Annotated in this window: 393 protein-coding genes, 4 tRNA genes, 4 pseudogenes, 2 CRISPR repeat arrays and 1 riboswitch (2 of these 404 only partly in view); of the genes and pseudogenes, 199 read left to right on the forward strand and 202 right to left on the reverse strand. The window is 57.5% G+C overall.

Translation table 11 applies throughout. From position 1 onward, the window contains the following. From QEN43_RS07880 to QEN43_RS07915, 8 genes are all read left to right on the forward strand, one after another. A protein-coding gene (locus QEN43_RS07880; RefSeq protein WP_051331634.1) for a tetratricopeptide repeat protein crosses the window boundary here: on the forward strand, positions 1 to 1109 show its 3' portion. It extends 70 nt beyond the left edge of the window; the window shows 1109 of its 1179 coding nt (coding positions 71-1179); its start codon lies off the left edge, out of view; it ends in the stop codon at positions 1107 to 1109. Beyond that, on the forward strand, positions 1106 to 3229 hold the full coding sequence (locus tag QEN43_RS07885; protein ID WP_317963913.1) for an ATP-binding cassette domain-containing protein: 2124 nt from the start codon (positions 1106 to 1108) through the stop codon (positions 3227 to 3229). The genes QEN43_RS07880 and QEN43_RS07885 overlap by 4 nt, the downstream gene beginning before the upstream one ends. A gap of 1283 nt (positions 3230 to 4512) precedes the next feature. Continuing rightward, positions 4513 to 5034 (forward strand): RNA polymerase sigma factor, encoded by a 522-nt coding sequence (locus QEN43_RS07890; protein WP_026610341.1) that lies wholly within the window; start codon positions 4513 to 4515, stop codon positions 5032 to 5034. Positions 5035 to 5108: 74 nt separating this feature from the next. After that, the gene (locus QEN43_RS07895) at positions 5109 to 6071 is read left to right on the forward strand and encodes a FecR family protein (protein WP_026610340.1); all 963 of its coding nucleotides are present in this window, start codon (positions 5109 to 5111) and stop codon (positions 6069 to 6071) included. A gap of 204 nt (positions 6072 to 6275) precedes the next feature. Next, positions 6276 to 8750: a TonB-dependent siderophore receptor gene (locus QEN43_RS07900; RefSeq protein ID WP_051331633.1), complete on the forward strand. Its 2475-nt coding sequence runs from the start codon at positions 6276 to 6278 to the stop codon at positions 8748 to 8750. Positions 8751 to 8988: 238 nt separating this feature from the next. Beyond that, positions 8989 to 10182 carry a PepSY-associated TM helix domain-containing protein gene (locus QEN43_RS07905; RefSeq protein WP_026610338.1) on the forward strand — a complete coding sequence of 398 codons (1194 nt, stop codon included), beginning with the start codon at positions 8989 to 8991 and terminating at the stop codon, positions 10180 to 10182. A gap of 220 nt (positions 10183 to 10402) precedes the next feature. Continuing rightward, positions 10403 to 10990, forward strand: coding sequence for a sigma-70 family RNA polymerase sigma factor (locus tag QEN43_RS07910; RefSeq protein WP_317963914.1), 588 nt, complete (start codon positions 10403 to 10405; stop codon positions 10988 to 10990). 53 nt (positions 10991 to 11043) lie between these two features. Beyond that, the gene (locus QEN43_RS07915) at positions 11044 to 12066 is read left to right on the forward strand and encodes a FecR family protein (RefSeq protein WP_026610336.1); all 1023 of its coding nucleotides are present in this window, start codon (positions 11044 to 11046) and stop codon (positions 12064 to 12066) included. Between the two features lie 402 nt (positions 12067 to 12468). Here the strand turns inward: QEN43_RS07915 and QEN43_RS07920 are convergent, their stop codons facing one another. Next, positions 12469 to 13434, reverse strand: a complete 966-nt coding sequence (locus tag QEN43_RS07920) for an IS110 family RNA-guided transposase (RefSeq protein ID WP_084161956.1) — start codon at positions 13432 to 13434, stop codon at positions 12469 to 12471. A 539-nt stretch (positions 13435 to 13973) separates the two neighbouring features. On the opposite strand from QEN43_RS07920, the gene QEN43_RS07925 reads away from it, so the two are divergent. From QEN43_RS07925 to QEN43_RS07940, 4 genes are all read left to right on the forward strand, one after another. Beyond that, positions 13974 to 14708, forward strand: a complete 735-nt coding sequence (locus tag QEN43_RS07925) for an STN domain-containing protein (protein ID WP_162144292.1) — start codon at positions 13974 to 13976, stop codon at positions 14706 to 14708. A gap of 104 nt (positions 14709 to 14812) precedes the next feature. Next, positions 14813 to 15130, forward strand: coding sequence for a hypothetical protein (locus QEN43_RS07930; protein WP_156912729.1), 318 nt, complete (start codon positions 14813 to 14815; stop codon positions 15128 to 15130). A gap of 3 nt (positions 15131 to 15133) precedes the next feature. After that, positions 15134 to 16411, forward strand: a complete 1278-nt coding sequence (locus tag QEN43_RS07935; protein ID WP_156912728.1) for a TonB-dependent siderophore receptor — start codon at positions 15134 to 15136, stop codon at positions 16409 to 16411. Between the two features lie 101 nt (positions 16412 to 16512). Beyond that, complete coding sequence (locus tag QEN43_RS07940) at positions 16513 to 16722, forward strand: PepSY domain-containing protein (protein WP_396662774.1); 210 nt, start codon at positions 16513 to 16515, stop codon at positions 16720 to 16722. Here the strand turns inward: QEN43_RS07940 and QEN43_RS07945 are convergent. Further along, on the reverse strand, positions 16703 to 17698 hold the full coding sequence (locus QEN43_RS07945) for an amidohydrolase family protein (RefSeq protein ID WP_317963915.1): 996 nt from the start codon (positions 17696 to 17698) through the stop codon (positions 16703 to 16705). The two genes, QEN43_RS07940 and QEN43_RS07945, sit on opposite strands and share 20 nt — an antisense overlap. A 542-nt stretch (positions 17699 to 18240) precedes the next feature. Then, a complete protein-coding gene (locus tag QEN43_RS07950; RefSeq protein WP_317963916.1) occupies positions 18241 to 19476 on the reverse strand; it encodes an anion transporter in 1236 nt (411 codons plus the stop codon). Between the two features lie 763 nt (positions 19477 to 20239). Here QEN43_RS07950 and QEN43_RS07955 point away from each other — a divergent pair. Next, on the forward strand, positions 20240 to 21277 hold the full coding sequence (locus QEN43_RS07955; protein WP_026610332.1) for a polysaccharide deacetylase family protein: 1038 nt from the start codon (positions 20240 to 20242) through the stop codon (positions 21275 to 21277). Positions 21278 to 21469: 192 nt separating this feature from the next. Here QEN43_RS07955 and QEN43_RS07960 read toward each other — a convergent pair whose 3' ends face one another. The 3 genes from QEN43_RS07960 to QEN43_RS07970 are packed head-to-tail and all read right to left on the reverse strand — an operon-like array spanning position 21470 to position 25060. After that, the gene (locus QEN43_RS07960) at positions 21470 to 22630 is read right to left on the reverse strand and encodes a glycosyltransferase (protein WP_051331631.1); all 1161 of its coding nucleotides are present in this window, start codon (positions 22628 to 22630) and stop codon (positions 21470 to 21472) included. After that, entirely contained in the window at positions 22611 to 23762 is a 1152-nt protein-coding gene (locus QEN43_RS07965) for a GNAT family N-acetyltransferase (protein WP_026610331.1), read from the reverse strand. Before QEN43_RS07965 ends, QEN43_RS07960 begins: the two co-directional genes overlap by 20 nt. Beyond that, the gene (locus QEN43_RS07970) at positions 23759 to 25060 is read right to left on the reverse strand and encodes a glycosyltransferase family 4 protein (protein ID WP_051331630.1); all 1302 of its coding nucleotides are present in this window, start codon (positions 25058 to 25060) and stop codon (positions 23759 to 23761) included. The genes QEN43_RS07965 and QEN43_RS07970 overlap by 4 nt, the downstream gene beginning before the upstream one ends. 935 nt (positions 25061 to 25995) lie before the next feature. Between QEN43_RS07970 and QEN43_RS07975 the strand changes: the two genes are divergently transcribed. Next, entirely contained in the window at positions 25996 to 27045 is a 1050-nt protein-coding gene (locus tag QEN43_RS07975; RefSeq protein ID WP_026610330.1) for a hypothetical protein, read from the forward strand. 219 nt (positions 27046 to 27264) lie between these two features. Here QEN43_RS07975 and QEN43_RS07980 read toward each other — a convergent pair whose 3' ends face one another. Both QEN43_RS07980 and QEN43_RS07985 read right to left on the reverse strand, forming a co-directional pair. Further along, entirely contained in the window at positions 27265 to 28002 is a 738-nt protein-coding gene (locus QEN43_RS07980; protein WP_051331629.1) for a polysaccharide biosynthesis/export family protein, read from the reverse strand. Positions 28003 to 28486: 484 nt separating this feature from the next. Next, positions 28487 to 29932, reverse strand: a complete 1446-nt coding sequence (locus QEN43_RS07985) for a lipopolysaccharide biosynthesis protein (RefSeq protein WP_317963917.1) — start codon at positions 29930 to 29932, stop codon at positions 28487 to 28489. A gap of 982 nt (positions 29933 to 30914) precedes the next feature. Here QEN43_RS07985 and QEN43_RS07990 point away from each other — a divergent pair. From QEN43_RS07990 to QEN43_RS08005, 4 genes are all read left to right on the forward strand, one after another. Further along, positions 30915 to 31787 (forward strand): GGDEF domain-containing protein, encoded by an 873-nt coding sequence (locus QEN43_RS07990; protein WP_026610327.1) that lies wholly within the window; start codon positions 30915 to 30917, stop codon positions 31785 to 31787. Then, entirely contained in the window at positions 31784 to 32476 is a 693-nt protein-coding gene (locus tag QEN43_RS07995; protein WP_051331628.1) for a sugar transferase, read from the forward strand. The genes QEN43_RS07990 and QEN43_RS07995 overlap by 4 nt, the downstream gene beginning before the upstream one ends. Before the next feature lie 70 nt (positions 32477 to 32546). Continuing rightward, a complete protein-coding gene (locus QEN43_RS08000) occupies positions 32547 to 34061 on the forward strand; it encodes an O-antigen ligase family protein (protein WP_156912727.1) in 1515 nt (504 codons plus the stop codon). 23 nt (positions 34062 to 34084) lie between these two features. Continuing rightward, on the forward strand, positions 34085 to 35497 hold the full coding sequence (locus QEN43_RS08005; RefSeq protein WP_317963918.1) for a GumC family protein: 1413 nt from the start codon (positions 34085 to 34087) through the stop codon (positions 35495 to 35497). A gap of 713 nt (positions 35498 to 36210) precedes the next feature. On the opposite strand, the gene QEN43_RS08010 is transcribed toward QEN43_RS08005, so the two are convergent. From QEN43_RS08010 to QEN43_RS08030, 5 genes are all read right to left on the reverse strand, one after another. Next, entirely contained in the window at positions 36211 to 37368 is a 1158-nt protein-coding gene (locus QEN43_RS08010) for a glycosyltransferase family 2 protein (protein WP_317963919.1), read from the reverse strand. A 178-nt stretch (positions 37369 to 37546) separates the two neighbouring features. Continuing rightward, positions 37547 to 38695, reverse strand: a complete 1149-nt coding sequence (locus QEN43_RS08015) for a GNAT family N-acetyltransferase (RefSeq protein WP_317963920.1) — start codon at positions 38693 to 38695, stop codon at positions 37547 to 37549. A 138-nt stretch (positions 38696 to 38833) separates the two neighbouring features. Continuing rightward, a complete protein-coding gene (locus tag QEN43_RS08020) occupies positions 38834 to 39955 on the reverse strand; it encodes a glycosyltransferase (protein ID WP_026611907.1) in 1122 nt (373 codons plus the stop codon). A gap of 156 nt (positions 39956 to 40111) precedes the next feature. Continuing rightward, the gene (locus QEN43_RS08025) at positions 40112 to 40705 is read right to left on the reverse strand and encodes a hypothetical protein (protein WP_317963921.1); all 594 of its coding nucleotides are present in this window, start codon (positions 40703 to 40705) and stop codon (positions 40112 to 40114) included. 728 nt (positions 40706 to 41433) lie between these two features. Further along, a complete protein-coding gene (locus QEN43_RS08030) occupies positions 41434 to 42489 on the reverse strand; it encodes a hypothetical protein (RefSeq protein ID WP_026611905.1) in 1056 nt (351 codons plus the stop codon). Between the two features lie 283 nt (positions 42490 to 42772). On the opposite strand from QEN43_RS08030, the gene QEN43_RS08035 reads away from it, so the two are divergent. The 6 genes from QEN43_RS08035 to QEN43_RS08060 all read left to right on the forward strand — a co-directional run bounded on the left by QEN43_RS08035 (position 42773) and on the right by QEN43_RS08060 (position 50418). Then, the gene (locus QEN43_RS08035) at positions 42773 to 43822 is read left to right on the forward strand and encodes an efflux RND transporter periplasmic adaptor subunit (protein WP_317963922.1); all 1050 of its coding nucleotides are present in this window, start codon (positions 42773 to 42775) and stop codon (positions 43820 to 43822) included. Next, positions 43822 to 46932 (forward strand): efflux RND transporter permease subunit, encoded by a 3111-nt coding sequence (locus QEN43_RS08040; RefSeq protein ID WP_317963923.1) that lies wholly within the window; start codon positions 43822 to 43824, stop codon positions 46930 to 46932. Before QEN43_RS08035 ends, QEN43_RS08040 begins: the two co-directional genes overlap by 1 nt. 605 nt (positions 46933 to 47537) lie before the next feature. Continuing rightward, entirely contained in the window at positions 47538 to 48308 is a 771-nt protein-coding gene (locus tag QEN43_RS08045; protein ID WP_162144356.1) for a CPBP family intramembrane glutamic endopeptidase, read from the forward strand. Between the two features lie 4 nt (positions 48309 to 48312). Further along, positions 48313 to 49038: a carboxy-S-adenosyl-L-methionine synthase CmoA gene (cmoA, locus tag QEN43_RS08050; protein WP_051332035.1), complete on the forward strand. Its 726-nt coding sequence runs from the start codon at positions 48313 to 48315 to the stop codon at positions 49036 to 49038. Between the two features lie 14 nt (positions 49039 to 49052). Continuing rightward, positions 49053 to 49358, forward strand: coding sequence for a hypothetical protein (locus tag QEN43_RS08055; protein ID WP_026611902.1), 306 nt, complete (start codon positions 49053 to 49055; stop codon positions 49356 to 49358). 31 nt (positions 49359 to 49389) lie between these two features. Then, complete coding sequence (locus QEN43_RS08060) at positions 49390 to 50418, forward strand: zinc-dependent alcohol dehydrogenase family protein (RefSeq protein ID WP_026611901.1); 1029 nt, start codon at positions 49390 to 49392, stop codon at positions 50416 to 50418. A gap of 38 nt (positions 50419 to 50456) precedes the next feature. On the opposite strand, the gene QEN43_RS08065 is transcribed toward QEN43_RS08060, so the two are convergent. The 4 genes from QEN43_RS08065 to QEN43_RS08080 all read right to left on the reverse strand — a co-directional run bounded on the left by QEN43_RS08065 (position 50457) and on the right by QEN43_RS08080 (position 52402). Further along, positions 50457 to 51026, reverse strand: a complete 570-nt coding sequence (locus tag QEN43_RS08065) for a hypothetical protein (protein WP_026611900.1) — start codon at positions 51024 to 51026, stop codon at positions 50457 to 50459. Positions 51027 to 51314: 288 nt separating this feature from the next. Beyond that, on the reverse strand, positions 51315 to 51815 hold the full coding sequence (locus QEN43_RS08070) for a c-type heme family protein (protein WP_026611899.1): 501 nt from the start codon (positions 51813 to 51815) through the stop codon (positions 51315 to 51317). 24 nt (positions 51816 to 51839) lie between these two features. Continuing rightward, on the reverse strand, positions 51840 to 52154 hold the full coding sequence (locus QEN43_RS08075) for a hypothetical protein (RefSeq protein ID WP_026611898.1): 315 nt from the start codon (positions 52152 to 52154) through the stop codon (positions 51840 to 51842). A gap of 89 nt (positions 52155 to 52243) precedes the next feature. Beyond that, positions 52244 to 52402, reverse strand: coding sequence for a hypothetical protein (locus tag QEN43_RS08080; RefSeq protein WP_156912898.1), 159 nt, complete (start codon positions 52400 to 52402; stop codon positions 52244 to 52246). A 403-nt stretch (positions 52403 to 52805) separates the two neighbouring features. On the opposite strand from QEN43_RS08080, the gene QEN43_RS08085 reads away from it, so the two are divergent. Next, complete coding sequence (locus QEN43_RS08085) at positions 52806 to 56882, forward strand: hypothetical protein (protein ID WP_317963924.1); 4077 nt, start codon at positions 52806 to 52808, stop codon at positions 56880 to 56882. A 568-nt stretch (positions 56883 to 57450) separates the two neighbouring features. Then, a complete protein-coding gene (locus tag QEN43_RS08090) occupies positions 57451 to 58815 on the forward strand; it encodes an NAD-dependent succinate-semialdehyde dehydrogenase (RefSeq protein ID WP_026611895.1) in 1365 nt (454 codons plus the stop codon). A 167-nt stretch (positions 58816 to 58982) separates the two neighbouring features. Here QEN43_RS08090 and smbP read toward each other — a convergent pair whose 3' ends face one another. Then, complete coding sequence (smbP, locus tag QEN43_RS08095) at positions 58983 to 59321, reverse strand: small metal-binding protein SmbP (RefSeq protein ID WP_026611894.1); 339 nt, start codon at positions 59319 to 59321, stop codon at positions 58983 to 58985. A 1079-nt stretch (positions 59322 to 60400) separates the two neighbouring features. On the opposite strand from smbP, the gene QEN43_RS08100 reads away from it, so the two are divergent. From QEN43_RS08100 to QEN43_RS08125, 6 genes are all read left to right on the forward strand, one after another. Continuing rightward, on the forward strand, positions 60401 to 61801 hold the full coding sequence (locus QEN43_RS08100) for an efflux transporter outer membrane subunit (protein ID WP_317963925.1): 1401 nt from the start codon (positions 60401 to 60403) through the stop codon (positions 61799 to 61801). A 133-nt stretch (positions 61802 to 61934) separates the two neighbouring features. Then, entirely contained in the window at positions 61935 to 63134 is a 1200-nt protein-coding gene (locus QEN43_RS08105) for an efflux RND transporter periplasmic adaptor subunit (RefSeq protein WP_317963926.1), read from the forward strand. After that, positions 63131 to 66250: an efflux RND transporter permease subunit gene (locus QEN43_RS08110; RefSeq protein ID WP_317963927.1), complete on the forward strand. Its 3120-nt coding sequence runs from the start codon at positions 63131 to 63133 to the stop codon at positions 66248 to 66250. The genes QEN43_RS08105 and QEN43_RS08110 overlap by 4 nt, the downstream gene beginning before the upstream one ends. A gap of 448 nt (positions 66251 to 66698) precedes the next feature. Then, complete coding sequence (locus tag QEN43_RS08115; RefSeq protein ID WP_317963928.1) at positions 66699 to 67280, forward strand: YqiA/YcfP family alpha/beta fold hydrolase; 582 nt, start codon at positions 66699 to 66701, stop codon at positions 67278 to 67280. Between the two features lie 286 nt (positions 67281 to 67566). Then, positions 67567 to 68553: an AAA family ATPase gene (locus QEN43_RS08120; RefSeq protein WP_026611888.1), complete on the forward strand. Its 987-nt coding sequence runs from the start codon at positions 67567 to 67569 to the stop codon at positions 68551 to 68553. 812 nt (positions 68554 to 69365) lie between these two features. After that, positions 69366 to 70886, forward strand: a complete 1521-nt coding sequence (locus QEN43_RS08125; protein WP_449815041.1) for a S8 family peptidase — start codon at positions 69366 to 69368, stop codon at positions 70884 to 70886. Here QEN43_RS08125 and QEN43_RS08130 read toward each other — a convergent pair. After that, a pseudogene (locus tag QEN43_RS08130) lies at positions 70819 to 71778 on the reverse strand (IS481 family transposase); the annotation flags it as partial. The gene QEN43_RS08125 and the pseudogene QEN43_RS08130 sit on opposite strands and share 68 nt — an antisense overlap. Before the next feature lie 136 nt (positions 71779 to 71914). Between QEN43_RS08130 and QEN43_RS08135 the strand changes: the two are divergent. After that, positions 71915 to 72094, forward strand: coding sequence for a hypothetical protein (locus QEN43_RS08135; RefSeq protein WP_317963929.1), 180 nt, complete (start codon positions 71915 to 71917; stop codon positions 72092 to 72094). A 748-nt stretch (positions 72095 to 72842) separates the two neighbouring features. On the opposite strand, the gene QEN43_RS08140 is transcribed toward QEN43_RS08135, so the two are convergent. The 5 genes from QEN43_RS08140 to QEN43_RS08160 all read right to left on the reverse strand — a co-directional run bounded on the left by QEN43_RS08140 (position 72843) and on the right by QEN43_RS08160 (position 83916). Further along, positions 72843 to 75587: a phospholipase D-like domain-containing anti-phage protein gene (locus QEN43_RS08140; protein WP_317963930.1), complete on the reverse strand. Its 2745-nt coding sequence runs from the start codon at positions 75585 to 75587 to the stop codon at positions 72843 to 72845. A gap of 25 nt (positions 75588 to 75612) precedes the next feature. Beyond that, positions 75613 to 78648, reverse strand: coding sequence for an anti-phage-associated DUF1156 domain-containing protein (locus QEN43_RS08145; RefSeq protein WP_317963931.1), 3036 nt, complete (start codon positions 78646 to 78648; stop codon positions 75613 to 75615). Positions 78649 to 78665: 17 nt separating this feature from the next. Beyond that, entirely contained in the window at positions 78666 to 79295 is a 630-nt protein-coding gene (locus tag QEN43_RS08150; RefSeq protein ID WP_317963932.1) for an anti-phage-associated DUF3780 domain-containing protein, read from the reverse strand. A gap of 7 nt (positions 79296 to 79302) precedes the next feature. Further along, positions 79303 to 82422, reverse strand: a complete 3120-nt coding sequence (locus QEN43_RS08155) for an anti-phage-associated DUF499 domain-containing protein (protein ID WP_317963933.1) — start codon at positions 82420 to 82422, stop codon at positions 79303 to 79305. Positions 82423 to 83058: 636 nt separating this feature from the next. Then, positions 83059 to 83916: a hypothetical protein gene (locus tag QEN43_RS08160; RefSeq protein ID WP_317963934.1), complete on the reverse strand. Its 858-nt coding sequence runs from the start codon at positions 83914 to 83916 to the stop codon at positions 83059 to 83061. 821 nt (positions 83917 to 84737) lie between these two features. On the opposite strand from QEN43_RS08160, the gene QEN43_RS08165 reads away from it, so the two are divergent. After that, on the forward strand, positions 84738 to 84968 hold the full coding sequence (locus tag QEN43_RS08165) for a hypothetical protein (RefSeq protein WP_317963935.1): 231 nt from the start codon (positions 84738 to 84740) through the stop codon (positions 84966 to 84968). Between the two features lie 280 nt (positions 84969 to 85248). Here QEN43_RS08165 and QEN43_RS08170 read toward each other — a convergent pair. Next, a tRNA-Arg gene (locus QEN43_RS08170) sits at positions 85249 to 85325 on the reverse strand. 140 nt (positions 85326 to 85465) lie between these two features. Here QEN43_RS08170 and QEN43_RS08175 point away from each other — a divergent pair. The 4 genes from QEN43_RS08175 (at position 85466) to QEN43_RS08185 (ending at position 90199) form a co-directional block, all read left to right on the forward strand. Then, positions 85466 to 86371, forward strand: coding sequence for a tyrosine-type recombinase/integrase (locus tag QEN43_RS08175; protein WP_202901096.1), 906 nt, complete (start codon positions 85466 to 85468; stop codon positions 86369 to 86371). 134 nt (positions 86372 to 86505) lie between these two features. Beyond that, positions 86506 to 86697, forward strand: a complete 192-nt coding sequence (locus QEN43_RS21735; protein ID WP_084161843.1) for a helix-turn-helix transcriptional regulator — start codon at positions 86506 to 86508, stop codon at positions 86695 to 86697. A gap of 121 nt (positions 86698 to 86818) precedes the next feature. Next, positions 86819 to 89563 carry a hypothetical protein gene (locus QEN43_RS08180; RefSeq protein WP_026610083.1) on the forward strand — a complete coding sequence of 915 codons (2745 nt, stop codon included), beginning with the start codon at positions 86819 to 86821 and terminating at the stop codon, positions 89561 to 89563. Positions 89564 to 89815: 252 nt separating this feature from the next. Beyond that, the gene (locus QEN43_RS08185) at positions 89816 to 90199 is read left to right on the forward strand and encodes a hypothetical protein (protein WP_036268155.1); all 384 of its coding nucleotides are present in this window, start codon (positions 89816 to 89818) and stop codon (positions 90197 to 90199) included. 1034 nt (positions 90200 to 91233) lie between these two features. Beyond that, positions 91234 to 91633: a CRISPR direct-repeat array (repeat unit 37 nt; unit sequence GTAACTCCCGGCTTAATAACCGGGAGTGGATTGAAAC). Between the two features lie 46 nt (positions 91634 to 91679). Here QEN43_RS08185 and QEN43_RS21740 read toward each other — a convergent pair. The 3 genes from QEN43_RS21740 to QEN43_RS08200 form a co-directional block, all read right to left on the reverse strand. Then, on the reverse strand, positions 91680 to 92645 hold the full coding sequence (locus QEN43_RS21740; protein ID WP_449814913.1) for an IS481 family transposase: 966 nt from the start codon (positions 92643 to 92645) through the stop codon (positions 91680 to 91682). Positions 92646 to 93221: 576 nt separating this feature from the next. Then, a complete protein-coding gene (locus QEN43_RS08195; RefSeq protein ID WP_026611887.1) occupies positions 93222 to 94391 on the reverse strand; it encodes an NnrS family protein in 1170 nt (389 codons plus the stop codon). A gap of 229 nt (positions 94392 to 94620) precedes the next feature. Continuing rightward, positions 94621 to 94983: a DUF488 domain-containing protein gene (locus QEN43_RS08200; RefSeq protein ID WP_026611886.1), complete on the reverse strand. Its 363-nt coding sequence runs from the start codon at positions 94981 to 94983 to the stop codon at positions 94621 to 94623. Between the two features lie 124 nt (positions 94984 to 95107). Between QEN43_RS08200 and QEN43_RS08205 the strand changes: the two genes are divergently transcribed. Then, positions 95108 to 95494, forward strand: coding sequence for a DUF1820 family protein (locus QEN43_RS08205; RefSeq protein ID WP_235726704.1), 387 nt, complete (start codon positions 95108 to 95110; stop codon positions 95492 to 95494). A 14-nt stretch (positions 95495 to 95508) separates the two neighbouring features. Here QEN43_RS08205 and QEN43_RS08210 read toward each other — a convergent pair whose 3' ends face one another. From QEN43_RS08210 to QEN43_RS08275, 14 genes are all read right to left on the reverse strand, one after another. Further along, a complete protein-coding gene (locus tag QEN43_RS08210; RefSeq protein WP_026611884.1) occupies positions 95509 to 95901 on the reverse strand; it encodes a ClpXP protease specificity-enhancing factor in 393 nt (130 codons plus the stop codon). After that, positions 95901 to 96518 (reverse strand): glutathione S-transferase N-terminal domain-containing protein, encoded by a 618-nt coding sequence (locus QEN43_RS08215; protein ID WP_235726703.1) that lies wholly within the window; start codon positions 96516 to 96518, stop codon positions 95901 to 95903. Before QEN43_RS08215 ends, QEN43_RS08210 begins: the two co-directional genes overlap by 1 nt. Before the next feature lie 325 nt (positions 96519 to 96843). Further along, a complete protein-coding gene (locus QEN43_RS08220) occupies positions 96844 to 97566 on the reverse strand; it encodes a cytochrome c1 (protein ID WP_026611882.1) in 723 nt (240 codons plus the stop codon). A 2-nt stretch (positions 97567 to 97568) separates the two neighbouring features. Beyond that, positions 97569 to 98993 carry a cytochrome b gene (locus tag QEN43_RS08225; RefSeq protein WP_051332032.1) on the reverse strand — a complete coding sequence of 475 codons (1425 nt, stop codon included), beginning with the start codon at positions 98991 to 98993 and terminating at the stop codon, positions 97569 to 97571. A 5-nt stretch (positions 98994 to 98998) separates the two neighbouring features. Further along, on the reverse strand, positions 98999 to 99592 hold the full coding sequence (gene petA, locus QEN43_RS08230) for a ubiquinol-cytochrome c reductase iron-sulfur subunit (protein ID WP_317963937.1): 594 nt from the start codon (positions 99590 to 99592) through the stop codon (positions 98999 to 99001). Between the two features lie 191 nt (positions 99593 to 99783). Continuing rightward, positions 99784 to 100875 (reverse strand): histidinol-phosphate transaminase, encoded by a 1092-nt coding sequence (hisC, locus tag QEN43_RS08235; protein WP_026611880.1) that lies wholly within the window; start codon positions 100873 to 100875, stop codon positions 99784 to 99786. Beyond that, positions 100872 to 102185 carry a histidinol dehydrogenase gene (gene hisD / locus QEN43_RS08240; protein ID WP_026611879.1) on the reverse strand — a complete coding sequence of 438 codons (1314 nt, stop codon included), beginning with the start codon at positions 102183 to 102185 and terminating at the stop codon, positions 100872 to 100874. Before hisD ends, hisC begins: the two co-directional genes overlap by 4 nt. A gap of 5 nt (positions 102186 to 102190) precedes the next feature. Next, positions 102191 to 102835 carry an ATP phosphoribosyltransferase gene (hisG, locus tag QEN43_RS08245; RefSeq protein ID WP_026611878.1) on the reverse strand — a complete coding sequence of 215 codons (645 nt, stop codon included), beginning with the start codon at positions 102833 to 102835 and terminating at the stop codon, positions 102191 to 102193. Positions 102836 to 102845: 10 nt separating this feature from the next. Then, positions 102846 to 104111 carry a UDP-N-acetylglucosamine 1-carboxyvinyltransferase gene (gene murA / locus QEN43_RS08250; protein ID WP_026611877.1) on the reverse strand — a complete coding sequence of 422 codons (1266 nt, stop codon included), beginning with the start codon at positions 104109 to 104111 and terminating at the stop codon, positions 102846 to 102848. 41 nt (positions 104112 to 104152) lie between these two features. Then, positions 104153 to 104482, reverse strand: coding sequence for an STAS domain-containing protein (locus QEN43_RS08255; protein WP_036269280.1), 330 nt, complete (start codon positions 104480 to 104482; stop codon positions 104153 to 104155). Between the two features lie 24 nt (positions 104483 to 104506). Then, positions 104507 to 105019 (reverse strand): outer membrane lipid asymmetry maintenance protein MlaD, encoded by a 513-nt coding sequence (gene mlaD, locus QEN43_RS08260; protein WP_051332031.1) that lies wholly within the window; start codon positions 105017 to 105019, stop codon positions 104507 to 104509. Beyond that, positions 105019 to 105801, reverse strand: a complete 783-nt coding sequence (mlaE, locus tag QEN43_RS08265) for a lipid asymmetry maintenance ABC transporter permease subunit MlaE (protein WP_317963938.1) — start codon at positions 105799 to 105801, stop codon at positions 105019 to 105021. Before mlaE ends, mlaD begins: the two co-directional genes overlap by 1 nt. Before the next feature lie 27 nt (positions 105802 to 105828). Then, positions 105829 to 106650, reverse strand: coding sequence for an ABC transporter ATP-binding protein (locus QEN43_RS08270; protein ID WP_317964067.1), 822 nt, complete (start codon positions 106648 to 106650; stop codon positions 105829 to 105831). Between the two features lie 611 nt (positions 106651 to 107261). Next, on the reverse strand, positions 107262 to 108272 hold the full coding sequence (locus tag QEN43_RS08275; RefSeq protein ID WP_235726702.1) for a PQQ-dependent catabolism-associated beta-propeller protein: 1011 nt from the start codon (positions 108270 to 108272) through the stop codon (positions 107262 to 107264). Between the two features lie 358 nt (positions 108273 to 108630). Between QEN43_RS08275 and QEN43_RS08280 the strand changes: the two genes are divergently transcribed. The 3 genes from QEN43_RS08280 (at position 108631) to QEN43_RS08290 (ending at position 111083) form a co-directional block, all read left to right on the forward strand. Then, complete coding sequence (locus tag QEN43_RS08280) at positions 108631 to 109194, forward strand: hypothetical protein (protein WP_156912897.1); 564 nt, start codon at positions 108631 to 108633, stop codon at positions 109192 to 109194. Between the two features lie 293 nt (positions 109195 to 109487). Next, a complete protein-coding gene (locus tag QEN43_RS08285; protein ID WP_026611871.1) occupies positions 109488 to 110405 on the forward strand; it encodes a threonine ammonia-lyase in 918 nt (305 codons plus the stop codon). 63 nt (positions 110406 to 110468) lie between these two features. Next, positions 110469 to 111083, forward strand: coding sequence for an HD domain-containing protein (locus QEN43_RS08290; RefSeq protein ID WP_026611870.1), 615 nt, complete (start codon positions 110469 to 110471; stop codon positions 111081 to 111083). A 60-nt stretch (positions 111084 to 111143) separates the two neighbouring features. Here QEN43_RS08290 and QEN43_RS08295 read toward each other — a convergent pair whose 3' ends face one another. The 3 genes from QEN43_RS08295 to QEN43_RS08305 all read right to left on the reverse strand — a co-directional run bounded on the left by QEN43_RS08295 (position 111144) and on the right by QEN43_RS08305 (position 113612). Then, entirely contained in the window at positions 111144 to 111428 is a 285-nt protein-coding gene (locus QEN43_RS08295; RefSeq protein WP_202901192.1) for a cytochrome c, read from the reverse strand. After that, a complete protein-coding gene (locus QEN43_RS08300) occupies positions 111425 to 112639 on the reverse strand; it encodes a molybdopterin-dependent oxidoreductase (protein ID WP_026611868.1) in 1215 nt (404 codons plus the stop codon). The genes QEN43_RS08295 and QEN43_RS08300 overlap by 4 nt, the downstream gene beginning before the upstream one ends. Positions 112640 to 113000: 361 nt before the next feature. Beyond that, positions 113001 to 113612, reverse strand: coding sequence for a hypothetical protein (locus QEN43_RS08305; RefSeq protein ID WP_026611867.1), 612 nt, complete (start codon positions 113610 to 113612; stop codon positions 113001 to 113003). A gap of 506 nt (positions 113613 to 114118) precedes the next feature. Between QEN43_RS08305 and QEN43_RS08310 the strand changes: the two genes are divergently transcribed. Next, positions 114119 to 115408 (forward strand): hypothetical protein, encoded by a 1290-nt coding sequence (locus QEN43_RS08310; RefSeq protein WP_235726701.1) that lies wholly within the window; start codon positions 114119 to 114121, stop codon positions 115406 to 115408. 18 nt (positions 115409 to 115426) lie between these two features. On the opposite strand, the gene QEN43_RS08315 is transcribed toward QEN43_RS08310, so the two are convergent. Further along, positions 115427 to 116452: an isopenicillin N synthase family dioxygenase gene (locus QEN43_RS08315; RefSeq protein ID WP_026611865.1), complete on the reverse strand. Its 1026-nt coding sequence runs from the start codon at positions 116450 to 116452 to the stop codon at positions 115427 to 115429. Between the two features lie 273 nt (positions 116453 to 116725). Further along, a complete protein-coding gene (locus tag QEN43_RS08320; RefSeq protein WP_317963939.1) occupies positions 116726 to 118663 on the reverse strand; it encodes a sulfatase-like hydrolase/transferase in 1938 nt (645 codons plus the stop codon). Between the two features lie 631 nt (positions 118664 to 119294). Here QEN43_RS08320 and QEN43_RS08325 point away from each other — a divergent pair. The 5 genes from QEN43_RS08325 to QEN43_RS08345 all read left to right on the forward strand — a co-directional run bounded on the left by QEN43_RS08325 (position 119295) and on the right by QEN43_RS08345 (position 123865). Continuing rightward, positions 119295 to 119684: a hypothetical protein gene (locus QEN43_RS08325; RefSeq protein WP_317963940.1), complete on the forward strand. Its 390-nt coding sequence runs from the start codon at positions 119295 to 119297 to the stop codon at positions 119682 to 119684. 513 nt (positions 119685 to 120197) lie between these two features. Continuing rightward, positions 120198 to 121025 carry a hypothetical protein gene (locus QEN43_RS08330; protein WP_036269277.1) on the forward strand — a complete coding sequence of 276 codons (828 nt, stop codon included), beginning with the start codon at positions 120198 to 120200 and terminating at the stop codon, positions 121023 to 121025. 436 nt (positions 121026 to 121461) lie between these two features. Further along, a complete protein-coding gene (locus QEN43_RS08335) occupies positions 121462 to 121887 on the forward strand; it encodes a hypothetical protein (RefSeq protein ID WP_317963941.1) in 426 nt (141 codons plus the stop codon). A gap of 179 nt (positions 121888 to 122066) precedes the next feature. Further along, the gene (locus tag QEN43_RS08340; RefSeq protein ID WP_317963942.1) at positions 122067 to 123041 is read left to right on the forward strand and encodes a hypothetical protein; all 975 of its coding nucleotides are present in this window, start codon (positions 122067 to 122069) and stop codon (positions 123039 to 123041) included. Between the two features lie 32 nt (positions 123042 to 123073). Then, entirely contained in the window at positions 123074 to 123865 is a 792-nt protein-coding gene (locus tag QEN43_RS08345; RefSeq protein ID WP_317963943.1) for a hypothetical protein, read from the forward strand. 428 nt (positions 123866 to 124293) lie between these two features. Here QEN43_RS08345 and QEN43_RS08350 read toward each other — a convergent pair whose 3' ends face one another. The 3 genes from QEN43_RS08350 to QEN43_RS08360 are packed head-to-tail and all read right to left on the reverse strand — an operon-like array spanning position 124294 to position 126520. Then, positions 124294 to 124971 carry a lysophospholipid acyltransferase family protein gene (locus QEN43_RS08350; RefSeq protein ID WP_317963944.1) on the reverse strand — a complete coding sequence of 226 codons (678 nt, stop codon included), beginning with the start codon at positions 124969 to 124971 and terminating at the stop codon, positions 124294 to 124296. Between the two features lie 2 nt (positions 124972 to 124973). Then, positions 124974 to 125915 (reverse strand): phosphatidate cytidylyltransferase, encoded by a 942-nt coding sequence (locus QEN43_RS08355; RefSeq protein WP_317963945.1) that lies wholly within the window; start codon positions 125913 to 125915, stop codon positions 124974 to 124976. Beyond that, positions 125912 to 126520, reverse strand: coding sequence for a CDP-alcohol phosphatidyltransferase family protein (locus QEN43_RS08360; protein WP_317963946.1), 609 nt, complete (start codon positions 126518 to 126520; stop codon positions 125912 to 125914). The genes QEN43_RS08355 and QEN43_RS08360 overlap by 4 nt, the downstream gene beginning before the upstream one ends. A gap of 477 nt (positions 126521 to 126997) precedes the next feature. Here QEN43_RS08360 and QEN43_RS08365 point away from each other — a divergent pair, with 477 nt between their 5' ends. Then, entirely contained in the window at positions 126998 to 127462 is a 465-nt protein-coding gene (locus QEN43_RS08365; RefSeq protein WP_051332027.1) for a pyrimidine dimer DNA glycosylase/endonuclease V, read from the forward strand. Between the two features lie 285 nt (positions 127463 to 127747). On the opposite strand, the gene ppdK is transcribed toward QEN43_RS08365, so the two are convergent. The 5 genes from ppdK to QEN43_RS08390 all read right to left on the reverse strand — a co-directional run bounded on the left by ppdK (position 127748) and on the right by QEN43_RS08390 (position 135861). Further along, the gene (gene ppdK / locus QEN43_RS08370) at positions 127748 to 130474 is read right to left on the reverse strand and encodes a pyruvate, phosphate dikinase (protein ID WP_026611856.1); all 2727 of its coding nucleotides are present in this window, start codon (positions 130472 to 130474) and stop codon (positions 127748 to 127750) included. A 185-nt stretch (positions 130475 to 130659) separates the two neighbouring features. After that, the gene (locus tag QEN43_RS08375; RefSeq protein ID WP_051332026.1) at positions 130660 to 131379 is read right to left on the reverse strand and encodes a cytidylate kinase-like family protein; all 720 of its coding nucleotides are present in this window, start codon (positions 131377 to 131379) and stop codon (positions 130660 to 130662) included. 124 nt (positions 131380 to 131503) lie between these two features. Continuing rightward, positions 131504 to 132298 carry a hypothetical protein gene (locus QEN43_RS08380; protein ID WP_026611855.1) on the reverse strand — a complete coding sequence of 265 codons (795 nt, stop codon included), beginning with the start codon at positions 132296 to 132298 and terminating at the stop codon, positions 131504 to 131506. A 209-nt stretch (positions 132299 to 132507) separates the two neighbouring features. Continuing rightward, complete coding sequence (locus tag QEN43_RS08385; protein ID WP_036269272.1) at positions 132508 to 133917, reverse strand: APC family permease; 1410 nt, start codon at positions 133915 to 133917, stop codon at positions 132508 to 132510. A 30-nt stretch (positions 133918 to 133947) separates the two neighbouring features. Beyond that, positions 133948 to 135861, reverse strand: a complete 1914-nt coding sequence (locus QEN43_RS08390) for a hypothetical protein (RefSeq protein ID WP_235726700.1) — start codon at positions 135859 to 135861, stop codon at positions 133948 to 133950. Positions 135862 to 136083: 222 nt separating this feature from the next. On the opposite strand from QEN43_RS08390, the gene QEN43_RS08395 reads away from it, so the two are divergent. Further along, entirely contained in the window at positions 136084 to 136815 is a 732-nt protein-coding gene (locus tag QEN43_RS08395; RefSeq protein ID WP_051332025.1) for a class I SAM-dependent methyltransferase, read from the forward strand. Between the two features lie 732 nt (positions 136816 to 137547). Here the strand turns inward: QEN43_RS08395 and QEN43_RS08400 are convergent. The 4 genes and pseudogenes from QEN43_RS08400 to QEN43_RS08415 form a co-directional block, all read right to left on the reverse strand. Continuing rightward, positions 137548 to 139095, reverse strand: a pseudogene (locus QEN43_RS08400) (DUF4276 family protein). A gap of 19 nt (positions 139096 to 139114) precedes the next feature. After that, on the reverse strand, positions 139115 to 139333 hold the full coding sequence (locus QEN43_RS08405; RefSeq protein WP_051332022.1) for an AAA family ATPase: 219 nt from the start codon (positions 139331 to 139333) through the stop codon (positions 139115 to 139117). 510 nt (positions 139334 to 139843) lie between these two features. Next, positions 139844 to 139920, reverse strand: a tRNA-Pro gene (locus tag QEN43_RS08410). A 126-nt stretch (positions 139921 to 140046) separates the two neighbouring features. Continuing rightward, on the reverse strand, positions 140047 to 141012 hold the full coding sequence (locus QEN43_RS08415) for an IS481 family transposase (RefSeq protein WP_317963947.1): 966 nt from the start codon (positions 141010 to 141012) through the stop codon (positions 140047 to 140049). 197 nt (positions 141013 to 141209) lie between these two features. On the opposite strand from QEN43_RS08415, the gene QEN43_RS08420 reads away from it, so the two are divergent. Beyond that, the gene (locus QEN43_RS08420) at positions 141210 to 141452 is read left to right on the forward strand and encodes a hypothetical protein (RefSeq protein ID WP_317963948.1); all 243 of its coding nucleotides are present in this window, start codon (positions 141210 to 141212) and stop codon (positions 141450 to 141452) included. Between the two features lie 318 nt (positions 141453 to 141770). Here the strand turns inward: QEN43_RS08420 and QEN43_RS08425 are convergent, their stop codons facing one another. Continuing rightward, on the reverse strand, positions 141771 to 143501 hold the full coding sequence (locus tag QEN43_RS08425) for a multicopper oxidase family protein (RefSeq protein ID WP_317963949.1): 1731 nt from the start codon (positions 143499 to 143501) through the stop codon (positions 141771 to 141773). A 304-nt stretch (positions 143502 to 143805) separates the two neighbouring features. Here QEN43_RS08425 and QEN43_RS08430 point away from each other — a divergent pair, with 304 nt between their 5' ends. Both QEN43_RS08430 and QEN43_RS08435 read left to right on the forward strand, forming a co-directional pair. After that, positions 143806 to 144531 (forward strand): DUF502 domain-containing protein, encoded by a 726-nt coding sequence (locus QEN43_RS08430; RefSeq protein WP_051332021.1) that lies wholly within the window; start codon positions 143806 to 143808, stop codon positions 144529 to 144531. 262 nt (positions 144532 to 144793) lie between these two features. Further along, positions 144794 to 146017: a site-2 protease family protein gene (locus QEN43_RS08435; protein ID WP_317963950.1), complete on the forward strand. Its 1224-nt coding sequence runs from the start codon at positions 144794 to 144796 to the stop codon at positions 146015 to 146017. Positions 146018 to 146032: 15 nt separating this feature from the next. On the opposite strand, the gene QEN43_RS08440 is transcribed toward QEN43_RS08435, so the two are convergent. Further along, positions 146033 to 147265, reverse strand: a complete 1233-nt coding sequence (locus QEN43_RS08440; RefSeq protein ID WP_036269268.1) for a cation:proton antiporter — start codon at positions 147263 to 147265, stop codon at positions 146033 to 146035. A gap of 561 nt (positions 147266 to 147826) precedes the next feature. On the opposite strand from QEN43_RS08440, the gene QEN43_RS08445 reads away from it, so the two are divergent. From QEN43_RS08445 to QEN43_RS08460, 4 genes are read left to right on the forward strand one after another with little or no spacing between them, the layout of a single operon-like run. Beyond that, positions 147827 to 148585, forward strand: coding sequence for a DUF1538 domain-containing protein (locus tag QEN43_RS08445; protein WP_051332020.1), 759 nt, complete (start codon positions 147827 to 147829; stop codon positions 148583 to 148585). Then, positions 148582 to 149364: a DUF1538 domain-containing protein gene (locus QEN43_RS08450; protein ID WP_026611849.1), complete on the forward strand. Its 783-nt coding sequence runs from the start codon at positions 148582 to 148584 to the stop codon at positions 149362 to 149364. Before QEN43_RS08445 ends, QEN43_RS08450 begins: the two co-directional genes overlap by 4 nt. A gap of 12 nt (positions 149365 to 149376) precedes the next feature. Next, positions 149377 to 149727 carry a P-II family nitrogen regulator gene (locus tag QEN43_RS08455; protein WP_026611848.1) on the forward strand — a complete coding sequence of 117 codons (351 nt, stop codon included), beginning with the start codon at positions 149377 to 149379 and terminating at the stop codon, positions 149725 to 149727. Next, complete coding sequence (locus tag QEN43_RS08460; RefSeq protein WP_036269267.1) at positions 149727 to 150131, forward strand: CBS domain-containing protein; 405 nt, start codon at positions 149727 to 149729, stop codon at positions 150129 to 150131. The genes QEN43_RS08455 and QEN43_RS08460 overlap by 1 nt, the downstream gene beginning before the upstream one ends. 560 nt (positions 150132 to 150691) lie before the next feature. Here QEN43_RS08460 and QEN43_RS08465 read toward each other — a convergent pair. After that, positions 150692 to 152314 (reverse strand): DHA2 family efflux MFS transporter permease subunit, encoded by a 1623-nt coding sequence (locus QEN43_RS08465; RefSeq protein WP_084162354.1) that lies wholly within the window; start codon positions 152312 to 152314, stop codon positions 150692 to 150694. A gap of 328 nt (positions 152315 to 152642) precedes the next feature. Here QEN43_RS08465 and QEN43_RS08470 point away from each other — a divergent pair, with 328 nt between their 5' ends. Further along, positions 152643 to 153344, forward strand: a complete 702-nt coding sequence (locus QEN43_RS08470; protein WP_026611845.1) for a class I SAM-dependent methyltransferase — start codon at positions 152643 to 152645, stop codon at positions 153342 to 153344. A 3-nt stretch (positions 153345 to 153347) separates the two neighbouring features. Here the strand turns inward: QEN43_RS08470 and QEN43_RS08475 are convergent, their stop codons facing one another. Further along, positions 153348 to 154319 (reverse strand): polyprenyl synthetase family protein, encoded by a 972-nt coding sequence (locus QEN43_RS08475; protein ID WP_162144355.1) that lies wholly within the window; start codon positions 154317 to 154319, stop codon positions 153348 to 153350. A gap of 105 nt (positions 154320 to 154424) precedes the next feature. Next, on the reverse strand, positions 154425 to 155066 hold the full coding sequence (locus QEN43_RS08480) for a hypothetical protein (protein WP_202901190.1): 642 nt from the start codon (positions 155064 to 155066) through the stop codon (positions 154425 to 154427). Between the two features lie 298 nt (positions 155067 to 155364). Between QEN43_RS08480 and QEN43_RS08485 the strand changes: the two genes are divergently transcribed. The 3 genes from QEN43_RS08485 to QEN43_RS08495 all read left to right on the forward strand — a co-directional run bounded on the left by QEN43_RS08485 (position 155365) and on the right by QEN43_RS08495 (position 162911). Next, a complete protein-coding gene (locus tag QEN43_RS08485) occupies positions 155365 to 156978 on the forward strand; it encodes a lytic transglycosylase domain-containing protein (RefSeq protein ID WP_162144354.1) in 1614 nt (537 codons plus the stop codon). Positions 156979 to 157659: 681 nt separating this feature from the next. Further along, positions 157660 to 158235: an RNA polymerase sigma factor RpoE gene (rpoE, locus tag QEN43_RS08490; RefSeq protein ID WP_036269266.1), complete on the forward strand. Its 576-nt coding sequence runs from the start codon at positions 157660 to 157662 to the stop codon at positions 158233 to 158235. A 962-nt stretch (positions 158236 to 159197) separates the two neighbouring features. After that, a complete protein-coding gene (locus tag QEN43_RS08495; protein ID WP_162144353.1) occupies positions 159198 to 162911 on the forward strand; it encodes a PAS domain S-box protein in 3714 nt (1237 codons plus the stop codon). Between the two features lie 304 nt (positions 162912 to 163215). Here QEN43_RS08495 and QEN43_RS08500 read toward each other — a convergent pair whose 3' ends face one another. After that, complete coding sequence (locus tag QEN43_RS08500; protein ID WP_026611842.1) at positions 163216 to 163518, reverse strand: DUF5658 family protein; 303 nt, start codon at positions 163516 to 163518, stop codon at positions 163216 to 163218. 803 nt (positions 163519 to 164321) lie between these two features. Between QEN43_RS08500 and mtgA the strand changes: the two genes are divergently transcribed. Next, complete coding sequence (gene mtgA, locus QEN43_RS08505; protein WP_026611841.1) at positions 164322 to 165032, forward strand: monofunctional biosynthetic peptidoglycan transglycosylase; 711 nt, start codon at positions 164322 to 164324, stop codon at positions 165030 to 165032. 40 nt (positions 165033 to 165072) lie between these two features. Here mtgA and QEN43_RS08510 read toward each other — a convergent pair whose 3' ends face one another. Both QEN43_RS08510 and speE read right to left on the reverse strand, forming a co-directional pair. Then, complete coding sequence (locus QEN43_RS08510) at positions 165073 to 165336, reverse strand: DUF4404 family protein (RefSeq protein WP_026611840.1); 264 nt, start codon at positions 165334 to 165336, stop codon at positions 165073 to 165075. A gap of 57 nt (positions 165337 to 165393) precedes the next feature. Next, positions 165394 to 166242 (reverse strand): polyamine aminopropyltransferase, encoded by an 849-nt coding sequence (gene speE / locus QEN43_RS08515; RefSeq protein WP_317963951.1) that lies wholly within the window; start codon positions 166240 to 166242, stop codon positions 165394 to 165396. Between the two features lie 74 nt (positions 166243 to 166316). Between speE and speA the strand changes: the two genes are divergently transcribed. Genes speA through QEN43_RS08530 form a run of 3 tightly spaced genes read left to right on the forward strand, consistent with a single transcriptional unit; the run spans position 166317 to position 170359 of the window. After that, positions 166317 to 168191, forward strand: coding sequence for a biosynthetic arginine decarboxylase (gene speA, locus QEN43_RS08520; RefSeq protein WP_026611838.1), 1875 nt, complete (start codon positions 166317 to 166319; stop codon positions 168189 to 168191). Between the two features lie 30 nt (positions 168192 to 168221). Further along, on the forward strand, positions 168222 to 169082 hold the full coding sequence (locus tag QEN43_RS08525) for an NAD(P)-dependent oxidoreductase (protein WP_026611837.1): 861 nt from the start codon (positions 168222 to 168224) through the stop codon (positions 169080 to 169082). Further along, positions 169079 to 170359 (forward strand): PepSY-associated TM helix domain-containing protein, encoded by a 1281-nt coding sequence (locus QEN43_RS08530; protein WP_051332016.1) that lies wholly within the window; start codon positions 169079 to 169081, stop codon positions 170357 to 170359. Before QEN43_RS08525 ends, QEN43_RS08530 begins: the two co-directional genes overlap by 4 nt. A gap of 183 nt (positions 170360 to 170542) precedes the next feature. On the opposite strand, the gene QEN43_RS08535 is transcribed toward QEN43_RS08530, so the two are convergent. The 7 genes from QEN43_RS08535 to QEN43_RS08565 all read right to left on the reverse strand — a co-directional run bounded on the left by QEN43_RS08535 (position 170543) and on the right by QEN43_RS08565 (position 181071). Next, complete coding sequence (locus tag QEN43_RS08535) at positions 170543 to 171784, reverse strand: sialidase family protein (protein WP_051332015.1); 1242 nt, start codon at positions 171782 to 171784, stop codon at positions 170543 to 170545. A 143-nt stretch (positions 171785 to 171927) separates the two neighbouring features. Beyond that, positions 171928 to 174189: a TonB-dependent receptor family protein gene (locus QEN43_RS08540; protein ID WP_026611835.1), complete on the reverse strand. Its 2262-nt coding sequence runs from the start codon at positions 174187 to 174189 to the stop codon at positions 171928 to 171930. A gap of 923 nt (positions 174190 to 175112) precedes the next feature. After that, the gene (locus tag QEN43_RS08545; protein ID WP_317963952.1) at positions 175113 to 176504 is read right to left on the reverse strand and encodes a sigma 54-interacting transcriptional regulator; all 1392 of its coding nucleotides are present in this window, start codon (positions 176502 to 176504) and stop codon (positions 175113 to 175115) included. Further along, entirely contained in the window at positions 176482 to 177054 is a 573-nt protein-coding gene (locus QEN43_RS08550; protein WP_156912894.1) for a hypothetical protein, read from the reverse strand. The genes QEN43_RS08545 and QEN43_RS08550 overlap by 23 nt, the downstream gene beginning before the upstream one ends. A 7-nt stretch (positions 177055 to 177061) precedes the next feature. Continuing rightward, positions 177062 to 178582 (reverse strand): sensor histidine kinase, encoded by a 1521-nt coding sequence (locus tag QEN43_RS08555; RefSeq protein WP_317963953.1) that lies wholly within the window; start codon positions 178580 to 178582, stop codon positions 177062 to 177064. A 6-nt stretch (positions 178583 to 178588) separates the two neighbouring features. Further along, positions 178589 to 179482: a ribose-phosphate diphosphokinase gene (locus tag QEN43_RS08560; RefSeq protein ID WP_051332013.1), complete on the reverse strand. Its 894-nt coding sequence runs from the start codon at positions 179480 to 179482 to the stop codon at positions 178589 to 178591. A gap of 2 nt (positions 179483 to 179484) precedes the next feature. Then, positions 179485 to 181071, reverse strand: a complete 1587-nt coding sequence (locus tag QEN43_RS08565) for a thymidine phosphorylase family protein (RefSeq protein ID WP_051332012.1) — start codon at positions 181069 to 181071, stop codon at positions 179485 to 179487. A gap of 142 nt (positions 181072 to 181213) precedes the next feature. Between QEN43_RS08565 and QEN43_RS08570 the strand changes: the two genes are divergently transcribed. The 4 genes from QEN43_RS08570 (at position 181214) to QEN43_RS08585 (ending at position 185301) form a co-directional block, all read left to right on the forward strand. Further along, positions 181214 to 181957, forward strand: coding sequence for an ABC transporter permease (locus QEN43_RS08570; RefSeq protein ID WP_026611830.1), 744 nt, complete (start codon positions 181214 to 181216; stop codon positions 181955 to 181957). Continuing rightward, positions 181954 to 182691: an ABC transporter ATP-binding protein gene (locus tag QEN43_RS08575; protein WP_036269263.1), complete on the forward strand. Its 738-nt coding sequence runs from the start codon at positions 181954 to 181956 to the stop codon at positions 182689 to 182691. Before QEN43_RS08570 ends, QEN43_RS08575 begins: the two co-directional genes overlap by 4 nt. Positions 182692 to 183286: 595 nt before the next feature. Beyond that, positions 183287 to 183374, forward strand: a riboswitch (cyclic di-GMP riboswitch). Between the two features lie 86 nt (positions 183375 to 183460). Further along, positions 183461 to 183667, forward strand: a complete 207-nt coding sequence (locus QEN43_RS08580; protein ID WP_026611828.1) for a hypothetical protein — start codon at positions 183461 to 183463, stop codon at positions 183665 to 183667. A gap of 194 nt (positions 183668 to 183861) precedes the next feature. Continuing rightward, positions 183862 to 185301 carry a M12 family metallo-peptidase gene (locus QEN43_RS08585; protein ID WP_162144351.1) on the forward strand — a complete coding sequence of 480 codons (1440 nt, stop codon included), beginning with the start codon at positions 183862 to 183864 and terminating at the stop codon, positions 185299 to 185301. Positions 185302 to 185483: 182 nt separating this feature from the next. Here the strand turns inward: QEN43_RS08585 and QEN43_RS08590 are convergent, their stop codons facing one another. Then, positions 185484 to 186137, reverse strand: a complete 654-nt coding sequence (locus QEN43_RS08590) for a PEP-CTERM domain protein (protein WP_026611826.1) — start codon at positions 186135 to 186137, stop codon at positions 185484 to 185486. Between the two features lie 322 nt (positions 186138 to 186459). Between QEN43_RS08590 and QEN43_RS08595 the strand changes: the two genes are divergently transcribed. Beyond that, positions 186460 to 187416, forward strand: coding sequence for a transposase (locus QEN43_RS08595; RefSeq protein ID WP_026611825.1), 957 nt, complete (start codon positions 186460 to 186462; stop codon positions 187414 to 187416). Positions 187417 to 187724: 308 nt separating this feature from the next. After that, positions 187725 to 188102 (forward strand): (2Fe-2S) ferredoxin domain-containing protein, encoded by a 378-nt coding sequence (locus tag QEN43_RS08600; protein WP_162144350.1) that lies wholly within the window; start codon positions 187725 to 187727, stop codon positions 188100 to 188102. Positions 188103 to 188595: 493 nt separating this feature from the next. Here the strand turns inward: QEN43_RS08600 and rsfS are convergent, their stop codons facing one another. Both rsfS and QEN43_RS08610 read right to left on the reverse strand, forming a co-directional pair. Next, a complete protein-coding gene (gene rsfS, locus QEN43_RS08605; protein WP_026611823.1) occupies positions 188596 to 188955 on the reverse strand; it encodes a ribosome silencing factor in 360 nt (119 codons plus the stop codon). A 102-nt stretch (positions 188956 to 189057) separates the two neighbouring features. Beyond that, positions 189058 to 189807 (reverse strand): S1 family peptidase, encoded by a 750-nt coding sequence (locus QEN43_RS08610; RefSeq protein WP_235726696.1) that lies wholly within the window; start codon positions 189805 to 189807, stop codon positions 189058 to 189060. Positions 189808 to 190070: 263 nt separating this feature from the next. On the opposite strand from QEN43_RS08610, the gene QEN43_RS08615 reads away from it, so the two are divergent. Next, complete coding sequence (locus tag QEN43_RS08615; RefSeq protein WP_036269261.1) at positions 190071 to 191447, forward strand: phenylacetate--CoA ligase family protein; 1377 nt, start codon at positions 190071 to 190073, stop codon at positions 191445 to 191447. Positions 191448 to 192311: 864 nt separating this feature from the next. On the opposite strand, the gene QEN43_RS08620 is transcribed toward QEN43_RS08615, so the two are convergent. After that, positions 192312 to 194030, reverse strand: coding sequence for a LysM peptidoglycan-binding domain-containing protein (locus tag QEN43_RS08620; protein ID WP_026611821.1), 1719 nt, complete (start codon positions 194028 to 194030; stop codon positions 192312 to 192314). Between the two features lie 60 nt (positions 194031 to 194090). Between QEN43_RS08620 and QEN43_RS08625 the strand changes: the two genes are divergently transcribed. The 7 genes from QEN43_RS08625 (at position 194091) to QEN43_RS08655 (ending at position 198435) form a co-directional block, all read left to right on the forward strand. Then, on the forward strand, positions 194091 to 194834 hold the full coding sequence (locus QEN43_RS08625) for a class I SAM-dependent methyltransferase (RefSeq protein WP_084162350.1): 744 nt from the start codon (positions 194091 to 194093) through the stop codon (positions 194832 to 194834). Then, positions 194831 to 195313 (forward strand): ribonuclease HI, encoded by a 483-nt coding sequence (gene rnhA, locus QEN43_RS08630; RefSeq protein ID WP_051332010.1) that lies wholly within the window; start codon positions 194831 to 194833, stop codon positions 195311 to 195313. Before QEN43_RS08625 ends, rnhA begins: the two co-directional genes overlap by 4 nt. Then, on the forward strand, positions 195294 to 196007 hold the full coding sequence (gene dnaQ / locus QEN43_RS08635; protein ID WP_026611820.1) for a DNA polymerase III subunit epsilon: 714 nt from the start codon (positions 195294 to 195296) through the stop codon (positions 196005 to 196007). Before rnhA ends, dnaQ begins: the two co-directional genes overlap by 20 nt. A gap of 174 nt (positions 196008 to 196181) precedes the next feature. Then, a tRNA-Ser gene (locus tag QEN43_RS08640) sits at positions 196182 to 196271 on the forward strand. 41 nt (positions 196272 to 196312) lie between these two features. Then, positions 196313 to 196960 carry a response regulator gene (locus QEN43_RS08645; protein ID WP_026611819.1) on the forward strand — a complete coding sequence of 216 codons (648 nt, stop codon included), beginning with the start codon at positions 196313 to 196315 and terminating at the stop codon, positions 196958 to 196960. A gap of 16 nt (positions 196961 to 196976) precedes the next feature. After that, positions 196977 to 197064 (forward strand) — tRNA-Leu (locus tag QEN43_RS08650). Between the two features lie 183 nt (positions 197065 to 197247). Further along, positions 197248 to 198435, forward strand: coding sequence for a tyrosine-type recombinase/integrase (locus tag QEN43_RS08655; protein ID WP_317963954.1), 1188 nt, complete (start codon positions 197248 to 197250; stop codon positions 198433 to 198435). 148 nt (positions 198436 to 198583) lie between these two features. Here the strand turns inward: QEN43_RS08655 and mobF are convergent, their stop codons facing one another. From mobF to QEN43_RS08680, 5 genes are read right to left on the reverse strand one after another with little or no spacing between them, the layout of a single operon-like run. Next, positions 198584 to 201082, reverse strand: coding sequence for a MobF family relaxase (mobF, locus tag QEN43_RS08660; protein WP_317963955.1), 2499 nt, complete (start codon positions 201080 to 201082; stop codon positions 198584 to 198586). A 12-nt stretch (positions 201083 to 201094) separates the two neighbouring features. Further along, a complete protein-coding gene (locus QEN43_RS08665; protein WP_317963956.1) occupies positions 201095 to 202882 on the reverse strand; it encodes a type IV secretion system DNA-binding domain-containing protein in 1788 nt (595 codons plus the stop codon). Next, complete coding sequence (locus tag QEN43_RS08670; protein ID WP_317963957.1) at positions 202836 to 203174, reverse strand: hypothetical protein; 339 nt, start codon at positions 203172 to 203174, stop codon at positions 202836 to 202838. Before QEN43_RS08670 ends, QEN43_RS08665 begins: the two co-directional genes overlap by 47 nt. Continuing rightward, the gene (locus QEN43_RS08675) at positions 203171 to 203359 is read right to left on the reverse strand and encodes a hypothetical protein (protein WP_317963958.1); all 189 of its coding nucleotides are present in this window, start codon (positions 203357 to 203359) and stop codon (positions 203171 to 203173) included. Before QEN43_RS08675 ends, QEN43_RS08670 begins: the two co-directional genes overlap by 4 nt. Positions 203360 to 203370: 11 nt before the next feature. Next, on the reverse strand, positions 203371 to 203613 hold the full coding sequence (locus QEN43_RS08680; RefSeq protein WP_317963959.1) for a DUF6290 family protein: 243 nt from the start codon (positions 203611 to 203613) through the stop codon (positions 203371 to 203373). Between the two features lie 986 nt (positions 203614 to 204599). On the opposite strand from QEN43_RS08680, the gene QEN43_RS08685 reads away from it, so the two are divergent. Next, the gene (locus QEN43_RS08685; protein WP_317963960.1) at positions 204600 to 204800 is read left to right on the forward strand and encodes a hypothetical protein; all 201 of its coding nucleotides are present in this window, start codon (positions 204600 to 204602) and stop codon (positions 204798 to 204800) included. A 371-nt stretch (positions 204801 to 205171) separates the two neighbouring features. On the opposite strand, the gene QEN43_RS08690 is transcribed toward QEN43_RS08685, so the two are convergent. From QEN43_RS08690 to QEN43_RS08705, 4 genes are all read right to left on the reverse strand, one after another. Next, positions 205172 to 205525: a hypothetical protein gene (locus QEN43_RS08690; protein WP_317963961.1), complete on the reverse strand. Its 354-nt coding sequence runs from the start codon at positions 205523 to 205525 to the stop codon at positions 205172 to 205174. After that, positions 205519 to 207123, reverse strand: coding sequence for a replication endonuclease (locus tag QEN43_RS08695; RefSeq protein ID WP_317963962.1), 1605 nt, complete (start codon positions 207121 to 207123; stop codon positions 205519 to 205521). The genes QEN43_RS08690 and QEN43_RS08695 overlap by 7 nt, the downstream gene beginning before the upstream one ends. Then, entirely contained in the window at positions 207117 to 207422 is a 306-nt protein-coding gene (locus QEN43_RS08700) for a hypothetical protein (RefSeq protein WP_317963963.1), read from the reverse strand. Before QEN43_RS08700 ends, QEN43_RS08695 begins: the two co-directional genes overlap by 7 nt. 140 nt (positions 207423 to 207562) lie before the next feature. Next, the gene (locus tag QEN43_RS08705) at positions 207563 to 207757 is read right to left on the reverse strand and encodes a helix-turn-helix transcriptional regulator (protein ID WP_317963964.1); all 195 of its coding nucleotides are present in this window, start codon (positions 207755 to 207757) and stop codon (positions 207563 to 207565) included. Between the two features lie 807 nt (positions 207758 to 208564). Here QEN43_RS08705 and QEN43_RS08710 point away from each other — a divergent pair. After that, positions 208565 to 210022: a TrkH family potassium uptake protein gene (locus tag QEN43_RS08710; protein ID WP_026611818.1), complete on the forward strand. Its 1458-nt coding sequence runs from the start codon at positions 208565 to 208567 to the stop codon at positions 210020 to 210022. Positions 210023 to 210032: 10 nt separating this feature from the next. Here the strand turns inward: QEN43_RS08710 and QEN43_RS08715 are convergent, their stop codons facing one another. The 5 genes from QEN43_RS08715 to QEN43_RS08735 are packed head-to-tail and all read right to left on the reverse strand — an operon-like array spanning position 210033 to position 214107. Further along, positions 210033 to 210608 carry a YbhB/YbcL family Raf kinase inhibitor-like protein gene (locus QEN43_RS08715; RefSeq protein ID WP_235726695.1) on the reverse strand — a complete coding sequence of 192 codons (576 nt, stop codon included), beginning with the start codon at positions 210606 to 210608 and terminating at the stop codon, positions 210033 to 210035. A gap of 38 nt (positions 210609 to 210646) precedes the next feature. Next, positions 210647 to 211084, reverse strand: coding sequence for a universal stress protein (locus QEN43_RS08720; protein WP_026611816.1), 438 nt, complete (start codon positions 211082 to 211084; stop codon positions 210647 to 210649). Between the two features lie 25 nt (positions 211085 to 211109). Beyond that, positions 211110 to 211610, reverse strand: a complete 501-nt coding sequence (locus tag QEN43_RS08725; protein ID WP_026611815.1) for a hypothetical protein — start codon at positions 211608 to 211610, stop codon at positions 211110 to 211112. A 31-nt stretch (positions 211611 to 211641) separates the two neighbouring features. Then, positions 211642 to 213528 (reverse strand): ATP-binding cassette domain-containing protein, encoded by a 1887-nt coding sequence (locus tag QEN43_RS08730; protein ID WP_026611814.1) that lies wholly within the window; start codon positions 213526 to 213528, stop codon positions 211642 to 211644. 57 nt (positions 213529 to 213585) lie between these two features. After that, positions 213586 to 214107 (reverse strand): YcxB family protein, encoded by a 522-nt coding sequence (locus QEN43_RS08735; protein WP_026611813.1) that lies wholly within the window; start codon positions 214105 to 214107, stop codon positions 213586 to 213588. Positions 214108 to 214274: 167 nt separating this feature from the next. Here QEN43_RS08735 and bfr point away from each other — a divergent pair, with 167 nt between their 5' ends. Continuing rightward, positions 214275 to 214742: a bacterioferritin gene (gene bfr / locus QEN43_RS08740; protein ID WP_026611812.1), complete on the forward strand. Its 468-nt coding sequence runs from the start codon at positions 214275 to 214277 to the stop codon at positions 214740 to 214742. Between the two features lie 123 nt (positions 214743 to 214865). After that, entirely contained in the window at positions 214866 to 215072 is a 207-nt protein-coding gene (locus tag QEN43_RS21745; RefSeq protein ID WP_026611811.1) for a (2Fe-2S)-binding protein, read from the forward strand. Between the two features lie 143 nt (positions 215073 to 215215). On the opposite strand, the gene QEN43_RS08745 is transcribed toward QEN43_RS21745, so the two are convergent. Further along, positions 215216 to 216469 carry a porin gene (locus QEN43_RS08745; protein WP_317963965.1) on the reverse strand — a complete coding sequence of 418 codons (1254 nt, stop codon included), beginning with the start codon at positions 216467 to 216469 and terminating at the stop codon, positions 215216 to 215218. Between the two features lie 647 nt (positions 216470 to 217116). Next, complete coding sequence (locus QEN43_RS08750) at positions 217117 to 218778, reverse strand: M12 family metallo-peptidase (protein ID WP_317963966.1); 1662 nt, start codon at positions 218776 to 218778, stop codon at positions 217117 to 217119. Between the two features lie 886 nt (positions 218779 to 219664). Between QEN43_RS08750 and QEN43_RS08755 the strand changes: the two genes are divergently transcribed. Together QEN43_RS08755 and QEN43_RS08760 are read left to right on the forward strand one after the other, a co-directional pair. Then, positions 219665 to 219760: an entericidin A/B family lipoprotein gene (locus QEN43_RS08755; protein ID WP_396662777.1), complete on the forward strand. Its 96-nt coding sequence runs from the start codon at positions 219665 to 219667 to the stop codon at positions 219758 to 219760. A gap of 109 nt (positions 219761 to 219869) precedes the next feature. Continuing rightward, positions 219870 to 221450, forward strand: coding sequence for a peptide chain release factor 3 (locus tag QEN43_RS08760; RefSeq protein WP_026611808.1), 1581 nt, complete (start codon positions 219870 to 219872; stop codon positions 221448 to 221450). A 327-nt stretch (positions 221451 to 221777) separates the two neighbouring features. Here the strand turns inward: QEN43_RS08760 and QEN43_RS21750 are convergent, their stop codons facing one another. Then, on the reverse strand, positions 221778 to 222128 hold the full coding sequence (locus tag QEN43_RS21750; RefSeq protein WP_396662779.1) for a Uma2 family endonuclease: 351 nt from the start codon (positions 222126 to 222128) through the stop codon (positions 221778 to 221780). On the opposite strand from QEN43_RS21750, the pseudogene QEN43_RS21755 reads away from it, so the two are divergent. Further along, positions 222129 to 222338, forward strand: a pseudogene (locus QEN43_RS21755) (IS630 family transposase); the annotation flags it as partial. It lies immediately after the preceding gene. 23 nt (positions 222339 to 222361) lie between these two features. On the opposite strand, the gene QEN43_RS08770 reads toward QEN43_RS21755, so the two are convergent. Next, positions 222362 to 222664: a hypothetical protein gene (locus tag QEN43_RS08770; RefSeq protein ID WP_162144349.1), complete on the reverse strand. Its 303-nt coding sequence runs from the start codon at positions 222662 to 222664 to the stop codon at positions 222362 to 222364. A gap of 107 nt (positions 222665 to 222771) precedes the next feature. Between QEN43_RS08770 and QEN43_RS08775 the strand changes: the two genes are divergently transcribed. The 3 genes from QEN43_RS08775 to QEN43_RS08785 all read left to right on the forward strand — a co-directional run bounded on the left by QEN43_RS08775 (position 222772) and on the right by QEN43_RS08785 (position 225588). After that, entirely contained in the window at positions 222772 to 224040 is a 1269-nt protein-coding gene (locus QEN43_RS08775) for an IS110 family transposase (protein ID WP_317963201.1), read from the forward strand. Between the two features lie 883 nt (positions 224041 to 224923). Continuing rightward, on the forward strand, positions 224924 to 225214 hold the full coding sequence (locus tag QEN43_RS08780) for a nucleotidyltransferase family protein (protein WP_026611807.1): 291 nt from the start codon (positions 224924 to 224926) through the stop codon (positions 225212 to 225214). Further along, the gene (locus QEN43_RS08785; RefSeq protein WP_026611806.1) at positions 225211 to 225588 is read left to right on the forward strand and encodes a HepT-like ribonuclease domain-containing protein; all 378 of its coding nucleotides are present in this window, start codon (positions 225211 to 225213) and stop codon (positions 225586 to 225588) included. Before QEN43_RS08780 ends, QEN43_RS08785 begins: the two co-directional genes overlap by 4 nt. A 389-nt stretch (positions 225589 to 225977) precedes the next feature. Here the strand turns inward: QEN43_RS08785 and QEN43_RS08790 are convergent, their stop codons facing one another. Together QEN43_RS08790 and QEN43_RS08795 are read right to left on the reverse strand one after the other, a co-directional pair. Next, complete coding sequence (locus QEN43_RS08790) at positions 225978 to 226571, reverse strand: Uma2 family endonuclease (protein WP_317963967.1); 594 nt, start codon at positions 226569 to 226571, stop codon at positions 225978 to 225980. A 308-nt stretch (positions 226572 to 226879) separates the two neighbouring features. Then, complete coding sequence (locus tag QEN43_RS08795) at positions 226880 to 227185, reverse strand: alpha/beta hydrolase family protein (protein ID WP_317963968.1); 306 nt, start codon at positions 227183 to 227185, stop codon at positions 226880 to 226882. Between the two features lie 153 nt (positions 227186 to 227338). Between QEN43_RS08795 and QEN43_RS08800 the strand changes: the two genes are divergently transcribed. From QEN43_RS08800 to QEN43_RS08815, 4 genes are all read left to right on the forward strand, one after another. Beyond that, positions 227339 to 228610 carry a lipopolysaccharide biosynthesis protein gene (locus QEN43_RS08800; protein WP_317963969.1) on the forward strand — a complete coding sequence of 424 codons (1272 nt, stop codon included), beginning with the start codon at positions 227339 to 227341 and terminating at the stop codon, positions 228608 to 228610. Between the two features lie 48 nt (positions 228611 to 228658). After that, positions 228659 to 229066 carry a nucleotidyltransferase substrate binding protein gene (locus tag QEN43_RS08805; protein WP_317963970.1) on the forward strand — a complete coding sequence of 136 codons (408 nt, stop codon included), beginning with the start codon at positions 228659 to 228661 and terminating at the stop codon, positions 229064 to 229066. Next, entirely contained in the window at positions 229063 to 229446 is a 384-nt protein-coding gene (locus tag QEN43_RS08810; protein WP_317963971.1) for a nucleotidyltransferase domain-containing protein, read from the forward strand. Before QEN43_RS08805 ends, QEN43_RS08810 begins: the two co-directional genes overlap by 4 nt. A gap of 154 nt (positions 229447 to 229600) precedes the next feature. Continuing rightward, on the forward strand, positions 229601 to 230824 hold the full coding sequence (locus tag QEN43_RS08815; RefSeq protein WP_317963972.1) for a glycosyltransferase family 9 protein: 1224 nt from the start codon (positions 229601 to 229603) through the stop codon (positions 230822 to 230824). On the opposite strand, the gene QEN43_RS08820 is transcribed toward QEN43_RS08815, so the two are convergent. The 6 genes from QEN43_RS08820 to QEN43_RS08845 form a co-directional block, all read right to left on the reverse strand. Further along, a complete protein-coding gene (locus QEN43_RS08820) occupies positions 230750 to 231646 on the reverse strand; it encodes a glycosyltransferase (RefSeq protein WP_317963973.1) in 897 nt (298 codons plus the stop codon). The two genes, QEN43_RS08815 and QEN43_RS08820, sit on opposite strands and share 75 nt — an antisense overlap. Further along, a complete protein-coding gene (locus QEN43_RS08825; RefSeq protein WP_317963974.1) occupies positions 231594 to 232619 on the reverse strand; it encodes a glycosyltransferase family 4 protein in 1026 nt (341 codons plus the stop codon). The genes QEN43_RS08820 and QEN43_RS08825 overlap by 53 nt, the downstream gene beginning before the upstream one ends. Beyond that, on the reverse strand, positions 232612 to 233721 hold the full coding sequence (locus QEN43_RS08830) for a glycosyltransferase family 4 protein (RefSeq protein ID WP_317963975.1): 1110 nt from the start codon (positions 233719 to 233721) through the stop codon (positions 232612 to 232614). Before QEN43_RS08830 ends, QEN43_RS08825 begins: the two co-directional genes overlap by 8 nt. Positions 233722 to 233761: 40 nt before the next feature. Next, a complete protein-coding gene (locus QEN43_RS08835) occupies positions 233762 to 234667 on the reverse strand; it encodes a glycosyltransferase family 2 protein (protein WP_317963976.1) in 906 nt (301 codons plus the stop codon). 141 nt (positions 234668 to 234808) lie between these two features. Further along, a complete protein-coding gene (locus tag QEN43_RS08840; RefSeq protein ID WP_317963977.1) occupies positions 234809 to 236704 on the reverse strand; it encodes a tetratricopeptide repeat protein in 1896 nt (631 codons plus the stop codon). Positions 236705 to 236896: 192 nt separating this feature from the next. After that, positions 236897 to 237352 carry a pilin gene (locus QEN43_RS08845; protein WP_317963978.1) on the reverse strand — a complete coding sequence of 152 codons (456 nt, stop codon included), beginning with the start codon at positions 237350 to 237352 and terminating at the stop codon, positions 236897 to 236899. A 799-nt stretch (positions 237353 to 238151) separates the two neighbouring features. On the opposite strand from QEN43_RS08845, the gene QEN43_RS08850 reads away from it, so the two are divergent. Then, the gene (locus tag QEN43_RS08850; RefSeq protein WP_317963979.1) at positions 238152 to 238592 is read left to right on the forward strand and encodes a DUF29 domain-containing protein; all 441 of its coding nucleotides are present in this window, start codon (positions 238152 to 238154) and stop codon (positions 238590 to 238592) included. Positions 238593 to 239298: 706 nt separating this feature from the next. Here QEN43_RS08850 and QEN43_RS08855 read toward each other — a convergent pair. The 4 genes from QEN43_RS08855 to msrA form a co-directional block, all read right to left on the reverse strand. Then, positions 239299 to 239850, reverse strand: coding sequence for a response regulator transcription factor (locus tag QEN43_RS08855; RefSeq protein ID WP_317963980.1), 552 nt, complete (start codon positions 239848 to 239850; stop codon positions 239299 to 239301). Next, positions 239847 to 241178, reverse strand: coding sequence for an ATP-binding protein (locus QEN43_RS08860; protein ID WP_036269259.1), 1332 nt, complete (start codon positions 241176 to 241178; stop codon positions 239847 to 239849). The genes QEN43_RS08855 and QEN43_RS08860 overlap by 4 nt, the downstream gene beginning before the upstream one ends. 419 nt (positions 241179 to 241597) lie before the next feature. After that, positions 241598 to 242377, reverse strand: coding sequence for a M48 family metallopeptidase (locus tag QEN43_RS08865; RefSeq protein WP_317963981.1), 780 nt, complete (start codon positions 242375 to 242377; stop codon positions 241598 to 241600). 55 nt (positions 242378 to 242432) lie between these two features. After that, positions 242433 to 243095 (reverse strand): peptide-methionine (S)-S-oxide reductase MsrA, encoded by a 663-nt coding sequence (gene msrA, locus QEN43_RS08870; protein WP_036269258.1) that lies wholly within the window; start codon positions 243093 to 243095, stop codon positions 242433 to 242435. Between the two features lie 129 nt (positions 243096 to 243224). Between msrA and hslO the strand changes: the two genes are divergently transcribed. Continuing rightward, positions 243225 to 244094, forward strand: coding sequence for an Hsp33 family molecular chaperone HslO (gene hslO / locus QEN43_RS08875; RefSeq protein ID WP_317963982.1), 870 nt, complete (start codon positions 243225 to 243227; stop codon positions 244092 to 244094). A gap of 76 nt (positions 244095 to 244170) precedes the next feature. Here hslO and QEN43_RS08880 read toward each other — a convergent pair whose 3' ends face one another. The 10 genes from QEN43_RS08880 to bioB all read right to left on the reverse strand — a co-directional run bounded on the left by QEN43_RS08880 (position 244171) and on the right by bioB (position 253773). Further along, entirely contained in the window at positions 244171 to 245037 is an 867-nt protein-coding gene (locus tag QEN43_RS08880) for a cytochrome c oxidase subunit 3 (protein ID WP_026611799.1), read from the reverse strand. Between the two features lie 35 nt (positions 245038 to 245072). Beyond that, positions 245073 to 245618 carry a cytochrome c oxidase assembly protein gene (locus QEN43_RS08885; RefSeq protein WP_026611798.1) on the reverse strand — a complete coding sequence of 182 codons (546 nt, stop codon included), beginning with the start codon at positions 245616 to 245618 and terminating at the stop codon, positions 245073 to 245075. A gap of 161 nt (positions 245619 to 245779) precedes the next feature. Further along, entirely contained in the window at positions 245780 to 247366 is a 1587-nt protein-coding gene (gene ctaD, locus QEN43_RS08890; protein ID WP_026611797.1) for a cytochrome c oxidase subunit I, read from the reverse strand. 30 nt (positions 247367 to 247396) lie between these two features. Further along, on the reverse strand, positions 247397 to 248518 hold the full coding sequence (gene coxB, locus QEN43_RS08895) for a cytochrome c oxidase subunit II (protein WP_026611796.1): 1122 nt from the start codon (positions 248516 to 248518) through the stop codon (positions 247397 to 247399). A gap of 40 nt (positions 248519 to 248558) precedes the next feature. After that, entirely contained in the window at positions 248559 to 249041 is a 483-nt protein-coding gene (locus tag QEN43_RS08900) for a DUF2244 domain-containing protein (RefSeq protein ID WP_026611795.1), read from the reverse strand. Between the two features lie 122 nt (positions 249042 to 249163). Next, positions 249164 to 249868: a dethiobiotin synthase gene (bioD, locus tag QEN43_RS08905; protein ID WP_036269257.1), complete on the reverse strand. Its 705-nt coding sequence runs from the start codon at positions 249866 to 249868 to the stop codon at positions 249164 to 249166. Beyond that, positions 249859 to 250704: a malonyl-ACP O-methyltransferase BioC gene (gene bioC / locus QEN43_RS08910; RefSeq protein ID WP_051332007.1), complete on the reverse strand. Its 846-nt coding sequence runs from the start codon at positions 250702 to 250704 to the stop codon at positions 249859 to 249861. Before bioC ends, bioD begins: the two co-directional genes overlap by 10 nt. Continuing rightward, the gene (gene bioH, locus QEN43_RS08915) at positions 250691 to 251494 is read right to left on the reverse strand and encodes a pimeloyl-ACP methyl ester esterase BioH (RefSeq protein ID WP_026611794.1); all 804 of its coding nucleotides are present in this window, start codon (positions 251492 to 251494) and stop codon (positions 250691 to 250693) included. Before bioH ends, bioC begins: the two co-directional genes overlap by 14 nt. Continuing rightward, positions 251491 to 252723 carry an 8-amino-7-oxononanoate synthase gene (bioF, locus tag QEN43_RS08920; RefSeq protein WP_084162346.1) on the reverse strand — a complete coding sequence of 411 codons (1233 nt, stop codon included), beginning with the start codon at positions 252721 to 252723 and terminating at the stop codon, positions 251491 to 251493. Before bioF ends, bioH begins: the two co-directional genes overlap by 4 nt. 33 nt (positions 252724 to 252756) lie before the next feature. Then, the gene (gene bioB, locus QEN43_RS08925) at positions 252757 to 253773 is read right to left on the reverse strand and encodes a biotin synthase BioB (protein WP_051332006.1); all 1017 of its coding nucleotides are present in this window, start codon (positions 253771 to 253773) and stop codon (positions 252757 to 252759) included. Between the two features lie 107 nt (positions 253774 to 253880). Between bioB and QEN43_RS08930 the strand changes: the two genes are divergently transcribed. Beyond that, on the forward strand, positions 253881 to 254540 hold the full coding sequence (locus QEN43_RS08930) for a ComF family protein (protein WP_235726693.1): 660 nt from the start codon (positions 253881 to 253883) through the stop codon (positions 254538 to 254540). Between the two features lie 300 nt (positions 254541 to 254840). Here QEN43_RS08930 and QEN43_RS08935 read toward each other — a convergent pair whose 3' ends face one another. Continuing rightward, a complete protein-coding gene (locus QEN43_RS08935) occupies positions 254841 to 255029 on the reverse strand; it encodes a hypothetical protein (RefSeq protein ID WP_026611791.1) in 189 nt (62 codons plus the stop codon). A gap of 251 nt (positions 255030 to 255280) precedes the next feature. Here QEN43_RS08935 and QEN43_RS08940 point away from each other — a divergent pair, with 251 nt between their 5' ends. The 4 genes from QEN43_RS08940 to QEN43_RS08955 are packed head-to-tail and all read left to right on the forward strand — an operon-like array spanning position 255281 to position 261109. Then, entirely contained in the window at positions 255281 to 256537 is a 1257-nt protein-coding gene (locus QEN43_RS08940; protein WP_084162344.1) for a TolC family protein, read from the forward strand. After that, on the forward strand, positions 256534 to 257664 hold the full coding sequence (locus QEN43_RS08945; protein ID WP_317963983.1) for an efflux RND transporter periplasmic adaptor subunit: 1131 nt from the start codon (positions 256534 to 256536) through the stop codon (positions 257662 to 257664). The genes QEN43_RS08940 and QEN43_RS08945 overlap by 4 nt, the downstream gene beginning before the upstream one ends. A 3-nt stretch (positions 257665 to 257667) precedes the next feature. Next, the gene (locus tag QEN43_RS08950) at positions 257668 to 260769 is read left to right on the forward strand and encodes an efflux RND transporter permease subunit (RefSeq protein ID WP_317963984.1); all 3102 of its coding nucleotides are present in this window, start codon (positions 257668 to 257670) and stop codon (positions 260767 to 260769) included. Positions 260770 to 260782: 13 nt separating this feature from the next. After that, positions 260783 to 261109: a P-II family nitrogen regulator gene (locus tag QEN43_RS08955; RefSeq protein ID WP_317963985.1), complete on the forward strand. Its 327-nt coding sequence runs from the start codon at positions 260783 to 260785 to the stop codon at positions 261107 to 261109. Positions 261110 to 261152: 43 nt separating this feature from the next. Here QEN43_RS08955 and QEN43_RS08960 read toward each other — a convergent pair whose 3' ends face one another. From QEN43_RS08960 to lpxD, 3 genes are all read right to left on the reverse strand, one after another. Next, on the reverse strand, positions 261153 to 261563 hold the full coding sequence (locus tag QEN43_RS08960) for a hypothetical protein (protein WP_156912890.1): 411 nt from the start codon (positions 261561 to 261563) through the stop codon (positions 261153 to 261155). A gap of 70 nt (positions 261564 to 261633) precedes the next feature. Next, positions 261634 to 262401, reverse strand: a complete 768-nt coding sequence (gene xth, locus QEN43_RS08965) for an exodeoxyribonuclease III (protein WP_026611786.1) — start codon at positions 262399 to 262401, stop codon at positions 261634 to 261636. 1 nt (position 262402) lies between these two features. Continuing rightward, complete coding sequence (lpxD, locus tag QEN43_RS08970; protein WP_026611785.1) at positions 262403 to 263464, reverse strand: UDP-3-O-(3-hydroxymyristoyl)glucosamine N-acyltransferase; 1062 nt, start codon at positions 263462 to 263464, stop codon at positions 262403 to 262405. 648 nt (positions 263465 to 264112) lie between these two features. Here lpxD and gspE point away from each other — a divergent pair. The 11 genes from gspE to gspD all read left to right on the forward strand — a co-directional run bounded on the left by gspE (position 264113) and on the right by gspD (position 275485). Then, the gene (gene gspE, locus QEN43_RS08975) at positions 264113 to 265816 is read left to right on the forward strand and encodes a type II secretion system ATPase GspE (RefSeq protein ID WP_036269911.1); all 1704 of its coding nucleotides are present in this window, start codon (positions 264113 to 264115) and stop codon (positions 265814 to 265816) included. Positions 265817 to 265821: 5 nt separating this feature from the next. After that, positions 265822 to 267039 (forward strand): type II secretion system F family protein, encoded by a 1218-nt coding sequence (locus QEN43_RS08980; RefSeq protein ID WP_026611783.1) that lies wholly within the window; start codon positions 265822 to 265824, stop codon positions 267037 to 267039. A gap of 61 nt (positions 267040 to 267100) precedes the next feature. Then, positions 267101 to 267535, forward strand: coding sequence for a type II secretion system major pseudopilin GspG (gspG, locus tag QEN43_RS08985; RefSeq protein WP_026611782.1), 435 nt, complete (start codon positions 267101 to 267103; stop codon positions 267533 to 267535). Between the two features lie 87 nt (positions 267536 to 267622). Continuing rightward, a complete protein-coding gene (locus QEN43_RS08990) occupies positions 267623 to 268141 on the forward strand; it encodes a GspH/FimT family protein (RefSeq protein ID WP_036269252.1) in 519 nt (172 codons plus the stop codon). After that, positions 268131 to 268544 (forward strand): type IV pilus modification PilV family protein, encoded by a 414-nt coding sequence (locus QEN43_RS08995; RefSeq protein WP_026611780.1) that lies wholly within the window; start codon positions 268131 to 268133, stop codon positions 268542 to 268544. The genes QEN43_RS08990 and QEN43_RS08995 overlap by 11 nt, the downstream gene beginning before the upstream one ends. After that, the gene (locus QEN43_RS09000; protein WP_026611779.1) at positions 268544 to 269194 is read left to right on the forward strand and encodes a prepilin-type N-terminal cleavage/methylation domain-containing protein; all 651 of its coding nucleotides are present in this window, start codon (positions 268544 to 268546) and stop codon (positions 269192 to 269194) included. Before QEN43_RS08995 ends, QEN43_RS09000 begins: the two co-directional genes overlap by 1 nt. Further along, a complete protein-coding gene (locus QEN43_RS09005) occupies positions 269191 to 270114 on the forward strand; it encodes a type II secretion system minor pseudopilin (RefSeq protein ID WP_051332003.1) in 924 nt (307 codons plus the stop codon). Before QEN43_RS09000 ends, QEN43_RS09005 begins: the two co-directional genes overlap by 4 nt. Positions 270115 to 270130: 16 nt before the next feature. Beyond that, on the forward strand, positions 270131 to 271237 hold the full coding sequence (locus tag QEN43_RS09010) for a PilN domain-containing protein (protein ID WP_026611777.1): 1107 nt from the start codon (positions 270131 to 270133) through the stop codon (positions 271235 to 271237). Continuing rightward, complete coding sequence (gene gspM / locus QEN43_RS09015) at positions 271188 to 271793, forward strand: type II secretion system protein GspM (protein ID WP_036269250.1); 606 nt, start codon at positions 271188 to 271190, stop codon at positions 271791 to 271793. Before QEN43_RS09010 ends, gspM begins: the two co-directional genes overlap by 50 nt. 3 nt (positions 271794 to 271796) lie before the next feature. Next, complete coding sequence (locus QEN43_RS09020) at positions 271797 to 272474, forward strand: type II secretion system protein N (RefSeq protein WP_051332002.1); 678 nt, start codon at positions 271797 to 271799, stop codon at positions 272472 to 272474. A 659-nt stretch (positions 272475 to 273133) separates the two neighbouring features. Continuing rightward, positions 273134 to 275485 (forward strand): type II secretion system secretin GspD, encoded by a 2352-nt coding sequence (gspD, locus tag QEN43_RS09025; RefSeq protein WP_036269249.1) that lies wholly within the window; start codon positions 273134 to 273136, stop codon positions 275483 to 275485. Positions 275486 to 275584: 99 nt separating this feature from the next. Here gspD and ftsY read toward each other — a convergent pair whose 3' ends face one another. From ftsY to QEN43_RS09040, 3 genes are all read right to left on the reverse strand, one after another. Further along, positions 275585 to 277597, reverse strand: coding sequence for a signal recognition particle-docking protein FtsY (gene ftsY / locus QEN43_RS09030; protein ID WP_026611775.1), 2013 nt, complete (start codon positions 277595 to 277597; stop codon positions 275585 to 275587). Positions 277598 to 277686: 89 nt separating this feature from the next. Next, positions 277687 to 278289, reverse strand: a complete 603-nt coding sequence (locus QEN43_RS09035; RefSeq protein ID WP_026611774.1) for a hypothetical protein — start codon at positions 278287 to 278289, stop codon at positions 277687 to 277689. Positions 278290 to 278312: 23 nt separating this feature from the next. Next, positions 278313 to 279044 carry an SURF1 family protein gene (locus QEN43_RS09040; RefSeq protein WP_026611773.1) on the reverse strand — a complete coding sequence of 244 codons (732 nt, stop codon included), beginning with the start codon at positions 279042 to 279044 and terminating at the stop codon, positions 278313 to 278315. Positions 279045 to 279106: 62 nt separating this feature from the next. Here QEN43_RS09040 and QEN43_RS09045 point away from each other — a divergent pair, with 62 nt between their 5' ends. Next, positions 279107 to 279361: a twin transmembrane helix small protein gene (locus QEN43_RS09045; RefSeq protein ID WP_051332001.1), complete on the forward strand. Its 255-nt coding sequence runs from the start codon at positions 279107 to 279109 to the stop codon at positions 279359 to 279361. A 247-nt stretch (positions 279362 to 279608) separates the two neighbouring features. On the opposite strand, the gene QEN43_RS09050 is transcribed toward QEN43_RS09045, so the two are convergent. From QEN43_RS09050 to gap, 3 genes are read right to left on the reverse strand one after another with little or no spacing between them, the layout of a single operon-like run. After that, positions 279609 to 280607 (reverse strand): class 1 fructose-bisphosphatase, encoded by a 999-nt coding sequence (locus tag QEN43_RS09050; RefSeq protein WP_026611772.1) that lies wholly within the window; start codon positions 280605 to 280607, stop codon positions 279609 to 279611. A 54-nt stretch (positions 280608 to 280661) separates the two neighbouring features. Continuing rightward, positions 280662 to 282098, reverse strand: a complete 1437-nt coding sequence (pyk, locus tag QEN43_RS09055) for a pyruvate kinase (protein ID WP_026611771.1) — start codon at positions 282096 to 282098, stop codon at positions 280662 to 280664. A gap of 17 nt (positions 282099 to 282115) precedes the next feature. Next, the gene (gene gap / locus QEN43_RS09060) at positions 282116 to 283129 is read right to left on the reverse strand and encodes a type I glyceraldehyde-3-phosphate dehydrogenase (RefSeq protein WP_026611770.1); all 1014 of its coding nucleotides are present in this window, start codon (positions 283127 to 283129) and stop codon (positions 282116 to 282118) included. A 442-nt stretch (positions 283130 to 283571) separates the two neighbouring features. Here gap and QEN43_RS09065 point away from each other — a divergent pair, with 442 nt between their 5' ends. After that, positions 283572 to 283985, forward strand: a complete 414-nt coding sequence (locus tag QEN43_RS09065) for a hypothetical protein (RefSeq protein ID WP_026611769.1) — start codon at positions 283572 to 283574, stop codon at positions 283983 to 283985. Between the two features lie 41 nt (positions 283986 to 284026). After that, positions 284027 to 286381 carry a Lon protease family protein gene (locus QEN43_RS09070; protein WP_036269248.1) on the forward strand — a complete coding sequence of 785 codons (2355 nt, stop codon included), beginning with the start codon at positions 284027 to 284029 and terminating at the stop codon, positions 286379 to 286381. Positions 286382 to 286862: 481 nt separating this feature from the next. Here the strand turns inward: QEN43_RS09070 and QEN43_RS09075 are convergent, their stop codons facing one another. The 8 genes from QEN43_RS09075 to QEN43_RS09110 form a co-directional block, all read right to left on the reverse strand. Then, positions 286863 to 287480, reverse strand: a complete 618-nt coding sequence (locus QEN43_RS09075; RefSeq protein ID WP_202901188.1) for an STM4504/CBY_0614 family protein — start codon at positions 287478 to 287480, stop codon at positions 286863 to 286865. Between the two features lie 57 nt (positions 287481 to 287537). After that, the gene (locus QEN43_RS09080) at positions 287538 to 288488 is read right to left on the reverse strand and encodes an IS1595-like element ISMsz1 family transposase (RefSeq protein WP_317963986.1); all 951 of its coding nucleotides are present in this window, start codon (positions 288486 to 288488) and stop codon (positions 287538 to 287540) included. Between the two features lie 80 nt (positions 288489 to 288568). Continuing rightward, entirely contained in the window at positions 288569 to 288847 is a 279-nt protein-coding gene (locus QEN43_RS09085; protein WP_317963987.1) for an AbiJ-NTD4 domain-containing protein, read from the reverse strand. Positions 288848 to 289144: 297 nt separating this feature from the next. After that, complete coding sequence (locus QEN43_RS09090; RefSeq protein WP_026611766.1) at positions 289145 to 289405, reverse strand: YfhL family 4Fe-4S dicluster ferredoxin; 261 nt, start codon at positions 289403 to 289405, stop codon at positions 289145 to 289147. Between the two features lie 9 nt (positions 289406 to 289414). Beyond that, positions 289415 to 289903, reverse strand: coding sequence for a pantetheine-phosphate adenylyltransferase (gene coaD, locus QEN43_RS09095; RefSeq protein ID WP_026611765.1), 489 nt, complete (start codon positions 289901 to 289903; stop codon positions 289415 to 289417). After that, positions 289900 to 290469: a 16S rRNA (guanine(966)-N(2))-methyltransferase RsmD gene (gene rsmD / locus QEN43_RS09100; protein ID WP_026611764.1), complete on the reverse strand. Its 570-nt coding sequence runs from the start codon at positions 290467 to 290469 to the stop codon at positions 289900 to 289902. Before rsmD ends, coaD begins: the two co-directional genes overlap by 4 nt. Continuing rightward, positions 290466 to 291779 (reverse strand): M16 family metallopeptidase, encoded by a 1314-nt coding sequence (locus QEN43_RS09105; protein ID WP_026611763.1) that lies wholly within the window; start codon positions 291777 to 291779, stop codon positions 290466 to 290468. The genes rsmD and QEN43_RS09105 overlap by 4 nt, the downstream gene beginning before the upstream one ends. Next, positions 291769 to 293151 (reverse strand): M16 family metallopeptidase, encoded by a 1383-nt coding sequence (locus QEN43_RS09110; RefSeq protein WP_026611762.1) that lies wholly within the window; start codon positions 293149 to 293151, stop codon positions 291769 to 291771. The genes QEN43_RS09105 and QEN43_RS09110 overlap by 11 nt, the downstream gene beginning before the upstream one ends. An 81-nt stretch (positions 293152 to 293232) precedes the next feature. Between QEN43_RS09110 and cyoE the strand changes: the two genes are divergently transcribed. From cyoE to lon, 4 genes are all read left to right on the forward strand, one after another. Continuing rightward, positions 293233 to 294147, forward strand: a complete 915-nt coding sequence (cyoE, locus tag QEN43_RS09115) for a heme o synthase (RefSeq protein ID WP_026611761.1) — start codon at positions 293233 to 293235, stop codon at positions 294145 to 294147. A gap of 218 nt (positions 294148 to 294365) precedes the next feature. Continuing rightward, the gene (gene recJ, locus QEN43_RS09120) at positions 294366 to 296108 is read left to right on the forward strand and encodes a single-stranded-DNA-specific exonuclease RecJ (RefSeq protein ID WP_026611760.1); all 1743 of its coding nucleotides are present in this window, start codon (positions 294366 to 294368) and stop codon (positions 296106 to 296108) included. 354 nt (positions 296109 to 296462) lie between these two features. Continuing rightward, on the forward strand, positions 296463 to 296867 hold the full coding sequence (locus QEN43_RS09125) for an Hsp20/alpha crystallin family protein (RefSeq protein ID WP_036269245.1): 405 nt from the start codon (positions 296463 to 296465) through the stop codon (positions 296865 to 296867). An 8-nt stretch (positions 296868 to 296875) separates the two neighbouring features. Then, a complete protein-coding gene (lon, locus tag QEN43_RS09130) occupies positions 296876 to 299239 on the forward strand; it encodes an endopeptidase La (protein WP_026611758.1) in 2364 nt (787 codons plus the stop codon). A 374-nt stretch (positions 299240 to 299613) separates the two neighbouring features. On the opposite strand, the gene QEN43_RS09135 is transcribed toward lon, so the two are convergent. Continuing rightward, the gene (locus QEN43_RS09135; RefSeq protein WP_317963988.1) at positions 299614 to 299814 is read right to left on the reverse strand and encodes a hypothetical protein; all 201 of its coding nucleotides are present in this window, start codon (positions 299812 to 299814) and stop codon (positions 299614 to 299616) included. Positions 299815 to 300141: 327 nt separating this feature from the next. Between QEN43_RS09135 and cas3 the strand changes: the two genes are divergently transcribed. The 13 genes from cas3 (at position 300142) to QEN43_RS09200 (ending at position 313946) form a co-directional block, all read left to right on the forward strand. Beyond that, entirely contained in the window at positions 300142 to 302781 is a 2640-nt protein-coding gene (cas3, locus tag QEN43_RS09140; protein ID WP_317963989.1) for a CRISPR-associated helicase/endonuclease Cas3, read from the forward strand. 56 nt (positions 302782 to 302837) lie between these two features. Then, positions 302838 to 303860, forward strand: coding sequence for an IS21 family transposase (gene istA, locus QEN43_RS09145; RefSeq protein ID WP_026609734.1), 1023 nt, complete (start codon positions 302838 to 302840; stop codon positions 303858 to 303860). After that, positions 303857 to 304639: an IS21-like element helper ATPase IstB gene (gene istB / locus QEN43_RS09150; protein WP_026609733.1), complete on the forward strand. Its 783-nt coding sequence runs from the start codon at positions 303857 to 303859 to the stop codon at positions 304637 to 304639. Before istA ends, istB begins: the two co-directional genes overlap by 4 nt. A gap of 86 nt (positions 304640 to 304725) precedes the next feature. After that, positions 304726 to 306234 carry a type I-E CRISPR-associated protein Cse1/CasA gene (casA, locus tag QEN43_RS09155; RefSeq protein WP_317963990.1) on the forward strand — a complete coding sequence of 503 codons (1509 nt, stop codon included), beginning with the start codon at positions 304726 to 304728 and terminating at the stop codon, positions 306232 to 306234. Next, complete coding sequence (gene casB / locus QEN43_RS09160) at positions 306231 to 306689, forward strand: type I-E CRISPR-associated protein Cse2/CasB (protein ID WP_317963991.1); 459 nt, start codon at positions 306231 to 306233, stop codon at positions 306687 to 306689. The genes casA and casB overlap by 4 nt, the downstream gene beginning before the upstream one ends. Next, on the forward strand, positions 306686 to 307969 hold the full coding sequence (cas7e, locus tag QEN43_RS09165; RefSeq protein WP_317963992.1) for a type I-E CRISPR-associated protein Cas7/Cse4/CasC: 1284 nt from the start codon (positions 306686 to 306688) through the stop codon (positions 307967 to 307969). Before casB ends, cas7e begins: the two co-directional genes overlap by 4 nt. An 11-nt stretch (positions 307970 to 307980) precedes the next feature. Beyond that, positions 307981 to 308658 carry a type I-E CRISPR-associated protein Cas5/CasD gene (gene cas5e, locus QEN43_RS09170; protein WP_317963993.1) on the forward strand — a complete coding sequence of 226 codons (678 nt, stop codon included), beginning with the start codon at positions 307981 to 307983 and terminating at the stop codon, positions 308656 to 308658. Next, positions 308649 to 309272, forward strand: a complete 624-nt coding sequence (gene cas6e, locus QEN43_RS09175) for a type I-E CRISPR-associated protein Cas6/Cse3/CasE (RefSeq protein WP_317963994.1) — start codon at positions 308649 to 308651, stop codon at positions 309270 to 309272. The genes cas5e and cas6e overlap by 10 nt, the downstream gene beginning before the upstream one ends. Before the next feature lie 47 nt (positions 309273 to 309319). After that, a complete protein-coding gene (locus QEN43_RS09180) occupies positions 309320 to 309547 on the forward strand; it encodes a hypothetical protein (RefSeq protein ID WP_317963995.1) in 228 nt (75 codons plus the stop codon). Then, on the forward strand, positions 309544 to 309765 hold the full coding sequence (locus tag QEN43_RS09185) for a PIN domain-containing protein (protein WP_317963996.1): 222 nt from the start codon (positions 309544 to 309546) through the stop codon (positions 309763 to 309765). Before QEN43_RS09180 ends, QEN43_RS09185 begins: the two co-directional genes overlap by 4 nt. Next, complete coding sequence (gene cas1e / locus QEN43_RS09190; protein WP_317963997.1) at positions 309762 to 310682, forward strand: type I-E CRISPR-associated endonuclease Cas1e; 921 nt, start codon at positions 309762 to 309764, stop codon at positions 310680 to 310682. Before QEN43_RS09185 ends, cas1e begins: the two co-directional genes overlap by 4 nt. Then, positions 310663 to 310962, forward strand: coding sequence for a type I-E CRISPR-associated endoribonuclease Cas2e (gene cas2e / locus QEN43_RS09195; protein ID WP_317963998.1), 300 nt, complete (start codon positions 310663 to 310665; stop codon positions 310960 to 310962). The genes cas1e and cas2e overlap by 20 nt, the downstream gene beginning before the upstream one ends. Before the next feature lie 104 nt (positions 310963 to 311066). Then, positions 311067 to 312864: direct repeats of the CRISPR family, unit length 29 nt; unit sequence CTGTTCCCCACGCACGTGGGGATGAACCG. Between the two features lie 116 nt (positions 312865 to 312980). Further along, a complete protein-coding gene (locus tag QEN43_RS09200) occupies positions 312981 to 313946 on the forward strand; it encodes an IS481 family transposase (RefSeq protein ID WP_317963999.1) in 966 nt (321 codons plus the stop codon). 18 nt (positions 313947 to 313964) lie between these two features. Here the strand turns inward: QEN43_RS09200 and QEN43_RS09205 are convergent, their stop codons facing one another. The 5 genes from QEN43_RS09205 to QEN43_RS09225 all read right to left on the reverse strand — a co-directional run bounded on the left by QEN43_RS09205 (position 313965) and on the right by QEN43_RS09225 (position 317306). Beyond that, entirely contained in the window at positions 313965 to 314366 is a 402-nt protein-coding gene (locus QEN43_RS09205; protein ID WP_317964000.1) for a hypothetical protein, read from the reverse strand. A 528-nt stretch (positions 314367 to 314894) separates the two neighbouring features. Continuing rightward, positions 314895 to 315539 (reverse strand): transposase, encoded by a 645-nt coding sequence (locus QEN43_RS09210; protein WP_317964068.1) that lies wholly within the window; start codon positions 315537 to 315539, stop codon positions 314895 to 314897. Positions 315540 to 315572: 33 nt separating this feature from the next. After that, on the reverse strand, positions 315573 to 315827 hold the full coding sequence (locus QEN43_RS09215; protein WP_036269230.1) for a hypothetical protein: 255 nt from the start codon (positions 315825 to 315827) through the stop codon (positions 315573 to 315575). 551 nt (positions 315828 to 316378) lie between these two features. Further along, positions 316379 to 316885, reverse strand: coding sequence for a transposase family protein (locus QEN43_RS09220; protein WP_317963860.1), 507 nt, complete (start codon positions 316883 to 316885; stop codon positions 316379 to 316381). After that, complete coding sequence (locus QEN43_RS09225) at positions 316776 to 317306, reverse strand: helix-turn-helix domain-containing protein (protein ID WP_317963861.1); 531 nt, start codon at positions 317304 to 317306, stop codon at positions 316776 to 316778. The genes QEN43_RS09220 and QEN43_RS09225 overlap by 110 nt, the downstream gene beginning before the upstream one ends. A 36-nt stretch (positions 317307 to 317342) precedes the next feature. On the opposite strand from QEN43_RS09225, the gene QEN43_RS09230 reads away from it, so the two are divergent. Beyond that, positions 317343 to 317579: a hypothetical protein gene (locus QEN43_RS09230; RefSeq protein WP_317964001.1), complete on the forward strand. Its 237-nt coding sequence runs from the start codon at positions 317343 to 317345 to the stop codon at positions 317577 to 317579. Positions 317580 to 317811: 232 nt separating this feature from the next. Here the strand turns inward: QEN43_RS09230 and QEN43_RS09235 are convergent, their stop codons facing one another. From QEN43_RS09235 to QEN43_RS09260, 6 genes are all read right to left on the reverse strand, one after another. Then, a complete protein-coding gene (locus tag QEN43_RS09235; RefSeq protein WP_317964002.1) occupies positions 317812 to 318213 on the reverse strand; it encodes a hypothetical protein in 402 nt (133 codons plus the stop codon). Between the two features lie 10 nt (positions 318214 to 318223). Next, the gene (locus QEN43_RS09240) at positions 318224 to 321163 is read right to left on the reverse strand and encodes a transglutaminase-like domain-containing protein (protein WP_317964003.1); all 2940 of its coding nucleotides are present in this window, start codon (positions 321161 to 321163) and stop codon (positions 318224 to 318226) included. 132 nt (positions 321164 to 321295) lie between these two features. Next, complete coding sequence (locus QEN43_RS09245; protein WP_317964004.1) at positions 321296 to 330403, reverse strand: carboxypeptidase regulatory-like domain-containing protein; 9108 nt, start codon at positions 330401 to 330403, stop codon at positions 321296 to 321298. A gap of 723 nt (positions 330404 to 331126) precedes the next feature. Further along, positions 331127 to 331435: a putative HlyD family type I secretion protein gene (locus QEN43_RS09250; protein ID WP_317964005.1), complete on the reverse strand. Its 309-nt coding sequence runs from the start codon at positions 331433 to 331435 to the stop codon at positions 331127 to 331129. 208 nt (positions 331436 to 331643) lie between these two features. Beyond that, positions 331644 to 333791, reverse strand: coding sequence for a molybdopterin-containing oxidoreductase family protein (locus tag QEN43_RS09255; protein ID WP_317964006.1), 2148 nt, complete (start codon positions 333789 to 333791; stop codon positions 331644 to 331646). A 38-nt stretch (positions 333792 to 333829) separates the two neighbouring features. After that, positions 333830 to 334507: a DJ-1/PfpI family protein gene (locus tag QEN43_RS09260; RefSeq protein WP_026611732.1), complete on the reverse strand. Its 678-nt coding sequence runs from the start codon at positions 334505 to 334507 to the stop codon at positions 333830 to 333832. A 114-nt stretch (positions 334508 to 334621) separates the two neighbouring features. On the opposite strand from QEN43_RS09260, the gene QEN43_RS09265 reads away from it, so the two are divergent. Continuing rightward, positions 334622 to 335218: a TetR/AcrR family transcriptional regulator gene (locus QEN43_RS09265; RefSeq protein ID WP_026611731.1), complete on the forward strand. Its 597-nt coding sequence runs from the start codon at positions 334622 to 334624 to the stop codon at positions 335216 to 335218. A gap of 208 nt (positions 335219 to 335426) precedes the next feature. On the opposite strand, the gene QEN43_RS09270 is transcribed toward QEN43_RS09265, so the two are convergent. Then, a complete protein-coding gene (locus tag QEN43_RS09270; protein ID WP_026611730.1) occupies positions 335427 to 337202 on the reverse strand; it encodes an FG-GAP-like repeat-containing protein in 1776 nt (591 codons plus the stop codon). A gap of 701 nt (positions 337203 to 337903) precedes the next feature. Here QEN43_RS09270 and leuA point away from each other — a divergent pair. Next, positions 337904 to 339616, forward strand: coding sequence for a 2-isopropylmalate synthase (leuA, locus tag QEN43_RS09275; RefSeq protein WP_396662685.1), 1713 nt, complete (start codon positions 337904 to 337906; stop codon positions 339614 to 339616). A 576-nt stretch (positions 339617 to 340192) separates the two neighbouring features. Here leuA and QEN43_RS09280 read toward each other — a convergent pair. After that, positions 340193 to 340486: a hypothetical protein gene (locus tag QEN43_RS09280; protein ID WP_317964007.1), complete on the reverse strand. Its 294-nt coding sequence runs from the start codon at positions 340484 to 340486 to the stop codon at positions 340193 to 340195. Between the two features lie 725 nt (positions 340487 to 341211). On the opposite strand from QEN43_RS09280, the gene QEN43_RS09285 reads away from it, so the two are divergent. From QEN43_RS09285 to QEN43_RS09320, 8 genes are all read left to right on the forward strand, one after another. Beyond that, positions 341212 to 341775: a sugar O-acetyltransferase gene (locus QEN43_RS09285; RefSeq protein ID WP_317964008.1), complete on the forward strand. Its 564-nt coding sequence runs from the start codon at positions 341212 to 341214 to the stop codon at positions 341773 to 341775. A gap of 17 nt (positions 341776 to 341792) precedes the next feature. Next, positions 341793 to 342347, forward strand: coding sequence for an AraC family transcriptional regulator (locus tag QEN43_RS09290; RefSeq protein ID WP_317964009.1), 555 nt, complete (start codon positions 341793 to 341795; stop codon positions 342345 to 342347). Positions 342348 to 342502: 155 nt separating this feature from the next. Further along, positions 342503 to 342889 (forward strand): hypothetical protein, encoded by a 387-nt coding sequence (locus QEN43_RS09295; RefSeq protein ID WP_317964010.1) that lies wholly within the window; start codon positions 342503 to 342505, stop codon positions 342887 to 342889. Between the two features lie 33 nt (positions 342890 to 342922). Beyond that, complete coding sequence (locus QEN43_RS09300; RefSeq protein WP_317964011.1) at positions 342923 to 343174, forward strand: hypothetical protein; 252 nt, start codon at positions 342923 to 342925, stop codon at positions 343172 to 343174. A gap of 207 nt (positions 343175 to 343381) precedes the next feature. Then, positions 343382 to 344377, forward strand: coding sequence for an OmpA family protein (locus QEN43_RS09305; protein WP_317964012.1), 996 nt, complete (start codon positions 343382 to 343384; stop codon positions 344375 to 344377). 433 nt (positions 344378 to 344810) lie between these two features. Further along, positions 344811 to 348503: an exodeoxyribonuclease V subunit beta gene (gene recB / locus QEN43_RS09310; protein WP_317964013.1), complete on the forward strand. Its 3693-nt coding sequence runs from the start codon at positions 344811 to 344813 to the stop codon at positions 348501 to 348503. Positions 348504 to 348662: 159 nt separating this feature from the next. Then, positions 348663 to 349205 (forward strand): hypothetical protein, encoded by a 543-nt coding sequence (locus QEN43_RS09315; protein ID WP_317964014.1) that lies wholly within the window; start codon positions 348663 to 348665, stop codon positions 349203 to 349205. A gap of 241 nt (positions 349206 to 349446) precedes the next feature. Continuing rightward, complete coding sequence (locus QEN43_RS09320) at positions 349447 to 349962, forward strand: REP-associated tyrosine transposase (RefSeq protein WP_026611717.1); 516 nt, start codon at positions 349447 to 349449, stop codon at positions 349960 to 349962. 157 nt (positions 349963 to 350119) lie between these two features. Here QEN43_RS09320 and QEN43_RS09325 read toward each other — a convergent pair whose 3' ends face one another. The 8 genes from QEN43_RS09325 to QEN43_RS09360 form a co-directional block, all read right to left on the reverse strand. After that, positions 350120 to 350959: a carbohydrate ABC transporter permease gene (locus QEN43_RS09325; protein ID WP_317964015.1), complete on the reverse strand. Its 840-nt coding sequence runs from the start codon at positions 350957 to 350959 to the stop codon at positions 350120 to 350122. Next, positions 350956 to 351825: a carbohydrate ABC transporter permease gene (locus QEN43_RS09330; RefSeq protein ID WP_026611715.1), complete on the reverse strand. Its 870-nt coding sequence runs from the start codon at positions 351823 to 351825 to the stop codon at positions 350956 to 350958. The genes QEN43_RS09325 and QEN43_RS09330 overlap by 4 nt, the downstream gene beginning before the upstream one ends. Position 351826: 1 nt before the next feature. Beyond that, entirely contained in the window at positions 351827 to 353113 is a 1287-nt protein-coding gene (locus tag QEN43_RS09335) for an ABC transporter substrate-binding protein (protein ID WP_051331994.1), read from the reverse strand. A gap of 298 nt (positions 353114 to 353411) precedes the next feature. After that, entirely contained in the window at positions 353412 to 354947 is a 1536-nt protein-coding gene (locus QEN43_RS09340; RefSeq protein ID WP_317964016.1) for a PAS domain-containing sensor histidine kinase, read from the reverse strand. Between the two features lie 264 nt (positions 354948 to 355211). After that, the gene (locus QEN43_RS09345; RefSeq protein ID WP_162144346.1) at positions 355212 to 355580 is read right to left on the reverse strand and encodes a c-type cytochrome; all 369 of its coding nucleotides are present in this window, start codon (positions 355578 to 355580) and stop codon (positions 355212 to 355214) included. 124 nt (positions 355581 to 355704) lie between these two features. Further along, complete coding sequence (locus QEN43_RS09350; RefSeq protein ID WP_235726692.1) at positions 355705 to 358419, reverse strand: SpoIIE family protein phosphatase; 2715 nt, start codon at positions 358417 to 358419, stop codon at positions 355705 to 355707. A 344-nt stretch (positions 358420 to 358763) separates the two neighbouring features. Further along, entirely contained in the window at positions 358764 to 359135 is a 372-nt protein-coding gene (locus tag QEN43_RS09355; RefSeq protein WP_026611712.1) for an exosortase system-associated protein, TIGR04073 family, read from the reverse strand. A gap of 283 nt (positions 359136 to 359418) precedes the next feature. Further along, positions 359419 to 360114 carry an SDR family oxidoreductase gene (locus QEN43_RS09360; RefSeq protein ID WP_026611711.1) on the reverse strand — a complete coding sequence of 232 codons (696 nt, stop codon included), beginning with the start codon at positions 360112 to 360114 and terminating at the stop codon, positions 359419 to 359421. Between the two features lie 120 nt (positions 360115 to 360234). Here QEN43_RS09360 and QEN43_RS09365 point away from each other — a divergent pair, with 120 nt between their 5' ends. Genes QEN43_RS09365 through QEN43_RS09380 form a run of 4 tightly spaced genes read left to right on the forward strand, consistent with a single transcriptional unit; the run spans position 360235 to position 363330 of the window. Then, complete coding sequence (locus tag QEN43_RS09365; protein WP_051331990.1) at positions 360235 to 360846, forward strand: DUF2076 domain-containing protein; 612 nt, start codon at positions 360235 to 360237, stop codon at positions 360844 to 360846. Between the two features lie 50 nt (positions 360847 to 360896). Continuing rightward, a complete protein-coding gene (locus QEN43_RS09370) occupies positions 360897 to 361250 on the forward strand; it encodes a hypothetical protein (protein WP_026611710.1) in 354 nt (117 codons plus the stop codon). Next, a complete protein-coding gene (locus QEN43_RS09375; protein ID WP_026611709.1) occupies positions 361247 to 361852 on the forward strand; it encodes a c-type cytochrome in 606 nt (201 codons plus the stop codon). The genes QEN43_RS09370 and QEN43_RS09375 overlap by 4 nt, the downstream gene beginning before the upstream one ends. Next, positions 361852 to 363330, forward strand: coding sequence for a cbb3-type cytochrome c oxidase subunit I (locus QEN43_RS09380; protein WP_051331989.1), 1479 nt, complete (start codon positions 361852 to 361854; stop codon positions 363328 to 363330). Before QEN43_RS09375 ends, QEN43_RS09380 begins: the two co-directional genes overlap by 1 nt. Before the next feature lie 118 nt (positions 363331 to 363448). On the opposite strand, the gene QEN43_RS09385 is transcribed toward QEN43_RS09380, so the two are convergent. From QEN43_RS09385 to QEN43_RS09400, 4 genes are all read right to left on the reverse strand, one after another. Next, positions 363449 to 364330: a hypothetical protein gene (locus QEN43_RS09385; protein WP_317964017.1), complete on the reverse strand. Its 882-nt coding sequence runs from the start codon at positions 364328 to 364330 to the stop codon at positions 363449 to 363451. Positions 364331 to 364487: 157 nt separating this feature from the next. After that, positions 364488 to 365675: a lytic murein transglycosylase B gene (mltB, locus tag QEN43_RS09390; RefSeq protein ID WP_084162332.1), complete on the reverse strand. Its 1188-nt coding sequence runs from the start codon at positions 365673 to 365675 to the stop codon at positions 364488 to 364490. A gap of 311 nt (positions 365676 to 365986) precedes the next feature. Further along, positions 365987 to 366565 (reverse strand): superoxide dismutase [Fe], encoded by a 579-nt coding sequence (gene sodB, locus QEN43_RS09395; protein ID WP_026611706.1) that lies wholly within the window; start codon positions 366563 to 366565, stop codon positions 365987 to 365989. 262 nt (positions 366566 to 366827) lie between these two features. Further along, the gene (locus QEN43_RS09400; protein ID WP_026611705.1) at positions 366828 to 367289 is read right to left on the reverse strand and encodes a YybH family protein; all 462 of its coding nucleotides are present in this window, start codon (positions 367287 to 367289) and stop codon (positions 366828 to 366830) included. 126 nt (positions 367290 to 367415) lie between these two features. On the opposite strand from QEN43_RS09400, the gene QEN43_RS09405 reads away from it, so the two are divergent. From QEN43_RS09405 to QEN43_RS09435, 7 genes are all read left to right on the forward strand, one after another. After that, positions 367416 to 368345, forward strand: a complete 930-nt coding sequence (locus QEN43_RS09405; protein WP_317964018.1) for a LysR family transcriptional regulator — start codon at positions 367416 to 367418, stop codon at positions 368343 to 368345. A 65-nt stretch (positions 368346 to 368410) separates the two neighbouring features. Then, positions 368411 to 368884, forward strand: a complete 474-nt coding sequence (locus tag QEN43_RS09410; RefSeq protein ID WP_026611703.1) for a CYTH domain-containing protein — start codon at positions 368411 to 368413, stop codon at positions 368882 to 368884. Between the two features lie 79 nt (positions 368885 to 368963). Then, positions 368964 to 369521 (forward strand): SRPBCC family protein, encoded by a 558-nt coding sequence (locus QEN43_RS09415; protein ID WP_026611702.1) that lies wholly within the window; start codon positions 368964 to 368966, stop codon positions 369519 to 369521. A 348-nt stretch (positions 369522 to 369869) separates the two neighbouring features. After that, complete coding sequence (locus tag QEN43_RS09420) at positions 369870 to 370256, forward strand: hypothetical protein (RefSeq protein ID WP_317964019.1); 387 nt, start codon at positions 369870 to 369872, stop codon at positions 370254 to 370256. A gap of 43 nt (positions 370257 to 370299) precedes the next feature. Then, positions 370300 to 370671: a hypothetical protein gene (locus QEN43_RS09425; protein WP_317964020.1), complete on the forward strand. Its 372-nt coding sequence runs from the start codon at positions 370300 to 370302 to the stop codon at positions 370669 to 370671. A gap of 507 nt (positions 370672 to 371178) precedes the next feature. Continuing rightward, the gene (locus tag QEN43_RS09430; RefSeq protein ID WP_036269226.1) at positions 371179 to 372573 is read left to right on the forward strand and encodes a sodium:solute symporter family protein; all 1395 of its coding nucleotides are present in this window, start codon (positions 371179 to 371181) and stop codon (positions 372571 to 372573) included. 9 nt (positions 372574 to 372582) lie between these two features. Next, complete coding sequence (locus QEN43_RS09435; RefSeq protein ID WP_317964021.1) at positions 372583 to 373188, forward strand: CPBP family intramembrane glutamic endopeptidase; 606 nt, start codon at positions 372583 to 372585, stop codon at positions 373186 to 373188. 85 nt (positions 373189 to 373273) lie between these two features. On the opposite strand, the gene QEN43_RS09440 is transcribed toward QEN43_RS09435, so the two are convergent. Genes QEN43_RS09440 through QEN43_RS09450 form a run of 3 tightly spaced genes read right to left on the reverse strand, consistent with a single transcriptional unit; the run spans position 373274 to position 377048 of the window. Next, positions 373274 to 374404 (reverse strand): XdhC family protein, encoded by a 1131-nt coding sequence (locus QEN43_RS09440; protein ID WP_084162326.1) that lies wholly within the window; start codon positions 374402 to 374404, stop codon positions 373274 to 373276. An 11-nt stretch (positions 374405 to 374415) separates the two neighbouring features. Continuing rightward, complete coding sequence (locus QEN43_RS09445; protein ID WP_026611697.1) at positions 374416 to 376584, reverse strand: xanthine dehydrogenase family protein molybdopterin-binding subunit; 2169 nt, start codon at positions 376582 to 376584, stop codon at positions 374416 to 374418. Between the two features lie 2 nt (positions 376585 to 376586). Further along, positions 376587 to 377048, reverse strand: a complete 462-nt coding sequence (locus tag QEN43_RS09450) for a (2Fe-2S)-binding protein (RefSeq protein ID WP_317964022.1) — start codon at positions 377046 to 377048, stop codon at positions 376587 to 376589. Positions 377049 to 377278: 230 nt separating this feature from the next. Here QEN43_RS09450 and QEN43_RS09455 point away from each other — a divergent pair, with 230 nt between their 5' ends. Beyond that, positions 377279 to 377899, forward strand: coding sequence for a nucleotidyltransferase family protein (locus QEN43_RS09455; RefSeq protein ID WP_317964023.1), 621 nt, complete (start codon positions 377279 to 377281; stop codon positions 377897 to 377899). A gap of 23 nt (positions 377900 to 377922) precedes the next feature. Here QEN43_RS09455 and greB read toward each other — a convergent pair whose 3' ends face one another. Genes greB through smrA form a run of 3 tightly spaced genes read right to left on the reverse strand, consistent with a single transcriptional unit; the run spans position 377923 to position 380195 of the window. Further along, positions 377923 to 378429 (reverse strand): transcription elongation factor GreB, encoded by a 507-nt coding sequence (greB, locus tag QEN43_RS09460; protein WP_317964024.1) that lies wholly within the window; start codon positions 378427 to 378429, stop codon positions 377923 to 377925. Positions 378430 to 378471: 42 nt separating this feature from the next. After that, positions 378472 to 379563 carry a phosphotransferase enzyme family protein gene (locus QEN43_RS09465; protein WP_317964025.1) on the reverse strand — a complete coding sequence of 364 codons (1092 nt, stop codon included), beginning with the start codon at positions 379561 to 379563 and terminating at the stop codon, positions 378472 to 378474. A gap of 35 nt (positions 379564 to 379598) precedes the next feature. After that, the gene (gene smrA, locus QEN43_RS09470; RefSeq protein ID WP_026611691.1) at positions 379599 to 380195 is read right to left on the reverse strand and encodes a DNA endonuclease SmrA; all 597 of its coding nucleotides are present in this window, start codon (positions 380193 to 380195) and stop codon (positions 379599 to 379601) included. Positions 380196 to 380430: 235 nt separating this feature from the next. On the opposite strand from smrA, the gene QEN43_RS09475 reads away from it, so the two are divergent. Then, positions 380431 to 381660: a CapA family protein gene (locus QEN43_RS09475; protein ID WP_317964026.1), complete on the forward strand. Its 1230-nt coding sequence runs from the start codon at positions 380431 to 380433 to the stop codon at positions 381658 to 381660. 172 nt (positions 381661 to 381832) lie between these two features. Here the strand turns inward: QEN43_RS09475 and QEN43_RS09480 are convergent, their stop codons facing one another. The 3 genes from QEN43_RS09480 to QEN43_RS09490 form a co-directional block, all read right to left on the reverse strand. Next, positions 381833 to 382888 carry an OmpA family protein gene (locus tag QEN43_RS09480; RefSeq protein WP_317964027.1) on the reverse strand — a complete coding sequence of 352 codons (1056 nt, stop codon included), beginning with the start codon at positions 382886 to 382888 and terminating at the stop codon, positions 381833 to 381835. A 15-nt stretch (positions 382889 to 382903) separates the two neighbouring features. After that, positions 382904 to 383704 (reverse strand): motility protein A, encoded by an 801-nt coding sequence (locus tag QEN43_RS09485; RefSeq protein WP_317964028.1) that lies wholly within the window; start codon positions 383702 to 383704, stop codon positions 382904 to 382906. A 251-nt stretch (positions 383705 to 383955) separates the two neighbouring features. Beyond that, positions 383956 to 385866: an alpha/beta fold hydrolase gene (locus QEN43_RS09490; RefSeq protein ID WP_317964029.1), complete on the reverse strand. Its 1911-nt coding sequence runs from the start codon at positions 385864 to 385866 to the stop codon at positions 383956 to 383958. A gap of 516 nt (positions 385867 to 386382) precedes the next feature. On the opposite strand from QEN43_RS09490, the gene QEN43_RS09495 reads away from it, so the two are divergent. After that, positions 386383 to 386634 (forward strand): hypothetical protein, encoded by a 252-nt coding sequence (locus QEN43_RS09495; protein WP_026611686.1) that lies wholly within the window; start codon positions 386383 to 386385, stop codon positions 386632 to 386634. 8 nt (positions 386635 to 386642) lie between these two features. Here QEN43_RS09495 and QEN43_RS09500 read toward each other — a convergent pair whose 3' ends face one another. The 3 genes from QEN43_RS09500 to QEN43_RS09510 form a co-directional block, all read right to left on the reverse strand. After that, complete coding sequence (locus QEN43_RS09500) at positions 386643 to 387470, reverse strand: NYN domain-containing protein (RefSeq protein ID WP_026611685.1); 828 nt, start codon at positions 387468 to 387470, stop codon at positions 386643 to 386645. Further along, positions 387454 to 388227: a tRNA pseudouridine(65) synthase TruC gene (truC, locus tag QEN43_RS09505; protein ID WP_026611684.1), complete on the reverse strand. Its 774-nt coding sequence runs from the start codon at positions 388225 to 388227 to the stop codon at positions 387454 to 387456. The genes QEN43_RS09500 and truC overlap by 17 nt, the downstream gene beginning before the upstream one ends. Before the next feature lie 64 nt (positions 388228 to 388291). Then, positions 388292 to 389206 (reverse strand): D-hexose-6-phosphate mutarotase, encoded by a 915-nt coding sequence (locus tag QEN43_RS09510; protein ID WP_026611683.1) that lies wholly within the window; start codon positions 389204 to 389206, stop codon positions 388292 to 388294. Between the two features lie 357 nt (positions 389207 to 389563). Here QEN43_RS09510 and QEN43_RS09515 point away from each other — a divergent pair, with 357 nt between their 5' ends. After that, positions 389564 to 389995 (forward strand): YcgN family cysteine cluster protein, encoded by a 432-nt coding sequence (locus QEN43_RS09515; protein WP_317964030.1) that lies wholly within the window; start codon positions 389564 to 389566, stop codon positions 389993 to 389995. A 207-nt stretch (positions 389996 to 390202) separates the two neighbouring features. On the opposite strand, the gene QEN43_RS09520 is transcribed toward QEN43_RS09515, so the two are convergent. The 4 genes from QEN43_RS09520 to QEN43_RS09535 form a co-directional block, all read right to left on the reverse strand. Then, positions 390203 to 390841 (reverse strand): hypothetical protein, encoded by a 639-nt coding sequence (locus tag QEN43_RS09520; protein ID WP_156912881.1) that lies wholly within the window; start codon positions 390839 to 390841, stop codon positions 390203 to 390205. 97 nt (positions 390842 to 390938) lie between these two features. Further along, positions 390939 to 392297: a di-heme oxidoreductase family protein gene (locus tag QEN43_RS09525; RefSeq protein WP_026611680.1), complete on the reverse strand. Its 1359-nt coding sequence runs from the start codon at positions 392295 to 392297 to the stop codon at positions 390939 to 390941. Then, entirely contained in the window at positions 392294 to 393622 is a 1329-nt protein-coding gene (locus tag QEN43_RS09530; RefSeq protein WP_317964031.1) for an ABC transporter substrate-binding protein, read from the reverse strand. The genes QEN43_RS09525 and QEN43_RS09530 overlap by 4 nt, the downstream gene beginning before the upstream one ends. A 16-nt stretch (positions 393623 to 393638) precedes the next feature. Continuing rightward, positions 393639 to 395663 (reverse strand): TonB-dependent receptor plug domain-containing protein, encoded by a 2025-nt coding sequence (locus QEN43_RS09535; protein WP_051331983.1) that lies wholly within the window; start codon positions 395661 to 395663, stop codon positions 393639 to 393641. 752 nt (positions 395664 to 396415) lie between these two features. Here QEN43_RS09535 and QEN43_RS09540 point away from each other — a divergent pair. Then, positions 396416 to 397282: a hypothetical protein gene (locus tag QEN43_RS09540; protein WP_317964032.1), complete on the forward strand. Its 867-nt coding sequence runs from the start codon at positions 396416 to 396418 to the stop codon at positions 397280 to 397282. Positions 397283 to 397374: 92 nt separating this feature from the next. On the opposite strand, the gene QEN43_RS09545 is transcribed toward QEN43_RS09540, so the two are convergent. Then, entirely contained in the window at positions 397375 to 398640 is a 1266-nt protein-coding gene (locus QEN43_RS09545; RefSeq protein WP_317964033.1) for an IS256 family transposase, read from the reverse strand. A 79-nt stretch (positions 398641 to 398719) separates the two neighbouring features. On the opposite strand from QEN43_RS09545, the gene QEN43_RS09550 reads away from it, so the two are divergent. Further along, on the forward strand, positions 398720 to 398890 hold the full coding sequence (locus QEN43_RS09550; RefSeq protein ID WP_156912880.1) for a hypothetical protein: 171 nt from the start codon (positions 398720 to 398722) through the stop codon (positions 398888 to 398890). Between the two features lie 269 nt (positions 398891 to 399159). On the opposite strand, the gene QEN43_RS09555 is transcribed toward QEN43_RS09550, so the two are convergent. The 3 genes from QEN43_RS09555 to QEN43_RS09565 form a co-directional block, all read right to left on the reverse strand. Further along, positions 399160 to 400368 (reverse strand): NAD-dependent formate dehydrogenase, encoded by a 1209-nt coding sequence (locus tag QEN43_RS09555; RefSeq protein WP_026611675.1) that lies wholly within the window; start codon positions 400366 to 400368, stop codon positions 399160 to 399162. Positions 400369 to 400501: 133 nt separating this feature from the next. Then, complete coding sequence (locus QEN43_RS09560) at positions 400502 to 401065, reverse strand: LysR family transcriptional regulator substrate-binding protein (protein WP_317964034.1); 564 nt, start codon at positions 401063 to 401065, stop codon at positions 400502 to 400504. Further along, positions 401034 to 401420: a LysR family transcriptional regulator gene (locus tag QEN43_RS09565; RefSeq protein WP_317964035.1), complete on the reverse strand. Its 387-nt coding sequence runs from the start codon at positions 401418 to 401420 to the stop codon at positions 401034 to 401036. Before QEN43_RS09565 ends, QEN43_RS09560 begins: the two co-directional genes overlap by 32 nt. Before the next feature lie 799 nt (positions 401421 to 402219). Here QEN43_RS09565 and QEN43_RS09570 point away from each other — a divergent pair. The 10 genes from QEN43_RS09570 to QEN43_RS09615 all read left to right on the forward strand — a co-directional run bounded on the left by QEN43_RS09570 (position 402220) and on the right by QEN43_RS09615 (position 414080). Beyond that, a complete protein-coding gene (locus tag QEN43_RS09570; RefSeq protein WP_317964036.1) occupies positions 402220 to 404361 on the forward strand; it encodes a TonB-dependent receptor in 2142 nt (713 codons plus the stop codon). Between the two features lie 2 nt (positions 404362 to 404363). Beyond that, entirely contained in the window at positions 404364 to 405395 is a 1032-nt protein-coding gene (locus tag QEN43_RS09575) for an ABC transporter substrate-binding protein (protein WP_036269217.1), read from the forward strand. Next, complete coding sequence (locus tag QEN43_RS09580) at positions 405379 to 406401, forward strand: LLM class flavin-dependent oxidoreductase (protein WP_084162322.1); 1023 nt, start codon at positions 405379 to 405381, stop codon at positions 406399 to 406401. Before QEN43_RS09575 ends, QEN43_RS09580 begins: the two co-directional genes overlap by 17 nt. Before the next feature lie 10 nt (positions 406402 to 406411). Then, positions 406412 to 407386 carry an LLM class flavin-dependent oxidoreductase gene (locus QEN43_RS09585; protein ID WP_317964037.1) on the forward strand — a complete coding sequence of 325 codons (975 nt, stop codon included), beginning with the start codon at positions 406412 to 406414 and terminating at the stop codon, positions 407384 to 407386. A 152-nt stretch (positions 407387 to 407538) separates the two neighbouring features. After that, positions 407539 to 408504, forward strand: coding sequence for an IS481 family transposase (locus QEN43_RS09590; RefSeq protein WP_317963453.1), 966 nt, complete (start codon positions 407539 to 407541; stop codon positions 408502 to 408504). Continuing rightward, positions 408494 to 409519, forward strand: coding sequence for a FecCD family ABC transporter permease (locus QEN43_RS09595; protein ID WP_202901183.1), 1026 nt, complete (start codon positions 408494 to 408496; stop codon positions 409517 to 409519). The genes QEN43_RS09590 and QEN43_RS09595 overlap by 11 nt, the downstream gene beginning before the upstream one ends. Further along, positions 409516 to 410328 (forward strand): ABC transporter ATP-binding protein, encoded by an 813-nt coding sequence (locus tag QEN43_RS09600; RefSeq protein WP_202901182.1) that lies wholly within the window; start codon positions 409516 to 409518, stop codon positions 410326 to 410328. Before QEN43_RS09595 ends, QEN43_RS09600 begins: the two co-directional genes overlap by 4 nt. A 414-nt stretch (positions 410329 to 410742) precedes the next feature. Then, the gene (nifH, locus tag QEN43_RS09605) at positions 410743 to 411624 is read left to right on the forward strand and encodes a nitrogenase iron protein (protein WP_026611668.1); all 882 of its coding nucleotides are present in this window, start codon (positions 410743 to 410745) and stop codon (positions 411622 to 411624) included. A 343-nt stretch (positions 411625 to 411967) separates the two neighbouring features. Next, positions 411968 to 413527: a nitrogenase molybdenum-iron protein subunit beta gene (nifK, locus tag QEN43_RS09610; RefSeq protein WP_317964038.1), complete on the forward strand. Its 1560-nt coding sequence runs from the start codon at positions 411968 to 411970 to the stop codon at positions 413525 to 413527. Between the two features lie 139 nt (positions 413528 to 413666). Continuing rightward, complete coding sequence (locus QEN43_RS09615) at positions 413667 to 414080, forward strand: group III truncated hemoglobin (RefSeq protein WP_235726688.1); 414 nt, start codon at positions 413667 to 413669, stop codon at positions 414078 to 414080. A gap of 152 nt (positions 414081 to 414232) precedes the next feature. Here QEN43_RS09615 and QEN43_RS09620 read toward each other — a convergent pair whose 3' ends face one another. Continuing rightward, positions 414233 to 415468, reverse strand: a complete 1236-nt coding sequence (locus QEN43_RS09620; RefSeq protein WP_051331981.1) for a molybdenum ABC transporter ATP-binding protein — start codon at positions 415466 to 415468, stop codon at positions 414233 to 414235. A gap of 495 nt (positions 415469 to 415963) precedes the next feature. Here QEN43_RS09620 and QEN43_RS09625 point away from each other — a divergent pair, with 495 nt between their 5' ends. From QEN43_RS09625 to QEN43_RS09695, 15 genes are all read left to right on the forward strand, one after another. After that, positions 415964 to 417430: an alginate export family protein gene (locus tag QEN43_RS09625; RefSeq protein WP_317964039.1), complete on the forward strand. Its 1467-nt coding sequence runs from the start codon at positions 415964 to 415966 to the stop codon at positions 417428 to 417430. Between the two features lie 61 nt (positions 417431 to 417491). Continuing rightward, a complete protein-coding gene (gene modA, locus QEN43_RS09630; RefSeq protein WP_026611665.1) occupies positions 417492 to 418253 on the forward strand; it encodes a molybdate ABC transporter substrate-binding protein in 762 nt (253 codons plus the stop codon). A 37-nt stretch (positions 418254 to 418290) separates the two neighbouring features. After that, complete coding sequence (locus QEN43_RS09635; RefSeq protein WP_317964040.1) at positions 418291 to 419106, forward strand: TOBE domain-containing protein; 816 nt, start codon at positions 418291 to 418293, stop codon at positions 419104 to 419106. Positions 419107 to 419588: 482 nt separating this feature from the next. Then, positions 419589 to 420017 carry a TOBE domain-containing protein gene (locus tag QEN43_RS09640; RefSeq protein WP_317964041.1) on the forward strand — a complete coding sequence of 143 codons (429 nt, stop codon included), beginning with the start codon at positions 419589 to 419591 and terminating at the stop codon, positions 420015 to 420017. Between the two features lie 177 nt (positions 420018 to 420194). After that, entirely contained in the window at positions 420195 to 420887 is a 693-nt protein-coding gene (gene modB, locus QEN43_RS09645; protein WP_317964042.1) for a molybdate ABC transporter permease subunit, read from the forward strand. A 10-nt stretch (positions 420888 to 420897) separates the two neighbouring features. Beyond that, a complete protein-coding gene (gene modC, locus QEN43_RS09650; RefSeq protein WP_317964043.1) occupies positions 420898 to 422004 on the forward strand; it encodes a molybdenum ABC transporter ATP-binding protein in 1107 nt (368 codons plus the stop codon). A gap of 388 nt (positions 422005 to 422392) precedes the next feature. Then, on the forward strand, positions 422393 to 422722 hold the full coding sequence (locus QEN43_RS09655; protein WP_317964044.1) for an ArsR/SmtB family transcription factor: 330 nt from the start codon (positions 422393 to 422395) through the stop codon (positions 422720 to 422722). Beyond that, positions 422719 to 423147: an ArsI/CadI family heavy metal resistance metalloenzyme gene (locus QEN43_RS09660; RefSeq protein WP_317964045.1), complete on the forward strand. Its 429-nt coding sequence runs from the start codon at positions 422719 to 422721 to the stop codon at positions 423145 to 423147. The genes QEN43_RS09655 and QEN43_RS09660 overlap by 4 nt, the downstream gene beginning before the upstream one ends. Positions 423148 to 423158: 11 nt before the next feature. Continuing rightward, the gene (locus QEN43_RS09665; protein ID WP_396662715.1) at positions 423159 to 423650 is read left to right on the forward strand and encodes an arsenate reductase ArsC; all 492 of its coding nucleotides are present in this window, start codon (positions 423159 to 423161) and stop codon (positions 423648 to 423650) included. Between the two features lie 89 nt (positions 423651 to 423739). Then, positions 423740 to 424810, forward strand: a complete 1071-nt coding sequence (gene arsB / locus QEN43_RS09670) for an ACR3 family arsenite efflux transporter (protein WP_317964071.1) — start codon at positions 423740 to 423742, stop codon at positions 424808 to 424810. After that, the gene (locus QEN43_RS09675) at positions 424807 to 425643 is read left to right on the forward strand and encodes a class I SAM-dependent methyltransferase (protein WP_026611655.1); all 837 of its coding nucleotides are present in this window, start codon (positions 424807 to 424809) and stop codon (positions 425641 to 425643) included. The genes arsB and QEN43_RS09675 overlap by 4 nt, the downstream gene beginning before the upstream one ends. Before the next feature lie 19 nt (positions 425644 to 425662). Next, complete coding sequence (locus QEN43_RS09680; protein ID WP_317964046.1) at positions 425663 to 426199, forward strand: aspartate carbamoyltransferase; 537 nt, start codon at positions 425663 to 425665, stop codon at positions 426197 to 426199. A 260-nt stretch (positions 426200 to 426459) separates the two neighbouring features. Next, positions 426460 to 426879, forward strand: coding sequence for a hypothetical protein (locus QEN43_RS09685; protein ID WP_026611653.1), 420 nt, complete (start codon positions 426460 to 426462; stop codon positions 426877 to 426879). 231 nt (positions 426880 to 427110) lie between these two features. Further along, positions 427111 to 427662 carry an NADPH-dependent FMN reductase gene (locus QEN43_RS09690; protein ID WP_026611652.1) on the forward strand — a complete coding sequence of 184 codons (552 nt, stop codon included), beginning with the start codon at positions 427111 to 427113 and terminating at the stop codon, positions 427660 to 427662. Positions 427663 to 428075: 413 nt separating this feature from the next. Next, positions 428076 to 429764: an FAD-dependent oxidoreductase gene (locus tag QEN43_RS09695; RefSeq protein ID WP_317964047.1), complete on the forward strand. Its 1689-nt coding sequence runs from the start codon at positions 428076 to 428078 to the stop codon at positions 429762 to 429764. A gap of 327 nt (positions 429765 to 430091) precedes the next feature. Here the strand turns inward: QEN43_RS09695 and merR are convergent, their stop codons facing one another. Both merR and QEN43_RS09705 read right to left on the reverse strand, forming a co-directional pair. Beyond that, complete coding sequence (gene merR, locus QEN43_RS09700) at positions 430092 to 430493, reverse strand: Hg(II)-responsive transcriptional regulator (RefSeq protein ID WP_026611649.1); 402 nt, start codon at positions 430491 to 430493, stop codon at positions 430092 to 430094. After that, on the reverse strand, positions 430490 to 430813 hold the full coding sequence (locus tag QEN43_RS09705; RefSeq protein WP_026611648.1) for a YnfA family protein: 324 nt from the start codon (positions 430811 to 430813) through the stop codon (positions 430490 to 430492). The genes merR and QEN43_RS09705 overlap by 4 nt, the downstream gene beginning before the upstream one ends. Before the next feature lie 79 nt (positions 430814 to 430892). On the opposite strand from QEN43_RS09705, the pseudogene merP reads away from it, so the two are divergent. Both merP and QEN43_RS09720 read left to right on the forward strand, forming a co-directional pair. Beyond that, a pseudogene (merP, locus tag QEN43_RS21760) lies at positions 430893 to 431536 on the forward strand (mercury resistance system periplasmic binding protein MerP). A 7-nt stretch (positions 431537 to 431543) separates the two neighbouring features. After that, positions 431544 to 431765: a GDCCVxC domain-containing (seleno)protein gene (locus QEN43_RS09720; protein ID WP_077728551.1), complete on the forward strand. Its 222-nt coding sequence runs from the start codon at positions 431544 to 431546 to the stop codon at positions 431763 to 431765. A gap of 230 nt (positions 431766 to 431995) precedes the next feature. On the opposite strand, the gene QEN43_RS09725 is transcribed toward QEN43_RS09720, so the two are convergent. Continuing rightward, complete coding sequence (locus tag QEN43_RS09725; protein WP_162144345.1) at positions 431996 to 432514, reverse strand: DUF2507 domain-containing protein; 519 nt, start codon at positions 432512 to 432514, stop codon at positions 431996 to 431998. Between the two features lie 450 nt (positions 432515 to 432964). Between QEN43_RS09725 and QEN43_RS09730 the strand changes: the two genes are divergently transcribed. The 5 genes from QEN43_RS09730 to QEN43_RS09750 all read left to right on the forward strand — a co-directional run bounded on the left by QEN43_RS09730 (position 432965) and on the right by QEN43_RS09750 (position 436991). Beyond that, positions 432965 to 433321 carry a YceK/YidQ family lipoprotein gene (locus tag QEN43_RS09730; RefSeq protein WP_051331979.1) on the forward strand — a complete coding sequence of 119 codons (357 nt, stop codon included), beginning with the start codon at positions 432965 to 432967 and terminating at the stop codon, positions 433319 to 433321. Positions 433322 to 433660: 339 nt separating this feature from the next. Beyond that, on the forward strand, positions 433661 to 434596 hold the full coding sequence (locus tag QEN43_RS09735; RefSeq protein WP_317964048.1) for a methionyl-tRNA formyltransferase: 936 nt from the start codon (positions 433661 to 433663) through the stop codon (positions 434594 to 434596). Positions 434597 to 435569: 973 nt separating this feature from the next. Then, positions 435570 to 436280 carry a fluoride efflux transporter CrcB gene (crcB, locus tag QEN43_RS09740; protein ID WP_235726687.1) on the forward strand — a complete coding sequence of 237 codons (711 nt, stop codon included), beginning with the start codon at positions 435570 to 435572 and terminating at the stop codon, positions 436278 to 436280. After that, positions 436256 to 436570 (forward strand): DUF190 domain-containing protein, encoded by a 315-nt coding sequence (locus tag QEN43_RS09745; protein ID WP_026611641.1) that lies wholly within the window; start codon positions 436256 to 436258, stop codon positions 436568 to 436570. Before crcB ends, QEN43_RS09745 begins: the two co-directional genes overlap by 25 nt. 142 nt (positions 436571 to 436712) lie before the next feature. Beyond that, a complete protein-coding gene (locus QEN43_RS09750) occupies positions 436713 to 436991 on the forward strand; it encodes a DUF5666 domain-containing protein (RefSeq protein WP_026611640.1) in 279 nt (92 codons plus the stop codon). An 18-nt stretch (positions 436992 to 437009) separates the two neighbouring features. On the opposite strand, the gene QEN43_RS09755 is transcribed toward QEN43_RS09750, so the two are convergent. The 3 genes from QEN43_RS09755 to QEN43_RS09765 are packed head-to-tail and all read right to left on the reverse strand — an operon-like array spanning position 437010 to position 439977. After that, the gene (locus QEN43_RS09755) at positions 437010 to 437717 is read right to left on the reverse strand and encodes an ABC transporter ATP-binding protein (protein WP_026611639.1); all 708 of its coding nucleotides are present in this window, start codon (positions 437715 to 437717) and stop codon (positions 437010 to 437012) included. Beyond that, positions 437714 to 438958 (reverse strand): ABC transporter permease, encoded by a 1245-nt coding sequence (locus QEN43_RS09760; RefSeq protein WP_026611638.1) that lies wholly within the window; start codon positions 438956 to 438958, stop codon positions 437714 to 437716. The genes QEN43_RS09755 and QEN43_RS09760 overlap by 4 nt, the downstream gene beginning before the upstream one ends. Next, positions 438958 to 439977, reverse strand: a complete 1020-nt coding sequence (locus tag QEN43_RS09765; protein ID WP_036269213.1) for an efflux RND transporter periplasmic adaptor subunit — start codon at positions 439975 to 439977, stop codon at positions 438958 to 438960. Before QEN43_RS09765 ends, QEN43_RS09760 begins: the two co-directional genes overlap by 1 nt. Before the next feature lie 138 nt (positions 439978 to 440115). Between QEN43_RS09765 and QEN43_RS09770 the strand changes: the two genes are divergently transcribed. Next, positions 440116 to 440508: a hypothetical protein gene (locus QEN43_RS09770; RefSeq protein ID WP_026611637.1), complete on the forward strand. Its 393-nt coding sequence runs from the start codon at positions 440116 to 440118 to the stop codon at positions 440506 to 440508. Positions 440509 to 441412: 904 nt separating this feature from the next. Here QEN43_RS09770 and QEN43_RS09775 read toward each other — a convergent pair. The 3 genes from QEN43_RS09775 to QEN43_RS09785 all read right to left on the reverse strand — a co-directional run bounded on the left by QEN43_RS09775 (position 441413) and on the right by QEN43_RS09785 (position 444217). Then, positions 441413 to 441646 carry a class I SAM-dependent methyltransferase gene (locus QEN43_RS09775; RefSeq protein ID WP_317964049.1) on the reverse strand — a complete coding sequence of 78 codons (234 nt, stop codon included), beginning with the start codon at positions 441644 to 441646 and terminating at the stop codon, positions 441413 to 441415. Between the two features lie 554 nt (positions 441647 to 442200). Then, positions 442201 to 442671: a hypothetical protein gene (locus QEN43_RS09780; RefSeq protein WP_026611636.1), complete on the reverse strand. Its 471-nt coding sequence runs from the start codon at positions 442669 to 442671 to the stop codon at positions 442201 to 442203. 580 nt (positions 442672 to 443251) lie between these two features. Then, a complete protein-coding gene (locus QEN43_RS09785) occupies positions 443252 to 444217 on the reverse strand; it encodes a CvpA family protein (protein ID WP_036269879.1) in 966 nt (321 codons plus the stop codon). 213 nt (positions 444218 to 444430) lie between these two features. Here QEN43_RS09785 and QEN43_RS09790 point away from each other — a divergent pair, with 213 nt between their 5' ends. From QEN43_RS09790 to QEN43_RS09805, 4 genes are all read left to right on the forward strand, one after another. Further along, entirely contained in the window at positions 444431 to 444901 is a 471-nt protein-coding gene (locus tag QEN43_RS09790; RefSeq protein ID WP_026611634.1) for a hypothetical protein, read from the forward strand. Between the two features lie 291 nt (positions 444902 to 445192). Then, positions 445193 to 445534, forward strand: coding sequence for a zinc ribbon domain-containing protein YjdM (locus QEN43_RS09795; protein WP_026611633.1), 342 nt, complete (start codon positions 445193 to 445195; stop codon positions 445532 to 445534). Positions 445535 to 445763: 229 nt separating this feature from the next. Then, positions 445764 to 446210, forward strand: a complete 447-nt coding sequence (locus QEN43_RS09800; protein WP_026611632.1) for a GNAT family N-acetyltransferase — start codon at positions 445764 to 445766, stop codon at positions 446208 to 446210. Between the two features lie 23 nt (positions 446211 to 446233). After that, positions 446234 to 446836: a class I SAM-dependent DNA methyltransferase gene (locus QEN43_RS09805; protein ID WP_026611631.1), complete on the forward strand. Its 603-nt coding sequence runs from the start codon at positions 446234 to 446236 to the stop codon at positions 446834 to 446836. Between the two features lie 115 nt (positions 446837 to 446951). On the opposite strand, the gene dinB is transcribed toward QEN43_RS09805, so the two are convergent. The 3 genes from dinB to QEN43_RS09820 all read right to left on the reverse strand — a co-directional run bounded on the left by dinB (position 446952) and on the right by QEN43_RS09820 (position 449061). Beyond that, the gene (dinB, locus tag QEN43_RS09810; protein ID WP_317964050.1) at positions 446952 to 448076 is read right to left on the reverse strand and encodes a DNA polymerase IV; all 1125 of its coding nucleotides are present in this window, start codon (positions 448074 to 448076) and stop codon (positions 446952 to 446954) included. Positions 448077 to 448238: 162 nt separating this feature from the next. Beyond that, complete coding sequence (locus tag QEN43_RS09815; RefSeq protein ID WP_026611629.1) at positions 448239 to 448622, reverse strand: DUF427 domain-containing protein; 384 nt, start codon at positions 448620 to 448622, stop codon at positions 448239 to 448241. 58 nt (positions 448623 to 448680) lie between these two features. After that, entirely contained in the window at positions 448681 to 449061 is a 381-nt protein-coding gene (locus tag QEN43_RS09820; protein ID WP_026611628.1) for a VOC family protein, read from the reverse strand. 570 nt (positions 449062 to 449631) lie between these two features. On the opposite strand from QEN43_RS09820, the gene QEN43_RS09825 reads away from it, so the two are divergent. Beyond that, positions 449632 to 452052: an AMP-binding protein gene (locus tag QEN43_RS09825; protein ID WP_026611626.1), complete on the forward strand. Its 2421-nt coding sequence runs from the start codon at positions 449632 to 449634 to the stop codon at positions 452050 to 452052. A gap of 264 nt (positions 452053 to 452316) precedes the next feature. Next, the gene (locus QEN43_RS09830; protein WP_026610806.1) at positions 452317 to 453282 is read left to right on the forward strand and encodes an IS481 family transposase; all 966 of its coding nucleotides are present in this window, start codon (positions 452317 to 452319) and stop codon (positions 453280 to 453282) included. Positions 453283 to 453443: 161 nt separating this feature from the next. Here QEN43_RS09830 and der read toward each other — a convergent pair whose 3' ends face one another. From der to ndk, 7 genes are read right to left on the reverse strand one after another with little or no spacing between them, the layout of a single operon-like run. After that, a complete protein-coding gene (gene der, locus QEN43_RS09835) occupies positions 453444 to 454835 on the reverse strand; it encodes a ribosome biogenesis GTPase Der (RefSeq protein ID WP_026611624.1) in 1392 nt (463 codons plus the stop codon). 12 nt (positions 454836 to 454847) lie between these two features. Next, positions 454848 to 456110 carry an outer membrane protein assembly factor BamB gene (gene bamB / locus QEN43_RS09840; protein WP_202901179.1) on the reverse strand — a complete coding sequence of 421 codons (1263 nt, stop codon included), beginning with the start codon at positions 456108 to 456110 and terminating at the stop codon, positions 454848 to 454850. Then, on the reverse strand, positions 456110 to 456757 hold the full coding sequence (locus QEN43_RS09845) for a YfgM family protein (protein WP_026611623.1): 648 nt from the start codon (positions 456755 to 456757) through the stop codon (positions 456110 to 456112). The genes bamB and QEN43_RS09845 overlap by 1 nt, the downstream gene beginning before the upstream one ends. Positions 456758 to 456772: 15 nt before the next feature. Further along, complete coding sequence (gene hisS, locus QEN43_RS09850) at positions 456773 to 458041, reverse strand: histidine--tRNA ligase (RefSeq protein ID WP_036269211.1); 1269 nt, start codon at positions 458039 to 458041, stop codon at positions 456773 to 456775. A gap of 37 nt (positions 458042 to 458078) precedes the next feature. After that, a complete protein-coding gene (gene pilW / locus QEN43_RS09855; protein ID WP_235726685.1) occupies positions 458079 to 458849 on the reverse strand; it encodes a type IV pilus biogenesis/stability protein PilW in 771 nt (256 codons plus the stop codon). After that, on the reverse strand, positions 458846 to 459946 hold the full coding sequence (gene rlmN / locus QEN43_RS09860) for a 23S rRNA (adenine(2503)-C(2))-methyltransferase RlmN (RefSeq protein ID WP_026611620.1): 1101 nt from the start codon (positions 459944 to 459946) through the stop codon (positions 458846 to 458848). The genes pilW and rlmN overlap by 4 nt, the downstream gene beginning before the upstream one ends. Continuing rightward, entirely contained in the window at positions 459921 to 460352 is a 432-nt protein-coding gene (gene ndk, locus QEN43_RS09865; RefSeq protein WP_026611619.1) for a nucleoside-diphosphate kinase, read from the reverse strand. The genes rlmN and ndk overlap by 26 nt, the downstream gene beginning before the upstream one ends. A 292-nt stretch (positions 460353 to 460644) precedes the next feature. Between ndk and thiD the strand changes: the two genes are divergently transcribed. Continuing rightward, positions 460645 to 461373, forward strand: partial view of a bifunctional hydroxymethylpyrimidine kinase/phosphomethylpyrimidine kinase gene (gene thiD / locus QEN43_RS09870; RefSeq protein ID WP_026611618.1) — the 5' portion only. The gene runs 51 nt beyond the window's last position; the window shows 729 of its 780 coding nt (coding positions 1-729); its start codon is at positions 460645 to 460647; its stop codon lies off the right edge, out of view.

Below are 461373 nucleotides of genomic sequence, written 5' to 3' on the forward strand. Positions count from 1 at the left end.
AGCTCGCCTCTGCCTTGAACGATCTGGCTGACCACCTGTCCGCGCAGGGACATTGCGGCGAGGAAGTCCTTGCGCTATACCGGCGCGCCCTGGAACTGTTCGAAGCCAACGGGGGCTCGGATCAGCCCGACGTGGCCAATGTCCTCAATAATCTCGCCTCCTCCCATTACGAGCGGGGCGAATACAGCGAAGCGGAACACTTGAGCGCGCGGGCGGTCGCGATCATGGACGGGTTGTTCGCCCAGCCGGAACTGGTCGCGAACACCGACGCGGATACACTGGCGGCATGCCAGCGCATCCGCCGGCATGGCTTGAGCCAGTCCGCTTCGGCCCTACGCGCCCAAGGCCGTTACGCGGAGGCGGAGTCTCTCCTATCTCGGGCTGTAGCGCTGATGGCAGAGCATTTCGGCCCGGACAGCCACGAACTGGCGATTACCCTCAATGATCTGGGCATGCTCTATAAGTACTGGGGGCGCTATGATCAGGCCGAATCGGCCTATCGGCGGGCACACGATATCCTGGAAAGCCTTCACGGACCGGATGATCCGGTACTGGCGGGTATCTTCTACAACCTGGGCGGTCTGGATCATGCACGAGGCCGCTATACCGCGGCGGAACCCCTGTGCCGCCGGGCACTGGCTCTACTGGAAAGGGTTTTGCCGGACGCTCATCCGCAACTGGCCGTGACCTACGGCACCCTAGCCGCCATTCTCGATGGGCAGGGCCGATACGATGAGGCCGAAGTCCTCTACCGCCGCGCCCTCAAGATTCATGTTGCCCGGCACGGCACAGAACATCCGGAAGTTGCGCTGCTGCTCAACAATCTCGGTGCCATCGCCGAAGCCCGAGGTCACCTGGCGGAAGCCGAGGCGTTGTACCTGCGGGCGCTGGACATCCGCGAGCGCTGCCTGGGTCCCGACCACCCGCTCACCGCCACCTGCCTCAATAATCTCGGAATGCTGTATCCGGCCATCGGCAAGGGCAGGAAGGCCGAAGCACTGTTCCGGCGGGCGCTGGACATCCTCGAAAAAACCGTCGGTCCGGAACACCCCCACACCTTGATCTGCCGCGAGCACTGGGAAACCTCTCGCTTTGCCGGCGGCGCGTGATCCCCTCGCCCGAACTCGAAAAGCTGGCCTGGCCCATTGATCGCCTGGGCGAAGCGGTCGCCGCGTTGGGCTACGCCCGCGGCTGGGCCGATGCTGCGCACGGCGTACAGGTCGCACCACATCTCGGGAGCGATGACCCCGAGGCCGCCCTGGAATTCGAGTTATCCCGAACCGCCGCGCATCTGCGCCTCGAAATCGAAGCGGTTGAAACCGATTACGCCGGCATCCGTGCGTTTCTTGCCCGCTGCGCGCCGGCCGTGTTGCGTTTGCCCGAGAATCTTTTCTTACCCGTGCTGGAGCGGCGCGGTAAGACTCTTCACGTCCTGTGTGCGGATCTGAAACGGCGGCGCCTGTCTCTGGAAACGGTACGGGAAGCACTATGCCGCGCACTGGACGACGAACTGGCCGCCGATATTGACACCCTCATTTCCGCCGCGCGCGTACAAGGGATCCGCCAGGCTCGTGCACGCGCCGCCTTGCTGGAAGAACTTCTGGCCGATCGCCGCATCCGGGTAGGCTGGTTGGTCCGGCCTGCATGCACCACTTCGCTCAGCCGACAGGCAAGCGACTACCGGGTACGGGGGCTGCTGAGCACCCTGTTCGCCGCTCATACCCTGGCCTTCCTGTTGTGGCTGGGTGCGTGGTGGCTGCTGGGACAAGGCGTATTCTCCGGACATCTCGACATCGGTTGGCTGCAAGCCTGGGCGCTGCTGCTCCTGACCCTGCTTCCACTGCGCTTGCTCGCTTCCGGAGCTACCGGCTGGTTCGCGATCCGTGCCGGCGCCCTGCTCAAGCGGCGTCTTCTAGCCGGCGCGCTACGGCTGGATCCAGACGAAATCCGCCACCTTGGGATCGGACGTCTATTGGGTCGCATCCTGGAAGCCGAAGTCCTGGAGCAAATGGCCGTGGCCGGCGGTTCTCTCGGATTGACGGGCCTGGTGGAACTGGTCATGGCTTTCGGCATTCTCAGCCTCACTCAGGATTCCCGGCCGTTACTCGTGCTGGCCACCTGGACCCTGGCTGGCGTGGGATTCGCCGTATATTACCTACGGCACCAACGAAACTGGACGGAAACCCGTCTGGCCCTGACCGACATCCTGGTAGAGGGCATGGTGGGTCACCGCACCCGCGCGGTTCAAGAATCTCGGGAGCGCTGGAACGCTCGCGAGGACCATGCATTGACGAGCTATTATCAAGTCAGTCTGGCACGGGACCGCGCCGCCCTGAACCTACGGGCGATACTGCCGCGCGGCGGCCTGCTCGTCGGCATTGCCTCGCTTGTCCCCGCTTTCGTCGCCGGCGGCGGCAGCGCCGTACCCTTGGCGCTCAGCCTCGGAGGCGTGCTGGCTGCGTACCTGGCCTTTCGCCATCTTGGCGAGGGGCTGGAGCAAATACTGGGCGCCTGGGTGGCTTTCGAACAAATCCGTCCATTCTGGCGCGCCGCAGCCCATTCTGAAGTCCTGGGACACCCCGAAGTCTCCGGCAACAAGACTGATTCCGACCCGGAGCGCCCCATCATCGAGGCGCACAACCTGATCTACCGACACGCTGGTCAGTCCAATCCGGTGTTGTGCGGCGCCAGCCTTCATATCGGAGCGGATGACCGGGTGCTGTTGGAAGGTTCCTCGGGGAGCGGTAAATCCACCCTGGCCTCGCTCCTTTCCGGGCAACGCCTGCCGGAAGCCGGGCTCTGCCTGATCGGCGGCCTGGACCGCGCCAGCTTGGGCGAGCGGGCATGGCGACGCCACATCGCGCTGGTGCCCCAGTTCCACGAAAATCATATTTTCATGGGCTCGCTGGCGTTCAATTTGCTACTTGGCCGGAACTGGCCGCCATCGCAGAAAGACATTGATGAAGCTGATGCCCTATGCCGCGCCTTGGGTCTCGGACCGCTCCTGGAACGGATGCCCGGCGGCATCTTTCAATTGGTGGGCGAAACCGGCTGGCAACTCAGCCACGGCGAGCGCGAACGCATCTACATCGCCCGCGCCCTGCTGCAAGGGGCGAAAGTGGTAATTCTGGACGAAAGCGTTTCGTCGCTGGACCCGCAAACCCTGCGGGACACCATGGCTTTGCTGTGGAAGCGGGCGCCGGCTTTGATCCTCGTCGTCCATGCCTGACGCGGCCGCGTCCGTCCCGCGGGCTTCGTTTCTCGCGTGAATGTATCCAGGGACGGCAAAGTCGCGGAATAGAGCGCTTTCATCTTCATTGAAAGGTAGCCGAGGGGAAGGAAAGTGAGCGAGGGCATAGACCGCTAGGCTGTAATTCCATTTCTACCTCATAGCTGAAATATTCGACTGCACTTTGTCCGCTCTATTTTGCTAGGTCATGGATCATAATTTCATTTCAGAATTAGAAACTGAATTAGTTACTTGAGCCAACGTGTGAACCGAAAACCGAAATGACGGAAACGTCCCATCAGCCGGCGCATTCCCTCACCCCAACCCCTCTCCCAGAGGGCGAGGGGCTTAACTCCCTTCTCCCTCTGGGAAGGGGCGTCCTGGTGCTCCCAGGACGACCGTTTGCGAATGGAAGGGTCGTTTCGGTGCTCCCGGAACGACCGTTTGCGATTGGAGAAGGGCCGGGGATGAGGGCCTAGCACTTTTGGGCTTGTTGTTCCATTTCTACTCCATAGCTGAAACGTTTGACTGTACTTTGTCTGCTCTACTGTGATAGGTCATGGATCATAAATTCACTTCGGAATTAGAAATGGAATAAAACCCGTCCTACCTCGCTCATGTGACCCCACAAAGCCGTCATTCCGGCAGGGATCTCCGGAATCCAGAACCAAGGACGGTAAAGCGCCTCCAGTCGTATAAGCTCCGGTTCTTCCTCCAGGCGTGATGGATTTTGACGGAATGGAAGTCAAGCAGGACTAACTGGGCTTCCGTCCGCGAACGGTGCCTGTCCTGAGCCTGTCGAAGGGCCTGTCCTGAGCGAAGTCGAAGGACTCAGGAAAAGACTATCCGTCAAATTCCACACCGGTGCGGCGTTTCACACAAAAATCCGGTGCTGTTCGAACTCTACGGCCCGAATGGGCGGAGCGTCTGTTCATACCGGCTGGACCGATACTTGGAAGTGGTTTGGCATTTGATTGTTTACGAACCTTTCGGCCCGAGAACGGCATCGACAGCGGACCACCGTCCCATGAATGCTTCAATTGATAATCGATCCACCCGAATCCAAGACGACAACGGCTTCCCGCAAGTCCGTTTCGCCACACGAACGAGATCGGAAAACTCTCGCTCGTTCCCGTGGCACCCTTGTTGCTTCGACTCCTTCTCGCCGATGCCTGTCGAAACGGCCCGTATCAAGGTCAGCCTTGAGCATGGCGCCTAGCGCAACGACAGGCCCCGGTCGCGGGCCGCCATAACTAAATAAAATCGTTCCCCGTTAATCGTCGATGGACCACTCTTCAACCGGCGTCAGCGATTTGTTCCTGGATCTCCGGGAAACGCTCGTTCACACCTTGTTCCGTATTGTGGGTTGCCGGCAGACCGCCGAGGACCTCGTCCAGGAAGCCTATGTTCGAGTGATGAGCGCAGCGGAAAACCAACATGTCGCCCATCTGAAAGCCTTTCTTAACCAGACCGCGCGCAATCTCGCTCTCGATCATTTGCGCAAGGCGAAGGTGCGGGCTCGGATCGATTGTCCGGACGCCGACGCGGAAACGGTTGCCGAAATTCCGGCTTCGGCACCGACGCCCGAGCAGGAAGCCGTAGCACAGCAGGACGTCGAGAGGCTGTTCGAAGCCTTGGCCGGCCTATCCGAGCGGCGGCGCCAAATCCTGATTCTCCACAAGCTCCATCACTGGTCTTACGAAGGCATCGCCGGTCATATCGGCATTTCCCGCAGCGCCGTGGAAAAGAACGTCCAAGCGGCTCTGGCTCATCTCGTGTCCGTTTTGGGAGACGATATCTTCTGACACCGGTGTGTGACCGCACACCCCGAACGTCTTATCCTATAGCGTTTCCATTTCACGCGCCCCCTATCCTCTACATGACTTCCAACGGCGACGACGATGCCCATTCCCCCGGCACGCCGCTAGACGAGGCGCTGGCCTGGTTTGCGCGGCTGCAGGACAGCGAAGCCAGCGCGGCCGAGCGGAAAGCCTTTCACTCCTGGCGTGCGGCCAAGCCCGAAAATGCCGAGGTCTATGCTCGCGTGGAGAAGCTATGGAATTCCCCGGCTTTATCCGAGGCGCTGGCAAAGTTTCCCGCCGCGATCCCGCCGGCCGCCACCCGAAACCGCCGGCGAACGCCCGGCCGTTGGGCCGCGGCGGCCTCCGTCCTGTTGCTGGCCAGCTGGATGCTGGCTGCATCCGGACTGATCGACCGCTGGCGCGCCGATTACACTACGGTAGCCGGCGAACAGCGCCGCATCGCGCTAGCGGACGGTTCCATCGTCATCCTGAACACCGATTCCGCCCTGGCGCTCGATTTCAACGACGATCGGCGCGGCGTTCGCCTCCTGGCCGGCGAAGCTTATTTCGAAGTCCGCCCTGACAGCGCGCGGCCTTTTGTCGTCAATACCGACAACGCGACCGTACGGGTGGTAGGTACCCAATTCGCGGTTCGGGCCGGGGAGAAAACCTCGGTTGCCGTCGACAGCGGGATCGTCGCCTGCGGCAACGAGAAAGGCGCCGGTGTCCAGTTGACGGCGGGACAGCGGGTATCGATCTCAAAGGAAACCGTCACGTCGCCGGAAACCATCGACTCCGGAAGCACGTTCGCCTGGCTCAAAGGACGCCTGATTTTCAAGGATCGTCCCCTGGCGGACGTGCTGGATGAACTCGACCGCTATCACCCCGGCCTCATCGTCATCGCCAACGCCAAGCTCGGGAACACCCGCGTCACCGGCAATTACAAGCTCGACGACACCGCCGCTGTGGTCCGCGCCCTCGCGGACATCGCCGGCGCCCGTGTCACGACCGTCTCGCCCTATTTGACGGTGGTACGTTAGAACGTAAACGGACTCCCGGAAATACCGAAAACGAGTCGGGCTTGCCCCTGTTCTTCAAATGTCCGTGGCCCGGCGGCATACGGGGCGCAGCCGCCGAATGCGCGACAAAAATTTTTTCGTCGCGAGGTGTGTGCTCCCACCCCCTAAAACGTCTCGGTAACCAGAGCCTGAATCAGGCATACGACACCGGCATTGGGAGCATCCATGACAAGAACAATAATCCACCCGTCCACCGCCATCCTCTCAGCCACGCTCACGCGAGTCGCTATTGGCATCGCGCTGGCTATTCCGGCATTTTTCGTCGCCCCGCGAGTCTCGGCTGCCGAAATCGCCGCCCGGAGCGAACAAGCCATGCCGTTTTCGATTCCCGCCCAGCCGTTGGAAGACGCGCTGAACGATTTCATAGCCGTCACCGACTGGCAAGTCGGCTTCCCGGCGGAACTCGCGAAGGGCGCTCGTTCTCCCGGCGTCGCCGGAAGCTACCCGCCGGACAAAGCCCTTAAAAAACTTCTGGCCGGAACCGGCCTCGTCTATCGTCACACCGGGGCTAGGGCTGTCACGCTGGAACGGGCTCCGGAGCCGATCCGGCTGGCAGCCGCTGAGTATCAGGAAGTACAACTGTCTCCGATCATGGTGAAAGGCGAGGCAACAACCGAGGACAAGGGCCAAAGCTATGCCGTAACCCGCAGCTCCACCGCCACCAAGACCGACATGCCGATTATGGAGACGCCGATGTCGGTGCAGGTCGTGTCCAGGACAGTGATGGACGATCAGCAGGTCATCACGGTGGAAGACGCCATCAAGAACGTCAGCGGTGTGCAACGCGACTGGGGCTACGGCAGCCTGAACGACAGTTTCATCATCCGTGGCTTTCCGACACGCCAATCCAGCGTCTATCGGAACGGATTTCGCATGACAGGGTATGCCGCCGAGACCGCCAACGTGGAAAGCATCGACGTGCTCAAGGGTCCGGCCGCCATGCTCTACGGCCGAGTCGATCCCGGCGGCATCGTCAACATCGTCACCAAGAAACCGTTAAGCGAGCCCTATTACTCGCTGCAGCAGCAGTTCGGTTCCTACGATCTGTATCGCACCACCGCCGACGCTACCGGTCCGATCACCGGGAACGATGCACTGCTCTATCGTTTCAATCTCAGCTACACGAATGCCGATTCCTTCCGAGATTTCGTCTTCACAGACCGGATTTTCGTGGCGCCATCGCTGACCTGGCGGCTCTCCGAGGACACCGAATTCAATCTGAATTTCGAATACAAGAACACAGATTTCACGCTAGATCATGGCATTCCGGCCGTAGGCAAACGCCCGGCGAAGGTCCCGATCAGCCGCAACCTGGGAGAACGCGGAACCGAGACGCATACCGACGACTATCTGGTCGATTTCAACTGGTCGCACCGTTTCAACGAGAACTGGCGCATACGCAACGGCTTCGTCGCACACCTGCAGGACTATTTTCTGGAAACCATCGTCCATCCGTTCCTGCGACCGGACAATCGAAGCATGGGACGCTTTGCCAACTTTACCGATTACGAGCGCCACCAATACGGTTCATACATTGATCTCACCGGCCATTTCCAGACTTTCGGGATCCGGCACAACGTACTGGTCGGAGCCGACTGGTACGAATACCATCAGGAATCCGTCGGTTCGTTCAGGCCGGTCACGGACATCGACATCTACAATCCCGTTTACGGCACCGTGGACCTGAACCAACACCGGGTCTTTCGGGATCATGCGCCGACCGATTTCTTCACGGCAACGACCGAATGGTTCGGCCTTTATTTCCAGGACCAGATTACGCTCTGGGACAAGCTTCACATCCTAGGCGGAGGACGCCACGACTGGGCACACAGCAAAAGCGGCTTTTCCGACGTTTCCATGGCGGCTATCGACCAGACGGTTATCGAAACGGAACGTTTCCAACCTCGGGTAGGCATTCTTTACCAGCCGTGGCCATGGCTATCGGTTTACGGAAATTACGTGGAGTCATTGGGCGCCGACAACCCTGGGCGTTCTGCCTCAGGCGAGCCCCTGAAACCGGAAACCGCGGAACAGTTCGAAGCCGGCGTCAAAACCGAGTTACTCGATGGCAGACTCACCGGAAGCCTGGCCTACTTTCATATCGAAAAGCTCAACATGCAGACCGCCGACATCTCGACGCCCGATCCCAACGACCAAGTCACCGTGGGCAAGGCGCGCAGCCAGGGCATCGAATTCGACCTGAAAGGCCAGCTTACCGACAGTCTGAGTCTCATCGCGACCTATGCCTACATCGACGGCAGGATCCTCAAGGACAACGGCGGCAACGAGGGCAACCGACTGCCCAACGTCCCGGAGCACTCCGGTAGCTTCTGGGCCAAATACGATTTTTTCGGCACGGCCCTGGACGGCTTCAGTGTGGGCACCGGCGTCTACGTGGCCGGCCAGCGCGAAGGCGACAACGAGAACACCTTCCAACTGCCGGGCTACGTCCGTTGGGACGCCATGGCGGCCTATCGCTTCAGAGTCGGTCCCACGCGGATGACAGCCCAGGTCAACGTCAACAATATCCTGGACAAGACGTATTACAAGTCGACCGACATCATCGATGGCAATCCCAGGGGAAGAATCACCGTCGCCGAACCTTTGACGGTGCTCGGTTCGATTCGGCTGGAATACTGACGGTACTTGGGAAACGCCGCGATCAGACCATCAGATGTAGGTCGGCAACCCTTTACCGACAGAGCCCCTCACGGACGGCGTGCGTCGGCAAAGGATTGCCGACCTACTTTGGGTGCAACGCCAAACCGGAAAATGCTCTAAGCCGCGATCGAACGACCCGCGCGGGCTAAAGCCCGCTCCCGCACGCTAAGAACCCATCCGACAACAACTCTATCCGTATTTGCAACAGGAGACCCGAATGTCCGAACGACATGGCAACCGTATCGCCCGATTCAGGCTGCGCCCGATGTGGCTCAAGGTCCATCTATGGCTGGGTCTTTGGGCCGGTGCGGTTTGGGTGCTGATGGGGCTTACCGGAGCCGTCAACGTGTTCCGATGGGATATCGACGAATGGCTGAATCCGGAGCTCATCGTGACCGAACCGGGAGAAACTCGAAAATCCCTGGACGAGATCCTGGCGGCGCTCCGCGCGGCGCATCCGGAGCGGAACGGCATCTGGTCGCTGGAGATGCCACGCCACCCGGCGGGGATGATCCTGGCTCGCCAGATCGGAAAGAAAACCGACGGTTCATCCGACATCCTCTTCGTCTCAGTCAATCCCTACACGGCGGAAATCGTTGCGAACCGCTTTTATGCCGACTTCAGCTTTCTCATCACCTGGATCTACGACCTGCATTCGACCTTTTTCTTGGGTTCCATCGGTTCCAATCTGGCCGGCGTTTTCGGACTGCTCTTGATGATTACCCTGGCCATCGGCGTTTATCTCTGGTGGCCGCGAGGCGGCAAATGGCACTCGGCATTGACCTTCAAGCGCGGCGCCAGTCCGGAGAGGGCGATCTTCGACATCCATAAACTCTGCGGGATCTACGGGTTGGCGGTTTTGTTCACAATCGCCTTCTCGGGGACATGTCTGGTTTTCCGCGACTACGTCCAATCGGCGATCGCGCTGGTATCGCCGATTCACGGTAGCTTCAGTCCTGCGCCCGCTCCTCCCGAAGGTCTGAAATCCATCCCTTCCTCGAACGTCGCACCGATCACCCTCGAACACGCCGTAACGGTTGCCGAATCGATCTTTCCGGATGCCCAAGTCCGCTTCGTCAAAACGCCGGACGACCCGGAAGGATTCTACGCCGTCCAAATGCGTCAACCCGGAGAAGCCAGTCTCTTCTTTACCACCACGACCGCCTGGGTGGACCAGTTCAGCGGCGAAGTCCTCGCTGTACGAGACCCGAATACATTCACGGCGGGGGAAACCTTTTTGAACTTGATGTGGCCGCTGCACAATGGCGAGGCTTTGGGCTTGCCGGGGCGCATTCTGGTATGCATGGCGGGGTTCGTACCACTGGTACTCTACGTCACTGGTCTTATCCGTTGGCTACAGAAGCGCAAAGCCGCGCGACGGGTCGAAAGGCGGTTCGCAAAAACAGCTTAAAGCTCGTTTCGAGAAGAACGAGATAGAACCGTAGCCACGGATTGCGTGCCCAGCCAACCCGTAGCTTGCCGTTTTCGAAACGAAAAAACGATACGCCACCACGGCAGCCCGGTTCCACTATCGCACCGGATTGCGTCAAATCCTGCAACCAGATGTGTTATTCCCAGCATTTCGTAAAGCGATGGCCCGCACGGCTGTTCTCGTTTCGCCACTTTCGTTTATGGCTCGGATGTTGCTTTCCCGTATCGGTTACCTGTTGCAGCCGATTTCGCTCATAAGACCGATGTCTCGCCCTATAACCGATTCCATGCTCGCGCCGTGGGGCGAAGGGTTGATGCACGATCTGTTCTGCTTTTTCCGGCAGCGGGTCGGTTGTCCCGATACCGCCGCCGATCTGACGCAAGAAACACAACTGCGCGTGTGGCAAAGCACTCACGACAACCGGGTCGACAATCCTCGTGCTTTCGCTTTTCGGGTCGCCGAAAACCTGGTGGTGGATCACCGCCGCCGGCAAGCGGTCAGGGAGATCTGCGTCCCGCTGGAAGACGAGCACGCCGATACCGTGGCCGGATTCGATCCTGCCCCCGAACACTGTCTGGAACAGAAGGAGCGCTTGCGAAAGCTCAACGCAGCGCTGTCGGAGCTTCCTGAAAAATGCCGCACCGCCCTTCTGCTCAACCGGCTAGAGGGGCTTTCCCATCGCGAGATCGCGGCGCGGCTGAACGTCTCGGAAAGCATGATCGCCAAATATCTGGCTCGAGCCATGCGCCATTGCCGATCGCGGGTCGACGACCCATCGACGCGGTAAATTCTCGGCGGTGCCGCGTCTTATACTACGACACCTATCAACCGCTGTAGCCGATGGATTCTTTTTCCGACTCATCCGACTCCCTCGCCGACCAGGCCGAAGCCTGGGTCATTCTGCTGCACTCCGGTCGAGCAACCGAGGATGACCGCCGGAAACTGGCGGCATGGCGAGCGCAAAGCGCGGCTCACGAGGCAGCTTTTCTCGCGGCGGAGCGCTTGTGGCAGGACATGGGACTGGCGCTGGCACCGGACACCGTTGCCGTGTGTGAAGAAAGACAAGTCCAATCCACAGCCCCCCGTTCATCTCACCTGGAGAACACAGACGTTCGTCGCAGCGCGCCTCCCGGCACACATCGGCATCGCTCTCGCCTCGCGGCACCGGCGATCGCGGCCTGCCTGCTGGTATCGGTCATCACAGTGCAGATGCTTGGACTGTTCGATATCTGGCTCAGCGATTATCACACCGCTACCGGAGAGCTCAAGGAAATCACTCTCTCGGACGGCAGCCGCGTCATCCTCGATACCGACACGGCTTTGTCGGTACACTTCGAGAAAAACCTCCGCCGCGTGGAGCTGCTTAGGGGCCGAGCCTCGTTCGAGGTCGCTCCCGATCCCGTGCATCCCTTCGAAGTGGCGGGAGGTGTGGTGACTGCCCGAGCGCTGGGGACGGCGTACGATGTAGCCGTATTCGGAAGCGAGGTTCGTGTCAGTGTTCTCGAACACTCCGTCGCCGTGCGAACATCCGGCTTGGATACGGAGGTGACGCTCTCCGCCGGGCAGGAGGCTCGCTGGAACGGCCGCGAACTGAAAGGACCGGAGCCGGCCGACCTTCGCGCCGCTGCGGCCTGGCGCAAGGGAAAGCTCATTTTCGAAGATCGCCCCCTGGCCGAAGCCGTAGCGGAGCTGGACCGCTATCGGCCCGGTGCGATCCTGATCACTTCGGCCGAACTCCGCGCGCTGCGGGTCACCGGCGTCTTTCCCTTGGACCAGCCCGATTCGGTGCTGGACGATATGGCGGCGACGCTGAAGCTTCGTACGACGCCGCTGGGGCCGTGGATCACACTGCTGCATCGTTAGCCCATATTGTCGGCAAAGGCTTGCAGGCCTACGACTATGCGCCCTTGTAATTCCATTCGGCATTCGAATGAACATGAATCGTAGGATGGGTAGAGCGAAGCGAAACCCATCGATGGTGGGTTAGCCCCTCGGCTCCGCTCGGGACAGCCCCTTCGACAGGCCTGTCCTGAGCATTGTCGAAGGGCCCAGGACAGGTCCGAGGTTGCACGGTGGGTTACGGCCTCGCGGCCTAACCCACCCTACAAAAATGAATGCCTTTGAAAGCGATTTGGAATAAGTCGGGAATCCTATCCCGACAGATTCGCTTATTTAGGGTGCGGTAAGGCAAGAAGCGCATCAACCGCGAACGATGCGCTTCACTTCGTTCAGCACATCCTACACTTGTAGATACTGTTATCCGGGTCAAGTGCCATGGAGTGCTGGATCGAAGGGTTTTCCGGACTTGAGGACGCCGAAAGCGACCTGGAGGAGCTTGCGCATCATGGCACCGATGATGAGCTTGGCGGGCTTGCCCGAGAGCGCGAGCCGGTTCTTGAAGGGCTGGCCCCAAGCGGTCTTATACAGGATCACCATAGCCGGCATGTAGAGGGCTTTGCGCAAGAAGGCATGGCCGACTTTGGACAGCCGCGGCTTGGTTTTCACGCTCGTTCCGGACTCCTGCCGGCGCGGGTCGAGCCCGGCGAAGGCGACGGCTTGTCGGCTATTGGCGAAGCGGCTGGGCTCGGCATAGAAGGCGAGCAGAATGGCGATGGTGCGTTCCCCGATACCGGGGATGCTCTCGAGTAATTCGCGCTTTCCCTTCAGATCGGGGTTAGAGTCGATGTGCTCATTGATGGTTTTGATCAGGCTCTTGATCTGCTGATCGAGCCAATTCAGGTGTTCTTGAATGTTGGTGCGCACCGCGTCCCGGGCGACCTCCAGGCGGTTACTTTCCTGGGTCCGCAGGGCTTGCAACGCATCCAGACGCAACACGAGCGCGCGCAAGGCGATTTCGGCTTCGCTTCTCGCCTGCCAGGGAGGCGGATGGCGTTCGGCGCAAAATTCGGCGATGAGGCGCGCATCGACGGCATCGGTTTTGGTCCGGGTTAAGCGGGAAGCGGCATAGGCTTTGATTTGGGCGGGGTTGATGACGCTGACAGTGAACCCTTGGGTAGCCAAGCACTGGGCGACGTCTTCCCAATACACCCCAGTGGCTTCCATACACACGTGAACATTCCGTGCCTCTGGGCCGGTGAGCCAAGTGACGAGGGTGGCGAACCCGTCTTGGGAGTTGGCGATGACTTTGGTTCGGAACTTCCCGTTGGGGAGGCGTAACGCGCAGTCCAGTTTGGCTTTGGCGACATCAATTCCGAGATAAAACGTGGGCATCATGAACCTCAAATGATCTACCTTGTGAATGCGGGCTGCCGGCAAGCCGGGCCGAAGATACTGTTCGATCGCTCGATGAGGGTGAGCGACTGCTGCATCGATCTACGCAACGGGCTTGGTGTCCCAAGGGCGGGAACGGCATCCAGTCGCTCAAACCTGGAGCGCCCTCCAGGCCTGGGGTGACCGGTCGGGAGTCTTCTCCAACCCCTTCCGAACCACACGGAATTCATAATACAAGGTCGGGAATCCTTTCCCGACGCCACCGCTCGGACAGGGTTTCGCCGGCAAGGGATTGCCGACCTACCCATCCTTTCGCTGAACGGATCGCCCACCTTCCACGATTGGTAAGGCAGTATCCCGCGTCAGGCTTGCGAAATACGGGTCTATTAAGCCAAATGTCCCGTATTCCACTGTGCTTCATACGGGCTACGGCGGCTCGAAGGACTACGCGTAAATTTTTCCGAACACACCGCTGCAAGTTTCGCGTTCTCGTGCGTTCTTTCGTATGTCGGTCCAAACAACACAATACGGAGACGCTCTTGAACCACAGCCGCTTTTTGCCCTTCATCGCCGGCACCCTGACATTTTCGGTCAGCCTGTCCGGCATGGCAGAAACCGTCCGCCACTTCAATCAGCCCGCCCAGCCGCTAGGAAAGGCTCTCACCGAATTCGCCGATCAGACCGGAACCAAACTTCTGTTTCCCGCACAGTTGGTCGAGGGGCTGACAGCACCGGCCCTACGCGGTCACTATACCGACACCGAAGCTCTGCAGCACCTGCTGGCCGAAGCTCCCCTAACCTATACCAAGGACGGCATCGGCGGCACCCTAACCTTGGTCCGCGCCGAAAAGCCCGTGCCCGCTTACGACGAAGAGACCGTGCAGCTCTCGCCGATCACGGTAAATGACGAGGCGCTGACGGAGGAGGAAGAGCTTCGTACTGCCTATACCGTGAAACGCACCCTGTCCGCGACCAAAACCGACACGCCGATCATGGACACGCCTGTATCGGTGCAGGCAGTTCCGAGAGCGGTGATGGACGATCAGAAAACCCCCGAGTTAAAGGAAGCGCTCGAAAACGTGAGCAGCGTCCGGCCGCAACCTTCCCTGGGTGTATTCAACGGCTTTATCATCCGCGGGTTTCACGATTTCAACCAATATCGGAACGGATTGAGGGTAGGCTTTACCAGCTACGATACGGCCAACCTGCAGTCCCTAGAGGTGCTTAAAGGCCCCGCCGGAGTGTTGTCGGCCGCATCGAGCCGGGTGGCCTGATCAATCTGACCACCAAGAGACCCTCGGACCGGGCTTATTATTCCATAGAGCAACAGTTCGGTAATTTCGATTTCTTTCGCACCATTTGGGATGCCACCGGGCCTTTGACCGAAGACGGAACGCTGCTCTACCGGTTTACCGGCTCCTATCAGTCCAGCGACTCGTTTCGGGAGTTCCACTCCATGGATCGGATTCAGGTCAACCCGAGCCTGACCTGGCGGATCAGCGATGCCACGGAAGTCACTCTCGAGGTGGAAGGTTTCACCGAGGATAGGGAATTCGACTACGGCATCCCCGTCATCGGGAAGCGCCCTGCCCCCATTCCGATTCGCCGGACGCTGGAAGATCCGGACGATCCCCTCGACAACGTCTCGAACGTCTACGTCGGCTTCAATCTCACCCACCGCTTCAACGATGACTAGACCTTGCGCAATCGGTTCTTGGCGCGGTTTTTCGATACCTACAATCTGGACATCACGCCTTCGCCCCAGTTCGACGCTTCGGCACTACGCAGCGACAACCGCACGCTGGACCGCAACCTGTTTTACCAGCGCTCGGACCATGACGTTTACGCCACCAACCTGGATCTCACCGGCAAACTGGACCTATGGGGCACCAAGCACGAAATCCTGGTCGGTTTCGATTATTACCGGAGCTCGGAAAAGTATCATGCTCGAGGCGACTACGAGACGGGGGATCCGGCGCTCGCCATCGATATGTTCAACCCCCGCTACAATCTCGACACCGCCCTGTTCGACAAGGACCGCCTGACGCCTCCGCTCTACTCGCGCGCCGAGGAAGAATGGTTCGGCGTCTACTTTCAGGAACACATCGTGCTCTGGGAAAAACTCCACATCCTCGGCGGTGGTCGCCACGATTGGGCGACGACCGGACGCGGCTATTCGGACACCTCCTATGCCGCGGCGGACAGGGATAGACGGAATCGAAAGGATCAAGAGTTCAGCCCACGAGTCGGCATTCTCTATCAGCCCTGGTCCTGGCTGAGCGTTTACGGCAACTGGGCGAAATCGTTCGGATCGAACAACAACATACCCGGCATCGGCAGTGTAACGCCGGAAACCGGCGAGCAATTCGAAGCCGGCGTCAAGACGGAGCTCTTCGACGGCAGGCTGACCGCGACCCTCGCCTTCTACAACATCAACAAGGAGAACATTCTCACTCCAGACCTCAGTACGCCCGACCCGACGGATGTGAACACCATCGGCAAGGCGCGGAGCAAAGGCATGGAACTGGACATTGCCGGCCGGATTACGGACTACATCAGCCTGATCGGCAACTACGCCTATACGGACGCCGAGATTACCAAGGACAACGAAGGCAATCAGGGCCATCGCCTGCCGAATGTGCCCTACAACTCAGGCAGCCTGTGGCTCAAATACGATGTGAACGGGTTCGACTCGCCCGACGGGCTTTCCCTGGGAATCGGCGTGTTCGCGGCAGGTCAGCGCGACGGAGACAACGAGAACACGTTCAAGATGCCCGGTTATGTGCGGCTCGACGCTGCCGCCGCTTACCGCTGGACCATGGGGCCATCCCGCGTGACCGCGCAACTTAACCTGCGTAACCTGCTCGACAAGGCCTATTACGAATCGACCGATCCCTTCACGAATGTCGCTCCCAGGCTCGCGGTCGTACCCGCAGCGCCGTTTACGGTGATAGGCTCGGTACGGGTGGAGTTTTGAGAGACGGCAGCTGCGCTGACGGACAAGGCCGGCATGGTCGTCGTCCGGATCATGGGGCATGATTTCGTCTGGACACCCGAACCGTCATCGGCGACACCTTTCTGGACCGGATGTGGCCGATCCATTCCGGCAAAACCTTCGGCTGGCCCAGCCGCATCCTCGTCTGTCTTACCGGCCTCGCCTGTCCGGTACCGTACATCATCGGCGTGATCCGCTGGCCTCAGAAAAGGCGAGCAAAGCGACTCAAGACGCCGGTCCTGGACCAGAGGTCGCATGGGGCAACAAATCGAATTACCGCTCGAAATGATTGACGACGATTTTCCCGTCCGAGATCACCAGATCCGGGGATTCCAGAAGCTTGAAGTTTTCAAGGGCATTACCCTTGACCGCGATCAAATCGGCCGGTGCGCCCGCGCTCAGGGTGCCGAGCGGAGCGAGCCCCAAAACCTCGCCCGCTTTGGAGGTGGCGGTACGCAACACTTCCAATGGCGTCATCCCGGTCAGGTGCACCATCAAATGAAGTTCCTGGGCATCGATGCCCCAAGGGATTTCCATATGGGCGATTTCGGCTCCGTAGAAAAGCTGGGCTCCTAAGCCCGCTAATTTGGAAACATTCCCGCGTATGCCCGGACAATGGGAAAGCGTATCGAGCGTGGTCAGGATCCTGACACCTTGTCGAACGGCTCGCTCAAGCAATTCGTCGGTTACCGACTCACAGGGAACATGAGCCCACTCGTCGACCCCGGCCGCCAGCGCAAGAGCCACGCCTTTCGGCTCCCCCACATGCGCCGATACCTGTTTGCCCAAGCGATGGGCTTCGTCCACCACGGCGCGGGCAATTTCCAGAGACGGCATGGGCCAGGGGGGCGGCGTCGAAGCCTCATGTCCTGTTCTCCATGGGGCGCCCTTCTCGCCGCCGGATTCCAGTGCGATCTTGATGACCGCGGTGCCGCCGGCAGCCAGCCGCCGCACGACCTGCCGCGCCTCTTCGGGGGTTTCGACCGGTGTAGCAACCTCGCCATGGCCGTGGCCATGCCGGCCGAACACCGGAAAGGGATAGCCGCCGGGTACGGTGATGATAGGGCCGGCCGTCAGCAAACGGAGACGGCCTTTCCCTCCCGAAGGCGCCAACAAGGGCCCACCAACATCCCGAACGGTCTTCACCCCATGGCGCAATACGGTGTCGCGCGGCCCGTCCTGGAAGGCAAGATGGCCGTGCAACTCGATAAAGCCTGGGAGCAGGGTGGCATCGCCGAGATCGATGATGCGTGCACGCTTCGCACGCACATCCCCTGACGGCCCCAGGCTCGCCACCTTTCCTTCGATAATCGATACCGCGTAATCGGTGTGGAGATCGACCCCGTCGAATACCCGCGCAGTTCGCAGAATCAGGTGCTGCGATTTTTCTTTCGCAGTTCCGGCGCAGGTCTGTTCCGGCGGAAAGCCGCTCAGGCCGATAAGGAGCAGCAGGGTGAAAAACAGGTGTTGCCTTACCCTGATCAGACGGATATTTCTGTAAGTTATAACAATGTCTTTATGCGGTCTCGAGGTTCTTGTCGAATCGAAAAGGCACGGCCGTAATCCGGAGGAATTACACCCGATCGAAGACGGAACGATTTGCTTGCGAGTCCTGTACCAGAGCGGTTGGCTCTAAAAATCGGCAATTGCACGGACAGACAGGCGCTCCGCTGCGGCAAATACGCGATGTTCCGGTGATTTCACACAGCTCTTCGGCGTCCGAAGCCCGCTCGCTAAAGGCTATTGTTCCTGTCCCCAGTGTTGCGAAGGGAAAGATACGCTGTCGATTTTCCGGCCGAGCGGCGGATTGATCAGCGTATTCCCAGCCAGTACCACGCGGCAGCGATAGTGATGGTCAACAGAGTCACCGGCACCCCCACCAGCGCGTGACGCCGCCAGCTGATCACGATGTTCCGGCGCGCCGCGGCGTCCACAACGATCATGTTGGCGACACTGCCGACAATCAGCAGGTTCCCTGCGAAAGTGCTCGACAAGGCCAGCAGTAGCCCCGCGTCCGGATGGGTAGCCATGGGGAGGAGCAACATCACGGCCGGTACATTGGACACGACATTGCTGAGCAGGAACGATGCGCCGTAAAGCAGCTCGGGGTCGTGCAAGTCGAACCCGGCTTGCGCCAGCGCCGACACGCCCTGCTTGGGGAGTTCCGTGGTTTCCACGGCGTAATTGACGATGAACAGCCCGATGAACATCAGAATAATCTGCCGGTCCACCAAGCCGAGCATGTGCGTCGAGTGCAGCTTTCGCGACAGCAGCAGGATGCCGGCACCTCCCAACGCCAATATTTCGCGCGGCCAATCGGAAAATAGGAATGCTCCAAACAGACCCGCCGCAACCGTAAGCCCCTTTGCCGCCTGCCAGAGATCGAAGCGAGCGTGTGGTTCGAAGCGTGGGTCTCGGTGGACTACCGCGAAGCGCGGATCGAACGCCCAGCGACCGCGCCAGAACAGCGCAATCAGCAGCCACGTCATCACCAGACCCGCGCCCACCGGAACCACGGCATCGCGAAGATAATCGACGAAGGACATCTTCAAGGTCTCGCCGATCAGCATATTCTGCGGATTCCCGATGAGCGTCGCGGCCGAACCGATATTGGCGGAACAAGATAGGGCCAACAGGAAAGGTACCGGATCGATGTGACGATTGAGGCAGATGTCGATCAATACCGGAGCCACCGCGAGACACACGACATCGTTGCTGAACACGCTGGAAAGTCCCGCCGCCACAGCGATCAGTGCCGCCAGGAACACCGCCGGGCTCACCCGGAGCGCACCGAGTTTTTCCGTCACCAGCATATAAAACCCGCTCAGCCGCAACTGAGCGGAAATCACCATGAACGAAAACAGCAGAATCAAGGTAGGGATGTGAAGCGCCTTAGCCGCTTCGTCCAGAGTTAGCGACTTGGTGGCAATCAGGGCGATAGCGCCGAGCACGGCGATCCCGGTTCGGTCGAGCTGAAGAAAAGGCAGCCCGCCCCGAATCATGCCGATATAAACAAGGGAGAAAACGATAACGATCGTCGCGATCACGATTGAGGATCCGCTTCCGAAAAAATGGCGCGAAGTATAACGCAGCGGCATTTTTTCGGCGGCTGGCGTCGGCGAGCATCGAATGAGCGGGGCCCGATGCTTCAGTTTAGGACAAAGCTCTTGGTTAAATTGAGAGCCTATCTCGGCCGGCTCGAGCAACCCTCCGACGGGCTCGTCGAACGGCGCAGACCCGATGACCTACTGGCCACACAAAACAGGCGTTTCAGTCACGACCTTCCCCGTTGCCATGACGGACTCGGTTAACGGCATTGGTCTCTGGCCGGCCCGCTCATCGAGTCGCCCTTCGCTCGCCGATTCATTTTGGAGAAAGCGGGCTTATTAAAATCTTTCAAAACAGGTTTGTTTCGCCGACCGGTTAAACCAATATATCGGCATAATCCGAAAAATTTAGCCTGTCACGCTATCCGATCACACACGTAATCGTCTGCTTACATGACTTCCGGAATCAAAAAATAGCCCGTATGATAAGACGTCGATCGAGTAATTAAACTAGCCGATCGGTCGGTATCGATCGCGGCGGAAACCATCGTCAGGTATTTATCGTGATCCGTGTCATGCATTACACATGCCGGGATTTTCAAAACCCATTGTCGAGCGGGTTTTTGCCGTGTACCGATTGTGAGCGCTTCATAGCCGTTGCTCGCGCCGCAATTCGCCTGATAGACTCTGCACATCGCATTAATCCGATGTGACGGGTTGATTTGAATTCGAGATGGACCTCAAACCATAGCCGGATTGCTATATGTCAAACCCAGAATCAGTTATCAAACCGATCGATCGAGATTCTCTCGCCACCCCCCAATCCATTTTCGGAATCTCGCGGTTTATTCCGAAATCTTTTTATCAAGACAAGCTGACGATACTGATGTACCACGGCGTGGTGCGCCAGGCTTTGCCGGTGCCTGACTATTGCTTCATCACGGAAACTCAGTTTCGCCAGCAAATGGAATACCTCGCTAGGCGTTGTCGAGTCGTATCTTTATCCGAGGCACTTCATCGCTTGCGATCCGGGTCGTTTGATCGCCCGACCGTCGCCATTACTTTCGATGACGGATATCAAAACGTATTCGACGTCGCATTTCCGGTCTTGCGAGAATTTCAGTTTCCGGCAACGGTATTCCTAAATACCGGTTTTGTCGGTACGTCAAAAACGGTTTGGTTTTGCCGTTTGCTAGAAGCAATAGCCCGCACCTCTAACCGAACGCTCGAATGGCGTGACCTCAAGTTCGACTTATCGACAGTCAACGGCAAGGCCACCGCATCCAAAAAGCTGCAAGCGTGCCTCAAGAAACTGGATCACGATGATTTATTGAGGCAAGTCGATGAAATTATCGAAAAATTGGGATGCGACAGCAGTGTTCCCGATCTCTCCCCGGATTTTCGGATCATGAATCGAGAAGCGATCGCGATCATGGCAAACTCCGGATTAATTCAGTTCGGCGCTCACACCGCTTCTCATTCGATTCTTACGAAAATTCCGCTCAACAAAGCACTCAAAGAAATCGACGAAAGCACTCAATCGATAGCCATGTGGACGGGGCAAGCTTGCCGCTTGTTCGCTTATCCGAACGGCGGATCAGGCGATTACGACAGTAATATACTGAGTATTCTCAAACGTCTCGGGATCGTTGCGGCCGTCACCACTATTCAGGGCCCGAATACGGTGCATACCCCCGTGCTGGAACTCAGACGCTACGGCATCCACCCGGGTTTGACGAGATTGGCCTTCCAGTTCAAGGTACATCACGTCCTCTATCGTTCCAACACGCAAGCCGGCTGATTGCTAGAGCATGTTCATCGTTGATGTACGCTCGAGTAAGTTGTAGGGCGGGTCAGCTCCTCGGCTCCGCTCAGGACAGGCTCCGCGTAACCCGCCTTTTCGCGGTGTGCGGCAGGTTACGGGCTAGCGGCCTAACCCGCCCTACCTAGCTGAACGAAGTCGAAAGGTTTTGTCTTCCCACAGGATAGGCGACTAGCAAGAGGAACGCTGGCGCTCGAGCAGCGCCCGATAGGTGTTTTCGAGCTCTTGTACCTGCTTTCGAACGTTGAAGCGTGCCTCGGCAACGGCCAGGCCACCCTGCCCCAGCCGCCGCGCCTCATCCGGCGCACGCAGGAGGCGAACGCAGGCTGCGGCCAGTTGCGCTGGGTCGCCGGGCTGGATCAGCAAGCCGTTCCTTCCATGCTCTACCATCTCGGGAACGCCTCCGACGCGGCTCGCGATTATGGGCAAACCGCTCGCCATAGCTTCGGCCAGCACCGTCGGAAGCACGTCGTCGAGCGTGGGAAGGACGAAAAGATCGCTGCTGCCCAAGATCGCCGGAATATCGCTTCGAGCGCCGGCGAATAACACGCGGTCCGTCAACTGGTAGGTCGCCGCTAGCGATTTCAACTGATCTTCGTATGGACCGGCACCGACGATCAGGTAATAGGCTTTCGGCACGGATTCGAGTATCTTCGGCCACGCCTCGATCAGATATTGAATGCCTTTTTCTCGCCGTAAAACCGCGACCGTTACCACCAGCGCCGCGTTGAGCGGTATCCCGAACGCCTTGCGCACCGCCGCCCTATCGATGTCGCTGCCGCGCCGAAAATACCCGGTGTCGATCCCGTTGTAGAGCACCGTAATCTTTTCGCGCGGCACGCGGCCCTCAGCGATCGCGTACTCGCCAACCGCCGCGGAAACGGCAATGACTTGGTCGTGAAAGTTTCTCAGGGCGAACCAGGTGACTTTGCTTCGGAGAATTTCACGCGCCGTCGCATTGGGATAGGCGAAGGTGTGCAAGGTGTGGATCGCCGGGATGCCGAGTATCTTCGCGGCAATGCCACCGTGCACCGTGACCGTTTCGAGCTGGGTGTGCACCAAACCGATTTGGTGTCTTCGCAGATAGCCGACGAGCGAGGCCACGCACTTGCAATCCCGGATACCCGAGACCGGGATCAGGTCAACCGGTATACCTAACTGTTCGATCTCGGCGGCAATGGGGTTTCCGTCCCGAACCCAAAAAACGCAAACGCGCGGCTGGTATCTGTTCGTGTCGAGATGCTGGAGATAATTGACGAGCATCCGTTCGGCGCCACCCATGCCGAGAGAGTCGATCAGAAACAAGACGCGTTCAGGATGCGGCTTTGACATGGCGATGGCTCCAGCCGAGGAAGTTCGACTTGATGGCGCGCAGCCCCGCGTAGGCTACTTGGTAGCCCCGAAGAACCAGCCAGCCAGGCAGGCTCGATGCGATCCGTAAGCGGCGGTCGGTCCGCGCCGCGCTCGTCCATAAAGCTTTGTAAGCTTCCGTGCCACGAAGAAAGTCGAACTCGTCGACCCCCTCGTTAATCGCCTCCCGCACCGCATGGAGCATGATCAGGGCGCCCGGCGAACAGTCAGCCCAGGCGGGATCGTAGCCCGATTGGTAAAAGCTGAATTTGCCACCGAACTTGTAGCAATAGATGGCCGCGATGGCATGCTCGGCCACGGTCAGAAGGTAAAGCCGCAACCATCCTTTCTCCAGGAAATGGCCGGCAAGCTCGGTATGAAACTCGATAGCCCGATCTTGCGCGAAAGCGCCGGGGTTGCCTTTTTGCCTCTGCCGGGCCTGATGCAGGCGCGCAAGTTCGCGGATGGCGCCGGCAAGTTCCGTTTTGCTGTCGATCGTCCGGTAGGCGACCGGTCCGTCCGCCCGAGCCTGTAGTCGTTTCGCCTTGCGCGTGAAATTGTATCGGCTCTGTTTTCCGAGCGAGGACCAGTAACTTTCCCAGCTCGAAGGCAGCGAAAGATAGGGACAGACCGAATCATGGATCATGTGGCCGGCACCGGCCCCGTGCTCGATGGCTTCGAGAAGCACCCGGACAAAACCCGAATCCGACCTCATGGCATCGAGCCGGACGAAATCATGTTTAGTCCGTTTCCCTATCAGGCATTCGACGAAGAATGGAACAATGACCTCCCTATAGCGCGGCATCGTGATGGCGTCCAGATGGTCGATAACCCGATCGTCACCCATGAACGCTAATTGCCTGAGCCGCAAGCCGCCTAATTTCACCGTCTGCAGCGCGAGCGGAAGCAGTCCGACCAGGCGCCCATCGACGCCATCGCGGGCCGTGATCACCCATGGCTTATGACGCTCCCGGCCGAAATGACGCCACCAGGTGGATACCCATTCCCAGGTGAGAAAAATGTTTCCTAGCCCCGATGCCTCGAGGAGGGGATTCCATTCTGGTTCCAGCTCAAGAAATCCCTGTTCCGATTGAACGATCTCGATCTTGATCATCGTGTTGCCGTCCGTGTGTTGTTGGCCGAGGAAAACGTCTTTGTGCGCACCGATGGTCCGGACACAATCTCTTGGAGCACCGCCAAGATGTCTTTGGCTACGGAATTCCAGCTGTACCGTCGCTCCGCCAGCCGTTTGGCCTCCTCGCCCATTTTCTTTGCGAGATCCGGGGCGGCGAGGATTTTCCGAAGCGCCCCGGCCAATGCCGGTGGCGACGAGGGCGGCACCAGGAAACCGGTGCATCCGTCCTTGACCACTTCCGGAAAATTGCCGACCGCGGTTGCGACGACCGGTCGGCCGAATGCATGCGCGATCATCAGCGGTCCGCTCTGAGTCGCGCTGAGATAAGGAAAGACCACGACCGTCGCGAGCTGCATCAGTTCGCTCACCTCCTCGTTAGGTATGTAGCGCATATCGAAAATCGTGCGTCCCTCCACGCCGAGCTCGCGCGCCAGCCCGCGCAATTCCTGCACGTCGACCGACTGTGTCGGGTAACCGACGATAAGCAGCCTGGCTCGAAATTTCTCGCTCTCGATCAAGGCGAAAGCGCGAAGAAGATCGGGAATGCCCTTGCTGACCCGAAGGTTACCGAAAAAGAGGATTACCTGCTCGGACGGTTCAAGACGATAGCGTTCGGCTAGTCCGACATGTCGCGCCTGGCTGAAAAACAGGCTGGAAACGCCGTGCTGAATGACATGGACACGCTCCGGAGAGACCTCGCACTCGGCCAGGAAGCGATCGCGGTTGATCTCGCCGTGGATGAATATGGCGGAGAACGCTTTATATACGCCTCGCTCGAAAAACTCGGTCGTCCGGTCGATCAGGACATTGATACGGGACAAGTTCGGGTCGCGAGACTCGTATTCATGGCACACGTCCGCCAAGATCAGTCCGTGACGCTTGAGCTTACGAAGAAAAAACGAAGCTCCAGGAAAATAAAACCGTCCGAACAGCACCACATCCGGTTTCTCGGCGATCAGATAGTTCGTCAAGCGGACCCACTGACCGATTAAGCGCGTAAACCGAAACACCCTGCGGCCCGTCCACCAGAACCGGCGCCAAGTTTTCGCCAAGACACCCGACGGCGGCTTCCGAGCGGCGCGCGAATCGACAATCTTCCACAAGCGCAGCCGCCTTTCGACACGGAAATTGTGGGGGCAGCCGCCGAGTTCGTACTCATCGGCGGTCACCAGAGTGACGTCGGCTCCGCTGTTTGCGAGTCCCGTGCATAACTCGTAGGCATAATGCACCAACCCTCCTTGGCCCGTAGGCTCGACGACAAATATCCTCATCTTCATCCCTGTTTCTAGACAGTGATTCCGTTCCTCTTACATTTCCCTTATATCAAACGGCCCTCGCACGAGGAAAGGCGAAAAATCACTATTTCTGTCGCCGTTAATTGGAGCGACACTCGTATGTTCAACTGTCGCTTCTCGGCGACGATGTGTGATTTCGCTCACTTTCCCGCGCTCTTGGCGCCATTTTTGCCCTCTCCAGAGAGCTCCGTTCCGCGGCGCGTGGGCGCTGCCTCTCCTTCCCGCCATCTCCGGATACGGCCTTTCGCATGTCGCATAGCAGCGTCGATTGATAAGTAAATCTACGTATCCGGCGACACCCCGAAAACGCTCAACCCGCATTGTTTCTAGATTTCGGTCATTTTGGCACAGCACATGCTTCTATCGACTGCACAAGTGACGAGTGACTTCCGATGAAATTGCTTTCACTTCAAGCCACTTGTGCTTTTTAGCTTGGATATTGAAGCGTTTAAACATGCTTGCCTCTGTGCCCTTCAGGTGATCGGCCTCTCGGACCTCCGAGCCAACGAGTAGGGCAACGCGCTGTTCGCCGAGCTGTTCTTCCGAGAACTGCTCGGACCTACTCGACCAGCCTCGAATAACCCAGTAATGAACCCCGCGACGTTCGCTTTCAACGAACGCTACGGTGGCGTTTTCATCCCTGAGTTATTCGAAGCAGCGCCTAAGGCACACGGGAATCATCCATAGCTTGCATCGGATTCGCTCGTAACTGTTTGGAGAATGGAACTGCTTGAACAGCCGGTAGTTCGACCAACGCTGAACCTGTCAGGAACGATGGAGTTGGTCCCAGGGACGCTAAAGCCGGGTGACCACGGCGGCTCTTAAGGAGCCTCCGGCACCGGAGCTTACTTAACCCGGCGTGCGGGCCAAGAGCCCTGCGCCTCGACTTTTAGCGTAATGATCCCACGGGAGAAAATATGAAATCGGTAAACTCTCACCTTCCTTCAGCCAAACGCGCCGATAATCGAAATACCGACGGTCGCAGCCACACCTTAGTACGTAAAGCCATCCGCGGTCTGTCGATGGCGGCAACCCTGGTCATCGCCCAGTCTGCCGGAGCGGCCGATGATTATGTTCGTCCGTTCGGTCCGAACGCACCGTGGAACCTGCCGGTGGACGGGCTACCGCGTCATCCGCAATCCGACACCCTGTCAAATCGCCTGTGGAAATATTCGCCATCGCGCCAGGGCAACTTCAATCTGTCCTTCAGCGGGTACACCTATCCGGTGTACATGGCCGATTCCGCTACGACCACCGTTACGGTCAGAGCGGGAATGGGCAACCTCAACGGTACCCAGATTCCTTGGAACCCGAACTGGAGAGCGGCCAGCGGTTCCGATGGTCAAGTGATCATCCTCGACCCGGTCACCGGGCGCGAGTGGGATTTGTGGCAGGTTAGCGTCCGAGGCTCCACAATTCGCATCTCGAACGGCAACCTGGTGCCGGGTTCGTACCTGACCAAGGAAGATGGCTTCAAGCCCTCGCGCGGTTGCGGCATTCCTTATCTTGCCATGCTGGTAAGGCCGGAAGAAATCGCTCAAGGCAAGATCGAGCACGCTCTGTCCATGCCGAGCCGAAACACCGCCCGAAACTTCGTGGCGCCCGCCACCAAATCCGACGGCCGCGTCACGCAGAACGGCCTGCCCATGGGCACCCGCTTTGCGCTGAACATCACCGATGCCGAAATCGACGAGTGGGTGAATTCGCTGCCAAGCGAACTGCCCGAGCAAACCCGGCGGGCGGCACGCATCATCGCTGTGGCCCTGCGGGATTACGGCTGGTTCATCACCGACACGGCCGGCGGTGCCCACTTCCAGTTCGAGGACTACGCCACCGCGCGGGAGAAGTGGAATGAGCTCGGCTTGGGCGAACGGAGCATCGGCTGGAAGAACTACCCGACCGACCTGCTCGACGGCTTGATCACGCGGGAGCGGATCTACGCGATAGCACCGAGCGATCAATACTAACGGGCATCCGGTACGGAAACCCTGCGTGCGTGTCTTTCCGAAGCAAGTCCGTTTCTCGTGAAGATCACCGCACGTAGGGTGAACACCGAACGTCCGTGTCCAACCGGATGATGCTGAGCTCCTGGCCTGGCTCTACGGCTTCGATGAGTGGTCGCAAGAAGCGATCCTCATCCCGGGGGTTCAGCACCGCTCAAACTCTTTCGACCCTTCCGACGACCTTCAGAACAAAGGAATGAAAAGGCCGTTGAGCATGATGATCTTGCGAATGTTGTCCATAAAGTCCGCGGCCTTGGCGACTGTCCGCCTCGGCACGTAGACCACGTCCTTGGGTTGGAGCAGAAACGCCGAATCGCTCAACGAGCCGTCGAGGATTGCTTCCACGTCGATCTCGTAAGTTTCCGGACGACCATTCGGTCCTTTTCGGATAACGTTGACATTGTTGATGTTCGCGCTATCCCGAAATCCTCCTGCCTCGTCGATAGCCTCAAGCACGCCAATCTTGTTTCTCACCGTAATGAATCCGGGATTCGTGACATCTCCCGCCAAATACACCTTCGGCTCCGTCATTGTCCGGACCAGTACTGTAACGGCTGGGTCTTTGAGTTCTTCGGAATAGGCTTCCGTAAGAAATTCGTCGAGCTCCGCGGTTGTTTTTCCGGCCGCCTGAACGTCGTCGACCAGCTGGAGGGAAATCTTGCCGTCGGGTCGTACAGTCACGGACTCGTTGAATTCCGGGGTGTAAAAAAACTTAACCTCGAGTTGATCACCGGGTTGAATGATGTAGTTGTGCGGAACGTCATACTTGCTTTCGACCTCCGCCAGCTTCACGCCGGGGTCGATACTCCGTTTTTTGACGGCACACCCCTGGCATCCGAGCAGAGCGGTCAGCACAACGAACCATGCCAAGCGACCGAAAACAGCGTTGCGAGTTTGCGCAATAAGGTTGACTCCATTCATAACTTCCTGTCCATCAAATAAATCACGGTTAATGAAGCTAAAAAGACGAGCGCCTAGAAACCTTCCAACCTAAATCCAGCAGTTGGATACACCCTGAACAGCGCCATACCCTCATTCCCAGCCCTTCTTCAATCGCAAACGGTCGTTCCGGGAGCGCCGAAACGACCCTTCCAATCGCAAACGGTCGTCCTGGGAGCACCAGGACGGCCCTTCCCAGAGGGAGAAGGGAGTTTACCCCTCACCCTCCGGGCGAGAGATTAGGGTGAGGGAATACCGCAGCTGATTGGGTATTGCGGTGATTTCGGTAGTCAACTGCCGTTTTCAGGTTCAAAGCACCCGGGCAGCCGTTTCATTCGTCGACCCAGGTAGTCGATGGAACGAACCTCGCGGAATTCCTTCCGACTAGGTGTCGGCCATGCACGAACGAAACAGGCGGCACCGCTCAAGGCCAGCCGAGATCCGGCTTGGAAAACTGCCGCGCGCCTCAACGTCTCACGGCGTCGAGAATGGTATTCGCTCCCTTGATAACGACCTCCTTTTCCAATAGCCATAAGGCTCCGAAATAGGTTGCTGCTCCGGTTACCCCTGCTACCAGCAACTGTATCGCAGGCGGCTCGTCGCGTATACCGTAGATCAGAGGGGTTGTCACGACGGTAAGCGCGGTCCCTCCGACGAACGCGGGCCTCAGAGCGCGCATGAGTTCCGACACCTTAACGCCGATGACGCGCACGACCACGACCAGATGAACCGTCTTGATCAGGACTGAGGTTGCGATCAGGCTCAGCGCTACCCCTATCAAGTGGTATCGAACGCCGTATAGAAGCAAGGGGACGAGTATCGCGATGTGCACTATCCCCATTTTTAGTAACAGCGCGGGTCGGCCGATGGCCTTATAGACATCGCCCGCTGTCGTGCCGATCGAGAAAATCAGAAACGCAACGGGTAGTAGCCGGAGAACTGGAATCGCGTCCAGCCACTGAGAGCCGAGCAAGACCTTGACGATCGGTTCCGCCGTGATGATAAGGCCCAGCGATATCGGAACGATAAAAACCTGAACATATTGGGTTACCGAAAGAAACGCGCGCCGCAAAAGATGCGGCTGGTGCTGTATGGTGGCCAGTGCCGGAAACATGGCACCGGCCAATACCACCCAGACGTTCATCACCAGCATATCGACGATGCGATACGTGATCGAATAAATACCCAACGCAGCATCGCCCAAGGTCCTACCGATCACGACGAATTCGATATTCGAAACCAGTGCGTTGATCAGGTTAAAACCCATGAACGGTATGCTGAACTTCAAAAGGCGGTTTAACTGCACCTTGTCGATGCGGATCTTGAGCTTCCACCGCAGGGCAACCCGCGCAAGGACGACGCCGGCCACCGAGCTCGACAACTGCCCGATGATCAATGACCATGCGCCGTATCCTTTGACCGCGAGCACGATCGTGACGGCTGCTTTCACGAGCAATCGCCCGATATCCGGAATCAGCTTCTTGCGAAACGCCAAATCCCGCTGAAGAAGTGCGATGTGCACCGATCCGAATGGATCGATGACGAACGTCAGCGCGAGAATCCGCAGCATGAACGTCACCGCGGGCTCGTGAAAGAAAGCCGCAATCGCGGGCGCCGCGGCGAACGTCACGGCGAAGAAAAAGATACCGATAAGGAGATTCGCGGCGTAAACGGTGTTGGCCGCTTCCTGAACCTCGCTTCGTTGCTGAATAAGGGCACTCCCTAGCCCCAAGTCTTGAAGCAGGGAAAAATACGAGATGACGACCGTCGCCAGGCTGACTATCCCGAACGTTTCGGGAGGGAGAAGACGGGTAAGTATCGCCATCGTGATCAAAACAACGCCTTTGCTCAAAGCAAAAGACGCATAATTCCACGCTACGGCGTGCACGGTCCTTCGGCCAGCATGACTCATTGTACAGTTCCTTGTTAAATCGCTTGCAGGCTCGGGACCATCGCATCCTGCCAGAAGTCCCGGACTGCACACGGCACCATCACAGCAAGGCACTACCGCCCTGCCTCTCCTTGTCCGTTGCACGATATATCACTGAATATCACTGACTGGCTCCCTTCACTCTATCCAGAATCCTTTCGCTACGCCAATAGTCGGAAATCCGGACGTCAGGCGCAGCCCGCGCGCCACGGTGAAACCGCTCCGGCTTGCCTTCCGTCAAAGCAGGCCAGAGCCCGCTTTGATCGAGCGAAGACCTCTCCCCGACATCGAGAACCGTCTCGGTTCCCGTCGTTCGACTCGACCTTCGCCCGCACCGAGGAATCCGGATAAGTATAAGGGTAGCGATATTATGCTTCGAAAAGCGAACACGTTTGTTGATTTTTTTCTATTCTGATTTCGTAACAGTCTGTTATAGTGAGTGCCGTTCGCCGAACTGCCTCGCAGTTACGGCCCGCCCAAGGAGAACAGTAGACTTGTCGAGTCTAGCGATGGACACCGCACCTCTCGGCGCCGATCCGTGGCTCGGCCGCGCAGGCTGGCCATTAGGTTCGCGCCGCACTGCGCCGCGCGGCGCCGTCCGGCTGCTTCTCCACGACGTACGTCACCGACGTCCCCGCTCGCCGGAATACGGATATCTTCCGAATCCGCCTCGTGATCGCGACGAGACGAGTCCGGCCCATTTTCACGACTCGGACGTTCATTCCCCGGAAACACAACACAACCGGCCACTTACAGAACACCCACTGAAGCGCAAATGCTGCATCGATTGTTCCAAGACGCCTTTTGAACCGCTTCTTTTGGATTGCCGGAGGTGATGAAAAGCATAGCGATCGAATGCCGCAAGAGGATGTGATGCGGCTCCCGCATCACTATTCGGAAAGCGATGGAAAACGCCAAATAAAAGACAGAAAGAATAGAGTTTGCAGAAAAGGAGTGTTTGCAAATGAAATCTATTTCAAAGGATCTGCTTGGCTTGCTTACCAGCCTGTTCGTCATCCTCGGTCTCGACAACCTGCAGCTCAGCGCACTCACGACTTCCAGCATTTCCTCGCACACCAAGATTTTGGCCGCTCTGTCGGTATTGGTGATCATCGCCGGCTGGAAATTCTGGACCAGGCATTCCGTATACCTGCCTCTATTTCTCGTGATAAGCACGAGTCTGACCCTATCGGCACACTCCGCCACGCAACATGCCGTTCATCCGTTCAGTCTTCTCGAAACGGCATTGCTCGGCATCCTGGTTTATTTTTCCTATGCCGTATCGCGGTGGATTTCCTACATCTCGGACGAGCTGGAACAGATGCTTCTGAAAAACATCCATAAACCGATCGCAAAACTCACGGAATCCCTGAGCGACATCAATAACTGTCTCTACCAAAGCCGCCGGTCCGGGCACCCGCTCAGCGTTATCATGCTGGACGTAAAGCACAACTCGAGCATGGATTCCCTCTCCCGCACCCAACAGACCCTATTGCGCGAACTTGCCGAACGTTACATCAAACGCTATCTGAACGCGCGGCTGATCGATCGGATCGTAACCGGATTCAGACGCAGCGATATGGTCGTCATGTGCACCGAATCCGATTCCCGGCTATTGGTCATGTGTCCTTCTGCGGATGTTGAAGAACGCAATACCTTGATTCAACGAATTCAAGGCTGTGCCACAAAAGACTTGGAGATCCCCGTATCGATCGGGGCAGCGTCTTTCCCGAACGATGGGTTTACCCTGGATGCCCTAATCCAAGCTGCCGAGTCGAATATGACCGAAGGCAACACCGTCGAGACGGTGGAAGAAACCGAGGAGAAAGCCGCATGATCAGCCCGACGCTGAAAGAACGATACGGGAGCGAGCTCGATTGGCTGGAACAGTTCAAACCGAGGTTCGGCCTCCCGGATGATCCTGCTTACTTCGCCGCCAAGCGGTTGCTCGACATACTCTTCGTGCTGCTTACAAGTCCTTTGACGGTCCCTCTGATGACGATCATTGCATTGGCGATCAAGCTGGAATCGCCGAAAGATCCCGTATTTTTCCTGCAAGAAAGAACCGGTAAAGATGGTAAGCGTTTCCGTATCTATAAATTCCGGACGATGGTTCGGAACGCTGAAGAGCTCAAACACCAGCTGATGCACCTAAACGAGCTGAAATGGCCGGACTTCAAAATCAAGAATGATCCCCGCATCACGCGGGTAGGAAAAATCCTGCGAAAGACAAGCCTGGACGAACTTCCTCAGATCTTCAATCTGTTGCTCGGACAAATGACCTTGGTTGGACCCCGGCCAACTTCGTTCCGTCCCGAGACTTACCGGCTCTGGCAGACGGAACGCCTTGACGCTCCGCCTGGAATCACAGGTCTGTGGCAGATTCTCGGTAGAAACAAGACCGAGTTCGACGAGCGGTCGCAGCTCGACATCGCCTATATTCAACGAGCCTGCCTCCGGCTCGACATGGAAATCCTTTTCAGAACCTTCCAAGTGATATTGACTCGGAGGGCTCCCGGCTGCTAGAAGGCTAAAAAGCCCCTGCACGCCGCGGCCCGCGAACGGACGGATTGCGACCGGACACAAGGAGGAAAAGGTGGCTTCAAAGGCATGGATGCGGCTGTCTCAGCCGGAAGAACTCGGTCGATGGATTGCGACCCAAAAGTGGGATCTTCTAGCCCTGGGCGCCAGCGCCCTGGTGCCTGTGTTACTGATCTCGCAATTGGACGCCCTCGAATTGGCGCTCGCGTTCCTCGTTGTGTTCGTTGGACTGCCCGTGGCTGTGCTGACTTTCCTGCGCACGGACTGGGGCTTGGCGGCACTGACGTTTATTATCTACACAAATGCCACCGACGTCGCCGTCGAACACGGAGCGCCTTCGCCGACCAAGCTGTACGGCATCATGCTCCTCACGGCACTCACCCTTCGCCTAATCGGAGGCGAGAGGCCGGTCGGTGCGATCAAACCGGCCCTGTTCACGCTGATCTACATGCTGTTCATTCTGGCGTCGCTGGCGTACTCGGATCATTTTCGGGACGCGCAGGAGTACGTCATCAACAACATCAGGGAAGGCATGATCTGCATTCTCATCATATTGATATCGAGAACTGCCGCTTCCTTTAGGCTCGTGGTTTGGGCGCTCATTTTCGCGGCGGGTTTTTTGACCTCGATGAATTTTCTCCAATTTATAACCGGTGCCTATTGGTTCAATTTCGCGGGCTTCGCTAAAGCCGAATATGACGAACTGGGGAAAGAACTGGGCGATTACCGCATATCCGGCCCTTTGACCGACCCGAACTTCTACGCCCTGATTCTCATTCCCATCGTGCCCTTATGTTTCGACCGCGTGCTGAACGAGCCCATACGGCTGCTTCGCCCCGTCGCAGCCGTCGTCCTAGGCTTCGTGCTGTTAGCCATAAGCCTTACCTACTCGCGCGGCGCGCTCGTAGGCTTGCTGGGAATCGCGGGTCTCGTCCTTCTACGCGTTCGTCTTTCCCCGAAAGCGCTGGTATCCGGCCTTATTCTTGTGGTCGGTCTCGCCGCAATCGCTCCGAGTGCTTACATCGCTCGCGTGAACGACTTGATTGCCACGGTTTCCGGTGAAAAATCCCAGTCTGATACCAGTGCGGCAGATGTTTCCGTCGATGGACGCAAGGCAGAAATGCTGGTTGCCCTACGCATGTTCGCGGACAACCCCCTGCAAGGCGTGGGTGCCGGCAATTATGCCTTCAACTTCCAGAATTACAGTCAGGACCTGCACCTGATGAATCGCGGCGAAGATCGAAACGCGCACAGTCTTTATCTTCAGATCGCCGCCGAACGGGGACTGATCGGTTTGGCGAGTTTCGGCACGCTGTTATGGCTGATGGCAAAAAGCCTCAGACAGGCAAGACAGGGGTTCGACCAAGCCGGCGTCAAGGACTGCGCAACGCTCACCGTTGCGTTCGGGCTAGGCGTTTTCGGCTTTCTCGTTAGCAGCCTGTTTCTGCACGAATCCTACCCGAAATACTTTTGGATTTTCATGGGAATCGCTCTGTCATTACCGCAAGCGGCCCAGTCGGAGCTTGATCGCTTCGGGGAGCGCTCGCTTTCCGTGCGACTTTTTCCGTAACTCACTATAGGGATAGAACAGTGATGCTTGCTAATCATCAAATCCAACCCCCTCAACCGATAACCTTGCTGCTCAGGCACAGACGCAAAGCTTTGACGGCGTTCTTGATCGCTTTGTCCGCAGGCGCGATCACTGCGCTTTTCGAAAAACCGCTTTACGAGGCCCACGCCGCTTTGCTGTTCAACTTGGGTCGTGAGTACCAATATATACCCGAGCACAGCGGCCCCTATAGCCCGTCCAGGCGGGACTTCAAAATGGAAGAGTTGCTCAATACCGAATCCGAATTGCTCAATAGTACAGACTTACGGCAAAAGGTCATTACCGCGATAGGCGTGAAAACCTTGTATCCCGAACTCAAAAGCGCAGATCCCCAAGATCAATCGGTAATGGACGCCGCGCTGTTGAATTTCGACAAAGCCCTTGCCGTCAAGAGCGTCAAGAATTCGGGCGTGATCCATGTGTATTTCGCGCATCCTGAACCCGAGGTCGGCAAGCGTGTCGTCGATTTGCTGGTCAATAGCTTTATCGATAAACATGTTCGCCTTTACGGCGAATCCCGCGCCCCGTTCTTCGAGCAAAAGCTGGCCGAATATACCGCGGGCCTACAAGAAGCCGCCCAAGCGCTCCGGGATTTCCAGCAACAATACGGAATCATCAATGTCGACGAGCAGATCCGACTGCTGCTTCAACGGCAATCGGCGATAGAGGAAACCCTGCGGGTTACCAAAGCCAGGGCCAACGAGCTGTCTCACCGATTAACTGCCCTTCAGAAATTGAAAAAGAAGGTGCCGGCCGGCGGGGAGTTCGCGCAGCAAAGACTTATCGAGCTACAGATCAAGGAAAAGCAGCTCTTGCGGCGATACCGAGAAACGTCCCGAACCGTAGCCGAAGTCAGGCAAGAGATCGAAGATGTCAAAGACTTCATGCGCAGGAGCGAAGAGGAAAGAGCCGCTCAGCTAGACCGTCAGCCGAACCAGGCCTATTGGGACCTGGAGCTCGCGATTGCGCAGATCGAACCCGAACTGCTGAGCGCACGATTAACCATCAAGGATGCCGAGCAAACCCTAAAACAGGTCAACGATCAACTCTCGGTGATCAGTCTCCACAAAGGAGAATTACTGAATCTGGAAGCGCGATTGGCGGTTAAAGAACACCTTTACAAGGACTATTTGACCAAATTGGAAGAAACCAGGATTTCCGAGGAATTGGATAATAGAAAAGTCACCAACGTCCGAGTCTTCCAAGAACCCACGATCTCGCCGAAACCGCTGAACGCGGCAAGGCTGATGAAAGTCCTGATCGGTGCCCTTTTTGGCCTATTGGCTGCGTTCCTCGTGGCTTATTTCGCCGAGCTGAAGCGGCGAGGTCTTTATCCGCCCGCGGACCTCGACGAAAAACTCGGTGTGCCGATTCTGGCACGTATTCCGGCGTCTTAAGCCGTATCCCAAGACCATTTTCTAATTAGGTAGGTCTACGGCGTTGCTGAAACGTCCCGTGTGGCGCACCCGAGCATCGCCGTATGGAGGCGGAACCGCCCGCAGGGGCACGCGCGGGAGCGCGTGCGGCGGCACAGCTACACGGATATGCCTTCATCGCCCCGGCTTCAGCCGGCGACACGCTGGATCAGTGCGCCATACGGGTGCCCGCTGATTCGTACCTTCCCTGGTACGGACCTTGCGGGCGCACTTCGCGCGTCCAAACGTGTTCCCGACACATTTGTCTTTGAGCACTGAAAGACGAACTCGTCGGGAGCGACCATTCCGCCGGGAGCGGAATGGGACAAGCGAAGTTCGCCCGAAGGGCAATGTCCAGAACAGGACGTTTTCATTTCAGGCAGCCGAAGGCTGGGCCGAAGGGCAAACCCCATGCGCTCGCCTTGGCGCTCCCGAGGCAGGCGGGTGTCCAGGGAAGGACACCCGGGACTTGTGGGTACAGCCCAATAAGTGGTTTGCAAAAGTAACTCACCGGCGCGGCGAGACCCGCTTCAAACTCACTGCTGCCAAAGGCAGCTTCCTTTTCGAACGTACACCAGCGATGAAAACGCTCTAAACCGCGAAACATATACCGGCGTTCCGGAAGCAATTGCCGAGCTAGACGGGCATCAAACTTCTGGAACGCCGCTTCATTCCGCCAGGCTGAGCCATACCTCTCACTCCGCGCGGCGCGCTTTTTCCCAAAGAACCGTATGCCGGCCTTTCGAATACCTTATAAATCCGCTCAGTGAAGCCAAATTTCCGCTCGCGATGTAATACGAAATCCCCAAAAATCCCAAATTCCAGCCAAATTTTTCTGAAATCCATCCGCCAAGCGCAAGAATGCCGAATATCAACTGGCCCTCGAAAACTAATAGCGCCATTTCCGGTGTATCCGGCGATAAAACTAATGCCGCACTGGAAACGAACAGTCCCGCGCTGAAGAACGGTAAGAAAAGGCGCATGATCTTGTGGGATAACAGTTCGAAGATCGCGAATTTGTCATTCCACGGCCATAGCTCGCGGGCATTGAACAGCATCTGAAAGCGCCCGGCAGTGATACGTTGCCGCCGTAAAGCCTCATCGCGCGTCGAGCTAGCCGAACTTTGAAAACAGATCGCCGCCGGCTCGTAGACGACCCGAAACCCTTTCCGCAGTGTCTGCAGCGCAAGATAGGTATCGTCCAAAATTAGGTTCGCGGGTATGGGCTCGAACAGGGACGCCCGTATAGCGATCATCGCCCCGCTGACGCTGACTGTAGACCCGCATTGGGTCTCCATCGTCTTGATATACGCTTCGTAGCTCCAATAGGATCTCTCGGAACCGAAAATAGGCGATTTGTTCTTGTACAAAGTCCTATTGCCATTAACGCAGCCAACTTCGGGATCGCGCAGATTTCGAACCAGCTTTTTCAAGCTGTCGACGCGGTATATGGCACGAGCATCCGAAAAAACGAAAACTTCACCTTTCGCCACGGCCGCCGCACGATTCATCGCCGCAGCTTTTCCCTGGCGGAAAGGCGAGTCGAGAATCTTGACGCCCGGGCGATCCGCATACTGCTTGAGTACCTCCTGCGTTCCGTCCGTTGATCCGTCGTTTACGACGATCACCTCCAGCAAATCCGCTGGATATTGTAAAGACAGGCAATTCTCGATTTTCCGACCGATAACGTCCGCTTCATTGTAAGCGCAGACAATGAGGCTGACTTCCGGATAAATCGATCCGGCGCGAACGTGGCGTTGCCGAAGCCAGCCAAGGGTAGTAATTAAAATCGGATATCCAAGGTAGACGTAACAAATCAAGGCTAGGCATAACCAGAAAGTTATTAACATCATAATCCCTTGACATCTTTGTCCAACGGCATTGTTGAAAGTGTCGTACGAACCGATACGGATGGCTTAGGGCGTCAACCCTATAATCCATCCTGAAATCGTTATTCAGACTACGACACATGGCGTTCTTCCTCCTTATCAACTTATTTCCTTTTATGAACGAGACTCTTATCCGCTAGAATTACACGCGAACGGGCCGCCCCGGTATGATATTCCAATTCCTTAATTTCGGTTTCAAAACCAACCATACCGGACGAATTTTAAGAAGCGCTTTTTGATACATGTAAGCGATACGGCCGCGAATACTGGGACTGCAAAGGTAGTAGTGAAATAGGTTGTAAGATTGCGGTCTCCATCCGTGATGCCACCCTGCCTCCGTAATTAGATTATTGAAACTAATGTCTCCTTTTTGCTCATGATAATTTATTATATATTCACGAAGAAGGTGCCCTGGACTGCAAAACGAATAGTTTTCATCATAACCTATTTTCATAGTATAAAGCGTGCCGTCTATGACGAGGCTGAACTCCACGGAAATCGGCTTTTCTTCATGCCACATAATATGAATTTCGCACCCGCCTAACCTGGAGTATCTTTCCATGACCCGCCTATAAAACAACTCAAGCCTTTTGTTCAGTTTTATCGCCGTACCAATCCCATTTTTTCCCTTCCAGCCCGAGGCTTCGACCTCTAAAAAAGCCCCATAGGCCGTTTCGAGTTCCGGATAGGTCGACGCAGTCGTATAGTGTATATTTCCTAATTCTTCAGCGCGTTTCTTAGCTCGCCTCATGCAGCTCCTGAAGTTTCTTGAAAACCCCTGAAACATCGCACTATAGGGCCGTATGACCAGATAGTTGCAGCACCCACACGATCTCTTGACGCTCAAAGTGTCGGATTGTTCAACTAATGCGATGGCTGCGGTTGATTCTTCAAGGACGCGTGGGAGATAGATGTAATCCCATGACAACCCCTCCACTTCCTTGAGATGCTTTAATACCAAAGGTACGTACGACTTTACGTACGCAGGTCTTGCAACGATAAAATCGTTTAGACACATATGGGGATGGCTGGGCAGTTCAAGGACTTTCATCCTCAAACCGAGTATCCGCCGCGCTGAAATCTTCAGAGGAAAAATCGCCTCTGGCTTGTCGCCTATATACACAATCGTGAATAAAACTTTGTCCGGTTCCTCTTCCAAGGTTTCCAGATAGCAACGGTACCAGTCTGCGAGGTAAAAGAATCGTTTGCGATCCATTAGCTTTGTTATAAACTCCCACTCCGTTGCAATTTCATCAAGGCCGGATAATCCTCGAAATGTTTTGATGCTCACCTTTTCCGATATACTTCGCATTTTTCGATCCCTTGCCTTTGCGTTTCTTTCAAGCTTTGCCGTTCCATCGGCATGGCACGCGATAACCAGGAGCGTGGGTAATGGATACGCGGTATTCCCGCGCGCCGGTAACGCGCGCTATAGGGAAATACCGCACCGATAGGTTTCCAGCGTTTTGGAATACATGTGCTTTGTACCAGAGTTTTGCCTCACGAGTTGAAACGCGGTTTCGCCTAAAGCGCTCGCGTCGGCAGGATGATCCATGAGCCAGCAGATTCCCCGCTCCAACGCGGTCGCATCGGCGGGTTGCACCAGAAATGCGGTCTTGCCGTGTTCGAAGAGCTCCGCGAGACCGCCAACCGCGGTCAACAACAGGGGAAGACGATGCTGACAGGCTTCCAGAACCGCGTACGGCAAGCCTTCGGAAAGCGACGGTAGACAGAAAGCGTCACTGCCGCTCAACAACGCGGGCACGTCATGGCGGAAGCCGGTGAAGTGAACGATATTCCGCAGTCCTGCGCTCTCGACCTGCTTCTCAAATTCACCGCGCAAGCTGCCGTCACCGACAACCAAGCACCTCAGACTAGGCTTCGATTTCACGACCCTTGCCAACGCCTCGAACAGATACCTATGACCTTTGACGGGTTCGAGCCGCCCCACGACAGTAAGCACGAACACGTCCGTGCCCCATCCGAGGTCTTCGAAGAGCCGTGCCCTTCGCCCGGTGGGGTAATCCTCGGCATATTCGATCGCGTTATGAATTACGGAAATTCGGGTCGCGGGAATGCCCAAGGTGCGTAGATAGTCGTGAACGGATTCCGATACAGCAATGAAGTGAAAGCCAAGCTGGTAACTGAAATGCAAGACCCATTCATAAAAGCGTCCTTTGAGCGTATCGCCATGCTCAGGCCCGTAGGCGCTGTGAATGGTGCCGATTTTTCGCTTCACGCCGGCTAAAGTTGCGGCCAATCCGCCCCAAAACTGGGATTGCGGATTATGGGTATCCACTACCGTATATCCGCCTTTTCGGATCATCCGATACAAATGGAACAAGATGCGCGGATCGCCACGCGAAAACGGCACGGGCAAAAAGGCAAGGCCGGTAGATTCCAGCCGCTTGTGGAGCGCGGAACCTTTCAGGACCGCGATGGCGTAACGACGTTCGCCATGAAGCATTCGGGCGAGAGCCGCGACACGCACGTCCGCCCCGCCATAATGTCTGGCCAAATCGACAATCAAGACAGCATCGTGATCAAACATGGCCTTCAGACAAGGTTATCGGCGAACCGGCTATGTAAAGTGTCCTGATCTAGAACTGCCAAATTGACTGATCTCCAGGACCTTCGGCGCTCTTCGAGGTGCCCGTACATGCGGCCTCCTCGAGACCTCTTGGGAGAAGTCGTTTATCAACAATCCCTATTCGAGATATTGCTCCCAGGGCGTGTTCTTCAATGCATGGCTCACCTCGGGGAAATTCGAAATAAGCTGATCCAGCGGCTCAGGATTCTGTTTCTTATAGCCGATCCTATTCGGATTCCACCGCTTAGCACCCACGAAGCCGATGGCCTCGGAAGCGACAGCTTCGAAATCCGTCACCAAATCTTCGTAGCAAATCTCCAGTACATCCCGGTGCGCGAATCTCGCGCGGGTTTGACTCTCCCAACTCTCAATCTGCATGATCTGGGTGAATAAACTTTCCGGATCCAGATAAACCCGTTTTTTTTCGAGCGGTACCTTTTTCCGGAAGTTGGTTTGAAGCCAGACGTCGGTCTTGAAAGCGATGGCCAGAGATACCAGTGTTCGTAAACGGTTTCGGCGAATCAGGTGAATGATCTTAAATTCTTTGTGCTGCTCGAATTCAGACCATTCCTGATTCGTCAGATGGTTGTAGAAAATCTTGCATCCAACGGCTCGTATACAGCGGGGATAGCCGGCGTACAAGCGGTTTATGTGTTCGTTGAATCCTTGGCCGATAACCCGATTATCCGCGCTGAATATCTCGTGGAACATCTCGACTTCAGGGCTGGACCTAAATACGTCCAACAAAAGGTTGGACCCGGTTCTCGCATGTCCCACAACGGCAAATCGCGTGTATTTCGTATGTACCCCGGATGCATAACTCATTGCCCACAACGAAGCAGCCTTAAGCGCCGTATGAAGTCGTACCACGTGACTAACTCCCATTGACGTTTCTAGTTTCCTGATACGTGGCTCACGTAGAGTATTATTCCGACTTTTTCATCGGGTTTACAACTCCCCTATCAGACATTTTATAGGCTTGCTCTAAGGTTTGTATAGGAGCTATTATGGTAGTTTCCATTGTCGTATTAAATCTACAAATAAGAAACTAGAACAACTACCTAAGAAAAGATACTTATTAGAGTCATCTATGTCGCTCTTATATTACATTTTGAGATTGATTTTTCTCACTCTCTAAATACTTTTTTTGGTCGTTTCAGAAAAGCTTTTAGACATCCATATCATTCACGACCAACGACTATTCCGAATTAAGTCGAACGACCGGTTCCAAATTCCGGAAAAGAGGCGATGCCGTTACATTGAGGCCGACTTCGTTAGCCCAAACGGTTGCGTCGCTCACGACCCTTCCCTATCGGCATAAGGGCTGATGTAGCGGTGTTGAGTAGAACAAGCATTCCTGAAGCCCCTCATACTCCGGAACCTCTATCGGTGGGGACATGTTCTTCGACTGCCGCATGCGAGACCCTCAACGCATGCGTTCAATTACTCGGCGCTATCGCGTAGATTCGTTCCCGCGTGATCAAGCCGTCGAGCAGGTCGGTTGGGTAGTTTTTCCAGCCGATACTCCGTTCGCCCAAGCCCAGCTCTTCCCACTTGCCCTGCGCGGTGGCGTAGTCTTCGAACTGGAAGTGAGCGCCGCCCGCCGTATCGGTAATGAACCAGCCGTAATCCCGAAGGGCCACGGCGATGATTCGAGCAGACCGTCGGGTCTGCAGGGGCAACTGTCTGGGCAGCGAGTTCACCCACGCGTCGATTTCGGCATCGGTAATGTCCAGTGCGAAGCGGGTGCCCATGGGTATGCCGTTCTCGGTCGTCTTTCCGTCCGACTTAGTCGCGGGCGGCACAAAAGTCTGAGCGGTGTTTCGAATCGGCATGGACAAGGCATGCTCGATCTTGCCCTGAGCGATTTCCTCCGGCCTCACCAGCATGGCGAGATAAGGAATGCCGCAACCGCGCGAGGGCTTGAAGCCGTCTTCCTTGGTCAGGTACGAGCCCGGCACCAGGTTGCCGTTCGAGACGAACACCCTTGTACCTTTAGCATTAACCTGCCATAAATCCCACTCGCGTCCCGTGGCCGGGTCGAGGATGATCACTTGGCTATCGGAACCGCTGGCCGCTCTCCAGTTCGGGTTCCAGGGAATCTGAGTGCCGTTGAGGTTGCCCATTCCCGCTTGAACCCAGACCGCGACGGTAGCGGAGTCGACGGTATACACCGGATAGGTGTACCCACTGAAGGACAGATTGAAATTGCCCGGACGTGACGGCCCGAACATCCATAGCCGCTCGGCCAGAACGTCCGACTGCGGATGACGTGGCAGGACTTTGACCGGCCGGTTCCATGGTGCGTTCGGACCGAACGGACGAAGATAACCCGTGACCGGCGGCTGGTGTTTCACTGATTTCGAATAAGCGGCGTAAGGTTCCGCCGAATGATCGACTGCACGCGGCGCCACAACGTCGATCGGAGTACAGCCGTACCATATGCCCAATACAGCGCTGATGAGACAGCGCCGGAAAACGTCCTGTTTATTCATATAAGCTCCCTTTGATGAAAAATCTGGCAAGGCGAAACGACCTCGCTTCATCTTAGCTTACCCGGTCTTTTGGATTGCGGATGACGCGATCGGGTTTCAGAATCTACTAAACCGATGCGGTCAGTTAGTGCTGCTTCTCAGCACCATCTTGAACGATGCCCGATTCGAGGTGCGCGTCAAACTATCCGGCCATCGGTTTGTGCTTCGCGAATCGGTCGGGTTATAGTCTCGCGGCTTCCGGTTCATGTTTTTTGTTTCGAATCCGTGCCTTTACGACTTTTCGATGAAGCCGCTCTTGCGTCCTATCGTCCCGGCCGTTCTGATTTTGACCATTTCCACCTTTCAGGCGGTTTCCAATGACGACGATGACGCCCTAAGCAAGCACCCCAGCCAATCGGCGGCGATACAAAAATCCGAGCACGGGTCCCCGAGAACCACAACCGTCCGGCTGACCGAGGAGCAACAAAACGTCGGCGGACTGGTTACCGACATCTTGACCGCCGTAACGTTTCAGCCGGAGATCATGGCTTACGGCAAGGTCATCGACATTCAGCCTTTGCTGGCCTTGCAGGTCCGCTACCAAGCGGCCGCCACCGAGGCCGAAATCGCAAGCGCTGCCCTGGCATTGGCTCAAAAAAACCGGGACCGGCTGATGATCTTGCACCGCGAAAACATTGTCGCCAGCCGCGATCTGGCACAAGCCGAGGCGCAATACCAGTCCGATCACGCCAGGCTCCAGGCGGCCCGGCGGTTGATGCAGGAAATCCGCCATGAAGCCCAGCAAGCCTGGGGCGATAGCCTGACCCGTATCGCCTTCGACGGCGAATCACCGCTTTTTCAGGAATTCTTGAACCGCAGCCGGGTATTGATTCTGATCGCCTTGCCGAGCGGCCACACCTTACCGCCCAACCAGCGGTCGTTGTTTGTCGCCCGAGAAAGCGACCGGAGCGCGGCTCATCAGGCCGATCTCATTTCTCCCGCCCCGAAGACCGACGACCTCGTGCAAGGCGAAACCTATTTCTTCCACGCCCCAAGCGACCGGCTGCGCGCCGGAATGCGAGTCAATGCCTGGCTGCCGGCTTCGAGTGAAACGTTAACCGGCGTCGCCGTTCCACCTTCGGCCATCGTATGGCATAGCGGAAAACCCTGGGTTTATCGACGGTCCGAAGACGGTACGTTTACCCGAACCGAAATCACCGCCCATCATGAGTATGGCGGTTTCTGGTTCGTCGACCGCGGGCTTGCCGCCGGCGACGAGATCGTTGTAACCGGCGCGCAGCTATTGCTCTCCGAGGAGTTCCGGACGGACATTCCGGACGAGGATGACGACTGATGTTGTCAGCCATCATCCGCTTCGCCGTACACCGGCGTGGCGTGATCCTAGCCCTCGCCCTCGTACTGTTGGTTTACGGCGCGCTCCGTTTCGATCAAGCGAATCTGGACATCTTTCCCGAATTTTCCGCGCCCCGGATCGTCATTCAAACCGAAGCCCCCGGCTTGACTGCGGAACAAACAGAGACCCTGGTCACCTCGCGCATCGAAAGACAGTTAGCAGGGCTGGTCGGCCTGGAAAGCGTTCGATCCGAATCGATTCAAGGTCTCTCGGCGGTAACGGCAGTTTTCGCGGAAGGCACTGATATTTACCGCGATCGGCAATTGGTCGGCGAACGCCTGAGCATGCTGTCCGGCCAATTGCCGGCCGGGGCCGGTCCGCCGGTGATGGTGCCGCTCTCCTCGTCGTCAGCGACGATCCTGACGATAGGACTGACCTCGCCGACTCGCAGCCTGATGGAACTTCGCGATCTAGTGGACTGGACTATCGTGCCGCGCCTGCTCGCGGTACCGGGCGTTGCCGACGTAAACGTTTTCGGCGGCGAAATCCGCCAATTGCAGATCCAAATCGATCCGGACAAACTGCGGCGCTACGGCCTCGCCGTAGCGGATGTCGTGCTCGCAGCCCGCGAGGCGACGGGAATGCCCGGAGCAGGGTTCGTGGAGAACGACAACCAGCGTATCAGCTTGAACATCATCGGCCTTCCGGCGGCCGAGGAGACCTTGAAGCACGTCGTACTGCTGCGCCGGAACGGAGCCAATATCACGATGGCCGATGTGGCGACCGTCGCTACGGCACCGAAGCCACCCATCGGCACGGCGGCCGTCGGCGGAAAAACCGGTATCGTCATGATGGCCATCGGCCAATACGGCGCCAACACGCTGAACGTCTCTCGAAAGCTTGAGGAAGTGCTCGCCGAATTCCAGCAGATTTTGGCGCGGCAGGGTATCGAGCTCCATCCACGGCTGTTCCGGCCCGCGGATTACATCGAGCGCTCCTTGCAAAGCCTCGCCATACACCTCGCGGTCGGTGGCTTTCTCGTGATTTTGGTGCTTTACGCCTTCTTGTTCGATTGGCGCACCGCATTTATTTCCGCCTTCGCCATTCCGCTGTCGCTGGTAGCCGCCTTGGTGACCTTGCTGAATCTGGGCGTCAATCTCAACATCATGATCCTAGGCGGACTGGCCATCGCTCTGGGCGAAGTCGTGGACGACGCCATTATCGACACCGAAAACATTTTCCGGCGCCTGCGGGAAAACCGCCGTCGCGCCAATCCACGCTCGGTGTTCCGCGTGATCTACGAGGCCTCCATGGAAGTACGCAGCTCGGTGGTGTACGCGAGCTTCATCGTCGTGCTGGTATTCGTGCCGTTGTTGACCTTGGGGGGCATTGCCGGGCGCTTATTCGCCCCGCTCGGTTACGCCTATATTCTGGCGATTCTGATGTCCCTGTTGGTCGCGCTGACGGTCACGCCCGCACTCTGTTACATCCTGTTGAAAAACAGCCGGACCGACGAAACCCCACCTTTGATTCGGTGGCTTCAGCCCCGATACGCGGCTCTGTTGAAGTCTACGGCGAGAAGGCCGAAAGCCGCGATGTGGATAAGCGCGGTGATCTGCGGACTCGCGCTTCTATCCCTGACGAATCTCGGCGGAGAATTCCTCCCACGGCTTAGAGAAGGCCATTTCATCGTCCACACCACGGCCTTACCGGGCACATCCTTGAACGAGTCGCTCCGCATAGGCGGACAACTGACCCGGCAGTTTCTCCAAATCCCGGAAGTGGAGTCGGTATCCCAATGGGCCGGCCGGGCCGAGCGCGGCGCCGACACTTACGGCAGCCATTACAGCGAATACGAAGTCCGGCTCAAACCTCTTTCCGGAAAAGACCAGCAATCGGTGCTGGACCGGCTCAGACGAATCTTGGGCGATTTCCCTGGAATCCTGTTTGAAGCGAATACCTTTCTAACCGAACGGGTCGACGAAACGATCTCCGGTTACACCGCGCCGGTCGTAGTCAATCTTTACGGGACCGACCTCGACCAACTCGATCGGAAAGCACGCGAGGTCGCCAATCTGATTCGAACCATCCCCGGCGCCGTCGACATACAACTGCGATCGCCCCCCAACACGCCGCAGCTGCAAATTCGGCTCAAACTCTATGATCTGGCCGGTTACGGCCTGCGACCGCTGGAAGTGGCCGACGCGCTCCAAACGGCTTTGCAAGGCCGCGTGGTCGGTTCCTATTATCTGGACAACCGGGCTTACGAGGTCGCCGTGATTCTGCCATCGGAGCTGCGGCGCCATCCGGAATCGGTAGCCCGCATACCGCTACGGACCGCGGATGGCCTGATCGTGGAACTCGGCCAAATCGCCGATATCCGGCAGGTCAGCGGACGCTACAACATCCTCCATAAGGATGGGCAGCGCGTGCAAACGGTGACGGCAAACGTGGCGGGTCGGGATCCAGCTTCGTTCATGCATGAGCTTCGCAGGCGAACGCTAGACTCCATAGATTTCCCGCCGGAAATCTATCCCGAGTTCACCGGAGCCGCTGTGGAACAAGGCAAAGCGCGCTGGGAACTGACCGCCTACGCCTTGCTGTCCGGCGTCGGCGTTATGGTGCTGATCTTCCTGGCCGTTGACAGCGTGCGCCACACGCTCCTGACCTTGGTCAACCTGCCGTTCTCGCTAGCCGGAGGCATTGCCGCTGCATTCCTGACCGGCGGCACGCTTTCGATCGGGTCGATGGTCGGATTCGTCACCTTGTTCGGCATTACGGTACGTAACGCGATCATGCTGATTTCGCATTACCGGCACCTGGTGGAATTGGAAAACAAGCCGTGGAATCTGGATACGGCGATTCAGGGGGCGCAGGAACGGCTTCCCTCAATCCTAATGACCGCACTGGTCACCGCGCTCGCGATGCTGCCCATCGCCATCGACAGCGACAATCCGGGACGCGAGATCATGGGTCCCATGGCCGCGATCATCATCGGCGGCCTGGTCTCGTCCACGATACTCAATCTGTTGTTGATGCCGACGATTTTGCTGGAATTCGGCCGGTTCGAGAACGTGCGCCGAGGGGCCGACGGATCTGGTCCTGAGTGATGAAAATGCGGTTTCCCGATCCGATGATCACATCATGCGAGCTATCACCAGGGCGTCTTTTTGTCCGTTTCGAGCGGGGTAAGCCCATTCGGATTCTGATCTCGCCAAATCCAACCTGCCGGTTTATCGTGCCTCACCGCACCCAAATGTTATCGGCCGTAGGATGCGGTGAGCGAAGCGAACCGCATCGCTCGCGGCCGCCATCGGTGCGGTTCGTCCCTCACCGCACCCTACAACTTTTTGGTCGTAGGATGCGGCGAGCGAAGCGATCCGCCCTTCGGCAGAGCTCAGGACGCGCATCGTACGCGGACGCGATCGGTGCGATTTGTCCCTCTCCGCGCCCTAACGTTACCGCTCTTAGCCACCGTCCATCACATGGGATAGACTTTCCCCCAATTTGACGCGCCTAGTCGACCTTTTTAGAGCATCTTCGTCCCAAAGCCCTCCTTATGCCTTCTCTCGGAATACGTCTTTCGGCGGCGCTTGCACCATTAGCAGTCGTGCTTGCTTGCGCCTTGTCAGCGGCTTTTTTAGCTTACCCGGTCTATTGGATCGCCGATAACGCGATTGGATTTCAGAGCCTGGTAAACCGATGCGGTCAGTTATTGCTTCTTGTTAGCGCGTTTGTGGCGGCGAGAGTCTTTTGCCTCGGCCGCCGCGATATCGGGGTCGAAACTAGGTCCAGGCTGTTTCGTCAGGTCGCGTCGGGCATTCCTCTGGGTATCGCCATGCTCGGCTTTCACGCCCTGGCGCTGGTCGCCCTGGATGTCCGTGAGCTCGATCTGGACACTTGGGCGAACACGCAACGGCTTGGATTGACCGCTCTAAAGGCGCTCGTCATAGGCTTGATCGTGGCGACCATCGAAGAAACGATGTTTCGGGGAATTCTGTTCGCATCCCTCCGAAAGGCTACCGGCGCCGCAACGGCCTCGGTCGTTAGCGCCTTTTACTTTGCCCTGCTCCATTTCCTGCGCAGCGACATGAAACCGGTCGCAGCCGATGTCGAATGGGCTACCGGCTTTCGGCTCGTGGGAGATGCCCTGGCTCACCTCCCGAATCTGGATCTCTCGTCGTTTCTCGCGCTCTTTCTCGCAGGCGTCTTTCTTGCCCATATCCGCATGGCATTCCCGATGGGCTTGGGATACTGTATCGGCATACACGCCGGATGGGTGTGCGCCATCAAGACCGCCAAGGCGGCGACCAACGGCGTTCCGGGCGGAAACTGGTCGTTTCTGATCGGGTCATACGACGGGATAATCGGCTATCTTACGGCAGCCTGGATGAGCGTATTGATCGTCCTATTAGCGGTCGGTATGCGCCGCTTCTACAAAGCGGGCCAAGACACGCCGGAAGGTCTGGCGAACGAATCCCATTGAAACGATGATCAAAGACGAGTTGTTCAAGGAGAAACGTACTCTGGTGACGGATTTCGATTTCGGCCGCGAAACAGCCGAGGTGTTCGACGACATGCTGGATCGCTCGGTCCCGTTCTATGCTGAGATTCAGCGCATGATCGGAGAGCTTGCCGGCGATTTCGCCGTACCCTCCACCAATCTTTACGATCTAGGCTGTTCGACAGGCAACACCTTCATCCGGCTCGATCCGATCGTGCCAGCAGACGTCAGCTTCATCGGCATCGACTCCTCGCCCGAGATGTTGGACAAGGCTCGGAAAAAGCTACAAGAAAGCAGGGTATCCCATCCTTACGAGCTGATCTGTCTGAACCTGGACGACGGTGTCCCGATCATGAACGCCTCGGTGGTCATCCTGAATCTGACGCTGCAATTCGTCCGTCCGCTCAACCGCGACCGCGTGATTTCCAGCATCGCCCACGGCCTGAACCGCGGCGGCTGCCTGGTTCTAGTGGAAAAAGTGCTCAGCCAGGATTCGACCATCAACCGGCTGTTCATCAAGCATTATTACGAGTTCAAGAAACGCAACGGCTACAGCGAACTCGAAATCGCGCAAAAGCGGGAAGCGTTGGAAAACGTGCTGGTCCCCTACCATTTCGAGGAAAACCGGGAACTGCTGCTGCGCAACGGCTTCAAAACCTGCGACGTATTCTTCCGCTGGTATAACTTCTGCGGCATGCTGGCTCTGAAATGACGAACCTTTCTTTCATGCGAACTCCGTTCACTTTGATCGCGACGATGGCGTTAGCCGGCTGCACCAGTCTCAGCGTGACCGGATCGGACCGGCCGATGGCCTTTCACGACTCGCGCCTCCAATATGCACTGCTGACGAACGATCGGGCGACACTGAAGAAAGATTTCGAGATGCATCTCGAACCGAGCCCCACCGAACGCATCGTGGCGGGTCTCATGCTGCCTTTCGGCGGCGCCGTCGACACCGTGTTCTGGCCGGTTTCTTATGCGATCACGCGTTACCTCGACGCGCAACTCAGCGAGCAAATCCGACAGCGGTAATTCCGCCAGACGTTTTTACAAAGGTCGTGTCATGAAAGCGATGGTCTTGGAAAGAATTTCCACGCTGACGGAAAATCCGACACCTCTGGTTCTCGCGGAATGGCCGAAGCCGGTTCCGCGTTCCGGCGAGCTGTTGATCCATGTCTCTGTCTGCGGGGTCTGCCATACCGAACTCGACGAAATCGAAGGCCGCACGCCCCCTGCCCGGCTCCCGATGATTCTGGGACATCAAGTCGTAGGCCGGGTGGCCGAGCTCGGCTCCTCCGTAACAGGGTTCGCCGTCGGCGATCGCGTAGGCGTCGCCTGGATTCACTCTGCCTGCGGCGTCTGCGCACACTGCCAGGCAGGCAACGAAAATCTCTGCGAGCGTTTCGAAGCCACCGGTCGCGATGCCCACGGCGGCTATGCGGAGTACATAACCGCCCCGGCAGAATTCGTGTTCCCCATTCCCGATGCCTTTTCCGACGTCGAAGCGGCGCCTTTGCTGTGCGCGGGAGCGATCGGCTATCGCTCGCTCAAACTGACCGAACTCGAGGACGGCGAAACGCTAGGACTCAGCGGCTTCGGCGCCTCGGCCCATCTGGTTCTGATGATGGTTCGCCACCGTTATCCGAACACGCGGGTTTTCGTGTTCGCCCGAAATTCGGAAGAACGGGCCTTCGCCTTGGAATTGGGCGCAGCCTGGGCCGGCGACTGGACCGACGAACCGCCGGGAAAAGCGGACGCCATCATCGACACCACACCGGTCTGGAAACCCGTGGTCGAATCCCTAAGACATCTCGCTCCTGGCGGACGCCTGGTCGTCAATGCGATCCGCAAGGAAGACGTCGACAAGGACTATTTGCTGCAGCTCGAATATCCAAGCCATTTATGGATGGAGAAGGAAATCAAGAGCGTAGCCAACGTCGCCCGAAGCGACGTCGGCGATTTTCTGGCTCTGGCCGCCGCGATTCCCATTCGCCCCGAAGTCGAGGAATACGCCCTCGAAGACGCGAACCAAGCGCTGCTCGATCTCAAAACCCGTAGGATTCGCGGCGCGAAAGTGCTTAAGATTGCATGAAGGACCTCGTCAATCGGCACGCCGGGCGCGGTGCCGGCTTACGAGCCGATCGCCCGGCGGTAGCAATAATCGAACAGCAGCTGCCATTCTTTCAGCTGTATGGTCCGGCACAGGCGTTCGGCCTGGCTCTTACCTGTGCGGCTGGCCTCGCACAGGTCGACAAACCGATGCGGGTCCCATTGCCGCTGTTCCACCAAAAACCGCGTCTCGGGAAGCAGTGACGCCTGCTCCGCGAGACTTTTTGCCGCCTCGCACAAATCCGGAAAAACCGGATGCTGCCCCACCCGATTGAACCAGTATTTGCTGTTCCAACTGTCCGGCTCGCGGCGGTGCATGATGCCGTGCCAATAGCTGCCGGTAGATGTCGAAACGGACTGGCTGATGCGATGGCTCTCATCGAGGAAGTCGTGATACAGCCATATCCCGGCGAGACAGCATTTCGCCATACTGGCATCTTTCACCTCGTGGGGAAGAAACGCTTCATCGACCGACAGCGCCTTGAGCAAAGGGTAAACCGACTCGTTCGGCGTTCCCGGACCGAGCGGATTCAAGCGTTCTTCGGCTAACAGCGGCTGAAAAACCGAACCGTAACGTGCTGGATCGAACATAATCGAACTCCTTTACCGTTCGCTTCAAGAGAAATGAATAAATGATACGCCGGCGACGCCGCAACGGTGCACCGCGAGAGGTATTCGAGACGACGGGGAGGAATTAAGGGGGGAAAGGAAACGCGGCTCTTTTAATCAGGCCTGTAAATACCCTCCTTGTATTTACAGGCCGTCCCCCAGTCCGGTAAACACCCGGCCTGGGCTCACGCGGCTGGTCGCCGCGCCGGATTAGGCCGACTCATCTTTATAGGCCGGGTTAATAGAGCCGCATTTCCTACATTTGGACGGTTATTCGATCACCGGAACCTTATAGGCCAATGCGCCGATAGGACCGGTCTTGTCCTTGAAATTGGCGTGACACATCACGCACTTTTCCATGACAACCGGAATTCCTGTGGCCATGTAGAGATAGCGCTTGCCGCCCTCGTTGACCACACGCTTATAGTACTCCTCGCCGGCCAGCAGTTTTTCCTTGGCTGTTTCCTCGAAATTGCCCGTCGGGGTATTTTCTTCGGGATTGGTCAATTGATCCGTCAACCCAAGAAGACGGACCTCATGAAACCCGTTCTTCTTCATTTCTGCAAACAGCAGCTTAGACGCCGTCGCTGCCGAGATGGACGAAGGATTTTCCACATAATGCTCGGTAATCAGCACGACCGCAGTCTTATACAGAGCGTCCAGCATCTTCACCTGTTCGACGGTGCGCGCGACAGCTGGATCGTCCTCGGCGGTTGCAGCACCCGCCGCAGCGGCCAATACCAAAGCAGACAGTGAATATTTCAGTTTCATTCTTATCCTCTTTTTCCTCTCTGATTATTCTGAGATCCAAGGAAACCCTGGCTGAGCCCCCCACTGACTCAAGGCGAACCGTTCGACCAGCATGCCGAACGCACTCCCGAACCGGGCGAGAAATATGAACGGAATCCACTCGTTCAGAGCTTCCCAAGAAACGAAAAACACCCGAACACCCTCGTTTTGGAACCCGTCCCGGTAGACGCCAAGAATCTCTTCGACAAGCTCGGGATCCACGATCAACTCGGATAGACTCCAAACAATAGCGTCCGGCAAACGCTCCCGTTCGTGACGAGAAAACGTGAGCGCCGCATTTTGATTTTTACTCGATACCATGTCAAATTATTGTTACAAAAGGCGTTCGACTCGAGCTGTACGTCAGCCATACGGGCATCGGCTCACGTTTAGCGGATGGGCATGTCTCATCACGTCCGGCTCACGCTTTGTTCGCCTCGAATCCGCATCCGCCCCTTACGGATGGCGGGAGGCTGCACCGCATCCTCGATGAAATGACGCAAACGCTTACCGACCTTGCCCATTCGGGTCATCGCCTCTTCGAAGTCAAGGTCGATCTCCCGGAACACACGGTCGGTCTTTCCTTGAGACTCGGCGAAGGGGCGCAAGCCTGCCGATGCCAGTAATCGCTAAACTCGCGGGTATCACCGATGCATCGGGATCATTGCGCGCCAGTGCGGCATCACTTCCAGATTGCTGGATCCAAAGAATGACGGTTCGGCGGTCAGGACTGGCTCTTTAGGAGTGATGGCTTACCACCGCCGACGAGTGGGTCGAACTCCGTAAGCTTTACTCCACGCTCGACGGGTGACGGAGTGAGCGCTAAATCCGAGCGCATACTGTCCGACACATCACTAAGCTTTCGATCATCTTTCGCGATAGACGCATTTCCGGCGTTACACTACCTTTACGCATCTGTATAACAAGAATCTCGGCCCTACCTCGCTTTTGGCCCTTCAGATGGAGAACCCCATGTTTCGTCGGTCGGCGTTATTGGTCTTTCCTTTCCTGTTGTTTTCGGTCATTGCTCTGGCGGCTCCGCTGGCACCAGACTCCGTTCCCGCCCCTCTTAAACCCTGGACCGACTGGGTCTTGCGCGGTCACGAAAATCGGACTTGCCCGCTGGTACACGGCAACCCCGAAGAGCGGCGCTGCGTTTGGCCGACCGGACTCGAATTAGTCCTAGACGATCGTGTCGGTCGTTTCGCCTTGACGGCCCGCGTTTACGCGGACGGGTGGCTGGCTCTTCCGGGCGACGCCGAACACTGGCCGCAGCAGGTCGAAGTAGACGGGAAACCGGCGGTAGTCGCTACCGTCGAGAACCGCCCTGGCATCCGTCTCGCGCCTGGGGAGCACATCGTCAGGGGCCGTTTCGTTTGGGACCGTCTACCCGAAAATCTCGCGGTGCCTACCGATGCGGGCATCATCGCTTTGACGGTCAAGGGCCAATCCGTCCCCTTCCCCGCCTTCAACGAGCAGGGGCAGTTATGGATCTACCGCGAGGCGTCCGGCGATGCCGGATCATCGGAGAGAGCCGAGACCGTGGACGTACAGGTTTATCGGCGGATCATTGACAGCACCCCGCTGCGCGTGGTGACGCATATCGATTTGGACGTATCCGGCAAACAGCGCGAGATCCTTCTCGATGGGGCACTGCCGACCGACTCGATCCCCTTGCAGGTCTCGTCGCCTCTGCCCGCCCGCCTGGAGCCGGACAACAAACTGCGCTTGCAGCTCCGTCCCGGACATTGGAGCGTAGAGCTCACGTCCCGCTTTCCGGGGCCGGTGGAGTCGCTGCCGCGGCCTCCGAGCAATGCGCCCTGGCCCGCCGAGGAAATCTGGGTTTTCGATGCACGCCCGCAGTTGCGCGTGGTCGAAGTCGAGGGCGTTCCCGCCGTCGATCCGCGTCAGACCAATCTTCCGAATGACTGGAAATCGCTCCCTGCTTACCGTATGGAATCCGATGCGACCATGAATCTACGCGTGATCCGGCGCGGCGATCCGGAACCTGAACCGGACAGTCTCACCTTACACCGGCGCATCTGGCTGGATTTCGACGGCGGCGGCTATACCGTGAACGACATGATCGGCGGGCGGATGACCCGGGATTGGAGGCTCAACGTACGCCCAGGCGTCGATCTCGGCCGGGTCGCCATCGACGGGCAGCCGCAAACCATTACGCGCGAAGACGAGACCGGGGCGGTCGGCGTGGAGGTGCGACGCGGAGCGGTCAACCTTTCGGCCGACAGCCGAATTGGCGACGTCCGAACGCTTTCCGCAACCGGATGGGACAAAGATTTCCAGTCTGTGAGTGCGGAACTCAACCTACCTCCGGGATGGCGCTTGCTCGCCGCTACCGGAGTGGACTACGCACCGGACACCTGGATCGCGCGATGGACGCTGCTCGATTTGTTCGTAGTACTGATCACGACCATGGCAGCGGCGCGATTGTGGTCCTGGCCATCTGCCGCCCTCACCTTGGTCGCCCTGGCGCTGCTCTGGCACGAGCCCGACGCGCCGCGCTACGTCTGGCTCAACATTCTAGCGGCGGCAGCCTTGTTGACGGTTCTGCCGAAAGGGCGAATCGCCTTGTTGGTTCGGATCTACCGGAATCTGGCGCTGTTGGCACTGGTTCTGATCGCGATTCCGTTCATGGTGGATCAGGCCCGTTTCGCGCTCTATCCGCAACTGGAGCAGCCTTGGTTCGAAATGCCCTCAGCCGCTCCCGCTCCCGTCATGTTTCGGAAACAGGCGGAAACCGCAGTCGAAGCACCGAAAGCCACGGATTCGTATGCACCGGAATCGAAACTCTACGGATCCGAACCCCGTCGGGCCGCTCCTGCCGTACCGGACCGGCGTGACCGGGCTTTCAGGGAAACCGATCCCAACGCTGTCACCCAAACCGGCCCTGGTCTTCCCGAGTGGTCATGGAAATCGATTCAGCTCGGCTGGAGCGGTCCCGTCCTCCGCGGTCAGGAAATCGGCCTGGTACTGCTCTCGCCGGCGGTCAATTTCGTGCTCAATATTTCGCGCATCGTGCTCGTGATTGCCCTGGCCCTGCTGTTCTCGGGCGGCAGGCCGCGTTTACCGCCTTCACTCCCACGCGCGGCAATGCCGCTGCTATTGATCCCTCTGATCTCGTTCGTCCCAGACGCCAACGCGGAATTTCCCGATCAGGCTTTGCTGGACGAATTGAAATCGCGCCTGCTTGCGCCATCCGATTGCTTGCCGCAGTGCGTCGAGGTCCCGCTGCTCACGATAGACGCCACGCGCTCAGGGCTCCAGCAGACCCTGGAAATCCACGCGCAGGAAACGATCGCCCTACCCTTGCCGGTTAACGCCGCGCAATGGATCCCGTCCAGAGTCGAGGTCGACAAGACCCCAGCGGAAGCCTTGTTCCGCGACCGGCAAGGCGGACTCTGGCTGGCGCTAAAGCCGGGGCGTCATATCGTCATGCTCTCCGGGCCCCTGCCTGGTCGCGATCAGCTGCAAATCCCCTTGCCGCTGAAACCGCGTCGCGTAGAAGCCACGGGCGAAGGCTGGCGGATCGACGGCATTCGCGAGAACGGCGTTCCCGAGGTCCAGCTGCAGCTGGTCAGGGTTCCTAACGGCGACCGACAGGGATCGGAGTTGCCGACGCTGGAATCCCGGCCTTTACCGCCGTTCCTCGAAGTCGAACGCACGCTCAAGATCGGCCTGGATTGGCGCGCGGTCACGGTAGTCCGCCGGGCCTCGCCGCCCGACCGTCCCGTAGCCGTCGCCATTCCGCTCATCGAGGGAGAATCGGTGGTCACGCCTGGGCTACAAGTCGATGACGGCAAGGTGATGGTCAATCTGCTGCCGGGCCAACGCCAGGTGAGTTGGGGATCGGTTTTGGCAAAAAAAACCGCAATCGTTCTTGAAGCACCGCATACTACTGACTGGACCGAGGTTTGGCGGGCGGATGTCAGCCCAATTTGGCACATGGAGTCCGAAGGACTGGTCGTCGTCCATCATCAGGACGCCGAGGGCAATTGGCTCCCGGAATGGCGCCCATGGCCGGGCGAGTCGGTCACACTTCATCTGACTCGGCCACAAAGCGTGCCGGGCAATACGCTGACGATAGACCGCAGCCACTTCGAACTGAATTCGGGCACACATGCATCGGACGCGACACTGACGCTTAGCCTGCGCAGCTCACAGGGCGGGCAGCATACCGTGACACTGCCGGAACAGGCCGAACTGCAATCGGTGGCCATCGACGGCACCACTCAGCCGATTCGCCAACACGGGCGCCTGGTTACGCTGCCGCTGCGCCCGGGCGAACTAACCGCGACCCTGGTGTGGCGCGAAGCAAACGGAATTCGCAGCCGCTTGGTCTCCCCTGAAATCGACCTCGGCGCGCCGAGCGTGAACAGCTCGATCACGTTTTCGGTAGGCCAAGATCGATGGGTGCTGCTAACAGGTGGTCCCCGCTTCGGGCCGGCCGTATTGTTCTGGGGCGTCCTCATCGTGATTGCCCTGGTTTCGATCGCATTGGGACGGCTGCCGTTGGCGCCGATCAAGACATGGCAGTGGTTCCTGCTGTTGATCGGCCTCAGTCAGATTCCGGTGATCGGCGGCATCGTCGTAGTCGGATGGCTGCTGGCCTTGGGGTGGCGGGCGAACGCCGGAGCCGGATTGCGCGATACCTGGTTCAATCTGCTCCAGTTGGGGCTCGCCCTGCTGACTCTAGCCGCGCTCTCCCTGTTGCTGGACGCAGTCCGCCAAGGATTGCTAGGGCTGCCGGACATGCAAATCGCGGGCAACGGCTCGGGCCCTTATCGTCTGAACTGGTATCAAGACCGCAGCGACCCGATGCTTCCCCGCCCCTGGATGATCTCGGCACCGCTCTGGGTGTATCGCGTACTGATGCTGGCTTGGGCCTTGTGGCTGGCCTACACGCTGCTGAACTGGCTGCGCTGGGGATGGAACTGCTACGCCTCGGGCGGCTTGTGGAGGCCGCGGAAAAAGAAGCAGCAGGCCGAGGCGGCTGATGCGGCGAAAACGGAGGAACCATCGGAACAGTAAGTCGTAACCGATTTGGCTATCGAGAGCCAGGCCGTGGGCCGAACGGGGTCATGTCGCGAAAGGATTCGCGATCTATCCCGGCGGTGCCGTTGGACCAACGGCTTTGTCGGCAAAGAATTGCCGGCCTACTCTCTCCCGATAGACACAGGTTTCTAAGTAAGCCCGCAGAACCGTCATTCCGGCGCGGATTGCCGAAATCCAGAGACCAAGGAGGGTGAGGCGTCTACATCCCCGTCATCTGGCCCCCGGCAATCCCTGCCGGGACGACGCGCTTTAACCGAGTGGACGTCAGGCATGAGGAGTACAGAAACACTCATCGATTGCTAGGTGCAAGGAGCGATGGTTCGGTGCTCATGGCTGGCTCTTTGGGTTGGTGGTTTACCACCGTCGACGCGCGGGCAAACTCCGTAAGTTTTATCCCGCTTTCGACGGGTAACAGAACACTAGCCGTAAACCATAACTCACGCGCTTCCCATGGGTCCAATACCGATACGAATCGCGATAGAACATACCCATCCGGAAGACGCGCTCCGAATCTATGCTCGAATCACCACTTGCGAGGAGAACGATGGACTACATCAGCATCAATCCGGCTACCGGTGAAACGCTCAAACGTTACACCACCTGGACGGAAGACGAACTGGAACAGGCGATGCGGCAGACTGCCGAGGCAGCGCCCGCCTGGCAATCAACCCGCGTCGGCGAGCGTTGCGAACGGCTGAAAGCAATTGCCGCCGAGCTGCGGAACGGTTTGGATGCTTATGCTTCGAAAATCACTCTGGAAATGGGAAAGCCGATTCAGGAGGCTCGCGCAGAAATCGAAAAATGTGCCTGGGTGTCCGAATACTTCGCCGAAAATGCCGAACGTTTCTTGCGCGATGAACCCGCCGAGACCGACGCGAGCCGGAGTTACGTGACGTTTCAGCCTCTCGGAACGATTTTGGGCATCATGCCCTGGAATTTCCCGTTCTGGCAGGTCTTCCGATCCGGCATACCGGCCCTTGCGGCGGGCAATTGTGTCCTACTCAAGCACGCTTGGAACGTGCCTCAATGCGCTGAAGCCGTCGAAGAGCTCTTCCGTCGGTCAGATTTCCCCGCCGGCGTGTTCCAGTGGCTCAGGATATCGCACGCCCAGAGCGAAAAACTCATCGACGACGCCCGCATCCACGCGATCAGCCTGACCGGAAGCGAACGGGCAGGAAAACGGATAGCGTCCCTAGCCGGAGCAAGCATCAAGAAGACCGTGTTGGAACTCGGCGGCTCGGATCCGTTCGTCGTTCTGGCCGATGCCGACCTCGAACTCGCCGCGACCACCGCGCTGACCGCGCGGTTCCAGAACTGCGGCCAAAGCTGCGTCGCAGCCAAGCGGTTCATTCTGGTGGATGCCATTGCGGACGAATTCCTAGAGCTGTTCAAGCACAAGGTCCAGTCGCTGACCGTTGGCGATCCTTCGTGGGAGGAGACTCGAATCGGTCCGATGGCCAGAAGCGATCTGCGCGACAGCCTCCATCGATTGGTCGCCGAATCCATTCGCCAAGGCGCCGTACCGGTCTTAGGCTGCAAGCCGGTGGAGGGTCCTGGTTATTTTTACGAACCCTCGATCCTCGACCAGGTAACACCCGGCATGCCGGCCTACGAGGAAGAGCTGTTCGGGCCCGTCGCCGTCGTCGTCCGTGTCCGCGATGAACAGGAGGCACTGACGATGGCCAATCGGCACCGCTACGGACTCGGCGCCTCGGTCTGGACCCGCGACCCGCGCAAAGGTGAAGATTTCGCGCGACGGTTCCAATGCGGCGCGGCCTTTGTTAACGGACTAGTAAAAAGCGATCCGCGCGTGCCCATCGGCGGGGTGAAAAACTCCGGATACGGCCGGGAATTGAGTATCTACGGCTTGAGGGAATTCGTGAATATCAAGACCGTGTGGATTGGCTGAAGATATGTCCTAGGTCCGCGGCCGGAGATCGCTGAAGGTAAGTCTATCCGTCGACGGACACCCCTCACGGGCGGCTTTTTTCGCCAAGACCGATTTTCAAATGGACATAGAAAAGCGGACAGGGAAGTGTCCCCTGCCCGCTTACGTTGAAGCGCGATCTCTAGTTCTTATCTAGCCAGTTTTAGATGCTTCAACGCTTCATCCGAATGCTGGGCAGCTATGTCGGCATGCCCCTGCTTTCCGTGCTCGATCGCCTGGTTGAGATGATCGATCGCTTCTTTCACATGCTTCGTAGCTTCATCGTGGTATTTCTCCGCGGCCTTGGCATGTGTGAGAGCTTCTTCCGCGTGCTGGGTCGCCTGCGGCGCGTGATTATCCTGACCATGGGCCAGCGCCTGTGCCGCGTGCTCGATGGCCTGGTCGGTGTGGGCGTCCCAGGCATAAGCCGTCCCGCTCACAGTCAAAACCAACGCTCCCGTCATTGGGAGAATCCACCGAATTCTCATATTTCGCCTCCTTATGGGTTGTTCATCGGTATCGACGGTCCAGCCCCCAGTTCAACACAGCGGGGGTAACCCAAGCGTAGCAGAAGGGTTGCACATCCGAAAGCGCTGCACGAAATGACGCTCTCCTGCTAGAGCCCAAACGGCGCGACCGTACCGATAATGAAATAAGCTTTTTCACATCCTTGCCGACCTGCGGTCACTCACGGCCAGCCAGATTCCTCCGCTGAACTGCCTCTTCATCCGGCCGACGCGTGTTATCACTTTGACACGACCGATCGGACTCTCGCCGCCTGGCTTCGGGACATCCGTCCCATTCGTACGGGACCCGATAAACCGCCCTTCTTCCAATGAACTTAATAGCTCCCTTTTCCATATGATTCGCTCCTTTTACCGCTTCGTAATTCGACGCTATCGTCTTATTCATCAGGCCCGTAAGAGCCTATCCCAATAGGCCATGCGCCCTGAGCCCTTCGACGGAGCTCAGGACGGCCCGTCCAAGGGTTTCTGAAGCCTATTGGGATAGGCTCTACATACCCTCCTGGTATATACGGACTGCCATCCAGGCCGGTACACGCCCGGCCTGGGCTCACGCGGCTTGCTGCCGCGGCGGGTATCCCTGCCCCAGATTAACTCGGCCGATATTTATAGTCTGGGTTAATAATTTGACACCTGGGTGACATCACACGCTTCCGGCGCGTGCCTTCCCTCAAGAATTTTTTCGCCGACAGTGCGGGGTTTGGCCGGCTCGTTCGTCTTATCTCTACCAAACATCGATTTCATGACGAGGCGGAGAAGGGGGGAACGAAGCTTATGCGCCACACACGCGATTCCGTCGCATCTTCGGAAACGCCGGCGGTTCTATTCATGCGCCTTATGCAGGCCGGATTCCGAGCATTTTATCGCCTGCGCCCTGACCTTCGGGGCCATTCCTATGACGCTCATCACAATCGTACTCGAGTGTCGGCTTACTCGACAATCGATATCCGGCGACACAAAGACTTCGCGGATCTCATCGGCCAAAGCCAGCCGCGTACGAAATCCAACAGACTGCCGACTACTGTCACCGACCCGATCCGCCGATGAGTGTCACGATGGATGGCATCGGCCCGTCCCGGCTATCGATCACGTTCTGCGGCCTGGTTCTCGCTCTGCTGGGCGGGTGTGGAACGATACCCGAGCGGGATGTGAACGATGTAGGCGCCCCGATCCCTTCGGCCTGGACCGCTACGACGAGTCCGCAAGAAGCGGTTTCCGAGCATTGGGTCGAAACCTTCGCCGATGCAACGCTGAGCGCCCTGGTTTCCGAGGCTTTGGCGAGTAATTATGACCTGAAGGCCGCGGCGGCCCGTGTGGAAGCCGCGCGGCAACAGGCCCGTATCGACGGTGCCGGCCGCTGGCCGCAGCTCTATTTTGCTCCCGGCTATGAACGCGCCCAGGTGCGCAGTGCCGGCTTCGGCTCGACCGAGTTCGGTGCCTTCGAAGCCTTGTTCTCGCTGGACTGGGAATTGGACGTGTGGGGGCGGATACGCGCGTTTCAACAAGCGTCCGTGAGCGAAGCCGTGGCGACCGAAGCCGACTTTCACGCTGCGCGCCTCTCCCTCGCAGCACGAACGGCACAGGTCTATTTCGAACTGGCCGAGGCCAAGCTCCAGGCGGAAGTCGCCGAACAATCGATACGGGATCGCCGCACCATCGTCGAATTGGTCCGCGGGCGATTCACCCGCGGCCTTACCCGCGGCCTCGACCTGCGCCTTGCGCTCACCGATCTCGCCAATGCCGAAGCTCAATTGGCTGAGGCGCGCAACCGGGTTCAGGCGGTGACCCGGCTTTTGGAAGTCTTGTTGGGACGTTATCCGGCGGCCGATCTGACAATGACGGCGTCCTTGCCTGATCCGCCCGCTCCGCTCGCGGCCGGCGTGCCTTCGGAACTCCTCGGACGACGTCCCGATGTGATCGCCGCGTTCGAGCGGCTGCGCGCCGCCGATTTTCGGCTGGAGAGCGCCGAGAAGGCCCTGCTGCCGCGTATTGCGCTCACCGCCTCTGGCGGCACCCGTAGCCCCGCCCTGACCGAACTGGTCGACCCCCGCGCGGCGGTCTGGAACGTCGCGATGGGGTTTCTCCAGCCACTCTTCACCGGCGGGCGGATCATGGGGGAGATTCGGCTGAATCGGGCACTGACGGAGGAAGCGCTCAATCGGTACAAGAACACGGCGCTCAACGCCTTCCGCGAAGTGGAACAGTCGCTCGCCGCGGAAGAATGGCTGAGAGAGCAGGAACAGGCGCTCCGGGAAGCCGTCGAGCAGACCGAAGCAAGCCAGAAACTGGCGATCTATTCCTACCGCCACGGCTTCATCGAAATCCTGACCCTGCTCGACAGCTACCGCAGTACCCTGAACGCGCAAAGCGCTCATCTTGCGATCAAACGGCAGTTGCTCAACAACCGGATCGGCCTCTATCTGGCGCTGGGAGGGGGAGTATGAGGCCCGAGACTGGAAGAACCGCCTCTCGTGCCCGGAATTCGAACGGTACTCAAAACACACGGGGCCGAATACCGGTTCCTCCGACCCCGGGCCTCGCGTCCCCCGCCTAAACCAAGCTGTGTCTCTGAAACCTATGGCCTCTACTCTGAAATTTCTTCTTCCGTCGGTGCTCCTGGCCCTGAGCGGCATGGGCGCCTGGGCGCTGATCGAGAACAAGGCGGAAATCAAGCCGAAGACGGCGGAACGGGAGCCGCCGGCCATCGAAACCGTCATGGCCCGCCCCGAGGCGGTGAGGCTGAACATTCATTCCCAAGGGGTAGTCGCCCCGCGCACCGAAATCAATCTCGTCACGGAAATTTCCGGCAAAGTGATCCGGATTCATCCGGCCTTCGCCGCGGGCGGTTTCTTCAAGTCCGGCGAGGTGCTCTTGGCCATCGATCCGCGCGACTACGACTACGCCGTCACCAAGGCCCAGGCACTGGTGGCGGAAGCCCGTAAAGAGCTGTTGCGGGAACAGGAGGAAGCCGAGCAAGCCGCGGCCGAGTGGCAGGCTTTGGGCGGCGGCGAACCGAGCGATTTTGTGCTGCACAAACCGCATCTCGAAGAGCGGCGAGCCAAGCTCGCCGCTGCCGAAGCCGAGCTCGCCGAAGCCAGGCTCAAACGCGCGCGCTGCGAGCTTTACGCGCCCTTCGCGGGACGCGTCCGCAGCAAGCAGGTCGATATCGGTCAATACGTAGCCGTCGGCGAAACCCTGGCCCGGTTGTACGCTACCGACGTCGCCGAAGTTCGGCTTCCCATCCCCGCCGATCAGGCGGAATTCGTCGATCTCCCGCTCAGCTATGCCGACGGGCGCGACGAACGGATGGGCCCCGCCGTCACCCTGAGCGCCCGCTTCGGCGGCAAAGTTCACGCTTGGGAGGGCCGGATCGTCCGCACCGAAGGCGCCTTAGACGACAAGACCGGCATGCTCTATGCGGTGGCCGAAGTGCGTGAGCCTTACGGCTACCGAAAAGGTCGGCCGCCGCTGGCGGTAGGTCTGTTTGTGCACGCCGAAATCGAAGGTCTGCCGCGCAACGATCTGATCCGGCTGCCACGAGCGGCACTCCGCGCGGGATACCAGGTCTACGTCGTCGACGCCGAGGGGCGCTTGCGGCTCCGCACGGTCGAAATCGTGCGTAGCGAGCGCGACGAAGTGGTGGTCACCGGCGGAATCGAATCCGGCGAAACCGTGATGGTTTCGGGCATCGATCTGCCGGTGGAGGGTATGCGGGTCACGGTCAAAGCGCCGGACGGCGCGGTACAGGCCAATACTTCGGCAAGGAAGGGATCATGAACCCGGGTTCCTTCGGCCGGCGCTCGGTACTTGCCTGGTTCGCCGCCAATCCGGTGGCGGCCAACCTTCTCATGATCGTGATCTTTATCGGCGGTGCCCTGAGCCTGCAGGACGTCGACAAGCAAGCCTATCCGCGCTTCGCGCCCACCACGGTCCGGATCAGCGCGGAGTATCCGGGCGCAGGTCCTTCGGAAGTCGAGGAAAGTGTCTGCATTCCCATAGAGGAGGCGATTCACGACCTGGTCGGGATCAAGCGCCTGAGCACCGAGGCACTCGACGGCAAGTGCCTGATCGTCGTCTACGTTCAACAGGACTACGACACCAAGGATCTGGCCCTGAACATCCGGTCGCGTACGCAAACTCTGCGCAACCTGCCCCGTGCCGTCGAAAAGATCGATATCGACGACACCAGTTGGGAATACCCGGCGATTTCGGTCGTGCTTTACGGCGACACCGACATGCTCACCCTACGGCGGCTGGCGGAGCGGGTACGCGACGATCTGGGCCGGCTGGAGGGCGTGCGTCTGGCCAAGCTCTGGAGCACCATCGCCTACGAAATCTCGGTAGACGTTTCGGCGGAACGGCTGCGCCAGCATCGATTGACCCTATCGGACGTCGCCGAAGCGATACGCCGGAGCTCGCTGGACCTTCCCGGCGGCGTGGTCCGTGCGCCGACCGGGGAGTTCCAGTTGCGCGCCAAGGCCACCGCCTATGACCGGAACGCCCTGCTCGACCTGACCCTGCGCACTTATGCCGACGGCACCACGGTCAAGCTGGGTGATATCGCCTCGGTAACCGATGGCTTCGCCGACGAAGGCACCGAAAACTTAAGCGACGGCCGGCCTTCCGAAACCATCGGCGTGCTCGCTCAGCACGACCTGGTGGAAACGGCCAAGGCGGTGAAGGAATACGTGGAGGAGCTGGCGCCGCGCCTGCCCGAAGGCATCAAAGTCATCACCCGGCGCGATAACGCGCGCTCTTTCGCCGAACTGCTGGACACGCTGGTATTCGAAGCGGTCACCGGCTTTCTGCTGGTCCTGCTCGTGCTGATGCTGTTCCTGAGCACTCGGGTGGCGCTGTGGGCGGCGGTGGGCATCATGATTTCGGTGTTCGGGGCGCTGTGGTGGATGCCGGCCGCCGGGGTGACCCTCAATATGCTCTCCCTGTTTGGTTTCCTGCTTGCCCTGGGGGTCCTGGTGGACGACGCCATCATCGTCAGCGAACGGGTATACGAGCTCCAGAGCCGCGGAATCACCGGCCTCAAAGGCGCCATTCGGGGCGTGCGGGACGTCGCGGTGCCGGTCGTGCTCGGCGTGAGCATCGGCCTCATCGCCTTCCTGCCCGGATTGTTCGTGCCCCCCAGTTGGGCCACGCGCTTCATGAAGCCGGTGGCGGTGGTGATGATCCTGTCGCTCGCCTTCGCGCTGGTCGAAGCCTTGCTGATCCTGCCTTCGCATCTCGCCGCCGAACCCGCGAAACGGCGCGAGACGCCGAGCGCCCTGGCACGGATTCGCGCCATCCTCAACCGCGGCCTGCACGAGGTTATGATTCGCGGTTACCAGCCTTTCCTGCGGCGGGTGCTGGCCTGGCGCTATGCCACGGTGGCCCTGTTCGCCGGGGCGGTGCTCCTGGGCTGGGCGCTGATCCATGCCGACTATGTCAAGGTCTCTCTGGAAGAAGACGTAGGCTACGACAATTTCCACGTGCACCTGAACCCGCCCCTGGGCACGCCTTACGCGGAAACCCAGGCGAAGGTGCGGCAATTCGTGGACGCGCTGCACAAGGCCGAGGCCGAACTGAACGCCTTGCAGCCGCCCGGTTCGCCGTCCGTGGTCGAAGGGCTCGACGTGTTCGTGAACGAAACCGATCCCACTGTGTGGGTCGAATTTTCCAGCGAGGCGCGCCGCCGGTTTCACATTCGCGAACTGATCGAACGCTGGTACCGTTACGTCGGCGACGTAGGCGATTTTCGCCCCGATTTCCATACGCCTACCGAGCAGGACGTGATCGATCTGGAAGTGGAACTGGGTTCTCCCGACCCTGCGGTCCTGGATGCCGCGGCGGAAGCGCTCAAAGCCAAGATCGCCAGCTTCCCGGGAATCGCGGAAATCGAGGATTCCCGCCGGCCGGGAAAACCCGAAATCCGCTTGCGCCTTACCCCGGAAGCGGAACGCCTCGGCCTCAGGCTGCGCGATCTCGCCGAGCAGGTGCGCCACGCCTATTACGGCGAGGAAGCCCAGCGCTTTATCCGCGGCCGCGACGAGGTCAAGATCATGGTGCGTTATCCGCGCCGCGAACGGGAATCTCTCCAGAATCTTCGCGCATTGCCGGTGCGCCTGCCGGACGGCGGCCAGGCACCGCTCGGCGCCTTGGCCGACGTCAGTTTCGCGCCCGGATTCGGCGCCCTCACCCGGGAGGACCGTCAAAGCATCGTGTCCCTTCACGTGCGCCTCAACGACGAAGCCCCGTTCAAGGGCGACGATTTGTTCAAGAAGCTGGAACAGGGTTTCTTCAAGGAACTCCAAGACCGCTATCCCTCGCTCACGATCTCCGGCGGGGCGGCCAAAGAGGAGGCCGAATTGGTGGCGGAAGGGCTCGAACGCAACACGCTGATCGCGCTCGCCGCCATCTATGCCCTTATCGCCGTTAGCTTCCGTTCCTACCTGCAACCGCTGGTTTTCATGCTCGCCGTGCCCGTGGCCTGGCTCGGCGCGGTGCTGATCCACTGGGCCTCGGGTCTCACCCTGTCCTTCCAGTCGCTGGTAGGCATGGTCGCTGCCAGCGGCGTCGTAGTGAACGACAGCATCGTGCTCTTGGACTACATCCGCAAGCGGGGCAACGAAAGCGGGCGCTTGGACGAGATCATCTCCGAAGCTTGCGCGGCCCGTTTTCGCCCCATCATCCTGGTATCCCTGACCAACCTGGCCGGTTTCTTCCCAATGTTGTTCGAAACCAGCGAACAGGCCAGATTCCTGGTGCCGGTGACACTCTCCCTTACCTTCGGCCTGCTGTTCGGCATGGCAGCGACCCTGGTTCTGATCCCGGCCTGCTACGCCGTGCTGAACGATGTGCGGAGCTTGACGAAAGGAGGCTTCCGGCTGCTCGGAAGAATCTGAGACGCGCTGTTTCTCCCCCACTCCGCTACGTTGCGTGCAGGCTACCCAACCATCGCCCATGTAGCCCGGATGAAGCGACAGCGTAATCCGGGACGAGCAACCTTACCGCCCCCGCATTCCGCTTCGCTGCATGTGGGCTACCCAACCACCGCCCATGTAGCCCGGATGAAGCCGCAGCGTAATCCGGGACGAGCGACCTTACCGACCCTCGCATTGCGCTTCGCTGCATGCGGGCCTACCTTCCATTGCCAGCGCAACCCGGATGAAACGCCGTCGACATCCAGGACTATCTATAACCCCATATTGCGGAATTCGGCGTCCACTGGCATTTTTTCATGACAAACGCAGAGTTGGCCGGCGCTAGGTGCAGCCCCGATGATGCGGCCTGTGCCGCCCGCGCTGTTGCGTGGTCGGTATCGTTTACACCGAATTTCCCCATGGAGCTCTCATGATTATCTATCTTCACGGCTTTCGCTCGTCACCCGCATCCGAAAAGGCACGCCTCCTCGCACGGCACATGGCCTCACGCGGAATGGCCGATCGTTTCTGGTGCGAACAATTACCGGTCAGCCCGCGGCAAGCTATCGACATGGTCGAAGACGTTATCGCACGGTGCCCGAAAACCCCGACGCTGGTAGGCAGCTCTTTGGGCGGCTACTACGCCACCTACCTCGCGGAGAAGCATGACCTCCGTGCGATCTTGATCAACCCCGCCGTGGTTGCCCACGAAACTCTGGCGCGGTTCGTGGGACCGCAGACCAATATCTACACGGGCGAAACCTTCGAGTTCACCCGTGAGCACGTTGCCGAATTGGAACAGCTGAACGTCCCCCAGCTTTCACGCCCGGAGCGCTTCTGGCTACTGGTCGAAACCGGGGATGAAGTGCTCGACTATCGGCAGGCCGTACAGAAATACGCCGGTGCTCGTCAGACGGTCATCGAGGGCGGGGACCACAGCTTTCGGCATTTCCCCGATTTTCTGGACGCCATTGTCGAGTTTGCTGAAGGCACGATGCCTGCGCAATCTTGATACCATTTTCGATAGAAAAAAATGCCACGGAACCGAGCGCAAGGAAGTTCGCTAAGCGAGTGCTTCGATATTCCATGATTCGACTAAGCGCGGATGAAGATTGTGTTTGACGGCTTTGCACGATGCACGTACTTGAGACTTCGTCTTGAAATAGTCAAAGCCATACGCACAGCTTCCTAAACGGACCAGATTTGACTCGCACTGCTATCAATCAAATAAGCTGGATTTCTTATTCAGTGCCTTGCAATATCGCTTAATATTACGCGTGGAAAGGCATACAAGAACCATGGCTACCGCTGAACAGATCAAGGCGCTACTCAAAAGCCACGCAGATCGTGACGATCAGCGATTCTACGCTATCGCCTTACAGGTGGCCGCCCAAGAAGCGCGTCAAGGGCATCACAAACTCGCCAGTGAGATCAAAGCCCTGGTCGAGAAGTCGCAGCAGGCTGCGAATGTGGGACCAACCGCTGCGAAACCGATTCCCTTGGTTCAGCAGCCCAAAGGGGACCTCAAAGGGCTGTTGGAGCTGACGCACTCGCCAGTCCGTAGCGGCGAATTGGTTTTGACTAGAGAGGTTCGTGAACGCCTCGAACGGGTCCTGCTGGAACAGCGGCAAAAAGATCGCCTCGCACAATTCGGTCTTTTTCCCCGCCGTAAGCTGCTATTCACGGGACCTCCCGGTACAGGAAAAACCATGTCGGCTGCAGTCCTAGCGAACGAGCTAAAGCTGCCACTTTACACGATTGTTCTCGACAATCTGATAACCCGTTTTATGGGGGAAACCGCGGCAAAACTCCGTTTGATTTTTGATCACATCAAGCAGACTCGGGCGGTTTATCTTTTTGATGAATTTGATGCCATTGGTACACAGCGGGGCGTACAGAACGATGTAGGGGAAATTCGAAGAGTTCTGAATTCCTTCTTATTGTTCGTCGAGCAGGGTACGTCGGAAAGCATTATCGTCGCTGCCACCAACCACCCCGAACTCCTCGATAAAGCGATCTATCGTCGGTTTGACGACATTATCCAGTTCGAAAAGCCGGGCAAGGACGAAATCAGGCAGCTCATCGAAAATCGCTTGGCCTTGTTCAACACCGATACACTAGTCTGGGACAGACTCACCGCCGCAGCCGAAGGTCTGAGTTCGGCAGATGTGACCCGTGCGTGTGAAGACGCGGCCAAAGAAGCCGTTTTGTATCACGAAACGCGAATTACGACAGCGCTTATAATTAAGGCCATAGAACGCCGTCATATGAAGAAACGAAACTAAAGAGCTTAATGCCGGAACGAAAGCGACACATCCTCGTACGTGGGTTTTCCAAGCACGAAAAATTTCGCTCTCGTCGTAAACCCTACTCTTCGGTTATCCCTCCTCAAGAGCGCCTGACGCATGGTCAGCGGCTATCCCAGCGATATTCCTCGATACTGGAGCAATTCCAGGCGCGAAGAGCGCAAATGGATACTCCCATTACCGAAGAGATAGGGATTTATGTTGAAATCGTCGGTGTAGCCAATTGCGAGCTTCCACTGGACAGATTGGATACCGCTCGGGATTTCAAGCTTCGATCATGTCGCAAGGAGGGAGACCACGAAATCGCGCTGGTCTTTATCCCGGAAACTCGCCGTAATACCTTTCTTCGCAAAGTCGAGCAATATCTGGATCCAACCAAAGACGGCAAAAAGGGGCCCAAGAATCACAACCTCATCGACAGTATCGCCGAAATCAAGCTTGCCGATTTACGCTCATTCTGGACGGATGATCCGACACTCTTTCCGGAAAACCCGAGTCAACCGGTCTGGTGGGAACTCTGGTTAAAAAGGCGACCGACGGACAAAGACCCGCTTCAAATCGCCCGCGACCTAGCCGAACGTATCAACGCAAAATTGGGTAACACGTCGATCAGTTTTTTCGACAGCGTGGTTGTTCTGATAAAAGCTTCAGCTCATCAACTAGAGAAAGCACCAGAGCTGATTGCCAATCTGGAGGAGTTGAGACGCGCCAAGGAAACGCCGAATGTTTTGATTGAGTCGTCGTTCAAAGATCAGCAACAATGGGTTGACGATTTGAATACCCGCCTTCAAATGGTCGACGGCTCGACCACAGCTGTCACTATCCTAGACACCGGGGTCAACTATAACCATCCCTTGCTTTCACAAGTATGCAACGAGCAGCAAGCCGAGCGCTGGGATCCTGCGTGGCCGCGCTATGACGACTACAATCCGACTACACCGCTCGCTTCATACAACGACCACGGTTCCCGGCAAGCCGGACTCGCGGCGTTCGGTGACCTCCACAACGCTTTGATGAGCGACGATCCCCTCCTTCTGAGTCATTGGATCGAATCAGCTCGCATTTTGCCTCCCGTCGGCACAAACGATCCCGAATTGTACGGTGCTATTACAGTTGGTACGGCAGCAAAACTCGAAATTGAGCGACCGGACTGGAACCGCGTATATTCGCTCGCTGTAACCGCCGAACCGGAGCGTGAAGGCGGACAACCATCATCATGGTCCGCCGAAATCGATCAGTTTGCTTCCGGTACGGAAGACGGGAAGCAGCGGCTTTTTCTAATCTCAGCCGGCAATAATCGGGAATTGTCTCCAAACCTCGACTATTGGGAGCAACTCCATCTCGCCGAGATCGAAGATCCCGCCCAGTCGTGGAATGCGTTAACGATCGGTGCATATACAGAAAAGACTACTAACGATGCCCCTGAGTTTAACGGGTGGTCTCCGTTAGCTCGAGCTGGCGATGTTTCACCTGCATCGCGATCTTCGGTGAACTGGAGCTGGAGAAAGCACGCGCCCTACAAGCCTGATCTGGTTGAAGAAGGCGGCAATCGCCTACTTTCGCCTGACCATACTGAAATCTCCAACGGGGACGTTTTGTCCTTGTTGACGACATCCGGCAGGACAACCGGCCGCCTGTTTGAAGTGACAGCGGATACCAGTGCTGCCTGTGCCCTGGTGTCTCGCCACGCTGCCATGCTCATGGCGGAATATCCTGAATATTGGCCAGAAACCATCCGCGGACTTCTGGTGCATTCCGCCGAGTGGACCGAGCGCATGTGGAAGCGATTCGGGCTTCTTCACGTACAGCACAGTCCGAAAGTCGCCAAGGAAATAATGTTAAGGAGCGTCGGTTACGGTGTTCCCAACCTGGACCGGGCTCGATACAGCGCTAATCATGCGCTCACTCTGATCACGCAAGACGAGTTGCAACCGTTCACAAAAGATGAAGCCTCGAACGGCTCGCCCGATCCCAAGCTCCACGAAATGCAGCTCTACCAGCTACCTTGGCCTGTCGACGTATTGCGCCAACTTCCTCCTGAACTGGAGGTGAAGCTTCGCGTAACGCTGTCCTATTTTATTGAACCCAACCCCGGTCGACGGGGCTATCGCCAGCGCTATAGCTATCAATCTCATGGACTGCGATTCAAAGTCATTCGCCCCGGACAATCGCTCAAGAATTTCCGCGCTTCGATAAACGACCTGGCAGTGGCCGAAGATTACGATGGCCCCGAAGGTGATGGATGTCAAGTCCCGCAAGATCGTAAACCTTCTTTCGAAAAAGATGAGGATGGGACAGTTGCCAGTTTTTGAGAGCCTGGATCGGGGTGAGATGGCCTAAGGCCTTTTGGGGAATGTGATGATTGTACAGCTCGACATAGCGGTGCAGGGTGGTGTCCAGATCGGCGGTTGAATCGAAGTGATGGGTTTGCAACACCTCCTCGATGCGGCCATTGAAGCGTTCCACCAGGCCATTCGTTTGGGGCCGGCCCGGCGGAATCAGGCGATGTTCGATGCCTTGTTCAGTACAGAGGCGGTCAAACTCATGCGTCCCCGAGGGCTGCCGAGTTCGGGTCAGGAAACGGTCGGTAAACTCCGAGCCGTTGTCGGTCAGGCATTTCTGGATGCGGAAAGGCGCGGCCTGAATCACCGCTTTGAGGAAGTCCTTTGCGCTTAAGGCGGTGCGGTTGGGCTTGAGGGCGACATAGACCCAGCGGGTGGCGCGGTCGATGGCGACGAACAGGTATCGGCGGGGTTCGCCGTCGATGGCGGGCAAGTACTTAACATCCAGGTGAAGGAAGCCGGGCTCATAGGCCTTGAAGGGTTTGACCTTCGCCTTCTCTGTAGGCGGAAGCAGGGTCTTGAGGGACGCCACCCCGTGGCGGCGCAGGCAGCGGTCTAGCCCGGAACGGGACACGGCGGGATTGAGAAATTCCCGGGTCACGGCCAGGAGATCATCCAAGGGGAGGAGCAGAGCTTGGCGGAGGTAGACCACGATGGCTTCCTGGGCGGGCGTGAGCGTGGTTCTGAGGGTGTGGGGCCGGTGTGAGGCATCTTCGACCGAGGAGCGGTGTTTCCACTTGCGGACGGTCGTTCGGCTAATGCCATGCTTTTGGGCCAAGGCGCGCTCGCTCAACGTGGACGCTTGAATGGCCTGCCGAACGGCCGGGGTGGTACGGGCGTTCTTATGAAGACGAATCTGCATGGAGAGAAACCTCACTTGGACGAACCGAATATCTCCTGGAGAAGGCTCCGGGCTTCAAACAGAGCATAACTCCTTCTCGGTAAATAATCACACGAGACGCGACACTTGGACAGGTCCCGCAGCACAGCTCGCGGACATGCATACTATCGCGGTGTATCCGGTCGGCGGTTGGTGGAAATATAGAACTGCTCGCGACCGCTGGAAAAATAAGGTGCGCTATAGCCTTATCGTGAGTATCGATGTTCCCGACGAGACGGTCGACATCTACTCAGTCGTCGAAACTCTGATCGAAACGCAAGTCGAAGTCGAGCTATAACCCGTACTATACCTCTTATTCCATTTCTATCTTATAGCTGAAATATTCGACTGCACTTTGTCCGCTCTATTTTGCTAGGTCACGGATCATAATTTCACTTCAGAATTAGAAATTGAATTAGTTACTTGAGCCAACGTGTGAACCGAAAACCGAAATGACGGAAACGCCCCATCAGCCGGCGCATTCCCTCACCCCAACCCCTCTCCCAGAGGGCGAGGGGCTTAACTCCCTTCCCCCTCTAGGAGAAGGGTCGGGGATGAGGGCCTAGCACTTTTGGGCTTGTTGTTCCATTTCTACTCCATAGCTGAAACGTTTGACTGTACTTTGTCTGCTCTACTGTGATAGGTCATGGATCATAAATTCACTTCGGAATTAGAAATGGAATTAGAGCCTATCCCAATAGGTTTAGAGCGTTTTCATTTTGTTTATACGGCATGGCCGGCGTTGCGGACATCAGTTGCCTGTAGTGGATCATCTGAGAGTGATCGGAAAAGCCCAAGCGATCATGCGGCGTCCGAGTGTCAAGGGTCGAAGCTCAACGCCACGCTCTCACGAAGGCTGTCAGGTCAAGCGCAGGGGGCCTGCATGTCCCGCTATCCCGCGGCATGCGGCGGGTTACGGCCTGGCGGCCTAACCCGCCCTACAACGTGACGCCCCTTTCCTTCGGTTGCCTTTCATAAATGATGAAAACGCTCTAAGAAACCCTTCGGCAGGCTCCGGGCGAACGGCCTATTGGAATAGGCTCTTACTACCGGGCATCACCCCACGCCGCGCTCATGAGTTCGACGAAATCTCTGCGAGAAAGTACTTCGGAGCAGTCCCGCCAATCCTTTTCCGTCGGCTCCATCGTCGTCGTATAACGCAGGTCGAAACCGGTAGCTTCTCTTTGGGCGTTGATGTATTCATCCATCTTCTCGCCCAGAGTTTCGATGTCCTCGATCCACTCGTCCTTGATGGTATCCGGCAAGGACCCAAACAGGTTGTAGCGATCACGCATCCTCTCTGATAAGCGCTCGTAGACCTTCTCATCCACGGTCTGTTCGTTGACCAGATTGAGCATATCCACTTTTTCGCGCACCTGGCCAAACCGTTTGATCCGACCGATGCGCTGCTCCAGGCGGGTGGGGTTCCACGGGAGATCGATATTGATGAGCGTGCCCAGCGTTTGTAGGTTCAAGCCCTCGCAGGCGGCATCGGTGGCCACCATGATACGTATCTCATGCTCGGCGACCATCCTCTTTAAGGTCTCGCGCTCGCTATGGACACTGTCGCCGCTTTGATAAAGACGGCTGCGACCGGCGCCGGCGTATAGGCCTATCGCCTCGCCTTGATAACGGGCGGCCAGTTCGTCCGCCACCCACTTGGCGGTATCGTAGTACTGGCTGAAAATGATGACGCCGTAGTCCAACCATTTCTCGCGTTCGAGGTAATGGATGACCGCGTTCAATTTCGGATCGTGTTCGATGCGCTCGAGCCGGGCGATCAAACGCTCCAGCACCGCGCGTTCTTCGCCAGTTTCCAGCGCAAGATCGAACTCCTGATCGTCGGCCTCCTCATGGATAGTGCGTCCTTCAAGCAGCATTCGCGCCGTGTTGAGTCCGGCCTGGATACTGGAGCAGATCCGCTGCTCCATCAGGTTTTTCATGAACCCGCCGCCCTTGCCGCGTTTCGCCAGCGCCTTGCCGAAATTGCGTGCTTCACGATAAGCCTCGCGGAAATCTTCCGCGGTGCGCAAAGCTTGACCTTCGAATAGGGCATCGAAGAGATGGACTTCTCTGACCAGATTGCGGTCGGGATGCACATCGACCCCAACCTTGGTCAGAAGTCCGGCCTCTTCCAGGCTTGCTCGCTTGCGTAGCACGATATGGCGCACGAAGGGATTTTCCCGCTGAAAAAAGGTAGCGCCAGCGACCTCGCGATAAAGCTCGTCCTCAAGAATTTCCCGCGTCTCCTCGGTCAGTTCGCTGAAAGGTTTATTCGTCTGCCACTCCCCGTTGGTCAATCCGAGATCCTGGCGAATGGCGCTGTATAACCGCCGAGCGCGCGGCTCCTGGGTGGAATCCACCAAAGGCAACGGAGAGCGCAACAGTTCCCAGGCGAAAGCCGGCTCGGTAACCCTCTCCTCGCCAGACAAAATGGGCAGCACCTCTCGTGGACGGTGCCACTTGGCAAAGTCGTTACCCAGCACGAAATGCCCCCTGCCCTGGTGCAGGATACCCATCAAATCCCAAAGATCCTCCGAGCGGGTCTGAATGGGCGTGGCGGTGCCCAACAAAACATGATCGGCGCGCGCGGCCACCTCGCGCATGAAGGCCAACAACTCGTTGGGCGTGCCGGCGTCTCGGCCGAAGCCCTGCCGGCTACGGGCCTTATGAGCCTCGTCGAGAATGATCAACCCATAACGCAGACCGAGTAGATACTGCTTCTCCAGGGAGTCGCGCATCATCAGGCCGGTGGACACGATGCCGATGCGCAACGGGCATTTGGCGATCTGCTCTCGTCCGGCGGCGGAGATAATTCGCTCGTTATGATCCAGCCAGACCTTGCGTTGGGTATCCCAGCGGGCGCAGGGAACACCCAGTTTATCGATCATCTCGGTCTGCCATTGCTCGCACAACGTAGCCGGCGCGAAGATCACCGCGGGCTTGCGTGCTTGATGCTCCTTGTCGCTGAGTAAGCACAACGCCAGGGCGGCAGTGCCAAGGGAAAGCGTCTTGCCCAAGCCCACTTCGTCCGCCAGCAAAAGGCGGACCAGCCCATAGTTACGGTAGTGCCGCAGGCACTCGGTGATGAAGCCCCGCTGCCAAGGCTGGAGCGATAAGCCTTCGCGATAAAGGGGAGACTCGATCAGCGCCGCCGGCGCCAGAGCGTCGTCGTCGTCGATTTCGTCGAAGAGCACTTCCCGCCGGTAACCGCGCCGGCGAACTTCACGGATCACGGCCTCCGGCAATGGCCGGGCGGCGTTCCAGATGAACTCGAATTCTTTTTCGATCCACTCGATCCCATCGGGTGAATCATCCTCCCAGAGAATCTCATAATGGCGCTGCCAGCCGCTGCGCGTTTCGTTCATGGAACCGATGAAACCGAGCTTACGGCCGTCGGCCAGTTCGATGACACCGGCTTTGCCGTGCACGAAGCCGCAGATGCTGTCCGGCGCGACCCGTACCGCTTGGCCGTGCTTGGTCAGAAACGCGTCCAAGCGGCGATAGCGCTCGCGATTCAGCAGTGCCTCAGCCTCGATCGCCTTGTCATTCCAGCGCCCGATCATCTTGGCTTCGCGTAATTGGGCGACTTTGAGGTCATCCGGATGAATATCGACGTTGCAGACGATCTTCACCTCCGGAATGGATTCCAGTAGCTCGTTGGCTACTTCGAACAGCGAGCTGGTGAAATAACCGGCGATGCGCTTGTAACTACGCGCTCCCTTCAAGTGCCGCAGCAGAAAGCTGGTGTCCAGCCGGTGAGTGCGCGAAGAGAAACGCCGGATGCCCAACGATCAGGAAGATTCCGCGCCAGTTCTATTGCCCCAGTGCCCGCAGATTGCGCAGTCGGGCGCCGAGGATTTCAGCCGCTTCACGAACCTGCATTTCCGGTGCCTTGCGCTCGATGAAGGCCAGAACGTCGATCAGCAGCGGACGGATGTCCAGAAAATCCGGCATTTCCGCCTGCAATTGGCTGATCACCGTCTGGGCCTCGATTTCATTCAGCAGTTGTTGTATCCCGATGATCAAGCGGCCCAGCCAGGTAGCGCCGATCTCGGTACTGTCGGTCAGATCGCGTGACGTGAATTCGGTAACGCGCTTGAGGCGCGCCTTGTTGGCCGTAAGGCTCGCCATCACCCGGGCATAGTCCTGCACCCGAAAAGCCTTGGCGAAATTCTGGTAGTTGTCCAGCTTGGAGGCTCCGGTCGTTTCCATGTCCATCATGCGCAGATAGAAGCGCTGGATGCCGCTGAGCTTGGCCCAGGTCTCCGCGCTCAAGCCCTCCGGCACCAACAGGCTGTTGGCCGCCTCGGCCGCCTGTTGGACGATCTCGTCCACCACGGTAACCTCCCCACGCGTACGGGGGCGCAAGGCAAAATTAGTGACATCCTCGCCGCCGATGTGCGTATAGGCGGTGAGCACCTTCAGCGCCGCCGCGTAGCCCGCCATCTGCAAGTCGGAATCATTGAACACCGGTTCCCCGTGCTTGCCCTTCACTTCCTTGTTGAGGTGCATCATGGTTTCGATCTGGCTCTGTACCTCGGCTCTGACCGCGGGCAGGATGCGCTGCTTGAAACCTGAATGCTCGCCGGGAGGCCGCTTTCTGAGTATCAGGATCACGGTGCCTTGCACATAGCCGCCTTTTTTCAGCTCCGAGGTAGTCTCCGTCGCGACATACCACGCCGCTACAACCTGCAGGCCAGCCGCCCAGAAGATACCCACCATGTCCGACCAGACCTCGGTATCCTGGTGGGTAAACATCACGCACTGCAGCCCATCGTCCGGCATGTGCTCGGCCATCGCACGGTAAGCGTTCACCATGCCGCGCCGGAATTCGTCTCCGCTACCCTTGATCGCCAAAGCGCGGCGGGAGTCCCAGGTCCATTGATCGAAAGGGGCCGGTGGGTTTTTACGCAACCACGGGATGAAGTACTCAGTAATCTCGTGATAGTTCACCGCATCGGCGTAAGGAGGGTCGGTAACCCAGAATTCGCACGATTCATTAACGGTCGACGCCTCACGAGAGGCCACAGAGAACTTTCCTATAAATGGCGCGCCTTGGACAAGCGATGGTTGATATGTCACCTGCGGCGCTAGATGCCAGTAGGACCGGGCGACCCAGTTCATTAGAGTATTCAAGGCTTGATTCGAGAACGTGTTAGCCACTCGATCTTGTCCAGGCGCGGAATCCCAGCGCGTCAGTCGCGAGCTTGTATCCAAGCTTCTACCAAAGTAGATCAGAACTTCTGCCATGGAGCATTGAGTCCTGATCTGTTCTGATAGCCTGGCAAAGTACAATAGTTGCCTGGCATTAAACAAATGATGCCAATAGGTCCAGCCCCGTGTACGAATAGGTTCATCTGTTTTCTCGCCAGGCTCGATTTCCATGTCCGGAACTAAACCTTCCGCCTGCCACTGAGCCAGGTTATTGGCTACGATCGACTCGACTTCGTGCTCCCGCTTCAAGTCGGCCTCGGTCACCGAAGCAAAGAACGTCTCCTGCCGAGGTTTATCAAGACTCTCTTTGGTAATCCATTGGATGGCATAGAGCCTTTCCTGAAAGATATCGTCTGGCCTCGGTTTGAAATCCAGCTTTTCCCAACGGCGAAGGCGGTTTTTCGTACTGCCGTCGGCATCCCGGTAGTCGCCACGCAAAGTCTTGATGGGCATACGGTAGGTTTTGCCATCGAGGTCATAAACAAGCATTCCATCCTGTACCGTGCCTTTTTCCGCCGCCTTCATTTCCGCTGCGGAGACACCGCTCATTACATCGATCTTGAAGCGCTTGTTTGCATGGTCCGGTATGAGTTTCGCGATCACGTTTCTGGTCTTTGAGATCACCCAAGACGGCGACATGGGCACCATCCAGCCGGTCTCGGGGCACCGGGTCTCCAGGCAATAGAGATAAGCCTTGGCACGATTGCCATGTTCGTCGTGCTCGATACCAAGCTCGGTAATTTCTTTGTCCACCACCTCGGCCACTTCGCGTTGCGCCTGTTCGATCTCGGCGCGGCGCTCGGGAGAAGCGCCGATAATGTTGAGCGCTCCCCAGGTAAGCATGCAGGCTACGGGATTGAGGTCGGAAGCATACACGTCGCAGCCCAACCGCGCCGCCTCGAAGGGAATGGAACCACCGCCACAAAAGGTATCGCCCACTCGGGGGCGATGGCCGTAGCGAAGAATGCCGAGCTGCTCAACAAGCTCCTCGTGGGACCAGGCTTCAATGCCTAGATGCGCATATTGACGGTTGACTGCGGGCCAGATGGGCGCATAAAGCCAGTTCTGATCGACCTCCTCCGGCCGTTTGCACAAAGCGGCCTTTTCCTCATAAGTTTTGAAAGTGGACAGGGCCTTACGGTAGAGAAACAGTTTGTCGTCCTCGCTGACATCGCGCCGCCAACGAATGGCGATACCCTCCTCGTCGCAGTCGAGCGGAAAAGTCCAAGACGCCACGTCCTCGGCCATGGGATCATCGCGCTTCACGTTGTGGCTGAAATAGCTCCACGGATTGTTCAGCTCGATGCGAGCGGCGATGTCCGCAGGCCGCAGCGCGTTCTGACTCAAGGCGCGGCGCGCGAGACCTTCGTCGTCGAACGCCATTAGCTTTTCGAAAATCTCCAGGTCCTTTTTCGCATCGCCCGTTTGCGGCAGCAGACAGCCCAGCACGATGGCGCGCACGAGAATCAATGGCTTGCGACCTTTCCAATAAGATCCCAAGCCTGTTAGGGTCTGACCGAGGTTAGCCTTACGCTCTTTCTGCGCTTCAAACGAAACTTTTTGGGCGGGGAAAACCGCCTCGATCAAGGCGGGAGCATCTTTCAAAGCAAAAGGCTTCAAAGTCGTTTTAGTCATCAAGCTCGATTTATTCGTCAGTTATCGTCATCAGCAAACAAATCCAGGGTCGGGCGATCGCTGTCCTTCGTTTCACGCTCTCGTCGGGCCCGAGGCTGCAATAGTTCGCTTTGGGCGACGTCACCCAGCGCATGGCGCAGGGCGAGCCGCCAGCCCTTGTTGCCATCCGCGACGCTACCGGTGCTCATGGCGGTCATCCCGAACAGCCACCAACGCTCCTCCGGGCGTAGTGCAAGCCAGTTGCGAATCGCCACGGGAATCTTGTCCATGTCCATATGCTCGACGGCCCAGGCCAGTACGCAGAGTTCCTTGCCGAGCAGTCGATCCACCCGGTTCTCGCCGACTTTCCAGGCGGACGTATTCAGATCGTGGGCCTTGAGCCGGGCATTGAAAGCGCGTTGAACCTCGCCTCGTATCGCGGTCCAGCGGGAACGATCCAGCAATACCCGGTCGATGACCGCTTGGCTCTCGCTCGCGGCCTGCAGTCCGAGGTATTCGCTGATCAGTACACGCCCGGTATTGGTCTTGGGAATGATGACCTTGAAGTGGTGCGGGTCGCTCGTGGCGGGCACGCCGAATCCAAGGGTTGGGCGAGCCGAGGGGGCTGTGTTCTTGGCGGCCTTACGCGTTGGCTGCGCCTTGGTCATGCGTTCGCTACTCCTGAATCACGTCTCCAGGGCGCAATTCAATACCCACAAGCTTGGCAAACTCCTTGACATCGAAACCGGTTTCGAACTGGATACCGTCGGCAATGGTTATAGCCACCGGTGCTTGAGTTTCGTTGAGCACTTGGCGCAGGCTATCGATAACGCCTTCGATCATGGCTGCCGTCACTTCGCGTTCCTGAAATCGGACGGTGACCGTGTTTTCGCCCTCGCCGATCTCGATACGCACGCCCTTGAAGCGCGTGCCGGGCCGATCGCGGAAACGGTTGATCACGCCATAAACCCGATCGGTGGTATCTAAGGCGACCCGCTTGCTGTTGAGCCGGGCCGGTTGCGTATCGATGATCTGGACGGTCTTGTCGCCGCTGGCCGGGATCTGGAAATCGGCGGTCTTGCTGGCTTCTCCGGCACAGGCGTAAACCAATAAGCGCACGGCCTGCGAACCGATCTCGAAAGGTCCTTCGTAAGGGATTCCGTTCTTCGGATTGGATCCGTCCAGGGTATAAAACAACTCGCCCCTCGGGGTACATTGCAACGTCACCCGGCGCTTGTCGGCCAACGGATCGACCTGGTGGCGAATCTTGAGATCGGCTACCCAGCGACGCGCGGGCCCTGACTCATACCGGCCGCTTGGGTCTTTGACCCAGAAGTAGAGAGTAGCCTCGGTAGTCCGGAAGTTTTCGGGGTCTTCCACTTGCGGATCTTCCTCCGACACATCCGGCTTGGTCGAATAGTGGATCACCGGGCTATCGCCTGCGTGACGCGGCGTCAGGCTCAGAATGGACTCTCCTGTTTCGGGATGGGTACTCTGCAAAGAAATATTGACGCTGGTTTTTTCCTTCGGAAAAGGGCCTTTTTCGATGTAACCGTCTTCTCCCAAGCGCCAGCGTCCTTGTTTGAGCGCCTCCGCCTTGAGGGTGTCCAACCCGCCGCTGCCCGGCATCCAGGGCCAAGCCGGATTGGTCTTGGCGCGACCGACCACATCCTTCCAAGGGGTGCGGCGGTTGTCCTTGCCGGAAGGCCAAAGTTCGGCTTCGGCCAAGGCAAAGTACTGGGCGAAATCGTCCTGCAAGTCCATCGCCAGCTTGTAGTTGGCGCGGGGGCTTGCCAGCAGCGCCTCGATTTGCGCCTCGGCGGACTGATCGCCGCGGCCTATGCGCAGCCCGTTATCGATAGTGACGCTAACTAGGGTTTCCCGGCCATCCATCTCGTCGATGCCGGGGAAATAAAGACGGTTATAGGCAGCGGACAAGGCCTTGTTGAAGCGATCCTTAGCCTCTTCCAACCGGTCTCGCGCTTCCTCGAACAGGGTGTCGCCGGGTTTGAGCCGTCCATAGATCTGTTCGATGGCGTAAAACTCACGCAGCCGATCTTCGACCGCATCGGCCAAGTGGCTGTCCTGTCCCGTCAATACCAGCAGATTGTTCTTTTCCTGCTGGAACTCGAAGAAATGATTGAGCTCACTCGGAGGCACGCGGCCATCCGGCCGGATCACAATGAGCACGCGGGGACCGCTGAGCCTGAGCTCTTCAAGGCGGGGTAGAACTTGAACGTCCTGGTAGGCATTTCTGCGCTCCGGTTGCAGGATGCCGGTCAATCGGTTGATGAAAGCCTGATCGATCTTGGGTTGCGGTATTTCCTTGGCATTGCGCTCGATCTGCCGAGACAGGTTTTCAGTTTCTTTGATGAAGAAACGTTGTTCCTCGCGGTGCAGATACCAGGCCTGTTCGCGCAGACGTTGTATCGCCTCGAGAAACTCGTCCGGCTTACGGTTGGGCGCCGCCAAGTATTCGATAAGCTCACTCTCGGACAGACCGATGCGGCCGCCCACAGCCCGGGAAAGCGAGGAAGCCAGAAGCAAGGTCATCACTTGGCGGGCGGCGTCACCTCCCAAATCATCGTCGATTACCTCGGCAATGGCGTGGCCGTTGTCCGCAATATCATGGGCGACCGCCGGCATCAGTTTAGGAGCGATGCGTTCGATTTCGTCCTTGACTTGTTCGTCATTCAGATCGAGATGTTGAGTGCCGATCAGGAACACATCGTCGAGTTCTCGCTGCGCAACGCTTTTCAGAAGGCGAGCGGTAAACTGCATGAGTCCCCGTGTCTGGCGGAAACCTTCGTTTTCCTTGAATAGCGCAACCAGGTGTTTGAAAGATGGATGAAACGGATAGGTCTCCCGTACCTGCTCCGCGATTTGTTCAAGACTTGCCGCGATAATGTAGCCGGCATCTTCAGCCTTCTTGACCTGCTGCGCATATTCTTCGGCGACTTCGGCAATCACGCGCTCATCCGGAAGCTCATCGATCAACCGTTTCTTGAGGATTTCGTAAATTTCATTACTCGCCAATTGGACCGGAGTAATGGTCATGGCCTGGCGACGGGTCTCCTGCTGAAGGTTGGAAATGGCTTCCCTCAGCGCCTTGGTTTGAGCCGTGTAACTGCCCGAGAGATTGGCTATGACGATACAGCACCTGGGTAACTCGAGGGCCGCGCTCATCAACGTGCTGAGACTGTAGACCACCATGTTCGCCAAAGTACCCTGGCCAAAAACCTGGGTGCTCGCGTTATCGAGGTAAGGCGGCAGCTCATCAAGCAAGATCAAGGTTGGCCTATCGCCGATGATCTCTTTCCATTTGCGTTGATCCACCGCTTTGGGACCGTTGACCCAATAGGGCTTTATGGCTTCGTCCTCACCCAATTGGCTGGCGATCTCGCCCCAGATGTAGTTGTCCGGGTTGTTACGGCCATTGAATGCGGCGATGCGTGCGCTACCAAAATCAATGCGTTCGTTCAGCTCCGGCGCAAGTACGTCTTGGCGTAGATGTGGGTGGCGCGCCAGCAAACCCAAAGCGATCATCATGTGGGTCTTACCGCCACCCATGGCTTGAGTAAGCTCAAACACCGCCTGATCGGACTTACCGGAAAGCCGCAACATCCCCTCACGGAAAAGCTGCTCCATGCCATGGGTAACGTAGTTCCTGAGAAAAAACTCTCGACCGTCCCCTGCATCGTTAATCAGGTCTGCCAGGTTTTCGATGCCCTGACTCATTCGATAATCCTGGATGACAGGATTGAAACGGCAGGCCTGCTTAACCGTCTTGATCATACTTGAACGCTCCCCCCAACTGTTCCTGTTTGCTCTGAGCTTCTTCAGTGGCGATGCTATGTTTTCCAGTAATCCTGGATCAACGCTCTTGTAAATATAGTGGGATATTACGGACGGCCTGCGATACGCAGCGCCTCATTCAGATGCGGCTCGCCGGAAAGTCTGCATTGCAACCTCAGGGGTAGCATGCTCCTTGCCGGAAGCCTCGGAAAAAATATCACAATATACTGTAACGTCCTGTACCGGACAATCAGGAGGTCGGAGTCGCCTGCCCCCTTCGGCTGCTCGTCCTTCGCGCGATGCGCTACACGCAGCTTTACTGAACGGGGCGGCATTCTTACAAGCCAGTTGCTCAAGGTGTCGTATTCTGTGCGTGGACTCTTTTGACTTAAGTTGATCAACGTCTACTCCGACGCGAGATTCTGTTTGCACAGCTTCTCGACTGCATCGATCAGATTCCGGATCTCCGCCGTCGAGTAATGGGTCCTGATCCTTCCCGCGACATGCCCAAAAAATCCTGCCGATCCTCCAGACTCACCTCAGCCGGGTGCTGCCCGACCAGTATTAACCCAACGCAGGTAAGCCGCTCACCGTGCGACAGAGAGATTTATTTTGTGGGGATGGATCTAGGCCGTGCTATCGGATCGCTTTCAAAAGACGGCTCTCGTACTTCTTGCGAAGATCGTGCTTCCAGCTATCCATCAAGTAGAAGTATCCGGAAATCCCCGTTCGAACGTGCGGTCCACGCGCTTTCTTGGGAAGAGGCTTTTTGTAAGCCCTGAATTCAATTTTGCCGTTAACTCTTGGGTCGGCGTAAATCACCCAATTTTCCATTTCGCTCGTGTAAGACTTAACGTTGTCTTCGCAGGTGATCTGGAATCCTAAATACGCTAATCGCTGTTCGGCCCAAGCCAGTTCACTCTCGTTACGGAAAGTGCCGCCGAAAATGAAGCCTTCATCAATCAGCTCGGGTTCCCGATCTGGTGCAATGCGATAAAGGACCTCCGAAGCTTTGCGCTGTCTTCGTCGCTCTTCTTCTTGAGCTTTCTCGATCTGTTCTTCGGCATGAAATTTTTCATGCCAATACTCCTTAGCGAGCGCAAAAGCCGCCTCCAAGACTGCACAGGGACGCGTGTTACCCCAGCCGACAAGATGGCGCCGAAGTCCTTCTGGAACAGCAAACCCTCTTTCGTAGGGAGAGGTGCTCTCCCCACCACATAATGGACAATAGGCACGATCAGAAAAATAGGAACCCTTTTCCGGAGCGAGAATCTGCGCAAGCGACACAATAGTCTCGGCGGTTCTGTCTAGCCAACCATAGGTTTCTTGTCTTGACTCGCACGAAAGATAACTCTTGAGCGCCTCTTGAGCTTCTTTCGGCACTAGGTTGAGAATGGTGTATCGCGCCTCACGCAGCCTATCCTCAAGAGCATTTATCTTTTCTTCGTATGGTTCGACAATGGCAGAAAATTCTGGAAATCGATTCTTAGGCATCGTCAGTCCTTTATCACGAACTTACCCCTCAAGAAAGTACGCTAGTCCACGATGAAATTTCACTTGGGCGACGTTTGAAGATCAATAGCGCTCAGTTTGGATATCTCATATGTTCCGACGTCTTGAATCCCGCGATTTTCGTGAACACAAGCGTTCGCCGTAACAACCCAGCCTTCTAAACAGAAGGCCAATCGGCATTTGAATGGACTATGACACCTTTTTAATATTATCGCCTGCCTGCTTCAAACCTTCTTGCTCCACAGTAAAGCCAGCGCAGCCACCGCTTCGCCACGTTCAAGCCAGCCGGTCGCTTCTGCAAAATGCCGAATACGCTCCAAGGTCTTGGGCGTAGCTTTCCTGCGCAGAACTGCCGAAATATCATCGGGGTGCGTAGCCCATGGCCAGATCGCACGACCAACCGTCTGGGCTTTACTGAGCAGAAGTCGCTGCGCTCCGAAACCCGCCCTCGTTGATATCTCCCCGATGGAAGACCGGCACGCAAGCTGGAAAGTCCTACAGCTCGCGAACATTCCTGATTTCGCTTGCCATGACGGCCTCCCCGTGCAGCTTAGGTAGATTTTGTCCAGCAGAGCGAGCGGTTCGATCACAAACGGACGATCCGCCTTCAACACCCCAGCGGTAATCTCCGCGAATCTGCTAGCGGTGTTCAGAATTCGCGAGCGCTGTTCAGAAATGGGGGCAATGCTAGTGGAGGAAGAACGGACTAATCTTTTTAGCATAGCGGCAAACTCGATGGCCCGAGATCAGGAAGACACAACGAAGTGGACGAAAAAACAGAAGAACAGACAGGAGCTATTCTGATGAACAATGTCGTTCAGTTTCCCGGAAAATCCAAGGAGCCTTCTGATCACAGCCTGGCTCTGCTGACGCTCGACGAGGCTTTCCGCGGTGTCGTCATCGCCTGGATTCAACTCCGGGACATCAAGCTGGTGGACAAACTCTTTGGATACGTAGTCGAGGGATACAATAACGGTACCTACGTGATCGACGTTCCCGAAAAATACTGGACTCCGGTAAAAGAGGAAACTTAGCTAACGCGTGCAGGATTCGACAGGAAGCAAAGGACCTGTTTCAAACGTCCGACGGTTAGAGCACTTCCCTAAGTGAATGATCACGGACCATCGGTATGCCGATGGTTTTCCGCGGGAACAAATTTGTCTATCTCATTCTGGATGGTCCTTGCCCCCTATTGAGCCTGAGCTTTCGTCAGACGGTAGGCATGAAAAAACCCTTTGCACCGTTCAGCGTGAATGATTTGTGAACGAGAAAGGGTTCTAAGGAGGGCAAGAACTCTATAGTCCTTGACTTGAATGGCGCGCCCGAGACGACTCGAACGTCCGACCTTTGGCTCCGGAGGCCAACGCTCTATCCAACTGAGCTACGGGCGCATGCCGCGCAATCAATAACTTACCGCGCATGTCCAAATTAGGCCAACGCCCTGTGTCACACTTCTGTCACAGAGGCGATTATGGCGACTATCCGAAAACGGGGGTCAAGTTGGCAGGTTCAGGTTAGAAAAAAGGGGCAGATGCTCTCCAAAACCTTCGAGAGAAAGACAGACGCTCAGACGTGGGCGGCCGAAATCGAGGGACAAATCGGCAAAGGTACCTTTGTAAATCCTACATTCGCCGAGCGCACGACACTCAATGAGCTTTTGGACCGATTCGAAGCGGAGATACTACCTTCGCTTCGCGGGCAGAAGGCCGAAAAAACCCGGATCAAACATCTACGGCGTGAACTTGGCAAGCATACCTTGGTGGAACTCACACCTTGCCGTTTAGCGGAATTCCGACAAGAACGCTTGAAAGCTCTTAGTCCGCAATCGGTCAAGCACGAATTGGGTTTGTTGAATCGCGTCTTAAAGTTGGCCCACGGCGAATGGGGAATCCATTTGCCGGGAGGCGTTCCGACAGTAAAGGCTCCGCGACTGCCGCGAGGGCGGGAACGGCGCTTAGAAGCCGGTGAGTTGGAGCGGTTGCTTGAAGCGTTGGCAGTGTCGCCGACGGCACAGACAATGGTTCAGTTTGCACTTGAAACAGCGATGCGGCGGGGTGAGCTGTGTGCAATGCGCTGGGAGGATGTTGATATGCGCCGAGGGGTGCTTCACATTCCTCAGACGAAGACCATGGTACCGCGAACAATTCCGCTGACGAGCAAGGCTGTCGCGATTTTAAAGAGATTACCGCGAAATCTCACCGGGAAAGTCTGGAACATGACGCCTGACGGTCTTACCCATGCGTTTGTTAAGGCGTGCCGTCGAGCGGGTATTGAGGACTTGCACCTTCACGACCTTAGACACGAAGCGACAAGCCGACTGATTGAGAAAGGATTGAGTACCATGGAGGTATCCGCGATTACCGGGCACCAGAGTCTGGACATGCTGAAACGCTACGCGCACTTAAGACCGGAGGACATCCGGGAGAAGTTGGGGTAAGTACGATGTCGGCGGATTAATGAGGGGATTAGCGGTGATTTGCGGTCTCTTGACTAAGTTCAAACCGTGCGTTAAAAATGACGACGCCTGTCGCATGTTTGTGACAGTTCTTCCCCCACCAGAAGGAACCGTTAATGAATAGGGACGATTCGATCATATTCCGCAAAAGGCCGTTAGCGCAACACCTTGGAGTATCGATTTCGACGCTCGACCGGCTGCGTGCTACCGATCCTACCTTCCCCCAAGAATTTCGCTTAGGAAAGCGTGCAATCGGCTTTCTTCGAGCCGATGTTGAGCGGTGGCTGGCGTCTAAACGGACTAGCTAGCCACAAAGAAAAAAACCCCGCATGGACGCGGGGCGGGATATCTACGTAACCTGTTGATATCTTAACAAATTCCCGCCTTCTGTCCATTGCGGCCCGTAACATTCAACCATTGGGACTCGCAATGAATTCAATTACTTACACGCAATTCACCAAATCCAACGGCCTGTTGACCAAGACTATCGAGCTGGCCAACGGCAACATCATCAAGGACGCCAGTCAATGTTCCATGGTGCTCGGCGAAGCCAGAACGATAGAGACTGATTTCGAAGGTTTTTATCGCTTCCTTTTAGCCGCCAATGATCCTGATTCGCCGAACAATGTCGCGATCGGACAGGGAGTTTGTGACTTCGAGCGGGTGCAAATCGCTTCGCGGAAACTTTTGCCGAAGTATCCGTACGCCATTTCCCGCACAAAACAACACTTTCGGTTTCCCGACGGCGAGGCTGTCTGGCTCATCGACTATGACCCACCAAAGAACGGCGTGCCGTTAGGTCGTGAAGATGTTTTGGCCGCCTTTGAGGCGGTGATTCCGGGATTCGCGCAAGCCGAAAAGATCATCGCATCGTCGACTTCATCGGGAATTTATCGAAGTGCCCCAGGCAAGGCTGATTTCGAGGTTATCGATGGGGCGGGTGACCGATGTGTGAGGCTAGTGCAAAGACCTGCTATCGATGCCGGCGGCATGCACATCTACATTCGCGTGAAGTCTGGCGCTGACATCCCGAGGGCGACCAAAGCGTTGTTCAAACGGCTCTGGCTGGCTGGGCACGGTCGGATTGAAGTCTCGAAGTCTGGCGCGATGATCGAACGAAGCATTATCGATGTCGCGGTGAGTAGTCCTGAACGGCTGGACTTTTGCGCGAGGCCGGTGCTTGGCGACGGGTTGCGACAGTATCGGCGTGATCCTGAACATTGTCCGGGTGTCGCTTTGGACACCACACGGATTGCCGACCTGACCGAAGCTGAGGAAGCGCTGTACCGAGAGCTTGTCGAGGCTGCGAAGGAAAAGGCGCGTCCGGAAGCCGAAGCACTTGGGCGAGTGTTTCGAGAACGGCAAAAACGAGACCTAATCGCTCGAGGCGTCCCAGAACGGCAGGCAGAACAAGACGTTGAACGTGCATACAGTGAAAACCGCGTTCTAACCGGATCGATTCCGCTGATGTTCCGGGAACATGGGCGGGCGAGTGTCGCCGATGTCTTGCGAGATCCGCAGAAATTCGATGGCGCTGAGCTGCTTGACCCATGGGATCCGGACCATGAAAACCGTTGGCGGGCGAAGTTGTACGTCAACGCCAATGGCCGAGCGATCATTGTGCACAGCTTCGACAGGGGAGGGGTTAACTATCGCGTTGAGCGGACCGATGTCATAGTTCGGGAAGGAGAACCACATCGGGCGGTTCAAGCCTGCGAAGACGCACTTCTGTGCGAGTCGGAACCGAAAGTGTTTCAGCGGGGCGGCGAGTTGGTGCGTGTCGTTCATCGCGAGGATAGCACCACGGGGGCGATTCGAAGACCTGTCGGAATTGCCGAGATCCAGCCACTGAACGAGCATTCGCTGCATTTGATGCTGGCGCCGCTGGTGCGATGTCGGAAGCCGAACGCGAAGGGCGAGTTGGTAACGCGAGACTTGCCGGAACGTGTCCTGAAAATGTTGCTGAACGGCGGCGAGAGTCGGCTGCCGAACCTGGCGGGCACAGTGTCTCATCCGACTCTTGCGCCGGATGGAAGGGTGGTGGAAGCGCCAGGCTACGACCCTGAAACCGGCCTGTTTTTGGACCTGCGAGGTTGCAACTTTGAGCCTGTCCCGCAACATCCAAGCCGAGAGGATGCCTTGGGTGCGCTGGGCGTGCTTCGTGAAGCCGTTTCGACGTTCCCGATTGCGACGGATGTCGACGAAATGGTGTGGGTTGCTGCTCTGCTTACGGCGGTGATCCGCCGAAGCCTGCCTACAGCGCCACTGTTTCACATCGACGCGCCGACAGCGGGTAGCGGCAAAACCTTGTTGGCGCGGGCGATCGGACGAATCGTTACCGGCTTGGAGCCTACGACAACGGCCTACACCGACGACGAAAACGAGATGCGGAAACGGTTCACGGCGCTGTTGAGAGAGGGACACCCGGTTATTTTGCTCGACAACGTTTCATCTCAAATGAAATCCGATGTGATTTGTATCCTGCTGACGCAGCAATCTTTTTCTGATCGGGTGCTCGGCGTGAGTCGGAATGTGCATGTGCCGACGAATTGTGTTTTGGTAAGCACGGGCAATAACACCTTGATCACGGGTGACCTGACCCGGCGAGTGCTCGCTTGCCGGATCGATCCACAATGCGAAAGGCCATTTGCGAGATCGTTCGATCGGGATTTCCTGGCGTATTGTGATGAGCGTCGAGAGAGCCTGATTGTGGCGGCACTCACGATCCTGCGGGCGTATGTGTGTGCCGGTAGGCCGAATGTGGGTGCGAATGTTTTGGGTTCGTTCGAGGCGTGGAACCGCGGGGTACGAGATGCCTTGATTTGGCTGGGTTGCGCTGACCCTGTGGACAGCCTCAGCGTCAATGCCGGTGAAGATCCCGAGAGCATCAACCTGGGTGGGCTGTTGGAAGCGTGGCATCGCGTTTACAAAGGCCGGCCCGTCACTGCGGCGAAGGCTGCGCGTGTGGCGGATGTTGTGTGTTCGGAGGAGGATCGGCGTGCGTTAATCGAGGCTATGGAATGTGTTGCAATGGGGCGAAATGGTGCAATTGATTCGCGACGTTTGGGCGAGCACATCCGGAGACGCAAAGGGCAAATCGTGGATGGTAGGCGGTTTATGTCGGCTGGCACTTATCAGGGTGTCGCTTTGTGGAGGGTTGAACTTGCGGGGTAAATGTCTCGTGGGTCTGATTTTTTCAGACCCACCACGTAAGTGTTTGATTTTAAAAGGTCTTGTGGGTCTCGTGGGTCTCGTGGGTCTGTCTCTAACTCGGCTAGCAAAAAATTTTTGAAAAAATAAAATTAGTAGAGAGTTGGAAATTGACCCACCAGACCCACCAGACCCACCAACATCTTACAAATCAATAACTTAGAAACTACTCCACATATCCCAGACCCACCAAACATTCAACATGGACGTAACACAATGAAATCTAACGACGCTTTTTCCCCAAAGCAACGTCTCTTGCTGTACAGACTGGCAGAAGGGATGAGCCAAGCTGAAGCCGCACGTCAAAGCGACTTCCATCCAACAGCCGTCTGTCGATTTTTGCAAAAGCCAGAGGCCAAGGCCGAACTCGAAAGGTTAATGGCGGTTGCCGAGCAACGCTTGATCGAGCGGTTGCCTGCCCTGGTAGACAAGGCGCTGGACGTTCTTGAGGCGGCGTTGACCGCCAGGCTAAACCCCAATCGCCAGCTTCGGGCAGCCCGGATCGTTTTGGAAACGGCTTCCCGTTTGGTGCGGAAGGCGAACAGCGACGGCGGCACCATTATCAATCAGCCGCCCGAACCACCGACCGATTCTCACTGATCTCAACATTCGTCATGGAGGACGACGACAATGACCGATCTGCTCGATTTAGCTTTTACCTTGGAAACACAGGCCCAAACATCTCGATGGATGCCCCGCGGCTTTCGTAGCTGCTGCAAGGCGATCCGACAAGCGATTCAATCCGGGGATTTGGTAAGCGCTCACCACTGGCTAAATTCTGTGTGGTGCCCCGACACTAAACATCTGCTCCGGCCAGTGCGGGAGACTCTACAGGACCGCATGACTGAAAGGGAACACAGAATTTTTTCGGCTCTGGTGCATGAGCCTGGCCTTCCTTCTCGGCCAGGGAAGCTAGCACATCAAATTCTCGAGGCCAAAATTCGAAAGCTGCAATCGCAGTACTGACGGCGCCAGCCTCTCTGTCCTGCCGCCCCACGAGGGGCGGTAAGGGCTGCCTACCCCGCCTTCGCGCCTTTTGTGGGCAGGCTATTTTCGTCACTGTGACAAAATCAGCTTGTCGAACAGCGTCATTGGCGCTGTCTCTCGGTTTTGAACGACCAAAAAATTTCCGATCGAGGCTATATACCGCGCGCGAGCTCGCACAGAAAAAAGTATGGCCGGGGTTAAAAAGTTGGCACGGGTTTTGCGGTGGAACTATATTCGCATGATTTGTGCCAGTCTCGAAGGCGCATGGTTACTGCATTTTAAGTTGGCACGGGGTTTGCTCGTGGAAAAATGTATGAGGAACACCACGGGCGAAGATCGGCGAAACCCTGGCGAGGGCGAGACCCATGAGATGCTCTACAATTACCAATGTGTGACAAAATTGTGACGCGATACCGAGACGCCACGGCTATGCTACATTTCGACGCCTAAGGAAGAATGTCACCAGGGAGGGCTGGTTTTTTGTCACACTTTTGTCACACTGACTGTGACAAACCCTTGCTGCTGGGAGACCGCAGATTCAGCGGTTGTTTTTGTAAACCCTTGTGACACAAGGCGTTTTGGCTGAAATTTGGCGCGCCCGAGACGACTCGAACGTCCGACCTTTGGCTCCGGAGGCCAACGCGGAGGTAACTCCCGGCTTAATAACCGGGAGTGGATTGAAACAGGGTAAGGCATGACGCTTGTGTCTTTGGCTACCTGTAACTCCCGGCTTAATAACCGGGAGTGGATTGAAACTTATGTGTGCCGCGATTAGCGGTAGTTTTTCACTCGTAACTCCCGGCTTAATAACCGGGAGTGGATTGAAACCATCCTCCACCATGCGCGCGTAATCGACGCCCGAGGGTAACTCCCGGCTTAATAACCGGGAGTGGATTGAAACGGTAAGTAGTCCCAGCAATGCGCCCGTTGACCCACGGTAACTCCCGGCTTAATAACCGGGAGTGGATTGAAACAGCAGCTCGTAGCGCTCGAACAGGCCGTCCGGCCTGGTAACTCCCGGCTTAATAACCGGGAGTGGATTGAAACCAGCACCGAGCGCTCTAGCGCCAGGCGCAATTCGGTAACTCCCGGCTTAATTGTCAAGTCCCGCACGATTGTAAACCCTCTTTCGAAAAAGATGAGGATGGGACAGTTGCCAGTTTTTGAGAGTCTGAATTGGGGTGAGATGGCCTAAGGCCTTTTGGGGAATGTGATGATTGTACAGCTCGACATAGCGGTGCAAGGTGGTGTCCAGATCGGCGGTTGAATCGAAGTGATGGGTTTGCAACACCTCCTCGATGCGGCCATTGAAGCGTTCCACCAGGCCATTCGTTTGGGGCCGGCCCGGCGGAATCAGGCGATGTTCGATGCCTTGTTCAGTACAGAGGCGGTCAAACTCATGCGTCCCCGAGGGCTGCCGAGTTCGGGTCAGGAAACGGTCGGTAAACTCCGAGCCGTTGTCGGTCAGGCATTTCTGGATGCGGAAAGGCGCGGCCTGAATCACCGCTTTGAGGAAGTCCTTTGCGCTTAAGGCGGTGCGGTTGGGCTTGAGGGCGACATAGACCCAGCGGGTGGCGCGGTCGATGGCGACGAACAGGTATCGGCGGGGTTCGCCGTCGATGGCGGGCAAGTACTTAACATCCAGGTGAAGGAAGCCGGGCTCATAGGCCTTGAAGGGTTTGACCTTCGCCTTCTCTGTAGGCGGAAGCAGGGTCTTGAGGGACGCCACCCCGTGGCGGCGCAGGCAGCGGTCTAGCCCGGAACGGGACACGGCGGGATTGAGAAATTCCCGGGTCACGGCCAGGAGATCATCCAAGGGGAGGAGCAGAGCTTGGCGGAGGTAGACCACGATGGCTTCCTGGGCGGGCGTGAGCGTGGTTCTGAGGGTGTGGGGCCGGTGTGAGGCATCTTCGACCGAGGAGCGGTGTTTCCACTTGCGGACGGTCGTTCGGCTAATGCCATGCTTTTGGGCCAAGGCGCGCTCGCTCAACGTGGACGCTTGAATGGCCTGCCGAACGGCCGGGGTGGTACGGGCGTTCTTATGAAGACGAATCTGCATGGAGAGAAACCTCACTTGGACGAACCGAATATCTCCTGGAGAAGGCTCCGGGCTTCAAACAGAGCATAACTCCTTCTCGGTAAATAATCATACGGGACGTGACACTTAATAACCGGGAGTGGATTGAAACCTGATGACATAGTCCTCGGTCGTTCTCCCGTAGGCGGTAACTCCCGGCTTAATAACCGGGAGTGGATTGAAACGACAATTAAGCAAACTGCCGTTATCGAGAGATGACAGCGTTTTCGCCGGGATAACGTCATGGTGATTTTGTGATTTTGGGTGAGTCCCGTTGCTCGGCGGGCAAATCACCTGGTCGCCATGCTCCTGCTTGGTGGAGACATCCCCGCAACAGCAGCGTGCGCTTTCGACCGTATGTTGAGTACAGTCCTTCAGACAGGCTCAAGACAAACTTGCCGAACGTTTTGCTGAGCCTATCGTAGGGCATGAAACAGAATCTACGTTAGAACCTCCCTAACCTGGCGTGAAAGGGCGAGGAAGCGATATGTAGGGCGATTTCGTCGATTCGTGTCCCCCTGGATTAGGCGACAACGCGTATCGACGTTTAGGCTTCTATCACTTGAGACGCGGTGCCAACAGGATGGGAAGATAGCGCACCACGAACACGACATAGGCTGCGCTCCACAACCCTACCGCGGCCGCCATGGCGAGCCCACCCGGTTGCGCAAAAAGGCGGAAAGCAGTTCCGAGAATCATCATCACGAAAGCGACGGTCATCGAAGGAAAGGCTTGCAACGGCCTTCCCGTGTGGCCCAGCGCCACTCGAGCAGCGACCCCGAGAATCATCGTGCCTATGGCTCCGTAGCCGAGGGCGTGCAACCCGCTGTCCCATGCCCCTGCATGGTCGAGCAACATGCTCGCGCCGAGCAATGCCAATCCGACGGGTATCCAGGCATAGCCGACGTGGAGAATCCAGAGTAGCGGTTCCGCATAGGCCAGCCAGCCACGCCACCGGCCAAGGCGGATAACATGGAGCACGGAGGCAATGAGCCCCAGAGCACCGAATCCCGGCGATTGCGGCATAAAAACGAAACCAAGCGCGAACAGCAAGCTAATCGCTACGGTGGTGCCGTCGAAACGGTCGAAAGGTGGCAAACTGACGCGGAGTTCAGGCCGATTCAAACGCAGCCAGTTCTGAGTAAAGCTGGGAATGATCCGACCTCCGATTAAAAGAATCATGCCGATCACAAGGCATAACCCGGTACGCAATGCTGCTTCCTGCGCTGCCACATCGCCGGATGCGACGAAAAAGAAATAAACCTCGGTCGCGAGAAATGCGAGCAGCAGGCCTAGTACTTTGTAGTTGCGAGCGTTTCGTACCGCGACGACCTCGCGCGCGACTAGCGACAATAACCCTCCCCAAAACACGACACCGGCAAACGCCCACAAAGCCGTTCCAACAAGCCCCGGGAGGAATGCTCCCAGCCGGGCGCCGATCCAAGCCGCACACAGGATCATGAGCGGTATTCCCGCAACCGGCGAACGGCCGGTCCAGGTGGCAACGGCCGTCAACAAAAACCCAGCGATCGCAGCCCCAGCGAATCCGAAAACCATTTCATGTCCGTGCCGGACCGCAGCAGGGGGTATATTCGGCCACATTAGGATGCCGCCGAGATGGAACCCCCACGCCAACACGGCGAGGACAGCGTAAATACCGACCAGCAGAAAAAAGGGGCGGAAGGCGTAACTGAACAAAACGCGAAAATCGAGATGAATCGGGTCCATAATGGTTCCAATGTGCGAAACCCTGGGGCCTATCCCAAGTCGGCTCCGGTTCCCGCCGACTGCACGCGAGACCAGCTCTTTGATTCGGCTCTAAGGCAAACCATCTACAGGATAAGCACTCAAGGAAATTCTGCTTAATCCCTTCGCAAGACCGGCCCTGAGCCCTTCGACTTAGCTTTGAACAGGTCTTTCGAAGGTCATGATCGGAATTCAGTTGCTTGGGACTTCCTCAGTCCGAGCGCTGAGCCAAGCGCTTCGATAAATATTCCGCCAACGCTATCGCACTGTTGTGCTCCGTGTCGCGAGCGCTGTAAAGCAACGTAATGTTTCCTCGGGTTGCGGCTTCCAGAAGCGGGCGAATCACTTCGGGCTTGCGATCCAATTCCGAGAAGTAGCGCTGCCTGAATTCGTTCCATTTAGACGGTTCATGCCCGAACCAGCGCCGAAGCTCCGTACTCGGCGCCGCCTCCTTGATCCAGGCCGTTATCATCAGCGCTTCTTTTGTGATACCTCTAGGCCACAACCGCTCGACCAAGTAGCGTTCGCCATCGCCGGACGCCAGCGGTTCATAAACACGTTTCACAAACACCATGACGGATCTCCTCTCCTGCCAAGCCAAAAACCGGTAGCGGTATGCACACCGTTTGCCTCACCGATCGACGCCGTCCCATCCCTATTCCATAGGACCGCGTCGAGCTTTGGCGTTTTCCCTTATAATGGCCGGAATTTCCGTCTACTTCGAATTTCATCCCAAGCGCCGAATCAAAATCGTCATGTCGGACAATCTGATTTATAGGGTCGTTTTCGTCAACCAGAACCAAGTTTACGAAATCTATGCGAAAAGGGTGTTTCAGGGCGAGATGTTCGGGTTCGTGGTGATCGAGGATTTTGTTTTCGGCGAGAATTCGTCCGTGGTGGTGGATCCCTACGAAGAGAAACTGAGGGCGGAATTCGCCAATATCCGGCGTTCGTTCATTCCAATGCACGAAATTATTCGCATTGATCAGGTCGAACGTCGCGGAACTGCCAAAATCATTCCGCTCGACCGGGAGGCCGCGCAGTCCAGTAAGGTCACGAAACTTTACGTGCCCGATAAGTCGTAGAAACAGCCGATCGGCTATTTCACGACCTTCAGCACCGGTTTTTTCTTCGCAGTCGGTGCTGCGGGGGCCGAATCGGCCGGTGGGGGCGTCTCGTCATCCCCCTCTTCATCGAAGATCATTCCTTTACCGTTTTCCTGCGCGTAAATAGCGAGCACCGCTCGCATTGGAACGGTGATCTGCATTGGCGTCCCGCCAAAGCGCGCGCCGAACTCGACCTCATGATTACCCAGGGACAGGCCTTGTACGGCTTGAGGCCGCAAGTTCAGCACAATTTTGCCGTCTTGAACATATTGTCTCGGCACGACAACTCCGTGCGCGTCGGCGTCAACGAGCAGATAGGGCGTGCACTGGTTGTCGACTATCCAGTCGTATATGGCCCTTACCAAGTACGGTTTGAGTGAATTCATCAGGCAGTCAGTGGCTCTGCAAAACTGGTCAAATTCCGCTCTTGTTCACTTAAACTAGCTTGAAACGCATCCCGCTCAAACAAACGTCGCGCATAAGCTGTAATCGACCCCGCCTGTTTCGGCAGGTCTATCCCCAAAGCGGGCAGACGCCAAAGCAATGGGGCGAGCGTACAGTCTACCAAAGAAAATTCGTCACTGAGAAAGTAGGGCCTAGATGCGAACGCCGGCGCCGCGGCGATGAGACTGTCCCGCAGCGTCTTCTTCGCTTTGAGATCGTTTTTATCCGATGAGTTTTCGATTTCGTCCAAAAGACGATACCAATCCTCGTCGATACGATGGACCAGCATGCGCGCCCGCGCCCGCGATACGGGGTCCATGGGGTGTAACGGTGGATGCGGGAAGCGTTCGTCCAAATATTCCATGATGATCCGAGACTCGTACAGCACCAGATCGCGATCAACCAGCGTCGGCGTGTTCCCGTGGGGATTCAGCGCAAGCAAGTCTTCGGGCGGCTTCCTGGCATCGATATATTCGATATCCGCCGCAATCCCTTTTTCGAACAAAACGATCCGTGTTCTGTGGCTATAGACGCAGGTCGGGGAACAAAAAAGAGTCATTACCGATTTGCGGCTAGCAGTGCTTGCCACGCTGAACACCTCAAGAAAGACAAACAAGGTTCCGGTTGGAAAAATTTATGGTCATCTCTCAAGACGACTCCTTCTTCGGAACAGGTCATCGTGGAGCTCCCAAGATCCCCGGCGCGATGATTGAGAGAATCGAGTGAGGACCTATTATTTCAGACCGTCACCTCAGCTCGTCTACTCCCAATTTTTCGACGGAGCCCGTTCGGCGGCCCAGCCATCGCCCTCAAGTCGCTTGGCACAGCACACCTTCGGACGCATCGTCTTCCAACCGGCCGGCCGCCCATTTTACCACTAAACCTTAATGAACATCCTTCCAATATTCTTTCTTCAATCGGTACATGATGACCGCTAACACCACCAAGAAAAAGAGAACATATTTTCCGAGCGGTAGGCGCTGAAGCTTAGAAGGCTCCGCAACATACGCGAGAAAGTTGACGATGTCCGTCACGGCTTGGTCGAATTCCTTCGGCGACATCTCGCCTTTCTTAACCAGCCGGGCATCGACGACCCTATCTTCTCCGCCGACTTTCTTGATCACGGGTTCCTGAACACCCTGAAGCGCCCATAGCACGTTGGGCATGGCGACACCCGGAGAAATTAGGTTGTTCACGCCAAACGGCCGTTTGGGATCGACATAAAATCCTTTGAGATAACTGTAAACCCAATCCGCTCCCCTGGCCCTCACGATCAAAGAAAGATCCGGTGGCGCCACGCCGAAAGCGTTTTCTCCGTATTCCTTGCTCATCGCGGTCTCGAGATTGTCGTGAATCTTGACGTTGCCGAACATGAACTCGCGCCGCATGGTGTCTTCATCCAGGCACAGGTCCTTGCCGATCCTGGAGTAGCGGATCAGTTTGACGGAATGGCAACCCATGCAATAGTTGCTGAAGTAACCGGCTCCCCTCCGAACGGACTCGGTATCGAAAATATCCACGTCCACGTCATCGAGCGGTTTAACCGGTTCTGTCGCGGACGCAGCCAAAGAAAATAACAACAATGCTATGCCGAATGCCGTTCTCATTCTTATTTGCTTCCGTAAGTTTTCAGCCGTTCGATAACGGTCGATAGCCGTTCTTTTATATTCTGATACTGCGGATGGGCTGCAATGGCCTCCAACCGCCTTTTTACGCCTTGCCAGGCCGAACTGGTCCGGATGGCCTCTAAGCCGCGCTCGAGCATGCGCCAATGCTTACCCTCGCGCTTACGCAGCGGAATGATCGGTTCAGCCAACCGTTCGGGCACCGGTTTGGTTGCCTCGAACCTCGGATAAAACGGCATCAACAGTAGGAATGCGAAATAAATGAACGTAAACAGCCTCGCGAAAGCCGTGGAAGTAGGTGTCACGGGTTTCGTTCCAAGGACGCCGAGTCCAAAAAAACTCACCACGAACAAAGCCAATGCAACCTTAAAGACTGTGCCGCGGTAACGGATCGATTTCACCGGCGAGCGGTCCAGCCATGGAAGCAAGAACAGCAGGACGATCGATGCACCCATGGCTACAACGCCGCCCAGCTTGTTTGGAATCGCGCGTAAGACCGAATAAAACGGCGTGAAATACCAAACCGGCTGTATGTGCTCGGGCGTCACCGCCGGGTTCGCCGGCTCGAAATTCGGATGCTCCAGGAAATACCCTCCCACTTCCGGCATGTAAAAAATGATGATAGAGCAGACAATCAGGAAAACGACCGCTGCGTATAGATCCTTGACGGTGTAGTACGGATGAAACGGTATGCCGTCGATTGGAACACCGTCTTCCGACTTCTTCTGTTTTTTGATCTCGATGCCGTCGGGATTGCTGGAGCCCGTGGTGCGCAAGGCGACAAGGTGAAACACCACTAGGATCAGGAGAGCCAACGGAATTCCGACAACATGGAGCGCGAAGAACCGGTTCAAAGTAGCGTCGGCGACAACGTAGTCGCCCCGTATCCAAGTCGCAAGGCCTTCTCCGATGCCCGGAATAGCGCCGAACAGCGAGATGATGACCTGAGCTCCCCAGTAGGACATCTGCCCCCACGGCAATAGATATCCCATGAAGGCTTCCGCCATGAGGAGTACGAAGATCGTCATGCCGAAAAGCCAGATCAGCTCGCGCGGCTTTTTGAACGACCCGTAGAAGATCGCCCGGAACATGTGGATGTAAATGACGATGAAAAACATCGACGCACCGGTCGAGTGCATATACCGAAGCAGCCAACCGTAATCGACGTCCCGCATGATGTATTCGACCGACTCGAACGCGAGTTCCGCCGACGGCTTGTAGTGCATCGTCAGAAAAACCCCGGTCACGATCTGATTGACGAGTACGAGTATCGCCAAAGAGCCGAAGAAGTACAGGAAATTGAAATTCTTCGGCACGTAGTACTTGGTAAGCTGGCTTTCCCAGAGCTTCGTTACTGGAAACCGCTCGTCCAGCCAGTTCAGAAGAGCCTTTGTCTTTTCCGAAGCCATCGCGCCTACTCCTCGCCACTCGTTAAACCGATAACGATCCGCGTGTCACTGGCGTAGTAATACGGTGGAACGACCAGATTGGTCGGCGCCGGAACCGATTTGTACACGCGTCCCGCCAAATCGAAGCGTGATCCGTGGCAGGGACAGAAAAATCCACCCTTCCAGTCCGGCCCGAGGTCCGGGGGTGCGATTTCCGGACGGTAGACGGGAGAGCATCCAAGGTGGGTACAGATGCCTATGGCGACAAAAATCTCGGGCTTGATGGAACGATACTCGTTGGTCGCGGTTTTCGGCTGTTCCGATTGCTTCGACTTAGGATCGCGCAACTGATCCTCGAGCGTCGGCAGGATAGCCAGGCTGTTGGGCGTTCTGTGTAATATCCAGACCGGCTTGCCCCGCCACAAAACACGAATCATTTGTCCGGGCTCGATCTTACTGATGTCGACGTCCACCGGAGCTCCAAGAGCTTCGGCTTTGGCGCTGGGTTTCATTGACGAGATGAACGGCACAGCCATGGCGCCTGTGCCGACGGCGCCGATAACCACCGCCGCCTGGGTCAAAAAACGGCGCTTGTCGAGATCCACGCCTTCGTTAGTCATGCCACCATCTCCTGGGTACCCCCTTTAACTGCTCGAGCTCTTAGGTCTTATCGTTTTCGATTATGTCTGTTTTTATTCTGGAACGCGCGCGTTCCGCCTGATTGAATCGTTATAGTTGACAATGCGTTTCCCCGACCGGAAGGATTTTGTTTGAGAAAGACTCCAAAAGCAATACCGTCGGCTCTCTCGCTCTATGATGCCAGGGTCTCGGCGAGCGCCGTAAGGAATCTCTGGTTCTCCTCCGGCGTCCCGACGGTGACCCGCAAGCAGCCTGCCAGCCGGCCGCCTGATGAATGCAGATTCTTGATCAAAATGCCCGCATCCTTGAGCTTTCGAAACACGTGATCGGCATCATGCCGCAGAAGCCTGAACAAGATGAAATTGGCGTCGCTCCGATAGACATGGACTCCGGGAAGCCGGGCGAGTTCTTCGTATAGGTGCTGCCGATCACGCAGAATCGATTCGACTTGAGACTCCAGTACCTTCCTCTTCTCCAAGGCGAATTCGGTGCTGATCTGGGTCAAGGTGTTGATGTTGTAAGGCAGTCGAATCTTGTCGAATTCGTCGATCCAAGCTTTAGCCCCAGCCATGAATCCCAATCGCAGCCCTGCCAGTCCCAGCTTGGACAGCGTACGCATGACCAGCAGATTGTCGAATTCTGCAAGGCGCGGCATGAAGCTCCGCCCGGCATAGGCCGTGTAGGCTTCATCCACGACCACCAGCCCAGGCGCTATGCGCAGGATCTCGGCGATATCTTCGGAATCGAAAAGATTGCCGGTCGGGTTATTCGGATAGGCCAGGAAGATCACCGCGGGGCGGTGCGTCTCGATCATCGCCCGCATCGCGGGCATGTCCAGGGCGAAATCCTCTCCCCGCAAGGGTACGCCGATAAATTCGAGCCCCAGGCTGGACGCAATCTGCCGATACATAACGAAGGTCGGCTCCGGCGCCAAAACCGTCGCATCGCGCCCTTTGAGCGCCATGAGGATGATTTGAATGATTTCGTCCGAACCGTTCCCCATCAGGAGTCCGGCGGCTTCAGGCACGCCGTAGGCTTCGCGCAGCCTGGCTTTGAGCCGGCCGCACGAGGGATCGGGATAGCGGTTCGGCCGTGCTTCACGCAGCCGAGCCAGCCATTCGTCGACCATGTCATCCGGCCACGAATAAGGATTTTCCATGGCGTCCAACTTGACGTAACCTGACGAATCCGGAACGTGATAGGCCGACAAAGCCAGTACTTCCGGTCTCAGCAAAGACCGGATCATGCTTTGGAGATCGGTCATGGCGATTCTACGATACGGTACTCGGCGGAACGGGCATGGGCGGTCAGCCCCTCGCCCCGCGCCAATACGGAAGCGGTTCGCGCCAATTGGTCGGCACCTTGCCGCGAACAGAAAATCAAGCTCGACCGCTTCTGGAAATCGTACACGCCCAGGGGCGACGAGAATCTGGCCGTCCCCGAGGTAGGAAGCACATGATTCGGGCCCGCGCAGTAATCGCCCAATACTTCCGCTGTGTAGCGGCCCATGAAGATGGCGCCGGCGTTGCGGATTTTAGCGACCAAACTCTCCGGATCTTCCACGGAAAGCTCGAGGTGTTCGGGCGCGACGCGGTTCGCCACATCCGCCGCCTCGTCCAGATCCCGGACTTCGATCAGAGCACCGCGCCGCGACAGCGAGGTCCGGATCACATCGGCCCGCTCCATGGTCGGCAACAAGCGGCGTATGCTTGCTTCCACCGCATCAAGGTGGGCACGGTCCGGACTGATGAGTATCGCCTGCGCATCCTCATCGTGTTCAGCCTGCGAGAAGAGGTCCATCGCGATCCAGTCCGGATCGGTGCCGCCATCGCTGATGATGAGGATTTCCGACGGCCCGGCTACCATGTCGATGCCAACTTGGCCGAACACCAACTTCTTCGCGGTCGCCACGTAGATGTTTCCGGGGCCCACGATCTTGTCCACTCGCGGTACCGTCGCCGTGCCGTAAGCCAGAGCCGCCACCGCCTGGGCGCCTCCGATCCGGAATACGCGATCTATGCCCGCGAGATAAGCTGCTGCGAGAACCAGCGGATTCGTCTCGCCACCCGGCGTCGGTACCACCATAATGATCTCGGACACACCGGCAGCCTTCGCCGGGATGGCGTTCATCAACACCGACGACGGATAGGCCGCTTTTCCTCCGGGAACATAGACCCCGACTTTGTCCAAAGGCGTCACCTGCTGTCCCAGGACCGTACCGTCCGGTTCCGAATAGCGCCAGGACTCCATCTTCTGGCGATCGGCGTAGAGCCGGATGCGTTCCGCTGCCACCATGAGCGCTTGGGCCGAGTCGCTCGGCAATCCTTCCCAAGCCTTCTTGAGCTCGTCGGGTGAAAGCTCCAAATCCGAGGCGTTCGCTACCTCGAAACGGTCGTAAAGACGCGTGAGTTCCACCAAAGCGGCATCGCCTTCTTTCCGGATGCGCTGAATGATCTCCATCACCCGACTGTGAATCGCCGCGTCTTCGGCCTCGTTCCACGCCAAGATCGCATCCAGGCTCTGCGCGAAATTCGCTGACCCCGTTTCGAGACGGGTAATCGAGATATCCGACATAATGCTTACCCCGCTTGCTTGCTGCGTTCGCTGACGACCCGCTTCAATTCCTCGACGAAGGACATAACCTCGCGGTGCTTCATCTTCATTGCAGCCTTGTTGATGATGAGTCGGCTGCTGACCTCCATGATCAGATCGCGTGGCTCTAGTCCGTTGGCCCTGAGCGTGTTTCCGGTATCGACCAGATCGACGATGCAATGGGCCAATCCTACCAAAGGCGCCAATTCCATGGAGCCGTAAAGCTTAATGATCTCCGCCTGAATGCCGCGACTGGCGAAATAACGATGCGTCGTTTTCACATATTTGGTCGCTACCCGCAGCCGCCCTCTTGGCGCAGGCACCGAACCCTCCATGGCTGCCGTCATCATTCGGCAACGGGCAATGCCCAGGTCCAACGGTTCGTACAGACCTTGCGCATCATACTCCACCAGCACGTCCTTGCCAGCGATCCCGAGATCGGCGGCCCCGTATTCCACATAGGTAGGTACGTCAGTCGCCCGAATAATCAAAAACTGAACGTCGTCGCGATTGGTCGGCAAAATCAGCTTGCGGCTCTTGTCGGGATCGACAGTCGGTACTATTCCGACCTGTGCCAGCAGGGGAAGTGCTTCCTCGTAAATCCGCCCTTTCGAGATAGCTAAAGTGAGCATGCGTCAGGCTTCAATTGGGTACGCGGCGTATCTCCGCACCGAGCTGCGACAGCTTTTCTTCGATGCATTCGTATCCGCGATCGATATGATAAATTCGGTCGACAACGGTCTGGCCCTCGGCCACGAGTCCCGCCAACACTAAGCTCGCCGACGCTCTCAGATCGGTGGCCATGACCGGTGCGGCGGTTAAACTCGGCTTGCCCTGAACGATGGCCGTATTGGACTCGAGACGAATGTCGGCCCCCATTCGCTGCATTTCTTGAACGTGCATGAACCGATTCTCGAATACGGTTTCCGTAATCACGCCGACGCCTTCGGCGACGGTGTTCATGGCCGTGAATTGTGCCTGCATGTCGGTCGGAAAAGCCGGATAGGGCGCAGTGCGCAACGACACGGCCCGGGGCCTTTTACCCTGCATATCGAGTTCAATGGTGGAATCGGTGCAGGTGATGACAGCACCGGCTTCCCGAAGCTTGGCCAATACGGCGTCCAGCAGATCCGGACGGGTATTTTTCAATTTGACCCGGCCGCCGGTCATGGCGGCGGCGACCAAATAAGTGCCGGTCTCGATGCGGTCCGGCAGGATGCGATAGTGCAATCCATTGGCCGAAAGCGATTTCACGCCCTCGATTTCCAAGATGTCGGACCCTGCGCCGTAGATTTTCGCACCCATCTGATTGAGAAAATTCGCTAGGTCCACCACCTCGGGCTCGCGCGCGGCATTTTCGATGATCGTCGTCCCTTCCGCGAGAACCGCCGCCATCATCAGGTTCTCGGTGCCCGTCACCGTCACCTGATCGAGAACCAGCCGGCATCCTTTGAGACGCTTAGCACTGGCGTGAATATAGCCGTTCCTCACGTTGATTTCGGCACCCATGGCGGCCAAACCTTGCAGATGCAGGTTCACCGGCCGGCTTCCGATCGCGCAGCCACCAGGCAGCGAAACCTCGGCTCGACCGAAGCGAGCCAGCAAGGGGCCGAGCACCAGGATGGACGCCCGCATAGTTTTCACCAGCTCGTACGGCGCGAAAAAGTTCTCGATGGGCCCTGAATCCACCTCGATATTAAGCTTTTCGTCCACCATCAGATGAACCCCCATACGCCCGAGCAGTTCCATCGTGGTGGTGATGTCGTGAAGATGCGGGACATTCCCAATGACCACAGGCGTTTCCGACAACAGTGCGCCCGCGAGAATCGGTAACGCGGCGTTCTTGGCGCCGGAAATACGCAATTCGCCCTTAAGAGGCTTACCGCCAGTGATGAGAAGCTTATCCATTAGTTTTGTATATTGTTCGTAGCTAAGCTAAACCAAAACGATCAGTCGATAGCTTCCGGCAGGCCAGCCGCAATCAAGTGCTCGATGCCGCTGACGCGCGCAATTGCTTTGACATGTTGCGGAAGATGGATATAGCGCAGTTGTGTCCCCGCTTGCGCCGCCCGCCGTATCCACTCCACCAGAAGTGCGACGCCGGCGCTGTCGACCCGCATGATTCCCGCCAAATCAAACGAAAGCACCGGTGCATCCTTGAAAACGGCCAAGGTCTTTTTCAACGCCTCCCCCGCCGTCGCAAAGCTCAGCTCGCCTTCTAGCCTGTAACGGCCCTGCCCCTCATCGATCAGTTCGAACGGATTGGAAGATCCAGCCATGATATTCGCTATTCGATGCAGACCTCATTCGGTGGACGTCGCCCCATCATTCGATCCGCCCCCCTTGTCTCCGCCGCCTTCCGCCTTGTTGAACAAGAAACGGCTGATAACCTGCTCAAGAACGATCGCCGATTGAGTCAATTCGATTTCGTCGCCATCGCCAAGGTACTCTTCGGCGCCGCCAGGCGATAGACCGATATATTGCTCGCCCAACAGTCCGGCGGTCAGTATGCTGGCGCTAGTGTCGACCGGAAGCGTGTTGTATTTCGGATCGATACGCATCTCCACCACGGCCTCGTAGGTCTGATTGTCGAACGAAATGGCACTGACTCGTCCCACCGTGACACCGGCTACCGAGACCGGCGCGCGGACCCTCAGGCTGCCGACATTTTCGAAGCGAGCGACGATCTTGTAGCTGTCACTGTTGCTTCTCAATTCCGCCAGATTGCTGACTTGCATCGCCAAAAAGAACAAAGCGACCAAACCGGCGGCGACGAACAAGCCCACCCAGATCTCGATTGCTTTCGATGTCTGCATCAATCTCCCCCGAACATTAAAGCCGTCAGCACGAAATCCCACCCCAGCACGGCGAAGGCCGAATAAACGACGGAGCGCGTGGTTGCCCGGCTGACGCCCTCAGAGGTGGGCACGGCATCATAGCCCTCGAACACGGCAATCCAGGTGACGATGACCCCAAATACCACGCTTTTGATAAGACCGTTGACGACGTCCTCGTAAAAATCAATTCTGCTCTTCATCTGCGCCCAAAACGCGCCTTCGTCCACTCCCAACAATCCCACGCCGACGAAATAGCCGCCCATAACCCCGACCATGCTGAACAGCGCAGCCAGCAGCGGCATCGACAAACAGCCGGCGAAAAAACGCGGCGCGATGATCCGCTTCACCGGATCAACAGCCATCATTTCCATTCCGGAAAGCTGCTCGGTCGCCTTCATCAAGCCGATTTCCGCGGTCAAGGCGGAGCCTGCACGTCCCGAAAACAGCAAGGCCGTAACGACCGGCCCCAACTCTCGGACCAGGGAAGCCGCCACCATGACACCCAAGGTTTGTTCCGCCCCGAAATCGGACAGCACATTGTAGCCCTGCAGGCCCAACACCATCCCGACAAACAAGCCGGAAACGCTCACCAGTAGGACCGTCAGGACGCCCACCGAATAAACCTGCACGAGCAACAGGCGATAACGCCTGAAAATCTGGGGCAGGCCGGTTATGACATGACAGATGAACAAGTTTGCCCGGCCGAGCTTTTGCAGCGTGCTCAGCGTCTCGTGTCCAAGTTTTTGGAATAGGGCTATCATGAGATTTTCCGAATAAACGACAGTCCGCTAGGCCGGCGGATTGAGCAAGTCGGCCACATAATCGGGCGCCGGATAATGAAACGGCACCGGGCCATCCGCCAACCCTTCCATAAACTGGCGAACCCAAGGTGACTCTGAATGGCGGATTGCTTCGGGCGCCCCTTGGCCAACCACTTTGCCCTCGGAAATCAAATAGATGTAATCGGCGATGGAAGCCGTTTCCTCGACGTCGTGGGATACGACGATACTAGTCAGTCCCAGTTCTCGGTTCAGATCACGTATCAGCTTCACCAGCACACCCATCGAGATCGGATCCTGCCCGGTAAACGGCTCGTCGTACAGAATCATCATCGGATCGAGCGCGATGGCCCGAGCCAGGGCGACCCGCCGGGCCATGCCTCCCGAAAGCTGCGCCGGCATCAGATCGCGGGCACCCCGAAGTCCCACGGCCTCCAGTTTCATCAAGACCAGGGTTCGGATCATGGACTCGGGTAACGTGGTATGTTCCCGGAGTGGAAAAGCGACGTTTTCGAATACGTTGAGATCGGTCAGAAGTGCGCCGGTCTGAAAGAGCATCCCGATTTTCTTGCGAAGCTCGTACAAACGACCGAGCGACAACTCGTGCACGACACATCCGTCGACTGAAATCGTGCCGCTGTCCGGCCGCAATTGACCGCCGATCAGTTTCAGAAGTGTAGTTTTACCGGTGCCGCTGGGCCCCATGATGGCAGTAATCTTGCCTCTGGGAATATCCAGATCGACACCATCGAAAATCTTGCGGCTGCCGCGGCTGAATGTGAGGTTTCTGATTGAAACCAGAATCTCGCCGCCTGCGTTACCGCCAATCATATTTTGGTGAAAGATCACTTAAATCAGTCGGAAAAATGTCGTATTCTGGCTAGACGCGGCGTTCCAGTCAACTTCAAAACCCTGACAACCGCTGTCGGTCGATCTAAAGCGATAGGCAGTGTGACCGAAAAACTCATCCATTCGCCTATGCACCGATCCTCGTTTACCCACCGACGCCATGAAAGGCTAGCCCGCTCGTGCAGGATCACCTCTCCATTGCCGGGGCCAAGGAATGCATGGTTCCGCGCGTATGACCGGTTCCTCATGAAGTAAAGAGGCGAAGCGAGTGAGACAGTATCGGGTAACACTGTTGTTACAGGCTGATGAAGCTCGGAGCGGGCCCTCGCCACCGCGACGGCGATATTTGCTGCGTAGTAAACGTCCACACCGCCGCCTCGGCTCAATGCCGTAACCACGCCCCGGTAACGCGAACGGGATGGTCACCATCACCGACGCACGGATCAAAATCCGTAGGCTTTACCCCGCCTTCGATGAGTGACAGAGCACCAAACCGTGTTGTGAACTCTTTCGCTAAAGGTTTCCATTCGTGACAGCACCTCGCAAGGCACGGCGCAGTCACGAATGAGCCGCTGGAAAGGCTTTGAAATGGGTTACGGTAGCACGGCGATCGCCCAGGGGCGGTTTCCGACCGGGATCGTCTTCGTTACAGCGAAATTCGAAAGGTCGATGATGGAAAGGTCGTTGCTGAGTCCGTTCGCGGTATATAGCCGCTTTTGGTCCGGCGAGAATTCGAGATTCCAAACCCTGTTTCCCACCGAGATATACCGGACCACTTCAAGCGTACGAGCGTCGACGACGGCGACGCGGTTGGCGCGGCCCAAGGCGACATAGCCGTAACGGCGATCCCGATCGATCCGGATACCCACGGCTCCGATATCCTTGTCCGCGACGCCGGGAACTTTGAAGGAGACCGTCTTGATGGGGCGTTTCGTTGCCGTTTCGATAATCGTGAGGGACTGGCCGTCATGCGAACTAACCCAGAGCTGTTCGCCGTCATCGGTAAAGCGCGAGTAGCGAGGACGTGGGTCGACCGGCGTTCGCTCCACGGCCTCCAGACTGGCAGTGTCGATCCATATGGCAATATTTTCGGCTTCGCTTGTGCTGACGACCCAACGCCCATCAGGACTGACCGAAACACCCTCCGCTTCCTTGCCTATGGGAATGCGCTTCAATATTTGACGCGATTCGACATCGACCACGGTTAACTGGTTGTCGTCGTCGTTGGACGCGAATAAGCGAGTTTCGAGAGGATCCAGCGCAAAGGTCTTCGGATCCTTGTCTACCGGCACTCGGCCAAGGACTTCCAGCGTGCGGGGATCCAGGACAACGATCGAATTGTCTTCGCTCGTTGCCACGAAAATCTTCCGGCCGTCGCGCGTGGTCAAGATACCTCGAGGCCGCTTGCCGACCTGAACCGTGCGCCGGACTTCGCCGGTCGCTCCATCTACTTCGACTACGGAATTACCCTTTTCCAGGGTAACGAAAATGGATTCCGCATGGGCTGGCAGCATTACGGCCAGAGCGAGGATGCAGCAGCCGAATCGTTGCATACGGATAGCTTGCAGAAGGTGTGACAGATACGGGCAATTCTTGTGGAACATGTCGGACGTACTTGAAACCAAAGGATTAAAGGCAGTTGCCACGTGGAGAGCGGGTGGGCTTCAGGCATCGGGCGCACTGTCAACCCTCGATTGACGGGTGAGGTTTGGAGTGACGAGCTGAAAATTCAGTACGCTTTATGTCTGCTTATTCGTCCATCTGAGTGACAGTGCGCAAGATAGAATACCCATCCATGCCGCTGCATCCCAGGAGGACTCCCATGCGCATCTCCCGAAACTTCAGGGAAAAATTCCCTTCTTTTCGAAGCAAGGATATTCGCGGTGCCTTCCGTGCCGGGACTTTCCACGCATCGTGGTAACCTTTTCATTCTGGTCTGACATCCACTTTTTGGAGGAGCCGGTGACTCAATCCAAACCCTTTCGCGGCGGGAACCCGCTCCGGGCGCTCCGTGGCCCGCTGTTCGCCATGGTCTTGGCCATTGTCTCGGTCGGATGCGATAGCCAGGATTCTTCTTCCAGCCAAAACATACTCACTAACGTTGAATCGCCGTTGACAACCCCCGACCGACTCACGAAATTACGCAAAGCTAAATTCCTGAACTTGACGGAGAGGGACGCTGCCGCCGAATGGCTGGCGCTTCAGGAGCACCGCGACGACGTTTCCTATCGACCGACACCCGACGATGTTGCAACATACGAGCGCCGCATCGCACTGCTCGCCAAGCTGACGGACGAAGACCGGCGGATGGTCGCCAACCGAACCGTACAAACACGGGACCTTCTGGCGGAGCAGAATATCCACGAGTCTCTCCTGACCCTGCTGGACGGCATGACCGATGTGGCCAAGGCAAGTGTGGTCGGCAATTACAGCGCCTATTGCCAGTGGTATGTCAATTTGCGTCAAAGTCGGCTCGATCATCAACAAGCTCTACAGCAAATGACGAGCTTGAAGCGGGCACCGTAGCTCCGCCGTATGCGTGGACAAGGGATCAAGCGCTAGTCGTTTGGTTTATTCCCTGAGTTGGAACGTCGTGTCCAATGCCGCCCCACGTCAACTCGGCAGCCACCCTGGAACCTGTCGACAGGCTTGGGGCAAACGGTCCGTTGAGATAAGTGCCACGGGAGGGCTGAATCCTCTGAGTGGCGTCGAAAGGTTTCCATCGCGGCATAGCGTGCGATGGCGCAAAGCTTTGTGAACCGAATGGAGCCGGCCGCTCCGCTAATCGTCCGATGCCCTGAAACAACGACGTGTCTGCTATGCCTCAACCCCTCGACGCTGTCCTGCATCCTACCTCCGTCATCGAAGCGCCGCGTCTCTCCCGTAGAATCGGTGTGAAGCTCACCTTGGTTAGCGAAACCTTCCAGCATACGGGTAGTTTCAAGTTCCGAGCCGCTTACCATCTTGCTTTGAACGTGCCGCAACGGCAGCTCATCACTGCCTCGTCCGGCAACTTCGGGCAAGCGCTGGCCTATGCTTGCGGGCTGTTGGGCAAATCCTGCCGGGTGGTCATGCCTGCGACTTCGGCCAGGGTGAAGATGGACGCGGTGCGGGAATACGGGGGTATGGTAGACGAGGTGGACACTCGTGTGAAAAGCCGGGCCGCGCGGGTAGCCGAACTTGCCGCGGACTATCCCGAAGCCTTTGTCGCTAGCCCGTACGACGATCCCTTGGTGATCGAAGGCAACGCCAGCCTCGGAGAGGAAATCGCCGCTTTGGGCGACCGATTCGACGCGATCATTGTACCTGTCGGCGGTGGCGGTCTCGCTGCCGGCCTGATCACGGGGCTGCGCCGTGCGGGCCGTTCTACGCCGGTGATTGGTGCGGAACCGCTGCTGGCAAACGATGCCGCGCGATCGCTTAGAGCCGGGCGCATTTTGGCTAACGAATCCGAACCGCGGACGATCGCCGACGGCGCGCGCACCCTGTGCTTGGGCCGACATAACTGGGAAGTTTTGCAGGCGGGGCTGGCGGGCATCGTCGAGGTACCGGAAGCCTTGATCGTTCAGGGTGTCAAACTGTTGTTCGAACTCGCCAATCTCAAAGCCGAACCGACCGGCGCCCTTGCTGTGGCGGCGCTGCTAACCGAACCGGAACGCTTCCGCGGACAATCGGTCTGTTGCGTCGTCAGCGGCGGGAATGTGGACGGGAAGGTTTATCGGACATTGCTGCGGTAGGATGGGTGAAGTGGTGCGACATCCATCTACAATCCTCCATCAATCCGCTTGCAGAGATTCCCCATGGACAGGCTGAAACGGCAAATCGGCTTCATCGTCGAATTGGACAAGCTCAAGACCATCCTTCGGCAGTCCTGGCTGGCGGACGGCTCGCGCCGGGAGAATTCGGCGGAGCACAGCTGGCATGTGGCTCTGATGGCCCTGGTGCTCGCCGAGCACGCGAATGCCGGTGCAAACCTCGACCTCGCGCGGGTCGTCAAGCTCCTACTGCTCCATGACGTGGTCGAGATCGATGCAGGCGATGTCCTGATTTACGACGTCTCGGGAAACGCCGACAAAGCCGAACGGGAACGGCGGGCAGCGGAACGGATTTATGGGATTTTACCCGAGGATCAGTCGGCGGAATTGCGAGCGCTGTGGGAAGAATACGAATTGGGTGAGACCGAAGAAGCCCGGTTTGCCGCAGCCCTGGATCGCCTCATGCCTTTGTTGCACAACTTCCTGACCGAGGGCCGCGCCTGGATGCACCATGGCATCACCGCGGATCAGGTGTTAGCTGCCAATGCCCGCATCGCTGCCGGTTCCGCCGCGCTGTGGGACTATGCCCGAGGTCTGATCGACGAAGCGGTGGAGCGTGGTTATCTCCTCCCGCCGAAAGAAAAGAATAGCGATCCATAGGGGTTGCCACGGCACACCCGCCTACTTTAGAGACCATCGGCGCAAAAATGCCGTCCGCTGCTACTCCACCCCGTAATGCGTGGTCAGATAATCCACGATCACCGGAATGTCGTCCTTGTCGATCGGCGCTCCCATGACGTTCACCATTTTGTCGACGGTGGCCTGCCAATCGGTCCTTTTCATGAAGCCCGAGTGCATCGGGATGTAGTCGAGGCTATGGCACAGGGTGCAATTTTCCATCACGATATCGTACCCGGCGCCTTTCTCGAGCTCGATCCGCATCTCTCCCGCGGAGGCGGTAGCGACGACAAAGACCGCCGGCAATAGCGCGTTGCGCATCTTCATGGCGTGATCTCCACGTGAATCCGTTGCACCACGTTGTTGTGGTAGCCCGCGCGATTGAAGACGAGTTTGAAGGGCTGGGTGCGTCCCTGCCGATCGGTCGCCCTAGCCATGAGCCTGTACTCGCCGCCTCCGCGCGGCGTGAAGGTATGGTGCCAGGCTCGAAACGAGAAACAGCCATAGTCCCGTTCAAGCCGCGCGCTCTCCCACGTCCTTCCACCGTTTACAGACACGTCGACCGTTCGGATGCCGTGGCCGCCGTCCCATGCGATTCCCTTGACCATCGTCGGCTCGCCTGCGGTCAAGCGCTGTCCGTCCTCGATGTTGGTGATGAGCGAATTGACCAGTATGTCGGTAATCGGCGCGTCGGTTTCCGCTTCTTGGGAAGGAAATCGTTCCGCGCCCGGGAACTTGTCCTTGGGTATCCGATACGCCCTGCTCATCCAGAATCCCATTTCCGGCTTCGGCACCGCACTGATGGAAATCAGCTGTTTGACCCAGTAGGTCCCCGTCCAGCCGGGCACGACCAAGCGTACCGGAAAGCCGTTCGCATGAGGCAAAGCCTCGCCGTTCATTTCGTAGGCGATCAGTGTGTTCTCGTCGAGGGCTTTCCATAATGGAAGGCTCTTTATGAAATCCGGGGTTTCGTCGATGACGCCGTCATCTGCTCCGTCGAAGACGATTTCCAACGCATCGGCCTTGAGCCCCGCCCTGGTCAGCACATCCCTGAGACGAGCTCCTTTCCACCGCGCATTGCCCATGGCCCCCGCGCCCCATTGCACGCCGGGCACATGCGGCTCGGAAAAACCACGACGATTTCCCGCGCATTGGCACACGGCGACCAGCTCGACGGGCTCGAAGTCCTGTTTCAGCTGATCCAGGGTCAGCTCGTAAGGATGCTCGACCGACTCGCCCCCTACCCTGAGCCGCCAGGTCTCCGCGGCCATCTGGGGAATATGGGCGAGATGCCAGCGCACGAAGAATTGCTCGTTCGGTGTGATGACGTCACCGAAAGCACTGACCGGCGTCTCGAAGTTCGGCGGCCGGAAGGTGCATTTGATGAGGGGCTCCTTGCCGGGCAATATTCCCCACGCGGCACTTTCCACTGCGCCGATCGGAAGTTCGCCGCCAGTCAATGATCGCGGCACCAAGAGACCTTGCCCGGCTACGATAGTGCCGCCGACCAAGCCTTTCAGAAAAGTCCGCCTATCCAAAGTTGTGTTCTCCTGCTCTCACGGAGATTTCTTGCCTCCGACTCCACTCAGACCTATCTGACCTGCCAAACGTTGCGATCCTGAAGCAGGCGATCGAACCATGGGCCGGAAAACTTAGAGCGTGTTATGAGCTTTTTGCTGGAGAAGGGTTATTACGGGCACGATGAAGGGCCGTCGATACCTTGGGCCGCCGGCTGGCCCTGGTGATCACGCCAGCCAACGCGCAGGAGCCTGCCCAAGCGGCGGAAGATATTCCTCGACGTCAATATCCCGTTCATGGACAACCACAACCTGCAGCGCAAGTCGGCCTTTGTGGAGTACATCCGCCGCACGTCGGCCCTGCTGCCGCTGCGGGAGTGATTCAGCGTGGGGTGAATTCAGCTTTTTCGATCCTCAGTTCCACGATCCAGTGACGCCTGCCATCGGCGGCGGTCGTCATCCGCACATCGTGCGCACGCAGGTCGGCGCCGATGCCGGTCAACAGCATGCTGTTCGGATCGTCGGGAAAGCTCCAGGTGTGCGTCTGACTGTGGAACTTGAGCCGCTGTCGGAACTGGCCGGAGCCATCCTTCAGGAACACATCCATACCACCGAGCACACCCTGACGCACGTGATCAAGCTCGATCCAGTACAGCACCGGACGGCCGAGCAGTTCGAGCTCAACCCCGACCTCGATCAGGTCGGTACGGTGTGGGATGAACCAGACATCGAGCGTCTTCAGCCTTCGCGGCACCTTCGTTTCCAGCTGGCGCCGGAAGCGGCCCTCGGCGTCGGTGGTCAGGCGCTGGCCTGCATGCGGCCCGCGTGGCTCAGGCTCAGTACCGACCACCAGGCGCAGGGAATGGTTGGCTAATGGGCTACCATCCGAGCTGACCAGCTGCCCGTGGATGTCGATTAGGTCCGCGCGTGCGGGCGAGCCGCTAGCCACGGCCATAAACAGCATTGCGATGAAGATCCCGAACCAGTTCGACATACGGGCCTTGTTTTAAAGAATCTGAGAATTCAGATGAGAGAGTTGGTTGGCCTAGCAAGATGGCGAAAACCTCCCCAATATTTTTTAGTTACTCGTCCCTGAAAAGCTTTATTTGATTTATTTTAGTCAGAGAATCCAGCTTGCACTTTCATCGTTTTTGCCACCCTCATGCTCGTCAAGGCCGCCCCACTGCTTCAAAGTGCATAACACGCACTAAGGACAGCGCCAGTCGGTGGTTGCCGTCAGGGACGAAGAACCTGTATCTGCAGGCTCCGGCCGGATTGTTGAAAACGCCTGTCATGGATTGCGGGCTCGCCTGGTTCGAGTTCGCCGGTTTGCGGTCGTCAAGACGTAAAGGTAAGCGCGGCTCTTGTCTCTTGCCGACCCGCCAACGACATGGGCCGAATCCTACAGTCGACACATGGGCGGTTCATGGGCCGAAGCAGGCTTAAGTCAAAAACCTCATCAAAATCACGCCGCTCCCGGCCTGAACTCGACGAATATCAATGGCCTTCGTCGAGACTGCCCGTACAGTAATCCCGCTCAATGCGTTCCCGAATCCATCGCCGGTGACAGTCATCATGCAGCGAGGCTGTTCGTCCATCTACGGCCCGCGAAGAGCCGCACTGCTGATTCGCTTGGCTTTTCTATTCGTTTCGGCGGCTGGACTTTCCGGCTGTCTCTCACCTATGGCACTTGACCATCTCGCGATCGCCTATAACGAATCCAGTGCCGATGTCATGTCGAAACAACTCCTGCTCAATATCGCTCGCGCCCGCTTCAACCACCCGATCTATTTTTCCGGGATTTCGAATATCGCCGCGACGCTGGACTTTCAGGCCAATGCCGGGGCCACCCCGCCGTTTACCGGTAACAACGGCACCACGCTGATGCCCATTTTCGGCGGCTCGGTATCGGAAAATCCGACCATCAGCATCGTGCCCATGGAAGGCGAACAATTTACCCAGCGCCTGCTCACCCCGATATCGGAAGACAAGCTGGCCTTGCTGCTCCGTCAGAACATCGACGTCGATCTGCTGCTGCGTTTGGTGGCGCTGGAGTTTCGCACCCATGGCGAACAAGCGGTCTATCACAACCGTCCCCGAAATCGCCGCGATTACGCGGCGTTTCGGCGCATCGTGCTGCATCTATCATCGATTCAGGATCGGGACCAATTGTACGCGGAGCCCTTGATCCTCGAGCGTCACTGGACCCTGCCCGTCGAGGCGGTCAGCGGCAAGGCATTTCGGGATTTGGAGCAGGAGTATTCCATCACGCTGGATCCGAACAAGCCCATCTATCACCTGACTAAGCGGATCGTCGGCCGGACCGTTCTGACCAATTACGACCCACTCCTATTGAGGAACGAGGAGCGAATTCAGCTGAATGAGGAGGCCGAGAAGAATGCACCCAATGATCTACTGGTCGATGTCCGCCCCGGTTATCCGGGTGGCGAATTCCCGCTGCACGGCAAATTCAGGCTACGGAGCTTCAGTAACATCTTGTATTTCATCGGCCGAACCCTTGCCGCAGAACCCGAATGGGACGTGCCCAAAGATCCGAGAACGCCGCCGGTTGCCGAAAATCCGGTATCGGTCCTCGAAATTACGGAGTCCAGCCGTCCGCCGTCCGATGCGGATGTCGTGGTGAACTACCGGGGAAGATACTATGCCGTGCGCCCAAGCTGCGGTTCAGCGTGGAACCAGACAGCCTTTCGGGTGCTGTCGCAGATTTTTCAGATGACGGTTACCGAACTTCCAAAACCGGGTGTCCCGAGCATCACCATCGCAAAATAGGGGATGTCGCATGTCGCCTCATATCACTGTTTGTTTGAGCGCCGGAAAGACTTTGCCAACCTTGTTGAGCAAATACTCTCCATACGTGCCGCTGAAGGCGTGGACGCTCGACCGGTCCCAGCGGGTTTCCCAGTCGTCCACGACTTCCTCGAGTTCGGGGCTCTCGATCCGTTTGACTTCGGCATTGAAATTCGGATCGAAAAAGAAGGGAAAGGACAGTCGAGAACGGCCGGAAAGGTTGCGAACCCGATGGGGCGTGGATTTATAGTGGCCGCCGGTCATTCGGTCCAGCATGTCGCCGATGTTGCACACGAAGGTTCCCGGAATCGGCGGCGCCCCGATCCAGCCCGACTTCGACTTCACTTCTAAACCACCGGCATCGTCCTGCTTGAGGATCGTTAGCAAGCCGTAGTCGGTATGTTCTCCCACACCCCAGACGGACGACGCATCGGGTCCCGATGGCTGCGGAGGATAGTGGAAAATGCGGAACAGAATCAGCGGATCGGCGGTATAACGGTCGGCGAAGTAAGACCCTTCCAGCCCCAGGCTGAGCGCGATGCCTTCCATCAGAGCGTGCCCGAGCTGAGTCATCGCCGCCATGTATGCGAGCACCGTTTCCCGGAATCCCGGAAGATTGTTCGGAAACAGGTTGGCGCCATGAAGAGGAACGCCGGCCCGTACCCGCGGGTCGTCGGGGCCGAGTTCGGCGCCGAAATAGAGGCCTTCCTTGAGGTCAGGCTTTCCGGAAGTGAGTTCGTCTCCGACCGGAAAATAACCGCGCCAGGCTCGGCCCGCCCGTTCCATGCGGAGTTCCAGCTTGGTTTCGAGATCCTGTTCGAAAAATTGCCGGCTGAGTCGTTCGAGTCGCTCCTGGAGCGCCTCGTCGACACCGTGGCCCTTAATGTAGAAAAAGCCCGTATCGAGGCAAGCTCGCCTGATCTCCGCTGCCACGGCGTTCCGATCGCCGGCTCCCGTCACCAGAGGATGAACGTCGATGATCGGAAGAGTAGAAACGGATTCTTCTGTCGCTTTGGCGTGGTTCATGCAAACCTCTCGCTGGCCGCCGGCGCGATTTTTCTGGACTACACCAGCGTTCTTCTAAGTCTTCTAAAATCAATGCGTTTGACGGAATCGGATGATACCCGTTCCTCCCGTCATATCGGGACGTCGAGTATCGCCCACTGGTCAGGATCATCCGATAGATCGGCGACGCTCTCAAAAATGTCCGCGCCGCGTCATGAATCAGGTCTGACCTTGTGCGGATAAGTTCCGTCGCCGAGCTTCCCGATCGCAATCGAGCTCGGAGATGCAGGCTGTTCAACAGCTCGGCTGCCCCGGAACCGTGCCGCTGGCAGGCGTCAGCCGCTTTTTGGCGCATTGCTCCGCGAGCAGGCTCTCCAGTACGGCTTGTTCCGGGTACCCCTTGCCGTAGAGGTTGTCCAGCTCAGCCGGGTCGTCGGTCAGGTTGTACATCTCGAATTCATCGGGTAATGGCCGCGTCTTGACCGACACCGTGTATTCGACGGTGTAAACCCCTTCGGTCGACGGCGGAGGTTCGTCCGGCGGACTCACGACCACATCCTGCGGCGTGGGATCGGCCGGCGGATCGGCATCGGGATCGCCGGGCGTGCTCCAGAACTGCGGATTGTCGAAGTAGCGCGAATACTTCCAGATTTTTCCGTTCAAACGAGCGATCACCGTCTCGATATGGTTGGGCTGAATCACCGAGTTGTAGGGAATGCCCGTCCAGTTGTTCTGATTGAGTCCGCGGCTCGGATCATCGTCGGTCATGAAGTATAAAGGCTCGCTGATCGCCTCCGGGCTGACCTCGCCGCGCACGAGCGGCGCCAGATTACGTCCCACCAGCGGTTCGGCATCGCTGAAATTCGGAGCCAGCTTTTTCCGCAGATATTCGGCATCGACTCCGGCCAACCCGAGCAGCGTCGGCAATAGATCGATGTGGCTGGTCAGGCTGTCCACCGATTTCGGTTTCGGAAACAACCGTGGATTGGAGATGATCAGCGGGACGTGTATGGCCTCCTCGTACGCCGTATACCACTTCTGATGCATATTGCCATGCGCGCCGAGCAGATCGCCATGGTCGGAGGTGAAGACAACGAGCGTGTTGTCGCGGAAGCGGGAGCTCTGCAGCGCCTGATAAACCCGCATCATCTGTTCGTCGACGTCCTTCTGCAGTTGGTAATAAACCCGCACATACCGCTCGTCGAAGAGGATGGGCTGAAACACGCTGTGATAGGCATCGCGGTAACTCGCCTGGCAACGGGGCTTGTTCGCGAGCGATTCCTGATGAGTCGGTCCGGCCGGCATCGGCTCCAGCAGGTTGACCGGCACGATGTCCTCCTGCAGGTGAAAGTCGAACATTCCGCTGAGTTGCGCTGCCAACCCGTACAGGGTGATATCGTGCGGATTCACGAACGAGGCGACGATCAGCCACGGCTGGTTGTCGCGTTTTCGACCGAGTTGCTCGATCAGGTCCTTGGCCTGCGAGGCGATGCCCATATCGCGGCCGTTCACGATCGTATTGGCGGCGGAGGAACCGCTGTTGAGCGGCAGTCTGCCGTGCGGTTCCGGCCCGATCCAACCGGAGAACCCGTAACGGCCGAGCTGGTCGGCCTCCAGATACAGCGATTCCGCGTCGCGGTCGGGGACGCCTGTGTTCGGGTCGTAACTGAGGAGCTGGCTGTGGGTCCCGGGAATGGTGAGATCGGCGTCGGATGCGTGCCATTTTCCTTTCCAGAAGGCCGCATAGCCCGCCGCGCGGAAATAATGGCCGATGGTCGGCACGCTGTTCGGCGTCAGCCAGAACACATCCGGGTCGAACGATTCCTTGGCGGCTCCCGTGGTCTGCGTCACGCCATGCAGCGAGGGATAGTGCCCGGTGTAAATGGACGTCCGACTCGGAACGCAAGCGACCGAGGCCGCGTAATGGCGGTGAAACTCCATGCCGTGAGCCCGGAGCGCATCCTGGGTTTTCAGGTATCGCCAGCGAAAGGCGCGCGCTTCCTCGGTTTCATAGAACGGCGGATAGCGCATCTCATCGCACATGAGGATCAAAATGTTCGGGTGCTTCCCCTTGAATCCCGTGACTCTCGCCTCCCTTGTCAGGGCCTGGGCGGCTTCGCCCGTAGCGCCGTGCAGCCCCAGCGCTCCTAGAGCGGCTGTCGATGTCGTGCCTGCTAGAAAATCTCGGCGCGTGAGACCTGCATTCGACTTCTTGTCTTCGCTATCGGCCATCGTACACCTCCGTGCGAGTCGTGCTTTCAACATCCGGGATTGGAAAGGATCGTCGAGCCCATCCCGCCGCCGCGCACCGAGACTACTGGAACACACGCCCCGGAAGCAGTCAACCGGTGGCCGGAGCCCATCCGATCAAGTTCGAACACGCCACGCAAGTCTTCTGCACCGGCGGTCGAGCAATTCTGATCCAGCGGCTAAGACCCTATAATCCTAGAAGCGGCAGTTGGCCGCTTAGCTACGGTGGGAACGCCGCGCGGATTCCGACTATAGTCCCTTCCGCGGATTTCACCACTTAGAGCCTATTCTGGTAGGCCTGTTCACCCTGAGCCCTTCAACGGGGCTCAGGACAGGCCCGTAGAAGGGGTTCTGGAGCCTACTGGAATAGGCTCTTAGGTGAAGCCGCCACGTACCCGATTGCATAGCGGGCGGGCCAACTGGCGGCGTTGCTCCTCCTGGCGGGAGACTACCCCGCAGCGACGTGCGCTCCTTCGACGGAGCTCAGGACAGGCCTTCGACGGCGCTGAGGCCAACCGACCCGCTCGCCGCGCACTCGAGCCCGTCCAACTGCCGTTTCTAGGAAAATCGCGAAAAATTTGTCCCTCAGTAAAGGAAAGCGCAAAAAATGAGTATGAAATCCGGCTTGATAAAAATGGCAATAAAACTGACACCAAACAGATTAGTCATTTGGGTGGCGAACAGAATCCTTAAAGGTATTGCCGAATTGACGAAGTTTCGTTTCGACCTCGATGCAAGACAGCTCTACGTTCAAACAAGGCTCTACGGCGAACAAGATACGATCGACGTTTGCTTCGAAGGTTTCGGCGTTTTCAACGACGGTGGCTCCTACAAATTCATCGTTCCCCAGGCGACATCCAACCGCCCATGGTTGAACAATTTATTGTCACGCATCGCAGGAAAAGCCTGGCAGATCCCGGCTATGCCGCCCTTGGAGCCTCAGCTCGAGCTGGCGGCCGAGTTGTTCAAGACCTCGCCTGAAGCGCTGCAAAAAATCCGTTGAGATCGCATTCCCGGAATTGCCCCGGCAACTGAACTGAAAGCGTTCGGTCGCGTCCGCGAGGGTTGCATTGGACCGTGAAATCACGTCGGACGCGCTCAAAGCCTTTCTGTAAAAAGCCGGGGCGGTTGCCGAGGCGCGCCGCCCGTCGCGCCCTGCCGAAACCGGCACCGCCGCCCCTATAACACGTCTATTTTTCGCAACGCCATCAAGGCCATCTCTCCCGCCAGGGTTTTTCTTGCAGGTCGCCGGAAAGCACGGGAGGGTCGTTCCGCGTCGGTTTCACCCGTCCCGCGATGCCCTATGCCGCGATACCTCGAAGCCCACTATCCCTCGCTCCGCCGGAAAAGATCGAAGCGCGGCAACTTACCGAGGTCCAAGGAGCGGATATTCTCCGGTCTGAGCCCGACTTGCAGCGCGTGTTCGCCCGTTGTCCCGCATTGGACGTCCCCGGAATATCTCAAGCGCGTGGCAGACCGTCCTTCTGCAGAACCTGAACGCTAGGCGACGAGCATAATGACAGAATTGTTCTACGCTAAAACTGCTCTTAACCCATTCGCCGCGGCTTTTAGCGGCAGTACCACTTACAAAAACAACGGGAAATATGGCATGACGTTGGTAGAACTGAATGAAATGCTGAGAAAGCTAGACGAATTGATGGAGATGGGAAAACCCCACCGCTATTTGCAATTACGCATGTTGAGCGCAGATATCCGCAATCACTATCTCGCGGCACACCAAGACTTAAACCGCATATATAGGGACGCATGGGACCAGGCAGTCTTGAATCGGTTGGATGGAATGACGATGCCAACGGCAATGCAGCGGGAGTTTCTAAACTTCCGCCATCAATGGCGTGCCCGCACGCGCAACGCAAACCTACGCATCTATTTCGGGCAAATGCGCGTCGGACCGGACTTCCAAGGCGCACAAAACATTCACCAAGGCGCAATTGTCGGTTTTCCGCAACATATTGTCGGTCGACCCTTGGTCGTCGTAGCAGGTGAATTAAACCAGGGCGATATCCTAGGCGACCAAATTCCTTTGCAAATTTTTTATCACAACAATAAATGGATTGCCGCCAACAATCGCTGCTATACCACTCATTGCCTTGCAGGCGTGCGCCCGCTTCGTATCATCCCGCGCCTTCCTGAGCAATTGGAAATCAACCGGCTAGCGGAAGTAGAAGGGCAAAATGGCGTCGGCAATTTCACGTATCAGCCTGGCGTTCCGCATTTGGCTCAGAACCCGCGACGCCTGCCATCCGATCAAATGCCGATCACCCAGGGGCAGAATTCTTGGGTTGTACAGCAAGTGGCAACGGTCCCGCTCGCTTGGCAGTGAAATTGGCAGCCCCGTTTGGCGACTTCCTCCCTTGAGGAAGCGGACCACGACCTGAAACGGTTGCTGGACAATCCCGGTTTCGGGCGACGTTGTCGTTCATGAAAATAGTTTTTTGATGCCGATGGGCTCAAGACCTTATCGCGAGAGGCCCGAGTGCCTCGGCGGGAAGCGTATTCATACGGCTGCCGGCGTTCCTGCCGCAGAAGGGGTCAGGCTTTTGCAAGTCCAAAGCTGAACACCCGTCAAAAAGCTCGGCCCGAACATTGTCTTGCGCCGAGTCAAGAACGCATCGGCCTCCGGTATCTCGTAAAACAGCAAATGAGCGCTTGCCAGAAATAGTCCGAATTTCTTCGTTCGACCAGCAGGGAGCAATCCGGGTGAAAAGAAGTCACACAAATAACACTCGGCCATTATTGATCAAAGGAGTGATTCGAACATGGATGCGAACCGTATTAACAAGCCACGCCGTTTTTTCGGACTTCTGGCCTTCGTGATGCTCGGCGGGCTCTGGTCGTCCTGTGCCACGGTCGAGGCCGACCGGGCACGGAATACCGAACAGTTGCTGGCCGCGGCAGGATTCAAGGTAAGACCGGCCGATAATCCGGAGCAGCTCGCGCACGTCCAGACTCTGACCCAGCACAAACTGGTACCTCACGAAAAGGACGGCACGGTGTATTACGTCTACGCCGACGCCAGCACGTGCCGGTGTATTTATTGGGGACCCGAAGAAGCCTACCAGCGCTACCAGCGATTGGCAGCAGAACGGGAAATCGCCGAAGATCAAAGAATGGCGGCCGAAATGAACGAGGACGCCGCCATGAATTGGGAATTGTGGGGCCCTCGATACTGGTGGATCTATTGATACGCGGAATGAAGGATATCGCTAATTTTCCCAGAGCCAAGCCTGGTCGTTTATCACTCGAACTCTTGTAAACCACCTCGGCCTTTCTCACGCAAAGCGGCTCCTGATCCCCTGCCGAAACCAGTTCCGTTGACTATACTTGCGACACCGGTTTTGTCGGGGGATTGGGGGAATACGACATGCACGATGTTCAAAAGGGCTTTCGGATCGGCGATCAGTTCGTCTCCTGGGGCACGACGCTGGCGGAAGCGTGCCGGTTGCTCGGTATCGAACCGGACCACAAGCGCGGCAAAGCGAGTCTGCCCTGCGCGAACACCTACGGTTTTGCGGTTGTGAGCGCCGAGCTGGACGCTCCAGCAACAGATCGGCCGGTGATGACCGTCACTTTCGAGCTAGCGCCCTACCGAACCGGGACGCCAGAGCCCGAAATCTGGGCCACCCCTCTGTCGGAACGCTTGGGACCACCGGACAAAGTGAGCCGTTCCGAAATCTCATCCGATATTCCGCCGGGGAACGCCGTACAGTTTAATGCCCACTGGACATCCTCCGAAACCGACATCGGTTTGTCGGTCTACGGTGGCTTACGCAAGGTTGACGACGGCTTTTCCGTCGGCCGTCTGTCGCTAAGCTGGAGTACGCGGCTTGCCGCACGGCCTTATATCGATGAATGGCGCGCCCGCGTTAAGCGGCTTGTGACCATCGCCGAACGGCTTTCAGCGCTATGGACCTTCAAGCTGGATTGGCCGCATAGTGGCTACTGGATGTTCCGCGGTCATAGCCCGGAGGCGTTGGCCGAACGGGAGGCACGGATCAGCCTCTATGAACCCGAGTTGTTGGATACGCCAGCCAGCATTGCAGCCAAGCTCGATCCACAGAGCTTCGCGATCTGGCGTAGCGACGATCACGGTATCTGGGGCGCCTCGACTTTATGGGACAGCGTCATGGTCGAATTCGGACAACCGACGAAGGTCACCTGGGTCGAAATCAAACCGGCCAAGGGTGGGGGCTGGGCAGAGTTGCAGGTGGGACCGAAAGGAGATGGACCTTGGCATGTTCAGTCGCACCACGGCTCGCCGGCCATCCGCAACGCCGCGCAAATGCTCGCCAAGTTTCCCGGAGTGAGATTGGAACAGCAAGAAGGCTACGATTGCTGAGCTTTCACGCATCGCATGCGAACGCATCGTCCATGAAAATCGTCACGATCACGTTTTGGGTGGTCGGCATATTGCTCGCGCTCGGGATTCTTTGGATCGCCTTGCCCTGGATCGAAGTCGCCGTGCTCAATAGTTTCTTCGCCAAGGAAATTGCCACCGATGCCGACCTGCCGTGGGCAGCGCCAGGCCGCAAGGCGCGCTACTATTCCCTCAAATCCTGGGACTGGAACAACGGAATTACCGGGGTCGCCGCCTGGGGCTCCAGCTCGTGGAACAAGGAAAATCCGATCGAGACGGCCAACAAGGCCTTTGCATTCCTCGAGAAACACCGGACGATGAATGCCTGGCCCGCAGCCGGCACTTTCGAAACCTATAGCGTCTACGACCAGTTGCAGCCGAGTGATGTGCACCACCAGGACTATGACGGCAATACCATCGTGACCTATACGCAGCGCGTGGCGCCGTATCGTTTCTTCATCGTCTCGATCGAACCGACCGTCATCGTCATGCAATCCGCGCTGGAACTGCCCGCATGGCACGAGGAATACGTGCAGCAGGGCTATTCGCGCGACAGCCGCTGGATACGGTGGTTTATGAGCCTGCCGGAGCGGCAGCGCTTGCCCGACCTGGTCTGGCTGCGGAACCCAGTGGAATTCGGCACCGAGCTTCCGCGCGGGAGCGGCTGGAAATGGTTTTCGCCCGACATCGACCAGCTGCCCACCGATTTGTCCCTGGCCGAGAACGGCAGCACCGTTATTCCGCTCCGGCGCGGTCAACTGAAATTCCGGCCCGGCGAATCGGGGTGGCATGTCGTGCGGGAATGAGTCCTGACGTATCCTTCTGCGTGGCGGTGGTCTTAGAGCATTTTCTAATCTGATGAACGGAACAACTGAATTTTCCCGTATGGCGCGCCCGAGCATCGCCGGCTTGAGCCGGAATTGCCCGAAGGGGCACGCGAGGGAGCGCGTGCGGCGATAGAGGCATAGGGACGTGCCTTCTGTCGCCCCCGGCTCTAGCCGGCGACGCGCAGGATCAGCGCGCCATCCGGGTGCCCTTTCTTTTGGTTACTTTTCTTTGGGCACGCAAAGAAAAGTAACTCGCCCGCGGGGCGAGACCCGCTTCAAACTTTAACTCGCTGCCGAAGGCAGCTTCCTTATCGTACATCAGAGATGAAAACGCTCTAGAAAACCAGCGATCAGGATTCAGCCTGTCAAAATTATCGAAATGCCCCGCCAGCTTGGAAAAACGACGCTCATGACTCCGACTCGGGGGCATTGGTGGCGCCTTCGTACAGCCGATTTGCCGGAGGCAGCCGGGATTGCAAGAACTTGAATTGTGATTCCAATCGTTCCATGAAACCGCGCCGATCGCCGTTCCAGCGCATCGGTTCACCCACGAACACATCGCAAAAGAACGGCACCAGCAGGCACTCGCCCTTGGGCATAGCCCGCCCCAATCCATGCATGAATACCGGAACAACTGTCGCTTCAGGACAGCGCATGGCGAGATGGACGATGCCGGATTTCAGTTTTTGCATGGTTTCCGGCTCGCCACGGGTGCCTTCGGGAAAAATGATGAGCACGTCGCCCCGCGCCAATGTCTCATGGCACTCGTTCAAAGGATCGTGATGGCGGCTCGCGCCACTTCGCGTGACCGGCACGATACCGATAAAGTTGCGTGAAAACCAGGCAAGCCAGGGTTTGCTGAGAAAATAGTCGGCCGCCGCGGCGGGACGCACCCGGTGAATTTCGCGCAACGGAAACAGCGACAGAAGAACCAGGGTATCCAGATGGCTATTGTGATTGGCGGCGACGATCGCCGGGCCGCGCACCGGCAGCCGTTCCCGATTGCGGATGTTGAGGCCAAGCACGAACAGAGTGACGGGGCGCGCCACCAAGAGAACGAACAATAGGCGGAGCAAGCGTTGCATGGTCAGTAGTGCAGGTAGCGGATGAAATGGAAGAACAGCGGCGCGGTGTAGGTGAGGCTGTCCAGCCGATCGAGGATGCCGCCGTGTCCGGGCAGCAAGCTACCACTATCCTTGACCCCGATGTCACGCTTCAGCGCCGAGATGACCACATCGCCGACGAAACCACAAACCCCGATCAACAGCCCCGCCAACACCGACTCCATCTCGGTCAGCGGCGTTAGCCAGGGCGCAATCAGCCAGGCCAGCAGCGTCGTAGTCGCAACGCCTCCTAGGAAACCTGCCCAGGTCTTGTTGGGACTGACTTTCGGAACGATCTTGTGCCTGCCCAAGCTTTTTCCCCAGAGGTACTGAGCCACATCGTTGAGCTGCGTCAGCAGCACCAAAAATAGCAGTACCGTCGCACCGTTGTAATGCATGCCCACCGGCTGTGGCAAAGCCAGCAAATAAGCCATGTGCGAGAGGCAGAACACGGTGGTCATCAAGCCCCAGCTGATGATGCCGGCCGACCTCAGAAAACCTTGCGTCTCGCCGGCAAGCACCATGCGCAGCGGCAGGAACAGGAACATATACACCGGGATGAAGATGATGAACATGCCGTACCAAGCCTTGTGCACCCAATAGTACTGAACCGGAATGGCGAGATAGGCCCAGAACAGAACCCGGTAATCGGCACGGCGGGTCGGGATCAGCGACAGGTATTCCTTGAAGGCAAGAAAGCTCACCAATCCCAGCACCACCACCGCCGTTGTGGGACTGGACACCACCACCAGACAGAACACGCCGACGATCAACCACCAGGTACGCACACGCAGCCGCAGCTCGGTGTAGTCCTTCTCCGGATGCCGTTTTTGTAGCAGGACGCTCAGAATCGAGGCTAAGGCGAGCAGCAGGAAAATCCCGGCCAGCGCATACAGCAAAACATCGGGCAAGTGCGTGAAATTCATGCTTGAACCTCCCCCAGGATCGCGCGGGCGCGATTCGACACCGTAATCAGCGACAACAGAGCGACGACCGTCAGTACGACATTGAGCCAAACCCCGGCAGACCACCCCAAGCCGATGGCCAACCCGCAAGCGCCGAACACGAATGCCCGGTCGCTCTTGCCCATGGGACCATCGTACCGGCGCGAGGCGCCGACCATGACGCCGCACACCCCGACGAACTCGGTCAACCAGGCCAGCAAGACCACCGCCACCACCAACCAGGCGTGCAAGCCCGGCAATACCGCGAACGCCAAATACAGCGCCGCATCGGAAACCAAGTCGCCCGCTTCGTTGAGCAGTCCGCCGAGCGCACTCTGCTGACCGTACTGCCGTGCCAACATGCCGTCGATGGCATTGAGTGCCATGCGCACGAACAAAAAGACCGGAAAGCTGAGCCACAACGCCGAGTTCTGCGGCGACCACGCTAATACCGCGCCCATTGCCACGGAGAGCGCCGCCGCCGACAGCGTGACCTGGTTGGCCGTGACGCCGATAGCCGCCAGTCTTCGGACGATTCCGCTCAGACTTTGCTGAAACAGAGGTTTGAGTTGATAGATGCTGGGCATGATCTTGTCCTTATTCTTTTTCAACAGGACTTACGCATTTCGCCCCTTCTCCCTTCGGGAGAAGGTCGGGATGAGGGGATCAAAAAGGAAGTTCCTTCATTTCATCCCCCTCACCCTAACCCTCTCCCTGAGGTAGAGAGAACCGAAGCCACTTCTGCGTAAGTCCGGTTCAATTAACCCCGCCAATAAAATATAGAGACTCGTTCTCGGTAGGCCCGTCGAAGCCTCCAGCCCCCCATGGACAAGTTCGGAGTGTTTTCGAGCCGGGCGGCTGACGTTTTAATGTTCTATCGTCTGGACCTCGACGTTTTTGCCGGTCGCACTATCGTGGCGGTTGCGGATGAACGATGCTCACCGAAACGGTCGGAGTCGAAGTCATACAACAAAAGCGTCACCGAGTCACGAATTTACCTGCTCCGACCGAGCGAATCTTGTTTTCGATGACACTTTTCGCTGGGCGGAACTGAAGCAACGGCCATGAGACTCTGGAGTTTGCACCCGAAATTTCTCGACCGATCCGGTCTGGTCGCCCTCTGGCGGGAAGGCCTGCTCGCCCAAGCCGTACTCGAAGGAAAAACGAAAGGCTACGTTCATCACCCGCAACTCCATCGCTTTCGCGTCCAGGCGAACCCTGTCGGGCTTTTAGCCGAGTACCTAAGGGCAATCCATGCAGAAGCGGCGAGCCGCGGCTATCGGTTCGAGGCGACGAAGATCGCTCCGTCTCCGACTGACAGCCGCATAGCGGTCACCCGCGGACAATTGGAATTCGAATGGCGGCATCTCTTAAGCAAGTTGGAAGCACGCGATCCGAAATGGTTGGCCAGAATCATTCACGTCCGCACGCCGGAACCGCACCCGCTTTTTTACACCGTGCCCGGCCCTATCGAGGAGTGGGAAAAAGGATACGGCTGCACCCGCCGGCCTGGTGACACGGACGCCTGACGCAACGGCGTCGCCAAACCGGAAGCCCTTCTCCTGCCGGCTTTCGAAAACCGGCCAATCGTCAAACTACCCGCAAGACCACCAAGCGAAGCGATTCTCAACCGACGGCACAACTCAGGTTCGCCTCAATAACTCCAAAAGTCTTACAGAAGCTCTTGAGCGAATAGATTCCGTTCCTGTCCCTCGGCAAGGCTCACCACGGACGAAATCCACAGATTACTGTTCGTCCTCAGCCCTTGGACAGGCTGCGGACAGGTCCGTCGAAGGACTTAAAACAGAGCTTCCCTAACGTTCCGCCTCCAGCTTCGCGTGCGCCGCCGCCAGCCTTGCGATCGGCACGCGGTGGGGCGAGCAGGAAACGTAGTCCAGGCCGATGTCGTGACAAAAGCGTATGGAAAACGGATGGCCGCCCTGTTCGCCGCAGATACCGATCTTGAGGTCGGGATTGCTGTCGCGGCCCCAGTCGACGGTCATCTGCATCAACACGCCGACGCCCTTGACGTCCAGCACCTCGAAGGGATTGTCGCGGAGAATGCCGTACTCGGTATACAGCGGTAGGAACTTGTTCTCGGCGTCTTCGCGGGAAAAGGAGAACACCGCCTGCGTGAGGTCGTTGGTGCCGAACGAGAAGAAGTCAACGATCTTGGCCAACTCCCGAGAGCGCATGCAAGCCCTGACCGTTTCCACCATGGTCCCGAATTTGAATGGAAGCTCGAACCCGAATCGGCTTTCGATCTCTTGCCGGACCTCGTCGACGCTGACCTTCACCCGTTTCAGCTCCTGCGCGGTGATGACCTGCGGCACCATGATTTCCAACGCCGCATGGACACCGTCCTTCATGCACGCGGCCATGGCTTCTAGGATGGCGCGGATTTGCATTTCGTAGATTCCGGGATAGGTGATGGCGACACGCACACCACGGTGGCCCAGCATGGGGTTGACCTCGTGCAGTTCACGGACCTTGCGCAGCATTTGCTCCTTTTTGGCGATGACGCTGTTGACCAGATCCTCGCTGAGGTCCTGGTCGGGCACCGGGGATAGCCCCAAGCTCGTCAAGGCGGCGCTGCGGCCCTTGACCGCTAGCCGATACGCCTTCAATCCCTCGATTTCGTCGAGCAACTGATGTTCGCTCGGCAGAAATTCGTGCATGGGAGGATCGAGCAGGCGTACGGTAACCGACCGTGGCGCCACGATCCTGAAAATCTCCTCGAAGTCCCGGCGCTGCATGGGCAGCAGCTTGTCCAGGGCCGCTTGCCTTTCCGCGGCGTCGCGGGCCATGATCATGTCCACCACCACTGGCAACCGGTCGCCAGCATTGAACATGCGCTCCGTTCGGCAGAGTCCAATGCCCATGGCCCCGTATCCCATGGCTACAACGGCGCCCTCGGGGGTGTCCACATTCGCGAACACCTTCAACCGCGCCATTTCGTCCGCCCAGGAGAGAAGTGTCTCGAGTTCCTCGGAGAACTTGGGCGGAATGGTTGGGATTTCGCCCAGATAAACGTTGCCCGTGCTGCCGTCTATCGTGATGAGGTCGCCTTCGCGCAAGGTGATATCGCCAACCCGCGCCAGTCGCGACCGGCTGTCCACCTGTATGCCCTCCGCCCCCGCGACGCAGGCCTTGCCCATGCCCCGGGCCACCACTGCCGCGTGCGAGGTCTTGCCTCCGCGGCTGGTCAAAATGCCTTGGGCGGCGAAAAAGCCGTGTATGTCTTCCGGCTTGGTCTCTTCCCGCACCAGGATCACTTTTTCGCCGGCCCGCCCCATGAGCTCGGCCTGGTCGGCATCGAACACGCACCGTCCGCTGGCCGCGCCGGGGGATGCCGGCAAACCTTGGGCCACGGGCTTCTCCGTGTGCCTGGGGTCGAGGCGTGGATGCAGCAACTGCTCGAGATGGGAAGGATCGACCCGCAGCAATGCCCGTTCTTTGCTAATAAGCCCCTCGGCGAACATGTCCACCGAGGTGCGCACCATCGCCTGCGCGTTCATCTTACCGTTGCGGGTCTGGAGGCAATAGAGCACACCCTTTTCGATGGTATATTCGAAGTCCTGGACTTCCCGGTAATGGTTTTCAAGTTTGTCGCGCAACTCCACGAGCTGCCGGTAGAGATCGGGCATTTCCTTCGCCATCTCGGCCACCGACTTGGGCGTCCGGATGCCGGCTACCACGTCTTCGCCCTGGGCGTTGACCAGGTATTCGCCATACATCTCTTTTTCGCCGGTACCGGGGTTGCGGGTGAAACCCACGCCCGTGGCACTGTCGTCGCCAAGATTACCGAACACCATAGTGACCACGTTGACGGCGGTGCCGTTGGCCATGTCCGGCGTGATGTTGAACTCGCGACGGTAATCCACCGCGCGCTTGCCCATCCAGGAATTGAACACGGCCTTGATCGCGATCTCCAGTTGAGTGAACACGTTTTCGGGAAAGGGCTTTCCAGTTTCCTTCTCCACCACCCTCAAGAACCTCTCGCTGATCTCCTTGAGATGGCCGGCGTTGAGGCCAATGTCGGCCTTGACGCCGGCGGCGCGTTTCACGTCCTCGAACTGCTCGTCGAACAGGTGGTCCGGAACGCCAAGCGCGATTTTTCCGAACAATTGGATGAAGCGACGGTAGGCGTCGTAGGCGAAACGCTCGTTGCCGGTAAGCCTTATCAGGCCGCGCAGGGTTTCCCTATTGAGGCCCAGATTGAGGATGGTGTCCATCATGCCGGGCATAGACAGGGCCGAGCCCGACCGGACCGAGACCAGGAGCGGATTGTCTTCGCCGCCGAAGCGCTTTCCGGTTTTTTCTTCCAGCCTTCGGATGTGCTCGCCCACTTCTTCGAGAAGACCGCTAGGCAACTCTTTCCGGTCCAGATATTCGAGACAAGCTTCGGTGGTGATCACGAACCCGGGCGGCACGTTCAGCCCAATCTGGGTCATTTCGCACAAATTCGCCCCTTTGCCCCCTAAGAGGTGTTTGTTTCGGCCATCACCTTCCGAAAACGAGTACACGTATTTCTTGCTCATGATCGATCTCCTCGGTTGGGGCTTGACTCCTGCAACGATGTGGCTCGCCTATCCCGAAAGTCCCGCGGACAAGCTTCAATTCGCGTAGCACACGCTCGGTGTTACGTCCAGCCGCCGGCGCCCGGAGAAAAGGCCGCGGCCAACGTCGGCGATATCAACTTGAAGTCCATTTGCAAACGTCGGCATCAACTTGAGACGTGTTTTCGTAGATCGAAACCGGCTCGCTGCATGGCCAGCAGCACCACGGACACGGCGCTGTCCACGGAGAGGCGGTCGGTGTTGATGACCAGATCGAAGTTTCTCGCACATTCCAGAGAGGGATGCTCGAAGCGCTCGCCATACAATTTCAGCACCGACTTGTTACGCCGCACGTTGATCTCGCGGACCTTGCGTTCCGCTGCGTGAAGCGGTATGCCCGATTTCGCGGCCTCGCGCCTGGCGCAGATGCGCTCCGAGCCGACGATGCGTAGGCGCAAAACCTTCTTGTCCGAAAGGATGAGATGGGCGCCGCGCCCCACCAGAACGCCACCTTTCCACGCGAGATCAACGACGACCTCGTGGAGATAGCGGCGGTAGGTCTGCAGATCGCCTGCCGTGCCGGTCAGCAGGCTGAACAGTAAGGTGGATACGCCAGCCGAAACATTCTCGTCGTATTGCTCGAATTTAAAACGTTCCACTTTGGCCCTCTCGGCCACCTTGTCCAAAATTTCCCGGTCGTATAACGGGATGTTTAGGTAATCCGCCAGCTTGTGTGCAATCTCGTCGCCCAAGGACCCGTAATCCCTAGAAACCGTAATGACCGTTGGCTCATTGTCCCCGGAACTTTGAGCCTTGGCTTCGGTTTTGAAATCTCGGAAATCCTTGATGAGAATTGCTTTGAGAAAGGTGTCCGGGTCTGTGGCCATGGCGTTTTTTTCGAGGATATGAGTGAAGACGTTCGGCGGCGATAACTAGTTCCGGGACCTCGAAGCCCGGAAGACATTGATGCTGACTATGGGTCCGGCGGCGTCCCAGACCGCTGCCATCGCTCTACCGGACTCCGAGAATCCAGCCCTCGACTCCGGCTATGGCGCGTTCCTGGGGCGTCAGTGGGGGTTCGAGCAAGGCTTGCAGACGACCACCACGGTCGGCCTGGTACAGCCAGGCGGCGATAGTGTAAGCGTCGTGCTGGTCCGGGGTGCGGCCCTCGGTCGGATAAATGTGCTTCCACAATGAAGGATAGACTTCGGCAATAGCCGACTTTCCGGGCGGGATGGCCCAGCCGTCGAAAGGCCAGAAATGCACTCGCTCACCCCGTTGCCGCCGCAGGTACCGGAGCCAGGGAATGCCCGCATGGGTGGATTTTGCGACCGACCCTTGCACGTCGAAATGGAACACCGACTTCGCCCTCGCCCGCTCCTCGCACAGCCGGCGCCAGCGCGCACTACCGGTGCGAGCCGCGCCGTCGCCGCAAAGGCCTTCGCGCACGAAGTCGACATAAGTGTGGTCCTCGTCTGTTGGCCAGTGCCGCTGGAAGTCGTCGAGAAACGCCGGCCAATCGGGCGGCAGGTGATGCACCTCGAAATAACGGAGCGGGAAGGAAAAGCTATGATCGATGCCGGCCAATGTCGGCCGATCTTCGAGCAGGCGCTCGACCAGCCACTCGGCGATACCACGTCGGCTCCAGTATTTGCGCGAGCCCGGCGGCGGCGTCACTTCCGCCGGCAGCATGTCCTTTTCCGCCAGATAGACGCGCAGTCCTTTGAGGCTGGACGTCGGAGTTTGAGCGCCTGAATAGTCGATGCCGACGTAGCGGACAAAACGCGGGAAGTCACTGATAGTCACGGAATCCTCGTTTCAACGATGAGGGCGGCTACTCCCATTCGTGAATCAAAGAAAGAGTCTTGTAGCCGTTGGGTGAACGGGTTCGTCGGCGAAGAATTGCCGATCGACGAATGCTGCACCCGTGCTTGTTACTCAAATCCCGATTCACCGGTTGGCCGAGTGCCGACGCATCTTTGTCGCATCGACAGGAGCGAGCAGGCTCACTGGCGTCATTCGCGACGCGCGTCCGAACCGGCGTCCGTTCTGAACCGCCAGTAGGCATAGAAAGGCAATCCCGCGGCGAGGAGGGCCAAGCCTAGCCCGGCATCCCGCGGATTATGCAACACCATGCCGGTGCAGAATGCGCATGCCACGAGAAAAAACGCCAAGGGCACCCAGGGGTAGCCCAAGGTTCGATAAGGTCTCGGCAGTGCCGGCTCACGGAGACGCAGCGCGATCACGGCGAGCGCCGTGATGCCGTAGAACGCCCATTCCCCGAAGATCGCATAACTGAACAGGCGCTCGAAGGCACGTTCGTCTCGACCCAAGATCAGAATCAGAGCGCCGGCTGCGAGGCCCTGCACGATCAAGGCTTTCGCCGGTGTCCGATGTACCGGGTCGATATCCCCCATATGCCGAAAGAACAGCCCATCGCGGGCCATCGCATAGGACACCCGGGCACCGGTAAGGATGGCGCCGTTCAAAGCGGCAAGGGTCGACACGATTGCCGCTACCGTAATCGCCCTTCCGCCCCATTCCCCCAAGGCCAAGGACGCCATGTCCTGGGCCAGGCGCCCGGATTGCTGAACTTCGGCGAGCGGCAGGACATAGAAATACGCCAGGTTGATCAACAGATAGACGGCCATCACGGCGGCGATACCGAAGATCAGGACGCGCGGGATCGTGCGCTGAGGATTCTTGATTTCGGCTCCAATCATGGTCACGTTGTTCCAACCGTCGTAGGCCCACAACGCGGCCGCCAGCGCGGTGCCGAAGGATTCGATGCCGATCCGGGCGGAAACGGTGCCGGCATCGGAGAAATGTTCCCAGGACCCTTTATCGCTCGCAAGGCCCAGAACCGCCAAGACCACGATGGCGCCGACCTTCAACAGTGTCAGGACGTTCTGAACCTCGCTTCCCAGGACGACGCCCCCGTAATTCAGGAGCGTGAAAACCAGGATGCCGGCGAGCGCCGTGAGCTGAACGCCGGTAAGGGTGAGATCCAGACCGGCGATGGAATATTGCCACACCGGCTGATCGAGGTCGTGGACGAAGAAACCGAGAAAGATGGCGAACGCCGTGGCGATGCCGGCGATCGACCCGGTCTTGCCGATGACCACCTGCTGCCAACCGAAGAGGAATCCCCACAAGGGACCGTAGGCGCGCCGCAGGAAGATATACTCCCCGCCGGCTTCCGGGAAGGCGGCGCCGAGCTCCGCATAACTGAGCGCGCCGGCGAGCGAGAGAAACCCTCCGACCACCCAGACCAGGAACACCGCCCAAACCGAGCCGGTTTCCCGCGCTATGGTCGAAGGCACCAGGAATATGCCGGTGCCGATCACGGTGCCCGCCAGGATCGCACCGGCGCCGAGGCATCCGATCGCCCGCTCCAGTTCGGGAGGCTTAGCGGACGGGTTCATGGATTTCGAGATCCAAAGCCATCTGGGACCTTAACGTGGAGGTCTGCGGGTCTCACGGAACCAATGACGGTACTGTTCCATGCGATTGCGCTGACCAGCCGGCGCGCGCCGCTTACAAGTCGCGTATTCGTCCATTCCCGGCGACGCGCCCCAACGGAATTCAGGACAATCGTTCGGATTGTAAGCCACTTCAAATGCCGACCGCCGCGCGAGAATATCGGCGACCGGCAATCTCCAGGTCGAACCGTCGCTCCGGATATAGGCGATCTGCCGCTCTTGAGTCCGCGCCAGGTGCCGCCGCTCGATCTCTTCCCTGACGGTCTCCGGGGAGCGTTCGGCTAGCGCGAACAGCTCGGGATGGCGCACGATGCGTTCCGGGAAGCGTGTCAGAACCTCCATGGCGATCAGTAAGCGCATGTCGCGGGAAGGCGTCGCATAGTCCTCCCAGGGTCCGACGGTCTCGAAAATTGAATATCCTTTCGGCATCTGGATGACGGTCCTTGGATGTTGTCTCATGAATTTCTCGCCGTTTTCAACGGCATGGACTCGCGTCTCCAATTGCTCAACCAAGGCGTCGAGTACAGCATCGTAGGCTTTTTCAGCGTCCAGTCCCAGAGGATTGATGAGCCGTGTCATGCGAGCATAAAAATCCTCCGCGGAAAGATCGGCCTGTTCTACCGAATACGGCGCGACCACGGGTTGTTTCGTCAACTCCAAGTTGTTCAAAAGGCGCGGCGCGTTCCGCCCGTCTCTCGCCAGCGGCCGAAATGCCTTGAAGCCTTGGCCCGCGTTCTTCACGCCATCGGCGAAGAGGAACGTGCCTTCCCAGAAGCGTTTGCGACCGACCGAATTGTCCGGCTGCGCATCGACGGCGAGTAGAAGTCCGCCACGATCCTCGGTTTGCGGTACCCATTTGGCGACAACCAGGACATGTCCGTAAGGATCGGCGTAGATCGTGCCGGGCCACAGGTTTTCGCGCTCGAGCGCAACCGGGTAGAAATCGGTATTGTCGTCTTCGAGCGACGTTCGCATATTTCCCGAATGAACCGTATTGATCAACCGCCGGGACAGCTCGGTAAAAGCAGAAACCGGTGCCGGTTTTGCCGAAAAGCGCTGGTCGACGATAACCGCCCCGCAGCGCGGCGGCCTGTTCGACGTCCCTCGATCGCAGGCGCGAAACGCCACCGGAAGTCCGAGCTTCCAGGCGAAGTAGGCGCGCAGGAGATACGGAAGGTCCGCACAGTCAGGCGTGGCGGGAAGCTTCTCGTCCTCGCCCAGACCAAGGTAGCCGTGCAGGAAATTCCGCTCCGGGTCCCTGAGGATCGGTTCGAGAGACGGGTATGTGGGGTATTCGTCGACCGGCGCATCGAAAAGGCGTTCGATCCAGGCGGCGTACAGCGCCTCGTGTCGCAGGTCCCATTCAACCTCGGGCCGCGCCGATCCGGCCTTGGCATTCTCGCCGACGGTCACACGGCGACATACGATCGCCTCGCCCGGCCTCCGCGCCTCGATGCGATAGACGCCCGGAACGAGGCGATCGATCGAGAACGCCGCGCTCCACGGTGGACCACCCCATCGATCGACGGACAAGGACAGCTCCTCGCCGCCCGGCGCGATCGCCTTCAATTCGTTCACCGGCCCGTCCACCGAAACCACCATGAGCTTGAGCCGCTCACCGATCACCGGCGTTTTCGGTGATATCCAAACCGACGCGGTCCCGCCTTCCGGGCACGGCTCCGCATCCGCCTCACCGAGCGCTAGGCCAGGGACCAGCAACACCAGCATCACGACAATAGCGATAGACCAGATCAGCCTTGGACGATTGCCGGGAAACAACGTTCCCAGACGCGCTTCGGCCGACAGAGGCAAAGCGTATCTCGCCCTGACGCTATAGCTAGCGGCTGCTTCTTCAATTGGCTCTGTTTTTGCTTCAGAAATGAGCATCGCGGACTCGGTTGGCAATAGCGGGGACCTAAGCGGGAAGGATGCAATTTCTGCTCACAACGGGCGATTCCATAGCCGCCAGCCCGAGAAAAACGGATATCCCAAACATCCGCGCTTTCGACCAAACGCTAAATTTGGACCTCAGATATCGCCCAGTTTTGGGATCGGTGCCGACTTTTGGGGCGATTTTACATCGGGTAACGACATCAGGGGGGTGACAATATGGACCTTATAGAGAGTCGAGAAAAAGAGCGCGAAATAATCGAGGACCACATCAAATCACAGTCAACTAAAGGGAAGCCGCTGCAGATACTTGAAGCGGGTTGTGGACGGCGTTGGCAATTGAGGCTCGACGGCATCGACTATGTGTTAACCGGCGTTGACCTCGACGCGACCGCACTCAAGATGAGAAAGGACGATATCGGCGATCTCCATGAAGCGGTCGAAGGAGACTTGCGTTCAGTACAACTTCCCGAGCATCAATACGATGTCATCTACAGCTCGTATGTCCTCGAACACATTAAAGGTGCAGAGCAGGTACTGAACAACTTCAACCGCTGGGTCAAGCCGGGCGGACTCGTCATTATTCGCATACCAGATCCCCACTCCGTCCATGGGTTTATAACCCGCATGACGCCGCATTGGTTTCATGTACTTTACTACCGCATTTTTCTGGGTTTCCCAAACGCCGGCAAACCGGGCTATGAGCCTTATCCGGTGTACTACGATCCGGTGGTTTCACGGCGTGGCATAAAGGACTTTTGCAAAAAGCATGGCTTTACCGTTATGGCGGAATACGGCGACGGCTACATGAGACCCGGCAAAGGTATCGCCCGGCTGCTGATACATTCCGTGAAAGTGGTCGGCAGCATTTTGTCCCTCGGCGCCCTCAGCTGGAGGCACAGCAATCTTCTGTACATCCTGCGGAAGCAGAGTGCGGCGCAGCCGGCCTGACTACGCCGGGCTTTCGTCAGCGGCCATGGATTCGCGGATGTTTGCGAGACTGTCGAATCCTGAGTTCGGATCAAGACTGGATATACGGCGTACCTTGGTTCGAAGAGATCTTCACGGTCGCTGACTCACGAAAAACGTGTTTGTCTTTACGTGGATGGTACAAGTTAAAGGACAGGGTTAAGGATGTGACCTACGTCACATGTCGCGCCCTGGCGAAAATGGGCAGCTATTCAGCTTCGGCCACAACCCGCGACATCGTGAAGAACGACCTGACGCAACGCGTCAAGTAAGGAGGACATCGGCAGGAAAGAAACCGGGCGCGAACGGGTTTTAAGTGAAGATGAGTAGTACGTGAGTTTGAAGTGGCTCTCACGCTGCTGGCGACTGCCTTTTGCAATGTCCATCCCAGGCTTTTGTTGCCCTTCAGGCGAACGTCGTTCGTTTCGTTCCGCGCCTGGTGGAATGGTCGCTCCTGGCGAGTCTGTCTTTGCTTGCCCAAAGAATGTGTCCGGAATCAGCAAGCATCTGGATGGCGTGCCGATACCGTGCACCAGCCGGGACGATTCAGCAACGCCGTACACGCTATTCGATAATGCTTTAGTGCAGGCATCAGTCCTCGATTGCTGAGTCCAAGGAATGGCGGTCCGGATCCTTGGGTCAGGCCATTCACCACCGCCGACCCGCGGATCAAGCTCCGTCAGCTTTATCCCACCAGCGGATGGTAACAGAGCACTAGCCGACCAATGGCTCACCCAGTCCTTCCAGCTTGCAAACCCACTCGTCGAAATGCAGACACAGCTTCCGCAATGTTGGCAGTCCGATCGCAGCAGCGGCAGGAGCGCCGATCCGTACTTTCGTTTTCTCGTAGATGGGAAGATAGCGGATGATTCGTTTGCTCGCGGCCGTGTCGGCACCTTCGTTGATGTCTTCCGGCGCCAAACCTGCCACCTCTTGCGCCAGAGCCGTAATTGCGCTCTCGGATCCGGGAATCCGCCGTTGCAATTGCCCCAGATCGCAGTAAAGCAACGCCTCGAACTCATGCAACTGGATGTAGGGATGAAACCGATCATCCCCCATCTCCGCCCGAAATGCCGCCTCGAGAACCGAAACGCGCTCGCGCGGAGTCGTCTTCTTGCGCGCTTCGTCCCATCAGGGAAAGTCGGCCGGCAGCGCGTAAAGGTCTACCATGGTCGTAAACAGGGCATCATGGTTGCCGTCCTGGCGCATCATTCGGCGAAGATCATCGCGGATTGTTGCGAAGTCCAAAACACCACCTCGCGTGCCCAACTTGCGGTTGGTTATCACAACGAGAGGGCGCACATCGAGCGAGTATTGCGTCAGATGAGGCCGTAGCACCGCCTCTGCAAACGTCCGCTCTGTCTCGCCCTCGACGGTGATATAGAGACGCCGCCACGTCATCAGGGCAGCCCCCCCTAAGTTGTTCTTTTCCCACAACTGGTCGAGCGTGTATTCCTGCAGCCATTCTCCAAGGCTTTCGGAATCCAGCCGGTCCAGTACCGTTTCTCCGTCCCGCTGATTCGCAACGATGACATCCTCTGGGCTCATCTCATCAATGAGTAGCGACGACTGCGTGGAAACAATGAGCTGGGTATGCTGCGCCGCTTCATGCATCATGCTGGCCAGTAGCTTGATAGCGTAAGGATGGAGACCGAGTTCGGGCTCGTCCACGATGACCGTCGCCGGCAACTCCGGCTGCAACAGAAGCGTTGCAAGGCAGATGTAACGAATCGTGCCATCCGAAAGCTGATACGGGTAATAGATCAGGTCGGAGTAGCGATCCTTCCACAGAAGCTGGGTCTGGCCTGGTGAAATCTCCCTGAGCACAAACGCCCCGAAAAACGGCGCAACCTGGCGAACGGTCTCCTCGATCCTGGCATAGTGGTCAGGATGGGGTCTCGCCATGTGCATGAGGAATGCCGCGATGTTCGACGCATCGCTGTGCAGCACGTCGGAATCCACCACGTTACAAACCCCCATTACTGGCGAGGAAGGCGAAGTATCGTGGAAGTGATATACCCGCCACCCCTGAATGGTATCCACCACCCATTGCTCGCTTGCGCTGCGCACCGGCTTCCGCATCAGTGCGCTTTCGACATGCCCGCTCCCCTGGTCGTTGACGGTGTATCCATATAAAGGACCATGGAATGGTGCTGATTCATGCGAAAAGAACAGGGACCGATCAGCCGCCGCGCGAAGACTGAAACGGTATTCATTCAGCCCAAACTTGAGATGGGCGCTAAATTCCGGCGTTACCTTCATGCCACGGAAAAGAAAGGCGTCAGCACGCCCACGCGACGCCACATAATTCTGCAGCCCTTTGCTTGGGGTCCATCATGTGGCCGAGAAGCTCGAAAAAACGGATAAAATTCGTCTTGCCCGATCCATTGGCACCGATGAGCACATTGAGGCCGCTAGCGAGCCGAAACTCCTTCAGCTCGCGAATGGACTTGTAGCCCGAGAGCGTAATCGTTCCCAAAGGTCGTTTCTCTTTCGCCATGGCACCTACTCCAAAGGGTCTAGTCGGTTCACGCGGAAGACGGCGAGTCGTGGATGATTCAGCACCTTTCTTTCCGTGGCGGCCCCGAAATTGATCGAATATCTACCGACAACATTATGAATCGCTAGTAAGTGAATACTCGTTTCGAGTGTACGAGAGCCGTTTTTCCACGGCTTTCAGCTCCACAACCACCATATCTTCGACCGGAAGATCGACGCATAAACCTTCCTTGGACTGCACCCCGCCAAATTCATTGGCGTTCGTGGGAACCTCCGTCCCGTATCCTGAAAAAAACCCCTTCGTCTAATACCCGCTTCGCTGCAGACTCGCAGAGTTCTTGGGCATAGCTTTCTTTCGGCATTTTTCAATTCGACACCTCTATCTCATATCGCGAAGCTTCGATGTCCACCTTTTTCAGCTTGCGCCGCCGGTCGACTGCAATAGGCTTCCTTAAGAATTGCCTGAAATAAAAAAGGCTTACCGATCTACTCGATAAGCCTTTGTTTTGATTGGTCGGGGCGAGAGGATTTGAACCTCCGACCACCTGCACCCCATACAGGTGCGCTACCAGACTGCGCTACGCCCCGTGAGATACGCAATGATACCTTGTTTACGCGCTCTAAGCAAAATCGCGCTCGGCCGGGCGTACGGGTATAAACAAACCCCATGGGCACGACGCCGGACAGACCATTCGATAGGCCAGGGTGAACGACCTATCTGTCAAGTCCCGCAAGATCGTAAACCTTCTTTCGAAAAAGATGAGGATGGGACAGTTGCCAGTTTTTGAGAGCCTGGATCGGGGTGAGATGGCCTAAGGCCTTTTGGGGAATGTGATGATTGTACAGCTCGACATAGCGGTGCAGGGTGGTGTCCAGATCGGCGGTTGAATCGAAGTGATGGGTTTGCAACACCTCCTCGATGCGGCCATTGAAGCGTTCCACCAGGCCATTCGTTTGGGGCCGGCCCGGCGGAATCAGGCGATGTTCGATGCCTTGTTCAGTACAGAGGCGGTCAAACTCATGCGTCCCCGAGGGCTGCCGAGTTCGGGTCAGGAAACGGTCGGTAAACTCCGAGCCGTTGTCGGTCAGGCATTTCTGGATGCGGAAAGGCGCGGCCTGAATCACCGCTTTGAGGAAGTCCTTTGCGCTTAAGGCGGTGCGGTTGGGCTTGAGGGCGACATAGACCCAGCGGGTGGCGCGGTCGATGGCGACGAACAGGTATCGGCGGGGTTCGCCGTCGATGGCGGGCAAGTACTTAACATCCAGGTGAAGGAAGCCGGGCTCATAGGCCTTGAAGGGTTTGACCTTCGCCTTCTCTGTAGGCGGAAGCAGGGTCTTGAGGGACGCCACCCCGTGGCGGCGCAGGCAGCGGTCTAGCCCGGAACGGGACACGGCGGGATTGAGAAATTCCCGGGTCACGGCCAGGAGATCATCCAAGGGGAGGAGCAGAGCTTGGCGGAGGTAGACCACGATGGCTTCCTGGGCGGGCGTGAGCGTGGTTCTGAGGGTGTGGGGCCGGTGTGAGGCATCTTCGACCGAGGAGCGGTGTTTCCACTTGCGGACGGTCGTTCGGCTAATGCCATGCTTTTGGGCCAAGGCGCGCTCGCTCAACGTGGACGCTTGAATGGCCTGCCGAACGGCCGGGGTGGTACGGGCGTTCTTATGAAGACGAATCGGCATGGAGAGAAACCTCACTTGGACGAACCGAATATCTCCTGGAGAAGGCTCCGGGCTTCGAACCAAGCATAACTCCTTCTCGGTAAATAATCACACGAGACGCGACACCTATCGAACTAGGCATTCAGAGATTGAGCTACTTTGATAGAAAATCATTCCTCGGTTGTAACCCGTTCGACATTCGAGAGAGGTCTTTACTGATGACGGAACCGTATCAGCCTATCAACTGCGAGTTCCACGATGAACTGGAAGCGCTCGCGGTCATGCGCCGGCAATGTACGATTACCTACCAGGACGATTCCGGCGAACCCGTCACCGTCGAGGATTGCATCGAGGATGTTTACGCCAGGAACAAGGAAGAGTTCCTTAAGCTGAAAAGCGGGTCGGTCATCCGTTTAGACCGATTGATCGAAGTGGACGGAAAGCGGCCGAAGGATTACTAGGACCAAAGTGCGAGCGGGCGATGCCGCCTGCGACCGGCCTAATTCCATTTGGCATTCGAGTGAACATTAATCAATCGTAGGATGGGTAGAGCGGAGCGAAACCCATCAATGGTGGGTTAGCCCTTCGACAGACCTGTCCTGAGCTCAGTCGAAGGGCCTGTCCTGAGCATTGTCGAAGGGCTCAGGACAGATCCGCGGTCGTGCGGTGGGTTACGGCCTCGCGGCCTAACCTACCCTACAAAAATTAATGCCTTATTGAAAGCGATTTGATAAAACACCGTTGCTTTCTGGAGTGGCTGCGATTGTCGATCCTGATGCCTACTCGACCAGGAAGTCCCGCATCATGCCCATGTCCTCGTGCTCGAGGTTATGGCAGTGGTACATGAACAAGCCCTTGAAGTGGTAGAAGGGCTTGATGAGACGCACGGTTTCGCCCGGCATAACCAGGACGGTGTCTTTCAAGCCGCTGCTGATTAAACCGTCTTTCACTGTTGCATAGGCGTCCGCGCGCGCGGCGCTTACGCTGCGGCTGATGACTTGGAACGGCTCGCCGTGCAGGTGGATCGGATGCGCCATGGAAAACATCATCCCCATACCACCGCCCATGCCCTGCCCTTCCTGCCGAGGCCCACCGCCCATCATGCCCATCATGCGGCCTCTCATGCCGTGGCCTATACCTCCCATCCCATGTCCCATACCATGACCGCCGGTATGAAAAATCTCCAGGAGCTGTACGGTGTCGATCGGAATGCGCTCGAACGGTTGAATATCGTTAAAGGCATAGGGCCGGCCGTTGAGCAGCATCGCCATCGGCGACTCGGAAATCTCGATCGGCACCGGCTTGTCTGGGTTGGCAACGTCGCTCAAGGTATAGTGATCGATCTTCGAAAGCCGGCTCGGCAGCATCGGGCTTTCGCTCGTCTCGCGGGTGACGCGAATCTTGAAGAGGGGATAATCGCTGCCGACAGGCAAATCCATGGCGCCCATCATGCCCATTCCCCCCATCCTGCCGCCCATGCCTCCTCGTCTGCCGCGTCCCATCCTGTGTTCGGTCATCATCGGCACTACGCCGGAAAAAGGCAGGCTGCGCATCGTCAATTCGGAGCCTTTGGGCCGCCCGCTAAAATCGGCCCAAACATCGAGGCGCTCCCCGGGCGCCAGCATGACGTAAGGGAAAGTCTCAGGCGACTCCAAGAGACCGCCGTCGACTCCGATCACGGTCAGAGGCGTTCCATCGCTCCAGCCCAGTTTGTAAATGCGAGCGTTAGAGCCATTGAGGAAACGCAGGCGGTAGGCACGGCTCGCTACGTCGAACTCGGCATTCGGACGGCCGTTGACCAGGACGCGGTCGCCGTAGAATCCCATCATGCGATCGTGCATATGCGCGCCGTAAATCAACTGGTTCTGCGCGTTGAACCGGCGGTCCTGGAGCACGATCGGAATCTCGTACTCGCCGGAAGGCAGTTCGAGTTTCGCTTCTTCCTCGTCGTTTACAATCAAACCGCCAACAAGACCGTAATACACCTGTCTCGCGGTCATTTCGTGCGGATGCGGATGATAGATATTGAGACTCGACCGGTTGATCACTTCGAATTCATAAACGAAGGTCTCGCCGGGGTCGATGATGTACATTGGATGACCGTCCATCAGCGCCGGAACGTGCAGCCCGTGCCAATGGGTAATGGTCGGTTCCATCAGTTCGTTGCGGAAATGAATGCGGACCTTCTGGCCTTTCTGCAGGCGGATGATCGGCCCGAGATAGCAATTCGGCATCTCGGTCAGCGTGCCCTTCGGACCGCTGATCAACTTGGCCGTGTAGCGCTGCACCCGTGTGAGCGGACCTGGCAGAATGGGTACGGAGTCTAAGCCGGCGACCAATTCGAACTCGACATCCGGTTTGAAGGTGGGTGACGCTCGGTTAGGGGTCAGTTTAGGTATGCCGGGCATCTCCATCGCACGAAGCCACGCCGGCATACTCGCCATAGCCAAAAGACCGATGCCAGTTTGGACCATGAAATGGCGGCGCGAACGGTCGACTGGACCTTGCATAACCTCTCCTCGAATCTGTCGTTATCGTTGCAGACACTTCGGCCGCGTCTCTTGGGGATGCTCCCATCGACCGGCGAGCGCCTATAAATGGACCGCATCTTCCTGGAAACCCGATGATCGCGCAGCCCTGCCGACCGGTACTATGATACGCCTTCGATCGGAGCAATTAGATCATTATTCGATGATTTTCTAATGGACAGATTGTCGCAGGACTTTTTCACCCGCCCGCTTTCGCCGTGAATCCGCGAAATCTCATCGGCTGTGAATCACGCAACGAGTTTTCAAAATCAGTGTCGGTAGTTTTATGGAACGCAAACGGCGAGGATCTTTCATCGATTACGTACAGAGAAACATTTTCGCGGGGCTCGTCGTCCTGACCCCGATTCTGCTCACCTGGCTGGTTTTCGACTTCATCCTTGCAAAGCTGATCGCCTTCGGCCGGCCCTGGATTCCAGCTTTATACAGAGCCATTTATGCGTTTTCCCCTAGGCTCGCGGACTGGATGATCAACGGCTGGATCGACTCTCTGCTTGCCTTGCTGATCACCTTGATCTTGCTCTTCCTACTGGGTTGGTTGACGAGTCGCTTCGTCGGCCGGCAAATCCTGATCGGATTCGAGCTACTATTGGAAAAGATTCCGGTACTCAAAGCCATCTATGGCTCCACCAAGCGACTGCTCTTGGCCTTTCAAGCGCAGCCGGAACAAATCCAACGGGTCGTGCTAATCAACTATCCTACCGAGAAAATGCGAGCGGTGGCCTTCGTGACCCGTATCGTCCGGGATACCGACACTGGCGAAGAACTGGCGGTCGTTTATATGCCCACGGCTCCGAATCCAACCTCCGGCTATATGGAAATCGTGCCGCTCTCACAAGTGACTCCCACCGACTGGACCGTGGAAGAAGGTATGCAGTTCGTCATCTCCTGCGGAACCAGCACCCGCGAACATGTCGATTTTTCGAAGGTCAGTAGAAGCGGACGGAGTTCCCACGAAATCCCGGTAAAGGAGCCGCCGAGTCAATCCGGATGAGCTTCGCGTTTTCCGATGCCTTCTTTCTCCCGATCTTGTCAAAGAATTGAAAGGCAGGCGCGGAATTGCAAAGCGGTGGTCATGATTACGCGGGTTCCCTCAACCCCTGGTCGAGAACAGAATCCCGCAGGCTTGGACTTCTTGCGATAGCCTTCCAGGGGAAAGCCACGAGAATCCGCGAGAGCGCCTCTGGATAAATCACGGTGCAAAAAGCTTGTCGCTTTATCGTCCGCCTGCCGGATATTCCGAACGGAGAAACGCCATGGGATCACGTACAGCTTTGCGCCTCGGGCGCGTTGCAGGCATCGAAATCTTAGTTGACTGGAGCCTGCTCATCATCTTCTCGCTGATTACCTTGAGTCTCGGAGCCGGCTTTTTCCCGGCCTCGCACCCCGACTGGGGACCACTGCTGCTCTGGGGCACCGCTCTTGCCGCAGCGCTACTGTTTTTTGTTTCGGTACTGCTGCACGAGCTTTCCCACGCCATCGTCGGCCGCGCTAACGGCATTCCGATCCCGCGCATCACCTTGTTCATGTTCGGCGGGATGGCGCACATGGAGAAAGAACCGCCGTCCTGGCGCGCCGAGCTCTATATGGCAGCGGTAGGACCGATTACCAGTCTCGCGCTGGGGTTCATCTTTCTGACACTCGCCAAGATCGTGATCGGGCCGCTCGAGATCGATCCGGATAACCCGCGGCAATCGTTCGCGCAATTGGGTCCCGCGGTCAGCCTGCTCATGTGGCTGGGTCCCGTCAACATCATCCTCGGCCTGTTCAATCTGGTTCCCGGTTTCCCGCTCGACGGCGGGCGGATCCTCCGCGCCGCGATGTGGGGCGCAACAGGCGATCTGGTCGCGGCGACGCGCCGTGCGTCGGCGGTCGGGCAGGGATTTGCCTGGGTGCTGATGGGGTCGGGGTTTCTCATGATGCTGGGATTACGCGTACCGATATTCGGCGGCGGTTTCGCGAACGGGCTGTGGCTGGCGTTGATCGGCTGGTTCCTCAACAATGCGGCCGTCATGAGCTACCGCCAGTTACTCGTTCACCAATCGCTCGAAGACGTGCCCGTCCTGCGCCTCATGCACACCCGATTCGAGCGGGTGACGCCGCAATTATCCATTCAGGAACTGGTGGACGAATATGTGATGCCGAGCGGACAACGCGCCTTCCCGGTCGAGGAACGCGGCCGTTTCGTCGGACTGATCTGCCTTCGCGATCTGCCTAAGCGCCCGCGGCACGCATGGCGTACCACGACCGTCGCCGAGATCATGACGCCGGTCGAGAAACTGGTGACCCTCTCCCCCGAACAGGACGCGGCCGCCACACTGGACCTTTTCGGTAAACACGATGTCAATCAGCTGCCGGTAGTGCAAGACGGTCGAGTGCTCGGGCTGGTCCGACGCGAAGACGTTTTGAAATGGCTGTCGCTTCACACGGGACTATCCCTCGGCGGACGCGACCAGCCGGTTTCGAGGCCTCTGGGCTAACACGCTTGTCGGTATTCAACGCTTGCGGAGCGGTTTAGCGGCAAGGCGTGAACCGAACAACAGGTAATACCCTTTCAGCAACAGCGGTGAGAAGATGGTCGTAAAGGCTATGACGATAATTAAGGCGGCGTAGATTTCGTTGCTCAGGATATCCGAGGTCCGCCCTAGCTCAGCAAAGATCAGCCCTACCTCACCGCGTGGAATCATCGCAAGCCCCACGGCAAAACGCGTTACCCAGCGCTCGCGGATAAACAAGGCGCTGAACAGCTTGCCCGCCACGGCGACACCGATCACGGACAGAGAAAACACCCAAATGAACGGCGATGTCCAGTCGATGGTTCGGAGATTCAGCGACAGCCCGACCATCACGAAGAAAATCGGCACGAACAGATAGATGATGGGACGCATCTGGTTCTCGATGCGATCGGCAAACCCAGACTCGGCATGCACGGCCAGGCCGAAAGGGAGAAAAAAACGCCGCGACAAAGCGAGTCCGGCCGCGAATCCCCCGAGGAGCTCGGGTGCGCCGATTTCGTGGGACAACCAGGCGAAGAAAAGCACCAAGGACACCACGGTCGTCGGAATCAATCCCGGGGTTTGGCTGACTTCGTCGAAGCGCCGGATCACCAGCGAGATGAGCTTGGCGCAAATCGGAGCCAGCAGGAAGAATATGCTGATGAACAGCAATACCCGCCCGGCATTTGCATAACTGATGCCGCCGCCAATGGAAAACTCGTACAGTATCGCGAGCAGCACCACACCCAGGATGTCGTCGATCACCGCCGCGCCGAGCACCAGCTGCGCTTCATGGGACTGCCTCTGATGCAGGTCAGTCAACACCCGTATGGTGATGCCTATGCTGGTTGCGGTCAGCGTCCCGCCGATGAAAAACGATTCCAGCAACGGGCGTTCGAAGACGTTGTGACTCACGAGGAAACCGGATACGAACGGCAGGACGAACCCGGTGATCGCAACGATCGTGGATTTGAAGCCAGCACGGGCCAGTTGACGAACGTCGGTTTCGAGACCCGCTTCGAATAGCAACAGAATGATGCCGATTTCAGCCAGCAGGCGAATGGTTTGGCTTGGTTCAATCCAGCCCAGGACGGTCGGTCCCAGAATGACGCCGGCCAAAAGTTCTCCGACGACCGGAGGCACCCGTGCGAGCGCTGCCAGCTCGGCGAATATGCGCGCGCTGAGGAGCATGATGAGAAGATTGAGAAAGAATCCATGTACGGGATATTCCATGGGGTAAAGTCTCTCGACGTGCCGATGCTGCGAACTCGTTCCAGCCAAAAGCTAGAGAAACGGAAAACTGTATGGACGGTCAAGTCCGGCGTGAGTCTCGAGACTTCCCCGACCTGTAGCCCCTGTGATGACATCTCCCCGGCTCCCGTCGATACATCGGACGGACACCCCCGTCCCGGTCGTTCGGGCGCATTTTCATTTCACGCGTAGGGACAACGCCCCCACACCGCAAACGCCAATCAAGAAAAACTCTAAACGCGCCGCACCTCAAAAAAACCGGAAGACTTGCCGGGTATAATACCGGTTCAGTGTACCAAGGATGCGACAAGCAACTTGCATATATCGACGTGAATAGCCGATGATTGGATTAACTTGCCCGGATGCTCCATTTTTTGCTCAGGCTGATCATCCCGCCCTCGTTCATCGCAACTCAGGAGAAGCGATCTTCCAAATGCTGTGTGGGCAATACTCTCAGGGTCGGGTCTGCTTCTTCATCTGGGCGCTGAAATGCCGGGTCACGCCTCCGCAACTTCAATGTCGAGCAAGATTCAAGATGTACTTATGCGGTTAAAGTTTCCTTTCATCGAGCGGCTCTTACATAACCGTTTTTTTCGGCAAATGCTCGCCAGCGCACTGGATCTGGTGCCTGTCATATCCGTTACCTTATTCTTTCAGATCCTGGTCATTCAGCAGCCTATTCCCGAAGCCGGACGGTTTGTTGCCGGGATTTTGTTGGTCGTCGCGGGTCTAACTTTTTTTATCCAAGGTTTGAAGTTCGGACTATTCCCGCTCGGTGAAAGCATGGCCCATGCTTTTGTACGCAAGGGCAGCCCGTTCTGGATACTGGCGTTCGCTTTCGCCTTAGGCTTCGGCGCCACCATAGCGGAACCGGCTCTCATGGCGGTTGCCGACGAAGCGGCTCGAATCGCCTCGGACGGTGGAGCGATCGAACCTACGCCAGAAGCGCGCAAATCGTATGCGCTCGGTCTTCGCCTAACCATCGCCGTAGCGGTGGGCTGCGCTCTCATCATCAGCACGATCCGAATTATCCGGGGCTGGCCGCTTCCTTACGTGATCATCGCGGGCTACTTTGGTGTGGCCATCATGACGATTTTCGCGCCACCGGAAATCATTGGCGTCGCCTATGATTCCGGGGGTGTCACGACCTCCACGATTACCGTACCTTTGGTAACCGCGCTCGGAGTGGGACTCTCGTCCTCTATCCCCGGCCGCAATCCCGTGAGCGACGGTTTCGGGTTGATCGCTCTGTCCGCCTTGATGCCAATGATCTTCGTGATGGGATACGGGATAGTCAGATGAACGAATGGCTTAATGAATTCAGAACTATCCTGGTCGACACTCTGCAATCTGTACTCCCGATCATTGGGATACTGTTGCTTTTCCAATTTCTCGTCGTGCGAAGACCCATCTCGCATCCGAGGCAGATTTTCGTCGGCTTTTTTTATGTACTGCTGGGAATCACACTATTCGTTTTGGGACTGAAAACAGCGCTGTTCCCTATCGGCGAGCTGATGGCGCAGCAACTCACGGAGCCGAGTTTTCTCGGCATCGACCACGATCCGAACCGCGTCCATTGGTACAGCTATATCTGGGTCTATCTGTTTGCCGGCGGTATCGGGTTTGCCGCGGCCATGGCCGAACCCACTCTCACCGCCGTTGCCATGAAGGCCTCGGAGGTTTCGGCCGGAACCATCAGAGCCTTGCCGTTCCGTGTTGCGGTCGCTCTGGGCGTCGGCTGTGGACTCGCGCTCGGCACGTTCCGGATCGTCACGGGTGCTCCATTGTACGCTTACATCCTCCCGGGGTACGTGCTCGTGGCGATTCAAACCGCTTTCGCCCCCAAAATCATCGCTGGGCTCGCCTACGATTCCGGCAACGTCGCCTCATCGACGGTAACGGTGCCCATCGTTACCGCTCTGGGGCTGGGCCTGGCCGCAGCCGTTCCCGGCCGCAATCCCTTGCTGGACGGCTTCGGTCTGATTGCGTTCACTTGCTTGATCCCTATAATTTACGTGCTTGGTTACGCTCAAATCGCCGTTTGGTGGGCACAGCGCGATCAAGCCACTGACATTGAGTGAAGGTAACCTCATATGCGCTTCAAATTGATCGTCGCCTTCGTGGAAGACGACAAGACCGATCTGATACTCAAAACCGCACGCGCACACGGCGCCACCGGCGCCACCGTGATCGCCAACGCTCGAGGAGAAGGACTCAAACGAGCAAAGACATTCTTTGGACTGAGTCTTGAAAGTCAGAGAGACGTGTTATTGTTCCTGGTCGAGGAACACCTTACCCGGCCTATCCTGGAAGCCATCGGTCGAGCCGGCAAGTTCGACGAGGCGCCGGGTACCGGTATCGCGCTTCAGATCGACGTGGAGGACGCCGTGGGCGTCACCCATCAGATAAAACAGTTGACCCCCATCGTCGAGGAGGAACTCTGATGGACAAGAAGCCCATTATCCGGGTCCGGGATGTGATGAAAACGGATTTCGGAACGATCGATGGCATAGCCACCGTCGCCGAAGCCCTGAAAAAGATGAAGGCGTTGAAGACCTCGGTGCTGGTGGTCAACAAACGGCACGACGACGATGAATACGGCTTGGTCACCGCGGGCGATATCGCTCGACACGTTTTGGCAAAAGACCGGGCGCCGGACCGGGTCAACGTCTACGAAATCATGAGCAAGCCGGTGATTTCGGTGCACCCTGACATGGACATCCGCTACTGTTCGCGGTTGTTCGCGAACCATAATCTGGTGCGCGCCCCGGTACTGGACGGGCGCAATGTCGTGGGCATGATAAGCCCCAATACGCTCGTACTGGACGGGCTCTACCAGCTCGTATAACGAACGTTTCTTTTTCCTCCCCTACACAATCGAGATCGCCGTGCGGGGCTGAGTCACGACCGTGCTTTTCCGATACGAGGACGGAAAGTTATCCACTGTCAAGACTTGACAGGATTCCGAGCAGGATATTCGCGGATACTGGCCTGTCGAAAAATGAGTGATTCCTGGTTTCTCAACAAGCCGATAGCACTGAAATCAAACACTTATCGTTGGATACCCACCCGGCGAAAGCGCCTGAGCAAAACTTGGCCAGACGAACGTAACGCCTGGAAAACTTTGGATACCTCAGGTTTTATCCCAATATTTATCCACAGACTTGTCCAAGGATTCTGTGGATAGGCGGTCCCGTTTCGTAACGGGTCGAGTGACGACATGTTCAGGCCACAAAAACGTTTTGGGCTTAGGTTCGCTAGATAAAGCCAACGGTTTTTCCCGGCCTACAAGCCGATAGACCGGTAGTAGGCCGAAACATGCCCTTCGACTCGGCTCAAGCCAGGCTTGTCGAACGTTCTCCTGAGATTGTGGAAAGGTGGAAAGGAATCTATCTGTTCGGAGCACCCTTAATGTCCTCCGCCAGCCCCTTGGTCCGTCGATACTTTATTGACCAGAGGCATCAGCACTAGGGATGCGAAAAAGATAACCGCCAGCAGCCGGAACAAATCGTTGGCGGCCATGACCTCGGCTTCTCGTACCACCCAGCCGAAAAACTGCTTGAGCGCCGCTTTTTCATTGTCCTGCAAGGGAAACCCGGCCATTTGCGCCTGTAGATTGGCGATCAAGGTTTCGGCTTCGTGCGAACCAGCCGTGACGGATTCCCGTAATGCCGCGTAATGTTCTTTGATATAACGAATTTTCAGGGAACTGGCGACGGCGATACCGATCGCCCCGCCCAAGTTGCGCATCAAATTGAACAGCCCGCTGGCATTCTTCACCGCCTCCGGCGGCAGGGTACCGAGGGCTAGGCCGCTGATCGGCAAGAAACAGAACATCAGAGCGAAACCTTCTACGGCTTGCGGCCAGAAAAATTCCCAATAGCCGGATTCGGCGGTCAAACTGCCGTTCATCCAGGCGCCAGTTCCGTAGAGCGCCAGTCCGCTGGCCAGCATCAAGCGCGAATCCAATACTTTGGCCAAAGGACCGGCAACAAAGGCGGACACCAGTTGAAACAGTCCCGTCACCATGATGTATTGACCGATCTGCAGACTGTTGAGCCCCTTGACTCCGGCTAGGTACACCGGGATCAGATAAATCATGGTGTAAAGCCCTAGCCCCAGGATAAAGCTGAATGTGCAGCCGACAGCGAAATTGCGGTTGCAAAAGGCACGCAGATCGACGATTGGATGGTCAATCGTGAGTTCCCGGTAGAACATGGCGATGCTGCTGACTGCAGCCAAACCCGCGAAAAACACAATCTCGCCGCTTTCGAACCAATCTTTCCTGGCCCCTTCTTCGAGCACGAATTGCAGGCTGCCAAGGAAAACGACGATGTACAGAATGCCGCGGAAGTCGATCCGGTTCAGCAGATCCCATTCTGGCTCATCGATCCGCAGGAACAGCCAGGTCGTTAGGCAGACCAGCACCCCGGGAAGAAGATTGATCAGAAACAGTGCCTTCCAGGAAACCGTTTCGGTGAGATAGCCGCCGAACACCGGGCCGGCGGTAGGCGCGACGGTAACCACCAGTCCTACAAGTATCGTGATCGCCGGCTGCAGGCGCGGCGGAAACAAGGTATAGATCACTGCGAAAATCGAGGGGATCATGGCCCCGCCGAACAATCCCTGTAAAGCACGGAACACCACCATCGAGGGCAGGTTCCAGGCGAGCGCACAGAGAAAGCTCATCAACGTAAAACCGCCGCAGGCGAGGACGAACAAATAACGGGTCGACAACGCCCGTCCCAGCCATCCGGACAAGGGGATGATCACCACCTCCGCAATCAGATAGGCGGTTTGCACCCAGCCGATCTCGTCCCGTGTCGCCGAAAGGCCCGCCTGAATCTGTTCCAAGGAACTCGCGACGATCTGAATATCGAGGACGGCCATGAAAACGCCGAAGATCATGCCGGTAAAGCCTATCCATTCCGACCGACCAAGTGCGTTTTCCCGGTTCTCTGGGCTCTCGAGTTCCGGCACTTCCGCGGCACCGGTGTCGAGACGGAGATTTTCTGTTGTACTTGCCGCCATGGTTTGCTACCGAGTTCTGTTCTCGGTCGCTGTGGTCGAATCGAGCATCAACGCGCCAATTCGGCCGGGAACGAAAACAAGCGGGGATGTTCGATTAAATATGAAGCGAATGATCACAGCTGCCGTAATCTAAACTAAACGGTTCAGTTTAGGATAAGCGGGAACTTTTTGATGCGCAAACAGTTCGTCCCGGTGCCGAGCGTAGCACTCCACTCCCAAGCGAGGTTTGTTTCGAAACCCGAGCGGCGAATCTCTTCTTTTCCGAAAACGCGCGTGTTAGCCTCGGCTTCGAGAACGATTGCGCTTGGTGGCTTAAGGAGTCGGTCGCATGGATACCCACCCCGGAACAGTCTTGGCTCATCGGTTTTTCGCCGGCACCGGCGCTAGCTACGACACTGTCGTAAAGCTTTTTACCCTGGGTTGCGATGTTTGGTGGAAAAAAAGAATCGTGGACGCGATCCCCAAAGACGCTTCGTACATCGTCGACCAAGCCTGCGGGACCGGCATTCTGACGTTCAAGATCGCTCGCCGTTTTCCCTCGTGCCGGGTGACAGGCGTGGAACTGCGGGACGAATACCTGAATATCGCCAAGGAAAAAGCCCGTGCGTTGAGACTCAAAAATGTGGACTTTTTGCTCGGGAAAGCCGAAGACGTCCGCGTCGACGGCCCCGTCGACTGCATTACCTCCTCATATCTCGCCAAATACGCAGAGCTTCGAAGTTTGATCCGAAACGCCAAAGCCATGCTCCGCCCCGGGGGCCTGCTCGTGATGCACGACTTCGCCTGTCCCAAAGATCCCTGGTTCGCCCGCTTCTGGGCGTTTTACCTCCAAATCCTGCAAACTGTGGGACCAAAGTTCTTCCCGGAATGGAAAACGGTTTTCGACGAACTGCCCTGCTTTCTCAGACAGACCACGTGGCTGACGGAACTTCCAGAAGTCTTACAGGAAAACGGCTTTTCTCCCGTGCGCACGGAAACGCTGACCTGTGGCGCTTCGGCATTGGTGACAGCGACGAAATCCGCGGATTGACGCTCAAGCTTCGTTAAACATCGCGATAAGCTCCCTCGGAGCCTCGTGAATCATTGCTCTCTCGCGGGGACCGGCCACAAGTCCAGCAACTTCAAGGCGTGCCAGTTTAAGACGCCTTTCTAACTCCTGCGCCATGCGCCGCCGCATCTCCGCTAAACACTTCGACAAAGCCGGCGACAGCACCGAACGTTCTACCGCCAGTAGCGGCGCGATCGCCGATTGCGGATTCGCGCCGAAGCGAACCAGTGCCGGCGCGAGAGCAGCCAAATCGCCGGCGCAGACGGTGCCGTTCGACAAATGATGTTCGATTTCCTGCAGGTCGTCCGCGATCTGGTAAGCTTCGCCGATCAATAGACCGTAACGATGGAACGCCTTTCTGACATCCGCGCTAGCACCCGCGGCGATGGCTCCCAACTCGCAGGCGACCCCAAAAAGCACACCGGTCTTGAGGTCGACGATCGCATCGTAAAGTGTGTCGGACAGGGCCTCGGCACCGAGGCGGCGATTCAGCTCCGACGCATCGATAGGCTCCTGGAATGCGCCCTTGGCGATTCGAGCGATGGCGCGCGATACTGCCAAGCCGTCATCCGCGCTCAGATCGCTCATCATCTCGATGGCGGACGCAAAGATGACATCTCCCAGGAGCACTGCCCGCCGTGCGCCCGTTATAGTCCACGCAGCGGGTTTGCCCCGCCGGGTCCGGTCCTGATCCACGAAATCGTCATGGATCAACGTGGCCCCGTGAATCATTTCCACCGCCACGGATCTCTGAATCGCGGATGACAGGTCCCCTCCGAGGCTTTCGTTCACCAGACACACCAAGGAACCTCGGATCAGTTTTCCATCCTGAAACAGGCTCCGAAAGGTCTCATCAGGAGGAACGTGCAGGTCCTGAAAAAGTTCTCGCAAGGTCCGATCGACGGCTTGACTCAGAATCGGCTTGCGCCTTGAGCAATACTCCTTGAATCCATTCACGCCGGGCATCCTTTTCAGAATTGGGGAACACCGTTCAAAAGACTCTATGAACTTGGATCGGACCCGAGGCACGATTCGCCCCGTATCGAAAAAAGAAGAACGGCTTTAACCCAATAGGCGAAACAGCAAGAGTCCTGTGCCCAATGCGATCACTCCGAGACTGATGCTCTTCAAGATCGTCTCGAAACGCAGCATCTGGTCCCACTCGGCCCCTGTCAGATCCGGACCGCGCCGCTTGAGCTCCTTGTAGGGACGCGACGCCTTGATCTCGACGAGGCTGAACAAAGCCATGGCCAAACCCATGAGAAGCGCGGCGATGGAGACGGTGTTGGTTTGCATCACATAGCCCGCCAAAACCGGCAAAAATCCCCAGGAAAACGCGAACCACCCGTCGGTATGATAGCGCCCGTCAAACCATTCCAGGTTGTAGGCGAAAACGAAGAATCCCTCGACCAGCGCAATAACAACCAGATTCGGCACGAAACGCACAATATAGTAGGCCCCAATCAGATAGGCCGCTGCCAGCGCGCCCCCCGCCATAAGCCACAGAGAACGCTTACCGAATGCATTGCCCCAAGGTTGATCCGACTTGCTTCCCAACGCGTCCAAGGCATGGGCACCAATGCCTAGCCCCAGAAAATAAATGACGGCAATGGCTGCCACGCGGTCCCAGTGGACATCGACGGCCAGCATGGATCCGATCACCGAATAGGACATGACCATCGCGGTGTAGGGGAGGAAAAGCAAGCCTATCGCCCTCCGGAATTTCGGAGATCCGTACTGAGGAACGAACCATTCTGACCCCCTGTCCGGCTTCGCTGAATGATCAGGCGTCAAGGTGCATCCTCCTCTTGGTTCGGGTGGATGATAGCCGTTCGGCGCTGGTATCCGAAAGGTGCCGCTTGAACCGCTTGCCGCGAGCCGGTTACGGAGAGATACTTACTTCAGGGGCAGTTCACCATCTTCCTTAGACCCCAACAAAACGGCACAGACGTCCCTTTCGTCGTGCGCGCACGACTATTTCCAACGGATGGAGATCGATCGCATGAAACCGGGAATCACATTTTGTACTTGGATGACATTCGCCGTCCTGGCGGTGTTTTTTGCCGGGTCCGCCGACGCAGATAACGTTCCCTTAGGTTATCGTTATCCGGATGAAGCGCCGAAACAGGTTGACTCCCCGTTTGCCGAACCGCCGGGTTTGCAGGATGCGGTGCAATTCTGGCGTCAGGTCTTCGGGGTGTGGCGTCTGAATCAATTTGCGCTCCACGACAATGTTCATTTGGGAGTCGTTTACGACGTCATCAAGCTTCCGGACGTCGACGGCAACGGTTTGACGCCGGAGCAAAAATCGTCCGTGGAATGGTACGTCAATGCGCTCAAGGATGAGCTTCAGGAGTTGGAGGAGCGAGTGCGCTTCGGCGCTCCGTTGAGCGATTCCCAGCAGCGGCTGTTTGATCTTCTGGTTGCCCATGCCGGCGAAGGCGCGATTTATGGAGCGAGCCAGCGGGTGCGCAGCCAGCGCGGTCTCCGGGAGCGTTTTCTAAGGGGACTCGAAATCAGCGGCCGTTATGACCGCCTATTCCGCCGGATATTCCGCGAGGCCCATCTGCCCGAAGACCTCGCTTTACTTCCCCACGTCGAATCATCCTTCGTGAACCATGCCCAGTCGACTGCTGGAGCCGTCGGCATGTGGCAGTTCATGCGCTCGACGGCCCGCCGATGCCTGCATCTGAGCCGGGCTGTCGACGAACGTTTTGACCCGGTGTTCGCCGCACGTGGCGCCGCTCGCTACCTCGCTCACGCCTATGACGTACTCGGCGACTGGGGCTTGGCCATCACCTCGTACAATCACGGCATAGGCGGTATGGTACGGGCGAGCCGGGAATTCGGCCCGGATCTCGGCCGAATCGTCCGTTATTATCAGGGACCGGCTTTCGGTTTCGCGTCGCGGAATTTTTATGCCGAATTCCTCGCCGTACGGTCGATCATCCAGAACTTGCCGGACTATTTTCCGGAAGGCGTGTCCTTCGAACCGCCACTCAGACACGATCTCCTCCGTCTGACCCGCCCCGTGTCTGTCACCCATCTGGCCACAGCTCACGGGGTGGAACGGGACACGTTGGCCGCGCTCAACCCGGCGTGGACAACGACTGCGATCAAAGGTCACACTTTGCTTCCCGCGGGCATTGACGTTTGGCTACCGCGCGGGACCTTAGCAAGCGCCTCGGGATTCTCAGATTATGGGGAACCGGTTCTGATGGCCGGCGGTGACCTACTGCCAGACCAGACGCCACAAGCGAGCGAGACCGATGGACGCATCATCACGGCCGGGTTGAGTGATTTCACGGAAGAGTCGGTGAGCGTACGACCACGTTTGCTGGTCGCCCCGGCACCAGTGCCACCCTCGGATATCGTAAGAACGTCCGCGCACAGAAAAACCGCGGCAAAAACAGCCAATTCCGGACTGAAAGCAAAATCCAAACAGTCGCCGAAACAAGCAATTCGAATACACACCGTTCGCCGGGGCGAATCGCCGCGTGTGATCGCTGCAAAGTACGGCGTTGGACTCCGTAAACTGCTGACGATCAATGCCATCACCAAGCGAACGGTGCTCCGCCCAGGGCAAAAGCTCCGGATTCCGCTCAGTTCCAGCTGACGGTCACACCGCTCGACGGTTTTCTCTGGTAACTCACGATGAAAGGAATCAGAGACCGCTCCACCCTTTGGCCTCGACGACCGCTTACTCAGCTCGTCAATGGACAAGCGCCTCGGGAGCTTCGTTCGCGACAGGCGCTTCCTCCCGAGGCGGAGCGCTCGTCGAGCCGATGGGTCGAACGCCAATCGATAAAACGATAACCGTAACGTTGGATTTATCGTTCAGGCCTGCAAATGCCCTCCTCCCTTTTACGGGCCTCCATCCAGGTCGGTACACGCCCGGCCTGGGCTTACACAGCTTGTCGCCGCGTCGGAGCATCCCTGTCCCGGATTAACCTCGCCTATCTATAAGATTGGATTAATAATCCGTAGATTTCCGTGCGAAGTCTTACGACTTTTGGGCGCCGCACTGTACCGGTTTAATTAGACCATAAATCAATTCTTATTAATGTCGGAACACCGAACGGCTGGTGTAAGTCGCTGATAACAACAAGATGCTCTCCTTTGTATGAGCTTTTGTCGTGCGGCTGCATTCGTATGGCTCGAAGAACAAAAAAACAATAACGATGCAAATCGACGGAACTGCGTAATAGGATGGTTTCTTGGACAGACTGGATGTAATGAACTCGCTGCCCGAAGCCGTTATGGGATCTGACACGATTTTTACAAGGAGGATCTTATTATGGCTACAGTTCGTGTCGACGATCAGGAATTGGTGCACAGAGTTCAACAGGGCGACCGAAGCGCTTTTGATCGGCTGGTGCACAAATATCAGGGCAAGCTCCTGCAACTGATAGGCCGCTACATCAAAGACCCTCACGAATCCTGGGATGTCGCCCAGGAAGCCTTCGTCAAGGCTTACCTCGCGTTGCCGAGGTTTCGCGGAGACAGCGCCTTTTATACCTGGCTCTACAGGATAGCCATCAACACCGCCAAGAATCACCTGGCGATGCGCTTACGTCGTCCGTCGGAGGACGAACTCGATGTCGAAGAAGCCGAGCAGTTCGAGTCTGCCGTCCGATTGAAAGATCAGGAGACGCCGGAAGGGTTGGCTTTGACCGATGAACTCGCCGTGACTATTCAACAGGCGCTCGAGAAACTTCCGGGCGAGCTCAGGACTGCCATTCAATTACGAGAATTCGACGGTCTGAGCTATGACGAAATCGCCCAGGTCATGCAGTGTCCGGTCGGCACGGTCCGCTCGCGGATCTTCCGTGCGCGAGAATTCCTCGACAAGCAAATCGAATACCTGCATTGAGGTCCTACGCGATCCAGCAGGGATAATAGCGGAAAACCCCTTAGCCTTGCTGGCCAAAAGCCAAGGAGTGCCGCCCGCTTAGGTTAGCAACGGGGAAAAACAGAAGGAGTGCCGCACCGACGTCGAGAGGGAATCGTGATGACCGGATCCAAACATCCATTGTTTCGGCAATATCCTTTGCCTCCCTGGGTGATCCGACACCGGCATCCGGTCATCATTACTCCCGGAACGTCCCTTACCAAGCGGCATTCTCGTTCCCTTCGCCAATCCCGATCGAACCATCCCTGATCGATACTCGGCAACCGCCACCTCGGAGAAACCGACCTGGCGTTTGCTAAGTTGACGTCATTCAACCGCACAGCGGTTTTTCAGGAAATACGCAAAAATCCCTATTGGCGCACGATCCGCTCCGAACTTGGTCTAGTGACACATCTCCGTCCATACGTAGACTTGCGAATGTTCCTATCGGAAACAAGACGCTTAAATGGCCGTCACTCGAGTGTGGCAGCACCCCCGAATCGCTCTACGGCAAGTCGGTGGCTTAACCGGATTCGAGTCCGAACCAATAATCGTTCGGTAGGACCCAGGACGTAGCGAATGGACTAGGAAAGCGCAGGAACAGGGATGTTTCAGGATAACTGGACCAGACATTTATTTTATTAATCATTAAGGCTTTGGTTAAAGCCCAGCCAGAAGTTCGTCAGGAGGAGGAGTTCGGCTGGTCCAGTTATCCAACCTTGTACGTTTGGCCGCGATCACGATGACGTCTCCGCAGAGCCGAGCGCCCCTGTATACCCCAGTCCGTCGCGTCCGTTCAGCCAAGCTGTCTTCACCGCGCGAACGGACCACCGCCGACCGGACGGCTTGCCTCATAGTGATAGCACTTTCATCCCTTTCGACGATTCCCAGGGTGCGACCGATCGCCATGTCCACGCCTTGATGTGAATACGAGGGTCTACCGAGTGGGCGTTAAGCGATTGCTGAGGAGCGGATATTCGGTTGCGATCGGGGCAACGGTCTGCGCTGCCGTGGTCACATTGGTATTGAAGCTAGTGCTCAGCTCACCGCCCTTGTCCCTGTTCCTGGTCGCCGTGATGCTCGCGGCATGGTACGGCGGAATCAGGGCGGGGCTCACGGCCACTGCCTTGAGCGGAGCGACAAGCTTCGCGCTCTTGGCTTTCCCTAGCGCCCCGATCAATTTCCCAAACCCCGCCATTTCCATTGAACTGATATTCCTTTCCGCGGTAGGCGCGCTGCTGAGCTTTGGCATTTCACACCAGCGCAAAGCCGAGCAACGGGCATTCAAAGCGATCCTGGAGCGGCAGCCTTTCGAAACCTCGCTGCTCGAACACGACCAGATTCTCGGCTGGTCTCAGCAGACCGTCCAAGTCGCCAGTTTCGAAGCCAATTTGAATGAACACGGCTGCTACCGCGTATCGCGGCAGTGGTATCAGATTTTCGGCATCGCGCCGGAAGACTTCAAACCCTCCTTCAAATCCTGGCTGAAATTGGCACACCCGGATGATCGAAAAATTTTGAAATCGGGAATTGCATCAGCGTTCGAGCGGCGGGCGTCCGACTTCAGCGCCGAATTCCGAATCACCCGTCGGAATGACGGCGCCGTCCGATGGATCGAACTGCGAGCTGCGATTCGGTACGACCAGGAAGGCCGCCCGGTTCATATTGCGGGCAGCAACATCGACATCACCGAGCGCAAACGGACCGAACACACCGTGGCGGCAAGCAAGCGACGGTTCAAATTGTTGGCCGAAGCCTCCGCACGCCTGTTGGCGACCGACGAACCTCAGAAAGTCATTGAAGACCTTTGCCACGCTGTGATGGCGCAACTCGGCTGCGACTGCTTCTTCAACTTCTTGCTCGATGACAGCGAAGAACGATTTCGCCTGAATGCCAGTGCTGGCCTATTGCCCGACGAGATCCGCGATATCCAGCAGCTCGGTTGCTGCGCGACCGACCGCTGCCCTATCATCGTTCACGGCGAACCCTTTCTGTATGGCGGCGCGCCGTGCACGAGCCGCGTCAGATCCTTTGGGATTCAAACTCACGCCTGCCATCCCCTGCTAGTACAAGGACGCGTCATCGGATCCCTCTCATTCGGCGCCAGGACCCGTCCTTCTTTCACTGTCGAGGAATTCGATCTGATGAAATCGGTCACCAACCAGGTGGCGATAGCCATGCAGCGAGTTCTCGACCAACGGTCACTGCAGGAGAGTGAAGCACGCTTCCGTTCCATTGTGCAAGCCGTTCCTAGCCTGATCTTGGAGAGCGACGCAGAAGGCAACAACGCTTTCGCGAGCGAGCAATGGTGCGCCTACACGGGACTCTCCCCCGAGGAGAGCGCTGGGCAGGGATGGCTGTCGGCGTTGCACCCTGATGATCTCGCGAAGGTGAAGGCGCGCTGGAACAATGCGGCCCAGGCGGGATCGCCGTTCGAAAGCCAGTATCGCCTGAGGTCGCGCGATGGCTCGTATCGTTGGTTCATCGCCCGCGCACAGCCGGATCGAAATGCCGATGGAAAAATCCTCCGCTGGACCGGTTCACTCACCGACATCCACGATCTCGTGCGGACCGAGGATGCTCTGCGCGCCAGTGAAGCTCAGGCGCTCGCGGCCAACAGCCAGATGCAGGCGATCATGCAGACGGCGCGCGTGGCGATCTGCGTCGCTCGTGACCCCGAGTGCCGACTGGTTATCGGCAACGCCCAAGCATACCAACTGCTCGGCGTGCCCGAAGGGAGCAACTTGTCCGTCACATCGGTCCCGAACGGCGTCGCTCCTTTCCGCTTCTTTAAAAACGGACAGGAAGTTCCCTATCAGGAGTTGCCTATGCGTCGCGTGTTGAAGTCCGGCGAAATCATCGAGGATATGGAGCTCGAAATTATCCGCGCCGACGGTACACGCCGGTACGTTCTCTGCACCGCTGCGCCGCTCCATGACACAATGGGACGTGTACGGGGCGCCACGGCGACTTTCCTGGACATCACTGAACGCAAGCAAATCGAGCTCGAGCACCAGAAATTCGTATCCCTTGCCGATCAGAGTTCCGAGTTCATCGGCATGTGTGACCCGGACTTCCACACGTTCTACGTCAACGATGCCGGCCTGCGCCTGGTTGGGCTGGAGAACCTGCAAGAGGCGCGGCGGACGTCAGTGAAAGAGTTCCTCTTTCCCGAAGACCAAAAATTCGTTTATGAAGAACTCTTCCCGCGCGTACTGCGTGAAGGCCGCGCTAAAGTGGAAATACGGTTCCGTCATTTCAAGACAGGCGCAACACTCTGGATGCTTTCCAATGTTTTTGTCATCCGGGATGCGAACGGCGAACCGGCGGGGTTTGCAACAGTTAGCCACGATATCACCGAACGCAAACAGGCCCAGCAAGCCGTGGCGGCGGCGAACGATCGCCTGGCGGCCGACCTTGAGGCGATGACGAAACTGCGGGCCATCGGCGCGCTATTCATACGCGAGGACGGGCTGCCCTCGGTGCTGGAGCAAATCGTGGAAACGGCGATAGCGATAACGGGCGCCGACCGCGGCCAGATTCATTTGGTCGACACCGTGTCCGGGTCGCTTCGAACCGCTGCCCAGCGAGGTTTCGGGCCGGATTTCCTCGAATTCTGGCAAAGCGCCCGCTCTGGTCCCAGCCCCTGGGACGCCGCTGCGGAAGAAGGAAAACGAGTGATCGTGGAAGACGTCACCCAAAGCTTACTATTCCAGGACCAGCTAAAGCTTCGCGCGATACTCTCCGCGGGCGTACGTGCGGTCCACTGCACGCCTCTGCTCTGCCGAGGCGGCCGACCGCTGGGCGTCCTTTCGACCTATTACGAAACCCCGCACTGGCCGGATGAACGCGCATTTCGCCTGCTCGACCTGTTGGCACGCCAGACCGCGGATATCATCGAACGCGCACGAACCGAGGCGAGGCTCAAAGAGGCCGATCTTCGCAAGAACGAATTCATCGCCATGCTGGGCCACGAGCTGAGGAATCCTCTAGCCCCCATCCGCAATGCGGCGCATCTGATCCGTAAGCTCGCTCCGCCGAATCCGAGAATGCAGTGGGCGCAGGACGTGATCAACCGACAGGTCGATCACCTGGCCCGGCTGGTGGACGATCTTTTGGACGTCTCTAGGATCGTTCAGGGCAAATTGAAACTCCAGAAAACGCTCGTCAACCTCACCGCGCTGCTTCAGCAAACGGCGGAGGCTGCAAAACCGCAAATCGATGCGCGCGGACATTTTTTGACTGTGAACTTGCCGAGCCATCCGCTGTACTGCCAAGCCGATCCGGTGCGCTTGACGCAGATGATCGCCAACTTGCTGGACAATGCCAACAAATATACCCCTCGAGGTGGCGCGATCCGGCTCGACGCAGACTACACGGGAAACGAAGTGATGATTTCGGTGCGCGATAACGGTGAAGGCATTCCGAGAGCGTTGCTGCCGCACCTTTTCGACGTATTTACTCAATCGGAAAGGACCCTGGACCGCGCCCAAGGCGGACTTGGTCTCGGACTGACCATTGTGCGGAAAATCGCCGAACTGCACGGCGGCTGCGTGGAAGTCAAGAGCGATGGACCCGGCAAAGGCGCCGAATTCATCGTGCGCCTGCCGCTCGATGACGGCAAATCAGAAATCGAAGCGAGCGCGCGAACCGTTTGAGCGTAGAGCGGCACAAAACGCCTCGAACCCTTATGCCATTCGGGCATTCGAGTGTTCATCGTAGGTCGTAGGATGGTTAGAGCAAAGCAAAACCCACCGATGTTGGGCCTGCCCTCGGCTCCATACGAAGCAGGACTTTCGAACGGTTTCTCAAGCCTAGTGGGATAGGCTCCTAACTCACCTACACAAATTGAAATCTAGTTGAACGCAGTTCGGGGCTCAGGGCGTTAGAGACATCAAGGGAAATGCCTGGTCGAATCGCGCGGGCATAGCGTAGGTGGCTCCCCCCGGGCCGCACTCGAACCTAGGACTCGATAACTAAAATCACGTTATTGGTCACGACCCAGCTGTAAAAAGCGACAGCCGAAGTCAAGGTCGCCTTGATCCAGCGGCTTTTCATCTTATGCCTGTCCATGAACAAAAACGCGATGAATGCTAGACCCGCCGCCTTAATCGCGAAAATTGAATACCCGAGTCCGACCAGCCCGGCACAGAAGTTTAGAACGGGGTTCACTTCTTCCAGGCCGGAAGAGCTCAACCCCAAATAGGTCACAATTCCATCCGCGACTTGCAAAAGTCCGAAAAGAATAATCAGTAAAGCATACATTCAACGGCTCCAAAGTTTTGACACGGGATGCTGGTCCTCGGCATCAGCGCGCATTAAAGAACGTCCGGCGGCGCGAGATCGTCGTTACCGGAGGTGGAAAATAAAAGGCGTTATAACCTTCGACCGTTTCTATCTAGGATAATGCAATCGCAGTCCGCAGGCGGAACGAGTTCATGGCGAGAAAACGCATCGTGCGTCGCGAGTCTCCCTTCCGTCGACGCCACCCCGCATTTCTCCTGCTTTGCCGTCGCATGATCGCGACAGCGCTTTCGCTAAGACGGGATGATCGAAATACGGGTTTCAAATTAAAGCATAGCAGATGCATGAAACGCTAATAGAAATTATCCAAAGCCCAAAACAGTTATCGCAGCCATTCTCGAAAAATTTCTGCTTATCATCATCAGGAAACGCCTGTAACAGCTACGCGGAATGATTTTGAGTGGCAACATGAATAAATTGGCTCTCGCTGGAAAACCCATGCCGCGACCAACGGATTTCCGGAGACGTTTAATTGAAGTCTTCCCGCTTGCACAACGGTTTCGCGACATTTTGATCCCAGAATCGGCCGTTAACCGCTTCGATGTACCAGACGATAAATCCGGAATGTCCTGCCCTCAATCAATCTCACCTTATGGGTGAAGCCGCTACGTATCCGATTTCACGGCGGGCGAGTCCTCCCGAAGCGTTGCGCCTGCTTGCGAACGATAACCCCATGCGGCACCGCGCTCTTTCGATAAGCTTTGGAGCACTCTGTCGAAGAACTTAATCAGAGTCTCCTCAAAGCCTCGACCACAAAACAAGAAGTGAGAACAATCCTCCGCAAGCTCATCTTGGCCTTTCTTGCTCTGACCATCATTCCGGTGGCCTTGCTACGCTGGATTCCACCGCCGACCAGCGCGTTCATGCTGCGCGCGCAGTTTCTGGCACTTACCAGCGGGAAACCCGGATTTCAGCTGCGTTATCGGTGGGTTCCCTGGCAAGACATATCGCCTTACGCGAAAATCGCCGTGATTGCCGCCGAAGACCAGTTGTTCGACCGGCATTACGGTTTCGACCTGAACGCCATCATCCAGGCTTGGAAGCATAACCAGCAGGGGAACCGCATTCGGGGCGCTAGCACGATTTCCCAACAAGTTGCCAAGAACCTGTTTCTTTATCCGGGACGGAGCTACTTCCGCAAAGCCCTGGAGGCTTATTTCACGGCACTCATCGAACTGATGTGGACGAAACGGAGGATATTGGAGGTTTACCTCAATGTCGCTCAGTTCGGCGAGGGAATTTACGGCGTCTCGGCCGCGAGCGAAGCCTTCTTCGCCAAACCGGCGTCCAAACTCAACCCGAACGAAGCCGCCCTACTCGCGGCCGTTCTGCCCAATCCCGTGCGCTTACGCGCCGACAAGCCTTCGGCTTATGTGATGCACCGCCGGTTGTGGATACTGAAACAGATGAAACAGCTCGGAGGATCGAATTATTTGCGGAACGTCGACAGCCAGATTCAGGCAAAAGCGGATTAAAGTAACCCGCCTCTGCCAAGCGTATAAGAAGAGAAAAGGATCAGATCCCCAGGTTGCCTAGAGCAACCATCAAATCGTTGAGAATGCCGGTGATACGCGGGTGCTCGACTTCGAACTGCGAAATCGCCTCTTTCATGTCGTCCAACAAATGCAGCCGATGCTCGTCTTCCGATGCCTCGAGCTGCCGCTCAAGATCGCTCAGAATCGTCTCGAGCCGTGCCCGAGTTTCGGCATCGGCCGTGCTCAATTGCTCGATTTCTCTGCGCAAATTGAAAAGCGCTTCGCTAACTTCTTTTTCAGTCATGGGATCATTTCCTCAAACCCGTCGTTTCGGCAAATCGTAACATAGGCTATCGTCCGCTCAAGCCATCGCCGCCCTGAAGAACTCCGGCTCTACGAAAGCGGCCTTGTGGATCTCAGCGTTGTAGTAGCTCGTCGCGAACGGCTTGTTCCGGGCGTCCGCCTCGCGGAAATAAGTCAAGTCGGACTTGCCCGCCAAAGTTCCGCTCCACCAACCGGACGGATAAATAAACTGCGGGAAAAACAGCGTTCGGGTTTGCGAAAATCCTGCCTGACGCATCGCCTTGTGCATGGCCTTGATCAGCGGCATATCGAACAGCGGCGATTCGCTCTGCTGAATCAGAATCCCATCCTTGCGCAGGCAGCGGAAACACTCACGATAGAACGGCTCGTTGAATAAGCCCTCGGCCGGGCCGACCGGATCGGTGCTGTCCACGATGATGACATCGACGCTGTCCGCCGCCGCGTCCTTCACCCATTGAATGCCATCGATAAAGCGCAGTTCGGCACGCGGGTCGCTGTTCGATTCGCACAACTCCGGAAAGTACTGCTCGGCGAGCCGGGTCACGCGCTCGTCGATCTCAATCTGGACCGCCCGCTTGACCTCCGGGTGTTTGAGAACCTCCCTAAGGCTCCCACAGTCGCCGCCGCCGATGATCCAGACAGTTTCTGGATTCGGATGGCTGTATAGAGCAGGGTGGGTCATCATCTCGTGATATAAGAAATTATCCCGGTCTGAGACCATGGTACAGCCGTCGATCACCATGAGCGTGCCCAGCCATTCGGTCTCGTAGATCTCGATGCGCTGAAACAGCGTCTGTTCCTCGTGCAGCTTTTCGATCAGCTTCAAAGACAGCGCACTCCCGTGTTGCGCATCGATCTCGGTAAACCATTTTTCATCGTTCAGCATGGTGTTCCTCACAATGGAAAAATTGAGGGATTTTCCACATAATTCAGTCTTTTTGAAAGAGTATGCCCACCGAAATGAGTTGGAGTCTAGAACAGGCGGTCGATACCTACGCTATCGAGCATTGGGGAGAAGGCTACTTCGGCATCAACGACGAAGGCCATGTGGTCGTCTGGCCCACCAAGGACCCGGCGCAAGGCTCGGTGGATCTCTTCGAAATCGCCCACGCGGTGCGCCAGGAGGGCTTGTCGCTGCCGGTTCTGGTACGCTTCACCGATATCCTCCGCGACCGCGTGAACCTGCTGCACAAGGCCTTTGAAAAGGCTCGCCATGAGCACGATTATGGCGGCAGCTATACGCCGGTATACCCGATCAAGGTCAACCAACAGCGTAGCGTGATCGAAGGCATTTTGAAGAACGGCCACGCGTCGGTCGGCCTGGAAGCCGGCAGCAAATCGGAACTTCTGGCCATTATGGCCTTATCCGATGCCGGCACGGTCATCTGCAACGGCTATAAAGATCGATCCTACATCCGCCTGGCCCTGATCGGCCTCAGCCTTGGGCTGAACGTCTTCATCGTCATTGAAAAGTTGTCCGAGCTGGAACTGGTGCTTTCCGAGTCGCGTGATCTGGGAATCGAACCGCAATTGGGCGTCCGTATCCGACTGTCCAGCATCGGCGCCGGCAAATGGCAGAACAGCGGCGGCGAAAAATCGAAATTCGGCCTGCACGCGAACGAACTGCTCAGGCTCGTTTCCAAGCTGCGCGAAGCCGGCGGGCTCGAATGGCTCAAGTTGATGCATTTCCACATGGGCTCGCAGGTCGCGAACATCAACGACATCAAGACCGCGCTGCGGGAAGCCTGCCGCTATTACGTCGAGTTGAGGGCACTCGGCGCTCATCTCGCTTGGGCCGACGTGGGCGGTGGACTTGGCGTCGATTACGAGGGCACCCATTCGGTCAGCGACTGTTCCATCAACTACAGCATCGACGAATACGCCCACAGCATCGTGCGCGCCTTCTCCGAAGCGTGCGCCGAGTACGGCTTGCCGCACCCGAACCTGATCACCGAATCCGGACGCGCCATGAGCGCGCATCATGCAGTGCTGATCACCAATGTCATCGATGTCGAATCGGTGGCCGAAGATGCCAGTCCGCCAGCCGAAATTACAGCCAAACCCTTGCAGGACCTGGCCGACCTACTCCGCATATTACCCCGAGAATCGCCGCTGGGCGTGTATCACGACGCGCAGTTCGATCTCGCCGAAGCCCGTGCGATGTATGTACAGGGCAAACTGAGTCTGACTGAACTCGCCGAGGCGGAACGGCTTAACGCGGCCATTTGCCATGCCGTGCACCGACGCCTCGACATTCGGCTTCGCGCCCATCGCGAGCTGATCGACGAACTTAACGAACGGCTCGCCGACAAGGTGTTCTGCAATTTTTCGCTGTTCCAGTCCATGCCCGACGCCTGGGCGATCGCACAGGTGTTTCCGGTCATGCCCTTGCAGCGTTTAAACGAAGAGCCCACGCGCCGCGCGGTCATCCAAGACCTGACTTGCGATTCCGACGGGCGGATCAATACCTACATCGACCGGCAGAGCCTAGAAGCAACCTTGCCGCTGCATACCCGCGAGCCGGGCGAGCCGTATCTAATCGGCATTTTTCTGGTTGGCGCCTATCAGGAAATCTTGGGCGACATGCACAATCTGTTCGGCGACACGCATTCGGTCAACGTCGAACTCGACGGCGCTGGCGGCTACCGTTTCATTCAGCCCATGCGCGGCGACGGCACCCATGACCTCTTGCGCTACGTACACATCGATCCGGAAGATCTGGAGCGCACCTATCGCAAGAAGCTGGTCGAGGCTCGTGTCGCCCCCGAAAAGCGCAAGCGCTTCGAGAGCGAATTGATTGCCGGCTTGAGAAATTACACCTACCTCGAGGAGTAAACGGCATTGAACACCGAAACCAAGAAGGACATTCGAGCGGGTTTTATCGGTCTCGGCGCCATGGGAACTCACATGGCGCGGAATGTGGCCAGAGGGCATTTCCTGTCGTCCGTCTGGAACCGCACCGAGGCCAGCGCAATAACGCTTTCTCAAGAATTGGGCGTGCAGTGCGCCGCTTCGCCCGCGCTTCTCGCCGCCCATGTCGACGTGATTTTGATCTGCGTCTCGGCCGATGCCGACGTTCTGGAAGTGATCCATGCACTTCTGCCGGGACTGCGCCCTCAATCGATCGTGGTCGACATGTCCACGGTAAGCAGCGATACCGCGCGTGAAGCCGCGAGGCTGGTTGAAAACAAGGGGGCTGACTTCCTCGATGCGCCCGTAACCGGAGGTGTCGAGGGTGCGAAAAACGGGACGCTAGCGATCATGGTAGGCGGCAAGCTCACGACCTTGGAAAAAGCCTTGCCGATACTGGAAACTATGGGCAGCCGAATCGTTCACATGGGCGAGGTCGGTGCTGGCCAGGCAGCTAAGGCGGTGAATCAAATCATGGCAGCCGGCATCAACGAGGCCGTCACCGAAGCCCTGGCATTCGGAGAAACACTGGGCCTGGACATGCGCAAGGTCATCGACGTCGTCTCCAGCGGAGCAGCAGGCAATTGGTTTCTGGAAAAACGCGGACCGACCATGACCCAAGGCATCTTCAAACCGGGCTTCAAGCTCGCACTACACCAGAAGGATCTGAAAATCTGCAAGGGCATGGCGGATAAGCTGGGAATCAAACTCCCAGTTACCGAAATGGCCATGAACGATTACGCCAAGCTTATCGCCGAAGGACATGGCGACGAGGATATCTCGGCACTGTACCGCCTCAAGCGACCGTCGCCGTGAGTTTCGCGCGAACGGTCTGGATCAGAATCCATCTTTGCCTCGCCCTGAGCGTCGGCTTTCTATTCGTCCTGATCGGTCTCAGCGGGAGCCTAAGCGTCTACCGTGAGGAACTCGACGAACTGCTCAATCCCGCTCTGACAGTCGACGACCCAAAAGGCGAATATCTGCCCCTGGACCGCATCATGGCAGCGGTGCAAGAGGCGCATCCGCACCGAACCAGAGCCTGGGTACTAGAGATGCCAACATCTCCCCGCGGCATGATTACCGCCTGGTACGAAAAACCTTTCGAAACCGCGGGCGAGCTTTACGCACCGCTCATGGTGTCGGTCAACCCGTACACGGCCGAAGTGGTCGCCAGCCGATTCTGGGGCCGAACGGCCGCGACCTGGATCTGTGATCTCCATACTCAGCTGCATCTTGGATTGTTCGGCTGGAACAGCGTTGGCATCCTGGGATTGTTGCTGATCGTCTCGACGATAACCGGTCTTTATCTGTGGTGGCCGGGATTCAGCCGGCTTCGGCAAAGTCTCGCGATCAGGCACAATGCCGGTCTGGCGCGCTTTGCTTTCGACCTGCACCGGATGCTCGGTCTCTTCAGCGCCGGCATCCTGCTATTGTTGGCGTTCACCGGATTCCATCTGGCTTACCCGAAACTGCTGGAAACGATACTCGGTGCTTCGGACATGGGACACGGCGACGGCGGTCCAGAAATCCTCAGTACAGGCGCGCCCAACGGCCGCCCCGTCAGTCTATCGGAAGCGGTCCTGCTCGCCCGAGGACCGTTCCCGAGCGCAGAGCTGAGACGCATCACCACGCCGGATGGAGAGAACGGTACTTATCGCATCAACTTGCGCCGCCCTGGAGAACCGAGTATCAGACACCCGTCGACCCTGGTCTGGGTCGACCGCTGGAGCGGACAGATTCGCGAAATACGCAATCCCAATCAATTCACCGACGGTCAAGCTTTTATCACTTGGATATGGCCTTCGCACACCGGCGAAGCTTTCGGCCCAATAGGTCGTTTCGCCTGGTTCTGTGTTGGCCTGATGCCAGCCGTACTTTACGTGACTGGCCTATTGCATTGGCTGCATCGACGCGGTTCGATCCAAGATCGGGAAATAAATCTCGCCCCGCTTCGCCCAAAGCTCAAACGTACATGGAACACTCTCTTGTATAACTCGCTAAACCTCATCCGTTTCACCCGCCGTTTCGCAAGCTGGGCTATCGAGTGGATGTTCCGTATCGTTCGCTGGGGTAAGCAGCGTTATCTCGATTGAGCTTCGACAGGGATTCCTTGACATGTCTTTTTGACGGATTACCGCGGCAACGCAACGAACGGTGGATCGCTTAGAGCCTATCTCAATAGGCCGTTCACCTTGAGCTTGTCGTTAGAGTGAGAGCTATATAAGCACAGGGGCGATCCGAGTCTCCCCTGCGCTTACGTTGGCTTTACAGATGTTCTATCTGGCCTTACCGTCGAGGGCAATCAGCTTGAGCCCATCCTTGTCCATAGCCCAGGACACGTAAACGCGGTCGCCGTTGGCGTGCAGGAAGGGATTGTCGACCGCGCTGTCAGTTTCGGCCAGAACGCGCGGCTCGCTCCAACTCGTTCCGCCGTCGGTCGAGCGCATGGTCTTGAGTTGATTGTTCTTGCCGTCGAATTCCAGCCAGACCAAATCCACCTGCTTCCCAATGCTCAGGACATGAGGGTGGGCCGGCATAGCCTCCGGGTTCCCGAACCGGATCGGTTGACTGAAGTGAGCGCCGATATCATCGGAGTAGGCGTAAAAGAGGCCCGTTGCGTCCGGCGCAGCGCTATACCAAGTCAAGTGATAACGCCCGTCCTTGGCGACCGACAGACCCGGCCCGTGGTGTGGACAGCCTTCGATGTGCCAGTTTTCGTGCGTCACCCGAAGCGGGCGGCCGGGCTTGTCCCAATCAGCAAACTTGAGCAGCGCATGGTCGCGGATGTTCTCGGGATAAACATTACGCCAAACAACGAGCGGCAAACCATCGATGTCGATGGCGGTCTGCAGTCGACAGCACTGGCAGGTGAAATCCGCCGCCTTGGCGTTTGGCTTGAAGCTCTTGCCGCCGTCGTCCGACCACGTGTAATAGAGAGAAGAACCGTTGTAAGGCTGATCCTTGGCCTTTGCAGCTTGGGCATCCCGCGCATCCAGCCAGGCGATAAAAATTTTGCCGTCGCGGCTCACTGCCAGGCTGTCAAATGAATGGCCGATAATATCCAGGTTGTCATTGATCGTAACCGGCTCTGAGAAAGTTTTTCCGCCATCCACCGAGCGAGCGAAGCGGATATAACTGCTGAAACGCTTTTCCAGGCCCTGCGTCCATGTGAGATAAATCTCGCCTTTCGGGCCGATCGCGATCTTGGGTCTGCTCTCGCCGTGGGCAAGTACATTTTCCGGTTCGCGATTCACAGCCACCGGCTTGCTCAGGGTTTTGCCGCCATCCTTTGAGGACTGAACGTAAATTCGCCCCTGCTGCACCCATGAAAGCCATAACCGACCATCCGCATCGAAGACCGCGCTGGGCGTCCGTGCGCATTTCGGAGTGGGCGCGGTCGCCGAATCCTTGCAATAAGCGGGTTGCGAAGAGGATGTGGCGCTCTCCTGCCCGGCCCAGACGAATTGGCTGGCCAGTGCCAGAGCGGGCAAGCCGATTAATCTGCAAAAAACATTCATCACCTTTCACCTTTTTTCGGGTTTACACAACCTCAAACGGAAGATAACCGAGAATTCCCTATCGAGCCAGGTGCGGGGTTCTCCGAGACTCATACGACCGACGACGCGAACGCCGAAATCCATCCCCGCCGACTGCCAGGCGATCAGTAATCGATCGAGATCCCTCCGAAGATCGTGCGATCGAAACCCGGATTGAGGATAGCGGTCCCGCTCCGGGTTGCCCTATCAGCCACGTTGGTGCTGGCGACCCATTTTTCGTCCGTGAGGTTACGCCCTTCGACAAACACGTGGTAGCCAAGTTTATTGAACGTGCTCTTATAGCCGGCGCGGGCGCCGAACAAGGTATAAGCGGGCGCCTTGAGGGTGTTGGCGTAGTCCACGTAATAATTGCTGGTCATGCGGATGTTCGGACCGATGTAGAATCCGGACGGGTGCTCGTAAATCGCTTCTGCACCCCCGAAATGGTGCGGTACGCCCGGAATGTAGTTGTCGCCGTAGGCGGGATCGTTGTCGTATATGAAACGCTGATAGGTATAGGTCAACCGCACGCGCAGCAAGTCATCCCCCATCAAATCCAAAGGAATCAGAGCACCTGTGCCGACTTCGACGCCCGTGTGGGTGGTCTTGTCGGCATTATTGGTACTGGTTTGGGTTTGGCCGGGCAGCAGCGTGGAGAGAATCTCGTTGTTGACCCAGGAGTGGTAGACCGCGAGATCCCAGTTGAAGACGCCGGCCTCCCCGCGGGTTCCCACTTCGATGGTCGTCGCCTCTTGCGCGTCCAGAGCAGATTCGTTGCTTGTCTGATTCAATCGCGGATCCCGGAACGCCAATTGACTATTGATCGGCGGCTCGTAGCTGCGGCTGAAATTAGCATAGAACTGCTGTTTTTCAGTCGGCTGCCAAAGCAGGCCGACCTTTGGACTGAACGCGGTATACCAACGGGACGCATCAGTCTCGAAGGCATTGCTGATATTTGACGTGGGCACGACGTAGTCATTCAGGCTACGCCGCTTAGCATGAATGAACTGTCCGCCCACCACAAGGTCCAGGGTAGAAGTCAGCGCAAATCGGTCCTCCGCGAAAATTTCGATATTGAAAGCCTCGCTTTTCGAGTTATTCAGCCTGGTGCCGATCTCGGCGCCCGGCAAGGTATTGTCCACCGTGCCGTAGGACTTGCTCCAGCCGAAGAAACCACCTACCACGAAGTTATTGCGCGAACCGAACAGCGTTCCGTCGTGAGTGAAACGCCAACTGAGGCCGGCGTCCTGCTGTCGATTGCGGTTGAACGAGCCCGCCAGATTGCCGTAGTCGATCATAAGACCGCCGCATGCGGGATCATTGATCGTCACGATGCCTTCCGAGTCCGGCGTCCCCCGGCACGGTGGTCTCGTCGAATTGAATGGCGGCAAGGGATGCCACAGCCGGCGATTTTCATACCATGCCCCCACCGTCAGCACATCGTCGGGCGTCAATCTGATCGTATGCCGAATGTCGCCGCGCAAAGTTTCGAGATTGCGCTGAACGTCTAGAGTCTTGAAATTATTGAAGAACGATCCGGGCGACAAACCATTCTGAGCTTGATAAGGATCGTCGTAATACTGATCGAAAGAAAGCGACCCCGGCAGCTGCAACTGGTTCTTGCTGGCGTACAGATGTACGCGGGTCTCCTGATCCTCGTTCCACCGGTAACCGAAATTGGCGTAGCCCCTGGAAATATCCTCTTCGCTATGGTCCCGGTAACTATTGTTATAAGTGCCGGTATACGAAATGAAATAATCGAGATCCTCGTTCAGCACGCCGCCGACCATCAGCTGTGGACGGTAGTAATCATGCGACCCGGTGATAAAGGTCATGTGAACACCTGGCGTATTGCGGCCGTTGCGCGACACGAAATTCACCGCTCCGCCCAAGAAAGCCGAGCCGTATTGCAAAGCATTGGCCCCTCGATACACCTCGGTATAAAGCGCATTCATCGGCTCCAAAAGTTCAGGGTTGGTAAAACCATCCGTTCCGGTTAGCGGCAGACCGTCACGCAGGTAACGCATGCCCGCCTGCCCGAAGGTCTGTGATACGCCTTGGCCACGCACCAGGATGCGGGTTTCGGAATTACCGTAGCGGCTTTGCGAGAAAATCCCCGGCGAATAACTCAGAACATCGGCTACGCCCCCCGGCGTCGGCCGGCTGCGATACTCGTCGGAATGAATGAAGGTCGTTGCACCAGGGACCTGGGAGAGCTTGTACCTCGCCGTTTCCGCGCTGGGCGTCGTCAGAGATTCGTCGACTTCCTCGGGTGCCGTCACTTCGATCGTCTCCAAACGGTGTTCTTCGACATGATCGGCGGCGACGAACCCGGACAGCAAAACGTTTAAACCAAGAACTGTCGCACCGGAACGAAATGGCGACATGAATAGATCCTCCAGCGTTTTCGTTGCGTTTTTATATCGAGACAAGAATTTTTCTTTAGGAATATTCGTGCCATACCGCTTTCCGAAAAAACAAAGGCATTTCGTGGAACCAAAATCGCGCCGACTGCAAAATATGTGTGATATGACTCATCTTAGTGAGTCATATCACACAGACCGATTGATTCCGATCGCGCATTAACGGCTATACGCTGGTGTTTGGCCGAACAGCGCTCCACGCATCGGTTAGCCCTAGATTTTCCTGAGCGCGATAGAGCACGATCCCGAAACCCGCAACCATTCAAAGCGAAGAACGGCCCCAAAGGGCCAGATGATTTCAAAAGCTTGATGAAAGCGTTTTACCCAGGTCGTTTCACGCAGCATTTGTCGTCTCTTCCGGCAACCTTCAAGGGCGGTGCCGATCCCCGAGCGGCGCTACGATAATCGCTAGTCGGCACAAACCGTTGCGAACGCTACTGTCACCAGCGATCTTCAGGGATTTCACACACTCGAGGGACGATTAACGCAATTTCATATCGCGTGCAGCAGTTCATTCGAGCAGCCAAGGCGGATCAATTTGCCCCTACGGTATGCCTTAGCGCCCGTCAATCCGCCGCATGGGCTCATGGACACAGTTGTCCCAGGAAAAATGAAAGGTCAAGTGAACTTGGCAGAGGCGTGCGCCTGTTTGAAAGCCCTGACGACGGCGCCCGCCGCTACACCGCTCGATCAGGCGATTCTCATCGAAGGACATATCCCGAGCCCGTGGTCCGCACGGGCTGGGCAGTTCAACCGGTCAAGAAGCGCTCCACGTCTGAAGTTGTCAGATCGCGCCTAAAAAAACAGGGCAAGGCTGTTAGGTATGGTCGAGGCGTCGCGTCGGCCCTAACCGGACCAAACACCTCTATCCTTTGGCTCGAGAAAATTTAAGGTGCCCCGTCGGAACAGTTCTTGAACAAGGATGGATTCATGCCGTATCGACTGAGCAAGCGATAGAACTCGGTTCGGTTGCGCTTGGCCAGCTTGGCGGCTTGCGTCACGTTACCGTTGGTCATCTGCAGCAGCCGGATCAGGTAGTTTCGCTCGAATTGCTCGCGGGCTTCCTGTAAGGACAAGAAGGAAGACGGTTCGTCTCTCAAGGCCCGCTGCACTAGCGTTGCCGGAATCAGCGGCGTCGAGGACAGGGCGACACATTGCTCCACCACGTTGCGGAGTTGCCGAACGTTGCCGGGCCATTCGAAATTCACTAAACATTCCATGGCCTCCGGTGAAAACCCTTTGACGCGATTGCCATACGTTTCCGACAAATCTCTCAAAAAGTGCATCGCCAACAAAGCTATATCCTCGGGGCGCTTGGATAGCGGCGGCAACATTAAAGTAACGACGTTCAGCCGATAGTAGAGGTCCTCACGAAAATTACCTTCCGCCATAGCCCTGTCCAGATCCGCGTGCGTTGCGGAAATGATGCGCACATCGACCGGCTCGTCCTCGGTGGCACCCACCGGGCGCACCTTCATTTCCTGCAGCGCGCGCAACAGCTTGGCCTGAAAAGACTTAGGCATGTCACCGATTTCATCCAGAAACAAGGTGCCGCCATCCGCAGCGCGGAAGAGTCCCTTGTGATCGCGGGTCGCGCCCGTAAACGCGCCGCGGCGATGCCCGAAGAGTTCGGATTCGAAAAGATTTTCCGGGATCGCGCTGCAATTGACGGCCACGAATGGGCCGTCTGCCCGCGTGCTGGCCGCGTGAATCGCCCGTGCAAGCAGCTCTTTGCCGGTGCCGCTCTCGCCGCCGATAAATATGCTCGCCTTGCTTTGCGCAACTCGATTCGCTTGGCTCAGCAGCTCTTCCATGAGCGGGCTTTGGGTGATGATATGTTGCCGCCAGGCATCCTGATCGATCGAGACGCCGTCGGTAAGACCGATCCGAATGGCTTGATTGACCAGCTTGACCAATTCGTTCTTGTCGACCGGCTTGGACACAAAACCGAACACGCCTCGTTTGGTCGCACTCACGGCATCGCTGATCGTGCCATGAGCCGTCATGATGATGAAAGGCAGCGTCGGATACTGCTCATGGAGAACATCGAACAGCGCCAAGCCATCCATTCCTTCCATGCGCAAATCGGTTACTACCACATGGGGCCGGAATACGGATACCCGCGAAATAGCCGCCGGGCCGCTGTTCACGGTCTCCAGCTCGAATCCCGCCGCAGTGAGACGCAAGGCCACCAGACGCAATAAATCCGGATCATCATCCACTAACAGGACACGTTTACGTACAGCACTCATAAGCTCATTGACCGTTGCCTGGCTCATCCAAACGCTGCTCGATCGCTTTAAGTGCATCGAGCTTTTCTTGAAGCTTTTTCAGCTCGCTCTCTCGAGTTTTCAGCCGTTGGTGCGCTTTCCTTTGTTTCGACACGGTGTGAAAAACTTTGCGTTCGGAGAGTTTTCGCCGCTCGATCTCCTGATCGAGACGATTGAGGATTGCTTTCTGATAGATCAACAGCAACTTAAGCCGCTCGTCCTGCAATTCCGCCATAGAGGCGTCCACGATCGCGGCAGCGCTTCCAACGTCGCCACAAGCCTCTGTAGCCGTCTGGACGAGGAGCAGATGCAAGCGTACACCCAGACTTCGATCCGTGCGATAACGCTGCAGCAGGTCTTGGCACAAGGAAAACCGCTCCGCTGCAGGCATGCTGGCGATTTCTCCGGCAAAGCGCAGGAGATCATCGAACGCATAGCTGGTATATTTCTGCCCGGACACCTGGGGTACGTGCTCAGCACCCTGCTTGCTCCTCAATCCTGCGCAACCCGTGATAGCAAACAGTGTAATGAAGGCTATAGCGCGGGAGGGAAATTTCATGAATCGCTTAATCTAGCCGTAAAGGAATTTGCACCCGGATTCGGGCGCCTTTCTTGTCTGGGCGGGGCTCTAAGGCTTCGACTTTGCCATGATGGCCGGAAACGCATTCGCTGACAATAGCCAGCCCCATACCGGTACCCGCGATACCTTGCTCTCGGGCGGCCTTTCCCTGAAAAAACGGTTCAAAAACATGTTTGCGCTCATCGGGCTCTATACCCGGCCCGTCATCTTCAACCTCCAATTCCATATGGCCGCCGTTAGGACGGAGCGTCACGCGAATCTCGCCACCGACAGGCGAGTATTTAACTGCATTTGACAGCAGGTTATCAACAACGGTACGCAACTGGTCCGGATTGCCCTCGAGCTCGACTGGCAGCAGACGATCGACCAACTCGATAGATTTGGTACGCAGTCGAATCTGGTAATCCTCAATTAAGTCCGAAACGAGCTTCGCCATATCGACCATCTCGCGAAGCATCGCCCCGGGGCGGGCATTCACTTGACTGTAATTGATCAGTTCCGCAATCAGAGTATCCAGTTTCTGCGTATTGCTGACCACAATCTGGGCGATTTCCCTTTGTTCGGTGTTGAGTTCCCCAACCACTTCGTCCGCCAGCAGCTCGGTACCTTCGTGGATGGTCGCCAGCGGTGTCTTAATCTCGTGGGACACGTGACGGATAAATTGCTGCTTGGCTTCCTCGAGACCTCGTAGCCGGCTGCGCAGCCAATCCAAACGCTCGCCCAGGTATTCCAAGTCCTTGGGACCGGTGACCTGAATCGGCTGAACGAAGTCGCCGGCTCCGAGCTTACGTATGGCGTGGTCCATCTGTCTTACCGACCGGATGATGAAAAAGGTCACGAACGAGATCAGAACCACCGAAATGGGCAGCAGAATAGACGATTGCTGCAACATCCGGCGCTGAACCGCGTCAGACCGAGCCTGTAGATTGTCGACTTCGGCATCCACGACGCTCGAGAAACCACGGGCAAGTTCTTTTGCCCGCACATTGATCGCCGAAAACATCTCGTCGGCTTTTTCGATACGGGCTTTTGTAGAGCGGTCGCGGCGCTCGCGCGTGGACCCGGCGCGGCTACCTACCTTTTCGGGCTTTGCCAGAGGCTCGGCCGACATGTTCGAAACATGGTGGTAGATGCCGCCCTCCTCTACTGAGAATCGCTGGAGCTGGACAACCAGCGCAGGCTCTTCGGTCAAGCTCAAAAGATTGCCGATCACCTCACTGAGGTCGCGGTGAACCGCCTCGAATGCAAGGCGGCTTTCCGCATCTTCCAAAACCAGGTATCGCTTGGCTTTGCGTTCGAAATCGGTGAGTCTCTCGCGCAGCAATTCCTTTTTTTGGCTGATCTGAGCCACTCGATAAGCCGTCTTCTGTGACGATACTGCCAACTCCTTGACCGCCGTGACAGCGAATACCAAGGCAAGCACCAGGGGCAGTATCGCCATGGTAAAACCGACGAGGATCAGCTTCCTGAGCGATATCCTCCGCAAAAGGTTAAAAAGAATCAGCATGGACTCTTAGGTGGAATTCGGGTTGTAATCGAGCGCGTTTCTCAGGGTATCGGCCAAAATGGGAGCCAAATACACGACATTTGTGGCATGAGGAATACTGTCACTGCTGCCGATTTCCGAAACGCCGCTACGCAGGAGCTTGGCGACGGCGTTCTCTACGAATAAGGCGTGCGTGACCAGCACGTCGATCTTCTCACCCCCCTGCATGCGCAGCTTGGCCACGGCGTCGACTAAAGTCGCGCCCGTGCTCGCTACATCATCAATTAGGACTACACTTCGCCCCCTCACTTGAACGTCCGGTGCCTTGATCGATACCGTCCGGTCGCCGAAGCGCTGCTTAAAGCCCACGGCAAAAGGCAATCCACAGGCGTTGGCGATCGCGCTGACCCATTGCTCCGATTCGGCATCCGGCCCGACCAGCACCGGCTTATCCGGCCGGTCTGCGAGATAACGCGCGAACAGCGGCGCCGCAGATACCGCAATCGGATTCTTCGCCGGTACGGCTTCTTCGAGGCGGCCAATGCGATGTAAGTGAGGATCGACAGTTACGACGTCGTCGAACAATTCCGCAAGAAATTTCCCGATGATTTTTTGACTGACGATTTCGCCCGGCCGAAAGGCAAAATCTTGACGCATGTAACATAAATAAGGCGCTACCAACGACAATCTCTTGACACCTTGGTTCCGCAGAGCTCGGCTCACTAGCAGCAATTCAACCAATTTGTCGTTGGGGTCCGAAAGACTGCGGAATACAACGACATGCTCGTCCTCGACTGCCGGCAAGGTCAGCTTGCTCTCGCCGTCTGGAAAACGATGGACGTCGACTTCGCCGTAGCGGGCCATCAGAATATCCGCCACCGCCATGGCCTGACGGCGAGAATCGGGAAATCCTAAAATCATGGTCAAAATTCCACGTAACCCTTAGGTATCTTCTTGTCGAGCTCGCCCAATTCGTAGCCCGTGCGTTGGCGAACAAAATCACGGGCGAAATCGTAGTTCGACGGAAACTCCGCATGAATTCGGTATAGTGGTTCGCCCTTTTCCACTTTATCGCCCAGCTTTTTCAGCAAATCGACCCCCGCCCCTTTCGACATCGGCGCACCGGCCAATCGGGCAATGCGTGCGAGAAAGAAATTGTCGATTTGGGTCACCCATCCCTCGCGATCGGCACAGACTTCGTGCGTCAGCTTACCCAACTCGAATTTTCGTTCTTGCACACCTTGTGCCATAACGATGCGGTTCATTTTTTCCAGGGCTCGCCCGGACTCCAATATTTCTCGAGCGATGGCATAGCCTTGACCGCCGCGTACATCGGGGTCGAATTCGATGATGCGGCCCGCCAATCGCAAGGATTTTTCCCGCAAATCGGTTGGTGCGCCTGGGTCGTTTTCCAAGACTTGCATGACGTCGCGCACCTCGAGAACGGGTCCGATGCCGCGGCCGACAGGCTGTCTGCCGTCGGTGATCATGACCTCTAAATAGAGTCCCAAGCGATCCCCGACATACTCGAAAAGTTTTCGCAACTGCATCGCATCGCGCATGTGCCGAACTTTGGCCGTCGGCCCCACCGGAATGTCCAGAAGGAGGTGCGTCGCCCCCGCGGCGAGTTTCTTGGATAGAATCGATGCCACCATCTGGCCCTGCGAATCGATGCCCAAAGGGCGTTCCACCGAAATCAGCATGTCGTCTACGGGAGCCAAGCGGGTGGTTCCGCCCCAGACCAGACAGCCGCGCTCGACACGAACCAGCTTGTCCAGGGTTTCCGGCAAGAGATCAACGCGGGCCAATACCTCTATCGTATCCGCCGTACCGGCAGGCGAGGTGATGGCGCGGCTCGATGTTTTCGGAATCAAAGTGCCGTGCGCCGCCACGATGGGCACCACCAACATGGACGTCCGGTTGCCGGGAATGCCGCCGATGCAATGCTTGTCAGCAACCAATGGCTCGTTCCAGTCGATCCTGCTTCCCGTGGCCAGCATAGCCTTGGTCAAGAGCAGCACTTCGTCCCGATCCAGGCCGTTTTGCCCGGTCGCGACCAAAAAGGCTGCCATCTCCATTTTCGAATAACGGCGGTTCGCGATGTCGCGCGTGATGGCGATATAGTCATCGTAACTCAGGCGCTCCCCGCTAATCTTTCGGCGCACCGCATCCATAGACGCCGGCGGTTCCGCTTGTGCCACCCGGACTTCATGTCCTTCCGCCGCGCATAACTGACTGAAGGCTTGTTCGGAAAGGCCTAATTCATCGGGAGTGACGATTCGGTCATCGTCTACTACATTCAATACCGCCTCGATTCGTTCACCGTTGCAATAAACCACGATCTTGGCGAGCGCCTGAAAGCCTTCGGCCCGATAAACCGAACACTCCCGATGGAGATAGGCGACATTCTCCCTATAAGTGTCGATGGCAATGCGACGCAGTTTTAGCCGGTTGCTGATGCGATCGTTCCGGCTTTGGGAGACTTCGGAATCGGATGGTATGTCCGTCATGTGCCCGCAATCGTTTTCAAAAAAATGCTAATTTTGATCTCGAAGGACAGATTGTTTATCACAAACGTCCCCAAACGCTTAAAATAGCACGTCGTTCTTGTACAGTCGTCTGTCACATCGCTTTGTCGTCTATTTCTTTTTCATGCGCGCCGCATTTTTCTACCCGGTAAGTTCGATCGCGGCGCTGCTCGCTATTTGGCAGGTTGCCGCCCTCGTCTTCAAATCGCCGTTACTGCCGTCTCCCGTGGATGTTTTCGAAGTGTTTCTGTCCGAAATTCGGTCAGGTACGCTGCCGTACCATCTCGGTGTGACACTCGCGAGGCTGGCCGTCAGCTTCGGTTTGGCGATGAGCCTCGGCACCGCCATAGGTATATTTCTGGGCCGCCACGAAAAACTGGATCGCTTTTTCGATAGCTGGCTGGTGTTTTTTCTGAATATTCCGGCCCTGGTGATCATCATTCTGTGCTATGTCTGGTTCGGGCTGGTCGAGAGCGCCGCCATTGCGGCCGTCGTGATCAATAAACTGCCCAATGTCATTGTCACCTTGCGGGAAGGCGCGCGAACGCTGGACCGGGATCTCTTGGAAATGGCCGAAGCGTATCGGTTCGGCCGGTATAAGACTCTACGCCATATCGTTTGGCCGCAGCTGTATCCCTTCTTTATCGCCGCCTCTCGCACCGGTCTTGCGCTCATTTGGAAGATCATTTTGGTCGTAGAGCTTCTCGGGCGCAGCAACGGCATGGGATTTCAGTTGCACCTGTTCTTTCAGATGTTCAACGTGTCTGCCATTCTCGCTTACACCATCGCCTTCGTCGTTGTCATTCAGTTGATCGAGGTCGGGATACTCAAGCCCCTCGATCGCCATGCCCAGAGGTGGCGCCGATGACTGCGATTCAAATCCAAATCGTCAGAAAAACCTATCGACCCAAAGGAGAGACGGAAGCTCCCCTAATACTTAAAGACTTGTCCATAAGACTCGGTTCCGGCGAGTTCGCCTGCCTCGTCGGCCCATCAGGGTGCGGCAAAACAACGTTACTAAATATAGCAGCCGGACTGGACCGGGATTTTGAAGGCTCAGTCCGAATCGAAACCGACACGGATAAACCACACATCGGTTATGTCTTTCAGAATCCGCGCCTTATTCCTTGGCGCACGGTACGGGAAAACATCGAACTGGCTCTCCCGAAGGAGGCAGATCCCGCCTACATCGATCATCTTTTCGAGGTGGTCGGGCTTGCCGACGCCCAGAATGTTTTTCCGGAACGGTTGTCGTTGGGCATGAGCCGCCGCGTCGCCTTAGTGCGCGCGTTCGCCGTCAACCCTGACCTCTTGCTCATGGACGAACCGTTCGTGTCCCTCGACCCACCCACTGCCCGCCGTGTCCGCGAATTGGTGGTCACGCTCTGGCAGGAACGTCCGCACACGGTGCTGTTCGTCACCCACGATCTCCGCGAAGCGATAGAACTCGCCGACCGCCTGATCTTCTTATCGTCGCAGCCCACTTCCGTAATTTGCGATATTCCAGTGGATATCCCACGTCTAGAACGGAACGAGACTGCGATAGAAACATTCCGTCAGCAGCTTTATGCCGACCACGCAGTTATACGAACGCTGCTCTAAGCCGGTGTCGCCAACTAGCATGGTCGGGTAAATAACCGACCAGCAGCGTGTTTCCTCATTTTCTTATTGCAATACAGGGTCGCGTGCAACCTTAGGCTGTTGCCGGACGGAGACGATTCTTCGTTCAACCGGGCCATCTGAGGCGCCCTTCTTCTGATGTCACCCCCGCTCTACCTTCGAGATTTCAAGCATTCGGAAGGTTGACCAGTACCGTACAAACCGGTTGGCATACAGCATGCTATAACCGCCACGACCCTAGATCACGCTTGACCTACGTTGGCGGCAAGCCGTGGACTCCACGTACCTTCAAGGAAACTCTGAAGAAGGCTTCCGATTGGCCCGTTCCGAGCCTTTCGGCTTAGCTCAAGACAGTCCTGTCGAAGGGCATGAGCGGAATCCACTCGTTCAGAGCTTCGCGGGGCGACACCGGGCGAGCGGATTACGGGTCACGGCCAACATAGAAAGAAAAAGAATAGTCAACAGGCACATGAAACAGCCGACATCATTTTTTTGCCGACTCGATCACACAAATTCCAGAAATTTAGACCATTCTTATTGCTACACAGAAATCAAGCTGCCGACTGAACGCCGTTTGATCTGAAAAAGGCAAAACCATCGAAAGGTGGTGACGCAAAGTTACCGGTCTACGGGAGCCAGCCTCCTATGACAGCGGGATTGCCAGTTCAAGTCGAACATTGCTTCGACTCGTCCGTCCCTGCGGGTTTCCCGAGACCTTCGCCGTCAACTCGACTCCCTAGGGGACTTTAACGTGAACAACAAGCCTCAACATCCTCAATTCACTACCACACGCCGCAAGAATTTCCTGGGACTGGCCGGCGCGTTTGTAGCTGCAGTGTCCACTGCAGATGTTGTCCATGCGGCACCGCCTCAACGCTTATTCAGCGACACGAATCTGACCCTGCCTGTGCAGGCTAAGGCGCCGATCAAAGCCATCAAGGGCGCGGACGGGGTGTAGCAATCGACTTCAATGCGGTAAAAGCGGATACGCTCACCCTCGAACTGTTCGACGACACCACGGTTACCGCCATCCGCGATCGCATCGAAGATATCGACGGCCGTTTATCCTGGGTCGGTCATATCGAAGGACAAGAGGGCAGCAGCGAGGTGATTCTCTCCGTTCGGGGACGAGCGATGTTTGGAACCGTTGTGATGGATGACGGCAGAATGTTCGAGATCGCTTACGCCGGCAATAAAACGCATACCGTTCGCCAGATCGATCCCAGCAAAACGGCCCCTAATGCTGAACCCATCGAACCGGATATCGGCTCCGCCAACGATTTAGGCGGTACATCGACGTCCTTGGACGCCCCCTTCACCGCGGCCGCCAGCACCGGGCAAGTCATCGATCTGCTGGTGGTATACACACCCAAGGCCCGTGCCAATGCCGGAGGACAAGACGGCATTGAAGCCAAGATCATCAACGCCGTTACCAAAGCCAATCAGGCCTACTTGAACAGCCAAATCGACATGCAGCTGAACTTGGTAAAAATGGCCGAAGTCAGCTACACCGAGACGGGCGACATGTCCAAAAGCTTGTCGGATGTCCAAGGCACTAACGACGGCAAAATGGATGAGGTACACGCCTTGCGTAACCAATACGGAGCCGACCAGGTGGCACTGATAACGACCGATAGCAACTACTGCGGTATCGCCTATGTGATGACAAGCTTGGGGTCCTGGTTTGCTCCGTATGCCTTCGCCGTCGTGCATGACGATTCCAAGTACAACTGTCTCAGCAACCATAGCCTCGCGCATGAGCTAGGTCATAACCAAGGCAATACCCACGATCCAGACAATTCGTCCAATGCCGGCGTTTTCCCTTATTCGTATGGCTACCGGCTATGCGGGGTATTTCACGATGTCATGTCCTACGCTTGCAATTCGCCGCGGGTCCCGTATTTCTCTAACCCCAACGTCTATTACAACGGACAGCCAACCGGCGTTGCGAACTACCAGGACACTGCCCGTTCCATGAACGGAACCGCCGCCACCGTCGCCAGCTTCCGGCCCTCGGTCACTACGACGCCTACGGTTCCGACTGCCCCGACGAGTTTGGCAGCATCGACTCAATCATCCAGCACCATCGTCCTGACTTGGGCGGATAAGTCAAACAACGAAACCGGATTCAAAGTGCAGCGCTCTCAGGATGGGGTAAATTGGAGCGAAATCGCTTCGCTCGGCGGTAATGTCACCAGCTTCACCAACACCGGTCTTAACGCGGGCACTAAATATTCCTATCGCGTCTACGCCTATAACAGCGTCGGCAACTCCGCCTTCTCCAATACCGCATCGGCAACCACGACGGCTAACAGCGTCGATACAACGCCGCCTACGGTTAAAATCACTAGCCCCTCCAATGGCATAACAGTCAGTAATCCAACCAAAATTACCGGCAGTGGCAGCGATAACGTCAAACTGAAAGAGTTGAAGCTAGCCATCGACGGCGCCGTGACGGCTTCAACCAGCGGCAGCTCGATCTCCTACAACTGGACTACGAACAAGGTCGCCAAAGGACCGCACACGATCACGCTGATTGGCACCGATACGGCGGGTAACATGAGCCAGACTTCGATTCAGGTGTATAAATAAAGCGTTTAGCAAGGTCTGGCGTATCCAAAGATGTTCTCTAAAGAGAGCCCATCGATCAATTTAGAAGCGAAGAGTGGCAATCGGTTTCGGTGGTCACAATAAACTTCGATTCATCTTTAACAAGACACACAAAAAAACGCCGGTCACTGACCGGCGTTTTTGATTAACCCTCGAAACCTGAATCAAACTTTCCTTCTTCTGATCGTTGCCCGTAATCCGAGAACGCCTGCAACCAAGAGGGACAGAACGCCAGGCTCGGGTACAGGGTTATCACCGCCAGTTGGGGGAGGGTCATCAGGGCCAGTTGGGGGCGGAACAAGGGGCTCCTGAATCCAGATATTCTCGGAAAGAAGTTTGTCCACTTTTTTGCCTGAACCATCCAGAAAACGCATCTTTATGCTCGCCGGGTCATCGGTTGTACCTTCGAACCCGAAGAATTGGCCGGCAGCCACGGTGATCTCAAAAGTCCAGCTCAGTAGATTGTCATCGGTCTCAACCGGAACGCCAAAGCTACCGAGAGTCATCCAGTCGGCGCACTCGAACCCACTTCCGGCTCCACTGCAGCCATTGGCGTTAAGACCACCGGGCACAATTTGCCAATTAGATTGTCCTCCTTGATTGCCGGATGCGTCAGGAGCATCGACTAGGATCGCGCTGATTACCTCACTACTAACTTTTACCGCCACAGCATCGATGTAAAAAGGCCCCGTTTTACCCTGACCGGTCAAATAACCCGGAATCCCGCTTGTATCGACGGTTAAAGTTACACGGTAAAGTATCCTCAGTATCGGAGTCCCCGATGTCCTGGGTGCTTGTAAGAGTGTAAATACCTCCATTGCAACTCGGGCAATTTGGGCCTATCGGTGTAGCTGAGACCGAAGTGCTGTAAAAAGAAAAACCAAGTGCAATTACTCCCGCTAACAGACTGATCCAGCGCCTCCGTTCGTGATCCACGTTTTCAAATAATGTTGGTGCCATGTTTATAGACTCTCAAAAATATTGGCATTTTTGTGCCTTGCGAACCGAGCTCGTTCACGCCCAACACCACAAGCACTTTTTGTGCCATGCACGCCAATAAGATACAAAGCCAGGGTCAGGCTTTGGTTTTTTATTTACATCCGTTATAGTCGATGTTGTAGCTTTTTAGGGCATAGCGTAGTGGCCAGAAAACCCCGCATACACATCCCAAACGCCGTTTATCACACCATGCTTCGCGGCAACGGCGGTCAGCCTATCTTTTTCCACGATGAGGACAGAGACACTTTCGAGGAATTGGTTGACGAGGGCGTTTCTCGTTTCGGGCACCGTATCCACGCCTATTGCTGGATGCCAAATCATATCCACTTGGCCATTCAGGTCGGCGATGTACCGCTCTCGAAAATCATGCAACACCTGGCTTTCCGCTACACACGCTGGATCAACAAACACGAAAACCGGATCGGCCATCTGTTCCAGGGGCGGTTCAAAGCGATTCTGATCGATGCCGACGCTTACCTGCTGGATCTCGTCCGCTACATCCATCTCAATCCGGTCCGTGCTCAGCTGATAAGCGATCCCGCGGAATACCGCTGGAGCAGCCACCGAGCTTATCTCGGCATGGATCGCGTCAGCTGGCTCACCACGGAGTGGATCTACTCCCAACTAGCTCAAGATGTAACGACAGCACGCGAGCGATATGCGCATTTCATCGCCGACGGGTTACAAGAGGAACATCGCCTCGATTTCTATCAAGGCAAAGCTGGCGGCCGTATACTCGGGGACGATGAGTTTGTCGAGAACGCCCTTAAACAAGCCAAACAGCCACCCAAAAAACAAATCAAACTTGAATCGATCATCAGCGTAGTCTGCGCGGCTCGCAAGATGGATTTGGATCAAGTACGCGGTCCCGACCGTGGTCGAGCGGGAGCCGCAGCTCGTGCGCTAATCGCGTTTCTAGCGTTGGAACTCGGCGCTGCCACCTTGACTGAGGTCGGCAATTTCTTCGATCGGGATATATCGACCTTGAGCACGGCGGTAAATCGCCTGCGGGAGCGTATGAAGCAGGAATCCGAATTGGCAGCGGAGGTCCAGCGATTGATGAACCTACTGACCATTTCCACATTTACCAAAGCCTGACCCCGTGTATCTCGCTCGCGTTTGTGCCGCTGAAATTGGATAACTCAGACTTCTTGTTTCGTCTGATTTACAGTATGTAAAAATTCCTGACATTTACGGCTCCAATTTCGCTTCTACGAAGCGGGTACATCGACGAAATTGGTGGGTTAAGACAAAAATTACGAATGGAATCAAGTCTATACGACCGTAAAATTTCCTGACATCAATAGTGAGAAATCCCCGACCTCGGCAAACCACGGCTACGCAATGGCGGAGACGTGAGGTCGGAAATGGCAACGCCTGTTTTTTATCTCTAAACTGGAAAACGGATGAACGAAAGCGATATCAACAAAGATCTGCACGCGATTGCCCAAGGTCTTGCAATCTCGGCAACAAAAAGGCATATCTTTCTCTGCTGCGATCAAACCAAACCCAAGTGCTGTACAAAATCCTCGGGGTTAGAATCCTGGGAATATTTAAAGCGCCGGCTGGACGAGTTGAAACTGACCGGTTCCGCCGGAGTCCAGCGAACCAAGGCCAATTGTCTGCGGGTATGCCGTCATGGGCCGATAGCGGTCGTTTATCCGGAGGGAGTTTGGTACCACTCCTGTACGCCGGAAGTGCTCGAGCGAATCATTCAAGAACATCTTATCCATGGGAAGCCGGTAACCGAGTACGCGTTTGCAACGCTTCAAGTCGAACAGTGACTTGTGAGACAGACGATATCCTGAGTTCGACACCGATCACTCGGCAGGGTCACCACAAAAAGAGTCAACAGCGTACCGTTCGTTCTTAGCCCGTCGATGGACTAAATAGAGGTTCCTTAACCGCCGCGTATCAAACGCTTCCCTTGTCATCGTCAGGTGCGAGGGATCAATCTGGCAGACAAACGATCCGTAGAGGTAATCGACAACGATCGTAGGGCCATTCAGCAAGGAAAGTTAATCCATCTGTCCAACGGCGTTACCGAAGTACGCGGCATAAGAGACACAGCCAGAGTCGAAATGATAGCGCTCGATTAAATCCACGACCTGAACGGTTTGGTAGCTTACGACGACATCCTCGGAAAAGAGCGTGCCTGTGGTATCAATCGACCGCAGACACCTTCCCGTCAAGTTCAGTAGGCCATGGTTTGTTTTCGGTTTAACCGTTAATGTTCAGTAGCTCGTCCAAGCGGTGATATAACCGCGATAGCCTCTCTCAATGCGCTGCACTCGCCACTGCATAAAGCGGCAAATGATCGGCCTGCCAAAATTTTTCGAGCTGATAAAACTCTCGCGTTTGCGGCTTCATCACATGAACAATTACATCCCCTAAATCGACCAAGACCCATTCTCCGCCTCCCTGCCCTTCTACGCCTAGCGGCTGGACCTCGTTCTTTTTCGCTTCGTCAATCACATGATCGGCCAGCGATTTTACGTGCCGCTCCGAAGTGCCGCTGACAATTACCATAAAGTCGGCGATACTGGTTTTTTTTCTGACATCTATGACCTTGATATCCTTACCTTTACCATCGTCCAGAGCGAGCAGAACAATTTGTAGCAGTTGGTCTGTAGTCATGGGTCTATTCAAAAGGATGCACTCCTAAAGTAGGTGACTGTCATTTTTCTATGGACCTGGGAATAGCGCAAAACACTCCGTTGGTTGCAACGAACCTTCAGTTCATGGTTGTTTTATCCCATTCGCGCTCAACAAGCTCAGGGCATACTTGATCGGGATCGCATAGCTGATCCCGCTCGGGCGCTCAAGAAGATTCTCCTTCGTTTCTTGGACAAAAACTTTGTTGATTATCCCGACGACCTCGCCGCTCTTGGGATCGTATAACGGACTTCCACTGTTTCCGGGATAAGCCGTTGCGTCAAGCTGGAAAACTTCGTACGGATCAGTAAGCCGCTGAATCATTTTCGCGTTCAGCCGCTGTGAGGTATGCGCCGGAATTGCGATCGGGCTTATGGCTGAAATAATTGCGCGATGCGTAACGGGATTGAGCCCTAAAACCATGCCAATCGGGTAACCGGTAAAGGCATACGGCTCTCCCTCCCTCACCTTGTTCGAATCTCCCAGTCGCATGGGCACCAAAGGCGGTCCTCCGATTCTCAGCAGTGCGATGTCATGTGATGCATCGATTGCGACTTCAGCGGCCCGCCTAACGCTTTGCTTTTCTCCGTCACGAGTAAACACGGCCAGCATCTCGAACTTTGATTTGTCAACCACATCTGGAAGAACATGCGCGTTCGTCAGGATGTGCAGACCATCACCAACGCTGAAGCCAGTCCCCCGAAACACCGCAGCCGGCGTTCGTGTTCTCTGGTAAGTCCCTACGCCGACGATAGACGGTTTGATCTTCTTTATGGTGTCGGGGAGATCATCCGCTACGAGTCGAGAAGCAAAACTCAAGCTTAAACTTAACACTCCGAATCCGATAAATAAGAGATTTCGTAGCCGCATTCAAAATAATCAGGATAATTGTTACATACACTCCATTATGCGATAAGCCGGCGGGTCCGATGAATTTTCTATTATGATCACACCAGATCGGTATACTCGCGCCCGCGCTATAGAAAGCCGCTGCGCCGTTCGTGTTCAGGTAATTTCAAATATGGCTCCTATACTCCCACGGTTTTCGGCGAAACCTAGATTCATCGAACCACACGCTCAAGAAACACTTATCGATCATGCATCCAAAACTAGTTAAACAGATTCTTTATCCCGTACATGAAAAGCTGGTAAACCGCCCCACGTTCGCTTACCTGAATGAATTGGAAAAAACACAATGGCTTTCGCGTGAAGCCATCGAACGGATGCAAATGGAAAAATTGCGGACACTACTACAGGTTGCCAATGCTCACAGCCCGTGGCATGCAGAACGCATCCGTGCCGCGGGTCTCGACTTGGACGCGGACCGCCCGTTAACGTTCGACGACCTCCGTCGTTTGCCAACAATGAATAAAGCGGATGCATCCGCCAACAGGGAACGCATCGTATGGAGAGGCGTCCCGGGAGGCGCGTTTCTTTACAATACCGGCGGCTCCAGTGGCCAGCCCCTGATTTTTTACTTCGGCAGGAAGCGGCAAGCAGCCGATGCTGCTTCTCGCATGCGCGCACGCCGGTGGTGGCAGGTCGATGTGGGCGAACCTGAAATCTTCTTGTGGGGCGCACCCGTAGAACTTAACAAAACTGATTTGGTTAAAAAAATACGAGATCGACTCTTTAATCAATTGCTCTTGAATGCTTTTGAGATGTCTGAAGCTCGAATGAATGATTATCTCAAAGCCATTCAATCTTTTAATCCTGCATGTATCTATGGCTATGCAAGCAGCTTGAGCCTTTTGGCATCCTACGCCAACCGTAGGAATCAGCTCCCCAGACTGCCACGCCTCAAAGTGGTTTGTACCACGGGAGAACCTTTATTTCCCGAACAGCGTGCAATCATCGAGGAAGTCTTCGATAAGCCGGTATCGAACGAATACGGATGCCGCGATGGTGGGTTGGTCGCCGTCGAATCGCCGCAAGGTCAAATGTTAGTGAGCAGCGAAAGTTTGATTGTCGAGATTTTGGATGACGACGGAATCCCTGTCACGCCAGGCAAAATCGGAGAAATCGTCATTACAAACCTGTGTTCGGATGCGCAGCCATTCATCCGTTACCGAACCGGCGACATGGCGCGACAGGCGCAGGATTCGTGCAAATCTGGACGGGGCCTACACGTGATAAGCGAAATCGTGGGGAGATCGACTGATTTCGTCGTGCGTCCCGATGGAACCATCATGCACGCGCTGGCTGTCATCTATGTGCTCCGTGCAGTCGAAGGGGTTAGCGAATTTAAGATTGTCCAACCCTCGACTAATCGTATCGAGGTTATGGTTGTTCCAAACTCCGCTTGGCAAGAAAACGCAAAGGATGAAATAAGAACACAGATGCAAAACCGGATGGGACAAAACGTAGATATCGAGATCGCCCTCGTGGACAAGATACCGCCGGAGGCTTCAGGAAAGTACCGTTACGTCGTTAGCCACGTACCGCTGCCAGACAAGCTCGAAATCCGCTCCTAGTCCAAGCGCTTGCCCCACACTAAACTAGGCGTAACAGCTTTCTTAAATGGTTAAAAAGCTTGACTTAATAGTCTATCTCAGTGGCCGTTGGCTGTGCGGGAAGTCGAAGGATTTTCGCACCGACCGAGAGAGGCTCTGTTCCCCCGGGCGATAAATATCGGCTGGGCTAATCCGGGCCTGGATGCCCCGGCGCGACAACAAGTCGCGTGACCGCGGGCCGGGGGTGCGCCGGCCTGAGCGGCGGCCCGTAAATACCAGGAGGGTATTCGCTGGCCTGATTAATAAATTGCGGTCAATCGACCAGAGTCGCTCATCAATTGAGCAAGACTGCTGCGACAAGACGGGTTGCCATAAGGACATCGCACGCGGTCTTGTTACAGCAGGTGGGCGATAGCGCGGTATTACATAAGCGTGTTCGATCAGGTGGCGTGCCTGGTCGACACCGCGATCGTCTTCGCGCCTCTGCTTGCGAGGGGGGTTAGAAGGAATGACCATGCTCTTGCCAGCCAGCGCCAAAGAAACGACCACGTAGCTCTGGGCATCATAGGCCTGGTCGGCATTGAGGGTTGCCGCTGGCGTATCCAGTAGCAGGACATCGGCGCCTTCCGATCGTGAGCTTGCCTGGCGTGAAATAGAAGGCCATCGGATCGCCCCGGGCATCGACGGTGGCGTGAATCTTGATGGTCAGACCACCGCAGCTGCTTCCATCGCCTGGCGTGCAACGCCCCTTTTTGCGCCGGCGCACTATTTAATGCGACCGCAGGAGCATGCAATCGATCATGGCGTGGTCGTAGTGGTCGATATCCTCGGCCAGCGACTAAACAAAGACCAGACCTGACCCCGGATACTCAATTGCCCACAGCCCTAGTCTCGCTCGACTTGGACCATGATGCTCGTACCCGGCTGGATGTGTTTCTCCACCTTAGAACCGTTCCACTTTCGCAAGTCGGCCACGCTGACTTTGAAGCGCTTCGAGATCGAAAACAACGTATCCCCCTGCTGAACGGTATATCTGATAGATTGCGACGGTTTAATCCCAGAACTGGCGATCGCAAGCTTCTTGCCTGCATCCTTGTTCCAAAGCACCAACGTCTGGCCGGCCTTGACGACCCCGTTTTTCACTGATAGGCCATTCCACTTGGCCAGTTGCTCGACGTCAACCGAGTTCTTCTTTGCTATGGACCAAAGTGTATCCCCTGCTTGGACGGTATAGGTCGACTGCTTGCCTAGTGATGCCGCCGGTTTGCGGCTCGCAGAAGCGAGCGCAACAGAGTTTTCACTTCTGATTTTGGAAACAATCTTACCATTCGCGGAAACGACCTTACCGTTCGGTTTGGACGCCGCTACTGCAACTCTTCGACGACCGCCTCCCTTCTCGGCGCTGTTGCTACTTTTCCCCTTCAGCAGCTTACGGTTTTCATCAACGCGCCTGCTGTAAGTCCCTGTCACTTTCGAATCCCGTGCAGCAATTAGCTCATCGGCAATCGATGGACGACCTTGATTCGGAGATTGGCTCTGTTGAGCCAGCCGTTCCAACTCCTGCTTAAATTCGCTGATTTTCTTATCGGCCGGAATAAATAACCTATAACTTCCCTCTACATCGGCATATCGGTGCTTGAATCCCGGATTCAATTCGTAGAGCTTATCCAGAGATATATCGGCCGCATCGGCTGCGAGCGCAAGATCCACCTTCGTGTCTATCTTGACTGGTTTGAACAACGCTTCGTTGGGGATATGGTGAAGATCGATTCCATACTGCTCAGCCTCGGCGAATAGTTTCGCAACGGCCAAAAGGCGAGGAACATAGACCCGTGTTTCTTCCGGCAAATCCAACGACCAAAAGTCGGTGGGCTTATTCCGGGCTTCGTTTTTCTGAATCGCTCTAGCTACCGCACCCTCGCCGCAGTTGTATGCTGCGATCGCAAGCAACCAATCGCCATTGAAATCCGAATGAAGCTTCTTTAAGTATTTGATCGCCGCCCGCGTCGAGGCGTAAACATCACGGCGACCATCATAGGAGCGGCTTTGTTTCAGACCGTAAATACGCCCGGTAGAGGGGATGAACTGCCATAGACCAGCGGCTTTGGCAGGAGATACCGCATCGGGCTGAAATGCACTTTCGATAACGGGCAATAGTGCCAACTCGCCTGGAACATTGTGCTTTTCGAACTGCTTGACGATCGAATAGAGAAAAGGTTCGGCCCTTTTCTGCACGCGATCCACGTATCCCGGATGGTTTATAAACCATTCGAGCTCGCGATCGATGTCCTCGTGTTCGACGGGAGGCAAACTGTACGAATCGAATAGCCGATCCCAAAGACTGTCATACTCGGCCAGCTTTTTGCCGCCAGTGCGCGACCCTCCGGCAGCGGACTTGTTCTTCTTCTTAAACCAACGACTCGTACTCTTGGAAATATGGAAAACACGCGATTTTTTGCTCGCAGCCGTTGACGCTGGCTGCAAATTGTCGGTTAAACTGTTGTCGTTCTTTGGCTTGCCGGCGTGATGCGTACAGGCACTGAGAGACAAGGCGAAAACTGATGCATAACAGAGAAGCTTTACATCGCGTTTTGGCCGTCTCATCGTGTCTACCTCAGAGTTCGAAATCGGGTGCTTTATAGCGGCATACCACCAGTTTAGTCAATGAAAACAAAACGCGCGCCGTCACCCCACCTTCGCCAGCTATTTCTGGAGTGGTATCACGCCACAACTCTAGGACAGATATTGCAGACCATTGAGGCATCCTACCTCCAGGCTTGTATAAATCCTACTTTCAACCAGAGGATTTTACAAGTCGGCCGACTGGGATGCGAAAATTTGTATATCGATGAGACGAATATCCATAACTTCGTCCTTGTAAACACCGAGCCCAGAGGCGAGCCGTATGCCAAACACGTCATCACGGCCTCTCCCGACGCTTTGCCCGTCGCCACCGCGAGCATCGACATCCTGCTACTGCCCCATGTCATCGACTTCGAAGCCAACAGACATCAGGTCCTGCATGAGGTCGAACGCGTGTTGAAACCTAACGGCCGGCTCTTCATCCTTGGCTTAAATCCGTGGAGCGTACGCGGCATCCTACAGTATCTTTCACGACGCTCACCGTTTTGGCGGCTGAATTTCATCAGCAGCTACCGTTTATTAGATTGGCTGAGTCTCCTAAAATTTGATGCTGAGTACAGCGCGGCATTCAACCTCGCTTCATCCAAAGTGATACGAAACCCCAACTCGTTTTTTAGCAAGTCTCGCGCTTATCTTTCGTTCGCTTTCGGTATTAAGGCGATCAAGAGAACATACACATTGATACCGATCGAGCCGAAGTGGATCGGCACCCCCGATTTGGTACCCGGCCACATGTTCGAGACGTTAAAACAAGAGACCCAGTGAATAATACAGTCAACATTTATACTGATGGCGCTTGCCGCGGCAACCCAGGACCCGGCGGGTGGGGCGCAGTACTGAAATACAAGGACAAAGAGCGGGAGCTTTACGGAGCGGAACCGAACACCACCAACAATCGCATGGAACTCATGGCGGCGATCAAGGGGCTGGAAGCTCTAAAAAAGCCGAGCAAAGTCTGCATAACCACAGATTCACTTTATCTACTCAAAGGCATTTCCGAGTGGTTACCGGACTGGATTCGAAGAGGCTGGAAAACCGCTGCAAGAAAGCCGGTCAAAAACGTCGACCTCTGGCAGCGTCTCGTTGCCGCCCAGCAGCAACATAGCATTGAATGGAAGTGGATCAAGGGACATGCCGGTCATGTTGAGAATGAACGAGCCGACGCGCTCGCTAACCGCGCGATAGATGAACTCTTAAAATCCGCGCCAAAACAGAGCACGACTCATGCGACAGGTCGTACTTGATACCGAAACCACGGGGCTCGACCCGGCGGAAGGACATCGCATCATCGAAATCGGCTGCGTGGAACTCGTCAATCGTCGCCTGACGGGAAATCGCTTTCACGTCTACCTTAACCCCGAGCGAGACATCGACCCCGGAGCCGTCGAGGTCCATGGGTTAAGCTCCGAATTTTTGGCCGATAAACCTCGTTTTGCTGATGTTGCCGAGGACTTTCTGGCGTATATCAAGGGCGCTGAACTCATTATTCACAATGCCCCGTTCGATATTGGATTTATCGACCACGAATTACAACGACTACCTGGCGGTCTTGCCAGCGTGACGGAGTATTGCACCGTTCTCGACACACTGGTGCTCGCCAGAAAAAAACACCCCGGACAGCGCAACAACCTGGATGCATTGTGCAAGCGGTACAATATAGACAATCGGCACCGAGAACTGCACGGAGCGCTGCTTGATGCCGAGATCCTAGCCGAAGTCTACCTAGCGATGACCGGCGGCCAGACATTGCTGGTATTGGAACCGGAGTCGATAGAAGAGGGTTCCCGCAAATCGCGACAAACATCGAAAATTGCCGTATCAGCGAGTCGCCCGCCGCTTAGGATCATCCGTTGCAACGAAACGGAATTTCAGGCCCACCTCTCAAGCCTCGAAACCATCCGCAAGGCAAGCAACGGAAAATGTCTTTGGAAAGCCTAAAATAAAGAAGCTCCTAACGATTGGATTCCATTCGCGCCTCTCGACAAGGCTTAGGAGAGAGTTGGACAAGTCTGTCCTGAACTGGTCGAAGGATTTACGGAGCTTCCTAAGATAGAACAGATAGAACCAAGAATACTTATGCGTTATTCTTATAAAGTGAATGGTTAATCTTAAGGAGAGGTGGCTGAGTGGTTTAAAGCGGCGGTCTTGAAAACCGTTGACGGTTGATCCCGTCCGGGGGTTCGAATCCCTCCCTCTCCGCCAGATCACAGTTAAGTGCTAGCTCAGTCTTCACCATTGACCTTATGATCGGCATCCTTCTGGTAGATGATCATGAACTCGTCCGAACGGGTATCGAGCACCTACTGAATGAAGCCGAGAACATGAAGGTAATCGGGATAGCACGCTCGGGTGAGGAAGCGATAGAGCAAACCGACCGGTTGAGTCCCGACGTGATTGTGATGGATGTCAACATGCCGGGTATTGGAGGAATAGAAGCGTGCCGAAAGATCAGTCAAAAGCACCCGCAGATAAAAATCGTCGCTTTGAGTGTGTACACTGACGGGCCGTTTCCACACCAACTTCTGAACCTGGGCGCACACGGTTATGTCTCGAAGAGTTGTCCTATCCACGAACTGATCAATGCCATTCTGACGGTCTCCGAGGGCAAACGCTATCTCAGCCAAGACGTTGCCTGTAAGATGGCATTAGCCAAGCTGCCGGATCAATCCTCGTCACCCTTTAACAATTTGTCCTACCGCGAACTGCAAGTTGTCGTCATGACGCTCCAAGGTCGATCGATACAGGACATGGCGGATATGCTCACGATCAGTCCCAAAACGGTAAATACCTACCGGTATCGTGCATATGACAAACTCGCCGTCAAAAATGACGTTGAACTGACGCGACTGGCGGCACGATATGATTTTATTAGTGACGCCCCCATTCGATGAGGATTCACGACCATTTGCCTCGGTGGTGGAATAGGTAGACACACAGGACTTAAAATCCTGCGCCCTAACACGGCGTGCCGGTTCGATTCCGGCCCGAGGCACCATTCACCAGTCCCAGCGCGTTTCATATTATCTAAAATCCTCAAAAAAACATCCACTTAGCCCATAGATTAGTCTCAGGGTATTTCACTGAATCCCACTGAATACCATCCGCCTGATGGTATTTATGATGGTCTCTGTTGTCTGCTATCTTTGCATACCATCATTGTTGTTGATGGTATTTAAAAATGCTGAGTGACACTGCTGTACGCCGCGCCAACCCGAAAGAAAAGCCTTATAAACTGACTGATGAAAAGGGGCTGTATCTTCTTGTGACTCCATCGGGCGGTAAGCTCTGGCGGATAAACTATCGTTTCGAGGGGAGGCAGAAAACGCTTGCTCTCGGAAGTTTTCCCGATGTCTCGCTTAAGCGGGCGCGCGAAAAGCGGGATGAAGCACGCACCCTGCTCGCCGAAGGTATCGATCCAAGCTTACATAAAAAGGCAACCAAAGCCGCCGAGTCCGATAGTTTTGAGGCTGTCGCGCGGGAGTGGCATTTAAAGTTTTCTTCGGGTTGGACGCCGCTACACGCGGAACGAATCCTCCGCCGCTTCGAGCGGGACATTTTTCCGTGGTTGGGTAAGCTGCCGATCAGGGAGATAAACGCCCCTGAACTTCTCGCGGTGCTTAGGCGCATCGAAGACCGCGGCGCGATGGAAACGGCACACCGGGCGCTGCAATACTGCGGACAGATTTTTCGTTATGCAATCGCGACCGGGCGGGCCGATCGCGATATTTCCGCCGACTTAAAAGGGGCGCTCGCGCCGGTTAAGCGCAAGCATTTTGCTGCGGTGACTGAGCCGGGAAAGATAGCTGAGTTATTGCGCGTGATCGATAGCTATGAGGGCACGTTTATTGTTAAATGCGCCTTAAGGCTGGCTCCCTTGGTGTTCGTCCGTCCCGGCGAACTGCGAACGGCAGAATGGTCCCATATCGACCTGGACGCGGCAGAATGGCGTTACCTTGTAACAAAAACTGAAACTCCGCATATTGTGCCGCTAGCGACTCAGGCTGTCGAAATCCTAAGAGCGCTTTACGCATTGACCGGCTCGGGGCGCTACGTGTTCCCATGTGCTCGGGTACTGGACGGTTCTCGCCCAATGAGCGAAAACGCAATTTTGGCCGCTTTGCGGCGTATGGGGTACAGCAAGGAGGAAATGACCGGGCACGGCTTTCGCGCGCTGGCCCGTACGGTACTGGATGAAGTCTTAGGCTTTCGTCCCGATTTCATCGAGCATCAGCTTGCGCACGCCGTGCGTGATCCGAACGGGCGGGCCTATAACAGAACGAAGCACTTGGAAGAGCGCCGAAAGATGATGCAGGCTTGGGCTGACTACCTGGACACTTTAAGAGAGGGCGCGCGAAAAGCGGGATGAAGCACGCGCCCTGCTGCCCCGCTGTCGAGTGTTTCGAAAGCAGCTTCGATCAATTCCCTGTCTGGGTGCCGCAGGTCGAGAGCTTCTGCCAATTTTTTAAAAATCTCTTTATATAGCGCTTCTCTGTTGCCAGTTGCTAGCGTTGACATTAGCTCATCTCCAGTTCACGCTCGTCTTCAATTTCGGCTTCGTCTTCGTATTCCATCAGCTCCGTCTCTTGCTCCTGCTCAGGCTCGAAATCGAGCGACGTGCCTTTTTGTCGTGACCGCTCAATTAGGCTCTCGAGATCGCTTGCCGTGTCGCGATCGGCGTAAACGTGCAGAGTCTCTCTGTGCCTGCTGCTCGCTACATACATCCATTCCCGGTCGGTCATGCCTTCGCTGACCAAAGCGTAAGCTTTATCGACGGTGGCCCCCTGGCTTTTATGTACACTCACTGCATAGCCGTGCTGCAAATGCTCATACTTCGCCGGATCAACTCGAACGAGTTGCCCATCGTCGGTTTTTACCTGTAAATAAAAACCTTTTTCGTGTTGCTCGATTCGTTGTATAGTTGCTAAAGTGCCATTCTTTACGCCGAGTTTTTTTGAGTTTTTTGTAAAAAGAATCCGGTCGCCGCACGCAAACTTTTGTTCGTTCACTTTGAAATCGATGCCCCACAAAAAACCGGATTTGCGCATTTCCTGCCGGGCTAGTTCGTTGAGTTGCCTTACTTCTGCGCGAGTGCCGGCGAGCATAAGCGACTCGCCGGGCTTGAGCGGGTCCCGCTCTGCTGCCCACCGCAAAACCATGGCTTTCATTGCTGCGGCTTTGTCAGTTTCGGCGTGCAGTCCGCCCGATTTCCGCAGTGCTTCAAGCGCTTCTGCGGCTTGACCGGCGGCCAAAGCGTTGACCATCGCTCGGTCTTCTAACGTTTTTTGACGACGTATGTCGTGCAATTCCGCCGCTCCAAACGTGCCTTGCAAAGCTTTAAACGCGCCGCCCGCATCGATAGCTTGCAGCTGCCTCGCATCGCCAACTAGCACTACTTTCGCGCCGGCTGACTCGGCATGTTTTAGTAACGTCGACATTTGCCGAGAGCCGATCATTCCAGCTTCGTCGATAACAACAATGTCTTTGTTCGATAACGCTTTTTCGCCGGCCTGTAGCTCGTGCAACAGGCTATGTAGTGTCTGGCTTTTTATTCCCGCCGACTCTTCCAAGCCTTGAGCCGCCTTGCCAGCTAGCGCGGCACCGGTGACCCGAAAGCCGGCGTCTTGCCAAGCGATCCGAGCAGCCCGAAGCATAGTGCTTTTCCCCGTTCCTGCGCCGCCTTGGACGAGTGCTATGCCTGCGCTTTGGCATATATGCTGAACAGCTTTTTGTTGCTCGTTACTAAGCGAAAAGCCGTTTTGCGCTTCGAATTTTTTTAGTGCCGCTTCGATATTTTTGTTACGTAACACGAATTGATTTTCGGCAGCGAGACTTGCAGCGCTGTTGATCATGTCGCTCTCGACTTTTCGCATTTCCCTTGTCGTAAAAAATATTTCGCCCGTCCGTCCGTCGCGCAGCCTGACGATCTCTGGCCCGTGCAAGAGTTCGTCGGCGAGCATTTCAACCCGCGCCAGTCCGCCGCCTGCGGTCTGGCACTCGACTGCTAAAGCGCGAAGCAAGTCTTTCCGCTTAAACGTGCTTTGCTGCTGCGTCAGTTTGCGCAAAAGCTCAGTTGTATCAATCTCTTTTTGCGCCGGCTGGGCTTTTGCGATGTTGTGAACCGACTCTGCCGTAAAGCCGTGTTCGGCCGCTTCTTTCGACCAGCGTTTAGGCAGCTCAGCGCGGTCGGTAGCTTGCTTGCTGCTGCGAGTGCTGAGTGCTGCAATCTCAGCCGATTTAGCGGATTCTATGCCGCGCTCGGCTAGTGCCGCTTCGATTTGTGATCTTCTCGAGCTCCACTGCTTGCAGAGCTCGTCTGGCACGTGAGCGACTTTAAAGCTGTCTTTATCTGCTTGGATTTCATAGCCGAGTTCGCGCAGTTGCTCTGCGAGTTGAGCGCGGTAAATCGCTCCGAGCATCATTTTGTGTCGAAAAATATCGCTTGCCTCGATCGCGCCGAACGTGCCGTCCGACCTGCGGGCGAGGTTTGCGATGATGCTGTGTGTGTGAAGGTCGGGGTCCCCAGCGCGGCTCGTGCCGTGTTGGAACGTCGCGGCTACCATTTCAACGTTTTCAACTTCTGCCCCGCCCTTCCCGCGACGCCCCATCAACAAGTTTTTTTGTATATATAAAAGCGTCGCTTCGACTGCTTTTTGTTGCGCCACCTCGATTTCCGTCCGACGCTCGGCGTCGGCTGTGGCCCAAATTGCGGAAACGGATTTGGGTGCGCTGAACGTCAAATCGTATCCCGGCCGCCTGCCGCCGTTGCCGCCGGCTCGCCCCAGCTGCTCGCCTGTGCTTGGATGCCGGCCGGCTAATACCGCCTCGAAGTCTTCGCGTTTGTATTTGTTCAGCCCCAGCGCCTCGGCTCCTGCGCCAAACCATTTCCCCGCCCTCTCCCCGCCTTCCGAATAATAATCTTCGGGCCTGTTGAACGCGTCAGCTTCGCCTTCTGCGTACGCCGCGATATCTTTCGGACTTCCTTTTGATGATGATAGGCCGTTGATCGATAGCATTTTTTGCTCCTTTTATTGCTCGTTTTGCTGTTCGTGTTCGTGCTCGCGTTTTTTCCGTTTGAGCCTCTTTTTGATGTGTATCGGCGCGGGGGTTGTGGGTTCTGCCGTTGTTTTTGCGTCCTGTATTTTGTCAACTAAATCAACGACTTGCAAAACAGTCCCGATGGGTTCGGGCGCGATGTTTTCGGCGATTTCTCCCAATGCTTCCTCTGCGCTCTTGTCAAAAAGGCTTTCTTCTTTTTTTTCTTCGTTTGCTTCGGCTTCAACTGGCAGCATGTCAAAAAACTCCTCGGCATGTTCGCGCGGCTCGGTTTTTTTGTGTTGCGGCTCGTTTTGGGGTTGCGCTGCTGTTTTGGGTTTGGGGTTGTTTGTGTCGACGTCGATGTCGAGTTGCGCGATGTTTTCGGCGGCCTTGTCGGCCGCGTTGGGCCAGCCAGGTTGTGTCCACGGGGCGGGGTCGGTCGGGGCGTTGTCGCCGGGGAGTTTTGAAAAGGGCCAGATGAGCTTAAAAACAAACTCGCCGCCGGTGAGTAAAAGGGCTTGCACGCCGTTTTTGTTCGGTCCCAGCATGGCAAACTCGTTCGGGGCGACAACCGGCTCGGTTGTTGTTAGCCAGTTATCAGTTCGCTGCGGCACCGCGGCATAACCACCTAGGCCGCTTACCGGGGCGCTGAAAGTCGGCGAGTACCGCTTTACTTGTCGTTCGCCAATTAAGCTGCTGAGCCATTGCGGGGTCTCGGCTCCTTGCGTGCGACAGGCAATGACGGTGCCGACCATGCTGCTGAGCGCGTTCGCGAATTCGTGACTATATATCGACCGGACCTGATTTATGTCTTGCGTTGCTAACAGCGTTCGGACGCCCTTGCTTCGGCCGATTTCCACAAATTTTTCTATGCTTTCAACCTTCCCGAGTTGCGGGAACTCGTCCAGGACTAACCACAGCCGCCGTTTTCTGCTGTCGGGTAGGTCAGGGCTGTTTACGATGCTCGCTAACGCGCTGATGAGCGACTGAATGTAAGCCTGTGCCAATTTTTGATACCTGCCATGCGATTGCATGAGCAGGATTTTTGTTTGCTGCTCTTGTGCTTGCGGGTTTAGCAGCCAGTTACGAAGCGAAAATTTTTGCACCGGCCCGCCGTGTCCGCAGTCGCTCCAGGCGTCCGCTAAGCTGAAAACTTGTCCCATAAAAACAATAAGTTGCGACAAAAAAGACTGGGTTGTTTTGGTTGGTTTTTCGGGGAGTAGCAGGGCGAGTTTTGGATCGGCAGCTAGGCATATTTCGCGTAGCTGCTCGTATTCCTTCGATGCCGTTGCGGCTATGTCGGCAAAGCTCCATTCGCCCGGCGTGTTGCTTTGCGCGTGGACGATCATCGCGGCAAGTATTTGCCGAGCGCCGTTGCTCCATGTTGGATCGCTGCTCTCTGGGATCAGTCTGGCGGCGAGTTCGGCGGCATCGGCTTTTGTCGTGCAGTCTTTCGCTACATCCCACGCAAGGCTGCGGCTGTCCCACGGGGCAATAAGCCTGACGCCGGGTTGATCGAGCAAGCCGCTTGTGAAGTCTCCCTTGTTGTCAAATATTAAAGCTTTATCGCCGCGCGAAAGTATTTGATTTACAACATAATTTATGATTTGCGTCTTTCCGCCGCCGATGCTGCCGAGGATCAAAAAGCCCCGGGTCTCTCTGTCGCGCGAGATTTGCAAATTGGGGTGTAGATTGATGCCGGGCTCGCTGATTTTGATTTCTTCTTTGCTTTCAGTTTGGGCGGTTTTTATGTCGTTTCTGACTTGCCGCCCGCGCATCGGAGAATCTGAACCCAAAGAAGGCAAACAAACCACCGGTTCCTGCTGCAATATATCCGGCCGCCTCGAAAATGTTTTGCCATCCCCGGGCCTTTGTGTTTGTGAAAAGACTTTTTAAAACCCAGCCCGAAAACTCAAGCATGCCGCCCGCGTCGAGCGTCGGCCATCCGCGCGCGATATGCGATAGCGTTGCGCATGCTGCGAGCGCGATAGCCGCGCCCATGCAAAAAGCCAGGACACTGAATGTGAGGGCAAAGATCCAGTCGCGCGGCGGCCCGGGGTGTTTCTTCATCTATTTTTCTCCGTGCAAAAATCGAGGGTCGTCGGCTCGGCGAGTTGATTGACCGAGTGCGCGATTACCGCGCCCGCCATGGCGGCGGCGAATACGGCGGTCAACGGGGATGTGATGATGTGTCTGCGCGCTGCACTGATATCACGTTGCATTGGGCGGATGCGCGTGCCGGGTGGGGTGTTCATTTATTGCTCCTTTATTCCGCGACAAGGCCGTCCAGCGTCTTTTTGACGAGGCCGATTTGTTCTGATAGGGCCTTAAATCCGGTCGCCAATTTTGTTTCGAGGACGGCGAGTCGGTCTTCTTGCTGCTCGGCGTCGATCGCTTGTTGCGTTGCGCTGCGCATGAGGTCGCTCAGCGTTATGCCTTGCTTTTCCGCCGCTGCCTTAAAAAGTTTCCATTGCTGTTTTGTCACATGGATGCTTACCGTTGTACTCATATTTAAAACCTCTTTAAAAGATAATAAAGATATACTAGGATTATAGTATATTGCTTAGATTTTTAATAGTGCCAGATAGTTCCCGATATATCTGGTTTTTGTGGGTTTTCTTTTTGTTTTTTGGGTGTGGCGGATAGTGGGTTGTAGTTCTTGTATTTTGTGGGTTTTCGGGGGTTTTGTTGTTGTACACCCTGCACCCGGAGGGGGTGCGACGGGTGTGTAGTTTTTGGGTTTTGCTTTGCTTTTTTGTTTGATGTGCCGCAAGCCCAGTATTTATACGTACTACGGCGCACTATGGGGTATGTTTTTGTTGCTTGTTTAAAACGCAAAGCCAGGTTTTATACGTACTACGGCGCGCTATGTGGGTATGATTTCCCCCCCCCGTCATGGCGGCGGCGGTGGTGTGTGCGTGTTAGCGCCCTTTGACGGCGCATCAAAACGGGCGTCCGGTCGGTGGATGCGCTATGTGGCACTATCGGGCGCTATGAGGGGGTAAAAGGTAGGGTCGGGAAAGCTGTTTATGGCGGGAACTATCTGGCACTATTCAGTAAAAAGCCTGGGTTTTATGACTGCGCTCAAAACTCAGGCTTTTCGGGGCCTATCGCGCGCTATCTGCGGTCCTTTAAAATGGGGGAAAGCATATTGTTTGCTCCTTCTTAAGGCTTAAGTTGGATATCGTAACGGTTACAAAATTCACGGATGATTCGTGCGCTGATGTTTTTTGCGCCTGCGTCCTTCGCGTTCTTGAATGGGGGGGTTTTTGTGATATTTTTAAGTTGCGAAAAACGCTTGCCAGATAACGGTTTTTGTAAAATTGATACAATTCGATACAAAATTGTTTTATAACATTTTGATATAACTATATGCGGCGAGTTTTTATGGTATGTATATATACCTACCAAAACCAGCGGTTAAAAATATTTTAGGGATTGACAAAAAGCGTTGTTATACCGATAATAAAGCTGCTTTTAACGAAGGAGTCGAATATGTATTTAAGTGCTGAGAATTTCGATGAATATCTGAACCGGAATGCCGAGAAAATGAGCGCGGATGACTTGTGGGATATGCTCGATAATGCGCCTGCCGAGTTTCAGGGGCAGCCGTTATATTGGTATTGGCAGGGGTTTTTGGCGGGTCGGGATAGTGCTTATTATCGCGCTTTGCCGTCGTTATCCCGGGGTTGTTGATATAGCAGGCTTGGGCCTTTGCCTGGATGAGGCCGAAATTTCCCACGTGCTTTCATCCCAGAGCCGCCTCTGCGTCGGGTCCATTTCCGGAGCAAGCCCGCGACCTTGGGTGTTTAGTTGTAAAGCGGCGCGGATGGCGGGGTCAAGGTAAAGTAAAAGGGGCTGGCGCGGCCCGCAGCCCTTTTTCCTTTGAAATAAAAAAGGGCGAGGACACGGGCCCCTTTTACGGCCTTGACGCTGCCAGGAGCGCCATAGCCTGAAGGCGAAGGGGGCGGGAACAAGGGCGAAGCCCGCTGGGCCTGCCCCCCGAGCCACGCGGCGGCGAGCGGCTCCCTCTCCCTTGGGGAGAGGGCGGGGGGAGTGGGTAATCGTCAGGCTGTTGAAAATTCGGGGCGGCGCGTGATGGATATATGACGCGACTCGTTTCTTTCGAGTGCCCGGCGAAGCTCGTCGGTCACGACTCCGGGGCTGTAGATGACGATATTCCATGTATTTTGCTCGACGATACGAAGCCGCGGGTCGATGAGTGCGAGCATTTTTTCGTTGATTTGCAGCGGTTTTTGTTTTGGTTTCGGTTTTTTCGGCCAATATTCCCACGGCGGTAAGTCAAGTCTTGTCCCCGGCGGGTCGGTTTTTGCTGTTTCCGGCGGGTTTTTTGCCGGGTCAGCCGGTGTTTGTTGCTCGTCTGTATGTTTATTTATATTAATACTTGGGACAACTAACAATAACTGTAACCCGCTGATCCTTGGTCCCTTCCTTTGGTGATGTCGATATTTCCCACTGCGTTTTCAGCGCTATCCGGGGCCGCTCCGGTGCGGTGAGATCGGCCAGGCCCGCGACTTTTTTGCATTTGTCGCCATACTTGTTTATGGAGGGGGTGTAATGCAGGCGTACGAGCGCCTTTCCATCCGCGTCGCGCGGAATCGCGCCTAAAAAAACCAGCCCAGTCGTTATTTTTGGCAGCTTCAGCCATCGCGGCAACGTGTTCGCTGCGATTCGCTTCTTTTTCGTTGAGTTTTCTGCACATTCGCCAAGTTGTGAGTGTCGAGTTAAGCCCAAAATACCCGAACGTGCGGAAGCGCCAAGCTTTTTGTGCAGCTCGTACGCGGGCAAAGTTGCTCGGGTCGTCGCCGTCCGGCGTGATGCCGGTTGCTTTTTGTATGTATTTGAATGCGTAGCTTGCGGGGTTGCCTTTTTCCCAGTCTATCTCTTTGAATTCCAACGCGTTTTTGCTGTGGCGAAAATGTTTTACAAATGACTGCGCAACAATATGTCGCGCGCTTTTCCCGTTGTGCATTTTTGGTTTGTAAAAAAACACAAAATGCATATGCGGGCATCCGTCGGCGTGTGGTTCTTTCGTCCAACAGCCGGTATATTCGATTTTGTTTTTTGCTAGCAAAGCTCTGACGCGCGCAAAACGTTTTTGCAGCCACTTTGCCGCCTCGTCCGGTAGTGTTCCGTCCCAGTTGTCGTTGCCGTTGCTGGGGTTTGGGTGCATTTCTGGCGGGCAGGTCGCGGTAATGAAAAAGCCGATATAACCCGCGTTTTTGGCGAGTTCGCAGATATATTTGTTGAGTACGTACCGCTCTGACGCTCGATTTTGGTCGGCCTTTTTTAGTATATCGATCAGTGGGAGCGTCGCGTTTTCGCATTTTATTTGGCGTCGCGATGCCCATTGCTCCGCCGCGTTGTCAATATCAATCCGGCTTCTCAATGTGTAATCGCTGCAATATTCGTGCCGCTTTTTGCCAACAATACCGAGCCACAATCCGGCCGATTCGGCGGCGCGTCGCACGTGGCGACGCAAAACGCGGCGAATAAATTTGGGGTCGCATGCGCGTAATGTTTTGCTTAGGACTGTATCGCCGGGGAGTTGTTTGAGTTTTATGTTTAAACAGCGGATAACGACTGTGTCGTCGGGCAGCGGGTTTTGTTTTAAATCCGCTGTTTCTATTTCTCCCCTGGTTGCGTTTTCAAAAAGGAGTGATACCGGATCCTTGCCCCGCAGAATTTGTTTGTGTTTGTTTTTATCAAAATCAGTTAAGTTAACAACGTTGTTGTAAAAAATCCATGTCGCTTTATTTTCTTCGGCTTCGCTTTGTGCGATTTGGCGGATTTGTTCTTCGTCCATAAAGGCCAATTCGTCGATCTCGGGCATGCGTTGCCAGCGGGCTGAGATGTCGTAACCCTCCGGTAAGAGGGGTTTTTGGCCCGTGAGATCGAAAAGGCTTCGTTTTTTTAGCTCGCTTTCTTGCCAAAGGGCGGCGGCGAGGGGTTTTATTTCTTGCGGCAGCCCCGGTAGTACGGATTTTTTGTTTACCATGGCAGGTATTCTTCTTCTTCTTGTTCTTCTTGTTCGTCGAGTTCGGCCGCGTATTCCGCCAAAAAGTTTTTGTATTCAATATATTTTTCGGTCGATTCGTGCAACGCGGCGTGATAACCGTCGATGAGTTTGTGTTTTTCGGCGGCTGAGAGTTGGTTGAAGTGGCGGCCCAAAATAAGGCGAACGCTCGCTTCGCTTTGAAGCTGTTCGGAAATGTGGGCGGGGAACATTTCTCTTGTTCCGCCCTTGGCGGTTAAAACCGGTGTGGGATAAAAGTTTTTTCTGAATTCTTCGTTCATAGCTCAGCTCCTTCAGCCGGAAAACTGAGCTTGCGCGCCGATCAGATTTTTTTATTGCAACAGGCGGCTTTATAATGTATACTTATGCATGTAGTTTTGCATAAGTGGCTTGTTGCGTTGATCGACGCACAAGCCCTTTTTTATGCCTGTTGTTTTTGCTGGTGCTGATTACGCTGGCGATCAAGCCAAGCGTAGATGTCTTGGTCCAACCATGCGGCGGTGCCGGGTGAGGGGTGGATCGGGCGGGGAAACTTTTTAGCTGCAATTAACCGGTAAATGGTGCTCCGGCTCAATGCAGTAATCTCGTTAACGTGTTTAATTCGATAGAGGCGCATACCAAAACTCCTGAGTAAGAATTTTGGTCATCGCGCCCTGCCTAAACAGCGCTGTGCGGCTAACGGTCCAGGCCACTAGACCGTATCGTTTCCATGTGGCTACGCCGTTTTGGGATCCCCGGCGTGCGTTTCCTCGGTTTTACATATAGCCGTTAGACCAATCTGGCGGCATCAAAAAACAGGGAGGATATCGCAACATCAAGTATAGCGTCTCATGTAATTTCTTGCAACAAAGGATTAATAAGAAAACATGGTGCCTTATCGCCTCAATCATCACAATCTTTGATAGGACCTCCGATTTTGTGGTTTATAGTATCCTGTTCACAAATTGCTTCGTTATTAATAAGCAATACCTTATCTTTATTTAAGAGACAATAAAAACTTTTTATCAATGGAACTGGCACTCCCGTCCGATGGTATTTTTGATGGTATCCAAGGCTTTCAAAGATCTACTTTCTCGTTACTATTCAGTGACTTAGTCGGGCTATGTGATTGAGGCCCGAGCACCAATTTCTTATATCGTAAACGGCTCCCGTTTCCTTCTACGTATTCAATGACTTTTCACGGCAGCTCAATACATTGCCTTGTCGCCAGCTATGGCTAAGGTTTCGTGGCCGGCGTCGTTCCATCATGCTTGCCCTTCGACTATTCCGCTCGCCGCTCCCTGTTTCTTGACCTATCTACGGATCACTAACGTAACGTCAATCGCGGCCGACTTCCTTTCCCGATTCTCCGCATCACGGTTCATGCCCTCCTTTAGTCTCCGCCCGAGCGCGTCACCGTTGTAGGCTTCCGCAAGATGAAAAAATGAACCGAATCCTGTCCCTCGCGAGAGTTTTCGGCTTAATGCTGATGGTTTTCAGCGCGACTTACGCATTGCCTATCGCGACATCGTTAATCTATCGCGACGGCACGGTCTTGTTGTTCATACAAGATATGCTGCTCACTCTTGGCGCGGGCGGATTGCTTTGGATCACGACAAGAAATTTTCAGCGGGAATTGAAAGCTAAGGACGGATTTTTGCTCGTCGTGCTCGCCTGGACGGGAATGGCCGCTTTTGCGACATTTCCCCTGATGTCGTACCTGAAGGATTTATCTTTTACGGACGCATACTTCGAAGCCATGTCCGGACTTTCCACCACCGGGGCGACAGTGCTCACGGAACTCGATCGATTGCCGCCGGCCATCAACTTATGGCGGCACGAGCTCAATTGGTTGGGGGGCATGGGTATTATCGTATTGGTGGTGGCTATCCTCCCGGTCCTGGGCGTAGGCGGGCGTCAGTTGTTCATGGCCGAAACGCCGGGTCCCATGAAGGAAACCAAGCTGACGCCTCGCATCACCGAGACGGCCAAGAATCTCTGGTTGGTGTATGCCGGAATCACAATAGCGTGCATTCTGGCGCTACACAACGCCGGAATGAGTTGGTTCGACGCCGTTTGTCACGCGTTTTCTGCAATGGGACTCGGAGGCTTCTCGACCCATGACGCCAGCATAGGCTATTTCAACTCGCCGGCCATCGAATCGGTGTTGATCATATTTATGCTCATCGCCGGCATGAACTTCGCCACGCATTTCCTGGCCATCCATAACAAAAGCCTCAGCCCCTACAAACATGACATCGAGGCAGCGCCATTTCTTATCATGACCTTAGGGAGTTGCGTCGGTATCGCGTTTTACCTCTGGAAAACGGGAACCTATTCGGATTTCTGGACCGCTCTCCGCCATGCGAGCTTCAATCTCGTCTCCATCGCGACCGATTGCGGTTATACGAGCGTCGATTTCGATCGGTGGCCGATGTTCGCCCCCTTGTGGATGCTGTTCCTCAGCTCGATCGTTACCTGCACCGGTTCCACCGGCAGCGGAATCAAGATGATGCGAACCCTGATTTTGCTCAAACAGAGTCAGTTACAAATGTTTCTTCTCGCACACCCGACCGCTGTCAATCCCCTCAAACTCGGCAATATGGTTATCCAATCGCCGATCGTGCTGTCGGTGCTCGGGTTCATCTTTGTTTATTTCATGAGCATCGTCATTGTGACCTTACTGCTCGTGATCAGCGGCATGGATTTCATTTCCGCATTTTCAGCCGCTATCGCCTGTATCAACAATGTCGGCCCCGGCCTCCATGAGGTCGGCCCCAACACGAATTACGCGGCACTGACCGATTTTCAGAAATGGATTTGCATCCTCACGATGTTCCTCGGCCGCATCGAAGTGTTTACGGCCTTCATCTTGTTCACGCCGGCATACTGGCGAAAATGAGGGCTCTGCACTACTTGCCGCGCTGATAAAAGCCGATCAGCTCTGCTTGCGCCAGGATATGTCCCTGCATCGCTTTTTCAAGCTGGGCTTTCGTTGGTTTATCGAGTCCCGTCAAAACGGTATCGAGTGCATAAAGCTTATGGAAATAGCGATGTCGCCCTGTTGGCGGACACGGTCCGCCGTAACCGGTTCGCTTCCAGTCGTTGACTCCTTCGGCCGTCCCAGTGGGCAAGGCGCCGGGTAAAACGCCCTCCGGCAAACCGCTTGCGCTAGCTGGGATGTTATAGAGTACCCAGTGGACCCATGTCATCTTCGGTGCTTTGGGATCCGGCGCATCCGGATCATCCACGATCAGCACCAGGCTTTTCGCGTCCTCTGGCACTCCGGACCAGGATAAAGGCGGTGACAAGTCTTGACCATCACAGGTATAACGCTGAGGTATGTCGCCATTGTGCACAAATGCCGACGATTCGATTTTCATGGACATACCCTGCCCTCCTTTGGATTCCCCTGAAATGACTACGCAGCTGAGGGTAAACAACACGCCGCCGAGCAGCGCCGTTTTCCAGCACGCAACCCTATTCATAGGCCGGACCTCCTTGCCTTTCAATGAAAAACCGAAATCTAACGCCGTAGTCGAACGGCTAAAACGTCATTCTCGGCGTGGTGAATCACGCTAGCCGCCGTGGAACCGAGCAGTAAGCCGAAGCCATGCCGTCCATGCGAGCCTATGACGATGAGGTCGGCCTGCCATTCTTTGGCGACGCGGATGATCTCGACTTTCGGGCTTCCGATTTCAACCCAACGGCGATCCTCAGGGATAGCCAAAGACTCGGCGATCTCGGCCAGGCGCTTTCGCGCCGCCTCGACCATCTGATCGGTCAAATCGATGTCGAACGGCACGATGGGGCCGTAAGACGAGTCCATAATCGGCACATTCTCTACAACATGGATGATACCCAGCTCAGCAGCGTACTTTGTCGCCAATTCAAGCGCGCGCTGGATAACCTCTTCGCCATGTTCGGAAAAATCGGCTGCCAACAAAATCCGTCGGTACGCCATCGCGAATCTCCTGGTTCTTGTGGGGTCACGTGGCTCGATCGAATAAAGCCATCATAACCTGATAACTGATGACCACGTAGCCGAAAGCCAACGCGACACCGTAAAAGAACGGGATAGCGAGGGCGTGTCGCAAGATGTGTCCGACTACGGCCAAATGCCAAAGCAGCAAAAACGTCAAGAAAATATAAACCGGTTTGGCTTCAGGAGCCATCAACAGCAAAGCCAAAAGCGGAATGGCCGTTGCGCTGATCAACGCATCGCACCCATATAAGGCGGTGGCCGTCTGCCGAAGGCGGGGGAGCTTCTTGCCCAAATAAAGCACCACAAAAAGGAATCCGAACACCATCGCCCCTTCGGCTATGGCTTCGACTACCGCTCCGGCCCAATCGCCCTCCAGCCCAAGTAGCACGAAACCGACGATCAAATAGGCCGAAATCGCGAGCCCCAGCAAAAGGTTCGAGGCTGGCGTATCCTGCGGACCTTTCCTAAAGAAACAAATATCGAGAAAGAGTTTTATCAGCGGCATGTTTACCCTTCAGCGCGAATGTTGTGCTCGGTCACATTTCAGTGGAGATCGCTTCCAGTGCCTCACTCGCGGCCAACCAGGCCGACTCGGCATCGGCTAACTGCCGGTCGATTCCGGCTTTCTCGAGCAGCAAAGCTTGCAGTTCGGCTTTCGAGTCGCCCTTATACAGCGCCGGATCCGCCAACCGCATTTCGATACGCTTTTTTTCGGAACTCAATTTCTCCAAAGCTGCCTCGGCTCGCTCCAGTGCTTCCCGAAACGGCTTCAAGGCTCGACGCCGCTCCGCATCCAGGCGGCGTTGATCTTTGCGGGAAACCGTTTTCGCATTGGTCGAAGCTTCGGAGACCGCACGCCGATCACTCAACCACTGCCTATAGTCGTCCAAATCGCCGGTGAATGCGTTCGCGTTTCCATCGGCCACCAGCCAGAAATCGTCGGCAACTGTTCGGAGCAAATAGCGATCATGGGAAACAAGCACCATCGCCCCCTGATAATCCTGTAACGCCAAATTCAGCGCGTCACGCGCGCTCAGATCGAGATGGTTGGTGGGCTCATCCAGCAACAGAAGATTCGGCTTTTGATAGACCAAAAGCGCCAGCGCGAGCCTCGCGCGTTCTCCACCGGAAAAAGGTCCGATTGCGGCCAATGCCTGGTCCCCACGAAAACCGAACCCGGCGAGGAAGTTGCGCAAATCCCTCTCTAACGCGCTGGGGTCCAGCCGCTGCAAATGCTGGAGAGGACTCTCATCAGTCCGCAACTGTTCGAGCTGATGCTGTGCGAAGTAACCGATCCTGAGATCTTGTGCCTCCAACCGCTCACCGGACTGTGGTTCCAATACCCCTGCGAGCAATTTGATCAAAGTGGACTTGCCGGCACCGTTGGTGCCCAAAAGCCCTATCCGATCGCCCGGATTCAAGGTCAGATTGACATCGCTCAAGACCACGTTCGCCCCGTAGCCTATGCTCACGTCGTTCAGTCTCAGCAAAGGCGAAGGCAACTTGTCCGGTGACCCAAACGAGAATTGAAACGGCGAATCGACATGCGCAGCGGCAATCAGCTCCAGCTTGCCCAATGCCTTCAGACGGCTTTGCACCTGGCGAGCCTTGGTCGCTTTCGCACGGAAGCGATCGACGAACGCTCGAATACGCGAAATTTCGCGCTGTTGTTTTTCATAGGCCGCTTGCTGCTGCGCCAGAAGCTCGGCGCGTCTCGCTTCGAACGCAGAATAGTTTCCGGAAAAAAGCGTGACGGTTTGGTTCTCGATATGAAGCACATGATCGACGGTCTCGTCGAGAAAATCCCGGTCGTGGGAAACCAGCAAAAGAGTGCCAGTGTACCGGGATAGCCACTCCTGAAGCCAAATCACGGCATCGAGGTCCAGGTGATTGGTCGGTTCGTCGAGAAGCAGCAGGTCGGAACGACACATGAGGGCCTGCGCAAGATTAAGCCGCATTCGCCAGCCGCCGGAAAACCGGTTGACCGGCTTGGTTTCATCGCTCGGCGCAAATCCGAGACCGGACATCAGCCTAGCGGCACGCGCTCCGGCCTCATAACCGCCGATTGCTTCAAGTCGAGAATGCAGCCTTGCGAGCTCTAAACCATCACCGCTCTCGTCCGCCTTTTCCAGTCGTTGCTGAATGAGGCGCAATTCACGGTCGCCGTCCATGACGTAATCCAATGCGATCCGGTCATCGGCTGGCGTTTCCTGGGCCACGTGGGCAATAGAGAGATTCGGCGGCATCGAAATTTCGCCAGCGTCGACGTGAATCTCGCCCAAGATCAGACGGAACAGGCTGGATTTGCCGACGCCATTCGCACCGGTGATACCGACCTTTTCACCGCTGTGAATGGTGAAAGAAGCTTCTTTGAACAACAGACGCTGGCCGCGTCTCAGCGCGACCGACTTGAAATTCAGCATGCCGGTAGGGCGTTAGGCTTCAAACGCCCGTCAGGTCAAAATCATGGAGAAACAGGCTCAAGCCGCCTGATCGATGCGCTTGTCCGCTTCTTTGATGAACGCCTGTAGATCCCCTTTCTTGACGGTAGCCTTAGGGATGATCAAAGCCGTATCGAGATCCACAAACAAGAAGGCGTGTTTCTTGGTCGTTTCGACGCGAAGCACCTCCGACCACTTCACCCGAGACTCGCCGTTCTTATGAACCTCCACCAAAACATGCGGCTCGGCCCGCAAGGTATACGTACCGAGAACATTAGCTCTGTCTTCGTCCGAGTACATTTTTCGGAGCTGTCTGCGCAGACTTCCTTTGAAATAGAGCGGCGCAAATATGCCCCACAATACGCCGGTTACACCTGCGTAGATGGCGGCTAGCGTATCTTGATAATAAAACCACAAAAACAGTGAGATAAGTACAATGATACCGGGAAAAATCGCCTGGTGACGGCGCAGGGTTTTCTGCCAGCTTGCGGAATTCCGCAGTTGATGTTCGTTGAAGGCGACCAAATCTTGCTCGCGAACTTCGTATTCTATTTGGGCCATACGTCTACCATGAAAGTTGTCGAACACGCCGCGCGGCCGACGGACGGCAACACGCCCCCTGAGCGTTAAAGGGTGACTAGTATACGTAAATCTGTTTCAATTTACCCACTTCGGTAGGCCCAACCAAGCCCGAAGCAGGATTTCGTGCCTCTCAACGGAGAACAACAATGAAAGGCAATGCCGACGTTATCGCGCGCTTAAACGATTTGCTCGCCGGTGAACTGACTTCGATCGATCAGTATCTGATTCACTCTCGGATGTATAAAGATTGGGGATTTAACCGGCTATACGAACGCATTCATCATGAATTGGAGGAAGAACGATCCCATGCCGACCAGCTAATCGACCGGATTTTGTTCCTCGAAGGCGTACCGGATCTCAGCAAGCGCAATACGCTACAAATTGGCCAGGACGTCCCCAGCATGCTCAAGAACGATTTGGCTTTGGAATACAAAGTCATCGAGGAACTGAGAAAGGCGATGGCATTTTGCGAAAATGTAGGGGATTTCGTGACGCGGGACGTACTCCTTGCACTCCTTAAGGATACGGAAGAAGACCATGCGCATTGGCTGGAGATCCAACTGGAACTGATCGAAAAAGTCGGTCTCCAGAACTACTTGCAAACACAGATGTAAGCGCTTCATCTCACACTTCCTTCGCTTGCCGGCCGATGGGCAAGCAATTCAAAGCGAATCCTATTTGAAAATAATTATCAGTTGTACTAATATTTCGACCAGGTTCATCGATCTGGTCTTGTTATGTACATCTGCATCTGCAAGAAAATCACCGACGGACAGATTCGCAAAGCCGTTCAGGAACAGGACGTCACAAGCATACGCGGCTTGCGTTCCAAATTAGGTGCCTGCGACCAATGTGGCAAATGCGCAGTTCAGGCCCAGCAACTCATATACCAGTGCCTGCAGGAAAAAGTGGTTGCGGGACATAACCCCCGCAAAGCCGCATAAGCTCAAGCGTTCCGGCAAGGAACACGGCTTTTATCCGCATGGAAGCGAGCGCGAAATCGCAAGAAATGCGATGACGGTAGAGGGAAGCACCAGAACAGATATGGAGGACATCCCTGTCCTCCACAGGAAAGCCCGTGGGATCATTAGAATGTTATGACCACATCGGTGGAAAAAAGGAACTGGTCGTTCTTCTTACCAACAAAACCCGCCGCCCCACCGGCATTGTCATAAGCATCTGCATTGTCGGCCCAATCGTATCGGACGCTCGGGCGCAGCGTTAGCCAACTCACCGGCTTCCAGTTCAAACCCGCCGTAACCTCAAAATAGTTTGATGCCGGAGGCGCATAAGGACCTCTGATTGGGGAAAGTACCCGGAAACCATCATCGTCGCGGAACCATTCCCCTCGAATCCCGACAGCGAGTTCGTCGTTGATGTCGTAGGTGAGGTATTGGTTAATGCCATACCATTCAGCGTCCTTCCCGTCCACGATTTTGGAAGCCCAGCCGTGATCATGCTGAAAGGTGTAATGCAAACCTTCTATGATGTCGTGCTTGATCACCAAGCTGTACATACTCCAGTTATTCGAGTCCTGCTCGGAAATCTCGCCGCTAGTGGCACTAAGCGCTACCGAAGTTCCTCTATCGGTACTCGTCCAGGTTACGCCGCCGAGAAACGCCCAATTTCCGAGCCCTTTATCGAAGGCGCCGTCCCAACCGGCAGTTTCGCTTCCGGTCACCCCACCTCCCATGATCGTCCAATTCTGATCGATCGGGTAGCTCAGCAAGACACCTGTATGGGTGAAGGGCTCGCCGTATTGCATGGTATACGCGTGCGAGTAGAAGAAATTATCCGGAGCCGTCACCACTTCGTTACCGATAATGGTGTAAAAATGACCGATCTTCGCGGTGATGCCATTGCCGAAAGGCGCGAATATTTCGAAGTACGCCTGCGGAAGCGCAATATCGTAGAAGCGTTCGCTGTTAATCAGACGCTGATCCCAGTGACCAAAAGCCGCCTGCGTAAATTGCGCATCCGTACCGAACATGAAATCGAAACGACCGCCGAAATCCCAGGAATCCCCCTCCGTATTCACAGCGCGCTCCAGAAAAAAGTAGAGCTGATTTAGTTGAAATTCGGAGGCTCGGTCGTCAAAGGTCACCGGCCCGTTAAATCTTCCTGCGGGCTTATTCGCATTGTAGGTGATACCGGCGTCAATCCACCCGCCAAAATGGAGGCCCAAATTTTTCATGAATTCCGTTTCATTAACATCGGCACCCACATAGCCGAGCAGTCCGATTGGTTCACTAGACTCTTGAGCGTTCGCGGAAATTGCATATATCCCCGCGCAAAAACCTAAAGCCAAACGCCCTACTTTGATCTGAGATAGATTGTTCATCTTATTTGTTCTCTTTGTAGATTTTGGAACGATAGCTTTAACGCAAAACCTATACCAGGACAAAATCAACGCGAACTCAACCGCTTAAACAAGTACATCCGAAATCTGCGCAAACCTATGCACACTCTTGGTGCGCTCACTCTGCTAAGTGCACCAGAACAATACTTTGTGGCAATAAGTACAGTTACGAACCAAAGAGGTTAACAGGCGTCAGGTTGGCAACGACGTTTTAAACCGTGGACCACGCCCTTTGAGACGCATCCTACCCGGGGAAAAATGATCGGTCGACGCGCTGGTTTCGACCTGGGCGGGCTCTGCCTCTTAGGAATCCTGACACGTACTGCGGAATGAGCTGCCGCCAATGATAGGAAACGAACTGAAGACTAAAAGACGCGGATAATTAACTAAAAACCCGTAAACGAAAGCGAGATCATTCTTGACCACCACCCTCTGTTTGGCACCTATCCCGAGTGCCGGAGCACCCCGGCAACGGCACTCGGGATAGGAAATGCGCGTCTTAAGCAAAGTCTTTCAGTCGACCCGTCCTGAGCCGAGGCGAAGGGCTCAGGATGAACGGAAACCTATCGATTCTGTTCGTGGTGAGCTTGCCGAAGGGCATAAACGGAGTTCACTGGTTCGGAGCTTCGTTAATGGCGTATGAAGCGACGGAAACCGAAACTGTTCAACCAAGATGCCTCATCGGTAGGTTTGCCGGTTGTTCTTGCGCTGCCAGTCATCGTCGACGTCGTTGCAGTAGTGACGATTTCAGAGGGAGCAGACTGAGCTGCCCCGTTGTAAGCGGACACTCGATAGGAGTACCTCGTGCTCGGGCTGAGGCCGGTGTTCGCAAAACGGGTCGTGTTGTGCCCTAGCAACGCCACCTCGTCCCAGTTCACCCCGTCATCGGAGCGCTCCACTTTGAATCCCTCTTCATTATCCGAATTGTCTTTCCAACGAAGAACGATTTCGTCGTCGGACCGGGCGGCAGTTCTGAGACCGCTTGGTGCGGCTGGAGCGGACGCGGTGACCTTACTGGCTCGCCAGGCGGCAACGACGGAGCGGGCTTTTTCTATCGACCAAGCCGTCGCCGCAGCCTTGGAAGGATTAATGTTCGGATCAATACCTGTGGCTTTGCCGTTGTAATACACGTTGGGATTAGCGAAATTCGAGATGCGGGTAGCCCCGCTGCACGCATAGGACATGATCGTCCGGAAACCACCGCTTTGACATAGCCGATGTCCATAAGAATAGGAATAGATGCCGGGAGAGCTCGAGTTGGCGCGATCATGGGCGTTGCCCTGGTTGTGACCCAGCTCGTGGGCCAGCGTTTGCGCAGCGAGACAGTATGCTTTTGAATCGTCGTGCACGACGGCAAATGCATAAGGCGCGAAGGAACTGCTTAGCCGTGTCATTTGATAGGCAATGCCGCAGTAATTGGCGTCGGCGGAAACCAGTGCCACCTGATCGGCGCCGTACTGGTTGCGCCAAGAGTGCACGATATCCATCTTGCCGTCCGAGGTGCCGCGAAGATCGTTGAGCGTACGAGCCATATCCCCGCTTTCCTTGTAGCTGACCTCGGCCATTCGCACTAGATTGAGCTTCAGATGCACTTTGCTGTTGATATACGCTTGGTTCGCGGCCTCGACGGCTTTCACGATCTTGGCCTGAATGCCGGAGGTACCACCGGCGTTGGCGCGAGCCTTGGGCGTATAGACGACCATAAGGTCCACGATAGTATCCCCCGTCGACGCCGCTGCCATTGGCGGCTCGTTAGCTGATGCTTCCGCGTCTGAAGCGGCCGGTGCGTTAGCCAGATCGGGATCCATTTCGACATCGGGAATCGGATCTTTATGAGGAAGAATTTTTGTCGTGTCCACTTCCCGTATGGTATGGGTATCGTCGCCGTTGGACAGGATCTCGTAGACTTCACCGGTCCCCCGTTTGACCGTACCGGCCATCGTGTTTCCGATCACGGCTAGGATCACTTCACTATCAGGCTCTCCTTGAAGATGCCCGATCCAGGCGGAATGTCCGTGAACGTTGTCGACCACACGATCTTTTTCGGCGACCAAAAGTGTATCGTCGAAAATGTTCAGATTGATAGCATCCGCCTTCAGTCTGTCGAAATTGAGCCGAACCAGACGCTGTCTGCCGTTCTTGGCCTGAGGAGAAGGAAAAATATCGGCTATCCCGTCCCACACATCTTGAAACAGATCCTCCGGCACCTTTCGTTCGGCTAACGCCGTATGGCTCACCCCCGATAAGGCCAAAGATAGATAGAGCGGACTCAGGACAAGATGTTTTCTCATTTTTCTTACTCCTCTCAAAGTGGACCGATGCGAAAAAGTTCAAGGGTGGGCACCGAAAGACGAACGACTCCGCCGGAATTTCACGACTGCGCGTGATCCGGTTTAAATGCGCCGTATACTCGATTGGCAGCCGCGCTGTGACAGCACGCCTTCGGTCGATCCGTTGTTTTCGCTTCGCTACCGGTCGATCGTCTTGCGGTTCTCAGGCTGCGACGCTCGGGTTTTTGAACACTTCGAGGGTCGCTTTCAGTTGCGGAAATGGCTGGAGCACGTAGGCGCCAGCTGAGATCGGTGGTGAATGAGCGCTTCGATCCGTTTTTTCATGACCGCACGGCTTATGTAACGGTTATGGCTGCGTAACCTGACGACTGCCCCCAATTGCGCACGGAGTTGACGCCTCACCCCCTGGCGCCTCGGATCATGTCTCAGCTCCACCTTCCTTGCTTCCTGTCCAACCCATGTTCGCGATGCTTCGATCTAAGGCATGAACTAGGCCATCTTCCAAATCATTTGGAAATGAATGGCTTAGGAGTAATCTTCTATTTCGTATGTCGCTCTTAAGAAACGGGGGAAATCATGCCGCCGCTTTCACACGATCGTTCAAACGCAATTCCGTGGAGGTTTATCGATACGGCCTACAAAACTAGTCGCCCAAGAACGACAAAGTTGTAAGAAAGCAACACTCAGGCCGAAATCATGGGCACTTGCCGGCATCGCCAGAAGCGCCATGAGAACTCAGGCTATAAACAACAGGTCAGGGATCGGGGTAACCTCAAGGTCTTGAGGCCAACGGTAACCACCCCTTATAGTGAAATGGAGAACTTTGTTGCGGAGAACGTTTGTGAGGAAATTCGCTTTTAACGTCCTGATGTGGCTCATGATTGCAATGTTTGCCGGGTGCAATACCGTGTCGGGCTTCGGCAAGGATGTTCAAAAGCTCGGTCGAAAAATGGAAGAAGCCGCCGACCGGCGCAACAGATAATCCGTTCCAACCTTCACCGAACACAAGTCGGCATTACCGCTCGATACTGCTAGACTGCCGTTCGCTGCAGCGATCACAGTATAATTGTCGTTTTTCGCTGCAACCTTCGATGTCTGAGTTTCTCTCCGAATTAAACCGCCGCCGTACCTTCGCCATCATTTCCCATCCGGACGCCGGCAAAACCACGTTGACCGAAAAACTCCTCCTATATGGCGGTGCGATTCAGCTCGCCGGTTCGGTCAAGGGACGCAAGGCTGCCCGGCACGCCACCTCGGACTGGATGGAAATGGAAAAGCAGCGCGGAATCTCGGTCACGACCTCGGTCATGCAGTTCGAGCACAAGGGCAAAATTTTCAATCTGCTCGATACCCCGGGACACGAAGATTTTTCGGAGGATACCTACCGTACGCTGACGGCAGTCGACTCGGCCCTGATGGTGATCGACAGCGCCAAGGGCGTCGAGGAAAGGACGATTAAGCTCATGGAGGTGTGCCGGCTGCGGGATACTCCGATCTTGTCCTTCATCAATAAGCTCGACCGGGAAGGACGCGAGCCGATCGAGTTGCTGGACGAAATCGAGCGCGTCCTGAAGATACAGTGTGCGCCCATGACCTGGCCCATCGGCATGGGCAAACGCTTCAAGGGAGTTTATCAGCTCTACGCCGACGCGGTTCAACTGTTCAGCCCCTCCCACGGCGACCGCATCGTCGAAGGGGAAATCATCCAGGGATTGGAAAACCCGCGATTGGATGATGTGCTGGGCGATCAGGCGGAGGAGCTGCGGGCGGAGATCGAACTGGTACGGGGCGCCAGTCACGAGTTCGACCTCGAGGCCTACTTGGCCGGAAAGCAAACGCCGGTATTCTTCGGATCGGCAATCAACAATTTCGGTGTGCTGGAATTATTGGACGCGTTCGCCGACTTTGCGCCGCCGCCTCGACCACGACAAGCCCGCGAACGTATCGTCCACCCCGATGAAGAAAAATTCACCGGCTTCGTGTTCAAGATTCAGGCGAACATGGATCCGGCGCACCGCGACCGCATCGCTTTCCTCAGGATCTGCTCGGGCAAATACGTGAAAGGCATGCGTATGCATCACGTCCGTATCGGCAAGACGGTCCAGATCGCCAACGCCATCACGTTTCAGGCCGACACCCGAACCACTATCGAAGAGGCATATCCGGGCGACATCATCGGCCTACACAACCACGGCACGATCCAGGTCGGCGACACCTTCACTCAAGGCGAGCCCCTGAAGTACGAGGGCGTACCCTACTTCGCTCCGGAACTGTTCCGCCGAGTGGTGCTGAAAGATCCACTCCGGGCCAAAGCCTTACAGAAAGGCTTGCAGCAATTGACCGAGGAAGGTGCGACCCAGCTTTTCCGGCCGCTCAAGAATAACGATCTCATTCTGGGCGCCGTTGGCGTACTGCAGTTCGACGTAACGGCCTTCCGGCTGAAATCGGAGTACAACGTGGAATGCGCCTACGACAACGTGCCGGTCACCACGGCGCGCTGGGTCAGCTGTGATGATCCGAAGAAGCTCGAGGAATTCAAGCGTAAGGTGTTCGACAATCTGGCCGAAGACGGCAGTGGCTATCTGGTGTACCTAGCCAGCAGCCGGGTCAACCTGCAACTGACCCAGGAACGCTGGCCGGACATCCGCTTCAGCGCGACTCGGGAGTTGTAAACGAATAGCAGGACATCCCGTTCCCGATTGGACGGGTGTCTCTGGTACTTCCAGAGACACCATTTGCGATTGGAAGACGTAAAAAAACGATCGATGCGGCTCATGCCGGACCATCCCTGTCCGGCACCCTACGGGCGGCCTTGCCGTGCAAACCAGCTATCCTGCCGGTTTGTCGTCCCTCACCGCACCCTACAGGCTATCGGTCGTAGGATGTGGTGAGCGAAGCGAACCGCATCATCTGTGGTTAGGACAGACCCTTCGGCTCGGGACAAACCTATCGCATCACGGTCGGAGAAGCGGCTTGCCGAGAGGTCCCTAACGGGCCTATCAAAACTCCGGTGGCGGCAAGCGCCGAACCAGGTCGTCCCACGCCACGGAGACGCCTTCCAATACCCCGACCGCGGTCTCCCCGGAAAGCTCCTGAACGTCCGGTTTGCCGTATTCGCCGTCGAGCAATCGATAAATGGTCACCATCCGGTCGATAGGATGCACCAACCAATATTCCCTCACTCCGGCACGTTCATACACACGGCGCTTCAACACATGGTCATGGCTCGCGGTTGACGAGGACAACACTTCCACCACGAAGTCCGGCGCACCGCGAACGCCACGCCTCCCGGCGAGCAGCCGTACCAGAACGAACGGCCGGTCGTCTGTTTGGACGAGACCTTCATCCAGTTGATTGGCGAGGTCCGAGAACCGCTGCCAGCAGAGCCGGGGCGGGTGGCACGTTACGACAGTGTCTACGTGCGGAACGGGGTAACGAGTGTGTTCTTGACCTTCGAGCCGTTGGCCGGGTGGCGTGACGTTCAGGTCACCGCGGAACGGACCCGTCAGGACTTTGCCCAGGTTGTGCGAACCTTGCTGGACGGGCGCTATCGGGGAGCGGATAAAATCGTATTGGTGATAGATCAACTGAACACCCATTCGATGAAGCTTTTGCGCCGGAGGAGGCTCGACGGCTCGCCGAGCGGCTGGAGATTCACCACACGCCGAAGCACGGGAGCTGGCTGGACAGGGCCGAAATTGAACTCAGCGCTTTGGCCTGCGATCTGCCGGAACGGATCGGCGAACGGGCCGACCTGGTCCGGCGTGTCGCCGCCTGGGCGCAGCGCCGTAACCAAACCCAAGTGAAAGCCAACTGGCAATTCACCACGGCCGACGCGCGGATCAAACTCCGTAAGCTTTATTCCATTCGGCATTCGAGTGAACATGAATCGTAGTCAGTTATAAGAGAGTTCTGACGGGAGTTGGAGGGGGACCCTCAAGTCCGGTACAAAGATTTTGTTTCATCAACCGGAAGACGTAGGAGGTATCCCCCATGGGTAAGCGAAGCTATCGTAGCACGGCGTTTGACGAGATGGACTGGTCGGCGGTTTTGAGCCGGATCGAAGGTGAGCGAGTGGTGTTGGCGGTGGATGTGGCGAAGGAGGCGTTCATGGCGCAACTGCTGACGGAAGAGCGCGAGGTGTTGGCGACGGTGAGGTGGCGCCATCCGCAGCAGACGCGGGCGCTGGTGGAGACGCTGAAGGGATGGCTTGGGCATTGTCGGGTGGAGGTCGTGATGGAGCCGACCGGGACCTACGGAGATGCCTTGCGCGGCCTGCTGGTCGCGCAGGGTTGGCCGGTGTACCGGGTGAGCCCGAAGCGAGTGCATGATGCGGCGGAGCTGTATGATGGGGTGCCGAGCTTGCACGATGCGAAGGCGGCAAATGTGATCGGGCGGCTGCATCTGGAGGGGGTCAGCGAGGTGTGGGAGGAGGTTTCGGAAGAGCGCCGGGAGATGAAGGCGTTACAGGGGCTGTTGCGGCTGTACCGAGGACGATACCGGCGGGGTTTGAACCGGCTGGAAGCGCAGTTGGCGCGGCATTGGCCGGAGGTGTTGGGGATGTTGGCGCTGGACTCGGTCACGCTGCTGCAGCTGTTGGCCACGTATGGGGAGCCTGGGCGGATTGCGGCCGATCCGGAGGGGGCGACGCTCTTGATGGGGCGAGTGGGCGGTCGAGGTCTGTGCGCGGACAAACGTGAGGCGGTGCTGGCGAGTGCGGTGCAGAGTGTGGGGGTGCCCTGTCTTGAGGCGGAACGGGAACTGATTCAGCGGCTGGCGGCGGATGTGCTGGCGACCCGCGAGGAGTTACGGAAGCTGGAACGGCGCGTGAAGGCTAAGGTTGAGCGGACGCCGGTTCTGCGGCGCATGGCGGCGGTGGTGGGGTCGACGACCAGTGCCGTGCTGCTGGCGACGCAAGGGTCGCCACTGGACTATCCGGAGCCCCGCAGTTACCAGAAGAGCCTCGGGCTCAACTTGAAGGAACGCTCCAGTGGTCAACACAAGGGCCAGCTGAAGATCACCAAGCGGGGGCCGTCGCTGGCGCGGCAGTACCTTTATTTTGCTGCACTTCGGTTGATGGACCGCGACCCGATGGTGCGCCACTGGTGTGAGCGGAAAGCCGGGCGTGACGGCGGGCGTAAGGGCAAGGCGGTAACGGCGGTCATGCGGAAATTGGCCAAGGCCTTGTGGTATGTGGCCCGCGGCGAGCGGTTTGAGACCCGTAAGCTGTTCACGGTCGAGACCTGGCCGATGGCCGCTTGAGGCGGGGGTAGGACCGATGCCCCGATGGGAGGACTGGGAGGAGCGAGCATGACCTAAGTTGTTCTGCGTTGATGGGCAAGGGTTAGGTGTCTTCCTGGGGGTGACCTTCCACCCACCCTGAGACCGGCCAGAGGTTCCAACGTAGTCCCGAGGCACCCCCCAGGATGACCCAGGGTTGCGATATCCCATGAAACTGATTTGATGCCGGTAGCCGGACATCCGATGTGAGAGGTTTGATGGACGCCCTGGCGTGGCATCCGGGAGACCCCGACCGGGCCCCTGTTAACCGATAACCGACAGCACGATGTCATTCTGCGCCTTTCAGGTTTTTGAAGGCGCCCCGGTTTCGTGCTGGCAAAGAGGATGCTCTAAAACCAGAAATTGGGGACTTGACTGGGCTATGAGAGGATGCTCTAAAACCAGAAATTGGGGACTTGACTGGGCTATGAGAGGGTGGGTTAGCCCCTCGACTCCGCTCGGGACAGGCTCCGCGTAACCCACCGACCCTTCGACCTGGCTCAGGACAGGTTCGAGGTCGTGCGGTGGGTTACGGCCTCGCGGCCTAACCCACCCTACAAAAAAATGCCTTATTGAAAGCGATTTGGAATTACCCCACGCTCGACAGGTGACGGAGCACTAGCCAGGCATTCTGTGCCGGTCCGGTGGCATAACGGTCGGACTCGGTTTCACCACCGTTTAGATGGGCCAGTTCAGCGGAAAAGCCAAAAACAAAAGCCTGATGCTTTTTTATGAACTCAAAAGCAGCAAAAATATACAAATAATTAGATCACGCTCTTAGCCAAACTTAGGGGGGCGGTCGGATGAATAATGCCTGCTTTACCGGTTAAATGCACTACAAATCAAAAGCGCCTAACCTATTCACATGAAACCCTCCGAAGCTCTGCAAGCCCATCGTGAAGATATCCGTCGATTGGTCGACCGGAACCGTGTCCGAAACGCGCGCGTATTCGGTTCTGTTCTGTACGGCAAGGATACCGACGGGAGCGATCTCGACATCCTTGTCGATCCTCTTCCCGGAACGACGCTCCTCGATCTCGGCGGACTGCAGATCGAACTTGAAGAGTTACTCGGCGTGACGGTCGACCTGCTCACGCCGGGAGACCTCCCTGCGGAAATTCGGAACAAGGTTCTCCAAGAGGCCACCCCACTATGAGCGATGAGAAGCTCCGGCCTCGCGCGGCTAATTACCTTAGCCATATGCTTGAAGCCATCCGCCTGGCACGCGAATACACCGAAGGAATCGCAAAGGATGCTTTTTTCTCTGATCGTAAGACGCAGCAGGCGGTTATACTGAATCTTCTGATCATCGGCGAGGCAGCGACCAAATTGGTCAACGAATATCCGGATTTTGTTGCCACATACCCCGAAATACCATGGAAACCGATACGAGGTATGCGAAACAGAATGGTCCACGGCTATTTCGAGATCAACTTGGACGTCGTGTGGGACACCATTCGTGAATCCCTGCCAAAGCTTGAGCAACAGTTGCTGAACTTGAGCCAGCAGTTGGAGAAAGCCTCCGGGTAATACTTTCCGGATCAAGGATAAACACGTCGCCATCGCTTTTCAGCCAGTGACGCATAGCCCCCGGAATGAGAATCGGCATGTCGAACTGTCTCCGTTTAACTGACTGATCTGGCGTCTCGCAAAGTTACGGAAGCTCGCCCCCTCGCTCAGGGATCGATATTGCTAGTTTCCAGAACGGTCCCCGTCGCACTGTCAACCGACACGACCGGTCATGCTGCTTCGCCCGCAGCCGTAGCCGCTTGGATGATCCCCAGATTGTAAGAGAGTTCGCCAGCAGCCAGCGGTCACCCTTCACCAGTCCAAAGGCTGGGAGCGAACTCGGCGTCACCCTTCCACACTCTGGCGGCCCAGTTCAGCGGAAAAATCAAAAGTAAAAGCCTGGCGATTTTTCAAAACTCCGGTGGCGGCAAGCGCCGAACCAGGTCGTCCCACGCCACGGAGACGCCTTCCAATACCCCGACCGCGGTCTCCCCGGAAAGCTCCTGAACGTCCGGTTTGCCGTATTCGCCGTCGAGCAATCGATAAATGGTCACCATCCGGTCGATGGGATGCACCAACCAATATTCCCTCACTCCGGCACGTTCATACACACGGCGCTTCAGCACGTGATCATGGCTTGCGGTTAACGGGGACAACACTTCCACCACGAAGTCCGGCGCGCCGCGAACGCCACGCCGATCCAGCTTGGACGCGTCGCACACCACCAGGACATCCGGCTGCACCACGGTATCGATAGAATCGTCCGACTCGTCGGCCTTGGGCAAGCGGACGTCCACCGGGGCGACGAACAGGCGGCAGGGTTTGCCTTCCAGGGCATTGCTCAATTGCCGGTAAATTTCCCCGACCACGTCCTGATGCTCCAGGTTCGGCGCAGACGCCATCAGATAAGCCCGGCCATCGATCAGTTCATAGCGGACATCCTCCGGCCAGGACAGATAGTCGGCATAGGTATGGCGTTCGGAATCGCGAAGCGCAAGTCCCATGGGCGGTCTCCTTCATTGAAAAATTTTGCGATCTCAGACGGATATTACCGTAACTAGGCGTGAACGTGCGGATACCAAGGCCTAAGGACAATCGTCCCATCTCGGTCCCATATCCCAGTTGGCCCGACAGTCATGCGGTCAGCCGGTTTTCCGCCTTCAGGTCGATTGCCGCGAATATTTCATACCGTGACAAAATCCAAAAACAAAATCCTGACACCTTTCGAATACCAAGTACATTTGCGCTGCCATCGGCTTCGGATCTGTGACTTGAGCCTGCTGCGGCGATGGTTGGCTTGGCGCCCCGGTGGCTACCTGCGCGCCAGCGAAGCGCGTATCCCCGCCTCGTCCTGCCCCGCCGTCGGGTCGCGCCCGTAGCTGTCGTACCATGCCGGCATCACGTAGCCGCCGTTGAGTGTTACCGGCATACTTGGCGCATGCGGCAGGATGAGGCGGATATGCGGCAGCGGCTGTATCTGCTCCGCCACCGGCGCGAAGTCGTAGCCATCCGCCCCCAGGCCGTGCAGCCAGATGACGGCCGCTGTAGGGGCGGATGAAGGGGAAATCTCGACGGCAGGCAGCATATGAACCGGTTCTTGTATGTGAAGGTGCGACACTTTCCTCTCAACATTTTCCTCTCAACCGGGCAAACATCCATCGTTATGGATTATGCTTGCAGCACAAATGAGTAACGCCTCTTACACACGGATAACAATTCTGAGCCTTTCGCACAAAACCCTTTGGATCATGCACCAGGCCAGTTCTAATAAATGGCCACGTTAAATCGAATATTGGCATGGCGCCCCGGCGGGTACGCCCGTGACGGCGCACGCATCTTCGGCTGGCTCCTGCTGCGCGCCGCGGCCCAAGCGCTGACCGTGCTGCTTTTGGCCCGCTGGCTCGGGGCGAGCGGTTATGGTGAATTCGTCGCCGCGCTGGCGGTGGCGAGTTTTTTCACCCCGCTCGCCGGTCTCGGCCTGGGCGCGGTGTTGCTGATGCGCGGCGCGCGCGCCCCCGAACATCTGCCGGCGCTCTCCGCCCAGGCCACCCGGCTGTGGGCCATCTCCGCGCTGGGCTTTACCCTGGTTGCCGCGGCCGCCCTCTACTGGGCGCTGCCCACGCCGCCGCCGCTCTGGGCGCTGGCCGCGCTGGCGCTCGCGGAAGTAGCGGCCGCCTCATGGGTGGAGTTGGTGGCGCGGCGGATGCAGGCGCGCCATCAGGCCAACCGCTTCGGCGCCATTCAGGCTGGCCTCCCCTTGGCGCGGCTTGTGGCGCTCGCAATAGGGATGGCGCTGCTGCCCGCAAGCCCGGCCTCGTGGATGCTCGCCTACGCGGCCGCGAGTTTCGCCTCTGCCGCGCTGATCGCCGCCCACGTGCTGCGTGACCCCGCACCGGCGCCCGGCAGCGACCCGAACCTTCCCTGGGCTACCCTCGTGCGCGACGGCGCCCCGTTTACCGTGGGAGCGGTGGCACTGCGTTTGCAGGCCGAATTCAACAAACCCGTACTCGCCCATCTAGACTACGCCCAAGCGGGGGCCCTGGGCGTGGCGCAGCGGGTGGTGGACCTCGGGCTGCTGCCGCTCACTGCGCTGCAAGAAGCCCTGTGGCCGCGCGTTTATGCTGCAGACCGTCCGGCCGCGCGCCTGTGGCGCACGGGGGCCGTGCTGATGGCGCTGGCGCTGCTCGCAGGCCTTGCGCTCGCCGCTGCGGCCCCGCTGCTGCCGTGGCTGCTGGGGGCGGAATTTGCCGACGCGGCGAGCGCACTGGTTTCGCTCGCGGGCCTGCCTGCGCTGCAACTGATGCGCAATCTGGGCAACGCCGCGCTCATCGCCTCGGGCAACAGCCAACACCTCAATGGGGTGTACCTGGTGGCCGCCGCAGCCGGCGTGCTCCTCGCGTTGTGGCTGGTGCCAACCCAAGGGCTGCCCGGGGCGGTGTGGGCGATCTATGGCAGTGAAGGCGCCGCCTTGATGATTCAAGGGGCGATTGGGGCCGGGTCATGGTTTTTCTGCCATCACGACCGGGCAGCGAGAAAAACCTAGAATGGAGCGTTTTCTGTCCGGGGCATGAGGAAAGGGAGCGACGCGGCCATGAACGAAGACATCCGCTGGAAGCAGCGATTTGACAACTACCAGCGCGCTTTACGCAAACTCACGGCTGCGGTGGGGTTGCAACAGCAACGTCCGCTGTCGGAACTCGAGCAGCAAGGGCTGATTCAGACCTTCGAATTCACCCATGAGCTGGCGTGGAATGTCTTGAAGGATTATCTAGAGATGGAGGGCATTCAAAGCCTGGTCGGATCGCGCAGCACCGTGCGCGAGGCCTTCAAATGCGGGCTGATCGATGACGGCGAGGTGTGGATGGACATGATCGACAAGCGCAACCTCACCAGCCACACCTACAACGAGGCGGTGGCCTTGGCTATGGTGGATGCGGTGGTGCAGCGCTACCACTTGGCGTTTATCGATCTGGAACGACGCTTTGCGAGGCTGTTATGAGTGAGATCCAATGGGGGTTGTCGGCAGCCACTTTGGCGACGATACGCGCCATTTTGGCGCACGAGGCCAAGGTGGAAAAGGCCATTTTGTTTGGGTCGCGCGCCAAAGGCACGTACCGGCGAGGCTCCGACATCGATCTGGCCTTGGTCGGCCGTGATCTCGATATCGACGTTTTGGGGCGCCTGGGTCGAGCGTTCGAGGAGTCGTCGATCCCCTATCAGGTGGACCTATGCTGGTTGGCTGCGGTGGACCATCGGGGGCTGCGCGAGCACATCGAGCGGGTGGGGCAAGTGCTGTATGAGCGGGCGACCCATGACGAGGGAGCGCGCGCAGCGAGGGGATCGCATGATGCAAGAGGTACCGATTGCACGTCTATGTAAATCGGGGTCTGTCCCCTATTACTCTGAACCGAATGCGGTGGCATTTGCATAACGCCCTTCACCTTTTGCTCTGTGTGTTGATCGATCAGCACCCGGTTCCCAAAATCTTTGAAGCTGAGCTCGAGGCGTTGGTCAAGCGATAAGGCAGATTTCCATGCAGGCACGCTGGTGGCGCCGTTTCAAACGCGCGGTCGAATTCTTCATCTTTGGCTTGTTTGATCGGGTTGCTCTGGTAGGGCGAAAGAACCAGCCAGATCAGCGGCGGATTGCCTTGGTCCATGTTCAATTGCTCGGTGACGCCTTTTTATGGCTTCCTTACGCCCAGGCGATGGTTTCGACCCTCGTGCTGCGTGGACAAGTGCCGGTGATTGTTTGTGAAGCCGCGGTGCGCCCCGTTTTGGCAACCGGTTTATCGGGGTGTGAGATCGTTGCCATCAATAAACGCGACTTTCTTCGCTGCGCGCCTTGCCGTTGGCGGATTTTGCGTGGTCTGCGCGATTTGCAGGCGAGCCATACCTACCTGTGCAGCCATCCCCGGGATGGCATTACACAAGACGCCATCGTGCGGGCTTTGGGTGCGCCCGCCACAGGGTTCTGGGATACCTATGCCGATCGCCCTGCAATTGATCGCTGGATGGGCAACCGGCTTTATCACAATCTGATCAAAGTTGAAGCCGGGGGCATTCAGACCCACCATCGCGCCCTGCTCAAGGCCACGGGGTTTGGTGAGGTGGCTGTCATGCCCGTGGCGTTTCCGAACCAACCCACATCGCCATGTCCTGATCCTTATTGGGTGCTCTCGCCTGGCGCCAGTCGGGAATTCAGGCGTTGGCCGGAGGATCGCTACGCTGAGGTGGCAGCGTGCGTCGCTGAGCGTTTCCCGCAGCTGCGCTGCGTCATTCTGGGCAGTGCGGCCGAGTGTGCGCTAGGCGAACGCATTGCCTCCATCCTGGGCGAGCGCGTGTTGAATCTTGTCGGAAAAACTTCTGTGACCGAACTGATTCGCTGGATCACACACGCAAAGTTGGTGGTGGGCAATGACTCGGCGGCTGGCCACATCGCCGCCGGCGTCGGCATACCCAGCGTCATCGTCGTCGGTGGCGGCCACTGGGGACGCTGTTATCCCTATCCGAAAGAGGCGCCGGTGCGATGTTTACCCACCGTTGTTGGCCGCTCGATGGAATGCTTCGGTTGCGACTGGCAATGCATCCATACCGCGCGAACGGACCGACCGTTTCCGTGCATCGAACAGGTCCCCGCCGAAGACGTGATTCGTGCGGTAGATACGATGCTCTCTGCGGCTTCAGTGCCTGGCGCGACGAGCGATGCGCCCCCCCTCCAACAAGGCTTGCAGGGACACCAGGCTACGGCTCCTTAGGGTGCGTGCAACAGCCCGAGCGCCTAAACCCAGCATTCGTCCAGAGAGGAGCATGGCATGCTCGAGCGGCGAGCGTGCCAATTTGTGCGCGAGCAGCCAATGCCCCGCCGCTGTACGTGTCTCGTAGAACACCGACCCGTTACGACTCGAAGCACTACCCTCATGCCACACCAGTACCTGGGGCACATGCGTCATGCGTGCTGCGCCTAAACGCCAGCCAAGCATCACGTCCTCGCCGTACATGAAAAAGTCCTCGTCGAACAGCGGAAGTTCGATGCGTTCGGGCGCGATCAGGAGTGCACTTCCACTGGGGTAGGGGAAGCTACCGGGCCACGGACGATCGAAACTTAACACCGCAAACCAACGCTGGTAGTAGATCGTGCCAATTACTCGGCCGCCATGATCGACACGCGGGTAGGCGATGACTGCACTTGGTTGATCGGTCAATGCGCTTGCCAAGGAGGATAGTGCGCCACGCTGAAGTACCGCATCGTTGTTGATGAGCATGACCCAGACCTGCGGCCAGCGGGTGAGTATGGCTTCGATGCCCCGATTGACACCTGCGGCAAAGCCTAGGTTTCGGGCGCTCACCTTTATGATGACGCGCGGCTCATGCACCCAGCGTTGGCGCAATTCCTGGGCCGATGCGTTGCTATCTTCCGAATTATCCCACACTACTACCCCAGCAGCACCATAGTCCAGCAGTGAGGCGATGCAGCGGCTGGTGCGCTCGGCATCGCGGTAGTTGAGGGTGAGGCCGACGATCGGTTTATCCATTGTGTTTTGCGCTCGTCTGCCGGTAAAGATCAAGGTAGCGCTCAACCTGCCTGGCCTCGTCGAACAGCGCCACCGCCCGTTCTCTTGCCGCGGTGCGCAGCGCCTGCCAGAGCGCCACATCGCTTCTCAGGCGCCGCGCGGCAGCCGCGAACGCGGCCACGTCATCCACCGGGCAGAGTAGTCCGGTCTGGCCGTCGGCGACCACCTCAGGCAGTGAAGAACAGCGCGCGGCGATCACCGGCAGGCCGCAGGCCATGGCTTCGAGCACGGTAAGCGGCAGCCCCTCCAAGCGGCTCGAAAACAGCAAGGCATCGGCTTGGGCATAGGCCTCGCGCAAACCGTGGGCATCCAGCCGGCCCAGGCAGCGGGTGTTCTCCGGCAGGGCATAGCGGGTATGGCGGCCGCCTCGGTCGGCGGTGTAGAGGAGTTCGAACCCTGTTCCCAAGGCGGTCATGATGGGTCCGAGCAGATCGACGCCTTTGCGGGGACCCCAGTTGCCCACGTAAAGCAAGCGAAAAGGCTGGTGCGGGGCTTGGCGGAACGTGGGCTGGAAAAAGTCGGTATCGACGCCGTTGGGGATGACCTCCGGGACATTGCCGCCAGACGCGGCAATGGTGGCGTGCGCCGTATAGTGGCTGACGGCAACGAGGCGATGTGCCCTTTGGAGTGCGGCGTTTTCGATGCGGTGGATCCAAAAGCGGTGGTAAAGCCGCTGCAAAGGGCGTTTGAACGGCAAGAGCGCCGCATCGTGCACGCAGGAGTGGACGGTACAAAGCACCGGCAGCTTCTGCGGCCAAAAGCGCTGATGGAGCCAGGAGTTGACATGGACGACGGTCGCCCAGGCCGGCGGCTGGGGCACAGCCACCGTCCACGGCGCGTATTCGGCGCGTAGCGGCAGCCAAGTGATTTCCGCGCGCAGGCCGCGCGCATTCAACACGGCGCACAGCCGTTCGGTGAACACATCGGTGCCGCTACCGGCGCGGATGGCGGGAAACCAGACACCAAGCGGCCTAGTCATCGACCAAGCTCTCTACCACTTTCTGCCCAAACTCACTCCACGCGAACCGCTCGGCAAACCCACGGCAGCGTTCGAGTGCTGGGGGAGCGGCGAGGAGCGCCAGCACCGCCTGCGCAAAGCCTGCCACATCGCCCGGGGGGATCAGGCGGCCCGAGACGCCGTCGGCCACCGCATCCACCACGCCGCCGGTGGCGTAGGCCACGGTTGGGAGGCCGTGCGCGGCAGCTTCGATGGCGACCATGCCAAAGCCTTCCGGGTCGCCGGGTAGCGCCCGCACCGGAAAGACGTGCAGATCGGCGCCGAAATAGGCGTCGTGAAGGGCTTGCTCGTCGATATTCCCGAGCAGTCGAACGTTTTGTGCCACCCCGGCCGCCTGCGCCGCCGCGAGGATGCTCTCGGGCGTTTGCGCCTGCGCATAGAGCGCCTGCGCCGGGGCGTCGCCGACGATGACGAGCTGCACATCGGGCTGCGCACGGGCGATCATAGGCAGCGCCTCCTGTACGCATTCGCGCAGGCCCTTGCGCGCGGTGAGCCGCCCAACCGAGAGGAGCACCGGGGCGGTGGCGGGCAGGTTCCAGCGCGCGCGAAAGCGGGTACGGGCAGCCGGGTCCGGGTCTGGCACCTCGACGCCCGGATGGACGATGCTGATCCGCTCGGGGGGAACCCCCGCCTCGCGCGCCAGTTCAAAGGTGGGTGTGCTGTTGGCGATGACGTGATCCATCCGCCGCAGCGCCGGCAACCACAGGGTGCGATAGACGGGGTGCGGCACGGTGAGGTCGAGCCCATGCACATAGGCGGCGGCGCGGGCGCCATAGGCGCGGGCGGCGATGAGCGCGAGCGGCGCAGTCAGGCCGCTGCCGGCCAGCACGTGGGTCGGCCGAAAGGCGCGCGCCTCGGTGCGTGCAGCCCATGCTGCGCGCCAGAAAAAACGGCCGAGTGGCTGGAGCGGCACCTCGTGCATCGCCACCTGCGCGGGTGCCCGCTCGGCGGCCCCTTGCGGGGCCACGACGCGCACGGTGAATGTTTGTGCCAATTCGGCGGCCAGGTGCCAGTTCAACCGCTCCATGCCGCCTTGCAAGGGCGGAAAGTTGCGGGTGACCAAAAGCGCTATCGGTCTCTTTGGCATGCCTGTCCACCGCGCATCAGTCGTCACGCCTAGTGCGGCGGAGGTCCTGCTCCACTCCCCGGTAGTGCAAGGACGAGATCTGCTCCGAGAGAATGCCCATCAAGAAAGTAAACAAGCCAGACAGGAGCAAGAACGCGCTCATGTTGGTAAAACGACCCTGAGTGGCATAGTTATAGACATATAGGCCGAGGCCACTCAAGCTCAGGAATGCGCTGACGGGGAAAAACAGCCGCATCGGGGAAAACAGCGCACCGATCTTCAGTATGATTACGAAAAAACGCATACCGTCGTGAAAGAGCCGGATATGGCTACGACTGTTGGTTGTACGCTGACCCGCGCGTATCGGAACATAGGCGACAGGTAAGCCGGACCGGAGAAAGGCCATGGTGATCGTAGTCGGATAAGAGAAACCATTCGGCAATAAATAAAGGAACTTCTGAAAATGCCGAGCCCGAACCACTCGGAAACCGGATGTAAGGTCTTCGATTGTGTAGCCGGTCATTCTGGATGCGAGACGGCTGTAGAAGTAATTAGCCCCGTGCCGGCCCAAGGACGCTTGGCTGGCCCCATCCCGTGAACCGACAATCATCTCGTATCCCTCGGAAAATTTTGCCAAGAGACGCGAGATATCCTCGGGATCATGCTGACCATCCGCGTCCATGAAGACGATGATTTCGCCGTTGGCGTGACGCGCCCCCGTTTTGATTGCTGCGCCATTGCCTATCGCGTACGGATGACTGATCACCCGAACGCCCTGGGCGCGGGCAACGGCCTCTGTGTCGTCCGTTGAACCGTCGTTCACCACGATGATTTCCGCTTCCGGATACAAGCGTTTCAGTTCAGGCAATAATGACTTCAGGCCGAATGCCTCGTTTCTCGCAGGTAAAACAATACTGAACTTAAAAGGGTTTGAAGTCGCCATGATCTCGTTATTCGAATTGAAAGGTAAAAAGGCGCTTCAATGAAGTTTAGTTGATTGCCAGTGAGCTCGTAAGGAAGCTTTGCGACGTAATTTTTCTAATAAGGAAAACAGCAGCCGTTCAGGCGTACCCACAAACTAAAGTTACGGGGCTTGAAAATGACGCATATCCTCTTCAATAACCCGTTGCAGCCGTTCGATTTCCGCTGGATAGTCCAAGGTCGCCCAACGTTTATACAGATTGTTGCCGGAATTTGGCAAAGTCCGTACGGAATCCAGCAATTGCAAGGCTTCCGCATAAAGGCCATGAGTAGCAAGAATTGATACTTCCAGCAATCCGGCGCTGATATCGGGCCGAAGACGCAGAGATTCTCGAAACTCCTTGAAGGCGCTGTCGCCAGCCTTTTGTCGCGCGTAGAGCAACCCTCTCAAATGATGTATCTGCCGGCGTGCTCCGCTATCGGAGGCGCCGGGATTCCGCTCGAACGCATCCAGCAGAGCATGTAGCTGCTCAAATCCAAGTTCGGTGCAATCTCCATTCGGAAGAGTCTCCATCATGCTTTCAAAAAGAGGATAGCTACGAAAATTGAACTTGGTCCGGCGAAATTTTTCCAAGGCGCGCTCGAAGTCTTCCGGGTGCAATGAGGCCGAATAGCAGGCTTGCACCAGATAGTGCAGATGCAGATGGATGTCTGTGGGTTGCCTCTCTATGGCTCGTGTCAAGATGTTCAAAGCCGCTTGAGAATATCCCAAGCGATCGAGCGCCGAGGCTGCGGCCCCTTGGGCGCGACCGGAAAACGGATTCTGCTCAGCCCGATAAAGTGCCAAGCGCGCCTCGTCCGACCAGATTCGAACCAATCGATGGGTAGTAAACGCCATGCCAAGCACGAGGACGCCAAGAAATACCGGCAACAATCGAACTTTTCGTGCATTCTCGACGCCATATTCGGCGATCGGAAGAAACAGGAACATGGCAGGCAGATAATTGCGGTGCTCGAAGTAAATTTCTAGCGGAACCGAAGTCGATTCGATTAGGTGCCCGCCTAAAAAGAACAGAATGCCGAGCGCCACCGTTGGATGAGCATCTCGCTTCCACACCGCACCGATGAACGCCGCTGCCAAGGTAGTCAACGCAAGCAAAGTCGTCGGCGGCGAGAAAAGCCCGGTGGATATCGGATAATCTTCGGCAAACAGCCCGCGCGTGGGTGCAAAAGGCATGAACCAATGGAACAAATAGTCGAGCAGTACTCGGCACTCGGTTAGAAGTCTTTCGGAAACTGTAAACGACCTTCCCCCGAACCCGCGACCGGTGATTCCTTCCCAAAATAGATAGACCGTTATCGCCCCGGTCGGTAGCCAAAGCAAAATCGATTGCCACATTGTATTAGGTCGTTTATCCGCTGAGGATAAGACAGTGTATTCCAGTGCCAGAGCGAGGACGGGCAGCAATGCGCCGTTTTCCTTACTGAGGGTGGCGAGAACGGTAAATCCGATACCTGCCGTCATCCATAGATAAGCGCTCGGTCTAGCTTCGGCTAGCAGCGTTCGGCCACGCACATACACCAGCAACCCCGTGAGCACGAACAGCGTTGAAAGCATGGCCATACGCTGCACCACGTAAAGCACTGTTGATACATTCAACGGGTGAAGCAACCAGAATGATCCGATAAAGAGAGCAATCCAGCCGGCGGCGGCATCCGATCGGCCACGGAATTTGAAGATGCGAAATGTCAGCCAAGATAGCAGGCAGCCGTTCAGCAGATGGAACATCAGGTTGGTGTATTTGAAGTGCCAAGGATCGGACGGCCATGCATTGTCGTCGATCAGAAAACTGAGCAGCGATAAAGGGCGGCCTGTAGGACCGGCAATTCCGTTGAGGAGAAACAGGCGCAACGATTGGAAATCCCTTATGCCGCCGAAATCGGCGAGGGCGGGTAGATTGGCGAAATCGTCAAATAGAAAGGGGCCCTTTAACCCAAACCAATAAACGACCAGGGTTAGAGTCAACAGAAGAAAAAAAAGGACACCCGTTTTAGTCATGTGATTTCGACGATAAGAGAGCAGTTGCGGCGGGAGTGTATTCCATACCTATCGGCATTCAAGCGCCCTCGCAGTCATCGGAGCACAATAGAACGGAAGAGATCGTCAACCCCACAAAAAACCGCCCGCCGGATCCTTTGGCGGGCGGTTTCAGAAAGCGGTGGACTTGAACGCATGCCCACCCTACTTAGCTTAGCTAGTGCGGCAGCTGGCCGGGAGGAATTTCTGGTCTATAGTCCCCGCTTTGCACCGCCACTGCACCGATCCAGCACCCGTGATTGGACTTACTACAACTGTTTTGCCCTCAACTCCCTTAGCAACTTTGCCCGCTCCTTCCATGGTCGCCGTGATAAGACCGTTCTCAACCGCTACTTGAGCCACATATTTGCCCTTCACATCAGTAGCAGTTGGAAGACCGTATTTTGTACTATCGGCATTATCCAAGCTGCCTTGATCGGTCCAAATATCCGCAACTGTAGCTTTCAAGCCGTCAGCTAAATTGAGGGCTTCCGCTACTTGAGCTCTTGCCGTGTAATCCTGATAAGCCGGAATTGCTACCGCCGCCAAAATACCGATGATCGCCACGACGATCATCAACTCGATCAAAGTAAAACCACCTTGCTGCCTCATATTCATATTCGCATTCATGACGAACTCCATTGAGTTAGGGGACGGGTTGGAAAAGAAGCTTTATCAGCTCTCGGCCAACATAGTGCACAGGCCGTGCCAGCGTCCTTAACGTAGATAGAATGCGGTATTTCCGTCCTCAAGGAGGGGAATTGGATCCTTGAATATGAATTCTCAACGTCAAGAAGTGACGCATGGCGTCACCCGAAGATCGTTATTTCTGCCGAAGGATATTTGCGAATGGCCTTAATATCTCTGAGGATTGTTTCGGTAAACGCTCCTCACATCCCCGGCTTGCACTCGGAGTCGGTCGGTAGGAACGAAGGGGTCAGCGAAGAGGGCGCGCTTTTATTTTTTGCTTTCCGCCAAACCGTCCCCCATCCGAATGGGTGCAAGAAGGATGTGACACGCCATAATCTACCCGCCCATTGCGCCGCACGCCCCCTCAAGGCGATCATCGGGCTCACGGGGGTTCGCCATAGGTCGCCCAAATCCATACGGCGTATTACGTTGAGGAGACTCTGATTAACTCTCCGTTCGAAAGGGGTGGGACCCCAGCGACCGTTTGCGATTGGGGAAATGACTTGCGTCACGGTTTAAACCGAAAGACCCTCACCAATCCAATGTTGTCGGCTTTCCTGCCCGACACCCTCCGGGCGAGTTCCAATCGCAAACGGTCGTCCCGGGAGTGCCGACACGACCCTTCCGCTCGACCAAATTGCTCCCGGCAAATATCCCAGAGGGAGAGGGCTTGTTCAGAGATTCCTTGAATTTGCTAACATGCGTTATGCGGCAACGCCTACAGCATGGAGATACCACAATGAAGATCGCAGAAGATCTTTACGTCCGGGATTTTTACGCCTGGACGCAGCAAAGCGCTCGTCTTATCCGGGAAGGGCGTTTTGACGAACTCGATCTGGAGCATATTGCCGAGGAAATCGAAAGCACGGGAGCCAGTGAACGAAGAGAATTGATCAATCGTTTAGGATTGTTGCTGGCTCATCTGCTTAAATGGCACTATCAGCCGCTTTATCGCGGCAAAAGCTGGGAACTGGCCATTAAAGAACAGTGTCGGCGTTTAAAACGGTTGCTCAACGACAATCCGAGTCTTAAACCCCACGCCGAAACCGTCTTGAGCGAGGCTTTCGGAGATGCGGTTTTAATGGCCGCCAAGGAGACCGGCCTCGATGAGTCGTCCTTTTCACAAAGTTGCCCCTACTCACTGGAGCAAACCCTAAGTCCTGAGTTCTTGCCTGAGTAGCGCGAAGTCAGTCACTGCGGCTTATAAAAGCGATAAAAGAATAAGGGGCAGGCCTTATTTCTTGCTTTCTGCCCATCCGCCCCATCCGAATGGACGGAAAAAGGATGCGGCGGGTAATCGAGTAGCGCCTCCTCTGCTTTTTTGTCAAACCGAAGGCTAGAGGATTCAGTATGGCAACCATTACGACACTCACAAATCGTCCGAAAGCTCGAAGAAGCCGGCCTGCCCGAAAAAGCTGAGCCGAAGCGATTATAGACACCTTCAAGAGGCAACAAGGCGAAGCAGAACGTGCCGCTGAACGCGATATAGCGGACCTGCGGCGCGAGATGGAACAGCGCATGATCATCAAGCTCGGCGGATTGATTAATGGCCGTAGCCGTTGTAGCTAGAGTTTTTTTCGGCGTGATGTAGCGCCTAAGGCTGTTGTAAATCGGTAATCCTTTGCCGACGCAGCTGTCGGCAAAGGATTACCGACTTATAACTCATTCGATCTGCATTGCCGGCTGTATGTGCCGGCGCTTTGCCATGCCCCCGCCGCTATATTGCAGCGGAAAACGCTCTAGCTACGATGGACACGATTTTCTGAGGATTGAGAATTGCGTAGAGGCGTCTGAGAACAAGCACGAAGAATGTTCATGAAACTGGAATCCAGCTTTGAATTCCATAACGTGGACGCGTCGAAACGAGGGAAATGTTGCCGGTGAAATTACTCCCTCACCGGCCGCTTATCCAATTTCCGCTGCAAGGTCCTACGATGCATCCCGAGCGCCCTAGCGGCGGCGGAGATGTTGCCGCCGTGCTCGATCAGGACTTTTTGCAGGTGCTCCCATTCCAGGCGGCGGACGGAGAGGGGTTTTTCCTTGATTTCAACGGACACGTCGCCTTGGTCTTTGTGAAGCGCAGCGACGATCTCGTCGGCATCGGCGGGCTTGGTTAGGTATTGGATCGCCCCGAGCTTTATCGCTTCGACCGCCGTGGCGATGCTGGCATATCCGGTCAAGACGACGATTCGGGTGTTCGCGTCGAGACTGTGAAGGCGCTTGACCAAAACCAGCCCGGAATCGTGGCCGATGCGCAGATCGATCACCGCGTATTCGGGCACCAATTGCTCCGCCAATGTGCCACCCGTTTCCAGGTCTTGAGCGGCGTGTACTTCGAACCCGCGCTTCTCGAGAGCTTGCTTTAAGACTCCGCAGAACGTGGGATCGTCGTCGACCAATAACAAGGTGGGGCGGGGCGAGGATTTAGTGCTGTTCATAGACCTTGATTCGGACGCAACAATGGTAGTTCGATACGGGTACAGGTGCCGCCTTCGGGGCGGGGCAGCATCTCTATTCGACCGCCCAGCCGCTCGATAGTGGCAAACGCCAAAAACAGCCCCACGCCTAGGCCATGTTCCTTGGTTGTGATTGGAGCCTTCCCGATGCGTTGCGAGAGCGTGGGAGCGATGCCGGGGCCCTGGTCCAAAACCTCCAAGGTAGCGCGTTCGAAACTCCAGCGGGCGCGAAGCTTTATTCCGCGCGGCGAGACATCGGCGGCATTGTTCAGGATGTTAACTAGGGCGTGGGTCAGAGTATCCTCGGCTAAGATGCATGGAGGCGGTGAAGGCCCTCTCCTTTCGTATTCCAATTCGGCATTGAGACGCTGCCTGCGCCAACTTTCCACCGTTTCATCCAGGTAGCTCGGCAACGGCTCGATCCGCCCCGATTCGGCACGAATGGCTCCTGCCGACGCCGACATGACCGAAAGCGCTTTCTTGCAGCGGGCCACCTGCTCCCGCAGGATTTTCATTTTCTCCAACAGCTCCTTCTGCTTGGCGCCTTCACCTTCACATTCGCTTTCGATCTCATGAATCAGAATCGCCATGGTTCCGAGCGGGGTCCCCATCTCGTGAGCCGCTCCGGCCGCCAACGTTCCCAATGCCACGACCCGTTCGTTCCGCAGGGCTTGTTCTCGGGCTTCCGCCAAACGGCGTTCCCGTTCTCTGAGCGTTTTCGCCATTTCCACGACAAAATACGCCACAAGAACAGCGCTGAATACGAACCCGAACCACATCCCGAAGGCATGAAGTTCGATATCGTGGTCTTCCATCAGAGCCTGAACGGCGGGCGGGGCATCTCCATGCAAAGTTGCGGCTTGAATGTCGGGAAGCGGCTCATAAAAGCCGATCAGTATCGTATAGCAGCCGGACGTGAAGATCACCATGTACCAAGTGTAGAACTGGGGCAACACAGTAGCGGCGATGATCAGCGGAAGCAGGAAAAACCAAGCCATTGGATTGGTGGCCCCGCCCGTGAAATAGAGCACCGCAGTGATCGCCAGAACGTCGAACGAGAGTTGCAGGAACAACTCCATTTCGGCAACCGGACGCGGATTGCTGATCCTCAACCAAGTCCACCAGTTGAAAGCGCCCTGGACCGTCATGATTCCCCAAAGCGGCACTTCCCTAAGCGGGATCTCAAGTCCGTAGACACTGATGAGAACAATCAGCGCTTGGCCCGCAATCATGAGATTGCGCAGGACGAACAGCCAGCGCAGATTTTGGCGGGCATCTGTTTCCGTATCCGCCGGAGTGGGAATGTTCATGAGCGGGTTTGAGTTCATGATGCGGATTGTAAATATCCAACTTTGTTGGGCGAATGCGACAATTTGTCACATTATTCGATAGCAAGCAGCTGCTAATATAAGATTGTGGCTTGGACGCTCAACGAACCGCGGATCGCGGCAAACTGACGACCAGATGTTATCTGTGGCTGTGCGCTATAGCCTCCTCATAGGGCAGAAGATTTGAACTTCTGCCTTTTTATTGTTTCCTTCAATCGTTCAACTCTTTTGTTTGCGCGACAATTTGTCACATTTCATGTACAAATTATCGTTGCTAGACTGTATTTCAGGTCTAGGAGACGATCCTAGCCGAGACCAGACGCACGCGTAGTGCTCACAATCCTCCTCTTGACGTGCAGGGAACTATTTCCCTGCACTTTTTCTTTTCCAATCGACTCCGATCAACGACCGCATTGAGGCGTTTTCCTTGCCGCCCGTGCACTCCGATACAGTTCCAAAGCTTTAGGCATGTGTTGTTTAAGATCCTGCGTGCGAGTTGCATGGGATGGATGGGTCGAAAGAAACTCCGCCGGCTGTCCGCCACCCGCTTGCTCCATATTGATCCACAGATCGATGCTCTGCTGGGGGTCGAAGCCTGCTTTGGCCATAAGCTCCAGTCCGACCAAGTCCGCCTCGCTTTCCTGCATCCGGCTATAGGGCATCAGTACCCCGTATTGGGCTCCCAACCCTAATGCGCCCATCATCAACTGGCCGGTCTGACTAGTAGGATTGGCGATGGCCTGGATGACATTCAGCCCTTGCTGTACCGCGATCTGCTGGGACGCCCGCTCGTTCGAGTGTCGTGAGAGCACATGGGCAATCTCGTGGGCGATGACGGCCGCAAGCTGGTCTTGGTTTCGAGCGACGCGCAGTATGCCGCTATGTACGCCGATCTTGCCTCCGGGCAAAGCGAAAGCGTTGGGCGTTTCATCCTGAAAAACCACAATCTCCCATTGTCCCCCAACCTCGTTGACAAGAGCCCGGGCGACGCAAGTGACATACTGATTCGTTTGCGGATTTTGATCGATGGGCATTTGCTGTTTCATGTTAACGAAAGCCTGCGCGCCCATGGCAGCCATTTGATCTTCCGGCATCAACATGAACTGAGTGCGCCCCAGCGGCGAGGTTGCGCAGGCAGAAAGGACCAGCGCAAAAAAAACACACAAGAGACAATTTTTCATGAAAGCTCGAAATTTTGTGAGGACGTGCGATGATAGCCAAAGGGATCGCGCGGCATCAATCATTGTCGAAAGCCGAAGATGTATCGAATCGTGCAGGGCAATCGACTCCAGTGCCCCCCAGGCCACAGTACCCACCGGGATTCTTGGCTAGGTACTGCTGATGATAAGGCTCCGCATAGAAAAATTCAGCGGCATCGCGAATTTCAGTCGTAATTTGCCCGTAACCTTTTCGGTTCAGAGCTCTTTGGTAAGCATTGAGCGACGCGATGGCCAGACGTTTCTGGTTCAGCGTGTAAGCAAAAATCATCGAACGGTACTGTGTGCCGATGTCGTTGCCCTGGCGCATTCCTTGTGTAGGATCGTGAGACTCCCAGAAGGTTTTCAGCAATTCTTCGTAGCTGACTTTATCCGGTTCGTACACAACGCGAACCACCTCGGCGTGGCCGGTCATCCCGCTGCAGACTTCCTCGTAAGTGGGATTAGGCGTCACGCCGCCAGCATAACCCACCGCCGTCACGTAGACGCCAGGAATCTGCCAGAATTTCCGCTCCGCGCCCCAGAAGCAACCGAGGCCGAAGACCGCGATTTCCGAACCGTCCGGATAAGGAGGCTCCATTCGATGTCCGTTTACAAAGTGAAATTCCGGTACCGGCATTTTCTCGAGGCGGCCCGGAAGTGCGAACCCGGGGTCAGGCAACGAAAGCTTTTTCATAGACATGGCACTTACTCTCGGGGTGGTCCGTAAATCAGAAGCCGCGTGAATAGCACCGGCTGAATTTCGGTAGACTAACGATTTTTACCTATTAAAACGGTAAAGTAACATCCGTTAAAACCTTTTGCTTCGACGATGAGCGATTTTGACAGTTTCCAGCGGTTCTTGTTTGAAGATCTCGGTATACGGGGCGAACTGGTGCGGCTAGATTCAAGCTGGCAAGCCGTACTCGAGCGTCATTCCTATCCCCCGGCCGTTTCGAGTCAGTTGGGGCAGGCTCTTGCTGCCGTTCTCTTGCTCTCCGCCACCATAAAATTCCGAGGGTCCTTGATTCTTCAGGCTCAAGCCCGCGGCCCATTACACACCCTGGTAGCACAGGCCACGCATCAGAGGACCATTCGAGGACTCGCGCACTGGAATGGAGAGGTCACTGGAGAGACCCTGTCCGATATCTACGGTCCCGGACATTTGGTGTTAACGGTGCGGAATGACGATTCCGAGCCATATCAAGGAATCGTTGCCCTTGAGGGAGACGATCTGGCCGGGGCTATTCAAACCTATTTTTCACGTTCGGAACAACTCGCGACCCGGCTTTGGCTGACAGCTGACGAACAGCGCGCCGCCGGCTTGCTCATCCAGGAACTACCCACGCAAGCCCGCGATCGCGACGACTGGGCGCGCGTCGAATTTTTGGCCGACACGATTACCCCGGCGGAGCTGTTGCATCTGCCCGGTCAGGAACTGTTGTATCGGCTATTCAATGAAGAGAGGGTTCGCCTCTTCGATTCCGAGCCCGTTGCGTTTCGATGCGGCTGTTCGCGGGAACGCATCGAATCCGTCTTGCTGGCCATGGGGAATCAAGAGGTCGAGTCCATTTTGGAGAAAGAGGATTCGGTGGAAGTTTTCTGTGAATTCTGCAATCGCCGTTATCTTTTCGACCGCGTCGATATCGGCGGTCTATTTGCCGATCAAATAAAACTCCCTCCTTCAACAACTCGACAATGATCTGTCCAGCTGTAGATACCTGAAAGGGCGCTACTTAAACGAATAGCGCCCTTTCTCGGTGACGAGACAAACTTGGTCAGAGCCAATAAACGAAGACGAAGAGCCCCAACCACACGACGTCAACGAAGTGCCAATACCACGCGGCAGCTTCAAAAGCGAAGTGATGCTCCGGACTGAAGTGCCCGCGGATACTCCGGATCAAAACCACCGTGAGGATGATGGCACCGATCGTCACGTGCAAGCCATGGAACCCGGTCAACATGAAGAACGTCGAGCCGTAGATTCCGGATCCCAAGGTTAGCCCCATCTCCGTGTAGGCTTCATGGTATTCGAAGCCTTGGAGGATCACGAAGAGGAAGCCCAATGCAACGGTAGCGATCAACCCTTTGATCAATTGGCCACGATTATTGGCTAACAATCCCCAGTGCGCCCAGGTCACCGTGCCGCCACTGGTCAGCAGAATCAACGTATTCAAGGCCGGAACCCCCCACGCTTCCATGGGTTCGAACTCGCCACCCACATGGCCAGGGCCATTGGTCGGCCAAATGGCCTGAAACCCTTGCCAGAGATCGGCGGTAGCGCCAGAAGCAAAACTGCCTTCGCCGGCCAGCCACGGCACCGCGTAAATCCGCGCGTAATACAGAGCGCCGAAAAACGCTCCAAAGAAGAACACTTCTGAGGTGATGAACCAGATCATCCCCATCCGGAAAGAGCTGTCCACCTGCTGGTTGTACAGCCCGGAGATACTCTCGTTTATCACCGCACCGAACCATCCGGCTAACATGAAAATCAGGATGCCGGCCCCCAGCACCATGAGCGTTCCGCCGATGCTCGATCCGTTGAGATAGTTAGCAAACCCCACAACCAAAGTGGTGAGTCCGATCGAGCCCACGATCGGCCAACTCGCTTTGTGCGGTAGATAGTACGCGTCTTTTGTTGCCATCACATTCCCCTGCATTGAAATTGATCTTTCTCTCGTCAGTTCTGGTTCTTGTCGGTGATATCGAAGAACGTATAGGAAAGCGTCATGTCCTTAACGTTTTCCGGTATGGATGGATCGATCACGAATCGAACCGGCATTTCCCGCAACTTGTGCGGCTCGAATTCTTGTTCGGAAAAACAGAAGCACTCCGTCTTGTTCAAATATTGGGTAGCCGTGCCGGGGGCAACGCTGGGAATAGCACGTCCGACCATTTTCTTGTCGCTGGTATTTTCGGCATAGAACTTGACCGTGTAATACTGCCCCGGATGTATTTTCATCTTCGCTTTCTCGGCGCGGAAAGCGAGAGGCATGTTTTCATTCACAGAAGTAATGAATTCGATCGACAACTCCCGTGACTGATCGACCACATATGCCGCGTCCGCGACTGCCTCTGACTTCACTTTCCCGTTCAGCCCGGTCACTTCGCAGAACACGTTGTATAACGGCACCATGGCGAAGCCGAAACCAAACATGCCGACAGCCACTAAGACCATCGACCACGTCAACCGCTTATTGCCTTTTCTGCTATCTGAATCGTTCACTGGCCAGGTGAGGTCACAATAAATTTAAGAATCGAAGCCACATAGAGCAGCAGGGCAATGAGCCCAATGATGATCGCCAGTAATGCGTTCTTCTTTCGAATATCCATTGTCTGTTCGTCCGAAAGTCCCCACCTCGGAGGCGGGGACTTTCCAGCCTGTTCCTACCGGATTTCCGGCGCGGTCGTCCAAGTGTGGTAAGGAGGCGGAGACGGCAGCGTCCACTCCAAGCCGTGTTTCTGAGCCCCTTCCCACACTTCGTATGTCGCAATCTCGCCGCCACGGATGGCTTTGATAATCACGTACACGAAAATGAGTTGGGAGAAGCCAAACACGAAGGCACCGACACTGGACCATGCGTTAAATTCCGCAAACTGCGTCGCATAATCCGGAATACGCCGCGGCATGCCCGCCAATCCCAGAAAATGCTGCGGGAAGAACAGCAGGTTGACCGAGATAGTAGACAGCCAGAAGTGCAGCTTACCCAAACGTTCGTCGTACATATGGCCGGTCCATTTGGGCAGCCAATAGTAGGTTGCTGCGAAGAGCGCGAACACAGCGCCCGGCACTAGCACATAGTGGAAATGAGCCACGATGAAATAGGTGTCGTGGTACTGCAGATCAGCGGGCGAAATAGCCATCATCAGTCCGGTGAAGCCGCCCATCGTGAACAGTACGACGAAGGCGATGGCAAACAGCATCGGTGTTTCGAAAGTCATCGCACCTTTCCACATGGTGGCGATCCAGTTGAACACCTTCACCCCGGTCGGTACCGCAATCAACATCGTGGCATAGGTGAAATACAGCTCTCCGGCGAGCGGCATGCCAACGGTGAACTGGTGGTGGGCCCAGACGATGAACGACAGGAATGCAATCGAAGCCGTGGCATAGACCATCGAGCTATACCCGAACAGCGGCTTCCGCGCGAAGGTCGGGATAACGGTGGAAATTACCCCGAATGACGGCAGAATCATGATGTATACCTCGGGATGCCCGAAGAACCAGAACAAGTGCTGGTAAAGCACAGGATCGCCACCGCCCGCGGCATTGAAGAAGCTCGTGCCGAAGTATTTGTCGGTCAGCAACATGGTCACCGCACCCGCGAACACCGGCATAACGGCGATCAAGAGGAAGGCGGTGATCACCCAGGTCCACACGAACAACGGCATCTTCATCAGCGTCATGCCGGGCGCGCGCATATTGAACACGGTGACGATGATATTGATCGCCGCCATGATCGACGAAATACCCAGCAAATGGATGGAGAAGATAGCAAACGGCAGATGCGCACCACCTTGTAGGACCAAAGGCGGGTAAAGCGTCCACCCCGCGGCTGGCGCACCACCGTCCATGAACAGCGTGCTCGCCAGGAGCGCGAAGGCGAACGGTAGGAGCCAAAAGCTCCAGTTGTTCAACCGGGGCAGAGCCATGTCCGGTGCACCGATCATGATCGGAATCATCCAGTTCGCCAATCCGGCAAAGGCGGGCATTACAGCACCGAACACCATGATCAGGGCGTGCAGCGTGGTCATCTGATTGAAGAACAGCGGATCCACGAACTGCATACCGGGTGCGAACAGCTCGGCACGAATGACCAGCGCCATGGCGCCCCCGACCAGGAACATGATCAAAGCCGCCGTCAGATACAAGGTTCCGATGTCCTTATGATTGGTCGTGAACACCCACCTCAGAATCCCCTTAGCGGGGCCATGGTCATGGTGCTCATCATGAGTTGCCACTACGGATGACATAGCTTTTCACCTCGTCTACTGTTTAATTCGTTAATCTTGCGACTTGATTTCGCTCGGCTGAACCATGTCGCCCTTGTCGTTACCGAAGGCGTTGCGCTGGTAAGTCACCACGGCAGCCAGTTCTACCGGGTTGAGCGTCTCTTCGAATGCCGGCATCATGTCCCCTTTGCCTTTCAGCACGACCTTTAGGTGCTCATCCTTCGGACCGGTCGCAACCGGACTGCCCTTGATCGGCGGGAACGTTCCGGGAATCCCTTCGCCGTTGACCTGGTGGCAGCCCGCGCAGTTGGAATTGTAAACTTCCTGCCCTTTTGCCATCAGTTCATCCATGGTGAAGGTCTTGGTTGCTTCGGCCTTGACCGTTTCCGCCTTGGCCTTCTGTTCGGCAACCCATTGTTTGTATTCTTCGTTGGTCTTGGCGATGACGACAATCGGCATGAAGGCGTGATCGCGGCCGCAGAGTTCCGCGCATTGACCGCGATAAACGCCCGGTTTCTCGATCTTCGCCCAAGCGTCGGTCACGAATCCCGGAATGGTATCTTTTTTCCAGCCGAGAGCGGGTACCCACCAGGAGTGAATCACGTCGGCCCCAGTAAACAGGAAACGGATTTTCTTGTTGACCGGAACCACCAAGGGATTATCGACGTCTAGCAGATAGTTGGGAACCGAAGCCGGGTCGATACTGGCGCCTAATTGACGGGCTTCGTTGCTTTTCGCGTCCAGCGAGCTGAAGAAGTCGATACCCTCATCGAGATACTCGTAGCGCCACTTCCATTGGTAGCCGGTGACCTTGACAGTCATGTCCGCGCCACTGGTGTCGTAAGCCTTGACCATAACACCCGTCGCAGGGATGGCCATGCCCAAAAGGATGAGGAAAGGAATTACCGTCCACAGGATTTCGAGCTTGGTATTTTCGTGAAACTGTGCCGGAACCACTCCCTTGGATTTCCGATGATGTATGACGGAGTAAATGATCAAGCTGTACACGACAACGCCGATCGCCACGCAAATCCACATAATCAGCATGTGGAGGTCGTAGATATCGCGGCTTATCTCGGTGACGCCCGGCGTCAAGTTAAGCGCGTAGTCGGCGTGTGCCTCTCCCCACAGCAGCAACCCGAACCCGGCAAGCAGTCGTCTTATCTTATTCACGGAGCCCTCTCCTCAGTCTAAAGAAATGCTTTGTGTCGAATCATTTGCTCTCAAACAAAATCTTTCGCAATTCGCTCGCCAGCGCCGCGCGCTCGGATTCGGCCAAAAATCGTCCGATTTCAACCTCCTTGCCATGGGAGCGAAATAACAAACGGCTTGGGTAACCTTTTATAGGAGGCTCAGCCCAATGGAGCGCCACCCACGCGCGCTGGAATCGATAGGTCTGCTTCGGTGTATCGAAACCTCGCTCGACTAGAACCGAGGTTTCGTTGATTGTGATGACTTCGCGAACCCTACCGTTCCTTAAACCCAGCTTGAAGCAATAAACCAAAAGAAGCCATTCTGCCCCTGAGAACGGCAATACGAGCCATGCACCCATCGATGCAAAGCTCCCTGCAATGACCGCCATTACTAGGGCAATACCAAGCATTAGGACCAATGCCTGGCGACCGCTCATGGACATATTCGGCGTCAGCACGAGCCGCCGGCTGTCAGATCCGACATCCCGTTCAGACTCGATCATGCGGATCTCCGATTTCGGTACATCTCACGAGAAGACCGCGCCCGGCCTTAGCTTCAAGAACACCCAAATCGCTTGAGAAAACCGGCCTACAACTCGCGTATTTAAAATTGCGAGAATGTAAACTATGAACAAAGCACACGCAAGACATTATCCTTTCGTTCTGTAGGGAAAATATCCCAATGCTTTGCCGGGTCGTCGTAAAACGGTACAACCGTTAGTAATGGCCAATCGAACGCCTTTTCGAGGGTTTCGATATTTTCGGCGAGCAATGGGTAATCCCGGTCGACCTGGTTCGCGACCCAGCCGATACAGCGCACTCCGGCATGAGTGATTGCGTGCCCGGTGAGCAGGGCATGATTCAAACAGCCGAGGCGTAGTCCCACCACCAGCAACACCGGCAGATCGAGCATTCGGACCAAATCCGCCACACGTTCTCGTTCGTTTAAAAGCACTTCCCAACCGCCGACGCCTTCCACCACCACGCAGTCCGCAACTTCGTTCAACTCGTCGTAGACCTGCCGGATGCACTGAAGATCGATGTCCCGCCCTGCCTTCTTTGCGGCGAGATGGGGCGAAACCGGCAGTTCGAAGACAAAAGGGTTGACCTGACTGTAGTCCAGCGGAATCGATGCATTCGCCTGAAGCAGTAAGGCATCCTCATTAACCAAGTGACCGTTCAAACCGGATGCTCCGGTCGCCACCGGTTTCATGCCCGCTACCTTCAATCCTGTAGTGCGCAGCAGCCGCATCAAACCCACGCTCACCAGGGTCTTACCGATTCCGGTGTCAGTTCCCGTCACGAAGATGCCTCGCGCTTTCAAGGACATTCCACAGGACCTCTGGCAAAGCCGTAAATGACCTCGAAGCTTGCGGGTATGCCGTCACCCCCCGCTTGGCGTTCGTAGGCCGCCACCATGCGCTGCAACGTGCCCTTCCCGGTCAAATGGCGCGGCCGACCAAGCGTGACGTTATGAGCGCCTAGCCCTTTCAATTCGCGCATCAGGTCGTAAACCGAAGCGTATGTCAGTCTATGGGTCTCGATACCGACTTCGATCTCAGTGAATCCGGCTTCTTGTAAAGCCGACATCACTGCGGAAGATCCACCGAAGCAATTGACATGTGAGTAGTCGTCAACCGACGCCCATGCTGACCGAAGTTCCTTCAGCGTCTCCGCACCGAACGTGCTGAAAAGCGTAACGCCATCCGGTCTCAGGATTCGCCGGATTTCGCGAAACACAGTGTTGAAACCGGAACACCATTGAATCGTCAGATTGGAAAAGACCAGATCGATTGAACGATCTCGAAACGGCATGGCTTCCGCGTCGCCGCACACAAATCTTACCGCCCCCGAGTTGCCGCACCGCGACCGGGCGAAGCGCAACATGCCTTCGGCGATATCCAAAGCCAGTAGATCCGCCTTCGGATACAGCTGGATTAGTCGGGTCCCCAGATAACCCGTTCCGGCGCCGACATCCGCAATGCGCGCCGGAGCGAGATTCACACTCGAAAGGCGTGCCAGCAGTTTCTCCCCTACCGTTCGCTGCAAATCTGCGAGCCCGTCATAGCGCGCCGCAGCCGCGCCGAAGGAGCGCCCGATCAACCGCTTGTCCGGACGGCCTCCAAAGCCGAGCTCATCGGTTTGCAGAAAATCAGCGGCGCTCATGTCGGGCGATGAACTCGGTGATCAAGGAAGCAGTCTCGGCAGGATGTGTCAGAAACGGCAAATGGGCCGCGCCGCCTATGACATGCAATTCGCTCCTGGGATTCAGGGCCCGCATGGATACCCCGGCCGATTTGGGGACCAAGCGATCGCGCGCTCCCAAAATAACCAGGCTGGGCACGTTCATTCGGCGCCAGGCACCGCGTAAGTCCGCTTGCCGCAGCAGTTCCAATCCGCCGCGAAGAGCTGCGGGATCAGGCGGCTCGCAGGCCGCCACCCGCGCCGAGAGTTCTTTCACCAGCCCCTTCGCATCCTCCATGCCGAAAGTCTGAAGGCCGAGGAAACGCCGGATCGTGCCGGCATAATTCGCCTCCAAATCGGAAGCGAACTGGGCAAGCAGCGCAGGCTCGACACCAGGCCAGCCGCTTTCCGTGCCGCCCGTTGTCGAGTCGCTGGTAAAACGCACGTTTCCAGCCACGACAATCGTGCTTTTCACGCGGTTCGGGCACTGATCGGCGATGTGCAGGACGGGCAATGTCCCCAGCGACCAGCCGAGCCAATGGGCGCATTCTGGCGCGATCGTCAGAAGGGCATCGGCAAGACCGGCGGCAGAAAAATCGGCAATGTTCGCGCTGCGTCCGTGTCCGGGGAGATCGACCAGGGTCACCCGGACTTTTTCCGCCAGCGTTTCGGCAAAATCCCGCCAGATCCCGCTATGCATTCCCCAGCCGTGCACCATGACGAGATCCGGCCCTCGGCCGAAGGTTTCACGGTATAAACCCCGTTCCCTCATCCCGAGACACCTGCGGAGAATGCGGACATTCCGGCGGTCATAGCTTGTTCAGACCGGTCCCCAGCCGATATTCCGGGCAGCAAACGGGTGAGCGCTTCCAAAAGGCGGTCCACCTGAGCCTCGGTATGTTCGGCGGTGAACGTGACACGCAACCGCGCTGTACCTACCGGAACCGTGGGCGGCCGAATCGCGGCAACCAGGAAACCGGCAGACAGCAACACTTCACTCGCCCGCACGGCCGTCTCGTTGTCGCCGACCACGACAGGCTGAATCGGGGTATCGGACGCCATAAGCCGCAGCCCGATCTGCGCGGCCCCGGTGCGGAACCGGCTCACCAAAGCATTCACTTTCTCCCGCCGCCAGGATTCTTCGCGAGCCAGATGCAAGCTGGCACGGGTCGCCTCTGCCACGGCCGGGGGCAAGGCTGTCGTGAAAATGTAGGTCCGGCTTCGCTGGATCAGATATTCGATCAGATCGGCGCTTCCGGCGACGAATGCGCCGAAGGTGCCGAACGCTTTGCCCAGCGTACCGACCAGTACCGGCACGTCGTCCTGCGTCAAGCCAAAACGAGCCAGACTGCCGCGTCCGCCGTCACCGATCGTGCCCAGCCCGTGGGCATCGTCGACCATCAGCCAAGCGCCGCTCTGTTTTGCCAATGCCGCTAAAGCGGGGAGCGGCGCCAAATCGCCGTCCATGCTGAAGACCCCGTCGGTAGCGATGAGGCACCGCTTACCGGCGGAAGCATTCAGTTCGCGCTTCAGTGCCGCGGAATCGGCATGCGGATAGCGCCTGAGCCGGGCATCCGAAAGCCGCGCGGCATCAAGCAGCGAGGCGTGATTGAGCCTGTCTTCGAAAACCTCCTCGCCTCGCCCCACCAAAGCCGAAATCACACCGAGATTGGCCATGTAACCCGTGGAAAACAGTAAGGCGCGCTCCCGGCCGATGAACTCGGCCAACTCTTCCTCCAAGGCATGATGAGCGCGTCCGTGACCGCAGACTAAGTGTGCCGCTCCGGCCCCGACCCCGTAGCGCTCGGCGCTCTCGCGGAAGGCACGGACGACGGATGGGTGATTCGCAAGCCCGAGATAGTCGTTGCTGCAGAAATTGACCAATCGGCGCCCGTCAACAATCACTTCGCCGCCCTGAGGCCCTTCGACGATGCGTCGACGGCGATATAGCCCCCGCCGATCGATCTCGTCGATCTGCTCGCGCAGCCAATCACGCCACATGGCTTTTCTCGAACTGGACCTTTCCGAGGCCGCTCACGCTTGCCCGACGTACCCGGACATTCTGAGCCCTAGGCGTCTGAAAAGACGTCTATCCTTCTCGACGGACGGATTATCGGTGGTGAGAAGTTTTTCACCGTAGAAGATGGAGTTGGCGCCGGCGAGGAAACACAGGGCTTGAGTCTCATCGCTCATATCCGTGCGCCCGGCGGACAAACGCACCCGTGACTTCGGCATGAGAATGCGCGCCACGGCGATGGTGCGCACGAACACGAAAGGATCGAGCTTCGCGGTTCCGGCCAAAGGCGTACCCTCCACCTGAACGAGCATATTGATGGGTACGCTTTCCGGGTGTTTCGGCAGGTTCGCCAGCTGCCGAAGCAGTTCGGCGCGATCTCGGTCGCTCTCTCCCATTCCGAGAATTCCGCCGCAGCACACGTTGATGCCGGCGTTGCGCACGCGCGCCAGCGTATCGAGGCGATCCTGGTAGGTACGGGTCGTGATGATCTTGGGGTAATACGCCTCCGAGGTGTCCAGGTTGTGGTTGTAGTAATCGAGTCCGGAGGCTTTCAGCCGCTGCGTCTGACTGTCAGTCAGCATGCCCAGCGTGACACAGGTTTCGAGACCCAAAGCCTTCACCGCCTCGATCATTTCGCAAACCCGTTCCACATCGCGGTCTTTGGGGCTTCGCCAAGCCGCCCCCATGCAAAACCGGGTAGCGCCCTGCGCCTTGGCTGCACGCGCCGCTTCCACTACCTCGCTTAAAGGCATCAGGGACTCACGCTTTAAATCAACATCGTGACGGGCGCTTTGTGGGCAGTAAGCACAGTCTTCCGAACAAGCACCGGTTTTGATGCTCAAGAGACTGCTGACTTGAATTTCGTTCGGATCGAAATTTTGGCGGTGAACGGTTTGTGCTCGGTAAACGAGATCGCTGAACGGCAATGCAAACAATGCCTCGACTTCATCCAATCGCCAGTCGTGACGCAGCGAACTGTCCGAAAAATACACTTGGGCCGCTGCATTTGCCTGGAATTCTTCTGCTATTTTCATGGCTACTCCGGAAAAGATTTGGATTATGGCCAGGACCGCCGATCGAACGCTGTCAACTTCAAAATTCTAAAACCGTGAACAAGTGGTCGAACATTATACAGAATTGGTTGTATCCGCCTACCTGTCTGTTGTGCGGGGACACGCACAAAGAAGCCATCGACCTCTGCCTGGGCTGTCGAAAATCTTTACCGTACAACACCGTAGCCTGCCCGAACTGCGCCATCCCGCTCGAGACCTCCGTTCCCGAGCTGTGCGGAAACTGTCAGAAGAACGCCCCGGGTTTCCATTCGGCTTTTGCCTTGTTTCGCTACGAAGAACCGGTCCGCTATCTAATTCATTCGCTGAAGTTCGGAGCCCATTATCCTTGCGCGCGACTCCTGGGCGCCTTGCTGGCAGAAAAGCTGGCGACCTTGAACGAAAAGCCCCATGCGATCATTCCGGTCCCCCTCCATCCTAGCCGGTATCGCTGGCGTGGTTTCAACCAAGCGACCGAGATCGCGCGCACGGTATCTTACCGACTGGGTATTCCGCTTGACCTCCGCAGTTGTCGGCGCATCCGGCCAACGGCCGCCCAAGCCGAACTTACTGCCAAACAGCGCCGCAGGAACGTGCGCAACGCTTTCGCGGTCGAAACGGCGATCCAACACCGGCATGTCGCCATTCTCGATGACGTCATCACCACCTGCGCGACCGTGGGCGAACTCGCGAAAGTCCTATACCGGGCGGGCGTCCTCCGAGTCGACGTGTGGGCATGCGCACGAGCTTGAGCCACAGAAAAATCCCTTCATCCGCCCGGAAGGAAAGACGAGGCTTCATAAATTCATTATTGGCTCAGGCTGTTGGAAGCGACCGATAGCATCCGGCCATATCGCGAGAACGTCCGGACTTTGCCAACTTTTCGAAACACACGTAAGGACGTGCGGTTTGTCAAGAACGGCATCGATGCGTACAATCCGGGCGTTTAATCCGCTTTGTCGCCAGCCGATTCGTCATTTCTCGATATTGAAGTAATGGAACCTTGGGTATCCACAAGAAACAGGGCGTCCTTTCCCAGGAAACGTATCGGCTTAGTCGCGCTCATCGCTTTTTTCTGCGCGCTCATTCTCGTTTCCCGTTTTCAATTTCTCATCGATTTCCCGTTTTTTACGCCTGTCAGCATAGAATTCGCCGGCCAGAAACACGACAAATCCAATCCTCACAAGGACCGGATTCACATCGCCGAACATCAGACGTGCGCCGATGATGACGACGGCCATGATTCAGACCGGTATTTACTCCCTTCTTATCACTCTCTGGCGGCACGTGCTCCCGCAAAGCAGCTCGCCGCCAGAGAGCCCCATGCCGAGGACTGGACTCCCAAACCGGCAGTTCCGCCGCCGCGCGGCGCCTGATCGTCCCTTTCTGTTTCGATCGGCGGCCGATCTCGATCAGCCGTCCAAGCAAGCACGGCGGACCCGATACGCTGTGTGATTGTTCCTGTTCCAGACTCAGAAGCTTGAGGACATGAATGTTTCTGCACCGATGGCAATTTGTTTGTGTTTGGGTATCTCTGGCCTTGACTATGCTCAGTTCGACCGTAGCTGGGGAACCTTTAACCCTGAGCCAAGTCCTTGATTTGACTCTCAAGAACAATCCTGAGCTGATCGCTTCACGCGCTCAAATCCGGGGCGCGGAAGGCGATTTGGTCGCAGCGAAGGCCTATCCCAACCCGGAGATTCAGATCGGAGCCGGCGAATCGGTAGCCCGAGATGACCAAGTTTTGCGGGGAGCATTGGGCGGCGTCGATATCGCTCAGCCCATCGAACTCCCGTTCGTTCGCCGCCCCCGGCGGGAAGCTGGCGAAGCCGGCGTGGAATCGGCTCGCGCTCAGTATCGGGTCGTCATCCTCAATGTGCTGACCCGGACCAAACAGGCGTTTTATAACGTGCTCCGGCACCAGGAACTGCTGCGCATGGCGGAGTCGAACCGGGAGCTCCTGGAATCCATACGGGACAAGATCAAACTCCGAGTCGAAGTCGGCGAATCCTCCCGTTATGAACTGGTCAAAGCCGAAGCCGAACTGCTGGGAGCCACCAAGAATCGCGAAAGTGCAGCTTTACGCGTAGAACAGGCAAAAGCAGCCCTACGTGCACTAATTGGCGCCCCATTGCCGCCCCGGTTGGAAATCGTCGGCGAGCTGCCATCGTCCGAAGCACCTCCTCCCGATTTGGATAAATTGCGCGAGAGCATATTGCAGAACCACCCCGCGCTGGTCCAGGCGCGCGCGGAAATCGACCGGGCTAGATCCCAGCTCGAACTAGAACAGGCCCTCCGCTATCCACAACCCACCATCAAAGCCGGCGTCTATACCGAGCCGCACCTGGAACAATGGCGGGTCGACCTCATCGTCCCGCTCCCGCTATGGAATCAGCGACAGGGTCCTATCGCGCGGGCCCTCGCTGACCGGGAGCGGGCGGACGCGCAGGCGAATCAGCAGCAGTTGAACCTCATGTACGAACTGGACTCGGCGATCACTGCCTATCGCATCGCCACTCAGCAGATCGAGACCTTCGAATCCGGACTCCTGCGCGAAGCCGAGTCCGCGCTGAAAGTCGCCGAGGCCGCCTACCGCCTCGGAGAACGCGGCATCCTCGATTATCTGGATGCTCAGCGCACCTTTCAGGCGGTGCGCGTCGATTACATCAACGCCTTGTTCGACAAGAACGCCGCGCTTCTCGAGATCGAACGGCTCCGCGCTCAGGACTATCAGGATCAGCCACAATGAAAAAAACCATACTTCTCGCTTGGCTCGCGCTCGGCATCGGGCCCGCATTTGGACAACAGAACAGCCAAGAGGCGGAGACCACCGCCGAAATCGCCGTCACCGCCCCTCCATCGCTGCTCGAACGACTCAAGATCGAGCCCGTCACCTCAATGGAAATCGGCGAGACTCTTCACTTGCCGGGGCGGATCACGTTGAACGAACACCGAGTCGCCCGAGTCGGACCGAGCGTCACCGGCCGGGTCACCCATGTCGCCGCCTTCATCGGCCAGAACGTGCGCCAGGGCGAGCGCCTCGCCAGCATTAACAGCACTGAACTGAGCACCGCTCAGGCCGCTTACCTTAAAGCCAGAACACAGATGAATCTGCACCGGCTGGCGGTCGAGCGAGCGCGCCGACTGCTGGAGGCCGACGTCATCAGCCGGGCGGAACTCACTGAGCGTGAGAGCCAACTGGCGGAAATCGAGGTGGAAGTCCGCGCCAGCAAGGACCAGTTGGTGGTCATGGGAATGAGCGAGAACGCTATCCAGCGTCTGTCGAACAGCGGCCAGATCAATTCCGTGATCCCAGTCACAGCCACGCTGTCGGGAACAGTCATCGAGCGGAAGATTTCCATTGGCCAGATCGTCGAACCCGCCGACGATTTGTTTACGATCGCCGACCTGTCCGAAGTCTGGGTCGTCGCCGAAGCGCCGGAGCAGCAAGCCTTTCTGGTCGAAATCGGCGGGCAGGCCGAGGTGCAGATACCGGCACTGCCCGGACAGAAAATCACCGGCAGGGTGATTTACGTGGCGGATACGGTCAATCCATCGACCCGCACCGTCACCGTGCGGATGGAGGTCGAGAACCCGGAACGCAAGATCAAGCCCGAGATGCTCGCGACCATGGTTATTCACAGGCCGCGAGTCAGCTCGCTCAGCATCCCGGCTAAGGCTGTGGTCAGGGCTGGCGATCATGACTATGTATTCGTGCAGATCGCCGAAGACCAATTCGTGATGACGCCGGTTTCGCTCGGACCGGATTTGGGGGGAATTCGCCGGGTCATCGGGGGGCTGACGGAAGGACAGCGGATCGTCGTGGACGGCGCATTCCACCTCAATAACGAACGGATCCTCAAAGAACTGGAGTAATCCATGATAGAGAGTTTGATCCGCGCCGCGCTCAAGCAGCGCCTCGTGGTCGTGATCGTCGCGCTCTGCCTTCTGGCAGCGGGTTTCTCGGCCATGCAGAATCTATCGGTCGACGCTTTCCCCGATGTCACCAACGTCCAGGTGCAAATAGCAGCGGAAGTCCCCGGCAGTTCGCCCGAAGAAGTGGAACGCTTTGTCACGGTTCCTTTGGAAATCGCCATGACCGGACTTCCCGGCTTAGTCCAGATGCGGTCGGTGAACCGCAACGCCTTGTCCCAAATCGTGCTGGTATTCACCGACGATACCGACATCTACTTCGCCCGCCAATTGGTGCTCGAACGCCTGATCGAAGCGACACAGCAGCTGCCGCAAGGCGTCACGCCGATTTTAGGCCCTGTCTCCAGCGGGCTCGGCGAAGTCTATCAGTACACCCTGGAGCGGCCCGACGACGGCGAGCGTCCACTGACCGAGGAAGAATTGACCGAGCGCCGAACAATTCAGGACTGGGTCGTCCGCCCCCTGCTCCGAAGCATTCCTGGCGTCGCCGAAATCAACTCGATCGGCGGCCTGGAGCGCCAATACCAGGTCCTTCCCAATCCCGACCGCTTGCGCCATTACGGCTTGACGCTGAAAGATGTTTACACGGCGCTGGCACTCAACAACGCCAACAGCGGCGGCGGCAAATTACCTCAATACGCGGAGCAATACCTCATCCGCGGAATCGGCTTAATTCGCAACGTCGAGGACATCGGCAATATCGTTCTCAAGGAAATCGACGGCACCCCCGTCTACATCCATGACGTGGCCGAGGTGCGCATCGGGCACGCGGTGCGCTCGGGCGCCGTCATCAAGGACGGGTACACCGAGGCGGTGGGCGGCATCGTTTTGCAGCTCCGCGGCGGCAATGCCAAGGAGATCGTTAGCCGGGTCAAGGAGCGGGTCAAGGAGATCAACGAACAAAACATGCTGCCCGGCGGTCTCAAAATCGTACCGTTCTACGACCGTACCGACCTGGTGGACGCGGCGATTCACACCGTGACCAAGGTACTCATGGAAGGCATCGTCTTGGTCATCGTCGTACTGTTCCTGTACTTGGGCGATATCCGTTCCAGCCTGATCGTGGTAGCGACGCTGATCATCACGCCGTTGGTTACCTTCATGGTGATGAATCATTACGGCATATCGGCCAATCTCATGTCGCTCGGAGGGCTTGCGATCGCAATCGGGATCATGGTGGATGGCTCGGTGGTGGTAGTGGAAAACGCCTTTCACCACTTGGGGGAGGCGAAGGAAACCGGGGAAAGCCGTAGCATGATCGTATTACGTGCCGCCGCCCAAGTAGGAACGCCGGTCTTATTCGGGGTGGGTATCATCTGTTTAGTGTTTCTGCCCTTGATGACGATGACAGGACTCGAAGGCAAGATGTTCGCGCCGCTGGCCTACACCATCGCGATCGCCTTGTTTATATCCCTCATCGTATCGCTCACCCTATCGCCGGTGCTTTGTTCTTACTTGCTCAAGGGCGGCGCGGACCACGATACGCCCGTCATCGCGTTCATGAAGCGGCCCTATCTCCGGCTGCTACATTTCGCCTTAAACAATCCGTTCAAAGTCGTCGCGAGCGCCCTTGCCTTACTTGTCTGCAGCCTGGCGTTGTTTCCTTTCCTGGGAACATCCTTTATTCCTGAGATGAAAGAAGGTTCCATCGTGCCCGGCATCAATCGGGTGCCTAGCATGTCGCTGGAAGAGTCGATTCGCCTAGAGAGCGAAGCCATGCGCCTGGTCATGGAAGTTCCGGGGGTCGCCAAGGCCGTATCGCAATTAGGGCGAAGCGAAAATCCCACCGATCCGCAGCCGGAAAACGAATCCACACCGATCGTGACGCTCAAGCCACAGGATGAGCTTCCGGAAGGCTGGGATCAAGACGACGTGATGGACGCCATTCGAGAGAAGCTCAAGGTACTGCCGGGAGTCAACATCGTGATGGCGCAACCGATTTCGGACCGGGTGGACGAAATGGTGACCGGGGTGCGCTCCGACATCGCCATCAAGCTGTTCGGCGACGACTTGGAGGTTCTAAAGCAAAAGGCCGACGAAATCATCAAGGTGCTCAATTCGATCGAAGGCGCTGCGGACATTCGCGTCGAACGGGTAAGCGGCCAGCAGTACCTCACTATCGACATCGACCGCCAGGCTATCGCCCGCCATGGCATCAATGTGGCGGACATCAACGACATCATCGAGACAGCGCTCGCCGGCCGCGTAACCACCGAGGTCTACGAAGGCGAACGCCGCTTTTCGGCGGTGGTCCGGTTTCCCGAAAGATTCAGGAACAACCCACAGGCCATCGAACAAATCCTGCTCAAATCTCCCAACGGGGCCCTGGTGCCTTTGGGAGATCTGGCCACCATCACAGTCGTGGACGGACCCGCGCAAATCAGCCGAGACGATGCCCGGCGCCGACTGGTCATCGGGGCGAATGTCCGCGGCCGCGACTTGGGCGGCTTCGTCGCGGAACTGCAAAAGGCCATCGCCGAACAAGTGAAGCTACCGGAAGGTTATTACGTCACCTGGGGCGGACAGTTCGAGAACTTGGAAAGGGCTATGAACCGCCTGATGATCATCATCCCCATCACCATCGCGGCGATCTTCTTCCTACTGTTCCTGCTATTCAACTCACTGCGCTTCGCCGCCCTCATCATCCTGGTGCTGCCGTTCGCGTCGATGGGCGGCATCTTTTCGCTGTTTCTTACCGGAGAGTATCTCTCGGTTCCGGCTTCGGTCGGCTTCATCACTTTGTGGGGCATCGCGGTGCTGAACGGGGTGGTGTTGGTGTCTTATATTCGAGGATTACGGGACGAAGGACTGTGCCAGATCGACGCCATCGTCGAAGGTTGCAAGCAACGCTTTCGGCCGGTGATGATGACGGCCACCGTGGCCATGCTCGGCCTGGTGCCTTTCCTCTTCGCCACGGGTCCGGGCTCCGAGGTGCAGCGTCCGCTAGCGATCGTGGTGATCGGTGGATTGATCACCTCCACTCTGCTTACGCTGGTCGTGTTGCCGACCCTTTACCGTTGGTTCGAAGAAAAACGCATCGAAGCCTGAAGGAGGAGAATCTATGAAGGAGATTAAAGCCGTGATCCAGCCTCAGAAGCTGGGCAAACTCCGCAACGCATTCCGTCAGATGCGCGGCTTTCCAGGAATGACCGTGAGCCGGGTAGAAGGCTGCAGCCAGCACGAGGAACCCGAAGTTAGCCACGACATTCGGGAAGAACTGACCGATTTTTCGCCCAAGGTGCGGGTGGAGATCGTCGCCCCAGACGACAAGGTGGATGAAATCGTCGGCCTAATCCATGCCCATGCCCATACCGGGCGGCAAGGCGACGGTCTCGTTTGGGTGACGGACGTGGTGAGCGCCAAACCCATCCGGGCGGAGCGGATTTGACGGCCGTGGCTGGAGAGGATTCGATGAAGCAGCCCCTAAACGTTCAATACAGAATCACTCGTTTGCACTGATGCTGGTCGGCGAGATATGAAAAAGGTAAGAAAGGAGTCCCAGCGATCGCTCCGGCGAAAGTGCCGAATGCCCAGGAAACATTGCTGAGTGCGGATGCTACTGGTGGCGGTTGCTCCGAAGAACGTGCCAGACCGATGCCATAATCGATGGGACCGCCCACGATATAAAGCGGAAGAACGGCAAGGGCTGTCGCGCCGCCAACCAAATGTCCTACGATGGTGCTCGGCGTACACACGATGCCGTTTCGCCCATACGGACCGTGCTCGAAAAGCTTCTCGGAGAGCCGATAGGCAGGCAGGGCTTCAGGATACTGTTTCGGACTAACCGCACATCCGCTTAGGACGATCGTAGCCAGAAAGACGAGCACTCGTTTGTATCGCACGTTCGCACCTCTCCATGGAACCGTCATCAGGTAGTCCCTCCTGTTGGACATGAGCAGAGACGGTGTTCGTTCATGCCCGAAACTCCGCCACCATCGGCGCATGATCGGAGGGCCGTTCAAGCTTTCTGGGTTCGACATCGATACGGCAGGCAAGACAATCTTCCGCCGCCGACGCACTGACCAGTATATGATCGATGCGCAGTCCCATGTTGCGGCGGAACGCATTGAGGCGATAATCCCACCAGGTGTAGCTCTTCTCGGCTTGCTCGAAACGCCTGAAAACGTCGATCAATCCCACGTCGAGCAAAGCCCGAAACGCCTCACGCTCGGGCGTACTGCACAAAATCCTTTCGCGCCAGGCCTCGGGATCGTACACGTCCCTATCCTCCGGAGCGATATTGAAATCCCCCAAAACGATCAGACGCCGATGACGCTCCAATTCAAGACTCAAGTAGTTGCGTATTTTGGCAAGCCAGTCCAGCTTGTAAGCGTACTTGTCCGACCCCACCTCCCCGCCGTTCGGCACATAGAGGTTGACGATCCGGTAATCGCCGACGGTCACCGCTAAGATGCGCCGCTGGGGGTCGTCGAAGCCTTCCGGATCGGTGACGGGATCAGCGAGATCGAGCTTGCTGAGCACTGCGACGCCGTTATAGGTTTTCTGTCCGCTGTAAACCGAGCGATAGCCGGCTTCCGCCAGTTCGGCAACTGGGAACGCATCGTCGGTGATTTTGGTTTCTTGAATGGCAAGCACATCGGGCTGTTCCCGACCAAGCCAGTTCAAAACCTGGGGCAAACGTACGCGCAGGGAGTTGACGTTCCAAGTGGCGATTTTCATGTCATTCGGCCTTGGCCAGGTCGGCGATCTTTTTTTCCAGGCTCTTCAACCGCGTCCACATCTCGTGCAAACGGGGAAACACCGCCATGTTCTTCAGATATTGCTGTAGCGGCTGAGCCGGTCCGCCAGCGTACATGCCGGGCTGTTTGATGCTGTTGTGAAGACCAGCGCGGTGAAGCAGTACCACGTCGTCGGCGACGGTAATGTGGTCTAGGGTGCCGGTCTGACCGGAGGCGATGACCCGCTTGCCAAACCGGGTCGATCCGGAAATGCCGGTGTGAGCACAGAGAATGCAGTCTTCGCCGATTTCTACGTTGTGCCCGATATGGCAAAGGGCATCGATCACCGCCCCAGAGCGTATGATGGTGGCCCCGTAAGTGGCCCGGTCGATTGTGGTGTTGGCACCGATGACCACCCGATCCTCAATGATGACCTTGCCGGTGTGGGGAATGCGGTAATTGCGGCGGCGTTCGTCCTGAGCGAACCCGAAGCCCTCGGAGCCAATCACGCAGCCGGCCTTCAAAATGACGTTGGCGCCGATCTCGCACTCATAGCAGACGGTCACCCGCGGATGAATCACCGTCTCCCGACCGATTTTTGCCCCTCTTTCCACCACCGTATTCGCCATGATCACCACACCTGGGCCAAGGCTGACCCCGGCACCCAGCACGACACCGGGACCGATCACAGCATCCTCGGGAATCGCGACGCTCTCGTGAATCACCGCCGACGGGTGAACCCTCGGCCATTCGACATCCCGTACATCGCGGTCGTCGTAAGCCTGCTTGAGGAGGGCCATTGCTAGGCGCACGTTCGGTGCGATCAGCAAACTTACGCCGGCATCGTCCAATTCCGCGGCAATCGCCTCGGTGGTCACCACCGCCGCCGGTTTCAACTCACGTATCCGTGGCAGATACTTCACATGTTCTACGAAGACCAAATCTCCAGGCGCGCAAGCGTCGACTGGAGCGATGCGGCCGATGGCGCGATCCGGTCCACGAAAGTCGACGATCAACCCCTGAGTCTTGAAGCGCTCAAATATTTCCGAGGCGAGTAAGTTCATGGGTGAATCCAAACAGCTAAAATCAAGCGGCCATGATATGAAGGCGGAAATGGGCGGGCAACCCTTTTCATTCGCGCCTCGGGAATCGTTGGGTGCTCCGCCGGGGCATCTCTGCTCCGGATTAACCCAACCCTGTTATAGGCCCGGTCAAAAGCCTGGCAATCAGTTGGAAACCTGAGCCAAGACCAACCGCGTGCGGTATCGCCGCCTTGCGCCGAACACGGTGTGCATCGCGGCGAGGCGTGAACCCCCACGCGTTTTATCGGGCGATCCGATTCCGTCTGGCATTCCTTCCTACTAAGCGCCCAGCAATCGGCGACAAGGCCGGCATGCAACGGTGCCAAGCGGTACTTGTCCAACTTTCGAACACTGCCGGACCAAAGGGATCGCCTATCGAATCGAAAGAGGCACCGTGTGGATCAAGCTTAGCGGCATTCAAACCGGTTTAGTTCACGGACGCGAGACGAAAGCCGATGATAAACCGCGAATTGGTGTAATATTCCCTACGTTTTCTGCTGATAAACGGACTATTTCGGCTCCGATCCGGCATTTTGGGATTGTTTTGGGTCTAAGGCGCTTTGCTTTATGCTAGAGAAGACGTTAGCCATAGCACCTCAACCGCTGAGTCCGCCGGCAAATTACACGGACATGGAAACCGCCGTGGAATGCCCTTACGAGCGTTTTGCCGACGAACTCGTCAAGCGCGGTAAGGTGCGCGAGGCGGAAATTCACCGCGCCAAACGCCTGGCCGCTCAGACCGGCGAGCAAAAGCTGCCTGCACTCTTGGCTCGGCTCGGCATGGTTTCCGAGCGCGATATCGCGGAAATATTGTCCGAGGTCGGCTCATTGCCTTTGGTGTCGCCTACGGATTTTCCGGATACCTCCCCTCTTCCCGAAACCGTTTCCGTTCGATTTCTCAAGGAAAATCACGTGGTCGGTATAGCCGCGCGGGATAACGAATTCATCGTCGCGGTGGCGGATCCGTTCGATCACGAATTGCTCGCAGCCCTCGCCCTGGCCTGCGAAAAACCGGTGAGGCCGTACGTGGGACTCCCCTCTGAGATCGACCGGGCTCTCGAGCAGCAACTCGGTTCCGGCAAGACCCTGATGGGCCAAATCGTCGAGGATTTCGGCAGCGACGATGACATCGACGAGGCCGACGTCGAGCACCTCAAGGATTTGGCCTCGGAAGCGCCGGTCATCCGGATGGTCAATCTGATCATGCAGCGGGCGGTAGAGTCGCGCGCCTCCGATATTCACGTCGAGCCTTTCGAACAGCGGCTCAAGGTCCGTTTCAGAGTCGACGGCGTCCTACGCGAGGTGGAAGCCCCGCCGGTCAGGTCCACCGCCGCCGTGATTTCGCGCATCAAAATCATGGCCAAGCTCAACATCGCCGAGCGGCGCCTGCCCCAGGACGGGCGTATCAAACTGCAAGTGCAGGGCAAGGAGCTGGATTTGCGTGTCTCCACCGTGCCGACCATGTATGGCGAAAGCGTGGTCATTCGCCTCTTGCACAAGGAAAGCATCGTATTCGATTTTTCGTCCCTCGGCTTCGAGGGCGTCATGCTCGAGCGATTCCTGAACGTGCTCGACCTGCCCCACGGCATCATCCTGATCACAGGACCCACCGGCAGCGGCAAGAGCACCACCCTGTACACAGCGCTGCACAAGCTCAATACGCCCGAACGCAAAATCATTACCGTCGAGGATCCGGTGGAATATCAACTCGAAGGCGTCAACCAAATCCAGGTCAAGCCCCAGATCGGCCTGACTTTCGCCAACGCCCTGCGCTCCATCGTCCGCCAAGACCCGGACGTCATCATGATCGGCGAAATGCGCGACCTGGAAACCGCCCGCATCGCCGTACAATCGGCACTCACCGGCCATCTGGTGTTGTCTACGCTGCACACCAACGATGCCGCCGGCGGCGTTACCCGCCTCATGGACATGGGTCTGGAGGATTACCTCATCACCTCCACTGTGAACGGCATCCTGGGCCAACGCCTGGTACGTCGACTCTGTCCGAATTGTCGCGAGCCCTATCCCGCCATGCCGGAAATGGTCGAGGAAATGCGACTAGCGCGGTTTGCCGACGGCCCGGTGATCCTGCATCGACCCAAAGGCTGCGAACAGTGCGACGGAACCGGCTACCGCGGTCGCCTCGCGATCCACGAGTTCCTGGTCATGAGCGACGACATCCGCCGTCTGGTCATGAATCACGCACAAGCGCGACAAATCGAGGAAATGGCTCTTAAGGAAGGCATGCACACGATGTACGAGGACGGCCTGCGCAAAGCCGTTGCAGGACTGACCACGATTGAAGAAGTATTGCGCGTCACTTCGGATAGCTGAAGATCATGCCTCTTTACGTCTACAAGGCCGTGGATCGGGATGGCGAAACGGTGGAAGCGGAACGCGAAGCCGCGGACGAAGCCGCATTGATCCTGGCTCTGCAAAACGAAGGCTTTCTGCCGATCCGAGTCGCGCCGGCGCAGTCGCGGCCGTTTGCCTGGTTGGGTTTCCGGCGCAACAAGGCCCGGATCTCCCAGAAACAGATCGCTTTATTCACGCGCGAACTCCTGACTCTGCTGCACGCCGGACTGCCCCTGGACCGCGCGCTGACCGTGCTGCTCGAGCTGACGACGAAGGAACCGGCGTTGAACAGCTTGATCGGCAAAGTGCTAGACTCGGTCAAGGGGGGCGCGCAGCTGTCGGATGCATTGGAATCTCAAGGCGGCGTCTTCTCGCGGTTTTATATCAATCTGATCCGCGCGGGCGAAGCAGGGGGCGCGCTGGAGCTGGTGTTGGAGCGATTGTCGGATTATCTGGAGCGTTCCAAGGAACTCCGCGACACGGTCACTACCGCGCTGATTTATCCCGCCATACTGGTCACCATGGCGATCCTGTCCTTATTGCTCCTGTTGACCTTCGTGGTGCCGCAGTTCACCGAAATGTTCGAATCGGCTGGCAAGGAACTTCCTTTGCCGACTCAAATCGTAATCGGCGTGGCTGAAGGTCTGCGGTCCTACTGGTGGATGTTTCCGATTCTCATTGCGGGGATAGCCAGCTATTTTCGCTATCAGTTCGCGGACCCGGAACGTCGCCAGGTCTGGGATGCCAGACTATTGAACCTGCCCATGGTCGGGGACCTGATCCGCAAGCTGGAAGTCGCGAGCTTCAGCCGCACCTTGGCGACCCTGCTGACCAACGGCGTGTCCATGCTGGCGGCCTTGACCATCGTTAGGGAGACGCTCGGCAACCGCGTGATCGTCGAAGGGATCGGCGTGGCCGTCGAGAGCTTGAAGCGGGGCGGAAGCCTGTCGGCACCCCTGATCGAGAGCGGCCTGTTTCCGACCTTGGCGACGCAGATGATCAAGCTGGGCGAGGAATCTGGCCATTTGGCCGAGATGTTAGAACGGGTCGCGGTCACGTATGACAAGGAAATCAAGATTTCGATTCAGCGTATGTTGGCACTCTTGGAACCGATATTGATCGTAGGCTTGGGCATCATGATCGCCGGAATCATCATCTCGATACTGATGGCGATCTTGAGCGTCAATGACCTCGCTTTTTAGCCTCGTTCTTTTATCATCCATTGATTCATCCGATTTGTTTTCACTTATGACTCGTATCCTCATGCAAAAACACAGACGCAATGTTCACGCCCAACGCGGCTTTACCCTGATCGAACTCTTGGTCGTTCTGGCCATTATCGGCATGTTGGCCGGCTTGGTCGGACCGCAGGTCGTCAAACACCTGGGAGAATCCAAAACCAAAACCGCCAGGTTGCAGATCGAAGAACTTTCTTCCGCGCTGGATATGTATCGATTGGACGTGGGCCGCTACCCCAGCACCGAGGAGGGACTGGCGGCGCTCGTCGAGCAGCCGAGCAACGCCAAGGTGTGGAACGGTCCTTATCTTCGCAAGAAAAGGGTTCCGGTCGATCCATGGAACAATCCGTATCATTACGTCTCACCGGGCCAGCACGGTAAGTATGATCTGTTCACCCTGGGGGCAGACAACGCCGAGGGCGGTGAAGGCGAGGACCAAGATGTCGTAAGCTGGGAATAGGCACGCGTGTTCTTTGAATGCCTCGGGCGTGAAAAAAGGCCGCCGCGGTCTGGGCGAAATCCGCTTGCGCACCGAAAACTCGATCGCTTGAGGCCCTCCGTTCGTGCGACCACGCACCGGGTTCGGCCGTCGCAGGCGAGGATTCGTGGCGGTTCTGCAGGCACCCGTCGGCAGGACGGATTCACGCTGCTGGAAATGCTGCTGGCGCTGGCCGTTGCGGCCGCGCTAACAGCTATAGCGGTGCCGAATCTCACGCCGCTTCTAAACCGTGCCCAACTGACCGCCGCTGCGCGGGATATCGCGTCCGGCCTTCGCTACGCACGAGGACAGGCACTCGCCGGCGCTCGCGAGGCTATCTTCGAGCTAGACGTCAATCGTAAAGCTTACCGAGTCAGCGGGCGCCAAAAACCTTTCTCGTTGCCCGATGGTGTCCGGCTCAGCCTGTATACTGCGGAACAGGAAGCCGGCGAGGACGGTATCGGCAGCATTCGCTTTTTCCCGGACGGTTCGTCCACTGGCGGACGCGTAACCTTGGAGGCCGCCGGAAAGAAACGCCTAGTAGATGTTAATTGGCTCACCGGAGAGGTTGTCATCCGTGAAGATTAAGCAAGGCGGCTTCTCCCTGCTCGAAATCCTTGTTGCTGTTGCCGTATTGGCCCTGTCGTTGGGCGTATTGATGCGTATCTTCGGCGGCGGCGCCCGCCTATCGGGGCTTGCCGACAACTACGCGCGGGCGGTCGTAATCGCGGAATCGCTGTTGGCGGCGGCCGACCTGGAAATTCCTTTGCAGCCGGGTGAAACCAATGGCAACGTCGACGAAACGTTTCACTGGACGATGCGGGTAAGTCCCTATCAGAACGAGGAATATGTCCCATTCGCCGAAAACCTGCCGATCGCACCTTACTTGGTGGAACTCCGCGTGAATTGGGAAGACGGCGATGAGCCTCGCTCCTTCGAACTCACAACGCTCAGGCTGCTGTCCAATCAATCGCGAGTCAGCAATTTTTGATGGCAACAGCGGACCAACAACGAAACTGCACCGGCTTCACACTGATTGAAGTCCTGATCGCCACGGCCTTGCTCGGCGTCATGATGCTCCTGCTGTTCGGCAGCCTGCGCATCGGCGTTACCAGCTGGGACAGCGGCGAGGACAAAATGGCTAGGGCAGGCCGGCTTTTTCTTGTGGAGAATTTCTTGCGCAACCATATCGGAAGCGCCTTGCCTCTGGTCGAGATGGAACAGGTCGGCGGCGTAGCCGCGTCCTTGAGAGGCGGGGAAGACTGGTTGGAGTACGTTTCGACCATGCCCCCGCAGGTCCGGAAGGGCGGTCTCTATCGATTCCGGTTGTATGTCGCAAGGAACGGGGGGCATAACGAGTTGAAGGTCGCCATGCGCCCCTATGTCGCGAACCCGAACGCTCTCTTGAGCAGAGCCGCCGAAGCGACCACGCCGATCGAAGATGTCGTACTGCTGGAAAATCTCGGTCAAATCAGATTTTCGTATCTCCAGGGAAACACACCGATCGCTGCATCATCCCAGTCGACTTGGGTTCCCGAGTGGCAACAGCCTCAGCTTCCGCAGGCAATTCAAGTGCAAATCGAACCGGAGCACGAAGATCCGTGGCCTCCATTGATGATCGCACTTCGAACTCAGCGATGATGCCTATCGTGTTACCGCCGCATGCAAGACAGCAAGGCGTTGCGCTGATCTTAGTCCTCTGGATCCTGGCCTTAATGACCATCATGGCGGGCAGCTTCGCCTTGTCGACTCAACGGGAATCCTCGCTGATCATCAATTCCCGTGATCGCGCCAAAGCGGTCGCCTTGGCGGACGGCGGCATACACTATGCCATGTTCATGCTGAGCTTGCCGAATGCAGCGCAGCGTTGGCGCGCAGACGGTACGCCCTACCGGGTGACGATAGGGGGTGTTCCTGTCGAGGTACGCATCTTCGACGAGGGAGGGAAAGTCGATCTCAATGCTGCACGCGAATCGACCTTACGAACCCTTTTGAGCAAGGTGACGCAAGACGAAGATCTGGCGGTAAAATTGACCGATGCGATCTTGGACTGGCGCGACAACGACGACCTGAAGCGCCTCAACGGGGCGGAAGCGGCCGAGTACCTCGCCGCCGGGCTGGATCAGATGCCGCAAAACCGCAACTTTCTCGTGTTGGAGGAACTCCGCGGCGTCTTGGGAGTGACGCCATCGCTTTACAGGAAATTGGAACCTTTGTTCACCATTTACAGCAATGCCGACGGCGTGAATCCGGCAAAAGCCTCGGCGAGTGTTCTCTTGGCTTTGACCGACGGGAACAGCCAGCTGGTGGACGACTACATCGCGGCTCGCGAAGCCGGAAACGGGATTGCCGCTGCCCCGCCGCTTCCGCCGGTCCCCGGGATTCCTTTCCACTCTTTCGGAGATTCGGTTTACACCGTTCTCGCCCGCCCGTTGTCCCGCAGCCGCTCCGAGCCGCCGGTTAAGGCCGTCATCCGTCGGGAAGCGAGACAGCCCAGAGGAACCCCTTTTGTTTTCTTGAGATGGCAACCACAAACGCCAGGCGTACTGACTGATTCATGAGCTTCGCTCGGTGCACATGCTGAAACTCGATACCCCGATCAATCTCGATGTCGACCGATTTTTCCGCTGGTGGGGCAACGAACTGTCCTTTCTGGTGCCTGCGCCATTGAAGAAGCTTTTGGGTACAACCGACGAATACCTGATCGTGACCAAGGACGACGACGGACTGAATGTAGTCTACCGCAACGACGAAGGAGACCGTCCGCTCGGCTATTTCAGTCTGGATGACAGCGGCAGCCAGAAGCGGGAACGCCTCCTGGAAAGCATGCCGGAACTGGCGGAAGCGAAAACCATTCTGCGTTTAACCACCAGTCAGGCCTTGCGAAAGACGCTGAAACTGCCGCTTGCGGCTGAAGAAAACCTGGCTCAGGTCGTGGCATTCGAAATGGATCGCCTGACGCCGTTCAAGAGCGATCAGGTCTATTACGCAGCGCGCTTGCTCGAGCGGTTGCCGGCCAACCGCCAGATCAAGGTGGAATTGGTACTGACGCCGCGCAATAAACTGGACGCCCTGCTGGATGAACTGGCGGTCTGGGGCTGGCGGCCCGATCTCGTGGACGTAGTGGGCAACGCCCCACTCGGTGCTTACGACCTGTTGCCGGAAACCTACCGGCCCCCAAAAAACCCGTGGCCTCACCGCATCAATCTGGCACTGACCACAGTGATCGTACTGCTTGTGGTCACGCTCGCGGTGTTACCGATCTGGACCAATCGCTCGCTTGCCCTGGAACTGGAACAGGAGGTAAGAAAAGTCAGTAAAACCGCCAAAGAAGTCGAAGCCTTGCGTCAACAGGTGGAGGACCTGGTTCATCAAACGAGGTTTCTTCAGCAGAAGAAACGTACCGAACCAGCCATGGTGGACATACTCAAGGAACTGACCGATGTCATGCCCGATCAGACCTGGCTTAACGGCTTGCAGTACCGCGATCACCGGCTGGTCATACAGGGGCAGTCGCCTTCCGCTTCGGCTCTGATCGGACTCATCGAAGCATCGCCATTCTTCCGAAACACAAGTTTCGTATCACCGGTCACGAGGGACATGGTCAGCGGACTGGAACGTTTTCAGATCGCCAGTGAAGTCGTCAACGGGAGGTTCTCTGAAAAACCTGCTTCATCTAACTAAACCGCAGCTTTTAGCGCTCGGACTTCTCGTCGGCGTCATCGCCCTCTTCTATCTGACGGCGATCGCGCCGCTGGTCGATACCGCCCGTGAATACCGTGAAACGGTGGACGAATTACGGTTTCGCCTGCAACGCTACCAGAAAGTCGCCGCGGAGAAAGACGATTTGCTGGCCAAACTGGAACAAATCAAAGCCGCCGGGAAACAAGACGAACGGTTCATCGCGCGCGACACGGCCGCACTAGCCTCGGCCGATCTCCAGTCTATGGTGAAAGAAATCGTAAGCCAGGCAGGCGGTGAACTGACCAGTACCCAGGTCATACCCGAGCGGAAGGAAGAGAATTTCACGCGCATCGCCGTGAAAATCCGCGTGAACGGCAGTACCGACGTATTGCGCGAAGTCTTGCACAGCATCGAGACCGCGAAACCCATGCTCTTCGTGGAAAATCTCAATATCCGGCCGATCCGGATGCCGCGCAATATCGGGGGCAAGCCGTCACAACCGGTCGACAAGCTGAGCTTCGATTGCGATGTCATCGGCTACATGCAGGGCAATTGAACCATGACGAAATGGGCTCGCGACAACCTGCTCACACTGATTTTGGCCGGCCTTGCGGGCTTACTGTTCGTTGCCGTCGCCATCGAATCGGCGCTATTGAAGAGGGAGCGACTAACCGTAGCGGCTACCTCGGAAAAGGCCGTGGCTCCGGAAACGCCCGAGGTGGTCGAATCCGAGGACTTCGAGCTGCCCGATATCCAGGACTACGAAACCATCGTCGAGCGCCCGTTATTCATGGAAGGACGGCGTCCTGGAGTCGAGGTTGACAACACGACCGCCGCGGCGGCGCCGGATACGCCTTTGACGGTAAAACTGGTAGGGGTCGCTTTCACGCCCACCGACAAGACTGCGCTTCTGGTCGATGCGAAAGGCAAGTACAAACGTTTGAAAAAAAACGGCGCGATCGATGGCTGGACACTCATAGAATTCGCCCCGGATAGAGTCACGCTTCAGCGCGGCGACGAGCAGCGGGAACTGATGCTCCTCAAACCCAAGCCCAAGACCCTGCCGGCTCAGGCCACGTCGGGTCAGCCTCATCAAGCCCCGCCGCCTCAGCAACAAAAGCCGGCACCGGTACCGGTAAGACGTCCGCCGCCCGTGGAGGAACCGGAGGAGGAAACCGAAGAAATCATAGAGGAAGAGGAAACCGCCGAGGAAGGAGCCGACGACGTGGAACAGTAACGGCATCTAGAATTAAGACAAACGGCGCACCCCGGCAGAGATGCCCTGACAACATTGGGTCCCGAGGGCGCCATCCCGTTCTGCATCGCACCGAAAAACGCCGAATCGTTGCACAGAACCGACGCACGGTTTCGTACCCGGGATGGGGTAACGCTCGATATACCTGGTTTTCGACGCTTTGCTGAGTTGTTGTCCATGCCGAAGCATGGAGATACAACGTAGAATGCGTTCGGACGACGAGGCAATGCCTTAAGGAAGCTCTGCATTAGCCCTCTCCCTCGGGATAGATTGACAGGGCGAGGTGCAACGCGACAAGCGCACAGCCTGAACTGGCCTGCCCCGGACGCGCGAGCGAAGCGGGACGGAGTGGCGAGGCCGATTGGCACGCACGAGCGCCGCTTAGGGTCCGTACAGGGTAGTGCAGCGTGGTAGGGTTGAGTGAGAACCCGCCAGATCAATCCGTCGCACAGGTTTCTGCTCCTAATCGGAGAGCCAATCCCAGAAGGCCCTTCGTCCTGACCCTTTTGAAGAGCCGATCTTGAGCTACGTCGAAGGACAGGTCCGTAGGAGGATTTCTCGATCCTACCGGGATAAGCTCTTGATCAGAGTTTCCTTAATCTGAGTGGCTAAACAGAATTCAAAAATATCGAAAAGAGTCCATGCTTAAAACAACACATCGATTCGTCGTTGCACCGCTCGTGCTCGCTTTGGCGTTTACCGGATGCGAATACCTTAAGCCGAGCGCACTAAAGCCGGGGGCCTTGCCGGCAAATTTGACGACTGACACTCAGAAAGCCGAACCCGAGGCCATTCCGCTGCAATCCGAACCGCTAGCCCAGGAACCCCCAAGACCACCCGAGTACTACCCTCCATCCGGCAGTGTGGTCGGCCCCGGCGCGCCGATCGAGAAACCCGTCCGCAAGGAAGGAAAGTACACCCTGAACTTCGACGACGCCGATCTGGGGGAAGTCGCAAAAGTCATGCTAGGCGACATGCTGAGGGTCAATTACGTCTTGAGTCCCAAGGTGGCCGGCAAGGTGAGCCTGCAGACTGCACGTCCTTTGAGCGACGACGAGCTCATCCCCACCTTGGAAATGCTACTCAAGATGAACGGTGCCGTGTTGATTCGGGACAAGGGGCTGTACCGCATTGAGCCGGATGCCACGGCAACGATCAATGCTCCAGGCGCGCGGCTCGGTGTGCCCGGACAGTCCCTCTCTCCAGGCTACCAGATTAGGGTCGTTCCCCTGCGCTATGTAGGCGTTCAGGAAATGCAGAAAGTCCTCGAGCCGATCATGCCGCCCAAGGCCATCATACGTGCCGACGAAACCCGCAATCTCCTGATGCTCGCAGGCACGGGCGAGGAACTGGAAGGGGTTCTTGACACCATCCGTATTTTCGACGTCGATTTCATGCGCGGCATGTCGGTCGGTCTTTACCCTCTCCGAAACGTAGAACCTACAACGATAGTGGAGGAACTCGACAAAGTGTTGGGGGATATAAACAAAGGCCCTCTGGCGGGCGTCGTCCGGCTTTTGCCTATCGAGCGGCTCAACGCCGTGCTGGCGGTGACACCGCAACCGCGCTACTTGGACGAGGTGGAAATGTGGGTGGAGCGCCTAGACCGCTATAGCACCACTCGAGTGGGCGGGATTCACGTTTACCGGGTGCAGAATGTGGACGCGGTGGAATTGGCGGAAACGCTGAGCGGGATTTTCGGTGAAGGAGGGGCGCAGCGGCGCGCGGGCAGACCTTCGTTGAGTCCGGGCATGACGGGCACGGAAATCGGTGCATTCGGTGCTACTGGCGGCGAAGGCGTTCAGGATCAATCGTCGTTCGGAGGAATTTCCGGAACAACCGGCTCCACCCGAGGACTGGGTAGCGATACGTTCAGCAGCACTACGACGGGTGGCTCTCGCCGGACTAGTAGTTTGGGAACCGGCGGGCTGGGAGCCGCAGGCACAACCGGCATGGGCACCGGAACAAGCGGGGGCATCAGAACAAGAGGCATAAGCGGCGCGCAACGCACGCGTGGCCCCGCCGTCGCCGAACTGGGAGGAGTACGCATCGTTGCCGATCCGGCCAACAACGCGTTGATCATCACGGCCAAGGCGCAGGAGTACAAAGAAATCGAGGCTGTGATCAAGGAGTTGGATCGAGTGCCATTACAGGTGCTGATCGATGCCTCGATTGTTGAACTGAGCTTGGAGGGCAATTTACGGTACGGGCTCCAGTGGTTGTTCAATCAAGGCAGCAACGCGTATGCTCTAGGCAGCACCGGAAGAGATTTGACAGCCGATGCACTTACGACAGCAGCAGCCGCAGCCGCGGGAGGAGGCTTTTCCTACGCTCTCGTCAACAGCGCCAAAGACATCCGTGTCGTGCTCAATGCTTTAGCGAGCGAAAACAAAGTCAACGTGATTTCCTCGCCCTCGCTGATGGTGCTGAACAATCAGGAAGCCCAAATCAACGTGGGGGATACCGTTCCCCTCGCGACCGGTCAATCCACCCTGCTCGCCGGCGTTGGCGCCGGCAACCAACCGGCCATAACGTCTCAGTTTCAGTACGTTGACACCGGCGTGATCCTCCATGTCCGCCCTCGGGTGAACGCGGGAGGGCTGGTAACTCTGGACATCAGACAGGAAGTCAGTACACCAAGGCAAACCACCGTGGGAAATACGGATACCTTCATCATTTCAAAGCGCTCGATCGAAAGTGCGATAGCCGTCGGAAATGGCGGAACCATAGCCTTGGGCGGTCTGATCAGGGACAATCAAACCGAGGACTTAACAGGCATCCCCTTTCTGAGCAAGATTCCCTTCATCGGTAGCCTGTTCGGAACGACCACCAGGAACCACACTCGAACTGAACTGGTTGTACTCCTGACGCCCAGGGTCGTTCAGGAAAGAAAAGATATCGCCCCGATCACCAACGAATTCAAACGAAGACTCACCGGAATTTATGAAGGCACCGATCGCCCCGGCGAGTTAAGACTCAAGAGTCAGGAGTAGGCCGCACAGGCGGAGTGCATTCCTTGCACACGACACCTCGCTCGCTAACCAAAGACCCGCTTGGCGGCCACCCCTGCGCAATGGTGTCGTACGGCGTAATCACTCCGCGAATAGGGCGTCCACAAATTTCCGCGCATCGAAATCCTGCAGATCATCGATGCCTTCCCCGATACCGATAAACCGTATCGGCAGCCCGAATTGCTTGGCCAGGGCGAAAATAACACCACCTTTAGCGGTGCCGTCGAGCTTGGTGAGCGCGATCCCCGTCAGTCCGACCGCTTCGTTGAACAGCTTGGCTTGCGAGATGGCGTTCTGACCGGTACCCGCATCGACCACCAAAAGCACCTCGTGCGGCGCCGTCTCGTCCAGCCTGCGCATGATACGCTTGATCTTGCCGAGCTCCTCCATGAGATTGGTTTTCGTATGGAGACGCCCCGCGGTATCGGCAATGAGCACGTCGACACCTCTAGCCTGAGCGGCCTGCACCGCATCGTAAATGACCGACGCCGAATCGGCTCCGGTATGCTGGGCGATCACCTGGACATTGTTCCGCTCGCCCCAGGTCTGCAACTGCTCTACCGCAGCGGCGCGGAACGTATCGCCGGCCGCCAGCATGACGCTGTAGCCCTGGTTTTGAAGACGTTTGGCGAGCTTGCCGATGGTCGTGGTTTTGCCCACGCCGTTCACGCCCACGACCAGAATGACGAACGGCCGGGTCTCGGCCGGAATCTCGAGCGGCATGCTGACGGGCCGAAGAATGTCGTACAAATACTCGCGGAGACTGGCGGTCAAGGTGGAGGCATCGGCGAGCTGATCCCGTTCCAAGCTTTCCGTCAGATGACGAATGATGTCCTGAGTCGCCGTCACGCCAACATCGGCCATTAGTAACTGAGCCTCAATGTCGTCCAGAACATCGCGATCGATCGCCTTCTTGCCGAGCGCGAGGTTTCCGAGAAACCCGGTAAGACCACTGCGGGTTTTCCCAAGCTGCGTCTTGAGCCGAGCGAACATGCCCTCCGGCGTGGGCCGCGCAGGCACCTCTTCGGCGGGAATCGGCGGCACGATAGGCGGAACGACCTCGCCCACTGGCGCGGCGGGGATGCGTTCAACGGCCTCTTCGCGCGCCGGCGCTACGGCCTCGACTCGGCGGGGCAGGCGCAGATAGACATAAATATGAACCAGATTCAGCCATAGCAGCGCGGCTACCGCATGATGCGCGACCGCGATAGCAACGGGCAAACGCAGCAGCACGGTCGCAATCCCTAAACTGATCTGCACCAGCAGCAGAAAGCTGAGGAGCACGCCGGCCTTGCTCAAGCGGGGCACCTTACGGTTCGAGGTGACCGCGAAAGCCAGTATGCTGAGCACCACGAACGCCACGACGGCCCCAATCCGATGCGCCCAGTGGATGGCGACACGAGCGTCCAAGGGCAACAAGCTCTGCTGATAATTGGGACCTATCCCGCGCCAGAGCGTAAACCCTTGGGCGAAATCGGCATCCGGCCGGTAGGATCCCATGCATGTTGGGAAGTCCGGGCAGGACAACCCGGCGTAATTGGATGAGGTCCAGCCGCCCAGGAAGAGCTCCGCAAACAGCAGCAACAAGGCAAAGGCACTTAAGCGACGTAGCCATCGGGTATCTTCGCTCGGCGGTGTCAGTGGACTCACTACGAGGTACAGCCCATACAGGAGGGCGAGCGTGAGGAACCCAACCAGCAGATGGGCCGTGACGATGGCGGGCATCACTAGAAACTTCACGGTCCACATGCCCAGAAGCGCTTGTCCGACCACGAGCGCCAGGCTTGCGTAAGTCAATGCGATCGCCTTGCCGCGGTTTTCCCGCACCCGAAACACCAGCCCCGCCAGAACCAGCACGGAAATGCCCAAGGCGCCGGCCAGGTAACGATGGATCATTTCCTTCCAGGCTTTCGCCGCGTCAAAAGGCGCCTGGCGCAAGGCTTCGGCAATCTGCGGCTCCTCGACGATCATCTTTTCGTAACAGCCGGGCCAATCGGGGCAGCCGAGTCCCGCGTCCGAAATACGGACATAAGCGCCCATCGCCATGACGCAGAAGGCGAGAATCAGAGAGAAAAGCGTTAGGTATCTGAACATAAGTCCTACTTTGTTATTGTCGTTTCGAGGTTCGAGCGCGACGGGACTCAAGGTTTGGCTGGCCCCTCCGAAAGGTTTGGACATCCGACTCAGCCGATCTGGGATGCTCGAAGCAAATGTTTCAAATCCTTCAATAGGCCGTAAGGATCGAAGCCGGAGTCATACCACAGCGCCGCATTTCCGAGTGGATCAATTAGGATCACCATGTCCTCAGCCAACGGTTTTCCGACCGCCGCAGTCAACTTCTCCTCCAAGGAATCGCTCTTTACCGCCAGTAACAAGGTTTCGTCCTTCTCGAGTACGGGGCGGAGATCGGCGGCGACCGAATCGCTCGCAATCAGCAACAAACGGCGCACTCGCGGAATTTCTTTATTCAGCATGAGCCGGACCTGCTTGGTTTTGTGTAGGGCCTCGGCGCAGCGATCACCACACTGATCCGAAATCATATGGAGCATTAGCCAGCGCCCCTTGATCTCCGACGACAGTTCAGCAACGCCGACGGGATGAGCGGCCAGTTCGCCATAATCGATGGGGCTCGGCGGCAGGATCAAGCTACCGTAGTTGCTGCGCTTGGTGATCAGCTGGGGATTTCGGGCGTAATACCAGGCCAGCCCAAAAGGAATGATGGAGATGAGGGCGATCAGGATGATCAAGGCGCGATTTCGCCACAGAGAGTTCTTTGCGATAGCCATGGAAAAAAATCAAAAGATAAAGATTAAGAGACTACTGCCTTCGTGCCCGCTTTGATGCCGTGACGAACATACAGCACCAAGGCAACCGCTGCGAACAGAAACCATTGCAGCGCGTAACCCAGGTTCTTGCCAGGATCGAGGCGTGTCTCCTTCCACGCCCGGGTATAAGCTTCGGCCGCCGTGTCATCCGCGAGAACCTGGTACGGAAGGACCGGATAGCCGAGCCGTTCGCCGATACGCGCAGGGTCGACGAGCTGGACCACAGCCGGCCAGCCAGCGCTCGGTATTTCGGCGCCTTCCAGTTTCAAACCGACCCTGGGAAAGCGGTCCACCATGCCGGTAATCCGAACGCTGGGTTGACGAATCCTGACATCGGGCAACTCGGCCCGGCTGGCGCCCATAGGCACCCAGCCTCGGTTCACTAAGACCGCCGTATCGCTTCCCTTGATACGCAGGGGGGTCAGCACGTGGTAGCCGGGATTCTGCTGATAAACTTGGTTATCGAGCAGAAACTGATGATCGACGTCGTACTCACCGGAAACGACAACGCGCCGGTACCGAATATCGTCCAGGCTCCGCTGTTCCGCATCTAGAATCAGCGGCTCGTCCTGCATCCGCTGCTGCTGCAATTCGATCAGGTTCGTCTTTTCGTCGGCTCGATGCAGTTGCCAAACACCTAAAGAAATAAACAGCGGAAGGACCGTCATCGCAATCAGCGACGCGGTCAGGCCCGGTTTAAAGCTATAATCACGCAATCGTCACCTCCGGGTGAAAACATTCGGCACCCGCGCCACCTCAACTACAAGACAGTTTATTCGTGAAAATTCTCATCGTTCTGATCCTCCTGGTCATCATCGGAAGTCTCGGCACGGCTCTGGTTTATCTGGTCAAAGACCGCACCCGTTCTCCCCGGACGGTAAAAGCCTTGACGTTCCGAATTAGCTTGTCCATAGGCTTGTTCATCTTATTGCTCTTGGCTTACCGCTTCGGTGTGCTGCAGCCTCACGGCCTTCCCCGAATTCAGCCGCCTCAGGGAAATCCCGGACAAACCGAAGGTCTGCCGCAACCATAGCTCACGAGCAAATCGTCCGCGTCGCGCCTCGTAAAGGAAACTCTGAGGGCGCAGGGCCTGTTCGTGCCTGTCGACGGGCTCGGAACAGTCCTGTCGAATGGCTTGATCAGAGCGTCCCAAAACGCACTATGATACCCGGTACGGACGTGAATTGAGCTAAACGAGATATGCACGACGCACCCTGCGCGGGCGCACCGCACGGAATCGGGGAGATTCCTTCGGGACGAAAAGAGCCTTTGCCGGCTGCTTACTGGTGATAAGACACCACCCGCTCGACTTCCGCTTTCGACCCCAAAATGACGGGCACACGCTGGTGAATGCTTTCGGGTTTGATGTCCATGATGCGCTGGCGCCCAGTGGAACTCGCCCCGCCCGCCTGCTCGACGATAAAACTCATCGGATTGGCCTCGTACATCAAACGCAGCCGTCCCGGCTTGCCGGAGTCGCGAGTGTCGGAGGGATACATGAAAATGCCGCCGCGGGTCAGAATGCGATAGACTTCCGCGACCATGGACGCCACCCAGCGCATGTTGAAGTTCTTCTCGCGGCCGCCGTCTTTACCCTTGAGGCATTCGTCGATATAACGCCTGACCGGCTCTTCCCAATAGCGCTGATTCGACATATTGATGGCGAACTCGCTGGTTTCCTCAGGGATCCGCATATTCGGATGGGTCAAGACGAACTCCCCCACATCTCGATCCAGGGTAAACCCGTTTACCCCGCTACCGGTCGTCAGCACCATCTCGGTCGTCGGCCCGTAGGTACAGAATCCCGCGGCCACCTGCTTCGTCCCCGGCTGGAGGAAATCCGCCTCGGTCAGATCGTTCTTTCCTTCGGGGGCGCGAAGAATGGAGAAGATCGTACCCACCGTAAGATTGATATCGATATTCGACGAGCCGTCCAGAGGATCGAAACAGATCAGATACTTTCCCTTCACATAGCCCGGCGAGATCGGAATGACTCGGTCGTTCTCCTCGGATACCATCGCCGCGAGATGGCCCGTCCACTCCAAGGATCGAATGAAGAGTTCGTTGGCGATCACGTCCAATTTTTTCTGTGCCTCACCCTGGACGTTTTCCGAGCCTGCGCCCCCGAGATTGCCCGCCAAACCGCCACGGCTCACCTCGTGTGCGATGGCCTTGCAGGCGGTCGCGATCTCGCTGAGCAACATGGTGAACTCGCCGGTGGCGTTAGGACTTTTGCGCTGCTCGTGGATAAGAAATCGTGTCAAATACTCGCCGTTCATGTTTTTTCTCGACAAAAAAGCGGGAGCCGAGAAGCCGGAACGGCGGTTCGCACGCTATACCGCTCCGACCCGAGCGATTTTCAAGGCATTGGTTCCGCCGCGCACGCCGGTCAGATCGCCTTTGGTCAGGATAACCAGATCGCCGGGCTTCACCAGATCGCGGCTCAGGAATTCGTCGATAATCTCGCGATTCAGCACGGCGTGATCGGACGTCGTACTTTGAAAGCTGATGGGGTATACGCCGCGATAAAGGGTCACTTTGCGGCAGGTCTTTTCGTGTCGGGTCAATGCATAAATCGGAATGCCGGAACTGATGCGTGACATCCAAAGCGGCGTCGAACCCGACTCCGTTTGCGCACCAATGGCTTTCACCGGCAGGTGATTGGCGATATACATCGACGCCATCGCGATGGCCTCGTCGATGTAGTCGAATTTCTCGTCAATGCGATGGGTCGACTGCCGAACCCTCGGATGTTGTTCGGCCTCCTTGCAGATCCTCGCCATCGCCGCAACCGCCTTGTCCGGATATTTCCCGGTGGCCGTTTCAGCGGAAAGCATCACTGCGTCGGTGCCGTCGATCACCGCGTTCGCCACGTCGAATACCTCCGCTCGGGTAGGCATCGGATTTTGGATCATGGATTCCATCATCTGCGTGGCGGTAATAACCGCACGGTCACGGCTGCGCGCCAGCTTGATCAGGTCTTTCTGCACCCACGGCAATTGAGCGTCGCCGATTTCCACTCCGAGATCACCGCGCGCCACCATGATGGCGTCGGACGCATCGATGATGGACTCGATCACGCCCGGCTCGAGGGCTTCGGCGCGCTCGATCTTGGCCACGATCCCCGCCTCACCGCCGGCAGCGCGGAGCAAATCCCGCGCTTCCCGGATATCCTCGGCGGACCGCGGAAAAGATACCGCGATGTAATCGGCGTCGATCTCGGCTGCCGTTCGAATATCCTCCTTGTCCTTCTCGGTCAAGGCGGCGGCCGATAAACCGCCGCCCTGCTTATTGATGCCTTTGTGGTTAGACAGCTCGCCCCCACTGATCACCCGGCAGACGATACGCGTCCCTTCAATTCTGTCGACACCCAGTTCGATGCGGCCGTCGTCCAGCAACAGAACGTCACCCGGCTTCACGTCCTTGGGAAGATCGGAATACAGGCAACCGACCTGGCGTTCGTCGCCCTGGTCCGGAGGCAGTGCCGTATCGAGATCGAAGCGGGCGTTTTCCCGAAGATAAACCTTCCCTTCCCCCTGAAAGCGCGCGATGCGGATCTTGGGCCCCTGCAAATCGACCAGAACGCCGACATGCCGTTTCAGCTTTCGGCTGATGGCATGTACCGCCTCGGCGCGCTTTTTGTGGGTTTCGGCGTCACCATGGGAAAAATTGAGCCGTACGACGTCGACACCCGCCTTGATAACCCGTTCCAGAACAGCCGGGTCGTCGGTCGACGGTCCTAAAGTCGCTACGATCTTGGTTCGCCTCATTAAATTCGTCGTTCCGATTAGCTTGCTTCCATCAAAGCCACCGTGGTATCCAACATACGGTTGGAGAAACCCCACTCGTTGTCGTACCAGGCGAGGGCTTTAACTAAATTACCCTGCATGACCTTGGTGAGGGTCGCCTCGTAAATCGAGGAACGGGCATCGTGATTGAAATCCATGGACACCAAGGGCAAATCGTTGTAGCCGAGGATTCCCTTCATCGGACCTTCCGCGGCCTTGCGTATGGCATCATGAATCTCGTCCTTGCTGGTCTTGCGCGATGCGACGAAAGTCAAATCGACCAGCGAAACGTTGATGGTGGGAACTCGGATCGCAAAACCGTCCAACCGGCCGGACAGTTCCGGCAGTACCAGTCCCACCGCCGCAGCGGCGCCGGTCTTGGTAGGAATCATCGATTGAGTGGCGGCACGCGCCCGACGCAGATCCTTATGGTAAACGTCAGTCAGCACCTGGTCGTTAGTATAGGAATGTATGGTGGTCATCAATCCATGTTCGACGCCGACCGCCTCGTGCAGAACCTTGACCAGCGGCGCCAAGCAGTTGGTGGTGCAAGAGGCATTGGAAATCACCGTATCGCTGGCCTTCAGCTTGTCGTGGTTGACGCCGTAGACGACGGTCGCATCCACATCTTCGCCACCCGGCGCGGAGATGATCACTTTCTTCGCCCCCGCCTCGAGGTGGGCCGATGCCTTGGCTTTGGAAGTGAAAAGACCGGTACATTCGTGGACAACATCGACACCCAGATCGCGCCAGGGCAGCTTGGCCGGGTCCCGCTCGGCAAACACGCGTATCCGGTCGCCGTTTACGATCATGTAATCGCCGTCCACCGAAACTTCACCCGGAAAACGTCCGTGCACCGTATCGTATTTCGTCAGATGCGCGTTGGTTTTGGCATCGCCTAGGTCGTTGATCGCTACGATCTGAAATTCTCCGGTCCGGTTCGACTCGTACAACGCCCGCAGGATATTCCGCCCTATACGGCCGTATCCGTTGATTGCAACTCTTATCGTCATGGTTTTTCTCCAAACTCAATTGGGTAACGGTGCTAGAGATGGATGTTTTTTGGTTTTCGAATTGGACTGACCTCGTCCGGACGCGTTCACGCTGGCACCTGGAACGGAGAGTGAGAACTGACTCGGCAGGCCGGTGATTTCCACCAATTTAAAACTGGAAGGTGGGACGCCAGCAGTGTTTTTGTCCCGGCTATTGCGCCAAGTCGGCGGTTCGAATATAGCAAACTCGTCCTTCGTTATCCAGATTGTTGAAACCGAACGATCTACGCGCTAGCGTAGCGCCTTAAGGACGCTCTGGACCATAACTCCTCTCCTTTATTGCACGCGCGAGCGCCGCTAGCGGCTCAGCACAGGAAAAGGGCTAAATGATTGAGTTGGCCGAGGGGCCGTTGGCGTGAGTCAGCTTAATCAGAGCATCCTTGACATGTAGCGAGGCAGCGAGATGTACACGAAAGAAGTCTTTTATCGTACCCAGGAACTCAAGCGGGAACGCCATCGTCTGGCCGCCACCGTCTACAACCGCTGCAAGACGCTGCTCTATCGAAGTGGCGAAAACGCTTTGTTCGTTCCGATCCGCAGCATGCAATACCTGGCCGTAATCGATCCCGAAGAAATCGTCTTTCTGGACGGCGCCGTGTCTCGTAGCAAAATCGTCCTCGCCTGGCAGACGTTTCGGGCTTCTGAACGTAGCGCCCTCCACATGCCGGTGTCCTACGAAGCGGTTTTTTACACTGAGGACTCGCTGAACGTCATGCCGCGTATTCAAAGCGAATTTCCGCGTGCGCTGCGGCAAATGGACGAAAAAATGAGAAGTGCCTCTGCGGGGAAAGCCGATGTCATCCAACTGAAAAAATAGTTTTCCCCGCCGCTAAAGCCACACTCTCGATCACATCTCCTATGCCTAACTTTCGCCAAATTCCCGGCCTGGCGCCGGAAGACCTCAAAATGCGCGTTCGCGTGGAGAACCTGCCCTTCGCCACTACCGAAGACCTGGAACCGTTCCGAGGCATGCTCGGACAAACCCGCGCCCAAACCGCCATCGCCTTCGGAGTCGCCATGCAACGACCGGGGTACAACATCTATGTCATGGGCGAAGCCGGTACTGGGCGTCTTTCACTCGTGACCCAGTACCTCAAGGCGCGGGCTCGCGAACAGCCGGCTCCGAACGATTGGGCTTATATCAACAATTTCGACGACCCGCGCAAACCGTTCGCCTTGCAACTTCCTCCGCAACAAGGGAAATCCTTGCTCGCCGACATCGAAACGCTGGTCGACAACCTGCTCGCAACCTTTCCGGCTACCTTTGAGAATCCGGCCTATCAAAGACGTAAAACGGCCATAGACCGGGAGGTAAAACAACGCTACGACGAGGCACTCGATAAAGTCGAACGGCGCGCGAAAGACCTCAGGATCGCCCTCTTCCGTGACGGCGACACAGTCGTGTTCAGCCCTTTAATCAACGGCAAGCCGGCAGATGAAGACGACTTCGCCACCCTACCGGATGCCGAAAAAACCCGCTTCCACAACCATGTCCGGGAACTCGAGAACTATCTCGATGAACTCCTTTCGGAAATGCCGCAATGGAAACGCGAAAGCATCAACCGACTTCGGGAACTCGACAAATCGACCATAGACGAAGCCATAGAACCGCTATTGGCTGGCCTGCAGCAAAAATACGCCGACCAGCCCACAGTGTTGCAGTACCTCGCGGACATACGCCGCAGCCTGCCTCGCTTCGTCGCTGAACATCTGACTGAAGACCGTGGGCACGAGCCTCACGAGGAGGCGGCGAAACGCGCGATCTTGATGGCGCAGTTTGCGCCCCGGCTATTGGTCAGCCACGGCCCCGATGCCGGCGCACCCGTGATCTACGAGGCGAATCCCAACCATCCCAACCTCTTTGGCCGCCTCGAATACGTCAACGAACAAGGCACTCTGACCACGCATTACCAGTTGATTTATCCCGGCGCGATGCACTTGGCCAACGGCGGCTATTTGATCGTCGAAGCCGAGAAAGTGCTCGCCGAACCTCGTGTCTGGCCGACCTTGAAGCGAACGCTCAAGACCCGACAGCTCCGGATTGAGCTTCCCAGAGAAGACCAGCCTCCTGTCGCGCCGACGCTCGATCCGGACGTGATTCCGCTGTCCGTCAAGCTCGTGCTGATCGGCTCACGCGAGCTTTATTACTTTCTGCAAGCCATGGACCCGGAGTTCAACGAACTCTTTCGGGTTCTCGCGGAATTCGACGACGATTTCCCGCTCACATCCGCATCGTTGCTCGATTTTGCTCGGTTGGTCAAAACTCACGCCGAAGCCGACGGGTTCAAACCTCTGACTGCGGATGCCGTTGCCCGGCTGATCGAGTTCAGCTCGCGACAGGCAGAACACCAGGAACGCCTTTCCGCGCGGGTGCACGACGTGTTTGAACTCGTTGCAGAAGCGGAGCAATTCCGCGCGCTGGAAGGCGCTGAAATGATCAGCGAACGACATGTCCAGAAAGCGCTTGCTGCGAAGGAAGAACGGCTCGGCCGACTTAGCCGCGTTCTGCTCGAGGACATGCTGAACGACACTATTCTGATCGACACCGACGGCGACGCCGTCGGCCGAATCAATGGCCTGACCATCTTAGAAATCGGGGACGTACGATTTGGGATGCCGGCACGCATCACTGCCACCGTTTATCCCGGCAGCCGCGGCGTGGTTGACGTCGAACGGGAGGTCGAACTCGGACAAGCCATCCACTCCAAAGGCATCATGATTCTTGCGGGGTATCTCGGCCATAAGTACGCCTCGGAGTTTCCACTGGCCGTCTCCGCCAATATTGCTCTGGAGCAATCTTACGGCTACGTCGATGGCGACAGTGCGGCCCTCGCCGAATTGTGCGCCCTAATTTCGGCGCTGACCGGCATACCGCTCGCGCAAGGTTTCGCCGTCACCGGCTCCATCAACCAATACGGAGAAGTACAGACCGTAGGCGGCGTCAACGAAAAAATCGAGGGTTTCTTTCGCTTGTGCGAAGCACGAGGGCTTTCCGGAAGACAAGGCGTCATCATTCCCAAAGCCAATGTCCGCAACCTGATGCTGAAGGACGATGTGGTCGAGGCCGTACGCCGCCGCGAGTTCGTCATTCACGCGGTGAGTTCAGTGGACCAGACCGTGGAATTGCTGACCGGACAAAAAGCCGATGACGTCAATCGCCTCGCCGTAGCCAAACTACAGCAGATGGCGAAACACGCGGAACGAAAACCTTAGCGCGTTTTCATCGCTGATATACACCCAAAAAGGAAGCTGCCTCCGGCAGCAGTTTATTTTTTAAGCGGGTCTCGCCCCGCCGGCGAGTTACTTTTCTTTGCGTGCCCAAAGAAAAGTAACCAAAAGAAAGGGCACCCGGATGGCGCGCTGATCCTGCGCGTCGCCGGCTGGAGCCGGGGGCGACAGAAGGCACGTCCCTGTACCTCTGTCGCCGCACGCGATCCTTCGCGTGCCCCTTCGGGCGATTCCGGCTCCAGCCGACGATGCTCGGGCGCGCCATACGGAAAAATTTTTTCATTCGCTACATCGGATTAGAAAACGCTCTAACGTGTCCGCGGCACTATTACTGTGCCGTAGCGGTGTTCTCTTTCGGGCACGTTGGGAACCCAATTTAGAATTAGGCGTGTCTGCTAACCGCTTGTTGCTATTACGGTTAGCTAGATTTGAGCTACTTTGCTCCACCGTACCGCGAGCAAAGCTCCTATTTCGTAGCTTGATGCGCTTCGACCAAGAAGAGGATGGTCGTAGCAGTGAGGTTCAGCGTATATCGAGCTAAGTATTCCGGCACTGCGAACGGCGATGTGCCTTGTCCGTGACCACCGTTCTTGTTTCGCAAAGTTGGTATGCCATTTTCGAGCAACGACCGAATAGATGAGAACTGTGAATCGAAATAGGCAGGGAAAAGGCCGTTGCTCATGCAGGTGGCTATAAGGTTCTTCGCTGTATCTGTCGGACTTGTCGGCCAGTCACGAAGAGTACAGATAGTTTTCATTGTACTTTCGAATGCCTTTAAAGCTTCTACGAGGCATTCCTTGTAACGCCCGTGGCGATAGTGCTCGTGGGCTTTTAGGAACTCTTCGTTTGCTCCTTCGAAATCCTTGTCGCGCAGAAGTGCTAGCGTAGGTTTGACCGCTTCCGCATGCAGGAAACGCGAGTCAACACGAATAATCTCGCCTGACTCAAACTGATAGCCAACTCCGTGTTCTTTAAAGCGCTCATTAAGCTCCGTTACCGCGTGGGCGGGCTCGATTTGTCGTATGGTGTAAACTCGGTAGGAGTTTTTCCGCGCGATATGCTTCTGAATAACCTTGAAGCACAAAACTCTACGACATCCAATGCGCGCTCAACCGATTCTTCTTGTAAAAAGAAATTCTGATTAGCGATGAACGTCAGCCAAGCGAAGTCGCCACTCGGCTCGGGGTTGAGTCAACATCGCAGCACGGGCCAGCCGTCGAAGCAGAATTTTGAGATCGAAACGCCGATTGAAACGATATTGGAACTCGGCCAGATATCGCTTGGCATATTTCCTAAATTTGATCGCATGATAGGTGCCGGAAAGGGCGGTCTTCAGGTTGCTCAACAGCGTGTTGACCCAACGAAACGCCGGATGTTGGGCCGATGGCCGCCCAGAGCCCAGAATCAGGCGTTGATGCCCCGCGATGACCTGGTGCACGCTCCGAAACCCGCTCAGGCCATCGGTGAGGGCGTAGGTCGACGGGGCCAAGGCGCGTTGGGCCGAGTCCGCGATCGCCTGCTGGGTGAACGGCAGGGGATCAAGGCGCACAAACCATGGGTGACCGTCGTCCGTGGTTTGTACCGCCATCACAAAGCTGACTTTGTTTTCGCAACCCCGTCCGCGTTTCCCGGACCGTTCACCGCCCAGGTAAGCATCGTCAATCTCGACCCGCCCGGTCAATTGTCGATCCGCTTCCTGCTCCGCCATCACCTGGATCAGCTTATGTTTCACCAGCCAGGCGGTGCGATAACACACTCCGAGATGACGCATCAATTCCAGTGCTGAGACATTGTTCTTGGCCTGGGTCAGGAGATACATCGCCAGAAACCAGGTAGAGAGCGGCAGCTTGGTCGCTTCGAAGATCGTCCCAGCGGTCAGCGTCGTTTGCTTTCGGCAGTGCCCGCATTGCCAGTATTTTCGCCCGCTCCGTTCGAACGCCGTGTGGTGCGCGCCACCACAGGCTGGGCAGCGGAAATCCTCCGGCCAGCGTAGGGCTTCCAGTGCCGCTTCGCATTGCTCTTCACGGCCGTATTGGGCCAGAAACTCGGCCAACGACAACCCCTTTTGAAATTGCACTCGGTTCATCGGCATGGGACACCTCTTTTGTGATCGATGCCCCTAGTCTAAGCCCCCTAGTGGCTCACAGCGTGAGCCGATACTGAACTTCATCGCTAATCAGGAAAGAAATTGAAGATGGCGTCCTGGTCTGATTTAGGAGACTTGATCAGCGTGAACACGCCATATTCCCTACAGAGGATCTGGTGGACAGACTTGTACGCTTGTACAGCGTGATTTGAGCGGTATCTATCCTTATCGACGCCGAATGCATCTCGAATGATGTAAATGATCTGCACCCGCAGCGATTGCGGCAGAGTATCGTAGACGTAGACATCAGGCATTTCGCCGCGAGCACGCTTCTGCCGCTTAGAGAAAAGTTCGACGACTCCCACAGGCATTCCTCAATGGCAATAGAGCATCCATAAATTTTGGCGGTGGGTCAGGGATTCAAACCCTGGAAGAACTTGCCCCCTTGCTAGTTTTCAAGCCCTGTGTAATCTACCACTCGGAGCACCCAGCATGTTCTATGACGTTGTAACGATCTGCTCTACGGCATCACGTTATAGCGCCGGCATACGACACTTACACGTTGTATTTATTTAGCTCCGGCTTCGCCAATTTTAGTAGGTCGGCAATCCTTCGCCGACGTAAGTAAAAATTTCAATTTACTGAGCAGGCCACTCACGGCGTCATGCCGCGCCCGACCCTTTGGTCAAAGCCAAATATTTCTCGTACAGGGAATCGCGGTCTTCCACATAATCCGGATCCTTCTGGATGCAGTCCACCGGACAAACTTCCATGCATTGCGGAGTGTCGAAATGTCCGACGCACTCGGTGCAAAGCGAGGGGTTGATTTCATAGATTTCTTCACCCTGTGAGATAGCGCCGTTCGGGCACTCGGGCTCGCATACATCACAGTTGATACATTCGTCGGTGATAATCAAAGCCATCGAACGACCTCACTGAAAATTGGCGTATTTTGCGATCAATGCCTCTCGCACCAGGTCCGGCACGAAACTTGACACGTCTCCGCCGAATTTAGCAATTTCACGAATCACCGATGACGAAATGAAGGCGTATTTTTCGCTCGGCGTTAAAAACATCGTCTCCAGTTCCGCGCAGAGATGACGGTTCATGCCGGCCAGTTGAAATTCGAACTCGAAATCCGAGACCGCGCGAAGTCCACGAAGAATCACGGTAGCACCGCATTTTTTCGCGCAGTTCACCAGGAGCGTGTCGAATCCTATAACTTCGACGTTTCCCACGTCCTGCAACGAAGCACGTGCCAATTCCACCCGCTCGTCCAAGCTGAATAAAGGTGCCTTATTCTTATTTTCCGCCACTGCAACGACCACTCGATCGAAAATGCGGGCAGCCCGCGTTACCAGGTCGACATGACCGTTGGTGATCGGATCGAAAGTTCCGGGATAGATTGCGGTTATGATCATGAGCATGGACCGGAAAACATGCGCTCATATAAATGGTAGCCGACTTCGCCCGCCTTGCCTTCTCGCAAGACTCGCCAATTGCCCGGAAGACCTAGGAGTCGAAGACCGCTTTCCGCTTCCACGTAGATTTTAGCGCGGGGCGAGAGCCAACCATTCTCCTCCAATACCCGGCAGCACGGAACGACCAGACCCTCGCGGAAAGGCGGATCGAGAAAAACCACGTCGAACGGCTGTCCCGTTCCCGACAAGAAGCGCTCCGTGTCCGCTTGAATGACGTCCACGGCCTCAGCGTTCAATAACGCGCGATTTCGTTCGAGAGCTTTGCATACTGCCGCATCCCGTTCCACCAGTACGACTTTGGCAGCACCACGGGAAGCGGCTTCGAATCCGAGCGCGCCGCTGCCCGCATAGAGATCGAGGCAGCGCGCGCCTTCGATGTCGTTTCGTAACCAGTTGAACAGCGTTTCCCGCACCCGGTCCGGCGTCGGCCGGAGCCCGGGCGCGTTCGGAAACTTGAGTTTACGGCTGCGGAAACGACCGCCGATAATGCGGAGCTCATTCTTCACCTTGCTCCGCCACCGACCAGTACTGTCTGGATCTTGTCCGGATCGATCCTCGACCGGAAAGCCCGCTTGATATCCTCACGGGTCACTGCCTGCACCTTCTCGGTAAACTTGGCGAGGTAATCCAGAGGACGATTGTAAAACGCGACGGCGGCCACCTGCTCGGTAAGTTTCCGATTGCTGTCCAAGCGCAAGACGAAACCGCCAACGATATTTTTCTTAGCCGCCTCCAACTCTTTGTCGGTCGGGCCGTTCGCCACGAAATTCTTGATGGTGTCCAAGGCCACGCGCAGGGCTACCTCAGCCTTGTCGTTGCGGGTCTGGAGCCCCATCTCGAACGGCCCGACCTCCCGAAGCGGCATGAAATAGCTATAGGCGCTGTAGGAGAGGCCGCGCTTCTCCCGGACCTCTTCGCTGATGCGCGAAACCAGGCCGCTGCCACCCAGGATGTGATTGCCTACGTAAAGTGGGAAATAGTCGGGATCATTCGCCGCCAACCCCAGAATTCCCGCACGCACGTGGGTCTGCTCGGACGGGAATTGCTGCTTGATGACTCCGGCCGCCTTGACCGGTGTAGGCGACGGCAGCGCCGGCGGAGCGGTGCCTTTCTCGAGTCCCGACAGCAATTTTTCGGCGATGGACTCCGCGTCCGCTCGAGTCACCTCGCCCACGATCACGACGATGGCATTGCTCGCCACGTAGAAACGCTTGTGGAAATCGACCAGATCCTCCCGGGTCAAGGGCGTTACGGTTTCAGTAAACCCTTCCTGTGGATGCGCGTACGGATGATCTCCATAGAGTGCCTGAAAAAACGCGATTTCGACGAGTTCGTCCGGTTCCTCGCCGCGCTGCTTGATTGCGAGCAACGTCCGGTTTTTTTCCCGCTCGAAGTCTTTCTGGTCGAAGCGGGGATGAGCGAGGATTTCCCGAGCCGTTTCCAGGACGACCGCGAGCTTTTCAGGATGGGTCAGACTACGCAGCGACAACCAGGCCGAATCCCGAGAAACGCCGGTACTGAGGGATGCACCAACGTTCTCAAGCCGCTGGGCAATGGCATCGGCATCCCAATCACCCGCACCGGTATCGAGCATGCCGGAGGTGAGAGCCGCGAGACCAAATTTTTCGCCGTCGCGGGCGCTGCCGGCGTCGAACACGATCTTGACATCCAGCAGCGGCAGACCTTCGGTCCGCACGAAGTAGACACGGCCGCCCTGCGCGGAGACCCAGTGCTGGATTTCCGGCACGGCGTGGACCGGTGCGCTGATCAGCACAAACAGAAATACGAGGCATTGGCACACGTGTTTAACGGACATGGTCGCCCCCCATCGGTGCAGCCTCTTCCGGCGCTTTCGCCCCTTCGGGCAATGGCAACGGCTCCAGATACCCCACGGTCAGTCGGTCATCGATCAGGTATTTCTGGGCGACCTTTTGGACCTGTTCAGCAGTCACAGCATTGACCTTGTCCACGTATTCCCGGACGGTTTGCCAGCCCAATCCAACGGTTTCCGTCGCGCCGAGTTGCATAGCCTGATAAAACATGGAATCTCTCTGATAAATGTGGTGAGCCAGCACTTGCGCCTTGACTCGCTCTAACTCTTCAGCGGGAATCGGTTCCTCCTGAAGACGGCGGATTTCCTCGCCGAAAGCTTTTTCCAAAGCCTGCAAGGTCTTACCTTGGGCGGGCGTCCCCTCCAGCGTGAACAAATTCGACAAGCGAGAATAAAGATGGTAGCCCGCCCCTGCGGATGCGGCAATCTGATGCCCACGCACCAGACGGCTAGATAGCCGTGCGCTGTTCCCGCCGTCCAGAATACCGGCCGCTACCTCTAAGGCATAAGCCTCCCAATCCTCTTCCCCTACCGTCCGCAAGGCGGGTGTCTTGTAACCCATCACAAGATACGGCAGCTTGGCCGGCTGACGAACAATGATGCGGCGCATGCCCAATTGCTCGACCTCACCCCGCGGCTTGACCACCGGCAGCTTGCTGGGTTTCAGTGGGCCGAAGTATTTCTTGGCCTGCGCGAAAACCTCCTGCGGATTCACATCGCCCACCACGACCACCGTAGCATTGTTCGGCGCGTACCAGAGCTCGTACCACGCCTTGAGATCGTCGACGGTTAATCCGCTGATGTCATCCGGCCAGCCGATGACCGGATTCTTGTAAGGGCTGTTGGTATAGGCGACAGCCTCAAAATGCTCTTCCATCTTGGCGCGCGGTTGGTCGTCTGTACGCAGCCGGCGTTCTTCCAGAACAACTTGCTGCTCTTTTTCGAACTCCTTCTCGGTTAGAACGAGATTCCGCATACGGTCGGCTTCCAGTTCGAAGCTGACCGGAAGCTTAGTTTTTTCCAAAGTCTGGAAATAGGCGGTATAGTCTTGCCCGGTGAAAGCGTTTTCTCGACCTCCGTTTGCTGCGATAATACGCGAGAATTCGCCCGGCGGATGTTTTTCGGTACCCTTGAACATCATGTGTTCGAGCATGTGCGAAATGCCGGTGATGCCGCCATGTTCATAACTTGCGCCCACTTTGTACCAGACCTGCGTGACGACTGCCGGCGCACGGTGGTCTTCCTGGACCAAAAGCTTCAACCCGTTATCCAGCCGGAACTCATGAACCGCAGGCTCAGCAGCATGAAGCGAAAGCGGTAGAACCAGCAAGGCAAGACGGAGTCCGCGAAACTGCATTTGACGCTCTCCTAATGTGTTGGGGATTAACGGCGGGTTGCCGAACCAGCGGGTATTGTAAACGAAGACCGTAGCGAAACGATGAACTCGACGACTCATATCGAATCCACGCATGCCGTTTCCTGGAGAACTTATCTCGCCCTGTGCAAGCTCAAGGTCGTCGGCCATATCGTGTTCACCGCTGTGATCGGCATGTTTTTGGCCGTTCCGGGACTACCTCCATTGGTCGTTTCGCTATGGGCGAGCCTTGGGATCGGTCTCGCCGCCGCGTCAGCCGCCGCCCTCAACCATTTCCTGGACCGCCGCGCAGACGCCGAAATGGTGCGCACCCAGAACCGCCCGCTGCCTTCAGGGCACGTTCAGCCGAACCAGGTGGTGATCTTCGCCGCCATTCTGGGCACACTCTCGATGGCGATTCTGTTGCTGTTCGTAAACGCGCTAACCGCGCTTCTGACCTTCCTTTCGCTGATCGGCTACGCGTTCATCTACACGGTTTATCTGAAACGCGCGACGCCGCAGAACATCGTGATCGGCGGCGCGGCGGGCGCCGCCCCTCCAGTTCTCGGGTGGTGCGCCGTGACCGGCGAGGTGCATCCGTACGCCCTGTTGCTGTTTCTGCTGATCTTCACGTGGACCCCGCCCCATTTCTGGGCCTATGCGATCGCAAAGCGCGATGATTACGCCAAGGTGAACATCCCCATGCTGCCCATAACCCACGGTGTGGAGGTCACGCAGCTGCATATCCTGCTCTATACCATATTGCTGGTAATCGTGAGCCTCTTCCCGTATCTCACCGGCATGAGCGGTTTTCTTTACCTCGGGGCTGCCGTGGGGTTCGGAGCCGGCTTCCTGTACTACGCAATTCGCCTCAAAAGAACGGCTGACAACAAGCTGGCCATGAAAACGTTCGGCTATTCGCTGGTCTATCTGGTCGGGATTTTTTCAGCCTTGTTGATTGATCATTACGTGCCGCTCATCGCAAGTCTGCCCCGATAGTCGGTAGGATGGGGCAAGGGGCGGTCATTCCCCGTGGACAGCAAAAACGCTGGGCGAATCGGCGGGGCGAGACACAAATCGGCGAGTGCGCAGACGGGGGAAGGATTGCCTGCTCGTGCGCGACGCGAGACCGCGTAGAGTGGCGAGGAAGCGTTGCAAGCGATACCGCTGAAATTCTGCGCTTGATCCTGTCTATGAGCTAGGGCCACTATTTCCGAATGCCTTACTATCCGGTCAAAAAGAAGATCATCCCCCGCGCCTCGGATCGGCTCGCCGCGCCTGAGCTTTCCCATCTCCCGCCACTGCTGCAACGCATTTACACTGCGCGTCGTTTAACCGCCATCGACGAGCTCGACCGCTCGCTAGCAAGACTCCCTTCCCCTTGGCTCTTGAGCGGCATGGAAGCTATGGCCGATCAGCTCGCGGAGGCGATCCGGAAGAATCAACGCATTCTCGTCATCGCCGATTACGACACCGACGGCGCAACCGCCTGCGCCGTGGCCGTCCGGGGACTCAAGCTGCTCGGCGCGGAGCGGGTTTCCTATCTGGTACCCAACCGTTTCGAGTACGGGTACGGCCTGACGCCCGAGATTGTCGTCCTGGCAGCCCAAAGCAATCCGGATATCCTGCTTACCGTCGACAATGGCATTTCCAGCCTGGAGGGCACACTGGCGGCCAAAGCACGCGGCATACGGGTCCTGATTACCGATCATCACCTACCGGGCTCGCAGCTTCCTGAGGCGGACGGCATCGTCAACCCTAATCTGGCAGGCGATCCTTTTCCGAGCAAATGCCTAGCAGGCGTCGGCGTGATGTTTTATGTTCTTTCGGCGGTGCGAAACCGGTTGAGGACGGCCGGCCATTTCGCGCGAGCCGGCGCGAAAGAACCCAATCTCGCGCAGCTTCTGGACTTGGTAGCCTTGGGCACGGTCGCTGACGTGGTTTGTCTGGATCACGTCAACCGCATCTTGGTTCACCAGGGACTGCAGCGCATCCGCTCCGGACAAGCCCAGGCGGGACTGCTGGCCTTGCTGGAGGTCGCCGGGCGCGATGCGCGACTCATCACGGCGGCGGACCTCGGTTTCGCCGTGGCGCCGCGGCTCAACGCCGCCGGACGGCTAGAAGACATGACCCTCGGCATCGAATGCCTCCTGACCGACGACGCGGACGCCGCCAGCGCCATGGCCGTGCGGCTCGACCAGCTGAATCGGGATCGGCGCGAAATCGAGGAACAGATGAAACTCGACGCCCTCGCCTATCTCGAAGACCTCGATGCTTCCCTGACGACCAAGGCGGCACTCTGTTTGTTCGATGACGCCTGGCATCAGGGCGTGGTCGGCATACTCGCCTCCCGGATCAAAGATCGTCTGAATCGGCCGGTGATCGCGTTCGCCCGTACGGACGGCGACGAAATCAAAGGCTCCGCCCGCTCCATTCCCGGCGTGCACATCCGGGATGTGCTCAGCGATATCGCCACACGCAATCCGAACCTGCTGCGCAAATTCGGCGGACACGCCATCGCCGCAGGGCTGAGCCTGCACCGGAACGACCTGGCACGCTTCGCCGAACTGTTCGAGGAAGAGGTTGCCCGCCACTCCGCCGATCTGGATCTCGACCATGTCGTGCACAGCGACGGACCGCTCGAGGTCCACGAGATGGAACTGGAAACGGCCGAGCTGCTGCGCCAGGCGGGACCGTGGGGCCAGGGTTTTCCCGAGCCTCTGTTCGACGGCGAATTCGACGTGGCGCAAAGCCGTATCGTCGGCGACCGTCATCTCAAATTGCTCCTCAGAATTCCAAACTCCGAGAAACTCGTGGACGGCATCGCGTTTTTCGTCGATGAACCGGCCGAGTGGCTCGCCTGCCGCCGGCTTCGCGCCGTCTATCGGCTCGAGATCAATGAATTTCGCGACGTCAGGAACGTCCAATTACGTATGGAGTACATGGAAAGTCGCGACTGAAGCGACGTTTGCGGCAGTAGCCCCCGGAACCAAGCGTAAAAGAGCGTAACCTAGATTCCTTTTCCCGAAGGAGCGTGTTGCAAAAGCCGAAATGTGGGCGGCGTTCAAAACGAAACCCGGCATCTTCAGCAGGTTGCTTTCGCAACCCCCTTCAGAGAGTGATTCAGGACGAGGACATATAGCTTAAAGATTAGGCTTGGTTGTACCGGACCGGGCCTCCCGGCGGTTCACCGAAACCTGAGTCTCTTAGGGGGAGTTCATCGTTCGGATACGGATATCCCGACTGGATGCTTGACACGGCATTGGCTTTCGGTATCTAAGGTCTTGTGCGTTCTATAGTTTGAGATTATTGCCATGCTGCACGGTCCGACAACCTGGATGTGGGCGCAAGCCTGCGAGCTGCTGGAACAGGCGGAACGCCTTCATCGACGATTCTTTCAAGTCCATCGACTCATCGCGTCCCGACCCGCGTGGGAGCCGCCTGTCGACATCATCGAAACCAGCGATGCGATCATCATCACCGTCGTTTTGCCGGGCGTATCCCCAGATGCGATCACGGTCGCCGTGGCCGAGGATTCGCTCGTCGTGTCCGGCGAACGAACTTTGAATATCACCCCGGATACCGCTGTTATCCATCGCCTCGAAATTCCATACGGCCGCTTCGAACGACGCATCCAATTGCCACCCTGGCGCCTGAATCCAGGCGAACCGAATTACGCAAACGGCTGTCTGACCATTCCTCTTTTCAAGACGGACTGATTGCCGCCATGAAAACCGAACAACGATCAGATCAAAACGCCACCTCCGCCCCGAGCTTGCCTCCGGATGCCATCGCGATCATCCCCGTGCGGAATATCGTGCTATTCCCTGGCGTCATTATTCCGATCAGCGTCGGGCGGGAACCATCCATCGCCGCAGCCCAATACGCGCTGCGCCGGGACACCTCGATCGGAATCCTGCTGCAGCGGGATGCGAAGGTGGAAGCACCCGGGCCGGACGAGCTCTACGCGGTCGGTACTCGTGCTTCCATCCTGCGCTATGTAACGGGTCCCGAAGGCTCGCACAACATCGTCTGCCAGGGCGAACAGCGGTTCCGCATCATCGAATTCCTGGAAGGCTATCCGTTCGTGGCCGCACGTATCGAACCGATCAAGGAAGAAGAGGCTCAGACGCCAGAGATTGAAGCCCGCGTCTTACAGCTAAGAGACCAAGTGTCAGAAATTCTGACCTTACTGCCTCAAGCTCCGCCTGAATTGATAAACGCCCTTCAACAGGTGTCCTCGGCTCCGATGCTCGCCGACCTGGTGACATCTTTCATGGACCTGGCGATCGCTGAGAAACAGGAGATCCTCGAGACATTCGATGTCCAGACACGGCTCGACAAAATCTCGAACCTCCTTCGTCATCGCATCCAGGTACTCCGCATCTCCAAGGAGATCAGCGAGCAGACTAAGCAAACCATGGACGAGCGCCAGCGCGAGTTCCTGCTTCGCGAACAGCTCAAGACGATTCAAAAGCAGCTAGGCGAAACCGATGAGCGCACCGAGGAAATCGCCGAACTCTACGAAGCCATCGCCAAGGCGAAAATGCCCGAGGAAGCCGAAAATCAAGCGATGAAGGAACTGAAGCGGCTAGAACGGATGCCCGAAGCGAGCGCCGAGCATTCCATGGTGCGCAGCTATCTCGAATGGCTGGTTGAACTGCCTTGGTCGGTTGAGACCGAGGATCGCCTGGATGTCGCCGAGGCGCGGCGGGTCCTGGATGAAGATCACTATGGCCTCGAAAAAATCAAGAAGCGGATTCTCGAATATCTCGCAGTCCGCAAGCTGAATCCGGCAGGAAAAAGCCCGATCCTTTGCTTCGTGGGTCCGCCCGGCGTCGGCAAAACCTCCCTGGGACAAAGCATCGCCCGCGCCACCGGCCGAAAATTCGTGCGAGTCAGCCTGGGGGGCGTTCACGACGAGGCCGAAATCCGGGGCCACCGGCGCACCTACATCGGCGCCCTGCCGGGCAACATCATCCAAGCCATCCGCAAGGCCGGCGCGCGCAACTGCGTCATGATGCTGGATGAAATCGACAAACTCGGTACTAGCTTCCACGGCGATCCGTCCGCGGCTCTGTTGGAAGTGCTCGATCCAGAGCAGAACAGCACCTTCCGCGACAACTATCTCGCGGTTCCGTTCGATCTCAGCCACGTCATGTTCATCGGCACGGCGAACATGCTCGATACCATTCCGGGCCCCTTGCGCGACCGCATGGAAGTGATCCACCTGCCCGGCTACACGACCGAAGAAAAGCTTCAGATCGCCCGGCGCTATCTCGTCTCCAAGCAGGCCGAAGCCTGTGGCTTGGATCCCGACCAATGCGAGATCACCGATGAGGCGCTCAGGACTATCATCCGCGACTATACCCGGGAAGCCGGCGTAAGGAACCTGGAACGTGAAATCGGCGCGGTGTTCCGCCATGCCGCTGTCCGCATCGCCGAAGGTGAAATCGAGCGGCTGACGGTAACGCCCGAGCTCCTGCCCAGCATCCTCGGCCCGCGACGCTTCGAAAGCGAAGTCGCGATGCGCACCAGCGTACCCGGCGTTGCTACCGGTCTCGCCTGGACCCCGGTGGGCGGCGATATTCTCTTCATCGAAGCCAGCCGTGCGCCCGGCACCGGCAAACTGACGCTGACCGGGCAATTGGGTGAGGTCATGAAGGAAAGCGCCCAAGCCGCCCTCAGTCTCGCCAAGGCCCGCTGCACCGATCTCGGCATTCAGCCCGAGATATTCGAAAAAAGCGACATCCATATCCACGTGCCCGCCGGGGCCACGCCCAAGGACGGCCCCAGCGCCGGTGTCGCCATCTTCGTCGCCCTGGTCTCCCTGCTTACCCAGAAAGCGGTTCGGAACGATACCGCCATGACCGGCGAAATCAGCCTGCGAGGGCTCGTGCTGCCGGTAGGCGGCATCAAGGAAAAAGTGCTCGCCGCCCTCGCCGCCGGCATCACCCGCGTACTGCTGCCAGCCCGCAACCAAAAGGAGTTCGACGAAATCCCCGCCGAAGCCAAGGAAAAACTCCAATTCGTCTGGGTAGAAACGGTGGACGATGCGCTGAGGGAAGCGCTGGGCGGGGCGAATGGTTGAACAAGAGCGCTCGCTGCGATCTCGCTGAGCCAAGGAAGCTCTGAATATGAGCCTATCCCGATAGGCCGTTCGTCCTACCCTTGTCGAAGGGCTACTTGAGTCTATCGGGATAGGCTCTGAATCTTTCCGCAAGGCATAAGGACGAGCGTTCGTGCGCTCGACTCTACCCACCGAGTTCCCGTGAAGCTCACCGAGTCCAAGACCAGCACTCCGATCACCAAATTTCACTGTGCTACATCCAGGCGGCTCGTTAGAGCGTTTTCATCCTTATTGAAAGGAAATCGAAGGAAAGGAAAGTGAGCGAGGGCAGGTTAGCCCTTCGACCGGGCTCAGGACAGGCCCGCTAGGCCGTAATCCGCCCTACCTCGCCCATGTCAACCCCCAAAGCCGTCATTCCGGCAGGGATCGCCGGAATCCAGAAACCAAGGACGGTAAAGCGCCTCCTCCAGGTTGCGTAGGTTCCGGTTATCTCTCCAGGCGAGACGGATTTTGACGGAATGGAAGTCAGGCAGGACTAACTGGGCTCGATACTGGAATCCCTCCTCGAACGGTGCGGTGCGGTTCGCTTCGCTCACCACACCCTAGTTCCACTACGGCTAAATGATTTCCGCAACGTAGATCTACCGTATAAACAAAATGAAGCCGCTCTAAGCATAGGTGGAATGAAACGCTAACCCGGCACTCTTGAACGACCTCAGAAAATTCCTCGTCATCCTGACGGATCATCGGTATTTCAAACGCTTACCCGCTAATTTCCACCTCGACATCTCGCTCTGATACATCGTGTAAGCACCGGCTTACAAAAATTTCAGCTTTTTCTGACACATAAACCTCCTTACAGGCGCATCTGGTGATGCCACTACCCATGCTATAACGCTCGCGTTACACACAGGAGATGAGCGATGACGACCGATCGTGCCTATTGGAAATATTGGGGGAAAGCGCGCAAGGAAGGTGAAGCCGGAACACCCTATCATTTGTTGCCCTATCACTGTTTGGACGTTTCAGCAGTTGCCTGCGCTTGGTGGGATGCGAGCACGGCTATACGACGCTGCTTCACCGCATCCTTCAGCTACCCAGGATTAAATCAAAGTCAACTTCGTGCGTGGGTAATGTTTTTCGTTGCCCTGCATGACCTCGGTAAGTTCGACCTGCGATTTCAACTAAAAGCGCCTGAAGCACTTGCCGCCGCTTGGCAGCCACTCGGTCCAGAAGACCATGGATTGGCAACAAGAGATATTATCGGGTTCGATCATGGATGGGCCGGGTTGGCATGGGCGAATCGGGAATATCGAGGCTGGCTTAACTGCCGGGATACCGACCGGGAAACTTGGAGTCAGTGGCAACCTTGGCTCGCTGCTGTAACGGGGCATCACGGTGACTTCTTTGTACCCGAAATGCCCGGTTTGGTGCCCGATACGGACGAAACGCTCGCCGAACATGACCGGAACGCACGCATTACCTTTGTTTGCGAATTAGCCCGCCTGTTCTTGGAGCCGGCAGGATTGAGTCTGCAACAGCTTCCTCCAAGTTGTTCTCCCGCTGCTCAAGCATGGCTGGCCGGTTTTTGCTCGGTATGCGACTGGATCGGTTCCAATGAGGTTTTCGACTACCGATGCGATCCTCAGGTGGATTTAGCCGAATACCTGACAGAACGTATCCGCAAAATTCAGGATGAAAGCCTCTTATATCGCTTTGGCTTACTGGGAAAAAGCTCTGATTACCGTGGGCTAGGCGCCTTGCTCCAGACGGGTGAATCCCCGCGCGGGGTCCAGGTTGAGGTGGACAATCTACCGACCACTCCCGGGCTGACATTGATCGAAGCACCTACAGGCAGCGGCAAGACCGAAGCCGCGCTCGCTTACGCTTGGCGATTGTTGGATCAAGGCGTGGCTGACTCCATCGTCTTCGCACTTCCAACCCAAGCCACTGCCAATGCTATGCTGGCAAGGGCCGTAGCCTTCGCGGAACGGATATTCGGCACGGCAAACCTAGTGTTGGCCCACGGTAATCGTGAATTTAATGAAACCTTCCACCGACTTGTGGAGAGCGGCCGGAATACGTCGGCACAAGGTAAGACCGAGGCCGCCACGCAATGCGCCTTGTGGCTTGCCAGCAGCCGCAAGCGCGTTTTTCTTGGTCAGTTTGGCGTTTGTACAGTGGATCAGGTGCTGCTGTCCGTTCTTCCGGTACGGCACAAGTTCGTGCGCGGCTTCGGGTTGAACAAATCGGTGCTTATCGTGGACGAAGTTCACGCCTACGACGCCTACATGCATGGACTGCTCGGGGAGGCGCTGCGCCGCCAGAAAGCCACCGGCGGCAGTGCAATCCTGCTCTCCGCCACCTTACCTGCCAGTGTTCGCGCCAAGTTGTTTGAAGCTTGGAAGTGCGATTGTACAGAAGCCGCGCCATATCCTGCCCTGTGGCATGCCGGCGAAGGTTCACCCGTTTGCCTAACCCTACCCGATGATCAACGCCCTCCCGAACGCGAAGTCTCTATTGAATACCTGAAGTTGCCAGGTGCCTTCCCGAACGCTGATCTGCTAGACCGTATCGTGGCAGCCGCCAAAGCAGGGGCACGGGTGGCGGTCATCATGAATCTGGTGGATGACGCTCAGCGGCTCGCCCGCGAGCTGCGCCGCGAGACAGAGCTGGAAGTAGACATCTTCCATGCCCGCTACCGTTTTATAGACCGGCAACAAAAGGAGCAAATCGTACTCGAGCGTTATGGTCGCATCGCGGTACGAGGGAAAGGACGCATTCTCGTCGCCACACAAGTGGTTGAACAAAGCCTCGATCTGGATTTCGACTGGATGCTAACCCAAATTTGTCCGGTGGATCTGCTGTTCCAGCGTTTGGGCCGTCTCCATCGCCATCAACGTAATGATCGCCCTGCGGGATTCGAATTGCCACTTTGTACGGTGATCTCGGTTGAAACCGAGGACTATGGATTGCACAAGCTGATTTACGGCAATACGAGAGTTCTGTGGCGAACCGAACAATTATTGGCGGGAACTGACCGAATTGTATTCCCGGAAGCTTATCGAGATTGGATAAAAGAAGTCTATTCCGAGAATGTTTGGGACGACGAGCCCGATCTTGTCTATGCTGATTATTTAGGCTGGAAAGACGATCAATCCAGGCGCGAAGCAGAGGCGAAGCGGCTAACTACTATGACCGTCAGCGCCTTCCGAGATGAAGATCACACCGTCACCGGGCTTACCCGCGACAGCGAAATGAGCCTAACCGTACTACCTCTCCTCTCAAATGGCCGCCTATTAGACGGGCGACCACTAAACACTTTGAACGAATGGGAACTCGCTGAAACCCTCAATCTCAATGCGGTTCCCGTGCCCGCTAGTTGGGAGAAACAGCTAAAGGAATGCCGTGTGGAACAAGAAGGAGACCTCGCGGGCTACCTGCAATTGGAAATGACCAACGACGAACAAGACGGGTGGACGTCGATAGACGGGAAATTCCGTTACACAAAGGATTTTGGATTAGAACGGAGATGTCACCGCCGATGTAAAAATGACCCCTGACACCGAAGTAAATTTGACCCCTTGGGGGAAAATGGCGGCTTTTTTGAGCCGCGGAAATGTTGACTCAGGAGCAGTCAGTGGAGATCAAAGTATTGGCCCGACAGGGCCATGGCATCAAAGCCATCGCGCGGGAGCTGGGCGTCTCGCGCAACACGGTACGCAAGTACCTGCGCAGCGAAAGCGCGTTGCCCCGGTACCGGCTGCGGGCGCCCCGCCCCTGCAAGTTGGATCCCTTCAAAGCCTATCTGCAGCAACGCATCGAGGCGGCACGTCCGCATTGGATTCCGGCCACGGTGCTGCTGCGAGAGCTTCGTGAACGGGGCTATGCAGGCGGCATCAGCCAGCTCAAGGCGTATCTCGCCCCCTTCAAACGGCGACCGGAAGAACCGGTGGTCCGCTTTGAAACCCCACCGGGCCGCCAGATGCAGGCCGATTTCACGACGATCCGGCGGGGGCGCGATCCGCTCAAAGCCTTCGTGGCCACGCTGGGGTTCAGTCGCGCCACGTTCGTGCGCTTTTCCGACCGCGAGGACAGCGCGGCCTGGTTGACGGGGCTGCGCGAGGCCCTCCACTACTTCGGCGGGGTGCCCGAAGAGGTGCTGTTCGACAATGCCGGCGCCATCATCACCGAACGGGACGCCTACGGTGAAGGCCGGCACCGCTGGCACCCGGCCCTGTACGCGCTGGCCGGGGCGTATGGCTTCCGGCCCAAGGTCTGCCGGCCGTACCGGGCCCAAACCAAGGGCAAGGTGGAGCGCTTCAACGGATACCTGAAAGCCAGCTTCATCACGCCACTGGCGGCCACGCTCAAGAGCGCCGGCTTGACACTCGATGTCGAGACCGCCAATGCCCAGATCGGCCCCTGGCTCGATCAGGTGGCGCATCAACGGGTGCACGGCACCACCGGCGTACAGCCCGCGGTGCGATTGGCCGAAGAGCGCCTCGCCCTGCGGCCGTTGCCGGTTCAGGCACCCCAAGGCTTGCCGGCACCCCAGCGGCACGTTGGCCGCGTCTTGCCCCATGACAGCCTGCAACATCCCCTGTCGGTGTACGACCAGTTGCTGGAGGTGACGGCATGAATCTGCAGCACGCCCGGATTACCGAACTCAGCCAAAGCCTGAAGCTCGAGCGGATCGGGTCGGACTGGCCCCACCTGGCCCAGCAGGCCGCCGATCGCGAGGAGAGCTTTGCCGACTTCCTCGAGAAACTGCTCATCGCCGAGGCCAAGGCCCGCGCCGAACGCACCCGGCAGACCTTGCTCAAGATGGCCACCTTGCCGGTCGTGAAGACTTTGGAGCAGTACGACTTTGCTTTCTCCTTGGGAGCGCCCCGGGCCCAGCTCCAGGAACTGGCGGGTTTGAGCTTTATCGAGCGCACCGAGAACATCGTCCTGCTCGGCCCCAGCGGGGTTGGTAAAACCCATCTGGCGATCGCCTTGGCCTACCGCGCGGTGATGGCCGGCCTCAAGACACGCTTCGTCACCGCCGCCGATCTGATGTTGCAACTCACCGCCGCACACCGCCAGGAGCGTCTCAAGGAGTACTTCAACCGGGTCGTGATGGCGCCCAGGCTGTTGGTCATCGATGAGATCGGCTATCTGCCGCTCGGACGTGACGAAGCGAATCTCTTCTTCAACGTCGTCGCCAAGCGCTACGAGCGCGGCAGCCTGATTCTCACCAGCAACCTGCCGTTCACCCAGTGGGCGGGCACCTTTGCCGATGATCAGACCCTGACGGCCGCGATGCTGGATCGGCTCCTGCATCACGCCCACATCGTGCAAATCACCGGCGACAGTTACCGATTGAAGGACAAGCGCAAGGCAGGAACAACCCCGCCGCAGACAGCGGCCGTCGAATAACTTTTGGGCCTCAAGGGGTCAATTTTACTTCGGCGATAAACCCTCAAAAGGGGTCACTTTTCAGTCGGCGTTGACACGGAGAAACGATGAATCTACTTGAAGATCCTTGGATTCCAGTGCGCGCCGACGGCGGCACGGGAACTTTCGAACTGCTGACGTTCCGGCAACTCCTCTGCGAAACTGGCAACTGGCAGGTTAGCTTGCCGCGTGACGATCTGGAACTGGCCTGCGTGCAATTACTGGTGTGCATGACTCAGGTGATGTTTTTACCGGAGAACGATGCTATCTGGCGGAAGCGGTTGACTGACCCTTTGTCACCTGAAGAGTTCGCTGCCGGTATAGAACCATGCCTCGATTGGTTCGATCTCGATCATCCAACTCAGCCTTTCATGCAATCGCGCGGAGTGAAGGCCACGGAGGAGACTCCCATTCAGAAACTGCTGATCGGACTGCCGGAAGGAAACAACCACGCTTTCTTCAATGAGGCGGGCGAAGTACGCCATCTATCGGGAACAGTGGCAGCAATTGCCCTATTCAATCAGGCCAGTAATTGCCCCAGTTTCGGCGGTGGCTTTAAGGGCAGCCTACGTGGAGGCGCGCCGATCACCACACTGGTGTACGGAGAGAATTTGCGCGAGACCGTCTGGCGTAATGTACTCACGCGCCCTTGCTTGGCCGAGCGCCAAATCCCAATGCCGGGTTTGAAGCAGGATCGCCCGACCTGGATCGTGCCCATCCAGGAAAAAGCCACTATTCCTTGGAATACCATCAGTTTGGCGCGAGGGCTATTTTGGCAGCCGGCACGGGTAGAGTTGGTAAAGTCGCAAACTGCCATGCCCTGCGATGTGCTGGGCGGAGCGCCGTTGTTCGGATACGTAGGATTTCGCAAGGAAAAATTCAACTTTACCGCGGAGGGAGTGTGGCCACACCCTCATGGCGCAATGACCATGGCCTTGAAAAAAGGCCAGCTTGAACAAAAGTTCGCGAGCTTTACGACTACTGCGCCGGCTTGGACCCAACTCTCGGAATTCGTCGTCGCCAGAAGCATCAATGATCCCGGAGCCAAAGAGGGTTCCATTCCCGCTGGACCGGTTACACAGGCTAGCAAGCTAGGCGAAAGCGGTTTACACCTGCTCGTTGGAGGCTATCGCACCAATAAAGCTTCCGTATTGGAGCGGCGCCACGAAATGATCAGCCTTGCCCAAGGCTGGCGGGACGACAAAAGCCGCCTACCCAAGTTGGTCGAAATGGGCAAAGAGGCAAAAAAAGCCTTACGCGGCAAACTTTATTTCGCCGTGCAGGGCAACACAGACAAAGGCCTTAAAGGTATCGGTGCCGCCATACATGAAACCGCCGAGAAACTTTTTTTCGCCCGAACCGAAAGTCTGATCCACAAGACCTTTTCCAATGAACTCACATTCCGGCAGTGGGCCACCGCTCGCAAGGCTTTTGCCCTGGAATTGGCTGCCCATTGCCGGGCAATCTTCGAGGAGTTAACCGCCCCTTACGCGACAAAACCCGAATTGATCCCGGTTATCGCCTTGGCGCGGCGTGGACTGAATAACGATCTCAAAAAGCTAATAGAGGAAGCATGACAGCCGAATTGCCAGATTTTGTCAAACTTAGAGAAATTTACGATGACGAAAGTTTTCCGAGCGGTGCACGCGCCGAATTACGCCGAGTTGCCGAACCGGACGACTTGGCGTTTACCCCAGCTCTTTATCGGCTATTCCCCGGCGAACGTCCGAACGACCGCCACTTACGTGTCGCCTATCTCCTACCCTATGCCAAGCATGCGCCGAATGCGAAATCACTCGGTGCACAGCTGGCGGAAGCCAAAGTTGCAGAAGCACGGGTTATACAAGTAGCCCGTGCCCACGAACCGCTCGATATCGTCCAATTGCGCCGCCTCTTGACCCAGATTGAAGCCGCAGTGGACTGGTCTGACTTCGGTCGCATGGTCTGGTGCTGGAAAGAAAAGGACAAGCGAAAGCTCGTCGAGGATTTCTATATCGCCCGCTTTTCCCCCGCCAAAGGAGATAAAGAATGACTAAGAAAAACTTCATCAACTTCCATGTACTCATTTCCCATAGCCCTTCGTGTCTCAACCGTGACGACATGAACATGCAGAAAACCGCTGTATTCGGCGGCGTCAACCGGGTGCGGATTTCCAGCCAATCTATTAAGCGGGCGATGCGGAAAAGCCAATATTACGAAAACCACTTCGGGGCGCCTTCTATCCGCACTCGTGAACTCGAAAAACTTATCCCACAATTTATCGAGAAGTTGCGCGGTGAATTCGCTCCGGAATTGGTGACCAAAACAATGGAGTTATTCGTAAAAGCCAAGGTCACTGACAATGAAACCGATGAGTCAGATGGTCAAGAAGAAGCCGTCAGTGATCAAGGCGAAGAAAACAAGAAACTTGCGGTCGCTCCCTGGGCGTTAGAGGAAATTAAGACTCTCTGTCGCATCGTTAGCTCAGTATCTCTGAACGATGAAGAATTAAGCAAAGCTAGGGAAAAAGCAGCGAAACAAAAAGAATCGAAAGGTAAAGGCAAAAGAAAGAAAACGGAGCAAGACTTTATCGACGAAGCATTGACAAAAAAACGCATCAAAGCTGTCCAGGAGAACATTGTTATGGTTCGCAAGGCTATGACTTCCGCGTTGGACATCGCCTTGTCGGGCCGCATGGCTACGTCGGGATTGATGACCTCGGTGGATGGCGCACTCGCCGTCGCTCACGCCATCACCACCCATGCCGTCGAACCGCAGGACGTGGACTGGTTCACCGCTGTCGACGATTTGACCCAAGACGCGGGCGATACGGGAGCAGGACATCTGAATACTCAGCAGTTTTCCGCCGGCGTGTTCTACCGTTACGCGAGTCTCAACCTGAGACAACTGCAAGTGAACCTGGGATTGATCGACCACATCAAGGCCGAGGAGACCGCCGAGTCCCGCCAACGCGCGCTGGATATTGCCCGCCATGTCTTCCATTTACTAGCGACGGTGGTGCCTTCGGCGAAGCAACAGTCTTTCGCTGCTCATAACCTGGCGGACTTCGCCATCGTCAGCTTTGCCGACCAACCGATCTCGCTAGCCAATGCGTTTGAAACGCCGATCAAGCGCGATTACAAACTGGGGGGATTTCTCAAGCCATCGATCCACGCCTTGGCTGATTATTGGGCATGTATCAATCGTGCCTACGGGTTAGAAGAAAAGGGGCGCGCATTCGCGGTCGATGCAAGCCTTGAGGTAGGCGGTAAACCCGCTCTAAACAACCTCAAAGCGATGGAAGAGTGGATCGCTGCGGATGGTCAGGAATAAAGGAGGGCTCCGTGCCGCGTTATCTGATTCTTCGCTTGGATGGTCCCATGCAGGCGTGGGGCACTCACACATTTGAAGATTTTCGACCGTGCAATGCGTTTCCTACACGCAGCGGTTTGCTAGGGTTGTTGGGCGCCTGCCTCGGGCTAGATCGACGTGATACCGAAGCATTGGAGCAATTGGCAGTGAGCGTCGAGTTTACCGTACGCTCCGATCGAACGGTATTACGACCGGGAGCTAGTTCACCTAAAGATAAAACCGCTCTTAAGCTTCCCGACTTCCACACGGTAGAGAGTGCACGCAAGGTAGACGGTTCCGCAAACAAGAACCCGGTGGTTTCCCGACGCGAATATCTATTCGACGCTGCATTCACCGTAGCAATCGGCGAAAAACCTGATGCGCCGATTCCACTGGATAAGATCGCTGAAGCTCTACGGCGGCCGTATTTTACGCCTGTGCTCGGTAGGCGTTCCTGCCCCATCGCTCGACCTTTACTCGATGGTGATGTAGAGGCAAGCAACGGAAAAGCGGCGCTGATGACCGCTGAGCCTTCTGGCGGCCTAATTTACGCCGAAGGCGAGTTAACCTCCGAACAGCCGTTGCGTATTCGCGACGTCCCAATATCGGGCCGGCATCGGCAATTCGGCACTCGGCAGGTATATCTCCATAAGGAGGAAACATGTTCCTGAGCCGTGTGGAAATTCCGTGGGACGTAGTTCGCAATCCCTACGAGATCCATCGTCAACTTTGGCGCCTGTTCCCTGGTGAGGAAAAAGAAACGCGAAAAAATGCAGAGGAAGCACGCCAAGGATTCCTATTCAGGTTGGAAAGCTATCAGCCCGGCCGCCCGCTGCGTTTGCTGATTCAGTCTCGGCGAGCGCCGGTGCCTGCAGATGGGTTGAGAATTGTTGGTACGCGGGAATTCCATCCCCAACCGAGCCACGGACAGCGCTTAGCATTTCTACTAACCGCCAATCCGATCAAGACCATCATCGATGCGCAGCGAGAGGCCAAGAAGGTTAAAAAATCAGAAAAATGCCGTGTTCCACTCATCCACGAAACTGAACAACGCAATTGGCTGAAACGCAAACTCATGGGCGCGGGAGAAATCGAAACCGTTGATGTTTTACCCCATGCTCCGATGTTTTTCCGCAAAGGCAATCGAGCCGGCAAGCTCGCTACGGTCACTTTTGAAGGCGTGTTACGTGTCATCGACCCGGAATCGTTGGTCAGGCACCTGGAGAACGGAATCGGCCCCGCCAAAGCCTTTGGCTGCGGCCTACTGCTGGTAAGACGACCTTAATATGTACACTTGGTGTGTAAAAACCTCCTCTATTTAAGAGGCAAGATATGTCGCATCGCATCAATATCGTTCTGGATGATGCTGTTTGGGCACAGTTACAGGAGATTCCCCACGGCGAGCGGAGCAAATTGATCAATCAATCCCTAGCCGAAACTCTCGCCAGGCGGCGACGGATGGAAGCATTTGCCCGTATACGAGAAAGGAGCATAACCATGGAACCACTAGAAATGAGCACCGAAGAATGGATTAGGCAGGACCGGGACAATCGCAAATGAATGAGGTGGTGACCTTCGGTCTGGGAGAATCGTTCTTTGCCCCCGATTGGCGACGTCAAATCCTGGCATTGACGACCCGCCATCGCGTCGCCTTCTACGACGCGGCCTATCATGCCCTTGCCATCATCCATGAAGGCATCTTTGTCACTGCCGACGAGAAATCCCTCAAGGCCGTGGGCAACGATAAGCAAGGCGCGCACTTGAAGAACCGACGATGACCGATCTCCTCCCTCCCCTGAAACCCATCGCCATGAAAGAGCGCATATCGCTCATCTTCATCGAATACGGCGAAATCGACGTACTCGACGGCTCGTTCGTGGTGATCGACAAAACCGGCGTGCGTACCCACATCCCGGTCGGCTCCATCGCCTGCATCATGCTGGAACCCGGAACGCGAGTCTCGCACCGAGCCGCGGCGCTTGCGGCGCGGGTCGGCACCTTGCTGGTCTGGGTCGGCGAAGCCGGGGTTCGACTCTACGCCTCGGGGCAGCCGGGCGGCGCACGTGCCGACCGCCTTTTGTATCAAGCCAAGCTGGCTCTGGACGAAGACGCCCGACTCAAGGTGGTGCGCAAAATGTACGAATTCCGATTCAAGGAAAAACCACCGGAAAAGCGCAGCGTCCAGCAACTTCGGGGCATCGAGGGTGCCAGGGTCCGTAAGATGTACGAATTGCTGGCAAAACGCTATGGCGTCACCTGGAAACATCGCAATTACGATCCCGAGGAGTGGAGCTCCGGCGACCTGCCCAACCGCTGCGTTAGCTCCGCCACCGCTTGTCTTTACGGCATCACCGAAGCAGCCGTGCTGGCGGCGGGTTACGCGCCTGCCGTAGGCTTCATCCATACGGGAAAGCCTCTCTCCTTCGTCTACGACATCGCCGACCTCTTCAAATTCGATACCGTCGTGCCGATCGCTTTCAAGATCGCCGCGGAGAAACCGGAAAACCCCGAGCGAGCGGTTCGTTTGGCCTGCCGCGATATGTTTCGGAAAACCAAGCTGCTGGAGAAGATCATTCCTACCATCGAAGAAATACTGGCCGCAGGCGGACTGGAACCACCAGAAACACCGGAAGATGCCGTCGGCCCCGCCATTCTTAACCCCAAGAGTCTCGGCGATGCTGGTCATCGTGGTTGAAAACGTTCCTCCCCGGCTGCGCGGCCGCCTCGGTGTGTGGCTGGTAGAAATCCGCGCCGGCGTTTACGTCGGCGATTTGTCGAAGCGTGTGCGCGAAATGCTCTGGGCACAGGTCGAGGCCGGCATCGGAGACGGAAACGCCGTGATGGTGTGGTCCACCAACACAGAGTCGGGTTTCGACTTCGTCACGCTCGGCAAGAACCGGCGCATGCCCGTCGAACTCGACGGCCTGAAACTCGTGTCCTTCTACCCTCCTGAACCGGCCGACGAGTCGGAATAAAGATGCTCTTTAACAGCTTGGATTTTTCGTTTTCTAGGCGGCGATTCGCCGGTAGAATTTCTGCCGGCCTTTTTCGTCATTTCTAACAATGGGTTAGAAATGGTCTGTTCCCCACGCACGTGGGGATGAACCGGGACCGGAGTCATGGGCGCACGGACGGAACGCCTGTTCCCCACGCACGTGGGGATGAACCGTCGTTTATCAAAATATTTTCGCACAAAAAGGCCTGTTCCCCACGCACGTGGGGATGAACCGCGAAGGTGGAAACCGTTATTTTTTACAGTCAACTGTTCCCCACGCACGTGGGGATGAACCGTTTGGTTTTGCGGTGGGGGCGTTGATGTGACGCTGTTCCCCACGCACGTGGGGATGAACCTATAGCCATCCGCATACGAGCCACACGCGGCCCCTGTTCCCCACGCACGTGGGGATGAACCGCCACTGAGCAGGCTATTGATACCTATTATTCCCTGTTCCCCACGCACGTGGGGATGAACCGTCATTCGTTGAGCTGTCAGGCTCTATAACAGACTGTTCCCCACGCACGTGGGGATGAACCGCAGAAATCGAAGGTGCGACGGCTGATAAGCAGCTGTTCCCCACGCACGTGGGGATGAACCGCTCGGCATCCAGACTGAGGGCTGGATAGGCTCCTGTTCCCCACGCACGTGGGGATGAACCGTTTTCTCGCCTCGTTATCGAGCTCCTTTCCTACTGTTCCCCACGCACGTGGGGATGAACCGCTGTCATCATCCCGGCCGACAAATCCGGGTTCCTGTTCCCCACGCACGTGGGGATGAACCGCCTATTTTCAAAATATTTTCAGCTCGATGCACCTGTTCCCCACGCACGTGGGGATGAACCGCGCGCCGTCAGCCTCAACGCGCGCCAGTTCATCTGTTCCCCACGCACGTGGGGATGAACCGAGCGGTTGTTGGGGGCCTCAGGACTGCGGCGACTGTTCCCCACGCACGTGGGGATGAACCGTTGGCCAGCTGGCGGGCGGCTGGACCGCTAAACTGTTCCCCACGCACGTGGGGATGAACCGACGGATCGGCGCATTCCCGCGGGCATTCTTGCCTGTTCCCCACGCACGTGGGGATGAACCGGCATCACAGGCGTTAGCATGGATAGTCAAAAACTGTTCCCCACGCACGTGGGGATGAACCGTCAGGTTCCCTTTCAGGAACTGACCGCTAGGCCTGTTCCCCACGCACGTGGGGATGAACCGATCGATAGATGAGTAATATCGGTCGGACCAAACTGTTCCCCACGCACGTGGGGATGAACCGGCTTTAAAGCGATTCAAGATGGGCATCACGGCCTGTTCCCCACGCACGTGGGGATGAACCGCTGGATATCCACGCCCTGGTCACTCGCCGCGTCTGTTCCCCACGCACGTGGGGATGAACCATATGCTGTTGACGTGCGCCATACGAAACCCTCCTGTTCCCCACGCACGTGGGGATGAACCGATTATCGAGAATACGGGGAAGACGGCCGAGACCTGTTCCCCACGCACGTGGGGATGAACCGCTCGGGAATGGCAATCCGCTGCACGAGAGTGACTGTTCCCCACGCACGTGGGGATGAACCGCATGCAGGTAGGAGATAGGGTGAATTGGCAGCCTGTTCCCCACGCACGTGGGGATGAACCGCTCGGGAATGGCAATCCGCTGCACGAGAGTGACTGTTCCCCACGCACGTGGGGATGAACCGGTACTACAACGTACCTAGCCAACATGCGATGACTGTTCCCCACGCACGTGGGGATGAACCGACTGCTGATGCGCTCGATGAGATAAAAGATTTCTGTTCCCCACGCACGTGGGGATGAACCAGCTGCATCGTCGCTCTCGATACTCGCGTCGGCCTGTTCCCCACGCACGTGGGGATGAACCGGGACGAATACGATGTCGCGTCTCGTGTGATTATTTACCGAGAAGGAGTGATGCTCTGTTCGAAGCCCGGAGCCTTCTCCAGGAGATATTCGGTTCGTCCAAGTGAGGTTCCTCTCCATGCAGATTCGTCTTCATAAGAACGCCCGTACCACCCCGGCCGTTCGGCAGGCCATTCAAGCGTCCACGTTGAGCGAGCGCGCCTTGGCCCAAAAGCATGGCATTAGCCGAACGACCGTCCGCAAGTGGAAACACCGCTCCTCGGTCGAAGATGCCTCACACCGGCCCCACACCCTCAGGACCACACTCACGCCCGCCCAGGAAGCCATCGTGGTCTACCTCCGCCAAGCTCTGCTCCTCCCCTTGGATGATCTCCTGGCCGTGACCCGGGAATTTCTCAATCCCGACGTGTCCCGATCCGGGTTGGACCGCTGCCTGCGCCGCCACGGGGTGGCGTCCCTCAAGACCCTGCTTCCGCCTACAGAGAAGGCGAAGGTCAAACCCTTCAAGGCCTATGAGCCCGGCTTCCTTCACGTGGATGTCAAGTATTTGCCCGCCATCGACGGCGAACCCCGCCGATACCTGTTCGTCGCCATCGACCGCGCCACCCGCTGGGTCTATGTCGCCCTCAAGCCCAACCGCACCGCCTTAAGCGCAAAGGACTTCCTCAAAGCGGTGATTCAGGCCGCGCCTTTCCGCATCCAGAAATGCCTGACCGACAACGGCTCGGAGTTTACCGACCGTTTCCTGACCCGAACTCGGCAGCCCTCGGGGACGCATGAGTTTGACCGCCTCTGTACTGAACAAGGCATCGAACATCGCCTGATTCCGCCGGGACGGCCCCAAACGAATGGCCTGGTGGAACGCTTCAATGGCCGCATCGAGGAGGTGTTGCAAACCCATCACTTCGATTCAACCGCCGATCTGGACACCACCCTGCACCGCTATGTCGAGCTGTACAATCATCACATTCCCCAAAAGGCCTTAGGCCATCTCACCCCGATCCAGGCTCTCAAAAACTGGCAACTGTCCCATCCTCATCTTTTTCGAAAGAAGGTTTACGATCTTGCGGGACTTGACAAATAGCTGTACTAGAGATAATACCTAAACCAACAAAAATCCCCGCAAAATACCTATAAGTTCATCAATACTTATAATTCCCCCATTCTGTCCCCCGCCGATCTTGAACGCCCCATCCCCGGTCTCGGGATCGAACAGGATGTACCCCGCCCCACTCCACCCCGGCACGCTCACCGGATCGGTATGGGTAATCACTTCCTTGCCTGCGTTCAAAGCCGCCCGAATTTCTTGCATCACCAGGGAGTTCTGGTGAATGGCGGGCAACGTCATCGCCTGGTTCGCCGGGGTGAGGTGGTAGATCCGCTGACCCTGGGCATTGGCTTTCTGCAGGGACTTCACGGCGGATATGGCTTCGCCGGGGTTTTCGTCGTTGACGAACATCTGCTCCGGCACGGCGTGTTCGAGGGCCGAGGAGATCAGCCCCACCTGGAACAGATAGACCGTAAATAATGCGGTTTCTTTCGTTCACCGCCTCCTATACGAGCTAATCCGTTTTGCTTTTTCTTGGATTTATTGTAAAGGTATACGTTGCTCAATATATTTGAGCACCTCCTTTTGTTTGCTTCTCCTAAGCCTATATAAGTCAACAGATAATGATCTTCCATTTATAAGATAAATTGATAATTTTGCCGACTGCCTATCAAAGCTTATTTTTTTAATCTGATCAAATGGTATTCTATCGTAGGCATCAACCTTTTCTCTACGCTGTACATCGATTTTGTTGTCCCTGAAGCACATAATCGGCAAGTATTTTTTCCATACCAACCAATCAAGCAAATCCTTGATAACTAATACGACTAAGAACAATATCCAACATAGCAGTAATAACATATGTTTTTTTGATCCACCCTCCTGCATTAATAAGCTTACAAAAAAAAGCACCCACACCGTATAAATATAGATTATTGGCCCAAACGAAGGATAGATTCTAATAACCTTCATAAGAACTCCTGCTTATATGGCACCAATAACTCCTAGTGCAACACCAACAATCCATGCAATAGCTGTCCACAGTTGTTGAGATGCCGTACCCGCCTCGGCACCCTGTAACGGGGCCAAAATCGGTCCTAACATTGCCGCGATGATGAATGTTATTTGGCCTTTTTCTTCCCAAAACTGATTGGGATCCGAAATTATTTCGTAAACAAGCAGGATTGTACCAACCAAATAAGCAACTATTGTCAAATACGCAGCTGATGAAAATTCCATAGCTAGTAAATCTACAGATTCTGCGACATACAGCGTTTTCAATTTCAGACGGTTACCAGAGGAAAGTCCTCGGCATGCTTGGAAATACCCTTGAGCATCACTCGAGGTAATGGATTTTGCGGCTCGATGAAGGGTGTCGCGGAGGTGGTCCACGGTGCGTGCTTTCTCGCGTTTCAGTACGTGCGTGACTTTGGACCATGCTTCCTCACTCGGATTGCGTTCCGATGGGTACGGCGGCGGGTCTACATAACGGGCCTGATGCCGGTGCAGAAGTGCCTGGACAGCGCGCGTCCGGTGGACCGGATGGCGATCGAGAATCCGGATCTTGCCGGCGAGCAAGAGCGATACCACATAGACGTCGAGATAGGCCACGAAACGGTCTGCGGTCAGCGGGCCTTGATAGCTCCACTGGGCATCTAGACCTTACTCGGTCAGCACGGCGACGGTGCTCACGGTCTCACCCGGCGACACCGGACGTTCGTCGATCACGCGTTCGCCCCGTGGGGCCCGGCCATAAGGCAAAATCATGTTCAGGCGGGCCCCAGTTTCTTCAAGGTAGAGGCACTGGAAGGTGTTAAGCAGTGCATCGATGCTGATAGTTACGCCATAGGTATTAGCGTAGCGCCCGCCGAGTTCCTCCAGCGTGAGCTCCACCTCCTCACGAAGCAGGGCCTGCAAGTAAAATTCGCCCTCAGCAGAGATGCCCCGCAGACGACCGCCATGACTGGGCTTCGGAGCCAATGGCAGGTTTCGATGAAGAGCTTCTTAAGCACGTGAACGGTGTTCGGACTGACCCGGAACAGTGCGGCCGTCTTACGCACGCTGTGAGCTAGAGCGTAGCTGACTATCTATCCGGGTTCTCAGATCGAGTGAGTAAGCTTTCATGATACGACTTCAAGGTGATGTTCACCCTTCGACCGCCCGTAATCGCACAAATTTAAATTCGCTGTATTTGAAATGTGAGAGCCGACCTCGCCTTCCCTTTTATCGCACGCATTTACAAAACATAAATAACCCAAAATATCATACAAATAATAACAACCCCAAAGCTCAGCTCAAGCCAGTTATTAATCTTAAACGCATCCTCCATTCCTTCAAGCCGAGTTCTATTTAGCCCTCGATAGTAATTGAAAGCCAATATTGAAAATATGAACACTAAAATCAGGACGTTATCTGCGATCCGACCATTTAAAGCATTAGAGTTGTTTCTGATGCTAAACAATTGTAAATCAAGATATTTTGTAGTTCCAAAGCCCGGCGGAAAGTGAGAAAAAATAATCCACGAAGTGACCCAGATGATTTCTAATCCGATGCATCAAGCAGTGGAAGAACTTCATGCCACCGATGGCATGCTCAACGATGACCCGGGTGGCGGCTTGTTTTCTGTTCTGTTTCTTCTGCTCAGGCGTCAATGTCGGATTAGGGTTTTTCTTGGATTTTCTAGGTTTCTTGTGGGGTAGATATATTTGGGTACTTTGATAATCTTTGTCAGCCCCCAGAAATCCTAAGTCAAGCCATAAACCGACCTTCTCGAACCACGCTGAACCCGGCGTGAAGACGTCTTTCATGAGTGTGTAGTCATGTACGCTGCCTGCCACAATGCAGCACAAAAACAATATCCTTCGATTAAAGTCGGAGATGACGAGGGATTTGAGCGTATGTCTTTTTTTTTCCGCTGTAACGCTTTTCCTGTTCAGTTTCATCTTGGGGTCGAACGCAAGCGACCTCCACGCCATCGATCGCTATGTTCTTATATTGATCAATGAGTTGAGAGAATTCTTCTGGGGTTGTTAGCGTTCGCTCCGGCATGACGTTGAGGCTTGTCAGCGCTCGTCCCAAAACCGGCAGCAACCGGTCGATGTGGGCATGGGCATGTCCGCCACTGAAACCGAAATGAAAGCCCAGAACGTCAAAAGTGGGATAGGTTTTCAGATAGTACAAAACGAAAAACAGCTTTTTCTCGTAAGAATCAAGATAACCTTTAGGACCGCCCTGTTTGACGTGTTTTATCTCGCCCTTTTCGACACGCTCTCGATCGATGGCGAGAGCGGCCGACTCGAATACTTTGACGAGGGCTGTGAACTTCGCCTTGGGCATTCCAATCAACGATGCCACGATGCGGTCATCGGTTATTTGGCTAAATTTGTCGTAGATCACGGAAGGTTTTTATATTCGGATTTGTTTGAGAAACAAGTGGGCTATCAATACCATGCATTGGCATCAGGTACAACTCTATTAAATAAACAGATAAAAAGAAGAGATATGGCTATAACCGCCAATGAAGATGTATCAATTTTTCTATATCTAACTAAAGAAACCACAAGCGGGTACAAAGAGAATATTATTAAACAAAGAAACAGCTTTACTCCATATTTCACGACGGCCCATCCTAGTGATTGGGCGCACAGCCCGAAACAAAGCCAAGTATGAATGCTATTACAGTAGCAAGTTCACTCGCGAGGCCTTAACGCCGAGCGCACCCGTTACAGTCAGAAGCACATTTCCTTTGACATGATCCCATTTAGCTTCTGGATTAAACATGAGTCCAAAAACTGCTACATGCAAGCCAACCGAAATCACGATTTCCGACAACGGTCAAATCGATGGTTACCGAATTTGGAGCAATAGTTTCTCCGACACTCTCGGTCTTCACTGCGTTTGATTACTCTAACTTTCCATAAATCATTAATACCAAGGTAGATCCGCAAAAAAACCACCCAAACCTCAAAAAATAGACCACACCTCTAAATTTCCCTATGCTTTTAATATCGTCTGCATTTAACCGCCTTCTCAATAACGCACACAAAGCAAAATAAAAAGTAATAAGAATTAAACATAGCAATGGCATAACATATTTGTCTTCGTCATTAGCCAATCTCCACCCCATCTCTGCAGCCTTAATTACAATCAAATCTACAATACCAAAAATTGTACTTGCGATTCCGTAAAATAAAGAAAAATGGCTTCCCGTGCGTAGGGCGCTCAGGAAACATGAAAATGCCAACATAAAAAAAATAGCAATAGAATGATGCGGAAATATTATTATAATTTTTGCCAGAGCCATACCTGAACCCCTACAAGACCATTGACAATATTCCAAATATTAATGCTATCGCATCTGCAATTGCAGCTTTTGAAAGAAATACTTGCCATGTAAAATATGGCAATCCCAATCCCACTCCGGCACCCGTAGCAAATTCAGCATAGTTATTAACTAGCGAGAGCAAAGCCCAAAAATAGATGTAAGATATCACAAGGGGAAAAAAGTATAAAAGTGACGCTCCTCCGATAATAGCTGTACCAGAGATAATACCTAAACCAACAAAAATTCCCGCAAAGATCCCTATAAGTTCATCGATACTTATAATTCCCCCATTCTGCCCCCCGCCGATCTTGAACGCCCCGTCCCCGGTCTCGGGATCGAACAGGATGTACCCCGCCCCACTCCACCCCGGCACGCTCACCGGATCGGTATGGGTAATCACTTCCTTGCCTGCGTTCAAAGCCGCCCGAATTTCTTGCATCACCAGGGAGTTCTGGTGAATGGCGGGCAACGTCATCGCCTGGTTCGCCGGGGTGAGGTGGTAGATCCGCTGACCCTGGGCATTGGCTTTCTGCAGGGACTTCACGGCGGATATGGCTTCGCCGGGGTTTTCGTCGTTGACGAACATCTGCTCCGGCACGGCGTGTTCGAGGGCCGAGGAGATCAGCCCCACCTGGAACAGATAGTCGCGCTTCTTCGCCCCGTCATTCGTGTCCTGGCCGACGATGTGGACGATCGGAACATTCATCACCACGCCCCCCGGCGTGATCGTGCGGGGGATGCCGAAGAGATAGCTGACGTTGGGTTCGTAGCCAAAGGTGCCGGTGCCGGCCGCGAGCGTGTAGTGGCCGTGCTGCTGGAGGCCCAGGACATGGGCCAGGCCGATGAGCTGGGCATAGTAGCCGAGGAGCCCCGCATGGAACAGGTCGCCCAAGAGGGCTTCGCGGCTCAAGCTGGCGATGAGGCCGGTGTCGCCGCTCTCCAGGGTGGTCTTGGTATGGCTGAGCCGATCCTGGACGGCCTGGAGCTGGGCCGGCGCAATTGTGCCGCTGGCCGCCGCCACCGCCAGATAGGAACCGGCGATGACGTCGTAGGCTTTGGCCGGGAAGCTGCGGCCGGCGTGGCTAACTTGGGTGAAGAAACTCAGTTCTTCGCCGAGCCGCATCGGACCGCCGGTCTTGAGCACCTCGCCGTTGAGCTTGAGCTCCGGCACGACCTGGATGAGGTAGGCGGGGATGGCGCTCGGCAGTTGGCTGACGTCGGTGATCTCGCCTTGGGGCAGCAGCGATTGCAGGGCCTCTTCGTCATCCGCCGTCGCCGGCCTGAACGAGAGGGTCAGGCGCTGGTTGTTGAGTTTTGCCAGCGGCAGCGTAAGAGGATCGATGAGATCGCCAAGAACATCTCGGCCAAAGGCATAGGTGAAGGTGTTTTGCAGGGCCTTGGGTACCTGGCCGTAGCGGGCACCGACGGCGACGATGCGGTGGGGCAAAGCACCGGGCAGGCTCGGGAAGGCTTCGACGATGGTCTTGTAGCCCCCGAGGATATCGCCCACGGTGGGATGGGGATAGTGCTGGGCGAGGTATTCCTTGAGCGCGCCTTGCATTTGGGTCTGGGCGGTCGCGAGAGCGGTGGGGTCCAGTCCGGACAGCCAGCCTTCGGCGGTATTGACGGTGGCGCTGTCGAGGGTGGTCTGCGCGACCGCCTCGAGGTCGATCCCGGCGATCGCGGCGGCATCGAGTCCTTTGAGGATCTGGTACTGCTTGTAACTCGGGTCCAATGCCACCCAGGTGTCAGCCTCGCGGTTCTTGGCGCCGCGCGAGGGCACGTAGTCGATGGCGGCTTCCACCCAGATGTGCTCCAGGCGGACGGACACGATCCGGCCGCCGCCGAGGACCGGGGTGATCGGAATGCCCCCGGCCGAGGCGAAATTGAGCGCGCCCTGGATGTCCTCGAAGCCGCCCGCCCAGTTCTTGAACCGCTCGGCCGATACCTCGATCGTACCGTGGACGTAGCGGGCCGGTATGCCGGAGGCGCGCAGGAGGGCGATGAGGAGCCCCGCGATGTCGAAGGCGTTGCCGCGCCCGGCGCTCAGGGTGAGGGCGGCATCCTGCCCGGCGCCCCAGGTGGGCTGCCATTGGATGTGGTTGCGCACCCAATGGTAGATCGTTACCGGGTCGTGACCGAGTTCCGCCGCTTTCTCCTTGATGGGTTGGGTCAGCTGGATTTCAGGGGTTTCAGCAAGATAAGCAGGATCGCTGGCGCCGGGCAGGCGATCGAAGGTGAAGTCGCCCAGGGCGGCCAGATGTACCTTGGGGTTGCTTTCGATGCCCGCTTGCTTGAAAGCCCACCCCGATTCGCGTGGTTTGTGCTCGGGATCGGGCCGAAGACTGCGATTGGGCAGATCGCGGGGATCGTCAGCAAGATGCCGGCGGCGTACCTTGTGGTCCTTCAGGTATTTCCGGCCCTTTTGCACCTGGGCTAGGGCTTTCCCTTTCGGCGCCCGGAGCGTCCCTTGGAGCGTCGCCAGGAATGCCGCCATGCCCTGGCGATAGTCCGCCACCATCGCCTGATGGCGTTCGAGGATAACCGCCGGCAGATGACGGTCGCGAATGTGACGTTCGATCAGTTTGAAATTCTGCTGAACCGCTCGATCCAGCCGGCGGATGTCCGACTCTAACGCCGCTAAACGCTCCACTTCCATGTTTAGCTCGTTGCCAAGTTGAATTTTGTCTTCCAGACGCGCCAGGGCTTCCTCCATATTCTGCAGCGCACGGCTCAGCCTATCCTCATCCGTAACCGACTGCGGGCCGGAGGCCGACATGGGTATGCTCGCCGGTTTGACCGCCGATTGCTGGGCCGCTTGGGCGGTCGGCAAGAGAATCAGCAGGGTGAAGGCGACCAATACCGTGGTCGAAATACCACGCATGATGCCGGTCCGGTGGCGGAGGGTACCGATGGCAGAAGTTCGCATGGAAGTTGCACTCCTTCGGAGCATTGTTCATAGAGGAAATTTGCATGTTGAACTTAAATCGCTAGGAACGATTTACGGCGACGTCCCCCTTCCGCCTCGGACGGAAGGGGGAAGGCCAAGCCATCACCGAACTCAAGGCTCGGGCGGGGCCGTTTCCGCCCGGTAGGCTTGCCAGGCATATTCCTGCAGCAGCCGCGCGAGTCGGGCTCGCCAGGCCGGGGCGTCGGGTGACGGTAGCGCCGCGACGAATTCGCCGGCATCCAGGAGCGGCTCGATCGCCGCGTCCCAACGGCCGGCGGCGGCCCGATCCAAGGCCTGGTCGAGGGCCTCGATAGCGCGGTCACGAATCTGCTGATCCGGGCGCTTCGGCGGGCGGTAATCCCTCAGCGCCGCCCGCAGCAGGACTGCATCGGTTTGCGCGCTGGCGACGGTGTAGCTCCAGGCGTAATCGGCATAGTGGCGGAACACCCCGTTGCGTGCGACGTCGAGGCGACCGGTGAACCCGTATTCACCATCGGCGTCCGGCAGGCGCAGGCCGAGATCGAGGGTGCGGGTTTCCGCCGCGGGCAGGTCGAAGCTCCACAGCCAGCCGCCGTCCGGTTCTGCCGTCAGCGCCGGATCGGGCTCGATCAACGCGGCGCCGGCCGGTAGCCGGAACAGGAAGCGTGCGGTCACCTCCTCGGCGAGATTGCGCACGCCCATCCGCTCCTGGACATAAGCCCCGCCGGTATAGGTATCCGTCGCGGTCGGTTTGAGATCGGCCAAAGCCTGGCCGAGCACGTCGCGCCATGCGGCGTAGGAGACTTGGTCCGCCAAGGCCGCGGGCAGATCGAACGCGAGGCTCAGGCTTCGGCCTGCGCCGTAAATATGCCGCACCACGGCGGGCGAGCCTGCCGGGAAGTGGGCGACAGCCTGGCCGCCGGCCAGTTCGAGCTTGAGGCCACGGCCCCGGCTGGCGAGGGTCTGGATCTCGAACGGCGCTTCGGTGAAGACGACGGATTGGTCGAGCTTGCCCAGCTTGCCTCGGTAGAGGAAGCCGCCCGCGGCGTCGAGCACCTTGTTGCGCTCGTCGTGCTGACCATCGAGGAGAAGACCGTCGCCCCGGTATACCGCTTCGCGGAGTTCACGAGCGAGCGTATCGCCGAGCTTGACCCGACCACCCGACAGCCAGTAGGTGTCGTAGACGCCGGAACGGAACGCCCGACGGAAGGCGTCCGGATCGGTCACGATGCGGTGGCGGATGCCGAGTTCGGTCAGCGTCCGATCCAGCAGGGCCTTACGGTGAGCGAGGCAGGCGGGCGCATGCCTGTCATGATCGCCCTTGCTCTTCTTGTGATCGTCCCTGTGATGGTAGCTGTCGTGGTCGCGATGATGATGGCGGCCATGCTTGTTGTGCTGATCGTGACCGCGATCGAAGTGATGATGGTCGTCATCGCGATCCTTGTGATCACGGTCGTCATCGTCCTCAGCGCCGCAGCTCACTAGGGCGAGCACCCGGCCGGTGGCCGCGTGCATCGTCACTTCCAGTTTGACCGGCAGATCGATCACCCGGAAGGTGGCTTGGGCCAGAACCCGTTCGTCACCATCGATCAGAACGGACAGCACCGCCGCATAGGTGTGCTCCACCGTCAGGCCGGTACCGGGATGGACATGGCTGCCGTCGTGGCGGCCCAGTTGCGGCAGATCGACGGTTTCCTGCCAGGTCTGGATCAGCGTGTTGGTAGCGGGATCGACCAGGCGCACGAGTATCGGCAAGCCGGTCACATCCGCATTGCCGAGGTTGCCGACGGCATAGCTCAGAGTCACCGGATCGCCATGTTGCGCTTGGGTGGGCGTCACTGAGATCGTGCCCGTCAAGCCGCTGCCGGTCTCGGCCGTGGAATGGACGGTAAAGGTCGTGCTGCGGGTATCCAACACGGCTCCGGTCAGGTCCGTCACTTGCTGGGTTACCGTGTAAACACCCGGCGGCGCCGCGGTCAAACGCAGGGTAAACGGCAGATCCTCCAGGCTCCCCCCGATCAGTTGCGGAATCGTTTTGCTAGCGGTGAACACGACCTGGCCAGACGGGTTGGTCACCGTCTCGCCCACCGTGAGGTCAGTGAGAATCAGATTGGCGGCGAGATTCCTGACCCGGCCGTTGATGATGACCGTGTCGTAGGCGTGATAGGCGGCCTGGTCGGTGCTGACCGAACTGCTCAGAGTCGCGCCTGAGCCGTCGCCCGCCACGATGCGGAAAGCGGCCGATCCCGACGCGAGCACGGCGCCCTGCTCATCCAGCAAGGCGGCTTGCACCGTGTATTCGCCGGCCAAGGTGGTGCCGGTATTGAACACCGGTGTCAGGCGCAACCGGCCGTTCGCCTCGATCAGCGCGGATTCGGCGAGCAAGCCGGCCACCCGTACGCCCAGCGCATCGTGGATCTCCACCACGGCCTGGCCGCTGACGGGATGCAGGTTATCGTTCCAGAGGTCGACGCTGATCAAAGCATCGGCGGACGCCGGGTAGACCGGCTTGTCGGTGGCCACGCCGAGATGCACCAGATTTTCGACCCTGACCTTGGGAATCTCGATGGGCACCCGCACGTCGCCGGCCACGAAGCTGTTCTGGAACACCAGGAAGGCATCCCGGGCGACGAAGCGCTCCTCGCCGAGGACGAGACCGTTCAGGACCGTGTCGAACCGTACCGTCCGGCCCAGCGCCGTGACGTCCTTGAGGTTCCACACGTACTCCGTGGCGCCGTCGGGCAAGGCCAAAGCGCCGGTCGGCGCCGGATTCAGGCCCGCGGCCGACTGGCCCTGGGGCAGCACCACATGCAACTCGGTGTTGATGGCGCCGCAGGTGACGGGCAGCTTGTAAATGCGGCCGTTATTGTAATCAGTCCAGATCAGCAGGTTGCCGCTGAAACGGTCGTAGACGATGAAATCCATGTCCTCCAGATCGCGGTTGACGGTGCGGCCGTCCAGGATCGACGCCACCTGGCCAGTACGACCGATCAGTTGGGCAAGGATATGCTCCTCGCCGGATTGTCCGACCTTGGCCCACTCGTAAGGCGTGAGGAACAGGTTGTCGGCGCAATCGCCGGCGATGTTGTGGCCTTCGTATTCGAACTTTGCCTCCGTCAGCAGCGTGGATACGCTGCCATCCGGCCCGATGCGGTTGATGACGTTGCCGCGGTTCTGCACGTACAGGTTGCCTTTGCCGTCGATGGTCAGGGAGTACGGATTGGTGATGCCGGCCGAGGTGACCACGCTTTGGCTGCCGTCGGGCCGAACCTTGACGATCTGGTTGGCGGTCAAGGCGTAGAGGTTGTCCCGCGAGTCGATCGCCAGACTGACGATGGCGGTGGGCAGCGTGGCGACTAGGGTAGTGGTACCGTCCGGGGCAATGCGCAGCAGCTTATTGCTGTTATAGCCATCGCCGATGTAGAGGTTTTGGGCGGAATCCACCGGGATCTCGCCTCGGATGGAGGTGGTCCTAGCGACGAAGGTGGTGACCGTCCCCGCCTTGTCGACCTTGTTGACGACGCCGCCGCTGGTGAAATAGATATTGCCGGCCGCGTCGGCGCCGATGGCGGAAGGATAGGCTCCGCTGGAAACCGAAAGCGCCAGATTCGATTTGTCCACCTTGGCGAGCGAGGTGAAATCCGCGCCCTCCACGGTAATGCTCACACCGACGGTGTCCTCGGTCGGGGACACGGCAGTCCGGTCGATACTCATCCGGGCGTCGGCATGCGGGCCGACATGCAGGACATTGACCAGCGCGCCCTCGACGCCTTCCTGTGTGGAGCGCAGACGGACTTCGTAATCGCCGCTGAACCGCGGGGTCCAGCTGCCCAAGGCCACCGCTAGGGCGTCGCCGTCCACCGGCAGTTCGGCCAGGTTTAGGGCTGCCGCGTGAACCACGGTTCCGGCCGGCGGGATCGCAGGTGCCACCGGTTCGCTAAAGACGTGGATGTCATTCCGGCCGGAACGGGTCAACATCACCCGACCCTGGCCGTCCACCGCAACGCCGTCGAACGCCGATGTGCCCAGCGTCTTTTCGACTTTTAAATCGGTCTTGGCGCCATCACCGGCGACGGCCATGACGCTGCCGCTGTTGCCCGCCACATAGAGCGTTCCCGAGGGCGCGAAGGCGAGTCGCCGCGGGCTGGGCAGACCTATAGCGTGGATGGACAGGCCGCCGTCGCTGTACCGGGTCACCGTGCCATTGGAGGTCCCCGCCACGTATACCGCGCCGTCCGGCCCCGCGCGCACGCCTTGGGCGCCCGCAATTCCGGCCGCGAAAGGCGTCAACACGTTGCCATCGACCCGATATGCGAACCCATTGCTGGAACTGGTGGCGACGATCGACGAGCCGCCGAAGGCCAGGCGGCTGAGGTTGGCGGACGGATCGGATGCGACTGTCGTTTTATTGCCCGCTGCATCGAAGCGGTAGACGGCGTTGCCGCTGACGCCGTACAGTTGACCGCTGCCGTCGAACGCCAGGCCGTTCATGGAAGAATTGACCGCGAACACGTCGGAACGCTGGCCGGAAGCATCGACCTTCACGATTTGCTGGGTTCCGGCGCTGGCGACGAAAACGTTGTTTGCGTCGTCCACGGCCAGCGCGCCGGGATTGGACAAGCCGGCATAGGAAGCGACGATCTGTTTGGCGGCATTCACGGTCAGCACCCGGCTGTCGGAATTGCCGGCCAGGGTGAGCGCGCCGTCTGCTCTGAACGCGAGGCCCGACACATTGCGGAGTCCCGCGAGCGTGTAGTAGGACGGCAAAGATCCGTTGGCCGCGAGCGTGGCGACGCCACTGTTGTCGGACAGATAAAGAACGCCGTCTCGCCAGGCCAGGTATTTGGCCTGACGCCCCGAACCGGCGCGGCGCGGATGCTGCCCCGGCACCCAGGACAGCAGATTGCCGGAACCGTCCGCGAAGGCGAACTCTCCGCCAGTCCAGACGATGTCGCCCGGCGATGAAAAACCGTTCATGCGGTCTATCTGGGCGCCCTGGGCATCGTACATCGTCAATTGCGCTAGCCCCCGTTCAACCACAGCCCATTGCCCGTTCGCCAGAGGCACGGCACCGGAGACGTCGCTCAGCCCGCTGGCCAAGGTGGTCTTGAGGCCCGTCGACGATACGGCCGTCACACCCTGTGAGGTGGCGACGAACAGCCGCCCGTCGGCAGCGAGCGCCAAATGGCGCGCACCGCTCACGTTGACGAAGTAAGCAGCCGTTCCGTCGGGGGTGATCGCACGGATATCCCCGTTGCTTGACAGCGCATAGAATCCGCCGTAACCGTTTACGATTAAGCGGGTCGGGTAGACGCCTAGGGGCGCAAAAGCGGAAACTGTGCCGGAAACATCTATTTTCAGAATTTGACGGCCGTTGTAATCGGCCACATAGACGTTGCCGTCGGCGTCTGCGGCAATACCGCCCGGGTTGTAGGGTAAGCCGGTCTTGACCGTGGATACCGCCCCGGCCGAATCGACGTGCTTTACGGTAGACGAGTTGTCCACGACATAGAAGCCGCCGTCGGGCGCCGGGGTGAATCCCGTCGCATTGGAGAATCCCCTCGCCACCACGCCGCCCTGGCCGTCGGCGCCGATCGCGGCGATGAATCCGCGATTCAGGACATAGACCCGACCGTCGGGACCTTCGAGAACATCCTCGGGCGAGTTGATCAGGGACTCCAGAACGGTCGTCCGCTCGCCGGTGCCGTCCAGGGTGGAGATGCGGTTGGCGGAGGATTCCGTCACGTGCAGTATGCCGTCGCCATCGAACGCCAAACCATAGGGAGACTGCAAGCCCGAGGCCCAGGCGGACACGGAGTTTCCGCTGATCCTGGTGATGCGGCCGTTGCCGTAGCCGGCGACATAGATCTCGCCGTCGGCGCCGATTTCGATGTCTTTGGGCGCATTCAGGCCGGTCGCGACGACGCCATAGCCGCCGTCGACGCCGAGGCGGCTCACCGTACCGTTGCCGTTGGCGATGTAGAGATTGCCGGCGCCGTCGTAGCGCATCCCTTCCGGATTCACTGCGATGCCGCGGGCGAAGGTCTGCACGCTCCCGTCGGGCAACACCTTGGCGATGGTATTGTCGCCCGGATTGCTGACGAACAGGTTGCCGGCGCTGTCGAAGCGGAGGTCCGCGGGACTCTTCAATCCCGTCGCATAAATCGATTGCGTGCCATCCGGCGCGATCCTGACGATGGTGTTGGCGCCGCTGTTGGCCACGTAAAGATTGCCCTGGGCGTCCCTCGTGAGGCCTTGGGGCCGGTTCAGGCCCTCGGCGAAGGTAGTAATACGGCCGGAAGCATCGATTCTGGCAACGGTATTGTCGTTGTAGTTACTGACGAACCAGCCCCCATCGCCGGCGGCTACGATGCCGCTCGGCCCGCTCAGACCGTTGGCGACCAGGATCGTCGTCTGTCCGGCCGGGTCGAGTTTTGCCAACACCCGGTCGGAGCCGTTGCTGCCAGTGATATAGAAATTGCCGGCGGTGTCCAAGTCGATCCCGTACTGCGCCGCAAGGCCGGTCGTCCGGCTCGACAGACTGCCGTCCGGCCCCAGTTTCAGCACCAGCTTGGATGAATTCAGGATCCACAAGGCGCCGGCCTGGTCGCGTGCGAGGTCGACCGGACTGATCGGCACGCCGTCGATCGTGGAAGGCAACGTGGCGAGGAGCTCAGCATGGCCGGTCGCCGCGACCTTGATCACGCGCCGGTCGGCATTGTTGACCACATAGTAATTGCCGGCTTCGTCGAACACCCCGCCGCGCGGCGAACTCAGGGGAGCGCCGCTGACGAGCGTTTTCACGCTGGCCGCGGGTGGCGGCGGAGGCACATCGTCCGGATTGACCAGGGTAACCGTCAATTCCGCGGGGCCGGCGGGAATCGGAAGATTGCCGTGGTTGACGACATTCGCGTCAATGGCGATGGGCTGGTTGCTGTCCGCCTGCGTAATCGGCGGGTTTAGACGGATACCGCCGCCCAATCGCTGCATTGGGTTGATACTGAAGGCAGTGCTGCCCTCGGCGACCACCGAACCGCCGATGGTCACGGCCCGGACCACGACGGAGTAGAAACCCGGCGCGACGTTCCTGTTATACCAATCGATATCGATACTCAAATTTCCGTTTGCCGGCACCTGCTGCACGGCGTCGGCCGGCGATTGGCCAAGCACCAACTGGATCGCCGGTACTTCGGCCACAACGTTCCGACTGTCGTCCAGGATCGTCGCGCTGAAAATCAAATCGGCGGGCTGGTCCGAGGCGTTGCTGACTTCCGCGCTGATTTCGATCTCGCCATAAGGATCGTAGGCCGGCTGATCGGTGGAAACGCTCTCGATGCGTATGCCGCTGGCGGATTGGCTCCGGTCCAGGACAAAGTCCGCCACAACATGGTCGCCCAGGTTGGCGGTAACATTCGCGCTCCGGCTCAGGTAACCGGCGGCGCCGGCATTCAAGGTGAATGAGCCCGAGGTGATCCCAGCCAGCTGATAGCGGCCGTCGGCTCCCGTTACCGCCGCGGCTGCCCCATCCTGCACACGCACGGTAGCTCCCGCAATCGGCTCTCCCGTCGCGGCGTCGCGCACCGTACCGGAAACCGTCGTGGCGGACGCGCCGAGCTTGGCCAGGCGTATAACGCCGGCATCGTTCACGCCGTTAACCAGCGTGCCGGTCAGCGTCGCACCGGCGTATCCGGCGGCGTTCACACTCGCCGAAATCGAACCGGCGGCGAGACCGGTCAGAGAGAACTTGCCCGAGGCGTCGGTGGTGGCCGTGCGTCCCGCGGCCGCTACCGTAGCGCCGCCGATCGCCTCGCCGGTAGCGGCGTCGGTCACCTGCCCCTGCAGACTGGCCGTGGTGGGCGTCGTTCCCTCCGGATACAGGCTGGGGGAGAACAGCGTCACAGTATTGGCCGCCAGGGTCGCCGCGGCGGTGACGGAGCCGTAACCCAGCTTGCCGACATCGATCGTGACGGCGCCGGCCGGCAGCCCGCCCAATTGGAAGCTGCCCTCGGCATCGGACACGGCGGAGCCGGTGGCGGCGCCGGACAGCGTTACGGTGGCTCCCGACAGGGGCGCGCCGGTGTTGCCGTCGGTGATCTTGCCGCGCAGGACGGCGGCCGTGGCATCGACGCCGAGAATGATGTTGCCGAGATTAGCGGTATTTCCCGCACTAACGGCAACGTTGGCGACGCTGACCGTGGCATAGCCGGACAGGCCGACTTCCACGGTGTAAGTGCCGGGCGTCACGCCGCTCAGGGTGAAGCGTCCGTCGGCGCCGGTCGCGCCTTCGGCCGACGGGGTCCTAAGCAGGCGAATGACGGCTCCGGCCATCGGGACGTAGCTGCCCTGCTCCAAGACCAGACCGGTGACCGCACCCGTTGTCGGCGGGGGCGTCCAATGGTCGACAAGATGCAGTGCACGCAGGGCCAGCGCGGTGACGTACGGGTCCGCGCCCCAGCTGCCGTCGCCCTGCTGTGCCGCCTTGATCGCATCGATCAGTCCTGCGAACGCCGTCGTATCGGTAGTGCCGGCCGTCAACGCCAGTGCCGCGACCGCATTCGACAGCGTTTCGCCGTAAGCGCCGCCGGACTGCCGCGCCAGCAGCCATTGCCGCGCGGCCGAGATCGGGGCCGTCAGCGCGTAGCTTTGACTGAACGCCTGCATGGCGTTGAGCGCATAGGCGGTGACATAGACTTGGCTCGCCGAAGAGCTACCCGGCAAGCCGTAGCCGCCGTCCGGGTTCGCAGCAGAGGAGAGATAGCCGAGCGCTCCCGAAAGTACGTCGGCGCCGACATAGTCGACCGACTTCAAAGCGATCAGGGCGAAAGCGGTGTCCAGGGGATTGCTGCGGTAATCGGGGAAACTGCCGAATCCGCCGTCGGCATTCTGATTGGCCAGCAACGCCGTCAGGAAGGGCGTGGTGTTCCGCCCGGCCTGGGCGTAAGCGCGTATCTGGCGGGCGAGATCCTCCGTCGTGCCGCCCGCTTCGGCGCCCAAGGCATCCACCAGGCCCGCGGCCGGTGTGCGGGACAACAGCGTGAGCGTATCGACAATCTCGCCCTGGATCTGCAAAGGCGTCGCGATGGACGAGGACGCGTCCAGCACCTCCCCGGTACTGCTGATCCGGCTTTCCAGCCAGGCCAGGCCGCTTTGGATCTCCGGCGCCGCCTGAGCCACGCCTCGCATCGCGAGACAGGCCAACAGTAGTGCCGCCATCCACGTTTTAAACCCCTGCTTGATCATGCCGAACGGTCCCTAATACTGCCTTGTCATTCGTTCTTCGAGCCGGCGCTCGTAAAATCCCAAACGGTCTTTGATTAGCCCCCTCTAATCGCGAACGGCATGTTCGTGAGCGCCAGAGGTCTTTGTCGGCAAGGGATTGCCGACCCACTTCCAATCGGAAACACTCGCTTCAACCGCAACCATTCGAGTACAGCTCGCGCTCAAGCGAGGACTCGTCGCACTCCGAACGAGAGAGGTGGGCGATGAGGGTAGTTGGAGCAGAGGTGTGGAGGAGGTACGGAAGGCGAGGCCAGCGACGCCGTTGTTACCGCGATGGCACGGGCATATAGCGGCTGCGGGCCAGCAATGCGCGCGGCCCTAAGGCGTGTGGACGTGTCGTCCATGATTTCCCCCCTTTAAGACCTAACTGCTGGATCGTGATGATTGCGATACGTTAGGATGCGCATTCCGTTGCGGTCTGAGGTTATCCCGGCCGCGTTCGAGCGGGAGAAGCGCATCCACGCTAGATGTATAGCTCGAATTCAGGTTTAGAAATGGGATGCGCATCACATTGCGGAAAAAATCCTGAACGGACTGGATAGGCCGCTGCACCAAACCAACCCGCTCGGCATGCCTTACCCTCCCGGAACCGCGCCAAGCCAAAAGGAAAGAGGAATTCGAACTTATGCCAAAAACAGAGACGCGGCTCGGTGCCGCCGACGGATCCGCTCTACAAGCCCTGGGCTACCGCTCGCGCCCCGCCTCGTGCCAGGCCTTTTGTACCGGCAAGAGCAGATACTCCGCGACCGTGCGATCGCCCAGCCTGATCTCAGCCATGGCCTGCATGCCGGCGCCGAGGGCAAAACGCAGTCTGCCCATTTCCAGGTACTGCGCATTCAGGCCGACCAACACCTTGTAGACGGGCGGTTTCGGCTGCGCGCCCGGCGGCGCGTTCGCCGCAAAGGCCCCGCTGCCGGCGACATCCGACGCATCGGCGCTGACCCGCTCGACAGAGCCGGTCAGCATGCCGTACTTCTGGATCGGTTTGGCCATAGGTTGTCGGCGGTGGATTGCCGAACTACGGCCATGCCGCTGTAGGTCGAGAATCCTTCGACGCGAAACTCCGTTGGAGCTGCGGCTTGCGTCTCGATTTCCAGGTATCGACAAGTGCTCGTTCGATCGCGAATTGGAATCAGGCGTGCTGTCTGCGTAACGATGATACGAGTTTGAGTCTTTGCAGCGCGCGTTCCGCTTCGTTTTTTCAGGCCGGCTCCGTCGACCGCCGGACTTCGACCAGGTTGTCCGAAAATGTCGGCGCGTGGCCGAAGTTGCAGTAGGCAGCCGAGCTGATCACGTTGACCGAGCCGTCGCCGCGGTTGCGGCTCCGCCAGTAACCGAGGGTCGCGACCACCACGCCGGGCGGGGTGTCCTCGGTCACCCGTGCGTCGGCCTCGAATTCGCCGCGGTCGTTGAACACCTTCACGCTGTCGCCTTCGCGGATGCCGCGCGGCTCCGCATCGGCCGGGTTGATGAGCACGAATTGCTCGCCCTGGGCGCGGATCTTGTGCTCTTCGTTGGCGTAACAAGAGTTCAGAAAGCCGTGGCTCTTGGGCGTAAGGATGTTCAGCGGAAACCGTTTCGCCCGCTCGGGGTCGCTCTCGGGCCGCTCGCGGCAGGGCACGTAGTCGGGCAGATCGTCGATCGGTTCCGCACCTTGGCCCCCTTCGTACATTTGCCGGAAGACGGCGCCGACGAAATTGCCTTGGGCGGCGCCCGAAGCCTTGAACTCGCACTTTCCCGAGGGTGTCGGGAAGTTGCCTTCTGTGTGCGGCGCCGAGGTTTCCGGTTTGCCACCACGGATATGGGCATAACCACGCCGTTCCAGATAGGCTAGGTCGATGCCACGGAGTTGAGGCGCGTTCCAGTCGACGTAATGTTCGATCATCTCGCGATCGCTGCGCGTGAACTGCTCGTCGTCGAATCCCATGGCTTTGGCCAGCCGCCGGAACAGCTCGGTGTTGGGCACGGCTTCGCCGGGAGCCGGGACGGCTTTCCGGTTGAGAGTCAAATAGAGGTGACCCCAGGACCACATGATGTCGTCCATTTCCCCCGCCATCGTGGCGGGCAGAACAATATCCGCATAGGCCGCGGTGTCGGTGATGAAGTGTTCGCTGACCACCGTGAACAAGTCCTCGCGCTTCAGGCCCTCGACGATCTTGTTGCTTTCCGGCGCTTGCGAGACCGGGTTGGCGTTGTAGACCATCAGCGACTTGACCGGCGGCGCGAGCGGCATGCGCCCGGTCAGCACGTCGCCCAGCTTCAGGACATTGATCACGCGGGTTCCCGGCTTGATCCATTCCGGCCGGCATACCCGATCCCAACGGATCGGAAATTCCCAGACCGGCATCTGCAGCAAGCCGCCGCCCACGTGTCGCCAGGCCCCGGTCAGGGCCGGCAGGCAGCACACCGCGCGGATGGTCTGCCCGCCGCCGTGATGCCGCTCCAGCGCGACGCCGATCCGAATGGCCGTGGGCTGGGTCGTAGCGTATTCGCGGCTCAACCTCCGGATGTCGTCGGCGGAAATGCCGGTGATTTCGGCGGCGTATTCGGGCGTATAGCGCGCCGCCCTTTCTTTGAGTTCTTCGAATCCGACCGTATACCGGGCGATATAGTCGTGATCCAGCAAATCGTCGGCGATAATCTGATGGATCATGGCCATGGCCAGTGCGCCGTCGGTGCCGGGCTTCGGGGCCAGATGCCAGTCGGCCTGCTTGGCAGTGCGGGATTTGTAGGCGTCGATCACCACCACCTTGGCGCCGTTCTTCTGCGCCTCGTGGACGATATGCCAGTGATGCAGGTTGGTGCTGACTGAATTGCAGGCCCAGATAACGATGTATTTCGACTGGGCGAAGCTTTCCGGGTCGACGCCGCCGGTGGGCCCGACCGTGAGCAGCCAGGCGGTGGAGGAACCGCTCGCGCAGAAGGTCTTTTCGAGCACGCTCGCACCCAGCTTGTTGAAAAACGCGTCGCCGACGGTTAGGCCCTGAAGAGTGCCCTGGTTCCCCAGGTAGTTGTACGGGAGGATGGCTTCTGCGCCGTACTCATCGATGATGGCGGTCCAGCGAGTCTTGATCTCGTCCAGCGCCTCGTCCCAAGAAATCCGCTCGAACCGGCGCGAGCCCTTCGGCCCCGTCCGGCGCAAGGGATAAAGCACCCGTTCGGGATTGTAGTGATGGTCGTGGAAATCCTTGAGCTTGGTGCAGAGGCCGCCGCGCGTGAACGGATGATGGGGATTGCCGCGCACGTTGACCAGCCGCTCGTTCTCGACTTCGTAGAGCATCGCGCAGGTGTCCGGGCAATCGTGCGGACAGGCGCCAAAAACGGTTCGCTTTTCGCTGGTAGCCGCCATGTTTATCCTCCAGTCAATTATCGTTATCTAAATTCCGATCAAGACGAAACTTGGGAATCGGCGTACTCGATATCGGTGGCATACATCTCGTAAGCCTTGCTGTATTCCATGACCCGAGCCACCTCCCTGATGAAATCTTCGCCGTACCCCGCCCTGCGCAGCAGGTGAAACCCCACTTCCATCCCGGAACTGATGCCGCCGCCCGTGATGATCCGTCCGGCATCGACCACCCGCGCCCGGCTGATGCGGCAGGCCGGGGCCAGTTCGGCCAGGCGGTCGATGGGCACCTTGCCGGACGGGGATTGTTCCACGCGGTCGGGCTCCTTACGGTTGGTCGCCGCTTTTCCGTCCAACAGACCCATCCTGGCGTAAATCCAAGAGCCGGTACAAACCGAAACCAGCAGGGTTTTCTCGGGCAAGCCGCGGATGAACTCGTGCAGATGCCCGTTGTTGATCTCCTGACGCGTGCCGAAACCGCCCGGAATCAGAAAGGCGTCCATATCGGGCCGGTCCGCGAAGGAGTAGTTGGGCAGCACCGTAAAGCCGGCCTGCGCCTGTACCGGACGCAAGGACTCGGCGATGAAAAACGCCTCCAGTTCGGGATCGAATCGACGGGCGACCGAGAATACGCCAAAGGGCGCCGCGAAGTCGACGATCTCCAGATCCTTACAGATGTAAATGCCTAATCGGAAACCGGGTTTGAACGTGTAACTCATGATCGTTTCCTTGTGTTGGTCGAGGGCCAATCCGCCGTGTAGACAGATCTGTCTACAGCATTGAGGAGGCAGACCGTTCTGTCAATAATCCCGTAAACACTTTCAAGAGCTTTTATGACTCAAGACGCCGCGCCTGTTACGCCCTCGGCCCGCGACCGCATCCTGGAAACCGCTCAGCGGCTGTTCTACCGGTACGGCATCCGCGCCGCCGGTGTAGATCGCATTATTGCCGAATCGGGCGTCGCCAAGATGTCCTTTTACCGCCACTTTCCGTCGAAGAAAGACCTGGTAGTCGCATTCCTGGAACGGCGCCACCGGTTCTGGATGGATTGGTTTACCCGGCGCGTCCAGGAGCTGGCCGAAAACCGGACGTCGCCCGGCCTCGCCGTCTTAGCGGACGCACTACAAGAGTGGTTTTCGGAACCCGACTTCCGCGGCTGCGCGTTTATCAATACGGTCGCGGAACTGAGCGAAGACTCGGCGGAAGAACGCCGGATAGCGGCGGATCACAAGCGGGAACTATGGGATTTCATCCGAACATTGATTCCAAAGCAGCCGCGATTCGCGGCGGACGATGCGGCGGATCTCGCCGTGCTGATCATCGACGGTGCCATCGTACGGGCGCAGATGACGGGCAAAGCCGAAACGGCCGAGGAAGCACGTACATTGTTCAGGTTGTTGGACGCAAAATTGTTCGGCTCACCGGATTAATCCGGGACAGGGATACCTCGGCGCGGCGACAAGCCGCGCGAGCCCAGGCCGGGCTTGTACCGACCCGGGCGGCGATCCGTAAAAATAGCGGAAGAGTATTTACGCACCTGATTAATAGAACAAACCCTCGCACGGGCATCCGGACCGGAGGAACCAGGCATCCTTTCCCAATACCTCGACCGGCAACGTTCCGCCGCCTTTCGCCTCACTACGGATTACAGTTCTGCACGGTATCTTCCGGGCTCGCCGCACAGTGGTCGCGCCTAACATGCGGGCCGCCGTCGACGGCGTCGACGCCGCTTCCCGCCACGATCAGCAGATCGTCGCCATCCCCGCCGCGAACGATGTCGTTTCCCTTGCCGCCGTTGGCGTGGTCGTCACCGGCATCTCCTTCGAGCAGATCATCGCCCGCCCCGCCCCAAATCGCATCGTTGCCCGGACCGCCGCTGATCTTGTCGTTGCCTTCGCTCCCGCGGAGCTGGTCGTCGCCCTCGCCGCCGCAGATCAGGTCGTCCCCGCCGAGGCCGTCGATGACGTCGTCGCCAGCCAGGCCGGCGATCACATCGTTGCCCGGCGTACCGCGCAAGGTATCGTTGCCCGGCGTACCGACGATCGTGGCCGGTACCCCGAAACACGTGGGTGTCGAGGGCGTGCTGACGAAAAGAACGACTCGGCCCTGTCCTGCATTCCCGTCAACATTTTGGTACGGCCACGCTGCTACAAAATCGGGTTGGCCATCGCCATTCACATCGCCTATACCGGCCACCCGGGATAACCCCACGACCCCCGGCCCAGTACTATCGAACGTATGCAGTAAGGTCCCATCGGCCCCGCTGAACATAAACACTTGGCCAGGACCGCCGTCCGTCCCGATCAATAGGTCGGGGATGCCGTCGCCGTTCGCATCGCCCAAGCCACTTGCTGCGCCGCCAAAGAAGAGAAACGGCTCTGGCGTCGGAGCATCGAGCGTGTACAACAGTCTCCCATCGGCCCCGCTGAACACAAAGGCCTGGCCCTGCTCCTGATTGCCGCCTATGTATTGTCCTCGGGCACCTATCAGTAAGTCGGATCTGCCGTCTCCGTCCACGTCACCCAAGGCGGCCAAGCTTTGGCCAAAATTGCCCGCATTCTGAAGCGTAGGATTGGCGACCGTGTACAGCAGGCGGCCGTCGGCCCCGCTGAAGACAGAGACCGGGCGCCACCGGTCATCATAAGTATCCTCCTCCCCCACCATTAAATCCGGGACACCGTCCCCGTCGACATCCCCGGCTCCCGCCACGTATTCGCCAAAAAACACGCTGTCCAAGGGCGTGGGAGAATGCAGCGTATAAAGCAGGCTCCCGTCGGCCCCGCTGAACACATAAGCCCCGCCTGTCCACTCATTCCAGTCCCACCAACCTAGCGACCCTACCATCAGGTCGGGTTTGCCGTCGCCGTTCACATCCCCGACTCCGGCCACTGTCACACCAAAGAAGTGGCTAAATTCAGGCACCGGGGGATTGAGGGTATAAAGCAGGGTCCCGTCGGCGCCATTGAAAACAAAGGCTTGGCCCCTCCCATTGTTGTTAATGTCCGCTCCCAGCAGAAGGTCGGATTTGCCGTCGCCGTTCACATCGCCCACACCGGCCACGGCCCCGCCGATACCGTTGTATGGCCCGGGCACGGGATTGCCGATGGTCAAGAGCAGGCTGCCGTCAACCCCGCTAAACACAAAGACCAGCCCGCGTGCCCCTACCAGGATGTCGGGAATGCCATCGCCGTTGACATCGCCGGCCCCAGCGACGGCGGAACCAAAGTGTGCTTGTGCTTGGGGTATCGGATGATCGATGATGATTGGCGTATAAGGCGCATCGGCCTTAGCCGCGGCAAACCAAATGCCGGCGAGGACGCCGAGTCCGTACTTTATGGCCGTTCGCCGGCCTCCGATGCCGAAGGCCCAGTTGCAGGCCGCCAATGAACCGTTTTTATTATGGTCGTTTTTCATACGAAATCCCTCTTATCGAAGCTGGTATTACTAAAAAAGCCACGGCTTTTTCGCGTTTTTTGGGCCTCGATAACTAAGCGATATTCGTGCCATCGGCTCTTGTCCAATTCGCTTTAAAAAATTCACTTTTGTAGGGCAGGTTAACCCGCCGGTCTACCGCGAGCCGCCGGGTTACACAGAGGCTGTCGAAAGGCTGTCCTGAGCTCCCTCAAAGGGCCGACCCCGGCCATCGGTGGGCGTTACTTCGCGTCACCCATCCAATTTTGGTTCACTCGAATACCGAATGGCATTGCAAGCGCCGTTACCGAGCCGCTTGCCGCCCTCGACACAATGGCCTTGTCTATCATCGAATTCGTATTGACACTTCGGGTCGCTCCCTGTTAGCGTGACGTCATGAAGCGACAACAGTCCGCCATCCTTCCTCTTCCGGCTCTTACCTTGGGCCTCGGGCTGCTTCTGCCCCTCGCGGGCAGATAACTCTCCTCACCTTCCTTTTCGATCGACTGAATACCCCTTGCGGGATAATTGCGTCCATCCGACGCCTTTTCCTGGAGTACAACCATGAACGACCTGATGCTTTCCCTGTGCCTGCTTCGACTTCAACACGGTTGCCTGGCCTTGCGCTCGCGGCAGCCCGGCAACCTTTTCGTCGCCGCCCCGAACACCCATCGCATCCGACGAAAACTCAGGAGTCAAAGATCATGTTGAAGCAGCCGAACACCAAGTACCGTTCCTTTCCCAAGGTCCAACTCGCGGACCGCACCTGGCCCGACCGGGTCATCACCCAAGCCCCCATCTGGATGAGCACCGATCTGCGCGACGGCAATCAGGCGCTGTTCGAGCCCATGAATGCCGAGCGCAAGATGCGCTTGTTCAAGAAGCTGGTGGACATCGGCTTCAAGGAAATCGAGGTCGCTTTCCCTTCCGCCTCGCAAACCGAGTTCGACTTCGTCAGAACGCTGATCGAAGGCGGTCACGTCCCCGCGGATGTCACCATCGAGGTGCTCACCCAGGCCCGCGAACACCTGATCCGGCGTACCATGGCATCGCTCTACGGCGCCCGCCGCGCGATCGTCCACGTCTACAACGCGACCGCCCGGCCGTTCCGCGAAATCGTTTTCGGCATGAGCCCCGACCAGGTCATCGCGATGGCGGTTTCCAGCGTGAAGCTGGTGCGGGAACTGGCGGAAGCGCATCCGGAAACCGAATGGGTGCTCGAATACAGCCCGGAAGCCTTCACCGGCACCGAACTCGAGTTCGCCCGCGATATTTGCGACGCGGTGGTGGAAACCTGGGGCGCGACGCCGGAGCGCAAGGTCATCATCAACCTGCCGGCGACGGTGGAGATGGCGACACCCAATATCTATGCCGACCAGATCGAATGGATGCACCGGAATCTGGCGCGGCGTGAAGCCGTCGTTCTAAGCGTCCATCCCCATAACGACCGGGGCTCCGCGATAGCCGCAGCGGAACTGGCGCTCATGGCCGGAGCCGAACGGATCGAGGGCTGCCTGTTCGGCAACGGCGAGCGGACCGGAAACGTGGACTTGGTGACCTTGGCGCTCAATCTATACACCCAGGGCATCGACCCGGGCCTCGACTTCTCGAACATCAACGACATCGCGCGAACGGTGGAAGACTGCATCCGCCTGCCGATCCATCCGCGCCACCCTTACGTGGGCGATCTGGTCTTTACGGCCTTTTCCGGTTCACATCAGGACGCGATCAAGAAAGGTCTGGCCCATCAGCGGCCGGATGCGTTCTGGGAAGTACCCTACCTGCCGATAGACCCGGCCGACCTGGGGCGCTCTTACGACGCCATCATCCGGGTCAACAGCCAGTCCGGCAAAGGTGGCATCGCCTATCTTCTGGAATCGGCTTACGGTCTGTCGTTGCCGCGCCGGCTCCTGGTGGAATTCAGCGGCGTGGTGCAGCGCCATGCGGACGCCACCGGCGCCGAAATCATGCCGGACGAACTTTGGCGGATGTTCTCGGAGGAATATCTGGAACCGGCAACGACTATCCGCTATCTCGGGCATCATTTGTTCGAGCACGGAACGGTTCAGGGCATTCGTCTCATGCTGGAAACGAACGGCCGACAGATCACCCTGATAGGCGAAGGCAATGGCCCCATCGATGCCGTGGTCCATGCGCTCGGGGGAGCGGTGCGGGTGCAGTCCTATGAAGAGCGCTCCATGAGCCAGGGCTCCGATGCCAAGGCGGCTGCCTTCGTCGAAGCCGCGATCGACAACATTCCCGGCATCCGGTACGGCGTCGGCATAAACGCCAACATCGTCACGGCGTCAGTGCTCGCCATCATCAGCGCGCTGAACCGCAGCCTCAACGGCATCGAACCCGAGGCGCGGGAAGAGACGGTCGAGGTCCTGCTAAATAACGTGCGGCAAGTGGCTTGATCGCCGGAAACGGAGTGAGTGTGGCGGAAGTCCGCGAATGATGCGGTTCGCTTCCCTCACCACGTCCTACACTGTAGGGTGCGGTGAGGAACGAACCGCACCGATGGCACCCGCGAACGATGCGCTTCGCTTACCACATCCTACAACCGACATTCCGTAGGGTAAGGTGAGAAACGACAAACCGGCAGGATTGATGAAAAACATCCTTGTTTTTCACCCTCGCGGGCGCTCCGCGTCCCAATCCTCTCCTGGAGGATGGGTGCCAGTTTACTCTTCTCTTCCCTGAGACTCGCCCTTCGTGCCGTGCTCCGCAGGTTCCCGTTCGTTTTCGACGAACGGGTGCACGGCAAAGCCGCCCGTAAGGTGCCGGACAAGGATGTCCGGCATGAGCCGCACTGGCCGAGTCTGATGTGTCGGCTTTCGGCGGGCGAAAAAAATGGATGGTGTACGGACCGGGATTCCAAACGAGCCCCCCATCAATTCCTGTTTGACGCAAAAAGGCGGGGGAACATAGATCGTTCCCCCGCCTTATCGTCCGGCCCGGTTTAAGCTTCCGTATGGGCCTTGCGCTTGTTCTTATCTAATGGACTGCGTCGTCGTCTGCACGATGGTCTGGTTGGTATGCTTGCTGAAAACACCGACATTGATCCCGACCACCGTAGGTATGGCAATGTTAAGACAGAGGTTCGCGAAACCGGAGCACGAGCCGCCGCCACGATTTACATGACCGCCTTCGACGGCAGCGAGTTGTCCCTCGGTCATCGGGGTCGCGCCCGACATTTTGCTCAATGCCTGAAAGTCGTTATCGGCCATTACCGGCCCGGCAACCAGAGCTGAAGACAGCGCAACGGCTAATATATAGGACTTCATAATCGAACTCCTTCTCTCATTATTTACCCATAATGGTATTAGTGTGATGACGACTCGAGCCCGGAGTTAAATCGACATAAGCCTTTCCACGAAGCCCATTCGGGCTCCGTAACTCAACTGGTCGGGGCTTACGGATACGATCTCGAACTCCTTTTTCTCATCGTCCAAATTTTTCGATGATTACCCGGTTCGAGAGTTCAAGGAAAAACTACTTATGCCTTTTTGATCTCGGCCCGGTTTGGCTCGACCAATCGAGCACCGACGATCGCTGACGCTTCATTCCGGCCTACATGTGCTCGTTTGATTGGTAAACGGAATTGCAGGGCATAGCTCACTCACAAAGAGTAAGGTACTGCGGGTTACTTCTCGGCAGACTTCACGGCGACATCGATGCACTCGCCATGGAGCGGTTCATGCGGGCAGGCGTGTCGAACAATATGGCGCGGATCCGACGGTCCTGGCGGGCCGGGATCAAGGCTAACAACCTTGGAAAAACGCTCTCATTGCAACTCCACGCCCATGAATCATCAGAGAATTACAAACGCGAGAATGCTCGAGGCTAAGTTTTTCCATACCCGCGCTACACTTTTGGATCAGGTATGAGGAATGCCGCCTTTTCAGGCTATTGCCGATGTTTTTCGGTACGAACGGGGCAGCTATGAGTTCAAGGCGGAACGTTCGCTATGGCACACGCCTATAAACGTCAGGCTGGAGGCCGACCTTTCATGAAAAGTGAAAAAGAGAAGATGCTCGCAGGCGCGCTTTACGATCCGCTCGACCCGCAATTACGCAGGGAACGCGACCGTTGCCGTGACCTCTGCCTGCGGCTCAACGTTACGCGCGAAGACCAGCGGCAGGAGAGACGGCGTCTGCTTGCCGAGATCTTCGGAAAGGAGACGGATGCCTGGATTCAGCCGCCCTTTTTCTGCGACTACGGCACGAACATCGTCTTGGGCGCCAAAGTTTTCTTCAACTTCAATTGCGTGGTGCTCGACGTCGCGCCGGTGACCATCGGCAGCAATGTGCTCTTTGGCCCCTCGGTGCAAATCTACACGGCAACCCATCCCATCCGCGCCGCCGAGCGCCGTAAGCGGCTGGAATCGGCCAGGCCGATCACCATCGGCTCCGATGTTTGGGTCGGAGGCGGAGCGATCATCTGCCCCGGAGTGACGGTCGGCGATCGATCGGCCATCGGTGCGGGAAGTGTCGTCACCCGTGACATTCCCTCCGACGTGATCGCCGCAGGAAATCCGGCCCGCATCATACGCGCGCTTCCTCCCGATGCCTGAGCGGCGAAGATTCGGAGATGCAAACCCGGCCTGCCGAGACGCTTCAGACAGCGCCAGTGACTACGCTACGTTTCGTCATCGTGCCGCACGATAAAAGCTATTGCAGTATGGATGTTCAGATCGTCACATTTCCCGAAACCAAGGTAGCCGTGATCGAGCATCACGGATTACCGGCGCTCGAATATGAGACAGTGCTAAAGTTGATTGCTTGGAAGCTTGAGAACCGATTTCTGGACCAGATGAAATACCGTAGCTACGGACTTCACTACACTGATCCGTTCAGCACACCACCCGCTGAACATCGTGTCGACTTTTGCCTGTCCATCGACGAAGACGTCGCGCCAAATCCTTACGGGATCAGGACAAAGACAATTCCAAGCTTGCGATGCGCTCGCGCGCGCGACGTCGGGTCCCGCTCCAATAATCGGGCTGCCGCTTACCTCTACAAAACCTGGCTGCCTCGAAGCGGCGAAACGCTTGGAAATTTTCCCGCGATTTTTCACTACGTTAACGTCGGGCCGAATGTAAGGGAAGCGGAGATGATTACGGACGTCTATTTACCGTTGATGTAACGTCGCAGGTATTCACAACGGATATGCGGCCAAACCCATCATTCCGCCGGACCTCGGCGAAAAGCCGCGCAGGCTTGCGGGCCCAAACCTCCAGTCGCCTGCGTTCACGTCCTACGTTCATTGCTCGATAGTCGTTGCCTGTGAGAAGGAGTGCCATGACGGAACATCGTGTGGGAAGCGCAAAAAAAGTAAGTATTGGTGCATTCTTATTGTGTTTCTTCATCGTAGGAGTTCCCTTCTGGAACATTCCGTACGCCAGTGTAAGCCTGCCCAACTCCTTTTTCGGAATTGGCGTAACCGTTGTTTTTACGACAAGCGTTTTGCTGTCCTTTGTTTTTCGATTCAGCTTTCGGCGAAGCACGGCCGTGCCGGCTTTGGCATTCCCCGCAACGCTCATGGCTCGGGTTGTCGTGGAGGCAACAATTGAACCAAGCCGTCACAACCTTTGGCCGCTGGCCCTGATAATCGCAGTTCTGATGGGTTTCGTCGTCGCGGGTGCCGGCGCACTTTTGGGGTGGTTGTCGGCCCGAGTTTTCCGATAAAGTGCAGCAATTTTCATCGACAAGGGTGCAAACATGGCAGTGTTTCAGGGCGTTTTGTTTCTGTTCTTTGGCGTGGGGTTGATTGCCATGGATTGGCGCTCGCTGAAAACCGGTTGGTTGCCATGCGGTTCCAACGGTCTGAAAGGCCGCCTGGAGTTTACGAGAGCCGGTCAGCCCTTGGGGTATTGGGTGATGTTTGCCTTGTATGGTGCTGGCGGCGTGTGGTTGGTAATTCTTTCGCTACGCTTGTTGGCAGGGCATGCCGAACCATTGCCCCTGAAATAGCGCGTCCACTGGGAACCTCTCCGGGGAGGTTCCAGAACTCTTCGACCCGGCCCAAGGCGACCGCCTAACCAGGAGAAGCCTATTAGCCGAACGATCAGTGTCCGAATGAACGAAGGCTTCGGCCGGACGCGGTACGTTGGCGGCCATGTGGCTGCTGGCTTCGCGGGTTCGAAATACCCGAACAACTAGAAAGCTTGAGGTGAACTGATGAAAATGCCATTGGGGATTTCATTTTTGTTTTTGGCGGCTGCTGCCTTTATTTCCGGGACGGCGCAAGCGGAGAAAACCGACCTGGCGGGTTCTGCCGACCATGCCCTAGTCGGGCGTTACGAGGGATCGGTCATCACCTTCTACGAAACGAAATCCTATGAAGAATTGAAGCTGCCGTTCAAAGCGCTGGAGCGCGGCCAGCAGAACAAGCCCGAGGCATGGCAGATCGACGTGTCCGGGAAACTCACCTCGATCCGGTATGAAGGTCCTGCGGATCGGTCGATCCTCGAAGTCATGCGCAACTACGAGGCGGCTTTGAACGCAAAGGGATTCACGATCCGTTTCTTCTGCAAAGGCGCAAAGGAATGCGCACCCGCCGGGTCTACCGGCACTTTCTGGATGGCCGGGAACGGACAGATCGGCATGCCGACAACCTGGGACACCACCGTTTATCTGCTGGCGGAGCGGGATGGGCCGGAGGGACGGGTGACCGTCGGGATACTCGGGGTCGAGACCAAGGCGACCAAATCCCGACCTTTGACACCGCATGTCGCCGTGACGGTCGTCGAATCGAAACCGATGGAGGCCGACAAGATCGCCGTGGTCAAGTCCAGCGAAATGCAGCAGGCGCTGGAACGCGACGGGCGGATTGCGATCTATGGCATCTACTTCGATTTCGACAAGGCGGAAATCAAGCCGGAATCGGAGCCGCAGATCGCGCAATTGGCAGCGCTTCTGAAAGAAAACCCCAAGTTGAAAGTCCTCATCGTCGGGCACACGGACGGCAGGGGCGCGTTCGACTACAACCTGTCGCTTTCTCAACGACGAGCCCAGGCCGTGGCGGACACGCTGGTGTCGGCCCACGGCATCGCTCGCGACCGCCTGACGCCAGCAGGTGCCGGCATGATAGCGCCCGTCGCGTCGAATAAGACCGAAGAAGGACGCGCGAAAAACCGGCGCGTCGAGATCGTCGAACACTATTCCGGCGGTTGAAGGCATAGTAGACCACTCACCCTGATATACGGCGTTGATCTTCCACAAACAGCCCGCGCGTTGTGCATTCGCGGCTTCGCCTCTACGGCCACACCGCGGGCATTTCTTTGCTCCAACCGAGATTAGTGCCTTTATGTTCGGCTTCGTCAAGGTCGTTGGCACTCATGCCAAGACGCGAGAAGCCGCTATTTTCGGCACTTTGCAGCAAATCCGCCCGCGTGCATTGATTCCGGATCACCGTAGGATACGAACGGCCCGTTACTCGGTTTGAACGAACGGTTGCTCTAACCGTCTCCTTCCCGTCATCGGCATATCCGACAAGCAACTTCCTGATCCATCGACAAGAACACAGAGCGTCGTTGCCGTAGGAGTGCTCCGTGCCGTAGGATGCGGCACGTCTTTGATTACGTGACGAACCGAGACGAAATCGCCCATGCGCCATTCCAGCCGACTGTCCATCGATCCTACCCCCGAGTTCGACGTCTACGCCGCGGAGCTGGCCGGCTTGAACCTGGTCGAAGCCAGCGCCGGTACCGGTAAGACCTGGACGATTTCGGGGCTTTACGTTCGGCTGATTTTGGAACTCGGCCTAAGCGTGGATCAGATCCTGGTGGTGACCTACACCAAGGCGGCGACGGCCGAGCTTCAGGGACGCATCCGCAAGCGCCTGCGGGAAGTCCTTTCCGCTTTCGAAGCCGGTGACAGCGAGGATGAATTCTGCCGCCGCATCATCGAGCTTTACGGCGATCGGGCCGAAATTGCCACGCGCCGCCTCGGCTATGCGATCAGCGGATTCGACGAAGCCGCGGTTTACACCATTCACGGATTCTGCCAGCGGCTGCTAAACGAAAGCGCCTTCGAATCGGGGGCGGATTTCGATTGCGAACTGATGCCGGACGAGACCGACCTACTGCGGGAAATCGTCGACGATTTCTGGCGACGGGAGGTCTATCTCGCGTCCGCAGTTTGGTCCGAGTATCTGGCTCAGGAAAACCAATCGCCCGATGTCTGGTTGAGTGAAATTCAGCCGCATGTCGGCAAGCCGTTCCTCAAAATCGCGGTACCCCCCGAACCGCCAGGCGAAGAGGAAGTCATCGCCCGCTTCGGGCAGGCCTTACTGGAAGCCGCGGAAGTCTGGCATGCCCAAAGAACCGATATCGAAGCAATACTGCTCGGTTATCCCGGCTTCAACCGAGCCCGCGTCAAACCCGAGAACTTGCAACGCTGGCTAGTCGAAACCGCGGAATTTTTTTCGAGATGGCCGGCGGCGGAGCGGATGCCTCAGCCGGTCGTATTGCCGGAAGTCCCGCCCTTGCTCGACTTGCCCGAAAGCCTTCGCCGTTTTTCATCCTCTACGCTCGCCACTGTCGTCAAAAAAGGCTTTGAACCACCGCAGCATCCGTTCTTCCAGTGCTGCCAATCCTTGATCGAAACGCACGAAGCTCTGCGGCGGGCTTTCGAAGCCCGGCTTCAACATCTCAAGGCGCGCCTGATCGAGTTCTGCAATACCGAACTGGACCGGCGCAAGAATGCGCTGCAGATCGTCTCTTACAACGACTTGCTGAACCGTCTGGCTGCTGCGCTGGACTCGGAGTATGGAGAGAGTCTCGCCGAGACCGTCCGCCGTCGTTACCGCGCAGCCCTGATCGATGAATTCCAGGATACCGATCCGATTCAATACCGCATTTTTCGCCGCGTCTACGGGGACGGCGGTTCGCCGGTATTCTTTGTCGGCGATCCCAAGCAGGCGATCTACGGTTTCCGCGGCGCGGACATCTTCAGCTACCTCGAAGCGCGCGGCCATGAGCGCATCAGCCGCCGCACGCTGAAAACCAACCAGCGCTCCGAGCGCGACCTCATCGCTGCTGTCAATGCCTTGTTCGCCGGCCATCCGAGACCGTTCCTGCTCGACGAGATTCCCTACCCGGAGGTCAAACCCGCCACACGCCAGCGTGCCGCGTTGGAGATCGAAGACGATAGCGGCGAGCCGTTTCGTTTCCTCTTGCTCCCGCCGGAACAGGACGACGAAGGCAAGGAAAAACCATACTCGAAAGGCACAGCAAGCCGTTTGGCGGCACTGACGACGGCTTTCGAAATCACCCGGCTACTCAACGCCGGAAGCGAAGGCAAGGCTCGCTTGGGCGATCGGAACCTTAACGGCGGCGACATCGCCGTGCTGGTCTCCACCCATGTGCAGGCGCGTTTGGTGGAAGAAGCACTGACCTCCTGCGGCGTCCCCAGCGTGCGCCAGGGGCAGGAGAGTGTGTTGTCGAGTCCCGAGGCTGCCGAACTCGAGCGGATCCTGCGCGCGATCGCCCAGCCGGGGCGCGAACCGCTGCTCAAGGCCGCACTGGCGACCGAGCTCATGAACTTCACGGCCAACGCCATTTTCGATCTGCAAAAGGACGAAGGCGCTTGGGATGCGATCTTCGATCGCTTCCAGACCTATCATCACCTCTGGCTGAGCGAAGGCTTCATGCCGATGTTCCGCCGCTGGTTCGAGGACGCCCGCATCACCGAGCATTTGCCGAAATTCCGCGACGGCGAGCGGCGTTTGACCAATCTCCTGCACCTGGCCGAGCTGCTGCAAGTGGAAAGCCGCAAGAAATCGGGCATCGATGCGCTGCTGGGCTGGTTCGAGCGCGCCATCCGAAACCCTTCCAAGAACGACGAAACCGCCTTGTTGCGGCTGGAGAGCGACGCCGAGCGCGTCAAGATCGTCACCGTACACACCAGCAAGGGGCTCGAATACGCGATCGTGTTCTGTCCGTTTCTCTGGGACGGGCGGCTGCGGCAGCGAAAAGCGCCGTCCGTACTGTTGCACAGCGAGGGCGAGTCGCTTCTGGATCTCGGTTCGGCGCAGCTGGAAGAAAATCGCCGCCAGGCGGTTCTGGAAGAAATGTCGGAAAATCTGCGCCTCCTCTACGTGGCGCTCACGCGCGCCGTGTACCGCTGCCATGTCGTTTGGGGCAATGTTCGAAACGGCCGGGACAAGAGCGAAGGCTTTCACTCCACCGCCATGGCCTGGCTGCTGCACGGCGGCTCGACGGCGCCGGAGGACGACCCGCTTTCCGCCCTGGAATCGAGGCTGCAGGATGCCGATACCGACTTCATCGCGACCGATATCCGGCGATTTGCGGAGCGAGCGCCCGGCTGCGTGAGTGTCGGATTCGTCGAAACCCGTTCCGTCCGCTACCGGGGCGCGGGAGCGGACACCGGCCCGGCGCTGGCCGTTCACCCCTTCCGGCGTCCGCCGCTCTACCCGAGCTGGCGAATGAGCAGCTTCTCCGGTCTGACCACGGGGCGGCACAGCGAAGCACCGGATTACGACACTCCAGCCGACTCCGATTTGCCGGAAGCGGCGGGCGATTCGATGTTCGCGTTTCCGCGCGGCGCCAGGGCCGGTTCGTGCCTGCACGCCATTCTCGAAGAGTGGGATTTCACCTGTCGGGATTCTGAACGGCTCGGCGAACTCGTCCGCCGCAAGCTGAAAGCGCACGGCATCGACGACGCCTGGACGCCAACCGTGCGCCAGACGATCGAAACCGCTCTCGAAGCGACGCTCGACGAGAGCGGGCTCAAGCTATCGGACATTCCGGCGGAAAAGCGCTTGGCCGAAATGGAATTCACCTATACCTTGCGTGGCGGCGATTCCGAGGGTTTACGGAAACTCCTCGCCGATCCCCGCTTCCGCTGTGACCGCCGCTATGCCGAGGCTGCCCGGCAACTCGACTTCGCTCATATCGAGGGCTATATGAGGGGCTTTATCGATCTGGTATTCGAAGCGGGCGGCCGCTTTTACTTGCTCGACTGGAAAACCAACTGGCTCGGCAACACCGCAGCCGATTACACCCCCGACCGCCTGGCCGCGGCCATGGCACGCGAGCATTACTATCTCCAGTACCTCATCTACACCGTCGCCCTGCACCGCTATCTCAAGCAAAGGCTTCCGAATTACGACTACGAAACCCATTTCGGCGGTGTGTTTTACCTGTTTCTGAGGGGCATCGCGCCCGAACGGAAAACCGGAATCTACCGAGACAGGCCTCGCCGGGAATTGATCGAGGCTTTGGACGAACTCTTGATGGCAGGACTCGACGCGCCTCGGCTCGCAGAAGCGGGTTAGAGTCTTCCCCGAAAAGCCTCAAGCCCCTTCGCCCCGGATTTCGTTGCACTCCATCCGGGCTACCGTTCGTAGCCCGCATGCAGCGCAGCGGAATGCGGGAAAAACCCATCGCCTAGGTTTCAATTCCGGGTAACGGTTTCCTTTCAGACAGGGGGCAACATGCGAAAAGAATATGGCAAGGCATTGCGCGATAGGTTCGATCGCGAGATGAAAGCGAGGCTACCCACCTTTAAACCGTTCAAGAGCAAATCGATATACCTCTTCCCCGGCGAGCGTGTGTACCATCGAATTCTGGAGAACCCGATCCATTGCTTCATCATTCTGGTCCCCAGTCGAAAGGATACGGATGAGTTCACGATTGAAATCGGCTGGTCGAAGCCGGGGCGGTTTCCCGAGCTCGGTATGCGCCCGTCCGGGCGGCCCACTCCGGAGAGGACTGAGTTCGAGCAGGCCGAATTGGTTTGCCGGCTGTCCGACTTTTGGACTCGGGAAGACGTGTGGTGGCCGGTCGGTGCGGTCGCCAAGCTCGATGTATTGAACCCCAAGGACCAGATGGAAGCGCTGATGGCTCGGGTCAAGCCGATTTCGCCGGACGAGGCGAACGAGGCCGTCCAAGGCCCGGTCGAGGAATCCATCGACCGAATCATTGCCCACGCCGTGCCTTACCTCGACGAATTCGCACGATTCCAGGAAGCCGCGTAGATCCCTCTGCTCATGTTGCAAAACAGATGGAATCCCAGTTTTGTTTTCCGGTCGGAAAATCCTGGCACTTACCAAAAATGTGACGTCCATATCGGTGGTAATGCTGCTTTCGGCACTCTGCAAAGTGTTCGGGGCCCTTCCCTTATCGACATCCGCTTAGCCGCTGGCGGAGCTCGTAGGGCGGGTTAGCGCAGCGTAACCCGCCTTCCGGGAACGCGAGACATCGACCAAACTTTTCGCCATGCCCAACTACATCCGAGCCTCTATCCCAGGCGGGTCATACTTCTTTACCGTAGCGTTGCTGGAACGTCGCCGTCGCTTGCTCACCGACAACATCGACGCGTTACGCGAAGCTTTTCGTACCGTGAGAACTCAAAGGCCGTTCCGGATCGACGCCATCGTCATACTCCCTGATCACTTACATTGCCTTTGGACCTTGCCGCCCAATGATGCCGATTTTTCGACTCGCTGGCGCTTGATCAAGTCGGCTTTCGCGCGTGCCATTGCGCCGGGGGAACGGCAATCGACCCGAAGGGAGATGAAACGCGAACGCGGCATCTGGCAGCGGCGGTTTTGGGAACATGCCATACGTGATCAAAACGATTTCGATGCCCATCTCGACTACATCCATTACAACCCGGTTAAACATGGCTGGGTGCGACGCGCCGCCGATTGGCCGCACTCGAGCTTTCACCGCTTCGTTCAGCTGGGGCAGTATTCCTGGGAGTGGGCAGCACCGATTGACATTCGGGCGTGAGATTTGGAGTGAGGATTGCGCCTCGGAAGGCGGGTTACGCTGCGCTAACCCGCCCTACGAAACTCTCGTACTCCGCATGCAGCACAGCGGAATGCGGGAATAACAATTCCCCGATTGGCCACTTCAAACCGATCCCTGAACAGCGCGCTCGCGCGAGTCATTCCTTCAATCCGCTTGTGGCGATGCCTTGGATGAACAGTCGCTGGAAGACCAGGAATATGATCAAGGTCGGGAGGGCAATGAGCACCGCTCCGGCCATTAGCATTGTCCACTCGACCTTGAACTCGTAGCGGAACATGGCGAGACCGACCGGAAGGGTGAACCGGTCGCTGGTAGTAGCAACGACCAAAGGCCACAGGAATTCGTTCCAATTGCCCTGAAAGGTGTAGATACCCAGCGCCGCCAACGCGGGCTTCGAGGTCGGTAACACCACCCGCCAGAACACTTGGAACCGGTTGCAGCCATCGATGAAGGCCGCTTCTTCCAGCTGACGGGGGAGGGACTCGAAAAACTGTTTCATCAGAAAGATGCCGACCACCTGCACCATGGCCGGTGCGACCAGCGCGGTGTAGGTATTCACGAGATCCAGGGCGTTCAGGAGCATGAATTTCGGTACCAAAGTCACATGGGCGGGCACCATTAGCGTCGCCAGCAGCAGGGTAAATAGAACGTTCCGCCCCGGAAAGCGTAAACGGGCGAAGGCATAGCCGGCGAGGGCGTCGAAAAATAAATTTGCCGAGGTGACGGCTAGCGCGACACCGGCGCTATTGAGCAACCACCGAGCAAACGGGATTTCGGTCCAAAGACGCCGGTAATTTTCGAGCGTAAATGGGTCCGGAACGAGTTTTATCGGCCAGCGGAACACATCGCCCGGCGGCTGAAACGAGATCGACAAAGACCAAAGAAAGGGCAGCGTGAAAACGCCGGCGGCCACAAGCAGAAGCGCAAGGACGGCCAGTCGCACGAGTCTTGTTCGAACGACGCTGGGTTTCATCATGGCGCTTCCGGACGGACGATCCTCCGCTGCACGCAGGTGACGAACAGGATGATGGCGAACAGCACCACGGCCGCCGCCGCGGCATAACCGAAGCGGAAATAGCGGAAAGCGCTGTTGTAGATGAAATAGCTGAGCGTAGTGGTGGCGTTGACCGGCCCGCCTGCGCTCATCATGTAGATTTGATCGAATACCTGGAAGGAACCGATGATCCCCAGAACCACCACAAAAAATAGAGTCGGTTTGAGCCCCGGCACTGTGACATACCGAAATCGCGCCCAGGGACCCGCACCGTCGATGCGTGCGGCTTCGTAAAGCGAGGCCGGGATATTCTGAAGCCCGGCGAGAAACGCCACCATGAAATAGCCGGAAGTCGACCAGACGTTTAACGCCATGATGGCACCGAGTGCGTATTTGGGCGATCCGATCCAGTCCGGTCCCTCTATGCCGAACCGAGATAGAGCGTAATTCAGCAAACCCGGTTTCGAGTAGATCCACAAGAAGATAATGGACGTTACTACTGACGAGGTGATGGCCGGGATGTAAAACGCGGCGCGGAAAAATCCCCGGGCAGGGATATTCTGGTTGACGGCGAGCGCCAACAACAAGGCCAGCAGCGTCTGAGCCGGTACCACGCCCAGGACATAGACCGTGGTGTTGCGCAGCGCAGTGAAAAACAGCTCGTCACCTGCCAGTTCGACGAAATTCGCCGCCCTGACCCAATACTGTTCGGCCCGGAAAAGACTCCAGTCGAAGAATGCGACGACAAAGATGAAAACCAGCGGACCGAAGACGAAGAGGGAAAGGACGATGAGCGCCGGAAGCAGAAAGAGATAAGCCGCAAGGGCTTCGCGGCGAGATTGGGACATGTCAGCGCGGCACCCCGGACCCATTTTGCGATTCATCGCCTGGCACGTCGGCGTAAAACCGCCTTCTCCTTTCCACCCGATACCTCAAATCGTCCAGCATCGGCTGAACATCTGCATCCGTGAGAAAAATGGCTTGCAGGGCACTCTGGGTTTCGTCCAGGATGCGCTGGTTCACCCGGAATTGCCAAATCCGGGCGTGGTCGAGACTGTGCAGAAAGACCCGTTTCACGGGATCATGCTCGATTGCCGACTCCTCCGCGACCGAACGGCGCGCCGGCAGCCCGATGTCGGACTTGACCCAGATGCGCCCGCCTTCCGGACCGGTAAGATAGCGAAGCAGCCGCCAAGCCAACTCCGGGTTTCGGGTTCGTTTGGGGATGCCGTAGCCGACGGCGAACGCGACCGTAGCTGGCCTCTTTCCGACCGGCAACAAAGCCACACGGTATGGGACGCTCGCATAAGTCTCGTTCAGGAAATTCACTGCCCACAAGCCCGAAATCGCCATGGCGACGCGCCGGCGGCCGAAAGCGTCCATGTTCCAGGCAGCCCCGACGTCAGAAGGCATCACGGCGATCCCGTCCGTCTTCATCCTCCGAAGGAAATTCAGCGCCTCGACGAAGGCAGGCTCGGTAAAAGCGATACGGCCTCGCCTATCGATAAACTCGCCCTCGTTCTGCCAGACGAAAGGCAGTGAGTATTCGAGGTTTTCGGCATGCCCGTATCCGTACTGGTCGGTGCGGGCATCGCCGTCGGTATCGCGGGTGAGTCGCCGGGCAAACTCGACGAATTCGTCCCAATTCCGCGGCGGGAATGCCAATCCGGCCTCTTCGAACATGTCCGGATTGTAGTAAAGCGCCAGGGTGGAATAATCCTTAGGCAGGCCGTACAGCGCGCCGCCGGAACGAAACGCATCGAGCAGCACCGGCTCGAAATCTTCCGAAGCGAAGTCCGGGTCACCGGCGACCCAATCGTCGAGCGGCAATAAAACGTCGTACTCGACCAGCAACGGAATCCAAAAGGCCTCAATCATAATCACGTCCGGCGCGGTCCCGGTCGCCAGCATGAGTAGCAGTTTATCCATGTAGTTGGCCGTGATCGGCTCGTACCGAACCGAGAGTCCGGGATGCCGTTGCTCGAATGTATCGATGAAGGTCCGCGTGAGAGTCTCTTCGATCGGCGACGCGATCCAGCCGGTCAGACGGATCGAAACGGCATCTTGCTGATCGCACCCGGATAAAAGGAGCGCAAATACCAAAACGATCGATCCGAAAGGCGTGATGCGGTTCATCGGTACATCAAGCGTTTTTCGCCTTAAGGAAGCTCTAAACAAGTACCGCTCATGCCCTTCGATAAGCTCGCCACGAACGGAATCAACAGGTTACCGTTTCCTGGGTTATCGAAGGACCGCGGGCCTATCCCGAGTCTATCGAACAACTGAGGGCGACGGAATCCATCTCTGTTTGAATCTTCCCTAAATGCGACGGCCCTTGCCTTCGCCCGGCCCGAACATTGTCATACCAACTTTCGGGGCAATCAGTTGCGCCAAGGGCTCGAAGGTGCGTGCCCCCTGCCCTAGCTTGTCTAAATTACCGAGACTGTTGGCGCTTGACCCCGTCGGCCGTACCGACGAGCGCTTGGCAAACCGGCAGACACACGATGAATTCGCTGCCCTTACCCGGCCCGTCGCTTTTGGCTTCGACCCAGCCGCCGTGCAGTTCGACGATCTTTTGCACGATGGTCAAGCCCAGCCCCAAACCTCCCTGGGCCCGGTCCAGGGTGCGTTCGGCCTGGGTGAAGAGCTTAAAAAGCTTGGGCAGCAGATTTTTCGGAATGCCTTCGCCGGTATCTCGCACGGATACGATCGCATCACCGTTCTTTCGAGCCACGGTTAGCCAAATCTTGCCGCCTTCGGGCGTGTACTTCGCAGCGTTATTGAGGAGATTACTCACAACCTGAGCTAGGCGTATGACGTCGGCATTCAGTGGCAGCGGATCTTCGGGCACCGTGAGATTCAGTTCGTGGCGCCGGGCCTCGATCAGCGGGCGGCTGGTTTCCAGCGCCAGATCGATGACTTTGTGCATCTCGACCGTAGCTTTGTGCAAAGTGATTTTGCCTTGCACGATGCGCGAGACGTCGAGCAGATCGTCCACCAAGTGCGCCAGTTGGTTGACCTGCCGGTCGATCACGTCGCGCGCCCAGGCCAACTTGGGATGGGGCAGGCCGATCCTTTTCATGACCGTGACAGCGTTTCGAATCGGCGCCAACGGATTCCGGAGTTCGTGCCCCAACATCGCCAGAAACTCGTCCTTGCGGCGATCCGACTCGCGCAAGGCTTCCTCGGCCTGCTTACGCTCCGTGATATCCAGGAATGCCCCGATACATTGCCGCACCGTACCGTCCGGATCCCGTGAAAAAACCGAATCGCGGGATAAACACCATATCCAACGGCCATCCGCCGTCTTGAAGCGGTATTCGATCTCCAATACCTCGCCGTCCGCCATTCTCGCGAGGTTGTCCAGATGCGCAGCGACGCGCGCCTGGTCCTCGGGATGAAACAAGGCGAAAAATCGGTTTCCACGTATGGCCGCGAGGTCATCGAGGGTATAGCCGGTCAGCCTCGTGTACTGGCCATTGATGAAGGTATCGGTGCCGGTCCTCAGGTCGTAGATGTAAAGACCGTTCAGGGAAGACATGAGCACTTTGCGGGCGAAGGTTTCTTCGTCCTTGAGCTTTTGCTCGGTTTCCCAACGTTCGATGATCTCCGTCTTCAGCTGCTTCTCGCGATCGATGGCAGCACTCATCGCTCGCGCCTCCGCTTTTTTCAGCCGATCGATCACGAGGCTGACCAGTGTTCCGACACTAAAAAGCAGGAGCAACCGCAGCTTTTCCGCCGTCTCCGCCACGCTCAGCGAATAACCGGGCTCTACCAGCAAGCACAGACCGACAAGGGTACTCAGCGCGGTAGCGAAAAACCCAGGAACGAACCCTCCGAGCCATGCGGCGGGCATCACAACGACCAGGAACAACAGCAGCGGCGGCGACCCCTCAAATACCGGCCCCGAAAACGCCAGTAGTAGCGATACGGCCGACGTGCCGAATATCGTCACAAAATAGCTATTCAACAAAAACCGTTTGATTTGAGTGTGCTCCTAAAAAAGGGACAGCACTCCCTGCCGGCTAAGAGACTATCTCCATAGGCCGCTCGCCCATCGAAGGGTTTCTCGAACCTATCGGGTTAAGCCCTAAGTAGTCACACTAACGAACCCCGGTATGACCGCGAGGACAAACCGGAAGTTTCGTCACCCGAGCCATTTTTGCGGCCTCTTTGCGGAAACAGATCACGGTAACGCCCGGCCAATCGCGCCCACGGACTTCTCCGTATGCGGCTATTCACCGCGGGCGATTTCTCTAATCATGTATTGGACCGCATCGCGAACGGCGTCATCGCTGAGGTCGGTATGGGCGCCTTTTTCGGGCATGTTGAGAAACCCTTCGGTCGCATGATTCGTCAGCAGCGAGGGGAAGCCCAAACTCCGCGATTCCCAGGCTTCGGTATCGTCCAACGTGGGCGCCCCACCCTCGCCGGAATCGTGGCACTCGGCACAAAAGGCGTTATAGACGTACCGACCGCGGACATAATCCGGCTGGCTGGAGTCATTCCGCATCGATGTTTTCGTCTCGGACACACAGCCAGCCAGGATCAGGGCAAGAGAAGCGGCGGTAATAGTAGAAGAAATAGAACGATTAGGTACCATGCACATCACTCGTTCGGGTAAAAACAGGAAAATTGCGTCCAGGAGGGATTCCAGAGCCCAGCCATCCAACGTGTAGGAGGCCCTCCCTGCCGCCGATTGGTCGTATCGGAAAAGGATTTCAGTCCTACCGGACCTGCAAGATCACCATGGTGATGTCGTCCGCGAACTCGGTCTTGCCGCAAAAGGTCCGCAGATCAGACATCAGTTCTCGAATGGTCATCTCCGGCGATTCCGAGCGGTCGGCGGAAAAACGATTGCACAAGCGCGAAATGCCGAAGAATTCCCCCTGTTCGTTCTGCGCCTCGATCACGCCATCGGTATAGAGCAGCAATCGATCGCCCGGTTCCAAGATCAGCGTTCTTTCTTCGAAAAACACGTCCGGCTTGACACCCAGAATCAGTCCGTCCGCATCCAGTTCGCTGCAGGTTTGGTCCCGCTGCCGCTGCAACAAAGCCCGGTTGTGGCCGGCATTGGCATAGCGCAGCAGGCGCCTTCCGAGATCGTATTTCAGATAGAACATCGTGATGAAAAGCTCGGCGGCGCTCAAATCCTCGTAAAGAAGCTGGTTGAGTGCGCGTAGGATCTCGGCCGCGCTCTTCCGCGACGAACTGCCCGACGTTGTACGGATCTCGGCCTTCAGGGTGCTGCGCATCTCTGTCATGATGAGGGCGGCACCGACGCTGTGCCCCGATACGTCGGCGACGACAATATCCGCATTGCCGTCATAATGGAAGTAATCGAAATAATCACCGCCGACATGGGTGGCTGGGACGCAAACACCGGCGATCTCGGCTCGTGGAAGCCGCAGCGGCTTTTTCGGCAACAACGAGAGCTGAATGTGTTTGGCAATTTCAAGTTCGTGCCGCTCTTCTTCCGCCCGTCGGCGCTCCGTCACGTCGGTTTGAATGCCGATGTAATGAGTGACGATACCCTGTTCATCACGCACTGGCGACAATAGGAGTTCGTTCCAGAATGGGGTTCCGTCCTTTCGGTAATTGCGCAATACCACTTCGCAGTTGCTACCTTGCCTCAGTGCCTCTCGAATCTTTTCTTTGGCGGCCTCCTCGGTTTCCGGACCCTGCAAGATCTTGAGATTCCGCCCCAACAGCTCCTCGCGCGTATAGCCCGTAATCCGGCTCAGCGCCGGATTGACGTAGATATTCGGATAATGCGGCTGGCGCGCGTCAGCGATCACAATCCCGACGCTCGCCGCTTCAATAGCCCGCTCGCGTTGTCTCAGGATATCCTCAGCTTGCTTGCGCGCCGTGATATCCAGATCCATGCCCCGCCATTTGATCACCCGCCCCTGATCGTCGAAGATCGGGGCTCCGGTGGATTCCGTGAAAACCTCGTGCCCGTCCTTGTGACGGTAATGATTGATCAGCTTGTAAAAGGATTCGTTGATGCGTTCAATCGGCGGGATTGCTTCGATCCAGTGTTCCCGGTCCTCGGGCGTGAGTAGATCCAGGTAACGCTTGCCGATGATCTCTTCCGGCTTCCAGCCGAGAATGGCGTAGACGGCGCCGCTGCTGTAGATGTAGCGGCCTTCCGGGTCCTGCTCCCATAACCATTCGCCGACCATTTCGGCCACTTGCCGAAAACGCTCTTCGCTTTCCTGCAACGCCTCTTTATCGCGCTTCTGCTCGGTGATGTCCCGCTGAGTCGCGAGATAACGGGTGACTTTGCCGGAAGCATCCCGAATCGGCGTGATCGTTTCCAGAGCCCAGTACAGCTCGCCCGATTTTTTCCGGTCCTGAATCTCGCCTTGCCACTCCTTGCCCGCGAGAATCGTCTCCCAAAGCCGCTTGCACACGCCCAGCGGCGTTTGCCCGGATTGCAGCAGCCGCGGGTTCCGGCCGACAACTTCCTCGATTTCGTAGCCGGTCAGGCGGCAGAAAGCGCGGTTCACGAAAGTTATGCGACCGTCCAGGTCGGCTATCAGGATGGCGTTCGGACTTTGCTCCACCGCTCCAGACAGGATAGACAGGTATTCCTCGTTCTGCTTACGGCGGGTCAGGTCATGGGTAATGCCGACGAACAGCCGGCGATTGCCTTGCTTGAGCTCGCCGACCGAGAGGTACATCGAGAAGGTGGTGCCGTCCTTGCGCTGGCCAGCAACTTCGCGACCGATGCCAATGATCTTCCGTATCCCAGTCTCGCGATAGTGGGCCAGATAGCCGTCGTGTTCCTCGTGATACGGCGAAGGCATGAGCCGGTTGACATTCTCCCCGATCAACTCCTCCCGCTTATACCCGAATAGGCGTTCGGCGGCCGGATTGAGCAATTGAATCGTCCCGACATCGTCGATGACGATGACCCCGTCGGTAATGGTGTCGAGTATCGCCTGAAGATTGAACTCGGCGTCCAATGCACCCTCGCATCTCTCACGCGGCTCGATGCGTGTCAGCCGAAGTAGATTCAGCCGAACGCCATCATTGTTCAAAGGCGTGAGCTTGTAGCGGGCACCGACTATCGTTCCGCCTTTGCGACGGAAACGAATCTCATTGGCGCTAAAGAACCGCTCCTCGGCCCGTGTTATGGGCTTCTGCTCGCGACCTGGCGGCGTAAGTCCGAGCGGCATCTCCAGAACGGAAAATATCGGCCGGCCGCGGAGTTCGTGCTCGGAATAGCCGAACAGATCCTCCGCCGCCCGGTTCAGGAAAACCAGGCAGCCCGCCTCGTCGAGCACACAGACGGCCTCGTCGAAACTATCCAGCAAGCTTCTCGTGAACCGATCGATCGACCTAACCCCGGACATCCCCTCCACGACCATCGATTCCGGATTGCTCTTCTTTTCCTGTGGCATATACCAATCCAGTGTGAGAAAAACTTCGCCCATCCCGAATCGGAAACAAAGTCGGTGATCACCCGGCGCCATTCGGCCGATCCCGACGTCCCTGTTTTCTAGGGTGAATTTGATTATCCGGAAAGCCGCTCCTATTTCGGGTGGATGAAACAATTAGACGGATCGGCGCCGTTGATTCTGCTTTACCCGTTTGGACTTATTATGACCGGTAGGATTTCGAATTGAGAGTGATCGATTCACGAGTCTCCCCGGCTTGAAAAAGCGCGGAGACGAGGCTAGCGAAAGTCGGTGGGGCGGCATCCATGCCAGGCGATGCTCGATAGCGTCTTCCTCTCCGTGAAGCGGCGAGTCGTGCATTGAGACTCGCCGCTCAGGAGTCATTCTTTCGTCTTAAAGACGGGACCATACTGGGTTTCGACATCGAAGTTTTCCCAAACGAAAGACGGTCTGGTGATCGGTTCCGTCGGCAAGGGAAAGGTCAGGACATCGACCAGACCCGAGGCAATGCGACCCACCGTATGTAACCCGCCTTTCAGAAACCCGCCGGAGATTCCAAAAAGGACGTTGGTCTCGTTCGCCGTGTTGATCATGTTCTTGGGAAACTCGACCCAGCCCAAGGCTATGTTGCTGAACCCCGAACCCAGCTTCATGCCGACATCACGGCCGTAATCGTCCGAAGCCATCGAAACCGACGAGACGGCCAGCGCCGCCGTCGCGGAAAGGAAAATCGTTCTTGTTGATCTCGACATGAAAGGCCCCTTGCTGGCAGACATAGACATTGATTGGTCAAACCCTTCACCCCCTCCTGGTCTTTTCGGGGTCGCCAAAGCCGTTCAGAACTCGACCCTGGCTCACGCGGCTCGTCTTTGCGCCGAGGCATCCTTGCCCCGGCTTCACCCGGCCGGTGTTCGTAGGCCGGGTGAACCGTTCCGCGAGGAAGAGAAAAACATCTCTCCTCGTCAACGCTTCTCTCTTCGAGCCTGCATCAAGCGTAGGCAAAGGTCTGCCTTTTTTCAAATGAGCCGCTAGTCTTCACCAGGGCAGCTCGCGTCCGCGAAAATCCAGGAACCGTCCTGAATCGCCGGGCTTGAAATCTTCAATCACCCGGCGTAGGCCGGCCACGCTCTCGGCCGGTGAAGTGGGCGCGTTCGAACCGCCCATATCAGTCTTCACCCAGCCGGGATGCAGAATCAACACCCCTATCCCGCGAGGCTTCAGATCGATCGCGATACTCTTCATAGCGGCATTCAGCGCGGCTTTGCTGGTTCGGTAGAGGATGGCGCCACCGCTTGAGTTGTCGCCCATGCTGCCCATGAGACTGGTGATAGCCAGGACCAACTTGCGTTGGCTGCGTAAGACATGCGGAAGAAACGCCTCGGTCATCTTGACCGGCGCCTGGGTGTTGATTTTCAAGACCCGTGCCCAGAGGTCGTAATCGAGTGTCCCCAGAATATTTTGACTTGAGCCGCCGTAAACGCCGGCATTGTTGATCAACACGTCGATCGGTTCGGAAGCCAGTGCGTGCGCCAGTGCGTCGATCTGATCGAAATTTTCGACTTCCAACTGATGTATAGAAACCGATGGCCATTCGGTGGCCAAGCCGCGCAAATTTGAGGCTTGCTCCGGACGGCGGCAACACGCCAGAACTTTCCAGCCCGCTTCTGCATATTGCCTGCAAAATTCGAGACCGATGCCGCGATTGGATCCGGTGACTAATACGGTAGGCATGCTGAATTCTCCTTGAAAGCCATTGTTTCAATAGGCGCCGTCGGAAGCGCCGCTTGGTAGGACCTTGTCAAATACCCGACGACTCCTTAATTTCACAACATACCCGATACGGAGATTCAAATGTACACCGAAGAACGACGTCTGCTGACCGATTTCCTGGATCAGCTCAAGCAGGCCGAGGTGTTCGCCAAGGATTCTGAAGCTGAGAACCTGATCAACCAAGCGGTCGCTCAACAGCCGGATGCCGCCTATCTGCTCGTGCAGAAAGCCTTATTGCAGGAACAGGCGCTGAATGCCGCCAAGACCCAAATCGCACAGCTTCAAAACCAGCTCGATCGGCTTCGAACCACCTCCTCCCAAAGCGGCGGTGTTCTGGGCTCGGATCCGCGGAACCCCTCCTCCGATCGCTTGGCACCCGCACAACCCACCGGCGGGTTAGCGGCTTCGTCTTACGCGCCGAGTATGGCGGAACAGAGCGCCGCTGTGGGCTTTCTGGGCACCACGGCAGGCGCATTCCTGTTCCAGGGCATCGAAAGTCTGTTACATCGCGATTCCGAGGGTGGATTTCGCGACTCGGCATCGACTTCAGAAAATGCCGAGAACATTGCCATGAACAAGTACGACAATGCCGACGAACCGATTTCCGATTTCGGCCTCGAACAAGCCGACTTCGTCGACGATGGCGTCTACGGATTCGACGGCTATGACGCTGACGAATCCTCGGACCTATAGGCTTCACAGGAGGTGAACGCTCTCTAACGGCTGCACTGGCATCCTTTCCAATGGTCGAACCGGTACAGCTCGAGGACTTCGTTCTGAACATTGCCTCGGCGGCCACGATCGTCCTCGCCGGTGCCGGCTACGCCGGGTTTTACGCTTGGGGGAAAATCACCCGCCGTCCCGGCTTCGTGATTTCGGCCTATGCTTCGTACGCCTGCTTGGCCGCCGCCGTGTGGGTTTTGGCGGAAACGTCTCACTTCGAGGGTTTCTGGCGCGTCGTTGCGGGGCTTATGTTGATCGGTTATTTCGTGGCACCGCTTGCGATCTTTAGGCTCTGCATGGCCACCCACGCCACCGAACATCCCGAACACGATCGTCCGAACATCGATCAACAACAAGAGGGAGAACCATCGTGAATGCCACACCGTTATGGGCATCCGAGACATTTTGGAAAAAAACGGCGATCTGGGTGACGGCGATTTCCTTCCTGCTTCTGATCGGCCTGACCTTCGACTCGATGGCCAAGGTGTCGGCCGGCAGCACCACGCGCGTACCCGCCTACAGCGTCATCAACAAAAAGATCGACTATCGATTTGATGCCAAATTGAACCGTTACACGCCGGTCATCGATGGCGATGCACCTCTGTTCGGCAAAAGCTTGAGCGACGAAGAGGCGGAAAGGCTCGTGACCCTCGGCAAGAAGACCTTTCAGGCGAAGAACTGCATCAACTGCCACACTATTCTGGGCAATGGCGCCTACTACGCACCTGATTTGACCAAGTCCTGGCTGGACCCGAACTGGGTCGACGAAACCAACCGCGAGATCCTGATGCTAGCCTTCCTCCAAGACCCGCCGGGCAACTCCAGGTCCTACGGTACCGGGCGCAGGATGCCTGATCTCGGCATCACTGAGGACGAAGCGCGAGGGCTGATCGCTTTTCTCAAATGGACGGCGGCGATCGACACCAACGGCTTCCCCCACAACTTCAAGACCCTTTACGCACAGGAGAACCCGTAATGAGCGTCGGAGTCCTTGACAGCCGAAACCTTAATGGCGGGCAAAAACTCGCGGTGAAATATTTCATCGTCGCGATGGTTCTCTTCGTGGCGCAAGTCCTATTCGGGCTGCTCGCCGCCATTCAGTTCATCGTCCCCAGCTTTCTGTTCGAGACACTCGATTTCAGCGTGAACCGCATGCTCCACATCAACGCCATGGTGGTGTGGATGCTGTACGGCTTCATCGGGGCCGTCTACTGGTTTCTCGAGGAAGAAAGCGGGGTCGAGATCGTCGGACTCAAACTCGGGGAGTTCGCTTTCTGGGTGCTGACAGCCGCGGTCGGTGTCGTGGTGCTGGTGTATTTGTTTCTGCAGACCGGCGCGGGTAACGATACGACCCGCTGGCTGATCAACGAAGGGCGCGAATACATCGAGGCGCCGCGCTGGGCAGACATCAGCATCGTCGCCGTCCTGCTGGTGTTCTTCTACAACGTTGCGGGCACCTTTTCCAAGGGCCGCTGGTCCGGCATTTCCGGCGTGCTTACGCTCGATTTGGTCGCCCTGGTCGGTCTCTATCTGACGGGGATGTTCTACACCACCAACGTGACCGTGGATCACTATTGGTGGTGGTGGGTGGTCCATCTCTGGGTAGAAGCGACCTGGGAGGTGCTGGTAGGCTGCATCATGGCCTGGAGCCTGATGAAGCTCCTGGGCGCCCGGCGCAGGATCGTGCAGACCTGGCTGTACATCGAGGTGGCGCTGATGTTCGGTTCGGGCATCCTGGGGCTAGGCCATCATTATTTCTGGATCGGCACCCCAGAGTACTGGTTCCCCATTGGCGGATTCTTCTCTGCCCTGGAGCCGATTCCGCTAGTCGCCATGGTGGTGCACTCCATCTATGACGCCGGCGTGCACAAGCTCAGGAGCACCAACCATCCCGCGCTCGCCTGGGTGATCGCGCACACGTTCGGCAACTTTTTGGGGGCAGGCGTCTGGGGCTTCATGCACACCCTGCCGCAGATCAATCTCTACACGCACGGTACCCAGTGGACCGCCTCCCACGGTCATTTGTCGTTCTTCGGCGCTTACGCCACGATCAATATCGCCTTCTTCTACCTCGCGATACAACAGTGGCGCGGCAATGTGTGGATGGGCGCTAACCTCGCCGACAACGGTTGGAAGTGGAAATGGTCGATAGGTCTTTTGAGTCTCGGCGTGGTCGGCATGACCGTGGCCCTGCTCATAGCGGGCTACGAACAATCGTTCATCGAACGTGCGATCGAAGGCTCGACCTGGAGCGGTTATTTCGCCGCCCAAACCCATCCCTGGTTCACGCAGGCCATGTTCTGGCGGCTGATTTTCGGATTCGTCACCGCCGTTGGCCTAGTTCTGCTGATCTGGGATCTAGCAACCATCGGCGCTCGCGAAACCCGACCCGCGCTGGTCATCGAACGCCCCGAAGAGCCGGGAATCAAGGCGACCGTTGTAGAAACAGCATAGTTCCCGAGGGCATGAACGTTCGCTGTAGGAGGTTTAACCCTTAGATCGGCTCACGACAGACCCTTCAACTGGGCTCAAGGAGCCCTTCGGTAGGTTACGCCTTCCGGCCTGAGCTAGTTTACGAGGTCTGCAGAACCGCCCGCTCGATCAAGGCTGCATCGGCCTCGCCGAAGCCGCCATCGACGAGACGCAGCACCGATTTTTCGGCAGCGGGCGAAAACGCCCAACAGCGAGTCAGGGTTCGCCACAACTCGGCAAGTTCGTCCCCGGCCGCGGACGATAGCGTTTCGTGCGTCGCTTTGCCTTCCCGGCGCAAGAGGCACTCGATCAGAATCGCGCTGAGAAAGCGGAAGCTGTGGACCACATGGGTGTTCATGTCGCTGATGAGGTAATCGAACTTCTCCCGGAAGACCGAATCGCCCAGATAAGGAAGGAACAAACCCTGCCGAAACGCTTCCAAGATCAGCCCGAAAAACTTCCTCTGCCCCTCGTGGATATTGCGGTCATGGAAAAACTTGAAAGCATGTTCGAGATCGTGCACGAAGAAAGCGAAGGCGTTCGGTTTCTGGAGAACCGGCCGCAGCAGCCGCGGATAATCGGCCACGATAGTAACCGGCCTCCGACCCGCCGCTTGCATATTGAGGACTTCCTCGGGGGTGGGAATCCGCTCGGTCAGCAGTAGGGGCCATTCGCCGCGCAACCACGCCAAGAGTGCCACGGAAACGTTCGGAATAAGACCGAAAAAGTGATAGCGCTCGATCCGATCAACCAGCACCCGTTCCAACTCGTTTCCAACCGATCGGTCGAAATCTGTCAACCAACTGGATGCGTCCGGCCTCGGATCGCCTTTAACCTTGCGCGACGCGAAACGCGGTCCGTGCAGCGCTATCTGCCAGATAAAGAAATACAGAGCCGCATAGGCGGCATCGCTTAAATTCCCGGAACGCCAATATGCCTTGAACTCGGGAATTCGGGCCAATCGGTCGGAAAAATTCTGCACGCGCTGTCTCGTGATCGGTATCGATGGCTGCTTTGTTCTCTATACCATCTTCGAGTCGGACAAAAAAAGCCTGCGTTCTGCAGGCTTTCTCCTTTTTCGGCAACGATGAAAAAACCGCAACGACTGTCCGCGCAAATGAAACAGGCGAGTACGCTCGCTACGGCAATGAAGCCACACTCTCGAAATAGCGCCGCTTGATCGCCTGGGCAAGCTGATGTACGGCCATGGCGTAGTGAGTGCTGTGGTTGTAACGGGTGATCACGTAGAAGTTTTGGTGGCCCAGCCAGTATTCGTCGCCGGAGTCGGTGCTGAGGCGGAGCAAGCGCACAGTAGCATCGCGGCTCAGAGAATCGGCGACGGGTTGAATGCCGTAGTTGGTCAGCGCGGCGAGCGAGTAACGGGTGTCGAATCCCGATTCGAGATTTCTGGCCGCAGCGCTGCCCCGGGCGGCGGTCACCACCGGTTCGCCCGGCTGCCACCCGTGAGCCGCAAAATAATTGGCAACGCTACCGATGGCATCCACTGGGTTCCACAGATCACGCCGACCGTCGCCGTCGAAATCTACCGCCCATTGCAGGAAACTGCTGGGCATAAATTGACCTAAGCCCATCGCGCCAGCATAAGAGCCTACCGGATAGGACGGGTCTATGCCCTCGTCCCGCGTCATCAGCAGAAACTTCTCCAACTCCGACTTGAAATAATCGCTCCTGCGTGGGTAGTCGAACGCCAGGGTGGTCAGGGCATCGATTACCCGATGGTTACCAACGTTAGCGCCGTAGAACGTCTCTACGCCCATGATCCCGACGATATATTCGGGCGGCACGCCGTACAACGTACTCGCTCGCTCCAGAACCGAGGCATAACGCCGCCAGAAACTGACTCCGCCGGAAATGTGTTTCTCGGTGAGAAATTTGGAACGGTAGCGTGTCCACGCACCGGGGCGCGGCGGTCCGGCAGTACCGGACTCTTTGCTCAGATAGTCGAGCGTCCACTGCTTGCGTTTGGCCTGGGAAAACACACGGGTTAGATACTCGCGGGAAAACCCGTGCCGGCTGACCATGTGTTCGATAAACTGCCGAAGCGCCGGATAGCCGGCATAATCCCCAGTGACCGCCGAGTGTACCCCCTTAGCATCGCGATTCAACGAGGATTTGGCAGCTGGCGACTGGGAACGAACGGTCTTGCGAGGCGTAAGCGAGGCAGCACTCCGTGCTGTCCGCGCAGGTGGAGCAACCGTGGTCTTGCCGATCTTCTTCGACGGTTTCGCCGGTGCACGGGTCGCGCAACCCGCCACCAAGAGCGCCGCCAATACTAATAGAACCATGGGCTTCAACTTCATGTTCATGGGCGTCTCGAAAACGGGAAAGCACGGGTCGGGGAGGGTTAATATCGCACGTAAGACTACGTACTTGTCAACGTCCGACTGGCCTCACCCTCCAAGTGGACGCCCGGTTGGAAACCGTTCGAGACAGCTTTTTCGGACAAGAAACATGATCTCGACGCAGGAACGGCCGAGTCGATCCAACCGCCTTGGGGCTGCCGACCGCTGCACCGATGGGCAAAAAAACGGCTACCGTCCGAAATCGGACGGTAGCCGGGATTACAATGGCACTGGTTCGAACTCAGCGCCGCATGCGTTGGCGATTCCGATGCTCGCTAAGCGAAATTCTTAGCAACGAAATCCCAGTTGACCAGGTTCCAGAACGCCTCAACGTATTTCGGGCGAGCATTGCGGTAGTCGATATAGTAAGCATGCTCCCAAACGTCACAAGTCAGCAGAGGCGTTTGGCCGCTCGTTAACGGATTGCCCGCATTACTAGTGCTGACGATCGCCAGACTGCCATCCGCATTTTTCACCAGCCAAGCCCAACCCGAACCGAAGGTGCCGACAGCGCATTTGGTGAATTCTTCTTTAAACTTGTCGAACGAACCGAACGCCTTATTGATCGCATCGCCCAAGGCACCTGTCGGTGCGCCGCCACCATTGGGTTTTAGGCAATTCCAATAGAACGTGTGATTCCAGACTTGAGCCGCATTGTTGAAGATACCGCCCGATGATTTTCTGATGATGTCCTCGAGAGACAAGTTCTCGAATTCGGTCCCGCCGATCAGGTTGTTGAGGTTGGTAACATAGGCCTGATGATGCTTACCGTAATGGTATTCGAGCGTTTCCGCAGAGATATGCGGCTCCAACGCATTCTTGGCATAAGGTAACGGGGGAAGTTCGTGAGTCATCAGATTCTCCTTTTTGCTATTGATCAAATCAGCACACCCACATAGCGGGCGATATTCCAACCTAAATAGTAGGGAATACAGTGTAACATCTGAAAGGCAGCTCAAAAAGCGTATGCGACATCGATCCATTCGCCCACTTTCTCTTAGACAAAAAAAAGAGCCTCCTTTGAAGCTCTTTTTCGAAGCGCCTGGATTACAGGTCGATTTCGGATCATTGCTGTTTTTGCCTCTCGCCAGATAGTTTGACCACTTTCTTCCAAGCTCAAATCTTGTGGTTTCCGGTCCACTGCTGGACTTGCGCTTTCCAGCTTCCGTCCGCCTGGCGTTTCAGCACGCTGTAAAGCACCCCGTCATAGCGATATTTCATCACTTGCGGAGGGCTCTGCAGCGTCTTGATGTCGGACAGCTTGGTCGTTGCAACGATGGTATCCTCCTTCTCACTGCGCACGTCGACAACGTCCATGGCATACACGCCTTTCTGGATCAGCGTTTGCCAGAACGCACGAATTTCGCCGATGCTCTTGGACACCGAACCGTTGGGCTGCACCAATATCGCGTTATCCGTGTACAGCGACAGAATCTCGTCGACTTTGCCTTGAGCGAAAGCCGCATTCCACTTTGCAATACTGGATTCCGCGATTTGTCTAACGTCCTCGGCCGCTTGAGACACTCCTGTCCCCATTGCGGTTAATAAAACGACTATCAGACCTAAGCTACGTTTCATCTGACCGCCCTCCTAAGGCTAGAACTTTGCCCAGGGCTATAGACTATAGAGAAAGGAAATTGGTTTACAATATTCAATAACCGTTATGAATTGTTTCCATAATTAAAACTATCGATTCGGATCATCATGGATAAATTGACTAGCATGTTGGTATTCACCAAGGTCGCGAAAGCAGGCAGTTTCGCTTCGGCTGCCAAGGAACTCGGGCTATCCAGGGCTATGGCGACCAAGCATGTCATGCAGCTGGAAAACGGACTTGGCATCAGGCTGCTGAACCGCACCACCCGGAACCTAAGCCTTACCGAGGTCGGCATGGTTTATTTGGAACGATGCCTGCAGATTCTTGATGAAATGGAAGAAATGGAACTCGCCGTCACCCGGCTGCAGACGGAACCGCGCGGAACCCTCAAGGTCAACGCGACGCCATTTTTCGGCGCGTACCATTTGGCTCCGGCAATAGCGGCTTACATGGAATCGTTTCCCGAGGTAAACGTCGAGCTAGTGCTGCAGGCGGGCTATATCGATTTGATCGAGGAAGGATTCGACCTCGCGATTCATCTCGACGAAATGCGCGATTCCAGTCTGATCGCCCGTAAGTTAGGCAGTTCTCAGCGTGTCGTTTGCGGCTCGCCTCAATACTTCGAAAAGCACGGAATACCCAAGACACCGGACGATCTCCGAAAGCACAACTGCTTGACTAGTTCCAGCATGCCGCCGCGCGATCAATGGCAGTTCAGCATACCCGGAGGCGAAACCACCGTAGTCAAAGTCAGCGGCAACATGGAAGCGAATGTCGCCGATGCCCTGCGCATGGCCGCGATCGCTGGGCTGGGTCTGGTATTGCTACCGACCTACATGGTCGGCCAAGATATCCGAAAGGGCAGACTGATGCCGGTGCTCACCGATTATGTTCCGGCGCCCTTAGAAATCCACGCGGTTTATCCACATCGCAAGCACCTGTCGGCCAAAGTGAGAACCTTCATCGATTTCCTGAGCGAGCGCTTTCATCCGAAACCCTACTGGGAGGACTGGGCAGATGCTCAGGATCAGGAATAGCCGATACGTTCACCGTGGTATTCGACGAAAAACGGCACCACCTTCTTCCAAGGTAACGATCGGCTATGGCTATTGAAATCGAACGTAAGTTCTTGGTAACGGACGATAGTTGGCGCGGTTCCATCAAAGACTCCGCCTATTATCGCCAGGGCTATCTCAACGACGAAATCCACTGCTCTATCCGGGTGAGGGTCTGCGGTGAGAGGGCTTGGCTAAACATCAAGAGCGCCACCATAGGCGCTGAGCGGCAGGAATTCGAATACGAGATACCCGTTGACGACGCCCATGCGATGCTAAGCACCCTAAGCCGTAAACCCCTGATCGAAAAGACCCGGTATTTCGTCGAAGCAGGGTCACATACCTGGGAAATCGATGTTTTCGAAGGCGATAATGCTGGACTGATCCTCGCGGAAATCGAACTGGAAAACCCCGACGAAGCGTTCGAAAAACCCAGCTGGTTGGGCGAAGAAGTAACGCATGACCCGCGTTACTACAACACAAGTCTGTCGAAGACTCCCTATAAGAGCTGGCAAGCTTGAATGCTGCATCGGCGGGATTACTCCGACCTTGTTCCGTTTTCAACGGAAACTCGATTTCCTAACCGCTTGAGTCGGCACCATGATGAGCTTTTTTTTCATCCTTTTGCTACTCGTCGCCTCGGTCATGGCGCTGACGTTCATCGGGAAAAAGCTACCCAAAACATATGTGGCCGCCAGTCGGATACGTCTCAGCGCTCCGCTGAAAACGGTTTGGGATATCATCAACGATTTCGACTCTTACCCTACATGGCGGCCTGGCTTAAGCCGGACCGAGCGCGGGCCCGACATCGATGGCCTGCCCAGTTGGTACGAAATCTGTTTCCGGCATAGCCGGGTGCATTTCCGCGTCGTCGAGCGCAAACCGCCTTCCCTGCTCATCACCAAAATCGTCGGCGACGATCTCCCTTTGAGCGGTACTTGGATTTACGAACTCGAGGAAGACGGTGACGGCACCCTATTGACCATTACCGAACGGGACAACATCCATAATCCGCTGCTTCGATTCTTCGACCGTTTCGTCCTCTGCTATTACGGTGCCATGGACGTCTATCTCATCGCCCTAGCGATAAAACTGGGCGACTCAGCCAGACCGCAACATCTCAGCCTCAAAATCGACGATTCGGACAAATCGGCCTGAGCCGATACGTAGCCATCTAACAACAAGCGCAGGAAACGGGATTTCGATCACGCCGGTTATCGCTACGGCGATCAGAGCGCGATTTTCGGTAAATACCGCTTGCGGGAAACAATCGTCAGCTCGGGCACACCGATCTAGCTCAGAACAAACACTACTCGCAATCAAAGGGCTTCGTTGGCTCGTTCCCCTTACACCTGTCGCGCTCGAGAAACGAAAAAACCGCCAAGAATAGGATTTCTATTCAACCAGCGGACGAGCATGTCGTCGCCTGTCGAAAAATAATCGAAATTTCGTTGACAGGACTTGGAAACCGAGCATAAAGTATTGACTCGATACTAAAAGCTCAGGTTGGGGATTCCCGTACGAAACCCGCCGCGTGCCGAGCAGTATCGAGACGGTCCTCGACGATTTGGGTTCCCAGAGGAGCTTTTTCGTATTCAAAACGCAGCAACCGCGATGCTCTTTTATACCCGTTATGGGCATTCGCGGCAACTCTGCTCCTTACAACCCCTGGCCATTAAAGGCCAGCTTTATAGCCGGATTAAGGTGAACAACATGAATGTCGAGCAAATAGAAAAAAAGAAAGATTATTTCTGGGTCTACGTGGGCCTCGCAACAGTTGCGCTGGTCGGCGTCATTGCCATGGTCAAGCTGAGCGAAAATGAAAAGTACGATCCGATTCGCCAGCAGATGGCGGAAGAGGCGGCTCAGATGAATATTCGGGTTTTGAATTGATCCCCGCCTCGTATCACGGGGCCAACAATAAGAGGTCATCTTTATGAAAACACGTACCCTACGTTCCCAGATGCTTTGTGTGGTTGCCGCCTTCTCCGTCTGTAGTACGGCGTTTGCGGCCGAATATATCGAGCGCAAGCTTATGGGAAATACCATTCCGTCGCAGAAATGCGCTACAAAAGATGAAGCCACTCAAAGAGCCACCGATCCCTACACGATCGACAAGTTCCAGAAACGGTTCTGTGAAACACAGGGTTACGGCTGGTATTTAAGTGAGGCAAACGAGCAAGGAAAGTTGGTTTGCGAGGAGTGCAGCGATGGAACCGGTAAGTACAAATGCCACGTCGAAGATATCGTAGTGACCTGCAAACGACTCAAGCCCGGGTCGGTAGGCTTGATTCCCGGAAAAGGTTAAAAAGCCGCTTGCGGCCTCCCGCTGAACGCAGCGCTCGACGCCAGAGTGCTATGCGGTTCAGCGGTCTCCGGCCCATCCCAAAGTATCCAGAATGTCCGCCGTTTACGGTTCGACCAATAGCGGCGAGCGCTTCAGCTTTCGAACAAGCGCGTAACTCGAATCGAATCCTCAAGCCCACACTTCAGATTTACCCCCCTTTTAATCCGTACACACAATAGCCGCCCCATCTCCCTCGCCAAGCGCCGCGTACACCCCGATTTTCCGGCGCAAGACGTACCACGAATCGTTGATATTCCTTTTTTCTCGCCCATATAACGCTCAAGAGCTGTATTTCGATTCTCTTTTGTCCTGAATTTGCCGAAAAAACCTCTCTGCGTCGAGCCAAAGTATTTCTGGACCTTCCTAGATAACTCGCCAAGCATCCTGGTGCACGGTCTAATGCACAGTGTTATTTTCCGATAGAATTACGCGCCCACGGCTTCATCAAATTTTCTCGACCTGCTGCCCATGAATATCGTGCTGCTCGGCATTGCCGCTTACATCCTGATCCAACTGCTGATTGGCATGCTGGTGTCTAGGCACATCTCGAGCGAGGACGACTATCTTCTGGCCGGCCGCCGGTTGGGACTGAAACTGGGCACCTTCACGGTCTTCGCCACTTGGTTCGGGGCCGAAACCTGCATCGGCGCGGCTGGGTCAATTTACCAGTCGGGACTTTCCGGTGGATCGGCCGACCCGTTTGGTTATGCCGTCTGCCTTCTTCTGATGGGACTTTTCTTCGCAGTGCCGCTATGGCGACGAAAACTCACGACCTTGGCCGACCTGTTCCGAATTCGCTACTCCCCTAATATCGAGCGGATGGCGGTGCTCATGCTCGCCCCGACCTCCGTCATGTGGGCCGCGGCGCAGATTCGCGCGTTCGGACAAGTGATCTCGGCTTCTTCTGAGTTTGACGTGGAGATCGCCATTACGATAGCGGCGGCAGTGGTCATCATTTATACCGTTTACGGCGGTTTATTCGCCGACGTCATCACCGACCTGATCCAAGGCATAGCGCTCATCGGCGGCCTTGCCGTTCTTTTATACGCCGTAGCGAAGACTAACGGCGGCTTGGCGGAAAGTTTCGGTGCGATCGAGCCATCTCGACTCAGACTATTCGGTAGCGCCGAGAAGCCAATGCTGGAAGTGATCGAAACCTGGGCAATACCAATCACCGGCTCCCTGTTCGCACAGGAATTGTGCGCACGCATTCTGGCAAGCCGGTCCCATCACGTCGCTAGGGCGAGCTGCCTCGCCGGGGGTGGATTATATCTTCTAGTCGGGGCGATTCCGGTCTTTATCGGATTGATCGGCGTTCACCTGCTCCCGGGACTCGAAAATCCGGAGCAGATATTGCCCAGGCTTGCACAAGAGCACCTCTCCACCTTCGCCTATGTCGTATTCGCCGGCGCCTTGATCTCTGCAATTCTATCGACGGTGGACAGCGCGCTTCTCGCCGCCTCGGCCCTGGTCTCACACAACCTCGTGATCCCTTTAGCGGGAAACGTGTCCGAAGCCGGGAAGGTCCGCATCGCCCGTGGCGGCGTGTTGATCTTCGGCATCGTGGCCTACGTCCTGGCACTTCATGCTGAGGGCGTGTACGCGCTCGTAGAAGAAGCTTCGGCCTTCGGCGGCGCCCCGATTTTCGTGGTCGTCCTAATCGGTCTGTTCACTCGCATCGGCCAAGCCAAGAGCGCTGCCGCGGCTCTTGTCGCCGGGATGGGCGCGTGGGTGTTCGGCAGTTACGTACTTGAGCTGACCACGCCCTACCTGGCATCTTTGGCGGCCAGCCTGATCGCTTACCTTTCCGTGGCGGCCTGGGAACATCGCACCTTGAATACCGCTGCCGAAGCCTCCATCTGATTCGACACGATGCTGGACCAACGCCCCCCCACTCGGTACAACCAATTCCTGAAAATCGCCACCTGGTTCGAGGGTACCCTCATCCTCGTCGCCTATGGGATAGGCTGGGCAGTTTCCATTAATCCTCTGGCACATCTCAACCTCACCCCCATCGGCTTTTTCTGGGGAATTGCCGGAACCTTGCCGCTCTATCTGTTGTTTGCCCTGTCTTATAACCTTCCGTGGAGCAGCATGCGTGCCGTCAGAAATTTTCTTGTTGAAAAACTGGGGCCTTTCTTAAGCCGCTACCGCTGGCACGAGCTGCTGTACCTCGGCTTTTTGGCAGGGATTTCAGAAGAAATCCTGTTCCGTGGCCTGCTTCAATCTTGGTTCGAACAAAACTGGGGATGGATTGGCGGCATCGTATTCAGCAACTTGGTGTTCGCTTTGGTCCATTGGGTCACGCCGCTTTACGCGCTGCTCGCTGGCCTCACCGGCGTTTATCTCGGCATCGCATTCGATTTCGGCGGAGAGCGCAATCTCGTCGTCCCGATTCTCATCCATGCCATCTACGACTTTCTGGCTTTCATCGCCGTAGCGCAAACCTATCGTCGGGAAAAAAGCCGGTCTTTCTGATCCGCTAGTTACGCGGCCCCCGATGGCGATCCGGCCTGCCAACCAATGGCTGAGAATTCCCGCGCTGCCGCGTCGCGGAAATGCGCTAACCCAGGCTTTCGTGTATCCCTGCCTCGCGGTACTTGAGGGACGTTCCCGAACGGTCGGACGAAACGGCCAGAATCTCGGCAACGATCGATAGCGCCACCTGATCCGGCGTCTCGGCGCCGATGTCAAGGCCCACTGGAGCGTAAAGGCGGCTCAATTGGGCGTCATCGAAGCTCAAGCCTTCTTGTGCTAGCTCATCGAGCATCTTCTGCGTGCGCTTGCGCGGGCCGAGTACGCCGATGTAAGGCACCGGCGAGCGCAACAAATGGGAGAGAATCGACCGGTCGTGATAGTAATGGTGATTCATCACAACCGCCGCCCGGACACCTTCGAGCAATACCTCGTCCGGCACGGCTTCTGCCCGGCACAGGCGTACGTCGTCCGCCATCGGAAAGCGCTCCCGTCTGGCATAAGCGGGACGACCGTCCACCACCGTGACCTGCCAGCCCAAACGTTTGGCTAGATCCGCTAGAGGAACCGAGTCGTGCCCTGCGCCGAAAATGATCAAAGACAGCGGCGGCTGGATCGACTCGATGAATACCTCGAGTTCGCCTGAATCGCTGACGTACGTTTTCAGTTCCGACCGTCCGTCGGCCATCGCGATACGAGCATCGTCGACAATGCGCTCGGCATGCGGGCTTAGCGCCAACTCGCCACCGATGGCGCCGTCCGCGCCGATCCAGAGACACTCGCCAAGCTCGTGGCGAAGTTCCCCCATACCGCCCACGGCCAGGGCCACCGCCATTGGTCGGCGCAAGGCGAGACTCTTGTCAACGGCCCGCAGATAAGCCGGCAACGCCCTTTCGGGTAGCGGCTCGACCAGAACGCGGATCACGCCGTTGCATCCCAGCGCTAGCCCGAATACCAGGTCCGCGTCGGAGGTATGATCGTAAGTGACTAGAGCTGGTCGACCGTCGGCGACGATTTCTTTAGAGCGGGCGCAGATATCCGCTTCTAGGCACCCGCCGCTGATGCCGCCGACCATCGAGTCATCATCCAGAATCAGAAGACGCGCGCCTGCACGCCGATAGGTAGAGCCTCTCGCCTCGACAACAGTCGCCAAGGCACGCGGCTGTTTCCCTTGCTTGAGGACAGATAGAATGTCCTGCAACTCCTTGGCTTGGGACATGGGCGTGTCCTTCAGGCCGTCTTGAAATCGTGCTTGGACAAAGGCAACGCGCGTATGCGTTGTCCCGTGGCCGCGAATAGCGCGTTGGCCACGGCCGGCGCCAGCGGCGGCACTCCCGGCTCGCCCACACCGGACGGTGGCTCCCGGCTCGGTACGATGTGCACCTCGACTGTCGGCATTTCGTCGATCCGCAAGATCGGATAGTCGGTGAAATTGCTCTGCTCCACTTCCCCCTTGTCCAGGGTGATTTCGCCGTAAAGCGCCGCAGAGAGCGCCCAAACGACGCCGCTTTCCATTTGCGCCGCGACAGTGTCCGGGTTGACCACCTGACCGCAGTCGATGGCGCACACCACCCGATGGACGCGAACCTGCCCGTCTTCCACCGAAACTTCGGCCACTTGGGCCACATAGCTCCCGAAGGAAGCATGTACGGCGATGCCGCGCCCGCGCCCTTTCGGGAGATCCGAACCCCAACCGGCTTTCTTTGCCGCCAGCTCGAGAACGCCGCGATGCCGGGGGTGTTTCGTCAGCAAGTCGTAGCGGAACCGATACGGGTCCTTTCCAGCTGCATGAGCAACTTCGTCGATGAAACTCTCGACCACGAACGCGGTATGCGAATGGCCTACCGACCGCCACCACAACACCGGAATATCGAGCCTCGGGCTGTGCAAATCGACACGAAGATTCGGAATCGCGTAGGGCAAATCGGCCGCCCCTTCAACTGACGCCACGTCGACCCCCTCGCGGACCATGTTCGCCTCGAACGGCGTGCCAACGGCGATGGACTGGCCGACGATGGTATGGGTCCAGGCGATCAGCCTGCCTTTCTCATCAAGTCCGGCGGTCAACCGGTCGTAGAAGGCCGGCCGATAATAGCCGCCTTTGATGTCGTCCTCGCGGGTCCAGACCACCTTGACCGGTTTCTTCACCGCTTTTGCGACGTGTACCGCCTCGCTGACGAAATCCGATTGCGGGTTCGCCCGCCTTCCGAAGCCACCGCCGAGAAAGGTCGTGTGAAGCTCGACCTGTTCCGGTTTGAGCCCAGCGATAGCCGCTGCCTGGTTACGATCGAACGTCTGGAATTGCGTCCCGGTCCAAATCTCGCAACGGTCCTCGCGGAGGTCCACCGTACAGTTCAAGGGCTCCATGGGCGCGTGGGCCAGATAAGGCACCTCGTACTCAGCGCTCAACGGTTTGCGGACCTTGGCGAGTGCACTGATCGCATTGCCCTTCTCTTTGGCAGGAATACCCGAGGTTTGGGCCCATCGGGCGAACTCTTCGCGCAATGTGGCGGAAGACAATTCAGCATTCGGTCCGCGATCCCATACGATCTCCAAGGCGTCACGGCCTTTCTTGGCTGACCAGAAATCTTTCGCCACCACAGCGATACCGGAAGGGACCTGAACCACATCGACCACGCCAGCAACCGCTTTGGATTTGGCGGCATCGAAGCTCTTGACCTTGGCACCAAATACCGGCGGTCGTGCGACCAGGGCGGTCAACAATCCCGGCAGCCGTACGTCGATTCCGAACTGGGCTGTCCCATTTGTTTTCGCCGGCGTATCGAGACGACGGGTGGGCTTGCCGATCAGCTTGAACGATTTGGGATCCTTGAGTTTGACCCGAGCTGGCATGGGCAACTGGGCCGCTTTGGCGCTCAAGGCACCATACGACAGACGCCGGTCGGTGGGCTTATGGATGACATACCCATTTTCTGCACGACAGGAGTCCGGCTTGACCTTCCAGGTCTCGGCGGCGGCCTGGATCAGAAGCTCACGCCCCGTCGCCCCGACCTTGCGCAGCTGTTCCCAGGAACTCGAAACGCTGGTGCTGCCGCCCGTGGCCTGTATGTTCCAGGCGGTATGGTTGTAGACCGGCGCGACCGGAGCGGATTCGACCCGGACCTTGCTCCAGTCGGCCTCGAGTTCGTCGGCTACCAGCATCGCGAGCGAGGTGTACACGCCCTGCCCCATCTCCGACTTGTTGATCAGGATCGTGACGGTTTCATCCGCGCCGATACGGATGAAGGCATTGGGCGGAAAAGTCTTGGCCGGTTCTTCCGCCGCCATGGCGAACTTCATGGTGCGCGGCAGATAAAAGGCAATGACCAGGCTGCCTCCGAGCACGGCGGAAGACTTGAGGAACTGCCGACGTCCGGGATTGTCGAGTTCGACCGTCATGGCTAAGCTCCTTTGGCCATATCCGCGGCAAGGTGTATCGCCTTGCGAATGCGTTGATAGGTTCCGCAGCGGCACAAGACGCCGGATATCGCGTTGTCGATATCGGCATCGCTGGGCTTTGGATTTTTCGCCAGCAGCGCGGCGGCGGCCATGATCTGGCCCGACTGGCAATAGCCGCACTGCGGAACGTCGACTTCGACCCAGGCTTTCTGCACCGGGTGATCGCCCTGCGCGGAGAGTCCCTCGATGGTCGTGATCCGTTTACCGACCACGCTGGAAACCGGGGTGATGCAGGCGCGGGTTTGTTCGCCGTTCACATGTACCGTGCAAGCGCCACATACGGCCACGCCGCAGCCGTACTTGGTGCCCGTAAGTCCCAGGTGATCCCGCAAAACCCAGAGCAATGGGGTATCTCCGGAAACATCCACTTGATGACTCTCGCCGTTGACGTTCAGCGCGATCATGTACTCCCTCCTATAATCCTGGAAACCGCAGTCGACCGCTTCGATGCACCAGAAAAGCTCGATGAACCCCAAAAAATCCTGCCTGGCAGCGAACTCACCTTTTGAGTGAAGCCGCACGCTCTCGCTTGCACGGCGGGCAGGCCGCCTGGCGGCGTTTTTAGGATAATAGAAACCGCACGGCATGTGCGGCTTGAAACGTTCATTCGGCAAAATGCCCGAGGCGTCCGACGATGTCAACCGACCCGAACGAGCCGAAAATCGGCCTGATACTGCTCGCCGCGGGCGGCTCCCGGCGGCTGGGCAGGCCCAAACAACTGCTGCGCTACCGCGGAGCAAGCCTCCTGCGCCGGACGGCGAAAGCGGCTCTGGCTTCGCGATGCTCGAAGATCGTTGTCGTTCTCGGCGCCCGCGCCGATAAATGCGCCCGAGAACTCGACGGGCTGCCTCTCATGACCGTCATCAATCCGAACTGGGAAGAAGGCTTGAGCCGTTCGATCCGGATGGGGATAGCGGCCTTGAACGCCGCCGAGCCGGAGCTGGACGCAGCACTCCTCACTCTGTGCGATCAGGCTTTGATCGAGGACCGCCACTTGAACCGCCTGGTCGAGGCTTTCTGCGCATCTCATCCGCCGATCGTCGCCTCTCGCTACGGCGGTGCCTTCGGCGCACCGGCACTGTTTCACCGTTCGCTTTTCGGCGATCTTGCCCGGCTCGCCGGCGATCAGGGCGCAAAGAAAATCATCCTCAGGCATCGTGAATCGACCGTATTCGTCGACTTGCCCGAAGCCGGCACCGATATCGATACCGATGAGGATTACGCAGGCTTGGCTGGTCTGCCCGAAAACAGCTGACCGTAGCCGATCTCTAAGTGCGCTCAGGATTTATCCGGCCCATAACGAATATCGACAATCACGCCCCGCATCGGTCCCGCGGGCGTACTGACGATGACTTCATCGTCAACGGCTTTTTTGAGCAAGGCTCGAGCCATCGGCGAATCCACGCTGATCCAACCTTTTTGAGGATCGAATTCGTCGGGGCCAACGATACGGTATGTGGACTCCTCGCCGTCGACGTTCTCTAGCGTCACCCAGGCACCGAAAAAAACCCGCCCCCGGTCCGACGGCAGCTGAGTAACCACTTTGAGTTCCGGTAGGCGTTTCTGCAGATAGCGGATGCGCCGGTCGATCTCTCTCAGTTCTTTTTTTCGGTAGATGTATTCCGCATTCTCCGACCGGTCACCTTCGGCCGCCGCGGCCGAAAGGTGTTTGGTCACATCTGCACGGCGCTCCCAAAGCCCCTTGAGTTCGGCTCTGAGCTTCTCTGCGCCTTCAGCGGTAATGTAGGGTGAAGATTTGGAGGATGGCGGCCGCCAGCGTGCCATATCGATATAGGATGACTTTCTTATTTTCGCGGAAGAAGTATATCAGGCGCTCTCGTAGACCAGCTGCCGGATGAGTTTTTCCTGGGACTCGACGCTCTCAGCCAGACGGAATTGTACCAGCGCACGCTGCAGGTTCTGCCCCGGGTATTCCACCTTGAAATAACGGTCGCCTTCCAGATGGTCAGTCAAAAAGCGCAGCCCTAGCTCTAGGGGTAACAGCCGGATCGCGTCATATAAATAGTAACGCTCGATGTCCGTCAGAAAAGCCCCGGCTTCGGCGAAATACGCCTGGAGTATGGCGCGGCAAATATCGAGATCGAACCTCACGTTCGCGGCACATTCAGCCGTTTCGCCCGACCGGTTGCAGCAGGAACGAAGGCAATCCCCGAGATCGTAATGAACCAGTCCCGGCTTCACCGTGTCGAGATCAATCAGGGCGGCGGCGCGTCCGCTATTCGCATCGAACAGCACATTATTGAGCTTGGGATCCCCGTGGATGACTCTGAGCGGCAGCTTGGCCCCTTCCAGAACGGCAAAAACAGGGCGGCGGGCATCGACGAAATTCAGGGCGAAACGAAGCTCCGCGGTTTCTGACACCTTAATGCCGTCGGCCACGGCACGATCGAAGCGGGCAAGGTGCTGGGGGGCGATGTGAAATCCGGGCAAGGTGTCGTGCAGCGAGCCGGGATCGAGATCGCTGGTTAGGGCATGAAACCGACCCAAGGCATAACCCACTTCTTCCGCTTGGGCGGCATCCCGCAAAACGCTGTGGCTCCGCGTCTCCGGAATGAAGCTCAGGGCACGCCAGAAATCACCTTCATCGTCGACCCAGAAGCCGGAGCCGGCGCTAGTGGGCCGAATGTCGGGAAGTCTCAGATCGCGGATGCGGTCGCTGCCGGCTTGGCGCTCCCTCACATGGTTCAACAAGACCCGAAGGTTCTCCATGATCAAGCGGGGCTCCGGGAAAACCCGGCGGTTGATGCGCTGGAGAACGAACCGCGCCCCGCCCGGCTGGGCGGTGGCAACCAGAAAGGTATCGTTGATTAACCCTTCGCCCAAAGGCTCGACGCTGAGATGGTTGTGCTCAGAAACGAACTCGCGGGCGATGCGGTCTGCGATTTCGTTCGAGTCCATGGTCGCTCACATATCTCCCTATCCCGCCGAAACAATCAGGGCACGGGCTTGCCCGAAACTAGTCCCAGACGTTCGCGGGTCTTCTCTTTCTGTTTCTCGCTCTTGCGGAGCAGCAGGTAAACCGCGCCGGCGCCGCCGTGCCATTTTTGGGCGCTGTGAAAAGCCATGATCTCGGGAAACATCGGCAGCCAGCGCGCCAGATAGCTCTTCAGCAAAGGCTTCTGCTCCCTGTTGCCGCGTCCCTTGCCGTGACTGATCAGGGCCGATCGCACGTCGTGGCGCACGCAGTCGCGGATGAATCGATACACTTCGTGGCGCGCCTGCTCTACCGTCATGCCGTGCAAATCCAACATGGCCTCGATCTCGTATCCCCCCTGGCAAAGCCTGCGAAAAACGCCATTTTGAATGCCGTCGCGCTTGAAGCTGATGGTCGCTTCGGGGTGAACGAATTCGACGAACGCGGTCGGAAGCTGGTTTTCGTCGAAGTCGGTACCGCGCTGGGCCGATTCGCGCCGGTAAAGCTGGCCGGGCGTAGGCGCCTCGCGATGGGTCAGAACAGCGCGGCCGGATTGATCGATAGGCCGGACATCGGCCATTTCTTGCTGAAATAATTTTAGGTCGTCGTCGGTCATATCTTTTACCTCGATCTGATGTCGAGTTCGTGCGACGGTTTGGCGATCGCTGTCATGATGGACGTTCGTTTCGATCCGAATTCGGCTGGTCTGCCGTAAGAAATCCATCGGCGGGCCGAGGCCGACGCAAAGCTTACGATCAGAGCATAACAAACTTTACCGATAGAGACGGAAAATTTCCCGATACTGCGGCGAAACCAAAAAGGAATGACGTCGATCGAAAGCATACCGATCCATGAACCATGGCCGCCTAAGGTTTCTCTCACGCTGCGCCATGACCGGTCTCGGCCTGCTCACCTCGGGCGAACGGTTTCAACCGGCCCACGAGAAAGAGGTTTCCCCCATGGAACAGACTCCCCATAGAATCAAGCTATTTTTGTGTGGCGATGTCATGACCGGCCGGGGAATAGACCAGGTCCTGTCGCAGCCTAGCGATCCCCGGATCTACGAGCCCTATGTCCGAAACGCGAAGATTTACGTCAAACTGGCGGAACGGCTCAACGGCCCCATCCCGCAGCCCGTCGATGATTCCTATATCTGGGGCGAAGCCCTCGCCGAACTCGATCGTGCCCGGCCCGATGTCCGCGTGATCAACCTTGAAACGGCGGTCACCGCCAGCGACGATTACTGGCAGGACAAAGGCATCCATTACCGGATGCATCCCGCCAACATCCCCTGCATCACGGCCGCCCGTATCGATTGTTGCGTACTGGCCAACAACCATGTGCTCGACTGGGGGTATCAAGGACTGGCCGATACCCTGGAAACCTTGAAGCAAGCCTCGCTGAAACCGACGGGTGCCGGCCGAAACAGCCGCGAAGCGGAAACACCGGCGGTTATGGACCTGGCCGGCAAAGGGCGAGTCCTGGTTTTCGGCTTCGGCTGCGATTCCAGCGGAATCCCGCTCGAATGGGCGGCATCGGACGACAAACCCGGCGTGAATCGTCTGCCCGATCTTTCCTCCGAAACGGCGCAGCGCCTTGCCGATCGGATAAACCGCATCAAACAGGACCGGGACATCGTCGTGGCGTCCATACACTGGGGCAGCAACTGGGGTTACGCGATTCCCGACGAGCAGCGGCGCTTCGCGCATGCCTTGATCGACGAAGCCGGCGTCGACGTGATCCACGGCCATTCGTCCCACCACCCCAAGGCTGTGGAGGTTTACCGAGACAAGCTCATCCTTTACGGCTGCGGCGATTTTCTCAACGATTACGAAGGTATAGAGGGTTACGAATCGTTCCGGGGCGATTTGGCGATCATGTATTTCCCGGCCGTAAATCCCGCCGACGGGAAGCTGTCGAGCCTGGAAATGGTCCCGTTACAGATGAGGCAGTTCCGCTTGAATTGGCCTTCCGCTAAAGACTTTCGCTGGATTCGGGACCGGCTAGACCGTGAAGCCGACAAGTTCAGCGGCGCGGTCGAGGCGCTCGACGAGCGGCGTTTGGTCCTGCGATGGCGGTAATCGGACGATTGGCTTCAGGCGCTCAAACACGATCGTCGGCGAAGGATTGCCGGCCTACAACCTGCGACCCTGAAGCAATCGCTGCCTCGTTGCTGGGTAAGCTGTGAATCGTCTCCCTATGCCGTTATCCGCAAAAACTTGCCCATCTTCGATCGGTGAAATTACCCGCTCCTCAGATTCGCACGCCGCCTTCGCGCGGGAGGAAAATCACGATCGAAACGCGCCGGTTCCTCGCCCTGCCCTCGGGCGTATCGTTGGTTTCCCGCGGCTGGGTATCGGCCAGGCCAACGGCGCGCAATCGCTCGGGTGAAACACCGTGAGCGATTAAATAGCGGGTGACCGTGCTGGCCCTGGCCGTCGACAACTCCCAATTGGACTGGAATTTCGCCGTCGCGATGGGAAGGTCGTCGGTATGTCCCTCGACCGCGACTGTCCCGCCTTGAGTGCCGAGCACACTGGCCAGACGGTCCAGCACGCTCGCCCCTTCCGGCTTCAACTCGGCGCTCGCCAGGTCGAACAGGATCGCGTCGTTGATCTCCAGGCGGACTTCCCCGCTGGCCGCCGAAATCTCGACGGTACCTTCGAGGTTCGCATCTGCGAACGCTTTATCGAACGATGTCATGACGTTGTCGGCTTCAGCTATCCAGGCGCTCTCCGGAACCGCCGGGACGGGCTGGCCGGATCGCTCGGCCGTACTCGACGTTTCTTCGGCCTCTTGATTTACGGCGGGCGGATCGATTGCGCGACCTTCGCCTTCGGACTCGCCGCGGGATGTCGCGGCCAGAGCCAGCGCAGACGCCGGATAAGCGGGCTGAATCTTGATCTCGGATGCGGCGACGGGGCGGCTATCCACGGCTTTCCGGACCGGCTGAGGCACCGAGGCCGGATCCGACGAAACCGCCTTTGACGCCTTGACAACCGCAGGAGAAACCGGAAGGGTTGCCCCGGCACTCCCAGGATGAGTATTCGCGAACGGAGCCGCAGTCTCGGCCGATTGCACGGCGTTCTCCGCACGGGCGGCCTGCTCGGCCGTCAGCGCTTTTTGATAGGCGAACAGCACGACGAAAAACGAAAAAAGCAGGGTCATCACGTCGAGATAGCTCAGCAGCCAGCCGCTCGTCGCCTCGTATGGACGTTCGGCCGCCGCCGCTCGCCAGGGATCGATCGCGGCGTCTTGTTGGGGATCGGGACGTCGGCGATAGGTCACCGCTGCTTGATTCGATGGCATCGCAAGAACCCGCCGCTATGACTTGGCCACGCTGAACGGGAGCGAATCGACCGGCTCGTTCGCTTCCGGGTGGTCGAAGAAAGCTTGCCAATAATCCCGGAACATCCCCGCATGACACCGGTCGTGCAGCATGAGCACCGACTCCATTTGCACGTAGGCCCAAGCCAGGTTCTCATTGGCCCGCCGTTCCAGGCGCGTGGCCAGCGGCTTCAATACCAGGTTGGCCAGCACCAGCCCGTAAACCGTGGTCAGCATGGCGAACCCCATGGCCTCGCCGATCTGCTCCATGCGATTATCGTCCAGACCGTACATCATCCCGATCAGGCCGAGCAGTGTGCCGAGCATACCGAAGGCGGGCGCGAACGCGCACATGGTGCGGACGATCTGGATTTCGGTCTGGTCGCGCTCCCGCTGCGCGCCGATTTTCCACTGGAGCATACGCGTCAGGTCGGCGTGCGGTGTACGGTTGATCACCAACTCCGCTCCCGTCCGAAGCACCGGTTCCCGCAATCGCCGCGCCGCCTGCTCGGCCGCGCGGACGCTGCCGCGGCGATGGGCTTCCACGACGTGCAGGAACACCTCCAGATCCTCGTTCTGTAGCGAGGGCTTGTTTCCGAGCTTGCTCCTGAGTTGGCGCAAGAGCTCGGTTACGCCGCGAAACGAATGCGCGAGCGCAGTGGCGGCGAACGTGCCGACGAACACCAGAAAAAGACCCGAGAGATTGAAATACCGACCCGAGGGATCGGCCCACAGAAGAAGACCGAATAGGCCGAACAGGCCCAGCCCGATCAAAGGTTTGACGATAACGGCTTTCATGACGCTTCCGCCCGAATCTGATTGAATCGGAAGCGTTCATGCAGATTCCGTTCCTATCTTACATCCTCTTTTAAATCAATGACATGATGGCTTTTCATGCCGTTTCGTCGATTTTTTGACGCTCCACGGAGGCAAGGGATTGCCGGAACCGGCAAAGCGCGCCGAAGCCACCCGGAAAACGTTCGCGAGAAGCTCTCCCCGCGAAAGCCATACGCTCAGTCGAGCGAAAAGCGCCGTGGCCTTTTATTCGACTATTCCTTTTTCCGGCAAGCCTGCAGCGCTTCAGGCGGCAAGTCGGAGTAAAGCGACTCCCAGCCGGTTCCGTTCACGCCCCAGAACGCCGGGCGCCAGAAGCACATGTCGTCGTTGTTGAAATCCCCGTGTCGCACCGGATTGGATTCTTCGCCCGATGCCGCCTCGGCCCGGTTGAAAACGCGATAAAGCGTCCTGACCTGCGCCGCGTGGCCGAACATCCGGCGACCGGCCTTAGCTGTCGGCCAATAACCGAAAGTCTTGTCCTCGGGGGTTTTCGGCACTTCATACATCTCGTCTATCCACATGAGCAGGCTGCCGGAAGGTATGAGTCCTGCTCCCGTGCTCTCTCCCGCATCGTTCAAAGGATGCAGCATCAGTGAATAGAAACGGGTGTCCCTGGGTTTTCCCCGCATCTTGGGAACCGGTGTGAACGGGTTCTCGAAATAATGGGTGATGACCCGCCGCGTGTCCCGGAGACTGGCGGCGGAGGCCATAACGACGATGTCTCCGTAAGGCAGGTCCGGAAACCGTTCGACCAGTTCATTGATGACGATGGCCCCCATACTGTGTCCGATCAGGGTAATTCGAGCGTTCGCCAAAGCGCTGACGATCGCGTCGTCATCCGATTTGTGCTCGGCAGAGCTTCCGCTATCGCCCCGATCCGGCGACAGGGTTCGGCTCTCGTCGCAGAACCATTCCGAACACAATCTCCGCTTACCCTTGTAATACTGAAGCAACGTCTCGAAAAACCGCGCGAAAACGCCGGTGCCCTTGGTAAAACTGTCGTTCACCTTGCGGAACTCATCGGGATTCAAGCCGTCGTGAATGCGGCCGGGCGCATAACGATCCAGATCGAATTCGACCGTCCTACGGATCGTGGTGCGGGTACGCCTCAGATAATTCTCCCAGGTCGCATCACCGAGACCATGGGCCAGCGGTGCACTGAAGAGGCGAACCGGGAACAAGGCACTATAGCCGAGCAACGACCCTATTTCGGGCTCTGAGAGATCGGCGGACGGCGCCGCGTAGACCGTGCTTTCGTTCGGGTCGGCACCGCCCTGCTGATCCACGAATCGGACACGCTGTTCCTCGGGACAATAGTCCGGCGTGTTCCGAACCGTCATGGAACACGGCGGTATGCCCCGCACGGCTCTCCAAAACCTCCGGCCTTCGACCAGATAATCCACTGGGGCACCGCTAAACCCGGAAATGACATGCGTTCCGAAAAGGAAAGGCGCGCGCAGTTTCACCCAAGGCTCGTGCCTGACCTGGCCGTCGTAGACATTCCAGATCTGCTCCCAGTAGCTCGGAATATGGCCTGTATCCCAAACGAAGAACACCGGGTAATACCCGTCCGCCATCATGCAGGGTATTTGCCTTTCCGCCTGCGCTTCGACATCCGCCTGAAAATTGAGTCCGCCGTTGAAATAGAACAGGAGCCGGGGCGGCGGCGAATCCTTGCCCATGGCGTTACCTAATCTCTTTCGGCGATTGAACTCCTCGACGTACCCCGCCATGATGGTCCGAAAGGCTTTGGAAAAACTGCCATCATGACGGTTTTTCGGAATATTCCCCTCGCTGTCGCTGACCAGAACGTGTTGCTCCAATCGAATGGACCCCGCTGGAGCGAATGGCCCGGTCGCCTCGCAGCTCCGCTCCTTGCCGACGCGCGAAACCAGGCTGACGGGTTCCGCGAATTCCTTCGCCGAGCGCGGGGTCGCGCAGCCGGAGATCAGAACGCACAACGCCACGCCTATCGAGATTCGGCTCAACCGGTCGAAAAAAACCGGCCACAGTCTCACGCCTCGTTGTCGCAAAGCCGTCCGGAAAGATAAGGAAGCTGACGTATCAAAGCGGCTGGGAATGATCTCGATCATGGCGTCTTTTCTGTTTGATGTTCTTTTCATGGCATGTCCGAAAACTGATCGCTGTATCAGCCTTGGCACGGAAGGAGGCGCCGCATTCTTTTCAGCCGTTCGCCCTGAGTCCTTCGACTTAGCTCAGAACAGGCCCTTCGACGAGCTCAGGACAGGCAAAATGATGGGCTTCCTCAGAGAGAGGAATACCTCCCGCCTTGCAGCGTTCTCTGGCTCATAGCCGCTTCCAGAGTTTATCGTTGTTATAGGCGTCACGAAATCGACACAGGTTTGTAAGCCTTGCCTATCGGCCAATGCCGATATTTTCGTAAGCCTTTTTCTGCCCTACGGAAAAGCCGATATCGGAAATCGTGCCCTCGGCGGCTAAACGCTCGATGGCAGGTGCGATCCGGTCCAGAGGAATTCGCGAAGGATACTTGCGCCTTTTCCGTAGCCGGCACACCGGCGGAGAGCCGGGCGTCGGGAGAGATGTTCGAGTTCGTCATCGGCTGTTACGCCCGCTTGAACAATCGTTTTCGCAGGGGGTCGAATTTGTAGAGGTGCTCCATGATGGTGGAAGTCGACAAAGGAACTGCTCAAATCATCCCGTTTCCCGATACGAAACGATGGCCGGCGATCGCTCGAGCTTATATCGATTACCTGATCCTGGGCGATCCGCGCGCGGCGTTTTTCTATCTGGAATACCAACTGGCCATATTGAACCTGCGGGAACTTCCGACGGCGCTGAAGAACGAAATCGAACGCGAGTATAAAAGACGCGGCTTCCGCGGCCCGGTGTATTTCGGCAAACCGTGGTGAAATCCGGGCTAGTCCTCTCGGACTAGACCCTTGATGATGTAACCGCCCGATTTTTCGTCGTATTCCAACTTCAGCAACTTACGCTCCTGAGCCTCTTCCAGCAGTTTCCCGAAAGTGCGGAAGCCGTGATAGCTTTCGTTGAATCCGGGTTTTCGCCGTTTCAGCGCCTGCTTCACCATGGATCCCCAAACCTTTTCTTCCTCCCCGCGCTCTTCCAAAAGATCCTCCACCGTTTCGAGCACCCAATCCAGCGCTTGCTGCTTCTTGTCCTCCTCGGCTTTCTTCTCGGCTTCCGCTTCCGGCTGACGCGCGGTGGTCTTCGCGGGCGCGCGCTTGGCCTTGGGCCTCGGCTTCGCGGCCTCGCGCACCAAATCGTCGTAAAAAATGAATTCGTCGCAATTGGCGATCAGCAGGTCGGAGGTGGATTTTTTCACGCCGACGCCGATCACGACCTTGTTGTTCTCCCGCAGCTTGCTGACCAGAGGCGAAAAATCGGAGTCGCCGCTGATGATTACGAAGGTGTCGACGTGTGACTTGGTGTAGCACAGGTCGAGCGCATCGACGACCATGCGGATGTCGGCGGAATTCTTGCCCGATTGGCGAACGTGAGGGATTTCGATCAGCTCGAAGGCCGCTTCGTGCATGCCGCCTTTGAATTCCTTGTAGCGGTCCCAATCGCAATACGCCTTCTTGACCACGATATTGCCCTTGAGGAGCAGCCGTTCCAATACTTTCTGGACGTCGAAAGCGGCGTATTTGGCGTCGCGCACGCCCAGGGCGATGTTCTCGAAATCGCAGAACAAGGCCATGATTTGAGTCTTAGGTGTGTGAGTCATAGATTGTTTTGTCGGAATGGCCGGGGTCGGGGACCTCGTCTAAGACGTCGCCCCAGCCGAGATTGTCCACGATGCGCCGAAAAGAATCATCCAGAGGCGCTTCCAACCGGAGCCTCTCGCCCGTATCGGGATGAGCGAACGCCAGGCTGGTCGCGCTGAGCAGCAAGCGACGGCAGCCGAAATGGGTTCTAAAAAATGCGTTGTGGCGCCCGTCGCCGTGGCTGGTATCGCCCACGACCGGATGGAAGATATGCTTCATGTGGCGCCTGATTTGGTGTTTTCGCCCGGTTTTGGGCGAAACCCGCAGCAGCGAATAGCGGGCGGTCGGGTAGCGGCCCACCGCGAACGGCAGTTCGGCAATCCCCAGCCGGCGGTAGTGCGTTACGGCCGGCTGAGCCGGTTTATCCCGCAGCGCCTTGTTGTCGGTCATCCGGTCGAGCTGCTCTTCCAGCGCGTAATCGATGGTGCCGGCTTCGTCCGTATAGCCGCGAACCACCGCAAGGTACGTCTTTTCGACAGCACCCTCGGCGAACAATTTCGTCATCCGCCGGGCGGTATCCTGATCGAGCGCGAACACCAGAATGCCTGACGTCGGCTTGTCCAGGCGATGCACCGGATACACCCGGCGGCCCAGCTGATCCCGAACGATTTGCAAGGCATACCGGGTTTCGTGGTGGTCGATCGCGCTGCGGTGAACGAGCAGGCCGGCGGGCTTGTTCACCGCAACCAGCGTGTCGTCCCGATAGAGAATATCCATGTCTTAGTTGCCGCCTAGAGACCGCGGCGCGCGAAACGCGGCAAGAACTGTCCCGCCCCGATGCTCAATGCCACGGCTCCACCGTGTAACGCACGCAAAGACGGTGGGTCGCGCCCGGCGCGATCGTCACCACGTTGTCCGCGACATTGCCGCTTTCCACGCAAACCATACCGAGATAACCGTCCTGATCGAAATCGCCCAATGCCTTGGCCTTCTCCGCCCACGGATTCCACACTACCGTGGAGCGGCTACCCCGCTTGGTGATCCGGATACGGCGATTCAAGCCGGGATCGGCGATCACGCAGTCATCGACGGATTCGAGATAGACCCGATCGGTTTCCCCGGTGAAAACGACGGCTCCCGACTGCCGTTTGCGCTTGCCCCCGTCCGCCTTGTCGATATAGGAGCAGCCGTCTAGGCCGTGAATCGTGATCCGGCGAACATCGCTCACCTGAAAATAGGTATGCAGGGCTTCCCCGACGGTGACGGGTACGGGTCCGTCGTTCTGCGTCACCAATTCCATCTCCAGAGCCGTGCCGATGGTCATGTAAAGCTCCAGCGGCGTCGAATGGGGCCACAGCGCGTAGCTCTCGTCGCTCCGTATCAGGCGAAAACCGAGACGGTTCGAACCGTTTTCCAGCGCCTGCACCTCGATCACCTCCCACAGGCTGGTTCGTGCGAAACCGTGCGCGGGGAGAGAGGGCTCGGCCGGATGGGGTCCGAACCAGGGCCAACACACCGGCACGCCGCCGCGGATCGATTCTCCCGGCCCGAACCTCGCATTCGGCGATAGCCAAACGACCAATTCCTCGCCGTGCGGCGCCCAGCTGATCAAGTGCCCCCCTTGCAGAGCGATGCTCGCCATGGCGAGGCCGTTGCTGACGTCGATAATCCCCTGCCCTTTGGGACCCTCCTTAAAGACGACTTCGCCGGTAATGCCGAAGTGCCGGTTCAGGCAGGAAATATCGTTCGGGTCCATATATCCTCCTGTCGGAGTTAGGAAATCGAGAAAAGGCTTATTCATTAGACAAGTCTCATCAAACGCAAATCGGATCGAGGACACGGCGTTCCGGGGGGCTTCGGGACCGATCGGCAGTTCGTTCCGATGACCGCCCGCTCACCGGGGGCGACTTTATTGCAAAAGCGCGTCATTAATGCAACCGATGTCACTTTTTTGCGGAAAATCAGATGTAGCCGAAGATGATGGGCACGGCCCACCGGCCTTTGCCCGACCTGCAATGCTGCCGATGGCGGCTCGGCAATCCCTTGCCGCCAAAATGGCGTCATTTGCGACTAAAATGGACCTTCCGAATCCATCAGCCCCATCGCCGAACTCATGAAACCCCCCTTCTGGCGCGAAAAATCACTGGCCGAGATGTCAGAACAGGAATGGGAGTCCCTGTGCGACGGGTGCGGGAAATGCTGTCTGCACAAAATCGAGGACGAAGATACCGGCGAATTGTTCTTCACCAGCGTGGCGTGCCGACTGCTCGACATCGAAGCTTGCCGCTGTACGCATTACGCGCGGCGCACGGCACTGGTCCCTGAATGCCTGAACCTGCGTGCCGGTTTCACGCAATACCACTGGCTTCCGTCCACCTGCGCCTACCGTCTACTGGCCGAAGGCAAAGACCTGCCTCCCTGGCACCATCTGGTCTCTAATGACCCCGAAGCAGTGCACGATGCCGGGGTTTCCGTACGCCGCTATGCGATACCGGAAACCGAGGTGGATGACGTGGAAGATCACGTGATCGAATGGATGGATTGAATAGGAAGGCGCAGCCCCGCCGAATTGCTTCCCATGAATGCCTTTACTGGCCGTGCATCCACCGGAGAAACGCGGCACAAGTCCGCAAGCTCTGTAGGCCGGTCAAGACTCGATCCGGCAGGATTTGAAACCTTGCTCCTCGCACCGGGACAAGTCCTCCGTCGATGTCTCGGGCGGACTTGTCCCGGCCCACAATTTGAATCCGTTTTACTCGCACATACCTTTGAGCTGAGCCAGCGATTGCGCCATCTGCTGCTCGCAGCTTTGGCGGGCCGCTCCCTTCGAACCGGCGCATGCGGTGTTCGGGTCCAACCGCGACATTTGCGACTTCATCGCCTTACAGACTTCGCTGTCCTTACCGAAACGGAAGGCCGGCTGTCCGCCGTTTGCTGAACAAGGCCCGTCGTACGTATAGCGGGATGTCATGGCGAACGAGCCTTCCGGGTTCTCGCCGCCGGCTTCGATCAAGAATGTATGCGGTCCCTCGCGGGTTATGGTGCTGTGGTACACGCCACCGCCTTTGCAGGTGGTCTCGTAAACGGCGCGATCATCCTTGTTTTCGATGAGCTTGCCGCGGCAGGAATCGGCGCCTTGCCGCTGTTCGGCCTTCTTGGCCATTTCCATGAGGCTGTCCATGCACATCGTCACGCTCTGGGGCATCCTGCCTGTAGCCTCGCCGCCTTGCCCGCTGTCGAATTTTAAAATCTCCATGCGCCATTGGCCTTTTTGGGCTGGAGCATCACGAAACACTTTGGGCATTTCTTTTTCGGAAGCCGCAAACGCAGAGCCGCCCATCACCCCAAAAAGCGCCGCGACCGCCGCGACTGATCGACCGATTTTGTTCACATAAGTCTCCGGTTGAAAAGTTTTTACCGAGAACGCCGGCAAGCGATGACGCTTCTGTTCCGGCTCGCTGAAAGCTTAGCCGAGTTCCGCCCACGGCCTAAAGCGACTCGATAAACCGCAGCAATGCCTGCCGGTCCGATTTCCCGAGCCCTTTCACCCGATCCCGCGCGATGCCAGCTTCGCCGCCGTGCCATAACACGGCTTCCAGGACATTGCGGGCACGACCGTCGTGGAGAAAGGTGGTGTGTTCGGCGATGCTCGCAGCCAAACCGATACCCCACAAAGGCGCTGTGCGCCATTCGCGCGGGCCTGCCTGGAAATCTGGCCGCCTGTCCGCGAGACCCTCGCCCATATCGTGGACCAGAAGATCGGTGTAGGGGTGAATCGTCTGGTTCGACAGCTCCGGCAGCGGCGCAAAACCAGCGGTTTGGAGCGTTTCGATATGGCACTCGTTGCAGCCGATCTCGCGAAAGAGGGATTCGCCGCGTACGACCTCGGGATCATCCGGGTTTCGTCGCGCGGGCACTGCAAGGCTCCGGACATAAAGCACCACGGCATCGAACTGTTCCGGCGTGAGTTCCGGACGGTGGGCGGAGGGCGCCATGCGGCAGTCTTTCTGCATCGCCGAGCAATTCTCCTCGGGAGACGAAGGCGAGGTAATGCCCATATCGCCCAGGAAGGCGCCGGCGATTTGCTGCGGAAGATTCGGCATGTTGGCCTTGTGCCCGAAACGGCCGATCGCAACCCGCCCGCCTACCGCATCCCACACCCGATTGACGTGGCCCACGATGCCGTCCCGCTTGCAGCGGCGTTCCAAATCCAGCAGGGTCTCATCACTCACCGCTTCGAGCAGTCCCAGCCCAAACACCGCTGGTCCGACGCGGGCCGATGTGAGCACATCATCTCCCAAGGGTCCGTAGCGGAGTTCGCTCAGAACGATCTTGGGTTTTCGTAGAAAAACCGTTTCCCCGTCCGCCAGCGTAACGGCAAATTCCTCGTACTCGATGGAAACCTTGCCTTCCTCCGCCACGCCTGGAATGCCATGGTTTTGCAGTTGATCGCCGTATACCGGATGCGGCCGCGGCCCGCCGTTTTCGGACCGGCCCGGCACGCTCAACCGGATCAGCAGCCCGCCGGCGTCGTCGTCCGGGCCGTCCGGCGGCTTGCCACGCGCGTTCTTGAGATGGCAGGCGGCGCACGAAATCCGGTTGTACAACGGCCCGAGTCCGGCAATCTCGATTTCTTCGGCAGGGGGAATGACCCAGCTTTGGCGGAACAGCGCGCGCCCTTTGAAGAACTCCGGCAATCGTTCCAGATTCAGCGCAGGGCTCGGCCGGGAATAAGCCTCACGCGTAGTATCCATCACGGAGGAACTGCCACCGGACAAAATATCCGCGGCACCCGCCGCTGAAGCCGCTCCAAACGATAGCGCAAGAACGAGTGAAAAACACTTCACGCGCCGCCTCCTTGTCCGGCTGCGGTCAGTACCTCGCGTGCTAGGCGTTCGGCTTCGGCGGCGTTGCGCTCTATAGCTTCCTGCCAGGCGGACTTTGCCGCGTCGACACCGTGCTGAGCATCGCCGTGTTCGGGCCGAGGCTTGAATTGAGTTTTCAACGCTTCGGCTGCCGATTCGGAGACGGGAACGCTGCCCGCCAATGCCCGCGCCCTCGCCGTTTTCTCCAGCATATCGGCTTTTCCTAGCCGTTTCGCTTCCGCTTCGGCCCGACGCACCAAGGCCCACAGGGACTTCAGCCGCTCGTGCCGGTTCGCGATGACGGCATCGAAAAGCGCACTGACCAGAGGCAGGCGAGCGAGATTTCGCGCTGCGTCATAAGCGAAGCCGTTTCCCGCTTGTTCGAACGGGCGGAAATACCCAGCAGGAGCGGATCGGTACACGTCCGGCCGGACCGGCAGCTTTCGAATATCCGGGTGGAACAGGATCGCTTGCCCCTCCTTGGATAACAGAAATTCCACAAATGCCTTGGCTGCTTCGGTCTTTCCGCTCGATGCCGTAATCGCGACATGGGCCGGCGAGTAGCCGACCCGATCGGGATAGGCAAAGGACAGAGGTGCCCCGTTCGCGATCGCCGAAGCGAAGAAAAAGTCCAAAGACACGGCAATGCCTTTCTTTCCGCTCGCGAGAACGTCGGTCAGGAACGGTCCGCCGGCCGCGAACAATTCGCTATTGGCGGCGATTTCGCTCAAGAGCGCCCAGCCTTTATCCCAGCCGTAGGCTTCGAGCACCAGGTCCGCCAGCATCGGCGCGAAACCCACCTTGGACGGAATCGGAAAGAGCAGATGGCCCTCGAACTCAGGCCTGGCCAGATCCTCCCAGGTTTTCGGAGCCGGCAAAGAATGCCGGCGGAGATACTCGGGATTGAGCCCGAAGCCGTAACCGGCCATCTCGGTCGCGGCGAAATAGCCCTCGGGATCGGCAATCGGAGCCTCGCCCACCCGTCCCGGAACAGCGGCCCGATCGGCGGCCAGCTTCCGCCAGGCATGCTCGGCCTTCAGAGCCAGAAAGTTGGCATAAGCGGCGGACCAGTAGACGTCCACACCGCCCTGCCGAGTTTGCCGGAGATAAGGCAGGGCGTCGCGCGGCATGCGCCAAAGGATCTCGAGATCGATGTCCGGCCGGACCTTCTTAAACGCGGCCTGATAACGGGAAACCACGTCCTCGGGATAGGCGGTCAGCACGACCAGCCGTTCGGCGGCATCGGCCGTGCTCAACATCAGCCCGAATGCGAGATTAAGAACGAAGAGGAATCGAGTTCTGATCACTGCCGTACCCTCCTGCTCAAAACCTGAAATTGGCGTTCATGAAGTAAGTACGGCCCGGTTCCGGGAATCCCTCCTCGTAGACGTAGTTTTCGTCGGACACATTGTTCACCCCGAACTCCGCGTCCAGGTCCTTGCGCACCAGCCACACCGCCTTGAGATTTCCGATGAGGAAGGCGTCCGCCTGACGCCGGCCGTCGGAACTACTGAAGCGGCTGGAGTTGTACTCGGTGCTGGCGATGAACCGGGTGTACTGCCAGGGTGTGTATTCGAGATACGCAAAAACCTTGTGCTTGGGCGTATCGAGCGGCCGGATATTGGGATTGGTCCGGTTGTTGCGGTCCAGGAAGGTGTAGTTGGCGTGCAGCTTTAAGGTGTCGTCCAGCGTATAGGTCGCGAACGCCTCGTAGCCGAGATGCTCGGCCTTCCCGATGTTCTGCAGCTGAAAACAGGGCGGACGGCTGCAAGCAGTGGGCGCGATGGTGACGCTTTCGATGGCGTTGGAAATGTCGCTGTAGAAAAAGCTCGCGCCGAACTCTACCGGTCCTTGCCGGCTGTCGAAGCCCAGCTCGTAGTTGAGGGTGTCTTCCGGCTCCAATTGCGGATTGGGAATTGCCGAACCGAGCCGGAACGAATACCGATCCTTGATGGTCGGAAAGCGGGTTTTCCGGGCCACGAAGGCATGCACCTGCGTATTGTCGGTCACATCGTAGAACAACCCGCCCTGCCCGTTGATCGCCGAACGGTTGTACAGCGGGAAACGTTCCGATACGCCGCTGGTGAAAGCCCGAGCCTGGAGCTGGTCCTGACTGTCGTGGCTGACGCCCAGAGAAAGCTTCAGACGGTCGGTGAGGGTGATCGTGTCTTCCAGCCCGTAGGAAAAAAGCTGGTCGGCGTAGCGTTCGGTCGGCGTTCCCTGGTTGAGGTCGTCGACCTCGCGGTGCACGTCCTGCTTGTAGCTGAAAGAGGCCTTGATCAGATGATCGTCGAGAATCGTGGTGCCGTACTCGAGGCCGGCGCCAAAGGTGTAATCGTCATATTTGCTGGCGAAAGCGAAAGGCCTTCGTTGCGTGGTATAGGTGGCGTCGTCGTAGGAGTCGAGCGCATTCTCGAAGGTGTCGTAATAAAGCCGGGTCTTGATGTAATGGTCCTCCAGGAAAGCGGTGCGCGAAACGAAGTACACGCTCTCCTTGTTCCAGTAGGGCCAGCGCCAGAAACGCGGCGACACGGTCGGATCGGTGCCCGCGTACGGCGGCGTGTCCTTGCGCCCGTTCTGGTTGTAATAGCTGATGGCGTACTCGTCGGTGTCGTTGGGCGTATAGCCGAGTTTGAAGCTGCCCTTGTAATCGGTATTCCCGCTGTTGTCTCTTCTGCCGCCGTCTTCGCTCCGGGTCGGCACGAAATCCTCCGACAGACGGAAAAACTGGCGGTCCAGGTAAGAAAACCCGCCTTGGGCGTACCACGTTCCCTGGTTAGTGCCGATATTGAGGTGGCCCTGATAGAAGTTGTAGTCGAAATGGCTGTCGAATCCGACGCCGGTACCGACGTTGCCCTCGAGCTTTCGTGTGGGCCTGCGGCTGACCAGGTTGATAGCGCCGCCCAGGGTATTGGGTCCGTAGAGCACCGACGAGAACCCTTTACTGACATTGATCTCGCCGATATCGAAGGTGGTGAAGCGGTTAAGGTCCACGTTGCCGTCGTAGGGCACGTAAACCGGAATGCCGTCGATGAACAGCGGCACCTGGCGTGAATTGAACCCACGCACATAGACCAGGCGTTCGTTGCGCGCCCCTAGATTTTGCAGGGTGACGCCCGGCAGCATATTGATCGCCGACCCCACGTCGTAACGGTTGAATTTCTGAATGTCGTCGGCGGTGACGGTCTCCACAGTCGGATTGGTTTCCGACAAGAGATTCGATCCCGAAACCTCCACCACACCGAGCGTGAATACGTTCGCCGTCTCGCCGGCTTTTTCGTCCAGCGCGAACGCTGCCGTGAACGGTAAAGAAACCCCCAAAAGCACCCACTGATGCTTAAAGTTCATAAGCCCCCCTTTGGACTGACAAGACATTTTTTGTGTTCGAACACCGGCGTTCCGATCGTTGCGGTGTCCATCCGCCCCCAATCGAGACCGATTCGATATAGAGTCATATATATACCGACTAAAGAGCGGAAACGGCAAGGTGCAACCAAAAACGCGTTCTTCCTGCAAGGTCACACAACTTGCATGCCATACCCCCAATAATCGAAAACGATGAACGATCACAGTCGGTCCGCACCTCGACCCAGCTCGACGAGTCGTGGCATCTCCGGCAGGTCTTACGCTATAACGTAAAAAACCTAACGATTGAAATTCCGCTGTTTTCGGGCTATGCAGCAGGTTTGCGCCCGAGCGTCATCCTCGCTGCCCGACGGCAGCGCCTCCGCTTTCTGCTTTAGGCGATTTTTACGGACAAGGTCGAAACGAAGCGCCCCGCCAAGCGGTGAATTCCTTCCGTAGCACTAAAAATGTGCGAAATGTGCAGCGACAACCCCGAATGTCACAATTGTTGTGCGGTTTTTTCGAAATCGGACGAGTCCATTCATCGCAGCTAGCCGGTAAGACTTTGATATAACGCGCGCTGTGATATCCGCCATAAAACGGCATGCTTCATGCCTACACTCGCTATCAATTATAAGTAATAGCGAAAGACGAGATTTACCGGTTCTTAGGTCGGCTATAGCGGTACGCCGACCGCGACGATCAATCGAGTTGGCCCCCGAATCCGATTCCCCACAACCACATGAGAGATCGACATGAACAAACCCCTGTTCACCCATAGTACGGCAGCAATAGCGATTGCCTTGGCGAGTCAAAACGACTTGGCGGTTGCGGCGACCACGATAAGCGTAGAAGCGACGTCCGACACTTTCTTGACTAATGACATCAATCAGGCGGGCTCGGACATGTCCAGCTTCGGGGCTATGATGATCTCCGCCCCGGTCCAGAATCTGGCCATGGGAGTCACCCAATATCGCACCATGGAGAACCTGATCGCCTATAACACGGCGTCCATCAAGGACGGTTTCGACGCTGAATTCGGTGCCGGGAACTGGCATGTCACCGACGTGCAATTCAAGTGGTACACCAACTTCGACATTCCCGGCGTACCTGCTAACAACGCGCAGTTCAACGTACCGGCCCCCGGTTATTTCAACATCGGCTATTTCAGTAACGACAACTGGTTCAATCCGGCTACCGCGGGACCGGCGGGCACAGCCAACCCCGACCTCAATTGGAATTCCGTATACGGATCGGGCGGCGCATACAACGATCTTTTCACCGGCCAGGAATCCGTCGGGACCTTTTACTATCCGGGTGGAACCTTTAACGGTGCGCAAAACTGCGCGGGGGAAGTCTGCGCCCCACGTTTCTGGGATCTTGAGCTGATACCGTCCATGTTGAGCGATATTGCCGCCGGCGGTTACTTGTCCTTCCACGGTACGGCGGCGGACGACAATCTCGTTTACCTGATCAACCAGATGACCAAGCCTGACGCCCACCCGCAAATCTTCATCACGGCTGGAGCCGGCCCTGCCCCGGTACCGATTCCGGCTGCCGTCTGGCTGTTCGGTAGCGCACTCGCGACACCCGTCGGGTTCGATCGGCGCAAGGCGCTGTGAACGATGTGCCGAATTCAGAAAGATACCGAATCCAGCATTAAACCGAGGAGGAATTTTGGGGGTGTCAACTTAACTGTGTAACTGGGATTAGTTCATAGGGTGACGCGATCGCCCAGCAGGATCACGAAGTGGTTCAGAGCCCGCTTCCAGTCCTGGATCGGCATGGTCCATTTCTTCTCGATCCGCTGCAGCCCAAGGTACAAGACTTTCAGGATCGCCTCATCGTTTGGAAGGGCGGCTTCGGCGCTCCCGGAGACGCCGTTTGCGATTGGGAACGCACCGCGGGTCTTGAGCAGCTTGCGCAGGCTGAAGTTGAGTGATTCGATCGCGTTGGTGGTATACAGCACTTTGCGGATCTCCGGCGGATAATCGAAAAACACAGTCAAGCGCGTCCAATCCGCCCGCCAGCTTTGGCTAATAGCCGGGTATTTGGCGTCCCAGGTTTCTCCAAACCGCGCCAGGGCGGCTTCGGCCTCGGTCAAAGTCGCCGCCCCATAGATGGCCCTAAGGTCTTTGGCCACCGCCTTGCGCTCTTTCCAGGTCACAAACTGCAGGCTGTGGCGCACTTTATGGACGATACACCGTTGAACCTGGGTTTTTGGAAACACGACTTCCACCGCTTCCGGCAGCCCTTTGAGCCCGTCCACGCAGGCGATGAAACAATCCTGAACGCCCCGGTTCTTCAGCTCGGTAAAGACGGCTAGCCAGAACTTGGCGCCTTCCGTGTCCGCGATCCAAAGGCTCAGCCGTTCCTTCTCGCCCTGCAGATTGACCCCCAAAGCGAGATACACCGCCTTGTTCTTGACCGGCCCCGTCTCGCGCGATTTGACGATCAGGGCATCGAAATAGAGGATCGGATAGACCGATGCCAAGGGCCGGCTCTGCCACGCCTTGACCTCCTCTAACACGGATTCGGTCACATTGGAGATCAGCGTGGGCGAGACCTCCACCCCATACAGCTCTTCCAGGTGGCCTTGAATGTCACGCGTGGATAAGCCCCGCGCATAGAGGGCCAGAACCTTGTCATCGAATCCCTCCAGCCGACGCTGGCGCTTGGGCACGAGTTGGGGCTCGAAGGCGCCGTTGCGGTCGCGCGGGACTTCAATCTCGAAGGCTCCCGTTTCGGTTTGAATCGTCTTGGTGTGCTTGCCGTTGCGGGAATTGCCGCTGCCGCGCCCTTCCGGGGCATGCGGCGCATAGCCCACATGGGCCGTCATCTCGGCTTCCAACGCCCGTTCCACCAGGCGTTTGGTCAGCTGTTTGAGCAAGCCGTGCTCACCCAAAATGTCTTTGGGATCCGAATAGCCTTTGAGCAACTCGTCTAACAGGGCGTCTTGTTTGGCTGTGTCACTGGTCATTCTTATTCTCCTTTTTGTCAGATTATATAAACCAGTTACACAGTTCTTTTTACACCCTCATTCCTGGTCGCACTCGAACATGGTGAGCGACGTGCAGGCGTGGCTGAACAGCCCTTCCACCAACTACGGCTGGATCCTCGTCAACGACGACGAGTCGTCACAGAAAACTTTCCGCGCCTTCTACAGCAAGGAGGCCGAGGCGAACTCGGTCGGGACGGGTCCCATACTGGAGATTGACTACACCCCTTGATGGGGCCGGTAACGGGCGGCGTTGGTAGCGTCCGTTCATCCCGATTCCGCCGGCCAGGCGTTTTCCACTTTGTGGACTCAAACCCGACGCCCCAACGAGGCTAAACGAAACTCGGTGTTCCGGTTGTTCGCGAAGATGGGTCGAGAAGCGGACGGTCCGGTAACTTTGCTCCGGTTCAATAGTGAAGAGAGGCCATATGGCCCGGATTCCCGTTCGAACCGGTCGAGGAGGCATCACGGCAGGATGCCTACCTCGCCTCGCGACTCGTCTTAAGCGACGGTCTTCTTGAACTTGGCGGCTTCTTCCGAACCGCCGGTGGCGTTGCCCTTGCTGTAGGAGTGGGCGCCGACCCCGGCCAGTTGCCCGCCTTGCACCACCAGGTATTCGTTACGGATCGGGCGGCCTTCGAAATAGCACTCCAGGATTTCGCGAACGCCCGCGGCATACCGCGTCTGCGCCGACAGACTGGTGCCGGAGATATGCGGCGTCATGGCGTGATGCGGCATAGTGCGCCAGGGATGGTCGTTGGCAGGCGGTTGCGGGAACCAGACGTCGCCGGCGTACCCCGCCAGGTGGCCGCTCTCCAGGGCGCGGACGATCGCGTCGCGGTCGCACAGCTTGCCGCGCGCCGTGTTGATCAGATAAGCGCCGCGCTTGAAGTACTTCAGCGTTTGCTCGTTGATCATGTGCTCGGTTTCCGGATGTAGCGGACAGTTCAAGGTCACCACGTCACACACTTTGGCCAGACTTTCCAGGCTGGTGTGATAGATCAGGCTAAGTTCCTGCTCGACCGCTTCCGGTAAGCGATGGCGATCCATATAGTGCAGCTTGACGTCGAAAGGCTTCAGCAAGCGCAACACGCGCAGACCGATGCGGCCCGCCGCCACCGTGCCGACGCTCATGGCCTCCAGGTCATAGGAGCGCGAAACGCAATCGGCGATGTTCCAGCCACCCTTAAGCACCCACTGGTGGGAGGGAATGAAATTGCGCACCAGGATCAGAATCGACATCACCACGTGCTCCGCCACGCTGTTGCTGTTGCAATAGGTGACTTCGGCCACGGTGATATTGCGTTCCATCGCGGCCTGCAAATCGGTGTGGTCGGAACCGATACCGGCGGTAACGATCATCTTGAGTTTTTTCGCCTTGGCGATGCGTTCGGCGGTCATGTAGGCCGGCCAGAACGGTTGGGAAATGACGATCTCCGCGTCGGGCAGTTCCCGGTCCAGCACGCTGTCGGCGCCGTCCTTGCTGGACGTGACCACGAGCTGGTGGCCGTTGGCTTCCAGGTACTTGCGCAGGCCCAATTCGCCGGAAACGCTGCCCAGCAAGGTGCCGGGCTTGAAGTCGATCGCCTTGGGAGTCGGCAGGGTTTGTCCGTCCGGGTAACGCGCCGGCTGCGGACAATCGTCCCGCGCATAGGATTTCGGGTAACCGTCGACAGGATCGTCATACAGCACGCACACGACTTTTGCCATTTTCTCCACCTTGCTTGAATGTTGTTAGGGGGTGGGTTCGGCCGGAGCACCGCCCGAACCCGGTAATTCCCGGCCAGGTGGTCGGTATTGTCTAGTTAGGCTCGCGACACGGCCAATCGTTTGCGGTAATCGGTCAATTGATGGCGTTTATCAGGGCATCGAGGCGGGCCTGCAAGCCGAGTCGGCCCGCGATGTTCCAGGCGGACTCCTGGATCGGCGGCATGGGGTCATGAAAGCGTGAAATGAATCCGATGGATCTCGATAGTTCTGGATTCACGGGGATGGCAGTGACCTCCTGCCGCATTTCGAACAGGCTCAAGAGGCTGTGGGGAACCACGCTGTACAGCCCGGCGCAGCGGACATGGGCGTATAGGGCTAACACCGAGTCGGTTTCCAGCACCACCCGCGGCGATACGCCGGCCTCCCGGAAGGCGGCGTCGATGAGGCGGCGGTTCTGCATATTCGGTGTCAGCAGACAGAGCGGGAGTTCGGCGATGTCGGCCCAGGTCGGTTTGCCGGTGGCCACAGGGAGGTCAGGATCGCGGGCCAACAGCACATGCCGTTCCCGATACAAAGGCAATGTCCGGAAACCCTTGAGGCGGGGATCCTCCAGATAGGTCAAACCCAGATCGAGTTCAAACCGGTCGAGTTGGCGAATCAAGTCCTCAGCGCAAAGCGATAGCAACTGGATGGCCACGCCGGGACATTCCGCCTGGTAAGGCCCCGTGAACTGGGGGGGTCACTGCCAGGGTCGTCGGAATCGCCCCGATCCGTAAGGTGCCGGTGATTTGCCGGCTGCACAGCGCCGCTTCCTGCCGCATGCCTTCCCAGTCCCGCGCCAGAATTCGCGCCCATTGCAGCAGCCGCTCGCCTTCCGGCGTAAAGCCCTGGAACCGCTGGCCGCGCCGGACAATGACGACACCCAACTCTTCCTCCAAATGCTGTATGGCGGTCGACAAGGCCGGTTGAGACACATTGCAGATTTCCGCTGCACGCCCGAAATGGCCGGTTTTGGCCAGCGCGATCAAGTAATGGACTTGACGGATAAACATGAAGATCACTGCTGCGCGGTTGAATGTGGAACACGGCATCCATTCCCCGAAAGCGGTCGCTTGAAGACCGCTTCCAAAACACGGTGACAGTCCCATTGCTTGCAAAAACTATCGAACGATCAAATGCCCCCGCCGGCTGGGAGTTTAAGTTCATCGATGGCACTGAAAGGGTGCGTTGTGCAACAAATAGGCACATCGTTCGCGCGGTCTTTTTCGGATAAACCGGTCCGTCAGCCGAAATGCCAGAGCAAGCGATTGAAATAACACAAGAAAGATCAAACCAATCACAACTGGTATACATCCTGCTCATTTTCGTTATAAATATTAAGTTATATCGAAGCGAGATTGAGCGAGATACCTACAGCCTGTTACGGGGGGACGTCTACAGGCTTTCAAGCGCAGGGATATTCCAAGCGCACGATTTGCATCCGGAATGATCCGCGTCCCTCGCCGTGTTCGCTGCGATATACGTTATATATCATTTTTTATAGCGTTATGAGACGAACCAATCCAACGGCACGGGCAAACATCGTCGATCGGGGCGCTTTTCTCGCCGTGTTCGCCGGAGTTCGTTCCGTCTCTATGTGTTCTTAGGCCGGGCCGGCGCGGACCGAAGAATGTTTTCAGAAGAACGACACAAGCGACGAGAAAACCGATGAAAAACAAAACCTTGATTCAAAGTCTGCTCGGGGAGAAAGCTATGAAACGATGGTGGATCGTTCCTGCGGGCTTAGGATGCTTACCCGTCTGGGCGGAACCGGCGCCGATCGGCGAACCGCCGGTACTGGACGTCGTCACGGTGGAAGGCGTACAGACCGACGCGGATTACGTGGAGCCCAAGGGCAGCCAGCCCAATACGGAAAGCACCGTCAGCCGCGAGGGTATACGGCGCCTGGCCGGCCCCGGCCAGACCAACGTTTTCAAGGCGCTCGACCTGTTGCCGTCGCTGCATACGGAAACGGCCGATCCTTTCGGTCTGACGGCAAACAGGGCCATCCGAATTCGCGGGAAGGGCGCCTTCCATCTCGGGCAGACCATTGAGGGCCTGCCGTTGACCGGTGTCGTGGGCGGGGCCGACATTTATGATTTGGAAAATATGGACGGCATCACCCTCTACCGGGGCGCGGTGCCCCCGGACAAAGGCTTCGGCTTCTCCAACGCCACCGGGCTAATCGACCAGACCATTCTCCGGCCGTTCGACAAGCCGGGGTTCAGCGTCAGGGAAAGCTTCGGCTCCTATGGCTTTAACCGCGTGTACGGCCGCATCGACTCCGGCCTGCTGCCCACGGATACCAAGCTGTTCGCTTCCTATTCCTACACCACCGCGTACAAATGGCGCGGGGCCGGGGAGTCGCCCGCTAATCGGCACAACCTCGGCTTCGGATTCACGCAAAAGCTGACGGATTCCGCCAAGCTCGAGATTTTCGGCGCCTACAACGATCTCGAATCGCACGATTTCCGCCCCCTGAACTACAGTCAAGCCACCCGTCTCGACGCGTTCGGAAAATTCGATTACAACAGGCGGCTTTCCGGCATCCCCGGTCAGGACATCAACTACTACGATTTCAACCGAAGAGAATTCTCCGACTTCAGCCTGTTCGCCAACCTGGAAATCAAACTAACCGATACGTCCAGGATTTCGGTCAAACCCTATTACTGGCGCGACGACGGCTTCCGGCTGTTTGCCTCGAACAATCTGCTGGGCAGCCCGGGCGTCACCCGCTGGGACATCGAGCACGAACAAGTGGGACTGGTCGCGCAGTACGACACCTCGCTGCAGGGCGTCCAGGTGACTTTGGGCTACTGGTGGCAGGACATGGAATCGCCGCCGCCCCCGGTGGGGCAAAAGGCTTACCGCGTCACCGCCTCGGGCGACCTGGCCTTTGCCGGCTGGTCGGTGCTGTCCAAACAGGAAAATCACGTATTCCATAGTCCTTATCTGGTCGTAAACGGCCAGCTCGGCAAGGCTAACCTCCGAGCGGGCGTGCGCTACCTCGACCAGACCGTGCCGGGAATCCGGTATTACGACACCCAGGGCCTGCCTGACGTCGATTATGACAATGTATTCCGCTTCAATCCCCGGGAAGACCCGACACGGCGTGTCGCAAGCCAAAGCTTCCAGGAATGGCTGCCGCACTTCGGCGTCAACTACGAAATCACGGACGAGGCCCGCGCCTACTTCACCTATGGGCGGAACTATGGGCGGCCCGACTGGGGACCGCAGGCCTCCCTGTTCAACGCCTCTAGAGCCCGCTTTACCGCCGCCGGCCTGAATCTCGACAATCTGTTCCGCCGGCTCAAGCCCGAGATTTCGGATAATTTCGATCTCGGCCTGCGCATTGGCGACGGCAATTGGTGGGTGGCGCCCACGCTGTTCTACGCCATCGTCAATCGCAAGGAGGTCAATCTGTACGACCCCGCGATTCAACTGACCTATTACCAGAGCAATGCCGAAGCCCGCTCCTACGGTGCGGAGATCGAAGCGGGGATCACGCTGTGGGATGATCTGTCCCTGTTCTCGTCAGTGTCCTACAACCGCTACGAGTTCGAAAACGACGTCCGCACCGCCGCCAACACCGTGATCGCGACGAAAGGCAAGCAGGTTCCCGACTCGCCCGAGGTCACCGCCAAGGTGGGCCTTACGTACAGGTTTATGGGTTTTGCCATATCGCCCACGGTTCGCTATGTCGGCGAGCGTTTCGGCGACGCGGAGAACACACAGCGGGTACCCTCCTACACCGTGGCGGATCTCTATATTGATTATGAGAAAAAGGACCTGCTGGGTTTGGGGGACATCACGCTGGGATTGAGCTTCCTGAACGTGTTCGACAAGCGCTACATCGGCATCATCAGCCAGAACGATATCCAGGTGGCGGGGAATACGACCTATTACCCCGGCGCGCCGTTTACCGTGGCGTTCACGGTCGGAGCGAGGTTCTAGCCATGGCGGGGACCATAGCGCTCAGATTCGCCCTGGCGACCTTCCTGATTTTACAGGGAGCGATCGCGGCCGCAGAGAACACAGCTCAGCGCCGCGCGGTCGACCTCGCGGGCCGCACGGTGGAATTGCCCGCCGAGGTACGGCGGGTGGCCACCCTCGGACCGGTGCCGGTAATCAATAGCTTCGTGTTCGCCATCGGCAAGGGCGATACCCTGGTCAACGGCCTGCCGCCGTTCGCCCGGTCGGCGCGCTGGAAATACCAGTCTCTGATCGCACCGAACCTGTCGAGACAGCCCCAGGCTCAGGGCTTAGACAACGCTCCCCAGCTTGAAACCCTGCAAAGGCTCGCTCCGGACGCGGTATTCGCCATGGACGCGAGCACGGTGCGGACGGTGGAGCGCACCGGGCTGCCGGTGCTGTTCCTCGCCTGGCGGGATGCCGGGGATATCGGGCGGATCATGCAACTCATGGGCGAGGTTTTCGACCGGCGAGAGCGTGCCGACGCCTATACGCGCTACTTCGACGGCGTGCTGGAACGGGTTCGGACGGCGGTCGCCGGTGTCCCCACGGAACAAAGACCCAAGGTCCTCTACTTCAGTCTCAAGACGCTGACACAGCCCCATCTGATCGCCGACTGGTGGATCCAGGCGGCGGGCGGCATCAGCGTCACCGCCGACGGCCGCCGTACCGAGAGCGTGAGATTCACGCCCGAGCAAGTATTTGCCTGGGATCCCGATGTGCTCATTGTCTCTTCCCCGGAAGAACTGGCTCAAATTCGCCACGACGCGCGCTTTCGCCGGCTCCGCGCCGTACGCGAGCGAAAAATTCACGCCATCCCGGCGGGCGTACACCCGTGGGGGCACCGTACCGCGGAGCAGCCGTTGACCGTGCTATGGGCCGCCAAGCTGTTCCACCCGGCGCTCTTTGCGGGGATAGATATGACTGCCGAAATCAAAGACTTTTACCGCCGGTTCTTCGACTATCCGCTCTCGGACCGGCAGGCGGAGGAAATACTTCATGGCAATCCGCAGTGATATGAAATCCGGAATGCGATTCGGGCTGTCCGGTTGCGGAGCCGGCTTGGAGGCGGCGGAACCCTTTGATTGGATCGAGCTGGCCGAACGGGCCGAGCAATTGGGCTTTTCCTCGCTGTGGATTAACGAGGAACACTTTCAGCACCGGATGCACAGCGGAAGCGGAAGGCACTGTCTGTCCCCCCTGATCGTGGCGGCGGCGATGGCGGCACGGACCCGGCGCATCCGGATCGGTTTTTCGGTGCTCCTGTTGCCGCTGCATCATCCCCTGCGTTTGGCGGAAGAAATCGCCAGCCTTGACGTGCTGTCAGGCGGCCGGATCGACTTCGGCATTTCCCGCGGCGGGAATCCCGGCTATTTCGAAGCCTACGGGGTGAATCCGGCGAACAGCGAAACCGCTTTCGCAGATGCCTTGCGTTTCATCCTGAAGTGCTGGACCACGAAAGAAATGCCGTTGGGCCAAGGCCTTTATTCGGTGGAACCCAAACCGATACAGAAACCCCATCCACCGGTGTACGTCGGCGCCTATAGCCCGGAGCGCGCCGCCTGGACCGTGCGCGAAGGGCATCGCCTGATCCAGCACGGCATCCAGGCACTCTCTCACGTGGAGAACCTGCTCCGCGCCTATGCCGAAGCGGGAGGCGATCCGGCCGATGTACCGGTGGGGCGCTTCGTCTATGTCGGCGAAAGCGATGCCGCCGCTCGGCGCGACTTGCAACCGGTAATCCGGGCGTTGACCGAGCGACTCAGGAAAGCGGGAATCGTTCGGCGCGGCGTGATCGACGAAGCCATGCTCGATGCCGAGCGCTTCTATCGGGAAATGGTCATCGCCGGCGGGCCGGAAACCTGTGTCGAGCGAATCCATGCTCTGAGCGACCGGCTCGGCATCCGGCACCTCAACTGCCTGGCCTCGTTCTTCGGTTATCTGCCGCCGACACAACTGCAGCGATCGCTGGAGCGGCTGTCCTTCGAAGTCATGCCCCCTTTCCAACCTACCAAACCCTAGAAGAAATCTCATGAACTTCGGGCTATTTTGCTTCTACGAGAATTACGACGGCGATTACGCCAAGGTATTGGCCTCCCAGACCGCGCTGGTGCAGTACGCCGAGGGACTGGGGTTTCAGGAAGCCTGGGTCGCCGAGCATCACTTCACCGATTTCGGTGTCAGCCCTTCCGTCCTGCTGTTGCTGGCCCATTTGGCCGGTGTCACGAAGCGCATCCGTTTGGGCACCGCGGCGCTGTTGCTGCCTTTTCACGATCCCATCAAGGCGGCCGAGGACATCGCCACCCTCGATCATTTGAGCGGCGGCAGACTCAATCTGGGTGTCGCCCATGGCGGCCCTTTTCCTCTGCAAAACAGGCATTTCAAGGTGCCGCCCGAAACCGCCCGGACGAAGATGCTGGAAGCCCTCGAACTCATCGTCCGGCTGCTCGGCACCGATAAGGTCAGCCACTCCGGAACCCATTTTCAGATCGAGGGCGTCACGACTCACCCGAAACCGCTGCAACGCCCGATACCCGTGTTCCTGGCATCGCAAAATCCCGAGGTCGTGCATCATGCCGCGAACCGCGGTTACGGGCTCCTCGGGGGGCAAGGTGCAACCATTGATAAGCTCAAGCCAACTCTCGCCCACTATCCTGGGATCAATCCCTCATCGCCCAAGCCGCTCACCCTGCTTCGAACCTTTTACGTCGCCAAAACCCGAGCGGCCGCCTTGGCGGTAGCGCTACCCTCAATCCGGCGTTTCCGGGAGAGAATGAGAACCATGCTGGCGGACAATGGAGAGCCATCCGGTCTCGTGACGATCGAGGTCGACCGTTTGCTGGAAAACGCGCTGATCGGCGATGTGGCGGAATGCCGGGACAAGATACAAAAACTCCGGGAAGAACTGGATCTGAACAGCTTGGTGTTGAAACCCGCCGCCAACGATCCCGCCGCCAATCGCTATAGCCTGTCGCTGTTCGGCGAGGAGGTCATGCCCTATGTGTAAACGTCGGGTTTCTCCTTCTCAAGAGAAACCTTTTAGGCAGGGACTAGGTGTCGCGTCTCGTGTGATTATTTACCGAGAAGGAGTTATGCTCTGTTCGAAGCCCGGAGCCTTCTCCAGGAGATATTCGGTTCGTCCAAGTGAGGTTTCTCTCCATGCAGATTCGTCTTCATAAGAACGCCCGTACCACCCCGGCCGTTCGGCAGGCCATTCAAGCGTCCACGTTGAGCGAGCGCGCCTTGGCCCAAAAGCATGGCATTAGCCGAACGACCGTCCGCAAGTGGAAACACCGATCCTCGGTCGAAGATGCCTCGCATCGGCCCCACACCCTCAGAACCACGCTCACGCCCGCCCAGGAAGCCATCGTGGTCTACCTCCGCCAAGCTCTGCTCCTCCCCTTGGATGATCTCCTGGCCGTGACCCGGGAATTTCTCAATCCCGCCGTGTCCCGTTCCGGGCTAGACCGCTGCCTGCGCCGCCACGGGGTGGCGTCCCTCAAGACCCTGCTTCCGCCTACAGAGAAGGCGAAGGTCAAACCCTTCAAGGCCTATGAGCCCGGCTTCCTTCACCTGGATGTTAAGTACTTGCCCGCCATCGACGGCGAACCCCGCCGATACCTGTTCGTCGCCATCGACCGCGCCACCCGCTGGGTCTATGTCGCCCTCAAGCCCAACCGCTCCGCCTTAAGCGCAAAGGACTTCCTCAAAGCGGTGATTCAGGCCGCGCCTTTCCGCATCCAGAAATGCCTGACCGACAACGGCTCGGAGTTTACCGACCGTTTCCTGACCCGAACTCGGCAGCCCTCGGGGACGCATGAGTTTGACCGCCTCTGTACTGAACAAGGCATCGAACATCGCCTGATTCCGCCGGGCCGGCCCCAAACGAATGGCCTGGTGGAACGCTTCAATGGCCGCATCGAGGAGGTGTTGCAAACCCATCACTTCGATTCAACCGCCGATCTGGACACCACCTTGCACCGCTATGTCGAGCTGTACAATCATCACATTCCCCAAAAGGCCTTAGGCCATCTCACCCCGATCCAGGCTCTCAAAAACTGGCAACTGTCCCATCCTCATCTTTTTCGAAAGAAGGTTTACGATCTTGCGGGACTTGACAACTAGGCCCATGATCGTGGACTATCGCCTGGCGGGATTGCTGCTCCTGCTCGTTCTGATGTCGGTGTTGTCTCTGACCCTGGGCCGCTATCCCATAGCGCTGCCGGAACTGGTACAGGTGCTGGTCGGCCTCGGCAGCGGGCAAGTCGCGGACGAGGGACAGCAAGTCTTGCGCAACGTGCTGTTCGAGATCCGGCTACCTCGCATCCTGGCAGCGGTCCTGGTGGGCGCCGGGCTATCGGTTTCCGGCGCCGCCTTTCAGGCGATCTTCGTCAATCCGCTGGTCTCGCCGGGGCTGCTCGGGGTGCTGGCGGGAGGTTCCTTCGGCGCGGCGTTGGGAATGATCATCTCCGACCACTCGCTGGTGGTACAAGTCAGCGCCTTTCTCTTCGGCCTGCTCGCGGTGCTCATAGCCCTCGGCATCGTCAGGGTCTATCGCAACGAATCCCTGCTCATGCTGGTGTTGGGCGGCATCATCAGCAGCGGATTGTTCACCGCCCTATTGTCGATCGTCAAATATCTCGCAGATCCCTACAACCAACTGCCCGCCATCGTCTACTGGCTGATGGGCAATCTGTCCAACGTCGAGCTGTCGGTAGTGTTGACTTTGGCACTGCCGATGCTGGCCGGCATCCTGCTTTTAGCGGTCTACGCCCGGCACATGAACGTGCTCAGCATGGGTGACGAGGAGGCGCGGTCCCTGGGCATCGACACGCGGCGCGTACGGCTCGTGATCATTCTCTCCGCCACCTTGATCAGCGCACTCACCGTGGTGATGGCCGGGATGATCGGCTGGATCGGCCTCATCGTCCCGCACATCGCGCGACTGATCGTAGGACCGGACAACGGACGTCTGGTGCCGGCCAGCGCCCTGTTGGGCGGGATATTCCTGTTGGTGGTGGACGACCTGGCGCGCAATCTGTTTACCGTGGAAATCCCCATCGGCGTGCTCAGCGAATTGCTCGGCATCCCCATATTCATCCTGGTATTGCGCAATGCCCGCAAGGGATGGAGTGGATGATGGTGCTGGAAGCCCGGAACATCGTGTTCGGCTATAGCGACCGGGTGGTGCTGAACGGGGTTTCGGTCCAGGTCGAGGCGGGAAAAGTGGTGTCCCTGCTGGGACCCAACGGCACCGGCAAGAGCACGCTGCTCAAGATTCTGCTGGGCATCAAGCGGCCCGCGAAAGGCGAGGTCCTCCTGGACGGCACGCCGCTCGCTCGCATCGCGCCCCGCGAATACGCCCGCAATGTGGCCTATGTGCCGCAACTCCACAACGCCACCTTTCCCTATACTGTGCTCGACGTGGTGCTCATGGGCCGAATGCCGCATACGGGCTTTTTCTCAGGCTATTCGAAAAAAGACCGCCGCCTTGCCGAAGAGGCACTGGAGCGCCTCTCTCTCGGCCATCTCAAGACGCGGCCGTATTCGGAAATCAGCGGCGGCGAACGCCAACTAGTCCTCATCGCCCGTGCGCTGGCACAGGAAGCGCGGATTTTCATCCTGGACGAACCGGTCGGCGGACTCGATTACGGCAATCAGCTGCGTCTCCTGGAACGCATCCGCAGCCTCGCCCGGGAAGGCTATGCGTTCATCCAGTCCACCCATTTTCCGGAACACGCCCTGCTGGTTTCAGACAGCGTATTGCTGCTGAACAGTGGGCGGATCGTCGCCGAAGGAAATCCCGTCGACGTGATCACCCCCGAAAACATTTACCGGCTTTATGGCGTGGAGGTGGATATGGTGCGCCTCGGCGGCAGCTATTCCGCCTGCGTACCCAGATTCTGTGCGGATCGGACCCGCGAACACCGGTTTGCTCTCAGGAAATAGGATCGGCGAAATGCACACGGCTTTTCCCGGCTCATCCAAACAGTCGGTTGACGCTCGCCGGAGACAGAGCGAAATCCACCCCGGCGACGCTTTTACATGCGCTAAAACAGTGCGGATAAGCGCACTTTTCCATAGGAAAAGTAAGGTTTAAGTGCATCCCCTTTCCTCGCAAATTTCCACGCCTCAGACATTTCATTTGAATTCAGTGACTTGCAAAACGCAGCCACCCTGGTACGAATCTTGGTTATATACCGTTGGAAATAACGATTCGCCGCCTTCATCGTCCCGGATAACGGGCGCGGCCTCGGCCGACCGGACCACCTTCGGTGATCGGCCGAGAGGACTTTGCCGGACATGGCGTGCGAAAAATTATGGATCCATCGTTCAATCACTAACCTTGTAGGGACTATCACCATGTCAGATTTAAGACAGATCGCGTTTTACGGCAAAGGCGGCATCGGCAAATCCACCATTTCCCAAAACACCCTGGCGGCCCTGGCCGAAATGGGCCAGCGCATCCTGATCGTCGGCTGCGATCCCAAGGCCGATTCCACGCGTCTGATTCTGCATACCAAGGCCCAGGACACGATACTGAGCCTCGCGGCCAGCGCCGGCAGCGTCGAGGACCTGGAACTGGAAGACGTGATGAAAGTGGGCTACCGCGACATCCGCTGCGTGGAGTCCGGCGGCCCGGAGCCGGGCGTCGGCTGCGCTGGCCGCGGCGTTATCACCTCCATCAATTTCCTCGAAGAGGAAGGCGCCTACAACGACGTCGACTATGTCTCCTACGACGTACTCGGCGACGTGGTGTGCGGCGGTTTCGCGATGCCTATCCGCGAAAACAAGGCGCAGGAAATCTACATCGTCATGTCCGGCGAAATGATGGCCATGTACGCGGCCAATAACATCTCCAAAGGCATTCTGAAATACGCCAACTCGGGCGGTGTGCGCCTCGGCGGCCTGGTCTGCAACGAGCGTCAGACCGACAAGGAGCTGGAATTGGCGGAATCATTGGCCGCACGGCTCGGCACTCAGCTGATCCACTTCGTGCCGCGCGACAACATCGTGCAGCACGCGGAGCTCCGCCGGATGACAGTGATCGAATACGCCCCGGACTCGAAGCAGGCCAATGAGTACCGTCAATTGGCCAACAAGATTCACAACAATGTCGGCAAGGGCGTCATTCCGACGCCGATCACCATGGACGAACTCGAGGATCTTCTGATGGCCCACGGCATCATGAAGCAGATCGACGAATCGCAGGTGGGCAAGACCGCGGCCGAACTCGCCGCTTGAGGAAAGAGGAGGCGCTCGAATCCGACTTTTATGCCATTCGGCATTCGAACGAACATCACTAGGGTGTGTTAGCCCTTCGACGGGCTCAGGACAGGCCCTTCGACGGGCTCAGGACAGGCTCTGCGTAACCCACCGATTCGAGGTGCTCGGTGGGTCACAGCCTGGCGGCCTAACCCACTCTACTTGGACTCTAGCCGAGCGATACGCGTGCGTAGCTCGGCCTACCTGTTCAGCCGGGTCCCGTGGCCGTTCACGATGATGAGGCGGAGCCGCCTCGACGCTCGCCATGATGGGCCGCCCGGTAACTTGGTTAAATCCGCCATTCACTAAAAGGACCATTGCCATGCCACAAAACTCCGAACACGTGATCGACCATTTCAACCTATTCCGCCAACCCGAATACACCGAGATGTTCGAGAACAAGAAGCGGGAATTCGAATTCATGGAACCCGAAGATAAGGTCGCAGCAACTAGGGAATGGATGAAAACCGAGGAATATCGCGACAAAAATTTCGCGCGCGAAGCCCTGGTCATCAATCCGTCCAAGGCCTGCCAGCCGCTGGGGGCTGTATTCGCCGCCCTCGGCTTCGAGGGCACCCTGCCCTTCGTCCACGGTTCCCAGGGCTGCGTGGCCTATTACCGCAGCCACTTGAGCCGCCACTTCAAAGAACCGGCGCCCTGCGTGTCGTCGTCCATGACCGAGGACGCCGCGGTATTCGGGGGCCTGGGCAATATGATCGACGGCCTGGCCAATGCCTACAACTTGTACAAGCCCAAGATGATCGCCGTGTCCACCACGTGCATGGCCGAGGTGATCGGCGACGATCTCAATGCCTTCATCAAGACGGCCAAGGAAAGAGGCAGCGTGCCGCCGGATTTCGAAGTGCCGTTCGCACACACGCCGGCTTTCGTCGGCAGCCACATCACCGGCTACGACAATATGATGCGCGGCATTCTTCAACACTTCTGGGACGGCAAGGCCGGTACCGAGGAGCCCTTGGCGCGCAAACCCAAGGACTCGATCAATGTCATCGGCGGCTTCGACGGCTTCTCCGTGGGCAACCTTCGGGAAATCCGGCGCATGCTCGAGCTCATGGAGGTCGACTTCACTATCCTCGGGGACAACAGCGACGTCCTGGATACCCCGACCGACGGCGAATACCGCATGTTCGACGGCGGCACTACCCAGGAACAGACCGCCAATGCCTTGCACGCCAAGGCGACCATTTCCATGCAGGAATTCTGTACGGAAAAAACCCTGCCCTTCATCGCCGAGCACGGCCAGGAGGTGATCGCCCTAAACCACCCGGTCGGGGTCGGCGCTACCGATGGCTTTCTCATGGCGGTATCGCGCATCACCGGCAAACCCATCCCCAAGGCATTGGAGCGGGAGCGCGGACAACTGGTGGACGCCATCGCCGATTCTTCCGCCCATATCCACGGCAAATCCTTCGCCATCTACGGCGACCCGGATCTCTGCCTGGGCCTCGCCGGATTCCTGCTGGAACTGGGCGCCGAACCGAAGCATATCCTGTCGACCAACGGCAGCAAGGCTTGGGCGGAAAAGGTGGAAACCATGCTTTCGTATTCGCCCTTCGGCCAGAACTGTCATGTCTATCCCGGCAGGGATTTGTGGCACATGCGTTCGCTGCTGTTCACCGATCCGGTCGACTTCCTGATCGGCAACACCTACGGCAAATACCTCGAGCGCGATACAGGTACGCCCCTGATCCGCATCGGCTTCCCGGTCTTCGATCGCCATCACCACCATCGCTATCCGGTGTGGGGCTATCAGGGCGCGCTCAACGTGCTGGTCTGGATCCTGGACAAGATTTTCGACGACATGGACCGCAACACGATCGTGCCGTCCAAGACCGATTACAGCTTCGATATCATTCGTTGAACTTCTCCCGAGATCGGAAAAACTTCGGGACATTCGTTTCTCAATCGAGCTACTGTCGGGACAGGGACGACAGGGATGTCCCATTGCGTAGCTCGCAGCATTCCAGTATGACTGCGCACTCCATCATGATCAGGAGGTAATGATGATGACCACCGAAAACGCTCAACTCACGGAACAGCACATCTCGAAAATGGTCCACCGCTTCTATGAACGCGCCATGGCCGATGACGGCCTGCGCCCGATATTCGAGGCGACGATACACGACTGGGATGCACATCACAGGGTCGTCGTGGATTTCTGGTCGCGTGTCCTGCTGAATACAGACCGCTATCGGGGCTCGCCCTATCCGCCGCACGCCGGCCTTCCCATTCGTTCCGAACATTTCGACCGCTGGCTGACGCTGTTCCGGGAAACGGCTCAGGAAGTCCTTCCGGCCGACGCAGCAGAACTGGCCATAGCTCGAGCCGAACACATGGCGGAAGCATTCAAGGCCGGCATGTTCCATGGCTTCGGAACCCCACTCAAGCCGAGGCTCGGCCATCCGATCACGTAGGCGTCGATCTCGTCGCCCGAGCGGAGGATGCCGGAGCCGTCGAAATCCTTAGGGAAGCTCTGAAAAAGTGGATTCCGTTCATGCCCTTCCACGGACTTGTCGTAAGCCAAGTCGAAGGGCTGAGGGCAAATGGCCTACCAGGATAGGCACTTTCAGAGCTTCCTTAGATTTTTACCCGGCCATCGCTGCATCCAATCATGGCGGGAACGTTGGCCGATTCCGCCGACGTCGTGAAAGGAATGGCCATTAAGTCCGGCGCTCTTAGCGGTGCGGAGAAGCCGCCGGGCAGCGGCCGAACAGTCGGATATCATATCCGCCGCGAGAAAGCTGAACGCCTGCGTCTTGGCGAGACAGTAAACCGTATCGCCTTCGCCGATGTTCATTGCGGCAAAAGCCCGCCGGGTAATCTCGGCGATCAGGGTCGTGCCGACGTCGATTTGGATCACCACGCGATCTTCCCGCGGAATCACGGCACACACCCTACCTTTGATCTGATTTTGAATGGAGATGCCTTTTACCGGCTGGGTGGACAACGCAATGTCGCTCGGTCGCAAACTGACGTAATAGGTACTCCCGCAGTGGGCAAGAGGCGTGTACGGTAAGATCAGGGGCAAGCCGAAGAACCTCCCCAAAGTGCAGCCGTGCACGGAGTCATGACTCAGAATCGTCACCGGCAAGATGTTCCCGACTGTGGAAAGCCCTGCTGTGTGTAGCGGGACTTGTTCGCGCGCCAGTTCGCTCAGAAAACCAGATGCCAGCACTTTTCCCCCGCTCATCAGGATGAGAACGTCGCTCAAGTGGAGGAGTTCGCCCAAGGCATGGCTGGACTGGACGACTCTCAAGCCATGCTTCTCAATCGCAAACCGGAGAAGATCCAGAATTTTCTCTCGCCGCGTTTGCTCGATAGCCGACAACATATCATCCAGAAGCAGCACCTTAGGCGAACTCAACAAAGCCTTTCCGAGCACCACCCGCTGTCGTTCGCCGGCGGAAAGATTTCGAGCGCGAAAACGAAGCAGTTCCGTCAAAGCCAGGAGCTGAGCGATATCCGGTAAAGCGAAATAAGGACGAGGAGCTCTACTTTGGGATTCACCGTCCAGCAAGTTTTCTCTCACCGTGCGCGTGGCATCGAGCGGGCTGCCCTGGGAACACAAAGCAATCAATCCGTCTTCGGAAAGCCTGTTGATCCGGTTTCGGCTATCGAAAAGCACCTCACCGTCCAATGAGACGTATCCCCAATCCGGCGAACAATGGCCGGCCAGACACTTCAAGAGGCGCGATTTTCCCGCTCCGGATGGCCCGAAAAGCCCCGCCGATTTCTGGTTCAGCCTGAACTGCGCGCGAATAGGAGAACTATCCCGCGATAGCGTGATATCAACATCCAACATGGTCCATCCGATTGCATGAAATGTGACAAAAAACTCGTTTTTGTTCGAAAGTCGACATTGCTTTGGCTACGACATTCGTCCGACGCGCGCGTTTGAGCCCCGCATACGATATATATATATATATATCCATAACGCTATGCGGTCAGGAACCGCAAGTATGACCGAAAGCGCCTTCCTGGAACGTTCTACAACATACGTGCCATATTTCTCGCCCACGGCGGCTAGCACGCCCTAGTTGCCGGCTTAGGAGCACTGATTCAGCCACGTTACACATGGCCTCGTTCTTGCTTACACATCGATATAACGTCTTAAACATAACGAACGAAGTTTATTTCGCTATTAGGCTGATCTCACTGAGTCAAGGAAGGGGGGACAACACTGAACGAAGAACGACCTTTTGCGCGGGCGAACCGGTTTCCTTGCCGCCGCCGCTGTAATCAGGACCTGGGCACACTGTCACAGGTCATCGGCTAAAACAATTGGGGGACACAACTTGTGACTATAAAAAAAGCAGCGCTCGCCGTCGCGCGTAACGGCTTGTTTCCGATCAATTTCGGGCGAATGTCTTTGCTCGGTGCCTTCATGATGGGGCTATCGTCCGCGCCCCCAAGCCTCGCGGATTCCAAGGACAACGACAGTTCCACCCACAATTACTTCGTCGAAGCCCGAAGCTACAGAACGCAGCCATACGGCGACCCGCCGACCTATTCCCGGAACCTGAGCAAAACCGGCATCGCTCCCGCCAAGGATATCGATTGGCTCGATGTCGGCCTGGACTTTCGCATGCGCTACGAATATCGCGAGAACGATTTCCGGCGACCGGCCAACGCCGACCCGGACGAGCCGATACTGTTGCGGACTCGCGCTTTCCTCGGGGTCAAGAACATTTTGGATCCCTTCCGATTTGCGCTCGAGTTCGAAGATGCGCGGCTTTACAACAGCCACTTCGTGCGAGCCGACAGCGAAGTGAACGAGTTCGAACTCATCCAAGGGTTCGCGGAACTCTATTTCGAAAATGCGCTCGGCTCCCATCGTCCACTACGGGTGCGGGCAGGCCGGCAGGCGCTGGAACTCGTGGATAAACGGCTGATTGCCAACAACCAGTTTCGCAACACGACCAACAACTTCGAAGGTTTTCGCATCACGCTGGGCCAGCGGACCAACGACTGGGACCTGGATTTGCTGGCCTATAAGCCCGTCCAACGCCTGAAGTACGACTTCGACGAGCCGATCGAACAACAATGGCTTTACGGCGCGGTCGCCGGTTGGCGCCGCTGGTCCCCTTTCGTCACCCTCCAGCCCTATTACTTGGGCTACAAGGTCGACAACAAGAACGGCGCGACAGACCAGAACATTCATAGTACCGCGCTGCGCGGTTACGGCCTTATCGGCAACACCGGCTTCGACTACGACTTCGATGTGGTTTATCAGTTCGGCCGCAGCAACGGCAACCAACAGCACGACGCCTGGGCATCCGTCGTCGAACTCGGCTATACCTTCGCGGGCTCGCCCTGGAAGCCCCGGATCAGTGCCCTCTACGGCTATGGGACTGGCGACAGAAATCCCAACGACAAGGTCAACAACCGCTTCAACTCGCTGTTCGGCTTTAATCAACCCTGGTCCAGAAACGACTACTTTTCATGGGACAACGTCAGCGCCCCGAAGCTCCGCCTGGAATTCACGCCTTACAAGGGCGTGCGCATCGACACCGCCTACAACGCCTATTGGCTCGCCAGTGACCGGGATAGCTGGCGGCGAGTCAACCTGCGCGATAGAACCGGCCGAAGCGGAGATTTTCTGGGCCACGAGTTCGATATCCGCGTGCGCTATAGGCCGATACCGCGCGTCGAAACGGAACTCAGCTATGCCCGTTTTACGCCCGGCGAGTTCCCCAAGAACCTGGGCAAAGCGCTTCCGAGCAATTTTTTCTATTTCCAAGTTTCACTTAACACGTTCGAATGAACCTGTCCGTGCTTAATCCGTTCCGACCCGTTGTTTCATTCCAAGAGAGGAGATTCTTTCCATGTCCATGCACACCCTTAAAACCATTTCTATCACCGCGATCCTTATCCTATGGGGTATCAATACCGCCTTCGCCGATGTCACCGTCTTCGCCGCCGCGAGCCTGACCAATGCGCTCACCGATATCGGCAAAGCCTTCGAAGCGGCGCATAACATCCCGGTCAAGTTGTCCTTTGCATCCTCATCGGCCCTGGCCAAGCAAGTCGAGCAAGGTGCGCCGGCCGATGTCTTCGCCTCGGCGGACACAAAATGGATGGACTATTTGGATAATAAGGGAAAAATCAACCACGATTCCCGGACGAATTTGCTGGGCAACACCCTGGTGGTGATTGCCCCGCAAGGCAAGGGGTTTCCGGTGACCATGAAGAAAGGCTTCAATTTTGCACGAGCCTTCAAGGGCAAGCTGTGCACCGGCGTGGTCGAGTCGGTTCCGGTTGGCATTTATGCCAAGGAAGCCTTGACCCGACTGGGCTGGTGGCAGAGCATCCAACGCCGCGTGGTCGGCACCGAAGATGTGCGCGCTGCACTGAATCTGGTCGAGCGCGGGGAATGCGATGCAGGCATCGTCTACGAGACCGACGCGAAACAAAGTAAAAAGGTCGAGGTGATCGGACGGTTCCCGGCGGACACCCATGCGCCCATCGTGTATCCTTTCGCGCTAGTCACCCAATCCGGCGACGCGAAGAAATTTCTGGATTATTTAAAGCAAGAACCGGCGGCCGAGGTCTTCGCCCGATACGGGTTCAAGCTATTGGAGCAATAGCCCCGCTCAAGCCGGCCGACGGGCCAAAACACCCCACATGGATCCACATTCGACGAACTCCGAACAACCGATTGCTTTGGTGGAAGGCGAACTCCGTCTGATCGGTGGTCTCAACGAGCGTCTCTTTCGATTGCTTGCCGCGATCGAAAAGATTGGTTCCATCAACCGGGCTGCGAAAGAGGTCGGCCTGAGCTACAAGGGCGCCTGGGAAATGGTGGAGCGGGCCAACAACCTGTGCCCGCAGGTGCTGGTGTCCACCGCCATCGGCGGCCGGCACGGCGGGGGCACGAAGCTCACCGCCACCGGCCGGGAATTATTGGCACTCTTTACCCGGCTTCAGGAAGAACACCGCCGCTTTCTGGAATCGAAGAACCGGGAGTTGGCCGATAATCCCAATCTGGTTTTCCTGCTTAGAAGGCTGAACTCGAAAGCGAGCGAGCGCAATCAGCTGTTCGGCAAAGTGACCGCGGTCCGCATCGGCGCGGTCACCGTCGAGGTGTCCATTGCGCTGAGGGGTGGAGATACGCTCATAGCGTCCATCACCAAGGCATCGGCGGATTCGTTCGGCCTCAAATACGGCGACGAGGTGATGGCCTTGATCAAGGCCCCGTTCGTCATGGTCGTCAAGGATTTCGGCGGCTACCGCCTGTCCGAACGCAATCAGCTAAAAGGGACGGTCAAGCGCATTCAAAGGGGAATAGTGAATGCCGAGGTGGTGATCGAGCTGGCGGGCGGCGACTCGGTAGCTGCCGTCATCACCACCGAAAGCCTGAAATCGATGGGCTTGCGCGAGGGCGATACCGTCTGGGCGGTGGTCAAAGCCAGCTCGGTGATACTCGGGGTTGGAACCTAGCCGTACCGCTGTCGGTACGGCTTCTGCTCGAACCCAAGGCGGAAGCTTGGTTTTTTCGAGCATAAAAACGCTCGACTCGCTGCAAGGACGGGGCAAAAAATCAATGCCCCGGCGGGAATGACCGGAATTCGTCAACAAATTACGGAAGGAAAACCATCGCCGCTTAGAGCATTTTCTAATCCGATGTACGGCATCGTTGAATTCTCCCGTATGGCGCGCCCGAGCATCGCCGGCTGGAGGCGGAACCGCCCAAAGGGGCACGCGAGGGATCGCGTGCGGCGACAGAGGCATAAGGACGTGCCTTCTGTCGCCCCCGGCTCCAGCCGGCGACGCGCAGGATCAGCGCGCCATCCGGGTGCCCTTTTCTTTGGTTTCTTTCTTTTGGGCAAGCAAAAGAAAGAAACTCGCCGGCGGGGCGAGACCCGCTTCAAACTCACTGGCTGCCGAAGGCAGCTTCCTTTTGAAGGAGGAAATTAAAAAACATGAAAGCAAGTGCACGGAACCAACTCTTCGGCAAAGTCACCGATATTCGTACCGGCGCGGTCACCGTGGAGGTGACCATCGGCCTCAAAGGCGGAGACACGCTCGTATCGTCGATCACCATCGAATCCGCGCAATCGCTCGGCATCAAGAATGGCGATGAGGTATTGGCCCTGATCAAGGCCCCGTTCATCACGGTCGTCAAGGATTTCGGCGGCTACCGCCTATCGGCGCGCAACCAGCTGAAAGGGACGGTCAAGCGCATCGAAAAAGGCGCGGTGAATTCCGAAGTGGTGATCGAGCTGGCGGGCGGCGACTCGGTGGCAGGCATCATCACCAACGAGAGCGTGGAGTCGATGGGGCTGCGCGAGGGCGACACCGCCTCCGCCGTCTTCAAGGCGGGATCGGTCATCCTCGGCGTCAAAGCTTAGAAAACCGGCTTTTCGGGGCATCGGCTTCCGCTCTGAAGCCGGAACGTGTAGTTTCTCGAGCGGAAGGCCGCTCCGCTAGCCGCGTGATTTCCAATCTGCACAGGCCGACGCGCATGCCGAGTGGTCACGGTGTCCTGGCCCCGAATACGAACTCCTTTTCATGTTGATACGAACATCATGGCACTGACAGCGGAAGAATGGTCCGCGCTATCGCTATCGCTCAAAGTCAGCCTCTGGTGCGTCGCCGCAGTGATCCCGCCCGGCGTGCTGCTCGGATGGCTGCTCGCCCGCCGTCAGTTCCGCGGCAAGTCCGTGCTCGAGGCGATCGTGCACATGCCCCTGGTGCTGCCGCCGGTCGTCACGGGCTACGTTCTCTTACTCACTTTCGGGCGCAACGGCTGGCTGGGCCACTGGCTCTACGACTGGTTCGGCATTAGCGTGGCGTTTACCTGGAAAGGCGCCGTGATCGCTTCGGCGGTGATGAGTTTCCCGCTCATGGTGCGCGCGGTGCGGCTTTCCATGAGCCTGATCGAATCGCGGCTGGAACAGGCCGCCAGCACGCTGGGCGCAAGTCCCTTCCGTGTCTTTTTCACCGTGACCCTACCCTTGGCCACGCCCGGCATTCTCACCGGGGCGATCCTGAGCTTCGCCCGCAGCCTGGGCGAGTTCGGGGCCACCATCACCTTCGTCGGCAATATCGAAAACGAAACCCGCACCTTGCCGCTGGCCTTGTACACCTATACCCAAACGCCCGGAGCCGAGGAACCGGCCATGCGCCTGGTGCTGATCGCCATGGCCGCAGCATTCGCCGCCCTGATCGGGAGCGAGGTGCTGACCCGGCGCGCCGAACGGCGGCTGAGCGGTGAATAAGAGTTATCGCATGCTATCCCTCGACATCGAACTGCGGCGCCATGCCTTCGACCTGGTCGCGCAACTGGAGCTGAATGGCAGCGTCACCGGCTTGTTCGGCCCCTCGGGTTCCGGAAAAAGCTCGCTGCTCGGGATCATCGCCGGGCTGGTCCGGCCGCAGAGGGGGCGCGTCGTCCTCGACGGCGAAACGCTCTACGACAGCGCGAGCGGCGCCTACCTACCGCCGCACCGGCGCCGGATCGGTCTGGTGTTTCAGGACAGCCAGCTGTTTCCGCATTATTCGGTCAAGGGCAATCTGCTCTATGGCTTCAAGCAGACACCTCCGGATCAGCGCCGTTTCCGCTTCGACGATATCGTCGATCTCTTGGGGCTAGGTCCATTGCTCAACGCCCATCCCCGAAACATCTCGGGCGGCGAAAAACAGCGGGTAGCACTGGGCCGCTCCCTGCTCGCCTCGCCCCGCCTGCTGCTGTTGGACGAACCGCTGGCGTCCCTGGATCAGGGGCTGAAAGCCCAAATTCTGCCATTCCTGCAAAGGATCCGGGACGAATTGCAGCTGCCCATGATTTACGTGTCCCATGCCTTGTCGGAAATCCTGCATCTGACCGACCAACTGGTTCTGATCAAACAAGGCCGCATCCTCGCCGCCGGCGCGCTGCAGGACATCCTCCAAAATCCGCGGCAGGACAAGGCGGCTCCACTCGGCTTGGACAACACCCTTCCGGTAATCATCGAGTCTCACGACATCGAAGGCGGTTGCACCCTAGCTCGCTTCCGCGACCTGCGCCTGGCTCTGCCGCTGCGCGAGCGGCTGACCATCGGCCAAGTCGCTTACGTGTCCATCCAGCGCGGCGAGGTGGCCCTGTCACGCCAGGCGGTGCCGGGCCTGTCCATTCAAAATCAGGTGCCGGGACGAATCGTCCAGATCGAGCGCCGCGGCGAAAGCGTGTCGGTACATATCGATGCCGGCGCGCCGCTGCTGGCGGACATTACACCGCGCGCCCTGCGGGAAATGGATTTGAAAGAAGGCGAAAGGGTTTATTGCCTGATCAAGACGCGTTCGTTCTCTTATCTCATCGAGCAAACGCGGGCCGAGCTCGAATCATCCGCGCCATAACGGTCAGCCGATCGCCCGTATCCGCAGGACTCCGACTGTCGCCCCAGCAGGACAGGCGCCGCGTAACCCACCGATTCGAGGTCGCTCGATGGGTTACGGTGCGCGCCGGAACCGCCGAGCTTCGAAAGGGTCGTGCGGGCATACTTAACCCACCCCACAAAATGAATGCCTTATTGAAAGCGACTTGGATTCAATCCGGCCTATGTTCCTTTGCGATGGTTCCCAACCTGTGGGTTTGGAAACCCGGCCTTGCAAGCTCTTGCATGCTATCGTTGGAGGAGCGGGAACTTTCGGGACGGCGTTGTTCTGGCCGATGCCCGGGCAAATTCGGGATCAGATCTCGAAAATTTCGCTTGCAATAATTTTATGTTTCTATAGTTTTTGAAATATGGAAATAAAATCCGTCGTCAATGCCCTCGCAGCGCTCGCCCAGGAATCCCGTCTGGCCGTTTTCCGCCTGCTGGTGCAAACCGGGCCGGAAGGACTGTCCGCCGGGAAGATCAGCGAAACCCTGGGCATTCCGCCCTCGTCGCTATCCTTCCACATGAAGGAACTAGCCCATGCGGGTCTCGTTTCATCCCGGCAGGAAAGCCGCTACGTCATTTATTCAGCCAATTTCCGGACCATGAACGACCTGCTCGGCTTTCTGACCGAAAACTGCTGCGGCGGCAAACCCTGCGTACCAACCGACCTTCCCGAACAGGAGCATTCGTCATGAAAAGATTCCATGTCCATATTGCCGTCGACGATCTCGAAAAGAACATCCGCTTCTACAGCGCCCTTTTCCAGGCCGAACCCAGCGTCCAGAAAGACGATTATGCCAAGTGGATGCTGGACGATCCCCGTATCAACTTCGCCATATCCGCCCGTGGCAACCGGCTCGGCCTGAATCACCTGGGGCTCCAGGTCGATTCCGGCGAGGAATTGGAGCAGGTCAACCAGGGCCTTAGCGCGGCCGCCTTGCCGGTTACTGCACAAAAGCAGGCCGCCTGCTGCTATGCCCGGTCCGACAAATACTGGACGGTCGATCCCCAAGGCATCGCCTGGGAGGCTTTTCACACCCTGAGCGACATACCGACCTTCGGCAAAGACACGGCCATTCAAATCAAATCGGCTTCGAGCTGTTGCCAACCCGCCGAATGAGGAAGCCGCCCGTGACCCCGCGTCCGCTGAACATTCTCGTACTCTGCACCGGCAATTCCTGCCGCAGCATTTTGGGCGAAGCCCTGATCAACCGGCTGGGCGCGGACCGCTTCCGCGCCTTCAGCGCCGGCAGCCACCCGACCGGCCGGGTCAACCCAAACGCCCTGGCGACGCTGGCGCGCCACGGCCTGCCGACCGAAGGCTATGCCAGCAAGTCCTGGGACGCGCTCGAAGGTACGCGGATCGACATCCTGATTACGGTCTGCGATTCGGCGGCCGGAGAAGCCTGCCCGGTTTACCTGGGATCGGCGGTGCGCGGGCACTGGGGCTTGCCGGACCCGGCCCGTGTCGCCGGCAGCCCCGAGACAATCGAAGCTGCGTTCGAGGCAACCTATGTCGCGCTCGAAAAGCGCATCCGCCAATTATTAGCACTGCCAGTGGAAACGCTATCCCGGTCGGAATTGACCGAGGCAATCAATCGGATCGGCGCGGAAACCCATTGATTAGCTTAAGAGATACTGTCATGAACAGCCCCATATCCGTCAGTTCCGATCGAACTCTTCACCCGCCCGCGTCTGCCCGCGAGCCCCGCATGCGGCTGGATTTCGTAGCACGTTTTCTGACGCTGTGGATTTTCCTGGCTATGGCGGGCGGGGTCGCGCTGGGTTATTTCGTACCCGACGTTACGCAATGGCTGACCCGATTCCAGGTAGGGACCACCTCCATTCCCATCGCCATCGGTCTGATCCTGATGATGTATCCGCCGCTGGCCAAGGTGCGCTACGAGGAACTACCACAGGTCTTCAAGAATTTCAGGGTCCTGACGCTCTCCCTGATCCAGAACTGGGTGATCGGCCCGGTTCTCATGTTCGCGCTAGCCATTCTGTTCCTCCGCGACTATCCCGAATACATGGCGGGTCTGATCATCATCGGCCTGGCCCGCTGCATCGCCATGGTCCTGGTCTGGAACGACCTTGCCCGGGGCGACACCGAATACTGCGCGGGACTAGTGGCGTTCAACTCCATCTTCCAAATGCTGTTTTTTTCGCTTTACGCCTATATCTTCGTGACCATCTTGCCGGACTGGCTGGGGATCGCCTCGGGGCTTGAAGTCAAGATCACCATTCTCCAGGTCGCCCAAAGCGTGCTGATCTATTTGGGGATTCCCTTTGTTGGCGGCATGGTCACTCGCTTTGTCCTGGTGCGCCGCAAAGGCCGGCGATGGTATGAGGAAAAATTCATCCCCAAAATCAGCCCGCTCACCCTCATCGCCCTGCTGTTCACGATCTTGGTGATGTTTTCCCTCAAGGGCGAATACATCGTGCAATTGCCCCTGGATGTGGCGCGTATTGCTCTGCCGCTGATCCTTTACTTCCTTATCATGTTCCTGGCCACATTTTATATGTCGGCCACGGCCGGGGCCGGGTATCGGATCAGCACCACCCTGTCGTTCACGGCCGCCAGCAACAACTTCGAATTGGCCATTGCCGTGGCCGTGGCGGTTTTCGGTCTCCAATCGGGGCAGGCCTTCGCCGCAGTCATTGGCCCTCTGGTCGAGGTTCCTGTGCTGATCGGCCTGGTCAAGGTGGCCCTTTACTTCAGGCAAAGATACTTCACGCTCGAAAACCGAACCGCCGAACCCATCGAGGAGAGACTTTCATGAATGATCTGGAAGAAGCAAAAGCCCGAGCCGCCAAGGCCTACAATGCCGCAGCCGATTACTTCGACCATCCCGTCAGTTCCTTTTGGCACGGCTTCGGAAAGCAGACCGTAGAGCGGCTCGACCTGCTCCCTGGTGAACGGGTGCTGGACGTCTGTTCCGGCAGCGGGGGTTCCGCATTACCCGCGGCGGAGCGGGTAGGCCCGAAGGGCAAAGTGGTTGCGGCCGATCTCGCGGAAAACCTGATTGCCCTGGCTCGGGCTAAGGCGAACGCCAGAGGCTTGGAGAACATCGAATTCCGGGTCGACGACATGCTCGCCCTGGGCTATCCCGATGCCAGTTTCGACGCGGTGGTCTGCGTCTTTGGCATCTTCTTCGTCCCCGACATGGCCACAGCGGCAAGGGAGTTATGGCGCATGGTCCGGCCCGGCGGCCGTCTGGCCATCACCACCTGGGGCCCTAATCTGTTCGAGCCGGCCAACAGCGTTTTCTGGGATCTCATCCGGCAGGAACGGCCCGATCTCCACCGCGGCTTCAACCCTTGGGACCGCATTTCCGAGCCGTCCGGCCTACGGGACATGCTCGCGGATGCCGGTATTCACACTGAAAACATCGTCGCAGAACCCGGCACCCATCCCTTGAATGCGCCGGACGACTGGTGGGCCATCGCCATGGGCAGCGGCTACCGGGGCACCCTGGAACAACTGGATGCCGAGACCTTCGCCCGTGTACGCGAGGGTAGTCTGTCCCGTCTACGCCAGGAGCGAGTCGGCGCCATCGAGACAAATGTCATTTATGCCGTGGCTACGAAAGGAACACGGACCATTCGCGGATGAATTGATAGGAGATCGTGTCATGCAATGCTGCAATCGAGGTTTTCGGGCCCTTGCCGGAGCCATTCTCGTGTTAGGGATGTCCGCGACCGTGCCGGCACAAACGGCAAGTCCGGAACGAGTGGAGGAAGTCGCTAAACGCGGGGCCGAAGTCATGCCTTTCGACCTCAAGCAAACCCAGCACGTTTTCACCAAGACAGAAACGGGCGGGGTACAGCAGGTTGTCGCCAGAGACTCGGCCATTGCCGAACAGATCGAACTCATCCGCCAGCACCTGACGAAGATTTCCCAGGAATTCGCCCGCGGCGATTTTTCCGATCCGGCACGCATCCATGGGGAAAACATGCCGGGACTCGCCGAGCTGAGGAGTGCCCCGCCGGGGAAATTACGCGTGGCATACCGCGAGCTTCCGAACGGGGCCGAGATCGCTTATTCATCCGACGATCCGGCCCTGATCGCCGCCGTGCACCGCTGGTTCGACGCACAGCTCGCCGAACACGGTCCCGACGCCATGCCCGGACACCCTCACGGGACGATGCACCCCATGCACAAAAACTAGCCGAAGTCTGTAAGCTGGGCTGAGGACCGAAACCCGGCATTTCCGCGCGATTGCCGTGATTCCTTCGTCTCCCGGTCTACCGCGTCGCGCCTCTCACGGAACCCGCTATTGCGCCCAGGCTTGGTTCCCGAGTTCGCCTCCCCTTGCGCCGAGCAGCACCGCGCTTCGTCCGGCGTAAAAAATCCTTGTCCGGACGCGTGGTCAGTTTCGCTCAACGGGCTGTCTAATAAACTGTTAATGTCAAGCTACGAGGATGCATCATGAGCCATCAGAATCCAGGTAACGAGTCGCGCGATGTGTCTCAAATGACGCAATTCGGCATCTTTTATCCGCTCGGCTATCTCGTGGTCGCATTTCCGGACGAGAAAGATGCTCGGCAGGTGCAACGCGATCTCATGACCGGTGGGTACGATGAGGCGGATTGTCAGTTTTTTTCCAGTACCGAGGTGGCGTCCGCCGCGCAGCACAATCTCGCGGAGAATACGGGCTTTCTGGCACGATTGGGCTGGGCCGACGAGGCCGTGCAGGCCCATCTGGACGCGGCCAAGCAAGGCTCGGCATTCCTGCTGATCTATGCGCCTACCGATATCGAGACCGCACGGGCGCTAAACGTGATCCGCCGCGTGCCGTTCGAGTTTGCGCACCGTTACCACCGTTTCGCGATCGAAGAACTGCATTGATTAAGACTTAGGCAGCGTTGCCTTACGGTGCTTGGCGCCTTCTCCCTTCGGGATGTCGTAAAAGTAGGCTGGGACGATAACGGACTCAAAATGCCGGGTTTCGTTCCTCGACCCAGCCTACGTCCTTAGCTCTTACGCACGCTTCGTCGACAAGAGACGCGACTAAAGCGACATGCGGGAGATGGGTCCTCAGCTTCTACGAGCCCGATAGAGTCAATGAAGGAGATCATCATGAGCGGATATCAGATCGCCGTCATCGTCGGCAGCCTTCGCAAGGAATCGTTCAACCGCAAGCTGGCGGACGCCGTCATCAGGCTTGCGCCCGCGGAATTCTCGTTCAAGCAGCTGAAAATCGACGACTTGCCGCTCTACAACCAGGATGATGACGGGAATCAGGCCGAGCCGGTCAAGCGGCTAAAGAACGAGATCAAAGCTGCCCAAGGACTGCTGTTCGTCACGCCCGAATACAACCGATCTATTCCCGGAGTGCTCAAGAACGCCATCGACCATGCATCGCGCCCCTATGGCCAGAACGCCTGGGCGGGCAAGCCCGCCGGCGTGTTGGGGGCATCGATCGGCGCGATCGGCACGGCCATAGCGCAACAGCATCTGCGCAATGTTCTCGCCTACCTGGATGTGCCGGCACTGGGGCAGCCGGAAGCGTTCATTCAAGTCCGGGAAGGGCTGTTCGATGAAGACGGAAATATCGGTGCAGCCAGCAAGGATTTTCTGCAAGACTGGATGGACCGGTATGTTGCCTGGGTGAAAAAGCACGCCGGCTGATTCGTAAAACCCGCACCGCAAGCAAGACCCGCTTGGGTCTTGTTTTCGCGGATGATGAAAAACATGCCCGCAGTACATCGGCGGTGTCGGCAACACTCCGAAAGTTTCCGGTCGAGACCGGGTCTCCGATGACGGAAACGGCCGCCAGAGGGAAGATCGTTTCGGCCGATAGCGTTGACCGCGAAAGCCGAAAACCCGCGGCCGCCTGGCGCCACGCCCGGCGAAACCGTCCCTGATTAGCGGCCGTACCAAAATTCCGCGCGCCCCTCGGCCGCCGGAGCGGCGGCTTCACCGCCCCGGGTCGAGGGCGAGCGGTTTGGTCTCCGTGCCGCGAAGGCTACAATGATCGCTTCGCCTCGGTCCTCCGCCCGCGAGTGCCCATGGCAAATCCTGATTCGCCCCGGAGATTTTTCATGAACACCCCGAAAAAACGCATCCTCATCGTCGGCGGCGTCGCCGGCGGCGCCACCTGCGCGGCTCGGGCGCGCCGGCTCTGCGAGACCTGCGACATTCTCGTATTCGAGCGCGGACCGCATGTGTCCTTCGCCAACTGCGGCCTGCCCTATTTCGTGGGCGACGTGATCGCATCGGAAGCCAAGCTGCTGGTGGTGAGTCCCGAGGACTTCCGGAACCGTTTCAACATCGACGTGCACACCGAAACCGAGGTCACCCGCATCGATCGTCACTCCAAAACGATCGAGGCGCGCGATCTCAAAACCGGCGCGGTGCGGCAGGAACCTTATGACGCGCTGGTCCTCGCGACCGGTGCCAAACCCGTCCGACCGCCTTTGCCCGGAATCGACCTGCCCGGCATCCACGTACTGCGCACCATTCCGGACAGCCGGAAGATCAAGACTGCAACGGCCAGAGCTTCGCGTGCGCTGATCGTGGGCGGAGGATTCATAGGTCTCGAAATGGCCGAGAATCTGGTCGGGCTGGGGCTCGAGGTGATTTTGCTGGAATTGGCCGATCAGGTCTTGCCGCCGCTGGATCCCGAGATGGCGGCCTATGCCGCCGAAAGGCTGAAATCCCGCGGTGTCTGCCTGAGACTGGGCGAGGGCGTCTCGGCTTTCGAGAAACACCCCGAACGCGGCTTGAACGTGCTGACATCCAAGGGCTGCACCCTTTCCGCCGACATGGTCATCCTCGGCATCGGCGTGCGTCCGGAATCGGCACTCGCGGCCGAGGCCGGCCTGGAACTCGGCGCCCTCGGCGGTATCCGCGTCGACGAGTACATGCGCACCAGCGATCCCGCCATCTGGGCGGTAGGCGACGTGGTCGAGGTGAAGAATCTCGTCACCGGGGAATGGCAGCTCGTTCCCTTGGCCGGTCCCGCCAATCGGCAAGGGCGCGTCGCGGCCACCGCCATTCTTCATCATTTCGATCGCAACGACGATAATCAGCCGCCCCTGAAATTCGATGGCGTGCTCGGAACCGCCGTGTGTGAAGTATTCGGTCTCACCATCGCCTGCACCGGCGCCAACGAAAAACTGCTCAGGCGAGCCGGCATGAACTATCAAATGATCTACCTGCATCCCGGCCACCATGCGAGCTATTTCCCCGGTGCCAGGCCGATCCACATGAAACTGCTTTTCTCCAAAGCCGACGGCAGAATTCTCGGCGCCCAAGCCGTGGGCGAACTCGATGTGGCACGGCGCATCGATGTGATCGCGACGGCCATGATGCAGGGAGCTTCGGTGTTCGACCTGGAAGATCTGGAGCTTTGCTATGCGCCCCAGTTCGGCGCCGCCAAGGACCCCGTCAATCTCGCCGGCATGATCGCAGCCAACCATCTGCGCGGGGACTTGCCCCTGGCGGATTGGGACCAACTCGCAACCACCCCTGCCCTGCTGGTGGACGTTCGAAACGAAACCGAGTTTGCCGGCAGCCACGTCCCGAATGCACGAAACCTGCCTCTCGAAACCCTGCGCGATCGGCTTCACGAATTGCCCCGCGACCGGGACATCTGGCTGATCTGCGGCGTCGGACAACGCGCTTATTACGCCTTCCGGCTATTGGCGCAGAACGGTTTTCAGGTCAAGGTGCTTTCCGGTGGGATGCAGACTTATCAGGCCCGGATACGGGCCGGTAATCGATGGTAGTTGAGCACAGCCGTCCGCAAAGGCCAACCAGGGTCTCTTTTCAAATCGTAAGCATTCGATGAGAGCCCCGTATAGGCGCTTCATTGGCTTTTAGGTATCGCGGGGCCTGGGCGTGCAAAGTCATCCGCGTTTATCCGCCACTGGCAGCTTCTGACAACTTGGCGGACGGAGTTGGCGAAGAGGCCGCCGTATTTCGGCACCTCGGCGATGATTTCGGCCTGAAAATCCGTCAGGCCTGCCGGCGTTCGCGGGCGAGCAGCGAGGCGCGATTCTTGGTATTTGTTATCGATGGCCCGGGCAAGGCAAGCAGCGGTTCGGAGCGATCTCCTAATTCTGCGCCAGGGACCGGATGATCGGACAAGGGGTTTGTCCCGCTCCTTCATCGCATTGATGCACGAGTTCTTTCAGGACATCGCGCATGGCGCTCAAATCAGCGAGCTTACGCTCGATCAGGGCTAGCTTACGCACGGCCAGTTCCCGCGTTTCAGAGCAGGCGCAGGCTTCATCGAGCCGAAGCAATACGGCGATTTCTTCCAGAGTGAATCCCAGCGCCTGCGCCCGCTTGATGAACCGGATCCGTTCGACCGCAGTCACGGGGTAGCGACGCGCTCCGTCCAGCGGTTTGTCGGGCTGATCCAACAACCCTCTCCGCTGATAATAGCGGACGGTTTCCACGTTCACTCCGGCTTGCTTGGCCAGGCGTCCAATGGTGAATGTCGGCGCCTTCATGATCGCGGCCCCCACAGGATGATGGCCGCCCCCACCAGACAAACAGTCGCCCCGATGATGTCCCAATGATCGGGCCGATGGCCTTCGACCCACCAAAGCCACGCCAGCGAAGCGGCGATGTACACGCCGCCATAGACCGCATAGGCCCGGCCCGCCGCCTCGACTTCGACTCGGGTCAACAACCAGGCGAACAGGCATAGGCTGACGATGCCGGCATTGAGCCACGGCCAAGGCTTGCCCAACCTCCAGACACTCCAGAAAGCAAAGCAGCCAGCGATTTCGAAGAAGGCAGCCAGGGTAAAAAACAGAGAAGTGGTCATCTCGTCAAAAAACCGCTTGATTCCGTACCATGGTACGGCATTTAGACTCAAGCCAACACTACCGGTTTGGAGATGCAAAATGTCCTCACTGAACGCAAAAAGCTCGCTGATGATTGGCGCGATGGCCGCAATCGGCGCCTCGCTGTGTTGTCTCGGACCCTTGCTCCTGCTCTCCTTGGGCATCGGCGGCGCCTGGATCAGCGGCTTAACCGCCTTGCAGCCTTTCCGCCCCCTTTTTGTGGCGGCTGCGCTGCTGTTCATCGCTCTGGCATTCCGCAAGCTTTACCTCACACCTCAGGTCTGCGAACCCACCTCAGCCTGCCGCGCCGCCTCGATCATCAAGCAACAGCGTCTGACCTTCTGGGTAGTCAGCTTGTTATCGCTCGGGCTCATGGCCGGACCATGGATCGCACCACTTTTCTACTGACTGAATAGGAGGACACAACGATGCGCCAGATCATCACGCTCGCGATCGCGTGGCTGCCACTGGTAACGTTTTCCGGGGAACCACACACCGTCGTGCTCGATGTGCAAAACATGAGTTGTGCGGTCTGCCCGATTACCGTCAGCAAGGCGTTGGAACAGGTACCGGGCGTAACAGACGCCAAAATCGATTTCGACCGGAAAACAGCTACGGTCACTTACGATCCGGATCGGACCAGCCCGGCCGCACTTACCAAGGCGACTACGGACGCCGGCTACCCATCGACTCTTCACCCCTAGGACGACCATGAGCACAGTCATTCTCGAATCCCTTCTCACATGTCCCGCATGCGGTTTTGCTAGGCTGGAAACCATGCCGACGGATGCTTGCCAGTTCTATTACGAATGCACCAACTGCAAGACGCTGCTGCGTCCCGAAGCCGGGGATTGCTGCGTGTTCTGTTCCTACGGATCGGTAAAATGCCCGCCGGTACAGGAACACCGCAAGCATGGGGGATGTTGCGGCTGATGAGGGATTCCGATCGTTCTTCGCAAAAACCGGGAGATCGCCCCTGAGCGCCCGACGAGTCTGTCCTGAGCGAAGCCGAAGAGCTCGGTGTTGGAGCCTGCCAGGGGCTGAGCCTTTTTATCTCGTGCGCCTTCATCGCTGATGTACGCTCGAGTCGATGAAACGCCCGCCGACGCGTACGGCAGAGGCTGGCCAATCGGAGAGATGGGCGGGAAAGCGCCAAAGCCTGACTATTTGATAAGTTCGCCCTGGAGTTCGAGATCGAAGCCGCAGCTGCGGTCGCCCAGCCCGCCGATGCATGTGACTTCCACGGCCTGGGTGCGCCTTTGCGTGACGTGCTCGACGACCCCGGCGATCAACCCGCCCTCGAAATGGCAGAGCGGACGCCCCACGGGCTGGAGGCCGCTGCACGTGACACATTCGTAGACATCGACATGCACCTTGTCCTTGGCCAGCACGGGGACTTCTATGATCCCGATCTTAAGGGTCGCGCAGAGTCCGAGAAAGTCTTCGAGCTTGACGATTCCGAGCTCCTTGCCCAACTTCTTGCCGGCGTAATAAGCCATGGCCGAAGCACCCCTGCCGAGTATGTCCTCGATGGCCACCAGTCTCAGCAATCTGAAAAGCGCCACGCCGGCATCGTTGCCGAGATTGGGACGCACAATCTTCAAAGCGTTTGCGATGTCGACCGTAGGGTACCCGGCTTGGAGCACTTTCGCCGGGTCCGTTGGTGGAGTTGTCGAATTCATAAAACGATGGTCCTCTTCTGCGCGATCGCTGCTTCGGTGGTGCGACAAACACCTAGAGAAAACGCTCATTTCCCTTGTCCTGCGTCAGTGCACAGCCATCCGGCACATCCCCGTCTCACTGGTCTAGCTCAAGCATAGATGAAAATGCCGAAATGTCGGAGCTGACCCGGCCCGGTTACGATAACGCCGGCAAAGACGAAATTTGACATCCAGAGCAAATTTGCCATAGCTTCATAGCGATGACGCTCGCCCCTACGGCGGAATCTGCAGATCTCGACACACAACAATGGAATCGGGATTTCCGCCGGGAGACCGCCTTCAATCAGGAAGCCTTTGCCACCCCCTCTCATTGCTTTGCCGGGATCGGACAGCTCGTCCGACCCATCATGGACAGTTCGGCTTCCGGATAACCGTGATACATGTATTTCGTTTAAAAAATAAGGAAACGCGATGAAAGCTGACGTTCGAAAATGGGCCGCTCTTGTTCTCGTGATCGCCTTCGCCGACGGATGTTCCAGCATACGTGCGAGGACCGAGGTACTCCAAAACGATTGGGCGGTTTATCCCGGCGTTCGGCAGGACGTGAGAGAGATCGGCGGCATATTCAAGGGTGAGCGTTCGGCGCCGGGATGGATCAACGGGCTTGTGACATCCGTTCTCGTTTTCGATCTGCCTTTTTCGGCCATCTTCGATACGTTCGTGCTGCCGTACGACTGGTACCGCATTCGCAACCCGCGCCCTGCCGACGAAATCCGCGTCCCGTCGGAAGGACGTCCGATCCCTGGCCCCGAGGACGTCGGAGGATAAAAGAACCGTCGCAGCCCATCGGCAAAAAAGCGGAGCCGTATTGCGATCCGGCAACGAAATTCGCCCGATCCTCGGTCGATCCCGTCCGTACCCACGCAGGAATGCCCGAGCTGCTCTTTTCACATATCCTCGTCGCGGGAACTCGCAAAATAACACAAAGTAACACATGGTTGACTCGATAGCCGCGCTACCTAATCGGCACCAGCCGACGAGTTGACAGCGGCCTTCAGGGCGCGCATGCTCAAGGCGTGTGGGCGATAAAGCCCACAGAAACTCATGCTGTAAGGGACTACTCATGATGATGGCATACCTTGCGCCGGAAGCCACGGAATGGCGGCCATGAGCGCTCGATTTCGCTTGAATATCGTTCTCGCGGCCGAGGAAGGAGCGGGGCTCCGTATCTTGAAGGCTTTGGACCAGAGCGGACATCGGATCGCTCTGGTGCTCACCTCTCCTCCAGGGACGCACGGATCGGCCTTGTGGTCGTACGCCGAAGCCCGCGGACATCCGCTGTTACCCGCCTCGACCGTCAAAGACGCCGCTCTTGCCGATATCTTCCGCAAAGAGGACGTGGACCTCTTTCTCAATGTCCACTCGCTCCATATCGTGAATGGCGCGATCCTGGAGTCTCCCCGAATCGGGGCGTTCAACCTGCACCCAGGTCCCCTACCGCGGTATGCCGGCCTCTACGCGCCGGGCTGGGCGATCCTCCGCGGCGAACGCCGCTACGGGGTCACCGTTCACCGCATGCTGGCGGGCATCGATACAGGCCCCATTGCCTATCAAACGCTCTTCGACCTGACCGAAAGCGATACCGCTCTGTCGGTGGGACTGCGCTGCGTGGCGGAGGGCCTCGCTCTCCTGTTCACCCTGGTTGACGCGGCCGCTCTCGACCCGGCATCGATTCCGAATATCGAGCAAGATCTCACTCAGCGCGAATACTTCGGCAGAATTATCCCGGAGGGCGGCGCCATCTCCTGGGATCGACCCGCCGCCGACATCGACCGCATGGTCCGTGCCTTTTGTTATTTCCCCTTCCCGTCTCCATGGGGAGCGCCCAAAACGCGGGCCGGCGATCGCGAAATCGGAATCGTGAAAACCTCGCCGACGGGAGAGCCGAGTTCCGCGCCTCCGGGAACGATCGCCAAGATCTCCGGAGACGAGGCGTGGGTCTCATGCGCGGATGCGTGGCTTCGGCTCGACCTGATTACGGTCGACGGCAGACGGGTAGCGCCAGCCGAAGCACTCTCGGATATCGATAGACTGGGCGGATAAAGCGTTTTCATCACTGATGGACGCTCGAAAAGGAAGCGGCCTGCGGCAGCGAGTGAATTTGACGCGGGTCTCGCCCCGCCGGCGAGTTACTTGTGCAAACCCCTTGTGGGGCTGCGCCCACAAGTCCTGGGTGTCCTTCCCTGGACACCCGCTTGCCTCGGGAGCGCCAAGGCAAGCCCATGGGGTTTGCCCTTCGGGCCAGCCTTCGGCTGTCCAGTGACAGCCTCCTGTCCTGGACGCCGCCCTTCGGGCGAACGTCGTTCGTCCCATTCCGCTCCCAGCGGAATGGTCGCTCCCGGCGAGTTTGTCTTTGCGTGCCCAAAGACAAATGTGTCGGGAACGCATTTGGACGCGCGAAGCGCGCCCGCAGGGTTCGCGCCAGGGACGGTGCGAATCAGCGGGCACCCGGATGGCGCGCTGATCCTGCGCGTCGCCGGCTGGAGCCGAGGGGCGACAGAAGGCACGTCCCTGTATCTCTGTCGCCGCACACGGTCCCTCGCGTGCCCCTTTGGGCAATTCCGCCTCCAGCCGACGATGCTCGGGCGCGCCATACGGGACGATTCAGCCATGCCTTACGCCCGATTAGAAAATGCTCCAAATGTCGTAAATTTGGACGTTGAATCTTCGGCTCATCCGCCATTAGTTTGGGCGCTTCCCCGAATTAGATGATTTACAATGCCGGGTAAAAAGCTTTGCGGAGACAGACCGGCCAGGGCAACGTTCAGACGCTAGGGTTTCTTGCTCACTCAAAGCCTGCCGGCTCAAGCCGTAAAAGCCGATCACACCCAACCCAGGGGGATGTTCATGCCTCCCGCAAAGCGATGTATCTATGGCCGAAAATGCGATTCAACCGGCAGTTTGCGCACTGTTTTTTGCTGACTGACAACATGCTTCACACGTACACCGAAGAAAAATACCAACAGTCTTCGGCCATCGCCGGAATCGTGCCGATGATTCGGGCTTCGAGTTGGGGATGATGAGCCAACTCTTCGCCATTGCCTTGGGCGGTTCGCTCGGAGCCGTGGCGCGCTACTTGGTCGCTACCGGCATTTACGCCTGGCTAGGCCGGGGCTTTCCGCACGGCACCCTATTCGTGAACGTATCGGGTTCGTTCCTGATGGGGCTTCTTACCGAACTGATACTGCAGCGATTCCCACTTGCCGTCGAATATCGGGCGGCGATTCTCGTCGGATTCTTGGGCGCCTACACGACCTTCTCGACCTTCGCCATCGAAACCTTGTATCTGTTCGAGGAAGGCCAGATGGCCAAAGCCGGCCTGAATATCGTCTTGAGTACTGTGTTATGTCTCGCGGCGGTGTGGATCGGACTGGTGCTGGGCCGGCAAATCTTCGCTGCCGATCTCTATCCTTGGCTAGGGCACGGTTTTCCGTACGGTGGCCTGGCGCTCGCGCTGACGATCGCCTTTACCCTGGCGACGTTGTCCGAATTCGTTTTTCTTCACTTCGACATTTCCGCGCCTTATCGCGCGATTGTCTTGATCTGTCTGCTCGGTATCATGACTTTGGCGACAACCTTGTGGCTCGCGTTCCGATTGCCTGAAATTCGAGCGGAGTTTCAAGGTCTATTGAGCATCTTCGCCGTGAACGCGTTGCTCGGCGCTGGGACAATCTGGCTGGGCGAACTCATCGGAAACTGGTTATGGCACATCAGCAAGTCACCATAGCGCGGATTTATCTACACGAAGGCGAGCACCTTCTGTCCAAGATCATGAACATCCTGCACGACGAAGAAAGAGTTGCCGGCGTAACCGTACTGCGCGGGATTACCGGATTCGGCAAGGACGGAAAGGTACGCACCAGCTCGCTGGCCGACCTGTCTCTAGATTCGCCCCTGGTGGTCGAATTTTACGACGCCCCGGACCGGGTGGATGCCGCGATCGAAAAACTGCTGCGGCGCTTGGATCTGAACCATGTCGTCACCTGGTCGGGAGTGCGCCATACGCAGACGAATTGATCGGCCGTCGGCGACCGCGGCACGGGTTCGTCCGTCCCACCAAGAAGCGTGGAGACATAACGATCATATCGATTCGGGTCTAGGAATCATCATCGCTCGACCATTGTCCAAATATTGAGGCCATTCAAATAAGGAGAGAACGATGAAACGGCTGATCAGCATACTGGTTACGGCGAGCGCCATGCTCTGGATCTCGCCCGGAATTCAAGCGGGCGAGGAGTTCTACGGCATCCTCGAAAGCCGCCCCGAAGGAAAGGTGGGCACCTGGACGATCGGGGGGCGGCAGGTCGCGGTGACGGAACAAACCAAATTGGAGGAAGACGACGGTCCCTTGGTAGTCGGAGCTTGTGTCGAGGTCGAATACAAGGGCGATACGGTCAAGGAGATCGAGACCGAAGAGTCGTACAAGTGCCGGAAGTAGCCGTACCCTTCGGAAGGATCACGAACTTGTAAAAACTGGAGCCGGCCGCCAATCGGCGTTGAGCTTGCCGTCGACCAGGGCGATACGGCGGTCGGCGGCCGCAGCGAACGCAGGGTCGTGGGTCACTGCGACCACGGTCTTGCCCAAGCGGTGAGCCAAATCGCGAAGAATCTCCCGTACCGTGGCGCTAGACGCCGTATCGAGATTGCCGGTCGGCTCGTCAGCCAGAACGACCAGCGGATCGTTGGCCAGAGCACGGGCGATGGCGACACGCTGGCGCTGTCCCCCGGAAAGCTGGTGCGGATGTTTCGCGCTCTGCTCGGCAACCCTCAATTGGCCCAGCAAATCCATGGCGCGCGAGCGGATGGCGGCCTCGCCCAGCTTGCCGAGCCGACGCATCGGCAGCGCCACATTGTCGAGCACCGAAAACTCGGCGAGCAGGAAATGGAACTGGAATACGAATCCCAGCTTCTCCAACCGGCGATTCGCTAGTTCGTTTTCGCTATAGACCGAAGTATCCTCGCCGTCCAGCCAAACCCGCCCCGAGGTCGGAACATCGAGCAGGCCGAGAAGATAGAGCAGCGAGGACTTGCCGGAGCCGGAAGGCCCCATGATGCAGACGAACTCGCCCCGCTCGATCTCGAGACTGATATCGTTCACCAGGGTCACCGGCACTTCGCCGGGCAGTACTCGCACCAGATGTTCCGCGCGCAGGACCGCCGTCATGCCGCGCCCCGCAGGATTTCCACCGGATGCACCCGGCCCGCGCGCCGCGCCGGGAGATAGGCGGCGAGCATGCAGGACACCAGCGCGAAAGCAGCCGCGAGAGCGAATTGGTCCGGCCCCCACCATATCGGCATCTGTACTTTTTCCGTGACGCCGGGCGGCCTGAACTCGATGGCTTCCAGCACCTTCATGAGTCCGGCCCCGAGAAGCAGGCCGAAGGTACTGCCCACCACACCGATGATGGCGCCTTCGAACAGGAATATGAGCCGCACGTCGCGGGCGTGAAAACCGATGGATTTCAGGATCGCGATATCTCGGGTCTTTTCCATCACGATGGTCGACAGCGTGTTGTAGATCCCGAACGACGCCACGACGAGGATCGCCGACACCACGCTGTACATGATGATGTTTCGCACCACCAGCACGCTCAGGATGTCCTCGGAGGCTTCGACCCAGGACACCGCCTTGTAGCCGGCAAAGGCTTCGATGCGTTGTGCGGCCTCGCGTGCGGCGTAAGGGTCGTCGAGCTGGATGATCAGGCGATTGACCCGGTTAGGCCGGTCGAACATTACCTGGGCGCGCTTGAGCAGAGTGAAGGTCTGCTTTTCGTCGTAATCGGCGTTGCCGGTGCGAAAAATACCGACCACTTTCATCGGACGGCTGACCCCGTTCGCGGCGACGACGTTCACGTTGCGGCCCAAAGTGAGGTTGAATTTCCGCGCCAGCCCGACGCCGATCACGATCCCGTTCGGGTTGGCGGCGAGCGCATCGATCGACCCCTCGACCATCTTTTCCTCGAGCGTGGATACGGTCTTCATCTTGGCCGGCACCACGCCCGAGAGAGTGACGCTTTCCTGCCGGCCGGCGAAAACCAGCACGGCCGAACCGACCAGCACCGGCGCGACCTTCACTCCAGGCATGGCTTCCACGAACTCGAGTTTCTCGCGGTAGCCGCGGATGCCGCGCGTCTCCGTCTGCGGCTTGACGTTGCTGACATGCACCGCGCCGCCTGGCCAGCGCAGTTCCGCCGGCTGGGTGCGGGGCGAGCGGTATTCGTCGTAAACCGTGATGTGCGGGCTGTTGTCGATGAGACGCTTGATGAAGTCCTTCTCGGAACCACGCATCAGGGACGACACGGCCAGAAAGAAAGCGACCCCGAGTATGACGCCGGTGAGCGAAACGAGGCTCTGCCGCTTGCGGCCGGTCAAATGCGTCAGCGCCACTTGAAGCTGTATGCGCATCAGGACACCGGTACGGACGAGGACGAACGGACGCGGGCGGCGCGGCCGTCGCGTAGCTTTTCCGAAGGCGTCTCGACGACTTGGGCTTCAGGCGACAACCCCTCGACGATCTCGGTGCGAACCGCGCCGATTACGCCGGTCTTCACCTTCCGCCGGTGCAGCTTCCCATCCTCGACCACCCAAACGACACCGTTCTGGACGGCCGTCGACGGCACCAACAGAGTGTTCTCCTTCTCCGAAACGATCAAATTGGCATCCACCGTCATGCCTACGCGCAATTTCTCCGGTTCGGCGAGCCGGATGCGAACCCGATAACTGCGCGCGATCGGGTCCCCCTTTGGCGTGATTTCGCTGACTTCGCCATCGAGTACTTGATTCGGCAGAGCCTCGGCGCGCAATAGCGCCTTCTGCCCTACGTGCACCCGCAAGATATCTTCTTCGTCCACCTCGGCGGTGACGCGCAAAGGCGCGCAGCAGGATAGATAGAACACGGCCTGTCCGACCGGAATGAACTGGCCGATTTCCCCGTCACGGCGGATGATCAAACCGTCCGCGGGCGAGGTGAGCGTCATGAAACCCCGCTGCGCGCGAGCGCGCTCCAGCGCCGCTTCCGCCGCTTCGAGATCGGAGCGCGCCCGGTCCAATTCAACCTTGGCGATGACCTTGCGCCGCACCAGCTCCTGCAAGCGCTCATACTGCGTGCGTGCGAACCACATGCGGGCGGTTAGCTCTTCGACCGTGTTTTTCAGGTCCTCATCGTCCAGCCGGGCAAGCACCTGTCCCTTGCGCACCTCACTTCCCTCGTCGACCTTGAGTTCGACCAAATGCCCGGCCTGGCGCGGCGCGATCGGCAGCATGACCGTGGGCTCCACGGTGCCGGTCGCGTAAATCGCCTCCACCGCGGGGCCGCGGGTCGGGGTTACCACGGTAACGACGATGGGGCCTTCGCGCCACCAGAAAATGCTGCCCGCGACGGCGAGCACGCCGACGGCGAGGATCCAGATCCATTTTTTTCTCATTATTCGAACAGAGAAGGGTAAAAGTCGTGGACGAGCAATTGGAATTGATGACCACTTTTTTCGCGTTGCCGGCCTTGCCGCATGAACCCGCGAAATCGTCGCGGTCTAATCGGAATGGAGACGTTTTTAGGATAGGCCATGGGGATGATCAGTCTGATCTTCGAATCCGACCAGCTGGCGAAAACGACCAAGCTGGCACCGGCGCCTTTTTTCCGGGTTACCGGCAATTTCATCAGCCAAGGCCCCGACCGGACACCGGTCGCGAAGTTCAGCAATCACTTCTGGGACATGCACGGCCAGCAGCATTTTACCCAGTATGCCTGCCACGACCGAGCGGTGGTCCGTTTTGAGGATGCGCTCGGGAACAGCTCGGAAACCTTCGGCCCGTTCGACGAGATCACCGTTGCTGACGGCGTAGTCTACGCCAACGGCCAACTTTTCGCCCGATTCACCGAGGAAACGCAGCTCTGGCATTGCTACAAGACCGACACTTACTGGTTGACCATGGTCCTGGCGTCTCCCACGCCGTAGGGATAATGAAGCCCTGCGCAGCGTGCGCTTCTCCCCCTGTGCAAGTCGACCAAGCGCCGCACCGGCGTGAGCCCTGCACCGAGAGCAGTGATTTGTCGGCTTATTCCACCACTTCATCGAAAGGAAAATGTTGCAGGCCGGAATAAGCGTTAGTGTTTAATTACAGCACGTCCATGTGCCGCTCCCTTCGGGCGCTTGACGTGCCAATCGGCCTCGCCTCACTACGCGGTCCCGCTTCGCTCGCGAGTCCTGGGCAGTCCTTCCCTGGCCTGCCCGCTCGTCGCATTGCGCCTCGCCCTGTCGATTGGTCCGGCGCTCAATACGGATTCCGCGCGCCGGGAGCGGCTTAGCCCCTTCGTTGTCGCTCAGGACAGGCTTATCCCGGCCTACCATTAAATTTCTGGTTGTTCGATAAATGAAGTTAGAGCCTATCTCCATAGGCTCAAGAATCCCTTCGACAATGGTGTCCTAAGCCTGTCGAAGGGCCTGCCCTGAGATTCTATGTTTCATGTCAAGCCGCCATTGCGTGCCATACTCTTTCATCAGCGCCTCGGCGAGCGCCTTGGCGATCGTCGGCACCGCCGCGTTCTCGGATTTCAAAGATTACCGGCGTGAACATAAGCGCCCGCGCAAAGGCGCTACGTCCACGATATCGTGTTACCTGCGCTGGAAAGAAACGACGATTCGATCAAATCCGGCGCGAATCAGCTTTTCTTTGACCGGATCAATCTAACGGCAGGCGGCGGGATCGAAGAGAAACCGCGGTGTGTCTACTGGAAAGAATTGCTTTAGCACCTCAAAGCTCAAGCTGGCGAACGGATTGTAGCGCTCCGAGTTCCAGACGCGGAACAAGTACCGTCCTCCGCGCCTCAGCGTCCGGTAGGCTTCGCGAAACGCCGTTTCCTTATCGAAGCATGACCCCAAACGGGCAGACCACCGCATCGAACGCGTCGCCCTCGAACGGTAGCGCGGTAGCGTCCGCAATCTGGAACGTAACTGGTTCATGGGCAAGAATTTTTTTGCGGGCAACATCCGGCATCGAGTCGCTGACATCAATCGCGGTCAGTCGCACGTCCTTGGCAAGCGCGTCACGCAAGTGGCCGGTGACGATTCCTGTCCCTGCAGCGATTTCGAGCACGTCGCGGGCCGATCTCTCCGCTACGCGTCGTGCGATGTCGGCCCTATAGTGCTCGAGAAGCACGGGGCTAAGGTCCTGGCATAAGGGATGGCAACATCGCCTTCATAACCTGCCATGAATGACTCTCTAAAAAATGAAAGGAAGAAAGACAAAAACGAACACAATCAGCTGTTTTAGAAAATAAGCAGATACTGATGCTGCTACCGCTTTTTTGCTCGACAACACAGTCGTTTTCTATCGGAAAAACACCACCGGGCCCGAAACGGACCAGGTTCCCGTCGAACGTTCGAGACTCGGGCGGATCTTGGTGCTCGTGGGTTCATGGACAGCCCCAAACGAGGGGTGCCCATGACACCTTTGCCGAGTGGCAGCGCGGTGTCATCCGGTTTGCCCAGCCGGCTCATTACCCGGACAGCATGGGATTTCCGGCATGAATCTCGATTTTGTCACCGAACCGCGGAGGGCCTCGGGTCAAGACTCATCGGCTCGTACGCGGCCTCCGATTACTTTCGCTGGATGCCGGAAATCCTATCGCTGCCCGGACACAACCCAGCCTAGAAATAAACCATCGAAGCCGTACAGGCGAGATCAATATATTTGGAAGGATTGACCACACCCTCAAAGGGATTAGGGCTGAACGGCGTGTTCACCGTGGTCAGGATAAGTTGGCTCTTGAAGGTGACCGGCGAGTCGCCCAAAGAGACGGATGGAATCACTATGGACGCATGTTTGATGTGGAGGTCCGGTATGTGCTCTAAAACTACCTCCCAAAGATCACCAATCAGGGTCGACTCGGTGACGATGTCCGGCTCCTGAAAGCGATAGCTTTTTTCGCCTAATTGCAGATCGAAGGTCGTTTGCACTGGGAGAATGCCAACTTCTGCCTGGCTGCCCACCACCAGGGTAGCGTGGACGTGCCTGCCCGTACAGTCGTAGAAGTTGGGCGTTTGCGCAGCCTCTGCGAAGGTATGTAGCCCTAGTCCGAATCCAATGGCTCCCAATAGGGACTTGTGCAGGTGCTTCATGCGAATATCCTCCTAAGTTGGTGAGCGATGGCGGTTTGAACCGCCGACCACTAATGTCACCGGCCAAACCGCAAGCTCTGTCTTATATCAAGGCGGTTGATATGATGAGGCGACACCCCCCTGCAGGCTATTAATTTTAATTCACACGCTGGACACGGCCAGCGCTCTTCGGAATTTCAGTCCTTCAACCGTACAGCGGAAACTTTCCGGTCGTCGGCCATTGTCGCCATCCGACTTTGATAGACAACAGTTCTTCACGCCCTCCCTCCGATTTCTCATCGTTCAACCGAGCACATCGTGCCCGACGCTGTTTTTCGATTAAGGAAGCATTGAACAAGTGGATTCCGTTCGTCCTCAGATTCTAGTCAAAAGGCTCAGGACGAAAGGCCTAACGAGATAGGCTCTTAAGTTCCAGGCTAGTGCCGATACCGGTGTCTGGGACTCTTGCCAATGCCGCCTGCTCCTCGAGCGTCAGCACATGCAACGCGCCAAAGGCAGTTTTTTTCGAGCGTACATCGACAATGAAAACACTCTAAACGGGCACGAAGAAATGGCCCGCGCTGGTGCTGATTGCCGGTTCTCAGTTGCGAAATTCTTGCGTCACGATCAGCCCGTGAACACCGCCATCCATGATACCGATGCCGACACGCCCGAACTGCCGCCGCAAAATATTGGCGCGGTGTCCGGGCGAGTTCATCAGGCCGGCATGGGCGAGGGGGACGCTGGGAGCGAGCGCTAAGTTTTCGCCGGCGATCAGAAAGCGGACTTTGGATTCCCTCATGCGGTCGAATGGACTTTTGCCTTCCGGCGTGTAGTGAGAAAAATAGCCGCGCGCAAACATATCAGCCGAATGCTTTCGCGCCACTTCGGTCAAAGCGGGGTCGATCTTCAACGGCGAAAGACCTTCAGCCGCCCGCTCGCGGTTCACGAGTTCGAGCATTTGCAGTTCCAGCGTCGGTCTGGGCCGGGGAGCCTCGACCCGGAACGGCAATGAGATATGCGCGTTCGACTCCGGGTAGACTGGGAGCCGACGGTTCAGCACCTGGGTCAGCGCATCCTCGAAAATCGGCGTCATTGCCATACTCACCCGCTCCGCCAGACCGGCGAAACGATTGACCGTTGCGCTCTCGCGAGCCTCATCGCGCAGGGATTCTGGCATTGGAACCACGAACGACAAGGCCGCGGCAATGGCCGCCGCCACAAACCCGTTGACCAACCCCGGAAGCATACCGAGGATTCGATTGACGATCTGTCGGTGAGTGCCTTTCGGTAAGCGTTCGAGTATGAGGTTACCGAGCGCCCCGACAGCGAGACTGGTGAGCAGAACGATGAGAAAAAACGCAGCAGGCTCCTGCCATGGACTCGGCAAAGTCGTTTTCGAGGCCAACAAATCCGCCACCGGCCGATAAAGGAACCAGCCCGCGACCAGGCTGCCCGCCCAACGTGAGAGATCGAGACATCCGAGAACGAAACCGCGCCGCCATCCACCTCGGATGGCGAGAAGAATCAGCAGGAGAAGAAAAACGTCAACTGCGTTGAAAACCATGTCGAGAATCCGCTTACCGGCCGATATTCCTTTAGATAACGACGTCCGTATATTTTCTTGTCCGTCCCCTCCTCCGGCCAGGAACCCCCGGTTAAGCCGCAAGGTCAGTTTTTCATAAAGGGAAGCGGCCGATTCGTTCGGAATTCGGACGAACCGGCGGCCAAACTCAAGAAACAATCGCGCGAAAGCCGGAGCACCGGTGGGAGAAGGACCATGCGTACATACAGCAACGGCGGTTTCAATGCACTGATTTCTGGGACGATCGCGGCTATCGCCACCACGCTCGCGGCCGCAGCGTGTGGGAAGGCCGAGCGCTCCGGCGCGATCGCGCCATTGAACGCCGTCAGTCACATCACCTGGGGTAACCGAGCGGCACGACGGGAGGATGTCAGCCTCAAATACACGGGCACCGGATTCGTGCTCAATCATGCTGCGGCAGTGCTATGGGCAAGCCTTTACGAACGCTGGTTCGGGCGCGATGCCGAGTCCGGCAATGTCGCACGGGCATTGGCCGGCGGGGCGGTCGTCGCGGGTCTCGCCTATCTGACGGACTATCATTTGGTTCCGGAGCGCCTCACGCCGGGCTACGAAAAACGCCTCTCAGGCAAGGCACTGGCCGCGGTTTTCGGATCCCTGGCCTTGAGCCTGCCGCTGCGCGGACTGCTCCTGGGTTCACGTCGCTGAGGCCACCGGATCTCAAGCCTCGGCATGGCGGCTGAATCGTCAGCTCGACATGCGTGCCGAAAAAGGTGAGCCGGGATGAGGCCCAACCATTCCCGGCAGATTCGGGCTGATTGTCCGAGCAACCGCAATGCCCGAAACGCGAAGCCTGTCCTGAGTGAAGTCGAAGGGCTTATTCGGGCCTACGAGCCGCGCCGAAATAGGCCCTCACGCGAAAGGAAATTCTCGGTTTCGCGTTCCCCAGATCGCCTATCCTTTTATAATTGCCCGCCCCAACCTTTTTCGAGTGAAGTCATGTCCACTATCCCACCTTGCCCCCAATGCACTTTGGAAAACACTTATCCGGACGGCGACAACTACGTTTGCGCCGACTGCGGCTACGAATGGCCGATACACGAAACCACAGATGCTGAGGACGATGCTGATACGGTCGTCAGAGATGCCAACGGCAATGTTCTGTCCGATGGCGACACAGTGGTCCTGATCAAGGATCTAAAAGTGAAGGGATCGTCCACCACGCTCAAAATGGGCACCAAGGTGAAAAACATCCGTCTGGTCGGCGGCGACCACGAAGTGGACTGCAAGTTGGACAACGGCAGTTTCATGCTGAAAGCCTGTTTTTTGAAGAAGGTCTGATGAGCAGCCTCTACGGATAGCATGCCAATCCTGGTCTAACGTGGATGGCTCAGGACATGATGTCTGTGTTTTTGCAGGTTTACGGCATTGCTGAATCGTCCCGTATGGCAGGCCCGAGCATCGCCGACGGGGCGAGATCCGCCTCAAACTTACTTGCCCCCAAAGACAGCTTCCTTTTCACAGTGCATCAGCGATAAAAACGCTCTAACCATTCGCGGGAGAGATCGCTTTGAATCTGAGAATCGCAACAGAGGAAGATGTCTCTCAGCTTGCCCGTCTCCTTGAGATTCTGTTCTCGCAGGAGGAAGAATTCACGCCCGATGCCGCGCTCCAGGAAGCGGGTTTAAGAGCGATCATCGCAGACCCTCGGATTGGCGAAATCCTGCTCGCGGAAGAGGATGGCCGGATCATCGGGATGGTGAGCCTTCTTTATACCGTCTCGACGGCGCTCGGGGCCAAAGTCGCGCTCCTTGAAGACATGATCGTCGATCCCTCCCGGAGAGACGAAGGGATCGGCAGTAAGCTTCTCGATCATGCACTGCGGATTTCCCGCGAACGGGGATGTGCGCGAATCACGCTCCTAACCGACGCGTCCAACGTTGACGCTCACCGATTCTACGAGCGGTTCGGCTTCGCGAAATCGACCATGATTCCCATGCGGCTAGCCCTGAGATGAAAGGCCGAAAGCCCAGTCACGTCATGAATCGAGACGCCTACAACGCCATTGCCGAGTTCTGGGATCAGACGCGCCATGCCTTTTACGGCCGCGAAAAGACGTACTTGGACACTTTTCTCCACAGTTTGCCCGTGCCCTCCCCGATTTTGGACCTGGGCTGCGGCACCGGCCGTCCAATGGCGGAATACGTTTTGAATCGGGGACATGCGCTTACCGGCATCGATCAGGCCGTTCGGCTGCTCGAGCGCGCCAAAGCGCGCCTCCCCGCAGGGGCTTGGATCGAATCGACGATCGAGGCATTCGAAACCGAGGATCGTTTCGCCGGTGTCGTCTGTTGGGACGCCCTCTTCCACATCCCGCGCAAGTATCACCCATCGATCCTGGCTCGCATCGCCAGAATGCTGATCCCAGGGGGCCGGCTGATGCTGACGGTAGGCGGCTCCGAACATCCGCCGTTCACGGACACAATGTTCGGCGAAACCTTTTTCTACGACTCCTTTCCGCCCGACAAAGTACTGAGCATGCTTGCCGCGCTCGGCTTCCAACCGCTGATCGCCGAGTTCATGAACGAGCCGACTTCGGGCCGCGACAAGGGCCGCTATGCCATCGTCGCGCGCATGACTTGAGCTTCCGACTGATCGGCCGCTACCGGTTTACCGGACAGCGTGGCTGCCCAGAGCTACACATTCTCGCCACTTCCAGCCCGCGTATAGCGGTAGATCGCGATGACGGCACTTTGGATCAATCCGGCGTAAAGAGATCCAAGATTACCGGACGCTGCGCATTCTCCAGCACCGAAAAACTCACGCCCAGCAGCCGAACTTTGCGGCGACCGGCTTCTGTCCGGGCCAAAAGATCGGCGAGATGGGGGACGACATCACGGACATCGCGAAAAGGCCGGTCCAAGGTCCGGCCGCGGGTAACCAGCTCGAAGTTGTCGTATTTGACTTTGACGGTCAGGCCACGAGCCGTGAGGCCATGCCGGGACAGTTTGTCGAGTACGCCTTCGGCCAGCTTTGCGAGCTGTTCGCACATCTCGTCCCGGTCCGAAAGATCGACGGGAAATGTGGTTTCTGCGCCCCAAGATTTCCTCGGGCGGTCGGGAACGACCGGCCGCTCGTCGATACCGCGCGCGATGCGGTAATAATGCTCCCCTGCCTTGCCGAAATGCTGGATCAAGGTAGCTAGCGGCAGGCGCTCCAGATCCCGGCCGTAACGAATGCCCAAGGCGAGCATCTTGGCCTCGGTAGCCTTGCCTATGCCATGGAAAGCACCGATGGGGAGATCCGCGATCACGGTCCTGCCTTGCTCCGGGGTGATCACACAAAGTCCGTCCGGCTTGTCGCGATCGGAGGCGATCTTGGCGAGGAACTTGTTGTAGGAAACTCCGGCGGAGGCGGTGAGTCCGGTCGATTCGCGGATACGGCGCTTGATCTCCTCGGCTATCCTCGTGGCCGAACCCTGGCAGAAAGGACTGGCTGTGACATCCAGATAGGCTTCGTCAAGCGAGACGGCTTCGACCCGATCGGTAAACTCGCGAAGGATGGCGCGAATCTGTGCCGAAACCGCTCGGTACACGTCGAACCGTGGCCGGACGAACACCGCCTCCGGGCACAGCCGGTACGCCTGGGCTGCGGGCATGGCCGATCGGATACCGAACGCCCTCGCTTCATAACTGCAGGTCGCCACCACGCCGCGTGAGTTCGGGGCGCCGCCGACCACCACGGGTTTACCCCGCAATTCCGGAAAGTCCCGCTGTTCCACCGCCGCATAGAAGGCATCCATGTCGATGTGGATGATTTTTCGAAGGCTAGGGATCGGTTCGGAACCGCTTGCACCGGCGCGGTCGGTCCTAGATGAGCTCAACGAGGTCATTCCCGAAGCATACTCGAACCTCGAGGCGGTTCGAAACCGCCAACGCCGTCCGTGAAATGGCGCGCGAACGATCGCTGTCCGACCCCGTTTAGATCATGCCGGCGAATTCAGGCGCCAGGCCGAACTGCAGAACGATGTGCCGGCAGCCGAATGTCAGACTCCAAGCTCGATGTGTATGTCCGGATACTTGTGGTCGTAAAAAGCGACTCGGTCTTTCAGCTCGCGATGCTCCTCATAGGGTTCTTCGTATGTCCATACCGAATCCTCTAATGTCTTGTCGCCCAACCTCAGATCGAAGTAGTGAGCGAATCCCTTGAACGGACACTCCGAGGTGGTGTCCGATGGTACGAGCTTCTCCATTTTGACGTCGGAGCGAGGAAAGTAGTAACGCGGGGGATGATGATCTTCGTCGACTTCAATCACATCGTTCGAATCGGCGATCACTTCGCCGTCAATCTTGACCTGCACCCTCTGACGAAGATGCTTTTCCAGCACTTTGTGCTCGGGCCATTTCTGGTATCCGGGCGATTTTTTCATATTGACCTCCTGGTTTGACGGAAACAATCACGGAGACGGCCTTGTCCCGGGGCAGCAGTCAACCGGCACCGTAAGGGCGGGTGATGATTTCGAGCAGGTGACCGTCGGAATCTTCGAAGTACAGTCCGCGTCCGCCGTCATTGTGATTGATCTGGCCGCGCCGGTGCTGTCCGGGATCGGCCCAGTAATCGAGCTCCCGCTCGCGGATGCGGCTAAAAATGCGATCGAAATCGTCCTCGCCGATCAGGAAGGCGTAGTGATGCGAGTCGATGGGACCGTCGGTCTCGTAGAAATCGAGCGAGACACCATTGCTGAGCTCGACCACTAGAAACGGTCCGAAAGATTTCGGTGCCGGCAAGCCGAGAATGTCTGCAAGAAACGTCGCCGACCGCTGCTTGTCGCGGCACGGGACGATGGTGTGATTGAGCTGTACACTCATCTGCGATGCTCCCCTAAGCCCGAGTCCGTCAATGCTCTGACCGGGCACAAGGTCAAGCAGTTCAATCCGGCTTTGCCGAATCACCGGTCGTGCAAACCGGCGGATGAAGACGCGCTGTTCTTCGATCCGTAAAGATGGCCCAGGGATCGATCAGACCCGATTATTACCTGCCGAATCGTATGTCACTTTTCTTCCATAGGGGCCGCGACGGAACCTGGTGATTGTTGAGAGATTCCGAATAGCGAATATGAGCTTGGCACGCAATTGGCTGAACGGCTCGGTCAAACAGAAACCAGGGGACGACCGGCTGTCGCAAACGGACTCGGCCGCTGGCCGACAATCGGCTCTTGCCGCCAAAATCTGCGGAAATCCGGGAAAAGGCCGACTGTTTTTGTTTCCATTGATCAGGCTCGTGGACATGTATCCGGTCGCTACCGACGCCGGTACAGGCTCAAGCCGGGATCACGCGGTTTGTCGCTGCACCGGAGCAGGAATGCGCCCGGTCCTTATTTTCGGACTCGTTTATCGATGGGCAGAAAATCTCCTCCTACTCAGAAGGGCCGTACTCTCATGGAATCACTAGCCACGTTTTTCGATCAGCAAGTCCGGCGTTACGGATCGCGCGAAACTGCACGTCATCGGCCGAGATATCGGACCATTCGCTGGAGTTTTGAGATGCTCGGCGAACGCGCTGAAGGCTTGGCTCAGGCTCTGGCCGCGAAAGGCGTTGGTCCCAGCGACCGGGTCGCTCTTTGCGCCGAAAATTCGCCGCACTGGGTCGCGGCTTTTTTCGCCATTCTTGCCCGGGGCGCCGTGGTCGTGCCGCTGAACCCGAAAAGCTCGCCGGATCAGATCATACGGATCGGAAAGTCCGCCGAACCTAAGCTGGCCCTGCTATCCTCTTCCATCGTCTGGCCCGACGAGACTGTCCCTTGCTTGGCTATCGATTCGCCGTACCCCGTCAGTGAAACGGCGACAACCAGAGAGCGAGCCTTCTTGCAGCAATCCGGCGGACTCGCCGAAATCATCTATACCTCGGGGACGACCGGCGATCCCAAGGGTGTCATGCTTTCCCACGGCAATCTATTGGCCGATCTCGACGCCGTGATGAAAGCCGTGCCTCTGACGCCCGACGACCATATCCTCACCCTGCTCCCCTTGTTTCACGCATACGGCCAAATGACGAGTTTCTTGTGCTCGCTGCACAGCGGGTGCTCGGTGACCTACCTCGCAACGCCGACCACCCGAGCCATCCGCGAAGCTCTGGTGCACACGCCAGCGACGCATATGGTGGTCGTGCCCGAAGTGCTCAAAACCATAATGGACCGCTTCGAAAGCCAACTCGGACGCATGCCAGGTTTCCTCCGACATGCCTTGCGCGACCGCATCCGCGCCCGCATTTCCAAGACACTCAGAACCATCGTATGCGGCGGCGCGCCGCTGGATCCGACGATAGAGGAAAAGTGGTGGAGCCTGGGATTCGAAGTCTTGCAGGGTTATGGACTCACGGAGACGAGCCCAGTTATTAGTACCAACACCTCCACCGCCCGCCGCACGAGGTCGGTCGGAAAGCCGCTTGCTGGCGCCGAGGTCAAGCTAGCCCAGGACGGCGAAATTCTGGTCCGGGGGCCGATCGTGATGCAAGGCTACTACCGGGACCCTCAGCGCACCGAAGCCGTCATTGTTGACGGCTGGCTCAAGACCGAGGATGCAGGCCGAATCGACGATGACGGATTCCTGTACGTCTTCGGCCGCAAGAAATACATGATCCTCGGACCGAGCGGCGAGAACGTGTTTCCGGAGGATTTGGAAGCGGAGCTCAATCGTGTCCCAGGCGTAGTCGACAGCGCGGTAGTGGGCCTGTCCCGAAACGGCCGCACCGTTATCCACGCCGCGCTGCTCTGCGAGCCGGATCGAGCCGCGGCGGCCGTGGCGGAAGCCAACCGGCACTTGGCACCGCACCAGCAAATCACCAGCTGGTCGGTTTGGCCGGAACCCGATTTCCCCCGTTCAGCCACCCGCAAAGTCAAGAAAGAGGACGTCATCGAGCGACTCAAGCGCGAACCGGCCAGGCGGCCATCACAAGGCGGACGGATTACGCCGCTCAAGCGGCTTTTGGCCGAAGTGACGCAAACCCCGGTCGACACGATCGATGACTCGACGCGCATCGTCTCGGAGCTGAGCCTCGATTCTCTGCTGCGGATCGAACTGGTCTCCCGAATCGAGGATGAATTCGGGGTTTATATCGAGGAAATGCAAATTACGCCGGAGCTCACGGTCGCGGATTTAGATGCGCTGGTACAGCGGCAGAAAGGGCGAATGCCCAAGCTAGGACACTACCCCCGCTGGTCGAACGCCGCTTGGGCGTGCCGGTTGAGGCCCATAGCGCAACGCGTTTTATTCGATTGGTGGCTTTCGATGCTTTGCCGGCTCCACATCAGCGGAACGGAGAATTTGGCGAGTCTTCAGGGCCCGGTACTGTTCATGGCGAACCATCGCAGTTTTCTCGATTCCGTGATCGCAACCAAAGCTATTCCCGAGGGTTTTCGCTCGCGCCTGGGCATCGCGGCCGGCACCGAGGTCCTTTACGGCAAATACCCTTGGTTTGCACCGCTGGCGGAACTCACGTTCAACGCCTTCCCGTTTCCCACCGGAGCCCGTGAAAACATTCGGCCGGGGCTCGATTACGTCGGGCGAATGCTCGACGACGGCTGGAACGTTCTGATTTTCCCCGAGGGTCAGCTGAATCGATCCGACCAACCGGTACAACCCTTCAAGGGCGGTACCGGGGTGGTTGCGGTTGAAATGGGCGTTCCGGTCGTTCCGCTCGCGATTCAAGGCACGGAGAACATACTACCCCCCGACACCCATATTCCGAGAGGGCGAGGCCCCGTGACCGTACGCTTCGGACCGCCCTTGAGCTTCGCCGGAACAGGATACGCCGAGGCGACGGCACGCGTCGAATCGTGCATCAGACGTTTACTCGAATGAGCGAAGAAACACGGATGAGCGCGACGGGACGGATTAGCCTCTCAACGTTCGTGTAGGGTGTGGTGAGCGAAGCGAACCGCACCGATATACCTAGGATGATGCCTGTTTCCGGCGAAATCAAAAACGCGGCATGCGGCGGGTTACGGCCTAGCGGCCTAGCTGTCACGTCCCGTATGATTATTTACCGAGAAGGAGTTATGCTCTGTTCGAAGCCCGGAGCCTTCTCCAGGAGATATTCGGTTCGTCCAAGTGAGGTTTCTCTCCATGCAGATTCGTCTTCATAAGAACGCCCGTACCACCCCGGCGGTTCGGCAGGCCATTCAAGCGTCCACGTTGAGCGAGCGCGCCTTGGCCCAAAAGCATGGCATTAGCCGAACGACCGTCCGCAAGTGGAAACACCGATCCTCGGTCGAAGATGCCTCACACCGGCCCCACACCCTCAGAACCACGCTCACGCCCGCCCAGGAAGCCATCGTGGTCTACCTCCGCCAAGCTCTGCTCCTCCCCTTGGATGATCTCCTGGCCGTGACCCGGGAATTTCTCAATCCCGCCGTGTCCCGTTCCGGGCTAGACCGCTGCCTGCGCCGCCACGGGGTGGCGTCCCTCAAGACCCTGCTTCCGCCTACAGAGAAGGCGAAGGTCAAACCCTTCAAGGCCTATGAGCCCGGCTTCCTTCACCTGGATGTTAAGTACTTGCCCGCCATCGACGGCGAACCCCGCCGATACCTGTTCGTCGCCATCGACCGCGCCACCCGCTGGGTCTATGTCGCCCTCAAGCCCAACCGCACCGCCTTAAGCGCAAAGGACTTCCTCAAAGCGGTGATTCAGGCCGCGCCTTTCCGCATCCAGAAATGCCTGACCGACAACGGCTCGGAGTTTACCGACCGTTTCCTGACCCGAACTCGGCAGCCCTCGGGGACGCATGAGTTTGACCGCCTCTGTACTGAACAAGGCATCGAACATCGCCTGATTCCGCCGGGCCGGCCCCAAACGAATGGCCTGGTGGAACGCTTCAATGGCCGCATCGAGGAGGTGTTGCAAACCCATCACTTCGATTCAACCGCCGATCTGGACACCACCTTGCACCGCTATGTCGAGCTGTACAATCATCACATTCCCCAAAAGGCCTTAGGCCATCTCACCCCGATCCAGGCTCTCAAAAACTGGCAACTGTCCCACCCGCATCTCTTTCGCAAGAAGGTTTATGATCTTGCGGGACTTGACACCTAGCCCGCCCTACCTCGTTTACATCAACCCGCACAACACGCTCGTAAGTCAACCGTTCCGTGCCGGCCAAAACGTTGTTGCACCGTTTATGTCGAGAAAAAACCCCGATCGACTCGGCAAGGTGAGTTTCGCAGGTCGGGAATCCGTTACCGACGAACTCGGTATCAGGTCTTTTTGCTGTGCTTGATCACGCGACGACGCTTTCGCACTTGGCGGGCGGACAGTATGTTGCGCTTGCCCTTGAATGGATTGACGCCGCTCTTGAAGTCAAGCTTGATCGGCGTTCCCTGCATATCCAGGGCCTCTCGAAAAGCGTTGATCAAATAGCGCTTGTAACTCCCTGGAATTTCTTCCGTCTGATTGCCATGGATCACGATCAGTGGCGGATTCTGGCCGCCCTGATGCGCGTACTTGAGTTTGATGCGCCGTCCGCGCACCAGGGGCGGAGGATGAGCGGCCAAAGCGTCCTGGAGAATCTTGGTGAGCCGCGATGCGGACAAATCACGCATCGAGTCCTCATAAATCGATTCCACCTCATCCAGCAGGTGGCCCACCCCCGTACCGTGCAGGGCCGAGATGTAATGCTTTTTCGCAAAATCGAGAAACGGCAGTTTCAAATCGATTTGGCGCCGGACGTTGTCTTTCTGGTCCGGGCTGAGTCCATCCCATTTGTTCAGGCCGATGACCAGCCCACGGCCGATTTCCAGAACCATACCCAATAGATTGGCGTCCTGGTCGGTCACCCCCTCGCGGGCATCGATCAGGAAAATCACCACATGGGCCGTTTCGATGGCTTGCAGCGCCTTGACCACACTGAATTTTTCGATGGTTTCCGAGACCCGCCCACGGCGGCGGATGCCGGCCGTATCGATCAGGGTGTAGGCTTTGCCGTGGCGCTGAAAAGGAATATAGACGCTGTCCCGCGTCGTTCCGGGCTGATCGTAAACGACCACGCGTTCCTCCCCCAGAATGCGGTTCACCAGCGTCGATTTGCCCACATTCGGGCGTCCCACCACGGCAACCCGTATACCTGGTGATTCTTCCTCCACCTCGGGCGTTTCCGGGGCCGGTAATCTGGCTTCCACCTCGTCGAGCAGCGCATCGATTCCGATCGCATGGGACGCCGAGATGGGATAGGGCTCTCCGAGGCCGAGGGCGTAGAACTCGCCCGCCACGACGGCCAAATCCGCCCGGTCGATCTTGTTCACGACCAAGAGCACCGGTTTTCCGGTCTTGCGCAAACGCTCAGCAATGGCTTCGTCACCGGCGCTGAGACCTTGCCGCGCATCGACCAACAGCAGGATCAGGTTCGCCTCTTCGAGCGCATAATTCACCTGGCGCATAGCCTGCTCCTCGATACCCAGTTCGGTCTCGACGATGCCTCCGGTGTCGACCACGAAATAGCTCTTCTGGCCGCGCCTGACCCGACCGTACTGCCGATCACGGGTCAGGCCCGGGAAATCGGCGACCAGCGCGTCGCGCGTCCGGGTGAGATAATTGAACAAGGTGGACTTGCCCACATTGGGACGGCCCACCAGGGCGACCACGGGCAACATAAACGACTCCCCTCACATATCGTCATCCGAGGAGCTCTCGGATGACTCGTCCAATCGCAAACGGTCATCCGGCGAGTACCCGGATGACTCTTCCACCGAAACAGCAGCGAGGGTTCCGCCGCTCGTATACACATAGATGACGTCGTCGAACACGATCGGCGTCGCCGCGATTGGACTCTTGTCCACCCTCACCCGGCCCACCAAGCTACCATCCTCTTGGGAAAGCAGGTGGAGGTAGCCCTCGAAGTCACCTACCACGACATAGTCCTTGACTAGAGCGGGTGCCGTTAGACGCCTGAGATGCAACTCGTCCTGCTTCCATAGATCGGCACCGCTACGCATGTCCAACTGCCAAACGTCGCTGTTGGCATCGGTTACGAACAGCGAGCGGCGCGCCGCCGCCATACCCATGTAAGAAAAGAGTTCGGTCTGCCGCCACAGCACGTCGCCGTCTCTCAAGGATACGGCAGCTACGCCGCCTTGATAGCCCGTCACGTAGACGGTGTCTCCCCTCACGATCGGATCCGAATCCATGTCGACCAGGCGTTCTATTTCGGAGCGACCGTGCGGCAAGGCCACGGTCGCCTCCCATTCCGGCTTGCCGTCGGTCAGGTTCAAGGCGACCAGTTTCCCACTACCATACCCGTCCAGCACTACATCGCCGGCAATCGTCGGCGAGCCTCGGCTACGAATCGCGAGCGGGGGTATCGAGCGGTCGTAATACCAACGCGTCGCACCAGTATCCGCGTCGAATGCGGTGATGCGTCCGTCGCTACTCCGCACCACTACGGTGTCGCCCTTGATGCGCGGCAAGGCGAGAATCTCGCTGGACACGTTGGTCTTCCAGAGGATGGAGCCGTCGTCCGCGTTCAGCGCCACGACCTCCGCATCGCTGGTGCCGAGTATGATTTTGTTCTCGCTAGCCACGGGCCCAGAGGAAATCGCCAACTCGGTATCCACGGACCAGAGCTTGTCGCCGCTGAGGCGGCTACGCGCCTGAACCTCGCCCTTACGATCGGCGGCGAAAATCTTTTCCTCGGTGACCGCGGGAACGAGATTCACATACTGCTTAGCATAGCCTTTGCCGATATCGGCATCCCAGAGCACCGCCATTTTGACCGTGGGCTCGAATTCCTTAAGCTCCGCGGGAGGATCGGCATTGTCAGAACTGCCGAAATATTCGCTTATACCGGATACCGCATCTTTCAATGCACCGAGACCGCTGCAACCCGTCAGAAACGAGCCGCATAGAACAAGGACAAGAAGACGGCGCATCAGGCTCCGGACGGCTTCGACTCGGTCGGCAAATTGTCGAGCTTCAGCTCCAGCAGCGGCGAGATTTCGCCGAAAGCCTTAGCCGCCTGATAGGCAGCGCGGGCTTGGTCCGGCCGGTTGGAAGCGGCATACAAATCGCCTTTGAGCTCGTGGTAAAGCCCCGCAAACTTGCCCATCTGCTCTACGGTCAACGGTTCCAACATGCTCAACGCCTGATCGGTCTCCCCGGAAGCCAGCATCACCTGGCCGAGGCGGAGTCGGGCGATATGCTTGATGTTGTCATCCTTGGTCTTGGCAAGCATTTCTTCCAAAACGGCCTTTGCAGCGGACAAGTCGCCGGATTCGACCCTGAGCTTGGCCAGCAGCAACCGGGCGTAATCGGCATAGGCTGTCGACGGATAAGTGGTGACGACGCGCTCGCCCAGATTGATCGCGGATTCGGTCTGCTTCGTTTCCGACGCCTTCAGCATCTGAAGATAAAGATTGGAAGCCTGTTCGTTCTGGCTGCGCACATTCGCTTGCCACATGTTCCAGCCAATGATGATCGCGACACCCAGAAGAACACCGAGCACCAGCGATTGCCGATTCTCTTTCCACCACCGCTGTAGCGCTTCTAAGCGCTCTTCTTCTGTCAAATACGTTTCCACTCGAACCTCGTCGCGTTAGATGAGTGTTTGCAAAAAAGGAATGAGTTCGGACTGGGCTAGGGTCCTCTGACCCTCTTCGGTACGCAAATGCTTGACGCCGATGAGCTGATCCCGCACCTCATCTTCACCCAGAATCAAGGCCACAGCGGCACCGCTCTTGTCGGCCCGTTTGAACTGGCTCTTGAAACTACCGCCGCCGCAGTTCACCACCAATCTCAAGTTCGGCAGCGCATCGCGTAACGCCTCGGCCAACGCGGCACCCCGCCGCTCGGCTTCACCGCCCACTCGGATGAGATAAGCGTGAGGTCGCGCTGCGGCATCCAACTTTTCCGGGGATTCCAGAAGCTCGATCAGGCGTTCCATACCCAAGGCGAATCCGGTCGCGGCGGAACCTTTGCCGCCCAATTGTTCGATCAGCCCGTCGTAACGCCCGCCCGCGCAAACCGTCCCCTGAGCGCCCAGCTCATCGGTGACCCATTCAAAAACGGTGCGCGAATAGTAGTCGAGCCCGCGAACAAGGGTAGGATTCACCACGTATGAGATGCCAGCTTCGTCGAGAAGTTCTTTCAAGCGCTGGAAATGATTCCGGGATTCCTCACCCAAATCGTCCGCCAGCACCGGCGCCGCCTGAATCAACTCGCGCATTTCGGGATTCTTGCTATCCAGGATGCGGAGGGGGTTGGTTTCCAGCCGTCTCCGGCTGTCTTCGTCGAGCTTTTCGTAATGCGTGCGGAAGTACTGCACCAGCTTGTTGCGATACACCAACCGCTCTGCGGCCGTTCCCAGGGTATTGATCTGCAGTTCCAGCTTGTGGGCGATACCGAGCTCGCGCCACAGCCTGGAACTCAGCAAAATCAGTTCCACGTCGATATCGGGTGTGTCGATGCCGTAAACCTCGACGCCCACCTGGTGGAACTGACGGTAGCGGCCCTTCTGTGGACGCTCGTGGCGGAACATCGGCCCGGAATACCAGAGCCGGTTGATCCGGTTGTACAGCAGGCCATGCTCCATGCACGCCCGCAGACAGCCTGCCGTGCCTTCGGGACGCAGGGTCAGGGAGTCGCCGTTGCGATCCTCGAAGGTGTACATTTCTTTCTCGACGATGTCGGTAACCTCGCCGATGGAGCGTTTGAACAGCTCGGTCTTCTCCAGCAACGGCAGACGGATTTCCTCATAGCCGTAGCTTGCCATGATACGGCGCACCACCGACTCGACGTACTGCCAGCGCGGCGTGCGGTCCGGCAAGATGTCGTGCATGCCGCGAATGGCCTGAATCTTTTCCATGGTCAAAAGCTTGTCGTGGGGTTACTGAAAACGGGAATCAATCGGCTGAAGCGTAGCGCCTGGCCTGAGCGGCCTCTTTACTGTCCGGAAACCTTGAACGCAGGGTTCGCGCGTAATCCCGGGCTCCCTGAAAGTTGCCTAGCGCGGCTTCCGTTTCCACGCCGATCCAAAGCGATCTCGGATCCGGCTTGGCCACGGCATGGTAACGTTCCAGGAAAGCACGCGCGGACATGTTTTGACCGGTCTCGCGGCTTAGCTCGGCCAGCTCGATCAACGCCGGGGCGAAGCGCGGATCATGCTCCAGCGCCTTGCGCAAATACTCCTCCGCTTCCCCTTTTCGCCCCGCCGATCGGGCACAAATGCCCGCATTGGTGAGCGCAATCCACGGCGAGTTATAGAGCTTGGAACCGATGACCTCCTGAAACTGGCTCATGGCTTCGGCGTAGCGGCCACGCGAGCACAGAAAACGGCCGTAGTTGTTGCGGGCACCGAAGTTCTCGGGATTGACCGACAAGGCCTTTTTGAATCGGCGTTCGGCGTCGGCGGGCTGATCCAGTCGCTGATAGAGCACAGCCAGAGCGTTGTAGGCCTCGCTGTTTTCTCCGTCCAGTTCGGTGGCTTTCATCAGATCCTGCAGAGCTACCTCGTAATTGCCCGCTTCCATGTATTGAATGCCCTTCTGGACGTAAATATCGGACTGACTGAGCGAACTGTAGGGATCGTTGGCGCGGCTCTTGTGCGTTTTCAACTCCGCACAGGCGACAAGTGCCGTGCAGACCAAAGGACCGACCAGCATACGAAGTTTCATGGCTGTACAACCTGTAACCGGTAATGCCTGCGTGTACGATCGTTCACCCGTCCCACCAACTGGCCGCAGGCCGCATCGATATCGCCGCCACGGGTCTTGCGTGTCGTGACGATCAATCCGGCAGCGTGCAAGATGTCGCTGAAACGGCGTATGGTTTCCGGACTCGAGCATCGGTAACCGGAACCCGGAAACGGATTGAAGGGAATCAGGTTGACCTTGGACGGAACATGGCTCAACAACCGGATCAAGGCCTTGGCATGCGCGGGCGTATCGTTGATTCCATCGAGCATCACGTATTCGAACGTCACCTTGCGGCGGTTTTCGCGGCCGACGTAGCGCTTGCAGGCGGCCAAGAGCTCCCGGATCGGGTATTTCCGGTTGATCGGCACCAATTCGTTGCGCAGCTCGTCGTCCGGCGCGTGCAGCGATACCGCCAGGGAGATATCACTCACCTCGGCCAGCCTGTCCAAGGCTGGAACGATGCCCGAAGTGCTGAGCGTCACCCTGCGCTTGGAGAGTCCGTAGGCGAAGTCGTCCAGCATCAGATTGGTAGCGGCGACCACGTTGTTGAAATTGAGCAGCGGCTCGCCCATGCCCATGAGGACCACATTGGTCACCCGCTCTTCGCCGAGTTCGCGCCGCGCCACCCAGAGCTGGCCCATGATTTCGGCGGCGCTCAGATTGCGGTTAAAGCCCTGCCTGGCCGTAGAGCAGAACGAGCATTCCAGGGCGCAACCCACTTGGGACGATACACACAAAGTACCGCGATCGTCTTCGGGAATGAAAACGGTTTCGATGCGGTTTCCGTCATCGAGCTGCAGCAGCCATTTGCAAGTGCCGTCCGTCGATTTCTGCACTTCCGCAATGTCCGGCCCCCGAATTTCGCAACGCTCGGCCAGACGAGCCCTGAGCGGCTTGCTCAGGTTGGTCATGGCCTCGAAATTGTCGACGCCACGCTGATGTATCCATTGCAGCAACTGCGTCGCACGAAACGGCTTTTCCCCGAGCTCGACAAAGAAGGCTTCCATCGCCTTCCGATCGAAACCGAGGAGATTCAGCTTCTCTCCGGAACTAACGGGTACGGGGACAGATTTCATTCTCTTTGAAGAAAAACGCGATTTCCTGTGCCGCCGTATCGGGTCCGTCGGAACCGTGCACCGCGTTTTCGTCGATGCTGACGGCAAAGTCGGCACGGATGGTACCGGGCGCGGCTTCCTTGGGATTGGTAGCGCCCATGATCTCACGGTTCTTGGCGATGGCATTCTCGCCTTCCAGCACCTGAACCATCACGGGGCCGCTAATCATGAAATTGACCAGATCGTTGAAGAATGGCCGTTCCTTGTGGACGGCGTAAAACCCTTCCGCCTGCTCGCGGGTAAGATGCAGCATCTTGGCCGCAACGATTCTCAGTCCTGCTTTCTCGAAACGGCTGTAAATTTCGCCGATCACATTCTTAGCTACGGCATCCGGTTTGATGATGGACAAGGTGCGTTCGACCGCCATTGGATCTCCTTGGTTCGGATTCACTGGAGTTGTAATGGATAAAAAAACCGAGCGACCTCGGTTTTGTAAAAAGCATGCGCCACCCAGATACGGGCAGGTAAAACATTGTGATTTTACTAGAAAATGGCGCGAATGATAAGAAAGACCGGACCTCGATGCAGGGCTTTAACGACGACGCGTCCGATCCGGGGCAGAGGTACCGACGAACGCGCGAGCTCGATCGAGTACAGTCTAGCCGAGCGCCCTCGGTCATGGGAAACTGGCGGGATCGAAATCCTGCTTGTACCCCAAGATGAAACCCTCCCCTCCCGTCGTACTGTGCCTGTCGGGACACGATCCCACGGGCGGAGCCGGCATTCAGGCCGATATCGAAACCGTCTGCCGACTCGGCTGTTATCCCTCGTCGGTCATAACGGCGCTGACCGTTCAGGATACGCGTAACGTCTACAAAGTTTTGCCGCAGAACGCCGAGGCGTTTCTGAAACAGGCGCTGACGGTGCTTCGGGATATGCCTCCCGCGGTCATCAAAATCGGCCTCCTCGGAAGCGTCGAGCTCGTGCACGCGGTACACGAGCTGCTCGAATCCGCTCCCGGCGTGCCGGTGGTCTTGGACCCGATCCTGGCGGCTGGAGGCGGAACCAGTCTCGCGAGCGAGATGCTGATCGAGTCCTTGAGACGGACATTAATTCCACGAGCGACCGTGCTGACGCCGAATTCGCCCGAAGCCAGAAAACTGGCCGGGATGGAGGATTTGGACGATTGCGGCCGCACACTACTCGCGTTCGGCTGCCCGAACGTACTGCTGACCGGAGCCCACGAGAACGAGAACGACGTCGTCAACCGACTGTACCGTGCATCCGGTGTGAAAACCTATCGTTGGCCGCGCCTGCCGGGGAGCTATCACGGCTCCGGCTGTACCCTCGCGTCCGCCATCGCCGCGTTGCTGGCTAGCGGCAAGGACATTGAACACGCTATGTCGGACGCTCAGGATTTTACTTGGCAAGCTCTGAGCAACGGGTAT

Source organism: Methylocaldum szegediense (genome assembly GCF_949769195.1).
Taxonomy (GTDB): Bacteria; Pseudomonadota; Gammaproteobacteria; order Methylococcales; family Methylococcaceae; genus Methylocaldum; species Methylocaldum szegediense.

Coding starts and splice junctions, on each gene's coding strand:
- QEN43_RS08545 (WP_317963952.1), bottom strand. CDS start 176,504: ATGAGCCAGGCAACGGTCAATGAGCTTATGAGTGCTGTACGTAAACGT.
- QEN43_RS07890 (WP_026610341.1), top strand. CDS start 4,513: ATGGACCACTCTTCAACCGGCGTCAGCGATTTGTTCCTGGATCTCCGG.
- cas6e (WP_317963994.1), top strand. CDS start 308,649: ATGTTCCTGAGCCGTGTGGAAATTCCGTGGGACGTAGTTCGCAATCCC.
- QEN43_RS08055 (WP_026611902.1), top strand. CDS start 49,053: ATGCGAACTCCGTTCACTTTGATCGCGACGATGGCGTTAGCCGGCTGC.
- QEN43_RS08785 (WP_026611806.1), top strand. CDS start 225,211: ATGAGCGATGAGAAGCTCCGGCCTCGCGCGGCTAATTACCTTAGCCAT.
- nifK (WP_317964038.1), top strand. CDS start 411,968: ATGCCACAAAACTCCGAACACGTGATCGACCATTTCAACCTATTCCGC.
- QEN43_RS08315 (WP_026611865.1), bottom strand. CDS start 116,452: ATGAACCACGCCAAAGCGACAGAAGAATCCGTTTCTACTCTTCCGATC.
- QEN43_RS09185 (WP_317963996.1), top strand. CDS start 309,544: ATGAATGAGGTGGTGACCTTCGGTCTGGGAGAATCGTTCTTTGCCCCC.
- QEN43_RS09105 (WP_026611763.1), bottom strand. CDS start 291,779: ATGTCCGTTAAACACGTGTGCCAATGCCTCGTATTTCTGTTTGTGCTG.
- QEN43_RS08465 (WP_084162354.1), bottom strand. CDS start 152,314: ATGGCGGCAAGTACAACAGAAAATCTCCGTCTCGACACCGGTGCCGCG.
- QEN43_RS08030 (WP_026611905.1), bottom strand. CDS start 42,489: ATGAATAAACAGGACGTTTTCCGGCGCTGTCTCATCAGCGCTGTATTG.
- QEN43_RS09090 (WP_026611766.1), bottom strand. CDS start 289,405: ATGGCTTTGATTATCACCGACGAATGTATCAACTGTGATGTATGCGAG.
- greB (WP_317964024.1), bottom strand. CDS start 378,429: ATGGCACGCTGGCGGCCGCCATCCTCCAAATCTTCACCCTACATTACC.
- QEN43_RS09830 (WP_026610806.1), top strand. CDS start 452,317: ATGCAGATTCGTCTTCATAAGAACGCCCGTACCACCCCGGCGGTTCGG.
- truC (WP_026611684.1), bottom strand. CDS start 388,227: ATGGATATTCTCTATCGGGACGACACGCTGGTTGCGGTGAACAAGCCC.
- QEN43_RS08305 (WP_026611867.1), bottom strand. CDS start 113,612: ATGTCGAACTGGTTCGGGATCTTCATCGCAATGCTGTTTATGGCCGTG.
- mobF (WP_317963955.1), bottom strand. CDS start 201,082: ATGCTATCGATCAACGGCCTATCATCATCAAAAGGAAGTCCGAAAGAT.
- QEN43_RS09250 (WP_317964005.1), bottom strand. CDS start 331,435: ATGGCCAAACCGATCCAGAAGTACGGCATGCTGACCGGCTCTGTCGAG.
- QEN43_RS07900 (WP_051331633.1), top strand. CDS start 6,276: ATGACAAGAACAATAATCCACCCGTCCACCGCCATCCTCTCAGCCACG.
- leuA (WP_396662685.1), top strand. CDS start 337,904: ATGTTGAAGCAGCCGAACACCAAGTACCGTTCCTTTCCCAAGGTCCAA.
- QEN43_RS08760 (WP_026611808.1), top strand. CDS start 219,870: ATGTCTGAGTTTCTCTCCGAATTAAACCGCCGCCGTACCTTCGCCATC.
- rpoE (WP_036269266.1), top strand. CDS start 157,660: ATGGCTACAGTTCGTGTCGACGATCAGGAATTGGTGCACAGAGTTCAA.
- QEN43_RS21745 (WP_026611811.1), top strand. CDS start 214,866: ATGTACATCTGCATCTGCAAGAAAATCACCGACGGACAGATTCGCAAA.
- QEN43_RS09780 (WP_026611636.1), bottom strand. CDS start 442,671: ATGAAGCACCTGCACAAGTCCCTATTGGGAGCCATTGGATTCGGACTA.
- QEN43_RS08620 (WP_026611821.1), bottom strand. CDS start 194,030: ATGAGACGGCCAAAACGCGATGTAAAGCTTCTCTGTTATGCATCAGTT.
- QEN43_RS08585 (WP_162144351.1), top strand. CDS start 183,862: ATGGATGACGGCAGAATGTTCGAGATCGCTTACGCCGGCAATAAAACG.
- QEN43_RS09180 (WP_317963995.1), top strand. CDS start 309,320: ATGTCGCATCGCATCAATATCGTTCTGGATGATGCTGTTTGGGCACAG.
- QEN43_RS08120 (WP_026611888.1), top strand. CDS start 67,567: ATGGCTACCGCTGAACAGATCAAGGCGCTACTCAAAAGCCACGCAGAT.
- QEN43_RS08040 (WP_317963923.1), top strand. CDS start 43,822: ATGTTGTCAGCCATCATCCGCTTCGCCGTACACCGGCGTGGCGTGATC.
- QEN43_RS09280 (WP_317964007.1), bottom strand. CDS start 340,486: ATGAAGTCCTATATATTAGCCGTTGCGCTGTCTTCAGCTCTGGTTGCC.
- QEN43_RS08070 (WP_026611899.1), bottom strand. CDS start 51,815: ATGAAACTGAAATATTCACTGTCTGCTTTGGTATTGGCCGCTGCGGCG.
- QEN43_RS09220 (WP_317963860.1), bottom strand. CDS start 316,885: ATGGCGTGGAGGTCGCTTGCGTTCGACCCCAAGATGAAACTGAACAGG.
- QEN43_RS08160 (WP_317963934.1), bottom strand. CDS start 83,916: ATGCCTAAGAATCGATTTCCAGAATTTTCTGCCATTGTCGAACCATAC.
- ftsY (WP_026611775.1), bottom strand. CDS start 277,597: ATGTTCAGATACCTAACGCTTTTCTCTCTGATTCTCGCCTTCTGCGTC.
- hslO (WP_317963982.1), top strand. CDS start 243,225: ATGAGCGATTTTGACAGTTTCCAGCGGTTCTTGTTTGAAGATCTCGGT.
- cas3 (WP_317963989.1), top strand. CDS start 300,142: ATGACGACCGATCGTGCCTATTGGAAATATTGGGGGAAAGCGCGCAAG.
- bioC (WP_051332007.1), bottom strand. CDS start 250,704: ATGAGCGCCGCTGATTTTCTGCAAACCGATGAGCTCGGCTTTGGAGGC.
- QEN43_RS08285 (WP_026611871.1), top strand. CDS start 109,488: ATGCCTCAACCCCTCGACGCTGTCCTGCATCCTACCTCCGTCATCGAA.
- QEN43_RS08705 (WP_317963964.1), bottom strand. CDS start 207,757: ATGCGCCTCTATCGAATTAAACACGTTAACGAGATTACTGCATTGAGC.
- QEN43_RS08185 (WP_036268155.1), top strand. CDS start 89,816: ATGAAATCTAACGACGCTTTTTCCCCAAAGCAACGTCTCTTGCTGTAC.
- QEN43_RS08385 (WP_036269272.1), bottom strand. CDS start 133,917: ATGAACCCGTCCGCTAAGCCTCCCGAACTGGAGCGGGCGATCGGATGC.
- QEN43_RS09330 (WP_026611715.1), bottom strand. CDS start 351,825: ATGTCCCAATCTCGCCGCGAAGCCCTTGCGGCTTATCTCTTTCTGCTT.
- QEN43_RS08065 (WP_026611900.1), bottom strand. CDS start 51,026: ATGTTCGATCCAGCACGTTACGGTTCGGTTTTTCAGCCGCTGTTAGCC.
- QEN43_RS08835 (WP_317963976.1), bottom strand. CDS start 234,667: ATGGCGACTTCAAACCCTTTTAAGTTCAGTATTGTTTTACCTGCGAGA.
- QEN43_RS09660 (WP_317964045.1), top strand. CDS start 422,719: ATGAAAAGATTCCATGTCCATATTGCCGTCGACGATCTCGAAAAGAAC.
- der (WP_026611624.1), bottom strand. CDS start 454,835: ATGTTGCCCGTGGTCGCCCTGGTGGGCCGTCCCAATGTGGGCAAGTCC.
- gspE (WP_036269911.1), top strand. CDS start 264,113: ATGGAAACCGCCGTGGAATGCCCTTACGAGCGTTTTGCCGACGAACTC.
- QEN43_RS09070 (WP_036269248.1), top strand. CDS start 284,027: ATGCCTAACTTTCGCCAAATTCCCGGCCTGGCGCCGGAAGACCTCAAA.
- QEN43_RS08075 (WP_026611898.1), bottom strand. CDS start 52,154: ATGGTATCGAGTAAAAATCAAAATGCGGCGCTCACGTTTTCTCGTCAC.
- QEN43_RS09320 (WP_026611717.1), top strand. CDS start 349,447: ATGCCCAACTACATCCGAGCCTCTATCCCAGGCGGGTCATACTTCTTT.
- QEN43_RS09435 (WP_317964021.1), top strand. CDS start 372,583: ATGCTGGACCAACGCCCCCCCACTCGGTACAACCAATTCCTGAAAATC.
- QEN43_RS09065 (WP_026611769.1), top strand. CDS start 283,572: ATGTACACGAAAGAAGTCTTTTATCGTACCCAGGAACTCAAGCGGGAA.
- QEN43_RS09315 (WP_317964014.1), top strand. CDS start 348,663: ATGCGAAAAGAATATGGCAAGGCATTGCGCGATAGGTTCGATCGCGAG.
- QEN43_RS09360 (WP_026611711.1), bottom strand. CDS start 360,114: ATGCCTACCGTATTAGTCACCGGATCCAATCGCGGCATCGGTCTCGAA.
- QEN43_RS09620 (WP_051331981.1), bottom strand. CDS start 415,468: ATGTTGGATGTTGATATCACGCTATCGCGGGATAGTTCTCCTATTCGC.
- QEN43_RS08430 (WP_051332021.1), top strand. CDS start 143,806: ATGGAACGCAAACGGCGAGGATCTTTCATCGATTACGTACAGAGAAAC.
- QEN43_RS08375 (WP_051332026.1), bottom strand. CDS start 131,379: ATGGCCACAGACCCGGACACCTTTCTCAAAGCAATTCTCATCAAGGAT.
- QEN43_RS08445 (WP_051332020.1), top strand. CDS start 147,827: ATGCGGTTAAAGTTTCCTTTCATCGAGCGGCTCTTACATAACCGTTTT.
- QEN43_RS08225 (WP_051332032.1), bottom strand. CDS start 98,993: ATGGCTTCGGAAAAGACAAAGGCTCTTCTGAACTGGCTGGACGAGCGG.
- bioB (WP_051332006.1), bottom strand. CDS start 253,773: ATGAAAATAGCAGAAGAATTCCAGGCAAATGCAGCGGCCCAAGTGTAT.
- QEN43_RS09050 (WP_026611772.1), bottom strand. CDS start 280,607: ATGAACGGCGAGTATTTGACACGATTTCTTATCCACGAGCAGCGCAAA.
- xth (WP_026611786.1), bottom strand. CDS start 262,401: ATGAAAATCGCCACTTGGAACGTCAACTCCCTGCGCGTACGTTTGCCC.
- recJ (WP_026611760.1), top strand. CDS start 294,366: ATGCCTTACTATCCGGTCAAAAAGAAGATCATCCCCCGCGCCTCGGAT.
- QEN43_RS09495 (WP_026611686.1), top strand. CDS start 386,383: ATGATGGTGGAAGTCGACAAAGGAACTGCTCAAATCATCCCGTTTCCC.
- QEN43_RS08415 (WP_317963947.1), bottom strand. CDS start 141,012: ATGCCGATTCGTCTTCATAAGAACGCCCGTACCACCCCGGCCGTTCGG.
- QEN43_RS08360 (WP_317963946.1), bottom strand. CDS start 126,520: ATGCCCAGCATCTATCAACTCAAACCTCTGTTTCAGCAAAGTCTGAGC.
- cmoA (WP_051332035.1), top strand. CDS start 48,313: ATGATCAAAGACGAGTTGTTCAAGGAGAAACGTACTCTGGTGACGGAT.
- bioF (WP_084162346.1), bottom strand. CDS start 252,723: ATGTGGCGTGATTGGCTGCGCGAGCAGATCGACGAGATCGATCGGCGG.
- recB (WP_317964013.1), top strand. CDS start 344,811: ATGCGCCATTCCAGCCGACTGTCCATCGATCCTACCCCCGAGTTCGAC.
- QEN43_RS08425 (WP_317963949.1), bottom strand. CDS start 143,501: ATGCAAGGTCCAGTCGACCGTTCGCGCCGCCATTTCATGGTCCAAACT.
- QEN43_RS08685 (WP_317963960.1), top strand. CDS start 204,600: ATGTATTTAAGTGCTGAGAATTTCGATGAATATCTGAACCGGAATGCC.
- petA (WP_317963937.1), bottom strand. CDS start 99,592: ATGACTAACGAAGGCGTGGATCTCGACAAGCGCCGTTTTTTGACCCAG.
- lpxD (WP_026611785.1), bottom strand. CDS start 263,464: ATGAACTTACTCGCCTCGGAAATATTTGAGCGCTTCAAGACTCAGGGG.
- QEN43_RS09245 (WP_317964004.1), bottom strand. CDS start 330,403: ATGATCAAGCAGGGGTTTAAAACGTGGATGGCGGCACTACTGTTGGCC.
- QEN43_RS08320 (WP_317963939.1), bottom strand. CDS start 118,663: ATGGCCGATAGCGAAGACAAGAAGTCGAATGCAGGTCTCACGCGCCGA.
- QEN43_RS09455 (WP_317964023.1), top strand. CDS start 377,279: ATGTCAACCGACCCGAACGAGCCGAAAATCGGCCTGATACTGCTCGCC.
- QEN43_RS08345 (WP_317963943.1), top strand. CDS start 123,074: ATGAAAATCGTCACGATCACGTTTTGGGTGGTCGGCATATTGCTCGCG.
- QEN43_RS09690 (WP_026611652.1), top strand. CDS start 427,111: ATGAGCGGATATCAGATCGCCGTCATCGTCGGCAGCCTTCGCAAGGAA.
- bamB (WP_202901179.1), bottom strand. CDS start 456,110: ATGCGCCGTCTTCTTGTCCTTGTTCTATGCGGCTCGTTTCTGACGGGT.
- QEN43_RS08220 (WP_026611882.1), bottom strand. CDS start 97,566: ATGAGAACGGCATTCGGCATAGCATTGTTGTTATTTTCTTTGGCTGCG.
- QEN43_RS09500 (WP_026611685.1), bottom strand. CDS start 387,470: ATGACTCACACACCTAAGACTCAAATCATGGCCTTGTTCTGCGATTTC.
- QEN43_RS08165 (WP_317963935.1), top strand. CDS start 84,738: ATGAACAATGTCGTTCAGTTTCCCGGAAAATCCAAGGAGCCTTCTGAT.
- QEN43_RS08155 (WP_317963933.1), bottom strand. CDS start 82,422: ATGATCAAGACGGTTAAGCAGGCCTGCCGTTTCAATCCTGTCATCCAG.
- QEN43_RS09300 (WP_317964011.1), top strand. CDS start 342,923: ATGGCAGTGTTTCAGGGCGTTTTGTTTCTGTTCTTTGGCGTGGGGTTG.
- QEN43_RS08590 (WP_026611826.1), bottom strand. CDS start 186,137: ATGGAGGTATTTACACTCTTACAAGCACCCAGGACATCGGGGACTCCG.
- speE (WP_317963951.1), bottom strand. CDS start 166,242: ATGCTGAACGATGAAAAATGGTTTACCGAGATCGATGCGCAACACGGG.
- QEN43_RS08745 (WP_317963965.1), bottom strand. CDS start 216,469: ATGAACAATCTATCTCAGATCAAAGTAGGGCGTTTGGCTTTAGGTTTT.
- QEN43_RS09200 (WP_317963999.1), top strand. CDS start 312,981: ATGCAGATTCGTCTTCATAAGAACGCCCGTACCACCCCGGCCGTTCGG.
- QEN43_RS08110 (WP_317963927.1), top strand. CDS start 63,131: ATGAACCCGGGTTCCTTCGGCCGGCGCTCGGTACTTGCCTGGTTCGCC.
- QEN43_RS08645 (WP_026611819.1), top strand. CDS start 196,313: ATGATCGGCATCCTTCTGGTAGATGATCATGAACTCGTCCGAACGGGT.
- mlaD (WP_051332031.1), bottom strand. CDS start 105,019: ATGCAGACATCGAAAGCAATCGAGATCTGGGTGGGCTTGTTCGTCGCC.
- coaD (WP_026611765.1), bottom strand. CDS start 289,903: ATGATCATAACCGCAATCTATCCCGGAACTTTCGATCCGATCACCAAC.
- QEN43_RS09410 (WP_026611703.1), top strand. CDS start 368,411: ATGGCTATTGAAATCGAACGTAAGTTCTTGGTAACGGACGATAGTTGG.
- QEN43_RS08295 (WP_202901192.1), bottom strand. CDS start 111,428: ATGAAGATGCGCAACGCGCTATTGCCGGCGGTCTTTGTCGTCGCTACC.
- QEN43_RS09750 (WP_026611640.1), top strand. CDS start 436,713: ATGAAACGGCTGATCAGCATACTGGTTACGGCGAGCGCCATGCTCTGG.
- QEN43_RS08060 (WP_026611901.1), top strand. CDS start 49,390: ATGAAAGCGATGGTCTTGGAAAGAATTTCCACGCTGACGGAAAATCCG.
- QEN43_RS08840 (WP_317963977.1), bottom strand. CDS start 236,704: ATGACTAAAACGGGTGTCCTTTTTTTTCTTCTGTTGACTCTAACCCTG.
- QEN43_RS08390 (WP_235726700.1), bottom strand. CDS start 135,861: ATGCTCATTTCTGAAGCAAAAACAGAGCCAATTGAAGAAGCAGCCGCT.
- QEN43_RS09705 (WP_026611648.1), bottom strand. CDS start 430,813: ATGACCACTTCTCTGTTTTTTACCCTGGCTGCCTTCTTCGAAATCGCT.
- QEN43_RS09535 (WP_051331983.1), bottom strand. CDS start 395,663: ATGAACTTTAAGCATCAGTGGGTGCTTTTGGGGGTTTCTTTACCGTTC.
- mltB (WP_084162332.1), bottom strand. CDS start 365,675: ATGAACATGAAGTTGAAGCCCATGGTTCTATTAGTATTGGCGGCGCTC.
- QEN43_RS07910 (WP_317963914.1), top strand. CDS start 10,403: ATGGCTCGGATGTTGCTTTCCCGTATCGGTTACCTGTTGCAGCCGATT.
- QEN43_RS09080 (WP_317963986.1), bottom strand. CDS start 288,488: ATGCCGATGAACCGAGTGCAATTTCAAAAGGGGTTGTCGTTGGCCGAG.
- QEN43_RS08945 (WP_317963983.1), top strand. CDS start 256,534: ATGAAAAAAACCATACTTCTCGCTTGGCTCGCGCTCGGCATCGGGCCC.
- QEN43_RS09475 (WP_317964026.1), top strand. CDS start 380,431: ATGAACCATGGCCGCCTAAGGTTTCTCTCACGCTGCGCCATGACCGGT.
- QEN43_RS08125 (WP_449815041.1), top strand. CDS start 69,366: ATGGTCGACGGCTCGACCACAGCTGTCACTATCCTAGACACCGGGGTC.
- QEN43_RS09540 (WP_317964032.1), top strand. CDS start 396,416: ATGAACAAACCCCTGTTCACCCATAGTACGGCAGCAATAGCGATTGCC.
- QEN43_RS08615 (WP_036269261.1), top strand. CDS start 190,071: ATGCATCCAAAACTAGTTAAACAGATTCTTTATCCCGTACATGAAAAG.
- QEN43_RS08770 (WP_162144349.1), bottom strand. CDS start 222,664: ATGTTCACTCGAATGCCGAATGGAATAAAGCTTACGGAGTTTGATCCG.
- QEN43_RS09265 (WP_026611731.1), top strand. CDS start 334,622: ATGACTCAAGACGCCGCGCCTGTTACGCCCTCGGCCCGCGACCGCATC.
- QEN43_RS09555 (WP_026611675.1), bottom strand. CDS start 400,368: ATGGCAAAAGTCGTGTGCGTGCTGTATGACGATCCTGTCGACGGTTAC.
- QEN43_RS09380 (WP_051331989.1), top strand. CDS start 361,852: ATGAGCGTCGGAGTCCTTGACAGCCGAAACCTTAATGGCGGGCAAAAA.
- QEN43_RS08845 (WP_317963978.1), bottom strand. CDS start 237,352: ATGAATGCGAATATGAATATGAGGCAGCAAGGTGGTTTTACTTTGATC.
- smbP (WP_026611894.1), bottom strand. CDS start 59,321: ATGAGAATTCGGTGGATTCTCCCAATGACGGGAGCGTTGGTTTTGACT.
- QEN43_RS08570 (WP_026611830.1), top strand. CDS start 181,214: ATGCGCGCCGCATTTTTCTACCCGGTAAGTTCGATCGCGGCGCTGCTC.
- QEN43_RS09795 (WP_026611633.1), top strand. CDS start 445,193: ATGTCCACTATCCCACCTTGCCCCCAATGCACTTTGGAAAACACTTAT.
- QEN43_RS08330 (WP_036269277.1), top strand. CDS start 120,198: ATGACAGAATTGTTCTACGCTAAAACTGCTCTTAACCCATTCGCCGCG.
- QEN43_RS09760 (WP_026611638.1), bottom strand. CDS start 438,958: ATGCGCATACAGCTTCAAGTGGCGCTGACGCATTTGACCGGCCGCAAG.
- ndk (WP_026611619.1), bottom strand. CDS start 460,352: ATGGCGGTCGAACGCACCTTGTCCATCATCAAACCGGATGCCGTAGCT.
- QEN43_RS08935 (WP_026611791.1), bottom strand. CDS start 255,029: ATGGCCGTCGTCATCATCGGCGCACGTCTGATGTTCGGCGATGTGAAT.
- QEN43_RS09655 (WP_317964044.1), top strand. CDS start 422,393: ATGGAAATAAAATCCGTCGTCAATGCCCTCGCAGCGCTCGCCCAGGAA.
- rsfS (WP_026611823.1), bottom strand. CDS start 188,955: ATGACTACAGACCAACTGCTACAAATTGTTCTGCTCGCTCTGGACGAT.
- QEN43_RS08365 (WP_051332027.1), top strand. CDS start 126,998: ATGAGACTCTGGAGTTTGCACCCGAAATTTCTCGACCGATCCGGTCTG.
- QEN43_RS09550 (WP_156912880.1), top strand. CDS start 398,720: ATGGTGAGCGACGTGCAGGCGTGGCTGAACAGCCCTTCCACCAACTAC.
- QEN43_RS08420 (WP_317963948.1), top strand. CDS start 141,210: ATGACGGAACCGTATCAGCCTATCAACTGCGAGTTCCACGATGAACTG.
- QEN43_RS09465 (WP_317964025.1), bottom strand. CDS start 379,563: ATGGACTCGAACGAAATCGCAGACCGCATCGCCCGCGAGTTCGTTTCT.
- msrA (WP_036269258.1), bottom strand. CDS start 243,095: ATGTCTATGAAAAAGCTTTCGTTGCCTGACCCCGGGTTCGCACTTCCG.
- QEN43_RS08195 (WP_026611887.1), bottom strand. CDS start 94,391: ATGGACCCGATTCATCTCGATTTTCGCGTTTTGTTCAGTTACGCCTTC.
- QEN43_RS09305 (WP_317964012.1), top strand. CDS start 343,382: ATGAAAATGCCATTGGGGATTTCATTTTTGTTTTTGGCGGCTGCTGCC.
- QEN43_RS09805 (WP_026611631.1), top strand. CDS start 446,234: ATGAATCGAGACGCCTACAACGCCATTGCCGAGTTCTGGGATCAGACG.
- QEN43_RS08625 (WP_084162350.1), top strand. CDS start 194,091: ATGAAAACAAAACGCGCGCCGTCACCCCACCTTCGCCAGCTATTTCTG.
- QEN43_RS09575 (WP_036269217.1), top strand. CDS start 404,364: ATGGCGGGGACCATAGCGCTCAGATTCGCCCTGGCGACCTTCCTGATT.
- QEN43_RS09425 (WP_317964020.1), top strand. CDS start 370,300: ATGAAAACACGTACCCTACGTTCCCAGATGCTTTGTGTGGTTGCCGCC.
- ctaD (WP_026611797.1), bottom strand. CDS start 247,366: ATGTCATCCGTAGTGGCAACTCATGATGAGCACCATGACCATGGCCCC.
- QEN43_RS08715 (WP_235726695.1), bottom strand. CDS start 210,608: ATGAATAGGGTTGCGTGCTGGAAAACGGCGCTGCTCGGCGGCGTGTTG.
- QEN43_RS09770 (WP_026611637.1), top strand. CDS start 440,116: ATGGGGATGATCAGTCTGATCTTCGAATCCGACCAGCTGGCGAAAACG.
- QEN43_RS09680 (WP_317964046.1), top strand. CDS start 425,663: ATGCAATGCTGCAATCGAGGTTTTCGGGCCCTTGCCGGAGCCATTCTC.
- QEN43_RS08405 (WP_051332022.1), bottom strand. CDS start 139,333: ATGGCGAAAGAGAAACGACCTTTGGGAACGATTACGCTCTCGGGCTAC.
- QEN43_RS08290 (WP_026611870.1), top strand. CDS start 110,469: ATGGACAGGCTGAAACGGCAAATCGGCTTCATCGTCGAATTGGACAAG.
- QEN43_RS07905 (WP_026610338.1), top strand. CDS start 8,989: ATGTCCGAACGACATGGCAACCGTATCGCCCGATTCAGGCTGCGCCCG.
- QEN43_RS09480 (WP_317964027.1), bottom strand. CDS start 382,888: ATGCCATCGAATCAAGCAGCGGTGACCTATCGCCGACGTCCCGATCCC.
- QEN43_RS09405 (WP_317964018.1), top strand. CDS start 367,416: ATGGATAAATTGACTAGCATGTTGGTATTCACCAAGGTCGCGAAAGCA.
- QEN43_RS09790 (WP_026611634.1), top strand. CDS start 444,431: ATGCGTACATACAGCAACGGCGGTTTCAATGCACTGATTTCTGGGACG.
- QEN43_RS08700 (WP_317963963.1), bottom strand. CDS start 207,422: ATGAACGAAGAATTCAGAAAAAACTTTTATCCCACACCGGTTTTAACC.
- bioD (WP_036269257.1), bottom strand. CDS start 249,868: ATGTCCTTGAAAGCGCGAGGCATCTTCGTGACGGGAACTGACACCGGA.
- QEN43_RS09580 (WP_084162322.1), top strand. CDS start 405,379: ATGGCAATCCGCAGTGATATGAAATCCGGAATGCGATTCGGGCTGTCC.
- QEN43_RS08395 (WP_051332025.1), top strand. CDS start 136,084: ATGGACCTTATAGAGAGTCGAGAAAAAGAGCGCGAAATAATCGAGGAC.
- gspD (WP_036269249.1), top strand. CDS start 273,134: ATGCTTAAAACAACACATCGATTCGTCGTTGCACCGCTCGTGCTCGCT.
- QEN43_RS09255 (WP_317964006.1), bottom strand. CDS start 333,791: ATGGCGGCTACCAGCGAAAAGCGAACCGTTTTTGGCGCCTGTCCGCAC.
- QEN43_RS09415 (WP_026611702.1), top strand. CDS start 368,964: ATGATGAGCTTTTTTTTCATCCTTTTGCTACTCGTCGCCTCGGTCATG.
- QEN43_RS08810 (WP_317963971.1), top strand. CDS start 229,063: ATGAGTGAGATCCAATGGGGGTTGTCGGCAGCCACTTTGGCGACGATA.
- ppdK (WP_026611856.1), bottom strand. CDS start 130,474: ATGAGCAAGAAATACGTGTACTCGTTTTCGGAAGGTGATGGCCGAAAC.
- QEN43_RS09450 (WP_317964022.1), bottom strand. CDS start 377,048: ATGATCGCGCTGAACGTCAACGGCGAGAGTCATCAAGTGGATGTTTCC.
- QEN43_RS09370 (WP_026611710.1), top strand. CDS start 360,897: ATGGTCGAACCGGTACAGCTCGAGGACTTCGTTCTGAACATTGCCTCG.
- casA (WP_317963990.1), top strand. CDS start 304,726: ATGAATCTACTTGAAGATCCTTGGATTCCAGTGCGCGCCGACGGCGGC.
- QEN43_RS07920 (WP_084161956.1), bottom strand. CDS start 13,434: ATGCCCACGTTTTATCTCGGAATTGATGTCGCCAAAGCCAAACTGGAC.
- QEN43_RS08575 (WP_036269263.1), top strand. CDS start 181,954: ATGACTGCGATTCAAATCCAAATCGTCAGAAAAACCTATCGACCCAAA.
- QEN43_RS08950 (WP_317963984.1), top strand. CDS start 257,668: ATGATAGAGAGTTTGATCCGCGCCGCGCTCAAGCAGCGCCTCGTGGTC.
- QEN43_RS08500 (WP_026611842.1), bottom strand. CDS start 163,518: ATGTATGCTTTACTGATTATTCTTTTCGGACTTTTGCAAGTCGCGGAT.
- QEN43_RS08115 (WP_317963928.1), top strand. CDS start 66,699: ATGATTATCTATCTTCACGGCTTTCGCTCGTCACCCGCATCCGAAAAG.
- QEN43_RS08720 (WP_026611816.1), bottom strand. CDS start 211,084: ATGGCGTACCGACGGATTTTGTTGGCAGCCGATTTTTCCGAACATGGC.
- QEN43_RS09325 (WP_317964015.1), bottom strand. CDS start 350,959: ATGATGAAACCCAGCGTCGTTCGAACAAGACTCGTGCGACTGGCCGTC.
- QEN43_RS08860 (WP_036269259.1), bottom strand. CDS start 241,178: ATGAACATTCCCACTCCGGCGGATACGGAAACAGATGCCCGCCAAAAT.
- QEN43_RS08540 (WP_026611835.1), bottom strand. CDS start 174,189: ATGTCGCCATTTCGTTCCGGTGCGACAGTTCTTGGTTTAAACGTTTTG.
- sodB (WP_026611706.1), bottom strand. CDS start 366,565: ATGACTCACGAACTTCCCCCGTTACCTTATGCCAAGAATGCGTTGGAG.
- QEN43_RS09695 (WP_317964047.1), top strand. CDS start 428,076: ATGAACACCCCGAAAAAACGCATCCTCATCGTCGGCGGCGTCGCCGGC.
- pilW (WP_235726685.1), bottom strand. CDS start 458,849: ATGAAACTTCGTATGCTGGTCGGTCCTTTGGTCTGCACGGCACTTGTC.
- QEN43_RS09785 (WP_036269879.1), bottom strand. CDS start 444,217: ATGGTTTTCAACGCAGTTGACGTTTTTCTTCTCCTGCTGATTCTTCTC.
- QEN43_RS08510 (WP_026611840.1), bottom strand. CDS start 165,336: ATGACTGAAAAAGAAGTTAGCGAAGCGCTTTTCAATTTGCGCAGAGAA.
- QEN43_RS09010 (WP_026611777.1), top strand. CDS start 270,131: ATGCTGAAACTCGATACCCCGATCAATCTCGATGTCGACCGATTTTTC.
- QEN43_RS08940 (WP_084162344.1), top strand. CDS start 255,281: ATGTTTCTGCACCGATGGCAATTTGTTTGTGTTTGGGTATCTCTGGCC.
- QEN43_RS08215 (WP_235726703.1), bottom strand. CDS start 96,518: ATGACTCTTTTTTGTTCCCCGACCTGCGTCTATAGCCACAGAACACGG.
- QEN43_RS08440 (WP_036269268.1), bottom strand. CDS start 147,265: ATGGAATATCCCGTACATGGATTCTTTCTCAATCTTCTCATCATGCTC.
- QEN43_RS08550 (WP_156912894.1), bottom strand. CDS start 177,054: ATGAAATTTCCCTCCCGCGCTATAGCCTTCATTACACTGTTTGCTATC.
- QEN43_RS08955 (WP_317963985.1), top strand. CDS start 260,783: ATGAAGGAGATTAAAGCCGTGATCCAGCCTCAGAAGCTGGGCAAACTC.
- QEN43_RS09765 (WP_036269213.1), bottom strand. CDS start 439,977: ATGAGAAAAAAATGGATCTGGATCCTCGCCGTCGGCGTGCTCGCCGTC.
- cas1e (WP_317963997.1), top strand. CDS start 309,762: ATGACCGATCTCCTCCCTCCCCTGAAACCCATCGCCATGAAAGAGCGC.
- hisS (WP_036269211.1), bottom strand. CDS start 458,041: ATGGAAAAGATTCAGGCCATTCGCGGCATGCACGACATCTTGCCGGAC.
- QEN43_RS09725 (WP_162144345.1), bottom strand. CDS start 432,514: ATGAATTCGACAACTCCACCAACGGACCCGGCGAAAGTGCTCCAAGCC.
- QEN43_RS09600 (WP_202901182.1), top strand. CDS start 409,516: ATGATGGTGCTGGAAGCCCGGAACATCGTGTTCGGCTATAGCGACCGG.
- QEN43_RS09825 (WP_026611626.1), top strand. CDS start 449,632: ATGGAATCACTAGCCACGTTTTTCGATCAGCAAGTCCGGCGTTACGGA.
- QEN43_RS08655 (WP_317963954.1), top strand. CDS start 197,248: ATGCTGAGTGACACTGCTGTACGCCGCGCCAACCCGAAAGAAAAGCCT.
- QEN43_RS09685 (WP_026611653.1), top strand. CDS start 426,460: ATGAGCCATCAGAATCCAGGTAACGAGTCGCGCGATGTGTCTCAAATG.
- QEN43_RS21735 (WP_084161843.1), top strand. CDS start 86,506: ATGAATAGGGACGATTCGATCATATTCCGCAAAAGGCCGTTAGCGCAA.
- QEN43_RS08750 (WP_317963966.1), bottom strand. CDS start 218,778: ATGAGAAAACATCTTGTCCTGAGTCCGCTCTATCTATCTTTGGCCTTA.
- cas7e (WP_317963992.1), top strand. CDS start 306,686: ATGACTAAGAAAAACTTCATCAACTTCCATGTACTCATTTCCCATAGC.
- QEN43_RS09815 (WP_026611629.1), bottom strand. CDS start 448,622: ATGAAAAAATCGCCCGGATACCAGAAATGGCCCGAGCACAAAGTGCTG.
- QEN43_RS08485 (WP_162144354.1), top strand. CDS start 155,365: ATGAAACCGGGAATCACATTTTGTACTTGGATGACATTCGCCGTCCTG.
- QEN43_RS08900 (WP_026611795.1), bottom strand. CDS start 249,041: ATGATCGAGTCTGAACGGGATGTCGGATCTGACAGCCGGCGGCTCGTG.
- rlmN (WP_026611620.1), bottom strand. CDS start 459,946: ATGAAATCTGTCCCCGTACCCGTTAGTTCCGGAGAGAAGCTGAATCTC.
- QEN43_RS09545 (WP_317964033.1), bottom strand. CDS start 398,640: ATGACCAGTGACACAGCCAAACAAGACGCCCTGTTAGACGAGTTGCTC.
- QEN43_RS08560 (WP_051332013.1), bottom strand. CDS start 179,482: ATGATTTTAGGATTTCCCGATTCTCGCCGTCAGGCCATGGCGGTGGCG.
- QEN43_RS08780 (WP_026611807.1), top strand. CDS start 224,924: ATGAAACCCTCCGAAGCTCTGCAAGCCCATCGTGAAGATATCCGTCGA.
- QEN43_RS08090 (WP_026611895.1), top strand. CDS start 57,451: ATGGACTACATCAGCATCAATCCGGCTACCGGTGAAACGCTCAAACGT.
- QEN43_RS07895 (WP_026610340.1), top strand. CDS start 5,109: ATGACTTCCAACGGCGACGACGATGCCCATTCCCCCGGCACGCCGCTA.
- QEN43_RS08730 (WP_026611814.1), bottom strand. CDS start 213,528: ATGCTGAATTTCAAGTCGGTCGCGCTGAGACGCGGCCAGCGTCTGTTG.
- modA (WP_026611665.1), top strand. CDS start 417,492: ATGTCCATGCACACCCTTAAAACCATTTCTATCACCGCGATCCTTATC.
- QEN43_RS08085 (WP_317963924.1), top strand. CDS start 52,806: ATGTTTCGTCGGTCGGCGTTATTGGTCTTTCCTTTCCTGTTGTTTTCG.
- QEN43_RS08355 (WP_317963945.1), bottom strand. CDS start 125,915: ATGAATTTCACGCACTTGCCCGATGTTTTGCTGTATGCGCTGGCCGGG.
- QEN43_RS09355 (WP_026611712.1), bottom strand. CDS start 359,135: ATGTCGAGATCAACAAGAACGATTTTCCTTTCCGCGACGGCGGCGCTG.
- QEN43_RS09350 (WP_235726692.1), bottom strand. CDS start 358,419: ATGGGCGAAGTTTTTCTCACACTGGATTGGTATATGCCACAGGAAAAG.
- mlaE (WP_317963938.1), bottom strand. CDS start 105,801: ATGATAGCCCTATTCCAAAAACTTGGACACGAGACGCTGAGCACGCTG.
- QEN43_RS08335 (WP_317963941.1), top strand. CDS start 121,462: ATGGATGCGAACCGTATTAACAAGCCACGCCGTTTTTTCGGACTTCTG.
- QEN43_RS08665 (WP_317963956.1), bottom strand. CDS start 202,882: ATGCGCGGGCGGCAAGTCAGAAACGACATAAAAACCGCCCAAACTGAA.
- QEN43_RS08790 (WP_317963967.1), bottom strand. CDS start 226,571: ATGGGACTTGCGCTTCGCGATTCCGAACGCCATACCTATGCCGACTAT.
- QEN43_RS09745 (WP_026611641.1), top strand. CDS start 436,256: ATGGCACATCAGCAAGTCACCATAGCGCGGATTTATCTACACGAAGGC.
- QEN43_RS09640 (WP_317964041.1), top strand. CDS start 419,589: ATGAAAGCAAGTGCACGGAACCAACTCTTCGGCAAAGTCACCGATATT.
- QEN43_RS09615 (WP_235726688.1), top strand. CDS start 413,667: ATGATGATGACCACCGAAAACGCTCAACTCACGGAACAGCACATCTCG.
- QEN43_RS07995 (WP_051331628.1), top strand. CDS start 31,784: ATGATCAGCCCGACGCTGAAAGAACGATACGGGAGCGAGCTCGATTGG.
- QEN43_RS09295 (WP_317964010.1), top strand. CDS start 342,503: ATGACGGAACATCGTGTGGGAAGCGCAAAAAAAGTAAGTATTGGTGCA.
- QEN43_RS09430 (WP_036269226.1), top strand. CDS start 371,179: ATGAATATCGTGCTGCTCGGCATTGCCGCTTACATCCTGATCCAACTG.
- QEN43_RS09515 (WP_317964030.1), top strand. CDS start 389,564: ATGAAACCCCCCTTCTGGCGCGAAAAATCACTGGCCGAGATGTCAGAA.
- QEN43_RS08435 (WP_317963950.1), top strand. CDS start 144,794: ATGGGATCACGTACAGCTTTGCGCCTCGGGCGCGTTGCAGGCATCGAA.
- QEN43_RS09020 (WP_051332002.1), top strand. CDS start 271,797: ATGACGAAATGGGCTCGCGACAACCTGCTCACACTGATTTTGGCCGGC.
- QEN43_RS08850 (WP_317963979.1), top strand. CDS start 238,152: ATGAAGATCGCAGAAGATCTTTACGTCCGGGATTTTTACGCCTGGACG.
- QEN43_RS08865 (WP_317963981.1), bottom strand. CDS start 242,377: ATGAAAAATTGTCTCTTGTGTGTTTTTTTTGCGCTGGTCCTTTCTGCC.
- QEN43_RS09260 (WP_026611732.1), bottom strand. CDS start 334,507: ATGAGTTACACGTTCAAACCCGGTTTCCGATTAGGCATTTACATCTGT.
- QEN43_RS08710 (WP_026611818.1), top strand. CDS start 208,565: ATGAACCGAATCCTGTCCCTCGCGAGAGTTTTCGGCTTAATGCTGATG.
- QEN43_RS09290 (WP_317964009.1), top strand. CDS start 341,793: ATGCAAACCCGGCCTGCCGAGACGCTTCAGACAGCGCCAGTGACTACG.
- QEN43_RS08735 (WP_026611813.1), bottom strand. CDS start 214,107: ATGGCCCAAATAGAATACGAAGTTCGCGAGCAAGATTTGGTCGCCTTC.
- QEN43_RS08340 (WP_317963942.1), top strand. CDS start 122,067: ATGCACGATGTTCAAAAGGGCTTTCGGATCGGCGATCAGTTCGTCTCC.
- arsB (WP_317964071.1), top strand. CDS start 423,740: ATGCGGCTGGATTTCGTAGCACGTTTTCTGACGCTGTGGATTTTCCTG.
- QEN43_RS09445 (WP_026611697.1), bottom strand. CDS start 376,584: ATGACGGTCGAACTCGACAATCCCGGACGTCGGCAGTTCCTCAAGTCT.
- QEN43_RS08695 (WP_317963962.1), bottom strand. CDS start 207,123: ATGGTAAACAAAAAATCCGTACTACCGGGGCTGCCGCAAGAAATAAAA.
- QEN43_RS09365 (WP_051331990.1), top strand. CDS start 360,235: ATGTACACCGAAGAACGACGTCTGCTGACCGATTTCCTGGATCAGCTC.
- QEN43_RS08680 (WP_317963959.1), bottom strand. CDS start 203,613: ATGAGTACAACGGTAAGCATCCATGTGACAAAACAGCAATGGAAACTT.
- QEN43_RS09235 (WP_317964002.1), bottom strand. CDS start 318,213: ATGGCTCTGGCAAAAATTATAATAATATTTCCGCATCATTCTATTGCT.
- nifH (WP_026611668.1), top strand. CDS start 410,743: ATGTCAGATTTAAGACAGATCGCGTTTTACGGCAAAGGCGGCATCGGC.
- QEN43_RS08010 (WP_317963919.1), bottom strand. CDS start 37,368: ATGATGTTAATAACTTTCTGGTTATGCCTAGCCTTGATTTGTTACGTC.
- QEN43_RS08200 (WP_026611886.1), bottom strand. CDS start 94,983: ATGGTGTTTGTGAAACGTGTTTATGAACCGCTGGCGTCCGGCGATGGC.
- QEN43_RS07975 (WP_026610330.1), top strand. CDS start 25,996: ATGAAATCGGTAAACTCTCACCTTCCTTCAGCCAAACGCGCCGATAAT.
- QEN43_RS09005 (WP_051332003.1), top strand. CDS start 269,191: ATGATGCCTATCGTGTTACCGCCGCATGCAAGACAGCAAGGCGTTGCG.
- QEN43_RS09240 (WP_317964003.1), bottom strand. CDS start 321,163: ATGCGAACTTCTGCCATCGGTACCCTCCGCCACCGGACCGGCATCATG.
- QEN43_RS09635 (WP_317964040.1), top strand. CDS start 418,291: ATGGATCCACATTCGACGAACTCCGAACAACCGATTGCTTTGGTGGAA.
- QEN43_RS09565 (WP_317964035.1), bottom strand. CDS start 401,420: ATGTTTATCCGTCAAGTCCATTACTTGATCGCGCTGGCCAAAACCGGC.
- QEN43_RS08025 (WP_317963921.1), bottom strand. CDS start 40,705: ATGTTCCACGAGATATTCAGCGCGGATAATCGGGTTATCGGCCAAGGA.
- pyk (WP_026611771.1), bottom strand. CDS start 282,098: ATGAGGCGAACCAAGATCGTAGCGACTTTAGGACCGTCGACCGACGAC.
- QEN43_RS07955 (WP_026610332.1), top strand. CDS start 20,240: ATGTCAAACCCAGAATCAGTTATCAAACCGATCGATCGAGATTCTCTC.
- QEN43_RS08100 (WP_317963925.1), top strand. CDS start 60,401: ATGAGTGTCACGATGGATGGCATCGGCCCGTCCCGGCTATCGATCACG.
- QEN43_RS08565 (WP_051332012.1), bottom strand. CDS start 181,071: ATGACGGACATACCATCCGATTCCGAAGTCTCCCAAAGCCGGAACGAT.
- QEN43_RS09285 (WP_317964008.1), top strand. CDS start 341,212: ATGAAAAGTGAAAAAGAGAAGATGCTCGCAGGCGCGCTTTACGATCCG.
- QEN43_RS09035 (WP_026611774.1), bottom strand. CDS start 278,289: ATGGCTATCGCAAAGAACTCTCTGTGGCGAAATCGCGCCTTGATCATC.
- QEN43_RS08310 (WP_235726701.1), top strand. CDS start 114,119: ATGGCCTTCGTCGAGACTGCCCGTACAGTAATCCCGCTCAATGCGTTC.
- hisD (WP_026611879.1), bottom strand. CDS start 102,185: ATGTCGGATATCTCGATTACCCGTCTCGAAACGGGGTCAGCGAATTTC.
- QEN43_RS07960 (WP_051331631.1), bottom strand. CDS start 22,630: ATGTCAAAGCCGCATCCTGAACGCGTCTTGTTTCTGATCGACTCTCTC.
- QEN43_RS08800 (WP_317963969.1), top strand. CDS start 227,339: ATGGCCACGTTAAATCGAATATTGGCATGGCGCCCCGGCGGGTACGCC.
- QEN43_RS08815 (WP_317963972.1), top strand. CDS start 229,601: ATGCAGGCACGCTGGTGGCGCCGTTTCAAACGCGCGGTCGAATTCTTC.
- QEN43_RS08180 (WP_026610083.1), top strand. CDS start 86,819: ATGAATTCAATTACTTACACGCAATTCACCAAATCCAACGGCCTGTTG.
- QEN43_RS09735 (WP_317964048.1), top strand. CDS start 433,661: ATGAGCGCTCGATTTCGCTTGAATATCGTTCTCGCGGCCGAGGAAGGA.
- QEN43_RS08535 (WP_051332015.1), bottom strand. CDS start 171,784: ATGAATGTTTTTTGCAGATTAATCGGCTTGCCCGCTCTGGCACTGGCC.
- QEN43_RS09400 (WP_026611705.1), bottom strand. CDS start 367,289: ATGAAACGTAGCTTAGGTCTGATAGTCGTTTTATTAACCGCAATGGGG.
- QEN43_RS08460 (WP_036269267.1), top strand. CDS start 149,727: ATGGACAAGAAGCCCATTATCCGGGTCCGGGATGTGATGAAAACGGAT.
- QEN43_RS07985 (WP_317963917.1), bottom strand. CDS start 29,932: ATGAGTCATGCTGGCCGAAGGACCGTGCACGCCGTAGCGTGGAATTAT.
- QEN43_RS07990 (WP_026610327.1), top strand. CDS start 30,915: ATGAAATCTATTTCAAAGGATCTGCTTGGCTTGCTTACCAGCCTGTTC.
- QEN43_RS08150 (WP_317963932.1), bottom strand. CDS start 79,295: ATGACCAAGGCGCAGCCAACGCGTAAGGCCGCCAAGAACACAGCCCCC.
- modB (WP_317964042.1), top strand. CDS start 420,195: ATGGCACTGACAGCGGAAGAATGGTCCGCGCTATCGCTATCGCTCAAA.
- QEN43_RS08555 (WP_317963953.1), bottom strand. CDS start 178,582: ATGCTGATTCTTTTTAACCTTTTGCGGAGGATATCGCTCAGGAAGCTG.
- QEN43_RS08455 (WP_026611848.1), top strand. CDS start 149,377: ATGCGCTTCAAATTGATCGTCGCCTTCGTGGAAGACGACAAGACCGAT.
- QEN43_RS09590 (WP_317963453.1), top strand. CDS start 407,539: ATGCAGATTCGTCTTCATAAGAACGCCCGTACCACCCCGGCCGTTCGG.
- murA (WP_026611877.1), bottom strand. CDS start 104,111: ATGGATAAGCTTCTCATCACTGGCGGTAAGCCTCTTAAGGGCGAATTG.
- QEN43_RS09755 (WP_026611639.1), bottom strand. CDS start 437,717: ATGACGGCGGTCCTGCGCGCGGAACATCTGGTGCGAGTACTGCCCGGC.
- bioH (WP_026611794.1), bottom strand. CDS start 251,494: ATGAGGGAACGGGGTTTATACCGTGAAACCTTCGGCCGAGGGCCGGAT.
- QEN43_RS09720 (WP_077728551.1), top strand. CDS start 431,544: ATGAGCACAGTCATTCTCGAATCCCTTCTCACATGTCCCGCATGCGGT.
- gap (WP_026611770.1), bottom strand. CDS start 283,129: ATGACGATAAGAGTTGCAATCAACGGATACGGCCGTATAGGGCGGAAT.
- dnaQ (WP_026611820.1), top strand. CDS start 195,294: ATGCGACAGGTCGTACTTGATACCGAAACCACGGGGCTCGACCCGGCG.
- QEN43_RS09820 (WP_026611628.1), bottom strand. CDS start 449,061: ATGAGTGTACAGCTCAATCACACCATCGTCCCGTGCCGCGACAAGCAG.
- QEN43_RS08145 (WP_317963931.1), bottom strand. CDS start 78,648: ATGACTAAAACGACTTTGAAGCCTTTTGCTTTGAAAGATGCTCCCGCC.
- QEN43_RS08880 (WP_026611799.1), bottom strand. CDS start 245,037: ATGGCAACAAAAGACGCGTACTATCTACCGCACAAAGCGAGTTGGCCG.
- QEN43_RS09345 (WP_162144346.1), bottom strand. CDS start 355,580: ATGGTACCTAATCGTTCTATTTCTTCTACTATTACCGCCGCTTCTCTT.
- QEN43_RS08325 (WP_317963940.1), top strand. CDS start 119,295: ATGAAATCCGGCTTGATAAAAATGGCAATAAAACTGACACCAAACAGA.
- smrA (WP_026611691.1), bottom strand. CDS start 380,195: ATGACCGACGACGACCTAAAATTATTTCAGCAAGAAATGGCCGATGTC.
- QEN43_RS08755 (WP_396662777.1), top strand. CDS start 219,665: ATGTTTGCCGGGTGCAATACCGTGTCGGGCTTCGGCAAGGATGTTCAA.
- QEN43_RS08275 (WP_235726702.1), bottom strand. CDS start 108,272: ATGTTCCACAAGAATTGCCCGTATCTGTCACACCTTCTGCAAGCTATC.
- QEN43_RS07965 (WP_026610331.1), bottom strand. CDS start 23,762: ATGATCAAGATCGAGATCGTTCAATCGGAACAGGGATTTCTTGAGCTG.
- QEN43_RS08825 (WP_317963974.1), bottom strand. CDS start 232,619: ATGACTAGGCCGCTTGGTGTCTGGTTTCCCGCCATCCGCGCCGGTAGC.
- merR (WP_026611649.1), bottom strand. CDS start 430,493: ATGAAGGCGCCGACATTCACCATTGGACGCCTGGCCAAGCAAGCCGGA.
- hisG (WP_026611878.1), bottom strand. CDS start 102,835: ATGCTCACTTTAGCTATCTCGAAAGGGCGGATTTACGAGGAAGCACTT.
- QEN43_RS07915 (WP_026610336.1), top strand. CDS start 11,044: ATGGATTCTTTTTCCGACTCATCCGACTCCCTCGCCGACCAGGCCGAA.
- modC (WP_317964043.1), top strand. CDS start 420,898: ATGCTATCCCTCGACATCGAACTGCGGCGCCATGCCTTCGACCTGGTC.
- speA (WP_026611838.1), top strand. CDS start 166,317: ATGAGTTGGAGTCTAGAACAGGCGGTCGATACCTACGCTATCGAGCAT.
- QEN43_RS09485 (WP_317964028.1), bottom strand. CDS start 383,704: ATGAAAGCCGTTATCGTCAAACCTTTGATCGGGCTGGGCCTGTTCGGC.
- QEN43_RS09335 (WP_051331994.1), bottom strand. CDS start 353,113: ATGAACCGCATCACGCCTTTCGGATCGATCGTTTTGGTATTTGCGCTC.
- QEN43_RS08270 (WP_317964067.1), bottom strand. CDS start 106,650: ATGATTGGCGGTAACGCAGGCGGCGAGATTCTGGTTTCAATCAGAAAC.
- QEN43_RS09110 (WP_026611762.1), bottom strand. CDS start 293,151: ATGCAGTTTCGCGGACTCCGTCTTGCCTTGCTGGTTCTACCGCTTTCG.
- QEN43_RS21740 (WP_449814913.1), bottom strand. CDS start 92,645: ATGCAGATTCGTCTTCATAAGAACGCCCGTACCACCCCGGCCGTTCGG.
- QEN43_RS08980 (WP_026611783.1), top strand. CDS start 265,822: ATGCCTCTTTACGTCTACAAGGCCGTGGATCGGGATGGCGAAACGGTG.
- QEN43_RS07980 (WP_051331629.1), bottom strand. CDS start 28,002: ATGAATGGAGTCAACCTTATTGCGCAAACTCGCAACGCTGTTTTCGGT.
- casB (WP_317963991.1), top strand. CDS start 306,231: ATGACAGCCGAATTGCCAGATTTTGTCAAACTTAGAGAAATTTACGAT.
- QEN43_RS08035 (WP_317963922.1), top strand. CDS start 42,773: ATGAAGCCGCTCTTGCGTCCTATCGTCCCGGCCGTTCTGATTTTGACC.
- QEN43_RS08255 (WP_036269280.1), bottom strand. CDS start 104,482: ATGGCTGGATCTTCCAATCCGTTCGAACTGATCGATGAGGGGCAGGGC.
- QEN43_RS07970 (WP_051331630.1), bottom strand. CDS start 25,060: ATGAAGATGAGGATATTTGTCGTCGAGCCTACGGGCCAAGGAGGGTTG.
- QEN43_RS08005 (WP_317963918.1), top strand. CDS start 34,085: ATGCTTGCTAATCATCAAATCCAACCCCCTCAACCGATAACCTTGCTG.
- QEN43_RS08725 (WP_026611815.1), bottom strand. CDS start 211,610: ATGCCGCTGATAAAACTCTTTCTCGATATTTGTTTCTTTAGGAAAGGT.
- QEN43_RS09510 (WP_026611683.1), bottom strand. CDS start 389,206: ATGGACCCGAACGATATTTCCTGCCTGAACCGGCACTTCGGCATTACC.
- cas2e (WP_317963998.1), top strand. CDS start 310,663: ATGCTGGTCATCGTGGTTGAAAACGTTCCTCCCCGGCTGCGCGGCCGC.
- QEN43_RS09730 (WP_051331979.1), top strand. CDS start 432,965: ATGAAAGCTGACGTTCGAAAATGGGCCGCTCTTGTTCTCGTGATCGCC.
- QEN43_RS08775 (WP_317963201.1), top strand. CDS start 222,772: ATGGGTAAGCGAAGCTATCGTAGCACGGCGTTTGACGAGATGGACTGG.
- gspG (WP_026611782.1), top strand. CDS start 267,101: ATGCAAAAACACAGACGCAATGTTCACGCCCAACGCGGCTTTACCCTG.
- QEN43_RS08675 (WP_317963958.1), bottom strand. CDS start 203,359: ATGAACACCCCACCCGGCACGCGCATCCGCCCAATGCAACGTGATATC.
- crcB (WP_235726687.1), top strand. CDS start 435,570: ATGATGAGCCAACTCTTCGCCATTGCCTTGGGCGGTTCGCTCGGAGCC.
- istA (WP_026609734.1), top strand. CDS start 302,838: ATGTTGACTCAGGAGCAGTCAGTGGAGATCAAAGTATTGGCCCGACAG.
- QEN43_RS08450 (WP_026611849.1), top strand. CDS start 148,582: ATGAACGAATGGCTTAATGAATTCAGAACTATCCTGGTCGACACTCTG.
- QEN43_RS08020 (WP_026611907.1), bottom strand. CDS start 39,955: ATGTTTGATCACGATGCTGTCTTGATTGTCGATTTGGCCAGACATTAT.
- QEN43_RS09675 (WP_026611655.1), top strand. CDS start 424,807: ATGAATGATCTGGAAGAAGCAAAAGCCCGAGCCGCCAAGGCCTACAAT.
- QEN43_RS08670 (WP_317963957.1), bottom strand. CDS start 203,174: ATGAAGAAACACCCCGGGCCGCCGCGCGACTGGATCTTTGCCCTCACA.
- lon (WP_026611758.1), top strand. CDS start 296,876: ATGAAAACCGAACAACGATCAGATCAAAACGCCACCTCCGCCCCGAGC.
- QEN43_RS08855 (WP_317963980.1), bottom strand. CDS start 239,850: ATGAACAGCACTAAATCCTCGCCCCGCCCCACCTTGTTATTGGTCGAC.
- QEN43_RS08600 (WP_162144350.1), top strand. CDS start 187,725: ATGAACGAAAGCGATATCAACAAAGATCTGCACGCGATTGCCCAAGGT.
- QEN43_RS08470 (WP_026611845.1), top strand. CDS start 152,643: ATGGATACCCACCCCGGAACAGTCTTGGCTCATCGGTTTTTCGCCGGC.
- QEN43_RS08135 (WP_317963929.1), top strand. CDS start 71,915: ATGCATACTATCGCGGTGTATCCGGTCGGCGGTTGGTGGAAATATAGA.
- QEN43_RS08205 (WP_235726704.1), top strand. CDS start 95,108: ATGGCCGGAATTTCCGTCTACTTCGAATTTCATCCCAAGCGCCGAATC.
- QEN43_RS08175 (WP_202901096.1), top strand. CDS start 85,466: ATGCTCTCCAAAACCTTCGAGAGAAAGACAGACGCTCAGACGTGGGCG.
- istB (WP_026609733.1), top strand. CDS start 303,857: ATGAATCTGCAGCACGCCCGGATTACCGAACTCAGCCAAAGCCTGAAG.
- cyoE (WP_026611761.1), top strand. CDS start 293,233: ATGAACTCGACGACTCATATCGAATCCACGCATGCCGTTTCCTGGAGA.
- QEN43_RS09585 (WP_317964037.1), top strand. CDS start 406,412: ATGAACTTCGGGCTATTTTGCTTCTACGAGAATTACGACGGCGATTAC.
- QEN43_RS09440 (WP_084162326.1), bottom strand. CDS start 374,404: ATGTCCCAAGCCAAGGAGTTGCAGGACATTCTATCTGTCCTCAAGCAA.
- QEN43_RS08210 (WP_026611884.1), bottom strand. CDS start 95,901: ATGAATTCACTCAAACCGTACTTGGTAAGGGCCATATACGACTGGATA.
- bfr (WP_026611812.1), top strand. CDS start 214,275: ATGAAAGGCAATGCCGACGTTATCGCGCGCTTAAACGATTTGCTCGCC.
- QEN43_RS09490 (WP_317964029.1), bottom strand. CDS start 385,866: ATGAAAAGAACATCAAACAGAAAAGACGCCATGATCGAGATCATTCCC.
- QEN43_RS09270 (WP_026611730.1), bottom strand. CDS start 337,202: ATGAAAAACGACCATAATAAAAACGGTTCATTGGCGGCCTGCAACTGG.
- hisC (WP_026611880.1), bottom strand. CDS start 100,875: ATGACCGATCTCCAAAGCATGATCCGGTCTTTGCTGAGACCGGAAGTA.
- QEN43_RS09000 (WP_026611779.1), top strand. CDS start 268,544: ATGGCAACAGCGGACCAACAACGAAACTGCACCGGCTTCACACTGATT.
- QEN43_RS08105 (WP_317963926.1), top strand. CDS start 61,935: ATGGCCTCTACTCTGAAATTTCTTCTTCCGTCGGTGCTCCTGGCCCTG.
- QEN43_RS08350 (WP_317963944.1), bottom strand. CDS start 124,971: ATGCAACGCTTGCTCCGCCTATTGTTCGTTCTCTTGGTGGCGCGCCCC.
- QEN43_RS08805 (WP_317963970.1), top strand. CDS start 228,659: ATGAACGAAGACATCCGCTGGAAGCAGCGATTTGACAACTACCAGCGC.
- QEN43_RS09125 (WP_036269245.1), top strand. CDS start 296,463: ATGCTGCACGGTCCGACAACCTGGATGTGGGCGCAAGCCTGCGAGCTG.